At 45.2% G+C, this 461373-nt stretch carries 395 protein-coding genes, 6 tRNA genes, 1 pseudogene and 2 riboswitches (1 of these 404 only partly in view); of the genes and pseudogenes, 161 read left to right on the forward strand and 241 right to left on the reverse strand.

From position 1 onward, the window contains the following. The 3 genes from PEB0122_RS04435 to PEB0122_RS04445 all read right to left on the reverse strand — a co-directional run. Positions 1 to 412 (reverse strand): GTP-binding protein (locus PEB0122_RS04435; RefSeq protein ID WP_143238797.1); only part of this gene is annotated, 412 nt, incomplete at its 3' end. Positions 413 to 576: 164 nt separating this feature from the next. Continuing rightward, positions 577 to 650, reverse strand: a tRNA-Gly gene (locus tag PEB0122_RS04440). Between the two features lie 23 nt (positions 651 to 673). Continuing rightward, positions 674 to 758: transfer RNA gene (locus PEB0122_RS04445), tRNA-Tyr, on the reverse strand. Positions 759 to 966: 208 nt separating this feature from the next. Here PEB0122_RS04445 and PEB0122_RS04450 point away from each other — a divergent pair. Beyond that, positions 967 to 1800: a TrmH family RNA methyltransferase gene (locus tag PEB0122_RS04450; protein WP_075869967.1), complete on the forward strand. Its 834-nt coding sequence runs from the start codon at positions 967 to 969 to the stop codon at positions 1798 to 1800. Positions 1801 to 1874: 74 nt separating this feature from the next. On the opposite strand, the gene PEB0122_RS04455 is transcribed toward PEB0122_RS04450, so the two are convergent. The 10 genes from PEB0122_RS04455 to PEB0122_RS04505 all read right to left on the reverse strand — a co-directional run bounded on the left by PEB0122_RS04455 (position 1875) and on the right by PEB0122_RS04505 (position 10229). Continuing rightward, on the reverse strand, positions 1875 to 2594 hold the full coding sequence (locus tag PEB0122_RS04455; RefSeq protein WP_075915765.1) for a rhomboid family intramembrane serine protease: 720 nt from the start codon (positions 2592 to 2594) through the stop codon (positions 1875 to 1877). After that, positions 2584 to 3138: a hypothetical protein gene (locus PEB0122_RS11710; RefSeq protein ID WP_158025415.1), complete on the reverse strand. Its 555-nt coding sequence runs from the start codon at positions 3136 to 3138 to the stop codon at positions 2584 to 2586. Before PEB0122_RS11710 ends, PEB0122_RS04455 begins: the two co-directional genes overlap by 11 nt. Before the next feature lie 650 nt (positions 3139 to 3788). Then, a complete protein-coding gene (locus PEB0122_RS04470; RefSeq protein ID WP_225867811.1) occupies positions 3789 to 4163 on the reverse strand; it encodes a L,D-transpeptidase in 375 nt (124 codons plus the stop codon). Positions 4164 to 4341: 178 nt separating this feature from the next. Beyond that, positions 4342 to 4962 (reverse strand): division/cell wall cluster transcriptional repressor MraZ, encoded by a 621-nt coding sequence (locus PEB0122_RS04475; RefSeq protein WP_225867798.1) that lies wholly within the window; start codon positions 4960 to 4962, stop codon positions 4342 to 4344. Between the two features lie 378 nt (positions 4963 to 5340). Then, a complete protein-coding gene (locus PEB0122_RS04480; protein ID WP_083639798.1) occupies positions 5341 to 5769 on the reverse strand; it encodes a DUF2155 domain-containing protein in 429 nt (142 codons plus the stop codon). Positions 5770 to 5860: 91 nt separating this feature from the next. Further along, positions 5861 to 6259 carry an NADH:ubiquinone oxidoreductase subunit NDUFA12 gene (locus PEB0122_RS04485; protein WP_075914628.1) on the reverse strand — a complete coding sequence of 133 codons (399 nt, stop codon included), beginning with the start codon at positions 6257 to 6259 and terminating at the stop codon, positions 5861 to 5863. A gap of 105 nt (positions 6260 to 6364) precedes the next feature. Further along, the gene (locus PEB0122_RS04490; protein WP_075915773.1) at positions 6365 to 6853 is read right to left on the reverse strand and encodes a GNAT family N-acetyltransferase; all 489 of its coding nucleotides are present in this window, start codon (positions 6851 to 6853) and stop codon (positions 6365 to 6367) included. A 5-nt stretch (positions 6854 to 6858) separates the two neighbouring features. Continuing rightward, positions 6859 to 8358 carry an Asp-tRNA(Asn)/Glu-tRNA(Gln) amidotransferase subunit GatB gene (gene gatB, locus PEB0122_RS04495; RefSeq protein ID WP_075914632.1) on the reverse strand — a complete coding sequence of 500 codons (1500 nt, stop codon included), beginning with the start codon at positions 8356 to 8358 and terminating at the stop codon, positions 6859 to 6861. 140 nt (positions 8359 to 8498) lie between these two features. Beyond that, positions 8499 to 9995 (reverse strand): trigger factor, encoded by a 1497-nt coding sequence (tig, locus tag PEB0122_RS04500; protein WP_075915775.1) that lies wholly within the window; start codon positions 9993 to 9995, stop codon positions 8499 to 8501. Positions 9996 to 10146: 151 nt separating this feature from the next. Next, positions 10147 to 10229: transfer RNA gene (locus PEB0122_RS04505), tRNA-Leu, on the reverse strand. A 691-nt stretch (positions 10230 to 10920) separates the two neighbouring features. On the opposite strand from PEB0122_RS04505, the gene trmFO reads away from it, so the two are divergent. The 3 genes from trmFO to PEB0122_RS04520 are packed head-to-tail and all read left to right on the forward strand — an operon-like array spanning position 10921 to position 13682. Continuing rightward, positions 10921 to 12324 (forward strand): methylenetetrahydrofolate--tRNA-(uracil(54)-C(5))-methyltransferase (FADH(2)-oxidizing) TrmFO, encoded by a 1404-nt coding sequence (trmFO, locus tag PEB0122_RS04510; RefSeq protein WP_075916242.1) that lies wholly within the window; start codon positions 10921 to 10923, stop codon positions 12322 to 12324. After that, positions 12321 to 12995, forward strand: a complete 675-nt coding sequence (gph, locus tag PEB0122_RS04515; protein WP_075915777.1) for a phosphoglycolate phosphatase — start codon at positions 12321 to 12323, stop codon at positions 12993 to 12995. Before trmFO ends, gph begins: the two co-directional genes overlap by 4 nt. A 57-nt stretch (positions 12996 to 13052) precedes the next feature. Next, positions 13053 to 13682 (forward strand): YrbL family protein, encoded by a 630-nt coding sequence (locus PEB0122_RS04520; RefSeq protein ID WP_075915779.1) that lies wholly within the window; start codon positions 13053 to 13055, stop codon positions 13680 to 13682. A 71-nt stretch (positions 13683 to 13753) separates the two neighbouring features. Here the strand turns inward: PEB0122_RS04520 and PEB0122_RS04525 are convergent, their stop codons facing one another. The 8 genes from PEB0122_RS04525 to PEB0122_RS04560 all read right to left on the reverse strand — a co-directional run bounded on the left by PEB0122_RS04525 (position 13754) and on the right by PEB0122_RS04560 (position 25335). Further along, positions 13754 to 14032 (reverse strand): HU family DNA-binding protein, encoded by a 279-nt coding sequence (locus PEB0122_RS04525; protein WP_075869977.1) that lies wholly within the window; start codon positions 14030 to 14032, stop codon positions 13754 to 13756. Positions 14033 to 14270: 238 nt separating this feature from the next. After that, a complete protein-coding gene (gene lon, locus PEB0122_RS04530) occupies positions 14271 to 16697 on the reverse strand; it encodes an endopeptidase La (RefSeq protein WP_075915781.1) in 2427 nt (808 codons plus the stop codon). Between the two features lie 177 nt (positions 16698 to 16874). Next, on the reverse strand, positions 16875 to 18149 hold the full coding sequence (gene clpX, locus PEB0122_RS04535; RefSeq protein WP_075869979.1) for an ATP-dependent Clp protease ATP-binding subunit ClpX: 1275 nt from the start codon (positions 18147 to 18149) through the stop codon (positions 16875 to 16877). A gap of 230 nt (positions 18150 to 18379) precedes the next feature. Continuing rightward, complete coding sequence (gene clpP, locus PEB0122_RS04540) at positions 18380 to 19018, reverse strand: ATP-dependent Clp endopeptidase proteolytic subunit ClpP (protein WP_075870386.1); 639 nt, start codon at positions 19016 to 19018, stop codon at positions 18380 to 18382. A 490-nt stretch (positions 19019 to 19508) separates the two neighbouring features. After that, positions 19509 to 20339, reverse strand: a complete 831-nt coding sequence (locus PEB0122_RS04545) for a glycosyltransferase family 32 protein (protein WP_075915783.1) — start codon at positions 20337 to 20339, stop codon at positions 19509 to 19511. An 11-nt stretch (positions 20340 to 20350) separates the two neighbouring features. After that, positions 20351 to 21727 (reverse strand): Trk system potassium transporter TrkA, encoded by a 1377-nt coding sequence (gene trkA / locus PEB0122_RS04550; protein WP_075915785.1) that lies wholly within the window; start codon positions 21725 to 21727, stop codon positions 20351 to 20353. 3 nt (positions 21728 to 21730) lie between these two features. Next, entirely contained in the window at positions 21731 to 23095 is a 1365-nt protein-coding gene (gene ntrX, locus PEB0122_RS04555; RefSeq protein ID WP_075869983.1) for a nitrogen assimilation response regulator NtrX, read from the reverse strand. 14 nt (positions 23096 to 23109) lie between these two features. Next, positions 23110 to 25335 (reverse strand): sensor histidine kinase NtrY-like, encoded by a 2226-nt coding sequence (locus PEB0122_RS04560; protein ID WP_075915787.1) that lies wholly within the window; start codon positions 25333 to 25335, stop codon positions 23110 to 23112. Positions 25336 to 26204: 869 nt separating this feature from the next. Here PEB0122_RS04560 and rirA point away from each other — a divergent pair. From rirA to PEB0122_RS04580, 3 genes are all read left to right on the forward strand, one after another. Then, positions 26205 to 26663, forward strand: coding sequence for an iron-responsive transcriptional regulator RirA (gene rirA / locus PEB0122_RS04570; RefSeq protein WP_075869986.1), 459 nt, complete (start codon positions 26205 to 26207; stop codon positions 26661 to 26663). A gap of 61 nt (positions 26664 to 26724) precedes the next feature. Next, positions 26725 to 27978 (forward strand): bifunctional 2-C-methyl-D-erythritol 4-phosphate cytidylyltransferase/2-C-methyl-D-erythritol 2,4-cyclodiphosphate synthase, encoded by a 1254-nt coding sequence (locus tag PEB0122_RS04575; protein ID WP_225867799.1) that lies wholly within the window; start codon positions 26725 to 26727, stop codon positions 27976 to 27978. Continuing rightward, the gene (locus PEB0122_RS04580) at positions 27975 to 28469 is read left to right on the forward strand and encodes a CinA family protein (protein WP_075915791.1); all 495 of its coding nucleotides are present in this window, start codon (positions 27975 to 27977) and stop codon (positions 28467 to 28469) included. Before PEB0122_RS04575 ends, PEB0122_RS04580 begins: the two co-directional genes overlap by 4 nt. Positions 28470 to 28896: 427 nt before the next feature. Here PEB0122_RS04580 and PEB0122_RS04585 read toward each other — a convergent pair whose 3' ends face one another. From PEB0122_RS04585 to tpiA, 16 genes are all read right to left on the reverse strand, one after another. Next, entirely contained in the window at positions 28897 to 30249 is a 1353-nt protein-coding gene (locus PEB0122_RS04585; RefSeq protein ID WP_075915793.1) for a ferredoxin reductase family protein, read from the reverse strand. 189 nt (positions 30250 to 30438) lie between these two features. After that, on the reverse strand, positions 30439 to 30900 hold the full coding sequence (locus tag PEB0122_RS04590; RefSeq protein WP_075869989.1) for a type II toxin-antitoxin system RatA family toxin: 462 nt from the start codon (positions 30898 to 30900) through the stop codon (positions 30439 to 30441). Between the two features lie 3 nt (positions 30901 to 30903). Continuing rightward, on the reverse strand, positions 30904 to 31872 hold the full coding sequence (lipA, locus tag PEB0122_RS04595; RefSeq protein WP_075915795.1) for a lipoyl synthase: 969 nt from the start codon (positions 31870 to 31872) through the stop codon (positions 30904 to 30906). Between the two features lie 73 nt (positions 31873 to 31945). Next, positions 31946 to 33406 carry a dihydrolipoyl dehydrogenase gene (gene lpdA, locus PEB0122_RS04600; RefSeq protein WP_075916246.1) on the reverse strand — a complete coding sequence of 487 codons (1461 nt, stop codon included), beginning with the start codon at positions 33404 to 33406 and terminating at the stop codon, positions 31946 to 31948. A 26-nt stretch (positions 33407 to 33432) separates the two neighbouring features. After that, complete coding sequence (locus PEB0122_RS04605) at positions 33433 to 34074, reverse strand: SGNH/GDSL hydrolase family protein (protein ID WP_075869991.1); 642 nt, start codon at positions 34072 to 34074, stop codon at positions 33433 to 33435. Positions 34075 to 34076: 2 nt separating this feature from the next. After that, on the reverse strand, positions 34077 to 35462 hold the full coding sequence (locus PEB0122_RS04610) for a pyruvate dehydrogenase complex dihydrolipoamide acetyltransferase (RefSeq protein WP_075915797.1): 1386 nt from the start codon (positions 35460 to 35462) through the stop codon (positions 34077 to 34079). A gap of 13 nt (positions 35463 to 35475) precedes the next feature. Then, a complete protein-coding gene (locus tag PEB0122_RS04615; protein ID WP_075915799.1) occupies positions 35476 to 36867 on the reverse strand; it encodes a pyruvate dehydrogenase complex E1 component subunit beta in 1392 nt (463 codons plus the stop codon). A gap of 17 nt (positions 36868 to 36884) precedes the next feature. After that, the gene (gene pdhA / locus PEB0122_RS04620; protein ID WP_075869994.1) at positions 36885 to 37925 is read right to left on the reverse strand and encodes a pyruvate dehydrogenase (acetyl-transferring) E1 component subunit alpha; all 1041 of its coding nucleotides are present in this window, start codon (positions 37923 to 37925) and stop codon (positions 36885 to 36887) included. A gap of 129 nt (positions 37926 to 38054) precedes the next feature. Beyond that, entirely contained in the window at positions 38055 to 38384 is a 330-nt protein-coding gene (locus tag PEB0122_RS04625; protein ID WP_075869995.1) for an FtsB family cell division protein, read from the reverse strand. Between the two features lie 298 nt (positions 38385 to 38682). Continuing rightward, complete coding sequence (locus PEB0122_RS04630) at positions 38683 to 39093, reverse strand: TM2 domain-containing protein (protein WP_075869996.1); 411 nt, start codon at positions 39091 to 39093, stop codon at positions 38683 to 38685. Between the two features lie 223 nt (positions 39094 to 39316). Further along, positions 39317 to 40591: a phosphopyruvate hydratase gene (gene eno / locus PEB0122_RS04635; RefSeq protein ID WP_075915801.1), complete on the reverse strand. Its 1275-nt coding sequence runs from the start codon at positions 40589 to 40591 to the stop codon at positions 39317 to 39319. A 92-nt stretch (positions 40592 to 40683) separates the two neighbouring features. After that, a complete protein-coding gene (kdsA, locus tag PEB0122_RS04640) occupies positions 40684 to 41517 on the reverse strand; it encodes a 3-deoxy-8-phosphooctulonate synthase (protein WP_075915803.1) in 834 nt (277 codons plus the stop codon). Positions 41518 to 42008: 491 nt separating this feature from the next. Continuing rightward, positions 42009 to 43637, reverse strand: a complete 1629-nt coding sequence (locus PEB0122_RS04645) for a CTP synthase (protein WP_075870389.1) — start codon at positions 43635 to 43637, stop codon at positions 42009 to 42011. 265 nt (positions 43638 to 43902) lie between these two features. After that, positions 43903 to 44544 (reverse strand): L,D-transpeptidase, encoded by a 642-nt coding sequence (locus PEB0122_RS04650; RefSeq protein WP_075870390.1) that lies wholly within the window; start codon positions 44542 to 44544, stop codon positions 43903 to 43905. A 708-nt stretch (positions 44545 to 45252) separates the two neighbouring features. Next, positions 45253 to 45729 carry a preprotein translocase subunit SecG gene (secG, locus tag PEB0122_RS04655; RefSeq protein ID WP_075915805.1) on the reverse strand — a complete coding sequence of 159 codons (477 nt, stop codon included), beginning with the start codon at positions 45727 to 45729 and terminating at the stop codon, positions 45253 to 45255. Between the two features lie 82 nt (positions 45730 to 45811). Then, entirely contained in the window at positions 45812 to 46576 is a 765-nt protein-coding gene (gene tpiA, locus PEB0122_RS04660) for a triose-phosphate isomerase (RefSeq protein WP_075870000.1), read from the reverse strand. 161 nt (positions 46577 to 46737) lie between these two features. Between tpiA and PEB0122_RS04665 the strand changes: the two genes are divergently transcribed. From PEB0122_RS04665 to PEB0122_RS04685, 5 genes are read left to right on the forward strand one after another with little or no spacing between them, the layout of a single operon-like run. Further along, positions 46738 to 48627, forward strand: coding sequence for a peptidylprolyl isomerase (locus tag PEB0122_RS04665; protein WP_075915807.1), 1890 nt, complete (start codon positions 46738 to 46740; stop codon positions 48625 to 48627). A gap of 7 nt (positions 48628 to 48634) precedes the next feature. Continuing rightward, the gene (gene trpD, locus PEB0122_RS04670) at positions 48635 to 49663 is read left to right on the forward strand and encodes an anthranilate phosphoribosyltransferase (protein WP_075870002.1); all 1029 of its coding nucleotides are present in this window, start codon (positions 48635 to 48637) and stop codon (positions 49661 to 49663) included. After that, positions 49653 to 50447 carry an indole-3-glycerol phosphate synthase TrpC gene (gene trpC, locus PEB0122_RS04675; protein WP_143238808.1) on the forward strand — a complete coding sequence of 265 codons (795 nt, stop codon included), beginning with the start codon at positions 49653 to 49655 and terminating at the stop codon, positions 50445 to 50447. The genes trpD and trpC overlap by 11 nt, the downstream gene beginning before the upstream one ends. Before the next feature lies 1 nt (position 50448). Continuing rightward, positions 50449 to 50952: a cyclic pyranopterin monophosphate synthase MoaC gene (gene moaC, locus PEB0122_RS04680; RefSeq protein WP_075915811.1), complete on the forward strand. Its 504-nt coding sequence runs from the start codon at positions 50449 to 50451 to the stop codon at positions 50950 to 50952. Next, positions 50933 to 52159 (forward strand): molybdopterin molybdotransferase MoeA, encoded by a 1227-nt coding sequence (locus PEB0122_RS04685; protein ID WP_075915813.1) that lies wholly within the window; start codon positions 50933 to 50935, stop codon positions 52157 to 52159. Before moaC ends, PEB0122_RS04685 begins: the two co-directional genes overlap by 20 nt. A gap of 114 nt (positions 52160 to 52273) precedes the next feature. Here PEB0122_RS04685 and PEB0122_RS04690 read toward each other — a convergent pair whose 3' ends face one another. The 4 genes from PEB0122_RS04690 to yajC all read right to left on the reverse strand — a co-directional run bounded on the left by PEB0122_RS04690 (position 52274) and on the right by yajC (position 56559). Further along, positions 52274 to 53125, reverse strand: a complete 852-nt coding sequence (locus PEB0122_RS04690; RefSeq protein WP_075915816.1) for a phytoene/squalene synthase family protein — start codon at positions 53123 to 53125, stop codon at positions 52274 to 52276. Beyond that, on the reverse strand, positions 53122 to 53508 hold the full coding sequence (locus PEB0122_RS04695) for an Mth938-like domain-containing protein (RefSeq protein ID WP_075915818.1): 387 nt from the start codon (positions 53506 to 53508) through the stop codon (positions 53122 to 53124). Before PEB0122_RS04695 ends, PEB0122_RS04690 begins: the two co-directional genes overlap by 4 nt. Next, positions 53508 to 55754, reverse strand: a complete 2247-nt coding sequence (secD, locus tag PEB0122_RS04700) for a protein translocase subunit SecD (RefSeq protein ID WP_075915820.1) — start codon at positions 55752 to 55754, stop codon at positions 53508 to 53510. The genes PEB0122_RS04695 and secD overlap by 1 nt, the downstream gene beginning before the upstream one ends. Before the next feature lie 268 nt (positions 55755 to 56022). Next, positions 56023 to 56559, reverse strand: a complete 537-nt coding sequence (yajC, locus tag PEB0122_RS04705) for a preprotein translocase subunit YajC (protein WP_075915822.1) — start codon at positions 56557 to 56559, stop codon at positions 56023 to 56025. Positions 56560 to 56803: 244 nt separating this feature from the next. Between yajC and PEB0122_RS04710 the strand changes: the two genes are divergently transcribed. Next, positions 56804 to 57667: an ATP-binding protein gene (locus PEB0122_RS04710; RefSeq protein ID WP_075915824.1), complete on the forward strand. Its 864-nt coding sequence runs from the start codon at positions 56804 to 56806 to the stop codon at positions 57665 to 57667. A gap of 78 nt (positions 57668 to 57745) precedes the next feature. Here PEB0122_RS04710 and PEB0122_RS04715 read toward each other — a convergent pair whose 3' ends face one another. The 12 genes from PEB0122_RS04715 to PEB0122_RS04770 form a co-directional block, all read right to left on the reverse strand. Further along, a complete protein-coding gene (locus tag PEB0122_RS04715; RefSeq protein ID WP_225867800.1) occupies positions 57746 to 58924 on the reverse strand; it encodes a peptidoglycan DD-metalloendopeptidase family protein in 1179 nt (392 codons plus the stop codon). A gap of 277 nt (positions 58925 to 59201) precedes the next feature. Beyond that, the gene (locus PEB0122_RS04720) at positions 59202 to 59861 is read right to left on the reverse strand and encodes a protein-L-isoaspartate(D-aspartate) O-methyltransferase (RefSeq protein ID WP_075914666.1); all 660 of its coding nucleotides are present in this window, start codon (positions 59859 to 59861) and stop codon (positions 59202 to 59204) included. 4 nt (positions 59862 to 59865) lie between these two features. Further along, positions 59866 to 60630, reverse strand: coding sequence for a 5'/3'-nucleotidase SurE (gene surE / locus PEB0122_RS04725; protein WP_075915828.1), 765 nt, complete (start codon positions 60628 to 60630; stop codon positions 59866 to 59868). Positions 60631 to 60651: 21 nt separating this feature from the next. Then, the gene (gene serS, locus PEB0122_RS04730) at positions 60652 to 61929 is read right to left on the reverse strand and encodes a serine--tRNA ligase (protein ID WP_075870013.1); all 1278 of its coding nucleotides are present in this window, start codon (positions 61927 to 61929) and stop codon (positions 60652 to 60654) included. 61 nt (positions 61930 to 61990) lie between these two features. After that, positions 61991 to 62788: a twin-arginine translocase subunit TatC gene (gene tatC, locus PEB0122_RS04735; RefSeq protein ID WP_075870014.1), complete on the reverse strand. Its 798-nt coding sequence runs from the start codon at positions 62786 to 62788 to the stop codon at positions 61991 to 61993. Between the two features lie 21 nt (positions 62789 to 62809). Beyond that, positions 62810 to 63580 carry a Sec-independent protein translocase protein TatB gene (tatB, locus tag PEB0122_RS04740; protein WP_075870015.1) on the reverse strand — a complete coding sequence of 257 codons (771 nt, stop codon included), beginning with the start codon at positions 63578 to 63580 and terminating at the stop codon, positions 62810 to 62812. A gap of 63 nt (positions 63581 to 63643) precedes the next feature. Then, positions 63644 to 63973, reverse strand: coding sequence for a twin-arginine translocase TatA/TatE family subunit (locus PEB0122_RS04745; protein ID WP_075870016.1), 330 nt, complete (start codon positions 63971 to 63973; stop codon positions 63644 to 63646). A 114-nt stretch (positions 63974 to 64087) separates the two neighbouring features. Continuing rightward, positions 64088 to 64792: an SMC-Scp complex subunit ScpB gene (gene scpB / locus PEB0122_RS04750; protein WP_075915830.1), complete on the reverse strand. Its 705-nt coding sequence runs from the start codon at positions 64790 to 64792 to the stop codon at positions 64088 to 64090. Between the two features lies 1 nt (position 64793). Further along, complete coding sequence (locus tag PEB0122_RS04755) at positions 64794 to 65612, reverse strand: segregation and condensation protein A (RefSeq protein ID WP_075916248.1); 819 nt, start codon at positions 65610 to 65612, stop codon at positions 64794 to 64796. Between the two features lie 81 nt (positions 65613 to 65693). After that, the gene (nagZ, locus tag PEB0122_RS04760) at positions 65694 to 66710 is read right to left on the reverse strand and encodes a beta-N-acetylhexosaminidase (RefSeq protein ID WP_075915834.1); all 1017 of its coding nucleotides are present in this window, start codon (positions 66708 to 66710) and stop codon (positions 65694 to 65696) included. A 45-nt stretch (positions 66711 to 66755) separates the two neighbouring features. Continuing rightward, on the reverse strand, positions 66756 to 68921 hold the full coding sequence (locus tag PEB0122_RS04765) for a molybdopterin oxidoreductase family protein (protein WP_075915836.1): 2166 nt from the start codon (positions 68919 to 68921) through the stop codon (positions 66756 to 66758). 53 nt (positions 68922 to 68974) lie between these two features. Continuing rightward, on the reverse strand, positions 68975 to 69826 hold the full coding sequence (locus tag PEB0122_RS04770; protein WP_075915838.1) for a DMT family transporter: 852 nt from the start codon (positions 69824 to 69826) through the stop codon (positions 68975 to 68977). 285 nt (positions 69827 to 70111) lie between these two features. Here PEB0122_RS04770 and PEB0122_RS04775 point away from each other — a divergent pair, with 285 nt between their 5' ends. The 9 genes from PEB0122_RS04775 to PEB0122_RS04820 all read left to right on the forward strand — a co-directional run bounded on the left by PEB0122_RS04775 (position 70112) and on the right by PEB0122_RS04820 (position 78398). Beyond that, a complete protein-coding gene (locus PEB0122_RS04775) occupies positions 70112 to 70876 on the forward strand; it encodes a L,D-transpeptidase (RefSeq protein ID WP_075915840.1) in 765 nt (254 codons plus the stop codon). Positions 70877 to 70901: 25 nt separating this feature from the next. Continuing rightward, the gene (locus PEB0122_RS04780; protein WP_075915842.1) at positions 70902 to 71759 is read left to right on the forward strand and encodes a 23S rRNA (adenine(2030)-N(6))-methyltransferase RlmJ; all 858 of its coding nucleotides are present in this window, start codon (positions 70902 to 70904) and stop codon (positions 71757 to 71759) included. A gap of 61 nt (positions 71760 to 71820) precedes the next feature. Next, positions 71821 to 72306, forward strand: coding sequence for a hypothetical protein (locus PEB0122_RS04785; protein WP_075916250.1), 486 nt, complete (start codon positions 71821 to 71823; stop codon positions 72304 to 72306). A 709-nt stretch (positions 72307 to 73015) separates the two neighbouring features. Next, a complete protein-coding gene (locus PEB0122_RS04795) occupies positions 73016 to 73780 on the forward strand; it encodes an SDR family oxidoreductase (RefSeq protein ID WP_075915846.1) in 765 nt (254 codons plus the stop codon). A gap of 2 nt (positions 73781 to 73782) precedes the next feature. Beyond that, entirely contained in the window at positions 73783 to 75795 is a 2013-nt protein-coding gene (gene uvrC, locus PEB0122_RS04800; RefSeq protein WP_075915848.1) for an excinuclease ABC subunit UvrC, read from the forward strand. 168 nt (positions 75796 to 75963) lie between these two features. After that, on the forward strand, positions 75964 to 76548 hold the full coding sequence (pgsA, locus tag PEB0122_RS04805; protein ID WP_178391796.1) for a CDP-diacylglycerol--glycerol-3-phosphate 3-phosphatidyltransferase: 585 nt from the start codon (positions 75964 to 75966) through the stop codon (positions 76546 to 76548). Between the two features lie 9 nt (positions 76549 to 76557). After that, the gene (moaD, locus tag PEB0122_RS04810) at positions 76558 to 76809 is read left to right on the forward strand and encodes a molybdopterin converting factor subunit 1 (RefSeq protein WP_075870026.1); all 252 of its coding nucleotides are present in this window, start codon (positions 76558 to 76560) and stop codon (positions 76807 to 76809) included. A 3-nt stretch (positions 76810 to 76812) separates the two neighbouring features. Beyond that, positions 76813 to 77298: a molybdenum cofactor biosynthesis protein MoaE gene (locus PEB0122_RS04815; protein WP_075870027.1), complete on the forward strand. Its 486-nt coding sequence runs from the start codon at positions 76813 to 76815 to the stop codon at positions 77296 to 77298. Between the two features lie 245 nt (positions 77299 to 77543). Continuing rightward, positions 77544 to 78398 carry a YbaY family lipoprotein gene (locus PEB0122_RS04820; RefSeq protein ID WP_075870028.1) on the forward strand — a complete coding sequence of 285 codons (855 nt, stop codon included), beginning with the start codon at positions 77544 to 77546 and terminating at the stop codon, positions 78396 to 78398. A 137-nt stretch (positions 78399 to 78535) separates the two neighbouring features. On the opposite strand, the gene ndk is transcribed toward PEB0122_RS04820, so the two are convergent. Next, a complete protein-coding gene (ndk, locus tag PEB0122_RS04825; protein ID WP_075870029.1) occupies positions 78536 to 78958 on the reverse strand; it encodes a nucleoside-diphosphate kinase in 423 nt (140 codons plus the stop codon). Between the two features lie 217 nt (positions 78959 to 79175). Between ndk and PEB0122_RS04830 the strand changes: the two genes are divergently transcribed. Next, positions 79176 to 81062 carry an ABC-F family ATP-binding cassette domain-containing protein gene (locus tag PEB0122_RS04830; RefSeq protein WP_075916252.1) on the forward strand — a complete coding sequence of 629 codons (1887 nt, stop codon included), beginning with the start codon at positions 79176 to 79178 and terminating at the stop codon, positions 81060 to 81062. Positions 81063 to 81663: 601 nt separating this feature from the next. Beyond that, positions 81664 to 82953, forward strand: coding sequence for an MFS transporter (locus PEB0122_RS04835; protein WP_075915850.1), 1290 nt, complete (start codon positions 81664 to 81666; stop codon positions 82951 to 82953). A gap of 12 nt (positions 82954 to 82965) precedes the next feature. Here PEB0122_RS04835 and PEB0122_RS04840 read toward each other — a convergent pair whose 3' ends face one another. The 4 genes from PEB0122_RS04840 to PEB0122_RS04850 are packed head-to-tail and all read right to left on the reverse strand — an operon-like array spanning position 82966 to position 85328. Continuing rightward, positions 82966 to 83229 (reverse strand): hypothetical protein, encoded by a 264-nt coding sequence (locus PEB0122_RS04840; RefSeq protein ID WP_083650222.1) that lies wholly within the window; start codon positions 83227 to 83229, stop codon positions 82966 to 82968. Beyond that, positions 83226 to 83390, reverse strand: coding sequence for a hypothetical protein (locus tag PEB0122_RS11805; protein ID WP_178391784.1), 165 nt, complete (start codon positions 83388 to 83390; stop codon positions 83226 to 83228). The genes PEB0122_RS04840 and PEB0122_RS11805 overlap by 4 nt, the downstream gene beginning before the upstream one ends. Then, complete coding sequence (locus PEB0122_RS04845; protein ID WP_075914678.1) at positions 83390 to 83839, reverse strand: DNA polymerase III subunit chi; 450 nt, start codon at positions 83837 to 83839, stop codon at positions 83390 to 83392. The genes PEB0122_RS11805 and PEB0122_RS04845 overlap by 1 nt, the downstream gene beginning before the upstream one ends. Before the next feature lies 1 nt (position 83840). After that, positions 83841 to 85328, reverse strand: coding sequence for a leucyl aminopeptidase (locus tag PEB0122_RS04850; RefSeq protein WP_075915852.1), 1488 nt, complete (start codon positions 85326 to 85328; stop codon positions 83841 to 83843). A gap of 343 nt (positions 85329 to 85671) precedes the next feature. Between PEB0122_RS04850 and lptF the strand changes: the two genes are divergently transcribed. The 6 genes from lptF (at position 85672) to rsmA (ending at position 93233) form a co-directional block, all read left to right on the forward strand. Beyond that, complete coding sequence (lptF, locus tag PEB0122_RS04855; RefSeq protein WP_075870034.1) at positions 85672 to 86862, forward strand: LPS export ABC transporter permease LptF; 1191 nt, start codon at positions 85672 to 85674, stop codon at positions 86860 to 86862. Next, positions 86859 to 87950 carry an LPS export ABC transporter permease LptG gene (lptG, locus tag PEB0122_RS04860; protein WP_075915854.1) on the forward strand — a complete coding sequence of 364 codons (1092 nt, stop codon included), beginning with the start codon at positions 86859 to 86861 and terminating at the stop codon, positions 87948 to 87950. The genes lptF and lptG overlap by 4 nt, the downstream gene beginning before the upstream one ends. Continuing rightward, positions 87951 to 90314, forward strand: a complete 2364-nt coding sequence (locus PEB0122_RS04865; RefSeq protein ID WP_075915856.1) for an LPS-assembly protein LptD — start codon at positions 87951 to 87953, stop codon at positions 90312 to 90314. A gap of 108 nt (positions 90315 to 90422) precedes the next feature. After that, positions 90423 to 91394, forward strand: coding sequence for a SurA N-terminal domain-containing protein (locus tag PEB0122_RS04870; protein ID WP_075870037.1), 972 nt, complete (start codon positions 90423 to 90425; stop codon positions 91392 to 91394). Continuing rightward, complete coding sequence (gene pdxA, locus PEB0122_RS04875; RefSeq protein WP_075915858.1) at positions 91394 to 92407, forward strand: 4-hydroxythreonine-4-phosphate dehydrogenase PdxA; 1014 nt, start codon at positions 91394 to 91396, stop codon at positions 92405 to 92407. Before PEB0122_RS04870 ends, pdxA begins: the two co-directional genes overlap by 1 nt. Further along, positions 92397 to 93233, forward strand: a complete 837-nt coding sequence (rsmA, locus tag PEB0122_RS04880; RefSeq protein WP_075915860.1) for a 16S rRNA (adenine(1518)-N(6)/adenine(1519)-N(6))-dimethyltransferase RsmA — start codon at positions 92397 to 92399, stop codon at positions 93231 to 93233. Before pdxA ends, rsmA begins: the two co-directional genes overlap by 11 nt. 241 nt (positions 93234 to 93474) lie before the next feature. Here rsmA and gmk read toward each other — a convergent pair whose 3' ends face one another. The 8 genes from gmk to PEB0122_RS04925 form a co-directional block, all read right to left on the reverse strand. Then, complete coding sequence (gene gmk / locus PEB0122_RS04885) at positions 93475 to 94143, reverse strand: guanylate kinase (protein WP_075915862.1); 669 nt, start codon at positions 94141 to 94143, stop codon at positions 93475 to 93477. Between the two features lie 61 nt (positions 94144 to 94204). Continuing rightward, entirely contained in the window at positions 94205 to 95077 is an 873-nt protein-coding gene (locus tag PEB0122_RS04890; RefSeq protein WP_075915864.1) for a YicC/YloC family endoribonuclease, read from the reverse strand. A gap of 620 nt (positions 95078 to 95697) precedes the next feature. Then, positions 95698 to 96723, reverse strand: a complete 1026-nt coding sequence (gene mltG, locus PEB0122_RS04895) for an endolytic transglycosylase MltG (RefSeq protein ID WP_075916256.1) — start codon at positions 96721 to 96723, stop codon at positions 95698 to 95700. Between the two features lie 571 nt (positions 96724 to 97294). After that, positions 97295 to 98557: a beta-ketoacyl-ACP synthase II gene (gene fabF, locus PEB0122_RS04905; RefSeq protein ID WP_075914688.1), complete on the reverse strand. Its 1263-nt coding sequence runs from the start codon at positions 98555 to 98557 to the stop codon at positions 97295 to 97297. A gap of 111 nt (positions 98558 to 98668) precedes the next feature. After that, entirely contained in the window at positions 98669 to 98905 is a 237-nt protein-coding gene (locus PEB0122_RS04910) for an acyl carrier protein (RefSeq protein WP_075870044.1), read from the reverse strand. Between the two features lie 354 nt (positions 98906 to 99259). Next, the gene (fabG, locus tag PEB0122_RS04915) at positions 99260 to 99997 is read right to left on the reverse strand and encodes a 3-oxoacyl-[acyl-carrier-protein] reductase (protein WP_075870045.1); all 738 of its coding nucleotides are present in this window, start codon (positions 99995 to 99997) and stop codon (positions 99260 to 99262) included. A 15-nt stretch (positions 99998 to 100012) separates the two neighbouring features. After that, positions 100013 to 100957 (reverse strand): ACP S-malonyltransferase, encoded by a 945-nt coding sequence (gene fabD / locus PEB0122_RS04920; RefSeq protein WP_075915869.1) that lies wholly within the window; start codon positions 100955 to 100957, stop codon positions 100013 to 100015. Positions 100958 to 101040: 83 nt separating this feature from the next. Next, entirely contained in the window at positions 101041 to 101625 is a 585-nt protein-coding gene (locus PEB0122_RS04925) for an undecaprenyl-diphosphatase (RefSeq protein ID WP_075870395.1), read from the reverse strand. Between the two features lie 339 nt (positions 101626 to 101964). Here PEB0122_RS04925 and rpsF point away from each other — a divergent pair, with 339 nt between their 5' ends. The 10 genes from rpsF (at position 101965) to PEB0122_RS04975 (ending at position 112298) form a co-directional block, all read left to right on the forward strand. Then, positions 101965 to 102375: a 30S ribosomal protein S6 gene (gene rpsF, locus PEB0122_RS04930; protein ID WP_075870047.1), complete on the forward strand. Its 411-nt coding sequence runs from the start codon at positions 101965 to 101967 to the stop codon at positions 102373 to 102375. Continuing rightward, positions 102375 to 102623, forward strand: coding sequence for a 30S ribosomal protein S18 (rpsR, locus tag PEB0122_RS04935; protein WP_075870048.1), 249 nt, complete (start codon positions 102375 to 102377; stop codon positions 102621 to 102623). The genes rpsF and rpsR overlap by 1 nt, the downstream gene beginning before the upstream one ends. A gap of 118 nt (positions 102624 to 102741) precedes the next feature. After that, positions 102742 to 103722: a DUF2232 domain-containing protein gene (locus tag PEB0122_RS04940; protein WP_075870049.1), complete on the forward strand. Its 981-nt coding sequence runs from the start codon at positions 102742 to 102744 to the stop codon at positions 103720 to 103722. A gap of 22 nt (positions 103723 to 103744) precedes the next feature. Beyond that, positions 103745 to 104353, forward strand: a complete 609-nt coding sequence (gene rplI, locus PEB0122_RS04945) for a 50S ribosomal protein L9 (protein ID WP_075870050.1) — start codon at positions 103745 to 103747, stop codon at positions 104351 to 104353. 247 nt (positions 104354 to 104600) lie between these two features. Beyond that, entirely contained in the window at positions 104601 to 105959 is a 1359-nt protein-coding gene (locus PEB0122_RS04950) for an SAM-dependent methyltransferase (RefSeq protein ID WP_075915871.1), read from the forward strand. A 380-nt stretch (positions 105960 to 106339) separates the two neighbouring features. Continuing rightward, entirely contained in the window at positions 106340 to 107842 is a 1503-nt protein-coding gene (locus tag PEB0122_RS04955) for a replicative DNA helicase (RefSeq protein ID WP_075915873.1), read from the forward strand. A 5-nt stretch (positions 107843 to 107847) separates the two neighbouring features. Beyond that, positions 107848 to 109248: a DNA repair protein RadA gene (radA, locus tag PEB0122_RS04960; RefSeq protein ID WP_075915875.1), complete on the forward strand. Its 1401-nt coding sequence runs from the start codon at positions 107848 to 107850 to the stop codon at positions 109246 to 109248. Between the two features lie 139 nt (positions 109249 to 109387). Further along, complete coding sequence (locus tag PEB0122_RS04965; protein ID WP_075870054.1) at positions 109388 to 109966, forward strand: CvpA family protein; 579 nt, start codon at positions 109388 to 109390, stop codon at positions 109964 to 109966. Between the two features lie 89 nt (positions 109967 to 110055). Further along, positions 110056 to 111546: an amidophosphoribosyltransferase gene (purF, locus tag PEB0122_RS04970; protein WP_075916258.1), complete on the forward strand. Its 1491-nt coding sequence runs from the start codon at positions 110056 to 110058 to the stop codon at positions 111544 to 111546. Beyond that, complete coding sequence (locus PEB0122_RS04975; protein ID WP_075915877.1) at positions 111546 to 112298, forward strand: SDR family NAD(P)-dependent oxidoreductase; 753 nt, start codon at positions 111546 to 111548, stop codon at positions 112296 to 112298. Before purF ends, PEB0122_RS04975 begins: the two co-directional genes overlap by 1 nt. Before the next feature lie 435 nt (positions 112299 to 112733). On the opposite strand, the gene pssA is transcribed toward PEB0122_RS04975, so the two are convergent. The 4 genes from pssA to PEB0122_RS04995 all read right to left on the reverse strand — a co-directional run bounded on the left by pssA (position 112734) and on the right by PEB0122_RS04995 (position 117304). Beyond that, positions 112734 to 113594, reverse strand: coding sequence for a CDP-diacylglycerol--serine O-phosphatidyltransferase (gene pssA, locus PEB0122_RS04980; protein WP_075915881.1), 861 nt, complete (start codon positions 113592 to 113594; stop codon positions 112734 to 112736). A gap of 6 nt (positions 113595 to 113600) precedes the next feature. Beyond that, positions 113601 to 114299 (reverse strand): phosphatidylserine decarboxylase, encoded by a 699-nt coding sequence (locus PEB0122_RS04985; protein ID WP_075870057.1) that lies wholly within the window; start codon positions 114297 to 114299, stop codon positions 113601 to 113603. A gap of 120 nt (positions 114300 to 114419) precedes the next feature. After that, positions 114420 to 116300: an ABCB family ABC transporter ATP-binding protein/permease gene (locus tag PEB0122_RS04990; protein ID WP_075870058.1), complete on the reverse strand. Its 1881-nt coding sequence runs from the start codon at positions 116298 to 116300 to the stop codon at positions 114420 to 114422. Further along, positions 116297 to 117304: a LysM peptidoglycan-binding domain-containing protein gene (locus tag PEB0122_RS04995; RefSeq protein WP_075870059.1), complete on the reverse strand. Its 1008-nt coding sequence runs from the start codon at positions 117302 to 117304 to the stop codon at positions 116297 to 116299. The genes PEB0122_RS04990 and PEB0122_RS04995 overlap by 4 nt, the downstream gene beginning before the upstream one ends. Before the next feature lie 150 nt (positions 117305 to 117454). On the opposite strand from PEB0122_RS04995, the gene PEB0122_RS05000 reads away from it, so the two are divergent. Continuing rightward, positions 117455 to 118012: an LOG family protein gene (locus PEB0122_RS05000; RefSeq protein WP_075870060.1), complete on the forward strand. Its 558-nt coding sequence runs from the start codon at positions 117455 to 117457 to the stop codon at positions 118010 to 118012. A gap of 107 nt (positions 118013 to 118119) precedes the next feature. Here PEB0122_RS05000 and rarD read toward each other — a convergent pair whose 3' ends face one another. The 4 genes from rarD to PEB0122_RS05020 all read right to left on the reverse strand — a co-directional run bounded on the left by rarD (position 118120) and on the right by PEB0122_RS05020 (position 122249). Beyond that, the gene (rarD, locus tag PEB0122_RS05005; RefSeq protein ID WP_075916260.1) at positions 118120 to 119076 is read right to left on the reverse strand and encodes an EamA family transporter RarD; all 957 of its coding nucleotides are present in this window, start codon (positions 119074 to 119076) and stop codon (positions 118120 to 118122) included. Between the two features lie 44 nt (positions 119077 to 119120). After that, on the reverse strand, positions 119121 to 119789 hold the full coding sequence (locus PEB0122_RS05010; RefSeq protein WP_075870061.1) for a DUF421 domain-containing protein: 669 nt from the start codon (positions 119787 to 119789) through the stop codon (positions 119121 to 119123). A gap of 45 nt (positions 119790 to 119834) precedes the next feature. Next, a complete protein-coding gene (cysS, locus tag PEB0122_RS05015) occupies positions 119835 to 121340 on the reverse strand; it encodes a cysteine--tRNA ligase (protein WP_075870062.1) in 1506 nt (501 codons plus the stop codon). Positions 121341 to 121442: 102 nt separating this feature from the next. Continuing rightward, positions 121443 to 122249, reverse strand: coding sequence for an SOS response-associated peptidase (locus tag PEB0122_RS05020; RefSeq protein WP_075870063.1), 807 nt, complete (start codon positions 122247 to 122249; stop codon positions 121443 to 121445). Between the two features lie 351 nt (positions 122250 to 122600). On the opposite strand from PEB0122_RS05020, the gene PEB0122_RS05025 reads away from it, so the two are divergent. The 3 genes from PEB0122_RS05025 (at position 122601) to PEB0122_RS05035 (ending at position 123996) form a co-directional block, all read left to right on the forward strand. Next, positions 122601 to 122972 carry a TIGR02301 family protein gene (locus PEB0122_RS05025; RefSeq protein ID WP_075870064.1) on the forward strand — a complete coding sequence of 124 codons (372 nt, stop codon included), beginning with the start codon at positions 122601 to 122603 and terminating at the stop codon, positions 122970 to 122972. A gap of 83 nt (positions 122973 to 123055) precedes the next feature. Continuing rightward, entirely contained in the window at positions 123056 to 123313 is a 258-nt protein-coding gene (locus PEB0122_RS05030; protein ID WP_075870065.1) for a hypothetical protein, read from the forward strand. Positions 123314 to 123327: 14 nt separating this feature from the next. Continuing rightward, positions 123328 to 123996: a hypothetical protein gene (locus tag PEB0122_RS05035; protein WP_178391785.1), complete on the forward strand. Its 669-nt coding sequence runs from the start codon at positions 123328 to 123330 to the stop codon at positions 123994 to 123996. Between the two features lie 94 nt (positions 123997 to 124090). Here the strand turns inward: PEB0122_RS05035 and PEB0122_RS05040 are convergent, their stop codons facing one another. Beyond that, on the reverse strand, positions 124091 to 124795 hold the full coding sequence (locus PEB0122_RS05040; protein WP_075870066.1) for an HAD family hydrolase: 705 nt from the start codon (positions 124793 to 124795) through the stop codon (positions 124091 to 124093). Between the two features lie 9 nt (positions 124796 to 124804). Next, a complete protein-coding gene (locus tag PEB0122_RS05045; protein ID WP_075870067.1) occupies positions 124805 to 126142 on the reverse strand; it encodes a dihydroorotase in 1338 nt (445 codons plus the stop codon). 65 nt (positions 126143 to 126207) lie between these two features. On the opposite strand from PEB0122_RS05045, the gene ygfZ reads away from it, so the two are divergent. From ygfZ to PEB0122_RS05060, 3 genes are read left to right on the forward strand one after another with little or no spacing between them, the layout of a single operon-like run. Continuing rightward, complete coding sequence (ygfZ, locus tag PEB0122_RS05050) at positions 126208 to 127083, forward strand: CAF17-like 4Fe-4S cluster assembly/insertion protein YgfZ (RefSeq protein WP_075870068.1); 876 nt, start codon at positions 126208 to 126210, stop codon at positions 127081 to 127083. After that, complete coding sequence (locus PEB0122_RS05055; protein ID WP_075870069.1) at positions 127084 to 127704, forward strand: HD domain-containing protein; 621 nt, start codon at positions 127084 to 127086, stop codon at positions 127702 to 127704. It begins immediately after the preceding gene. Continuing rightward, entirely contained in the window at positions 127704 to 128219 is a 516-nt protein-coding gene (locus PEB0122_RS05060) for a tyrosine phosphatase family protein (protein WP_075870070.1), read from the forward strand. The genes PEB0122_RS05055 and PEB0122_RS05060 overlap by 1 nt, the downstream gene beginning before the upstream one ends. A 72-nt stretch (positions 128220 to 128291) precedes the next feature. On the opposite strand, the gene panB is transcribed toward PEB0122_RS05060, so the two are convergent. The 8 genes from panB to PEB0122_RS05105 form a co-directional block, all read right to left on the reverse strand. Continuing rightward, a complete protein-coding gene (panB, locus tag PEB0122_RS05065) occupies positions 128292 to 129113 on the reverse strand; it encodes a 3-methyl-2-oxobutanoate hydroxymethyltransferase (protein ID WP_075915883.1) in 822 nt (273 codons plus the stop codon). A 935-nt stretch (positions 129114 to 130048) separates the two neighbouring features. After that, the gene (locus tag PEB0122_RS05070) at positions 130049 to 130537 is read right to left on the reverse strand and encodes a GlcG/HbpS family heme-binding protein (protein WP_075870399.1); all 489 of its coding nucleotides are present in this window, start codon (positions 130535 to 130537) and stop codon (positions 130049 to 130051) included. Positions 130538 to 131176: 639 nt separating this feature from the next. Then, complete coding sequence (gene recO / locus PEB0122_RS05080) at positions 131177 to 131911, reverse strand: DNA repair protein RecO (protein ID WP_075915887.1); 735 nt, start codon at positions 131909 to 131911, stop codon at positions 131177 to 131179. Between the two features lie 2 nt (positions 131912 to 131913). Continuing rightward, positions 131914 to 132819, reverse strand: coding sequence for a GTPase Era (gene era / locus PEB0122_RS05085; RefSeq protein WP_075915889.1), 906 nt, complete (start codon positions 132817 to 132819; stop codon positions 131914 to 131916). Then, positions 132812 to 133519 carry a ribonuclease III gene (gene rnc / locus PEB0122_RS05090; protein WP_075870076.1) on the reverse strand — a complete coding sequence of 236 codons (708 nt, stop codon included), beginning with the start codon at positions 133517 to 133519 and terminating at the stop codon, positions 132812 to 132814. The genes era and rnc overlap by 8 nt, the downstream gene beginning before the upstream one ends. An 8-nt stretch (positions 133520 to 133527) precedes the next feature. Next, entirely contained in the window at positions 133528 to 134310 is a 783-nt protein-coding gene (gene lepB / locus PEB0122_RS05095) for a signal peptidase I (protein ID WP_404801502.1), read from the reverse strand. An 87-nt stretch (positions 134311 to 134397) separates the two neighbouring features. After that, positions 134398 to 134808 (reverse strand): holo-ACP synthase, encoded by a 411-nt coding sequence (gene acpS, locus PEB0122_RS05100; RefSeq protein WP_075916262.1) that lies wholly within the window; start codon positions 134806 to 134808, stop codon positions 134398 to 134400. 2 nt (positions 134809 to 134810) lie between these two features. Further along, positions 134811 to 135416 carry a DUF2062 domain-containing protein gene (locus PEB0122_RS05105; protein WP_075916264.1) on the reverse strand — a complete coding sequence of 202 codons (606 nt, stop codon included), beginning with the start codon at positions 135414 to 135416 and terminating at the stop codon, positions 134811 to 134813. Positions 135417 to 135591: 175 nt separating this feature from the next. On the opposite strand from PEB0122_RS05105, the gene PEB0122_RS05110 reads away from it, so the two are divergent. Next, positions 135592 to 136788 carry an MFS transporter gene (locus PEB0122_RS05110; protein ID WP_075915893.1) on the forward strand — a complete coding sequence of 399 codons (1197 nt, stop codon included), beginning with the start codon at positions 135592 to 135594 and terminating at the stop codon, positions 136786 to 136788. A 63-nt stretch (positions 136789 to 136851) separates the two neighbouring features. Here PEB0122_RS05110 and hemN read toward each other — a convergent pair whose 3' ends face one another. The 5 genes from hemN to rpoZ form a co-directional block, all read right to left on the reverse strand. Beyond that, complete coding sequence (gene hemN, locus PEB0122_RS05115; RefSeq protein WP_075916266.1) at positions 136852 to 138186, reverse strand: oxygen-independent coproporphyrinogen III oxidase; 1335 nt, start codon at positions 138184 to 138186, stop codon at positions 136852 to 136854. Positions 138187 to 138257: 71 nt separating this feature from the next. Next, positions 138258 to 138935: a helix-turn-helix domain-containing protein gene (locus tag PEB0122_RS05120; RefSeq protein ID WP_158025416.1), complete on the reverse strand. Its 678-nt coding sequence runs from the start codon at positions 138933 to 138935 to the stop codon at positions 138258 to 138260. A gap of 160 nt (positions 138936 to 139095) precedes the next feature. Then, positions 139096 to 139674, reverse strand: coding sequence for an orotate phosphoribosyltransferase (gene pyrE, locus PEB0122_RS05125; protein WP_075915895.1), 579 nt, complete (start codon positions 139672 to 139674; stop codon positions 139096 to 139098). A gap of 106 nt (positions 139675 to 139780) precedes the next feature. Then, positions 139781 to 142009, reverse strand: coding sequence for a RelA/SpoT family protein (locus tag PEB0122_RS05130; protein ID WP_075915897.1), 2229 nt, complete (start codon positions 142007 to 142009; stop codon positions 139781 to 139783). 135 nt (positions 142010 to 142144) lie between these two features. Further along, the gene (gene rpoZ / locus PEB0122_RS05135) at positions 142145 to 142549 is read right to left on the reverse strand and encodes a DNA-directed RNA polymerase subunit omega (RefSeq protein WP_075914951.1); all 405 of its coding nucleotides are present in this window, start codon (positions 142547 to 142549) and stop codon (positions 142145 to 142147) included. Between the two features lie 196 nt (positions 142550 to 142745). On the opposite strand from rpoZ, the gene PEB0122_RS05140 reads away from it, so the two are divergent. Further along, positions 142746 to 143339, forward strand: a complete 594-nt coding sequence (locus tag PEB0122_RS05140; RefSeq protein ID WP_075870082.1) for a LabA-like NYN domain-containing protein — start codon at positions 142746 to 142748, stop codon at positions 143337 to 143339. Beyond that, the gene (locus PEB0122_RS05145) at positions 143339 to 144019 is read left to right on the forward strand and encodes a uracil-DNA glycosylase (protein WP_075870083.1); all 681 of its coding nucleotides are present in this window, start codon (positions 143339 to 143341) and stop codon (positions 144017 to 144019) included. Before PEB0122_RS05140 ends, PEB0122_RS05145 begins: the two co-directional genes overlap by 1 nt. A gap of 387 nt (positions 144020 to 144406) precedes the next feature. Here the strand turns inward: PEB0122_RS05145 and smpB are convergent, their stop codons facing one another. Together smpB and dapA are read right to left on the reverse strand one after the other, a co-directional pair. After that, positions 144407 to 144883 (reverse strand): SsrA-binding protein SmpB, encoded by a 477-nt coding sequence (gene smpB, locus PEB0122_RS05155; RefSeq protein WP_075870084.1) that lies wholly within the window; start codon positions 144881 to 144883, stop codon positions 144407 to 144409. Positions 144884 to 144904: 21 nt separating this feature from the next. Further along, on the reverse strand, positions 144905 to 145789 hold the full coding sequence (gene dapA / locus PEB0122_RS05160) for a 4-hydroxy-tetrahydrodipicolinate synthase (protein ID WP_075915901.1): 885 nt from the start codon (positions 145787 to 145789) through the stop codon (positions 144905 to 144907). Positions 145790 to 146077: 288 nt separating this feature from the next. Here dapA and PEB0122_RS05165 point away from each other — a divergent pair, with 288 nt between their 5' ends. Continuing rightward, positions 146078 to 148183, forward strand: coding sequence for a lytic transglycosylase domain-containing protein (locus PEB0122_RS05165; protein ID WP_075916270.1), 2106 nt, complete (start codon positions 146078 to 146080; stop codon positions 148181 to 148183). A 551-nt stretch (positions 148184 to 148734) separates the two neighbouring features. Here the strand turns inward: PEB0122_RS05165 and PEB0122_RS05175 are convergent. Beyond that, positions 148735 to 149415, reverse strand: a complete 681-nt coding sequence (locus PEB0122_RS05175) for a BON domain-containing protein (protein WP_143238799.1) — start codon at positions 149413 to 149415, stop codon at positions 148735 to 148737. A 114-nt stretch (positions 149416 to 149529) separates the two neighbouring features. Further along, the gene (locus PEB0122_RS11715; protein ID WP_158025417.1) at positions 149530 to 149703 is read right to left on the reverse strand and encodes a hypothetical protein; all 174 of its coding nucleotides are present in this window, start codon (positions 149701 to 149703) and stop codon (positions 149530 to 149532) included. Between the two features lie 107 nt (positions 149704 to 149810). Here PEB0122_RS11715 and PEB0122_RS05180 point away from each other — a divergent pair, with 107 nt between their 5' ends. The 6 genes from PEB0122_RS05180 to PEB0122_RS05205 all read left to right on the forward strand — a co-directional run bounded on the left by PEB0122_RS05180 (position 149811) and on the right by PEB0122_RS05205 (position 156433). Continuing rightward, positions 149811 to 152048, forward strand: coding sequence for a TonB-dependent hemoglobin/transferrin/lactoferrin family receptor (locus PEB0122_RS05180; protein WP_083650226.1), 2238 nt, complete (start codon positions 149811 to 149813; stop codon positions 152046 to 152048). 207 nt (positions 152049 to 152255) lie between these two features. Further along, on the forward strand, positions 152256 to 152423 hold the full coding sequence (hemP, locus tag PEB0122_RS05185) for a hemin uptake protein HemP (RefSeq protein WP_075914712.1): 168 nt from the start codon (positions 152256 to 152258) through the stop codon (positions 152421 to 152423). A gap of 14 nt (positions 152424 to 152437) precedes the next feature. After that, the gene (locus PEB0122_RS05190) at positions 152438 to 153481 is read left to right on the forward strand and encodes a hemin-degrading factor (protein ID WP_075915907.1); all 1044 of its coding nucleotides are present in this window, start codon (positions 152438 to 152440) and stop codon (positions 153479 to 153481) included. A 21-nt stretch (positions 153482 to 153502) separates the two neighbouring features. Continuing rightward, entirely contained in the window at positions 153503 to 154435 is a 933-nt protein-coding gene (locus PEB0122_RS05195) for a heme/hemin ABC transporter substrate-binding protein (protein WP_083650228.1), read from the forward strand. 136 nt (positions 154436 to 154571) lie between these two features. Next, positions 154572 to 155651 carry a FecCD family ABC transporter permease gene (locus tag PEB0122_RS05200; protein ID WP_075915909.1) on the forward strand — a complete coding sequence of 360 codons (1080 nt, stop codon included), beginning with the start codon at positions 154572 to 154574 and terminating at the stop codon, positions 155649 to 155651. Continuing rightward, a complete protein-coding gene (locus PEB0122_RS05205; protein ID WP_075915915.1) occupies positions 155648 to 156433 on the forward strand; it encodes a heme ABC transporter ATP-binding protein in 786 nt (261 codons plus the stop codon). The genes PEB0122_RS05200 and PEB0122_RS05205 overlap by 4 nt, the downstream gene beginning before the upstream one ends. A 23-nt stretch (positions 156434 to 156456) precedes the next feature. On the opposite strand, the gene PEB0122_RS05210 is transcribed toward PEB0122_RS05205, so the two are convergent. The 3 genes from PEB0122_RS05210 to PEB0122_RS05220 form a co-directional block, all read right to left on the reverse strand. Then, on the reverse strand, positions 156457 to 157065 hold the full coding sequence (locus tag PEB0122_RS05210) for an alkylhydroperoxidase domain protein (protein WP_075914716.1): 609 nt from the start codon (positions 157063 to 157065) through the stop codon (positions 156457 to 156459). A 68-nt stretch (positions 157066 to 157133) separates the two neighbouring features. Beyond that, a complete protein-coding gene (locus tag PEB0122_RS05215; protein ID WP_075915917.1) occupies positions 157134 to 157718 on the reverse strand; it encodes a CMD domain protein in 585 nt (194 codons plus the stop codon). A 42-nt stretch (positions 157719 to 157760) separates the two neighbouring features. Continuing rightward, positions 157761 to 158771 carry a putative FMN-dependent luciferase-like monooxygenase gene (locus tag PEB0122_RS05220; protein WP_075915919.1) on the reverse strand — a complete coding sequence of 337 codons (1011 nt, stop codon included), beginning with the start codon at positions 158769 to 158771 and terminating at the stop codon, positions 157761 to 157763. Between the two features lie 869 nt (positions 158772 to 159640). Here PEB0122_RS05220 and PEB0122_RS05225 point away from each other — a divergent pair. Beyond that, positions 159641 to 160804 carry an MFS transporter gene (locus tag PEB0122_RS05225; RefSeq protein ID WP_075915921.1) on the forward strand — a complete coding sequence of 388 codons (1164 nt, stop codon included), beginning with the start codon at positions 159641 to 159643 and terminating at the stop codon, positions 160802 to 160804. 799 nt (positions 160805 to 161603) lie between these two features. On the opposite strand, the gene PEB0122_RS05230 is transcribed toward PEB0122_RS05225, so the two are convergent. From PEB0122_RS05230 to PEB0122_RS05260, 7 genes are all read right to left on the reverse strand, one after another. Further along, positions 161604 to 166463, reverse strand: coding sequence for a DUF262 domain-containing protein (locus tag PEB0122_RS05230; protein ID WP_075915923.1), 4860 nt, complete (start codon positions 166461 to 166463; stop codon positions 161604 to 161606). 746 nt (positions 166464 to 167209) lie between these two features. Next, a complete protein-coding gene (locus PEB0122_RS11865; protein ID WP_318655614.1) occupies positions 167210 to 167398 on the reverse strand; it encodes a DDE-type integrase/transposase/recombinase in 189 nt (62 codons plus the stop codon). Positions 167399 to 167725: 327 nt separating this feature from the next. Continuing rightward, positions 167726 to 168514, reverse strand: coding sequence for an amino acid ABC transporter ATP-binding protein (locus PEB0122_RS05240; RefSeq protein ID WP_075915925.1), 789 nt, complete (start codon positions 168512 to 168514; stop codon positions 167726 to 167728). Beyond that, on the reverse strand, positions 168507 to 169427 hold the full coding sequence (locus PEB0122_RS05245; RefSeq protein ID WP_075915927.1) for an amino acid ABC transporter permease: 921 nt from the start codon (positions 169425 to 169427) through the stop codon (positions 168507 to 168509). The genes PEB0122_RS05240 and PEB0122_RS05245 overlap by 8 nt, the downstream gene beginning before the upstream one ends. 13 nt (positions 169428 to 169440) lie before the next feature. Further along, positions 169441 to 170337: an ABC transporter substrate-binding protein gene (locus PEB0122_RS05250; protein ID WP_075915929.1), complete on the reverse strand. Its 897-nt coding sequence runs from the start codon at positions 170335 to 170337 to the stop codon at positions 169441 to 169443. A gap of 40 nt (positions 170338 to 170377) precedes the next feature. Next, entirely contained in the window at positions 170378 to 171166 is a 789-nt protein-coding gene (locus PEB0122_RS05255; protein WP_075915931.1) for a deaminated glutathione amidase, read from the reverse strand. A 44-nt stretch (positions 171167 to 171210) separates the two neighbouring features. Then, positions 171211 to 172167, reverse strand: a complete 957-nt coding sequence (locus PEB0122_RS05260) for a substrate-binding domain-containing protein (RefSeq protein WP_075915933.1) — start codon at positions 172165 to 172167, stop codon at positions 171211 to 171213. Between the two features lie 153 nt (positions 172168 to 172320). Between PEB0122_RS05260 and PEB0122_RS05265 the strand changes: the two genes are divergently transcribed. Continuing rightward, positions 172321 to 173685: an aminotransferase-like domain-containing protein gene (locus PEB0122_RS05265; RefSeq protein ID WP_083650229.1), complete on the forward strand. Its 1365-nt coding sequence runs from the start codon at positions 172321 to 172323 to the stop codon at positions 173683 to 173685. A gap of 743 nt (positions 173686 to 174428) precedes the next feature. Here PEB0122_RS05265 and PEB0122_RS05270 read toward each other — a convergent pair. After that, positions 174429 to 174519: transfer RNA gene (locus tag PEB0122_RS05270), tRNA-Ser, on the reverse strand. Between the two features lie 896 nt (positions 174520 to 175415). Between PEB0122_RS05270 and PEB0122_RS05275 the strand changes: the two genes are divergently transcribed. The 12 genes from PEB0122_RS05275 to PEB0122_RS05335 all read left to right on the forward strand — a co-directional run bounded on the left by PEB0122_RS05275 (position 175416) and on the right by PEB0122_RS05335 (position 187416). Next, a complete protein-coding gene (locus PEB0122_RS05275) occupies positions 175416 to 176696 on the forward strand; it encodes a porin (protein WP_075915935.1) in 1281 nt (426 codons plus the stop codon). A gap of 858 nt (positions 176697 to 177554) precedes the next feature. Beyond that, positions 177555 to 178676, forward strand: coding sequence for a pyridoxal phosphate-dependent aminotransferase (locus tag PEB0122_RS05285; RefSeq protein ID WP_075915939.1), 1122 nt, complete (start codon positions 177555 to 177557; stop codon positions 178674 to 178676). A gap of 5 nt (positions 178677 to 178681) precedes the next feature. Beyond that, entirely contained in the window at positions 178682 to 179047 is a 366-nt protein-coding gene (locus tag PEB0122_RS05290; RefSeq protein WP_075914782.1) for a DUF423 domain-containing protein, read from the forward strand. 155 nt (positions 179048 to 179202) lie between these two features. Further along, positions 179203 to 179328, forward strand: a riboswitch (TPP riboswitch). Positions 179329 to 179489: 161 nt separating this feature from the next. Further along, on the forward strand, positions 179490 to 180452 hold the full coding sequence (locus PEB0122_RS05295; RefSeq protein WP_075915941.1) for an FAD-dependent oxidoreductase: 963 nt from the start codon (positions 179490 to 179492) through the stop codon (positions 180450 to 180452). A 6-nt stretch (positions 180453 to 180458) separates the two neighbouring features. Further along, positions 180459 to 180656, forward strand: a complete 198-nt coding sequence (gene thiS / locus PEB0122_RS05300; protein WP_075870097.1) for a sulfur carrier protein ThiS — start codon at positions 180459 to 180461, stop codon at positions 180654 to 180656. A gap of 5 nt (positions 180657 to 180661) precedes the next feature. Further along, the gene (locus PEB0122_RS05305; RefSeq protein ID WP_075916278.1) at positions 180662 to 181432 is read left to right on the forward strand and encodes a thiazole synthase; all 771 of its coding nucleotides are present in this window, start codon (positions 180662 to 180664) and stop codon (positions 181430 to 181432) included. Continuing rightward, a complete protein-coding gene (locus PEB0122_RS05310; RefSeq protein ID WP_075870410.1) occupies positions 181432 to 182037 on the forward strand; it encodes a thiamine phosphate synthase in 606 nt (201 codons plus the stop codon). The genes PEB0122_RS05305 and PEB0122_RS05310 overlap by 1 nt, the downstream gene beginning before the upstream one ends. Then, entirely contained in the window at positions 182007 to 182792 is a 786-nt protein-coding gene (locus tag PEB0122_RS05315) for a hydroxymethylpyrimidine/phosphomethylpyrimidine kinase (RefSeq protein ID WP_225867801.1), read from the forward strand. The genes PEB0122_RS05310 and PEB0122_RS05315 overlap by 31 nt, the downstream gene beginning before the upstream one ends. A gap of 155 nt (positions 182793 to 182947) precedes the next feature. Further along, positions 182948 to 183478: an O-acetyl-ADP-ribose deacetylase gene (locus tag PEB0122_RS05320; protein WP_075916282.1), complete on the forward strand. Its 531-nt coding sequence runs from the start codon at positions 182948 to 182950 to the stop codon at positions 183476 to 183478. Between the two features lie 466 nt (positions 183479 to 183944). Continuing rightward, on the forward strand, positions 183945 to 184961 hold the full coding sequence (locus PEB0122_RS05325) for an endonuclease/exonuclease/phosphatase family protein (protein WP_075915943.1): 1017 nt from the start codon (positions 183945 to 183947) through the stop codon (positions 184959 to 184961). Between the two features lie 175 nt (positions 184962 to 185136). Further along, positions 185137 to 186246 (forward strand): acyl-CoA dehydrogenase family protein, encoded by a 1110-nt coding sequence (locus PEB0122_RS05330; RefSeq protein ID WP_075916284.1) that lies wholly within the window; start codon positions 185137 to 185139, stop codon positions 186244 to 186246. A gap of 336 nt (positions 186247 to 186582) precedes the next feature. Next, on the forward strand, positions 186583 to 187416 hold the full coding sequence (locus PEB0122_RS05335) for a uracil-DNA glycosylase (protein ID WP_075870099.1): 834 nt from the start codon (positions 186583 to 186585) through the stop codon (positions 187414 to 187416). A gap of 17 nt (positions 187417 to 187433) precedes the next feature. Here the strand turns inward: PEB0122_RS05335 and PEB0122_RS05340 are convergent, their stop codons facing one another. Beyond that, on the reverse strand, positions 187434 to 188348 hold the full coding sequence (locus tag PEB0122_RS05340) for a DMT family transporter (RefSeq protein WP_075870414.1): 915 nt from the start codon (positions 188346 to 188348) through the stop codon (positions 187434 to 187436). Positions 188349 to 188651: 303 nt separating this feature from the next. Here PEB0122_RS05340 and pepN point away from each other — a divergent pair, with 303 nt between their 5' ends. Both pepN and PEB0122_RS05355 read left to right on the forward strand, forming a co-directional pair. Beyond that, complete coding sequence (gene pepN / locus PEB0122_RS05350) at positions 188652 to 191279, forward strand: aminopeptidase N (protein ID WP_075916286.1); 2628 nt, start codon at positions 188652 to 188654, stop codon at positions 191277 to 191279. A 288-nt stretch (positions 191280 to 191567) separates the two neighbouring features. After that, complete coding sequence (locus tag PEB0122_RS05355) at positions 191568 to 193892, forward strand: PAS domain-containing sensor histidine kinase (RefSeq protein WP_075915947.1); 2325 nt, start codon at positions 191568 to 191570, stop codon at positions 193890 to 193892. An 85-nt stretch (positions 193893 to 193977) separates the two neighbouring features. On the opposite strand, the gene PEB0122_RS05360 is transcribed toward PEB0122_RS05355, so the two are convergent. The 10 genes from PEB0122_RS05360 to PEB0122_RS05405 all read right to left on the reverse strand — a co-directional run bounded on the left by PEB0122_RS05360 (position 193978) and on the right by PEB0122_RS05405 (position 205955). Then, complete coding sequence (locus PEB0122_RS05360; RefSeq protein ID WP_075915949.1) at positions 193978 to 194187, reverse strand: hypothetical protein; 210 nt, start codon at positions 194185 to 194187, stop codon at positions 193978 to 193980. A gap of 169 nt (positions 194188 to 194356) precedes the next feature. Continuing rightward, positions 194357 to 197278 (reverse strand): bifunctional [glutamine synthetase] adenylyltransferase/[glutamine synthetase]-adenylyl-L-tyrosine phosphorylase, encoded by a 2922-nt coding sequence (locus tag PEB0122_RS05365; protein WP_075915951.1) that lies wholly within the window; start codon positions 197276 to 197278, stop codon positions 194357 to 194359. A gap of 178 nt (positions 197279 to 197456) precedes the next feature. Beyond that, entirely contained in the window at positions 197457 to 198875 is a 1419-nt protein-coding gene (locus PEB0122_RS05370; protein ID WP_075915953.1) for a sensor histidine kinase, read from the reverse strand. Beyond that, the gene (locus PEB0122_RS05375) at positions 198872 to 199558 is read right to left on the reverse strand and encodes a response regulator transcription factor (protein WP_075915955.1); all 687 of its coding nucleotides are present in this window, start codon (positions 199556 to 199558) and stop codon (positions 198872 to 198874) included. Before PEB0122_RS05375 ends, PEB0122_RS05370 begins: the two co-directional genes overlap by 4 nt. Before the next feature lie 76 nt (positions 199559 to 199634). After that, the gene (locus PEB0122_RS05380; RefSeq protein ID WP_075915957.1) at positions 199635 to 201137 is read right to left on the reverse strand and encodes a Do family serine endopeptidase; all 1503 of its coding nucleotides are present in this window, start codon (positions 201135 to 201137) and stop codon (positions 199635 to 199637) included. Positions 201138 to 201304: 167 nt separating this feature from the next. Continuing rightward, positions 201305 to 201775, reverse strand: a complete 471-nt coding sequence (locus PEB0122_RS05385; RefSeq protein ID WP_075915959.1) for a cytochrome c-type biogenesis protein — start codon at positions 201773 to 201775, stop codon at positions 201305 to 201307. Next, positions 201775 to 203757 (reverse strand): heme lyase CcmF/NrfE family subunit, encoded by a 1983-nt coding sequence (locus PEB0122_RS05390; protein WP_075915961.1) that lies wholly within the window; start codon positions 203755 to 203757, stop codon positions 201775 to 201777. Before PEB0122_RS05390 ends, PEB0122_RS05385 begins: the two co-directional genes overlap by 1 nt. Beyond that, entirely contained in the window at positions 203747 to 204241 is a 495-nt protein-coding gene (gene ccmE / locus PEB0122_RS05395) for a cytochrome c maturation protein CcmE (RefSeq protein WP_075914797.1), read from the reverse strand. Before ccmE ends, PEB0122_RS05390 begins: the two co-directional genes overlap by 11 nt. Before the next feature lie 34 nt (positions 204242 to 204275). Then, positions 204276 to 205448 carry a c-type cytochrome biogenesis protein CcmI gene (gene ccmI, locus PEB0122_RS05400; RefSeq protein ID WP_075915963.1) on the reverse strand — a complete coding sequence of 391 codons (1173 nt, stop codon included), beginning with the start codon at positions 205446 to 205448 and terminating at the stop codon, positions 204276 to 204278. A 99-nt stretch (positions 205449 to 205547) separates the two neighbouring features. Continuing rightward, positions 205548 to 205955 (reverse strand): RT0821/Lpp0805 family surface protein, encoded by a 408-nt coding sequence (locus PEB0122_RS05405; RefSeq protein WP_083650230.1) that lies wholly within the window; start codon positions 205953 to 205955, stop codon positions 205548 to 205550. Between the two features lie 229 nt (positions 205956 to 206184). Here PEB0122_RS05405 and PEB0122_RS05410 point away from each other — a divergent pair, with 229 nt between their 5' ends. Continuing rightward, positions 206185 to 207552: an LLM class flavin-dependent oxidoreductase gene (locus PEB0122_RS05410; RefSeq protein ID WP_075870112.1), complete on the forward strand. Its 1368-nt coding sequence runs from the start codon at positions 206185 to 206187 to the stop codon at positions 207550 to 207552. 261 nt (positions 207553 to 207813) lie between these two features. Here PEB0122_RS05410 and PEB0122_RS05415 read toward each other — a convergent pair whose 3' ends face one another. Genes PEB0122_RS05415 through PEB0122_RS05425 form a run of 3 tightly spaced genes read right to left on the reverse strand, consistent with a single transcriptional unit; the run spans position 207814 to position 210201 of the window. Further along, the gene (locus PEB0122_RS05415; protein WP_075915967.1) at positions 207814 to 209268 is read right to left on the reverse strand and encodes an ATP-binding protein; all 1455 of its coding nucleotides are present in this window, start codon (positions 209266 to 209268) and stop codon (positions 207814 to 207816) included. Between the two features lie 17 nt (positions 209269 to 209285). Then, positions 209286 to 209948, reverse strand: a complete 663-nt coding sequence (locus PEB0122_RS05420) for a response regulator (RefSeq protein ID WP_075915969.1) — start codon at positions 209946 to 209948, stop codon at positions 209286 to 209288. Between the two features lie 22 nt (positions 209949 to 209970). Continuing rightward, positions 209971 to 210201: a hypothetical protein gene (locus tag PEB0122_RS05425; protein ID WP_075870115.1), complete on the reverse strand. Its 231-nt coding sequence runs from the start codon at positions 210199 to 210201 to the stop codon at positions 209971 to 209973. A 369-nt stretch (positions 210202 to 210570) separates the two neighbouring features. Between PEB0122_RS05425 and PEB0122_RS05430 the strand changes: the two genes are divergently transcribed. Genes PEB0122_RS05430 through PEB0122_RS05440 form a run of 3 tightly spaced genes read left to right on the forward strand, consistent with a single transcriptional unit; the run spans position 210571 to position 213889 of the window. Continuing rightward, a complete protein-coding gene (locus tag PEB0122_RS05430; protein ID WP_075915971.1) occupies positions 210571 to 212733 on the forward strand; it encodes a transglycosylase domain-containing protein in 2163 nt (720 codons plus the stop codon). 33 nt (positions 212734 to 212766) lie between these two features. Continuing rightward, positions 212767 to 213363 carry a DUF1214 domain-containing protein gene (locus PEB0122_RS05435; RefSeq protein ID WP_075915973.1) on the forward strand — a complete coding sequence of 199 codons (597 nt, stop codon included), beginning with the start codon at positions 212767 to 212769 and terminating at the stop codon, positions 213361 to 213363. Further along, positions 213356 to 213889, forward strand: coding sequence for a DUF1254 domain-containing protein (locus tag PEB0122_RS05440; protein ID WP_075870118.1), 534 nt, complete (start codon positions 213356 to 213358; stop codon positions 213887 to 213889). The genes PEB0122_RS05435 and PEB0122_RS05440 overlap by 8 nt, the downstream gene beginning before the upstream one ends. 5 nt (positions 213890 to 213894) lie before the next feature. On the opposite strand, the gene PEB0122_RS05445 is transcribed toward PEB0122_RS05440, so the two are convergent. The 3 genes from PEB0122_RS05445 to PEB0122_RS05455 all read right to left on the reverse strand — a co-directional run bounded on the left by PEB0122_RS05445 (position 213895) and on the right by PEB0122_RS05455 (position 216580). Further along, entirely contained in the window at positions 213895 to 214242 is a 348-nt protein-coding gene (locus PEB0122_RS05445; RefSeq protein ID WP_075914804.1) for a DUF1491 family protein, read from the reverse strand. Between the two features lie 210 nt (positions 214243 to 214452). Then, complete coding sequence (locus PEB0122_RS05450; RefSeq protein WP_083650232.1) at positions 214453 to 215439, reverse strand: peptidoglycan-binding domain-containing protein; 987 nt, start codon at positions 215437 to 215439, stop codon at positions 214453 to 214455. After that, the gene (locus PEB0122_RS05455) at positions 215390 to 216580 is read right to left on the reverse strand and encodes a sensor histidine kinase (RefSeq protein WP_075870121.1); all 1191 of its coding nucleotides are present in this window, start codon (positions 216578 to 216580) and stop codon (positions 215390 to 215392) included. The genes PEB0122_RS05450 and PEB0122_RS05455 overlap by 50 nt, the downstream gene beginning before the upstream one ends. Before the next feature lie 268 nt (positions 216581 to 216848). On the opposite strand from PEB0122_RS05455, the gene PEB0122_RS05460 reads away from it, so the two are divergent. Both PEB0122_RS05460 and PEB0122_RS05465 read left to right on the forward strand, forming a co-directional pair. Continuing rightward, positions 216849 to 217331: a DUF5330 domain-containing protein gene (locus tag PEB0122_RS05460; RefSeq protein ID WP_143238519.1), complete on the forward strand. Its 483-nt coding sequence runs from the start codon at positions 216849 to 216851 to the stop codon at positions 217329 to 217331. 121 nt (positions 217332 to 217452) lie between these two features. After that, complete coding sequence (locus PEB0122_RS05465) at positions 217453 to 217878, forward strand: SufE family protein (RefSeq protein ID WP_075870123.1); 426 nt, start codon at positions 217453 to 217455, stop codon at positions 217876 to 217878. Positions 217879 to 218015: 137 nt separating this feature from the next. On the opposite strand, the gene PEB0122_RS05470 is transcribed toward PEB0122_RS05465, so the two are convergent. Continuing rightward, positions 218016 to 218453 (reverse strand): Ros/MucR family transcriptional regulator, encoded by a 438-nt coding sequence (locus PEB0122_RS05470; protein WP_075870415.1) that lies wholly within the window; start codon positions 218451 to 218453, stop codon positions 218016 to 218018. 403 nt (positions 218454 to 218856) lie between these two features. Here PEB0122_RS05470 and msrB point away from each other — a divergent pair, with 403 nt between their 5' ends. From msrB to PEB0122_RS05490, 4 genes are all read left to right on the forward strand, one after another. After that, positions 218857 to 219276: a peptide-methionine (R)-S-oxide reductase MsrB gene (gene msrB, locus PEB0122_RS05475; protein ID WP_075916288.1), complete on the forward strand. Its 420-nt coding sequence runs from the start codon at positions 218857 to 218859 to the stop codon at positions 219274 to 219276. A gap of 77 nt (positions 219277 to 219353) precedes the next feature. Next, on the forward strand, positions 219354 to 221441 hold the full coding sequence (locus tag PEB0122_RS05480; RefSeq protein ID WP_075915977.1) for a S9 family peptidase: 2088 nt from the start codon (positions 219354 to 219356) through the stop codon (positions 221439 to 221441). Positions 221442 to 221783: 342 nt separating this feature from the next. Beyond that, positions 221784 to 222095 (forward strand): hypothetical protein, encoded by a 312-nt coding sequence (locus PEB0122_RS05485; RefSeq protein WP_075916290.1) that lies wholly within the window; start codon positions 221784 to 221786, stop codon positions 222093 to 222095. 31 nt (positions 222096 to 222126) lie between these two features. After that, the gene (locus tag PEB0122_RS05490) at positions 222127 to 222465 is read left to right on the forward strand and encodes a hypothetical protein (protein WP_075915979.1); all 339 of its coding nucleotides are present in this window, start codon (positions 222127 to 222129) and stop codon (positions 222463 to 222465) included. A gap of 82 nt (positions 222466 to 222547) precedes the next feature. On the opposite strand, the gene PEB0122_RS05495 is transcribed toward PEB0122_RS05490, so the two are convergent. Beyond that, positions 222548 to 223144, reverse strand: a complete 597-nt coding sequence (locus PEB0122_RS05495; RefSeq protein ID WP_075870126.1) for a superoxide dismutase — start codon at positions 223142 to 223144, stop codon at positions 222548 to 222550. A 330-nt stretch (positions 223145 to 223474) separates the two neighbouring features. Here PEB0122_RS05495 and PEB0122_RS05500 point away from each other — a divergent pair, with 330 nt between their 5' ends. Then, entirely contained in the window at positions 223475 to 224173 is a 699-nt protein-coding gene (locus tag PEB0122_RS05500; protein ID WP_075915981.1) for a L,D-transpeptidase, read from the forward strand. A 354-nt stretch (positions 224174 to 224527) separates the two neighbouring features. Here the strand turns inward: PEB0122_RS05500 and PEB0122_RS05505 are convergent, their stop codons facing one another. Beyond that, a complete protein-coding gene (locus PEB0122_RS05505; protein WP_075915983.1) occupies positions 224528 to 226048 on the reverse strand; it encodes a helicase HerA-like domain-containing protein in 1521 nt (506 codons plus the stop codon). A gap of 504 nt (positions 226049 to 226552) precedes the next feature. On the opposite strand from PEB0122_RS05505, the gene PEB0122_RS05515 reads away from it, so the two are divergent. The 3 genes from PEB0122_RS05515 to PEB0122_RS05525 all read left to right on the forward strand — a co-directional run bounded on the left by PEB0122_RS05515 (position 226553) and on the right by PEB0122_RS05525 (position 229228). Continuing rightward, complete coding sequence (locus tag PEB0122_RS05515) at positions 226553 to 227866, forward strand: methylmalonyl-CoA mutase family protein (RefSeq protein ID WP_075915987.1); 1314 nt, start codon at positions 226553 to 226555, stop codon at positions 227864 to 227866. A gap of 3 nt (positions 227867 to 227869) precedes the next feature. Next, positions 227870 to 228898, forward strand: coding sequence for a magnesium transporter CorA family protein (locus PEB0122_RS05520; protein WP_075870131.1), 1029 nt, complete (start codon positions 227870 to 227872; stop codon positions 228896 to 228898). 96 nt (positions 228899 to 228994) lie between these two features. After that, complete coding sequence (locus tag PEB0122_RS05525; RefSeq protein WP_075915989.1) at positions 228995 to 229228, forward strand: hypothetical protein; 234 nt, start codon at positions 228995 to 228997, stop codon at positions 229226 to 229228. Between the two features lie 203 nt (positions 229229 to 229431). Here the strand turns inward: PEB0122_RS05525 and PEB0122_RS05530 are convergent. Beyond that, a tRNA-Gln gene (locus tag PEB0122_RS05530) sits at positions 229432 to 229506 on the reverse strand. A 360-nt stretch (positions 229507 to 229866) separates the two neighbouring features. On the opposite strand from PEB0122_RS05530, the gene PEB0122_RS05535 reads away from it, so the two are divergent. Then, a complete protein-coding gene (locus PEB0122_RS05535) occupies positions 229867 to 230772 on the forward strand; it encodes an MBL fold metallo-hydrolase (RefSeq protein WP_075870133.1) in 906 nt (301 codons plus the stop codon). Here PEB0122_RS05535 and PEB0122_RS05540 read toward each other — a convergent pair. The 8 genes from PEB0122_RS05540 to PEB0122_RS05575 all read right to left on the reverse strand — a co-directional run bounded on the left by PEB0122_RS05540 (position 230757) and on the right by PEB0122_RS05575 (position 241831). Beyond that, the gene (locus PEB0122_RS05540; RefSeq protein WP_075870134.1) at positions 230757 to 231542 is read right to left on the reverse strand and encodes a DUF1499 domain-containing protein; all 786 of its coding nucleotides are present in this window, start codon (positions 231540 to 231542) and stop codon (positions 230757 to 230759) included. The genes PEB0122_RS05535 and PEB0122_RS05540 overlap by 16 nt on opposite strands. After that, positions 231539 to 232288 carry a polysaccharide deacetylase family protein gene (locus tag PEB0122_RS05545; protein ID WP_225867814.1) on the reverse strand — a complete coding sequence of 250 codons (750 nt, stop codon included), beginning with the start codon at positions 232286 to 232288 and terminating at the stop codon, positions 231539 to 231541. Before PEB0122_RS05545 ends, PEB0122_RS05540 begins: the two co-directional genes overlap by 4 nt. A gap of 89 nt (positions 232289 to 232377) precedes the next feature. Further along, positions 232378 to 235044, reverse strand: coding sequence for a pyruvate, phosphate dikinase (gene ppdK, locus PEB0122_RS05550; protein WP_075916292.1), 2667 nt, complete (start codon positions 235042 to 235044; stop codon positions 232378 to 232380). A 190-nt stretch (positions 235045 to 235234) separates the two neighbouring features. After that, a complete protein-coding gene (gene smc, locus PEB0122_RS05555; protein ID WP_075915993.1) occupies positions 235235 to 238693 on the reverse strand; it encodes a chromosome segregation protein SMC in 3459 nt (1152 codons plus the stop codon). Between the two features lie 75 nt (positions 238694 to 238768). Continuing rightward, positions 238769 to 239473: a DsbA family protein gene (locus PEB0122_RS05560; protein ID WP_083639831.1), complete on the reverse strand. Its 705-nt coding sequence runs from the start codon at positions 239471 to 239473 to the stop codon at positions 238769 to 238771. 98 nt (positions 239474 to 239571) lie between these two features. Next, positions 239572 to 240096 (reverse strand): DUF721 domain-containing protein, encoded by a 525-nt coding sequence (locus PEB0122_RS05565; protein WP_318655615.1) that lies wholly within the window; start codon positions 240094 to 240096, stop codon positions 239572 to 239574. Next, the gene (locus PEB0122_RS05570; RefSeq protein WP_075915995.1) at positions 240093 to 241067 is read right to left on the reverse strand and encodes an SDR family NAD(P)-dependent oxidoreductase; all 975 of its coding nucleotides are present in this window, start codon (positions 241065 to 241067) and stop codon (positions 240093 to 240095) included. The genes PEB0122_RS05565 and PEB0122_RS05570 overlap by 4 nt, the downstream gene beginning before the upstream one ends. Beyond that, positions 241064 to 241831: a glycosyltransferase family 25 protein gene (locus tag PEB0122_RS05575; RefSeq protein WP_075916294.1), complete on the reverse strand. Its 768-nt coding sequence runs from the start codon at positions 241829 to 241831 to the stop codon at positions 241064 to 241066. Before PEB0122_RS05575 ends, PEB0122_RS05570 begins: the two co-directional genes overlap by 4 nt. 412 nt (positions 241832 to 242243) lie before the next feature. On the opposite strand from PEB0122_RS05575, the gene PEB0122_RS05580 reads away from it, so the two are divergent. Further along, positions 242244 to 243563, forward strand: a complete 1320-nt coding sequence (locus PEB0122_RS05580) for an MFS family transporter (RefSeq protein ID WP_075870139.1) — start codon at positions 242244 to 242246, stop codon at positions 243561 to 243563. Between the two features lie 113 nt (positions 243564 to 243676). Next, entirely contained in the window at positions 243677 to 244768 is a 1092-nt protein-coding gene (gene mutY / locus PEB0122_RS05585; RefSeq protein ID WP_075915997.1) for an A/G-specific adenine glycosylase, read from the forward strand. A 69-nt stretch (positions 244769 to 244837) separates the two neighbouring features. Here the strand turns inward: mutY and PEB0122_RS05590 are convergent, their stop codons facing one another. Beyond that, entirely contained in the window at positions 244838 to 245971 is a 1134-nt protein-coding gene (locus PEB0122_RS05590) for a site-specific DNA-methyltransferase (protein WP_075870141.1), read from the reverse strand. Between the two features lie 383 nt (positions 245972 to 246354). Between PEB0122_RS05590 and PEB0122_RS05595 the strand changes: the two genes are divergently transcribed. Further along, on the forward strand, positions 246355 to 247047 hold the full coding sequence (locus tag PEB0122_RS05595; RefSeq protein WP_075870142.1) for an HAD family hydrolase: 693 nt from the start codon (positions 246355 to 246357) through the stop codon (positions 247045 to 247047). Between the two features lie 298 nt (positions 247048 to 247345). Here PEB0122_RS05595 and PEB0122_RS05600 read toward each other — a convergent pair whose 3' ends face one another. Next, on the reverse strand, positions 247346 to 248041 hold the full coding sequence (locus PEB0122_RS05600) for a hypothetical protein (RefSeq protein WP_225867803.1): 696 nt from the start codon (positions 248039 to 248041) through the stop codon (positions 247346 to 247348). Between the two features lie 41 nt (positions 248042 to 248082). Here PEB0122_RS05600 and thrC point away from each other — a divergent pair, with 41 nt between their 5' ends. From thrC to PEB0122_RS05620, 4 genes are all read left to right on the forward strand, one after another. After that, positions 248083 to 249480: a threonine synthase gene (gene thrC / locus PEB0122_RS05605; RefSeq protein WP_075915999.1), complete on the forward strand. Its 1398-nt coding sequence runs from the start codon at positions 248083 to 248085 to the stop codon at positions 249478 to 249480. An 80-nt stretch (positions 249481 to 249560) separates the two neighbouring features. Next, the gene (locus PEB0122_RS05610; protein ID WP_075916001.1) at positions 249561 to 250847 is read left to right on the forward strand and encodes a M16 family metallopeptidase; all 1287 of its coding nucleotides are present in this window, start codon (positions 249561 to 249563) and stop codon (positions 250845 to 250847) included. Positions 250848 to 250878: 31 nt separating this feature from the next. After that, positions 250879 to 251484 (forward strand): GNAT family N-acetyltransferase, encoded by a 606-nt coding sequence (locus PEB0122_RS05615; RefSeq protein WP_225867815.1) that lies wholly within the window; start codon positions 250879 to 250881, stop codon positions 251482 to 251484. Between the two features lie 12 nt (positions 251485 to 251496). Further along, positions 251497 to 254376, forward strand: coding sequence for an EAL domain-containing protein (locus tag PEB0122_RS05620; RefSeq protein ID WP_075916003.1), 2880 nt, complete (start codon positions 251497 to 251499; stop codon positions 254374 to 254376). 221 nt (positions 254377 to 254597) lie between these two features. Here PEB0122_RS05620 and PEB0122_RS05625 read toward each other — a convergent pair whose 3' ends face one another. Beyond that, the gene (locus PEB0122_RS05625; RefSeq protein WP_075870421.1) at positions 254598 to 255182 is read right to left on the reverse strand and encodes a YqgE/AlgH family protein; all 585 of its coding nucleotides are present in this window, start codon (positions 255180 to 255182) and stop codon (positions 254598 to 254600) included. 117 nt (positions 255183 to 255299) lie between these two features. On the opposite strand from PEB0122_RS05625, the gene PEB0122_RS05630 reads away from it, so the two are divergent. After that, on the forward strand, positions 255300 to 256142 hold the full coding sequence (locus PEB0122_RS05630) for a protein-disulfide reductase DsbD domain-containing protein (RefSeq protein WP_075916005.1): 843 nt from the start codon (positions 255300 to 255302) through the stop codon (positions 256140 to 256142). Positions 256143 to 256146: 4 nt separating this feature from the next. On the opposite strand, the gene rnhA is transcribed toward PEB0122_RS05630, so the two are convergent. The 6 genes from rnhA to PEB0122_RS05655 all read right to left on the reverse strand — a co-directional run bounded on the left by rnhA (position 256147) and on the right by PEB0122_RS05655 (position 261680). Continuing rightward, a complete protein-coding gene (gene rnhA / locus PEB0122_RS05635) occupies positions 256147 to 256581 on the reverse strand; it encodes a ribonuclease HI (RefSeq protein WP_075870149.1) in 435 nt (144 codons plus the stop codon). 15 nt (positions 256582 to 256596) lie between these two features. Next, positions 256597 to 257556 (reverse strand): homoserine kinase, encoded by a 960-nt coding sequence (gene thrB, locus PEB0122_RS05640; protein WP_075916007.1) that lies wholly within the window; start codon positions 257554 to 257556, stop codon positions 256597 to 256599. A 33-nt stretch (positions 257557 to 257589) separates the two neighbouring features. Then, positions 257590 to 258609 carry a 4-hydroxy-3-methylbut-2-enyl diphosphate reductase gene (gene ispH, locus PEB0122_RS05645; protein WP_075916009.1) on the reverse strand — a complete coding sequence of 340 codons (1020 nt, stop codon included), beginning with the start codon at positions 258607 to 258609 and terminating at the stop codon, positions 257590 to 257592. Between the two features lie 27 nt (positions 258610 to 258636). Next, the gene (locus PEB0122_RS11810) at positions 258637 to 258783 is read right to left on the reverse strand and encodes a hypothetical protein (RefSeq protein WP_178391783.1); all 147 of its coding nucleotides are present in this window, start codon (positions 258781 to 258783) and stop codon (positions 258637 to 258639) included. Between the two features lie 2 nt (positions 258784 to 258785). Then, complete coding sequence (locus PEB0122_RS05650; protein ID WP_075870152.1) at positions 258786 to 259730, reverse strand: heme o synthase; 945 nt, start codon at positions 259728 to 259730, stop codon at positions 258786 to 258788. A gap of 471 nt (positions 259731 to 260201) precedes the next feature. Continuing rightward, a complete protein-coding gene (locus PEB0122_RS05655; RefSeq protein WP_075916298.1) occupies positions 260202 to 261680 on the reverse strand; it encodes a cbb3-type cytochrome c oxidase subunit I in 1479 nt (492 codons plus the stop codon). Positions 261681 to 262012: 332 nt separating this feature from the next. Here PEB0122_RS05655 and PEB0122_RS05660 point away from each other — a divergent pair, with 332 nt between their 5' ends. The 3 genes from PEB0122_RS05660 (at position 262013) to PEB0122_RS05675 (ending at position 265788) form a co-directional block, all read left to right on the forward strand. Continuing rightward, the gene (locus tag PEB0122_RS05660) at positions 262013 to 262498 is read left to right on the forward strand and encodes an invasion associated locus B family protein (RefSeq protein ID WP_225867817.1); all 486 of its coding nucleotides are present in this window, start codon (positions 262013 to 262015) and stop codon (positions 262496 to 262498) included. A gap of 127 nt (positions 262499 to 262625) precedes the next feature. Beyond that, positions 262626 to 264038 (forward strand): metalloprotease TldD, encoded by a 1413-nt coding sequence (gene tldD / locus PEB0122_RS05665; protein WP_075916011.1) that lies wholly within the window; start codon positions 262626 to 262628, stop codon positions 264036 to 264038. 526 nt (positions 264039 to 264564) lie between these two features. Then, complete coding sequence (locus PEB0122_RS05675; RefSeq protein ID WP_075916015.1) at positions 264565 to 265788, forward strand: YeeE/YedE family protein; 1224 nt, start codon at positions 264565 to 264567, stop codon at positions 265786 to 265788. 22 nt (positions 265789 to 265810) lie between these two features. Here PEB0122_RS05675 and PEB0122_RS05680 read toward each other — a convergent pair whose 3' ends face one another. Genes PEB0122_RS05680 through dxs form a run of 3 tightly spaced genes read right to left on the reverse strand, consistent with a single transcriptional unit; the run spans position 265811 to position 269730 of the window. Next, on the reverse strand, positions 265811 to 267064 hold the full coding sequence (locus PEB0122_RS05680; protein ID WP_075916017.1) for a class I SAM-dependent RNA methyltransferase: 1254 nt from the start codon (positions 267062 to 267064) through the stop codon (positions 265811 to 265813). Further along, positions 267057 to 267806, reverse strand: coding sequence for a TlyA family RNA methyltransferase (locus PEB0122_RS05685; protein WP_075916019.1), 750 nt, complete (start codon positions 267804 to 267806; stop codon positions 267057 to 267059). The genes PEB0122_RS05680 and PEB0122_RS05685 overlap by 8 nt, the downstream gene beginning before the upstream one ends. A 1-nt stretch (position 267807) precedes the next feature. Then, positions 267808 to 269730 carry a 1-deoxy-D-xylulose-5-phosphate synthase gene (gene dxs / locus PEB0122_RS05690; RefSeq protein WP_075916300.1) on the reverse strand — a complete coding sequence of 641 codons (1923 nt, stop codon included), beginning with the start codon at positions 269728 to 269730 and terminating at the stop codon, positions 267808 to 267810. A gap of 290 nt (positions 269731 to 270020) precedes the next feature. Here dxs and PEB0122_RS05695 point away from each other — a divergent pair, with 290 nt between their 5' ends. Then, complete coding sequence (locus tag PEB0122_RS05695) at positions 270021 to 270512, forward strand: DedA family protein (RefSeq protein ID WP_075870160.1); 492 nt, start codon at positions 270021 to 270023, stop codon at positions 270510 to 270512. Positions 270513 to 270521: 9 nt separating this feature from the next. Here the strand turns inward: PEB0122_RS05695 and PEB0122_RS05700 are convergent, their stop codons facing one another. From PEB0122_RS05700 to aroC, 3 genes are read right to left on the reverse strand one after another with little or no spacing between them, the layout of a single operon-like run. Beyond that, the gene (locus PEB0122_RS05700) at positions 270522 to 270779 is read right to left on the reverse strand and encodes an exodeoxyribonuclease VII small subunit (RefSeq protein ID WP_075870161.1); all 258 of its coding nucleotides are present in this window, start codon (positions 270777 to 270779) and stop codon (positions 270522 to 270524) included. Positions 270780 to 270786: 7 nt separating this feature from the next. Next, positions 270787 to 271899, reverse strand: coding sequence for a 3,4-dihydroxy-2-butanone-4-phosphate synthase (ribB, locus tag PEB0122_RS05705; protein WP_075870162.1), 1113 nt, complete (start codon positions 271897 to 271899; stop codon positions 270787 to 270789). Positions 271900 to 271909: 10 nt separating this feature from the next. Then, the gene (gene aroC / locus PEB0122_RS05710; RefSeq protein WP_075916021.1) at positions 271910 to 273004 is read right to left on the reverse strand and encodes a chorismate synthase; all 1095 of its coding nucleotides are present in this window, start codon (positions 273002 to 273004) and stop codon (positions 271910 to 271912) included. Positions 273005 to 273303: 299 nt separating this feature from the next. Between aroC and PEB0122_RS05715 the strand changes: the two genes are divergently transcribed. Then, the gene (locus PEB0122_RS05715) at positions 273304 to 273558 is read left to right on the forward strand and encodes a DUF1344 domain-containing protein (protein WP_075870164.1); all 255 of its coding nucleotides are present in this window, start codon (positions 273304 to 273306) and stop codon (positions 273556 to 273558) included. 98 nt (positions 273559 to 273656) lie between these two features. Here PEB0122_RS05715 and PEB0122_RS05720 read toward each other — a convergent pair whose 3' ends face one another. From PEB0122_RS05720 to PEB0122_RS05740, 5 genes are all read right to left on the reverse strand, one after another. Next, positions 273657 to 274250, reverse strand: a complete 594-nt coding sequence (locus PEB0122_RS05720; protein ID WP_075870165.1) for a histidine phosphatase family protein — start codon at positions 274248 to 274250, stop codon at positions 273657 to 273659. A gap of 4 nt (positions 274251 to 274254) precedes the next feature. Then, a complete protein-coding gene (gene fabI / locus PEB0122_RS05725) occupies positions 274255 to 275073 on the reverse strand; it encodes an enoyl-ACP reductase FabI (protein ID WP_075870166.1) in 819 nt (272 codons plus the stop codon). A gap of 571 nt (positions 275074 to 275644) precedes the next feature. Next, positions 275645 to 276109, reverse strand: coding sequence for a copper chaperone PCu(A)C (locus PEB0122_RS05730; RefSeq protein ID WP_075870167.1), 465 nt, complete (start codon positions 276107 to 276109; stop codon positions 275645 to 275647). Between the two features lie 56 nt (positions 276110 to 276165). Then, positions 276166 to 277116: a DnaJ C-terminal domain-containing protein gene (locus tag PEB0122_RS05735; RefSeq protein WP_075916023.1), complete on the reverse strand. Its 951-nt coding sequence runs from the start codon at positions 277114 to 277116 to the stop codon at positions 276166 to 276168. A gap of 174 nt (positions 277117 to 277290) precedes the next feature. Further along, complete coding sequence (locus tag PEB0122_RS05740) at positions 277291 to 277764, reverse strand: RT0821/Lpp0805 family surface protein (RefSeq protein ID WP_083650236.1); 474 nt, start codon at positions 277762 to 277764, stop codon at positions 277291 to 277293. A 76-nt stretch (positions 277765 to 277840) separates the two neighbouring features. Between PEB0122_RS05740 and pdxH the strand changes: the two genes are divergently transcribed. Next, positions 277841 to 278464 (forward strand): pyridoxamine 5'-phosphate oxidase, encoded by a 624-nt coding sequence (gene pdxH, locus PEB0122_RS05745; protein WP_075870169.1) that lies wholly within the window; start codon positions 277841 to 277843, stop codon positions 278462 to 278464. A 90-nt stretch (positions 278465 to 278554) separates the two neighbouring features. Here the strand turns inward: pdxH and ubiA are convergent, their stop codons facing one another. Then, a complete protein-coding gene (gene ubiA, locus PEB0122_RS05750) occupies positions 278555 to 279574 on the reverse strand; it encodes a 4-hydroxybenzoate octaprenyltransferase (protein ID WP_083639808.1) in 1020 nt (339 codons plus the stop codon). A gap of 92 nt (positions 279575 to 279666) precedes the next feature. Here ubiA and purD point away from each other — a divergent pair, with 92 nt between their 5' ends. Then, on the forward strand, positions 279667 to 280953 hold the full coding sequence (gene purD / locus PEB0122_RS05755) for a phosphoribosylamine--glycine ligase (RefSeq protein WP_075916025.1): 1287 nt from the start codon (positions 279667 to 279669) through the stop codon (positions 280951 to 280953). Between the two features lie 416 nt (positions 280954 to 281369). Here purD and PEB0122_RS05760 read toward each other — a convergent pair whose 3' ends face one another. The 6 genes from PEB0122_RS05760 to PEB0122_RS05785 all read right to left on the reverse strand — a co-directional run bounded on the left by PEB0122_RS05760 (position 281370) and on the right by PEB0122_RS05785 (position 287261). Then, the gene (locus PEB0122_RS05760) at positions 281370 to 281912 is read right to left on the reverse strand and encodes a YcxB family protein (RefSeq protein WP_075870172.1); all 543 of its coding nucleotides are present in this window, start codon (positions 281910 to 281912) and stop codon (positions 281370 to 281372) included. A gap of 345 nt (positions 281913 to 282257) precedes the next feature. After that, the gene (locus PEB0122_RS05765) at positions 282258 to 282794 is read right to left on the reverse strand and encodes a DUF6101 family protein (RefSeq protein WP_075870173.1); all 537 of its coding nucleotides are present in this window, start codon (positions 282792 to 282794) and stop codon (positions 282258 to 282260) included. Between the two features lie 152 nt (positions 282795 to 282946). Then, the gene (locus PEB0122_RS05770; protein ID WP_075916304.1) at positions 282947 to 284356 is read right to left on the reverse strand and encodes an FAD-binding oxidoreductase; all 1410 of its coding nucleotides are present in this window, start codon (positions 284354 to 284356) and stop codon (positions 282947 to 282949) included. A 5-nt stretch (positions 284357 to 284361) separates the two neighbouring features. Next, complete coding sequence (locus tag PEB0122_RS05775) at positions 284362 to 285321, reverse strand: L-threonylcarbamoyladenylate synthase (protein ID WP_075870426.1); 960 nt, start codon at positions 285319 to 285321, stop codon at positions 284362 to 284364. A 12-nt stretch (positions 285322 to 285333) separates the two neighbouring features. Further along, positions 285334 to 285990, reverse strand: a complete 657-nt coding sequence (locus PEB0122_RS05780; RefSeq protein WP_075916306.1) for a ribonuclease HII — start codon at positions 285988 to 285990, stop codon at positions 285334 to 285336. 71 nt (positions 285991 to 286061) lie between these two features. Further along, positions 286062 to 287261, reverse strand: a complete 1200-nt coding sequence (locus PEB0122_RS05785; RefSeq protein ID WP_075916027.1) for a PA0069 family radical SAM protein — start codon at positions 287259 to 287261, stop codon at positions 286062 to 286064. Between the two features lie 85 nt (positions 287262 to 287346). Here PEB0122_RS05785 and PEB0122_RS05790 point away from each other — a divergent pair, with 85 nt between their 5' ends. After that, complete coding sequence (locus tag PEB0122_RS05790; RefSeq protein WP_075916029.1) at positions 287347 to 287856, forward strand: hypothetical protein; 510 nt, start codon at positions 287347 to 287349, stop codon at positions 287854 to 287856. A gap of 66 nt (positions 287857 to 287922) precedes the next feature. Here PEB0122_RS05790 and moaB read toward each other — a convergent pair whose 3' ends face one another. The 6 genes from moaB to PEB0122_RS05820 form a co-directional block, all read right to left on the reverse strand. Beyond that, entirely contained in the window at positions 287923 to 288453 is a 531-nt protein-coding gene (gene moaB, locus PEB0122_RS05795; RefSeq protein WP_075916031.1) for a molybdenum cofactor biosynthesis protein B, read from the reverse strand. 16 nt (positions 288454 to 288469) lie between these two features. Next, positions 288470 to 289369, reverse strand: a complete 900-nt coding sequence (locus PEB0122_RS05800) for a 4-(cytidine 5'-diphospho)-2-C-methyl-D-erythritol kinase (RefSeq protein WP_075916033.1) — start codon at positions 289367 to 289369, stop codon at positions 288470 to 288472. Positions 289370 to 289371: 2 nt separating this feature from the next. Then, positions 289372 to 289557: a hypothetical protein gene (locus PEB0122_RS05805; protein WP_075870428.1), complete on the reverse strand. Its 186-nt coding sequence runs from the start codon at positions 289555 to 289557 to the stop codon at positions 289372 to 289374. A 98-nt stretch (positions 289558 to 289655) separates the two neighbouring features. Beyond that, positions 289656 to 290504 (reverse strand): S49 family peptidase, encoded by an 849-nt coding sequence (locus tag PEB0122_RS05810; protein WP_075916035.1) that lies wholly within the window; start codon positions 290502 to 290504, stop codon positions 289656 to 289658. A 103-nt stretch (positions 290505 to 290607) separates the two neighbouring features. Next, positions 290608 to 291414, reverse strand: a complete 807-nt coding sequence (locus tag PEB0122_RS05815) for a tRNA1(Val) (adenine(37)-N6)-methyltransferase (protein ID WP_075916037.1) — start codon at positions 291412 to 291414, stop codon at positions 290608 to 290610. Then, positions 291398 to 291619 carry a putative signal transducing protein gene (locus PEB0122_RS05820; protein ID WP_075870180.1) on the reverse strand — a complete coding sequence of 74 codons (222 nt, stop codon included), beginning with the start codon at positions 291617 to 291619 and terminating at the stop codon, positions 291398 to 291400. The genes PEB0122_RS05815 and PEB0122_RS05820 overlap by 17 nt, the downstream gene beginning before the upstream one ends. A gap of 173 nt (positions 291620 to 291792) precedes the next feature. Here PEB0122_RS05820 and PEB0122_RS05825 point away from each other — a divergent pair, with 173 nt between their 5' ends. The 5 genes from PEB0122_RS05825 (at position 291793) to PEB0122_RS05845 (ending at position 299259) form a co-directional block, all read left to right on the forward strand. Then, positions 291793 to 292809, forward strand: coding sequence for a polyprenyl synthetase family protein (locus PEB0122_RS05825; RefSeq protein WP_075870181.1), 1017 nt, complete (start codon positions 291793 to 291795; stop codon positions 292807 to 292809). A 121-nt stretch (positions 292810 to 292930) separates the two neighbouring features. Next, on the forward strand, positions 292931 to 294691 hold the full coding sequence (locus tag PEB0122_RS05830) for a tetratricopeptide repeat protein (RefSeq protein ID WP_075916040.1): 1761 nt from the start codon (positions 292931 to 292933) through the stop codon (positions 294689 to 294691). A 251-nt stretch (positions 294692 to 294942) separates the two neighbouring features. Next, a complete protein-coding gene (locus PEB0122_RS05835) occupies positions 294943 to 295887 on the forward strand; it encodes a glycine--tRNA ligase subunit alpha (RefSeq protein ID WP_075914852.1) in 945 nt (314 codons plus the stop codon). Continuing rightward, complete coding sequence (gene glyS / locus PEB0122_RS05840) at positions 295887 to 298181, forward strand: glycine--tRNA ligase subunit beta (RefSeq protein ID WP_075916041.1); 2295 nt, start codon at positions 295887 to 295889, stop codon at positions 298179 to 298181. Before PEB0122_RS05835 ends, glyS begins: the two co-directional genes overlap by 1 nt. 166 nt (positions 298182 to 298347) lie before the next feature. Continuing rightward, positions 298348 to 299259: a bestrophin family protein gene (locus PEB0122_RS05845; protein WP_075870429.1), complete on the forward strand. Its 912-nt coding sequence runs from the start codon at positions 298348 to 298350 to the stop codon at positions 299257 to 299259. Positions 299260 to 300294: 1035 nt separating this feature from the next. Here the strand turns inward: PEB0122_RS05845 and PEB0122_RS05850 are convergent. From PEB0122_RS05850 to PEB0122_RS05905, 13 genes are all read right to left on the reverse strand, one after another. Beyond that, positions 300295 to 300573, reverse strand: a complete 279-nt coding sequence (locus PEB0122_RS05850) for a YodC family protein (RefSeq protein WP_075870185.1) — start codon at positions 300571 to 300573, stop codon at positions 300295 to 300297. Between the two features lie 585 nt (positions 300574 to 301158). Beyond that, the gene (locus tag PEB0122_RS11815; protein WP_178391790.1) at positions 301159 to 301302 is read right to left on the reverse strand and encodes a hypothetical protein; all 144 of its coding nucleotides are present in this window, start codon (positions 301300 to 301302) and stop codon (positions 301159 to 301161) included. Between the two features lie 1198 nt (positions 301303 to 302500). Further along, the gene (locus PEB0122_RS05855) at positions 302501 to 302980 is read right to left on the reverse strand and encodes a F0F1 ATP synthase subunit B (protein WP_075870430.1); all 480 of its coding nucleotides are present in this window, start codon (positions 302978 to 302980) and stop codon (positions 302501 to 302503) included. A 9-nt stretch (positions 302981 to 302989) separates the two neighbouring features. Further along, a complete protein-coding gene (locus PEB0122_RS05860) occupies positions 302990 to 303562 on the reverse strand; it encodes a F0F1 ATP synthase subunit B (RefSeq protein WP_075870186.1) in 573 nt (190 codons plus the stop codon). Between the two features lie 159 nt (positions 303563 to 303721). Continuing rightward, positions 303722 to 303952 (reverse strand): F0F1 ATP synthase subunit C, encoded by a 231-nt coding sequence (locus PEB0122_RS05865; protein ID WP_075870187.1) that lies wholly within the window; start codon positions 303950 to 303952, stop codon positions 303722 to 303724. A 57-nt stretch (positions 303953 to 304009) separates the two neighbouring features. Next, the gene (locus PEB0122_RS05870; RefSeq protein ID WP_075870188.1) at positions 304010 to 304768 is read right to left on the reverse strand and encodes a F0F1 ATP synthase subunit A; all 759 of its coding nucleotides are present in this window, start codon (positions 304766 to 304768) and stop codon (positions 304010 to 304012) included. 11 nt (positions 304769 to 304779) lie between these two features. After that, positions 304780 to 305199 (reverse strand): AtpZ/AtpI family protein, encoded by a 420-nt coding sequence (locus PEB0122_RS05875; protein WP_075870189.1) that lies wholly within the window; start codon positions 305197 to 305199, stop codon positions 304780 to 304782. Between the two features lie 232 nt (positions 305200 to 305431). Beyond that, entirely contained in the window at positions 305432 to 306742 is a 1311-nt protein-coding gene (locus PEB0122_RS12015; RefSeq protein ID WP_404801503.1) for a cell wall hydrolase, read from the reverse strand. A 259-nt stretch (positions 306743 to 307001) separates the two neighbouring features. Next, complete coding sequence (der, locus tag PEB0122_RS05885) at positions 307002 to 308429, reverse strand: ribosome biogenesis GTPase Der (RefSeq protein WP_075870190.1); 1428 nt, start codon at positions 308427 to 308429, stop codon at positions 307002 to 307004. A gap of 3 nt (positions 308430 to 308432) precedes the next feature. Continuing rightward, positions 308433 to 309104 carry a tetratricopeptide repeat protein gene (locus PEB0122_RS05890; protein WP_075916043.1) on the reverse strand — a complete coding sequence of 224 codons (672 nt, stop codon included), beginning with the start codon at positions 309102 to 309104 and terminating at the stop codon, positions 308433 to 308435. A 110-nt stretch (positions 309105 to 309214) separates the two neighbouring features. Next, positions 309215 to 310357 (reverse strand): FUSC family protein, encoded by a 1143-nt coding sequence (locus tag PEB0122_RS05895; RefSeq protein ID WP_143238800.1) that lies wholly within the window; start codon positions 310355 to 310357, stop codon positions 309215 to 309217. Next, the gene (locus PEB0122_RS05900) at positions 310354 to 312126 is read right to left on the reverse strand and encodes an SLC13 family permease (RefSeq protein WP_075916045.1); all 1773 of its coding nucleotides are present in this window, start codon (positions 312124 to 312126) and stop codon (positions 310354 to 310356) included. Before PEB0122_RS05900 ends, PEB0122_RS05895 begins: the two co-directional genes overlap by 4 nt. A gap of 76 nt (positions 312127 to 312202) precedes the next feature. Beyond that, complete coding sequence (locus tag PEB0122_RS05905) at positions 312203 to 313639, reverse strand: DHA2 family efflux MFS transporter permease subunit (protein ID WP_083650266.1); 1437 nt, start codon at positions 313637 to 313639, stop codon at positions 312203 to 312205. A gap of 178 nt (positions 313640 to 313817) precedes the next feature. Between PEB0122_RS05905 and PEB0122_RS05910 the strand changes: the two genes are divergently transcribed. The 9 genes from PEB0122_RS05910 to PEB0122_RS05945 all read left to right on the forward strand — a co-directional run bounded on the left by PEB0122_RS05910 (position 313818) and on the right by PEB0122_RS05945 (position 326822). Continuing rightward, on the forward strand, positions 313818 to 315533 hold the full coding sequence (locus PEB0122_RS05910; protein ID WP_075916047.1) for a SulP family inorganic anion transporter: 1716 nt from the start codon (positions 313818 to 313820) through the stop codon (positions 315531 to 315533). A 156-nt stretch (positions 315534 to 315689) separates the two neighbouring features. Further along, entirely contained in the window at positions 315690 to 315863 is a 174-nt protein-coding gene (locus PEB0122_RS11720) for a hypothetical protein (RefSeq protein WP_158025418.1), read from the forward strand. Between the two features lie 412 nt (positions 315864 to 316275). Beyond that, positions 316276 to 318324 (forward strand): hypothetical protein, encoded by a 2049-nt coding sequence (locus PEB0122_RS05915; RefSeq protein WP_075916049.1) that lies wholly within the window; start codon positions 316276 to 316278, stop codon positions 318322 to 318324. 15 nt (positions 318325 to 318339) lie between these two features. Then, on the forward strand, positions 318340 to 320037 hold the full coding sequence (locus tag PEB0122_RS05920; RefSeq protein WP_075916051.1) for a hypothetical protein: 1698 nt from the start codon (positions 318340 to 318342) through the stop codon (positions 320035 to 320037). Positions 320038 to 320382: 345 nt separating this feature from the next. Then, complete coding sequence (gene nhaA / locus PEB0122_RS05925; RefSeq protein WP_075916312.1) at positions 320383 to 321741, forward strand: Na+/H+ antiporter NhaA; 1359 nt, start codon at positions 320383 to 320385, stop codon at positions 321739 to 321741. A gap of 300 nt (positions 321742 to 322041) precedes the next feature. Continuing rightward, positions 322042 to 323277: a putative DNA modification/repair radical SAM protein gene (locus PEB0122_RS05930; protein WP_075916053.1), complete on the forward strand. Its 1236-nt coding sequence runs from the start codon at positions 322042 to 322044 to the stop codon at positions 323275 to 323277. Beyond that, positions 323274 to 324749, forward strand: a complete 1476-nt coding sequence (locus tag PEB0122_RS05935) for a UdgX family uracil-DNA binding protein (protein WP_075916055.1) — start codon at positions 323274 to 323276, stop codon at positions 324747 to 324749. The genes PEB0122_RS05930 and PEB0122_RS05935 overlap by 4 nt, the downstream gene beginning before the upstream one ends. 283 nt (positions 324750 to 325032) lie before the next feature. Next, positions 325033 to 325338 (forward strand): hypothetical protein, encoded by a 306-nt coding sequence (locus PEB0122_RS05940; RefSeq protein WP_075916057.1) that lies wholly within the window; start codon positions 325033 to 325035, stop codon positions 325336 to 325338. Between the two features lie 575 nt (positions 325339 to 325913). Then, positions 325914 to 326822, forward strand: a complete 909-nt coding sequence (locus PEB0122_RS05945; RefSeq protein ID WP_075916059.1) for an NUDIX hydrolase — start codon at positions 325914 to 325916, stop codon at positions 326820 to 326822. Between the two features lie 323 nt (positions 326823 to 327145). Here PEB0122_RS05945 and nrdF read toward each other — a convergent pair whose 3' ends face one another. From nrdF to nrdH, 4 genes are read right to left on the reverse strand one after another with little or no spacing between them, the layout of a single operon-like run. Continuing rightward, the gene (gene nrdF / locus PEB0122_RS05950) at positions 327146 to 328114 is read right to left on the reverse strand and encodes a class 1b ribonucleoside-diphosphate reductase subunit beta (protein WP_075916061.1); all 969 of its coding nucleotides are present in this window, start codon (positions 328112 to 328114) and stop codon (positions 327146 to 327148) included. A 13-nt stretch (positions 328115 to 328127) separates the two neighbouring features. After that, positions 328128 to 330278, reverse strand: coding sequence for a class 1b ribonucleoside-diphosphate reductase subunit alpha (gene nrdE, locus PEB0122_RS05955; RefSeq protein WP_075916063.1), 2151 nt, complete (start codon positions 330276 to 330278; stop codon positions 328128 to 328130). After that, positions 330242 to 330658 carry a class Ib ribonucleoside-diphosphate reductase assembly flavoprotein NrdI gene (nrdI, locus tag PEB0122_RS05960; protein ID WP_075870202.1) on the reverse strand — a complete coding sequence of 139 codons (417 nt, stop codon included), beginning with the start codon at positions 330656 to 330658 and terminating at the stop codon, positions 330242 to 330244. The genes nrdE and nrdI overlap by 37 nt, the downstream gene beginning before the upstream one ends. Before the next feature lies 1 nt (position 330659). Next, the gene (gene nrdH, locus PEB0122_RS05965) at positions 330660 to 330881 is read right to left on the reverse strand and encodes a glutaredoxin-like protein NrdH (protein WP_075870203.1); all 222 of its coding nucleotides are present in this window, start codon (positions 330879 to 330881) and stop codon (positions 330660 to 330662) included. Between the two features lie 231 nt (positions 330882 to 331112). Continuing rightward, positions 331113 to 331330: riboswitch (cobalamin riboswitch) on the reverse strand. Positions 331331 to 331559: 229 nt separating this feature from the next. Between nrdH and PEB0122_RS05970 the strand changes: the two genes are divergently transcribed. Next, positions 331560 to 332774, forward strand: a complete 1215-nt coding sequence (locus PEB0122_RS05970; RefSeq protein WP_075916065.1) for an MFS transporter — start codon at positions 331560 to 331562, stop codon at positions 332772 to 332774. Positions 332775 to 332828: 54 nt separating this feature from the next. Here the strand turns inward: PEB0122_RS05970 and prmC are convergent, their stop codons facing one another. The 4 genes from prmC to secA form a co-directional block, all read right to left on the reverse strand. Next, positions 332829 to 333680 carry a peptide chain release factor N(5)-glutamine methyltransferase gene (prmC, locus tag PEB0122_RS05975; RefSeq protein ID WP_075916067.1) on the reverse strand — a complete coding sequence of 284 codons (852 nt, stop codon included), beginning with the start codon at positions 333678 to 333680 and terminating at the stop codon, positions 332829 to 332831. A 2-nt stretch (positions 333681 to 333682) separates the two neighbouring features. Next, complete coding sequence (gene prfA / locus PEB0122_RS05980) at positions 333683 to 334762, reverse strand: peptide chain release factor 1 (protein WP_075870206.1); 1080 nt, start codon at positions 334760 to 334762, stop codon at positions 333683 to 333685. A gap of 196 nt (positions 334763 to 334958) precedes the next feature. Next, on the reverse strand, positions 334959 to 335375 hold the full coding sequence (locus tag PEB0122_RS05985) for a Fur family transcriptional regulator (RefSeq protein ID WP_075870434.1): 417 nt from the start codon (positions 335373 to 335375) through the stop codon (positions 334959 to 334961). A gap of 345 nt (positions 335376 to 335720) precedes the next feature. Beyond that, entirely contained in the window at positions 335721 to 338435 is a 2715-nt protein-coding gene (gene secA, locus PEB0122_RS05990; protein WP_075916069.1) for a preprotein translocase subunit SecA, read from the reverse strand. 446 nt (positions 338436 to 338881) lie between these two features. On the opposite strand from secA, the gene PEB0122_RS05995 reads away from it, so the two are divergent. The 6 genes from PEB0122_RS05995 (at position 338882) to PEB0122_RS06020 (ending at position 344301) form a co-directional block, all read left to right on the forward strand. Continuing rightward, positions 338882 to 339877 (forward strand): peptidylprolyl isomerase, encoded by a 996-nt coding sequence (locus tag PEB0122_RS05995; RefSeq protein WP_075870208.1) that lies wholly within the window; start codon positions 338882 to 338884, stop codon positions 339875 to 339877. Positions 339878 to 339976: 99 nt separating this feature from the next. Further along, positions 339977 to 341215, forward strand: a complete 1239-nt coding sequence (gene argJ / locus PEB0122_RS06000) for a bifunctional glutamate N-acetyltransferase/amino-acid acetyltransferase ArgJ (protein ID WP_075916071.1) — start codon at positions 339977 to 339979, stop codon at positions 341213 to 341215. Further along, on the forward strand, positions 341196 to 341987 hold the full coding sequence (locus tag PEB0122_RS06005) for a GNAT family N-acetyltransferase (RefSeq protein WP_075870210.1): 792 nt from the start codon (positions 341196 to 341198) through the stop codon (positions 341985 to 341987). The genes argJ and PEB0122_RS06005 overlap by 20 nt, the downstream gene beginning before the upstream one ends. Continuing rightward, a complete protein-coding gene (gene mutT, locus PEB0122_RS06010) occupies positions 341984 to 342397 on the forward strand; it encodes an 8-oxo-dGTP diphosphatase MutT (protein WP_075870435.1) in 414 nt (137 codons plus the stop codon). Before PEB0122_RS06005 ends, mutT begins: the two co-directional genes overlap by 4 nt. Positions 342398 to 342504: 107 nt before the next feature. Continuing rightward, positions 342505 to 342762 (forward strand): hypothetical protein, encoded by a 258-nt coding sequence (locus tag PEB0122_RS06015; RefSeq protein WP_075870211.1) that lies wholly within the window; start codon positions 342505 to 342507, stop codon positions 342760 to 342762. A 147-nt stretch (positions 342763 to 342909) separates the two neighbouring features. Beyond that, the gene (locus PEB0122_RS06020) at positions 342910 to 344301 is read left to right on the forward strand and encodes an L-cystine transporter (RefSeq protein ID WP_075870212.1); all 1392 of its coding nucleotides are present in this window, start codon (positions 342910 to 342912) and stop codon (positions 344299 to 344301) included. Positions 344302 to 344965: 664 nt separating this feature from the next. Here the strand turns inward: PEB0122_RS06020 and PEB0122_RS06025 are convergent. Beyond that, on the reverse strand, positions 344966 to 345847 hold the full coding sequence (locus tag PEB0122_RS06025) for a methyltransferase domain-containing protein (RefSeq protein ID WP_075916314.1): 882 nt from the start codon (positions 345845 to 345847) through the stop codon (positions 344966 to 344968). Between the two features lie 245 nt (positions 345848 to 346092). Between PEB0122_RS06025 and PEB0122_RS06030 the strand changes: the two genes are divergently transcribed. Genes PEB0122_RS06030 through PEB0122_RS06040 form a run of 3 tightly spaced genes read left to right on the forward strand, consistent with a single transcriptional unit; the run spans position 346093 to position 347538 of the window. Continuing rightward, the gene (locus tag PEB0122_RS06030; protein ID WP_083650267.1) at positions 346093 to 346812 is read left to right on the forward strand and encodes a ComF family protein; all 720 of its coding nucleotides are present in this window, start codon (positions 346093 to 346095) and stop codon (positions 346810 to 346812) included. A gap of 43 nt (positions 346813 to 346855) precedes the next feature. Further along, entirely contained in the window at positions 346856 to 347113 is a 258-nt protein-coding gene (grxC, locus tag PEB0122_RS06035) for a glutaredoxin 3 (protein ID WP_075914976.1), read from the forward strand. Beyond that, positions 347113 to 347538 (forward strand): DUF1178 family protein, encoded by a 426-nt coding sequence (locus tag PEB0122_RS06040; RefSeq protein WP_075916075.1) that lies wholly within the window; start codon positions 347113 to 347115, stop codon positions 347536 to 347538. The genes grxC and PEB0122_RS06040 overlap by 1 nt, the downstream gene beginning before the upstream one ends. A 50-nt stretch (positions 347539 to 347588) precedes the next feature. On the opposite strand, the gene ubiG is transcribed toward PEB0122_RS06040, so the two are convergent. Beyond that, positions 347589 to 348335, reverse strand: a complete 747-nt coding sequence (gene ubiG / locus PEB0122_RS06045) for a bifunctional 2-polyprenyl-6-hydroxyphenol methylase/3-demethylubiquinol 3-O-methyltransferase UbiG (RefSeq protein ID WP_075916077.1) — start codon at positions 348333 to 348335, stop codon at positions 347589 to 347591. A 182-nt stretch (positions 348336 to 348517) separates the two neighbouring features. Here ubiG and PEB0122_RS06050 point away from each other — a divergent pair, with 182 nt between their 5' ends. After that, positions 348518 to 349771 (forward strand): aspartate kinase, encoded by a 1254-nt coding sequence (locus tag PEB0122_RS06050; RefSeq protein ID WP_075916079.1) that lies wholly within the window; start codon positions 348518 to 348520, stop codon positions 349769 to 349771. Positions 349772 to 349874: 103 nt separating this feature from the next. Beyond that, the gene (gene ptsP / locus PEB0122_RS06055) at positions 349875 to 352142 is read left to right on the forward strand and encodes a phosphoenolpyruvate--protein phosphotransferase (RefSeq protein ID WP_075870217.1); all 2268 of its coding nucleotides are present in this window, start codon (positions 349875 to 349877) and stop codon (positions 352140 to 352142) included. A gap of 435 nt (positions 352143 to 352577) precedes the next feature. On the opposite strand, the gene PEB0122_RS06060 is transcribed toward ptsP, so the two are convergent. Continuing rightward, a complete protein-coding gene (locus PEB0122_RS06060; RefSeq protein WP_075916081.1) occupies positions 352578 to 353957 on the reverse strand; it encodes an amino acid permease in 1380 nt (459 codons plus the stop codon). Positions 353958 to 354427: 470 nt separating this feature from the next. Here PEB0122_RS06060 and PEB0122_RS06065 point away from each other — a divergent pair, with 470 nt between their 5' ends. From PEB0122_RS06065 to PEB0122_RS06105, 8 genes are all read left to right on the forward strand, one after another. Beyond that, complete coding sequence (locus PEB0122_RS06065; RefSeq protein WP_075870219.1) at positions 354428 to 355234, forward strand: acid phosphatase; 807 nt, start codon at positions 354428 to 354430, stop codon at positions 355232 to 355234. Positions 355235 to 355237: 3 nt separating this feature from the next. Beyond that, a complete protein-coding gene (locus PEB0122_RS06070) occupies positions 355238 to 356884 on the forward strand; it encodes a phosphoethanolamine transferase (protein WP_075916083.1) in 1647 nt (548 codons plus the stop codon). Between the two features lie 3 nt (positions 356885 to 356887). Next, on the forward strand, positions 356888 to 357541 hold the full coding sequence (locus PEB0122_RS06075) for a response regulator transcription factor (RefSeq protein WP_075870221.1): 654 nt from the start codon (positions 356888 to 356890) through the stop codon (positions 357539 to 357541). Beyond that, positions 357535 to 358866 carry an ATP-binding protein gene (locus PEB0122_RS06080; RefSeq protein ID WP_075916085.1) on the forward strand — a complete coding sequence of 444 codons (1332 nt, stop codon included), beginning with the start codon at positions 357535 to 357537 and terminating at the stop codon, positions 358864 to 358866. The genes PEB0122_RS06075 and PEB0122_RS06080 overlap by 7 nt, the downstream gene beginning before the upstream one ends. Before the next feature lie 863 nt (positions 358867 to 359729). Next, the gene (locus PEB0122_RS06090; protein ID WP_158025419.1) at positions 359730 to 365474 is read left to right on the forward strand and encodes an autotransporter outer membrane beta-barrel domain-containing protein; all 5745 of its coding nucleotides are present in this window, start codon (positions 359730 to 359732) and stop codon (positions 365472 to 365474) included. 191 nt (positions 365475 to 365665) lie between these two features. After that, a complete protein-coding gene (locus tag PEB0122_RS06095) occupies positions 365666 to 366166 on the forward strand; it encodes a hypothetical protein (RefSeq protein WP_075916091.1) in 501 nt (166 codons plus the stop codon). A 359-nt stretch (positions 366167 to 366525) separates the two neighbouring features. Next, the gene (gene trhP, locus PEB0122_RS06100) at positions 366526 to 367872 is read left to right on the forward strand and encodes a prephenate-dependent tRNA uridine(34) hydroxylase TrhP (protein ID WP_075916093.1); all 1347 of its coding nucleotides are present in this window, start codon (positions 366526 to 366528) and stop codon (positions 367870 to 367872) included. A gap of 185 nt (positions 367873 to 368057) precedes the next feature. Further along, the gene (locus PEB0122_RS06105) at positions 368058 to 369899 is read left to right on the forward strand and encodes a retron Ec67 family RNA-directed DNA polymerase/endonuclease (protein WP_075916096.1); all 1842 of its coding nucleotides are present in this window, start codon (positions 368058 to 368060) and stop codon (positions 369897 to 369899) included. A 109-nt stretch (positions 369900 to 370008) separates the two neighbouring features. Here the strand turns inward: PEB0122_RS06105 and guaA are convergent, their stop codons facing one another. The 7 genes and pseudogenes from guaA to omp10 all read right to left on the reverse strand — a co-directional run bounded on the left by guaA (position 370009) and on the right by omp10 (position 377007). Continuing rightward, complete coding sequence (gene guaA, locus PEB0122_RS06110) at positions 370009 to 371568, reverse strand: glutamine-hydrolyzing GMP synthase (protein WP_075916098.1); 1560 nt, start codon at positions 371566 to 371568, stop codon at positions 370009 to 370011. A 115-nt stretch (positions 371569 to 371683) separates the two neighbouring features. After that, complete coding sequence (locus PEB0122_RS06115) at positions 371684 to 372298, reverse strand: 5'-methylthioadenosine/S-adenosylhomocysteine nucleosidase (RefSeq protein WP_404801504.1); 615 nt, start codon at positions 372296 to 372298, stop codon at positions 371684 to 371686. A 20-nt stretch (positions 372299 to 372318) separates the two neighbouring features. Beyond that, complete coding sequence (locus PEB0122_RS06120) at positions 372319 to 373602, reverse strand: RsmB/NOP family class I SAM-dependent RNA methyltransferase (protein WP_075916316.1); 1284 nt, start codon at positions 373600 to 373602, stop codon at positions 372319 to 372321. A 264-nt stretch (positions 373603 to 373866) separates the two neighbouring features. After that, the gene (locus tag PEB0122_RS06125; protein WP_075916102.1) at positions 373867 to 374322 is read right to left on the reverse strand and encodes an NfeD family protein; all 456 of its coding nucleotides are present in this window, start codon (positions 374320 to 374322) and stop codon (positions 373867 to 373869) included. 218 nt (positions 374323 to 374540) lie between these two features. Then, positions 374541 to 375461, reverse strand: a pseudogene (locus PEB0122_RS06130) (SPFH domain-containing protein); the annotation flags it as partial. A gap of 142 nt (positions 375462 to 375603) precedes the next feature. Then, complete coding sequence (gene hemH / locus PEB0122_RS06135) at positions 375604 to 376599, reverse strand: ferrochelatase (protein ID WP_075916105.1); 996 nt, start codon at positions 376597 to 376599, stop codon at positions 375604 to 375606. A gap of 33 nt (positions 376600 to 376632) precedes the next feature. Continuing rightward, positions 376633 to 377007 carry an outer membrane lipoprotein Omp10 gene (gene omp10, locus PEB0122_RS06140; protein ID WP_075870232.1) on the reverse strand — a complete coding sequence of 125 codons (375 nt, stop codon included), beginning with the start codon at positions 377005 to 377007 and terminating at the stop codon, positions 376633 to 376635. 265 nt (positions 377008 to 377272) lie between these two features. Here omp10 and PEB0122_RS06145 point away from each other — a divergent pair, with 265 nt between their 5' ends. The 5 genes from PEB0122_RS06145 to PEB0122_RS06170 all read left to right on the forward strand — a co-directional run bounded on the left by PEB0122_RS06145 (position 377273) and on the right by PEB0122_RS06170 (position 387689). Continuing rightward, complete coding sequence (locus PEB0122_RS06145) at positions 377273 to 378676, forward strand: sigma-54-dependent transcriptional regulator (RefSeq protein WP_075914978.1); 1404 nt, start codon at positions 377273 to 377275, stop codon at positions 378674 to 378676. A gap of 1094 nt (positions 378677 to 379770) precedes the next feature. Continuing rightward, positions 379771 to 381258 (forward strand): peptidoglycan L,D-endopeptidase MepK, encoded by a 1488-nt coding sequence (locus tag PEB0122_RS06155; protein ID WP_225867818.1) that lies wholly within the window; start codon positions 379771 to 379773, stop codon positions 381256 to 381258. 140 nt (positions 381259 to 381398) lie between these two features. Then, positions 381399 to 383885, forward strand: a complete 2487-nt coding sequence (locus PEB0122_RS06160) for a heavy metal translocating P-type ATPase (RefSeq protein ID WP_075914892.1) — start codon at positions 381399 to 381401, stop codon at positions 383883 to 383885. 426 nt (positions 383886 to 384311) lie between these two features. After that, the gene (locus PEB0122_RS06165) at positions 384312 to 385709 is read left to right on the forward strand and encodes an FAD-binding oxidoreductase (protein ID WP_075916111.1); all 1398 of its coding nucleotides are present in this window, start codon (positions 384312 to 384314) and stop codon (positions 385707 to 385709) included. 585 nt (positions 385710 to 386294) lie between these two features. Then, positions 386295 to 387689: an FAD-binding oxidoreductase gene (locus PEB0122_RS06170; RefSeq protein WP_075870237.1), complete on the forward strand. Its 1395-nt coding sequence runs from the start codon at positions 386295 to 386297 to the stop codon at positions 387687 to 387689. Here the strand turns inward: PEB0122_RS06170 and PEB0122_RS06175 are convergent. Then, complete coding sequence (locus tag PEB0122_RS06175; RefSeq protein ID WP_075914895.1) at positions 387655 to 388017, reverse strand: DUF488 domain-containing protein; 363 nt, start codon at positions 388015 to 388017, stop codon at positions 387655 to 387657. The two genes, PEB0122_RS06170 and PEB0122_RS06175, sit on opposite strands and share 35 nt — an antisense overlap. A gap of 621 nt (positions 388018 to 388638) precedes the next feature. Between PEB0122_RS06175 and PEB0122_RS06185 the strand changes: the two genes are divergently transcribed. Together PEB0122_RS06185 and PEB0122_RS06190 are read left to right on the forward strand one after the other, a co-directional pair. Beyond that, on the forward strand, positions 388639 to 388947 hold the full coding sequence (locus PEB0122_RS06185; protein WP_075914897.1) for a DUF485 domain-containing protein: 309 nt from the start codon (positions 388639 to 388641) through the stop codon (positions 388945 to 388947). Further along, positions 388944 to 390689 carry a cation acetate symporter gene (locus tag PEB0122_RS06190; RefSeq protein WP_083650238.1) on the forward strand — a complete coding sequence of 582 codons (1746 nt, stop codon included), beginning with the start codon at positions 388944 to 388946 and terminating at the stop codon, positions 390687 to 390689. The genes PEB0122_RS06185 and PEB0122_RS06190 overlap by 4 nt, the downstream gene beginning before the upstream one ends. Positions 390690 to 390874: 185 nt before the next feature. Here PEB0122_RS06190 and PEB0122_RS06195 read toward each other — a convergent pair whose 3' ends face one another. Beyond that, positions 390875 to 392089, reverse strand: a complete 1215-nt coding sequence (locus PEB0122_RS06195; protein WP_225867804.1) for an MFS transporter — start codon at positions 392087 to 392089, stop codon at positions 390875 to 390877. A 517-nt stretch (positions 392090 to 392606) separates the two neighbouring features. Here PEB0122_RS06195 and PEB0122_RS06200 point away from each other — a divergent pair. After that, complete coding sequence (locus PEB0122_RS06200; protein WP_075916119.1) at positions 392607 to 394178, forward strand: phospholipase D family protein; 1572 nt, start codon at positions 392607 to 392609, stop codon at positions 394176 to 394178. Between the two features lie 740 nt (positions 394179 to 394918). Continuing rightward, complete coding sequence (gene guaB, locus PEB0122_RS06210) at positions 394919 to 396415, forward strand: IMP dehydrogenase (RefSeq protein WP_075870243.1); 1497 nt, start codon at positions 394919 to 394921, stop codon at positions 396413 to 396415. A 628-nt stretch (positions 396416 to 397043) separates the two neighbouring features. On the opposite strand, the gene PEB0122_RS06215 is transcribed toward guaB, so the two are convergent. Beyond that, positions 397044 to 397958, reverse strand: coding sequence for a hydrogen peroxide-inducible genes activator (locus tag PEB0122_RS06215; RefSeq protein WP_075916123.1), 915 nt, complete (start codon positions 397956 to 397958; stop codon positions 397044 to 397046). A 398-nt stretch (positions 397959 to 398356) separates the two neighbouring features. Further along, entirely contained in the window at positions 398357 to 399262 is a 906-nt protein-coding gene (locus PEB0122_RS06220; RefSeq protein ID WP_075916125.1) for a universal stress protein, read from the reverse strand. A 551-nt stretch (positions 399263 to 399813) separates the two neighbouring features. Here PEB0122_RS06220 and PEB0122_RS06225 point away from each other — a divergent pair. Then, positions 399814 to 401271, forward strand: coding sequence for a catalase (locus PEB0122_RS06225; protein ID WP_075916127.1), 1458 nt, complete (start codon positions 399814 to 399816; stop codon positions 401269 to 401271). A 60-nt stretch (positions 401272 to 401331) separates the two neighbouring features. Here PEB0122_RS06225 and PEB0122_RS06230 read toward each other — a convergent pair whose 3' ends face one another. The 4 genes from PEB0122_RS06230 to galU all read right to left on the reverse strand — a co-directional run bounded on the left by PEB0122_RS06230 (position 401332) and on the right by galU (position 406269). Next, positions 401332 to 402411, reverse strand: coding sequence for an NAD(P)-dependent alcohol dehydrogenase (locus tag PEB0122_RS06230; protein WP_075916129.1), 1080 nt, complete (start codon positions 402409 to 402411; stop codon positions 401332 to 401334). A 243-nt stretch (positions 402412 to 402654) separates the two neighbouring features. Further along, a complete protein-coding gene (aldA, locus tag PEB0122_RS06235) occupies positions 402655 to 404088 on the reverse strand; it encodes an aldehyde dehydrogenase (RefSeq protein ID WP_075916133.1) in 1434 nt (477 codons plus the stop codon). A gap of 258 nt (positions 404089 to 404346) precedes the next feature. Beyond that, on the reverse strand, positions 404347 to 405339 hold the full coding sequence (locus PEB0122_RS06240) for a KpsF/GutQ family sugar-phosphate isomerase (protein ID WP_075914980.1): 993 nt from the start codon (positions 405337 to 405339) through the stop codon (positions 404347 to 404349). Positions 405340 to 405387: 48 nt separating this feature from the next. Then, on the reverse strand, positions 405388 to 406269 hold the full coding sequence (gene galU / locus PEB0122_RS06245) for a UTP--glucose-1-phosphate uridylyltransferase GalU (RefSeq protein WP_075870249.1): 882 nt from the start codon (positions 406267 to 406269) through the stop codon (positions 405388 to 405390). Between the two features lie 403 nt (positions 406270 to 406672). Here galU and PEB0122_RS06250 point away from each other — a divergent pair, with 403 nt between their 5' ends. Together PEB0122_RS06250 and PEB0122_RS06255 are read left to right on the forward strand one after the other, a co-directional pair. After that, positions 406673 to 407827 (forward strand): lytic murein transglycosylase, encoded by a 1155-nt coding sequence (locus tag PEB0122_RS06250; RefSeq protein WP_404801506.1) that lies wholly within the window; start codon positions 406673 to 406675, stop codon positions 407825 to 407827. A gap of 16 nt (positions 407828 to 407843) precedes the next feature. Beyond that, positions 407844 to 408908, forward strand: coding sequence for an SGNH/GDSL hydrolase family protein (locus PEB0122_RS06255; RefSeq protein WP_083650239.1), 1065 nt, complete (start codon positions 407844 to 407846; stop codon positions 408906 to 408908). A gap of 322 nt (positions 408909 to 409230) precedes the next feature. Here the strand turns inward: PEB0122_RS06255 and PEB0122_RS06260 are convergent, their stop codons facing one another. From PEB0122_RS06260 to PEB0122_RS06275, 4 genes are all read right to left on the reverse strand, one after another. Continuing rightward, positions 409231 to 409653, reverse strand: coding sequence for a metallopeptidase family protein (locus PEB0122_RS06260; RefSeq protein WP_075870443.1), 423 nt, complete (start codon positions 409651 to 409653; stop codon positions 409231 to 409233). A 110-nt stretch (positions 409654 to 409763) separates the two neighbouring features. Next, positions 409764 to 410369: a 3-isopropylmalate dehydratase small subunit gene (gene leuD / locus PEB0122_RS06265; protein WP_075870250.1), complete on the reverse strand. Its 606-nt coding sequence runs from the start codon at positions 410367 to 410369 to the stop codon at positions 409764 to 409766. 299 nt (positions 410370 to 410668) lie between these two features. Further along, positions 410669 to 412693, reverse strand: a complete 2025-nt coding sequence (locus tag PEB0122_RS06270; RefSeq protein ID WP_075916137.1) for a M3 family metallopeptidase — start codon at positions 412691 to 412693, stop codon at positions 410669 to 410671. 378 nt (positions 412694 to 413071) lie between these two features. After that, positions 413072 to 414667, reverse strand: coding sequence for an ABC transporter substrate-binding protein (locus PEB0122_RS06275; RefSeq protein WP_225867805.1), 1596 nt, complete (start codon positions 414665 to 414667; stop codon positions 413072 to 413074). A gap of 668 nt (positions 414668 to 415335) precedes the next feature. Between PEB0122_RS06275 and mgtE the strand changes: the two genes are divergently transcribed. The 4 genes from mgtE (at position 415336) to PEB0122_RS06300 (ending at position 421383) form a co-directional block, all read left to right on the forward strand. After that, positions 415336 to 416715 (forward strand): magnesium transporter, encoded by a 1380-nt coding sequence (gene mgtE, locus PEB0122_RS06285; protein ID WP_075870253.1) that lies wholly within the window; start codon positions 415336 to 415338, stop codon positions 416713 to 416715. A gap of 431 nt (positions 416716 to 417146) precedes the next feature. Then, complete coding sequence (gene typA, locus PEB0122_RS06290) at positions 417147 to 418976, forward strand: translational GTPase TypA (RefSeq protein ID WP_075870445.1); 1830 nt, start codon at positions 417147 to 417149, stop codon at positions 418974 to 418976. 68 nt (positions 418977 to 419044) lie between these two features. Beyond that, the gene (gene ppa / locus PEB0122_RS06295) at positions 419045 to 419572 is read left to right on the forward strand and encodes an inorganic diphosphatase (protein ID WP_075870254.1); all 528 of its coding nucleotides are present in this window, start codon (positions 419045 to 419047) and stop codon (positions 419570 to 419572) included. Positions 419573 to 420099: 527 nt separating this feature from the next. Next, positions 420100 to 421383 carry an MFS transporter gene (locus tag PEB0122_RS06300; RefSeq protein WP_075870255.1) on the forward strand — a complete coding sequence of 428 codons (1284 nt, stop codon included), beginning with the start codon at positions 420100 to 420102 and terminating at the stop codon, positions 421381 to 421383. 95 nt (positions 421384 to 421478) lie between these two features. Here PEB0122_RS06300 and PEB0122_RS06305 read toward each other — a convergent pair whose 3' ends face one another. Both PEB0122_RS06305 and PEB0122_RS06310 read right to left on the reverse strand, forming a co-directional pair. Beyond that, the gene (locus PEB0122_RS06305; protein WP_075870256.1) at positions 421479 to 421772 is read right to left on the reverse strand and encodes a YggT family protein; all 294 of its coding nucleotides are present in this window, start codon (positions 421770 to 421772) and stop codon (positions 421479 to 421481) included. 198 nt (positions 421773 to 421970) lie between these two features. Beyond that, positions 421971 to 423308 (reverse strand): MFS transporter, encoded by a 1338-nt coding sequence (locus PEB0122_RS06310; RefSeq protein ID WP_075870257.1) that lies wholly within the window; start codon positions 423306 to 423308, stop codon positions 421971 to 421973. A gap of 112 nt (positions 423309 to 423420) precedes the next feature. Here PEB0122_RS06310 and PEB0122_RS06315 point away from each other — a divergent pair, with 112 nt between their 5' ends. After that, positions 423421 to 423633, forward strand: coding sequence for a heavy-metal-associated domain-containing protein (locus PEB0122_RS06315; protein ID WP_075870258.1), 213 nt, complete (start codon positions 423421 to 423423; stop codon positions 423631 to 423633). A 28-nt stretch (positions 423634 to 423661) separates the two neighbouring features. Here the strand turns inward: PEB0122_RS06315 and PEB0122_RS06320 are convergent, their stop codons facing one another. Continuing rightward, positions 423662 to 424081, reverse strand: coding sequence for a MerR family transcriptional regulator (locus tag PEB0122_RS06320; protein WP_075870259.1), 420 nt, complete (start codon positions 424079 to 424081; stop codon positions 423662 to 423664). A 200-nt stretch (positions 424082 to 424281) separates the two neighbouring features. Between PEB0122_RS06320 and PEB0122_RS06325 the strand changes: the two genes are divergently transcribed. Continuing rightward, positions 424282 to 426702, forward strand: coding sequence for a heavy metal translocating P-type ATPase (locus PEB0122_RS06325; RefSeq protein WP_225867806.1), 2421 nt, complete (start codon positions 424282 to 424284; stop codon positions 426700 to 426702). A 61-nt stretch (positions 426703 to 426763) separates the two neighbouring features. Here the strand turns inward: PEB0122_RS06325 and PEB0122_RS06330 are convergent, their stop codons facing one another. The 12 genes from PEB0122_RS06330 to PEB0122_RS06390 form a co-directional block, all read right to left on the reverse strand. After that, positions 426764 to 427318: an invasion associated locus B family protein gene (locus PEB0122_RS06330; protein ID WP_075870260.1), complete on the reverse strand. Its 555-nt coding sequence runs from the start codon at positions 427316 to 427318 to the stop codon at positions 426764 to 426766. Between the two features lie 105 nt (positions 427319 to 427423). Next, positions 427424 to 427954, reverse strand: a complete 531-nt coding sequence (locus PEB0122_RS06335) for an RNA pyrophosphohydrolase (RefSeq protein ID WP_075916141.1) — start codon at positions 427952 to 427954, stop codon at positions 427424 to 427426. A gap of 190 nt (positions 427955 to 428144) precedes the next feature. Beyond that, entirely contained in the window at positions 428145 to 429455 is a 1311-nt protein-coding gene (locus PEB0122_RS06340; protein WP_075870262.1) for a S41 family peptidase, read from the reverse strand. Continuing rightward, a complete protein-coding gene (locus tag PEB0122_RS06345) occupies positions 429445 to 430710 on the reverse strand; it encodes a murein hydrolase activator EnvC family protein (protein WP_083650241.1) in 1266 nt (421 codons plus the stop codon). The genes PEB0122_RS06340 and PEB0122_RS06345 overlap by 11 nt, the downstream gene beginning before the upstream one ends. A gap of 99 nt (positions 430711 to 430809) precedes the next feature. Continuing rightward, on the reverse strand, positions 430810 to 431292 hold the full coding sequence (gene rlmH / locus PEB0122_RS06350) for a 23S rRNA (pseudouridine(1915)-N(3))-methyltransferase RlmH (protein ID WP_075870263.1): 483 nt from the start codon (positions 431290 to 431292) through the stop codon (positions 430810 to 430812). Between the two features lies 1 nt (position 431293). Beyond that, positions 431294 to 431656 (reverse strand): ribosome silencing factor, encoded by a 363-nt coding sequence (rsfS, locus tag PEB0122_RS06355; RefSeq protein ID WP_225867819.1) that lies wholly within the window; start codon positions 431654 to 431656, stop codon positions 431294 to 431296. A 170-nt stretch (positions 431657 to 431826) separates the two neighbouring features. Then, a complete protein-coding gene (locus PEB0122_RS06360; protein WP_075916143.1) occupies positions 431827 to 432465 on the reverse strand; it encodes a nicotinate-nucleotide adenylyltransferase in 639 nt (212 codons plus the stop codon). A gap of 26 nt (positions 432466 to 432491) precedes the next feature. Further along, a complete protein-coding gene (locus PEB0122_RS06365) occupies positions 432492 to 433751 on the reverse strand; it encodes a glutamate-5-semialdehyde dehydrogenase (protein ID WP_075916145.1) in 1260 nt (419 codons plus the stop codon). Positions 433752 to 433901: 150 nt separating this feature from the next. Then, complete coding sequence (proB, locus tag PEB0122_RS06370; protein ID WP_075870265.1) at positions 433902 to 435026, reverse strand: glutamate 5-kinase; 1125 nt, start codon at positions 435024 to 435026, stop codon at positions 433902 to 433904. Between the two features lie 6 nt (positions 435027 to 435032). Then, complete coding sequence (gene obgE, locus PEB0122_RS06375; RefSeq protein WP_075916147.1) at positions 435033 to 436055, reverse strand: GTPase ObgE; 1023 nt, start codon at positions 436053 to 436055, stop codon at positions 435033 to 435035. Positions 436056 to 436503: 448 nt separating this feature from the next. Then, on the reverse strand, positions 436504 to 437226 hold the full coding sequence (locus PEB0122_RS06385) for an RlmE family RNA methyltransferase (RefSeq protein ID WP_075870268.1): 723 nt from the start codon (positions 437224 to 437226) through the stop codon (positions 436504 to 436506). Then, positions 437223 to 438641: a Ppx/GppA phosphatase family protein gene (locus PEB0122_RS06390; RefSeq protein ID WP_083650243.1), complete on the reverse strand. Its 1419-nt coding sequence runs from the start codon at positions 438639 to 438641 to the stop codon at positions 437223 to 437225. The genes PEB0122_RS06385 and PEB0122_RS06390 overlap by 4 nt, the downstream gene beginning before the upstream one ends. Before the next feature lie 319 nt (positions 438642 to 438960). On the opposite strand from PEB0122_RS06390, the gene PEB0122_RS06395 reads away from it, so the two are divergent. Both PEB0122_RS06395 and PEB0122_RS06400 read left to right on the forward strand, forming a co-directional pair. After that, positions 438961 to 439034, forward strand: a tRNA-Gln gene (locus tag PEB0122_RS06395). A gap of 610 nt (positions 439035 to 439644) precedes the next feature. After that, on the forward strand, positions 439645 to 439896 hold the full coding sequence (locus tag PEB0122_RS06400) for a hypothetical protein (RefSeq protein ID WP_075870269.1): 252 nt from the start codon (positions 439645 to 439647) through the stop codon (positions 439894 to 439896). Positions 439897 to 440295: 399 nt separating this feature from the next. Here the strand turns inward: PEB0122_RS06400 and phnN are convergent, their stop codons facing one another. Then, a complete protein-coding gene (gene phnN, locus PEB0122_RS06405; RefSeq protein WP_158025420.1) occupies positions 440296 to 440931 on the reverse strand; it encodes a phosphonate metabolism protein/1,5-bisphosphokinase (PRPP-forming) PhnN in 636 nt (211 codons plus the stop codon). Between the two features lie 266 nt (positions 440932 to 441197). Here phnN and purU point away from each other — a divergent pair, with 266 nt between their 5' ends. Together purU and PEB0122_RS06415 are read left to right on the forward strand one after the other, a co-directional pair. Continuing rightward, a complete protein-coding gene (purU, locus tag PEB0122_RS06410; protein ID WP_075870271.1) occupies positions 441198 to 442082 on the forward strand; it encodes a formyltetrahydrofolate deformylase in 885 nt (294 codons plus the stop codon). A gap of 421 nt (positions 442083 to 442503) precedes the next feature. Further along, positions 442504 to 443235, forward strand: coding sequence for a hypothetical protein (locus PEB0122_RS06415; RefSeq protein ID WP_075916153.1), 732 nt, complete (start codon positions 442504 to 442506; stop codon positions 443233 to 443235). A gap of 262 nt (positions 443236 to 443497) precedes the next feature. Here PEB0122_RS06415 and fliQ read toward each other — a convergent pair whose 3' ends face one another. The 14 genes from fliQ to fliF all read right to left on the reverse strand — a co-directional run bounded on the left by fliQ (position 443498) and on the right by fliF (position 457961). Then, positions 443498 to 443764: a flagellar biosynthesis protein FliQ gene (fliQ, locus tag PEB0122_RS06420; protein WP_075870273.1), complete on the reverse strand. Its 267-nt coding sequence runs from the start codon at positions 443762 to 443764 to the stop codon at positions 443498 to 443500. Between the two features lie 19 nt (positions 443765 to 443783). After that, complete coding sequence (gene flgD / locus PEB0122_RS06425) at positions 443784 to 444437, reverse strand: flagellar hook assembly protein FlgD (RefSeq protein WP_225867807.1); 654 nt, start codon at positions 444435 to 444437, stop codon at positions 443784 to 443786. A 16-nt stretch (positions 444438 to 444453) separates the two neighbouring features. Continuing rightward, positions 444454 to 444882, reverse strand: a complete 429-nt coding sequence (flbT, locus tag PEB0122_RS06430; protein WP_225867808.1) for a flagellar biosynthesis repressor FlbT — start codon at positions 444880 to 444882, stop codon at positions 444454 to 444456. Continuing rightward, the gene (gene flaF, locus PEB0122_RS06435) at positions 444875 to 445249 is read right to left on the reverse strand and encodes a flagellar biosynthesis regulator FlaF (protein WP_075916155.1); all 375 of its coding nucleotides are present in this window, start codon (positions 445247 to 445249) and stop codon (positions 444875 to 444877) included. Before flaF ends, flbT begins: the two co-directional genes overlap by 8 nt. A 56-nt stretch (positions 445250 to 445305) precedes the next feature. Beyond that, complete coding sequence (locus PEB0122_RS06440) at positions 445306 to 446397, reverse strand: flagellar hook-associated family protein (RefSeq protein ID WP_075916157.1); 1092 nt, start codon at positions 446395 to 446397, stop codon at positions 445306 to 445308. A 7-nt stretch (positions 446398 to 446404) separates the two neighbouring features. Beyond that, on the reverse strand, positions 446405 to 447760 hold the full coding sequence (gene flgK, locus PEB0122_RS06445; protein WP_075870276.1) for a flagellar hook-associated protein FlgK: 1356 nt from the start codon (positions 447758 to 447760) through the stop codon (positions 446405 to 446407). A 59-nt stretch (positions 447761 to 447819) separates the two neighbouring features. Next, the gene (locus tag PEB0122_RS06450) at positions 447820 to 449091 is read right to left on the reverse strand and encodes a flagellar hook protein FlgE (protein WP_075870452.1); all 1272 of its coding nucleotides are present in this window, start codon (positions 449089 to 449091) and stop codon (positions 447820 to 447822) included. Between the two features lie 368 nt (positions 449092 to 449459). Further along, positions 449460 to 450143 (reverse strand): response regulator transcription factor, encoded by a 684-nt coding sequence (locus tag PEB0122_RS06455; RefSeq protein ID WP_075870277.1) that lies wholly within the window; start codon positions 450141 to 450143, stop codon positions 449460 to 449462. Between the two features lie 278 nt (positions 450144 to 450421). After that, positions 450422 to 450991, reverse strand: a complete 570-nt coding sequence (locus PEB0122_RS06460) for a transglycosylase SLT domain-containing protein (RefSeq protein ID WP_075916330.1) — start codon at positions 450989 to 450991, stop codon at positions 450422 to 450424. After that, entirely contained in the window at positions 450948 to 452762 is a 1815-nt protein-coding gene (fliK, locus tag PEB0122_RS06465; protein WP_075916159.1) for a flagellar hook-length control protein FliK, read from the reverse strand. The genes PEB0122_RS06460 and fliK overlap by 44 nt, the downstream gene beginning before the upstream one ends. Further along, positions 452759 to 454054, reverse strand: coding sequence for a chemotaxis protein (locus tag PEB0122_RS06470; protein WP_143238524.1), 1296 nt, complete (start codon positions 454052 to 454054; stop codon positions 452759 to 452761). The genes fliK and PEB0122_RS06470 overlap by 4 nt, the downstream gene beginning before the upstream one ends. After that, a complete protein-coding gene (locus tag PEB0122_RS06475; RefSeq protein WP_075916161.1) occupies positions 454051 to 455502 on the reverse strand; it encodes a MotB family protein in 1452 nt (483 codons plus the stop codon). Before PEB0122_RS06475 ends, PEB0122_RS06470 begins: the two co-directional genes overlap by 4 nt. Further along, positions 455499 to 456245 carry a hypothetical protein gene (locus PEB0122_RS06480; protein ID WP_143238802.1) on the reverse strand — a complete coding sequence of 249 codons (747 nt, stop codon included), beginning with the start codon at positions 456243 to 456245 and terminating at the stop codon, positions 455499 to 455501. The genes PEB0122_RS06475 and PEB0122_RS06480 overlap by 4 nt, the downstream gene beginning before the upstream one ends. Positions 456246 to 456284: 39 nt before the next feature. Further along, a complete protein-coding gene (gene fliF / locus PEB0122_RS06485) occupies positions 456285 to 457961 on the reverse strand; it encodes a flagellar basal-body MS-ring/collar protein FliF (protein ID WP_075916165.1) in 1677 nt (558 codons plus the stop codon). Between the two features lie 340 nt (positions 457962 to 458301). Here fliF and PEB0122_RS06490 point away from each other — a divergent pair, with 340 nt between their 5' ends. After that, complete coding sequence (locus PEB0122_RS06490) at positions 458302 to 458667, forward strand: hypothetical protein (RefSeq protein ID WP_075870283.1); 366 nt, start codon at positions 458302 to 458304, stop codon at positions 458665 to 458667. Positions 458668 to 458918: 251 nt separating this feature from the next. Here PEB0122_RS06490 and PEB0122_RS06500 read toward each other — a convergent pair whose 3' ends face one another. Next, positions 458919 to 460016 carry a flagellin N-terminal helical domain-containing protein gene (locus PEB0122_RS06500; protein WP_075916169.1) on the reverse strand — a complete coding sequence of 366 codons (1098 nt, stop codon included), beginning with the start codon at positions 460014 to 460016 and terminating at the stop codon, positions 458919 to 458921. 448 nt (positions 460017 to 460464) lie between these two features. Continuing rightward, on the reverse strand, positions 460465 to 461373 hold the 3' portion of the coding sequence (locus PEB0122_RS06505; RefSeq protein ID WP_075916171.1) for a flagellin N-terminal helical domain-containing protein. It continues 183 nt past the right edge of the window; 909 of the gene's 1092 nt are visible here — the last part of the coding sequence; its start codon lies beyond the right edge, outside the window; it ends in the stop codon at positions 460465 to 460467.

Raw genomic sequence — 461373 nt, forward strand, 5'->3', positions numbered from 1 at the left:
CATCAACCTGATCAACTTTGTTCAGGAAAACAACAATTGCAGGAACACCAACCTGACGGGCAAGAAGAATGTGTTCACGTGTTTGAGGCATCGGGCCATCAGCTGCCGAAACAACAAGAATAGCACCGTCCATCTGCGCAGCACCGGTGATCATGTTCTTGACATAGTCAGCGTGTCCTGGGCAATCAACGTGTGCGTAGTGACGCTTCTCTGTCTCGTATTCTACGTGTGCAGTAGAAATCGTAATACCACGAGCGCGTTCTTCCGGCGCAGCATCAATCTGGTCATATGCCTTGAACTCGCCAAAATACTTTGTAATTGCTGCTGTCAGCGTTGTTTTACCATGGTCAACGTGACCAATCGTGCCGATGTTTACATGCGGCTTCGTACGTTCATATTTGCTTTTTGCCATCGCCGTCGATCTCTCGTCTTGTTTACACCCCAACTGGGGCTTCAGAACCGAACATTGCCGGAATAAAAATTCACACCGGCTAAAATCTAAAAAGACGGAAACTTCCGTCTGGTCACAATGGAGTTCAACCCCACATTTTAATTGCTTTATCGCCAACGACCGTCTGGAGCGGGTAGCGGGAATCGAACCCGCGTATTCAGCTTGGAAGGCTGCTGCTCTACCATTGAGCTATACCCGCACGTTGACTCCGGCTCCGGTAAATGGTGGAGGGGGTTGGATTCGAACCAACGTAGCATAAAGCAACGGATTTACAGTCCGTCCCCTTTAACCACTCGGGCACCCCTCCATTAAAAATACCTAGCGGAGTTGCGCGATAAGGCATATACAACCAGACCAAATACATAAAGAACTCGTTCTGTTTGTGTGGGGCGTTATGCCGTTTACCATTGCCTCTGTCAACAGGTTAAATTCCGTTCTTTTCAATTTCATAACAAAAAAGTCTTTTTCGACATTTTTTAGTATCGGATAAGCCGCGCAATCGGCTATAGAAAAGCATGAATGAAAAAACTCCCAAAGATTCCCATTATGCCCGCTTACGCCGTCAATATCGCGACAGAACGGGCAAAAGAGCGGAAAAAACCAATCGGTTAAAAGTAGAGCCATCCCCCTTCGGTGCCGGAGAGCTCAGACTTTACGGTCTTCATACCGTTGCAGCGGCTTTGCAGAACAAAAAACGTAAGCTTACCAAACTTTTTGCCACTAAAAATGCGTTTGATCGGCTTGGCATCGACGAATCAAAAATAAATTGTCCGATGGAAATTGTTAGCCCGAAAGTGCTTGATTCGCTTGTTGGTAGCGAGGCCGTGCATCAGGGTATCGTTCTTGAAACAGAGGCGTTGAAACCGCGTTCGCTTGACGAACTTTCGAATACCGATCTTGTCATTGTGCTTGATCAGGTCACTGATCCCCATAATGTCGGCGCTATCATGCGTTCTGCCGTTGCATTCAATGCCGGTGCTCTTATCACAACAAACAGACATTCCGCACAGGAAACAGGAGTCCTTGCAAAAGCAGCCTCCGGTGCGTTGGAGCTTATAGACCACATTACCGTGCGCAATCTCGCAGAGGCACTGGAAGAACTGCACAAAGCCGGTTTCACAAGTTTCGGGCTTGATTCGGAAGGTCCTCTTCCTCTTGAGCCAAGTTTGAAAGGCGGCCATATTGCTTTGGTTCTTGGAGCAGAAGGAAAAGGCTTGCGGCAAAAGACACGCGAAACGGTTTCAGTGCTCGCACGACTGGATATGCCGGGCGAGATAAAATCGCTCAACGTGTCCAACGCTGCAGCTATTTCGCTTTATGCTGCACGTAATCATCTTGATAAAAAATGATTCCAAAAAATCATAACGGATGGCCAAAGCATAACTCATGCACGATTTTTCGGGGATGCCTGATTTTGCGTGTTTTACATTTCGAGGTTTCTGCGACTATCGAATAATCCGATCAGAAAGAAGCCTGCCGCCAAGCCACCAAGATGCGCAACCCAGGCGATCGAACTCCCTTCTCCGTCTATTGAAGGAGTCGCAACACCAGTGATGATATCAATAACAATCCAAGTACCGATAAAGACAAGCACATTTTTCGAGGTCAATGATCGGGAAATGGACAGGATCGGCCCGGCAAATTCCGACCGTTGGTTTTGTCCGACGGTTTGCACCTGACGAAAACCATAGCGGGCAGCAGCCCCCATCATACCGGATATTGCGCCCGATGCGCCGACCATTGGCACATAACTGTCGCTATAAACATAAAGATGGGCAAATGCAGCGACAGCCGAACAAACAAACCAGAATACAATAAATTTTATGTTGCCGATCCGGTTCGCAAGAGGTGAGCCGAATATAACAAGCCACATCATATTAACTGCTACGTGCATAAGACTTGCGTGCAAGAATGAGTAGCTTACCGGCGTATACCAGAATTTCATGAAAGCAGACAGGAAGAAGTCGGGAACAAACGAAAAGTAAGTGCAAAAAATATCATATTGTCGCGGTGAAAAAAAATATTCCGGAACAATAAAACTCAATACACATATCGCAACGATAGTGACAATAACGGGAGGAATGTTGAACAGCGGTGTGTGCGTGTTTCGATTTCCCGTATAGTCATTAAAATCATTGTTCACATCCGCTCTCCTGATGCCTGAAATGCTTTTTTGCAAATAATGGTATAAGGCGCACATAAAAGACTTCGGCAACGAGTTCGACGCAAGTTTGCGTTAAAATAACGAGCGCTACCAAAGTTTGTGCACTTGCGGGTGTGATAAATAACAAAAGTGGCAGCAAAACGAGTGAATTGCGCGTTGAAACACTAAAACTCACCGCTATTGCCTGCTTTTCATGAAGCCTCAACAATTTCGCTGCCAAAAAACCGATAAATGGAGCAAGACACCCATAAATCCCATAAAAAACTATGCCGTAAAGAAGAGCGCCAAACAGTTTGTGGTTTTCACACCTCCCGTCAAAACCATCGGCGTGGGTGGTTAGCGAATCTCCGTTCGTTAGCTCACCGACAACATTGTGTGACGGCATTTCTGTTGTGAGCTCGTGGCAATCACCTCCGAATATCGAAAAAATCTCTGAAAAAGCATAAGTGGCAAGAATCACCAATGTGAGCGATGTGACGATAACAGCACTGTTTTTCATGAAGGAGTTAGAAACGGAAATCATTCGGTTGCGAGAGGAAAAACGCTGGAGAAACCAAGCAAGGCATATAGGAATAACCAGAACCTCGAAAACAGAACGCAACAAAATGCTTAAATTTTGGTGACCCAGCTCGGGAAGTTTTGTTCCCGCGAAAGGGCTTACAGATAAAAATCCAAAAAAACAAAATTGAAAGATCAACAAAACAGGAAGTGCCGCAGTCAAAGCTGCTATATCGCCTTTGCCCGAACGACAAAAGGATACAACATAATCGACACAAGGTGCACAAAGGAGCATGGCGCCGAAAGCGGTGAAATAAAGATATGGACCGTTGGCGCTTGTTAATTTCGACAAAGGTTGCATGTTTAACAGACTATTCAAGAATGACAGACCGAGCCAGACTAACACGAGAACGAGAATCGGGATAAAAACAAAATTCCCGATGAGCAGTCCGACTATAAATCGTCCATTCCTGAAACTCTTTATCACAGACGCAAAAGGCACCTGTAAAAACGTAACGAACAATAAAATGGGTAAAACGAGTTTCAAGGCTGCATTGGAGAACTTTGATATCGACGTAAAACAGGCTAAAGCGATACCAATGAAAATTGCTGCAGTATAAAATCTTGTTTGATTATTTTCGAAGAAATCTGGCCAATTACAGCGTTTGTAACCCATTATTTAATCACAATTTTCAGGTTCCCCAGCCCTTCTTCCTGCAACATTTTGTAGAGAATCTGGGCATTTGCAGTATTAAGACGTACACAGCCATGGCTTGCCGGACTACCAAGCCTGCTTACATACGACGTCCCGTGGATGGCATACCCCTCATTATAAAAAATGGCATAAGGCATAGGAGCATTGTCATATTTGCGGCTTCGCCACATTTTGTGCATTCTGACCGGTCTGAACGTGCCGCTCGGCGTTGCATAACCTTTGCGCCCTGTCGATACTTTCCAATGATAGAGTGTTTTACCATTCTTCTTAACAGTCATTGTTTGATCCGAGACATTAACCAAAGCCAATAGATTGTCGGCAGAAGCCAAATTCATCGCAGAAAATGAAAAAAACAACACCCCGATTAAGATAGAAGATAATTTCCAATACATCTCAGTCCACCCGCTCTATTTTCAAACAATTTTCTGAAATAGCTTAAAGCGTCAAGATGAAAAAAAGAAACAAAAAGTTAAAAAATAGTTAACTCGTTATCAGATAAAATGATCGTGAAGATTAATATTTTGGCATAGATTGCATTTGGTCCAGAACTTGTTGAAAAGCTCTTTTATCAAGGAAACCATCTACATAATTTCCGCGTCCAACCAGTTTAAAAATAAATCCGCTCACTGCATATTGGCGAAATTCATCTTCAGGAATAAAGATGCGTCCCTTTTCCGACATTGTGCATCCGAGAGTACATACAATATTGAGTTTTTCACGCGCGACATAGCGGTAGTTGCGTTTTTGCGACCATGCAAGACTGATATCAAGATCATTGCTGTTCGTTGACGTTGCTATTGTGTCGATCACATACCCCTGATTGCTAATCCACTTTGCCTGCATTTCCAATTGTATCAGCGGATTATTGGTAAAATAGAAACTTTTGGAACTAAGCTCGGTAACACGCGTATAATAATCATGCGTCGTGGACGGTTCGGTTGTCCACTGACAAGCGGTTAGACAAGAAGCCAAAATCAAACAGGATAATATCCTTTTTACCAGACGAAACGATGGCATATCCAGCCTTTCAACACTGTGATTGATTAATGGCGAGATTACCCCCCGACGCTTACGCCAAGCTTGAGAAGCTTTAATTTGGTTAAAAAGATATTGCTCCACTTCGAGATCGTCCATACATCCGGCAAAAGACCGAAAAACGCGACGGGCTTGGGAGAGAATATCCGCCTGCCTTCATGTGGGGCACAAACTTTCAGTGCACTTTTAACATTGTCTTGCTGTGACTGATGTTATCTTTGCGTGTTTTCAACCCGTTACATGAAATTTTCGCCAATCAAACCGACACTTGATTTTTTCGGCCCTATATCGGTCGCAAATTCCAGACCGCTTGACGGCAAACTGCATTCAAAAAGGGCATGATCCTGTTAATCCTTTGCCGGTGGATTGAAAGAGAACTGTTATCGGAAAAGTTTTTTCAACGAAACACAAATGCCGGAATTGCCTCACAATGCTGCAACGACATTCTAAGATATAACTATATAATTTTAAAAACGATCATTGGGGAGCAGGAACTTTTGATTTCTGCTTGCAGTCTTTCAACCAGACATCATAGATCGGGTGTTCAACCGCATTAAGACCCGGGCTATCGGCAAACATCCAGCCGGTAAAAATACGTTTGATTTTTTTATCCAGCGTAATTTCGTTGACTTCAACAAATCCGTCCGTCCGGGTTGCCTCGTCTGCCGAGTTCGAATAGCAGACACGTGGCGTTACCTGTAACGCACCGAACTGATATGTTTCTCCGATATAGACATCGAAAGTTGTAATTCGTCCGGTAATTTTATCGAGGCCTGAAAAAACTGCAACAGGATTGCTCAGACGCGTTGTTTCCTGTGCAAAAGATGCACTTACACCGGAAAGGTAGCCAGTCAGGCATGCCACGGCAAACAGGCAATGTGTGGGTAACGGTTTAAAAAATTTCATAGCACCGCAACAATGACTTTAAAGTGGTTGCACGCTTAACTGACAATTATGGCAATACAACGGAAAGCAGAATGCATTCCCGTTGAACTCGTTATTTACCGGGTGTCCAAGCGTCATAATCGCCTGTAACATGCGGGCGCTGCCCATGGTGAGCAATCGACCCCTTCGGGGAATAGGCCTTGCTTGTACCGGTCATATTCGGGATATGCGGCTTTTCCCATTCACGAGCATGATAATCTTCTGCACTCGGCGGTGTATCGGTGCGATGGTGTATCCAGCCGTGCCAACCGGCGGGAATGGTTGAAGCTTCGGAGTAATTTTTATAAATTACCCAACGACGTGTATAACCATCTTTATGATGGCTACCCTCGTAATAGACATTGCCGAACTCGTCTTCGCCGACGCGCTTACCATTGAGCCACGTAAAAAACCGCGTATTAATGGTGTTTCCGTTCCACCATGTAAAAATCTGTTTCCAGATACCAGCCATTTCAGTACGAGCTCCTTCAATTCAGCCCATAAGCTTTAAACGAAAAAATAAACTTATCCTGTTATGCAGCCCAACCGCATTAAAAGCAAGTCATTATTCGTGTGATCAGAACAACGTCTTCTCAAGAACAACATCATCACCCGACTTGTTGTCACCACTTTTCCCGAGGTGCTTATAACCCTGTTCTTCAAAGAATTTTTGTGTCCGCACATCCTTTTTATTGAGTACCACACGAATTTTTCGGGCTGCCGGAAAGGCCTCTTCAAGTTCGATCAACAAACGTTGACCAATCCCCTGTCCCCGACTTTCAGGTTTAACGCATAAATGCAGTACTAGCGCTATCTCGGAATCGCCCTTTACCGCTCCTTGTGCAGCATAAGCCACGCCGTGAAGCATATCACCGTCGTCCGCCACAACATATTCGGATGCCGGACGGCTCAGCATTTTCTTTAACATATCAGTTGTGTAATCGTGGGCGATTTTACGATCTACTTCTTCACGCCCGACAAGATCATCTAATGTAGCATGCCAAGTTTCGACCAAAAGATCATGAATGGCATTGATATCATTCCTGGATGCAGTGCGAATCCACATGATCGTTATTCAATCCCGAGTTTTGCCTTTATCAAATTGTTCACGACTTGCGGGTTTGCCTTGCCACCGGTCTTTTTCATGACCTGTCCGACAAACCAACCTGCCAATGTCGGTTTTTCTTTGGCCTTAGCCACTTTATCCGGATTGGCAGAAATAATCTCGTCCACGGTTTTTTCAATAGCTCCGGTGTCAGTAACCTGCTTCATGCCACGTGCTTCAACAATTTTTGCCGGATCCCCGCCCTCGTTCCAGACGATTTCGAACAAATCTTTTGCAATTTTACCTGAAATTGTGCCTTCTTTGATGAGGTCAATAATTCCACCAAGCTGATCTGCACTCATCGGAGATTGTGAAATATCAAGACTTGCTTTGTTGAGTGCGCCCAAAAGATCGTTAATAACCCAATTGGCTGCAAGTTTGCCGTCACGGCCGTTGGCTACTTCTTTAAAAAAGTCGGCAATCGCTTTTTCACTTACCAGAATGGAAGCATCGTAAGCGCTCAAGCCCATTTCATTGATGAACTCTGATTTGATTTCGTCCGGTAATGCAGGCAGTCCTGCCTTGAGCTCGTCAACAAAAGCCTGATCAAAAACCAATGGCAATAAATCCGGATCGGGAAAATAGCGATAGTCATGCGCTTCTTCTTTGGAGCGCATCGGCCGCGTCTCGCCTTTAGCCGAATCAAAAAGTCTGGTTTCCTGATCGATTGTGCCGCCATCTTCGAGGACAGCTATCTGACGACGCGCCTCATAATCAATTGCCTGGCCGATGAAACGGATCGAATTGACATTTTTGATTTCACAACGGGTACCAAAATCTTCACCGGGGCGTCGTACGGAGACGTTTACATCGGCACGCATGGCACCTTCGTCCATATTGCCGTCGCATGTTCCAAGATAGCGAACAATCGTACGCAATTTTGTTACATAGGCTTTTGCTTCATCGGACGAACGCAAATCCGGCTTCGAAACAATTTCCATCAACGCAACACCCGAGCGATTAAGGTCTACAAATGACATGGTTGGATGTTGGTCGTGAATGGATTTTCCGGCATCCTGCTCAAGATGAAGCCGTTCAATGCCGATTTCCACATCTTCGAACTCACCTTTTTTATCGGGCCCGACAGAAATCGTAATTTTGCCTTCGCCCACAATTGGCTGTTCAAACTGGGAAATCTGATAGCCTTGAGGCAAATCCGGATAGAAATAATTTTTGCGATCGAATACGGATTTCAGATTAATTTTGGCGTTCAATCCCAATCCGGTTCTGACTGCCTGTTTCACACATTCAATGTTGATAACAGGCAACATTCCCGGCATAGCCGCATCAACAAGGGAAACATGGGCATTGGGTTCCGCCCCGAATTTTGTGGAAGAGCCGGAAAAAAGCTTCGAATTGGATGTTACCTGAGCGTGCACTTCCAATCCTATAATGACTTCCCAGTCACCGGTAGCTCCGGAGATGAAACGTTTCGGGTCAGCTGTACGGGCATCAACGAGTGTCATTAGAAATCCATCATTCTCTTTAAAAAATAAAATTATTACTATTGGCTAGTCCAAACAAGCTTCAAGTGCAAGCAAAGAGTGCGAAACATACAAAAAAGGCCCGGTAAAACCGGGCCTCGTTTATTTTTTTAAAAAGTCGATCAATCTTTTTTCGTTGTCTTTTTGGCGGCAGTCTTTTTAGCAGAGGCTTTTTCCTCGCTATCAGCCTTGGCCGGTGCTTTTTTATCGTCAGATTTTTTGCTCTCCGATTTCTTGCTTTCGGCCTTTTTCTTCGTGGCCGACTTTTTCGGAGAAGTTTCGTCTTCTTCCTCTTTTACCAATTCTTCCGCAGTTACCTTTTTATCTGTAACCTTTACCTTGCCCAGCAAGTGATCAACGACCTTTTCTTCAAAAATCGGAGCACGCAAATTGGCAACGGCGTCCGGTGTACGGCGGAAAAATTCGATAATCTGTTTTTCCTGTCCCGGATATTGGCGAACCTGATCATAAACAGCCCGCTGCAATTCGTCTTCAGAAACGGTTATACCGGCTTTTTCACCGATCTCTGATAGAACAAGGCCAAGGCGGACACGTCGTTCGGCAAGCTTACGATATTCGTCGCGCGCCGCTTCCTCGGTTGTCTCTTCATCCTCGAAAGTGCGGCCGGCCTGTTTCAATTCATTGGTAATTTGTGCCCAGATATTATTGAACTCGACGTTTACAAGGCGTTCCGGCGTTTCAAAATCATAATCATTGTCGAGTGCGTCCAGAATTTGGCGTTTTACTTTTTGACGGGTAATTGTGCCATACTGGTTCTCGATCTGCTCGCGAATGACATCACGTAGTTTCTGAAGTGATTCGAGTCCGAGCTTCTTTGCGGCTTCGTCATCGATTTTAAGCTCGTCAGGTTTTGAAACTTCCTTCACCGTAATGTCGAAAGTTGCTTCCTTGCCTGCCAGATGCTTGGCATTATAGTCATCAGGGAATTTTACGGTGATGACCTTTTTGTCTCCAGCTTTTACGCCAACGAGTTGCTCTTCAAATCCCGGAATAAATTGTTTCGAACCAAGAACAAGTTGTGCATCATTATCAGCACCACCTTCGAAAGGTGTACCATCAAGCTTTCCAAGATAGTCAATCGTTACCCGATCACCATCTTCGGCCTTGCCTTTCTTTTCGGTGTAAGTGCGTGTTGAGGAAAGGACCCTCTCGACCTGTTTGCCGACATCGGTCTCTGGTACTTCAACAACTTCGCGTGTGACAGCAATACCGGATACGTCCTTAAGGTCGAATTTCGGCAAAACTTCATATTTGAGAGTAAAGACAAAATCGGCATCGCCGTTCAGGACTTTTTCCGCTTCTTTTTCGTCTTCGCTCATATCGATTTCGGGCTGTGTAGCCGAACGTTCGTTGCGATCGGAAAGAATTGAACGCGGTGTATCCTTCAAAATCCCGTTGATGACATCAGCCATGAAGGACTTGCCATACATCTTTTTCAAATGGCTGACAGGCACTTTACCAGGGCGGAAGCCGTTCAGCTTGACCTTGTCTTTAGCGTCGTCAAGACGTTCATTCAACTTTGCTTCCAGATCTTTAGCGGGGACCACTACTTTGATCTCGCGCTTCAATCCCTTATTAAGCGTCTCGGTAACTTGCATCGAACAACCTTCATTTTTTCTGAGGACAAGTACTTAAGCCCTGTCCGATACCAATTCTGCTCTAACACTAAAGCGTCAGAATACCATGAAGCGGACTTCCGCCTCAAGCGGAACCCCGCAAAAATTCTCTTTGCATTCAAGGCCGTTGCTGTGGTGCGGATGAAGGGACTCGAACCCCCACGGTTACCCGCCAGAACCTAAATCTGGTGCGTCTACCAATTTCGCCACATCCGCAAATCCTGATAATCAGGTTTGCAACAAACCATAGGCAAGCGGCGTCTCTATATCATTCAATTTCTATCAATCAAAGGAAAAAAGCCGACTCGTGCAATTTTTAACCCATATTTGCAAAAAGAAACAGAACAAAAACCTGATGCGTAAAATTATAAAGAGAACAATCGGGGAAAACCTTGGGTAAGATCCCCCCATCAAAACGGGAATGAATAAACAGTTCCGAACGTTCTTACCACCTTCACTCAATGATTTCATGTTATTTAAATAGAATGGCAAAAGGCCATTCATTGTATTGCAACATGAGAAGTCTTGAATAGCAATTATTGCCGGTTTGAATGTTCAGTCGTCACACCTAGGTTGCCAGTCAAGCAGAACAAGTATTATAACCTGTCTCGCCCCTTCTCCGGACTGTCTTAATTGCATTTATCCATTACGAAAAAAATTCGTCTTATACCTGTTTTCCGACAGTTGCTCCAAAGGAAACATCCAGCTTCCACAAAATTATCGGTTGACGCCATATATTAAAAAAATCGTCCCCATTCAGGCACATGATTTATCGTCTGGAAGACCGACATAAATAGTCTGAAAAGCCGTCATTGTCTCCGTGCTTTTTGTACCATAAGGTGATATTGACCGGCTCACGCTTGATTTTTATGGTTTGATGCAAACAATTTTGATGCAAACAATGATGATGTCGAATTTTTCAATGAAGCCGCTTCACGTTATTGGCGGTGGTCTGTCTGGCAGTGAAGCTGCATGGCAAATTGCCGAAGCCGGCATTCCTGTTATTTTGCACGAAATGCGCCCGGTTGAACAAACGCCGGCACATAAAACTTCGCAGCTTGCCGAACTCGTCTGCTCCAACTCGCTTCGTTCCGATGATGCTTCCACTAACGCCGTTGGTCTTTTGCACGCGGAAATGCGCCTTGCCCACTCGCTCATTATGAAGGTGGCTGATGATCATCAGGTACCGGCAGGCAGTGCGCTCGCTGTTGACCGCGAAGCTTTTTCCAAAACAATAACAAAACTGATAGAAAACCACCCGTTAATTACCGTTGACCGCAGAGAAATTGCGACACTGCCGCCGGAAGAATGGGGAAACGTGATCATTGCCACAGGTCCTCTCACATCTCCCCGTCTAGCTGAAGCGATAACAAACATTACCGGTGCCCACTCGCTGTCGTTTTATGACGCTATCGCGCCGATCGTCTATAAAGATAGTATCGATATGGATATTTGTTGGTACCAGTCCCGTTACGACAAAGTGGGCCCGGGTGGTACCGGCGAAGACTATATCAACTGCCCGCTTGACAAAGAACAATATGAAAACTTTGTACAAGCGTTGATAGAAGGTGAAAAAGCCGAATTTCACGATTTTGAAAAAGTGCCTTATTTCGACGGCTGTTTGCCGATTGAAGTCATGGCTGAACGCGGGTGCGAGACGCTACGTCATGGCCCCATGAAACCGATGGGACTTACAAACGCCCATAATCCTACTGTAAAGGCTTACGCCATTGTGCAGTTGAGACAAGACAATGCATTGGGTACGCTCTATAATATGGTCGGCTTTCAAACCAAACTCAAATATGGCGAACAAACCCGCATTTTCCGTTCAATTCCAGGACTGGAAAATGCAGAATTTGCACGCCTTGGCGGCATACATCGCAATACTTATCTCAACTCGCCCCTTCTTCTCGACGAAACTTTGAGGCTGAAAAAACTTGAACGGTTGCGCTTTGCAGGTCAAATGACAGGCTGTGAAGGCTATGTCGAATCGGCCGCGATGGGGCTTGTGGCCGGTCGCTTTGCGATTGCAGATTATAAAGGATTGGAACAAAAATTACCCCCCGTTACAACAGCCTTCGGGGCGCTGCTTAACCACATAACGCGTGGTCATATTGCAATTGAAGATGGAACTAAACAATCCTTCCAGCCGATGAACATCAATTTCGGTCTTTTCCCGCCTATTGAAGTCGAGAAAAAAGAAGGTAAACGTCTACGTGGAAAAGAAAAAATTCTGGCTAAAAAGCAAGCTCTGACGGCGCGCGCACTGGCCGACTGCAAAACATGGTTGAACGAGGAGAAAATCCAATGAGTATCTCGCCCATAATTATCTTCGATCTTGATGGAACACTCGTCGATTCAGCACCGGATTTGCTCGATAGTCTCAATTTTTCTCTTAAACAAGACGGATTAAAAACTTTCACTCCCGATGACATCCGCCGCCTCGTCGGTATGGGTGGCCGCATCATGATAGAACGTGCACTGACTTTCCAGAAAATCAAACCCGACAACGCGCATGTAGAAAAGTTGTTAGGAACTTTCTTACGCCATTATGAAGAAAATATGCCGGGCAAAACGCAATTTTTCGATGGCGTTGATTTGGCACTCGATAAACTTTCGGAAGCCGGTTACAAGCTTGCTGTTTGTACCAATAAACATGAAAAACTGGCTCGCCACCTGTTGGAGGGCATGGGTGAGGCCAGCCGCTTCATTACGATTGTCGGCGGTGATACATTTGCTTATCACAAACCGGATGCACGCCACATCCTTTCCACAATCGAACGCGCCTGTTGCAACCCTGATAAAGCACTGATGGTCGGTGATAGCCAAGCCGATATTCTTGCTGCACAAAGCGCCGATATTCCGGTTATAGCTGTCGATTTCGGATATACAGATAAACCGGTCAGCGCTTTCAATCCGACAAAAATCATCAGTCATTTCAACGAACTCACCCCTGATCTTGTAACAAAATATATCAATTGAAAACACGAGGAAAAAAGCCGCGTTTAGTCGGAAAAACGGGAGCGGGATAAAGTCGTAATGAATAATATTCTTACCTTATCGAATAAAAAGCCTTTATTTGAAGGGTTGACCCGCTCGGTTTATATCGACGAGCAAGATCCCGATTATCTTGTAAAAGTCCCCTCACCGGCCTGGCGCAGTAAAATTGTCGGATTTTCGCGCCTAAGACAATTCAGAAAAGCAATTGACATCAATTCGCCCAACACCCGTGAAATTCGGGAATATATGCGGCATTTTGCCGATCCGGACATGGCTCGGGATGAAAAACATCTGATGCAAATTGCCGGAATCGTCTCGACAGATATCGGTTGGGGATTACTCGTCAAAGCCGAACGGGATTCGTCGGGAAACTACGCAAAACCTTTTGGTGTTTACCAAAACGAAATTCCGCATTACCGCAAGGAAATCGAAGATTTTATTTTCTGGGTCAAGACGACAAACGTCATTTGCTACGATCTTAAATTCGACAATATTCTTTTAAGCTTGAGGAACGGTCAGCCGACACTTGTATTGATTGACGGAATAGGCGAAACGGGACTTTTCCCGATGCGCAAATGGTTTCAAAAATATAACCACGCGAAAAATGTTCACGAACTTCAGGAATTCATTGACGCATTGAAGCCGTTTGTCGATTTGAAAAACCGATAATAACCTTAAAAATAAGACAATAAAAAGCCCGACATTCAAGATAAAGGTCGGGCTTTTTAAAAAGCTATTTATTATTTGTTGTTGACGGCGTCCTTCAAGCCTTTACCAGCCGAGAACTTTGGAACGTTACGAGCCGGAATGTTGATTTCTGCGCCTGTTGAAGGATTGCGTCCCTTTGTAGCTGCACGGTGGGAAACTTCAAATGAACCGAAACCGGGAAGACGAACGTCGCCGCCTTTTTTCAAAGCATCGGTAACGGAAGCAATGAATGCGTCCACGGCTGAAGCAGCCTGAGTTTTTGTGATGCCGGCTTTTTCAGCTACAGAGCTGACCAATTCATTCTTATTCATTGGATAATTCCTTTCTTTCTATCACCGGACAATATTGATTCAACCGGTTGGATGAGAGTTTATTGAAAACTATGGCAAACAGAAGCCAATTTTACTAAAAAAAGCCCGTTTTCAGGGGAAAATCACAGTTATTCACGGAAAAAATGCTACATTCCTCGATAGCGAAACAAAAATAAAAAGAAAAGGCGGCTTAAAACCGCCTTTTCTCGAACTTTTTAATCATTTCCTATAGCGTGATTCAGTGCGCTACAGAGCTGACACCATCCTCTTCGCCCGACCTATTGCCGGTCAGCGTTGGGGTCGTCGGCTCTACCCATTCGATCGGTTCCGGCCGACGAACAAGCGCGTGATCAAGAACTTCACTTGCGAAACTTACGGGGACAATCTCCATATTGTTTTTGACATTATCCGGTATATCGACAAGGTCTTTCGCATTCTCTTCCGGAATGAGAACCTTCTTGATACCGCCGCGTAATGCCGCTAGCAGCTTTTCTTTCAAACCGCCAATTGGCAAAATGCGCCCACGTAAGGTGATTTCGCCTGTCATCGCGATATCCTTGTGGACAGGTATACCGGTCAGAACTGAAACAATGGCGGTAACCATCGCAACACCGGCAGACGGACCGTCTTTCGGCGTAGCCCCTTCCGGAACGTGGACGTGAATATCGCGGCGTTCGAACAGAGGTGGCTCAATTCCGAAATCTACGGCACGGGAGCGTACATACGATGCAGCAGCCGAAATCGATTCCTTCATAACGTCACGCAGATTGCCTGTGACAGTCATTTTGCCTTTGCCCGGCATCATGACACCTTCAATGGTAAGAAGCTCACCACCGACTTCTGTCCAGGCAAGTCCTGTAACAACGCCGACCTGATCTTCACCTTCGATCTGTCCGTAACGGAATATCTTGACGCCAAGAAACTCATCAATATTGCTATCGTCAACCTTGATGGTTTTCTTTTCTTTCTTGACAATTTCCGTTACTGCCTTGCGAGCAAGTTTCATCAATTCACGTTCGAGCCCGCGAACACCGGCCTCTCTCGTGTAATATTGGATGATCGAGCGGATCGCTTCATCAGTAACAACAAACTCCTTCTTGGAAAGAGAATGCTCCTTCATGACCTTGGGCAGAAGATGGCGTTTGGCTATCTCCATCTTTTCTTCTTCCGTGTAACCGGCAATACGGATGATTTCCATACGATCCATCAACGGTTCTGGAATATTCAACGTATTGGCAGTGGTTACAAACATCACATCCGAAAGATCATATTCGACTTCAAGATAGTGATCCATAAACGTATTGTTCTGTTCAGGATCAAGAACTTCAAGTAGCGCCGATGACGGATCACCCCTGAAATCCTGCCCCATCTTGTCAATCTCGTCGAGAAGAAAAAGCGGATTGTTTTTCTTCGCTTTTTTCATCGACTGGATGATCTTGCCAGGCATCGACCCGATATAGGTGCGACGATGACCGCGAATTTCGGCTTCATCACGTACACCACCCAGTGACATGCGGACATATTCGCGCCCTGTCGCTTTTGCAATCGAGCGTGCAAGTGATGTTTTACCAACTCCGGGCGGCCCGACAAGACAAATAATCGGACCTTTTACCTTTGCAGCACGGCTTTGAACGGCAAGATATTCGACAATACGCTCCTTGACTTTCTCAAGACCAAAATGTTCTTCATCCATAACTTTTTCAGCATAGTTGAGATCATTCTTGATCTTGGACTTTTTGCCCCAAGGTATACCCAGAAGCCAATCAAGATAGTTGCGGATAACTGTCGCTTCAGCAGACATCGGAGACATACTGCGAAGTTTTTTGACTTCACCTTCTGCCTTTTCACGCGCTTCTTTTGACAGTTTTGTCTTTTTAATACGTTCTTCCAATTCAGAAATTTCGTCATGGCCATCTTCGCCATCGCCCAATTCTTTCTGAATAGCCTTCATCTGCTCGTTGAGGTAGTATTCGCGCTGGGTTTTCTCCATTTGCCGTTTAACGCGCGAGCGTATGCGCTTTTCAACCTGCAAAACTGAAATCTCGCCTTCCATAAAGGCAAGCGCCTTTTCCAGTCTTTCACGAACAGATAGTAATGCAAGCATTTCCTGCTTTTCGGAAAGCTTGATTGCTAAATGGGAGGCAACTGTATCGGCAAGTTTGGTTGCATCATCAATCTGGCTGACAGCGCCAATGACTTCCGGTGAAATTTTCTTGTTCAATTTCACATAATTTTCGAAGTCCGAAACGACCGAACGCATAAGCGCTTCAATTTCGACTTTATCTTCTTCCGGTTCATCAAGAGGCGTTGCATAAGCCTGATGATAATCGGTATTATCGGAAAAACCGTTGATCTTGGCGCGTTTCACGCCTTCAACCAGAACTTTTACTGTACCATCCGGCAACTTCAACAATTGAAGTACATTTGCCAATGTACCAACATCATAAATGTCGTCGGCCTTCGGATCATCATCAGAGGCATTCTTCTGGGTTGCCAGAAGTATCTGCTTATCCTGACCCATCGCCTCTTCAAGAGCACGAATGGATTTCTCGCGACCAACGAATAGCGGCACAATCATATGGGGAAAGACAACAATATCGCGAAGCGGCAAAACGGCATAAAGCTTTTTGCCGACATCCGTCGTCTTCTCTAAATCATGTTGCATAACAATTCCTTTCTGGAGCCTGAGGCTCGTTTGCAACGCGGGCACTCCTTACATGAAGCAAATGCCTGCGCACAAAGGGATAAGGTGGTAATTGACCACTGATAAATCAAGAGCCACGCAATGGTGAAAACTCGAAGTTGCCCGAAGCTTGATGCAATATCAGAGACAAATGAAAGATCACGCAGATGCGTTTTCTTTCGGATGGTCTCTTTCTGCATAAATATAAAGCGGACGGGCTTTACCTTCGACAACATCACTCGAAATGACCACTTCCTGAACGCCTTCAAGCGTCGGAAGTTCAAACATGGTATCAAGCAAAATCTTTTCCATAATGGAACGCAAGCCGCGTGCGCCTGTCTTACGCTCGATCGCCTTGTTTGCAATGGCCCGCAAGGCATCATCATGGAAAGTCAGTTTGACATCTTCCATCTCGAACAGGCGTTGATATTGTTTGACCAAAGCATTTTTCGGTTTGGACAAAATCTGAACCAGTGCATCGACATCAAGGTCTTCCAGAGTTGCTATAACCGGCAAACGACCGACAAATTCGGGAATAAGACCGAATTTCAAGAGATCTTCCGGTTCCAGATCATGAAAGATTTCTCCAATACGCCGTTCATCCGGTGCTTTGACTGTTGCACCAAAGCCGATTGAAGTCTTCTCCCCGCGTGCCGAAATAATCTTTTCAAGACCCGAAAAAGCACCACCACAAATAAACAGGATATTGGTTGTATCAACCTGCAAAAATTCCTGTTGCGGATGTTTGCGGCCGCCCTGAGGCGGGACAGAAGCAATTGTACCTTCCATAATTTTCAACAGCGCTTGTTGGACACCCTCGCCTGAAACATCTCGTGTTATCGAGGGATTGTCCGATTTACGCGAGATCTTGTCGACTTCATCAATGTAGACAATGCCGCGCTGCGCACGCTCGACATTGTAATCGGCAGCCTGCAACAATTTCAGAATGATATTTTCGACATCTTCGCCAACATATCCGGCCTCTGTCAGCGTCGTCGCATCGGCCATAGTAAACGGCACATCAATGATACGAGCAAGTGTCTGGGCAAGATAGGTTTTGCCGCAACCGGTAGGCCCGACTAGCAGAATATTCGATTTTGACAGCTCGATGTCATTGCTCTTCGATTGATTGGCCAAACGTTTGTAATGGTTATGGACAGCGACAGCCAGAACGCGTTTGGCATGCGATTGGCCAATTACATAATCATCAAGAACAGCCATGATTTCTTGAGGCGTCGGAACGCCGTCACGAGCCTTCACACCGGAAGATTTGTTTTCTTCACGGATGATATCCATGCAAAGCTCGACACATTCGTCGCAAATAAAGACTGTAGGTCCGGCGATCAGTTTACGCACCTCATGCTGGCTTTTGCCGCAGAATGAGCAATAAAGCGTATTCTTTGAATCGCCCCCGTTATTACCAATTTTGCTCATTACTTCTTTCCTTTCGCCCGAATTGCATAAAATATTTTGCCTTTTCGGTTAGACTTTTCAAGACCATTTCACCAAGAAACTAACACAAATAATAGGTTCAATCATCTATCTCGCTATTGTTTCCCATTCCGATACGTAAATGCCAAACGTTATTTTTCTATAAACCTCGAAAAACGGCTACAAAAAAGAACCCCGTTTTTGCGCATTTTCGTAGCCGTCAATCACACATCTTATGCCTGATCGTTTTTCTCTTCTTCCGCTTCGGCACGGTATTGGATCACTTCGTCGATCAGTCCGAATTCTTTGGCTTCTTCGGCTGTCATAAAATGATCGCGATCAAGTGTGCGTTCGATTGTTTCATAATCCTGACCCGTATGATGAACATAAATTTCATTCAAACGGCGTTTCATTTTGATAATATCCTGGGCATGGCGCTCGATATCGGATGCTTGCCCCTGAAAACCGCCAGAAGGTTGATGCACCATAACGCGTGCATTCGGCAATGCAAAACGATGGCCTTTTGCGCCAGCCGTCAATAATAGCGACCCCATTGAAGCGGCTTGCCCCATGCAAAGGGTAGAAACAGCGGGGCGAATGAACTGCATTGTGTCATAAATCGCCATGCCGGACGTAACAACGCCACCCGGAGAATTGATATAAACGCTGATTTCCTTTTTCGGATTCTCTGCTTCGAGAAACAGCAACTGTGCACAGACAAGCATTGCCATGTTGTCTTCAACAGGGCCATTGACAAAAACAATTCTTTCCTTCAACAAGCGGGAAAAAATGTCATAGGACCGTTCGCCGCGATTTGTTTGTTCCACAACTATCGGAACAAGATTGAGGGCAGTCTGGATCGGATCACTCATTTTCACTTCCATATCATACGAATCGTCGTTTATGACCTAAAATGTCGTTATAACTAGAATATCAAACTATTAGAAGATCAATAGATTGTTGTTTTGCGTCTCGGGCCGGATTTAGTCGAAATCGGACAAAGTCGACAAAGCCGACGTTTCTGCTATTTCAAACCATGAATTTTTAAAATTGTTGAGGGAAACCACTATATGTGCTTCACGCCCTGTGACTTCAAGCCTTTCCAATCTTTTGGTGGCGTGACTTTCTAATCTGAAATGCGTTATTTTCCAAAATAAACATCCGATTTTGAAAAAATTGAATGGGTGGTGATAACATACAAATTCATCAACAGCGGCGGATTACACATATTTCATTTACATTGACCAAATCGACAGAGCAGCAAGGTTGGACAAGCTGCATTATCAAACGCCCCCGTTCGCATGAATGAAGATCGAATTGAAAAACTCAAAACACCACGAACCAGTTCCAATCAGGCATCGCTTAAATCATTGTTTTCACTTTTTCTTGTGCGAGAATCCCGTCAAAGCCGGGAATCCTTTTTGTTGCCCAATCATAAAAGCTTCCCTCTTTTATCGGATCGGCCGTTCTTTCTTTCTTGTGAACATGAAAGCCGATAAAACGCGGATCGTTCAATGGCTCAAGCCCATAAGCGGGATCAAAAATGCGTTCGGTGTCGCGTCCGGTCCAGTAATAGAATGTTTCTTTTTCCTTTGCGTCTTTGAAAAAGCCATATCTTTTTGCAAGGCGCGAAATTCCATCATTGCCAAAAACCGTAATTCCCAAACGCCCTGGGACAACAGGCAATTTTTGTCTTTTGAGACGCCATGGAAGCCAAATACCACGGTGGAAACCGAGCCAGTTCGGTACCATTTTGCCGCTCTCGAGATAGTCGTCGTATTCTTTGATGATCGGATTGTCGGCCGGAAGATAAAGCGCCGAAACACCAACGCGCGAACGATTTTCGCGCGCAAGCCACACTTTACCTTCTTCCGGATGGAATTGTTTGACAAGATAAACATCGGTATCAAGCCAGACCCCTGCCCGATTTTTCATCAATCTTACCCGAAACAAATCGGAGAGCTGAACAATCGTGCGGATAGGCTTGAAGTCGGGGAACGCTGGGTCAATTCGATAAAGTGTCGAGAGCGGCAATATCGACTCTGCTTCCAAAAGTTCCACCCCTGCAGGCACATTCATAACGTTTCCGTGGCTATAGAGTTTGACATGCTGGCCGGTCTTCACCATGGAAGAAAGACATAGCCAATCAATGGGACGCAACCGGTCTCCATACCAAAAAGTGCAGATGTCCATCAAAAGCCCCTTTAAAAATATTCCAGACTGACCCGAAACAATTGTTCGACATCACGCACAGCATCAGCCATTGCAAATATAACGACCATATCGCCTGCCAGAACACGCGTATCCCCTTTCGGGCGTATCATCGTATTGTCACGATAAATCGCGCCGATACGTAAACCCTCCGGCAGTTCGAGTTCGGACAAAGGTTTGCCCACCAGAGGAGAAGTTTGCATTGCTTCTGCTTCGATAATTTCGGCTTCTCCATTCGAGACAGAATAGACAGAGCGGATGCGCCCCCTGCGCATTTGCTGAAGCACTTTGGAAATTGTAACGCTGCGTGGATTGAGATGGGAATCGATACCTACAGTTCTGGTAAATTCCTGAAAAGCCATATTGTTGATAAGCACCATGTTCGACTTGCAGCCGAACATTTTTGCCATAATCGCGCTCAGCACATTGACCTGATCCTGATTGGTCAATGTCACAATAAGATCTGCCTGATCGACATTCGCTTCCTGCAAAATTGCAGGGTCAAGAGCACTGCCATTCAGTACAACCGTACGATCAAGTTGGTCGGTAATTGCCAGAGCGCGTGCTTTATCTGCCTCTATAATGCGTAACCGAGCTTTGTGTTGGCGCTTTTCCATAGCATGGGCAACATAAAGACCGATATGCCCACCGCCTGCAATGATAATCCGGTTGGCTGCCTGCTCATCGTGACCGAACAACCCCAATGCTCGGCGAACCTGCGTACGTGACGCCACAAGATAGGTGATGTCGCCCACTTTCAATTCTGTATCGGCATGGGCAATGAATAGTTTTTTCCCTCTTTTGACAGCTGTAACAGTCGTCAAAAGGTCGGGAAAAAGATCGGTGAGCTGTCTAAGCGGTGTGTTGATGACGGGGCAATCTTCCATACATTCGAGAGCCAATGCCACAATCTCGTCATAACTGAAATAGAGAACGTCCAATGCACCCGGCAATGCAATGCGACGCAACACCATTTCGCCAACCTCGATTTCGGGCGAAATAACCACATCAATCGGCAACGCATCACGTTGGAACAGCCCCTGATATTGCGGGTCGAGATAGGATTGATCGCGAACGCGGGCAATTTTTGTCGGCACGTTGAAAAGCGCATGAGCAACCTGACAGGCCACCATATTGACTTCATCCGAAAGTGTGACAGCAATCAACATATCGGCTTCGTCAGCACCTGCAGAACGAAGCACATCCGGTCGCGCACCGTGGCCAACAATGCCGCGAACGTCAAGCGTATCGCGTACTTTTTCAATCAGTTTCGGTTCAATATCAATAACCGTAACATCATGTTGTTCACTGGAAAGACGTTCTGCTATTCCGTAGCCGACTTGTCCGGCACCACAAATGATTACGCGCATATTTTAAGAAACCCCGAGCGATTTGAGCTTACGGTGTAGAGCAGAACGCTCCATACCAACAAACTCTGCAGTGCGTGAAATATTACCGCCAAAACGGTTGATTTGTGCAACAAGATACTCTTTTTCAAAAAGCTCCCTTGCTTCGCGCAACGGTAGAGCCATGATATGTAGATCGGAATCTGTGGGTGCTCGCGGTAAAGTATCCCCGACTTCTGCAGGCAAAAGCTCGGCAGTAATCGGTCCATCTCCACCTTCGCCGCGCGCAAGAATTAACAGCCGTTCAATGTTGTTGCGCAACTGCCTGATGTTGCCCGGCCAGTTGTGAGCCTGCAGGATTGCCATTGTATCATCGCCGATTTCGCGCGGTTTTATACCGGCCTGTTCGGATATCTGATGGATAAAATAATGGACAAGTTCCGGAATATCCTCGCGGTGACTTGCAAGCGGTGGAACAGCAATCGGCACCACCGCCAGACGATGGAAGAGATCCTCGCGAAAACGCCCTTCGGCAATCAAACCTTCAAGATTTTGGGCGGTTGAAGAGATAACACGTACATCGACTTTAACGCGTTTGCTCCCCCCTACCCGCTCGAAGGTCTGGTCAGTCAGAACGCGCAGAATTTTATTTTGCGTCTCGCGCGGCATATCGGCGATCTCGTCAATATAGAGAATGCCACCATGGGCTTCCTCAAGAGCGCCGACTTTGCGTTCGCCACCATCCATTTCCGTTCCGAAAAGTTCGATTTCCATCCGTTCCGGCGTAATTGTTGCTGCATTGATAGTCACAAAAGGACCGTTCGCACGATTTGAAAGAGCATGGATTGCACGAGCTGTCGTCTCTTTACCCGACCCCGATGGTCCGGTAATCATAATGCGGCTATTTGTTGGAGCAACTTTTTCAATCGTTTGGCGTAAATGGTTCATAACAAGCGACTTGCCGAGTAATTCCGGCGTAACAGTCGATTGTTTGCGCAATTCACTAACTTCGCGCTTCAATTTAGACGTTTCAAGCGCCCGCTCGGCAACCAAAATCAGACGATCTGCTTTAAAAGGCTTTTCGATAAAATCATAAGCACCGCGTTTAATTGCGGAAACAGCCGTTTCGATGTTCCCGTGGCCGGAAATCATCACTACCGGTAAATCCGGATAACGCGTTTTGATCTTGTCGAGTAAAGCCAAGCCATCCAGACGGCTTCCCTGCAACCAGATATCGAGAAAAATCAATCTTGGTACACGATTTTCGATTTGCTGAAGCGCTTCATCGGAATTTGCCGCAAGTCGCGTTTCATGCCCTTCGTCCTCAAGTATTCCGCCGACAAGTTCGCGTATGTCCGCTTCATCATCGACAATCAAAATATCTGAAGCCATCTCACTTAACCGTCCTATTCCTCAACATCTACCTTAACAGCACCGGATTTTTCCGTTTCTACTGCCGGAAAGACCATACGGATCATCGCACCACGTCCATTGTAAAAATTCAGTGGTGCGTCATGTAATTCCATATAGCCTCCATGCTCCTCAACAATTTTACGCACGATCGCAAGTCCGAGCCCTGTCCCTTTTTCCCGTGTCGTAATATAGGGTTCCAATAGTTTTTGCCGCTGTTCCTTGGGAAGACCTTTGCCATTATCGATAATATCGGCAACGAGTTTATCCCCTTCGCGGTAAGAGCGTACAAGTATATGCCCTTCGACAGCCTTATCGGCTGCAATGGCATCAATTGCTTCACTCGCATTTTTTATCACATTTCCGAAAGCTTGTCCGATAAGGCGGCTATCAAACTCGCCCATTAAAGGTGTATCGCCCAAATCGCGCTCGAATTTAATATCGTGGCGTGAAACCTCGACAAGAAAAAACGCTTCTCTTAAAGGCTCACGCATATCAAGAAGGTGCATTTCCGGTTTAGGCATACGGGCGAAAGACGAAAATTCATCCACCATTCTGCCAATATCGCCGACTTGCCTTATGATTGTATCAATGCATTGATCGAAAACTTCCCGATCATCCAGAATGACTTTACCATAACGACGGCGTATGCGTTCGGCCGATAATTGTATCGGGGTCAGCGGATTTTTAATTTCATGTGCAATCCGGCGGGCAACATCTGCCCATGCACTTGATCTTTGGGCTTCAACGAGATCGGTTATATCGTCAATTGTCAAAACCCATGACTGCCCGTTCCCGTCGTTCTCCTCCATTGTGACCTGCACATTATAGACGCGGTTGCGCCCGTCTTGCGAAAGTGTAACCTGTTCCCGATGGTTTTTGCGTCCCGACGAGCGAGCAACTTCAAACACCTGTCCGATATCCGGATTGAGCGACATCAGACTTTTTCCGACAACCTTTTCCGGATCAAGATCGAACATCATCTGGGCAGCCCTATTGATCGTTGTCACATCGCCATTTTCGTCAATTCCTGCCACACCGGCATTAACACCGGCAAGCACAGCTTCTGAAAACCGGCGCCTTTCGTCAATCTGGTCACGCGCAGCGATAAGCTCGTTGCGCTGGCTTTTAAGTTCACTCACCATATAATTGAACGTTCTTGACAGCTGGCCGACATCGCCGTCTTTTGCTCTTACAGGAACAACGACATCCATATTTCCTGATGCAACATCATCGGCGGCACCGATCAGAAGCCGTATAGGCCGGACCAGCCGGTCAGCCACCGCAATGCCCGTCCAGATAGCCGAGATCAGCAAGCTCAGGAAAAGGCACAAATAAAGAACTGCAAAAGCAATCTGGGTCGGAATACGATTTTCGTTAAGATCATGATAACGGGCAGTATTTGCTTCGGTCAGGCGCAAAGCCGATAAAACACGCTGGTCAACATCCCGCACCAGATAGAGAAACGTATTCGGAATATCATTGAGCTTCAAAATAATGCCGAAATAATCGTGTTCACCCGGTTGGAAAGTAAAAGGACTTCCTTTTGTGGCCTGAACAATAAGGTTTGCTGGCGGGATCGGAAGCTTGTCCTCGCCACCGAGATTACTTTGCAAAAAAACCGTGCCGTTAGGGCTTAACAAAAATGCGCCTCTCAAGTCACGACCGGCTGCATGGCGGGTAAGTTGCAAACGATATTCAGTCGGATTCAAAGCGAGCAATTGTCTGTTGTCGAGTGCCAATGCCATAGCGTATGAAGAATTTTTCAAATTTTGTAGCGTTTCATCAGCATAGCCATTCGCCAGATCAATCGACGAAGCAACAATTTGTCTTGTTGTTGTGTCGAACCAGCGATCAAGCCCCTGATTGAGCGTGACACCGGCAACAATTGCAACCACAACGGCGGGAAGTGTCGCGACCAGCGCAAAAAGTGAAATAATTCTGACGTGCAGTCTCGAAGCTGCCCGCCGTGCCCGCCATGCCTGAATAATCGGCATCAATTCATAACAGGCGATTGCTATGAGTCCGAGCACCCAAACGCTATTTACGCCAATGAGAACAAGAGTAACAAAAGTACTCGGTATAATCGGCGTAAAGCCCAACATAATCGTGAAAGAGACGACTGCTGTCAGTAGCGCCAGGGCAATGACCATAATACCGAAAAATGCGTGCATATTGCGCCGCTTGCCGCTATATACGCTTTTTTCTACAGGCTTTGCCAATTTACGATTCTTCCCGTTTTAAGCAATTGTCGTATCAATGATGCAACACTTTGTGGCGAAAATGCAACAGAAACAATAGATCGACCATCAAATATACGCAAATTTCGGTATTCAAAATTGAAAACGATGTTTTTGCAAGCCGTCATATCTTTTTTCCCGAGCGTCGGGATTGTTGCCTGACCTGGCAAATCAATTCACTTCTCTACGTGTCGTCATCAAATTTTTCTACTTGTGAACAATAACATGGAAGCATTTGGAAAGTTCAGCACACCGGGTAGAGAAGCTTTATTAACAGCGCGATATTGGATTTGAACAAACTGTTTTGAGAATTCGGGGACCTGATGATGTCCTGCCCCCCTCTCCTTCAATTATGGAACTTTCCCGCCTGAATTAGGTTTTCTAGAATTATTTGGGATTTTAATTGGAATAAAAAACGCTTATCTGGTTGCACATTATTTCACGTACGAAGATTTTCATTCCTCTTTGTTAAATCGACTTAATGGTTCATCGAAAAACCGCTTGCACATTCCACATGCGCAATGTGTCAAAATTTGCCTCAACCCATTTTTAGGAATTACCGTTCGGATTGATTTCTGGTTGTTCACACTCAGTGAACGATTGAGGAGTTATAGAGCCGAATTTTGCCTTTCTATGAATGCATTGCCTATTAAACACCGTAAAGGTGTTAAAATTGAGCGGCTTAAGCAAAAAACGTTGTTTTATTAGATTCCCCCTCGAAGTGGGGGGTGGAATAGCCATTTCCGTTATGCTTTAGTAAAACCTTCTCAAAAAAGTAAAGAAAACATCTTCACATTTTTAAGAATCGTTCTAAATTATAGAGAGATATCTTTAAACTGAAAGGATCGGAAATGCGGCTCACAAAACAGACGAATTATGCCATCCGGATGTTGATGTATTGCGCAGCTAACGAAGGCGAACTGAGCCGCGTGCCGGAAATAGCTAAGGCCTATTCGGTATCTGAGCTGTTTTTATTCAAGATTCTCCACCCGCTGGTGGAAGCCGGCTTGATGCAGACGGTGCGCGGAAGGAACGGTGGTGTCAAACTTGCCAAACCTGCAGACCAGATTTTTGTTTCCGACGTTGTGAAAGTCACTGAAGAAAATTTTGCAATGGCAGAATGTTTCGAAAATGGCGCCATCGAATGTCCGTTGGTGAATTCGTGCGGTCTTAATGCAACCTTGAGCAAGGCGTTAAAAGCTTTTTTCGATGTGTTGAAGGCAACTTCTATAGCTGATTTGCAACGACCAACCTTCAGGGAGCGTCTCGGTATCCATGAGCATGATGAAAACGTGAAAGTATTGAACTGATATTTGGTTTTCATTTCATGTATTGTCGTTATAATTTCATGTTTTGTTGTCATAGTCGTGTGTGAAGGGGCGCATCATATCCAACGCAGCCATCATATTAGCCGCTGGTAGAGGTGAACGCATTGGTTCGCCCGAAAATGGCCCCAAACAATATCGACCGCTCGGCGGTCACGCAATCATTTTTCATACGCTCAAGCGTTTTCTTGATAGCGGGGTCTTTTCAACCATCATATTGGTCATCCATCACGATGACGAAATGCTTTGTCATAAAGCAATTGGCGATTTGGCAAACCATATTACTATTGTTCATGGCGGAAGCACACGACAGATATCGACCCTTTGCGGTCTCCGCGCATTGAATGCTTTGAGCGAAGCCAACAAACCTCAATATGTATTTATTCATGACGGTGCACGGCCTTTTGTTTCACATTCGCTTCTTGAACGGATTAATGATGCGCTGTCTCAAGATTTCGGAATCTTACCTGCTGTAGCCGTTTCCGATACACTTAAACGTGCCGATGATAACGGTATAGTTGTCGAGACAGTGCCGCGCGATCATCTCTTCGGGGCGCAAACGCCACAAGCGTTTCCTTTTCTAAAAATTTTAGCGTTGCATGAAGAAGCCGCGCAACAAGGATTAACCGGTTTCACCGACGATTGTGCCTTGGCGGAATGGGCGGGGTTCGGTATAAAACTTGTCACTGGCAGCAGTGAAAATATGAAAATTACCTGGCCTGCCGATCTTGCTATTGCCGAATTGCGTATGAAAAGGGAAGCTATGACAAATCAGGAAAATCAGACCTCCGCTTCTTTCCCATTTCCGGATGTTCGCACCGGTAACGGATATGATGTTCATCCATTCGAACCGGGTGATGGAGTGACGCTTTGCGGCGTAAAAATTGCTTATGAAAAGAAATTGAGTGGCCATTCCGATGCCGACGTTGCTCTTCACGCTTTGACGGATGCATTGCTTGCCACACGGGGTGCGGGAGATATCGGTACACATTTTCCTCCTTCCGACCCGCAATGGAAGGGTGTCTCGTCAGACATTTTTGTGCGTCATGCTGTATCCATTATAAAAGAATCCAAAGGGCGCATCGCCAATGTGGATATTACGCTGATTGCAGAAGCGCCGAAAGTTGGTCCACACCGCAAGGAAATGACCGAAAAACTCATGGATATGCTCGGCATATCCGCCGACCGTATTTCGGTCAAAGCCACAACCAACGAAAAATTAGGATTTGTCGGGCGCAAAGAAGGAATTGCTGCGATCGCAACTGCGACAGTTATCTATCCGGGGAGTGTTCCAGAATGACACTTATTGCTGAAGCCAAGGCAACAAAAGTTCTTGAAGCCTGCCGTTTACACCATTTGAAACTCGCAACTGTGGAATCCTGCACGGGCGGTTTGATCATCGGCAGCCTGACCGATATTGCAGGCTCGTCCGACGTTGTGGAATGTGGCTTCATTACCTATTCCAACGAAGCAAAAAATAGGCTTGTCGCTGTGCCTTCCGATATGATCAAAGCATTTGGTGCCGTGTCGAAGCAAGTCGCGATTGCAATGGCCGAAGGCGGTGTCAAACACTCAAGTGCCGATATTGCTGTTTCGGTAACAGGTGTCGCGGGTCCGGGTGGCGGCAGCGCCGAAAAGCCGGTAGGGCTTGTCCATATGGCTGTTGCTTTGACGAATAAGCCGACACTTCATTTTGAAGCCCGTTTTGGTGATCTTGGTCGCGAAAACGTTCGTCATGCAACTGTTGAACGGGCATTGGACCTCGTTCTTGAGGCAATCAACAGAGTTTAGCATTTTGATGATTGCTGTATGTCAAGTTCACCAAGCGGCCAGCACGATTTTCAGTTTGGTACGGAAGTCACTACCTTCCTTAGCTTTAATCGCAATTTGCGATTGAGATTGATTACCAAACGCCGGTTACGATCAAACCTCCTCGAGAAATTTAAACCGAACCGGAGGAAATCAAATACCGGTACTGATGAAACAAGCTTGGCTCAATTTATATTTGTTGCCGATTTTTTCGCCTGTAAAATAATGACAATAGCTCCGCACTCCCCTTTGGCAGGAGTTAAAGTTACTGGGTTTTATACAGGCCATCCCGATAGAGCCTTAAAATCGGAAAGAGGAACAACCTTGAACTATCCAATTTAATGGCTTTCATGATCAAGGTTGACCCGTTTTGACGATAAAATTATTCAACCTTTTGGAGCTATTGAACCTATCGCAGTTGAAATAATTCCCTATGAAAATGCTGACGGGCAAAGCCACTTTTAACCATGTCATCTTCCAGCGTTTCACCGAATTTTATAGGCCCGCAAAACCATATTGATGATTGTTTCCAGTTCACAAACAGCTGCCTCAACAAGGTTCCATTGAACCTTCCCTCTTCAGGCGTTAGCCAAATTTTCAATCTGACACCAGACGATTGCGCCAATTTTGCAAGCTTTTGTTTTTCGCTTTCACTGATCGCCTGCACAACATAAACAAAGTCAATTTGCGTTTTATTGCTTTTCTTTGATGAAGCCAACTCGTCAAGTCTTGCAAGAAATGGCGTAATTCCTATGCCTGCGCCAATCCATATTTGTTCGTGTGATTTGTCGTCGCTAAAGCAAAATTTCCCGTAAGGCCCGTCAATGCGCGCTATCCTACCGGTTAGATTCTGTTTTGCGAGTTTATCAGTGTAGTCCCCCAAATCTTTCACAAAAAACGTCAAAAAGGGTTTTTGCGGATTCCAATGGGAAGCTATTGTGAAAGGATGTGCGCCTTCGCCTTTATCCAATGTAACAAATGCGAATTGTCCACTTTTGTGACCAGCCCATTTATTGGAAACTTTTAAAGTCAAGCGTACTGCATCATTGGCTTTATCAATCGCATAGTCCGTGACTATCGCCGCAATGTGCCGGCCAAAGCCAAACCGTCTGAGCAAGACTGTAAGTGCAGCAACCGAACCGAAAACTGATGAAACACCTACCAGAAAACCGAATGGCTCGCCCCAATAGGCAAATTTTGTCAACACAATCGCATGAAACACTAAAACAAGATATACCGCTGCAAAAATTGTATGGACATGAGCAAAAAACCGGTAAGGAATAAGCTTTATCAACGCAACAAGACACAAAACGACCGCTATATAAAAAGCCCATTCCCCGAAAACTTCTGCATTTTTTCTAAAGATGGAAAAAACATATTCAAGCCCGACTTTCTGAGGCAAATTGGCTATATCGACATGTTGACGAACAGGCTTTACAAGCCATCCCCAGCCGACGGCCCATTTTGTACCCTTGGTGAGAAGAAAATGCCCGACAGCCGTTACCAATGCAGTAATGCCGAGCCATTTATGAAGCCGATAGGCTTTATCTAGCCCGCCCAATGCATCATCTATCACTCTAAGACGACAGGCGATCACCACGTCCATAGTCATTGCCACAAAGGCAAGAAGACCTGTGAGTTGGATAGCTTCTCGCCTGAACGCAAAATAACCATTATTGATACCGTAGAATTCGCCGGCTGCCAACCAAACCGCGATACAAATAAAAATGAATACAAAATACGAAATCTTCAAATTTCTCATCAAGAGCCATTACCTGTCTTCTGTTTTACCAAAAGATAGAATGGAACTGATAAAATTAAAACTTAAACATATTTAATATATTGATTTCATCAAACTTTCTTATTTTTATCCAGTTTAAAATTACATTTTGTAAAACTATTTTCAAAACTTATTAAAAATCAAATTACAAAAGCTGCAAACAAACCGGCTTCAGGCTTGTTGAGCCCCATAAATCTTGTCTGCCCGCATCTCGAATGCTTCTGTAAAACGTTTGAATGCTATATCGAACATAGCGCCCATAAGCATGCCAAGCATCCGGCTTTTAAACTCGTAATCAATATAAAATTCGACTTCGCATGATTTGCCATCGTCAAGGGGCTTGAATATCCAGCGATTTTCAAGGTAGCGGAATGGCCCGTCAATATAACGGACATCAATACGTCGCTCTTCTTTATCCAGCAGAACCTGCGTCGTGAAAGTTTCCCTGATCATTTTATAGCCAACTGTCATATCGGCAGTAAGCAGGGTTTTATTCCCCTTCTCTTCGCTCGAGCGAACGTTGAGGGATTCACACATTGGCAAAAATTCGGGATATCGTTCAACATCCGAAACGAGATTAAACATCTCAAGATCGGTATGCTGAACTTTCCGGTTAGTATTGAATTTCGGCATTCTTTATCCGCGTTCATGGGCAAGCTTTTCCGCCCGCGCTTTTCTCAGGGCTTCAAAATCCTCGCCCGCATGGTGTGATGAACGGGTTAGCGGACTTGAAGACATATGAAGGAAACCCTTGGTTTTGCCGATAATGGCATAGGATTTGAATTCTTCCGGCGTAACAAAGCGGATAACAGGATGATGTTTACGCGTCGGCTGCAAATATTGGCCAATGGTCATAAAATCAACATCGGCCGAACGCAAATCGTCCATCAATTGAAGAACTTCATTCCGTTCTTCACCAAGTCCGACCATAATACCGGACTTTGTAAAGATTGATGGATCAAGCTCCTTGACCCGCTGCAATAGTCTGATCGAGTGGAAATAGCGCGCACCCGGACGCACCGTCAGGTATTTTGACGGCACAGTTTCAAGATTATGGTTAAATACATCCGGCTTGGCCGCAACCACAGTTTCAAGAGCGCCCTCTTTATGACGGAAATCAGGTGTGAGGATTTCAATGGTGGTACCAGGTGACTTTCTTCTGATTGCATGAATGACATCGGCATAATGCTGGGCACCACCATCGGGAAGATCATCACGATCAACAGAGGTGATAACCACATGCTTAAGCGCCATTTGTCTGACTGCATCTGCAACGCGTTCAGGTTCATCCTTATCGACAGGAAGAGGTATACCGGTTGCAACATTACAAAAGGCACATGCACGGGTGCATATTGCCCCTAAAATCATAAAACTTGCGTGCCTTTGCGTCCAGCATTCGCCTACATTCGGGCATCCAGCTTCTTCGCAAACTGTCACCAGATTGTTATCACGCACAATATGACGGGTTTCGGCATATTGCCCACGCAATGACGGCGCTTTCACCCTGATCCAATCAGGCTTTTTTAAAACCTCTGAATCTGGTCGATTGGCTTTTTCCGGATGCCGGACCCGTTTCTGCGATAAAGTGTCAACAACGGTAACCATTTAGTACCTCACGCTCTTTCTCCCCTCATATGGAGTATAAGCAACAAGAATGCAATTCACATCTTGATGCTCGTCAGGCGTTCAAAACCTGACCATAAGCATCAAGGACACTTTCCTTCATCATTTCCGAAAGCGTCGGATGAGGAAAGACTGTATGCATCAGCTCTTCTTCTGTGGTTTCAAGATTCATCGCAACCACAAAACCTTCAATCAGCTCGGTTACTTCTGCTCCTACCATGTGCGCACCAAGCAACTGGCCGGTTTTTCGGTCAAATATGGTTTTGACGATTCCCTGATCCTCCCCCATGGCAATTGCCTTGCCGTTTGCCGAGAATGAAAAATGCCCGACCCTTATGTCATAGCCTGCGGCCTTCGCCTTTGCTTCGGTCAATCCAACGGAAGCAACTTGCGGTGTGCAATAGGTGCAACCGGGAATCTTTCTCTTGTCCAAAGGTTCTGCTGTTTCAAGGCCTGCAATATGCTCGACGCAAATAACGCCCTCTTCTTCAGCCTTATGGGCGAGCATAGGAGCACCCGCAACATCACCGATAGCATAAATACCGGGAACGTTGGTGCGTCCCCATTCGTCAATTACCACACAACCACGTTCGGTTTTCACGCCTAACGCTTCAAGCCCGATATTTTCTATATTGCCTTGCACACCCACCGCAGAAATCAGACGATCTGCAGTAACGGTCTCGGTTTTGCCATTTATATCAATGTGAGCTGTCACAGAATTGGACGTTTTTTCGATTTTCGAAACCTTTGCTTCGGTAAGGATTCGGATGCCTTTTTTCTCCAATTGCTTACGCGCAAATGCAGAAATCTCCGCATCTTCAACTGGCATAATCTGCGGCATCATTTCCACAACCGTGACTTCCGCCCCCATATCACGATAAAAGGAAGCGAACTCAATTCCGATAGCGCCCGACCCCATAACGACAATAGATTTTGGCATAGTTTCAGGAACCATCGCTTCAAAATAGGTCCAAATCAGTTTCCCGTCCGGTTCGATACCTGGCAATGTACGTGGGCGAGCACCGGTTGCTACAATGATATGTTTTGCCTGATATGTCCCCTCGCCCAAAGTGCCCTTCGGAATCGGGTTTTGTGGCTGCATAATTTTTTTGGTGATTTTGCCGACGACAATTTCACCAAGACCGGCGCCGGAAGCTGCCTTGGTGAGCTTTGCTTCACCCCAGATAACGTCGATCTTGTTTTTCTTCATCAAATAGCCGACACCGCCGTTAAGGCGGGCAGAAACAGTGCGGGAGCGTTGCACGACATCCTTGATGTCTGCATCAATCGAACCGTTGAGTTTCAGGCCGTAATCTTTTGCGTGTTCGCTAAAATGTTTGATTTCTGCGGTTCTAAGCAGCGCTTTTGTCGGAATACATCCCCAATTCAAACAAATACCACCAAGGTGTTCGCGTTCGACAATTGCAGTCTTGAAGCCCAATTGAGCAGAACGAATTGCGGTAACATATCCGCCAGGGCCAGAACCGATAACAATAACATCATATGAATTTGCCAATTTTTCCTCCATGGGGAAAGATAGAACTAAAGGCCGAGAACGACATGTACCAATGGTTGAAGCCCTTTGCCAATTGCTTTTGTGTTGTTTTCGTCAAGATGAACACCATCCAGCGGTGACGCGACTGCGACAGATGCAGCATCGAAGAAGGCACATTCCATCTCGTCAGCAAGATCCGAATAAAAAATCGAAAGCTTTTTGGATTCTCCAATAGCACCACTGAAACGCTCGCTACTTAAAGGGTGGATGGTCTCCGCCAGATGGGGCGGAGAAACAATAATAATTTCCGGCGGTTCGGTCTGCGACATATAGGGATAGGAACGGACAATATTGACAAGCCGTTTCATGCCCAGACATGCTGCCATTGCCGAACCCGCAACAAATTTTTTCAAGTCATTAGTGCCAAGCATTATGATCACCAGATCGAGCGGATGCCGTGACCCCAAGACTGTCGGAAGGATTGCTGCGCCATTCCGGTCGTCGATTGAAGTTTTATCATCGAAACAGGTTGTGCGGCCGCACAATGCTTCCTCGATAACTTCAATCGAACCGTTGAATTGCTGTTCCAGCACACGCGGCCAACGAATTTCGTTGGTATAACGTGTTTGGTTTATCGGATTTAATCCCCATGTCAGGGAATCTCCATAAGCCAGAACAGTTTTTCGCATTATTACACCAGCATGCTCATCGGGTTTTCAATGAACTTTTTGAAGGCCTGTGCAAGTTCGGCTGCCAATGCTCCGTCTACTGCGCGATGGTCGGTTGATAATGTCACCGACATGACCGTTGCGATGGCCAAGGCACCATTTTTAACGACAGCGCGTTGTTCACCTGCCCCAATGGCAAAGATCGTCGCATGTGGCGGGTTGATAATGGCACAAAAATCCTTGACACCATACATGCCCATATTGGAAACCGCAGTCGTTCCGCCCTGATATTCCTCGGGTTTCAACTTGCGTTCCCGCGCCCGTTTTGCCAAATCTTTCATTGCATTGGAAATTGTCGAAAGCGATTTTTCCTCAGCATGTTTGATGATCGGCGTAATCAAGCCGTTCGGAATGGAAACAGCAACCCCCACGTCCACAAATTTGTGGCGCATCATCCCGCTATCAAGCCAAGAAACATTGGCATCCGGCACAGCCTTGAGTGCCAATGCTGTGGCCTTGATGACCATATCATTGACTGAAAGTTTGTAGGCCGGTTTTTCGCCTGCACTTGTTTTAACCATCGGAGCTGCTGCGTTCAATTCTGCACGCAATTTCAGCAATGCATCAATCTCGCAATCAATTGTTACATAAAAATGCGGAACTGTATGTTTTGATTCAACAAGACGTTTGGCAATGGTCTTTCGCATACCGTCGTGAGGTACGATTTCGTATTCATCGGTATTGAAAAGCTTCATTGTCAATTCGTCTGAAGACGAGCTTTCGGCCGTTGTAGCAGATTGCGCGGGCTGCGTTGCATTGGTTGCGGTCTTACCGGTACCGTTAGCAAGCGCACTATCAATATCACGCTTGATGATACGTCCATGCGGACCGGTGCCTGAAATAAGCGACAATTGAAGCCCGTTTTGTTTGGCAAGCCGCCGTGCCAATGGCGAGGCAAATATACGGTTGCCTTTTTCTGTACCCGGTGCTTGGGAAGAAGTGGGAGTCGCTTGTTTGGGAGCCGGAGACGCTTTAGCAGCTTGAACCAAGGTTGTATCTGCTTTTGCGGGTGCAGCGGGTGTCGTCGGCTGAGCCGGTGCCGGAGAAGATGAAGGCTGTTTTTTCTCTTCGTCTTCAATCGCTTTGATGGCATCCTCGGCACTTTCGCCGTCTTCTGCGAGAATACCGATCAAGGCATTCACTTTTACGCCTTGTGTCCCTGCCGGAACGACGATTTTTACAAGCGTGCCTTCGTCAGCGGCATCGACTTCCATCGTTGCCTTATCTGTTTCAATCTCGGCAACAGTATCACCGGGTGAGACTTTGTCGCCCTCTTTGATATCCCACTTTGACAAAGTGCCTTCTTCCATTGTCGGGGAAAGCGCCGGCATCGTGATTTTTATAGCCATAGTGCGTTCTCCTTCAGGCTTTGTAGGTGACAGATTTTACGGCATCAACAACCTCGGCAACGCTCGGCAAAGCAAGTTTTTCGAGATTGGCAGCATAAGGCATAGGAACATCCTTGCCTGCAATTGTAGCAATCGGCGCATCAAGATAATCAAACGCCTGCTGCATCACGCGTGTAGCAATTTCGGTTCCGACAGATGATTGTGGGAAACCTTCTTCGATCGTGACCAGACGGCCCGTTTTCTTCACCGATTCGATAATTGTCGGCAAATCCATTGGACGAACAGTTCTCAGATCTATCAACTCGACATCAATCCCGAGTTTTTCAAATTCCGGCAGCGCTTCAACCGCGTAATTCATCCCCATACCCATACCGACGATTGTTACATCGTTACCGGCTTTATGGATACGGGCCTTACCGATTGGCAAAACAAAATCATCGAGCTTCGGTACGTCGAACTGATGACCGTAAAGCAATTCATTTTCAAGGAAGATGACAGGATTGTTATCACGGATTGCTGCCTTCAAAAGTCCTTTGGCATCGGCAGCTGTATAAGGCATGATAACCTTTAAGCCCGGCACATGACTGTACCATGATGCATAGCATTGGGAATGCTGGGCACCAACACGAGCGGCCGCTCCATTCGGACCACGAAAAACCATAGGGGCATGCATCTGCCCGCCGGACATATAATGGGTCTTGGCGGCGGAATTCACAATCTGGTCGATTGCTTGCATGGCAAAATTGAATGTCATGAATTCAACGACCGGACGCAAGCCACCGAAAGCTGCACCAACGCCAAGGCCGGCAAACCCCTGTTCGGTAATCGGCGTATCAATGACACGGCGTGCTCCGAATTCATCAAGCAGTCCCTGACTGACCTTATAAGCGCCCTGATATTGAGCAACTTCTTCACCAATCAAGAACACCTTGTCATCACGACGCATTTCTTCAGCCAAAGCTTCGTTCAAAGCTTCGCGAACGGTCATTTTGACCATTTCTGTTCCTGCCGGAATATCAGGGTCTGATTGAACGACCGACTCTGCAGGCTTCGGTGCGGCTGGTGCAGAGGGAGCCACAGGTGCGGATGCCGCAGCTTGTGGTGCCTGTGGTGCCGCTTGTTTTGCGGGATTAACGGCGTTTTTAATATCGGCCGCTGTTTCACCATCTTCAAGCAGAACAGCAATAGGCGTGTTGACCTTTACGCCTTCTGTTCCTTCGGGAACAAGAATCTTGCCGAGTGTTCCTTCATCGGCTGCATCCACTTCCATAGTGGCTTTATCAGTTTCGATTTCGGCAATAACATCGCCAGCTTCAACCTTATCGCCCTCTTTTTTGACCCATTTAGAAATTTTGCCTTCTTCCATTGTGGGCGAAAGCGCCGGCATCAAGATATCAATAGACATAGTCGCTTTCCTCGCTATTAAAGAAGAACATCGGTATAGAGCTCGGATACATCCGGCTCGGGATCATTTTCAGCAAAATCTGCCGCATCTGCAACGACAGCACGAACCTTTTTGTCAATTTCTTTCAGCTCGTCTTCTGTTGCCCAACCCTTTTTAATACAACGGTTCTTCACCTGATTGATCGGATCATGTTCGGTCTTGACTTTTTCGACCTCTTCCTTCGTGCGATATTTGGCCGGATCCGACATTGAGTGACCACGATAGCGGTAAGTCTGCATGTCCAGAATAATAGGTCCTTTTCCTGAACGAGCCCAAGCCACGGCCTCATCGGCTGCCGATTTTACAGCGCAAACATCCATACCATCGACAACATAACCAGGAATTTCAAACGACAGACCACGACGCGAAAAATCGGTTTCGGCAGAAGCACGAGAAACAGCCGTACCCATCGCATATTGGTTATTTTCGATAACATAGACAACGGGTAGTTTCCAAAGCGAAGCCATATTGAAGCTTTCATAGACTTGCCCCTGATTGGCCGCTCCGTCACCGAAATAGACAAGCGTTACATTATCCCGCCCAAGATATTTATTGGAAAAAGCCAATCCTGTCCCTATCGGCACCTGTGCACCAACGATACCATGTCCGCCAAAAAAATTCTTTTCCTTGGAAAACATATGCATGGAACCGCCTTTCCCTTTGGAAAAGCCATCTTTGCGGCCTGCTAGTTCAGCCATAACGCCGCGAGGGTTCATGCCTGTTGCCAACATATGCCCATGATCACGATAGGAGGTGATAACCTGATCGCCTTGTTTGATTGCTTTGACAGTACCGGTTACTACCGCTTCTTGCCCTATGTAGAGATGGCAGAAACCTCCGATAACGCCCATACCATAAAGTTGACCGGCTTTTTCTTCAAACCGTCGGATCAAAAGCATATCATGATAAAATTGAAGTTCTTCTTCTTTGGTAAATTCCGCCGGCTCAGGTGATCTGGCGGTATTGGTTAATACGGTCTGCGTCTTTTTCGCAGAAGTTTTTTTAGCCCGTGCTGCCATATTAAACTCCCTTAATTGGTGTTTTAAAAAATACGCTTTCCCCGCCAAAGTTACAAGCACTATAAATGGTTGCAAAACTCTGTGTAAAATATTGATTTGATTGTTTTTTAGAAATAAACAGAATTTTTCCTAATTTGACAGATCACCTTGACCAGTCAGAATAACAAATTCATTCGGCTTTGAAAGATTAAGGTTTTTGCGGGCATATTCGTCAAGCATATCGCGCTCGATATGCCCATCTTTTAAAAGCGAAACCTTTTTTTCAATTCCCTTGCGTTGTTCTTCAAGGGATTTGAGCTCGCTATTGAGACTATCTATATGCTGTTCTACTTTAACGCGAGAATACAATCCATATTCTCCGTGATAGATGTGATAGCCAAAATAGCTCAGCACACCAATTGTCATGAGCGGCAATATAAACCGGCCCTTGATTGATCTGCGTTTCTGTTTCGTCCACATCATTTTTGTATTTCTGTCCCTATAGAGCTTTGATCATTGATGCATGATTTTGATTAAAGATAGATTACCGCAGTGGTAAATTCCTAAAAAACAAAATGACGAAAAGCTTTTGACAGTTGATTTTTGAAATTTTTTTAAAAATAACCGATATAGACATTTTAACCGGTGTTATTTCAACCACTTGCCGCGTGCTGACACATTGAACCCATAACTTCACAAAGTTCATCGCCTGACAGACAGTCGCAAAAATGTTCCCCTCTGTTTTCCGGTGTTGACCTTTCTAGTGATCATTTCCAAGTCAAAGATATTCGCTTGTGATCGGGTTTCCGTCTTTATCTTTGAATTTTCCCATGAGGATCAGAATAAAATCGATAATTGACCAAATAAATGAAATTATCGAGCCGATGACTGTGATTGTGAGCAGAAGCATCAATACACCGGTACCGATTTTTCCGACCATAAAACGATGAACTCCGAAAACCCCGAAGAACCAGCAGACGATTGCCATAACAACTTTCGAATGCTTGCTATCAATGCTTAAGGGAAAGATATTTTTGGCAATCGCTCCTTCTGCCACAAAATCGACCTTGATTCCGGCCGACGGTTCGCCTTGTCCACTCCAGTCAAGCCGCGTAAATTCGTAACGATTGTTATCAGCTCCCGAGATAAGACCTTTGTTCCTAGTGTAGCTTATAATCGAACCGCGCATAAACACTCCTGATCTTTTTTAAAAAGCAAAGTGCTTCAGTTGAGTGAGCATTCAGCTCTGCTTTTTGATAAACATTGTTATTTTGTGGGGTCAGACCATTGGTTTAAATAAGTTGCGTGTTTTAAAAAACTAGTCCGAGATAAAAATTTATATAAAAATGAACAAAGAGCGGACTCTAAAGTCCGCTCTTCAAAAACAGAGTTTTGGTATTGCTAGTCTTCAATCAGATACGAAAAGCCGAAATACCGGCATAGTGAGCCTGATTGCCGAGCTCTTCTTCGATTCGCATCAACTGGTTATATTTTGCAAGTCTGTCAGAACGGGCAAGAGACCCCGTCTTGATCTGGCCGCAATTGGTAGCAACAGCAAGATCGGCAATGGTCGAATCTTCAGTCTCGCCTGAACGATGCGACATAATTGCGGTATAACCGGCCTTATGAGCCGTTTCCACAGCATCAAGTGTTTCACTCAAAGTACCAATCTGGTTGACTTTGACGAGCAAAGAATTGGCAACACCCATTTTGATACCATCGCGTAAACGAGCAGAATTGGTAACGAACAAATCATCTCCAACGAGCTGACATTTTTTACCGATGCGGTCGGTCAAAATTTTCCAACCATCCCAATCGTCTTCAGCCATACCATCTTCAATTGTGATAATCGGGAAATCGCTAATGAGTTTTTCCAGATAATCGGCCTGTTGTTCGGCACTGCGTGTTTTGCCTTCGCCAGTGTAAACATAAGAACCGTTCTTATAAAATTCCGATGACGCACAATCAAGGCCGAGTGCCACCTGTTCGCCCGGTTTGTAACCGGCCGCCTTGATAGATTCTACGATAAATTCGAGCGCTGCTTCTGCGCTCTTGAGATTGGGAGCAAAACCGCCTTCATCGCCGACATTGGTATTAAATCCGGCGTCTTTCAAACGTTTCTTCAATGTGTGAAAAATCTCGGCTCCGTACCGGACGGCTTCCTTCAAAGTTGGCGCACCAACAGGCAAAATCATGAATTCCTGAAAGTCGATCGGATTGTCTGCATGAACTCCGCCATTGATAATATTCATCATGGGGGTGGGCATCAAATGGGCTTGTGTACCGCCGACATAACGGTAAAGCGGCAAACCGGCCGAATTTGCTGCGGCTTTTGCCGCCGCCAATGAAACTCCGAGAATAGCATTAGCGCCAAGGCGCGACTTGTTCGGCGTGCCGTCAAGTGCAATCATTGCCTGATCGATTGCTATTTGATCTTCAGCATCAAGCCCGCCAATTTCCTGCAAAATTTCCCCATTGACTGCGCTAACAGCCTTCTCAACACCTTTGCCCTGATAACGTGTTCCACCGTCGCGCAATTCCACTGCTTCGTGAGCGCCGGTTGAAGCACCTGAGGGGACCGCAGCCCGACCAAACGCACCATCTTCCAAAACGACATCGACTTCGACAGTCGGATTACCACGACTATCCAATATTTCACGGCCAACAATATCTATAATTGCAGTCATCTCACGGTTCCTTCCCGATAAGGGTTAGTTATTATTCAATTGAATAGACAAACTCTCTTCGCGAGGGAATATCTATTGCATAGTAAAATCGATTAAAGTTTTTTTGCCAACCGGTCAAACGCCATCAACGTTTCCAACAGATGTGGCAAATTTTCAAGTTTGACCATATTCGGCCCGTCAGACGGGGCATGATCGGGATCCTGATGTGTTTCAAGAAAAACACCGGCAACACCAACTGCTACAGCAGCACGTGCAAGAGTTTCCACAAATTCGCGTTGTCCGCCGGAAGATGTCCCCTGCCCACCCGGTTGCTGAACAGAATGGGTGGCATCAAAAATAACTGGTGAGCCGAATTGCGCCATTATTGGCAGCGCACGCATATCCGAAATCAATGTGTTATAACCGAAAGAAACACCGCGTTCACATGCCATAACATTGGGATTTCCGCTTTCGGTAATTTTTGCCAAAACGTTTTTCATATCCCAAGGGGCAAGAAACTGGCCTTTTTTAACGTTGATCACGCGGCCGGTTTTTGCTGCTGCAACCAAAAGATCGGTTTGTCTGCACAAAAACGCCGGAATTTGCAAAACGTCGACATGAGGAGCAACAATCGCACATTGTTCTTCTGTATGGATATCCGTCAATACCGGAATATGGAATTCCTGTTTCAGATCGTCAAAAACATCCATCGCTTTTTCAAGACCGATGCCGCGCTTGCTGTTCAAAGACGTACGATTGGCTTTGTCAAAACTCGATTTATAAACAAAACCGATGCCCAGTTTTTCTGTAATCTCTTTGATCTTGCCTGCCATATCGAAAGCGTGCTCGCGGCTTTCCATCTGGCATGGGCCTGCAATAATTGAAAGGGGCGCACTATTGGAAAATTTAACATTACCCACGGTGACAGTGCTATTCGGTTTCGTCATTTATTCCTCTAATCTAATCATTTTGATCTGATCTTCGCTGATTAGCAGACTTTACCTTATAAAATACAAACTGTTCAATACGATTAATGCGAAACATTTTTCAAACAGGTTCCGGCAAGATGTTTCGCATAATCTCCTGCATAAAACTTAAGCTCTCATATCAATGCCGGGCGAATATTCATGTGATGGGGGCATTACGATATTTTTAAACAAAACATGATTGAGCGATTCTGTCGGACTTTATGAAGCCTCTCGTTATCAGGCAAATAATGGTTCGGCTTCAAAGGACTTTAAAAAGTCAAATCGGGTTCAAGAAAATCCCTTTTATAAGGTGGGCAGCTCTTAGCATCGGAAATAGCCTTAGCCCCATCAAGCAAATGTTGAAATAGATTTATATTTCGCCAGAAGCCTTTTGTTTTTAATAAAAAACCCTGCAAAACCTGTTTCGAAGGTTTTTGCAAGGTTCAAGCTTCCAGTTTTCTAAACAGCGATTATACAAGTCTGCTCTGAACCATTGCAGCCTTGATAAATGAAGCAAAAAGAGGATGGGGTTCGAACGGACGGGATTTCAATTCCGGATGATATTGAACGCCGATGAACCAAGGATGATCCTTATACTCGATTGTCTCGGGCAAAACACCATCAGGCGACATACCGGAGAAAACGAGGCCACAATTTTCAAGCCGCTCTTTATAATCGATATTCACCTCATAGCGATGGCGATGACGCTCGAAAATGTCGGTTTTCCCATATATTTTTGCAATAGCACTGCCTTCTTTTAAAACAGCTTCATAAGCTCCAAGGCGCATTGTGCCGCCGAGATTTCCCGACTCTGCACGTCTTTCCAATGCATCCCCCTTAAGCCATTCCGTCATCAGTCCAACAACCGGTTCATCCGTTGGACCAAATTCGGTGGATGATGCATTCTCGATACCACAAAGATTACGAGCCGCCTCAATGCAAGCCATTTGCATGCCAAAGCATATACCGAAGAAAGGGACTTTACGCTCACGGGCGAAACGTATGGCCATAATCTTACCTTCTGCACCCCGCTCGCCAAAAGCGCCAGGAACAAGAATGCCGTGAACCTTTTCAAGATATGGTGCCGGATCTTCCTTCTCGAAGATTTCGGATTCAATCCATTCAAGATTGACTTTGACCTTATTGGCAAGGCCGCCATGAGTCAAAGCTTCATTGAGAGATTTATAAGCATCCTTCAAGCCGGTATATTTACCGACCACGGCAATCGTAACCTGCCCTTCCGGATTATGAAGACGGCGGTTGATTTCAATCCACCGATCCATTTTTGGCTCCGGAGCAGGATCAATACCGAATGCAGCCAGAACTTCCGAATCCAACCCTTCGCGATGATAGGCAATCGGAACATCATAGATTGCATCGACATCAAGCGCCTGAATAACGGCCGATGGACGGACGTTACAAAACAACGAAAGCTTGCGCCGTTCCGATTCCGGAATTGCGCGATCGGCACGTACCAGCAAAATATCCGGCGCGATACCGACAGATTGCAACTCCCTTACCGAATGTTGAGTGGGCTTGGTTTTCAATTCCCCGGCAGCGGGAATATAAGGCATCAATGTCAGATGCATATAAACCGTTGTATGGGGAGGTAATTCGTTATGAAGCTGTCTTATCGCTTCCAAAAACGGCATCGCTTCAATATCGCCGACTGTGCCGCCAATCTCGCATAGGACAAAATCGTAATTTTCATTCCCTTCCATGATGAAATTTTTGATTTCGTCAGTAACGTGCGGAATGACTTGAACCGTTGCACCCAGATAATCGCCACGGCGCTCACGCTCGATAATATTGCGGTAGATACGACCAGTTGTAATATTATCCTGCTTGTTTGCCGAACGACCGGTAAAACGCTCGTAATGTCCAAGATCAAGATCAGTCTCGGCGCCGTCATCTGTCACGAAGACTTCTCCGTGCTGATAAGGCGACATTGTGCCCGGATCGACGTTAAGATAAGGGTCTAGCTTGCGGATCCTTACACGGTACCCGCGAGCCTGTAACAAAGCAGCTAAAGCTGCTGCGGCAATGCCTTTTCCAAGGGAAGAAACCACGCCACCAGTAATAAAAACATATCGTGCCATGGGCTTATGGAGATAACCGTTCATTGATGATTCTTCCAGCAAAAAATGATGTTTTAGGCGAAATTTTTCGAAACTTTTGAACTCGGCTTTTTTGGAATTCGGATTAGCGATGAATCCCCACTTCACCAACGACAACAAGAGACTTCACAAAATGGTTGAAGAAAAGTTGATAAAATGATTCTTAAATCCGTGCTAACCATTTGGGATTATTCAACAAAAAAGCCCCGTCACTAACGGGGCTTTTAAAAGCTTATTATTGATGACTTTACAGAACAACAACCTCTGTGCCGACATCAACACGATCATAAAGATCCAGAACATCATCATTGATCATACGGAAACAACCGTTCGAGGCGGAGGAACCGATGGTCCAAGGCTGTACAGTTCCGTGAATACGAATATAGGTATCTTTGTCACCTTGCCAGAGATACAACGCACGTGCGCCAAGCGGATTGCCCGGTCCACCGTCCATTCCATTAGCAAATTTTGCATAATGTTCGGGGCTGCGTTTAACCATATCTTTGGTCGGAATCCAGCGTGGCCATTCACGTTTAAAACGAATATTGGCCGTTCCTTTAAACTGAAGGCCGATCCTTCCGACAGCAATTCCATAACGTCTTGCAGTTGTCGGTGTTTCAATCAGATAAAGGAAATAGTTCTTAGGATCGATAACAATTGTTCCCGGTTTATAACCGGAAAAAGATACTGTTTGAGGCCGATATTTCTCCGGTACATTGTAGCTCTTCACAGATGGAATCTGTATATGTCCGACAGGAGCAACCGAAGCGACCTGCGCATTATCCGCATCAAGATTATCAGTGTTATCAGCAATTTCTTCCGAAAAAGCTACATTACCTGACAAAAAGAACAAGCCGGATAGACCGGCGATCATTAAACGGTGGATCATTTCAATTTCATTCCGTGACGAAAGTTCGAAAGGTTCTTTTGCAATAGGAAAAGCTCTTTGCAATATGTTTCATTTTCATACGACCAAAATCGTATCTTCTCAATCTTTTTCAAGAAGTGAAATAAAAGATGATTAACTGCTATGGCAGCAATGCAACACATTGTTAAGAATTAACCGTCATCGACTTAACAAGCATACTTCATTTCCCTTGCGATATCCGGTTCATGAAAACAGGATATTCATCCGTTTTTAGCGTGACTTTTGGTCCCTTGAAACCGGACAGAACGGGGTGGTGTAAAATAATCATCCCTCTACAAATTCCGTTTGCTCTTGCTATCATCTAGTCCGCTTGTCGCCGGTTTCGTAGCTTCTGTTTGTTTTTAAGCTACGGCCTCGTCTTCTCTTGATCCAAGTTGTAAGCATCTGGAGCATCAACGAATTTTAAAAAGCCTTACAGCTTCTTCGCCATAAAAGTTTGCCGTCACAACAAAACAAAGTCTGACATTCTCATGTTAACATTATGATTTTTTTGATTAAAAGTTGGAATTCTATATCGCCCGAGAACGAAGTTATTCAAAACTGAAGCCTCAATTATCGACATTAAAAAAGTGAAGCTGCCTTCCATCAAAAAAGGGCGTTGATCGACGCCCTTTTACGTATTGAATTGATTTGACTTGTAAAACTTCGGAACCTGCAAGTTCCAGCGAATTAATTATTCGGGACAGGATTTTCAGGTTGTTGTGGAACCGGACTTTGTTCTGCCGGTGTTGCACCCGGATTTGTTTGCCCGCCTTTTTCATTCTTGCCGCCTAACTGTTCATAAACAGTCGGTTGCTTGGAATTAGCAGCAGGAGTTTTACCTGTCTCAGTCGAAGGAGCAGTTCCAGCCGGTGCTGTTGATGTTGATGTTGCCGGTGCCTTGGTATCATTTACCGGAATACGGTTGATAATATCGGCAGCCGGATTGGAAACACTATCCAACACAACAAGAGCAATAGATGTCGCAAAAAAGCAGATTGCAAGAATCGCTGTCAAACGCGTCAAAGCATTTTTTGTGCCGCGCGCCGTCATAAAGCCCGAGCCGCCACCAATACCGAGACCACCGCCTTCCGAACGCTGTATTAACACAACGCCGACAAGTGCAATGACAATTAAAAGATGGATGACAATCAATACTGTCTGCATAAGCTCTGCTCTAATGTTACTGTTCGCGGCTGTTTACACGTAAATCACAGATATTCCAAGGGGTGTAGGTGAAAAACTTTGCTTATAATTTGCGATAAGCACCACAAATTGCCAAAAAATCACTTGCTTTCAAGCTTGCGCCGCCAACCAGTGCACCATCAACATTTTCTACCCCTAACAACTCGACCGCATTGTTCGGTTTAACCGAACCGCCATAAAGAAGACGAAATTGTTTTCCCGACTGTGCGAAACGGGTAGCAAGTTTATCACGCATAAATTTATGCACTTCGCCGACATCAGCGGCCGTCGGAGTTTTACCGGTGCCAATTGCCCAGACAGGCTCATAGGCTATAACCGTATTTTGCGGCGTTGCTCCATCAGGAACCGAGCCCGCCAATTGCTTTCCGATAATATCGAGCGTCTTGCCATTCTCACGTTCATCAAGTTTTTCGCCCACACAAATGATGGCAACCAATCCGGCACGCCATGCAGCTTCGGCTTTTTGTCTAACGAGTTCATCGGACTCATGATGATCATTACGTCTTTCGGAATGGCCGACAATGACGTAACTTGCACCTGCTTCTTTAAGCATTGGTGCAGAAATATCGCCGGTATGTGCACCGGAGTCAGCCGTATGGCAATCTTCGCCACCCAACAACAATTTTTCGCCATCAAGACTTGCCGCAGCTCGAGACAAGAGTGTCGCAGGCACACAAATGAGGGCTTCGAACAAACGCCCGAGATCCGAGTTAACTCCGGCCGATATAGCCCGCAACTCGGTCAGAGATTCGCCGGTCCCATTCATTTTCCAATTTCCTGCAACAAGCGGTCTAACATTAGGCGTCATGATTTTTCCTCAATAAAAGTCTTAAAAACTGCGCATTAATAGCCTTAAGTAACAAATTGCCTCACTAAAGCAAGTCTTAAACCTTGCATATTGTGCGCCTTTGTTGCACATCCTAACAGAGCTTTTTGCTGAAATGAAGCCAATTAAAACGGAATTAGCCGATGCTTGATACAATACGAAGTGCTGTCAATTCTTGGGTAGCCAAGGTTTTCCTTGGTCTGCTTGTTCTATGCTTTGTGCTTTTATGGGGTGTGCCGGAATTAAGAAGAACCAGCGGACACGATTTATTCATTTCAGGAAAATCGACAATTAAAGCAGATACTTATAAACTTGCTTTGCGCGACCAAACAATGCGTTTTTCGGTGGCCAATCATCTGCCACGGCTGCTTTCGGAGGGTGAAGCACAACAATACGGTATTCCGCAATTGGTATTGGCTCAACTCCAGCAGGACGTGCTTCTTGATGAACAAGCCCGACTTATGAAAATCGGTGTTTCGAAAGATGGCATTGCCCGCGCCATCGGTGCTGACCGATTCTTCCAGCAAGAAGGACATTTCGATCGTAATCTTTTCAACAGCTATCTGCGCCAGCTCAATATTCGTGAAGGTGATTTTGTCGACTATTTTGCAGGTAAAGAAGTGCGTGACCAGATTATTTATCCATCGACCGACGGCATGAAAGCTCCTGATGTATTTTATGCTGCGCTCAAAAATTATAGGGGAGAAACACGTTCGGTCGATTATCTTGTTATTTCCCCCAAAGAGGCCGGAAAGCTCAAAGAACCGACAGCCGACGACCTACAAAAATGGTTTGATAGTCATATCAGCGAATTTCACGCTCCTGAATATCGTCAGGTCACACTTATGGAAATGACGCCGGACAGCTTGATAAAACCTGCCGATGTCTCGACTGACGAAGCCAAAGAATATTACACCGCCAATGCTTCACGGTTTGTTTCCCCGGAAGAGCGCACCGTCGAAATTCTGCGTTTCAAAACCAGAGAAGAAGCCGATAACGCTTCTGCAAAGCTCGGAAAAGGTATGACGTTCGAAGAACTCGTCAATTCCGAACACAAAACACTCAAAGATATCACCAAAGGCCCTGCCCCGAAGACAGGTTTCAGCTCGACCATTGCGTCTGACATTTTTGGTCTGGACTTGAATAAAGTCAGCGATGTGATCAATGACCTTGAAGGCCCCGTCATCATGCGTGTCGTTAATATTACACCGCAAGGGCCTATACCCTTTGAAAAAGCCGAACAAAATATTCGTGAGACCTTAGCCAAAAACAATGCGGCAAAAGCGATGCGAGACGACCATGATGCCATTGAAAATGCCCGCTTCGAAGGTGTTTCGCTGGATGAACTCGCTCAACAATATAAGTTGAAGCTCAGAAAAATTACAGTCGATTCCAAGGCACAGGCTCCTGATGGCCAAGCCGTAGCCGACCTTCGACAACAATCTATTCTGGTTGACGGAATTTTCCAGGCTGCGGAAGGTGCCGATCTCGACCCCATCGCCATACAGGGTGGTGGTTATCTCTGGTATCGCGTTGACAAAGTTATCAATGCTCGCGACAAGGCATTGGATGAGGTCAAAGACAAGGTTATTGAAGGATGGAAGGTTGATGAGCTGCAAAAGGCTCTTGATGATAAAGCTTCGCAACTCGAGACCGAATTGAACAACCATAAAACGCTTGATGATCTCGCAAAAGAGCTGGGAGTTACAAAAAAGACGGCACACGGACTCAAGCGCGGTGGTTCGGATGAAGTGCTCGGAGCAGATGGCGTCAATGCTGCATTCTCCGGTCCAAAAGGACACACTGGTGTGTCAAGAGCATCCAATAGCAATCAACGTATTGTCTATCTCGTAACCGAATCTGTCGAGCCTCTCAATACGGATGCGAACTCTTTGGAGCCGGATATAAAAGAAAACATAGATGCTATGATGGCTACCGATTTGCGTATGGAAATGCTGCAGCTTGCCAATGAAATGGCACCTGTCAAAGCCGATACACAAAACCTTAAAACAATAACAAACAGTCTCCAGTGAGGATATTATGAGTGACCTAAAACCTTTCATAAACAAGGTTGCAACAGGTGCTTCACTTACAAAAGATGAAGCTGAAGAAGCCTTCACAATCATGATGTCCGGGCAAGCGACACCAGCCCAAATTGGCGGTTTTTTAATGTCGCTTCGCGTTCGCGGTGAAACCCTTGACGAAATTACCGGTGCCGTTGCTTCCATGCGCAAGAAAATGCTGCGGGTCGATTCAGTGGATGGAGCAGTCGATATTGTCGGAACGGGCGGTGACCAGTCGGGTTCTTACAATGTTTCAACCGCTACCGCTTTTGTTGTTGCCGGCGCCGGCGTACCGGTGGGTAAACACGGCAACCGTGCGTTATCGTCAAAATCGGGTGCTGCCGACGCTTTGGCAGCCCTTGGAGTGAATATTGATGCCACTCCGGAAATGATCGGCCGCTGTATCCGTGAAGTGGGAATTGGTTTCATGTTTGCACCGACCCATCACTCGGCTATGCGTCATGTGGGGCCTGCGCGCGTCGAACTCGGCACACGTACAATCTTCAATATACTTGGGCCACTTTCCAATCCTGCCGGCGTTACCAACCAGTTGATCGGCGTCTTTTCACCCAAATGGGTGGTTCCGATTGCCAAAGTGCTTCAAGGACTTGGTTCAAAATCATTATGGGTTGTTCATGGTAGCGGTATGGATGAGCTCACAACAGCGGGTGAAACAGAAGTTGCTGCGCTTAAAGACGGTGTTCTCACAACTTTTACGGTTACACCCGAGGATGCCGGTTTGAAGCGTGTTACAATGGCAGAGCTTAAAGGTGGCGATCCGCAATATAATGCAAAGGCATTGCGAGCGGTTCTTGAAGGGCAACATGGTGCTTATCGTGATATTGTTCTTTTGAACTCTGCCGCAGCTTTCATCATTGCCGGAAAAGCCGACACATTAAAGCAAGGTGTCAAAATTGCCGAGCAAAGCATTGATCAAGGTAAAGCTAAAGAAAAGCTGGAACATTTGATAAAGGTTTCAAACGACCTTGGTGAGAATAATGAGTGATATTTTAAAGAAAATTGAATCCTATAAACTTAAGGAAATAGACAAAGCCAAAGATGCTTTGCCACTCGAAAAATTAAAAAAATTGGCTGCAAAAGCCGATAAACCACGTGGTTTTTATAGAGCGCTGAAAGCCAAGGAAGATAAAGGCCTTTTCGGTTTGATTGCCGAGATCAAGAAAGCGAGCCCGTCTAAAGGGCTTATTAGAGAAGATTTCGACCCGCCGGCACTCGCTAAAGCTTATGAGGAAGGCGGGGCAGCCTGTCTTTCGGTTCTAACCGATGCCCCGTCTTTTCAGGGCTCTCCGGAATTTTTGCGTGCGGCACACAATGCCTGTAAGCTTCCGGCATTAAGGAAGGATTTTCTCTTCGATACATATCAGGTCTATGAAGCCCGCGCATGGGGCGCTGATTGCATTCTTATTATTCTTGCGGCAGTTGATGATAATTTGGCCAAAGCGCTGGAAGATACTGCATTCGAACTTGGTATGGATGTTCTCATTGAAACCCATAATGAAGCTGAAGTCGAACGGGCATTAAAACTTAAATCGCCTCTTATCGGGGTCAATAACCGCAATTTGCGCAATTTCGAAGTTGACCTTGCCAATTCGGAAAGGCTCTCCCATATGGTTCCTCATGATCGCCTGTTGGTGGGAGAAAGCGGTATTTTTACCCATGACGATTTGAAAAGATTGGAAAAAAGCAACATCCGTTCATTCCTTATCGGAGAAAGTCTGATGCGGCAGAACGATGTTGCAATGACGACGAGAACCTTACTAGGACTATAAAATGAGCGATAAACTAACCCATGTGAATGCCAAAGGTGAAGCACACATGGTTGATGTCGGGGGAAAACACGAAACCGACCGGATAGCTATTGCCCACGGTTCTATAAAAATGGCAAGAGACACTCTCGAAGCAATCGAGAATGGCAACGCACCCAAAGGTGATGTTTTGGCCACTGCCAGAATAGCAGGTATTATGGGAGCAAAAAAAACATCGGAACTTATTCCGCTATGCCATCCGCTCATGCTTACAAAAATTGCTGTCGACATTACCGCCGATCACGATTTACCGGGCTATCAGATTACTGCAACCGTAGGTCTTAACGGCAAGACCGGTGTCGAGATGGAAGCTTTGTCTGCTGTATCGATTACGTGTTTGACAATTTACGATATGGCAAAAGCTCTGGATAAAAGCATGGTCATCAGCAATATCTGTTTATTGGAAAAGCGGGGAGGAAAATCTGGCACATGGAAGCGAGAAGAAAACAATGCCTCTCATCAATGTTGACGAATCTTTAAACCGTTTACTTACCGCAACGGACACACTTGAAAGTGTGCTTACGCCTCTAACCAAGGTCGGACAGGCGCAAGTTCTGGCTCAGGATGTCATTGCCGAATTGACTGAACCACCTTTCCGTTCTTCTGCGATGGACGGTTTTGCAATAAGATTTCAGGATTACCGGAAAGAAGCGAAATTCCATGTTGTCGGAGAAGCTGCGGCCGGCAAAGGCTATGACGGGAAAATCGGCAAAGAAGAAGCTATCCGGATATTTACCGGTGCTCCTGTTCCTGACGACGCCGATACTATAATCATTCAGGAAAATGCCGTTATTGACGGTGACATTGTCTCCTTTACTAAAGCGCCCGAACAAAATGCCAATATTCGTCCAAGAGGCGGAAATTTCGAGAAAGGTGATAGCGTCCTTAAAAAAGGTCGCATCATGACGCCTTCGGCCTTGGCACTTTGCGCGTCAACCGGCCATGGAGCGATAAAAGTCGTCAGACGCCCGAAAATTGCTGTGTTGGCGACGGGGAACGAACTCGTAGAAGCCGGAGAGATACCCGGTAAAGACCAAATCGTATGCTCTAATTCCTATGGTCTTAACTATCTGATACGGGCTCATCATTGCGATATTGTCGATCTCGGCATCGCCCGCGACAATGAAGCATCAATCCGCGAAAAGATTAACCGTGCGAAAGAAGAGAAAGTTGATCTTCTTGTCACCAGTGGTGGTGTTTCTGTCGGCAAATATGACCTCGTACAAACGGTGTTGAAATCGGAAGGTATGAAGCTCGACTTCTGGAAAGTTGCAATGCGTCCCGGCAAGCCCCTCATGTTCGGAGTTTTGCCGCATGACCATAAAATGCTGGTTTTGGGCCTTCCTGGAAACCCTGTTTCAAGCATGGTTTGCGGTCACATTTTTCTGGTGCCAATATTGGAAAAACTTTCAGGAAGAACTTACCGCCCTCACATTGAAGACGCGCTTCTTGCCGTTCCGCTGCCGGAAAATGGCCCGAGACGACATTTTGTCCGTGCCAACCTCAGCGTTAACGCAAAAGGCGAAAGATGGGTCACGCCGGTGCGGAGTCAGGATTCATCCTTGATACGGCTCATGGCCAATGCTGATTGTCTCATTATTCGTGAAGAAAACGGTACGCCGCTTCAAGTTGGAGAGCCATGCCGCATTTTCATTCCCGACGGCGCTGGCTTATAATATTTTCGGGGGCTATAGCAGCTCAAAGCCGCGTTGGTCAAAAAGGGGATAATGCCGCGGCATCCCATTTAAAATTCTAGCGCACGCGCTGTTTTTATTTTCGACGCCGAGGAGCTATGATATTTTCGGCATGCGTCCGGTTATGGCTGCTTTTGTAATAGCAAGATAATGGCGAAGCGGCGAAGGTGTGACACATTCCTTGAATGCCAGTGTGCCTTTCTTTTCAATTTGTCGTAGCGCCTCCGGTATGATTGCCAGAGGAAGAAAAACCGACCGCACGCTCACCGGCAAAGTTTTATAATGTTGATAGAATTCCCGATAATGTTTTTTATCAAGTTCGATTGCTGCGTTTAAAAGTTTTTTTTGCTTTTCTAATTCATCATGAGGCGCAGCGACAAGGAAATCCTCTGCCGTTGCTTCAACAATATTTTGCGAAAAATATTGGCGTCCATTTGCCTTTAACAAAGGAAGCGAACGTAAGAGCCGGCACATAAAATCTGCCATTCCACCGTGTCCGGATGCTTTCGCTGTCAATGACGAAGCATTTTTATCAAGAATTTGACAGGAAAGTTCCAAAAGCGTGCTTACGGTTTCACCGCAATAGCCTTCAAGGCTTGTTACGTCAGGCATTTGATCGTCATAAAAGTCGAATATACGTGCATCGCAATAACGTAATAACGCCGATTTCGGTAATGCATATTGATGAATTGTAGAAAGCAACGCACTTAAAACGGGATTGCCCTCGCCCGTTTTGTCGGCTTCTATTGCATCACGCCACCATCGCAAACGGATTTCACCGATCATCGGTTCGTGCACAGTTTCCGTAATACGATTGATCTCGACATTAAAAGCAAAAAGGCTCGCGAGCCCTGCACGATATTTCTGTGGTGCAAACAGGATGGAGAGATAGCGATCTCTATCGCTATCTTTTAAAAGTTCGAAGCAGTAGGCGCCATCTTTATTCATTCAACTGCATAAAGAAGTGCGGCAACCGCACGATCTTCCGCCAAGAGGACATTAAACGTTCGAACAGCAGCACCGGTACTCATCGTATCGGTCGATATGTGTTTTTTATGTAAAACTGTTCTCATATCTTCCGGCAACCGCAACAAATTCTCTCCTGTACCAACAAGAAATACTTCGATTTTATCGGCTTCATCAAGAACGTGTTTTATATCGTCCATCGTGGGCAGAGGAGCTTCCATATCAAGCCCGTATATTCCCGACGGAACACAGACGATCGAACCCCGATGGGACATATCGGCAAAGCGAAATCCGCCATTTCCATAAGCATCGATCGGCGCACGTCCGGGATAATGCGCTTCCCTCATTTTGATTGCATCAGACATTATGAACCTTTAATGCCGGTCTGCTTCGGCTTGACTTTCAAAAGCACAAGCATTGGGCCGGCTATAAATATGGAAGAGTATGTGCCGATGATTATACCAATGAGGAGAACCGATGCAAAATCTTTCATATCCGCCCCACCAAAATAATAAAGCGGAATATGCGCAAGCAGAGTTGCAAGAGAAGTTAAAATTGTGCGCGATAATGTCCGGTTGATCGCAATATCGACAAGACTGCGCATATCGATATTGCCACGTTTTTTGAGGAGCGAACGAACTCTATCGTAAACAACAATCGTATCGTTCAAAGAATAACCGATAATTGCAAGGAGAGCAGCGATGCTCCAAAGATTGAACTGCCATTGGAAGAGCAGAAATATGCCGACAAGAATGATAATATCATGAACTGTCGTCAAAACGGCTCCGATTGCAAATTGCCAGCGGAAACGCCATAAAACATAAATGAATATGGCAAGCAAAGATACGAAAATGGCAAGTGCACTGACACGGCTCAATTCTGATGAAACGGTCGGACCAACAATATCAAGACGCTGCAAAGTGTAATCATTGCCGAATTCGCCCCGAAGTTTTACTGCGACTGTTTGTTCGGCATCTTCACCATTCTCTTGGCTTGCAATTGTCAATTCGGCTTCCGAAGGTCTTTTGGTCGGCGAAACATTGACTCCCCCGATGTTGAGATCATTGACCCGCGAGGCAATGTCATAAATATCGGCCTTGCCGTTTTTAGCTTCGAGAACCGCTAATGATCCTCCGGCAAAATCGATCCCGTAATTTACTCCGGCTGTCACATAGAGGCCGCTAGTCAAAATAATCAGCACCGTGGACAATGCCAATGTTATTTTTCCAAGTTTCATAAAGCGGATACTGGTGTTAGGCGGAATAATACGAATGATACGTTGTGGTATTTCACGAGGATGAAATGTCCGGATCCACCAGCTGATCATCATCCGCGTAAACGTAAAAGTCGTAAAAAGCGACGTCAAAATGCCGATTGTAACTGTCAGTGCAAACCCGTGAATGGGGCCGGTACCCAACATGAACAAAACCAGTGCTGCAATGAAAGTTGTAACGTTGGCATCAACAATCGTGCTCATAGCACCCGAAAAACCTGCTTCAACAGCTTGGGTTACCGAATAATTATTGCGTCTTGCCTCGCGTACGCGCTCGTAAATCAGAATATTGGCATCGACCGACACGCCAATGATGAGAACGAGGCCTGCAAATCCGGCAAGCGTCAACGGCGTGCCAACAAGACTTAAAACTGCAACCAGCATCATCAAATTGGCGGCCAATGCAACATCGGCAGTTAGCCCCAAAAGGCCGTACGACAAAACCATGAAAACGGCAACGATAACAAGAGCACCAAAAGCAGCATGCAGACCGGCTTTTGCATAAGCCGATCCGAGATCACCCCCCACTGTTCTCTCTTCAATAAAAGTCAAATCCGTCGGGAGTGGTCCTGTTGTCAAAACAGTCTCGAGATTATGGGCTACATCATCCGGCAATGGCCCTACCCGAATATAGCCATCGTCGATTGGCACCGGAAATCTCATTGCTGCCAGCACTTCATTGTCAAACACAATGATAAGCCGTTTGTCAGGATTTTTTCGGGTAAAGTCGGAGAGTTTTTGTTGTCCTTCGCTATCCAGTGCGACAGTTAATAGCGAACCGTCTGTATTGGCGTTTTTTTCTGCATAAGCGCCGGCAATATTGTCATTGGTCAGAAATGGATGATCTTTCAACAAATAACTTACTGGCGGATCATCCATTGAGTAGGTAACGATTGTGCCTTCCGGACGGGCAACTTTGCCCATAACCACATCGTTTACAGAAACGGACGTGTCTTCTTCATAAAGTGAAAAACGGGCAGTTACGCTTACGATATCTTTAAGCAGCTGGACATCAAAAAGTCCCGGCACCTCTATACGGATTTTATCGCGGCTTTGTTTGGCAATGGAATAGTCTTCAAAACCTGCAGCCCCGATATCGAGCCGTCTTTTCATGACGTCTATCGTCGCATCACGCTCAGCGATTTCACTTTTCGGTAATTGGACCACAAGGCGGGAGCCACCTTGCAAATCGACGCCCATTGGCAAATGAAGCTTCGAATAGACTGTCGGCAACTGGTTAAGAAGAGCCTGCGGTAATATATTGGGCAGAGCCACGACGACGCCGATAATCACAACCAGCCAGACCAGAAGCCGTTTCCAGCGAGGAAAATAAAGCATAAGAAGGCTCCCGATTTTATCTCAAATTATGCGTCCCGAAAAACACAATTACCATTGCCCATGCTATTACCGGTGCCAATACACTCGTCCCTGCTAGAGATAAACTTTGCAAGCATGAGCAACCCTAATTCCAATAAAAGGCTCAATCGGCAATTTTCAATGGGACAATCAAAAATTTTACCATCTTACAAGAATCAATGATTCCCGTTTAACGGGAATCATCTTTATCAAACTTGAAAAAAACGTCAAACACCCGTTTTCTATTCGGTCAAGCTCCTGTCTTTTCCTTGGCTGCTTCGGCTTCGGCCTTGTTTCCGTCTTTTTCGACTTTAGTGGTATCGTTTTCGCTAGTAGCCTCGTCAGGTGCAGCAATTTGCGCAACCTCATCATTGCCGGACTTTGCACTATTATCGGATTGCTTTTTCTTGTTTTTACTTTTACCGGCTTTAATCGCTGGCTTGGACTTTTGTTCGCTGACCGGCTCACCCTTGACCTCGACAGTCAAGATTTTAGACCGCAATACGCGAACGCGGGTATTTTCCGCAATTTCGACTTCCACTTCACCGTTCGCATCACCAACAACTTTCGTAACGCGACCAATAAGACCGCCTTCGGTAACGACTGTATCGCCCCGACGAATGGCATTAAGCATTTCCTGACGCTTTTTCATCTGGTTACGCTGCGGCCGAATGATGAGAAAATACATGATGACGAAAATTAAAATAAAAGGTGCAAACGTCATCAAAGTTGACACTTCCCCTGTCGAACCACCAGCGGCCTGTGCATAAGCGTTGGTAATAAACATTAACTATCTCCTAGCTTTGATAGCGGGCATCACCCGTTTTGGACAATTTCGTTCAATAGATAAGTCAAACTTGACATTTAAGAGCATGTTGCTCTTTCAACCGCTTCTAGCGGTCAACATTCAATTCTAGGCATTAAAGCTTTGCCCTTGATAACGCAACCGACAAAGCTTTCAAGAAGAAAAATTTTGGATTTATCCGCGCCCATGCTAAAGATATGCGTTCATATAATGGCGGAAAGTTGAAATGACCAACGAAAATTTAGACCACAAACTGGATCAATTAATTGCCATATTATCGCGCATGGCTCCCCCGGAAATTAAACCCCTTGATATGGACCAATGCGATTGTTTTGTGTGGAACCCGGAAAAGCTCACTCTTAATCCCGTCAAACATGTCAACCGGATTGACATTGATCTCATCAAGGGCGTCGAGCAAGCCCGCGACGCACTTATTGAAAATACCCGTCAATTTGCAAATGGCTTGCCTGCCAACAATGTTCTCCTCTGGGGAGCGCGAGGCATGGGTAAATCTTCACTCGTAAAATCTGTTCAAGCCAAAATTAACAAAGAAAATGCCGGTAAACTTCCACTGAAACTTATTGAAATCCATCGTGAAGATATCGGCACACTTCCCATACTCTTGAGCGAACTTAGAAAAACGCCTTACAGATCTATTATTTTTTGTGATGATTTGTCTTTTGATCAGGATGATACATCCTATAAATCGCTCAAGGCAGCCCTCGACGGTGGTGTCGAAGGACGTCCCGAAAATGTTGTTTTTTATGCAACCTCGAACCGTCGCCATTTAATGCCTCGCGAGATGATTGATAATGAATCGTCAACGGCCGTTAACCCGTCCGAAGCCATTGAAGAAAAAGTCTCTCTTTCCGACCGATTCGGCTTATGGCTCGGTTTCCACAAATGTGGGCAAGACGAATATCTTGATATGATAGACGGTTATGTCCGTCATTACGGGCTTGATGAACCACTTGATAAAATCCACCATGACGCGCTCGAATGGGCAACTACGCGTGGAAACCGTTCGGGACGCGTAGCTTGGCAGTTTATTATGGGACTTGCCGGAAGATTGGGCAAGAAACTCGACTAAACGTAACGTCTCATACGAATAACAAAAAAGCCGGTAAAAAACCGGCTTTCGCATGAACTTCGGATTGTGGTCGCTCTATCAGTTTTCCAGATATTTGATCGGATTAACAGGGCTTGAATTCTTGCGCACTTCAAAGTGGACACGCGGTGTCGACGCATTGCCAGACATACCGGATTTTGCGATCTCGTCACCGCGGCGGACCTTCTGGCCGCGTTGGACGAGAATTTTGCTATTGTGCCCGTAGACAGTAACAATATTGTTTTCATGGCGGATAAGCACGGTATTACCGAATTCTTTCAAACCATCGCCGGCATAAATAACGACACCGTTTTCGGCCGCTTTAACAGACGATCCTTCTGGTGCCATAATATCAATACCGTCATTGGTGCTTGAGCCCTCTTTTTGGCCGAAACTTGAAAGAATGCGTCCCTGTGCAGGCCAACGCATTTTGGAAATACCTGTCGCCTGAGGTGCTACAACGGCTACATTTTCAGCCTGATTCATCGTCGTATCACTGCCTTTTGCGACAGCGGGCTCGGCAGCCGGTTTTGCCGGTTCATTCTGTGCGGTCTTGGTGGCCTCAGCTGCCGGCTGGGTTGCAGCGGGCTGGCTTGCCGCCGCGGTTTTTGTCGGCGTTGTCACCTGTTTTGTTTCAGGTAATGCTGCAGGTGTAGCAGTTTTCGCGGTTGCAGCAGATGGAGTTGCTGCAGCGACTTCAGTGTTATGACCACCCGGAACGATCAAAGATTGCCCGACACGGATTGCACCATTGCTCAAGCCATTGGCACTTTTAAGCGAATCGACACTTACGCCGGTTTTACGAGAAACACTGTAGAGAGTGTCACCGCTTTGAACGATATAGCTGCCATTTTTCTTTGATGCAGATTGTGAGGCGGTCAAGGAAGACGATGACGACATCTGACCGAGATTATGAGGCGGTGTCCCCATAACCTGACCGGCAGAAGCAACCTGTGTAGGCTGCGAAGACGCACCATAACTAGGTTGCGGCTGTGACTGGGCCGCCTGATAGGAAGGTTGACCAGCTACCGGCGGCAGATCGCTACTTTGAATAGAACCTGTCGTTTGCGGCATCTGCTGATAACCGGCTTGTTTATTGATTGCCTGTTGCTGATTAGCGGTTGCGCCAGTATAGAAACTGTCTGTAAAACGTTGGGTACCGGAACTGCATCCTGTGGCGAAACCAGCTAGGATGAACAATGCCGCTGTTCGAAGATAGCGGTGCGAAGCTTTACTCATTATTTTCAAACGCATGTTTTTTGTCCATTTACCCGATACTCAACTAAAGGCATTAAATCGTGTTAATGTTACCCGACGGTTAAAATTTCGATTAAGGTTAAAAAAAATATTGCCCCCGACAAGAAAACCGGAATTTTCCACGCGATTATATTGAAACCACGATATATATATGGTTTTAAGCGAGCAAACACGCAAGTTGGTATTGGCAAACACGCGTTACTGATAGGGTGCTTTGAAGCTGCTATTATCGCTTTTTTTGTAAATCGTTTTTTAGCTTCTACAAAATTGCGGCAACACCTTCGATAAAAGGTTGGTAACGAACCCTGAACATATCCATTCTCTCGAACCTGCTTCCCGTCTTGCGGTAACGCACCACCATCTGTTCGCCTTCATCCGGTCCGATAGCTTCGATAAGCACGCCATTTGATGCCAAGAGTTCGAGAAATTCTTGCGGATCACGATTGGATGACGGCCATACCAAGATCCGGTCATAAGGGCCAGAGCCCGACAAAGCACGGCTACCGTCCATCTGACGCAAAACAATATTATCTATTTCGAGGGCGTGAAATCTTTGGCGGGCAATGTCACACAAAGTTTTATAGCGTTCGACCGTGGTCACACGCCCGGCAAGCCTTGCAATCAATGCTGCGGTAAATCCCGAACCGGTTCCAATTTCGAGTACGCGATGTTTCTTTTCGAGCGCGAGAGCAGAAATAATATATAATTGTTCCTCAAGCCTTTCGATGTATTCGCCACATTCTATCGGGATAACTTTGTTTTCATAGGCACTTTCAGTAAAAGGCGCCGAAACAAAGTCCCGACGCGATGTGCGCTCAAGGGCTGCAAACAAAGCCATATCATCAAGCCCCCTACCCCGCATTTTGAGGACAAGATTAATCAATTCCTCTCGCTCTGACAAAGGGGGCATTGATTGCATCAGCCTAGTTTCTCCCTAATGCAGTCGCCAACTCGGCAAGGAAGCCATGAGCCGTCAGATCAAGTTGGACAGGCGTAACCGAAACAGCCTTATCCTGAAGAACATCGATATCTGTCGTTTCTTTATTCTTGCCTTTTCCCCTGCTGAAATACATCCAGTAATAAGGGAAACCCCGACCATCTGCGCGCTTGTCAATGAGTATCTCGTGGCCACGGTTACCAAGGGGCGCAACAGACAAACCGGTGACTTCATCAACATGACAGGCAGGGAAATTCACATTTAAGAGAACACCCTCAGGAAGCGGAATTTTTACAAGCTTTTTCAAGATATCCGGAGCCAGAGACAATACGGTGTTCCAAGGCACATTTTGACAATTGGTTGCGTGGACAAATTCTTGCGACAAGGCAATCGAACGGATGCCTTGCATCATTCCTTCTACCGCACCCGAAACCGTACCCGAATAGCTCACATCGTCGGCAAGATTGCCACCGGCATTAACGCCAGAAAGAACAAGATCTGGCGCTTCCGGCATAACGTGCTTGACGGCCATAATAACACAATCGGTGGGAGTACCTTTCAAAGCAAAATGTTTTTCATCGATTTGACGCAAACGCAATGGCTCTGAAATTGTTAATGAATGCGAAACACCACTTTGATCTTCTTCCGGAGCGACAACCCAGACATCATCAGAGAGTTTACGGGCGATCTGTTCAAGAACTTTCAACCCTTCCGCATGAATACCATCATCATTGGTTAGCAAAATACGCATATTGAAGTTCCCTGAAATTTTTTATGCTTCAATCCGGTCCTGCCCGCCCATATAGGGGCGTAGAACTTCCGGTATGACCACAGAGCCATCTTTTTGCTGATAATTTTCCATTACTGCAATGAGACAGCGCCCGACAGCAACGCCCGAGCCATTCAGAGTATGAACAAAGCGCGGTGATTTTTCACCTTCTTTGCGGTAACGCGTATTCATGCGCCGAGCCTGAAAATCACCACACACCGAGCAGCTTGAAATTTCCCGATAAGTATTTTGTCCAGGAAGCCATACTTCGAGGTCATATGTTTTGCGGGAACTAAATCCCATATCGCCGGTACACAAAGTAATTGTGCGGAACGGAAGACCCAGACGTTTTAAAATATCTTCAGCGCAACCGGTCATGCGTTCCAATTCATCCAAAGAACTGTCTTCATCGGTAATAGACACCATTTCCACTTTCCAGAACTGGTGCTGACGCAACATACCGCGCGTATCACGACCGGCAGCACCGGCTTCGGAACGGAAGCATGGGGTCAATGCCGTGACGCGAATCGGAAGTTTTTTTGCATCCAGAATGTCGCCTGCAACAAGATTTGTGAGCGGCACTTCTGCTGTAGGAATAAGCCACCTTCCATCAGTTGTCTCGAACAGGTCTTCGGCAAATTTTGGCAATTGGGCAGTACCGAAAAGTGCGCTTTCACGAACGAGAACAGGAACTGAAACTTCGCGATAACCATGTTCCAGAGTGTGGACATCAATCATGAATTGGCCAAGTGCTCTTTCGAGCCGGGCAAGCTGTCCCGACAGTACTGTGAAACGCGCGCCAGAAAGTTTGACTGCGCGATCAAAATCCATTTGCCCGAGTTTTTCACCGATTTCAAAATGTTGTTTTGGCTCGAACGGGAAAGTCGGTGGTGTGCCCACCTTATAACGTTCGACATTGTCATTTTCGTCGCGCCCTACCGGCACATCGTCAAGCGGAATATTAGGAATACGTGACAGTGCGTCATCAAGCGCTGCTGTCAGATCTTTACCTTTTGCTTCCGCAGTTGAAAGAAATGTTTTGAGCTCGGACACTTCCGACTTCAAAGCTTCGGCCTTTTTTGCATCACCGGATGCCATAGCCTGTGCAATTTCTTTTGAAGCGGCGTTACGTCTTTCCTGTGCAACTTGCACGTGAGAAACGTGGTTACGACGCTCGAGATCAAGCGCTATCAGTTTCTCTGCCTGCGGTTCGGCATTGCGTTTTGCCAAAGCTTCGTCGAGTTTCTGCGGATTTTCCCGAATCCATTTGATATCAAGCATCAAGATATTCCTGTACAAATTTTTTTAATTCTATTTCTTTTCTTAAACCACAATGGACTGATCAGGAAGCCTTGTTATTTTCTTTTGCCTGTTTCTTTTCAATCCAGCGTGAAACGATAATAGAAACTTCATAAAGAAGAATTGTCGGAAGAGCGACGCCAAACATCGTAAAGAAATCGGAAGGTGTTACCATTGCAGCAACAACAACAGCAATCAGGATTGCCCATTTCCGTTTCGAAACCAGCATTTTCGACGTAATAAGACCGGCTTTTGTTAACAGGCTCGTAACAAGAGGAAGCTGGAAAATAAGGCCGAATATCAGAATGAAAGACTGCATGAAGCTCAGATAATCCGAGATACGTGCAATAAATTCAACTTTCAAATGAGAATCAGGCAATAATTGTTGCGATAATGAAAACCACAACATCATCGGTGCAAGCACACAATAAACAAATGCACCGCCCAAAAGAAATAATATCGGCGCACTGATGAGAAACGGCAAAAAAGCGCGCCGCTCGTTGCGATAAAGCCCCGGCGCAATAAAGCTGTATAACTGGAACGCAAGATACGGAAATGACAAAATGACACCGCCAAAAGCTGCAAGCTTCATTTTTGTCAGAAACGTTTCCCAGACCTGCGTTGATTGCAAACGGATGCTGTCAGGATTGCCGCCGGAGATTTTCATTGCCCATTGATAGGGCCACAACAGAAAATTCAGGATGTAATCTTTGACAAAAAAGCAGATAATAAAGGCAATAGCAAATGCAATCAAAGATACGATAATCCGATGTCGCAACTCTATCAAATGATCCAGCAGCGGCGCCGAGCTTGCTTCGACTTCGTCTTCATCCTCATGCACGATGATTTTTTCCTATTTCATTCAAACGTCGGCAACGGTTGTCTTTTTAACCCGTGAAGCAGCCCGTTTTACAGTTTTCTGGTTTTGTGCAGGAGCTTTCATAGCCCCTACTGAAGCGGTCTTTTCCGGCGATGACGACTTTGCTGTCGCTGATACTTTACGTTTTGTTGCCGTTTTGGGTTTCAACGCCGCAGTTTGTTTTGTTGTTATCTTGCCTTTAGACGCTTCTTCAGCTGTCGGCTTTCCTTCTTTCACTTCAAAGGATGTTGGCGTTGCCGGATGTTCCTCCGTTGCCACGCTATCACCTCCTGCAGAAGCTGTCGAAACCGTTGCTGATTGGAACTTTTCGTCATCAACTATTCTCACAGTGCTGGACGTGACGTCAGCAGACGACGAATGATTTGCCGATGTTTCGTTATCTTTATTACTAGAAGACTTATCAGCCGCTTGCTCTGAAGCAGAATCTTGCGGCTTCGACTGCTTATCGTCCTCCTGACTAACCTCGATACTCGCTTTCACATCCTTTGCAACATCGCGAATAGGATCGAATATTTCCGTTAGCTTCTTGCGAGGATCGAGGTCTTTGACGTCGGTGAGGGTCTTTTGCAAATCATCAAGCTCGGCTTCATGCATAGCTTCGTCGAATTGGCGACGGAATTCGTTTGCTGTCGTGCGCATGCGCGCAGTTGCCTTGCCAATAGCTTTCAGCATTTTTGGCAAGTCTTTCGGGCCGACCACAACAATCAGCACGATAAGAATGACAATAAATTCCGGTCCATCAATTCCGAACATTATTCAAAGACCCTTTCCGACAAGAAAGGCTTTTGCAAGAAAAGCTCTGACAACAAGAAAATATTACGATTTTGTTGTTTTACGTTGCGTCGTTTTGGCTTTTGGCTTGGATGCACGTGGTGCGGCTTTTTTTGCGGTTGATTTTCTCGTGTTTGCAACCTGCTTCACCGGTTCAATTGTTTCTTCCGGTTTAACATCAATGGTTTTGATTTCAGGCCGCTCGGCAGGTTGTTGAGATTCAACCTCTTCATCGTCCTCTTTCAAGCCTTTTTTGAAACTCTTGATACCTTTGGCAAAATCTCCCATAAATTCCGAAATTTTACCACGACCGAATAGGACAAGAATGATGAGTAGGATCACTATAAGGTGAACTGGTGAAAGGAAATTTCCCATTATGTACTCTCTTCGATGCTGGAACTGTCTTAATGTGTACTTTTAGACACTTTTTTCAAGTCTTTTAAACACAACCACGTGTATTTACATTTTTTATTCCCAAACAAGGTGATTTTAAGATTTTTCTTCCCGATCAAGTGGACTTAAAAGTCCTAATTGTTCCAAATTGATATCTTCAAGCGGTTCTTCTTCATCGGTCAGAATATCCGGATCGGCTGTCGGTGATGGCATACGGAAATTGGACGGTAATCTTGAAGACAGAAGACCTGCACCTTTCAATTCTTCCATCCCCGGTAAGTCCGAAATTTCTGGCAGACTGAATTCATCAAGAAAAGCAAGAGTTGTCCCGTATGTTACCGGTCGCCCCGGAACGCGCCTGCGTCCACGAATTTTCACCCAACCTGCTTCCATCAACACATCCAACGTACCTTTCGATGTTTCAACGCCTCTGACGTCTTCTAGTTCCGCACGTGTTATCGGTTGATGATAGGCAATAATTGCCAAAACTTCCAAAGCAGCACGGGAAAGTTTCCTTGACCTTTCTTCTTGTCTATTCAAAAGAAAGGAAAGATCGGGTGCTGTACGGAAAGCGTAAGCATTTCCCACTTTATGAAGATTAACGCCACGTTTTTGATAATCCTGTTTCAAAACATCCATAATCGCTGCAATATTGGCGCCTTTAGGAAGCCGTTCTTCAAGGGCTCGGTCGGTCACAGGTTCACTTGACGCAAAAACGATTGCTTCAGCCATACGGACAAGTTCGGGCGTTATGTTGAGCTCGCCATTTCTATTTTTTTCTGCGTTTTTTTGTTCAGCCATCTTAATTGCTTTCGGGCTTTGCCCCGCCCCCGATATTTATGGTGTTCGGCCCCTCAGCCTTTTTGTGCGCACGAAGATAAATCGGGGCGAATGGCGCAGCCTGTCGAATATCAAGCTGCTTTTCTCTCACCATTTCAAGACTTGCCGCAAAAGTGCTCGCTAAAGCTGTGCGACGTTCATGGGCGGTCGGAATAAAAGCAAATAAAAACTTGTCCAACGCCTGCCAATCTTTTGCTTCACCCATCAACCGCACCAATATTGCACGCGCGGCCTTTAGTGACCAGACTTCCCGCTTTCCCACTTCAACGCGTTTGACCGCCTGCCTTTGACGCAAACCGGCATAAGCCATCAACAGATCGTAGAGAGAAACGTCATAGAGATGCTTTTTTTCAACTACCACCATTTCCGGATTGGCGCGCTTGAAAATGTCCCGTCCTAAACGGTTACGGTTTACAAGCTGTCCCGCCGCTTCCCGCATGGCTTCAAGCCTCTGCAAACGGAATTGTAATAATCCCGCCAGCTCTTCGCCACTTTCCCCTTCATCATCCGAGCGTTGCGGCACAAGCAAACGGGATTTGAGATAAGCAAGCCAAGCCGCCATCACCAGATAGTCGGCGGCAAGATCGAGTCTCAATTCATGCGCTGTTTTAACGAAATCGAGATATTGTTGCACAAGTTCGACAATTGATATATGCGCCAAATCGACTTTCTGGTTCCGTGCGAGTTGTAACAGAAGATCAAGCGGACCTTCAAACCCCTGAACGTCGATAACCAATGTTGGCTCGCTAACGCCGTGTTCTTCTTCCCAAATCGATTCCATAGCCTTTTGAGCATGGTGTCCGTTCAGGTTTTTTCCGTTCGCATTGGATTTTTTGTCGTTTTGTGCCAAATCCGGTTCCCTCTAGCCGATAGCAAGGAGTTTTTGAAATTCCTCCCGCAACGCCTTTTCGTCAGCTTTATCCGGTTCTGTCACCCAATTTGTCGCATATTGCGCTCGCTCAAGTGATTTGCCTTCAAGCCAAGGCGTTGCTGCGGCAATTTTTTGCATTTCCTCTATTTCGCCATTGCAGTGTAAAACAAGATCGCATCCGGCTTCGAACGCCCCTTTTGCCAGATTGCCCAAATCGCCTGAAAGCGCCTTCATTGATAAATCATCCGTCATCAACAAGCCATCAAAGTCAATCTCTTTACGAATGATTTCGTCCACGACCTTTTTTGACAAGGTTGCCGGTTTTTCCGGGTCGACGCTTTCATAAACGACATGGGCAGTCATTGCCACCGGCAGATCGGATAATGCTTCGAACGGGGCAAAATCGTTACGGCGTAAAGTCTCTAATGATGCATCGACACGTGCGAGGCTCTTATGGGTGTCGCATAATGCACGACCGTGGCCGGGAATATGCTTCATTACAGGCAGGATACCGCCTGCTTTCAAACCTTCCGCAGCTGCGCGTCCCAACGCTATGACGGTTTTATAGTCATTGCCATAGGCACGCGTACCAATAACATTATCTGCTCCTTCAATCGGCACGTCTAGAAGCGGCAGGCAGTCGGCATTTATCCCCAACCGGCGCAGATCAAATGCGTGCAGACGTGACATGATAAAAGTTGCACGCAATCCTTTTGCTTTATTCTTTTTGTAGAGTTCACCCAATGTTGCTGCCGGCGGATAATCAGGCGCTAGCGGCGCACGCAGCCTTTGAACACGTCCACCCTCCTGATCGATAAAAATAAATACATCGTCGCGACCACTTGCCGAAACAAGCGAAGCAGTCAATTGTTTAACCTCGTCGGCCGAACCGATATTCCTTGCAAAAAGAATGAAAGCCCAAGGCTGGTTTTCTGCTATAAAATCTTTTTCGGCCGCCGTTAGGCTCAGGCCTGACACTCCGACAATCATAGCTTTCATATTTTGCATATTACTTAATTGTTTCGCCGTCTCGAGGCGCCTTTCCGAAATTGATTATAACGACTCTATATCATTTTTCGAGTGTTTTACGTGACTTTCTGATCCGTGTGTCCTAACGGATTTATCAAGCTTTTTCACCCAGACTTTTATGTCGTGTACCGCAAGTCCACCATTAGGCGCGGGTGAATCTGCTCCGGTCAAAACATTTATCCCTTCTCCCCGAACAAAACTTGAATTGGCAAACAATCCTTGAGAGACCACAACCCGTCTTTTCAAGCCTTCAAACAGTTTTGCATGAAGCGCCACACTACCGCGTTGATTGCCTATCTCGACAAGGTCACCATCCTTTATATCATACATCGCCGCATCATCGGGATGGATCATGAGCGTTGGGCGCACTTCTTTCAATAAAGACGTTGGCGATTCCGAAAATGTCGAATTAAGAAAATTATGTGCGGGTGATGTTACAAGTTTGAACGGATGTTCTTCGTCAGCTTTTTCAATCACATCCCACTGATCGGGAAAATCGGGCATTTCATCATACGGCCCTTGATAGCCCATTGTATCCGGGGGCGTATCGGGAGCTTTATAACCGGTCCATTGTGCCTTGAAACGGAATTTCCTGTCAGGCCAGGCAAAACCGTTCAGAAAATGGGCGCGTTCAAAAGACGGCTGAACGTCAAGCCAGCGTTTTTCCTTAAGTTCTTCATAAGTCCCGCGGTGTGACGCTCTCAACATATTATCGATAAGTTCAATAGCTGTCTTGTCAAACCCCGCCATATGACCAAATCCGAGCCGTTTTGCCAATTCGTTTATAACATAGAGATTGGGCTTCGGTCCGGTTGGAGGTTCAATCAATTTCGGCCCTAATAGAATATGTTGTTGGCCACCAGCCCGATAAATATCGTCATGTTCCAGAAACATTGTTGCAGGCAGAACGACGTCGGCCATTTTAGCCGTATCTGTCATAAATTGCTCATGAACCACGGTGAAAAGATCCTCGCGTGCCAAACCTTTGTGGATCAACCGTTGTTCGGGCGCAACATTTGCCGGATTGGTGTTCTGGATAAACAAAACGGTTACGGGCGGGCCACCATAAAGTGTTTCTTTATCACCAAGCAGGATTCTGCCGATTTTCGATTGATCAAGCGAACGAATTTTCGGATCAGCAAAAGCCGTTCCTTCAACTTCATTTTTGTTAAGAGCAAATATCGAAGCGTTGGAATAGAATGCGCCGCCACCTTCATATTGCCATGCTCCCGTAACTGTGGGCACCGAAAGTGCTGCATGCATTGCAACCGCGCCGTTACGTTGTCTCGTAAAACCGTATCCCAGCCGGAAGAAAGTGCGTTTGGTTGTGCCGACCCAATGGGCAAAGGTTTCTATTTCTTCAACAGATAGACCGGTAATTTCAGCCGCCCATTGCGGCGTTTTTGTTTTCAAGTGGCGCTCGAGCCCGTGCGGGTCATCGCTATAGCGTTCCAGATAATTCCAATCGGCAAAACCATCCCGAAACAATATATGCATCACAGCACAGGCCAAGGCTGCGTCGGTTCCCGGTCTTAAAATCAAGCCGAGATCGGCCTGACGCACCGTTGCACTCTCGAAAACATCAATAGCAACAATGCGTGCATGATGGTCTTTGCGTGCTCTGGTGACATGGGTCATAACATTGACTTGAGTACTTGCCGCATTGGTACCCCAGATCACCACAAGATCGGATTTTTCCATTTCCCGCGGGTCAACACCCGCAATCCTGCCGGTGCCGGCAAAATAGCCGGTTGCTGCGGTATTGGTACAAAATGTCGAAAATTGTCCGGAATATTTTCCTGCATGCCGCAAACGATTAATAGAATCGCGCTGCACGAGCCCCATAGTTCCGGCAAAAAAATACGGCCATATAGTGGTTGAATCGTATTTTTTCTCTGCCTTTTGAAAATTTTCGGCTATGAGGTCGAGTGCGTCACCCCATGTGACTTCCTGCCAGTTACCATCGCCTTTAGGACCTTTTCTGACAAGCGGTTTCAACAATCTAGCCGGATTGTGTACGCGTTCGCTATAGCGGGCGACTTTTGCACAGATAACGCCCGCCGTATAAGTATTGTCTTTTGCGCCCCTAATCCGGCCTATTCTCGTGGGGGACAATAATTCCACATCAAGCGCGCACGTTGAAGGGCAATCATGGGGACAGGCTGTATGGCCAATTTCTATATTGCTCATGGCAATTCCGACTCAATCAATGAAAACGGATGTATTTAGCAATTTTACTATTTTCAGGCTAGTCTTACAGCTATAACACCAAGAACAATGATGATTGAGGCAACAAAGCGCGGAGGGCTGACATGTTCACGCAAGACAAAATAGGATAAAATAACAGCAAAGACTATTGCACTTTCGCGCAAAGCAGCAACCAGTGCCACCGGCAACTTTGTCATTGTCCAAAGTGCAAGACCATAAGATCCAAGTGACAAAAATCCTCCAACAAGTCCGATAGACCAATAGCGTTGAAAGTGGATTAAAAATGGTTGACAGGTTTTATCATTGAAAAGTTCAAAAACAACTTTCACCAAACCAATCAGAAAAAATATCCATAAAATATAAGAAACCGGCGCTCCCGATAATCTGACACCAATCCCGTCAAGCAGAGTGTATAAGGCTATAAAAGCAGCCGTTAGCAAAGAAAGTGGAATGATGGAGGGCTCAATTTTATCGCTGCGTCTAACCGCTTCAAGCGCCAAGGTCAGCACTCCCGACGAGATAAGAATAACACCGCACCAAGCTACGATTGATAATTTTTCGCCGAGAATAGGCCCGCTAAAGAGTGCAACAAAAAGCGGTGCTACACCGCGCATCACCGGATAAGACTGGCTAACATCGCCTCTTTGATAAACGATTCCGACAAGCATCATATAGACGACCTGCACAAAGACTGAAATGAGCAAAAACGGCAGGCTCGCAAGTGACGGCAAGGATTGAAAAGGAATACCTGCAAGCGCGAGGATAGAAGAACCCGCCATAAAAACCGTGATATTGGTCTTCGCATCACCGGTTAATTTCAAAACCACGCTCCACAGTGCGTGCATCAATGCCGCCAAAAGCACAAGTGAAACCATCACGCCCGACATATGGCATACTTTCCGGTCAACAAGCCGATAAAAGGGAAGTTTATGAATAGAAATCCGAATTAATTCAAAAAAATTAGAAAACCAGATTCAAAGACCTCTATCAAGTCAGGTTAATTTTGTGTTAAAAGCTTCCCACACAAAAATTGATTTGCAGAAAAGAGTCGATGTCCATTTTCTTTTATCTGCTCATCAAACCTATTGAAGGATATTTGCTTTTTCCAATTACGACAGACCAAAATTTGCTTAATAATCTTACGGTCTGTCCGGGCTATCGAGATCTTTAAAATGAACAGACGCTTTTTCCTTCTCTCGGCACCGCTTTTCCTTGCCGGTTGTACTTTTCGCCACCCTTTACCCAAAATGGTTCCGATTGATACCGGCGAGCCGGTAACGACAACGACCTATGTTATAAGGCGACATAAGGCAAAGCCGAAGGTTACGCCCAAAAAGAAGAAGGTTAGTTACGGCGAATATCCGGTAAACGAAAAATACGCATCCATGTATGCGGCTACGACCGATAACGGTTTCCCAGTGAACGCTGTTGATACAAGCCGCATCAATCCCGAATATTTGCGCCATGAAGTGGCGTTCCATATGCCTTATAAGCCTGGAACTATTGTCGTCGATCCAACCAACTTTTTCTGCTATTTTGTACTTTCGGAAGGACGCGCCATGCGCTACGGCGTCGGTGTTGCGCGGTCGGCCGCTGCCGATTTTCAGGGGGAAGCAATAATCGGTCGCAAAGCGGTATGGCCAACATGGCATCCGACTTCAAGCATGGTACAAAAGCAGCCTCAAAGATATGGCCATCTGACTGATGGCATGAAAGGTGGCCCGGGCAATCCGCTGGGTGCTCGCGCCCTTTATCTCTATAGAGGCGGAACAGACACACTTTTCCGTTTGCATGGAACAGTCGAACCCTGGTCAATCGGCAAGCGGGTATCTTCGGGATGTATCCGTTTTCTCAATCAGGATATTATCGATCTTTATAGTCGTGTGCCGATTGGAACCCGTGCTGTTGTTTTGCCGCATAAAATCGGCCTCGGCTGATATCAGAAACGGTTAGAACAAAATAATGAATTATCGTCATATTTATCATGCGGGCAATTTTGCCGATGTGTTCAAACACATCATTATCGCCCGCATCATCGAATACTTAAAAAAGAAAGACCATGCTTTCCGCGTGATCGATACACATGCAGGGATCGGCGTTTATGATCTTTCTTCGGATGAGGCCCAAAAAACCGGTGAATGGATTGATGGTATCGGACGCATCCTTGATCGGCCGGTTCAACCCGACATCGAATTGCTGATCAAGCCGTGGCTTGATGTGGTCATTGGACTTAATGGCGAAAAAAGCGAATTGACCCGCTATCCGGGTTCACCTTACCTCGAGCGGAAGCTCTTAAGAAAACAGGACCGGTTAACGGCAATAGAGCTCCATGAAGCTGATTATAGGAAATTGGCTAATAATTTTGCCGGCGATTATCAGGCCCGTATCATCCATCTTGATGGATATCTTGCGCTTGGTGCCCACGTACCACCGAAAGAAAAGCGCGGACTCATCGTGGTTGATCCGCCATTTGAAAAAACAGACGAATTCGAACGGCTTATTGAAGGTCTCGAAAAAGCATACAAGCGCTTTTCCGGCGGAATCTACGCTCTCTGGTATCCTGTCAAACATTATAATGAACTCAATTGGTTCATGAACGAGTTGAAAAGCACTTCGATACCGAAAATCTTGCGACTGGAGCTTAGAATTAAACAACGCTCGGAAATGTCGGGACTCGACGGGTGTGGTATGATTATTGTCAATCCACCTTATGTGTTGCCCCAGGAAATGAACAAGCTCAAAGCATTTTTGCTTGAGCGCCTTGGCGTGGACAAACATGCACAATTAATCAACGAATGGATAAATGGTGAAGCTGTTTGACCTTGACGGATTTGAGACAATGAAACATATTGAACCCAGAAATGGTCAATGTGGAATAATCATGCAAAAGTCATCGTTCTTTAACGCAAGTTTTCGCAAAGTTTTGTCTTTCTCGGTTTTCGGGCTTGGCTTCTATGCCTGCGTGAATTCTGCAACAGCAGCCGATTTGGCGGCATCATCAGCTCCTCAAACGCAAGCTTCTGCAGTGAACGATGCCGGTGTGTGTGGTTATAAACGTACTTTATGGGAAGTCGGTTACAAGTTCCATCATGAAGTTCGTAATGTTCCGGGGTTACCGGACGTTCGTATCGAACAAGTTAAAGATATAACGATGGCACGGGGTGAAAATCCGGCAACAAAGCTTAATATCCCCCGTCAATTTTGTCGCGCTACAGCCGTAATGAATGACGGGTCAAGTTATCCTCTTTATTATATGGTGGAATACGGCCAAGGCTTCACCGGTGTGAGTGGCTATAATGTCGAATTCTGTGTTGAAGGTTTCGACAAATGGCGAATTCAGGACGGTAACTGTCGGGCAGTCAAATAATAGGAAGCCCGCTGCTGATCTTCCGCTCTTTTTCTAAAGCAAAGTTTGCTGAAAAATCGCTTTTCTACTGCTCTATCTCAATATAAACGGCGTCTATAAAGCATTTTGACGGGCTAACTTCAAAATAATCGTTTTTAGAAAATTCGTGGGGCTTAGCTCTCCCGATTGAGCATTCTTGCTATCGGTGCTCATGCAATAATTTCCGGCTGGAATTGGTTTCCAGTCCATCCCAAAAAGGTCGTTGGCTACAGGTTCGGTAAAACTTCAACAAACTCTTTCACAGCACACAACATCACTTTTATAGCCTCCTTGAAAGCCAAAAAAATGGAATGAAGTGTGGGAAAGTATAAAAGAAGATGGCCGCTTCTGACCTTCAGGCGCTTGGTTACAAACAACCATAGTCTTCAGAAAACAGGTGAGCTTTTTTTCGATCCTTTCGCACTGGTTTTCTGGAGCTCATTTTCCAAGTCTTGTAAGTTTTACAATCATCTGTCGATTGCAGCGGCGTTCCATTTTTAGCAATGCGCTATAAGCGTCTTACGGCTACATAAATTTGAAAATTCTTTTCTCTGTGCAACTGATTGGTTTGCTTTGTGATTTTACAAGCCTTGATTTCAGCAGAAAATATCGCCATTTTGGATTGTAAAAGTTCGAACTTGTCGAGAGTTCGGGCGTTACAAAAAATTGTCAACGGAAACTGTTTGATCAAATGGAAAAGAAGCGTCCTGTCGTTCTGATTACAGGCGGTGCCAAACGTTTAGGCGCCGCAATGGCGCTTGATTTGGCAAAACATGGTTTCGATCTCGCAATACATTATAATGAAGGTAAAAATGAAGCCGACGAGCTCGTGCACAAACTCGAAGCTTCCGGAGCCAAAGCATTATCTTTCCAATCCGATCTTTTGGAAACGCATGGCAAAGGCCTTTTGGAAACAGTGACAGAGGAGATGGGGCGACCGGTTGAAATCCTTGTCAACAATGCCTCTCTATTTCTTGATGACCACATTGGCGCACTTGATATGGATGTCTGGGATAAACATTTTTCAATCCATCTGAAAACCCCTGCTCTCTTGGCTGACCGCATGTTTTTTCTGTTGCCGGACAATTTGAAAGGATTAATTGTCAATATTATTGACCAGCGCGTTTTAAAGCTTAATCCCAATTTTTTGTCATATACCTTATCCAAATCATCACTCTGGACATTGACCAAAACCCTGGCGCAGGCACTTGCACCGCGTATCCGTGTCAATGCTATTGGCCCGGGACCAACACTTAAAAGTCCAAGGCAGGAGGAAGAGGATTTTTTAAGGCAGGCGCGTTCTGTTTTGCTTGAACACGGACCGGAATTGTCCGAATTTGGCGCAACGATACGTTATTTTTGGTGGCAAACGTCAATAACCGGACAAATGATTGCTTTAGATGGCGGCCAGCATCTTATGTGGCAAACGCCCGATATTGCAGGACGAATTGAATAATTATGAAATCCTTGAACGAACAAAACACTGAGGCCGCTAAAAATCAGGAAGCGAAATCGGATGACGATCGTCATTCGGCTTCTCTGACACCTGATATTATCTGGGATAAGGGTGGTTTCAAAAATGATGATCTGAAGCTCACCGGTGCACCGCTCATTCAGGAATTTGTAAAAAATTTGCCGAATAAACCGGGCGTTTACCGGATGTTCGACAAGGATGGTAACGTTCTTTATGTCGGCAAAGCGCGGAATTTAAAAAAACGCGTGTCGAATTACGCGCGTGGGCACGGACACAATAACCGCATCGCGCGCATGATACGGGCCACCCATTACATGGAATTTGTGGTCACCAGCACAGAAACCGAAGCTCTTCTTCTGGAAGCCAATCTTATCAAGCGGTTGCGCCCGCGCTTTAATGTTCTGCTTCGCGATGATAAAAGCTTTCCCTATATTATCATTACGCGCGACACACGTGCTCCTGCTATCTATAAACATCGTGGTGCACGGTCTCGTAAAGGTGATTATTTTGGACCCTTTGCGTCTGCCGGTGCGGTCACAAGAACAATCAACGCCATGCAAAGGGCGTTTTTACTCAGAACATGCACAGATTCTGTCATGGAATCGCGCACCAGACCCTGCCTGCTCTATCAGATCAAAAGGTGTTCAGCGCCTTGCACACATGAAATCAGCGACGCCGATTACATGAAACTTGTTGATGAGGCGGAAGCTTTTCTTTCAGGAAAAAGTCAAACCATTCAAGACAATATGGCAAAAACCATGCGGGAGGCTGCCGACAAACTCGACTTTGAAAGGGCCGCCGTCTATCGCGATCGTTTGTCGGCCCTGTCCCATATTCAGGGGCATCAGGAAATCAACCCGCAAACAGTTGAAGAAGCGGATGTTTTTGCTATCGCCCAGCAGGGCGGAATGACGTGCATTCAGGTATTCTTCTTCAGAACCGGACAGAATTGGGGAAATCGTTCCTATTTTCCCAAAGCTGACCCTTCAATTTCTGCTCCCGAAGTGCTCGGAGCTTTCCTTGCCCAATTTTATGATGACAAACCGGTCCCGAAACTTATTCTGCTTTCTGACCATGTCGAAGAGGAAGAATTGCTAGCTACAGCCCTTTCCGAAAAAGCCGAGCGGAAAGTCACAATTTCTGTGCCGCAAAGAGGTGAAAGAAAGTCACTGGTTGAACATGCGCTAACCAATGCACGTGAAGCTTTGGGACGTAGGCTCGCTGAAACTTCGACACAGGACAAATTGTTGCAAGGGGTTGCTGAAACCTTCGGCCTTGAAAAAGTACCCCGCCGTATCGAGGTTTATGATAACTCGCATATCATGGGAACGAATGCGGTGGGCGGCATGATCGTTGCCGGTCGCGAAGGTTTCATCAAGAATCAATATAGAAAATTCAATATCCGCTCGACCGATATTACACCGGGGGATGACTTCGGTATGATGAAGGAGGTTATCGACCGGCGGTTCAAAAGGCTCATCAAAGAACATGGTATACCGGCTTCTCAAGCCGATGATACTGCTGGCAATGACGACAGTTTTCCGGTCTGGCCCGATATTATACTGATTGACGGCGGCGAAGGCCAGATGACAGTCGTGCACGAAATGCTGAGAGAACTAGGCATCGATGATGTTGTCACTGCTATCGGCGTTGCAAAAGGTGTTGATCGCGAGGCAGGAAGAGAACGATTCTTTATCTCCGGTCGTCCACCTTTTATGTTACCACCGCGCGACCCCGTGCTTTATTTTCTTGAACGCCTGCGTGATGAAGCACACCGATTTGCCATCGGTACCCACCGCATAAAACGTAAAAAAGAAATGATGAAAAATCCGCTCGACGAAGTCGAAGGCATCGGTCCGGCGCGTAAACGTGCTTTGCTTGGCCATTTCGGAACTGCAAAAGCCGTTGCCGGTGCAGCAGTGGAAGATTTAATGAAAGTCGAAGGAATATCGGCGGCAACAGCACAACAAATCCATGATTATTTTAATGAAAGATAATGCTTGTTTCTGCCGATTCTATCGCTAATTTATATAAGGATCTTGATTCAACAAATATGCCCTTCGTTGGAAATGGCATGTTTGATTGCCTTTTTTAAAGTTCACCCGATCGGCCGCTTTGCTTTTTATTTTAAGCAGCCCTAAGACGTTAAAAGGATTGATTACGGCATAATGAAAAACCATACTTTATCGTTGCCAAATATCCTTACATATGCACGCATTATTGCTGTTCCGCTTGTTGTCTTGTGCTTTTTTGTGGAGGGCCGTCTGCAATCGACCGACACCGCAAGGTGGTGGGCGGTTGTCATATTTGTGGTTGCCTCCATTACAGACTTTTTCGACGGCTATCTTGCCCGCATCTGGAAACAGACCTCGAACATCGGTCGTATGCTCGACCCGATTGCAGATAAACTTCTTGTCTCGGCTTGCCTTCTCTTGCTTGCTGCCGATGGTACAATCGCCGGTTGGGCTCTCTGGGCTGCAATTATCATTCTCTGTCGAGAAATTCTCGTTTCAGGATTGCGTGAATATTTGGCCTCGCTCAAAGTAAGCGTGCCGGTTTCGAGGCTCGCAAAATGGAAAACGACAGTTCAAATGTTTTCCATTGTTTTTCTGCTTGCAGGCCCTGCCGGTGACAAAGTTATTCCTTATGCAACCGAATTCGGACTTGTCATGTTGTGGGTCGCCGCTATTCTTACTTTATGGACTGGCTGGGATTACTTCCGTGCAGGTCTTAAACACGTGATTGATTAAAGGATACGCATGAAATTACAATATTTTGCCTGGGTTCGCGAACGTATCGGTCGCGGAGAAGAAACTCTTGAATTGCCGGAAAACGTCAAAACAGTCGACGATCTTCTCTCCTATCTCAAAACTCTCGGGGAAAATTATGCTTTTGCTCTGGAAAAGCCGGAGCTCATCCGCGTGGCTATCGACGAAGAACATGTCGACCATGATAGCCTCATTGGAAAAGCACATGAAATTGCACTCTTTCCACCAATGACGGGTGGTTGAACCATGAAATGCAAAATCGCTGTCCAGCCGCAAGATTTTGATATGGGAAGAGAGGTAGACCATATCCGCAGCCTTTCACCATCAATCGGCGGTATTGTTGCATTCTGTGGATTATGCCGGAGCGAAGGTGGGCGCCTTTCTGCTCTTGAAATCGAGCATTACCCCGGAATGGCCGAAAAACGCATTAAAGAGATTGTTAACGATGCTTCGAAACGGTGGTCATTAAATGGAGTTACCGTCATTCACCGTTTCGGGACAATCAAGGTTGGCGAACAGATTGTTTTGGTTGTCACCGCCTCCCCTCACCGGCGGGAAGCTTTTGATGCTGCAAACTTTATTATGGATTTTCTGAAAACCGAAGCTCCGTTCTGGAAAAAAGAACATCTTGTCGATGGTACGCCGCAAAACTGGGTTGAAGCAAAAAAGACGGATGTTCTTACAAAAGCGAGATGGCAAAAAAAATCACAAGATGAAGAAAAAACAAAATGATAGCAAATTCACAAAAGGGCACATTTTTGTGAGCTTATTGTTTTTATAAAACATCCGATCATTGGAATAATCAAAATTTAACCACAGATTTCAGGGGATCGTGTTGGAAAATGCCTTATTTTTTCCGGAAAAAACGACATACTTATAAAAAGGAGTGTTGAAGCTCGGTCAACTGGCAAAAAGGTTCCGTTAAATGCGGTTTTGTCCATTGAACTATCCATTTTCAACAAGGGTAACATCGATTTATGAAACGAAATATCTTTGCGGCTTTTACATTTGGCGCGACGGCATTGGCGGGCGTTTATCTTGTCGCATTACCGGCGGTTATGATGAACACCATCGTTCCCGCCTATAGTGCTGCATCAGAAAAATTGACTATTCATGGCGATGTCACCTATCTGCAGCGCATCGAGCTTCCCCAACACGCCTATCTTGTTGTTCAACTCGTTGATGTGACAAATCCAGACGGGCCATTTCCAGTTGTGGCGGAAATTTCGCAACAACCGGATGGTTCTGTGCCTATAGAATTTGACCTTCCGGTTGACCCGGCCAATATCAATCTCCAGCACAAATATGCTCTTCAGGCGCGCATCGCCGTCGGTGATATTTTGTGGTTCGTAAGCGACGAAAGAAAGCCGATCACTCCGGAAGATAAAAATGCCCATTACGAACTTGTTTTGGGTATGGTCAGCCAATCGACAACAACGCCGAAACCGGTTTCCACAACAATTGCCGGCCACGAGTGGAAAGTGGAGGATATGTTCGGAACCGGAGTAATTGATAACTCGCATCTGACCCTTGCGGTTGAAGACAAGGCTGAAGACAAAAAAGCTGCAGGCCTACCAAAATACCGGATAACAGGTAGCGGCGGTTGTAACCGATATACGACATCCGTCTTCATCGACAGTGATGCAGAGGCTATTGCTTTTGACCCGCCTGCGATGACTTTTATGGCATGTGCAGAAGCCATTTCCCAACAGGAAAACCGCTTTATTGAAATGCTTGCAAAGGCAAAGGCTTACATGTTCGACGATTTGGGACGCCTTATTTTAAAGGATGAAAATGGCAACTATGTTGCTCGCCTTGTGCCGGAACTTTGACTTATTGAAGATAGATAAAATAACCAAAGCCCATAAATTACACGAATGAATATTTGCAATTAAAAAAGTATCCTGATGAAACAAAAAGCCCGGTTTTTGACCGGGCTTTTCAATTTTATTGATGTCTTAAACTTTTATCAGCCAACAATTTCTGTGCCGGAAAACCAGTAGGCAATCTCTTCCTTGGCTGTTTTTGGTGAATCCGAGCCGTGAACGGAGTTTTCACCGATAGACAAAGCAAAAGTTTTGCGAATTGTGCCTTCCGCGGCATCGGCAGGATTTGTGGCGCCCATAATTTCACGATTTTTTGCAATCGCATTTTCACCTTCAAGCACCTGAACGATGGTGGGGCCGGATGACATGAATTCAGTCAATTCACCAAAAAACGGGCGGTCTTTATGGACAGCATAAAAGCCTTCTGCTTCCCGTAAGCTCATCCATACGCGCTTGGAAGCAACAACCCGCAAGCCCGCCTCCTCAAGCATTTTTGTGATAGCACCCGTAAGGTTACGGCGTGTTGCATCAGGTTTAATCATTGAAAAAGTGCGTTCTATAGCCATTTTGCCACCTTCATAAATATATTTTCAGTTGCGTCTCTATAACCGTATAACCGGCTTTTGCCAAGTGAAACCCGTTTCCCGCCGAGATACATTTTTTCCATTATTTTATCATTTTTCAGCCGTGATTATTTTACTGTCGTAATAACAGGATTTTTAACCGGCAATTGAAACGATTTTGCTTGCGTTCACTGTAAAACCTATGCAAAAGCCTGACGTCATGTTGATTTTGAACGATATCACAGTCCGGCTCGCTGGACGTCTTCTGATTGACCATTCCAGCGCCACGCTTCCTACCGGAGCAAAAACCGGCTTTGTCGGCCATAATGGAGCTGGCAAGTCAACGCTTTTTCGCGTCATTATGGGGGAACTCGCTCCTGAAACCGGCGATGTTACCATTCCGAAAGATACCCGCATTGGTCAAGTCGCACAAGAAGCCCCCGGAACCGAGGATTCGCTCATTTCAATAGTTCTCGCAGCAGACAAAGAACGGGCTCGATTGTTAAAGGAAGCTGAAACGGCAACCGACCCGATGAGAATTGCTGCAATCCATACGCGTCTTAGCGACATCGGTGCGCATTCTGCCGAAGCACGTGCCGCTAGCATTTTATCAGGACTGGGATTTGATGCAGAAGCACAACAGCGCCCCGCTTCGTCTTTTTCTGGCGGTTGGCGCATGCGTGTCGCGCTTGCAGCGGTTCTATTTTCCGAACCCGACCTTCTTTTGCTTGACGAACCGACAAACTATCTGGATCTTGAAGGTACACTCTGGCTTATTGAATATGTACGTCGTTACCCCTATTCGGTCATTGTTATCAGTCACGATCGGGAACTGTTGAACAGCGCAACAACCTCGATCCTACATCTTGAAAACAAAAAACTCACTCTCTGGCGCGGAAATTATGACCAATTCGAACGCCAACATGCTCAAACAAAAGAACTCCAGCAGAAGCAGGCAGCCAAACAGGAAGCCCATCGCAAACATATGGAAGATTTTGTCCGCCGTTTCCGTGCCAAAGCGACCAAAGCAAGACAAGCGCAATCACGGTTGAAAGCATTGGAGAAGCTGAAACCTATCAGCGTTTGGCAGGATGAACATGTGCAACCTTTTTCATTTCCCTCGGCGGAAAAGACAGCTGCATCACCAATCATTGCGCTGTCAAAAGTCGATGTCGGATATGAGCCGGGAAAACCTGTATTGAAAGGCCTTGACCTAAGGATAGACAATGATGACCGGATTGCGCTTCTCGGGGCAAACGGTAACGGAAAATCTACCCTTGCAAAATTGCTGGCTGGCCGTCTTAAAGCAGAGACTGGCACGATGACAGTCTCACCCAATCTGAAAGTGGCATTCTTCGCCCAGCACCAGCTTGACGATTTGAGGCCGGAAGAAAACCCGATCGAACATGTGCGCAGACTGATGCCGAAGGAACCGGAAGCAAAAATCCGCGCTGCTGTGGCACGCATGGGGTTATCAACCGAAAAGATGATGACAAAAGCCAAAGAGCTGTCCGGCGGGGAAAAAGCCCGTTTGCTCATGGGGCTTGCAACATTCGAAGGCCCGAATCTGCTTATTCTTGACGAGCCGACCAATCACCTCGACATTGATAGCCGTGAATCGCTTGTTATGGCGCTCAACGACTTCGAGGGAGCAGTCATTCTGATTGCTCACGACCGACACCTTATCGAAGCGACAGCAGACCGGCTTTGGCTTGTGCGTAACGGAACTGTGCATCCCTATGAAGGTGATATGGATGATTATCGTAACGACATATTGGGGCTCCCGAAATCACGAGCCACCGTTAAGGAAGAAAAACGCGCAGCTCCCCAGAAATCGAAAAATGAACAACGCAAAGCCAACGCTGAAAAACGTGCCGGATTGGCTCCACTTAAAAAACAAATCACCGATACAGAGGCACTAATAGACCGGTTACAAAAACTGATTGCTCGTCTTGATAACGAACTTGCTGCTCCGGATCTTTTTTCAAAGTCTCCTGATAAAGGTGCCGAACTTGCAAAAGAACGTGCCGATGCTGCAGGCCGACTTGAAGATGCCGAAAGTCGGTGGCTTAAAATGAGTGCCGAATATGAGGATGCCATCCGATAAAAGCTATATAATATAAGGACTTTATAGATAATTGCTTTGAATAGCCACGATTTGTCCCGCACATTCATGACGAATGCCTTGGTTTATTGACCTTTAATGAACACCGTGTGGGGCAATTTGCTGTTATCCCGACCTACTTTGTCCGCGGACTACTATTTTAAAGTTGTTATAATTTCCGTAAAATTCTTTTTTTATTATTTTCTATATCCATTTTATAAAAAATTTATTTAAAAATAATTTTCTAATAGTTTATATTGTATTACGATATAATATAAATTTATCAGACATATCTGTAATATATAATCCGCATATAAATATAAATATTTTTCAAAAATTATTTTTTATCAGAATTATAGTTTAAAACTATATAATTTTACTATTTTTATTCTAGACACCAGCCTGTTTTTATTTTTATTCAAATATCGTAAAAACACCAATAGGAAAAGTTTTCATTTCACTCTTTTTTCTATCTGAATAAGTCGTCATACATTATTCACGAGAATTTTAGTGAACCGGACTCGACAGCGTTCTGAAATTTTTATAATCGTTATAAACTATTTTTAAAATATCATTACGATTTTTGGGCGGAGATTTTCTATTCATGTCAACGGTCACTATTGGGCGAAATATCGATCATCAAAATTCGATTACACAGATTTTGCTTGCCAGCATGATTGGCACAACAATCGAATTTTTCGACTTCTATGTATTTGCAACCGCAGCAGCACTTCTTTTTCCAGTGCTGTTTTTCCCGAAAGGCGATCCGACAGTCGCACTTTTAAGTTCTTTTGCCATTTTTTCGGCAGCGTTTTTTGCTCGCCCTTTGGGCTCGATTATTTTCGGGCATTATGGTGATAAATTGGGGCGAAAAGTGACGTTGGTTGCAGCGCTTTTGACAATGGGCATTTCAACTGTTCTCATCGGTTTTCTACCGACTTATGAAACAATCGGCTGGTATGCCCCCCTTTTGCTTACACTTTGCCGCTTCGGCCAAGGCCTTGGATTGGGCGGTGAATGGGGCGGTGCCGTTTTGCTGGCAACAGAGAATGCTCCTAAGGAAAAACGCGGCTGGTATGCTATGTTTCCGCAACTTGGTGCGCCTGCGGGATTAATCCTTTCTGCCGGTACATTTTGGTTCATGTGGAATTTTTTGAGTGAAAGCCAACGTTTTGAATGGGGATGGCGTATCCCATTCATCGCTTCCATCATTCTGGTCATCATTGGTCTTTGGGTAAGATTGTCGATTAGTGAAACGCCGGAATTCAAAAAGGCAGTTGAACACGCTGAGCGTGTAAAAATCCCCCTGATTGATGTGTTCGTTAAATATCCGCGTGCACTTTTCCTCGGCAGTTTTGCAGGCATGACGACATTTGTGTTGTTCTACCTGTGCAGTGCATATTTGTTATCCTATTCAACCCACCATCTTAACCTCACTTTCGGCCAAGCTCTCGAAATTCAGATGGTCGGTGCCATCTTCTTCGGTCTTCTTATACCTTTTTCTGGAAAGATATCCGACCGTATCGGTCGCCGCACTTTGATGATATGGGTCACAATATTTATCGGGCTGTTCTCTTTTTCCATGCCCTATCTTCTTGATGCAGGTGTGTTCGGAAGTTTTATTCTCTCGGCGGTCGGCCTCGGTCTTATGGGACTAACCTACGGACCAATCGGTGCGGCACTTGCCTCCCCCTTCCCCACGACGATACGGTATACCGGCGCATCAATGACATTCAACCTCGCCGGCATTGTTGGAGCTTCATTTGCTCCCTATATCGCCGAGACACTCGTCCAGAACTTTGGCACCGCCTATATCGGCTATTATCTGCTATTGTGTTCGTTTATCTCTCTCACCTGTTTTGTCGGTTTTACCGATAAAGAAATTTCCCGTTGAGGAAACGCGAGTTCAAACAAGCAAAGCTAGTAAAACAAGCAGTGGTAGCAAAAACGCTATCACTGCTATTTTTTTTGGCATAACCTTCGGTAAAACCAGATGAAGTAAAATTGCCGCCAGAACTGTTGTAAAGATAAAAATAACATTGGCGGCAAAGGTAATATTTTCGATATGAAAAGTGCCTGACAACAAGCGGGTTGAACCGATCCATGAAGTGATAAGAACTCCCGCGAGAACAGCCCAGATAAAGAGTGATAATCGCCTGAAATTCATCATTCGCGATTTTTTCTCGACGCTCGCAAAATTGTCCAAACGCCAAGCGCGATGATAATGACAAAGACCCACCGTCCGCCTCCCGAACCACCCTCGATAAATTTTTCAGGATAGATCAGACCTGCAAGACCAATAAAAATCAAAATAACGGGAGTTATACGCATCAGGCTTTTTTCTCCCAACGACGGTCTTCGGTTTGTTGCCAATAGGTCAATTGATGATTTTGTTCTTTATAGGATTTCCATTGTTTTCGCGCTTCCGCAAGAAGTTCCGGATCACGACCATCAAACATCACAACAAGGCGTTCATATTTTTCCGGGTTGGAACAGTTTGCCCCTTCAACCATAAATCGCACTTGCGAATCGTTCGGATTTTCTTCGCCCAACGTGAGATAAACCGGCTGCAATTCAGGATATTTATCCCGTTCCGTTCCGTGTCCGATAAATGAATCGTCGGAATAGACCCAAAGATAGGAATCCATCGCATCGCGCCGTTCATCGGTCATAAATTGAATGGTTACTTTCCACTGCCGCGCCAATGAACGCTCGACGAGCCCCGGCAGGGCGTCGTCAAGCGTGGATTGGGTCAAATGGTAGAAAAGGATTTCTGCCACTTCAGGCCTCGTAGTTATCGCTGATCAGCCGATCAAGCAAACGAACACCGAAACCGGATGCCCAGGACTGGTTGTATTCGTTCAAGGGCGCTTCCATTGCAGTACCTGCTATATCAAGATGAGCCCAATTGGTTTTGCCCACAAAACGTTGCAGAAATTGCGCTGCCGTAATGGAACCTGCATGGCGACCGCAACTATTTCTCATATCTGCAACTTTTGAATCTACAAGCTTGTCATATGTCTTGCTCAATGGCATCCGCCAAAGTTTTTCTCCGGTTTCAAGCCCGGCATTCAGGAGATGGCGAGCCAATTCATCCTGATTACTGAAAAGTCCTGCATGTTCACTGCCGAGAGCCACCATAATGGCACCGGTCAATGTTGCAAGATCAACCATTATTTGCGGTTTGAAACGTTCCTTGGTGTAAAATAACGCATCCGAAAGGACCAGACGCCCCTCGGCATCTGTGTTGACAACTTCAATTGTCTGTCCCGACATCGATACGACAATATCACCCGGACGTTGTGCGTTTGCATCAGGCATATTCTCGACGAGGCCTATAACACCGACGACATTGGCTTTTGCCTTTCGGGACGCGACTGCTTTCAAAAGGCCGGTAACGGCTGCAGCACCGCCCATATCCCCTTTCATCCCTTCCATACCTGAACTAGATTTTAACGAGATACCACCGGAATCGAAAACCACGCCCTTTCCGACAAATGCCAGCGGACGATCTTTGGCTTTTCCACCTAGCCACTGCATAATCGCAAGATAAGGTGGACGTTTAGAGCCGCGTGCCACGCCAAGCAGTGCCCCCATGCCCAATTTTTTCATATCTTTTTCGTCAAGAATCTCGACTTTAACACCGATCTTTTCAAGCTTCTCGACTTCTTTGACAAAATCTTTGGTTCCCAAAATATTGGCAGGCTGATTGACGAGGTCACGTGCCAGAAGAACTGAATCAGCAAGTGAATTGGCCCTTTCAAAGAGCGCTTTACCGGCTTTTGCATCCTCAAGCTGGATCATGAACTTTACAGGCTTCGATTTTGTGTCTTTTAATGTTGAAGCGGTTTTATATTCATCAAATGTGTAATTGCGCAGGCGCAATCCTAAAACGAAATCAAGAATATTTTCGTCTTTTAATTTTTCGCCGGCAACAGTGAGATAAATGTCAGCGCCATCGGTATCTTTGAGTGATGCGAAGGCCGCACCGCCTATTTTTACCCAATCATCACCTGAAAGACTTTCGATATCTCCAATACCAAGAAGAACCAAACGATCAAAACCTTTCTTGCCGTCACAAACTTCGTCTGCAATTTCAAGCTTCTCGCCTTTGAAGCCCCGCACCGATATTATCCGTTCGATCAAGGCTTTTCCGATCATTTTTTCGACTTCAAAAGTCGTTTTCCTTTTGTCGTTGACAAGTACGAGAACAGTCGCTTTTTTCGGCGCAGAAACAGTACTGCTTTCAATCAAAATATCTTTTTGCATTCAAAAACTCCTGCCAATTGGCGGTATAAAATTTGACAGTCAGGAAAATCCGATTATTCAGCTTTTAAAAAAATCGAACTTATAAGCGTAGTGTGACCTGTCAGCACTAAAATCTATTTTTTTGTCACCTACACTGCAAGATGTCTTTTATCATCTTGCAACTTAACTACCACTTGTGGCAAAAGAAAAATGTTAAGAAGCGGTTAACTATTTTTTTTTGCCTCTTGTTAGAGTCGTCGTGATATTTGGGAGAAAAGAGAAATAAAACGGCATAACAAGAGAATCCCGCTTCCCGGAATCGTTGATGTCATGAATTTTGATAGTGAGGATGTATTTTCCACCAATGCGCATTATTGAACTATACATCCTTCGGCGCGTTTTCGTTCTGTTTGCAGCAGTCCTTCTTGCCGCTGTCGGTATAAGCTGGACCGTGCAAGTTCTGTCGAGAATCAACTTTCTGACAACAAGCGGGCAAACGGTTTTCACCATTTTGCAGTTTTCTTCCCTGTTCATTCCCTCGGTCATTCCGCTTGTTATTCCTTTTGCGCTGGTCATTGCGATAGCTCAAACTTTGTCAACAATGAATCAGGATTCGGAACTGGTTGTTATCAATGCTTCGGGTGCGCCTCGCAGTACAGTATGGAAACCGGTGCTGATACTTGCGGTTTTGGCAGCCGTTTGTTCATTTATCATTACCAACTTTGTCAGTCCGCAAGCACGCATCACAATGCGTCAGATGATGGCCACCACACATTCCGACCTCATCAATGTATTCATACAAGAAGGAAATTTTCGCGAATTAACAGACAATCTTTATATGGAGATTGGCGAACGTCATGACGATGGAACAATTGGCAGGCTGTTTATTGCCGATCAGCGCGATCCCGCGACAGATCTTTATTATTATGCGGTCAATGGTTCGGTTGTCAGCAATGACAATGGAGATTTTCTAGTCCTGAATAATGGTGAAGTACAAAGGCGTGACAATAAAGCAGGGAGTGTGTCGATCATAAAATTCGGTTCTTACACGTTCAATCTTAGCGATTTTACTGCAAGCGATGGAACGCCAACGATTTTCCCGAAGGATCGGCCCCTTGTTTATCTTTTCCATCCTGATGCCAACGATACCTATTATCAGAGACGGCCATTGCAATATACCGCCGAGTTACATCGTCGCTTCACGGATTGGCTTTACCCGATCGTTTTTGCTTTGATTGCTTTGGCTGTAGCCGGTGACGCACGTTCACAACGTCAGGCACGCATTTCCGCATCATTTTCGGCAATTTCACTTTCTCTGGTGGTTTATGCTGTGGGATATTTCTTCGGCGACCGCGCAGACAATGACCTTGGATATATTCCGCTTCTTTATATATTGCCGATCGGAATTTGCGCTTTTATCGCGTTCCTGTTCATAACGAATCGTAAAATGACGCTTCCCGATCAATTCGGCGACAAACTGTCGACTGCCATAAGGAGGCTACGGAACAAGATATTTCGTCACAAACAATCTGATGTAAACGGAGGTGCATCATGATTGGTTGGACATTAGGACGCTATTTCTTTCTCAGATATGTGAAAACGACTATCTATTTCTTGCTGGGAATTTTTGTTCTTTCTCTGCTTATTGACTTCACAATCAACGCCGGGCGGCTCGCGGGATTACCCGGTTATTCACCATTCGGTGCGCTTGCCATATCGGCGCTGCGCATTCCGTTTAATATGCAACAATTGTTCCCGTTTGTTGCGTTGTTTTCGGCCATGGCAACATTGATTGCGCTGAACAGGAAAATGGAGCTTGTCGTCACCCGTTCCATTGGTGTTTCAGCGTGGCAGTTTCTCACGCCTTTGTGTTTTGGTGCTTTTTTATTCGGTCTTTTCGGAGTTATCGTCGTCAACCCCATTGCTGCCTGGGGAACATCACAATCGGAAAAAATACTTTCCGAATGGAAAGGTAAGAACATCGAGACAACTGTGGACAACGAACGTATTCCATGGTTAACGCAGCGAACCGATTATGGTGTTACAACCATAGGTACAAAGGACACTGCTGATGGCGGCTTGACATTGTTGGACGCAACCTTCGTCGAATATAATGACGACGAGACAATCAAAGATTGGCTCAACGCCACACGCGCGCATCTTACACACGGCTATTGGGTGCTTGAAAGCGGAGCCCGCTATAAGGCCGGCCATGAGCCTGAAAACTATACTGAATTAAAAGTTCCGACGAATCTGAGACCGGAATTTGTTGAAGAAAAATTAGCTGATCCAGCGAGTATTCCTTTTTACGATTTGCCCAGAAAAATAGAGATCGCAAGATCGTTCGGATATTCTGCCAATTCCTTCGATATGCAGTTGCAATCTCTGATTGCACTTCCTGCTCTTCTTATTGCGATGACATTGATCGCAGCAACTGTTACATTAAAATTTGTAAGGTTTGGTCAATCACGTACAATGATTTTGGGTGGAATCATTGCCGGGTTCGTGCTTTATGTAGTTACGGTTCTTGTGCAAGCTTTTGGCAAGGCGGCTTACGTGCCCCCTGTCATTGCTGCTTGGGTGCCGGTTGTTATTGCGTTATTTTTTGGTATATCCTTTTTGTTGCATAAAGAGGATGGCTAGGTGAGACAATTGACAAGTGGAATGAAAATTTCAAACAGCCTCAGGGCTTTGGCACTCGGAACCGCATTGGGGTGCTCTTTGGGACTAAGCACGTATTACGTTGCTTCAGCCCAGGACTTCAGTGCCATGACTGCCACTCATAAAACTGATCCCAACGCACGTATGTTGCTTTCAGCAGACGAACTTGTCTATGATCGTGACGCCAATACGGTCACGGCTCAGGGTAATGTGCAGATCGAATATGATGGTAACCGAATCGTCGCCCGCAAAGTTGTCTATAACCAAAAAACGAATCGCGTTCTGGCAGAAGGCGATGTTGAAGTTGTTCAACCTGACGGCAGCAAATATTATTCCCAGCAGATTGATATGACAGATGACTTGGGGGAAGGCTTTGTCAATTCTCTAAGAGCTGAAACACCTGATAATACGCGTTTTGCAGCGGTGAGTGCCGAGCGTAGTGGCGGTCAAATGACCGTATTTAACCGTGGTGCTTATACTGCCTGCGAGCCTTGTTATTATAAACCCGATCGTGATGTCTTATGGCAGATAAAAGCCAAGAAAATCATCTGGAACGGCGCAACCAAAACAATGCGGTTCGAAAATAGCCATTTCGAATTTTTCGGTATGCCGGTTGCGTGGTTTCCCGTCTTCGAAATGCCCGATCCCACAGTTAAACGCAAAACCGGTGTTTTAACGCCTAATTTTGTATATACAAATGATCTTGGATTAGGGATTCGCAATTCGTATTTCTGGAATCTGGCACCTAACTATGATTTTACACTTTCGGCCACCGGCTATACCAATCAGGGGCTATTGACAGAAGGTGAATGGCGCCACCGTCTCGAAACAGGTAGTTATAATATCCGTTTTGCCCATATTTATCAGGTAAACCCTGATGACTTCGATCATGATTCAATCGATAGCGTCAATGACAATCGTTATATGGTTGCGACCAAAGGCGATTTCCGGATCAATTCGAGCTGGACCTATGGTTGGAATATTTTAGCCCAATCGGATAGAAATTTCAGCCGCACCTATGATCTTGAAGGTTACAAAAACGATGTATTCCGTTCGCAAATCTATTTGAATGGTTTAGCCGGCCGTAACTACTTCGATATGCGTTTTTATCATTTCGAAGTGCAGGATTCGATGCTTAAAGACAATCCATCGGAACGTTACACACGCCAACCATGGGTTCTTCCGCGCATCGACTATTCATTTACTCCTGACGAGGCAGTTTATGGCGGCGAGTTTACGTTCCACACCAATTTGCAATCGATCTATCGCGACAAAGCCGATTTCGCCTTTGCAGATTGGCAAGGACGCCCGCTTAATACGGCCAGACTCGCAGGTATGTCCGGTACCGATTTCCGGTTAACCTCCGATGTTGAATGGAAAAGAAGTCTGATCAGCCAAGGTGGCTTGGTATTCACCCCAATTCTGGCTTTGCGCGGTGACGGTATCGGCACTGATGCCCACGGTGAATATGGCGGCTATATGGCAGATGGCAGCTATAGCAAGATGGATATCGAATCTGGTGCGTTCCGTGGCATTGCGACCGCTGGACTGGATTTGCGTTATCCTCTGCTCTTTACCGCCGGTAATTCCACCCATGTCATCGAGCCTATTGCGCAGATTTTCATTCGCAATAATGAACAATATACCGGTCGCCTTCCCAACGAAGATGCTCAAAGCTTTGTCTTTGATGCCACAACATTGTTTGAACGCGACAAGTTTTCCGGTTATGACCGTGCAGAAGGCGGAACACGTTCGAATGTCGGTCTGAGATATTCGGGTAACTTTAATAATGGATGGTCACTCTATGGCTTGGCTGGCCAATCCTTCCAGCTTTTCGGCAAAAATTCTTTCAATGCAAAAGATTTTGTCAGTGTTGGGTCCGATTCCGGACTTGAAAGTGCACGTTCCGACTATGTTGCGATGATCGGTGCAAGTAATGAACATGGCTTTGCCATTGCCTCGCGCGGTCGTTTTGATGATGAAACGGGTTCAATCCGGCGTGGCGAGGTAGAGGCTTCACAAACGTGGAAACGGGTATCGCTTTCTTCACAATATGCTTATATCGAAAGCCAGCCGGATTATGGTTATGCGCAGGATCGTCAAGAAGTCAGTCTCTATAGCAACTATAAATTTACCGATCATTGGTCGATTCACGCCAATTCGAGTTACGACCTCGTTTCCGACACATTCGTGAGATTGGGCACAGGTTTGAATTATCTTGACGAATGTTTCGGGTTTAACCTTGGGTACCAACAAACACGCAATCCTTGGGAAAATGAACCAAGTCATAAATTCGGATTCTTGTTATCCTTCCGTACTGTGGCGGACATTGGCAAAGCCATGTAACAGTTTGATGCCAAAGCACGTAGCTTTTGGTGAATTGCTGTTGTTGTGATAAGAACGATAAAAGATTATTTATTGAGAATATTTGGCGAAAAGCGGAAGCTTAGAACAATGAAAAACATGAAAAATAGCTCATTGGCATTATGTATCGCGTCGCTTATGGGCGTAACTTTTTTACACAGCAATGCCTTTTGTGCACCAAGAGCACCGCAGGCAGAAGCTTCGGCTCAAACAGCTGTCGCCGTCATTGTCAATGGTAACGCAATTACCAATTATGATATTCAAAGGCGCGCTGCCTTCCTGAAATTACAGAGGAAGACCGGTAATTTAACTTCGCAAGCCAAAGATGAACTCATCGAAGAGATGCTTAAACGCGTCGAAATGAAAAAGCGGAATATTGATGTTAGCGACGATGAGGTCAACAAAGCTTTCAACGGCTTTGCCGAGCGTAATCATATGACGGTGGCCCAACTCACAGATATGCTTGGAAAAGCTGGTGTAACCGCTGACCATTTTAAAAATTATATCCGGGTCCAGATGGGCTGGGGGCGTCTTGTAAGTGCCCGTTACCGTGCCGAAGGTGGAATAATCACCGAACAGGAAGCGGTACAGCGTATGCTCAAAAATGGTGGCGTGAAACCGACTGCCAACGAATATGAATTGCAACAGGTGATTTTCGTCGTTCCTAATAATCGACGTAGTGCGATATTAGGAAAACGCAAACAGGATGCAGAACTCTTCCGGTCGAAATTTTCCGGTTGTGCTAACCTTAAACAGCAAGCAACCGGTATGATTGATGTTACAATCCGCAATCTCGGTCGGGTTCTCGAGCCCCAATTACCGGAAGAATGGGAAAAGTCCGTCAAGGCAACACCAGCCGGTCGCATGACCCCGCCACAAGAAACGCCGAGAGGCGTTGAAGCCCTTGCTGTATGCAACATTAAAAAAGTTTCGGATGATAAGGTTGCACAATTGGTCTTCACCATTCAGGATAACGAGAAATCCGGTGATAAAAAGGCTGAAGATTTAAGTGCGAAATATGTCAAGGAATTGCGGGAAAAGGCCCGCATTGAAAATCCTTGATGTCTTCGCTTGCTGTTAGCAGTGGTGATCCTGCCGGAATAGGATTGGAAATTGCGCTGAAAGCTTGGCAACAACGCCATTCACGCTGTGTACCGGCTTTCTTTGTTCTGGCCGATGCCGACATTGTTGAAAAAACTATTTCGTTATTGAATATGGATGTTCGTACGGCAATCGTCGAAGGAGACGATGTGTCGGAAGAATTTGAAGATTCTTTTCCCATTGTTCCGTTATATAACCGTCAATCGGCTGTGCCTGGCCAACCGTCATCAAAAAACGCTGCCGGAATTATTGAAGCGATTGAACGTGGTGTCCATTATGTCCATGATAAAAAGGCATCAGCGTTAGTCACGTGTCCAATAGCTAAAAAAATTCTTTACGATGCAGGTTTTCACTTTCCGGGACACACAGAGTTTTTGGCCGATCTAGCGGAAAAGCTCAATGATAAACACTATCACCCCGTTATGATGCTTGCTGGTCCGCAATTAAGAACCATTCCGGTCACAGTCCATATTGCGATAGAGAAAGTTCCTCGCACTTTGACCAAAGAATTACTGGTCGAAACAGCACTTATCGTCGCCCATGACTTATCCGAACGGTTTGCAATAAAAAATCCGCGACTTGCAATAGCCGGTCTTAATCCACATGCCGGTGAAGGCGGAGCTATGGGGATTGAGGAAAAAACCGTTATGAAACCGGCGATGGATATTCTACGTTCTCGTGGAATAAACGTGATTGGTCCACTTCCTTCTGACACTATGTTCAATGCACGTGCACGCAAAAATTACGATGTCGCTTTGTGTATGTATCATGATCAAGCGTTAATACCTGTCAAAACAATCGGCTTTGACGACACTGTCAATGTCACTTTGGGGCTTCCGTTTATCCGGACCTCCCCCGACCACGGAACAGCATTCGACATAGCCGGAAAGGGGATAGCTTCGCCGGAGAGTTTTATCGCTGCATTAACACTTGCCGATAACCTCGCTAAAAATTCTCACCATCATGTCAATTGATTCACTTCCACCTCTGCGAGAAGTTATAGAAACTTTCGGTCTCAGTGCAAAAAAATCTCTTGGACAGAATTTTCTATTCGACCTTAATTTAACCGCGAAAATTGCCCGTCAGGCCGGTGATCTAAAGGACAGAAACGTATTGGAAATCGGGCCCGGCCCAGGAGGACTCACACGTGCCCTACTTTCACAAGGCGCTACCGTTACAGTTATCGAACGTGATACACGCTGCCTTGCTGCACTTGACGAAATTTCCAATGTGTATCCCGAAAGACTCAAAATCATATCAGGGGATGCCCTAGAGCAAGATTTCGAAAGCCTTTTCAAAAGTGGAGAAAACCCCACGATCGTCGCCAATCTTCCTTATAATATCGGTACCGAACTTTTAATCCGCTGGCTTACGGTCGAGCCTTGGCCACCTTTTTATGAATCCATGACGCTGATGTTCCAAAAAGAAGTTGCGCAACGCATTGTAGCACTTCCAGGTACGCCACATTACGGTCGTCTGGCAGTCCTTGCCGGCTGGCGCACACATGCGCGGATTGCCTTTGATGTTCCGCGGCAAGCCTTCACACCGCCACCGAAGGTAACGTCATCGGTCGTTCACATTATTCCCAATGATAATCCCCTGCACTGCACGGTAGAGAACCTCGAAAAGGTTACCAAAGCGGCATTCGGACAAAGACGAAAAATGCTCCGTCAAAGTCTCAAATCGCTTGGTGGAGAAGCTCTATTGGAACAAACCGGAATTGATGGCACCCGCCGCGGAGAAACGCTAGATATAAAGGAATTTGTCTCTCTGGCTCAAGCAATTGAAGTTCGACAGTGAATAACGAATTAAGATCTGAACGTTAAAACTTTTAAATAGTGACGGAACAGAAAGCCTACTATTGCCGCCAAGATTTGTGTTTATTGGTTTAGCAACCAATATTTATTGTCCGATACGTTCGTTCGAGTTTTCCAAAATTTTATCGCATGAAACAAAAATAGCTCACATAAGTTTTTCTCGTTGGTCGTTCAAAGAGCCACCGATCAACTTTTTTGCTTGTGCTTATTAAACGTGAAAAAAACTATTCAAGTTTTTCCTGTAGCAATCCGTCCACAAACGAATCAATGTAGAGACAGCGCCGCCGTTTCATCGCTTCGGCTAGATGAATCGTTTTAATAAGCGAAAAAGACTGCTCCAAATCTTCATTAATAATCACATAGTCATAAGATTTATAATGTTCTATCTCGCCACGAGCGTTATGGAGCCTGAGGTCAATAGCATCCGGCGCATCTTCGGCTCGTCTATTCAAGCGCGACTTCAATTCTTTCATTGACGGCGGAAGAATAAAAATGGAAACAACGTCATCAGGCATCTTCTCCTGCAATTGCTGTGCACCCTGATAGTCGATATCGAAGAGCATATCGCGCCCCGCTGCCAAAGCTTTATCCACTGTTTCACGCAAAGTACCGTAATAATGACCGTGGACTTCCGCCCACTCGATCAATTCATCATTATCACGCTTACGCTCGAATTCTTCTTTGCTAATAAAATGATAATGAACCCCGTTTATCTCGCTTGACCGGCGTTCACGCGTCGTCACACTGATCGACAAGCCGAGATGACCATCTTCCAGCAATAAACGTGACAATGTGGATTTTCCTGCTCCCGATGGGGATGAAATTACCATCAACACTCCGCGTCTTTTGCCCGCGTTCTTTAAATTGCGTTCACGTTCAGAGGTGTTTTCCATTATACATTGTCCTTCAAATTTTTCGTGACCCCATCAGGGCGCAAAATTTCAAAACATCGGTCTATTCGACATTCTGAATTTGTTCTCTGAACTGGTCAATCACCGCCTTTAATGACAGACCTGCGGCCGAAAGAGAAGCTGTATGCGCCTTGGAGCACAGTGTATTGGCTTCGCGATTAAATTCCTGAGCCAGAAAGTCCAATCGACGACCAACAGGTTCGTTCAATCCAAGCAGATATCTTGCTGCCTCAATGTGTCCGTCAAGCCGGTCAAGTTCTTCCTGAATATCTACTTTGGTTACCAGAAGGACCGCTTCCATTTCCAACCGTTGGTCATCGAGTTTATCACTGGAGTCAAGGAGTGCAGACACCTGCGTTTTTAGTCGCTCCTTTATCGCTTCGCGCGAACGCGACGGATCGTTTCTGGCTCCACTTACCAATGTTTCGATTGTATCGATTTGTCCAGACAGGATTTTATTGAGTGTTGCTCCTTCTTTTTCGCGGGCAAATGTCAAATCGTGAAGGGCAACGTCGAACCCCTTGATAATCGCAAGCTTCAAATCGGTATTTTCGATGGTTTCGTTTTCCGGCGTTCCGTATTCGACGATGCCCTTTATTCCTAACAATCCGTCGATAGTCGGTTTCTGAATGCCATAAGCTTGTTCCAGTTCGTTTGAAAATTTCAAAGCCCAATCAAGGTAATCCTGATTGATACGAGGGTGACTACTTCCAGCCGAAAAAGAAACATTAAGCAAACAATTTATATTACCCCGTGCAAAAATATCTCCTGCCTTCTTCTTCAATTCATATTCGATAGCATCAATGGCAATATTCGAACGAAATCTCAAATCAAGATTTCTGCCATTAACCGAGCGAGTTTCCCATACAATTGTGGCACTTTCCGTCGACACACTCGCTCGGGCAAATCCTGTCATACTCTGCAATGTAAAAAAACTCCTGTAAAAAATAGGGCTTAACCCTTGGCGCAATTGTTTGACGTCAAATCGATTGGCGAAATCGACTTTTTACCCCAACCGTCAATGCTCTTCAAAAAATTCATGGACTCTCATTCGAGCAGTTCCCTATTAACTGAAATGGCCGGAATTTTGAATTCAATAGCACGTGTCGACAATCTGTTAATGACCATAACCTGCAAAACAATCGCGACCAGACACTTCGTGCGCAGTGCATATTTCCCGATAGTTTGGCAATTTGATTGTTGTCATTTTTTAATACTGTTCCGGTTAAAGTGCCGCTTTTATAACATCAAATATAAACAAGGCAATTCATCCTCCTGCCGCCGAACATCAACGTTTTAACCAGACTGTAAAAAAAGGAAAGATCAAAAACGCGTTCGAAAAATTGCAGCCGATTGGATCGAAAAAACATAAACCCAAACGTGTATAAACTGCCGATTCGAACCAGCATCCCCTACTTTGGTAACTCGTTATGGAAAATAAAAAACGGCTGGAACACAGTCTTGAATTTGAAACGAGAACCGATAAGCACCTATTTTCCGGCATAATTTAAAATATCCGGAACCAGTTAAAACCAATCAGTCATTTTTTTGCATCGCACGCCATTTGCGCACATTTGCATTATGTTCGTCCAGCGTTTTGGAGAAAACATGTCCGCCTGTACCATCTGCCACGAAATATAGCGCGTCGCTCTTCGGCGGGTTGGCCACCGCTTCGAGGGCGTCCCGTCCGGGATTGGCAATCGGTGTGGGGGGAAGACCGTTTATTTTATAAGTATTGTAAGGCGTGTCTTTATCAAGATCAGATTGATAAATTGGCCGATCTGAAGGTTTGCCTTTGCCCCCGAACAAGCCATAAATAACCGTCGGATCCGATTGCAGACGCATATTCTTGGCAAGCCTATTATAAAAAACGGCAGCCACTTGTGGTCGTTCGGTTGCAATACCGGTTTCTTTTTCAACAATCGATGCGAGTGTTACGAACTCTTTGATATTTTTTATTGGTAAATCTGGAGCACGTTTTGCCCAGATATCAGCAACCAGTTTTTGTTGGCCGTCACGTAAACGTTTGACAATCTGTTCGCGAGTCGTTCCGCGAATAAAATTGACAGTATTCGCCATTAAGCTTCCTTCTGGCGGTAAAACTTTTGGTAAATCGCCGACCAGAACATCATTTGCTGCCAGACGGTCGAAAACCTGTGCGACGGTAAGTCCTTCCGGAACAGTGAACGCATGCTCAATCGACTTTCCCTCCACCAGAATATCCATGATATCCTTCATTGAAGCATGTGCAGGTATGGCATATTCACCAGCCTTCAGAAGCCTTGCCTTATCCTGATAGCCAACACCGTAAACAAAAATATCTGCCGATCTTATCAACCCCTGTTTTTCGAGAATCGAAGCAATTTCTCTGATACCGGCCCCCTGATTGATAAGAACCACTTGCTCGTTCGATTGGGGACCAGCCGCAACAAACATATTCTTTCCGACATATATCGGTATCGTAATTGCCAGAATGATGACTATCACCAGCATAACGAAAAAATTACCTAGAATAATCAAAGGGTTGCGGGCAACTTTTGACCGACTCGGCTTGACTTTTATTTTTTTTGCGTCTGCTTTTCCGTCTGCTCCGTTTGTATCATCTGGCTTTTCCGGAACTTTGTCATTTCCAATCGGAGTGGACTGTTGATCATTCCCGGACAATTGATCATCCGAGACGCGAGGTGCGCTATTTTGCAAAATCGAAGGGTTCTGGTCCGATGCATCTTTCTTTCGAAGGAATGATACGTTCACAAGTTCGGAGGTTGCTTTACCTCCCTCTTCTTTCACGTTCCGATCGCTTTGCAAAGCGGCTTCCCCGACAGACTTTTCTGAATCTGAAACAGGATTTTTGTCTCTATTTTCCGATAATGGAGGGGTTTCGGATGTCGGAGAGATTTCAGATCGTGGAGAATTTTTCTCTGACGACGCTATCGGTTCATCAGGCTCTGACGGCTTTATTTCTGACTTCGATGTCAAAGACTCAGTCCTGTCGGATGTCATCTTCTTTTCTTCGTCAGACATAAGCACACATCCCGTTTGCTATAAATTTCCGATTTTTACCGCTTATCGCAAAATTGCGGCAAAATTTGCAGAACTTGGAGAAAAGGTGAACTTTTCTCAAGATTGTGTATTATTTTGAAAAACGCCGCATAATCAAGGATGCATTGGTTCCACCAAATCCGAATGAGTTGGATAGAACAGTGTCAATCTTGCGTTCCCGCGGCTTATGCGGAACAAGATCTATCTTCGTCTCGACAGACGGATGATCAAGATTGATTGTCGCCGGTGCTATATTATCACGTATTGCAAGAACACTAAAAATAGCTTCCGCTGCACCGGCTGCTCCCAAAAGATGGCCAATCGACGATTTTGTCGATGACATTGATACTTTTGAAGCGTTTTCACCCATGACCCGTTCGACAGCCGCAAGCTCGATCGTGTCAGCCATGGTCGAAGTCCCATGTGCATTGATATAGTCAATTTCGGACGGATCGATTCCGGCGCGTTTAATGGCTGCGCGCATGCACCGTTCGGCCCCCTCTCCGCTCTCGGATGGCGCCGTTATATGGTGGGCATCACCGGACAAACCGTAACCGACAACTTCGGCATAAATTTTTGCACCGCGTTTTTTGGCGTGTTCAAGTTCTTCCAAAACGACAATGGCAGAACCTTCACCCATTACAAATCCGTCGCGATCAACATCATATGGACGCGAGGCATGTTCAGGGTCATTATTGCGGCCTGTAGAAAGTGCCTTGCACGCAGCAAATCCTGCTAACGAAATACGATTGACAGGAGATTCGGTCCCTCCGGCAAGCATAACATCGGCATCATCAAGCGCGATCAGACGGGAAGCATCACCAATCGCATGTGAACCGGTAGAACACGCAGTAACGACTGCATGATTAGGCCCGCGCAACTGATGCTTTATCGAAACGTAACCCGATGCGAGATTGATAAGACGACCGGGAATAAAAAATGGCGAAATGCGCCTTGGCCCTTTGTCGCGCAATGTATACCCGGCTTCAACAATGCCTTCGACACCGCCGATACCGGAACCGATCATAACGCCGGTGCGAATCTGGTCTTCATCACTTGTCGGATGCCAACCGGCGTCGTCGAGCGCCTCGTCGGCTGCTCCCATTGCGTAAAGAATAAACGGATCGACTTTGCGCTGCTCTTTGGGTTCCATATGAAGATCGGCATTGAATGTACCATTGCTGCCGTCACCTAACGGAATACGGCCTGCTATCTGGCATGGAAGATCATCGACTTCAAACTCGGTAACACGACGAACGCCGCTTTTGCCTTCAAGAAGCCGTTTCCAGCTATGTTCCACGTCGCCGGCCAGTGGAGAAACCAATCCCAAACCGGTAATGACGACACGTCTCATACTTCCAAATCCCAATCGTTCAACTTTAAACCCGAAAATACCCGTTCATTCACGAGTAAAACAAATAAAAGGAGACAAAAACCTTTTTCCAGTTTCTGCCTCCGCGGTCAATCAGGCCGAAGCCTTATCAATAAACTTGACGGCATCGCCAACGGTCAAAATCGTTTCGGCTGCGTCATCCGGAATTTCTACACCGAATTCTTCTTCAAAAGCCATGACCAATTCTACGGTGTCAAGACTATCGGCACCAAGATCGTCAATGAAACTTGCGTTTTCGGTTACTTTATTTGCATCAACACCAAGATGTTCGATGACGATTTTCTTGACGCGTTCTGCTGTATCACTCATGTCGGATCCTCGACTTTTGTTGTTTTCCCTGCCTTGGTTAGCGGCACGGGCTCATCTAATCAAGCAATAGATGTATTTACACCTATCATTTTTAGGTTTTCAAACACACCCTGTGGATATCCCATAACGGGATCAACCGGTTTTACTCACCGGCCTTAAAGGCGCCAATTACCATGCTCGACGCCAAGACGCAAAGATATTTTACCATAATTCGCGTGTTTCTCTTCATTTTGTGCCGAAATAGTGTCCTTTTTTTCTAAAGGTAACACTCACAACGCACAAAATTTAGAAGACAACGCCACAATTTTTATCATCCGTAAAAACTCCAATCCCGAGTCTTTACGGATGTTTTTGTCAAATCATTGCCATTCCGCCATTGACGTGCAATGTCTGACCGGTGACAAAGGCCGCCTCGTCGCTTGCTAGATAAATAGCGGCAGCTGCCACATCTTTAGTTGTCCCTATACGCTTCATCGGAATAGCAGACATGATGGTTTCCTTTTGTTTGTCATTGAGTTTATCCGTCATTGCCGACTCAATAAAACCCGGGGCAATGCAATTGACTGTCACATTGCGGCTGGCAATTTCTTGAGCGAGAGATTTCGAGAAACCTATGACACCGGCTTTCGTTGCACAATAATTGGTTTGACCGGGATTGCCGGTAACACCGACAATAGAGGAAATATTGATAATGCGGCCATAGCGACGGCGCATCATCGGATGTGTCAAGGCTCGAGTCAGAAAAAATACGGCTGATAGATTAACCGCCAACACATCATCCCAATCGCGATCACTCATCCGAACAAAAAGACCATCGCGGGTAATTCCGGCATTATTGACCAGAATATCCACGCCATCGAGCGTGCTTTCTGCTTTTTCGGCCAATGCTGCTACTTCTTCGCGTTTGGAAAGATCTGCCGGAAAGATAAAGCAATTATCGCCAAGGTCATGAGCCAAAGCTTTTAACTTTTCCTCGCGTGTGCCATGAAGTCCAACTATTGCACCTTGTTCATGCAACTCGCGAGCTATCGCTTCTCCTATGCCGCCGGTTGCGCCGGTTACAAGTGCTTTACGCCCTTTCAAATCAAACATCGTCAAATTCCTCAATCATACGCCAAGTGTCTTCAAGGCATTTTCTATCTCGTCTGCTGTTCCGACGGTCAGGCCGGTCAAATTCCGGTCGATTCGCCTTGCAAGCCCGGTCAGAACTTTTCCGCTACCGATTTCAAAAAGTGTGTCGACATTATGTGCAGCAAACCATTCCACAGTTTCGCGCCACCTAACCCGACCCGTCACCTGACGAACCAGCAGTTCGATGATCTTATCCGGATCGGTTTCCGGTTTCACAGAAATATTGGGAACAACCGGCACACTAGGTGGAAGTTTATTTACATCTAGAAGAGCATCATGCATCGCTTCGGCAGCTGGCTGCATCAAACTTGAATGGAACGGGGCTGAAACAGAAAGCAGAATGGCCCTCTTTGCGCCCTTTTCTGTTGCAAGTTTTACCGCTGCATTAACGGCTTTTGTCGCTCCTGAAATAACAAGTTGCCCGCCGCCATTATCATTGGCAATCTCGCAAACACCTTCTCCAAGAACCGAACTACAAATTTCTGCAACAATGTTTTCTTCAAGACCGATAATTGCCGCCATAGCACCCTCGCCTACAGCAACTGCTTCCTGCATAGCATTTCCACGAGTTCTAAGTAGCCGCGCAGTGTCGGCAAGGCTAAAGGTACCTGCAGCACAAAGGGCTGAATATTCACCAAGAGAATGTCCGGCAACAAATGAAACCTTGTTCTTGAGATCAAGGCCATTTTTCTCAAGCACTCTGATAACAGCCATCGAAACAGCCATCAATGCCGGTTGCGCATTGGCGGTCAATGTCAAAACATCTTCCGGCCCTTCAAACATAACCGACGAGAGTTTTTCGCCCAAAGCATCATCGACTTCTTCAAAAACTGACCGCGCTTCAGGAAATTGATCCGAAAGGGCCTTGCCCATACCAACTGTCTGACTTCCCTGACCGGGAAACGTAAATGCACAAACCATTAGAGTATACTCCCTGGCTTAAAAACAAAGATTAGGAGGTCTTGACCTATAAAACAGCATAAAGTCAAGCCGAACATCATGGATTAGGCTTGTAAATCTGTTCCCCTGCCTTTCGGTGAATAAGGGAGCTCATAAACAAACTTCGGTACAAATGGTACAAGAAAACGGATAACAAGCACGGAAATAACAAGTCCCAGAACAACCCCTCCAAGGATGTCGGAAGGATAATGCACACCTGTAAAGATGCGCCCCCAACAAGTGAGTACCCCTAGAACAAGTGCAACGCGTGCAACTTGTTTATAACGATACCAATATAATGAAAAAACATAGATTGTAAAAATTAAAGCATGATTGCTCGGGAAGGAAGCATTTTCCTTGTGCTCGATAAGAGCTTTGACGATTCCTGCCACAAAAGGGCGCGGTCGATAACAAAGATGTCCTATAATAAAACTGAAAATCAGCGCTATAGCAACAGAAATGACAATGGAAAGTGCCGCTTGTCTTTCACCCCGCCCACCAAGAAACCATAATATAATGAGATGAAACGGAATAAAATAGATGAGAAATTTCGCACATCCGATTCCGAAATATGCAAACAGCGTTGATGTTTGCGGGGTCGCGGCGAAGAAATTGAAAATGAGAATGTCGATATTTTCCAGAAAAGCCATTTTGCCAGAACTCCGAAAATTGGCTGTTTGCATTTTCATCACTCATATATCGACAGCATCGTTCTTCCAACCCAAAAACATATTTTAGTTGTTTTCCTCACTTGCTATTTTTCCAAATAACCTGTAAACACCGCCCGTTCATTGTCGACATTTGGCCGGGGGTTGAACGGAGGGTCGCTTTTAAAAGCGGCAGGAAATATTAATGTTTCAAGCCTCCCGTGTCTCCGCTCTCGAATGTCTCGAAACACGCGTCCTTTCTTCTTCGGTTCGACCGAATAGGCAAGTCGCAGAGGCTCTGCGCCGAAAGTCGACAAAGATTAACAGAAGAAAGGCAAAACAATGGCTCTTTATGAACATGTGTTCCTTGCCCGACAGGATATTGCACCGCAACAGGTCGACCAACTTGTAGAACTCTACAAGGGCGTCATTGAAGCCAACGGTGGCAAAGTCGGGCGCATTGAAAATTGGGGTTTGCGCACACTTACCTATCGCATTCGCAAGAATCGCAAAGCCTATTATACATTGATGAATATTGATGCTCCGGCAGCTGCAATTGCAGAAGTCGAACGCCAGATGCGCATCAACGAAGATATTTTGCGTTACATGACAGTTCGCGTTCACGAGCTTGAAGAAGGCCAGTCGGCTATGCTTTCTCGCCGCGATCGTGACGACCGTTACGGCAAAGATGAAGATCGTCCGCGTCGTCCACGCCGCTCACGCGATGATTCAAACAATGAAGGAGATGAATAATGGTTGATATTAGCCAGATTCCAACCCGTCGTCCTTTCCATCGTCGCCGCAAGACTTGCCCGTTTTCAGGTCCTAACGCACCAAAGATCGACTATAAGGATGTAAAGCTTCTTCAGCGCTATATTTCAGAGCGTGGCAAGATTGTTCCTTCACGCATTACTGCAGTGAGCCAGAAAAAACAGCGCGAATTGGCAAAAGCGATCAAGCGCGCCCGTTTCCTCGGCCTTCTGCCTTATGTCGTCAAGTAAGAATTCAGGCAGCCGGCTCGGCCGGCTGCTTTTCCTGCTTTCGGTGCAGGATTAAATAAAACCGGAGTTGGAGCGTTTATTTCAGCCCCTAACTGCAAAAAGGCAGGACAGCGATCAAATGTTGCAAAAAAAATCCAGTACGTTTCCGGCGGGTATTTTAGGCGGGCTCTTTGCTGCCGTCCTTGCAACAGCTATTATGAGCTTTTTTCTGGTTTTTCCTCCACTTGCACTTCTACTCGGTTGCTTCATGACTCTGCCGATTTTTATCGTTGCATTCGGCTGGGGCACAACTGCCAGTATCGTTTCTCTTATCACAGCAACAATCGTTCTGGTATTTGCACAAAATCTCTATATCGGTCTCGGCTTTGCCTTGTTGTTTTTTCTTCCGGCTGTTTATGGCTCCTGGCTTCTCGGACTTGCCGAAACAGATAAAGAAGGACACACGGTCCAATGGTATCCGCTGTCGTCGGTTATATTTTTACTGACAGGCTTTATCTCGATCATTTGTGTTATTATCGGCACAATATTGCATAACAACCCGACGACACCGATTATTGCGGGCGAAGTTGCCAATTTTGTTGCAAATTCCTTACGCGAGACCAATTCGGCATCGGAAGCCGACATCATCACCTTCCATGATTTTCTGGTAACCAATATCGTTCCTTTGTTGTCAAGCAGTCTGGCCACTTATGGAGTGCTTTTTCTAATCGGGAATTTGTATTTTTCGCTTGTCGGTGCGCAGCGCATGAAACGGCTTGCACGCCCGCGCGATGACTGGCCCAAAAAATTTCGTCTGCCAATACCCGCGCTGGTAATTTTTATTGTCGCCTTTGGTGCCACCTTTTTTGAGCTCGGTACATTTCTCAATCTGTGCGCATCGGTCTTCAACACAACCTTTACCTTGGCAATCTCAATGACAGGACTTGCTTATTTGCACAACCTCACTCGTGGCATGAGTGGACGCATTTTCATCCTCGGATTTGTCTACATTGCCCTTTTTACTTTCGTATTCACCTTACCGGTATCACTCATTCTGCTTTTGATGGGGATCTGGACGACTATTCAAGAAAGCCGCCAACGCGGTGAAACAAAACAATAAAAGCAGCTGAAAGGAATTTAAAATGGATGTTATTCTTCTTGAACGCATTGCCCGTTTGGGGCAAATGGGCGACACCGTTTCTGTAAAAGATGGTTTTGCTCGCAACTTTCTTTTCCCTCAGGGAAAAGCTTTGCGTGCCAACGAGGCCAACAAAAAGAAATTCGAGAATGAGAGAGCACAGCTCGAAGCACGCAATCTTGAACGCAAGAGCGAAGCCCAACAAGTTGCTGACAAGCTTGACGGCAAGACATTCGTAGTTATTCGCTCTGCCGGTGAAACAGGCCAGCTATACGGTTCGGTTTCGACACGTGATATTGCGGATGTTATTACCGCTGACGGTTTTTCTATCATTCGTACACAAGTTGAACTTAACCACCCGATCAAGTCGATCGGCCTTCACAATGTGGCTGTCAATCTCCACCCGGAAGTACAGGTTAATGTGACCATCAATATTGCCCGTTCTGCTGAAGAAGCTGAACGTCAGGCTGCCGGCGAGGATTTGACTTCGATCGAGGCTATTTACGGAATTGAAGAACAGCCTTTGGCAGAAGAAGTCTTTGACGAAGAAGGTGCCGAACACGAAGCAGAGAAAAAGGCCGAGGAACAGGCTGAAGAAAAGGAAGCTGAATAAGCTTTTTGCGTCGGTTCACAAGTTAAGACTTGCAAGTGCGACGCACTGCCCCAGTAGTCTGGAACAGTTGTTTCTTGACATGTCAAAAAAAAATGAACACACCCGATCTTTAAGGTCGGGTGTTTTTTTAACAAATGGGCACTATAAACGGTGCATCGGTTGAAATAGACTTTCGAGAGCTGATTTAAACACTCCTCTGTGGGTAAACATGCGGCCGAATTATTGAATGAAAGATGGGACTCGATAGATGTTTGCTTTGTTGAAGACGGCTGCCAGCCACATTATTACCAAGGGTAATTTGACAATTACCGATTCACGCGGGGTCACATACCAATTCGGTGATCAGACTGGCACACCGATTCAAATTCGCTTTACATCGGCAAAATGGGAACGCGAGGTAGCGCTCGACCCTGCATTGAAACTGGGCGAAGCCTATATGGATGGCGGTTTTACTTTTATAAAAGGTGATATTTATTCACTACTCGAAACGATTTTTGAAAGTACCGGTCCAATTGCAGAAAATGAATTGTGGATGAAAGCGTTCTATTTCATCCGCACAGCGACAAAACGATTCGTCCAGATGAATACGTTGCGTCGTTCTGCAAAAAACGTCGAACATCATTACGATCTGTCAGGCAAACTTTACGAGATGTTTCTTGATCCTGATCGTCAATATTCATGTGGTTATTTTGAAAATCCAAATGTCAGTCTCGCCGAAGCACAACTTGCCAAAAAACGGCATCTTGCGGCCAAGCTCCAAGTCAAGCAAGGTGAAAAGCTCCTTGATATCGGCTGCGGTTGGGGCGGATTGGGTCTTTATTTTGCACGGGTTCTTGGTGCAAATGTTACAGGTGTTACGCTTTCCCATGAGCAACATGGCATTGCTAACCAGCGCGCCAAAGATATGGGACTTCAGGATAAAGCCAAATTTTTGCTTCTTGACTATCGCAAACTGAATGATGCCTTCGATAAGATCGTTTCCGTGGGTATGTTCGAGCATGTCGGGATCGGCCATTACAAAGAATATTTCGACCATGTCAAAAGATTGTTGAAATCGGATGGCCGCTTCGTTCTCCATTCAATTGGCCGGTCGGGCGAACCGGGGGCAACGAATCCGTGGATTGCCAAATATATTTTCCCCGGTGGCTATATTCCGTCATTATCGGAAGTTATACCGGTCATTGAAAAAAGTGGCCTTGTCATTACCGATATTGAAATATTACGGTTGCATTATGCCGAAACATTAAAGGCTTGGCGCGAAGCTTTCCTTGCCCACTGGGACGAGGCAAAAGCACTCTATGACGAACGTTTTTGCCGTATGTGGGAATTCTACCTCGCAGCATCCGAAAGCGCTTTCCGCTGGCAGGGTATGATGGTTTTCCAGATACAGCTTGCACACAAGCAGGATGCTGTTCCCTTGACTCGCGATTACATTATTGAAGAAGAAGCCAGACTTAAAAAAATTGACGCTGACCCGAATATAGAAGCAACCCGGAAAGATGAAAAGAAGACTGCCGGAACAGCAAAAAAAACGAGCGGTGCTTCTGCTCCGGAACCTGTAAAATCACACGGAAAAACCAAAGTTTCGAAAGAAGAAAAGAAATAGGTCGTGTGGCTGCAAAAAAGCAGACTTTTCAAGCCACTTTCCTTGCACTATATCCACCCCCCATCTTAAATCAAAAAAATGCTGTGTGTGCTTAAGCATGCGGCATTTTTTCTTTTTATAGACCGCTATTTTTCCTTGAAGCGAAGGCTATTTCCTGGTCTTCCGGAATGCCGTTTCCTGTCATCAAGCAAGCCTTATGGGTTTTAATAGTGGCGTTCAGTGCTTTTTCTTATCTTTTCCCACGTGTTGAACGGGGATGAACGAGGGAAACAGGTAAAAATGCAAGGAAACAGAAAAAAAAGTGGCGATCACTACCCACAATGGGGTAAAGTAGACGGGTTTTCCAATTCGACAAAATTCAGGCGAGCAGCAAAAGACTAATGTCAGAAGCAAAAGTTCTTAACATCGGACAAACCAATGGTGACGAGGCACTTCCGTTCAGGCAGGTTCCACATAATATAGAAGCGGAACAGGCTCTCCTCGGTGCAATTCTTATAAATAATGATGCGCTCGACCGCGTGTCCGATTTTTTGAAGCCTGAACATTTTTTTGAGCCTTTACATCAAACAATTTTCGCTGTTCTGAGCGAGATGATCAAAAACGGCAAGCTTGCCAATCCGGTCACAATCAAGCCGTTTATTCCGGCTGATGAAAAAATCGGCGATATGACGGTTTATACCTATGTTGTTCGCATGGCGACAGAAGCTGTCACCATCATCAACGCAGAAGATTATGGCCGTGCCATTTATGATCTTTATACACGTCGCTCTTTGATTGATCTTGGAAACGAGATCGTCAATACCGCATATGATGCACCGATTGATCTTACTCCTTCGAAACAGATCGAAAATGTCGAGCAAAAATTGTTCACACTTGCCGAAACTGGTAAATATGGTGGAGGCTTTGAAAGTTTCGATGATGCTGTGAAAAAAGCCATTGATATGGCGGGAGCTGCAAAAAAACGCACTTCCCGCCTCTCCGGCATTCCTACACAGCTCAAGAAACTCGACGAGCAAATGGGGGGGTTGCAACGTTCCGACCTTATCATCCTTGCCGGTCGTCCGGGTATGGGTAAAACTTCACTTGCAACCAATATCGCTTTCAATATTGCCAATGCTTATATCAAAGCGAAAGAAAACAACCTTCCGGCAGAAGAGAATGAAGGTGGAATCGTCGGTTTCTTCTCGCTTGAAATGTCGTCCGAACAATTGGCAACACGTATTATTTCCGAGCAGGCGGAAGTATCGTCTTCCAAAATCCGCCGCGGTGATATTACCGAAGACCAGTTTGCCAAACTCCTCCATTCGATGACAAGATTGCAGAAGGCGCCACTTTATATCGACCAGACAGGTGGCATTTCGATTGCGCAGCTTTCAGCCCGCGCGCGACGGCTTAAACGCCAGCATGGCCTCGACGTTCTGGTGATTGACTATGTTCAATTGATGACCGGTGTTTCGAAGCGTGCGTCGGAAAACCGTGTTCAGGAAATTACCGAAATCACGACCGGTTTGAAGTCGCTTGCCAAAGAGCTCAATATACCGATCATTGCTTTGTCGCAGCTTTCCCGTCAGGTGGAAGCACGTGATGACAAACGTCCGCAACTTTCCGATCTTCGTGAATCCGGTTCTATCGAGCAGGATGCCGATGTCGTGCTGTTTGTTTATCGCGATGAATATTATATCAAAAACAAAGAGCCCAAGCTTGGCAGTGAAGAACACATGAAATGGCAAGCCGAGATGGAAGAAGTCTTCGGCAAGGCCGAGGTGATTGTGGCAAAACAACGTCATGGACCGACGGGAACTGTAAGATTGGCGTTTCAGGCCGAATATACCCGCTTTTCGGATCTCGCCGAGAGTGACAAGCTACCAGAGCAATTCGGCTGATTGTAATGGCAAAAACACGCACCCAGTTTGTCTGTCAAAATTGCGGCACAGTCTATTCTCAATGGGCCGGAAAATGCGATGCATGCGGCGAATGGAACACCATTGTCGAAGAAGGAACCAGCGGTGGCATTGGCGGCGGACCCGCCAAAAGCAGCCGTAAGGGGCGTGTTGTCGCCCTTACATCGCTTTCGGGAGCTATTGAAGATGCTCCACGGATAAAATCGGGAATTGCCGAACTTGATCGTGTTACTGGCGGTGGCTTTGTGAGGGGGTCGGCACTGCTTGTTGGTGGTGATCCGGGCATCGGAAAATCAACACTTTTGACGCAGGCCGCAGCAGCGCTTTCGCACCAAGGTTATCACGTTATCTATGTTTCCGGTGAAGAAGCAGTTGCTCAAATCCGTTTGCGTGCGCAACGTTTAGGGGCTGCCAATTCGGCTGTCGAGCTTGCTGCCGAAACCAATGTCGAAGATATTCTCGCAACGCTTACAAATGCAAAAAAGCCTGATCTGGTCATTATCGATTCCATACAGACACTTTGGTCTGAAGCTGTCGATTCTTCTCCCGGAACAGTCACACAGGTGAGAACCGGAGCACAAGCGATGATACGTTTTGCCAAGAAAACGGGCGCCGCCGTTGTACTGGTTGGTCATGTCACAAAAGATGGACAAATCGCCGGCCCTCGTGTTGTCGAACATATGGTCGACGGCGTGCTTTATTTTGAGGGTGAAGGCGGACACCAGTATAGAATTTTAAGAACTGTGAAAAATCGCTTCGGTCCGACAGATGAGATCGGTGTTTTTGAAATGTCCGATCATGGATTGAGGGAGGTTAACAATCCTTCCGAATTATTTCTGGGTGAACGCAATAGCAATGCGCCCGGTGCAGCGGTTTTTGCCGGTATGGAAGGGACACGTCCTATCCTTGTTGAAATACAGGCACTCGTTGCACCGACTTCGCTCGGGACACCAAGACGGGCCGTGGTTGGATGGGATAGCAACCGGCTTTCTATGATTCTCGCGGTTCTTGAAGCCCATTGCGGCGTACGTTTCGGGCAGCATGATGTTTATCTCAACGTTGCTGGCGGATATCGCATTTCGGAGCCTGCAGCCGATCTTGCAGTAGCAGCAGCGCTTGTTTCTTCCCTTGCCGGAATTGCTCTGCCGCCGAATTATGTTTTTTTCGGTGAAGTCAGTCTATCGGGAGCGGTGCGTGCGGTTGCCCATTCCGGTCAAAGATTGAAAGAAGCAGACAAACTCGGATTTAAAGGTGCAATTCTGCCATCAGGCACAACAGAAACCATCAAATCGCCGTCTTTCAGGCAGAGAAGCTTTGCAGACTTGCCTGAACTTGTTGCAGCAATTGCTTCCGGAAAAAGGCGGCCTTGGCCTTCAACACAGAATTGAGTTTGTGGACAAAAGGCTGGCTTAATACTTTTAAAGTGCGGGAAATATTGATATTGGTTTTGCAAACTGGCATTGAAGACATAATTGACGAAACTGTCATTATATTTTGCCGATTGAAGCGAACTTAAGGACAAGCCTGATGTTCATGACAGCCCTTGACGGCCTGGTTATTGTAGTAATCCTCTTTTCTGCCTTTCTGGCCATGGTACGTGGCTTTTCGCGGGAAGTGTTATCGTTGGCATCATGGGTCATTGCGGCTATTGCGGCTGTGCTTCTTTATAAGAACCTCCTGCCCTTTGTGGAATCCTATCTTTCCAATAAGACCATTGCACTCATTGCCAGTCTGGCAATCATCTTTGTCGTTGTTTTCATCATTGTTTCAATCATCACAATGAAAATTGCCGACGTAATTATAGATAGCCGAATTGGTGCGCTCGATCGTACAGTGGGATTTATCTTCGGTGTTGTACGCGGAATTTTTATCATGGTTATCGCCATGTTGCTTGTTAACCAGCTAATCAAACCGGAAGATCAGGCGCCCTGGCTCAAGGACGCAAAAACCAAACCGATGCTTGATTCTTTGAGCAACCAGATTTGGGAATTGTTACCCAAAGATCCGGATTGGGTTTTTGACAAAGCCTCGAGCGTTCTGAAAAAAGATGAACCGTCCAATACCGATAGCGGTGTTGGCGATAGTCCGGCTCAACCGGGTGACTGAATTTAAATGGGTGGCATAATGCCACCCATTTTTGCCTATATTGGGTGTTTTGATAAAGAGTATATTTATATCTCAACAGGATGGTCGAAATGATGAATGAGGTCTTAAGTGAGCCGGATTTTTATTCCGATGATGACACGTTACATGAAGAATGTGGTGTCTTCGGAATTCTCGGACATGACGATGCGGCGACATTAACAGCACTTGGCCTCCATGCCTTGCAACATCGTGGACAGGAAGCAGCCGGCATCGTTTCTTATGATGGACACGTTTTCCATCAGGAAAAGCATATGGGGCTTGTTGGAGACCATTACACCAACCCGCAAACCTTGGCCAATCTTCCCGGTAACCGCGCGATTGGTCACACACGTTATTCGACAACGGGTGAAACGGCGTTGCGCAATGTCCAGCCCCTCTTTGCCGAACTTGAAGTGGGCGGCATTGCCATTGCACATAATGGCAATCTTACCAACGGCCTCACAATACGCCGCCAGCTCATCGCATCAGGTGCAATTTGCCAATCGACATCGGATTCGGAAGTTGTCCTTCATCTCATTGCTCGTTCGCGTCATGCAAAATCATCCGAACGTTTTGTCGATGCCATTCGCCAGATCGAGGGTGGCTTCGCAATGATTGCAATGACCCGTTCAAAGCTTATTGCTGCTCGCGACCCCGTTGGTATTCGCCCGTTGGTCATGGGTGAACTTGATGGCAAACCTATTTTCTGCTCCGAAACCTGCGCGCTTGATATTATCGGCGCCAAATATATCCGTGACGTCGAAAATGGCGAGGTTATTATCTGTCAGCTCCAAAAAGACGGAGAAGTGACAATCAAAACGATCAAGCCAAAAGATCATAAACCGGAAAAACTTTGCCTTTTCGAATATGTCTATTTTGCCCGTCCGGATTCAATCATGGGCGGACGTAGCGTCTATAATGCACGCAAAAATATGGGAATTTATCTTGCCAAGGAAGCCCCTTGTGATGGCGATGTCGTTGTCCCTGTTCCCGATGGAGGCACACCGGCTGCAATCGGTTACGCTCAACAAAGCGGCATTCCGTTCGAACTTGGTATTATTCGTAACCATTATGTCGGCCGGACATTCATCGAACCGACACAACAAATCCGCGCCTTCGGCGTTAAACTCAAACACTCGGCAAATCGCCCGGTTATTGAAGGAAAACGCGTTATCCTGATTGACGATTCGATTGTTCGCGGCACAACGTCAATCAAAATCGTACAAATGCTACGTGAAGCTGGAGCCAAAGAAGTCCATATACGCGTGGCAAGTCCGATGATCTTCTATCCCGATTTTTACGGCATTGATACTCCTGAAGCATCAAAACTTCTTGCCAATCAATTTCCTGATTTGAAATCCATGTGTGAATTTATCGGTGCTGACTCGTTACAATTTTTGTCTCTCGACGGACTTTATATGGCTGTCGGAGGTGAGGTCAGGAATAATGCCGATCCCCAATTTACCGACCATTATTTCACCGGCGATTATCCGACACGGTTGGTCGATGAAGAAAACGCCGATAATGTTCATAAGCTTTCTGTGTTGAATTGCGGGGGATAATGGAAAATATGCTTTCATTCGACCTTAAAGGGCGTGTCGCCCTCGTAACCGGTGCTTCACGGGGTATCGGTTACCATCTCGCGCTGGAACTTGCCAAACGCGGTGCGCATATCATTGCCGTTGCCCGTACAATCGGCGGATTGGAGGAACTTGATGACAAAATCGTCAAAGCAGGTTCCACTGCAACATTAGTGCCACTTGATCTTCATGATATGGAAGCCATCGACAGATTGGGAAACGAGATTAACGAACGTTGGCATAAACTTGATATTCTGGTTGCCAATGCCGGTGTTTTGGGTTCCATTTCGCCGGTTGCTCATGTCGAAGCCAAGACATTTGAAGATGTGTTTGAAATCAACGTTATCAGCCAGTGGCGCCTGATCCGTGCTGTCGAACCGCTTTTAAAAAAGTCGGATTGTGCGCGCGCAATTCTTTTTTCTTCCGGCGTTGTGCATAAACCAAGAGCTTTTTGGGGGCCTTATGCGGCTTCAAAAGCTGCTTTTGAAGTGTTGGGGCGCTGTTGGGCTGACGAGTTGAAGAACACCTCTGTTAAAGTGAATATGGCAAGTCCTGGCGCAACGCGCACCGCTATGCGTGCGCAAGCCATGCCTGGAGAGGATCCGAACACATTGCCATCTGCCGAGGAAATTGCGGCCAAGATTGTTCAGCTCGCTTCCCCCGATCTTGAAGAGACGGGCCGTTTTTTCGATGCCCGTAAAAATCGTTTTCTTATCTATCATGTTCCCGACTAGCAAAACCGTACTGCGCTGTATAATGAGATGCGGTTTTTCTGAAGGATTATCTAAAAAAACGGTCTGCACGTTTTACTGGTGCAGACCGTACAATATTTTCGGTGTCAGTGGCATATGATCTATCGCTGAAACGGCGCCGCTTTATTTGATTTATATCCCGAAAATCTTGAACGAGGGCATAGATTTCCATCGCATTTTATTTATGACAATAGAAGTCATACCGAACAGATAGAGACACGCTAACATGAATTTTGACGTCTGGAAGGTCCGGAAAATTCTAGAAAACGCTTTAAGACATCAGTAGGCGCTTCAGGTTTGAAGAACGACTTTTCATTCTGGTTCTCGAAATCCGGCTTACTCCGCCGAGATTTCAATTAGAGCATGGAGACTCAAGAATTTTTACGCATGTTTTCAGGCTGCAAGAGACTCAGAATTCTAATCTTTATCTTCCTGTTCGTTTTCATCCGGCATTTCGACACCGTCTTTTATTTTTGCAGCTTCTCGAACCGAACGTTTTTGATAGGCGATCAAGCTGAATGGCAAAAATACCATATAGCCGATAGCCGTAACGAGCAGTACCTGCCACGTGTAAGTAGCAAGAAAGCCCACATAGATCACAACAACAAGCATACCGGGTATAACGACATCGCGGCGCAATTGCTGACCGACTGTTTTACCGTTCCAGACAGGCAGACGACTAATGAGAAGAAAAGCGATAACAACCGTATAAAGGCTGAAAACCAAAGCCCAGCCGGCGCCCGGTTCAAGACCGAGGCAACCAAGATATATGGGTAGCAATACCAACAACGCTCCGGCAGGAGCCGGTACACCCACAAAATACTCCCTCTGCCAGCGCGGAATATGCTTGTTATCAATCATGACATTGAAACGGGCAAGCCGCAAACAACAGGCTATGCAGTAAACAAGTGCCGCTATCCAGCCTACCTGATGAGCCTGATTGAGAAGAAAAGAATAGACAATCAATGCCGGCGCGACACCAAAGTTTACCACATCGGCCAAGGAGTCCATCTGTGCCCCGAATGACGAACCACCGCCCATAAGACGCGCCAACCGCCCATCGACACCATCAAGTACAGCAGCAAGCAAAACCATTAAAATCGCCGTTTCAAAACGGTGTTCAAACGCCAGACGTATACTGCTTACACCAGCGCATATCGCCAGAATCGTTATGACGTTGGGAAGAACAAAGCGTATCGAAATTGACCGGCGAGGCTTCACATCATCATTTTTGTGTCCCTCGGGGTCAAAAGAAGAAAAAGGCGAAGAACTCTCCATTAAAATCTAATCCAGTCTAAAGTCTGTTATGGTCGCACTTTTGTCAAATGAAGCAAAAACAGTTTCACCGGCAATAGCCTTCTGCCCGATTGCTACCCGTAATTTTACATGAGCAGGCAGATAAACATCAAGTCTGGAGCCAAAGCGGATAAGACCGAACCGTTTGCCTGCGACCACAGGTTCATTTTCTTTCGACCAGCATACTATGCGACGGGCAACAAGACCAGCCACTTGTACAACGCCGATATCGCCATGGGCGGTTTCAATGACAAGGCTGTTTCTCTCGTTATGATCGCTTGCCTTGTCGAGTTCCGCATTGCCGAACTTTCCTGGACGGTAGACAATCGATTTTACGACGCCATCCATCGGAATGCGGTTGATGTGGCAAGAAAATATGTCCATGAACACCGATACACGCATCATTTCTTCGTTGCCCAAGCCAAGTTCCTTTGGCGGCATAAACATACCGACGAAGGAAATGCGGCCATCAGCAGGACTCATAACGAGGTTCATATCAATCGGTGTGACCCGTTCCGGATCGCGGAAAAAATAGATGCACCAGATAGTGAGAACCAGACCGAACCAGAAAAGCGGATCCCATATCCAGCCGAGCACAAGAGACAAAATGAAGAAGCCGACGATAAACGGGTACCCTTCCTTATGGATGGGCGCAAAACCGTTACGAACCGATCTCACAATGCTCATACGCGTATACCCCATTTATCTTACACCGTACCCACCCGTTCAACACGAAGCCGGTTCCTATTTATCCAATCAAAGTGAAAAAAGCGATAGTTTGTTTCATCGTTGTCTGCAAGATAGTTGTCAATGATGGGAGACAATGCCCAATTCATCTTCCTCTCGAATTTTGCGCAATTGTTCTTCTGCCTTGGAAGCTTCAAGCTGTTTGTGCCACATTGAAGCATAAAGGCCACCTTTGGCGAGCAATTCATCATGTTTGCCGCGTTCGATAATCCGCCCGCCTTTCAACACCAGGATTTCATCCGCCCCGATGATTGTGGAAAGCCTGTGAGCGACGACCAAAGTCGTGCGTCCGCGGCTCACAACATCAAGTGCATATTGGATTTCAAGTTCCGTTGCAGTATCAAGTGCGGATGTTGCCTCATCAAGTATCAGGATCGGTGGAGCTTTGAGAATCGTACGGGCAATAGCAACACGTTGTTTTTCGCCCCCTGAAAGCTTTAATCCGCGTTCTCCGACCATGGACTGGTAGCCATCTGGCAATTGTGCGATAAAATCCCCTATTTGCGCCATTTCAGCCGCTTTTTTTACTTCTTCATCCGATGCATCCGGACGGCCATAGCGAATATTATAGGCGATTGTATCATTAAAAAGCACTGTATCCTGTGGCACCATGCCGATTGCATGACGCAAACTTTTCTGGGTAACGGAACGGATATCCTGTCCATCAATCGTAATCGAACCTTTTTGGACGTCATAAAAGCGGAATAATAGCCGGGAAATTGTCGATTTTCCCGCCCCTGAAGGGCCGACTATGGCAACGGTTTTTCCGGCCGGTACTGAAAAATCTATATCTTTTAGGATTTGCCGGTTTGTATCGTAAGAAAATTCGACATGATTGAAGCGAATTTCGCCTTCTTTGACGATGAGAGGTTTTGCATCGGGTGCATCAGTCACTTCCTGTTTGACATCCAGAAGATCAAACATCGCTTCAATATCTGTCAAACCTTGGCGCACTTCGCGATAAATCGAACCGATAAAATTAAGCGGTATTGAAAGTTGCATAAGCAGTGCATTGATGAAAACAAAATCTCCAAGCGTTTGCGTGCCATGCATGACTTCATATGCCGACATCAACATCATCACTGCCATGCCGGCGCCGAATATGACTGCCTGACCGAAATTCAGCCACCCCAATGAAATCCAGGTTTTTATGGCTGCCTTTTCATAGCCCGCCATGGAGCTGTCAAAGCGTTTTGCCTCAAGGTCTTCATTACCGAAATATTTCACCGTCTCGTAATTTAAAAGCGAGTCAATTGCCCTCGTATTTGCTTCGGTATCGGACTCGTTCATCTGACGGCGAATGGAAATGCGCCAATTGCTTGCCTTGATCGTAAACCATGTATAGAGGCCAACTGTAATTGCGACAACGCTCATATAATGCCAACCGTAACTGATGTAGACCACCAGCGCAGTGAGAGCGAACTCCAGAACGGTCGGCGCTGTATTCAATATTGAAAAGCGGACAATCGCCTCTATACCTTTTGTCCCGCGTTCTATCACACGTGATAAACCGCCGGTTCGCCTTTCAAGATGAAACCGCAAAGACAGTTCATGCATGTGAACGAAAGTCTGGTAGGCCAATCTCCTGACAGCATGCTGACCGACCGTCGCAAACAAAGCGTCACGTAACTGGTTTAAGCCAGCCTGTAAAATTCGTGCCACATTATAGGCAAGAACCATCATAAACGGTGCAGCAAAGATTGCTGGCAGCCAGGAAGGTGGTGTATAATCGACATTTAAAGCATTCGTGGCATATTTGAAAAAATACGGAACCGAAATCAAAACCAGTTTAGACAAAACGAGATAGAGAACTGCCCATAAAACGCGCAGCTTCAGGTCCGGCCTATCGGACGGCCACATATAAGGCCAAAGATTGAGGATAGTACGAAATGTATTTCCGGAATCGGCCGAAACGGTTTTTGCTCTGTTTGGTTTTGTCATTTTTCTTTCAAATCAGTCTGAGCAGTTGTTGCTTTCGATTTTTGCAGGTTGTCTATCTCGGGCAAAATCAATTCCTGACCGATTGTGACATGGTCACGATTTTTTAAAGCGTCCGAATTAGCCGAGTATATTGCTTCTCTATAGCGGCTCGAACCGTAAAATTTTTCAGCAATAGACGATAAACTATCCCCCTTTTCAACAGTAACGGTTTTTACCGGTTTGCCGTCACGATAAAGCTGATTGACCGGACGATAACGCTCGTCGATACGAAAAGGTATGGCTAACGAACCGACATTTTCGCCACTGTCATTAAATAGATCAACACGAAAAACATGGTCACCCGAAAAGAGCGACACAAAGCGGGAAAGTGAAAAACTTCCCCTATCATTAATCTTGTCACTTCCAAGGCGCATATTTCCAAGCGTTGCAATGACTTGCATATCCTTTTCAGCCTGCCCGCTAATTGTCAAAATACTGTTTTTATAAGTAATTCTGGTTACATCAAAATTTTTATCGGTTTTTTTACCTATCTTGATAATGGCTGGCGCCCCGGAAATAAAGCGCGAGGGGCCTGCCGGATCATTCATAAAAGCGGTCATCCCGTTTTCGCCCTTATGGGAAATAATGACCGTTACTGTTTCAAGTGACGTGAATGATTTTCCTGACTGATCTGTTGCCCTCAAGACAAAATGATATTGTCCTTTACCGAGGATTTTTTCCAATGTCAGTGTAAAGCTGCCTTTTTCATCTGCATTTGTCTCGCCAAGTTTTCGTGCTCCGTCGATAAGTTCGACTTTGGCATTTGCGGGAGCCTTGCCGACGATGACGGCATAGTTTTCATCATTCAACATAAAACTCTCGAAACTCGGACTTTCAAGTTGTTCGTGTTGAACGGAATTTTTCAATTCGTCAGCATGAAGAGTGCCGACAAACAAAACAAACGCCGCGATAACCGCGAGCGTCAAAGTTACGGCAAATTTTTTCATCGACAAAAAGAATGCCATGAACAATCCTGTTTAAAGCACAATAAAAAACTTTTTATGTCCTATTCCATTTGCCACACAAACGGAATACCAAACCCGTTTAATTGATCCTTTTCCTCAATCTTCCAATTTTCCTTGACGGGAATTTCATTAAACGGCAAAACATCACCTATGACAAAAATCAATTCTATCTGTGTTTATTGCGGTTCTTCTACGGGGAACAATCCTGATTATGTCCAATCCGCTAACCAGCTTGGACAATTGCTGGCTCAAGCCGGTATTACGCTTGTTTATGGTGGTGGAACGAGCGGTATTATGGGCACAGTCGCCCGTGCTGTAAAAAGCAATGGTGGCAAGGTCGTCGGCATTATTCCGGATTTCCTTATCAAAAAGGAAGCCAGAAATAAAAATGATGAACTCTTTGACGAGTTCATTGTTACCGAAACAATGCATCAGCGCAAACGACTGATGTTCGATCGCTCCGATGCTTTCCTTGCCCTACCCGGCGGCATTGGAACACTGGAAGAAATTGTCGAGATCATGACATGGGCGCAACTTGGACGGCATACAAAGCCGATAGCCTTTGCAAACATAGATGGCTTTTATAACCCGATGATTGCTCTTCTCGACCATATGGCAAGACAAGGCTTCATCCACTCCGACCACAGGCTTAAGCCGCTTGTGATTGACAATATAGAAAAAATTGTCACCGCTCTCTCGAAAAATTAAAGTCTGATTTGAATGTAAATCGTTAGAGGATTTCGATCTCTACGAATCGATTCGAAAACACTTATTGTCTGTGGATTTTCTAAAATCTATCAGCGTCTTGATATATCTTATTTTTCGGAAACTTTTTTAAGTTCGATAATAGTTTCTTTTGTTTGTCTTTGTTTTTTCATTGAAAGGCTCGCTGCGGTATAAATGACGAGGCCCAACCAGATCAATGAAAAGGCAAAGAGTTGCACTGGCGAAAAGGGCTCGTGAAAAACAAAAATTGCGATCAAAAATAGAAATGTCGGCGTCAGATATTGCATAAGCCCCAATGTCGTCAAATTCAGCATCTTGGCACCGACTGCAAACAGAATAAACGGAATTGCAGTAAAGGGACCGGCCAAAACGAGCAATCCCGCATCTTCCCATGTACTGTGGAAGAAATAATCCTCGCCCGTTGCGATAAAATATCCACATCCAATAAGCGCCGGTATGGTCATAATCAATGTTTCAAGTGCAAACCCTTCGGTAGGTCCAATAGGCAAGGACTTCCTGAAAAAAGCATAAAATCCGAAAGTCACCGGTAATAATATTGCGACCCAAGGTAGGCCACCAGCGTTTATTGTCAAAATGAAAACAGCGACAAAAGCGAGTGCAATTGAAAACCATTGCCATGGATTCAAGCGTTCATGTAGAAAAACAAGTGCCAGCATGACATTGACCAAAGGATTTATATAATAACCGAGCGCTGCATCAACAGCGTGGTTATTGGCGATCGCCCAAATGTAAATGCTCCAATTGGCCGTAATCAGCGCCGATGTAAGGAACGCCATAGCCACCATTTTCGGCTGCATTAATGCATCCCGAAGGGCATGCATGTGCCCGATCACAATAATGATGCCAAGTGCGATAGGAAGCGACCACAAAACGCGATAAACAACCACTTCCATGACCGGAATATGAGCTACTGCCTTCATATAAAGCGGAAAGATGCCCCAAATGACATAGGCACCAAGTGCCGCGAAAAAGCCTGAAATATTGGCCGGAAATATCTTGCTCTCTTTCAAAACAGGCTTTTTCATAAGCATTTGTCAAACGGTCCCGCTCTTTTCGATTCTCATAAAAATCAGGAAGTTGTCCCTCTGACAATAAAAAGTCCAGTACGCGTTCTGCCATTCCGGCTTTTTTCCTCGTACCATTCGGCGGCATAGATATCGTCAATGGCAACTTTTTTCTTCTTTAATTGCTCTTCAAGCCAGGCTTCATCTTTACCTATTTCGTCAAGACTACCATCAACAATGCTGCCATTCTTGACGACAAGCGTTGCATTTTTTCCTTCTTCCTTGCGGATAACCGAGAGACTTCCATTCGATTCAAGACGCGCGAAAGCAACTTCATGAAGTGCACAGCCCTTGATTCTGAGCATAGTTGCAAAGTCGTTGACATCGATATTGAGCCGCTTGATTTCATCCATCTGGAATTTTCCGTCAAGCACCAATGCAACATCACCACCCGCTACAAGATTATGAAAAAATACCGAATGACGACGGAGATAATTCAAACCGATGACGAGTAGCTGCCAGATAATCAAAACAATCAATAACTGGATAACAGTGATTTTCGGATTATAGATGACACCGCCTATAATACCGCCCATCACAAAATTGCTGATCAAATCGGTCGGTGTCATTTGACTGAGACTTCCACGACCACTTGTTCTCAGTACCAGCAAAAATACTGCAAGTCCTATAAAAAGTTTGAGTGCCACATAGCCATAACCCAAAAGGTAATCCATTCGTTACACCTTCTTCATCATTGCCAGTGGCGAATTCTGGCGGGATTAATGTTTGATTTCCCAATGTGTCACGCGTTCGCCTGTTTGCGGATTTTTTTCGTCCCTCAGCAATATGTTTTTCTTCCCAAGCTCGTCTCTGATCCGATCGGCCTCAGCCCAGTTTTTGTCTTTGATAAATGACAAGCGTTTGGCAATTTGGTTCTCGACATACTCGCTATCTATCCCGCTTTGTCTATTAAACAGTGAACAGTCTTCGTCATCCAGCCAATCATCATGCAACAACCCCATGAGCTCCATGCCGGATTTGAGTGCTTTAGCATCCTGCGATTTATAATATTGGCGTAAATAGGTGATGGCACTCCAGCAATTGAGATCCTCTCCCAGAGCATCGACAACCTCCTCACTTGCCGGTGTTCTATCCGATGAACGAATTTTTTGCTGACGCAACAGTTCATACCAGCGATAGAGTTCGCTACTTGATTCCGCAAGGCGCTGGGCTGTCCAGTTTAACGGTTCACGATAATGCGTTTGCAACATGGAAAGGCGCGCACTCAAGCCCACCCATTGGTTGCGCAATTTTTCGTCATTTTGCGAAGAAATTTCATCAAGGCTGGTTTCCAACACATCATGAATGGTGATGAAATTGCCCAGACTTTTGGACATTTTCTGTCCTTCGACCTGAAGAAAACCGTTATGCATCCACAAATTTGCCATGCGCTCTGTTCCAAAGGCCGAACAGCTTTGAGCAATCTCGTTTTCATGATGGGGAAAAACCAGATCGATCCCGCCGCCATGAATATCGAAAATATTATTTTCCGGATTATCGCATTGAAGCCCCCCACCAAAAGGCACCAACAATTTTGCCATAGACATTGCGGAACATTCAATGTGCCAACCCGGACGCCCTTTGACTTTAATTCCGGCAGGAGAAGTCCAACCCGGTTCCCCCTCTTTCGAGGGCTTCCACAAAACAAAATCCATTTCGTCCCGCTTATAGGCAGCGACATCAACACGGGCACCTGCCAACATTTCGTCAAGCGACCGGTGTGCCAAGGCACCATAACGAGGATGATTTCCCATACTAGAAACAGAAAATAGCACATGATCTTCGGCAACATAAGCATGACCACGCTCGATCAGACGTTCAATCATTGCGCGCATATTATCAAGATTATCCGTTGCACGGGGCTGCGTTGTAGGAGATAAGCAGCCAAGCGCTGCCACGTCTTCCTGAAACTGCTTGTTGGTTTTATCTGTCAGAATGCGGATGGCATCGTTTAACGGAACATCCGGATAATCGCGCACAGCGCGTGCGTTGATTTTGTCATCCACATCGGTAATGTTACGGGCATAAATGACATGATCTTTGCCATAGACGTGACGCAGCAAGCGAAACAACACGTCAAAAACCACGACCGGACGCGCATTGCCGATATGGGCATAATCATAAACGGTAGGGCCGCAAACATATAAGCGCACCTTATTGGCATCAATCGGATGGAAATTCTCTTTTGTTCTGGTCAACGTGTTATAAAAATGCAAATTGGTCATCAATAATCTTTCATCTGTCAGGAAACGCCGGCACCTTGGAAATTCATTTAAAAACGGTCAAGGCATTTACCCTTATTATGCTTAAATATCTCGCTTGGGCATTTAGAAAAGGTCAAACTGGTCTTTATTCTTTAAAGTTTTCCCCTGCTTTTCAACCTGCTGTTTTCGAACTTTATCAGTTTGCGTACCGCGTTTGTTTTTTTGCTCTTCGTTAACGACCAAACGGTCTTTCACGTCTTTGCCAAAATAGGCAGCATTATTGATTTTATCGGATACGGGGTAAACATAAAGGTGTTCGGCTGGCGTATTTTTTAGAATATCCATAACATCAGCGGGTCGAAAATTCCGGCAATCGAGCCATCTATCAACATCTTCCCGCCGGACAATGACAGGCATACGATGGTGGATTTCTGCAAGTGGCGATTTTGCTTCTGTTGTCAAAATAGCAGCGGTATCAATCTGCGAGCCTTCGCGACCATTCCAGGTTTCCATAAGGCCGGCAAAACCGATGATAGAATGATCATCAAATGAAGCGTGATAGGGTTGTGACCTACCGAGAGACTGTTTTTTCCATTCATAGAAACCTGTCGCCGGAATAATGACACGGTGATGGCGAAGCGCATTCGTAAACGACTTTTTCAGCGCCACTGTTTCGGAACGTATATTGAATGTTAGCGGCCATTGATCAGGATTTTTCGTCCAGCCCGGAATAAACCCCCAGCGTACCAGCAAGGCATCATGTTTGGGTTTGTTCGACAAAGTATCGCGATAGGCTTCAGGCGCCTTGATTACCAAAATCGGTTGCGTCGGCGCAATATTATAGCGTTTCGGGAAATCTTCTTCTATCCAAGCATCAAAAGCATTGGCAACCTTGTTTTTCGATGCATCAAGCTCATACCGCCCACACATAGCTACCCTTCTTAATTCATCAGTTTAAAGTTGTTGCGATCAAAAACCGGCTTTTCCAAACGGAAAATGGCAATTGCTGTTGCCTGAACGTTCTTACCATCACCGAAAAATATGTGTCGTAACAACAAAAGACCAATCTTTCTTCGCTGGATAAGTCAGGAAATGTATTACCACCATAGCCGGTTCAGCCACCAAAAACAAAATATATGCTGAAGGACTTGATCGACGAAAACTCCGGCATTTCAAAATTTCCGGTTACGTTTTGGCATTGCTTATAAGCTTTGAAAAGACCTATAGAAATATCCTTATCACGATAGCTTTTTGTCTGAATAACAAAATGAGTCCGATAACATGCACAAGTATTTGAAAACGCTCGTCATTATGGCTTTTCTTTTGACTTCGATACCAGCCGGTGCCGAGCAGGTACCCCAATATGATGCGAAAATGTTGCGGCTTGCCGAAATACTCGGTTCACTTCATTACTTGCGCAATCTATGCGGTCAAAAAACGCCTTTATGGCGTGACAAGATGGAAGAGCTGATCAAAGCCGAAAATCCCGCGCCAACGCGTCGTGCCCGCCTCTATGCAGCTTTTAACGATGCCTATCGTGCTTTTTCAGATAATTATCATACATGCACAAAAGCAGCCGTTGATGCTGACCGCCGTTATATCAAGGAAGGAACAGCCCTTTCACATGAACTTTTGAACCGTTACGGCAATTAACCTTTTTTGACTATTAAGACTGACAGCGAACAAAATTATGATAATGTGGCGTCCTGAACAGCACAGATAAAACGAGTTCATTGATGAGCCAATCGAATACTGATCTTTCGGCCATTATTGCTGAAGAACAAAAACATGTAGCCCATGAATTTCAATCGGAAGCGTGGGTCGGCGGTATTTCCAATGGTATTGAACCTGAAATCCTCGCCGAAGCTGCTTTTGATACCGCGCTTAAATATTTGTTAAAAGCGCGTAACGAAAAACAGGTGCTCGATTTTTTATCCCATATGCGCGACAAAGTGGTAATGGGTGAACTTAGCGATCATAAAACGATTCAATAAAGGATTTTATTTCATTGAAATCATTTGTTTTTTGCTTGCTCTTGGGGGCTTTGTCACTTTATTCACCTGTTGCCAATTCTGTCAACGTCGCATCAACGGATTTAACTGATGACACTTTAAAAGTGCACACCGACGTACCGAAAGTCGATGACGCTGCTAACCCTATTCCATTACCGGAAGCAAAGAAAAGCAAAAGTGCAAACAGCAATGATACCCCGCCAAAGGTGGAATACGACATTGAAAAACTGCCCGCGCCAGTAAAACTGATGCGACAAAAAATTATTGATGCGGCAAAAAGTGGTGACGTCAACAATCTGAAACCATTGTTGGGCACAAGTAGTGACCCGACGCAACTTTCCGTTTCAGATAATGTCAAAGATCCGATCGATTATATCAAAAAGCTTTCCGGCGATGGTGATGGCCTTGAAACCATGGCTATCATGATTGACCTTCTCAATTCCGGTTATGTGCATCTTGACGAGGAAGACGACGAGGAAATTTACGTCTGGCCCTATTTCGTTGCCATGCCAATTGATAAGCTTACAAAGCCCCAGCTTGTCGAGTTGTTCCAGATTATGACGGCCGGTGACCTTGAAGAAATGAAAGAAATCGGCACATATTCTTTTTTCAGAATTGGCATTACGCCCGACGGCAAATGGCGGTTTTTCATCACCGGTGACTAATCGTTTTCGTCAATTACTTGAGCAGTGATTATTTTAAGACGGCGCGCTTCAATTTCACAAAACTCACCGTTCCATTCATTAGTGATCATTGCTTTTAAGATTTCCGATTGATTGTCTTTAAAAGTTCAGGAAGATCGGAGAGCTTTTCGACCTTGAAATAGCGGCCATTGTCATCCGGTTCATCTGCCATTTCATGAACCCAGGTAATATCGTAAGGTATGTAGACTGCAAATGCGCCTGCTTCGAGAGCGGGCAGAACATCCGATTTCAACGAATTACCGACCATTGCAAATTCGTTCTTATTCACTCTGTTGCGTTTTAACAGTTCTTCATAAACGGTTTTGTCTTTATAGCTGACAATTTCAATCGCATCAAAATAGCTTTTTAATCCCGATTTTTCGAGCTTACGGCCTTGTTCGACGAGGTCGCCTTTGCTTATCAGTAGAAGACGGTAATTTTTATGAAGAGCTTCAAGCACTTCAACGACGCCGCCGATCAAATTTACCGGTTTATCCATCAAGGATTGGCCAAGCGAAATTATCTCTTTCATCTTTGAAGACGGGATAGCCTCGTTATAAACGTGGCTTGCTGTTTCGATCATTGAAAGTGTGAATGACTTGAAACCGTAACCATAAAGACCAAGGTTACGCGCAATTGTCAAAAAAAGTGTGCTTTCAATTATTTCTTTATCGGCACAACTCCCAAGAAGCTGAACAAAATATTGTTCAGCCTCCCGAAATGTTTTCTCGTTATGCCAAAGCGTATCATCGGCATCAAGACCGACAGTTTTGATGCTCATTTTGACGCATCAATTTGTGTGATGTAGGCATTCCAGAAATTCGATCGGCTCGCCGGTCGATGGTGTAACGATTTCACCCTGCCACATAACAGTTTTCCCGCGAATGATCGTGCCAACCGGCCACCCCTTGACCTTCTTGCCGTCATAAGGTGTCCAACCGGCCTTGGAACCGATTTGTTCGTTGCGGATAATTTCTTCACGCTTCAAATCGACAATTGTCAGATCGGCATCATATCCGGCCGCAATGCGCCCCTTCCGGCTGATACCGAAAACACGATTGGGACCATGAGAAGTAAGATCGACAAAGCGTTCCAGCGAAAGCCTGCCAGCGTTGACATGGTCAAGCATAATGGCTGCTGTGGTCTGCACACCGGTCATACCGGAAGGAGAAGCCGGATAAGTTTTCAGTTTTTCTTCCAATGTGTGTGGTGCATGGTCGGAACCGAGAACGTCAATAATGCCTTGTCTGACGCCATACCATATACCGGCACGATGGCGGCTTTCACGGATTGGCGGGTTCATCTGGATGAGTGTACCAAGGCGGGCATAATCATCAGCTGTCAAAGTCAGGTGATGTTGCGTTGCTTCAAGAGTGGCAACATCCTTATGGTCTTTGAGAAACTCGATTTCCTCGGCTGTCGAAACATGAAGAACGTGAATGCGTGCACCGGTTTTATGTGCAATTTTCACGAGCCTTTTTGTGCAACGGAGTGCTGCTTCCACGTCACGCCAGACCGGATGTGATGTTGGATCACCTTCGACACGCAAATGTTTGCGCTCATTTAGCCGTGCTTCATCTTCCGAGTGGAATGCCGCCCGACGGCGGGTGTGTTCCAGAATTTCTGTAACGCCTTCGTCATCCGCAACAAGCAGATTACCCGTTGATGACCCCATGAATACTTTGATACCGGCAGCACCTGGTAAACGTTCAAGTTCGCCCACATCGCGGGCATTTTCATGTGTTCCACCGACCCAGAAAGCAAAGTCGCAATGCATCCGGTGGTAGCCGCGTTTCACTTTGTCGGCAAGGGCTGCCTCGCTTGTTGTCAATGGATTGGTATTCGGCATTTCAAAAACCGAGGTTACGCCGCCCAATACAGCAGAACGCGAACCGGTTTCAAGATCTTCTTTATATTCGCCACCTGGTTCACGAAAATGCACCTGACTATCAATTATACCGGGCAGAATATGAAGTCCCTTGCAGTCAACCGTTTCACCAGCCGAACAAGCTGATAGATCGCCTATTTCAGCGATGCGTCCATTAACAATGCCAATGTCCCTTTGACCGATACCGTCATGATTGACAACTGTTCCACCTTTAAAAATCTTATCAAATGTTCTCGACATTACTTTTGCTCCTTGCAGCCCATAACTATACCGATTACGTAAATGCGAGAAGAAAGGCAAGGAAAATGGTCGAAAATCACTGCTCGCTCACCCTCGAAAACCGCCGTGTATTGACGATTACAGGCGAAGATAGAACGCATTTTCTGGAACGGTTGATCACCACCGATGTTGAAAAAATAGGTGCCGGAGAAATGGTGGCCGGTGCGCTGCTGTCGCCGCAAGGGAAGGTGATTTTCGACTTTCTGATCGGTCGTATTGACGACAGTTTCGTCATTGATATTTCGGCCGACCTTGCCGACAGTTTCAAAAAACGTCTAAACCTTTATCGTTTGCGGTCGAAAGTCGAAATTAGTGAGTCTCCTGAATCGGTTATAGGGATTTCTTGGCAAAATGATTCACTTACTTCAGAAAGTGATTCAAGTTTTGCCGATAAACGTTTTCCAGCAGAAGAAAAAGTCACCCGCTTTTACGGGAAAAACATAACCGCCCTCCCCTTTTTGCAAAGCTCGTCCGATCAGTGGGATCTTCTGCGCATAAAATATGGAATTGCCGAAAGTGGAAAAGATTTCAAAATTGGCGAGGTGTTCCCGCACGATATCAATTTTGATCAAACCGGTGCCATTTCCTATAAAAAAGGCTGTTATATCGGTCAGGAAGTGGTTTCCCGTATGCACCATAGAGGCACAATTCGCCGCAGGATGTTGGTCGTCGAAGGTGAAGACAATCTCCCTGCCACAGGCTCTATTGAATGTGAGGGAAAAACAATTGGCAATCTTGGTACAGTCATCGGCAAACACGCCTCGGCAATTGTGCGGATTGACAAGGTAAAGGCCGGCATTGACAAAAACGTTCCTTTTTTCGTGGAAAATGTGCCGGTCACTCTGACAATTGCACCCAATATGAATTACGGTTTTCCGGAAGATGTGTCGGAAGGTGAATAAATGGCTGACGCCGAAATAACAAGGACAGGAGAAGCACGTGCATGGCAACGTATGTTGTCGGGACGCAGGCTTGACCTCATAAATCCCTCTCCTCTTGATGTCGAAATTACCGACATTGCTCACGGTCTTGCGCGTGTCGCCCGTTGGAACGGACAAACAAAAGGTGAATATGCCTATTCGGTTGCCCAACATTCTTTGCTGGTCGAGAAACTGTACCGTCGCTTATTTCCCGATGCCGCGGCTGATGAAAAGCAACTCGCACTCCTCCACGACGCCCCCGAATACGTCATTGGCGATATGATTTCTCCTTTTAAAGCGGTTATGGGTGGCAGCTATGAGGTAATTGAAAAAAGGCTCGAAGATGCTATCCGCATCCGCTTCGGCCTTCCGACCGAACTTCGGGCAAAAATCGTCAAACAATTAAAACAAGCCGATCGAATAGCAGCCTATTTTGAAGCAAGCACTCTTGCCGGATTCAGCAAGGAAGAAGCAATCCGGTATTTCGGCGAGCCGGAAACGATAAAACCGCAAGGACTTGATCTTGTCGCGCGACCTACACCCCAAATTGAAGGCTCGTTTTTAGCCCGTTTCAATGCTATTGAAAAAGAAAGAGCCCAGTGATGGCATATCTTGTTGTTTCCCCGCTTTCGAAACTCGCAGAGACTGCAATACGCTACCAACCACGCGAACTCATCACTTTGATGAACAAGGGCACGCCTATGGAACGCCCTGCTATGATTGCAGAAAATCGCCATTATTTTCTTGAATTCAATGACATTAACGAGCCTCAGGAAGGGCTTATTGCCCCGAGTGAAACCGAAATTTATAAACTTCTTGAAATCGCAAAAAACTGGAACCGTTCCTATCCGCTCCTTATAAACTGCTATATGGGGATTTCACGGTCAACTGCAGCAGCTTTTGTCATTGCCTGCGCTCTTGAACAGAAAAAAACTGAAGCCGCAATTGCCCGACTTTTGAGAAAAAATTCGCCAACCGCCACACCTAACAAATTAATGGTCGAGCTTGCCGACAAAATCCTTGATCGTGGCGGGCGTATGAGTTCTGCTATTTTCGATATCGGCCGTGGTGCCGAAGCATTTGAAGGAACGCCTTTCATCCTACCCGTCGAGGCTTAATCGCTCCGGATGGGCAATATATCCTTCAAAATTAGCTTTTTTCACGCTTACTGTTATCAATAGAAAAGTAAATTATTCGTCGGGCTTTGAATAAGTCTCGTTTTCCCCGGGAAATGAACGTGTTTTCACGTCGTTTGCATAATGGTTGATAGCTTCAGCCATTTGCTCTTCGAGATTGGAATAACGGCGAACAAACTTCGGAACAATTTCGCCAAAGCCAAGCATGTCTTCCGTCACAAGAAGTTGCCCGTCACATTGGTTGGAAGCCCCTATTCCAATCGTCGGGATAAACAGATCACGTGTGATTTTTGCCGCCAGAGGTTCGACAACACCTTCAACAACAATAGCAAAAGCACCGGCTTCGGCGATGGCTGATGCGTCACTTTCAATACGTGGCCAGTCACTTTGATGACAGCCTTGAATTTTAAATCCGCCGAGATTTCTCACCGATTGTTCCATCAAGCCGACATGCCCCATAACAGGGATTCCGCGACGTGACAAAAAGCGCACCGTCTTTGCCATTTCGGCGCCGCCCTCAATTTTGACTGCACCACAACCGGTCTCGGCGAGGATGCGAGAAGCATTTGAAAAAGCGTGCTCGGGACTTTTTTCGTAAGAACCAAACGGCATATCAACGACCACAAGAGCATGCTTCGAACCACGCATCACTGCTTGTCCGTGGAGGATCATCATATCGACAGTGACTGGCAAAGTTGTTTCAAAACCATAAAACACTGTCCCCACGCTATCACCCACAAGCAGAAAATCACAACAGGGGTCGGCAATGCGTGCGCCAAATGAGGAATAGGCAGTTAATGAAACAATTGGTTCGCCACCTTTTTTCGCCCTGATTTCCGGTACTGTTACGCGCGTTTCCTTATTGTAGCTGCTCACTCTTCGTCACCCTTTTTGAATAGACTATCGGTGTATAAATCTGACAGAAGCAAAAGACTTGGTCAACGAGGCGATAACAGACTTTTCAATCCGATCTTCCTTGTTTTTCCGCGTCGGGGCGATAAAAATTGAAATTTAAAAACTAACGATTGTTCACGGTGGCGATTGACTGAAATTGTATGATGAACGTCTTTATTTTTTGCTCTACTGAAGCTCTCCTGCCTTTTAAACGACATTCATTATTTCAAAAACATTTGATGCGCACCCGTCCGTCTGAAGGTGTTTCAATTTACTGTTTTGAAAGGTAAGACTGACCGTTTCTTCTATTTGCTGTAAAAATCGGCAGCACGTGCCAGAAAGAAATGCTAACGTCTCTGACGCAACCGCATCACACCAGCCCGTTCTAATCCTTCTGACACAAGGCAATAAATTTTGGCTGGTAAATTTGGATATTTTTTTTCACGATTATTTTTATACTGCAATAATAAAAATGACGGTATGTCAGGCAACATACCAGTTTTTCTAAATCATTGCGGCGGGAAAAAACCAAAACATCTGCAACTATTGCGTTTGTCCACCCTTGGGTTCTTAAAAGTACCGTGCAAGAACAAAATTGAAAACAGTATTTTCAAAAAAGATACGCAATTTAAAAAACGATTGCATAAGCTCTATAGACATCGCTCGTGACGAGCCGGTTCGAAGACGCAAGAATTGTACTCATACCCTGCGGATGGCTTTTCTCCAAGAGATCTCGGCTGTCCGGCCATTACGATATGAAATCAATCAAACAACGGTTTAATTGCCGATTTTTGTCCTGGAATCAAGCTCCAGCCGAGACAAAGCGCTACCAATGGCCTTCGAGCGACCCCACTGCTAGCGCTTTTCGATGGTCTTAAAATTTGCCGAAATGGTTCTGACATGAACAATTACGGAATCTATTTCGTAGGAACAACGCCGTAGCCGGCAACCATTGCTTCTGCAATCTTGACTTCCATTGCGTTTGTCGCACCGCTTACACCAACAGCCCCCACAACAACATCGTTATTCGTAACAGGTACTCCACCGCCGAGTGGAACCATATGAGGTGTATTTGCAATAGCCGGTTCATCTCCATTGACGCGTTGCATATTGACTGATGTTTTCACTCTGAAAAGTGCCGCCGATTTTGCCTTTGCTATCGCAGCATCAACACAACCATAAGGTGCACGATCCATGCGGTCGAATGTAATGAGGCTACCACTCGGATCAACAACAGCCATACAGACATTAACTTTCAATGTATCAGCCGACGTATGCCCTTTGGCAATCAGGCTGCGCGCATCGTCAAGAGAGAGCATGGATGTCGTATACTCGGCTATTGCGGCTGAAGAAAAGATAGATGCTACAAATGCCAAACAGATTAATTTTCTCGACGTTTTTTTCATTGGTTTATCCATTAGAGTGATGTTCATTGTTCATAATGATAATCGGAAAGCAGTTTCTTGCAACAGAAAGCTCGGAAAACGCTACAACTATCATTCAAAATTTCGGATTATTTATGATGTTTTTATCAAATTCGAAAAGTGAATTTGTCAGTATTTTTAACTTAAAAATAGCCATATTTAATGTAAGTATGGATATTTTAAAAAACATTAACTATAATTATTTTAATTTAATTTTAAATTATATGTCTTTTTTATATTTATTAATTTCATTGATTTATATTAATGATTATTTTAGTTATATTTAAATTATTCAAATTAGATAAGATATTATTTTTATAATTAATATTATTAAATTAAAAAATTACCAGAAACAAAAATAACAACAAATTGAAAAACTATTCCCGCCAATTGGAAAAGACGAGCCTACAAACGTTCGGTTTCCATCTTTTTTGAGTCGCTCAGGATTGGACAGGCATTGGTCAGACAAATTTTCTCTACCCGAATTTTTGGCATTCTCGCTTTCGTTCCAATATTTCATACAAAATGAGGATGGCAATCAATACAAGACTATTATAGCCCGTGTTGAGTTCCGCGTGATCAAACGGTCTATGAACACTTGAAAGTGTACAGATTTATCTTTCAACCTTTATGAAAAAAGCGGGAAAGAGATTCGACAAAACTGGCCCGAACTTCCGGTGGTTCAATTCCGCGGGCATTCCAGACATTACGGGTTAAAAAATATCCGGTTAAAAGAAAGCCTTGTTTGATATCTTCAAAATTTTCTGGTCGCTCGGAACTTTTTAACAAAAATTCCGGAAGCGGCAATAATTTGTCTTTCCATGGTTCTCCTGCCTCGGCACAAATGGCCCGTGCCGATTTCGGAGAGACATATTTGAGGTTGTCGCGTTTTCCGGTTGCGCCACATTTTGACAGATCAAGGCCGAAGCCCACAGCCTCCAACAATTTTATTTCGAATCTCACCATCAATTCGCCGGTAATAAGCTCGTCGTCGATATTGTTGATCAGAAGCTCTAATATATCATAAAGTGCGGGATAAGGGTCGCGTTCAGGAAGAAGTCTGATATGAGCTGCCGCCAATTGCAACGCATAAAGTGCATGCGGTTCCAACATCATACGGGAAGCATTGAAATCAACCGGCTCGATTTTAAATATACCAAGATGTTCATCGAGCCTTGCCCACCAGTCGGCAATGACTTTGTTTCCAGGCTGAAGGACAGCACTCATCTTGCGGGATCTTCCACCTTTGACCAATCCCATATGACGACCGTGCGAACGGGTCATCACTTCAACTATGGCGCTCGTTTCACCATGTTGTCTGGTACCAAGAATAAACGCCTGTTCTTTCCATTCCATCGTTAATTAGAATAGTCCAATCCCATTTCGCGATAGCGTTCCGGATCATCGCTCCAATGGTCGCGTACTTTGACAAATAAAAAAAGATGAACCTTTTGTTCGAGGATTTCCATCAGCTCTTTTCGTGCCGCCTGTCCTATCGCTTTGATCGTTTCGCCTTTTGTGCCCAGAACAATCTTTTTCTGCCCCTCGCGTTCAACATAGATGACCTGGTTGATTTTTACAGAGCCATCGGGCCTTTCTTCCCAGCTTTCGGTTTCTACCGTGGAAGCATAGGGCAATTCGTTATGCAGTCGCATATAAAGTTTTTCGCGGGTAATTTCTGCTGCCAATTGACGCATCGGCATATCCGATATCTGATCTTCCGGATAGTACCATGGGCCCTCGGGTAGCTTTTTAGCCAGATAATCAAGAAGGTCATCGCAACCGGTGCCCTTCAATGCGGAAATCATGAACGTTTCGGAAAATTGCTGGCCTTCATTCAACTTCTTCGCAAGTTCGAGAAGTGAAGGACGCGGCACAGAATCCACTTTGTTGATAACCAGTATCTTTTCCTGTTTTACCTTGGAAAGAGACGCAAAAACTTCTTCGGTTTCTTCATCCGGTCCCTTTGCCGCATCCACAAGGACAAGGACCATATCGGCATCTTTCGCACCACTCCATGCGGTTGTGACCATTGCCCGATCAAGTCGCCTTTTAGGGGTAAAAATACCTGGTGTATCGACAAGCACAATCTGGGTATTGTTGTGAGTGATGATACCACGAATAAGTGCGCGTGTTGTTTGCACTTTATGGGTAACAATGGAAACTTTTGTCCCCACCAGCCGGTTGACAAGAGTGGATTTGCCGACATTCGGTGCACCGATCAAGGCAACAAAACCGGAATGTGTTTTATTATCATTATTCATTATTCTGGCTTTCGGTGTCTTTCCATACGCCTTCGCGCACAAGGAGTTTTTCTGCTGCATGGCGCTCCGCCTCGCGCTTGGAACGGCCACGCCCCGTTTCCGGTGCAAATCCCGAGACACGCACTTCTATATCAAAAATCGGGTCATGGTCAGGCCCGTGGCGTTTTACAACGCGATATTGCGGTTGGGCGCCATTTTGCGTGTGCGCCCATTCCTGCAATTCTGTTTTTGCGTCTCTTCGCGCTGCTCCCGATTGTCTGGCACGCTCTTCCCAATACCGTCGGATAAACGGACGGACTGCATCCAGTCCACCATCAAGATACATTGCTGCGATAAGCGCTTCGACAACATCGGCATGCATATTTGCCAAACGCCGTTCGTCAAGATTTTTCATTTCCGCACCGACATAAACAATATCGGGCAAGCCGATTTCCTGTGCAATTTCTGCACAAGTTGCGGCATTGACCAAACCGTTCAATCTCACAGAAAGCTCGCCTTCGCTCGCGCGGGGATAAAAACCGAAAAGCATTTCGGAGACGAGAAGCCCCAATACTCTATCGCCCAAAAACTCCAACCGTTCATAATTGCCATGTGTCTGATCCTGAACACTCGAATGGGTCAGTGCGCGTCTTAAACGCTCTTCGTTCAGAAACTTGTGGCCCGTCGATTTTTCCAGTTTTTCGACTTTTTGTTGGTTCATCTTCATACCTATTTATCAGGTGGAAAATATTTGATCGTATTTGCAGACGAAAACAATCTGTTCCACCGTATATCTACTGGCCAACGCCAGATTTTCCATGCGCTCGCGCCATTTCCTATCGAAAAGAAAATAAGATTGGCACGGCCTACAAGATTTTCGTAAGGGACATAGCCGACATTCATTCTGCTATCATCCGAACGATCGCGGTTATCGCCCATCATAAAGTAATAACCTTCAGGCACTTCGAAAACTTTAGTGTCATCAAGTTCGGGATAAAATTCCATATCAAGCGTATTATAAGTCACGCCGTTCGGCATGGTTTCACGATAGACATCGACAGGTCTTTGAACCTCGGTAACGTCTGCATCGGTAATCTGTCCGACGAGCTTTCGCGGTACAGCTTCATCATTAATGTAAAGCGTGCCGTCACGAACCTGTATCCTATCACCGGGAAGGCCGACGAGCCGCTTGATATAATAGTCGTTTATTCTGTTTGGCGGGCGGAACACAATGATATCGCCCCGCTTGGGCTCGCTTCCGAAAATACGTCCGGAAAAAAGATCGGGCGAAAACGGTATGGAGTAGCGCGAATAGCCATAGGCATATTTGGAAACAAAAAGATAATCGCCGACCAGCAATGTTGGCCGCATGGAGCCGGAAGGTATTGTGAAGGGCTGAAAAAGAATTGTCTGGAACAGCACTGCAATAATGAGCGCCTGTATGACAATAGAGATAAATTCACCAACACCCCCGCTCTTCGGGGATTTGGGGGAAACAGTAGTATTTTCCATTTCATTCATTTCCGTTTTGCCATTTCAGTTTTGCATTTGTCACAAAGCACGCTCTATTGTTAATGAATTCAACTATCGGTATAAGCTTCAGGCTGTTTCACCAAGAGGAACCGCTTCGATAATAACGAATGCTTGAGCCCAAGGAAAATCATCAGTAATCGTCAAATGTATAACAGCTTTGTGTCCTTGAGGTGTTAATCGTTCAAGAAATTGTTTTGCATTGTTGGTGAGTTCCATTGTGGGTTTTCCACCCGCCAAATTGACGACCCCCATATCCTTCCACCAAACACCACGCGAGACACCGGTACCAAGCGCTTTGGCGCAAGCCTCTTTTGCAGCAAACCTTTTTGCATAGGAAGCAACGCGATTTTTTCTCCCTTCCGATTTTTTTTGTTCTATAGGGGTAAAAATACGACCAATAAAACGCTCGCCGTGGCGCTCGAGTACTTTTTCAACCCTCCGAATATCGATCATATCGTTGCCGATGCCAATAATCACTTTCAAGCGCCTTGTTCCTGGTCTTTTTTCAAACGCATGCGAACCTTTTCTGCCATTTTTTCCTGCCTGTGTTTTTGAAAGCGGGCTGTCGCCCGATAAGCACAAATATAGGCGAAACTTCCCAAAAACAATCCGAGGATCAAACCACCAAAAAGAATGGGTTTCATCACTGTATCCCACGCTTCAAGCAGAATCCCCCAAGCTTGTGAAGCCGAAAGGCCTTCAAACATTGCCCTTATTTCGGAAAGTGGTATTGCATCGACATTACCGAAAAGAGAAAAACAGAAATGTCCGAGCTTGTAATCAAGCATAACAATCGGCAAGAATGTCAACGGGTTGGAAAGCATGGTACCAAGAATTGCTGCTGCAACATTGCCACGCAGAAGCCATGTCACGATGCCTGCCAGAACAATATGAAAACCGAACAGTGGCGAACTTGCCGCAAGAACCCCGATGGCAAGCCCCAATGCCACCTGATGAGGTGTTGCAGAGATGCGTAACAGGCGTTTTCCATAATATTTCAAAGAACGCGAAAACGACCGCCGTGGCCACAACCACAAGCGTATCCGTTCCAAGAAAGTTACAGGTTTCCGTCGGCGAAAAAGCATTTTGTCTTCATAAACGCCCGAACACAACGAGACAATCTTTAATATTCAAATTACGATCCTAACCTGAAAAATTCGCTTCTATCCGACAACACAATCACTTTACCTTAAAGATTTTTAGCTTGCTGGCTATTATTTTCAAAGTTAAAAAATTGTTTCCCACTGGAGTGAGGAAGCCATGAGCATAACGAACAACGATGCGAATCGACAAGCGGAAACTACTTTTATTTCCATAATCTTCGCTGTGAGTTGTGGACATTTTCTCAACGATGTCATGCAGTCGATGCTTCCGGCAATCTACCCGATCTTGCGCGAAAACTATGGCCTGACCTTTCTCCAGATCGGAATTATCACCGCCGTTTATCAAATGACCGGTTCGGTTTTGCAACCGGTCATCGGCTTTTATACCGATAAAAAGCCAAGTCCCTATTCTTTGCCATTTGCTTCGGCGTCGACCATGGTCGGCCTTCTTCTGCTTGCCAATGCACATCATTATTACATATTGTTGATCGGATCAGCCTTTGTCGGGCTCGGTTCTTCAATCTTCCATCCGGAAGCATCAAGGGTTGCACGCCTTGCTTCAGGCGGAAAATATGGTGTGGCGCAATCGATATTCCAGGTCGGCGGTAATTGCGGCGCGGCCATTGGACCGGTCATTGCCGCAGTTTTTATAAGCCAGCAACAACGGATTGGCTGGCTATCAATTCTGGCGTTTTTTGGCATTATTATTCTGACCTTTGTCAGTCATTGGTATGCCAATAATCTCAAAAGACGTTTGACGAAAAAAACATCTGCGAACACGCATCACCTTCCAAAAGCCCAAGTGCGCAATGCCTTGTTTGTTCTTGTCGGCCTGATGTTTGCCAAATATATCTACATGGCCAGTATGCAGAACTATTATATGTTCTACACAATGGAAAAATTCGGCGTCAGCCTTCATCAAGCCCAGCTTTTGCTGTTCCTCTATCTTGGAGGAATTGCCGTTGGCACCATTTTCGGTGGTCCGATAGGCGACCGTATCGGTGCCAGAACCGTCATCTGGGTATCAATTCTGGGTGTCTTTCCTTTTACGGTCATTCTGCCCTATGTCAGCTTGCCTCTTACTGCAATTCTCACAGTCATCATCGGCATGATATTGGCTTCCGCATTTCCGGCAATCGTTGTTTTTGCTCAAGAACTGATGCCAGGAAAAGTTGGGACTGTTGCAGGGCTTTTTTTCGGATTATCATTCGGCATAGGAGCACTCTCGTCAGCCGGACTTGGCCGGATAATGGACCTTGTCGGTTCGCAGACCATGTTTGAAATCTGCTCCTATATGCCGGCACTTGGTCTTATAGCGGTATTTTTGCCAAAATTGCGCACCGGTCACGCTTGAACCGGACTTTAAATTTTCAAATCAGAAATCGGAAAAGAGTTTCTGGTTGACAGGCAAGTGAGATCACACGGCAGCACTGAATTGTGCGATGTTCTGTTGTCTATAGGCATCGAACAGACTCGCAACTGCGCGCACAAAAGGCCGTCCTTCCATGGTCATCTCAATAATACCATCATGTTCGATGGCAAGACCGTCAGCAATAATCGGCTTGAGATGCTCAAGAGCACTTTGAAATTTTGCTTTCCCTCCGAACTTCGAAAGATCCAGTTTGAAGTTACACATAAGTTCGGCAATCATACTGGCGCGAAGCCGGTCATCATCATTGGTTGCAATACCGCGCACAGTTGCCATTTTATTTGCGTCAATTGTGCGGCGATATTCGGCAATACCGGCAACGGTTTGGGCAAAGCCGTCATGGAATTCGGATATCGAAGAACAGCCAAAGCCGATTAGAACCGGACAATCATCATCGGTATAGCCCTGAAAATTCCGATGCAGATGATTTTCCTTTGTGGCAATTGCCAAATGGTCGTCAGGAAGCGCAAAATGATCAATTCCGATCGGTATATACCCCATATCAACCAGATTTTTTTCAACGGCCTCCGCTTGATAGAAACGTTCAAGTGGCCCAGGCAGCAATGCCGCATCAATCAACCGCTGGTTGGCACGTCTTTTCGGCAAATGTGCATAGCCATAACAGGCAATACGATTGGGATGATATTCGCCGATAGTGCGACACGTATCATCGAGAGTCTCGATCGTTTGAAGCGGAAGACCATAAATCAGATCGAAATTGATATGTTCGAGCCCTGCCTCACGCAGATAATCTACAGATCTTTTAACGACGGCTGCAGGCTGGATACGGCCAATTGCCTTCTGAACCTGAGGATTGACATCCTGAACGCCGAGGCTTGTACGATTAACACCTATTTCCAGCAAAGTCTTGACCAGATCATGCGTGACAGTGCGGGGATCAAGCTCTATCGCGTGTTCTGCTTTTTTATCGAATACGAAGAACTCGTGCAGCGTTTCCATAATGGAAAGAAACGATTGGCGTGGCAGTATAGAAGGCGTACCACCGCCCCAATGAAGATGCACAACCCGAGGTTTTCCTTTTAAATGCTGTGCTTGAAGTCTGATATCCTTAATGACACTTTCGGCATAGCCGACAATTGCGTCATCCTTCTTCGTGGCTTTTGCGTGGCAACCGCAATAATAGCAAAGCTGCCGGCAATATGGAACATGGATATAAAGTGACACCGCTTGATCAGGCTTGATCTTGCCAAGCCAATCTGCTCGCTGTTCATCGGTAACAGCAACAAAATCTGCCGCTGTCGGATATGACGTATAACGGGGGACTGCCAATGTCGCGTAATGCAACAATGTTTCCGTTTTCATCTTATATCCTTCCATGTTTTGTGCGGAATTTAAAATTCTACATTTTTAAACACATAGTCACCGGTGGGCCATTATGCAACCTCGCAGGTAATCGCGGCCACCTGCTTCAACAGTGATTTATCGACAACTTCCACTTGATTGACCGAAACAAGCTTGATGACACCTTGCACTTTAAGTTTGGAAAAACAACGACTTACCGTTTCTATTGTCAAACCGAGATGATCGGCAATGTCGGTTCTATTCATCGGTAACGCAAGAGGTGATGCCCGTAACCGGTTATTCTCCATGCGATCAATCAAATCATAGAGGAAGCGTGCCAATTTTTCGACCGGTGATAACCTGCTCAATATAAGCTGGTTTTCATAGGAGCGTTGCAGCGCATTTTTTGCCATATCAAGAACACGATCACGAACTTCGGAATGTTCAGAAAAATAGTCTTCAATCATATCCCGATCAAAAGCACAGGCAACAACAGGCGTAATCGCTTCAGCCGTTAGAATATGCGCACCGGCTTCCACAAACCCCAAAAAATCACCGGCAAATGCAAATCCGGTGATACACCGGCGACCATCATTGAGAGTTTTCACAAGTCTCACAGCGCCGGATACAATCGTATAAATTTTTTCGCGCTTTCTCCCCTCATGAAAAAGTGTTGCACCAGACGAAAAAATTTCCCGAGTTTTAAGATGGTCTAATTCGGCCAGATCTTCATCGTGCAGCGGAGCACACATGGCCAAATCGTGCACCATACACATTTGGCACCGTTCGGTATCCTTTATATTAGCAGAGCAATCAGGACAAAATTTGTCAGTCTTTAAGGTCAAATCTTCTTCCATGAATGATAGTGTTGAATTTTCCCGCTTTGTTCAACTGCAATATTTGAAATAAGGCGCAAGTGTAAGAAGGCAACTATATATTTCTGCTGCCCGGCTTGACCGCAGGAATCTTTGCCAACTCTGGCGGAATCTGATCGGCCGGGTAAGAGGGAACAGCATATTCGGCAAGTGGAACGAGAGGCACACCGACATCAACTTTTCCCGCTGAACGATCAACGATACAGGCGGCGGCCACTATATTGGCACCTGCTTCTTTCATTGCATCGATGGTTTCCCGTATGGAAAGGCCTGTTGTCACAATATCCTCAACAATCACGACCCGCGAGCCCTTAGGAATATCGAACCGGCGCAGCCTGAATTTTCCGTTTTCACGCTCGACCCAGATAGATGGCACGCCAAGATGACGGGATGTTTCATATGAAGGGATAAGCCCACCAATCGCAGGCCCCACAACATAATCTATTTTACCTTTAACATTTTCGCGTATTTTGTCGGCAAGAGCGCGACACAATTTTTCGGTCATATCGGCATGCATAAAGACCTTTGCCTTCTGCATATAGATTCCGCTATGGCGACCGGAAGTCAGAATAAAATGGCCTTCCAGTATTGCACCCGCTTTTTTAAAGATATCCAGCACATCTTGCGTATTCATAAATAAACCTCAGTCATTCAAGCGGAAGAGCCCGCCATACATAATCAAGTCGGTTCAATTCCGACAATTTCTATTCACCCGAACCATCCGCCCGAAAGCGGATCAATCAACCATTCACACGTTCGGCTGTACTTACCGACGCTGTCTCTTTTAGTTGAGTGAGAATTCTGTTCAAGTGTTTTAAATCCCAAACTTCAAGATCGATAATCATTTCTGTAAAATCAGGAGCGGTCCTGACCATCGACAGATTTTGAATATTGGCATCATTGCTTGCGATAGCCTGTGAAACCTCCGCCAATGACCCGGGTGAATTGATAGCAAGAACAGTAATGCGGGCCGGAAAACGTTCTGTCATTGCCGCATCAATATCCCAGCGCACATCAATCCAGCGCTCCGGTTGGTCATCAAAAGCTTTCAAAGCCGGTGACTGTATAGGATAAATGACAATACCGGCTCCTGGTTGCATAATACCGACAATTCTGTCACCGGGAACTGCCCCTTCCGGAGCAAAACGTACCGGAACATCGCCATGTGTACCACGAATTGGTAAAGCATGATCTTCCTGATAGGGGCCAACGGGCTTCGATTTATCACCTTCCGGCACTTTAAACAGCATGCCTTGAGCGCTCTGTATATTGAACCACCCTTCCTCATGAGGACCGATTGAGGATTTTTGTTGCGCGCGATTGTCCTGATAATCGGGGTAGACGGCTTTAACGACATCCGAAGAAGGCAGTTCACCACGCCCGACGGCAGCTAGAACATCGTCCACATCAAGACGAGCCAAACGGGGAAGTACTTTTTTAAGTTCGTCTTTGGAAAATTGTTTTCCTGCCCTCTCGAAGGTGCGTTCCAATATACGTGTTCCCAATCCCGAATATTGTTTTCGCACGGCTACCCGCGTTGCCCTTCTGATTGCAGCGCGTGCCTTACCTGTGACAACAAGCGATTCCCAAGCAGCCGGTGGTACTTGGGCTTTAGAACGGATTATTTCGACTTCATCACCATTTGTGAGCGTTGTCATAAGCGGCATGATGCGTCCATTGATTTTTACGCCGACGCAGGAATCGCCAACATCTGTATGGACAGCATAAGCAAAATCAATCGGCGTTGCGCCTTTAGGCAAAGCAATGAGGCGTCCCTTTGGCGTAAAGCAGAAAACCTGATCCTGAAACAATTCCAGTTTCGTATGTTCCAGAAACTCTTCCGGATTATCCCCTTCGGATAATGACTGTATCGTTTGTCGCAACCATGCATAGGCATTGGTTTCGTTTTCGAGTTTGCTTGGAGAATTATTGGAACCGCGATCTTTGTAAATCGAATGAGCAGCAACACCATATTCGGCTACTTCGTCCATCTCCCGTGTTCTGATTTGTAATTCGACACGCTGTCTTGATGGCCCGACAATGGTAGTATGGATCGAACGATAATCGTTCTGTTTGGGAATTGAGATATAGTCTTTGAACCTTCCTGGTACCATCGGCCAGGTTGTATGGATAATGCCCAAAGCACGGTAACAATCGGCAACGCTGTCAACTATGACGCGGAAACCATAAATATCCGATAGTTGCTCGAACGACAGCGCTTTGGTTTCCATCTTTCGAAAAACCGAATAAGGTTTTTTCTGCCTGCTTTTGACATAGGCTTTTATTCCATGTTCGGCAAAAAGCTTGGTCAAATCTTTCTCAATCGTCGACAACAGGTCGCGATTGCGTTCGGAAAGATCGGCCAGTCGATCGGTAACTGCACGATAAGCTTCGGGGTTAAGATAAAAAAAGGCGCGATCCTCAAGCTCTTCGCGCATATCCTGCATACCCATGCGGCCGGCAAGCGGAGCATAAATATCCATTGTTTCTTCGGCAATACGACGGCGCTTTTCCTCGCGCATAACACCAAGCGTGCGCATATTGTGCAGCCGGTCGGCAAGCTTGACCAAAAGAACGCGGACATCTTCCGATATAGCGATGAGGAGCTTCCTCAAGTTTTCCGCTTGTATGGCCTTTTTGGAAACTAGATCAAGCTTCTTTAGTTTCGTCAGCCCTTCGACCAGTTTACCTATTTCAGGGCCAAAAAGCTGGTCGATTTCCGCGCGCGTTGCTGTGGTATCTTCAATCGTATCATGAAGGAGAGCAACAGCAATGGTTGCTTCATCAAGGTGCATATCTGTGAGGATTGCAGCCACTTCCAAAGGGTGGGAAAAATACGGGTCGCCAGTAGCACGCTTTTGCGAACCATGCTTCTGCATGGCATAAACATAAGCTTTGTTGAGCAATGCCTCATTGCAGTCAGGCTTGTAACGTTGGACACGCTCGACAAGCTCGTACTGGCGCATCATTTAGGCATACTCCCTTTTAGTCAAACAGTATGCTTATCATGTAACCGAAAAAAACGATACAACAAGCAAAATCACAAAAAATATGCGCTACCTCATCAGCAGCGCATAAAAAGAATCAGAAAGCTGATTATTCAATCAATAATCGTCATTTTTTTCCGGCGCTACCAAGCCTTCAATACCGGCAAGAAGTTCATCTTCCGACATGTGGTCGAATGAAACTTTTTCATCCGGTTTCTTGGTCTCGGAACCGAATACGTCGTCGGTTTCATCACTGTGACCGATGAGAGCAGGTTCCGGCTCGGGTTCGTCAACTTCAACATGCTTTTGCAATGAATGGATCAGATCTTCCTTGAGATCTGCCGGTGACAATGTCTCGTCAGCAATTTCGCGCAGAGCCACAACCGGATTCTTGTCATTGTCTCGATCAATTGTGATTTCAGCGCCTTGCGATATCTGGCGCGCCCGATGAGCTGCCAGAAGCACCAGTTCAAAGCGGTTATCAACCTTATCAATACAATCTTCAACCGTAACGCGGGCCATAGATGCCCCTTTCCTCAGAGTTCGTAAATTGATGGATTTGCATTTGGCATATACAATTTGAAATGAAAAAACAAGAAAAACCGCATGTGATTGATAATTTTTCCATATTCCTATCTTGGCAAGAGCCGTAAGAGCTGACATATCTAACGGTAATAATTTGTAAATTAAGCCTTTATGGTAAAATGGATATAAGACGATGTTTGACCCGAGAGAAAAAATAGCCCTTTTTATAGACGGCGCAAACCTTTACGCAACGTCCAAAACACTGGGTTTTGATATTGATTACCGGAAACTTTTAAAGGCATTCCAGAAGCGCGGATATCTACTTAGAGCTTATTACTATACAGCTCTGATCGAGGATCAGGAATATTCGTCAATCCGCCCCTTGATCGACTGGCTGGATTATAACGGCTACCGTGTTATCACCAAGAATGCGCGGGAATTTACCGATCCCGCCGGGCGACGCAAGGTCAAGGGGAATATGGATATCGAACTTGCCGTCGATGCGATGGAGTTATCAGACACAGTCGACCATTTTGTGATATTTTCCGGCGATGGCGATTTTCGGTCACTTGTTGAAGCGCTCCAAAGACGCGGCCGCAAGGTAAGTGTTGTCTCGACGCTGACAACCCAGCCGGCTATGATATCTGACGAATTGAGACGACAAGCCGATCATTTCATTGACCTTACAACCTTGAAACCGGAAATTGGACGCGCGCCGTCGGATAAACCGCAAAAAGAATACCCTGTCGGTAGTGACGATGACAATGGTGACGACGAATTTTACTGATGCTCCAGCATTCCAATAAAGCGTTTCTTGAACCATGCCCCGAGCCGCCGCAAAATTGTAGCTTATGCCCAAGACTTCATGATTTTCGCGAAGAATGGCGCAAGAAAGAGCCGCTTTGGCATAACGGACCAGTCAAACCGTTTTTTCCGATTGGCGGTGCCAATGCAACGCGCCTTCTCGTTGTCGGTTTGGCACCCGGTTTAAGGGGGGCAAACCGCACAGGTCGTCCCTTTACCGGCGACTATGCCGGCGATCTTTTATATTCGACCTTGAAGAAATATGGATTCGCCCGCGGTGTGTTCGAGGCTAGGCCGGACGACAGCCTTGAACTCATTGACGCGACAATCGTTAATGCTGTGCGCTGTGTTCCGCCTGAAAACAAGCCGATTGGTGCGGAAATCAACCAATGCCGTCAATTTTTTGCCCCGCTTCTTGAAAATTTGCCAAAACTGCAAGCGGTTGTCACGTTGGGATCAATTGCCCACCAATCAACCGTTCGTGCTCTCGGCGCAAAACTGGCATTGCATCCCTTTGGACACGGAAAAGTCACAGATATCGGGCGGTTACGTATTTTCCCGAGCTATCACTGTTCACGCTACAACACCAATACCGGGCGGCTCACCGAACTGATGTTCCATGAAATTTTTTCGGCAGTTTCCGATTATCTTGGTAACCATTGACCTCTTAGTCCGGCGGCCTATTTTCGGGTTTTCTTACGTTCAGAATATTTTTAAGACTGTGTCAGTCCGGCAACCCGAACTCGTAATCTGATTGAAAAGAACAGTTTAATAAATCAAGGTTTGAAACACCTGCTTCAAGCCGCCTCTTTTCTCCCACAAACTTTGGTTGACATGCGTCCGGACCAATCAGAAAACTTTTCTATCAAAGAGGAGTCCGATATCATCGGCTTGTTCTGCTTTTTTCCTTTTTTAAGTCTCTGACCGCTATAGTGCTGGCAATATTTTCTACGTTTAGCCCCATATGCTTTTCGCGGAATTTTTGGAAAAAGCATAGCCCTCCACACATTCCCCAAAAAATGAATTTCATCAAGTTGGGCGGGGCAAACGTTAACCACGTTCGCGCATCAGACGCGATTTTTCGCGGTTCCAGTCACGTTTCTTTTCGGTTTCGCGTTTATCATGAATCTTTTTCCCCCGAGCAAGCGCTATTTCAAGCTTCACCCTTCCCCGTTCATTAAAATAAAGCTTTAACGGAACAATGGTCATGCCTTCACGCGCGACAGCATTTGCCCAACGTGACATTTCATGCTTGGATACCAGAAGCTTGCGCAAGCGACGCGGGTCATGATTAAATCTGTTTCCCTGTTTATATTCCGGTATATAGGAATTGATCAGCCAGAACTCGCCGTTTTCAAAACTCGCATAGCTTTCAGCGATATTTCCGTGATGGGCACGCAGCGATTTAACCTCGGTGCCCTGCAAAACCACTCCGGCCTCCAATGTATCAAGAATTTCGTAATTGAAACGCGCTTTGCGGTTATCTGCGACAACCTTGTAGGCCGAAGAATTGTTCTTTTTATTCATAAAGTACCAGATAGACGGCTATTAATCGTTGACAAGGCCTGCATGTTTCAATGCAGCATCAATAATGTGTTTTGTTCCATCTTCAATAGGAACAATCGGCGAGCGCACAACGCTGGTGCAAATACCGAGTTTTTCGGCTGCATATTTTACACCGGCAGGGCTTGGTTCAAGAAACAACGCGCGGTTAAGCGGCATCAACCTGTCATTCAATTCCAGTGCTTTGGCAAAATTGTTTTCACGGCAAGCCTGAAAAAGTTCTGCACATTGTTTCGGGGCAATATTGGAAGTGACAGAAATGCACCCTACGCCACCTTGCGCGTTGAAGCCCAAAGCTGTGCTATCGTCGCCTGAAAGCTGGACAAAATCCTTGCCGCATTTTCTGCGTTGTTCACTCGCACGTTCAATTTTGCCTGTAGCGTCTTTGACGCCGATAATGTTTTCGAAGTCGTGGTGCAGCTTTGCCATTGTATCGGCAGTCATATCAACGACAGAACGCCCAGGTATGTTGTAAATGATCAAAGGAATCGAGATCGCTTTTGCAACCGTCGAAAAATGCTCATACATCCCTCTCTGGTTCGGCTTGTTATAATAAGGAGTGACAACAAGAACAGCATCCGCACCGGCTTTTTCTGCAAATTCGGCAAGTTCGACTGCTTCCTTTGTGCTGTTGGAACCTGCACCGGCAATAACCGGAACGCGTTTGGCAACCTGACGAACACAAAGTTCAATGACACGTTTATGTTCCTGATAGCTGAGCGTCGGCGATTCACCGGTTGTTCCAACGGGGACAAGACCGTTAATGCCCTGTTTGACCTGCCATTCGACAAGATCACATAATGTTTTCTCGGCTACATTGCCGTTTTTGTCGAAAGGTGTAATGAGTGCGGTCAGTGCTCCCTTGAGCATGGTAAACTCCCTGATTATATATTCAGTATTAAGGCAATCGCCCCTTCAATATGCCTTTAAGACCATAGTATCGCCATCCAATTGACGCAAGTCGATTTTACACTGCTCGCCCGTCTTCAGTATGAAAGGTGAATCTTTCTTTTTAAGAATGACGTATTCAACCAGGAATCGGATTGAACAAAATGTTCAAGCATGTCGGAATTGGGTAACGATAACTTGTTAACCCGTCTTTCACGGTTAGAGGTTATTTTAGACAAAAACATTCATAAATGGGCTTTTTAAAGTATGATGCGTAAATATTCGTCAGGTGTTCTGGCAAAAACGACTGTTTCTTTCTTCGTGGCAACGAGTATGCTCACGTCGATTGCTGATAGTCATGCAGCATCCTCTCACACAAATGCCCCTATACCGTTAGCCCGTCCTTTTGCGTCAACGCCTAAAGCCGTTGCACCGCTCAAATCCGATGCAATTGTAACGAACGCAATCCCGCGCACCAACAGTGTCGTTGTTAATGGAAGTCTTAAATCGGGTCTTGATGCGCTTTATAGCAAACAAGCAGCAAGTGCCATTTCCATTCGCAATAACATGCCGAGAAATAGCCTTGATCGTCATATTCTGACTTGGGCAATCGGCGTGTCGGGCGTACCCGGCATTCCCAGTTCCGAAATATTCAACGCAGCACAAGAATTGCACGACTGGCCCGGCATGACAGCAATGCGCCGCAATTCCGAACGTGCTCTTGCCAGTGAAATGAACTCCCCGCAAGCCATTATCAGCGGCTTTGGCAATTATACTCCTGTAACAGCACAAGGCATGGCAGCGCTTGGCGGTGCATTGGTGGAAACGGGCCAAACGGCACGCGCACGGCAAATTCTTGCACCATGGTGGTATAAAGCGAAACTCAATGCACAGGAAGAACAACTGGTATTGAAAAAAGCAGGGCCGGCATTGCTTCCGGCAGATCATCTTCAACGCATGCGCGCCATGCTTTATGCCAATCGTATTTCTTCTGCCGAACGTGTAGCAAAGTTGGCGAATGCCCAATCTCTTTATGCAGGTTTTGCGGCTGTTGCCAATAATGACTCTAACGCCCGCCAAAAACTTGCAGCGGTTGATAAAAGTTTCCGCAAAGATTCACTTTATCTTTTTGCCCAAATTCAATATTTGCGCCGCTCGGGGCAATGTGATGATGCGGCAAAGCTTATGTTAAAGGCGCCGAAAGATGCTCTTACGCTGGTTGATCCGGATGCCTGGTGGATTGAACGGCGCGTTTTATCACGCGAAATGCTTGATGAAAACAAGCCGAAAATCGCCTATCAACTGGTAGCAGCCCATTCGGCCGAAAGTCCGACCTTGGCGGCCGACGCCGAATTTCATGCTGGCTGGTATGCTCTCCGGTTTCTGGGTGATAATAAAACGGCAATGCAACACTTTTCCCGCATTGTGCAAATCTCGTCACGACCGGTTTCAGCTTCGCGCGGGTTTTATTGGATGGGCAGAACGGCCGAAGTACAGGGAAATCGTAGCAACGCTATTCAATATTTTCGCCGTGCCGCCCATTATGGCACTACCTTTTACGGGCAGCTTGCCGCAGCCCGGCTTGGTGAACAGAGGCTCGAAATTCCCTATCCGAAGCCGACAGCAAGCGATCGTCAGCGCTTTGAATCACGCGAACCGGTCATGGCTATAAAGAGGCTTGAAGCGATAGGATATTCCGATCGTGCAGGCGTCCTTTATCGTGAACTCGGAGAAGAGCTTGATAGCCCCGGTGAACTTGCTATGCTCGCCGTTATGGCAGAGCGTAAAGGTGACCATTATACGAGCCTGAAGATTGGCAAAAGCGCGGTCATCAGGGGTATGGATGTAGGCTCCCTCTCCCACCCTGTCGGCGCAATTCCCGAAACAGCCAATATTTCTGCTTCCGGCAAGGCACTTGCCTATGCCATTGCTCGGCAAGAAAGCGAATTTAAAACCGATGCGGTATCAGGTGCGGGTGCCAAGGGTATGCTGCAACTTCTGCCAGCAACGGCAAAAGCCGTTGCAACCAAAAATTCGATCAAATGGCAACCGGAAAAATTGGCAACCGATGCCGGATATAATGCCACTTTGGGCGCCCATTTTCTGGGTGAGCAACTTGATCGTTTCAACGGTTCCTATATCCTGACATTTATCGGTTATAATGCTGGTGGGCGACGCGCCAATGAATGGATCAGCCGTTATGGCGACCCGCGCGGGCAATCCGTCGATTGGGTTGTCGACTGGGTTGAGCGTATTCCTTACTCGGAAACGCGCGACTATGTCATGCGTGTCATGGAAAACTATCAGGTTTATAAAGCACGCCTTACCGGCACTGCCGATATCAATGTTGACCTGACAGCCGGCCGTCACGGTTGAAAAGTGAAATATTTTACAATGTTTATTTTTTATAATGTAAAATTTCTTTAAGAGTTAATCTCTTTAAATATTTTTATTAAATATAGCCAAATTAATATATTATATAATTAATCAATACTATATTATAACATGATAATATTAAATTTTTTACTGAAATCAATATAACAAATCCGTAATTTATAAAATTTATATTGTATAAAAGCGTAAACGATGCTTTTTAACAGATGAATAAACTTCAGAATTAGTTCTATATGTTCCATCGTTGTTGTTTGTCCAAAGTCCGGCAACACAGGACAGTCCGGAATATGAAGAAACGTAAATACATAAGCTATAACGATTATTCGGCTCATCCTGTAGAAAGAGTAGCCAACTCGATAACGGTTTACCGCCGTCATGGCTTCAAAATACTAACTATTAAAAATAGAACCGATATATTTCATTGGCTTTTTTAAATTTCATTGACTTACTTTCGTTTTTTCAAAAGCAATCATTTACCATAAGCAAAAATCCCGTTGGCTTCTTATGTCGGCTTTTGAGGCAACCACCGAAATTCAATTCGCCTCGGCACAGGAATTTTGCCAATAACCTCCATTCGGTTTGTCCCAGATACATGCCGCGTCAATTTGATAGTTTTCGGGCAATTTCAAGCTTTTATCTTCATCCGGTGAATTTTTAAGCTTGTAAAGAGTAACCCTATCAAGGGTGAGTTTATCACCTTTCACTGCTATGACACCAGTGTTCATCATCGGCAAAACCTTCAAAAAGAAAGTAAAGGCCCGTTGGAATTTTTCCGGCATAACGGCACCGGTATCCATTTCGTCGTAAACCATCATTCCGGGCTTTTGTGCCGAAATAAGATTGGTCAAGTTGAACCGTGCAAAACCTACCGGAATGGTTCCCCGTACGGTAATTCCGTCTTCGTCGACGATAAACATAAGATAATCGTTTTTTTGCTCTGAAAGAATGACAATATCGGATTCAACATTTTGAACATGTTTAAGTGCTTTTACTTTTGCGACTATATTGTCACGTGCCGCTTTGTCGGGGGCATAACCGTGCAAAGTGACATTAAAACCGTCCACATCATAGGAAAGCCAATTTGTTTCATCCCCAAGCTCGTTCAACTCAATGGAAAGATGCCTTTCCTGCCCACCTATTCCGAACCAAAGCCCCATGACGACTATAAAAACAATCACTGTAAGTGATGGCCAGAAAAATTTACGAATGAACATCAACATTTCCTATGATGATTGGGATACCGTTTGTTTTAATCAAACCGGTTTTTGCATACAATGACTTTTCGTCTCTTTCCGCGTTAATCGCTCCTGAAGATAAACCAAACCCGTTTATAAAACCTTTTTGCCAAGTTCCCGCCTTTTTTGGGTGAGACCCGCATATTCCACATCTTTACGGCATAGCAGATAAGTGCAGCTAATCGTCGCCAATCCGTCTTGTTCAGGTTTTCTGTCCTGCACAGGTTTTTCTTGATTATTTTTATCATGTTTTGTATAAGCAGCCAATCAACGTTCGGGGCGTTGAAAATTCTGCTCAGCCAGCCGGTTAAAAATCCAGCAAGCCAGGCGCTTTTTCCATATGCATATTATTCTTAAAAGCGAGGGACGAGGTAATGCTGCTTAAGATCGGGACGAGACTGAAAACATGTGCTGCGTCGGGAGGGCTGGCAATAGCAATTCCCCTGACAATCGCGGTTCCCCTGACAATCGCGGTTCCCCTGACAATCGTGATTCCTATGTCGGTTTTTGCTCAGGTGGCGGAAAATAGTGAAACGCAGCTTAATCCCGTCATCGTTAAATCAAAATCCGAATTATTGAAACTCAATAGTCCTACTATTTTAACCGAGCGTAAAACGGCCAAAGACATAGCCGACAAACAGGTTGACGATGTTCATGATATTGACCGGCTTGATCCTGCTATCAACTATAATTCTGCAAGCGACAGTTTTAATATCAGGGGGCTCGACCAGAACCGCGTACTGACAACAATCGACGGTATTCGTCTTCCGTGGCTTTATGACGGATCGCGACAAGTCAAAAATGGCATATCGCTGTTCGATTTTTCATCGCTTTCAACTTTGGATATTATTCATGGAGCCGATTCAAGCCTCTACGGTTCGGGAGCATTGGGCGGTGTCGTTGCACTACGCACACTTGATCCTGAAGACCTTCTGACAACTGACAAGAATTGGGCAAGCCTGACAAAAGGCAGCTATGCTTCAACCGATCGCAGTTGGCGTATCAACGAAGCATTCGCAATGCGTGCACAACAGACTTACGCCTTGTTCCAGGGTGGCTATACGCGCGGGAAACAGCGTGAAAACAACGGAATTGGAGGAGGATATGGTGCAAACCGTGTCGATATGAACCCGACAACATTCGATCAGGATAATTTGCTTTTCAAACTATATCAACACATCGACGGCAGCCAACGGGTTGGTTTCACTGCCGAGCGTTTCAATCTTTCCAAAGACATTGATACCTACAATTTGTCAACATCCACCTACCGCCCCGGTTCGGGAACAGAAGACGATGAAAAACGCCGTGAGCGTCTCTCTCTGTCTTACGACTATAATGGAGGCGGCTTCCTTGATGAAGCACATGGAATTGTTTACTGGCAACGGCAACGCACCGATGAAAAATCGGAATCCGACCGCATATCCATCCCAAAAGGTTATTATATGCGGGACAATCTAATTCGCGACACTGATTATGGTATCAATATTGCCGGACTGAAAAAACTTGAAGCAGGGTCGACAACACATACATTGCGTTTAGCAACCGAAGCGTCATCTTCAAAATTCCAACAATATGCTGAAGGCGAGGATAACTGCCCTCCCCCGCCGTTTAAAGGGCCTTTCATGGCGTGCAAATTCATGCACATCAACCAATCGGATTCTCCGGATACAAATAGCACGATTTTCGGTTTGACTGCCGAAGATGAAATTGGTTTTCTCGCTAACCGTTTGAGATTGACACCCGGATTACGTTACGATTGGTACGAACATCGTCCGCAAGACACTTATGCTTATGAACATGGTGCAGGCTTCGAGGGCTATCCGCCAAATAACAGCCGGTCACACTTGTCGCCAAAACTTAGGGCCGAATGGGATGCATTAAACGATGTAACGCTTTACGCACAATGGGCACAGGCATTTCGTGCTCCCAGCGTTACCGAGCTTTATCTGAACTATACCAATCCGGGTTTTTATTATACCCGCGGCAATCCCGATCTCAAACCTGAAACCAGTAACGGTTACGATATAGGGGCAAAGCTCGGCAATGATGATCTTGGAGGATCCATTAGCCTTTTCTCGAATTATTACCGCAATTTTATTGATGAAATCGATTTGGGTGCAAACCGTGAATTCATGCTTCAACGCTTGAATTATATCAATCGCGCTCACGTTCGCATCTCCGGTATCGAGGCAAAAGGACATATTGTTTTTTCAAACGGTTGGCACACCAATGCCGCTCTCGCCTACGCTGAAGGAAAAGACACCGACAATGATGAGCACCTCAATTCCATACCTGCGCTGAAAGGGATCATCAGTGTGGGGTATGCACGTGAACAATGGGGATCGGATGTTTCTTTGACGGCAGCAGCAAAGCGCAACAAAGTTGAAGAAAACTCCGATTTTTCCAAAACTCCGGGTTATACACTCGTTGACCTTACCGGATGGTGGCAACCACTTGGCAAAAAAGGCCCCAGATTACAAGCCGGTATCTATAATCTCTTTGACAAGCGTTATTGGAATGCAGTCGATCTTCCTTCGGCGCCAGCTTCGCCGAAAGATTATTATAGTCAGCCCGGACGCACATTCAAAATCTCCTTCACACAAAAATTCTAACGCAATCCCCGATAGAGCGCGGGCTGGATTGAACGGACCGACTTACGAGGTAACCGGTTTCAACAATTTGGCTTCTAAAAATAGCTGAAAGAGCTGTGACATGAACACAAAATGAAACTTCCATTTTCTGACTATACGAAAAAGTGTATTGCCATTTTATAAAACATGATAAAAATTATCATGTTTATGGATGACAGGTAAAAACGAATGCAGAGAAACCTTGAATTGCAATCAAGAGACCCGATGAGGCAATCTCTCATGATGATTGAAAGCAAAGCGTTATTCGGCGCGAAAAAGGAAGTATTGATCCATCATGAGGGGGCTGTTTATCGGCTGAAAATCACCCGTTTTGGCAAACTTATTCTGAATAAATAGAAAGGCGGACACCCATGACACTCGAGAGCGGAACTATCCTTTCATTGCGTGAGCAAGATAAGGATTTACGAGATAGAGAATTTGTAAAATCTATAGGTATTTCGGAAGCCGAACTGGTTGAAGCTTTCATTCCGACCGGTAAAGCGCAAAGGCTCAAAATCGATGTTCCACTATTGCTAAAAAACGCCCATAAGCTTGGCGAAGTAATGGCTCTTACCCGCAATGAATATGCGGTGAGTGAAAAGAAAGGCCATTTCCAGAATGTTTTCCCCGGAAGCGACGTTTCTATGACGCTTGGCCAAATTGATCTTCGTATTTTCCAAAACAATTGGAAATTTGCATTCGTACGCACCATGCCTGTCCGTGACAGGATTGTGGATAGCCTACAGTTTTTCGATGCTTATGGCGAGGCTGTTTTCAAACTCTATCCCGAACCAACAACCAATCTTGACGAATGGAATAAACTTGTCGCTCTTTTAAAGGTTGATGCGACGAAGGAAAAATTGCGGGTTTTACGAGCGACACCCTATGATAATTCGCCGATACACAATGCGGATATTGAAGAATTCCGCAATCGCTGGCGGCAAATGACCGACGTTCACCAGCTTCATGACATTTTGAAAGAACTTAAAATTGGCCGACACGACGCAGTGAAGCTTGTTGGGAGCGAATTCGCCAATGAAGTGCGTGGCGATTCAGTCGAAATTCTTCTGCAAAGTGCTGCCGAACGGGAAGTTCCCATTATGTGTTTCGTCGGTAATAAGGGATGCATCCAGATTTTTACCGGAAAAATTGAAAAACTCAAAAAAATTGACGGCTGGTTCAATATTCTGGACGAAAAATTTCATCTTCACCTGCTCACGTCGGGAATTTCACGCATCTGGAATGTACGCAAACCGACCAGCGACGGTTATGTCAGTTCATTGGAAGTTTTCGACCAGAATGGTGAAATGATTATTCAATTTTTCGGAAAACGGAGTGCCTGCGAACAGGAGCGTGAAGATTGGCGCAGTTTGTTAAGCGAGCTTCCGCCTGCGCCGGAAATGGCAGTCGCGTAACAATCATGGAAATTGATACTGATGAAATATGTTTTCGCTGATAACGATGACGCGCGTTCTGTTTGGCCGGATATTTTTCGGCCTAATCGACCAGACATTGTTCTGTGGTTTTTAGCAACACTTGTCATCGCGCTTTTTCCGGCGAAGGCGATAGCCAATCCGGTCGATGAATTTCCCGAAGGCGCAAAGATCATATCAATCGGCGGAACATTGACAGAAATTGTTTATGCTTTAGGCGCGGGTGACCGGTTAATCGCCCGCGATACGACAAGCACCTATCCGGCAGAGGCACAAAACCTGCCTGATGTCGGTTACATGCGAAATTTATCGCCCGAAGGCATTTTGTCTCTTCGTCCCGAAGCCATTTTGCTCGATCAGCAGAGTGGCCCCGCTTCGACAATCGAAATTCTGGAAAATGCCGGTGTACCGATGGTTGAAGTCGCTGAACATTTTACAAGGGAAGGAATTAACGAAAAGATTTTAAAAATCGGTCATGCGTTGCACAAACAAGAAAAAGCGCAACAGTTGATAGCAACTGTTGATGAAGAGTTTGCAAAAAACGATGCGCTGTTAAAAGATTTACCCCACACGAAACGCATCCTTTTTGTTTTGACAATACAAAATGGGCGTCTCATGGCCGCGGGAAAGAATACAGCCGCTGATGGTATCATCAAACTGGCAGGCGCAACAAATGCCATTGACGGCTTTAACGGCTATAAGCTTCTTACCGATGAAGCCATCATCGGCGCCCGACCGGATCTGATTTTATTGATGGCTCATTCCGCTACGAACACAACAGTCGACGATATAAATAAAATACCTGCGATCGAGACGACACCGGCTTTTAAAAAGAGGGCAATCAAACAAATGGACGGACTTTATCTATTAGGCTTCGGTCCAAGAACGCCGATTGCCTTACGTGAAGTCATTCAAACTCTCTATAAAAGCGAGTGACGAAATGATGCCGGATTGTAAAGCGGAGAGGTACTTCCGCCACGTAAACCTTACCGGTGGGGTTGATTGGCTTAAAACCTGTTTCATTCTTTTTCGCGTTCTTTTTATCTGAACAGGCACGTATGAGCAAAACAACATGGTAGCGACATTGTTTTCATATCATCCGGTCGAAGGTGATCGCAGCATTCGGGGAAAAATAGCCATATTTTTACTCCTCGCACTGTTTTTCACGTCCGTATATTGCGGTCTGGTTTTGGGAGCTTATGACGTTTCAATTTCCGATTTTTTAAAATCGGTTATTCGAAATGGCTTTTTAGAGAGTTCCAAATCACGTGATTATCTGGTGCTCGTCAACATCCGGCCACCACGCGTTATTCTTGCTGCATTGGTTGGTTCTGCACTCGCTATCTCCGGCGTGCTTATGCAAGGTTTATTCCGTAACCCTCTCGCCGATCCGGGAATCATGGGCGTATCATCCGGATCCGCTTTGGGAGCCGTTATCATCATTGTCGGTTCATCCCTGTTGCCACCGTTTTTTATAAGCTTCTTTGGAAGTTTCACGATTGTCACCGGCGCCTTTACCAGCGGCTTGATAACAACCATTATTTTGTATTTTATCGCAACCAGAAATAACCGGACATCCGTTGCCACGATGTTACTTGCCGGAATTGCATTGAGCGCCTTATGTGCGGCCATATTGGGATTCCTCATCTTCATTGCCAATGATAACCAATTGCGAGATATAACTTTCTGGAACCTTGGTTCACTCGCCGGTGCCACATGGTCACGTGTTGCAATCGCCTGCCCCTTCATTCTAACCGGTCTTGTTATTGCGCCATTTCTTTCACGCGGAATGAACGCCTTATCGCTTGATGAAGCTGTTGCCGGACATCTGGGGTTCGAGGTTCAACGCTTGAAATATTTAACAATTTTTCTTGTCGCTTTCATGTGTGGTGGTGCTGTATCTGTAAGTGGCAATATTGGTTTCATCGGAATTATCGTGCCTCATATCTTGCGCCTCACAATCGGCCCCGATCATCGTTTTCTCATACCTTGTTCGGCACTTCTCGGTGCTTCCATGCTGATTATAACCGATACTGTCTCGCGCATCGTTGTGGCACCTGCCGAACTTCCAATCGGCATCATCACCGCTTTGATCGGAGGTCCTTTCTTCCTGTGGATTTTGCTTAAACAACGTGGAACACTTAACCCATGATCGAAACCGAAAAGCTCGAACTAACCCTCGGAAAAAGCCTTATATTGCACAGCCTGAACTTCAAGGCACAAGCTGGACATGTAACCACGATTATCGGAACCAACGGTTCGGGAAAAACCACACTTATCAAAGCTTTAAGCGGCGAACTTTCCTATAGTGGAAAAATAACAATTAACGGCGAAGACATAGCCCGAAAAAAACCGTCTGAAATGGCATTGGTAAGAGCGGTCCTTCAACAATCAACCGATGTGAGTTTTCCCTTCCTTGTCAGAGAAGTCGTAGCGCTCGGTCTTTCAAACAGTCTTGATCCCGACTTTATTAAGAAGAGACTGCCTGAAATGGCGTTAGAGAAGGTCGATTTGGCAGGCTATGAAGGACGATTTTATCATGAATTATCTGGTGGGGATCAGGCTCGCGTGCAGCTCGCCCGCGTAATGTGCCAGATTTGGGAACCGGTTTTCAATGGTATTCCACGCTGGTTATTTCTGGATGAACCGGTCGCAAGTCTGGATATCTATCATCAACTCGCTGTTATGGATATTGCCCGCAATTTTTCAAAAGCCGGTGGCGGCGTTATTGCTATTTTGCATGATCTCAATTTGGCCGCCCATTATAGTGACAAAATTATTGTCATGGACCATGGACATATTATCAAAGAAGGTTCGCCAGCAGCAGTCTTGACCACACCCATGCTGCGTGAAATCTATCATTGCAAGCTCACCGTTGGCAAAATACCTGCCGAGGGTGTGCCTTTTGTTCTCCCTCAATCGGCTTGTTTATGATCGAAGTATGAACTTCAGACATGTTATTTTTGCTCAAGTTCCGGTTCGCCCAGTGATAACATCAAACGGTTGGCCCAATTAAAAAAACTGACAGCGTGGATAGCATCGAAAATTTCATCATCATCAAGACCGACGGCACGAAGCGCGTCGATTTCTGTTTGTCCGAAGACTGGCGGTGTTTGACTGAGTGTTGATGCAGCAGAAACAATGGCGTTCCAGCGTTCTCCTAAATCGGCAGAGATCCCCTTATCGAGGAGTTCGTCAACATCAGCTGGTTTTTTTGAATAAACAGCCGCATGTCTGGCATGAACAGAAGCACAATAAATGCAGCCGTTAAAGCGCGATGTTGCAGCGGCTGCAAGTTCCCGCTCGGCACGGGGCAAGCCATCCACAGTATTATAAAAAATATCTTTATCTGTCCTTGTTCGCGCTTCCAATATATCGGGATCGCGCGCCAGCAAACGGAAATAATCCGATTTTGCACGAGCCGGTTCAACTAAAGCACCGCGTTGACGTTCGCTCAAACTGTCTTCCGCAACCGGTTCGATCCAAGCAATCCAATCGAGGTTTCCGCGCGTAAAGACATTAGGTCTTTTACTTTTCTTGGTCGAATTAACGGATTTTGTGTTCATTCTCGTTCAATTCCCGATTATAAAAGTGGGTTATTATGCAGCTTTTCAATAAAGCTTGAAAGTTGCCGTTAATTTGTTTTTTTATTCGCCGCCAGTGCTTTTAGCCCCAGAGCAAGTCTCAACTGGAAGCTCAAAAAAGCAACCAGTTGTGAAAGAGTAACGATTTCATCATTGCTCCAACCGGCTTGTTTCAATGCTTCGAGATGGTGTGCCTCACAATCCCGCGGGTGAAAAACAAGAAGATGACTATGCGTCAATGCGGCTGCCAATTTTTCTCCCAAAAAATTCTTTACTTTAGCGTCAGCATTCCACGTTTTTCCGGAAGTATTTTCTTTGGTAAGCGGGCCATCGGGATAACTGCCAAATGGCCCTGTGCTTTTCGCAGAATCGGCTGCCTCCTGAATAACTTCCGCCCAATCCGGTTGCAGTTTTTTCAATTCATTTTCATAAAATTTGATAGCTTTTTCAAAGCCATGCAATCGGGAAACAAAAGTTGCAATTGCAAAGCGACCTTGCAAAGAAAAGTCGCCATCTTTGACGTTTAAAAACAGCGCTTCATAACTCTTTTGAGCCTGATCTTTCGTAATTGGCCGACGTTTGCGTAGCTCCAATGGCGAGCCAACAAGCTTATCGATGACATCAAGCTGGGACATTTTTAGTTCCTTACAGCGAATATTCGCCTGGCAAATCCTGTTTCAATGTGTGGCAAGTTTCAAGCCTAATGCAGGCGCAATTTCTTTTGCCGTGAGTTCTAACGATTTCATGATATCTTCGTGCGGCGGATCAACGGAGTGCACCTGAAAAACGACATCTGTTGCACGATTAAGCGAGGTATCTTTCTTCAGCGATGCAATCACATCTTCCGGCGTTCCGACATGTTGGTCAAACGCAACAATAAGATCTTCAAGGGTGTCGCTTTTCTTGTTCGATAAGGCTTTACCCAACCGTTTGGCAGCCTTTTTTAATCCTTTTTCAGCTAACTCGAGAGCATGGGCACGATCGCGAGATACAAATAAACTTCTGGATGCCATGATGCGGGGTTTGACACTTGCAGGCAGTGCTGCGAGGTAAGCGTCAATGATCGGGTTTTGTATTTCATCAAGCGAAGCATAAAGGTTATCAGCAGGACGCGGTTGTGTGCGCGACAACATTAGCCCGTCGCCTTTTTCGCCGGCAAGCTTACCTCCGAACGGAGAAAATGTTGCCATCCAGAAACGACGCAACAAATGGGGAGCACTTGGATAAAGCCGGTTACCATCCAACAGATCTTCTCCGGCAAAGGCATGACGCAACACTTCAAGATGATGGGCATAAACTTCGCCACGTTTATCCGGATTGACACCAAACACTTCAAATGACTCGCGTGTTCCTCCGGTGCCAAACCCCAGTTCCAGACGGCCATTCGATAAAAGATCGACAACCGCTGCATCTTCTGCAACGCGCACGGGATTTTCCATCGGTAAAGTGATAACTCCCGTTCCCAACTTTATCCTTTTGGTTTTTGCAGCAACATTTGAAAGAAAAACAAAAGGCGATGGAAGGCCACCTTCTTGAGGGTGAAAATGGTGTTGGGCAACCCAGGCGGTTTCAAAGCCCAATTCTTCTGCAAAAATTATTTGTTCCTCCGCCAACTTGTAACGTTCACCAGCAGGTACATTATCAAGAAGGCGTGAAAAAAAGCCAAGCTTTCTTTGGTTATTTGCCATTATAAAAATCCATTTCCAACAAACATCAAATAAAATGTTTTCCGGCAAAAAGCCTAAACGCTTGGCAGACAACCGACAAAGAATGGATTTCTCGTTTTCGACTTTGATAAAAATTTAATTGATATAATTGTTAAGATTGTTAGAAAATTTGTCTCAATATTATTTTGCATGCTTCGGTGCGGATCCAATGCTAAAATTTTGGACAGTTTTTCGCTTTTAAAAAACGTTATTTTTTAATTTTGAATATTCAGGATTCAAAAAAATTAAGCCAATATTTTTAATATTGAAAACGGATTTCGTAATCGTTTTCATAGAACGTAACATCCGCATTGCGTAGCTTTCAGATTATTTGATTTCGATATGCATAGGCCTCCGTCTCGATTTTCCGAGAAACTTCCAGCCCCTATAAACTATCGGCTTGCAGCCGAAAAATCACCGCTTCAATAAGACTTTATCGAATATTGAATACGTTACCACGTTCTTAAACTTATTCGTTTTTCGCATTAAACCAGTTTGTTAAATTCCGTTGTTTAAGTTTCCTGTCAGCCCATCTGACAAGCATTTCATCTCACGAGTTTCATCTCGCAATGCAGGTAATTTTATCTGTTATAAAATCCCTTATAAAGTTGATAAATAAAGTTAGGTAAAAACTAATTGATTTTACATATCGATATTCCGGTCATCATATTTTAGTTCCGGAACATATGGGCGAAGTCATTCACGCAAGGAAGCTCGGATACCGCGGTATTTTCCGGAAAAGATTAGATCACCATTCGCTATTTCAAGTGTTAAACGTTCCGCTCTCATTATTTTTATAATGGCCAACGCTAAAAGCTAAAAAATACCGGAATGAGAAGGAGCGTTGCAACATGTCATCTATAAGAATATCACTCATCTGTTTATCCTTATCGGCATTAGCCTTGGGGCTTTCATCATATATGACAGCCGGTTTAATCCCTCTGATTAGTAACGATTTTGGCGTCTCAATCGGCTTGGCCGCGCAGTTGGTAACTGCTTTTACGCTACCTTATGGTCTTTTGTCTCCCGTTCTGGTGGGAATGACAGGACATCGTGATCTTAAAAACAATGTTTGCATTTATCTTGGGGTGTTTGTTATTGCCAATGCCGCATGTGTGATCGTTCCGGAATTTTATTTTTTAATTCTTCTTCGCGCTATAGCGGGAGCCTCTGCCGGTGCGTTTCTTGCTTGCGGAATAACAGCGTCGACCCGACTAAGCAGCAACGAGAAAAAGGGCAAATCCATTTCAACAATAATGGCGGGTATGGCAATTGGAACTGTCATCGGCGTTCCCGCTTCGCTCGTTATAGCCGATCGTTTCGGTTGGCGAAGCGCTATGATAATCGTGAGCATTCTTGGCGGTATCGCTTTCATCGGTTTATCTCTATGTTTACCGACCTTGCCATCAACAATGATAAAATCCGAAAAATCCCGTTTTGCCCTTTTATCCGAATGGCCCGTTGTGAGAGTTCTATTGATCTCTTTTTTTGCAGCAATATCGAGCTTGGGAATGTATACTTTCCTATCTCCATTTGTGAGCGCCGTAAATAAAGAGGCATATGTGACGGTTTATTTATGGTATTGGGGCTTGGGGGGCGTTTGTGGAAGTATTCTGATCGGATATTTTGTCGATGACTACGATCTGAAAAAAATCCTGTTCGTTATTCTCGGATTGCTTTTACTATCATTTATCGGTTTGGCTTTACTGTCACATATCTATCTGCCGTTGATCTCATTGCCCCTCGTTATATGGGGTGCGGTTGGCTGGGCGCTGCAAGTGCCCCAGAACAATGAACTCATAAAACTCAGGGAGGATAAAGGCGATGGTAATCTGGCAGTCGGTTTAAACCAGTCATCCGTCTATCTCGGAGGGTCGATAGGCTCGATGATTGGCGGCGTTCTTGTTTCATATGGAGTTTATCCCGCAACACTGCCCGGTTATTTTATGCTACCTGTTATTATTGCTCTTGTTCTTCTATGGACAGGTAAAACTAAATCTTCTTTGGACGGATAATACCAAACGTTAGATCAGACGCGCCTGCTATGCCCTTGTTGCTTTGTCGTTTCGAATGACCCCGCTTTTGGCTAATAGTTTATCAGGAAGCCCGGCTGCAGTAACTTGCAAAAAATAAACACGTTATCCAAGACCATTATATTTCAATGCATAAATATCACCGCTCGCCGTGCCAATGTTTTTCGCCCAAGGGAAAGCCGCAACGGGAAAAAATATCGTTAGCAACATTCATCTAAAAAATAAGCCAGATCGATTTTAGCAAAGCCGGTCACTGTTCTTTATCAATCAATAGATCATCGACTTCGCAGATATAATAGCGTGGATTAGAACTAACGTGTTTTCCGCGAGCTAGTATTTGCTAGATATTTGAAAAGGCTCCGCGGCAAGCAGGTAATTAAAGAAAGAATGAGCATTCGTCCCGCCATCCTGTTACGTAAGCACTGGCGAACCGAAAATTCGGCAGATAAGGTTAAACACAACAGGCCTATATAAGAGTTAGATGAATTTCCTCGACTTGATGCCCAATAAAAAAAGGCGGAACGGGAAAAGTGAGAGCGACAATTGGAAATTAATTCAAGATCATGCCCCCCGCAGTTACCCGCAGCAAAAATCACGATATAAAAATCCCGACATTTACGTAAAGATTCCGATAATTTTTTGGTTTTCAACTATACGGCGGCCGTCTAAGACACATAACTTTCCAAAAACCGTCAAATATTCCGATTGGACTACAGGAAATGTGTCCATAATACCTTATGATATTGAAAGCACTTTATGCCATGATAGTTATCACTATCGTTTAATTTACACGATTTTTGAAAAAGTTGACGATGTAATCAATACGATCGACTTCGTCATAGTCCCGACATGTCTCCTTTTTTTCATCACCCGTTACAGGCAAATCCTTATCCTTCCCCTTCAATACTATAATGCCTTGGTCTTTGTCTGACGACACAACATTATCATTATTGAATAATGGAGCGAGATCATTTTTATCTTTAAAGCGGTTTTTTAGCTCGTCGCTACACTGAGGGCTATCAGCGTTATCAATAGGTGAAGATGATATCCTCCAACCGGTATCAACCCCATGGAGATAGACTCCTTTTTCTATTTCCAGACCTTCATCCTCAAAATCGCGCTCCGAACCTAGGTCTTCAGGTCCAAATGGTAAAAATTTTATTTCTTTATCCAATTCTTTCTTCAAAATTTCCGAAACACAAAATAGAAACGGGTTCCAATATACTTTTACTTTATGTTTAAAATATACATTGCTAGTAAATAAATGTCCGTATATTTCTTCTTTCAACAATTTATACTTAGATTGTCTTGGTATAAAATTTTTTGAATATTTTACTAAATAATAATTAAAACAGAATATTTTGTATTTTTCGCAACGTTTAATCCATTTTCTGTTTTTACATTTAAGTTTAACTCTTAATGTTTTTTCGTTTTTTTCTTTATCAATGTCATCTTGATAAGGAAAATTCGGGTTTGAAATATAGCGGCATAATTTCGTGACTGCTCGCCGACAATTTATCCGTTGATTGTATAAGCTTCTATTAAAAATTGAATTCCAAGTAGATTGCTTATGACGGATGTCCTGTAAAGCTCCATAGGTAAAATATGATCCCGTTGACAAAGCATAATCGTCCTCACATAACAACGAATTCTTTAGTAGCAAAGAGTCCGCCGAGAGCAAAGAATCCGCCGGTGGAAAAGAATCTTTTGGTAGCCTACTCTCGGGAGGATATGCAAAATAACTGAAGAGTCTATCTCCCGCTTCAATATTTTTAGGATCAAAGCAAATAAACTTTTCCGGCTCCGCTTGATCCTGCTGTTTGCACTGAGAAAACGCACCTAAATTACCACGAAAAAATTCATGATTTTCAAGCCGGTTCAATGCGTTCAGAAATTTTTTATCGCCTTTATGTTGTCGGCGCAGTTTCTGTTTTACCGCTTCTTCATTTATTTGATAAACATTGAAATTGGTGTCCTTGATCCATTCGTTTTTGTTGTCGACTTGATCCAGTGAACCACTATTCGACAGATCGGGTGAAACACTATTCTCTTTTTCACTTAAATGATCAGTTAAAATAAGCTTCACCGTTTCACGTAATTGAGACGGATATTTTTCATATCGAAGATCGGAGGCTGAATTCTCAAGAAGATTGCGAATGGGACGCAGCGCCTTCCGCATCGCCTTTATATCATCCTCATTAATCGCCAACTTCGCATCCTTATCATGAGAAATTTTTCTCCATATTAATAATAGAAACGCAAATAAAAGAAGTTGGTAATAAATTGTTTCTTCCTTTTCATTATTTATTAAATTACTGAATATATTTACGTCTTTATTTTCTTCTATGTTATAGAGTGCGATTTTTGAAGACAATTCACCATGTTCGTCTTTAACATTCATCTTCTTTTTATAAAAAATTTTTTTGAATATCTTGTCTATTTCATCGTTACCGATGTCGTTTATTCCGTCGAGTAAACGTTTTAATCCGTCAATATTATTACCGTCTATATCCGACAAAAAAGATTTTGTTTCTACGACATGTTTAAATATCGCGAACAATTTCATAGTTCGGAAATCGTCTGGCGGATTTATTGCTTCATTATCTTCAGAAGGTAATTCTTGTTCAGCCAAGAGATATAAAATGGTGCCGATATAACGCAAAAAACGCGCAAATGCTTTGTCGCATAAAATCGCTTCATCATTTTCGTTGACGTTACTGTCTGAATGAGTTTTGCTGGCATCACCGCGTGGACGAACATTATCCCAAAAAATTTGTATCCATGTCGTATCAAAACATCGTTCGATCTCGTCCAATGGCGTTTTGGTTTCCAGTTCTCCTCTCAAGGATTTTTCTCTCAGCAGTTCCACAAATTTTGCTTTGAAATTTTCAAATTCGGTCAGTTGTTTGCCGCGCGCGTTCATTTTTATGTATATTTCATCGCTTGACAAAGACAGATCCTGCAATGGCTTATAAAAAAATGTGATAAGCGGCGGCTCGTCAGTTAATATTTTCCAAAGATCTGGAATATCGCTAAATCTCTTATGAATCGCATCCAGCATGACCAGCATACCGGATATTGATTGGTCAAATTTCCATCTGGAAACATACCAGCGAGCATTTTTAATAATTGACGAAATATCGTTGCCGTCGGAAAGCTGTTCCGATGAAAAAACGACTTCATTATTAAGCTTTTTAATAAACACCCTTGTGCTTTCACGAATTTCATAACCAAAGCGGTTAAAAAATTCCTTTTCATCGGCTAATTTTCCGGCTTTTACTGCTGCATACCAGTGCAACAAATACAATGTAGTCAGCCGTTGTTGCCCATCAAATGGCTTGAAAACCCCTTCATCTTCCTCCCCATAGATAAAATCGAGATGTAGCGGCTTTATTTCTTTACACGCCTTATAAAGTGCATCCAAAAAGTCGTGGCGAATAGACTTCACTTTTTCGGTGAGACGTCCTTGCGCATAATCACGTTGGATCATCGGGATAACAACTTCAGTGTCTTGCAAAAGTTGATAAAAGCTTTGAACTTTGCCGCTCCCCATCATTTTCATCCCAATAAGTACGTTAGTTTTTTCTTTGATGTCACCGAGGTATGCTTCGCGATCTTTCGCTGTCCAATATAGATGATCTTGTTCTTCCATGCTAAACAAGCGCAAGAATACAGCTTGTGTAGCGGGTGGAATGAAATTGCCTTGTTTCATTTCTTCAATAATTTTGTTCTGTTTGACACGAAAAATCGAATTGTTCAGAACACTGTTTGCCGAACCGTCAAGAAGCGCAAGGTTCGACAGCTCGTGCAAGTCCTTGGTGCCATAGTCATCTGCCGGATTAATTTTTTCCACTATCTCATCGGACAGCTTCAAAAACTCCTTTCTGAGGTCTGACGATTTTAATTGCCCGGAACGTTCGAGCTTATCTATCAATTCATCCACGCGCGCGATCAGTTCTTTTTTCTTGTTTTCCTCATTCTGGTTTTTCTTATCCTCACCAGGACTGTCCAACACTCCCCGATGGCTTTTTAACCAAATCAACCATTGTTCTTTTGTGTTAAGTCCCTCAACATTTTGCGCGTTGATGTGTTCTATCGTCCATTTCTTTTGATGATGGGCCGAGAAGTCATATCGGTGCTTTGTGCCGGTTGTTTTCATACTTCTCACATATTCGACATTGTATAAAAACAGGAGCCTTTCGCATCCTGGTTCATTAGTATCGTAAGTATATTCCAGAGCCGTATCCAAATCCTGATAAAAACTTTTGATATAACCTTTAACTTCTTCCTTTAACTCGTCTTTTTTCAGATCTTTAAATTTTGAAAACAGGTCTGGATTCATTCGTTTTTCAGCGAATAAATAACCAATCCAATGATAAAGATCATTATCGTCATACCAGGTTTGTAACTTCCATAGATCAAGCTGGATTGATTCCCATATCTGCTTTACATTATTAATAGAAAAATTATTCTTTTTAGCTTTTTTCAATTCGTCTTCGAGTTTTATAAAAGGAGGAAGATTTCTATCTCGATCGCTATTTTCGGTATTATCTTCTTTGTTTTTTTGGGAAAAATGAAAATCCAGAAGAAAATCTATGCGCGTTTGATAACGCTCGTCTTCAAAACTTTTGTTTCGTTGATCTTGAACATTCGACGAACAGTCATTTTCCGAAAAACCGAGAAATCCCCAGAATTCCGGTTTTCGCAACTCATATTCGAGATTATCCCACCCAATGCTAATCAAGCCACGTTCCGTTTCAATATCCGGCAAGTTTGCATTATCGTTTTTGCTATTTTCCGATTTGTAATAAGCAGGATTGAGAAGTGTTGCGCGGCTTAGCTCGGCATTAGTTAATGGAATTTTTCCGCTATTCAAACGTGTAAATGCCGCTATTTCACCGCTGGAGTCGTTATTATCAATTACGTACCAAAGTACCTTTACCTGATTAGCAAATACCCTATAAAATTCTGACCAATTGATAATTTTTCTGTTATTCTGGTTAATACTATTTTCTATATTTTCAATATATTCAATTATTGTCATGTAGGCATTATATAAAAATTGTAAATCTATATTATTAAAATGTACATATCTACGATCTTCGCATTTTTTATTGTTAATATCTTTTTTTCTGCGTTTTATAAACTTTCCGATATATTTTAAAAATTTAGTACTTTTATTCCGTGTCTTAATGGTTAGCGTATAATCAATGAAATCACTCTTTGCACTTTGGCATCGTGAATTATCAATTTTTCCCTGAATTTGCTCATCATATTGGTTCAATAGGACTGCGTTCAATAAAAACACTGTTGTTAAACGTTGTTGACCATCAACAATGTTTATTTCCGGTCCATTTTCTTTTTCACCGTTACCGGTTCTCGAGCTATCGTTCTCCATAACCACAACAGGTTGAAGAAAATAGATTTTGTTTTCTTTTCCTTTCTTGAATTGTTCATAAAAGTCGAAAATATCATTTAACAAGTCATTAATCTGCTGGTCATTCCATCGGTACCCACGTTGATAGCCCGGAATAATAAAATTTCCCTTCAACTCGTTAAGGGCACGTAATTCACCGCTGTTTCCGGATAGTCGCTTGGAATATTCGTCGTCGGTATTTCCTATATCTTGCTCTGTATTCATATTGATTTTCTGACAATCTTTAAAAAATAAAAATTCTGAACAAGAATTATATTGTTTCGTTTCGGTACGCAATTATTGAAATAGAAGTGCAAAAATTTTTTTTAAACTTGAATGCAAATTTAATTCTAAATCAGTTATAACGTTTCATCAATTGATCAACTTGATTACTCTATTTTCATTCTTTTTAATAGGGCACTCTTTCCGGAAGTAATACCCCCCGAACAGCCGGTACAAAAATATAGAAAAAGAAACAACAAAAACGATTTTCCACTTAAACTATCATTACGCTGAATGGACAAGGGGAATTTAAAAACTGTAATGAATTGTATTGATGGATGTGTTCGGAAAAAATGTCTGAAATAGTGTAACTAGTGACTTCACATATTTCTCTTACATAAAATAGCAGAGAATTTCCAAGATGGAATGGCGCTGTTGTTAGGCTCGTTCTAAAATGTTTGAACTGGGTGGGAGGTCATGCATTGCGCAATGGTTAAATTGTGTCACTCTTTGAACGCAATCATTCATTTTCGCTTTTATGTTTGCCTGAGAAGAAGATGCCATTCCAGATTGAAATAGTTGCATGCTTGTCCTTGACTATGCTTGAATTTTTGTAAACTTGCCATGCTCCTGAAGCCTTGCATCGCCCTTTCCCTGCTGCAGAATGGAATTTGAGAATGCATTCTCACAACGATTCTTTTAAACGACGCCACGTTTCCTCTGTTCTGCCATGCCGATTGCTTTGAATGCTACTCCATAGAAAGGAACCTTTCAGTTTTTATAATCTTTGGATAACCGCGCTTTTTCAAGGATTTCAAGATGAACTTTCCGACACCCCTGATATTGCGTTTCTTTGAAACATGACATTCCGGAACTTCAGCTTCATGATAGACAGCACGCAATAGATAATGTTGCACATGATCGATCTTTACAAACACTTCATCCAGATGCCATTGCCGGTTCGGGCACTTCCCGTTGCACTTCTTAACGATAGAACGAGCCAGTCATCTGCAAAACCTTGTAACCCATTACCAGATGGTTTCATGACAGATATCAATACCGCGATCATACAAAATATTCTTAACCTATCTAAGATTGGATAAACCATCACCGCCAAGCGGGTGATTTCGTGTGATGTTATAAAATATTTGAAAGGATCTGACTTGCCCATTCGACAAAATTATAACAAAGACATAAAAAATTTAAGTTATTCTGTATAAACATTTACATATACTTATGACTTTGATTTCAAAACAGTAAAATATTCAGATGAAACGATTGAGGAATTCTTTTGTTCTTGGTGCTTGAGGATTTCCTATAACATCTTCAGGTTTACCCTGTTCTATAATATAGCCATCATCCATAAAAATAACACGGTCTGCAACCTCGCGCGCAAAACCTATTTCATGTGTTACGATAATCATGGTCATACCTTGTTTGGCGAGGTCGCGCATAGTTTCAAGGACTTCGCCAACAAGCTCCGGATCGAGAGCAGATGTCGGTTCGTCAAACAAAAGAAGTTTTGGTCGGATAGCGAGTGCGCGCGCAATAGCAACACGTTGTTGTTGCCCGCCGGAAAGTTGTGACGGATAGAACTCGGCCTTGTCACCGAGACCAACCCTATCAAGCAATTCCAATGCGTGTTCACATGCTTTTTGGCGCGTGATTTTATGAACATGTATTGGTGCTTCAATAATATTTTCCAGCACCGTCATGTGCGGATAGAGATTGAACTGCTGGAAGACCATACCGATAGAGCGCCGTTGTTTGGCAATGCCGCGACTGGATAGCGGCATAAGCTTGTTATGGCTCCATTTAAAGCCGATTTGTTCATCGCCGACCATAATCATGCCTTGATTAATAACCTCAAGACGATTGATACAGCGCAAAAATGTTGATTTTCCTGAGCCGGAAGGCCCCAATATCACGATTGTTTCACCTATTCTAACGTCGACATCAAGACCTTTGAGAACTTGTAGATCGCCGAAGGATTTGTGAATATTCCGTGCGACAACCAAAGGCGGTTCTGAAGAGTTTAGATGCTTTTCAACCATTTTCAGTTCCCCCGACGGTTACAACCTGTGTTCTTTTTGGAAGCGGATGTGTTCCTTTCTCGCCACGTCCATAATAACGCTCGATGAAACCTTGGCCGATATTCAAGATCGACGTAATGATGAGGTACCAGATCACGGCAACCATCAGCATAGGGATAACCTCGAAAGTGCGGTTATAGATAGATTGGACTGAATAAAGCATGTCAGACATGGCAATAACGCTGACAAGCGATGTTGATTTAATCATGCTGATTAACTGATTTCCCGTGGGAGGTACGATAGAGCGCATAGCTTGTGGAATAATGATACGGCGTAATGCCTGAATCTTTGTCATGCCGAATGCATCACATGTTTCATATTGTTCCTTTCTAACTGATAACAGACCAGCGCGTATGATTTCTGCCATATAGGCTGCTTCATTAAGAGCCAGGCCTGCAATGGCAGCAGTCAATGGTGTAATCAGGTCATTTGTATCACATGAAATAAAAGTAGGACCGAAGGGGATACCGATGCTGATTTTTGGAACCAGAGTAGAAAGATTATACCAGAAAATCAGTTGTACCAAGAGTGGAGTGCCGCGAAAAAACCAGATGTAAAGACCGGCAATGCTTCGTGCAAGGTAGTCGTTTGATAAGCGTGCAACAGCAATTACCAGACCAATTGCCACACCCAGGACCATGGATATGACTGTAAGCCATAAAGTCGTCAGCAACCCCTTCATAATTGAATATTCGGTAAACCATTCCCGGATGATGGGCCATCCGAAGTTGGGATTGTTTGCAACACGCCACAACAGGATGACTGCAATAAGGAGTGCGACGATCCAGACAACAATACGTCCAAGCGGTACAACATGATGAGCATTGACGACATCACGTTTCTGCCAGTCATTATGATCGGTCTCTTCACGCATGCCTATTTTGCCCTTATTTGCTCATATCTGTTGCCATATTCACATCAACTGACTTGACCATATTATTTTCAAGCCCCCATTTTTTCATGATGATTTCATAGGTTCCATTGGCAATAAGCTCATTGAATGCGCTTTTTAAAACATTGCCCAGTGGACTGTTTTTGGCGACAACTGCGCCTTGATAAATGTCCTCGAATCCATTTTTTTGTCCAATACCGGCAAGTTCAAGCTGCCCGTTTGCCTGTTGGACAAAATAAGTAAGGGGAGCCTGTGACGAGAAGAAAGCATCTGCGCGGTTTGAACGAACAGAAAGAATAGCCGTTGGCTGGTCGGCGAAAGACAAGACATTTACTGCCGGTTTGCCATCCTTGATACAGACTTCCGACTGTTGTTTGATTACTTTCTCGGCAGAGCCGGCTGCCATAACGGAAATGCGTTTGCCACATGTTTCGCCAAGGTTAGTGATGTTTTCCGGATTGCCCTTCTTGACGGCAAAAACAACAAATTCTTGTACATAATCGATAAAATCATTTGCACCTTGACGGGAAGGATAGTCACCGACAGGCCCGATAGACAGATCATAACGACCTGAATTGACGCCGCTCAGTTCGGCAGCAAGACCGGAAACTGTCAGATGTTCGATTTTCAAGCCAAGAAGTTCTGATATGGCTTGTGAAAAATCTTCGCTGGCACCATCAATGTCTGTATTGCTTTTTGCAATAATATAGGGTGGGAAAGAACCACCATTGACGGATATTAATTTTCCTGATTCAAGGTTCTTGGCAGGCAATTTGGCGCGAAGTTCTTCATTTACTTTCTGCTTTGGAATTGTGATGTCCTGTGCAAAAGAAGATGTGCAACCAATCATCAAAAATAGACAAGTGACCAGTTTTGTTAACTTATTTTTCATTCCCCATATCCTTTTTGGTTTTACCCGTATTTTTTTGATCTTATGTAAGTTCAGGCGTTTTGAACTTCCGGTTGTTTAAAACCGGCAATATTTTTCGTGCGTGTTCAATGCGCTCTTTTGAAAGATTTGCATAAACGAGAGCGGGAGCCTCGCCAGCTTGTAAAATGGCAACGCCAAGAGGATCAACGACCATACTGGCGCCGATATTGCGTTCACCGCATTCACCAACAGCTATCATATAGCAAGTATTTTCAAGGGCGCGCGCGGTGACAAGAATGTTCCAATGCGCTTCTTTGCCTAAACCACGCACCCATGCTGCCGGCAATAGGAAAGCATCGGCACCATCTGCAGCCAATCGTCTTGCAAGTTCCGGAAAACGGACATCATAACACGTCATCAATCCGAATTTGAAACCGCCGATTTCAACCAATGCAGGGACTTCGGTGCCAGGTTCGACATTGGCAGATTCTTGCATGTTAAAGGCATCATAAAGATGCAATTTTGTATAACATGCTATGATTTTACCTTTGTGAATGACAAGGTGATTATTATGAACGCGTTTTTCACCTGTTGTTGTATGTACAGTCATTGCTACAGCCATAGGCATCGCATTGCTTTTTTCAATCACGGCGCTGATAAAAGGACCATCAAGCGGTTGAGCCGATTTGAGAACAATTTCAGGATCGGCAATATCACGTGCCAAAATACCTTCTGGCAGCACTAGAAGCTCTGCATGTTGTTGATTAGCCTTTTCCATCAGATCAAGGACCGTTTCCAAATTTTTTTCCCATATTTTGCCGACTGCAAACTGCCCTAATGCGATTTTCATATTTTTTCCTTTGAAAATATCGTGACGTTGAAATGATGTATCGGTCAGAATCTGTGTGGAAAAAGATCCTCGACAGTCAAATGATGCGGCAGGATTTTTTGCCGATAGAGCTCTGAAGAAAAATCGGTTATCATCCTGGAGTTTGTTACCAGCCCGCTCGAATCCCAATCGTCGGCAAGGCGATAGGCGCTTTGCTCTAGATCATCCAATATCCACGGTGTTGTCTCTGCATATTTGCGTCGTTTATTCAGCCACAATTTTTTGGATGCCTTCAACAGGCGGTCAACTTCGACTAAAGCTTCGGAATGTTTTTCAACAAATTCTTTTTTGAAAGCCAACATATGAATTCCGGGAATATAGCCGACTTTGTCATAATAAGCTTGTTCGCTAGCTCTGAAATCCGGCAACAGCTGTCTAAAAGACGTTGATGAATTGAAAAAACCATCCGGCATAAAGGGTGTCATGATTGCATCGAGCCAACCATTTTCAAGGAGTTCTACCATCGGTTTTTCATCAGGGGCAGCTTCTATGCGGCCTGGTCTACCAAAGCCATCAAGGCGATCTATAATCGGATGTGCTTCAGTAAGACGCCCTGCATACCAATAGGCATCCTCGACATCCAAGCCTTCCTGAAAAAGCGCCGTACGTGTCCAGACATTACCTGAATCACGCCATCCTGTTACACCAATACGCTTGCCTTTAAGCTGGCTAAAAGTGGTGATAGGGCTATCTTTGCGTGTTATAAGGCAACGATGTCGGAAACCACGCATCAGAAAATGCGGAACCCCAATGAGCCGGTCATCATCAACAGCGCGTGCAGAGGCATAGCGGCTGAAAGATGTTTCTGCTACGTCATAACTATCAATTTCTGCGAGATTGGTTACAAGTGTTCCAACGCGTTCAATATCAAGATCAACATGATCGGATCGAATATCACCAAGCAGCAAGGGCGTCAGATAATCCCAATCACGAAAAGCAGCGCGTATTTTGATTTTAGCCATAAAATCTTCCCCCCTAAATAAACAGAAATATTTTATCTCAATATTGAAGATTAATTGTTTAATTATAATTGTTCAAATAATATTATGTTATTGAACAATTAAAACATTAGACGATATAAATTCGAGAAAGAATAAAATCGGGAAAGAGCAAGTTTGGCTAAGAAGCATATTGATACAGAATGGTTGGCGGGTCAGATCAGTGATCGTACAACGCGAGGCATCGCAATCCGGACGACCAATCTTATTGCAAATGGCCAGCTTGAATTGGGGGCAAAATTACCACCATTGCGTGAACTAGCCTATGTCATGAAAGTCAGTCCTGCTACATTATCCAATGCATGGAAAGAGTTGCGAAAACTTCGTGTAATAACCGGCAAAGGACGCAACGGTTCATGGATCAGTGGTGTGCGTACTTCCCCAGGACCGTCCCGTTTTTTGAATGCGCATCCCTCTCGCATGGGACAGGTTGGCAATTATGATAACAATACTATTGATCTTAGCTGGTCGGTGCCTGATCCCGACTTGTTGCCATCGCTGGAAAAAGCGATGCAACACGGTGTCAAAGTTGCCAATCTGAACAGCTATGACCGTGAAAAAATTCTGCCTGAATTGCGCGAGGCAGTTGAAGCCCGTTGGCCCTATAAGCCGGAAGGTTTTCTTGTAACCAATGGTGGTTATAGTGCGATCCATGCCATATTGCATGCACTTTATTTTGCAGGAGCCAAGATTGCTGTCGAAGATCCGACACCTATGCGGATTTTGGATATTATTGAAGATATGGGGTGTGAACCGGTTCCGGTTGCTTGCGATGAAAATGGTCCGATACCGGATGCGCTTGAAGAAGCTTTAATGCAGGAGCCACAAGCCTTTCTTTATCAACCAAGACTTCATTCCATTCTTGGAGCCAAAATGACCTCGCAAAGATCGAAGTCATTGGCAAAAATACTGGAAAATTCAAAAATCATGATTATAGAAGATGATGGACTTGGAGATATTTCATCATTGCCACCTTTATCTCTTGGGAAATATTTTCCCGATCGTGTTGTGCATATTTTGTCTTTTTCCAAGGCACTCGGGCCGGATTTACGTGTTGCTGTTTTGTCAGCTCCGCTTTCTATCATATCGAAAATACAATCCTTTCGTGCTTTCAGTTCAGGTTGGACAAGTCGAATTATGCAATCGGCAACAGCATGGCTCTTGAAAGATGAGGCAACAGTCAAGGAATTGGAAAAGGCGAGAAAAATATATAAGCAGCGTCGCGAATCTCTTTATCAGGCTTTTGATCAATATGGTGTCAATGCATTTCGGAGTCGTGGTGAAGGTTTTAGCATCTGGCTCCCTGTTCCCGATGAACAATTTGCCATGATTACATTGGCCTCAAGGCGTATCGCTGTGCTGCCCGGTAGCAAGTGCTCTGTTTATGGAACACAGGCATTACGTATATCTACATCCAATCTGGTGGATAATTTTGATTATGTGGCACAAGCTGTAAGGTCGGCATTGAAGCTCCCGGATTAACTCCAACTTGTCTGAAAAGTACACCCTGACTATTCTTTAAGCGGACATTGTCAGAATAACTTTGCGTTTGGATGTCGAAGAGATAATTTTACGCCATGACGAAATACATACATTCAAATATTTTTAAACACCACCCGAAATTATTCTTTTAGCCGTCATAGTTTACACACCATATCTAACGGAACGCTTTTAAAACCTCCTTTTTATTATTTTTTTCATATTAACATATTGATTTTATTATAAATTTATCGAGAATTGATTGGAGCGAATTTCATAATTTTAAACTGTTTAGAACTGTCCACGCAGCTTCCGACAGCGTGAGGATATTTTGCAAAGCTGGTTGAAGAGCTGGGCGCCACTATCCAACGAACAGACCTCAAAAGGCCCCAATCCGGAAAGCCCTACAATTGTCAAATACATTGCTACTGGCACCAAAGGTATAGACCTTCCGTTTAAAAAACTCATTTGAAACTTGCTACAGCTCAATTGGAACAAACAAGAACAGTTCTTCCCCACAGGCGATCCCATCATTCTCATAATTCTTTGATAGAAGCCTCTTCACCATTTCCTGATAAGGATCATCGCCACGAACAAGCGTAGGACTTCAAACAGACACTTCTGCTCGAAAAACGTCCATCATACCAATGGGAGCCCGTCTCAACTATGAAACCAAAGCGCTAAGCAACGGATATCTTTGTCTTCTATCCGTTGGGTAGAATTAAATGATAAAATTACGAAATTGCTGGCGGAGAAGAAGGGATTCGAACCCTCGAGAGCCTTTTGAGCTCTACTCCCTTAGCAGGGGAGCGCCTTCGACCACTCGGCCACCTCTCCAAGAGGAGCCAATAAACATTCTTTGATGGAAGTTCAAGCGATTTTCACGATTTTCTAAAATTTTATACATATTAATGGCCCCATTATTGACGTCTCAAACATTTTTGTCAAAGACACTGCGTAGCTGTTCACTAACAGAGCATTGTCTTTCTCGCAGAGAGGCCTTCTGCCATTTAGCCAAACGATTTCTTTCGATCTCTCGGTCTGGATTACTCATAGTTTATATAATGAATGGGTGTTTATATAATGAATGGGTTTGTTTTATTGCGACTTAATCATCGTGAATTAGCCGTGACGAATTAGCCAAATTCCTCGTTTTGCACATTCTTTCCTAACTTCTGTAAAACGTCGGTCTGTTGCACGCTGTCATATTCCGTCTGTTGCAAAGCCCGATTGTTTCATTGCTGCTTATAACTTCAATCAGCGGGCAGTTTCTCGATCCAGAAACTTAGAGCTAATCTTCATTCATAAATGCGATCAATGTCTAAACCAGCTGACGTCAGTCTATATTTTGAATTGAAAAGTGTTGGTTTTGTGCAATAAAAGAAATTCTGTTCCATATCGAGAATAAAGTGTGTTTCGACTCGAATAGATCGTATACAAGCGGTCAAAATCAGCGGTTAATGAAAAATTAACACAAAATATATGGTTAATTATCCACAAACAAAATGGCTTGATTGATATATTTTTGTGTCATTTTTGCAACAACAATCAATGATACTCGGGTTGGAGACGCCGTTTTTCCTAATTCGTTGTTGAATCGAACTTCATGTCGGGTATGTTCGATCCATGAAGAAGGAGCGCTTGCGTGCGACTTTTTCGGTTAAGGGGATCGGGATTCAACTTTCTGAACTTCGTGAACCCGACCCAATTTTAACTTTGACTGGAGGTCAGATATGAACATTAAGAGCCTTCTTCTCGGCTCCGCTGCAGCTCTCATTGCAGTTTCTGGCGCTCGTGCAGCTGATGTTGTCGTTGCAGAGCCTGAACCCGTTGAATATGTACGCGTTTGCGACGCGTATGGTGAAGGATATTTCTACATTCCCGGAACCGAGACTTGCATGCGTATTTCCGGCTATGTCCGTGCAGACATCAAGGGCGGCGATAATGTAGGCGCTCGTAAGCGTGGTGACGTTGATCGTGATACTTACGCATGGCGTACACGTGCAACACTCCGTTTCCACACCGCTTCCGAAACAGAACTCGGCACATTGCGCACATTCATTGAATTGCGTTCGCAGTGGGACCAAGGTGCAGAATGGGATCACAAGGGTGATTCCGCTGGTGGTCAACTTCGTTTTGCTTTCATCGAACTCGGTGGCATCCGCGTTGGTCTTGATGAATCCATCTTCAACCATTGGACAGGTTACTATGGTAATGTCATCAATGACGATATCGTAAACCCGATGGCTTACACACGTACCAATGTTATCAGCTACACATTCAATGCAGGAAACGGTTTCTCCGCTATCTTGGGTGTTGAACAAGGCAACGATGATTTGAATAACGCTGATAAGTATGGTTATCGTTATTCCCATGCAGATGACGGCGATATTAACTTTAAACGCTATAAACTCAGCGGTAAAATTGACGACTATACACCGAATGTTGTTGGCGGTTTGAAATTCGTTCAAGGCTGGGGCGGTGTTTCCGTTGTTGGCGCTTACGATGCATTTTATGAAGAATGGGCAGCCAAGGCTCGTTTGGATTTGAACGTTACCGATCAGTGGAGCGTTTGGGTCATGGGCGGATATAAATCTGCTGACGATTACTACAACTTTGATAACACCTATGGTATGAAAGATGTCGACGGTAGTCACCATGCTGCACGTATTGGTCATGATGGTGTCCTTAAGTACGGTATTTATCGTCAGATCAACTCGATCTACGGTGATTGGGGCGGTGACTGGGCTGTTTGGGGTGGTACAACCTTCAAGTTCAATAAGAAGACCAGCTTTAACGCTCAAGTTTCCTACGACGATACAGATACATTCGCTGCATCCGTTAACGTAAAGTATGAGTTGGTACCGGGTCTCGTCATTACTCCTGAATTGACTTATGTCTCTTGGGAAAATGATTACAGCATTCGCGACGAGATTAGAAATGCTAAGCTTAATGACTCTCTCAAAGGTCAGGATGCTTTCCAGGGTATGGTTCGTATCCAACGTTCGTTCTAATTCTTGACTGGATTGAAAATAGAAACCGGTGGTTTTGCCACCGGTTTTTTTATGCCTGACGGGATTTTAAAGTGGCTTTTGAATATGTCGTGATAACGCGCCTATTGGCTGTGTTATTAAACTTTGCAACGCACTTGTCTCTACCTTTGTGATTACCTGTCAAGATTACTAAAGCCGCAAGCGTAACATTGTGATCGGCTCGCGTTCCGGTAATTTTTTCCTTAACAGATTCAGCTTCATCAACTTGCATTTCGCAAATTCAATTAACTCACTTAGGGTGAAAGGTTTTCTTATAAGAACAGAATATGGTTTTGTCCGTAAAATCATGACAGACGGGTTGGCTCATCCTGTTTGTCTGGAGATATTCAAGACGTAATCATACAATCCGGTTAGAGATTTTTTATCAGGTAAAATTGAAGGTTGTATAAACATATCTTTCGGTAATTCGATCTAACAAAACATTTTTGAACCGTTTTGAAATTTTTAAAAAAATAACCAGCTATTTTTAATCCGGATGTTTTTTAATTTTTGATAAAAATAATCTATTAATTAATTTTATATAAGTTATTAATTAAACTATTAGTTTAATTTTTAATTTTACTTATTTATATAAATTTTATAAAAAGTATATAAATTTTAATACTATTATTGAAAATAGAGTCATATTTTTCAATACATAAAATTTGAATTTGGCATACTGAAAAAATGGCTTTTGCGTTACATGAAATCGAAATGTCATTCAAAATTCATCATTTAATTCCACGTCATAACGATTTATTGATGTTCAGGGCAAGGGTATTTTGTGCTAGTGATGCCAAAATGCGCTTTTGCCTGTTGCCGTTTTAACTGGAATAAACAATGTCAGCAAAATTTGAGTTCCCGGCTGTTACGCCGCTTGTTGCGTCTCTCCCATCTACCGTTCCCTTTACAGGACCGGAATCAATCGAACGGAAAACAGGCTGTTTATTTCGCGCCCGATTGGGAGCCAATGAAAATGGCTTCGGACCTGCACCATCAGTCATCAAAGCACTACAGCAATCTAACAGTGAGGTCTGGAAATATGGTGACCCGGAAAACTATGATCTGATAAATGCTTTGGCAAATCTATATAATTTGAAGCCTGAGCAATTGACGGTTGGCCCGGGCGTAGACTCGTTATTAGGATTGATTGTGCGGCAATATATCGAGCCTGGTGATGTTGTCATCAATTCGCTTGGCGGGTATCCGACGTTCAACTACCATGTAGCCGGTTTTGGTGGAAAACTGGTGAATGTTCCCTATTCGAACGACAAATCCGATCTTCAGGCTCTTTCGAATGCAGCTCATAAATATAAAGCAAAAATTGTTTATCTCGCAAATCCGGATAATCCGTTGGGAACATGGCACAATAAAAATGAGATAGAGGCTTTCATAACGAATTTACCGAAAACAACCTTGTTGGTTCTTGATGAAGCTTATGGTGAGCTTGCACCGAAAGATGAATTGCCGGAAATGTCCAAAATTTGGCCTAACGTGTTGCGTATGCGCACCTTTTCCAAAGTTTACGGACTAGCCGGATTGCGTTGTGGCTATGCGATAGGGCCAGCCGAACTCGTCTGCATGTTCGATAAAGTACGGGATCATTTTTCTGTCAACAAAATGGCACAAATTGCGGCGTTTCACGCTTTGGCGGACAGGAAATATCTTGATGAAGTTATAAGAAAAATCGACAATGCAAAAAAAGAAATTGTAAAAATTGCTGAAAGTCATGGATTAAAAACGTTACCATCAGCGACAAACTTTGTCGCGATCGATTGTGGACGTGATGGAAATTTTGCAAAAGATGTTCTGGACGGACTGATCAAGCGGGCGATATTCGTGCGTAAGCCTTCTGTTCCTGTTTTGGATCGGCTCATAAGAGTAAGCGTCGGTCCCCAAAAAGAGATAGATCTTTTTGCAGAAGCTTTTGCATCCGCGCTGGACGCGGCAAATAAGGGGTGAAAAATATGTCTGATCTGAATAAACGTATATTATGCGGCTTTTCCGGCCTCTATGGCGCCGGTGGTATTGCCGCGTATGCTGCTGCCTCGCATATCGGTGGCTATTATGAAGCCGTAGCACCTGTGCTTCTTGGTAATGCCGCGGCATTGCTGGGGCTTTCAGTTGCAACAAAAACAAACATCGTCATGCGTCTTTCCGGCTTTTTCATCATCATTGGCGTCGCACTTTTTGCCTCGGATATCATGTGTCGCGAATTTGCTGAAACACGTCTGTTTCCTTATGCTGCTCCACTTGGTGGCACAATCAACATTCTCGGCTGGCTTTTGTTAATCATTGCCTCATTTTTGCCTTTTGAAAAAGAAGACGATTAACGTATCAGATTGCTCGTCAAAACTTTTCTCTTATATAAAAATCTTGAATACTGCCTTTAAGGATATATGCATTCAAGCATAGGTCGCGTCCTTTGCGTCGTTCATTAATCACGCTTTATAGATGTTGACAAAATAACCTTTTAAGCCAAACATGCAAACCAACCTTGGGGAGCCTTTCGAGGCTGAGAGTCTGTATTGAATTGGTCAAAATCCGATCAATACAGTGACCCATTGAACCTGAACCAGTTAGGACTGGCGGAGGGATGGTGTTTATGTTTGACACGCTTTAATATGCGGCAGTCAATTAATTTTCAATCATTCCGGTCCGGTTTTAGTTTGTGTGCCGAGAATTTACATTCCGGACACCAAGCATCTGGTTCATTACGGCGTGACCGGCGTTGCAGATGTTTCTTGCAACGCCATTTGACTGTGGATGATGCGAATGCAAAAAACGAACAAGAAAATACTTGTCAGAGGATGTGGCGTCGCCGGCTTGACCAGCGCCTATATGTTGGCAAAAGCGGGAGCTGAAATAACAATCTCGGCTCCGGCGGATTCTCCGCGTGGAGCTGCAAGCTGGTATGCAGGCGGGATGCTTGCCCCCTATTGCGAACGAGAAAGTGCAGAAGCACGTGTTGAAGAACTGGGGTTACAGACAATGCAATGGTGGGCAGAGACCCTACCTGATCTAGTAACACATCATGGCACCCTCGTCGTTGCGCCTCAACGAGACAGCGCAGAATTGAACCGTTTTTCGCAACGCACCGGCGGGCACCGTTTAATTGATGGCGACGAAATTGCAAAACTCGAGCCCGACCTTGCCGGACGTTTCAACCGGGGGTTGTTTTATGAGACAGAAGGCCATATTGATCCTCGCAAAGCGTTGTTGGCTTTGAAACAAAAATTAGCCGATATGAATGCGCATTTTGTTGACGTTGGAGCAAGCGAAGACGGTTTTGATTTTATCGTCGATGCAACAGGCATCGCCCGTCTGGGACAGGACAAAGACATGCGTGGTGTTCGGGGTGAAATGTTGCTCGTGCACAATACCGAGATTTCCTTTTCAAGACCAATCAGGCTCGTTCATCCTCGAATTCCGCTTTATATTGTTCCCAGAGACAATGGAATTTTCATGATTGGTGCAACCATGATTGAAAGCAATGATGATCGGCCGATTACGGCGCATTCAATGATGGATTTTCTGAATGCCGCCTACACTATTCATCCATCCTTTGGAGAAGCCGACATTGTAGAAATCGGAGTAGGCGTACGCCCTGCCTATGAGGATAATTTTCCGCGAGTAAAGCAGGACGGGAACCACATTTATGTCAACGGCATGCACCGCCACGGATACCTCATCTCGCCCGAGATGGCCCGTCAGGTAACTGAAATTGTAATGGGCTGATAAAAAATGCAGTTATTCGTTAATGATGAAGAAAAGAATGTACGCGCCGAAACGCTTTCGGCTCTTTTAAACGAACTTGATTTTGAAGGTAATTGGCTTGCGACAGCGGTCAATGCCGAGCTTGTCAGTGAAAGCGAACGCGAACATTTCAAATTAAAAAACGGCGATAGAATTGAAATTCTAAGCCCTATGCAGGGAGGTTGAGCACGTTGCTTGAACTTTATGATAAAAAATTTTCGTCCCATCTTCTGTTAGGAACGGCACAATATCCATCACCAAAAATTCTTGAGGAGGCAATACGTGCTTCCCATACAGAGGTTGTAACGGTATCTCTACGTCGCGAGACGGCAGGCGGAAAACAAGGAGGCCAGTTTTTTTCTCTTATTCAATCCCTCAAAGTATCCATTTTACCAAACACCGCCGGATGCTTTACAGTAAAAGAAGCTGTTACAACGGCGCACATGGCGCGTGATCTTTTCAAAACACCCTGGATTAAACTGGAAGTTATAGGCAATGCCGACACATTGCAGCCGGATGTGTTTGCTTTAGTCGAAGCTGCCCGCATTCTTAACGAAGAAGGATTTCAGGTTTTTCCTTATACGACAGATGACCTCATTGTCGCAGAAAAGCTTGCTGATGCAGGATGCCGTGTCATTATGCCATGGTGTGCCCCTATCGGATCGGCAAAGGGGCCGAGGGATGTTGACGGCTTGCGTACAATTCGTGCCAATTTTTCCGAGCTTTCCTTGATCGTAGATGCCGGAATCGGTCGCCCGTCACATGCGACTAAAGCTATGGAACTCGGTTATGATGGTGTATTGCTCAATACAGCCGTCGCCAAGGCCGGTGATCCGGTATTGATGGCGGAAGCGTTTGCAAATGCTATAAAAGCCGGACAAAGTGCATATAAAGCCGGAATGCTGGAGCCCAGAGATGTTGCTGTTCCTTCAACACCGGTGTTTGGAAAGGCAGTATTTTGATTAGATTGGATCCTTTTTATCTTATCGTTGACAGTGCAGACCGGATCGAAAAACTGATACCGCTTGGTGTCAAGCTGGTACAATTGCGCATGAAAAATGTTCCTCCAGAGGTTCTCCACCAGCACATCCAGAGGGCAAAACTTGTTTGCAAACAATTTCATTGTCAATTGATTATTAACGATTACTGGAAAGCGGCAATTGAAGAGAAATGTGACTTTATTCATCTCGGGCAGGAAGATCTCGTCGCTGCCAATGTCGACAAAATAAAGAAAGCAGGATTAAAACTTGGTGTCAGCACACATGATGCAAGCGAGCTTAATAAAGCGCTTGCCGTGAAGCCGGATTATGTCGCGTTGGGGCCTGTCTATCAGACCATATTGAAAAAGATGAAATGGCAACCTCAAGGTTTAGAAAAAGTGACCCGTTGGAAAAAGCTCGTTGGTGATCTTCCACTGGTTGCAATCGGCGGATTGAATCCGGAACGTGCCAAGGCTGTATTGGAAGCCGGCGCCGATAGTGCTGCCGTGGTAACCGATATTGCCATGAACGAAAATCCAGAAGACCGTGTAAAACAATGGTTGGAAGCAACACAAAAATGGCGCTGATGCCGAAAATACTCATTGTTGCCGGAACCGATCCGACAGGCGGCGCGGGTATCGTCCGTGATATCGAAACAGCAAGCCATTTTTCGGTCAGAACGGGGCTTGCTGTCACTTCCGTTAATGTGCAGGATGACCACCACGTCGAAACAAAGCTGCCGATGAATGAGGATATTATCCGCGGGCAAATGTTGGCAGCGCTCCGGTCTGATAAAATTTTGGCTATTAAAGTGGGAATGACGGGATCGCCCGAGATCGTCGCGGCAATATGCAGCGTTCTTGACAATTTTTCTGATATTCCGGTTATACTTGATCCGGTCATCCGCGCTTCATCAGGCGGTGTCCTTGCAGATGACAGAACAGTGACTGCCATTAAAGAAAAGCTGTTGAAATATTGTTATCTCGTGACGCCCAATCTTCCCGAGCTTGCTGCTTTGACCGGTGAAAACCTTTCCGAAAATCATTCCCAAACGATCGAGCAGGCAAAAAAACTGTTAGCTTCCGGTTCGAAATATGTTCTTGCAAAAGGCGGGCATGAAAGGGGAGATATTGCGATCGATAGTCTTGTTTCCTCTTCCCGTACCACCAATTTTTCGAATTCACGTGTCAATGCAACGATGCGAGGGACAGGATGCACCTTATCAACTGCCATTGCCTGCGAGATAGCCAAAGGTAACTCATTGGAAGATGCAGTCAAACACGCGAAAAACTATGTCTATCAATTGTTGCTGGAACGTGTCGCTTCTTTTTCAAAAAGTTAAATTTTTTAAGAGTTAAAAAGGCCGTCTTTAATCACAGCCCGATTTGCATGTTTCATTTTTATAGATTTTTCCATGACTTTTTGGCTATTTCCACGTCACTTGAAAAGGACCACAATGCAATCAACCGGAATTGCCAAACACGGAGGAAATCGTTGATGATAGACAAGAATCGTGTTTCCGTCATTTGTAGTGACATTACGACGCTTGATGTTGATGCCATTGTCAATGCAGCCAATACAACTCTTCTTGGCGGTGGCGGAGTGGATGGCGCAATCCATAGGGCAGCTGGTCCCGAACTGCTTGCCGAATGCAAGGCGCTTAATGGTTGTAAAACAGGTGAAGCCAAGCTCACAAAAGGTTACCGTCTTCCCGCCCGCTACATTATCCACACAGTCGGACCGATCTGGTATGGCGGCGTCGACCATGAAGCAGAAAAACTTCAATCATGCTACAACAATTCGCTTGCAATTGCGAAAAACGAGCAGTTCCAATCTGTCGCATTTCCTGCAATTTCATCCGGTGTTTATGGCTATCCCCACAAGCAAGCGGCAAAAATTGCTATTTTCACCACTATCAAGTTTTTGGAAAATAATAATTTTCCCCAAACAGTCGTTTTTTGTTGTTTTTCAAAAGATATGGAAAAGATTTATCGCGATCAACTCCACTTTTTTCATCTCGACGCATAAATTTTTGAAAATGCGAAATGCAAATTTTCTTCTATCAAGGCGTTTAACAAAAGCTGGTACACAGATGACAACTAAAAGCTCCAATTTTTCAGAAGTTAAGCCAATGGTTGGGCATTAACGCCAAAATAGTCATCCCATATTTAGGGTGGCAGCAAAACCTGGCTTATCTGAGAGTGTTGCGCAAAACCATCAGATCACTGAAAATACTGTAGAGAAATGCTGCTCAACAAAGATAACTGGTTTCAGACGAAGTAAATTATGCAATATGGTTAACGAAGGGAGCCAAATTATGCTGATTCGTCGCTTTTCTATATTGTTTTTGACTTTGGTTTTTGTAGCTGTTTTGGGTGCTTTCGCCTTGTTTCACGCGAAAACTCCAGCTTATGCTAAGCCAATTTTTGCTCCCGTAACAACACAACCGACAAATTAATGATTGGCTTGCGCCGCGTTCTTGGCGGCAATCAGAATGAGTGAACATTCCGGCAAATCCGGCTTTGAAACTTTTGCGTTCATTTGGCTAATTTTCGTTGTTTTATCGACTATACCGCTATTTGCGAGTTTATTTTCACCTTTTCATCCGCTTTTTGATTCACTCGCCGATATTCGCATTCCTCTGGCCTTTTTAACAATCATATCGGCTCTACCTCTTTTTCTTACAAAATATTGGCGAAAAGCTCTTTTCCCGATTGCATTTGTCGGTGTTGTCATCAGTTTAAGCATGAATGATGGCGGCGTTTCGCCAAACTCCGGAATGCTAAAAAGCTCGACTGTCAAACTGTTTCAGGCCAATTTGCGTTTTGACAATCAAACTCCGGAACAATTCCTGGCTCTTATAGAAAAAGAAAAGCCTGATATTATCACGGTGCAGGAAGCATCCGCAAAATGGCGCGACTTTTTTCAAAATAACAATTTGAAGATTATCGGTTGCGTAGCCGACAATGATCGCGCAGGTGCGACAGGCGTTATCCTGTCAGATAGTTTTTTATCCCATTACGGTTTTTCCGGTTCTCCTATCGTCACATGTTATGATGCAACAACGACCCGTGGTTACGTAGCAAAAATAAAATTACAGGGAGATAATCCAAACCATCTTCAACTTGATATCATCTCTGTCCATCTCGCCTGGCCATGGCCGTTCGGGCAAAATTTACAATTGGACGAACTCGAAAAGGGTGCATTCAGAAATGATCTTGAGAGCAATATTTCCGGACGAATTGTTGCAGGTGATTTCAATAGCGTATCTTGGAGCAACACCGTTTCAAGAATGGAAAGGCTAACCGGTACACGTCACATTTCCGGCATCGGTCCAACATGGCTTTCATATAGCTTTCCCGCTCTTTTACGGCCTTATTTGGGACTCCCTATTGACCAGATTCTGCTTTCCAAGGACATCAAAACTACGAGCTTTAAACGCCTTTCATCGTTTGGCTCCGATCATCTACCGGTACTTGCCGAATTCTGTTTCAAATCTGACCGGTTTTGACACAAAAACTCAGTTAAATTCCGGCGATTCCATGAAACTCTGAGAAAAACAAAGCCAAATCCGGACTGAATGAACCTTTTTCTGTTTTATTTTTGAATTTCTTTAAACGTTACGCATTTTAGTTCAGACCATTTTCTCGTAACGAGATTTTCTAAAAATGTTTATGGAAACACCTATGTTCACGAATAACGAAGCCTTATTCGACCTCATTTCGGAGAGTGCCGACCACGTAGAAGAATATGGGTTGACGGTCGACTTGCAACGGTTAAATGAAAGCGGCGCACTTCGTGCCTGTTTGCCCAAAAAGCTCGGTGGAAGCAATTGGGCTTTGACAAAAAGCGAAGATGAAACGAAAGCCGCATTCGATTTTTTACGCAGGCTTGGCAAAGCCAATCTTTCGCTGGCTCGCCTTTTCGAGGGGCATCTTCATGCCGTGCGTCTTATCGAACTTTTTGCCGAAAATCGTTTGAGAAAAAACATTTTTTCCAAAGTCAAAGAAGGTGCTCTTTTGGGAGTTTGGGGTGCCAGTCTCAATCAACCTTTGAGATTTACCACTTTGCCGAACGGAAAAATCAAGCTCCACGGTGTAAAACGTCTGGTAACCGGATTGGGAATGGTTGAATTCGCAATTATACGTTTAAGGAACAACGACGATGAGTGCGACCAGCTTGCTGTGGTAGATGTCACCGATACAGCCCGACAAAATATCGAATACTGGGATGCTTCGGGCATGCGCCCTACTCTTACCGGTTCGTTCGATTTCTCTGATATGGAAATAAGAGAATCCGATCTTTTGGGAAAACCTGGCGATTTCCATCTGGAACCCCATTATATTGGCGGCGTCTGGCGCCATAGTGTTGCCCATCTCGGGGGTGCCGAAGCCATTATAGATACCTGGCGCGAAATGCTCATCCGGAAGAACCGCCTTGATGACCCTTTCCAGTTAACGCGGCTTGCAAAAGCAAGATCGGAAACATTGGCGGCGTCTGCAATGCTGTTTAAAACTGCTTGTCTCGTCGAAGAGGCAACGCGCAAACCCACGAAGGCTAATGTTGACGATGCAGTTCTGGCCTGTCTTCTGGCGCATGACCAGATGGAAGATGTGTGCGTCCGAATTCTTAACCTTTGCGAGAAATCACTTGGCATGGAAGCCTTTATCGAACGTTGCCCGATCGAGCGGATGCGGCGTGATCTTTCTATGTTTATCCGCCACATTGCTCCTGATGCAAGGCTTCTCAAAGCCGCAGGTTTTCTCATGGAGCGGCATGGCGAACCGCTGTGGTGAACCTGTTTATCGACCATTATAAATTTCAACGCATCAAAAAGCGCTGCATGACATAAAACAATAAATTCCTTTTGTTGGAAATATTTGGGCGCCATAGCGCTCAGGGCTTCTCCGAAAAGTCAAATTTTTGCACCCATTCGATTAAGGAAAATTACAATTTGCGTGTCTGACCGGTTTTCATAATAGCGGCATCATCCGACAAGATTTTACACTCGAGAGCGTCTTCGCTTGACTTACGATGATGCGAGGCGCTCGTTATCAAAAACATCTGATATCCAAGCTTGAAGAGCTTTATTGCTTGGTCTATTCATTAGCTTTAAAAAACAAAAGGCTAATATGTCAGAGCGGCACAACAACACGATTTCCTTCGAGGAATTGCTTGGCTTCTATTCCGAAGCCGGTGTCGACACGCCCCTTGCTGACAAACCAATTGATCGTTTTAAGCAATCGGCTGAAATAGCAAAACGGTTAACTGCTGCCGCACATGAAACAACCAATCCACCACAAAGAGGAACCGTTCACTCCGCTACCCGCCATGCTGCAACGCCGCGTATTTCGATTGAAGGACAAGTAGCGACAGCAAATGAACTTGCCCGCAATGCCAGAAATCTTGATGAACTGTTCGACGCACTCAAATCCTTCAACGGATGCACATTGAAACTTACCGCGAAAAACACGTGTTTTGCAGATGGCACGCCACATTCGAAACTGATGCTCGTAGGTGAAGCACCGGGGCGCGAAGAGGATTTACAGGGCATTCCTTTCGTCGGTCGATCCGGCATGTTACTCAACCGTATTCTCGCGGCAATCGGTTTGAAACGCGAGGGCGTTTATATTGCGAATACTATACCATGGCGTCCACCTGGTAACCGTACTCCGACCCCCATGGAAACCGAGCTTTGCCGTCCGTTTATCGAGCGACAGATAGAATTGGCTGCGCCAGAAATTCTTGTTGCTCTGGGCGGGCCAGCTATGCAGGTGCTGACCGGTGTCAAAAACGGTATTATCCGCACGAGAGGAAAATGGCTCTCGCATCAGATGGATAACGGCAAAACCATTCCGGTTATGCCAACATTTCACCCGGCCTATTTATTGCGAACACCGAGCCAGAAGAAACTAGCCTGGGCTGATTTTCTGGAAATCCGCAATGCGCTTGACCAGCGGGTTTAAGCATTCGGGATTTGCACTCAACGGTGTTTATGAAACAGTGCACGGTGGCGTGTATGGTTTTTACCGATAACATGGGACTCACGCAATATAATGAAAATGCCCGAGCCGATGACGAGGCACGCACCGAACAACATTGCTATTGTCGGAACTTCATCAAAGACGAAATAGCCGCTCAAAAGGCTTAACAACATTGATGTATATTCAAATGGTGCAACTGTTGAAGGTTCGGCATGCCTATAAGCCTGAGTCATAAAAATTTGCGCAATGCCACCGAATAAACCGGCCAGAACGAGCATGGAGGCCTGATAAATATCGGGAACAACCCATCCGAACGGAACTGTAATTAATGATATAATGCTTGACGTTATCATGAAATAGAGAGTGATCGTCGTTGTCTTTTCGGTAAACACAAGTTTGCGGACAAGCAACATCGCGATGGCTGCCATGATTGCTGCACCAAGCGCGGAAAGCGCACCGATTGAAGCGCTGACATCGGCATTTGCCGTACCAAGAATGGTAAGGCGTGGCCAAACAATGATCAACACACCGATAAGGCCGACGATCACCGCACTCCAACGATAAAAATAAACTTTTTCATGAAGAAAGATGGCACATAAAACCACAAGAATGAGCGGTTCGCCATAACCGATGGCAACTGTTTCGGGAAGCGGTAGAAGGGTCAAAGCATAAAAGCTGAATAGCATTGAAAAAGTGCCGAACATTCCCCGAAAAACATGTCCGGTCAGGTTTTTTGTGTAGAGCACCGTTTTAAGCTGTTTGAGTGACATGACCCAAAGGATGATCGGGACAATGCCAAAAAACGATCTAAAGAAGCTTAATTCGCCAGCCGGAACGCCTTTGGCCGACTTCAAAAAACTATACATCACCACAAAACATACGACCGACAAAATCTTCATCCAGATTCCGAGCATGACATTCCCCGAAGGGGCATGCGGAATAGCCGGTGATTGTTTTTCCACGAGTTTTCTCCTGTCGGTAAAGCGCTTCATTGGCGGTCGTTAAGACTAAAGGAATAAAATTGCCAGTTGCTTTGCGTAAGACATCTTTTTCGTTCATATACAACGTCGATGTCAAAATAAATGTTTTGACCGTCGCGCAAATGATATTTCCCATTCACATTGGTGTGCATGAACAGAGATTTCTTTTCGAGCCGGTTGTCGTTTCGACAAAATATGCTTACCTTCATGATAAACTTCTATAAAAAGGCACGATTTATGACCAAATCTGACACTCCAGTATATCGTCTTGAAGATTACTCGCCCACCGATTACGCAATTTCCAACACCGAGCTTGATTTTTCGCTTCACCCCACTGAAACAATCGTAAAATCGAAGCTTTCGCTTTCCCCCCGAAAAAACACAAAACCGGGAACACCACTGGTTCTTGTCGGGGACGAATTGAAACTGTTGTCAGTGGCAATCAATGGTCAGAAACTCGAACCTAAAGACTATTCGGCAACACCTGATAAACTTGAAATTCACAATCCCCCTTCAGGCAAATTTATTCTTCAGGTTGCCACGCAAATCAATCCCAAGAAAAATCGCCAATTGATGGGGCTTTATCTCTCTAATGGTGTCTATTGCACACAGAACGAGCCACAGGGCTTCCGCCGGATGACCTATTTTTATGATCGTCCCGATATTCTGTCGGTTTTCAGAACCCGGATCGAAGCGGATGAGAAGAATGAGCCGGTACTTCTTTCCAATGGCAATCTTGTAGAGACCGGAAAACTTGAAGGCGGACGCCATTATGCAATCTGGGAAGATCCGCATCCAAAACCATGCTATCTTTTCGCTCTCGTTGGAGGTGCTCTCGACCATTATGATGACAGCTTTACCACGATGTCGGGACGGAAGGTAAAACTCGGAATTTATGTTGAAAAAGGAAAAAGGGAACGCGCGGCTTATGCAATGGATTCACTCAAACGTGCTATGCGTTGGGATGAAGAAAAGTTCGGGCGCGAATATGACCTTGATATTTTCAATATTGTCGCTGTTTCCGATTTCAATATGGGCGCAATGGAAAACAAAGGACTTAATGTTTTCAATGATAAATATGTCCTTGCCGACCCTAACACAGCAACAGATACCGACTATGCCGGCATAGAACGCGTTATTGCACACGAATATTTTCACAATTGGACAGGCGATCGCATTACCTGCCGTGACTGGTTCCAACTTTGTTTAAAAGAAGGTTTGACAGTCTATCGCGATCAGGAATTTTCGTCTGACCAACGCTCGCGCCCTGTTCATCGTATTTCCGATGTTCGTGTACTGAAAATTGCGCAATTTCCTGAAGATGCTGGCCCCCTTGCCCATCCGGTTCGCCCACGGCAATATCGTGAAATCAACAATTTTTATACGACAACCGTCTATGAAAAAGGAGCAGAGGTCGTACGCATGGTTCATACCATGCTCGGCGACGAGCTTTTCCGCAAAGGCATGGATCTTTATTTCCAACGCCATGATGGCGAGGCTTGCACCATTGAAGACTTCATCGCCTGTTTTGCCGATGTTTCAGGACGTGATTTATCACAATTCATGCTGTGGTATGAGCAAGCAGGAACACCGACAGTAACCGTTGACAGCCATTATAAAGATGGTGTCCTGACACTTGATTTGACGCAGACTGTTCCCGATACTCCCGGTCAATCGAATAAAAAACCGATGGTTATTCCCCTTTCCTTCGGGCTTTTGGGCAAAAACGGTAAGGATATGCCCTATCAGGCCGATAACCATATTGAAAACAATGTCATTGTTTTGTCCGAAGCAAAGCAAACCGTTCATATCCGGGACCTGAAAGAAAAGCCGGTTTTATCGCTGCTGCGCGGATTTTCGGCCCCGATTAATCTGAAGATGGAAGAAAGTGACGATGACTTGGCTTTCCGCGCACGCTTTGATGCCGACGAGGTCAACCGCTGGGAGTCACTCAACCAGTTAATGGGTAAGGCTCTGGTTGCTGCAATTGCCGACCATACGCATAAAAAACCCGAGATGCCTGAAAAACTTCAAGCCCTTATTGAAGCACTTCTTGACGATGACACGTTGGAACCTGCTTTCCGGTCACTTTGCCTCCAATTGCCTTTGGAAGTCGAACTTGCCCGCATGATCGGTCATGATGTTGATCCTGACCGCATCTTTAATGTTCGCCAGTCTTTCATGAAGTCGCTGGCTGAACATTTAAAACCGAAAATGCTGCAAGTTTTCGACAAAATGCAGACAGCAGGCCGTTATTCGCCAAAAGCCGAACCGGCTGGCAAACGTGCGTTGAAAAACACCGTTTTGAATTATCTGGCACTTGCCGAAAACACACCTATCCGTGCTTTTGAAGCCTATAAGACAGCTGACAACATGACAGATAGGATGGCAGGGCTAACCATTCTGGTTCATCATTTTAATGAAACCGATGGAGCTAAAGAAGCACTATCCGATTTCGAAAAGCGTTATGGCAACGACCCGCTTGTTATGGACAAGTGGTTCTCTGTTCAGGCGACAGTTCCTGGCGAGAAAACCTTGGCGCATGTCAAAGAGCTTATGAAACATCCGCTCTTTTCGCTTGATAACCCGAACCGGACTCGTGCGCTTATTGCCGCATTTGCAGCTTCGAACCAGACGGGCTTTAACAGGGTTGATGGTGAAGGATACAAGCTGCTCGCTGATATTATCCTGACTGTAGACAAAGAAAACCAGCAACTTGCTGCGCGTCTTTCAACGCTCACGCGCTCATGGAAGCAACTCGAAACAAAACGTCAAAATAAACTCAAGGAACAGTTGGAACGGATATTGAAAGCACCAAAGCTTTCGGTGGACGTTTCCGACATCGTAAGCCGCACACTCGGTTAACAATCGAAATTCCGGCGGGAAGAAGATATTTCTTCCCGCTTTTTTCTTGAAAATTTTCTGAAATATTCCTCGACGCTACCCGTTAAAACGGCCTTTTCCTGTCAGGACGCTGTGACAGCGTTAAAAAATTATTAAAGCTTTTGTTCTAAGCTTGATGAATGAAAAAAGATCCCACGCAAAGAAAAAGCTGGACAGGACGAATCAGTTTTGATTCATTGGGCTTGTTCGGATGTTTTGCGTACCGAATCAGTTCTCCGGTTTATCCGTTAACTTTAGAGGGGGCCAGAAATGGCGCATTTGGACGCGTTAGACGCGCCCACAGGGACGTTTGTTGATTCAAAACCTTCGCAAAAAAAGCGTAAGGCCGGGTCAGCTCATGTCGATTTGCTTTCTGGTCCAGCCTACAAAAGGCTGCTCACAATCGAGCCATGGCTGCGTCGTGCCATACCTCTGATAATTCTGATTTTTCTCGTTTTGCTTGCAGCAACCCGTCTGGTCCAGCTTTACGAATGGCGGCAAACAATTGATACAACAACAAGATCGTCCATCATGCTGGCAACCGGACATATCGGCAGTTCTGTTGACCGTGCTGTCTATTCAAAAGAACAGGATGAACCGAATTCCGGTTCAATTTCAAACAACGATTTGCAAAACATCCTTATCGACTTCCGCACACAGGGTTTGATTGCAAGCTCGGCCCGTATTGCTATCGTTGATGAAACAGGCACTGTCGTTGCAGCCTCGGGGATGGAGACGCTGATCAATCATCCCCTGTCGGATTCAGTTGGTGATGCACAAGCTCTCTTTGTACTCGGACGCAGTGCCGGTGTGATGGAAGTCAAAATTGACGGAAAAGCTTCATTGGCATCATTCGACCAGGCCGCACAAGGAAAATTCGGTGTGTTTGTCGGAGAAGAAAGCGAGCAGATATACCTTGAATGGCGCAAAACCGTTTCAATCAATATTACGATTTTCGCCGGAACAGTCGGCGTCATACTAGCCATTCTTTACGCCTATTATGCGCAAGCTGCGCGTGTTCGTGATACCGATCTCATTTCTGAAAAAATCCAGAACCGCATCGACATGGCAATGATGCGCGGGCGTTGCGGCTTATGGGACTGGAACATGGCAAGCGGACGCGTTTATTGGTCACGTTCCATGTATGAAATGCTCGGTTTCAAACCAAAAGATGCACTTCTGTCGATCTCTGAAATCACTTCCATTATCAATCCTGCCGATGCCGATCTTTATGAACTGGCACGTGATTTGATGAGCGGTGAAAAAGATCACATTGATATCAACCTTCCTATGCGCCACGCTGATGGCCATTATGTTTGGATGCGTATCCGTGCCGAGGTTGCTCAAGAGGAAGAAGCCCACCTCGTCGGTATTTCATTTGACATAAGCGAACAACATCAATTTGCCGAGCAGACGGCACAAGCTGATCTGCGTATTCGCGATGCTATAGAAAACATTTCGGAATCCTTTGTGCTGTGGGATTCGGAAGGTCGTCTCGTCATGTCAAACAGCAAGTTCCGTGAATATGCTTCACTTCCTGACCACATGCTGCAACCCGGGGTGCAAAGGGCTACAGTCGAGGCAATGGCAAAACCTGCCATCAACGAAATGTCGGTTGAGCAAGATGACACCGGCAACTTTACCAGTATCCGCCAAATGGCTGATGGAAGCTGGCTCAAAATTAACGAACGCCGTACGCAGGATGGTGGCCTGGTCTCGGTTGGTACCGACATTTCCGAACTCAAACAACAACAAAAAAGTTTGGAAGATAGCGAGAGACGGCTTTATTCCTTTATTCAGGAACTGAAACTCGCCCGCCAGAGCGCTCAACAGCGCGCCACCGAAGTTGAAAAACTGAACGAAAGTCTGCAATCGGAAAAAGAACGTGCCGAAAGCGCCAATAAGGCAAAATCCGAATTTTTGGCAAATATGTCACATGAATTGAGAACGCCGCTCAACGCCATTATCGGTTTTTCTGAAATGATGATACAGGGCACCTTTGGCCCATTGGGATCAGAACGCTATGCCGAATATATGAATGATATCCATAATTCGGGTACGCATTTGCTGACACTTATCAATGATATTCTTGATATGTCCAAGATCGAAGCCGGACGGTTCACCCTTTCAAGCGAAAATGCCGATCTTGAGCCGATTATCAGCGAGACATTGCGTACTTTAACGCCGCAGGCACAAGAAAAGAATATCACTGTAACAGCCGATATTACACCGAAACTCCATGGCGATATCGACCGGCGAGCCATTCATCAGGTGTTCCTTAATATTCTTTCGAATGCAGTCAAATTCACTCCGTCAGGTGGCCATATCGACGTTAAGGGCTATCAGAAAGACGACAAACTTGTCTTTGTTTTCGCCGATACCGGTGTTGGTATTCCTGAATCGGCCATTGCAAAACTTTGCCAACCATTCGAACAGGTTGAAAACCAGTTTACTAAAACCCATGCCGGTTCCGGTCTCGGACTTGCGATCTCACGTTCTCTGGTCGAACTTCATGGCGGAGCGCTTGATATTGCTTCAAAAGAAGGCAAGGGAACAACGGTTACCATCACCTTGCCGATTACCCAGAAACACTAACATCTATCAAACTTTAAAGTCTCATTCGCTCGGAATGTGTTCGTTAATAATCCCTCTTCTCCACTTCGGTTTTCTATGGTGATCGTTAGAGAAAACTCGCAACCTCTGTCAGAAAAAGGCGGCGTCGCTTAACTTTCACACGTGCCCGTTCATCATCCCCGCCGTTCATTATCATGCCCATCCATAATCGTGATTGTTCGCCAATCTTTCCGTGAGCAATTCCTCCCCTTATAAAAAGCTCACAACGACGATCAATTGAGGCTTTACGGTCACCGCAAACTGCAAGCTTTTTCAACGTTCAATTTGTTTCTTATGCCGGATTGTTGTTGATGCTGCCTGATAGTGCATTTTCCAACAACAAACAGAAAAAAGTGCAACAGCGTTTGCCGATAAGCTTAACAGACTGACGCAATTTATAGTTTTCGGGATAAGAAATTAGTCTCCCGCTCTCTATCCACAAAAACTCAGGCCACCACGTCATCAAAAATTTCGCTAACAGTGTTTGCCGTTTCAACAATCAGGCTCTCGACATGGTTCAAATCCGGTTCGCCTACAGTCCTTTGTAAGAGATCTGCCAGCCCTGGCGGCATATCATCCGGATCGAGCTTGTCATTCAGGCATAACCGCATCATCTGACTTAAATTTGTATATACGCGATAAGCATGATGAAGTTCGCCAACGGAAGAGATAGACAAGAAGGATTGGGGCAATTTTTCCAGAACTTCGCCTGTTGTACGGCCTACCACAAATTCGCTTTGGTGTGTAATCAATGCAAATTGAGCAATAAATTCAAGGTCGACTTGCCCACCACGCATTGTTTTGAAATCCCATATATTGATCGGCGGTTTTTCCTGCTCGATCAATTCGCGCATTTCGCGCACATCATGGGAAACCTTTTTCTTATCGCGCTTTAAAGCAATAATAGCGGCCACCTCATCTTCAAGCTCTTGCAAAAACAATTGGTCGCCTGCAACGCCGCGCGCACGGGTGAGTGCCAGATGTTCCCACACCCACGCTTCATTTCTTTGATATTTTCCGAATGCCTCAAACGGCACAGCAACCGGCCCCTTATTTCCCGATGGACGCAATCTCAGATCAACTTCGTAAAGAACCCCCTCGCCTGTTGGTGCAGACAAAGCCGATACCAGTCGTTGCGTCAGACGCATGTAATATTGGGAAATATAAAGCGGCTTTTCACCATCCGACATTTCTGTCTTATTGTCGTAATCATAAAGCAGGATAAGATCGAGATCGGAACCGGCCGTAAGCTCATGGCTACCAAGTTTACCCATCCCCAATATTCCGACGCGTCCGCCTTTAACAAAACCATGCACACGGGAAAATTCCTGCTCGACGGCCTCAAGTGTATTGGCAATCATCAAATCGGCGAGATCAGTGAAAGCACGTGCAGCGCGCTCACCTTCGATAGCACCGTTAAGAAGCCTGATGCCGATGAGGAAGCGCTGTTCACTTGCAAAAAGGCGCAATTGATCAAGAATATCTTCATAGTTGGAAACGCCGCTTAAGAAAAATTCCAGCCGGTTTTGCAAATAGGTTTTTGTCGGCAATTCGGCAAAAATTGCCGGATCGAGCATACCGTCGAAAATGTGCGGTTTTCTGGTAATAATATCGGCAAGACGCGGTGCCGAGCTCATGATGAGAACCAGCATATCCAGCAACGAAGGATTGGATTGTAACAGGCTAAAGAGCTGGATACCTGACGGAAGCCCCTGTAAAAAAGCATCAAACCGTGACAAGGCCTCGTCTGCTCTTTTGGTAGCACCAAATGCTTTAAGAAGCGCAGGCGTCAGTTCGGTCAATCTTTCTCTGGCTTCTGCAGATTGGGTTGCACGATAACGCCCGAAATGCCAAGTCCGGATGATGCGGCAAATATCACTGGGGCGTGCAAAGCCCAATTTCGATAATGTCGCAAGCGTGCCCGGGTCATCATCCTCACCGGTAAACACCAGATTTCCGGCCTCCGACCCTAGTTCCTTTTCCTGTTCGAACAATGCTGCATAATGATGCTCGACGGTTGTCAACGTTTCCAGAAAATCGCGGGTAAAATCATTGATATTTGTGTACCCCATCATATAGGCAACGGCGGTAAAGTCTCTATCATCCTCGGGCAGGATATGCGTCTGTTCATCTTCGAGCATCTGGATGCGATGTTCAACATTGCGTAAATAAGCATATTTGTCGCTCAATACATCGCGTGTTTCGTCATTGATCCAGCCGAGCGAACAGAGTTCGGCAAGCATATCGACAGTACGCCTCCCCCGAAGTTCGGGGAAACGCCCGCCGGCGATCAATTGTTGGGTTTGCACAAAAAACTCGATTTCGCGTATTCCACCGCGTCCGAGTTTGACATTGTGGCCGCGAACAGCAATTTCCCCATGGCCTTTATAAGCATGAATTTGGCGTTTGATTGAATGGATATCGGCAATAGCCGCATAATCTAGGTATTTGCGCCATATATAGGGGGATAATTCGTGGAGAAACTCTTCACCAGCCTTGATATCGCCTGCGACAGGACGCGCTTTGATCATGGCTGCACGTTCCCAATTCTGTCCCCGACTTTCATAGTAATGGAGAGCCGCACTTATTGGCAGAGCAAGAGGAGTAGAGCCGGGATCGGGGCGCAACCTCAAATCGACGCGAAAAACATACCCGTCAGCGGTGCGTTCCTGCATGATACGGATAAGCCGACGCATCATTTTGGAAAAAACATCTATGCTTTCAAATGGTTCGCCAATATGGGACGACGTTTCGTCAATAAAAACAATAAGGTCTATATCGGAAGAATAATTAAGTTCGCGAGCACCGAGTTTTCCCATTCCGAGAACAACGAGTCCGCACTCTTTTTCCGGATTGTTGTAATCGGCAAGATTGATTTTGCCTTGATTATGTGCATCTCTTAATAAAAATCGCAGGGCAGCCCCGAGTGTAACTTCAGCAAGTTTTGTCAACCATTCCGATGTCATGGCAGATGTAAAGAGCCCGCCAAGATCAGCCAGCGCAATCAACACATGCATTTCAAGTTTTTTTTGCCTCAGTGAGGCCATCAAAAGCGCTTCGGTGATATCTTCAAGCCTATCTATCTGCGAAGTTTCCTCAAGCAAATCATGCAACCGTTCCGATATATCTTTATGAAGAAGCGGAGCAATAAAGGCCGGATTGCGCACAAGCGTTTCACGTAAAAAAGGTGAAAGCGTCATGACTGTACCCAGAAATTCCGACTGGCCCTTGCCTTTTTCAAGTTCGCCGGCGAGTTCTTCGAGCCCGTTTTCACGGGCTTTGTCTGTCATATCGGCCAGCCATTGTGCGCCGGTTGCATCAAGCGGGGTCAAATGTTTCAACTTTTCATTCCAGAAAGCTTGCTGCATCACTCTTAGTCTTCCCTAATTATACGGCATGACAGTGCTATCTCATGTCTTTCAACATTAATAGAAGACTATTTAATGAACAACAAAAATGACAAACTACTAAATTGAAATGCTGTGTTATTGTTTTTCTTAAGCTGCAGCTTTTTCTGTTTGATGTTATGCGACACCAATTTTGCTGTTATGGCTTTTTTGTCCCGATTTTTTCTTGTGACAACTCGGGAAAAGAAAGAACAGCTTTCAAACCGGGCTTTGCATCTTCGAGTATAAGTTCGCCACCATGAAGTTTCATAACGGCTTTTGCCAAACTCAAGCCGATTCCGAAACCCGGTTTTGTGCGGCTATCTTCAAGTCTCACAAACCGTTTGGTGACCCGTTCCCTGTCTTCAGGCGCAATACCCGTGCCATTGTCACTCACGATAATTTCGATACGGCCAGCATTTTTTGCCATAGATAACGATACCAAAGGCTTTCTTTCAGGTACTGTACCATATTTGATGGCGTTTTCGATCAGATTGATGAGTGCTTGCGCCAGAAGTTCCCTGTTTAACAACAAGGTTACATCAAATGTTTTGCCCATCTTGAATGTAACGCCTGCTTCTTCGGCAACCGGCCCGTAGAGCTCCCCGACATCTTCAACAATAGGACGTGCGTCAAGCCTTTCCAGATGCTCGACCGATGTGCTGGCCTCGATACGGGAGATCATGAGGATAGCGTTGAATGTGCGGATCAATTGGTCGGATTCAGCAATAATTTCCTCCAACGTTTGACGATAATCAACATCTTTGTCACGCCTGGACAATGCTTCATCAGCGCGATTACGCAACCGTGTTAAAGGTGTTTTCAAGTCGTGGGCAATGTTGTCTGATACATGGCGTAGGCCGACATTGAGTTCTTCAATACGGTCAAGCATGACATTGAGATTTGCAGAAAGTCGATCAAACTCATCGCCTGCCCCCGAAACCGGAAGCCTTCCTGTCAAATCTCCGGCCATAAGGCGCTGGGAAGCAGCCGTCACCTGATCTATGCGTTTCAAGGCGCGCCTGCCGACAAAAAACCAGATGAGCAATGCTCCAACAGCCATGGCAGCCAACGCAAACATCAATGCCTTTTTGATAATAACAATAAAAGTTTCAGGCTCGCCGATGTCGCGCCCGACCAGCAATTTCATTCCGTTTGGCAGATCAATTACAGTTGCAATAGCACGATGTTTTATCTTTTCCCCGCTATCGCCAAACCGCGAATAAACGACGGAATTGTGAAGTAAGCCGCTACCATTCAAGAGTCCCGGTTCTATACTTTGTACATTACCGGCCAAAAACCGTCCCTGTGGATCAGCCACGAGATAAAGAAAAGCACCCGGTTGACGTGACCGGCGATCAATGGTTCGCACAAGAAGTGGTAACCCACCGTGTTGATAGGCATGCGCGATATTGCCGACCTCTTCATTCAACGTCTGTTCAGTCTGTTCGGTCAACATGGAAACAGCGAGTGACGTCATATAGATCGAAAGCCCGATGGCAACCAGTCCGAAAAGAATGACATAAAGGGCTGACAGGCGCACGGCCGTGGTGCGCATTAGGCTTTTGATCCTGCTCATGATGGTTTATCAACCGCTTTCAACATATAGCCGGCACCGCGTACGGTATGAAGAAGCGGTGTATCAAAACCTTTTTCAATTTTCGAGCGAAGTCTCGAAATATGAACGTCAATGACATTGGTTTGCGGGTCGAAATGATAGTCCCAGACATTTTCGAGAAGCATAGTGCGCGTGACAACTTGTCCGGCATGACGCATCAGATATTCAAGCAAACGGAATTCCCTTGGCTGCAGAATGATATCCTGGCCTCCACGCTTGGCAGTGTGCGCCAAACGATCAAGTTCCAGATCACCCACGCGATAAATTGTTTCGGCTTCTTTAGGATTTTTACGCCGCTGTAACACTTCTATGCGGGCGAGCAATTCTGAAAAGGCATAGGGTTTCGTCAGGTAATCATCGCCTCCGGCGCGCAAACCCGTTACACGGTCATCAACCTGTCCCAATGCCGAAAGAATAAGTACCGGCGTTTCGATACCCTTGGCGCGAAGCGCCATGATAACCGACAATCCATCCTTTTTCGGTAGCATACGATCAACAATGAGAACGTCATAATTACCATTTTCTGCCAATGTTTCTCCTGTTTCGCCATCACCGGCAACATCGGCAGAATGCCCTGCCTCTGTTAAAGCTTTTTCCAGATAGCGCGATGCTTCACGATCATCTTCGATAACAAGAACTTTCATAAAGAGCACCTCACATAACTAAAACAAGCATAAGCTATGGCAAAACTTTGCCATAGCTTGTTTACACATATGACGTCTATTTATTGGCAATCGGCAAAGCAACAAAACGGTTTTGTCCATTGCTTTCAACTTGCAACAAAACGGCTGTACGGCCGGATTTCTTTGCTTCCTTGATTGCATCGACAAATTCGGCAGCTTTCTTCACCGGATGGTTATTGGCCGTCATGATAACATCGCCGGGACGAATTCCCTTATCCGCTGCATCGGAATCCGGATCGACATTGGTTACGACAAGCCCCGAGCCTTCCTCGGCAGGAGTGACAGTCAAACCGTAATCATCAAGTGTTTCAGATGAACCGTTTTCGCCTTGAGGCAAAACCCTTCCATCGCTCTTGTTTTCGTCTTTCGGCATTGCGGCAATTTTTACCTTTATATCGGTCTGTTTGCCATCTCTCCAAACGCCAAGTGTTGCGGTTTCACCCGGTGTGATATTTGCAATGTGGCGTGCAAGATCGCGTGCGTCGGCAACCTGTTCACCGTTGACAGAAATGATTGCATCACCGGCCTTGACACCGGCTTTTGCTGCCGGTCCATCCAAAGGATCGGCAACCATTGCGCCTTTGGCTTCCTTCAAGCCGATGGAATCGGCAATCTCTTTGGTAACAGGTTGAATTTGAACACCGATCCAGCCGCGCTCGACCGAACCTTTTTTAATGAGCTGGTCAACAACCTGTTTTGCAGTTGACGAGGGAATAGCAAAAGCAATGCCGACATTGCCGCCGGAAGGCGAGAAAATCGCCGTATTAATGCCGACGACCTGACCGTTAAGGTCAAAAGTCGGACCACCAGAATTACCGCGATTAACCGCTGCATCAATCTGGATAAAATCGTCATAGACACCAGCGCCGATATCACGCCCGCGTGCCGAGACGATACCGGCTGTCACTGTTCCGCCAAGTCCGAACGGATTACCTACAGCCACAACCCAATCACCGATGCGAACTTTTGAATCGTCGGCAAAATCAACATAGACAAATTTGCGCTTGTCGTTGACTTTCAACACAGCAAGATCAGTACGTGGATCGGTCCCAACCAATTTTGCATCAAGCTCGGTTCCATCATCAAGCACAACCGAATAGGTTGTTCCGTCCGAAACAACGTGATTATTGGTGACGATATAGCCATCTTCAGAAATAAAGAAGCCCGACCCCTGTGCGATCGGCCGCGGTTTCGACCGTTGGCCCGGACGCGCCTGCGGACGGTGATGTTCATTAAAATCCTTGAAAAAACGTTTGAGCGGATGATCATCAGGCAACTGGTCTATGCCGGGACCACCAAAAAATCCCGTAAATCCCTGATCATCATTTTTCTTGTCGCTCTTGACCTGAACGGAAACAACTGCGGGCTTTACCTGTTCGACGACATTGGCAAAACTTTGCTGTTGAACACCTTCAACGTAAACCGGTTTTGCCTGAGCAATATTGGTAGAAAAACCCGGTCCTGCGAAAATCATCGATCCCGCCAAAGCGGTTGACATCGTAATAGTTGCCAACGTTTTGCGAATAGGGGACATCTGCATTCTCATAAACTCCTTCTAGACTGCGGCTTTAACGCATATGTTGATGGAAAGATAAGATGTCAAACCTTACCATCGCCTGTCCAATTTATTAAAATTTTGTAAGGTTTTAAGAAAATGCAAGTCTTTTCAAAAAGATCATTCCGTCCTTTTTCTTGTATTTTGACGGGTTACCGCTTTTTCGCCTTCAATATCCGGTCAAGTTGCTGTTTTTCAGCTTCGCTGAGCGGCATCAACTTGTTGTGTTTGCCGCACTTGACCCTAAAGATAATCGCCCCTCCGGCAATCACGATAATCAAAAGTGGTGCAAGCCACAAAAGTATCGTCTCACCATTCAATCGTGGTTTTAACAACACAAATTCGCCATAGCGGGCAACCAGATAGTCGACAACCTCAGTATCTGTGTCACCGGCTTTCAAACGTTCGCGTACAATAAGTCGTAAATCGCGAGCAAGCGGCGCATTTGAATCGTCAATCGATTCATTCTGGCAAACGAGACAGCGTAAATGCGAAGAAATATCGCGCGCCCGTGCTTCAAGTGCCTGATCTTGCAAAACTTCGTCCGGTAACACTGCCAAGCCGGCACTATTTATTAAACAGCAAAAATAAAAGGCAGCAAGGATTCGACAAAAAAAACGCATCAAGCCCCCTTCTTCAACTTTTTGCTACGGGTTAACGCGCGTTGTGGAGCACCGACGCGGAGCCTGCGATCCGACAACGAAAAGAGTCCGCCGATCATCATAAATATTGCACCAAGCCAGATACAGACAACTTCCGGTTTCCACCAGATGTGAAGCACCAATCCGTTGTTATTAACGTCACCCGGAGCAATGTAAAGTTGGGACAGCCCATAATTCTTTATGCCCGATTCTGTTGTCGGCATATTTTGCGAAGGATAAAAGCGCTTGGCTGCTGTGATGGTTCCCAAATCCTTGCCCGCCTTCGACACTGAAAATTGGAATTGGGTTTCCGAGTAGTTGGAACCATGAACATTACGGGCACCTTCAAGCAGCACCTGTTTATCCGCTATCGTTGCGCTCTGCCCTGCCCCAATTCTCAAAATGTTTTCGTGTCCGAAGGTTGCCACTACAACAATGCCGAATAATGTAATGCCTAAGCCAATATGAGCCAATGCTGTGCCATAATTTGACCTCGGCAATTTACCAAGGCGTCTTAGACGGACGAAAAATCCTGTGCTTTTGGTACCGCTCTTGAACCAGAGGTCATAAAGGCCGCCGAAAAAGACAAATGCTGCCAGTCCGATCCCCAAGGAAGCGAGAATTGATCGCAAGGATGTGAGGTAAAAAACAATCAATATTGCAATAATTGCCAGTACAAAAACGCCCGAAAGCCGTTTGGCAACAGCAAGCATATTGCCCCGTTTCCATGCCATAAGGGGGCCGAACGGGACCATCAATAATAACGGCACCATAAGGGGGCCGAAGGTCAAATTGAAAAATGGCGCACCAACCGAAATTTTTTGGCCCGTCAATGTTTCCAGAAGTAAGGGGTAAAGCGTGCCGATGAGCACGGTAGCCGTTGCAGTTGTCAAAAACAGATTGTTAAAAACCAATAGTCCTTCGCGTGATATCGGACGAAACAGACCACCGGTTTTAAGAGATGATGCGCGTAAGGCAAAAAGAACTAATGCCGCGCCGATGAAGAAAAACAGAATGGCGAGGATGGCACGTCCACGTGCCGGATCAACCGCGAAACTGTGAACCGAGGTGAGAATGCCCGAGCGAACAAGAAAAGTTCCCATCAGCGACAACGAGAATGTCAAAATGGCGAGAAAAAGCGTCCAGATTTTCAAAGCGCCACGCTTTTCTAAAACGATAGCAGAATGAAGAAGCGCAGTACCAGCAAGCCACGGCATCAGTGAAGCATTTTCTACCGGATCCCAGAACCAGTATCCACCCCACCCCATTTCATAATAGGCCCAATAAGAGCCGACCATGATACCACCGGTCAAAAATATCCAGGAAACCAATGTCCATGGTCTCACCCAGCGTGCCCAGGCTGCATCAACACGCCCGTCAAGCAAGGCAGCGATTGCAAATGAAAAACAGACCGAAAAGCCGACATAGCCGAGATAGAGAAGCGGCGGATGAATAGCAAGTCCGATATCCTGCAAAATAGGATTAAGATCACGCCCCTGAAGAGCGGGAGGATTAACTCTTAAGAACGGGTTTGAGGTGAAAAGAATAAACAGCAAAAATGCTGTGGTGATCGACGCCTGTGTCGATAAAATCAGCGCTTTCAGCCGCTCGGGCAGATTACCTCCGAAAAGTGCAATAAGAGAGGAAAAAAATGTGATAATAAAAACCCAAAGCAGCATCGAGCCTTCATGGTTTCCCCACACGCCGGTTATCTTATAAAGAAGCGGCTTTTCGGAATGCGAATTTTGCACAACATTCAGAACCGAAAAGTCCGAAACAATATAGGCGTGAATTAATGTGGCAAATGAAACGAGCACAAGCACAAAGACCAGATGGGCAATAGGCGAGGCAGCATCAACCAAACGCCGATCGGAACGGTAAACACCGATGACAGGAACAATCGTCTGGAATATTGCTACAGCCAGTGCCGCACACAGTGCAAGAGAACCGATCTCAACGCTCATGTTTCTGATAAGCCTCCCACAATCCTTGGGCTTTAAGCCTATCGACAATATCTTTTGGCACATAGGTTTCGTCATGTTTTGCCAAAACACGATCGGCAACAAAAACACCATCCGGCACAAAATGACCTTCTGCAATGATTCCCTGACCTTCGCGAAAAAGATCGGGTAGAACGCCATCGAATTTCACAGTTTCCTTGTTGGAAAAATCGGTAATTGCAAACGTTATTCTGGTTCCGTTTTCTTTATTAACCGAACCTTTTTCAACAAAACCGCCGAGCCGCAAAGGCCGGCCGGATGAAATATCTTCACCGGTTATTTCTGAAGGCATGCGGAAAAAACTGGCGGTACCCCGCATGGCATAAAGAACAAGCGCCGCTGCAACCGCCAATACGACGAGCCCACCCAATATCATCATCAGGCGTTTGGTCTTACGACGCCGCAACCCTTTCTGGATTGTCAAACGTACGGCTGTTTCATTGCTCATAATCTTATTTCCTGACTTTCACGTTAAGAGATTTTTACTTCAACGCAAGCCCTTGTGCTTTTGCATAAGCCTCAAGCTCTGACGCTTTATCTTTTGTAAGTTTCGATGTTCCCTCTTTTAACGCGTTTCTTGCCTTTCCGGTTTCTTTTAAAACGAGCCATGAATGGATCAATTGTTTCCAACCCTCAAGATTGTCCGGGTTCTTTTCAAGTTTTTGTGCCAATTGTTCCACCATTGCGTGAATGGCATCGTTGCTATCATTATCGCTGGCAACCGGCTTATTTCCGGTACCAGAAGCTGGTTCGCCGTTTCCGGAAATCGCGCCGCCTTTAGCTCCCTGTTCGCGGGAGGCGGCACCAGTTTTTGCTTTTTCCAGCTCTTTGATCATCATTTCAACACGCTGGCGTCCGGCATTGTCTTTCACTTGTCGCGAAAGATAATCTTTCAGCCCTGATATTGCTTCATCAATTTTTCCTGCCTGTCGGAGAGATTCAGCAATAAAGAGACGTGGATAGAAGTCATCCGGAGACAGTTTTGCCGCTTTTTCGAAACTTTTCTCGGCGTCTTCACTTATCGTTCCTCCATTATAGCCGACAAGAGCCATCCCGTAGCCCACCAGACGGGGTGCAGAATCACCATTCAAACGCAAAGCACTGACGTATGTATTGACAGCATCCTGAAAACGTCCGGCAACAAGATAACCGGTTGCAAGTTCGTCTGCCAATTTTCCGTCATCCGGACTGCGTGCAAAAAGTGCTTCCGTGCGAACAAGCTTTTCTTCGGGCGTCAGTTCTGCGGGATCTTTCATCATAAGATCGTTGAAGGGATGGCTTTGAAGTCCCGGATTTCCCAAAAGCGAATAAACTCCTATGGTAATAAGAGGCACGCATAAAACCGCTACAATAATAACGCCCTTTAACCCGCGGCTGCGGTGATTTATAAAAGCGTTTCCGGTTTTTTGCTTTTCAGCCGTCAATATATTACGCGAAAGTTCAAGCCTTGCTTCGTCAGCGCTTTCCTTGTCAATCAGGCCGCGCTTCAAATCAGCATCAAGTTCGGATAATTGGTTTTTATATATTTCAATATCCGAAGTGGAAGAATCCACAACCACCCGTTCCTGCCCGTTTTTGATCGGGCGACTAACGGCATAGAGCACAACCATTGTCACTATGGCTGCGAAAATGAGAACGATAACCCAAAATGTCATGATGAGTTCAATATAGAAACGTTAGAGAAAAAACCAGAACCTGCACTGCTTTCTCGCGTCAAATTGATTGGATAGACGATGGCGGATTGATGAAATGTGTCAAATGAGCGGCGACCATGTGCCGTTTGCGTTACGACATGCACTACCATGAACCGTTTGTGGAACACCGTTAATTGTGAATGAATGGCTATATTGGCGACAATTTTGCGAACCAACCTGATAGGGCTGCCCCGGTGTGACACTACCCGATGCCCCATTTTTGGCGGATGTCCAGGTCACTGTTTTTCCGGCATCTGTATATTCAAGTGCTTTATATTCGGCTTCCAGTGCCTGCTTGCGATCGTCTTTTGAAAGCGACTGTATCGATGATCCCAACAATCCGTTTCCCATGGTTTGCAAAATAACCTTTGTATCGGCAAGCCCTGTTACACCATTCGGTGCACGGCTATGGCTACAAGCCGATAAAGCTGCAAATAAAACCAACAGGATGAAACTGCGTATCTTCATGCTGACACCAACAAATTCCGTTACTACTTTCTCATATCGGTTTAGGAAACGGATTACAAAACTTTTTTTCGTCACAAAGTTACATTAATTTTTAAAATATATAGGAAAAACAGTGGGATATAAAAGCTCACGGAATGTTTTATGGAAAGTTGGAAACAAAATAACGTATAGTTGTATTTCAACGAAATAAATTTTCTTTTTCCCGACGAACTTTTAAGAGGATTGATCAATGCGGCGGATGTATTTGAACGCCATGGTGTTCGGTTTGGGAAGTCATACGGCTTCCTGGCGGTTACCGGATGTTGATCCACTTGCAATTACCCGCCTGTCCTATTGGACAGACATTGCAAAACGGGCTGAAAGAGGACAATTCGATTCGCTGTTTTTAGGTGATATTCTTGCTCTCCAGCATGAAGTAAAATATAGTGTAAGCGGCGCGCTTGACACCGTTGTGGTTTTATCGGCATTGGCTGCCACCACCGAAAAAATCGGCCTCATTGGTACAGCTTCCACAACATTTGATCATCCTTATCATATTGCCCGACGCTTTGCTTCGCTTGATCATATTTCCAATGGTCGGGTCGGTTGGAATATCGTGACATCAACAACATTGTCGGAAGCAAAAAATTTCGGGCGGGATGTTATTGCCCCCTGTCAGGAACGTTATGCACGTGCCGAAGACGTTCTCAATGCCGTTATGACACTTTGGGAAAGCTGGCAACCCGGTGCACGCATTGCCGATAAAAAAACCGGTCTTTATCTTGATCCTTCAGCAGTTCATAATGCCAATTATACCGGTTCATATACGCGTTCTATCGGTCCGCTCACTGTGCCACGTTCGCCACAGGTGAAGCCGATATTGGCACAAGGTGGCGCCTCCGAAATCGGTCGTTCGTTTGCTGCCCGCTACGCCGATCTGGCGTTTACTGTACAATCCAATTTGGCCGGCGCACAGCAGTTTTATAAAGATGTTAAACATCGCACAGAAGAAGATGGCCGGAATTTTGATGATATATTGGTGTTTCCGGGAATCGTTCCGGTCATTGGCAAAACACATGAAGAAGCAGAAGCAAAATTCAATTATCTGAACAGTTTTGCTGTGCCTCAATCGGGTATCCAGCGTCTTTCCTACATTTTCGATAAAGATTTGTCAGGCCTGCCACTTGATGAACCACTCCCTGAAGCTTTATTGAAAGTGGCAGATGATAAAACCGCACCAAGCCGTACTCGTCTTATTCTGGGTGATGCGCGTTTGCGCAAGCTTACACTGAAACAAATGATAGAGCGCTTCATGTGCTCGCGCGGCCATCTTCTGGTTGTCGGAACGGCCGAAGAAGTCGCAGATACAATGCAAAACTGGTTTGAAAATGAAGCAGCCGACGGATTTAATGTGCTGTTTCCCTCCCTCCCCTTTGACATTGACGTATTTTCCGAAAGCGTCATTCCAATTCTTGAAAGAAGAGGCTTGCACATCAAACCTCGTGAGGGCGAATTATTGCGTGAACGTTATCAATTACCATTCCACGAGTTGGAGGCAAGCCAACCGGCTGCACCTAAACATTATATGGCAATGGATATTTCGACGACGCATCATTGATGCCTGCTCTTTTTACCGGTAGCGGCAGACATATTCGAGCGAATAATTTCGAGCGAATAATTTCGAGCGACTAATTGTTGCGACCTGTGATCATGTCTCATGACAGCTGTCAAACACCGTCAATGCTATAAATTTTTATGGAATTGGCGAAGTGTTGTGACTTTCAAACACGCTTATATTTGCCCGGTACAGAACAGGAAATGAAGTGCGCGAATGCATCTTTTCATTCCGACTGTTTGTAAGAAGCCTCGCCCGAATTTTTCAAGAGTTTGCATAAGGCAGAGTAAGCGTTATGCAAAGCCCGCCAAGCTTTGAGTTTGTCAATTCGACACTTCCGCCATATTCGCCAACAAGTTCCGCAACGATTGCAAGTCCAAGCCCCGTTCCCGGCTTGCTTTCGTCCAATCTTTTGCCCCGTTCAAGGGCATCTTTGCGCTGGTTTTCAGGAAGTCCCGGGCCATCATCTTCAACAGAAAGGGCAAACATCGGGTGAACAGAATCTGCGTCTGCAACCTCTTTGTTTAAAGTTTTACAGCTTAAAACGACACGCTTTTGCGCCCATTTACAGGCATTTTCGAGAATATTTCCGACCATCTCCTCAATATCCTCTTTTTCTCCGATGAAGATAATCTCGGGTTCCTCCATCGAGAAAGAAATTTCCTTCGCAAAATTGAGCTTACCCATAACTCTGACAAGTCGCTCCAATAATGGTCGAATTGGTGTGCGATAAATAACGCTATCACGTTGGGCAGCGATACGGGCACGCTGTAAATAGCGGTCAATCTGGGCACGCATAATATCGGTCTGCTCTTTAAGCAGTTTTACATTAAGCGGATTACGATCAAGAGGTTTACTGGAGCTTTGGTCGATTTCATTGGATATGACTGATAAAGGAGTTTTCAACGAGTGGGCAAGATTTCCCACCTGAACACGAAAACGTTCGACAATACGTTGGTTATTATCAATCAACGCATTCATTTCACCGACAAGCGGCATAACTTCCAAAGGCAGATCTGTGTCAAGGTGGTTGGCCTTGCCAGCACGAATATCGGCCAATGAGTGCCTTATCCGTTGAAGGGGGCGCAAACTGATGTAAATGATGACAAGATTGATGAGAATACTTGCAGCACCGAATAACGAAAGATAGACGAGCAATGTCTTCTTGAATTTTTCAAGTTCCGCTCGCGTTTCATCAATATTTCCCATAACGCGAAAGCGGGCAACACGATTTTTGTTGTCTAAAATAATATCACTTTCGACAACGCGCAAGCGCTGGCCTTCCGGCCCTTTAGTTCTATATGAACGAAAAAATTTTGGATCGAAAGGATCTGTTTTCTCGCTTGGAGAGGCTACTTTTTTTACTCCTAGAGAAGAAGAAGTCAGTCTACCCTTGAGATTACCGGATAGTGCGACCACTTCCCAATACCAGCCGGAGGAAGGGTCAGAATATCGTATATCCCCGAGTTCGGGATTTCCTTGGAGCTTTCCGTCGGAAGAAACATTGACCGATGATATCAGGCTATAAAGGTGAGCTGTAAGAATGCGTTCCAGATAATCGTTATTTGACTGGCGATAGAAGACGAGGCTGACAACCGATATGAAGGCCAGCGCTGCAATGATCCACAAAGTCAAAAATATATTGACCCGAAGCCCCAGTGATTTACTGATGGTCTTGAAAAAAAGCTTCCAGTTCGTTTCGCCTTTTACCGTTTCCATGGGCAAAACATTGTCTATTATTCAGGGGCTTTCAAGCGGTAACCCATACCGCGTATCGTCTCTATAACATCGACGCCCAATTTTTTTCGCAACCGGCCTATGAACACTTCAATCGTGTTGGAATCCCTGTCAAAATCCTGATCGTAAAGATGTTCTGTCAAACCGGTGCGCGATATGATTTCACCCTGATGATGCATAAGGAAGGATAACAGAGCAAATTCCAGTGATGTCAGCTTGATCTGGCTGCCATTGACTGTAACCCGCGAGGTTTTGGTATCAAGGGTAATCGGCCCGCAGACAAGCTCGCTTGACGCATGTCCAGATGCGCGTCTTATCAGCGCGCGCAGGCGTGCAAGGACTTCTTCCATATGAAAGGGTTTTACGACGTAGTCATCGGCTCCGGCATCAATGCCTGCAACTTTATCCGACCACCGATCCCTCGCTGTTAAAATCAGAACAGGCATTGAACGCGAATTCTCCCGCCACCGTTCGACGATGCTAATGCCATCCATTTTTGGTAAACCGAGATCAAGGACGACAGCATCATAAGATTCGGTATCCCCCAAAAAATACCCCTCCTCGCCATCATACGCGCGGTCAGCAACATATCCGGCCCCGTTAAGTGCCTCGACGAGTTGGCGATTGAGATCGCGATCATCCTCTACAACGAGAATTCTCATTGACGATGCTTCCGACGCTTCCTCAGTTTGCAGGTACTGCTACTTCAACGCGGCGCGGCTTTTCGCCGTCACGGGCGGGAATGAGAACTATTACAACGCAGGTATTGCCATTTTGTGTATCAAGTGTAGCACGGGCCAATGTGCCGCCCTGCTCTGTTGCAACGCGTTTTCCTACTTCCGTGCAATCGGCCGCATAAGCTCCGGTTGCACCTGCAAAACATGTCAGAATTAAAAAAAACAGAAACTTTTTCATGATAACGCACTCATATCCTATTTTGTCTGAATACAAAATGAACAAACCAATTATTTATTATCCGATATTTCCAACTTTCTATAATCCATGAAAAGTCGTCATTTGCAAACTGCTACCATATTTACTTTAATATTAGGGAAAGCCGCCATTTTTCAATGGTCATGCGGAATTGGGCTAATCCACCCGTTTCGATTACGGTTCTTTATCGACCGGCCTGTTGATTGAATGATGAAAGCTCTTAACCTTTTCACTCTAATTTAAACCTTAAGAGAGAAAAAACTCTTTCGTTCTAAAGGTTCGATAAGCTAATATAGACGAGAGTTTGCGTTGCTCTTAAAAAGCTGTAGTCAATGACACGGATTGCTTTCCATGTTCGGTTTTAAAAAAAATAATAAAAGTGACAGGAAGCGTTTCCGTAGCCCTCTTTTGATCGGGCTTGATTCGTGGATTGACACCTGCCTTTACCGGTTCGGGCGGGCAATGGCAGTTTTCTGGGAAAATGCCACGATTATATCGCGTCGATTCCGCGTGCGCGGCTGGAAGAGGCTAATCGTGGAAGTCGTCGATGAAGGATTAACCCTCGGACTTATCGGTTTTGCCATTTTCACCTTCATCGGCGTGTCGGTTTTTTCATTAACGAAAAAAGACTGGCATTCTCCGGAAGATTTTGCAGTAAATTTTCTTGATAGACATGGCAACTACATCGGAAGCCGCGGTGCTCTCCATGGCGAGCCTGTGCCAATTGAGGAGATGCCTGATTTTGTTATCAAAGCGGTTCTGGCAACCGAAGATAGACGCTTCTTCGAACATTGGGGAATCGATTTTTATGGTCTGTCACGTGCATTCAGTCAAAATTTGCGCGCCCATGGTGTTGTTCAGGGTGGCTCGACACTCACCCAGCAATTGGCAAAAAATCTTTTTCTAAATAATGAAAGAACGTTCGAGCGAAAAATCAAGGAAGCCTATCTGGCGATATGGCTTGAAGCAAATCTTTCCAAAAAACAGATTTTGCAGCTCTATCTTGATCGGGCTTACATGGGTGGTGGTGCGTTCGGTATTGCAGCTGCCTCACGTTTTTATTTTGGCAAAGATATACGGGATGTTTCGCTTGCCGAAGCTGCAATGCTTGCCGGACTTTTCAAAGCACCCGGGAAATATGCCCCCCATGTCAACTTGCCAGCAGCGCGGGCACGTGCCAATGTTGTGTTGTCGAATCTGGTGGATGACGGCTTGATGACCGAAGGACAGGTTATCGGGGCACGACGCCATCCCGCAAGTGTCGTCACAGAGCTTGATAATGACGAGCCGAACTATTTCCTTGATTGGGCATTCGATGAAGTAAGAAAACTTGGCAACAAATTACCGAACCATAATGTCGTCGTTCGCACGACTCTTGATCAAGGCATACAGAAAGCCGCCGACGAATCGATTGAATATTATCTTCAGCAATATGGCGCCCAATATAAAGCCACACAGGCCGCAGCCGTTATTCTTGATAATGACGGGTCGGTTAGAGCCATAGTCGGCGGGCGCGATTATCAACAAAGCCAATTCAACCGCGCAACCCAGGGCGGACGTCAACCGGGTTCGTCTTTCAAACCTTATGTCTATGCTGTTGCGATGGAACGCGGCCTCACTCCGAAAACAATCATTTCCGACGCTCCGATCAACTGGGGTGGTTGGTCACCTCATAATAATTCCGGCCGTTACAGTGGCAATGTTGACCTTGCAACGGCTCTTGCCTTTTCGATCAATACAGTACCGGTTCGGATAACCTATCAATATCTTAATCGCGATACGCAGCCTATTCGTGATCTGATCAAGAATATGGGCATTGACGCAAATATCTTTTCGCATAAGACGATGGTTCTTGGCACATCCAACATGACTCCGCTTGATCAGGCAACCGGTTTCAATGTGTTTGCCAACGGCGGTATGGCCGGTAACCGTCATGGCTTTACCCAAATTATGACATCAGATGGTAAAGTTATTTGGGATTGGACGAGAGATGGCGAAAAACCACATCGGGTGATGAGTGCACAATCTGCGGCCTATATGAACCAGATGATGGTAGGCGTGACCACACGGGGCTCCGGTAAACGCGCTCAATTACCGATGACACTCGTTGCCGGGAAAACCGGAACATCTCAAGCTTATCGTGACGCATGGTTCGTCGGATTTACCGGAAATTATACCGGTGCAGTCTGGATGGGAAATGATGATTTTTCGTCAATGAACCGCGCATTCGGCGGCGTTGTGCCTGCAATGATGTGGAACCGCATAATGCTATATGCCCATCAAAACACAACTATCAAACCACTTTTTGGCGTCGAAAACTCGATCCTTTCCAATTCGAAACATTCCGAAACCGATAATTCCAATGAAAATATTGCTCCCGACCTGCCGCAGGTGCTCTCGCCCGCCTCTTCAAAAGTTATCAAATCACTGATTGAAGAGTTTCAGAAGGCACCACTTCTAACGCCCGCAAGTTCGGCGCACGTCGTATCCTCTTCGACAAGTGAGATACGTTAAACCGGAAGGGCAAGAAACAGGAAAAGCCGCTTTATGTTTTATCGCATATTTCTCGTCACTCTAAGCCTTTTCATAGCTATCGTCGGCGGAGCCTTAAGCGTCAATTATGTTCTCGATAGTTTCGACGGTTTCGGCCGCTTGAAAATCGGTCAATGGGAAGCCTATCCGCAGGCTGGAACCGACGAGGCGGATGCCTATGCACGTGCCCGTGCAGCAAAGCGCGGCGATATTTCTTTAGGCAGAACCGAAGGCCTGGTTTTCCAGCTCTGGCGGGATAACCACAACCACTCCTTGAAAAGCCTGTGCACTTACCGCCTTAAAGGTTTTCTGCCCGAAACCAGATTGTTTACCCTTTATGCCGCAGACCATGAATTGCGTGCCCAATGGGTAGATGACAAACTTCCTACCGAATTATCAAGTTCCAACGTCGTCTGGAATCAGGATGGAACATTGAATGTACTGGTTTCGCCTCAACCGCAAGCTGGAAATTGGCTCGCTACACGAGGCAAGCGCGAATATGGATTGATCCTGACACTTTACGACACACCGATTGTGACTTCGACAGCACTACAAAAACTCAATATGCCAACAGTCGAGGTTGTTCCAACGGGAGTACGCAACTGTGACTAAATTAATCTACGCGCTTCTGGTCGGGATTATAGGAGCCATTATTGTTCACATTTGCGTGGTGTTAATGGTACCCCATTTCAGCGAACTCAATACGTGGAAACGTTTGCTCGCAACAAATAACAAATATAATTTTGCCCCGCTTGGCGAAGATAATCCGATCGTTGCCTCTACCGACCCGTTATTCCACCTCAAAGCTTGCCGCTTTAATCTTGATGACGGCCCCGTCCACATCAAGGCCGAAGGTACTGCTCCATTTTGGTCAATGTCGGTTTATGACCGTAACGGAACCAATTTTTACAGCTTGAATAATCACACTATGCCGAACGGAAAGCTTGATCTTGTCATCGGTAATCCCGGTCAGATCATGGAACTGAAACAATCAACACCGGAAAGTGTTGAAAATTCTGTGCTCATAGGAGAAGATATTGCAGATGGATTTGTTATCCTTCGCAGTCTAAAGACCAAGTTGACAAATAATGGCGATGAGTTCCTTGACCATGCCCATTGCCAGACGCTTGATTACTAGGCGTTTCAAGCTTTCACTGTGTTGAACGGCAATTGTTTTGGACTATAATTTTCAAATTCGACCAACCATAAATCAGCATCGAATTGTAGTTCCTTTTCAAGTTTTTCAACCGCGACTGCCTCTTCGACATCTACCAGAATTTTTATAAAGCAACGTTCGTCGCGATCGCTTTGTTCGGTATAAAAGCTTTGTGGAGCCGGTCCATAAAGATCAACCTTTCCATCTTCTAAACGATCCAGAATGAAAATCGTGCCTGCTTCGTTGGAGCCACGACGGGTAAGATAAGCGAAACCGCCCTCTGCGCGAACACGGCGCATTAAAGCCGCCGTCCAGAAATCTGACGTAAGACGCATTCAATACTCCGAAAATCTGCCCTTGAACGACAAAGCTTGAATGAAATTCAAATACGACTTTCAGCTTGCCGTTACCCGAACTATTCAATTTCTAAATAAACTATCAAAGGAAAACAAACTACGATAGCCGAACGTTATTTATGATCTTAAGTTTAGAATTCAGACACATTATGGGGCCGATTGACGTTTCACCCGTTCCGAGCCACGAATCTATCCGATAAGACCAATATCTTTCATTTTATCAATCACTTCCTGATTGATTTTTCCGGTGATGGTCAGGCTGAACATTTTTTGAAAATTCCTCAACGCTTCAGCTGTGTTTTCATCCTCTGTGCCGGTCACCACCACATGATCATCTCCGAATGCGCGTAAGCCCGCCTGAACGCGCATAATATCGGCAGTTCCCGCTTTAAATCCGTTGATGTTCGTTGCTTGTTGTGATGCTGCAACCGCTGGTGTGGCTTGCAATATTTTAACATCACCATTATCCGCACCTGTTTTGTTTTGGTTTCCCGCAGCTTCCTTTACGGCAGCGATATTTTGACCATTGGCAACAGCCTGCCTGGTGGTTGATAGTGATTGTGTTGTAACCTGATCCACATTGCCCGACTTTGGTAAAGCTCCGCTGATCAAAGAGGCAATATCATCCTGTTGTTTGCCCCCATTCGGATTTCCGTTCCCTTTGGAATTTTGCCGCCATAATGCGATAGCATTTCTCGTTTTTGGGCCATCTAGTCCATCAAGAGGACCGTCATAAAGCCCCATTGCAGCCAACATCTTCTGGGCATCCAATAAATTGTCAGGAAGCGTTGTTTCTTTGGACGTCGGTGACGGTTGCGATTGAGAAGCCGGAGAGGCAGATGAGGATACTGCAGAGACAGTCCCTTCCTGTGCATGATCCGCTTTGTTAGACGTGCTCTGGGCAGAAGGCGCCGAGATCTGCTGTGCCAGTGGACGGGTCTGGATAAAAACCGCATGATGGCTTGCACTTTGGTAGAAGAGTGCGTTGAACGTTACAAAACCGAATCCCACTAAAAATAGGAAAAAACCACATGCCATGAGCGGGTTTTTTCGCGCATGACGATATACCCACGCGACAAACAAGCGCAGCAGATGGCCCAATCCGGAGAGAATTGCAAGAAACAGACTACGCTGTTTTCCGGCTCGGGTTCGTGATGTTTTTCGTTGACTTGCCATTGTTCCTAATTTTTGTTTTCGGGGTTAGAAGATATTGATTATTTGAGGACCCATCGCCATTAACCGGTTCGGTTGAAGAATTGTTGAACGGGGTGACCAATCTTGTCGGATCAATCGGCAAAAGCAATTTCACCCGCGTACCTTTTCCCTTTTGACTTTCAAACGAGATTTGACCGTTCGCACGTTTGACCAGATCGAACACCATAGCAAGACCGAGACCGACACCTTCGATCTTACAGACGACAACGTCGGACGCACGCAAGAATGGCAATCCCAAACGCGCAATATGTTGCTCATCCATTCCGATGCCATCATCCTTGATAGTGATTTCACAATAATTGTCGGAGCGGGTTGCAACATGAATGTCGATATGTCCGTCATCATTGCTATATTTTATAGCATTTGAAATAAGGTTCATGCATATCTGACGGAACGATAGCGTATCAAGACAACAGCTAATCGGTATTTCAGTGCCGGCAAGAGCAATTTTTCTATGTCCGTGCAGCGGCAAGGTGAGCTCTAAGGTCTCGTTGAGCACATTGGCAACTAGGCAGGTACCGGCGCCGTTTTCATCAAGCTGTCGATTTTGATCTTTCAATGTCTTGTTGACGATTCCCAACAGATGGTTACCCGCCTTTTTAATCATTGCGATATATTCATGGCGCTTTCCGTCCGCTGCACTCTTGTCTTCGACAAAATCGAGCAGGTCGGCAAATCCCAATATTGCGTTTAAAGGTGTGCGCATTTCATGGGCGGCGCGTGCAAAAGGCGAAACCGCACTCACGTCTATATCATTGATCTCGTCGCTGTTAGCTTCGATAAAAAGCTTGATGACTTTTTGGTCTGTCGAAAGACAATGGACAATAACCGAAACGAATCGCGTACGATCAAGTCCGTTCATGCGAATTGAAATCGGCGAGGCAATACGGTTTTCGCGAACATCTGCTAGGAATGACAAAAGAATGATACGATCATTGATATGTACATGATCCGACAAAGAATCGCTTTGTTTTAAATATCCCAAAAAACAGTTTGGCGCGGCATTTTGAAGCAAAATACCCTGGCTGTTTACTGTCAATGTTGCGTTCAATGTTTCCATTGTTCCGATTAAAACCTTGTCGCTTCCAGTTTTGCGCATCATTTTCGAGCACGACGCCATTTGTCACAAACAACGTCTGTAGCTCACTGCACCCAATCTGGCGGCAAGTTTTTAACGAAAGGATAATAAACAGGAGAAGACGGTAGCAAGTCGCATATCTTCGTCGCTATGGTTAACAACTACCACGAAAAATCATCAAAAAGCCTGTGGTTTCTTGAAAAAAACTCAATCCTGTCAATCTTTCGTCAATCATAAAACGTTACAGTCGACATTATCCTGCTCATTTGTAACTGCGTTGTGTCGGGGCGTTATGATACGGTTTTTTATAAAATCCTTCTGTTTTTTAACTCTGTTTCTGGTGATCATCTCGTTTTTGGGAACATCCGGAAAAAATAATGGTTCTCAGCCTGATCAATATATGAATACTGTCGAGGCGCTATTGGCGGTCAAAGATACGGTCAATGACCTTGGCAACTTCTGCGAACGCAATTCCGATACGTGCGAAACCGGTAAGACTTTTTTCGGCTCGCTTGGCGAACGTGCACGTGATGGTGCACGTATTGCCTATGAATATCTGGACAGAACATTCGGCTCTGACAAAGGCGAGAAAAAATTGCCGCCTGAAAATATCAATACCGGTTCGATCACGCCTGAAAAAGGACATGACGAGCATGAAAAGCATGAAATAAAGCCCGCTATGCCAAAAATGGATAGTGCTGCTACATCTTTAAACAAGCAGGCAACCGGGGGAAAAGACGAAGCACATTCCAGTCACAACAAGCCGCTCGAATAGGTTATCGAAAGCAGAACGGCAAAAAGCTTTCAGTCGAAAAATTTACTTTTTCTCGAAGACGGAGTAAACGGTTCAACGAGAACTATTAGACATTCGAGAAAAAGCAGAACGATAATAAATCATGACTGACACAATGAACGATATTCTGGAAAGTTTTTCCATGCTTGACGATTGGGAAGACCGCTATCGTTACGTTATCGAACTCGGCCGCGAACTCCCCCCTTATCCGGAAGAAGCACGTGATGAGGCACATAAGGTGCCCGGATGTGTCAGTCAGGTCTGGTTGTTGACCAAACGTGGCGAAGGTGCCGATCCGGTGATGACTTTCGAGGGCGATTCCGACGCACATATCGTACGCGGTCTTGTCTATATATTGATAACATTCTATTCGGGAAAGCACGCCTCGGAAGTTCGTGATGCCGACATCGAAAAAATTCTGAAAAAATTGGGTCTTGACGAAAATTTGACACCACAACGCTCGAACGGCTTGCGGTCGATGGTTGAACGAATTCGCCTTGAAGCCCGAAACACTCTTCAAAAACAATAAATCTATGTTTTTATAATCGGATTGAAGCTTCCATCCGCAAACATGCGTGTGTCAATTTGAATCGGGACTTCAATCGATTTAAAAAACGGGCACATTAAAAAATGCACCCGTTTAAATTTTCAATCTTATAAATTCGATTATTTTGCTTTTCTTTTGCCGGGTTTGCGCCCCAATCCCATTTGCTTTGCAAGTGAGGAACGGGCTTCAGCATAATTCGGTGCAACCATCGGATAGTTAGGATCCAGATCCCACTTCTCACGATATTGTTCCGGCGTAAGTTCGTAATGCGTCATTAAGTGGCGCTTGAGCGACTTGAATTTTTTACCATCTTCCAAACAGACGATGTAGTCAGGGAAAACAGAACGCTTCGGGTTAACTGCCGGCTTTTGCTTTTCGACCTCAGCCTCTGCGGCTGTTTCACCACCTGCTTTGACAAATGCAGCGTGAACGTCCGCGATCAAACTAGGTAACTCACCCGGTCTAATTGAGTTATTGCCGACATAAGCAGCTACAACATCAGCAACCAGTGTAATAATGAAATCACTTTCATTCTCGCTGACGGCTTGTTCATCCATCTTCTTTTCCTTTTTACTTCTTCTTTGTTTCAGCTTGCGTCTGTTTAGCAAGCAAATGTTGTTTTCATATAGCTATGTAAGAAACCTTGTCAATTACAAATAGAAAACAAATCTATAAAACAAAGGTTCCATATAGTTTTCAAGTTATTTTTTGATTTTTCTATTAAACTTATAAAGGTCTCTTATACAAAATATATATAAAATAAGGCAAAGTGTCCCATTTTTACATAATTAACGTGAACACGTAACGATAATTCTAGTATTGATTGATTTCCTTATACATAGATATCATATAAATGGGGGTGATTGCTATTTTGTCAGCTTCTAGCAGCTAATTTTTTCGCTGTCAAAGCAATTGACTGATTAGTCGGCAAAATTAATGTATTTATTCAAGGAAGAATTCATGAGTGATAAACATCATTTCAAAATTATCAAATCCGAGGAAGAATGGCGTAAACAATTAACGCCGGAACAATTCGATATTACTCGTGGACACGGGACAGAGAGAGCCTTTACAGGGCCAAAGTTCGATACTTCGAAGCCGGGAACCTTTTATTGCGTTTGTTGCGGCAAACCACTCTATCGTTCCGAAACCAAGTTTGAATCAGGTACCGGCTGGCCAAGTTTTTTCCGCCCGATTAGTGCTGATGCAGTGGTTCTTCAGGAAGATTTTTCCCATGGCATGGAACGTACTGAAGTTTTATGCGCCGACTGTGGCTCTCACCTCGGACACGTTTTTCCGGATGGCCCGGAGCCGACGGGCTTGCGTTATTGCATGAACGGCTATGCTTTAACCTACAAGCAGGATAAGACAGCAAGATAAAACAGGCAGGCAAAATAAAATAGACCTGTAGAATAACCCATCAATAATCGGGTGTAGTGCCTGATTTAGGAACAAGAATGACCGAATCATCAATTTTCCCGCCAGAGACAAAAAAAATAGACCATTATGAAGTACATCACGGCATTGTTCGTCACGATTTTTACCATTGGTTGAGGGCTGAAAACTGGCAAGAAGTCTTCAAAAAGCCCGAATTGCTTGACGAAAATATACGCAGCCACCTTGAAGAAGAGAATGCTTATCAGGAAGCCTTGATGGCTGATACGAAAGAGCTGCAACAAACACTTTTTGCCGAGATGAAGGGCCGCATAAAAGAAGATGACAGCTCGGTACCTGTAAAAGAAGGGCCCTATGCTTATGGCGTTTCTTTCACAACCGGTGGCGAACAGCCGCGTTATTTTAGAACACCTCGCAATGGTGGTGAGGCTGTCGTTTATCTCGATGGTGATGCGCTAGCCAAAGGGAAAGATTACTTTCGTCTCGGTGCAGTCCAGCATTCGCCAGACCATAAGAAATGTGCCTGGACCTATGATGACAAAGGTTCGGAATTCTATACAACAAAACTGCGTGATTTAAGTTCGCTCTCAGATAGTGCTGAAACAATTCTGAATACTGCCGGTGATGTTGTTTGGGACGCGAATTCGGAAGGTTTTTTCTACACAAACGTGGATGAAAATCACCGCCCCTCCAAACTTTATTATCATAAGCTTGGAACCGAACAACAAGCTGATAAACTGGTTTTTGAAGAAAAAGACCCTGGATTTTTCTTGAGTGTTGGTGGTTCGTCGTTAAATGACGTGATCTATATCGATATACACGACCACGAAACTTCCGAGGTTTGGCTTATTCCGGCAAAAGATCCAACAAGCGCACCAAAATGTGTAAGAAAGCGTCAAAAAGGTGTCGAATATAGCTTAACTGAAGGCGGCGACGTCTTCTATATCCTCACCAATATAAATGGCGCCAAAGATTTCAAAATCATGTCGGCGCCTTTCGATAAACCTACTGAGGAAAACTGGTCGGAAGTGGTACCTCACCAACGTTCAAGGCTCATCCTTGCTCATGATGCTTACAAGAATTTTCTTATCTGGCTTGAACGGCGCGATGGCCTTCCCAGAATCGAGCTCCTTGACCGGCGTGACGGGACAAGACATGCCATTTCCTTTACAGAAGAAACTTATTCATTAGGGCTTCATGGAGCACCCGAATATGATAGCGGGACGATCCGCTTTACATATTCTTCAATGACAACGCCCGCCGAACTTTACGAATATGACATGACGACACGCCAACGTGTCATGTTAAAACGGCAGGAAGTACCTTCGGGGCATGATCCTAAAAATTATATAACGCGTCGTTTGATGGCCAAGGCTGAAGACGGAGCGGAGATTCCCGTTTCGCTTTTTTATCGCAAAGGTACAAAACTTGATGGCAGTGCTCCATGCCTGCTTTACGGCTATGGGGCCTATGGAATTTCCATGCCGGACAGTTTCAATACCAATGCTTTATCGTTGGTCAATCGCGGTTTTATCTATGCAATTGCTCATATCAGAGGCGGCAAAGAAAAAGGCTTTGACTGGTATGAAAAAGGAAAGCATCTGTTCAAGCGCAATACATTTACCGATTTTATCGCTTGCGGACGCTTTCTGGTTGCCAATCATTTCACCTCTCACGACCGGTTGATTGCGGAAGGCGGGTCGGCTGGTGGCATGCTGATGGGTGCCGTCGCCAATATGGCTCCCGAAGATTATGCCGGCATTGTCGCTATCGTTCCCTTTGTCGACGTGTTAACGACAATGCTTGACGATACCCTGCCACTCACGCCACCTGAATGGCCCGAATGGGGAAATCCTATTGCATCAAAGGAAGATTATGAACTGATAGCGTCCTATTCTCCCTATGATAATGTGAGCGCGAAGAACTATCCGTCTATTCTTGCAATGGCAGGTCTCACCGACCCCCGTGTAACCTATTGGGAACCGGCAAAATGGGTTGCAAAATTGCGCGAATTCAAAACCGGCAATAATCCGGTTTTGCTCAGAACCAATATGGATTCCGGTCATGCCGGTGCATCCGGACGTTTTTCACGGCTCGAAGAAAGTGCCTATATCTACGCTTTCATTCTTAAAGTTGCGGGAAAGAATTAATGCCGTCATCCGGATGATACCGGAGGTTTTTAAAAATGACAGGTCGGGTCTCACAATTCTATTTTCAGGATATTACGGCCCTACCTGTATTTTTCTTGCAAAATAAGCTTTCCGGAAGACGTTTTCGGCGGACTTCATATTCTGATGATAATAACGAGGTTCCCTCTGAGCTGGCTTGGAGTTGGACATTTATTTTTTCTAACCTTCTCATATTTAATATTAAGGCAATGGATAAATGCCACACTTGTCAATGCATTCTAAAAACACCAGATGTTTACTCAAGATGTAAAAAATAAAACTACAGGATTTGGTCTGATATTTCAGGAATATCTGGTCTTGAAAATGCGAATTACAAATTTAATTGTTCTATTATTGGTTATCATTTTTTCTCTGCCTGCTCAAAGTGCAGGAATCAGGAAAAATGTCGATGAATATGCAGGCACCCGTTGTAACACACCGGCAAAGGGAAGCGGAATTGTTGCAGGCTATTTTAGCGGCCTGACAGATAACCCCATTGTAAGCTCTGATGGCTTTGTCACGGTTGACCGCTTCAGATGCTTTAAATCGATGGATGAATGCCGTGGCTGGCTGTATACAATGGAATCGCTTTACGGTGCACCACCACCAACGGCAACATTGTGTACAAGATATTGATTTTAACCGGGCTGATGGAGGCCTATTCTCTATGAAACTGAGATTGACATTTTTTACTGCAATCGGCCTTGCCTTTCTCGCGATGTCACAAAGCGGTTATGCAAGTGGACGGGATCCCGGGAAAGTGGCTAATATGACCAGTGAATATGCAGGCGAACGTTGTTCGACGCCTCCGAAGGGAAGTGGTATAGTTGCCGGTTTTTTCCGCGGATGGGAACAAACCCCGTTTCAGGACCGTGGCTCCGGTCTTATGCCGGTAGAGCGTTACAGATGTTTCAAAACCATGAATCAATGCAAGTCATGGCTAAAAACAATGAATTATCTTTATAATGAAAAGTCGATCGACGCGAGCATGTGCACCAGATTTTAAGTTGTTCAACTTATTTACGTTTTGAAATAGAAAAGCCACCATTTTTACAAATGGTGGCTCAAATTTCGTTTTGCCGAAGAAATCAGGCCTTTTCGTACATTTCCAGTACGTGATCCCAATTGATCAGATGATCAACAAATGCTTCCAGATATTTTGCACGAGCATTGCGATAATCAATGTAATAGGAGTGTTCCCAGACATCGACACCAAGAATAGGCGTTGCTCCATGAACAAGCGGGTTTTCTCCATTCGGTGTCTTGGAAATTTCCAATTTTCCGTTTTTCACAGCCAACCAAGCCCAGCCAGAGCCGAATTGAGCTGCACCGGCTGCAAGGAAATCCGCACGGAATTTGTCGTAACCGCCCAAATCGCTGTCAATCGCTTTTTGCAGTTTGGCCGGTAGTTTCTTTCCACCGCCATCTTTCTTCATCCATTTCCAGAAATGGGTGTGATTATAGTGTTGCGCTGCATTGTTAAACAGACCCTGATTTTTGCCAAAGCTCGCTTTGACGATTTCTTCAAGGCTTTTACCTTCAAGGCCTGAATCTTTTAGCAATTTATTGCCATTGGTGACATAGGCCTGATGGTGCTTGTCATGGTGATATTCAAGTGTCTCACGCGACATATAAGGCTGAAGTGCATCATACGCATAGGGTAGTTCGGGCAATTCAAAAGCCATTTTCAATACTCCTTAAAATATATTCTCTTCCGGAATAGGTGCGTTTATTTATTTGGTGCTCTCACTGGATAAAAGCAAGGGAATTTGCCTATCTCACAAGAGTTTGACCGCCTAAGTCGGGTTATCGGTTCGTTGTCTCTACAAAACCGATTTTATAGATAGACCATTGATGGCTGTAAGGGCAGCCTGTAAATGGCAAATTTTATTGTTTATGTTTTTGAACCTTCACACGAAAACTTACCTTCGCATGTCTATGATGCGTCTAGGGTTTGGCGGTTTTTAACTTTTTTGCGACATATATAAAATAACGAAGAGAAATTGGATTGATAGATGACCAACTATGTCTCCCGACGCTTATTTTTGCAAACACTCACAATCGGGGCAGCCACAACCGGTCTTTCGGCATGTATGCCTTCAGGGTTGAAAGATATTGCGCTTGCGCCGGTAAAATCACCATCCGCAACCGATAATAGCGCACTTCTTCCTTTTGCGTCGATGTATGCCGAAATGCGCGATGGTGATTTTGTCTTACCGGCAATTCCCTATCAAAAAATTGATCCGCAATTTCTACGTCAGATTGTTGATGATCCGACAGGCGAACAACCGGGAACAATCGTTGTCGATACGAAACGCCGTTATCTTTATCTCGTCCGTTTGAACGGCAAAGCTATCCGTTACGGTGTCAGTGTCGGAAAAGAAGGGTTTGCTTGGTCCGGCCGCGGCATCATCGAATATAAACGCAAATGGCCGACATGGACTCCACCTTCGGATATGATCGCAAGACAGCCACAACTTAAAAAATACAGTGCCGAAAACGGAGGAATGAAACCGGGCCTCAAAAACCCGCTCGGCGCACGCGCACTTTATATTTTTCAAGACGGTCGAGACACTCTCTACCGTCTTCATGGTTCACCCGATTGGTCGTCCATTGGCAAGCGCGCTTCATCTGGTTGCGTGAGATTAATCAATCAGGACATTATTGATCTTTACGATCGTGTGCCGGAAAAAGCCCCCGTACTTGTTGTCTGATATTGAGGAGCGGCGGTAAATTCGGTCTCACATACCGATAACGGTTCCGGTAGTTACGTTAATTCCCTGAAACTACCAGAATGTTTTGAAAGTCTTGCTAAGTAGAACAAAAGCAAGCCACTTTTACACCCTCTGATGAACGCCCCTGCTCTGCCAAGCGCAGCTCACAAATTATATAAAACTTCTTAAAACCATATGACCATAGATGAAGGCCTATTGGCTTTTAAAATATAAAAACATTAGTTCGAGTAACGCCAAGGCCACAATTGCGGCCGGTCGCTTCACGGTAGTTTTAAAATCCTGTGACTGGTGATCTATCACCCCTACGCCGAAACCTGTCAGGCCACCAACCGTTTATTTCCGTCTACCACCCAGAAGATTGCCTAACACACCGCGTAAATAATTTTCACCGGCTTTTGCAATTGACCGGCCGATGGAATTGGCTGCCGTACGGGTAATCGACTTGACGGCAGTTTCCGCAACAGATTGACCGCGACTATTCTTTTTATCATCGCCGAAAATCGTATCCCAGAAACTCCCGCCTTCTTCCTGATTATTACCGGATTGTTTTTCTTGCGTATTTTTCTGCAACATCTCGTAAGCGGACTGACGATCAACGGTTTCGTCATATTTTCCGCTCACGGGGCTTGTTTTTATCAAGTTTTGACGCTCTTCAGAAGTAATCGGGCCAATTTGTGATGAAGGTGGACGGATAGTGGTCCTTTGAACAATGGATGGAACCCCTTTATCTTCTAAAGTTGACACCAGCGCTTCACCGGTTCCGAGATCGGAGATTGCTTTCATCGTGTCAAAATCAGGGTTGGCACGAAAAGTCGAGGCTGCGGCTTTCACAGCTGCTGTTTCGCGCGGCGTATAAACACGCAATGCATGCTGGATGCGATTGCCCAGTTGAGCCAGAATGGACTCCGGCACATCCAACGGATTTTGCGAAATAAAATAGATGCCCACTCCTTTTGAACGGATCAGGCGCACGACCTGTTCAATCCGTTCAATCAATGCTTTTGGTGCGTTATCGAAAAGCAGATGCGCTTCATCAAAAAAGAAAACGAGTCGCGGTTTTTCAGGATCGCCGACTTCCGGTAACTGTTCGAAAAGTTCCGACATAAGCCACAACAGAAATGTGGAATAAAGACGCGGATTGGTCATCAGTTTGTCAGCCGCAAGGACACTGACAACGCCTCGCCCATCACTCGTTGTGCGCATAATATCTTCAAGCTTTAAAGACGGTTCACCAAAGAAATGTTCTCCGCCCTGCTCTTCAAAAACCAATAATTGACGCTGGATAGAGCCTACGGAAGATTTAGAGATATTGCCATAACGGGAAGAAAGTTCCGCAGCCTTTTCTCCAACGTGATTAAGCATTGCCTGCAAATCTTTAAGATCAAGCAATAATAATCCTTCGTCATCGGCAACACGGAAAGCAATGTTCAGCACACCTTCCTGTGCTTGCGTCAAATCCATCAGCCTTGAGAGCAACAATGGGCCCATTTCTGACACAGTGGCCCTTATCGGATGCCCGTCGACGCCGAACAAATCCCAAAAGATAACAGGTGCGGCTTTCATTTCGATAGTCGAGAGCCCGACACTTTGAGCTCGCGAACGAACCTTGTCATTAAGCGTGCCGGCTTTGGCTATGCCTGAAAGGTCACCTTTCACATCGGCGCAAAAGACTGGCACACCGGAAGCTGCAAAGGCCTCGGCAATAACCTGCAATGTTACAGTTTTTCCTGTGCCTGTCGCACCGGTTATCAAGCCATGACGATTTGCATATTTAAGCCAGATATATTCAGGTTTGAGTGCGTTATCCTTTTTTTGATGGCTGGCACCCAGAAAAATTCCACTCTTGTCTATCATACCCAATTATCCCTCGGCATGTTTTCCAATCATCATAAATGTACCGAAATTAGACAAAATCAATAAGTCTTTTATGTGAGGCTTGACGAGATAAGAGAACTTGGTTTTCTCATGCTCCAATTCTTACAGTAAAAAACCGGATAGTCGGCCGATGACTGGCGTGGTTAACAACGCAACAAATGCATCTTCGTAAAAATTTCAAAAATTTGAAAGCTCAATAAATTTTCGCAAGTTCTATTTTTAAATCAACGACATATAAAAATTCGCCTTTGAGCCCCTGATTTTGGAATGCAATCAACCTCATAACTTCATAATCGCTTCCGATACTGAACAAACATCGGATTGATTGCGGATTTCTGGAGCCAAACTTGGTTTTGACAAATTGAATCCTAAATGAATTTGCAATAGGTTGGACTTGCACCGGTCGGGGCTTTGTGATTGTGTTACATAAAACCCCATCTCCGAGATGGTGTAAAATTTATTTAGCAGGATTTTGATTTGCTCATGAGCTCGAAACAATCCCATCCATCCGACAATACACAATCCCGTCAGGCAGGCTGGTCAGTCATGCAACGTGCCGACGATCCCGATATTGAACGTGCCCGCTTCCAACTTAAGGAAGATATAGCCAATGGTGCTACTGGCATTGCCCTGATTTTCGAAGGCGCCAATAGTGCTTACGGCTTCGGACTACCGGCTAAAGCAGAAACAATTCCAACACTTTTCGACGGGGTAAGCCTCGACGGTCTTCATATCCGTCTCGACAACCATCCCCATGGTCGTGTCATTGCCGACAGTTTTATCGATTATCTCCAGCACCGGCGCATTAACCCGACTCGCACAAAACTGACATTCAGTACCGACCCCACGGCTGTGTTGGCCACGACCGGCAAACTCAAAATGTCGATTGAAGCGCTAAAAGCGTCATTGCCGCAATCAATGTCGGTGTTTTTTTCCTCAGGCATTCCCGGTGTTGTTCTTGAAGCCGATGGACGACCTTACCATAATGCCGGTGCTACGCCGGCACAAGAGATCGGTGCTATGATGTCGGTTGCGCTCGCCCATTTGAAGATGGTCGAGGAAGCACGCCACCACATTATTTATGCTTTACCGCACATCGGTTTTGCCACAGCTCTTGATGAAGACCCCGTCATGGGGCTTGCAAAAATGCGTGCAATCAGGTCGCTTTGGCGCAGACTTCAGGAAGAACGCGGGGTGACTTCGCCATTTCCTGCGGTCATTCACGTTGAAACATCGATGCGAATGATGACAAAACAGGATTCCCTCAGCAATATCTCCCGTTCATCAATTGCTGCCTATGCTGCCATTTTGGGTGGGGCATCATCATTATCGGTTTTGCCATATAGTTTCGTATTCGGTTTACCCGATGAAAACGCGCGTCGCATTGCCCGTAACAGCCAGCTTATTTTTATGAAAGAGCTTGCCACCCCGCTTGCAAAACAGGCAAACCGGCGAGACAGTGACGCAGATGCACTTGCAGAAGCAGCGTGGGTCGAATTTACCCGCCTTGAAGATGAAGGCGGCGTTATGCAAAGTCTGATTGATGGCAACCTTGCCAAACGTATTGAAGAAGCGCGCGATCTCAGACTTGCGAGTTATCACAAAAATGAACGTGCCATCATCGGAACATCCGAATATCGGAAGGGCGATGACGCCCCTGCCGGCATTGTCGATACCAAGCCGGTTCATTTTTCAGCTGAAGGTATTTCTCATTGTCACCCGCTGGTATCAGGCCGTTGGGACCAAGAATTCGTCGAAGTACAAAAAATAGCTCCGGTTGAAATCACAAAGGATTAATGCATGATCCGCAGCTTCCGAACATCGACTGACCGTCTTGTTGAAGTCCCGCTTAAAGAAGACGGAACGCCCGAAAATGACGTGCTGTGGATTGATCTTTCCGATCCGACTGCAGGAGAGGAAAAAGAGCTGGAAAAGTGGCTCGGAATTCCCATACCGACGCATGATGATATGACAGAGATTGAAGAATCAAGCCGCTTTTATATGGAAAACGGAGCGCAATATATGACAGCTCCGTTGATCTATACTGTTGACGGCGACAAACGGGATATCGCGCCTGTTACCTTCATTCTGACAGGATCAAGGCTGGTGACTGTTCGCTATAGCCACCCGCAAGCAATCGAGCTTTTCATTTTGCGGGTGACTAAAGCAGGCAATGGATTAATTACACCGCAGTGCACGGGGTTAACTATTCTCACTGCTGTTATCGAAGCTGCAACAGATAGGCTTGCCGATCTTCTTGAAGCAGTCTCCGGACGCATTGAAACTGCTTCCCGCAATATTTTCCATCGTGATGAAGCGGCTATGCCGATGTCGACCATCGATTTTCGCAAAACTCTCAACCATATTGGCAATCAGGGAACGTTGCTTTCAATGGTGAGAGAAAGCATTGCAGGAGTTAGCCGCCTTCTCGTTTATGTTGAAGCTTACGGGAAAACAGTTACCCCCAAATATATCGAAGCCGACGGCAAAACAGTAACACCGAAAAAAGATATGAAGACGACTGTCAAATCATTGGAACAGGATACCCAGTCGCTTGAACATTATGCAGACTTTTTGTCTGCAAAAATGACATTCCTGCTTGATACCGTTGTCGGAATGATATCGACTGAACAAAATGCAATTATCAAATTTTTCTCGGTTGCAGCGGTCGGTTTCATGCCGCCAACACTTGTTGCTTCCATCTACGGCATGAATTTCCAATTTATGCCGGAACTTAATGAAAAATGGGGCTATCCCTTTGCTTTGTTTCTGATGATTATTTCTGCTGTTATACCCATATTATACTTCAGAAAAAAAGGCTGGCTCTAATTTTAACTTTTACCTCTTCTCTGGAAATCAGCCGTTAAGTGTATTATATTTAACGTGTTGAGATAATTAAAAGCATCAACAGAAAGGGTGAATTCGATGCCTATTGATTCAGCAATGCGTATTTCGGTAGGCGGCATGAACAGACAAGCGGATACACTTGATCAGATTGCCCAGAATGTTGCGGTTGGAACAACTGTCGGTCGCGAGACATATGATGCCGGAGACGACATGGTGAATATGGACCTGGCTGAACATAATTTTAAAGCCAATTTCCGCGTTTTCCAAATTGCCGACGAGACAATGGCAGAAATAATCAATATGAAACGCTAAAGCAGGAATTCCCTAGCGTTTTTGCGACTATTTCACATTGTTGAATAGGATTTTTATAACTTACGGCGAAGCGATATTGAACTGTTTTACGGTTCGTTTTGCACATATTTTTGCAAGAGTCTCTGCCCAAAACCGCCATATCATTATCTCTCTAATGATAGTGACCGTTCTCGAACGAAAATCAAAAGCTGATTTAAAGAAAATGGCTGGGGTACCTGGATTCGAACCAGGGAATGCCGGTACCAAAAACCGGTGCCTTACCGCTTGGCTATACCCCAAAAAGCATGCTTGGCACACTTCCTGCGCGCCTTATAACGAGTTCGATAAAAATGTGCAATATGTCTAAGCACGTACCGGCACTTTTTTTTGGCTATAGTCTCGCGCGAGTTCTGCCATTACGTTGGTTGAAAATAGATTTTCAAACGCTTCGAACTATACGGCATATATCCATCTACTTGACGATTTTTACCGACCCGGCGAATTTCAACCTATGACTCGGATTTCAATAGTTATTTTCAAGCAAATGTAACTTTTCCGTCTTTCCTGTCTGCTATAATCTTTAAAATCGGGTTGTAGATGTTAGCTTTTGAAGCCTTGCAACTTAATATGCCTTCCAGCTTAACGGAAAAGGAAATCCGATGCGTGTCGATTTTAACAAGGATTTTACACCTCAATATGGTCAGGCAGTCGTTCTTGGTAATGATATCCGTCGGGTAACAGCTCATAACCCCTCCCCTTTTACCTTTACCGGCACGAATAGTTATATTTTAGGAAAAGACGAGCTTGCAATTATCGATCCTGGTCCCGATGATGATGACCAGTTGCAAACGCTTCTTCGCGTCATTGCCGAACATAGACTGGATTATATTTTTATCACGCATAGCCATAGCGATCACTGCGGGCTTGCGAAGAGATTAAGTAACCTTACCGGAGCAAGAATTGTTGCTGAAGGACGCTACAGGCCTGCTTTGACCAATGTCCTTAACAACTCCATCGCCCTTGACGCAGATTGTGACAAAAATTTTAAACCTGACATTATACTGGGGGACGGTGAGACAATCGAAGGCAATGGCTGGAAACTCACTTCGGTCACTACTCCCGGACACATGGCAAATCACACAGCCTATGTGCTTGATAAAACCGGTGTGCTTTTTACTGGCGACCATGTTATGGCATGGGCAACAACAGTGGTCGCGCCACCTGATGGTGCCATGCAGGATTATATGCAATCACTCACAAAACTTCTGAGCCGCAACGATAAGATTTACCTTCCCGGACATGGTGGCCCTGTCATGAAGCCGCACGCTTATGTGCGCGCCATTATTGCACACAGAAAAATGCGTGAACGGGCAATTATCGAACGATTGCGTGAAGGAGACCGGACAATAAGCGAGATTGTCAAGGCAATTTACAGAACACTCGACAATCGCCTTCACAAAGCTGCTGCTCTCTCGGTTCTTGCCCACCTCGAAGATTTGGTGGAGAAAGGCATTGTCATAACGGATGAACCACTTTCGCTTTTCAGTTCCTATTCATTATCCTGATCGATAGGTGTTGAAAGCATTTCAGTGTCAAGAGCATCCATAAAGGTGAGAATAAAGGAAGCATCAACACCAAGATCACGATATAAATAACGTGAAGCCGAACGCATATCTACAAAAGTTGTATCGCCTTCATCGGTCAGACGAATAACGATGTCCGATATAAAACCGAGATAAAAAGTTTTAGCTTCGGTTTCGATAAAGAGCTCGTCGTCTTCACCGTCAACACCGCGTTGCGCCTTGATTGGCCAGCCCTGTGCATCCAGAACATTGCGCACAGATTTCAATATACGGTCGGGAGAGCCATCATAACGACGGCCTGAAAGCTCGGGCCATTCTTTTAGTTGCAGATTGGCCTGACCGGATAAGTCGGCAGCAACAGGCAAAGCGTCAGCCGGTCTTGCCTCTCCAATAAAGTGTGGCGGCGTATCGGTATCGGTCGAGATGTCATTAAGCGGTGGCATAACGCACCACATGAACAAAAAAGCCGATATGGGGGTAAGTGTTATGAGTGAATAGACAATACCCTTTAGTGATTTCAATCCCCCTCTGTCACCATTTTCCCAAAGATCGTAAAGTCCTTTGGCTGCCAGAAAGAGAGCTATAAGAGCCAATAAACCGGCAATGCTTGAACAGACAAGAAATATATGGGTCCGGATAAGGGAAAAACGATGAAGAAGACTGACAATGACAAGAGCCAACAGACTCACACCGCCAAAACGTGGCGACCATAAGGCAGCATAGGAAGTTAGCCGAACGTATATTTTTCTCATTGTCCGTTCATTGCCCCTTGTAAGGTGCTTGTCCCCGTTTTCGCACTTTTTCCTTCCAACATGCTACATTCGCTAATAGTCGTTTGTCTCTCTACCGGTTTTGTGGCATCCGATAATTTCACAAATCGATAGCCCTTTTTCTCAAGCTCCAGAATACCCGATGCGACCCCTTGACCGGATGCCCGTTTAGGCTGGTTCATATGGGCGATAATGACATCACCATTCTTAGCAGATGAAATCCGTTGAGCAACCGTTTTCGGCGGCAAGGATGCTCCCATATCAGCATTAAGAGAAAAGCCGCCTACTTCATACCCCATGTCATGAACAAGCTTCACCGCATCCTTAGAATAGCGTGCAGATGCATCGCGATACCAGTAAGTGCGCGGAAAACCTGCAGCTAGCAAACTCTCCTCTCCACCTTTGATTTCTTCACAAACTGCTTTAAGACTACCTGCTGTTTTGAGACCATAGATATCCGTCTGATTATCGATTGCTGGAACATGATTTTTGCCATGATTTGCAACTTCAAACAGATCGGGATGAGCCTTGATAACTTCGACAGTTTGCCTATTTCGTTGTAACCATCGGGCCGTAACAAATAAAGTGGCTTTGATCTGATGAGAGACGAGAGTGTCAAAAATACGGTGGTCGATATCCCCCATACATAGGTCAAGCGTCAAAGCCACCTGTGGACTTGACGCTTCACCTTTTTCAATATGCAATATCGGCTCGACGGTACCGGCCATAGTTATGGCCGGTGCACTCAAACTTATGATACCGGCAAAAACGCACCCGCAAATCGAATTCCACATTAATTACCTACTCTTGGCATAACCTATTTTTTATGCCTGATTGCCGCTTGGGCTGCAGCGAGTCTGGCTATCGGCACACGGAACGGCGAACAGGAAACATAGTTCAATCCGACTTCTTCACATAAGTCAATTGACATCGGATCGCCACCATGTTCACCACAAATACCAAGCTTGATGTCGGCACGCTGACTGCGGCCGCGTGTTGCGCCGATTTTGACAAGTTCGCCTACGCCATCACGGTCGATGGATACAAATGGATCCTGTTCCAATAAACCTTTTTTAATATAAGTCGAAAGGAATGGACCGGCATCATCGCGTGAAATGCCGAACGTCGTTTGCGTAAGATCATTGGTGCCGAAAGAGAAAAACTCTGCCGATTTGGCAATTTCGGCAGCACGAATCGCAGCCCTTGGCAATTCGATCATCGTTCCGACAAGGTATTTGATTGAAACATTATGCTCTTTCATCACAGCCTTTGCCGTTTCATCAATACGATCTTTGACATAATCAAGTTCGGTTTTCAATGCGACCAAAGGCACCATGATTTCCGGTATAACCGTTTCCTTGGTAGCTTTCCCTGCTTCAATCGCAGCCTCTATAATTGCGCGCGTCTGCATTTCGGCAATTTCAGGATAAGTAATCGCCAAGCGGCATCCCCTTAATCCCAGCATCGGGTTGAATTCATGAAGCTCTGCTGCTCTTTCTTTAATCAGTTCAGCCGGAATTGACATAGCTTTGGCAACTTCGGCAATTTCGACATCTGTTTTCGGCAAAAATTCATGAAGCGGAGGATCCAGCAAACGGATGGTAACCGGCAGACCATGCATGATTTCAAACAATTCGATAAAATCGGAACGCTGCATGGGCAGAAGTTTTGCCAAAGCCTTGCGACGCCCCTGTTCATCATTGGCCAAAATCATTTCGCGCATCGAGATGATACGATCACCGGCAAAAAACATATGCTCGGTACGGCAAAGACCAATTCCTTCCGCACCGAAAGAGCGCCCCATACGTGCGTCCGCCGGTGTCTCGGCATTCGCACAAACATGCATACGGCGTTTTTCATCGGCCCAAGACATGAGTTTTGCAAAATCGCCCGACATTTTCGGTTGCAACATAGCGACTTTGCCTTTGTAAATTTCGCCATTTCCACCATCAATCGTGATGATGTCACCTTTATGGAAAGTCTCGCCGGCTGCTTTCAATGTGCCGCTACGATAATCGATATGGATGCTACCGGCACCTGAAACGCACGGTTTTCCCATTCCACGAGCCACAACAGCGGCATGGCTGGTCATGCCACCGCGCGTTGTCAAAACACCTTCTGCAACGTGCATACCGTTAATATCTTCCGGACTTGTTTCCACCCGCACCAGAATAACTTTATGTCCTTCTTTGGTTGCATTTTCCGCTTCTTCCGAAGAAAAAACGATTTCGCCCGTCGCCGCTCCCGGAGAAGCCGGAAGGCCTGTTCCCAAAACAATCTTTTTTGCATTAGGGTCAAGCGTGGGGTGCAAAAGTTGATCGAGCGATTTCGGATCAATACGGGAAATTGCTTCGGTGCGGTCTATAAGACCTTCGGCAACCATATCGACAGCCATTTTGAGGGCCGCCCGCGCTGTGCGCTTGCCGATACGCGTTTGCAGCATCCACAACTTACCTTTTTCAATGGTAAATTCCATATCCTGCATATCGCGATAATGCTTTTCAAGCTTATGGGCGATGTCATTGAATGCTTTAAAGGCTTGCGGCAAAGTTTTTTCCAACGAAGGCTTGTCGGAACCGGCTGCTATGCGCGCAGCTTCGGTGATGTTTTGCGGCGTTCTTATACCGGCAACAACATCTTCTCCTTGTGCGTTGACAAGAAATTCGCCAAAAAGCGCATTCTCGCCCGTCGACGGGTTACGGGTAAAAGCAACACCGGTTGCCGAATCATCACCCATATTGCCGAACACCATTGCCTGAACATTAACCGCAGTGCCCCAGCTTTCCGGTATATCGTGAAGTTCGCGATAGGTCACAGCACGTGGTGTCATCCAGCTTAAGAAAACAGCACTGATCGCCCCCCAAAGCTGTTTTTCAGGATCTTGAGGAAACGGTTTTCCGATTTCTCTTTCGACACATTCTTTATAAGAAGCAATCACATCCTGCCAATCTTTGGCGGTCATTTCGGTATCGACTTCGTAACCATGGCGGGCTTTGGCATCGTCGATAATTTCTTCAAACAATGAACCATCAATACCAAGCACAACGTTGGAATACATCTGGATAAAACGACGATAGCTGTCATAGGCAAAACGTTCGTCCTCTGTCTCTCTGGCAATGGCTTTGACAGTTTCATCGTTCAGTCCAAGATTGAGGACTGTATCCATCATACCGGGCATAGAGGCACGCGCCCCCGAACGCACAGAAACCAACAACGGTTTATCTTTGTCACCAAAACGGCGCCCGGTCAGTTTACCGACTTCGGCAAGACATTTCTTGACTGTTTCATCAAGTTTGTCAGGATAGGTTTTATCATTATTATAAAAATAGGTGCAGACTTCAGTCGTAATTGTAAACCCCGGAGGAACCGGCAATCCGAGATTGCTCATCTCTGCGAGATTTGCTCCCTTGCCGCCCAAGAGGTTGCGTTCAGATGCAGCCCCCTCCGCTTTCCCGTTACCGAAGCTGTAAACCCATTTTGTCATTTGAAACATATCCTCCGATTGACTTCGATAGTTGAATATTAAAAACTGGAATTCCTGTATTACCCTTGATGGAGACAAACAAATATCAACTATCAACTATAGCTTAAATGACATTTAGTCTGCCGCCAACATCAATTTTCTTTACAGATTGACCAAATCGATTGAATAACAACTTTTTGAGCCTTCAATATCAACCGGCATCTCGCATTTTTTCTGCCGTTTGCAAGTCAACGGATACGAGTTGCGAAACCCCCTGTTCACCCATCGTAACACCGAAAAGACGATCCATTTGTGCCATAGTGATCGGGTTGTGGGTGATAACGATAAAACGCGTTTCTGTCGATTTTGCCATTTCTTCCATCAAATGGCAGTAACGTTCGACATTATGGTCATCGAGCGGTGCATCGACTTCGTCAAGCACACAAATGGGAGACGGACTCGTTAAGAAAACTGCAAATATCAATGCCAATGCAGTCAAGGCCTGTTCACCACCTGACAATAACGTCATGGTTTGTGGTTTTTTACCGGGCGGCCGCGCCAGAATTTCCACGCCGGCATCCAACGGGTCATCGGATTCAATGAGTTGCAGCTCTGCCGTTCCACCACCAAAAAGATGGTGATAAAGTCTCTGGAATTGGTCGTTGACCTTGTTAAAGGCTGAAAGCAGACGCTCGCGCCCCTCGCGGTTAAGATTGACAATTGCGACACGCAGCTTCTTGATCGCTTCTACCACATCGTCACGTTCGCCGGTAATTGAATCAAACCGCGAGCGCAGTTCTTTTTCTTCCTCGTCGGCACGTAGATTGACCGCTCCCAAACGTTCGCGTTCGATCCGCAACCGTTCAAGCTTGTGATCAAGTGTTTCAATGTCCGGCATTTCATCGCCAACCGAAAACCCTGCAAGAACCAAAGTTTCATGCGGCTGACAATTCAAAGCTTCGCTTATCCGCGACTCAATATCCTTCCGTCGATCAACGGCAGCATTAAGTCGCTCTTCAGCTCTCGCGCGTTCTTCACGGCTTGAAGAAAGTTTGGCAAAAGCTTCCGATGTCTGTTTATCGAGCGTTGTCTGTATTGTTTCTGCCTCTGCCAGACGGTCCATAACGGCATGGCCTTCCGCTTCCTTTGTTGCAATAGCATCAAGCAGATTTTGTCGTTTTTCCTCTAGCCCTTCCGGCGTCTCGGCCAATTGTTCAGCCTCGGTCATTGCTTCTTCACGACGTGCTTTTAGCGCCTCTATCTGATTTTTCGCATTTTCAATACGATTGAACCAGGCTTTACGCTCCGACCCGATCACTTCAAGCCTGCGTACACGCGCATTTGCATTCTGTTTCCAGCTTTGGAGGGCAGCCAATGCTTCCGATACTGCTCTGCGTTCCGAAGAGATTTTTGCCGAAAATGACGTGATCTTTTCCTCTATAGCAGTCATATCAGGCAATTCATTCCGTTCTTTCGATAAAGTTTCAAGTTTTTGAACGAGTTCTGCTTTTTCGCCTTCAAGATCACGCACATTATTTTCAATTGAAGAAAGCTTCAAACGATGTTCGGAGACTTCGCGTTCAATTTTGCTATAAAACTGCTGCGCTTCATCCCGAATTTCGCGGCTCGACCGCAGTTTTTCGCGTATTTCGCGCTCATAAAGGGCCGATTCTTCAACTTTTTTCGTGAGTTTCTGTAAGTTAATTTCGGCAATCTTCAAAGCTTCCTTCGCTTCGTCAATGAGATGGGCCAACACCTGAAGGCGATTTTTTTGAGCGAGACGTTGCGCGCTTGCAGTCGGCGCGTCAGAGCGCGCCATTAAACCATCCCAACGCCAGATTGCGCCATCTCGGCTCACCAGTTTTTGCCCTGTCTTCAAATCCCTTTGTAAACGCTTGCCGTCTTCCTCTTCGACAACACCAATTTGTTGCAAGGCTCGCTTTAATTCTGCTGGTGCTTTTACAAAATCCGCCAATGACTTTACACCGTCGGGAAGAGCTGGTGCTTCATAAGTTCCCGTATGACCGCTCCAGAAAAGAGGCGCGCCTTCTTCAACCGACCCTTCCAGGTCATCTCCCAATGCTGCACCGAGAGCAACTTCATAACCGTCTTTTACAGTAATTTGATCCACAACCGGCGGAAACTCCCCACTGATTGAAGAACTCAAAAGTTGTTCAAGCGTGCGTGCTTCCGTAGCAAGTCCGTTCAGCTGATCGCGACAATCAGCGACCACCGGACGCGCCGCATTTTCCTCTTCCCGTGCAGCTTCCGTCGCCAACTCGCATTCTTGCAACAAGGCTTCGTTTTGCGTAAGCTTCACTTCGGCTTCGTCCAAATTTTTACGGGCTTCGGCAATTTTGTCGGAAGACGCTATATCTGTTTGGAGTACTTCTATTTGCCGCTTAAAATCGGCAATTGTTTCATCAAGATGCTCGCCACGTTTCGCAAGATCAGCAATCTGATTGACAATTCTTGATTCCTCGGCCTTGGCGTGGGCTTGCAATTGTGTAAGTTCCCCGGCCTGAGCTTCACTTTTGCTCAACACACTTTGCAGCTCTTCATATTGAAGGGTGAGCTCGACCTCGGTTTCCTGTTGGTTTTCCGCCTCGAGCCGTAAAGTTTCTTCTTCCTCATTCAGTCGTTCGAGGCTCTCACCATTATCTTTGGCAAGTTGTTTTTCACGACTAATATCGGCGTCGAGTTGTTCAAGCCTGCGCATCAATTCCTGTTGTCGTTGCCGATTGCGGTTTTTTTCCTCGTCAAGTTGTTGTAGCTCAAGGCTTAATCTTTGATATGCGGCGGAAGCTTTCGCAGCTTCTTCCCGCAGGGGTGGAAGTTTGTTTTTACTCTTTTCTTGTGCCTTTTCTGCGCGCATATGCGCTTGCGCCTTTTCTGCGACGAGCTGAGTGGCGCCATTCAAAGCACTGATTGCTTCAGCTTCCTGCGATTTATTTTCTGACCAACGCAGATAGAATAGCCCTGCCTCTGCCTGTCTGATATCGGCCGAGAGGGTTTTGAAGCGATTGGCCTGTCGCGATTGACGTTTCAAACTTTCAATTCGCGAGGAAAGATCTCCGACCACATCTTCAAGCCTATCAAGGTTTCCTTCAGCAGCACGCAGGCGCAATTCCGCATCATGACGACGGCTATGAAGGCCTGAAATACCTGCCGCTTCTTCCAGTAAAGCACGCCGTGCTTGCGGTTTGGCCTGTATCAGTTCGCCAATTCGCCCCTGCCCGACCATTGAAGGCGACCTTGCACCTGTCGATTGGTCTGCAAACAATAACTGCACGTCTTTGGCACGAACCTCTTTACCGTTGATACGATAAACCGAACCTGCATCTCTTTCGATGCGACGGGAAACCTGTAATTCATCAGTATCGTTAAAAGCATTCGGCGCACTGCGGTCCGAATTATCAAGAAAAAGCGTTACTTCTGCAAAATTTCTAGCCGGCCTTGTTGCGGAACCTGAAAAAATAACGTCATCCATGCCGGAAGCACGCATATTTTTATAGGAGTTTTCTCCCATAACCCAACGGAGCGATTCAACCAGATTTGATTTTCCGCATCCATTCGGGCCAACAACACCCGTTAGCCCACGCTCTATCACGAACTCCTGAGCTTCGACAAAGGATTTAAAACCGACCAGTCGCAGCTTGGTAAACTGCATAAACCTACCTTCGGGTTACAAAAAAGGATGCAGCCAAAATATAACTGCATCCTTTTATTAGCACATATTGCGGTATTACAGAAAACTATCAATCACAGAAGACATTTCTTCCACAGACAATGCGCCTTCATATTTCTTGCCATTGATAAAAAATGTTGGCGTCGAAGTTACGCCAAACTCTTTGCCTCGTTCAAACGAACTCTTGACCTCGTCAAGAACAGTCTGGTTTTTCAGGCAAGCTTCAAAAGCTTTATCATCAAGACCGGCCATAGCAGCAATATTTTTCAATGGCGGCAAAGCGTCGGACGCGGCAGCCCAATCCATCTGCTTTTCAAAAAGTACTTGAATCATGGGGAAATACCGGTCTTCCGGTGCGCAGCGTGCAAGCATATAACCTGCCTGTGCGCGCGGATCATAGGCAAATTCGCGGAATACCAGACGCGCTTTACCGGTTTTGATATATTTTTCACGGATGGATGGCAGCGTTTCTTTAAAGAAAGCGGCACAATGGCCGCAAGTAACAGAAGCATATTCAACAATGGTTACCGGAGCATCAGCGTTGCCCTCGACCATTTCCTTGCCTTTACCGGGTTCAAGGAGTTTTGCCATATCAACAGTACCTGACGATTTGACATTGATCGTCTTGCTATCACCTGTTGTAGCTTCAGCCGGTTTATTATCGGCAGCATAAGCAGGAAAAATAGTAAAACAGGTTGTTGCGGCTAACCCCAAAGCGGCAGCGAAAGAACGAAGACGCTGACTGTTTTTTTTGTTAAGCATAACAGTACCTTTTCTTTTTATTTGCTCAAACTTGAAACTCGCTAAGTCGAAGGCAAGCTTTATTATTTTATAAGTCATCCATTAAAAGTTGTCTCGGATTAATTGTTAAATTTTTTGCCATGAGACACATATTTCTGCGAAAAAATAGATAACCCCAGATCGCTCAAAGAGTTTCTCAAACCATCATTTTCGATTTTTCCTGTAAGCTCGTCTATAAGTTTGCGGTCTGTTTCATTAACCGGCGGGCGTTCGATACGTGCTTCTTCCTCTTTCACAATAACACGCTGTTCGATCTTTATGCGATTGATCGCGACATAGCCGAAAAAGGCATTAATGCGTTGAAGGATTTCTCCCGTCTCATGCGTGAGTATCATTGCAGAATAGGCTTCGCATCCCACAACCAGCGTTCCCGGTTTAAAGGGATCATCGATGCTCGCACGCCTTGACCAAATAATCTTCAGCGGCATTGTGGTTTTGGCAATATCTTCGCCAACAAGGGTGGCCCAATTTGCCATAAGTTCCAGACTGAGACCGGTTTTTTTACGCAAAAGTGGCTCGAGTAGCCCCGATGCCGTTTCGGCAAGTGAAGAAAAATGACGTTTTTTCGGTTTCCAGCCCATCATTTGCCTTGATAAGATTTAAACCAGTCGACAAACTTTACCATGCCTTCGGTTATCGACATTGTCGGGTGAAAATTCAAATCCCTTTCGGCACGGGAAATATCGGCATAAGTTTTTTCAACATCGGCAGGCGGCATAGGACAAAGTTCGGTCAATGCTTTTTTGCCAGTTGCCTGTTCGATAGCTTCAACAAATTCCAACAGTTGAACCGGCTTGTTATTACCAAGGTTATAAATATCTGCGACATTTTCCGGTTCATTGATAATATTTTTTACCACAGTGACAACGCCATACACAATATCGTCGATAAAAGTAAAATCCCGCTGCATCTTGCCGTAATTGAAAAGTTTTATTGGACGGCCTTTCAAAATGGCATCCGTAAAAAGCCAGGGAGCCATATCGGGACGCCCCCACGGGCCATAGACTGTAAAAAACCTCAAACCGGAAGTTTTGAGTTTATGAACATGGTGATATGAGCGGGCAAGAAGCTCTCCGGCCCGTTTTGTCGCAGCATAAACCGAAACAGGATCGTCAACTCTGTCATCCTCCGAAAATGGTACTTTCTTGTTTGCCCCATAAACAGAAGAAGAGCTTGCATAAACAACCGGCGGACGGGAATCAAACTTCAACGCCTGTTCGAAGATTCTGACCTCACCTTCAACATTCGCGTTTACATATGCAGAAGGATTTTCTATTGAATAACGCACGCCCGCCTGAGCAGCCAAATGCACAATGACGTCGACATGCTTTTCGTGCCCCAAAGCCCGCTCGACTTGTTCTTTATTGGCTATGTCCGCTTTAACAAAACGAAACGCCGAATCGTCACTGATATTCTTCAGACGTGCTTTTTTAAGCTCGACAGAATAATAATCATTCAGATTATCAACTCCGATAACCTCGAAACCTTGCTTCAAGAGTTCTTTCGTCGTTGCAAAACCGATAAAACCGGCAGCGCCTGTGACAATGGCTTTCATTTTTTAACCCTATCTTGAAGTTTCAGGTGGGACGGCTGTAGCCCATAAATGATACGACGGATATAATCCGATATCCGGAAAAACAGGGTACCGATCCGCTTCCACTTCGGCAATCGCATATTGTGATAGGTTTTCCTTCCCTTTACGATCGTCGAGCCATTCACTCCACAAAATTTTACGATATTCTTGTTGGTTGAAAATGCTTTATAGCCGCTCCAACCGCGTTCAAGCGCTACATCGTAAGGAAGGCTCATCGGAGTGAGTTTTTCAAGAAGCTTCTTTGCTCCCTCGCGCGTCACCATATAGGCCGCCGAGCTTCCTAAAGGACCATGCAAACACCGGCCAATGGATACATTATCGGTTATATCCATCATTTTACGAAAAATCCGGTTACGATGGTTGGAAAATTTGATCATATCCCATCCGTCGATTTGGGAAAGTTTATCGATAATTCTGACAAATTCCTCATCGAAGCCGACATCATCCTCTGCAATGACGGCATAAGGATCCTCGCCATTTGCAATAACCGACAACACCCGAAGATGACTAAGATAACACCCTGCTTCTCCAGGCAGGATATTTTTCCCGTGCCGGCGGCGAAACCGTTTCACATCAATTTCGGGAGAATGCTGAATGTCGATCTCGCTACCGTCAACCGCACTGATACGATGATACTCCAGTCCGACGCTTTCAGCTGATCGTGCGACGACCTTGAAACGATCTTTTGACCGATCAAGATTGATTATATAGACGGGAATATTCAAAGTAACCTCGGTAGCCAAATTGAGTGGAAAGACGGAAATGGGCGCATCACCATTCTTCTTGCTTGATCAAAAACAGTGGGCAAGTTAGCTATTTGGCTGGCCGATGTAAACGCTTTTGATCTCTCCTTCTTTTTCGTTTACTCCCGCAATGATCGTTCGATAATTTTTCAGGCAAAAAATCAAACTCAATGTTTTATTTCTTTTAGCTCGCTCATAAACGCCTCTGTAAGGATATTTAAATAAATAAAATATTGAAATGGTTCTTTGCCAAAAATAACAAATAACATTTTTAAACTATAAATATCACTTTTACTTGTGTGTCTCCAAAAGTTTCCATTGCCTTTTTCCATGAACGTGCAACAACAAACGAAATAATAATCCGGCTTAAAGCTTTGCCTCATGGGAGATAGACATGACCGAAACGACTAAAACAGCTCAGTCCGCTGACCCACACGATACACGCAAACGAATTTTTGCAATCGTTGCAAGCGCATCCGGCAATCTGGTGGAATGGTATGATTTTTATATCTACGCATTTGCATCCATTTATTTTGCCAACCAGTTCTATCCGTCTGGCAATGACGAGGTCGCAGCACTTCTTAAAACGGCTGGCATATTTTTCATCGGTTTTCTGATGCGCCCGATCGGCGGATATATTTTCGGCCGTATAGGCGACCGGTATGGCCGGAAAAAATCCATGATGATCTCTGTGGTGATGATGTGCCTAGGCTCGCTTATCATCGCTTTTCTACCGACCTACGCCACATGGGGCAATGCCGCAGGTGTCATCTTGTTGCTCGTTCGTATGATGCAGGGACTTTCTGTCGGCGGAGAATATGGAACCACTGCCACATATATGAGTGAAGTTGCTTTGAAAGGCCGACGCGGATTTTTCAGTTCCTTCCAATATGTGACACTCGTCGGCGGACAACTTCTTGCCGTTCTGGTTGTTGTTATTCTGGAACTGTTCCTTGATGACAATCAGATAAAGGCGTGGGGCTGGCGTATTCCTTTTGTTATTGGCGCATTAACAGCAATCATCGCTTTTTACTTACGTCGTTCACTGCATGAAACTTCAACGGAAAAATCGCGCACCAGTGTTGAAGCCGGAAGCCTCATCAGCCTGTTGAAAAACCATACCCGCTCGTTCCTGCTTGTTGTGGGTTTCACATCCGGCGGCTCTCTCACATTTTATACCTACACCACCTACATGCAGAAATATCTAGTGACTACTACCGGCTTTTCGGCCAAAGATGCCAATACAATGATGCTTGCTGCATTATTTATTTTTATGATTCTTCAGCCTCTGTTCGGGATGCTTGCGGATCGTATCGGGACACGCACATCGTTGTTGATGTGGTCAGTTCTTTCAATCATCCTGACCATTCCCGCGCTGTCATTTATCGGATCTACGCATAGTGAACTCGCCGCCTTTTTCATGATCGTTGTGATGCTCGCAGTATCCTGTCTTTACACCTCCATCGGCGGTATTGTTAAAGCAGAAATGTTTCCGGCTTCTGTCAGAGCATTAGGGGTAGGTTTTTCCTATGCTGTGGCGAACGCACTCTTTGGCGGTTCGGCCGAATATGTTGCGCTTTGGTTCAAGAATGAAGGCGTCGGCAATTACTTCTACTGGTATGTGACGATCATGATGGTAATTGCTTTTGTCTGCGCCTATAAAATGAAAGACGCAAGAAATGGCGGTTACCTTCAAGGCCATCACATTGATTGAAAAAACATCGTCGATTATTCGCATCGAATAAGCTTGATGAAATGTAGGGCAAGTCTTTTAACGGCTTGCCTTTTCTTTTTGATTTTTTTGATAAACTGTGATTGGAAAAATCCATGAATGATTTTTCAGAAAAGCTTCTTTCCTGGTATGACCGATACCATCGTATATTGCCTTGGCGCGTGGCTCCGGCCGACTTGTTGAGGGGCAAGAAAAATGATCCTTACCGGGTCTGGCTGTCGGAAGTCATGTTGCAACAAACAACTGTTGAAGCTGTAAAACCCTTCTTTGAAAAATTCGTAACAACATGGCCAACGGTTTTTTCTCTCGCAAAAGCCGAATTGGAAGATGTGCTTAAAGCCTGGGCAGGCCTCGGCTATTATTCACGAGCAAGAAATCTCAAACGCTGTGCGGAACAAGTAGTGGCCGAATATGACGGGGTTTTTCCAAAATCGTTAAAAAGCTTGAAGAGTCTGCCCGGTATTGGTGATTATACGGCAGCAGCCATTCTTTCTATTGCCTATAACGAACCTGTCGCCGTCGTTGACGGTAACGTCGAAAGGGTCGTTGCCCGCGTCTTTTCAATTGGTGAACCTTTGCCGCAAGCAAAGGTAAAAATCAGAACAAGAACGCAGGAAATAACACCTGACAAGCGTTGTGGCGACTTTGCCCAAAGCATGATGGACCTCGGTGCGTCGATTTGCACACCACGCGCCCCTAAATGCATGATATGTCCGGTTGAAAACCTGTGCGAAGCAAAGCGCAACGGTAACCCCGAAGCCTTTCCGGTCAAACCGCCAAAGCCGCAGCGTCCCCAACGCTATGGAGTTGCCTTTGTCGCATTAAGTGAAGATAACGAGATCTATCTGGAAAAACGGCATAGTTCCGGACTACTCGGCGGAATGACGCAAATCCCCAATCACTTCAGCGAACAAAATAATTATTCTGTCGCTGATGCTCCATTTCATGCCAACTGGGTGTTGAAGGGCAAAGCCCACCACGTCTTTACCCATTTTTCGCTCACTCTTGATGTCTATTTGGCCAGAAATGTAGACAAATCAATTGCGGGCAATGGTTGGTGGTGCAAAACAAATGAACTCTCGGGTGAAGCTCTGCCTACTGTTATGAAAAAGGCAATTGCTGCCGCCATTCCTGATAGTTTTAAAACCAGCGGCACGAAACCAAAAAAATCAAACAGAAAAAAATAAAAGGCGGCGCAATTCATGCGCACGCCTTTTTTATGATCGGAGACTGGAGATTATCCGACCGTTCAGCTTTTAAACGCCCTGTTTTGTCATTTGTTCCCGAATAATAAGACGTAGTTCATCTATCAGAACCAATTGACCATCTTTCTCGAAATACCAGAAGGTCCAACCGTTGCAGCTGGCGCTGTTTTGTACTTTCCGCCCCATCATATGGATAGAGCCGGCCTCACCATCAACAACCACTGTCCCGTCTGCGCGGATGATGGCTGCGTGTTTGCGTTTTTTGTCATAAAGCACAGAACCCGGCTTTAATAATCCTGCTTCAAGCAGGCTTATAAAGGCCACACGCGGTTCTGCCCGTTTTCCCGAAAGCATGGCAAGCTCCGGTTTTGCAAGCGGCTTGACTGCACGAATTCTTTCCAAAGCTGCATCGATATAGGATTGTTCACGCTCGATTCCTACGAAATCACGCCCTAACCGCTTCGCAACTGCCCCCGTAGTACCGGAACCGAAAAATGGATCCAGAATAACGTCGCCGGGTTTTGTCGAGGACATGATAACGCGCGCAAGCAATGCTTCCGGCTTTTGGGTGGGATGGATTTTATGTCCGTTTTCGTCTTTCAGCCGTTCCCCGCCGGTGCAGATCGGAAACAGCCAATCGGAGCGCATCTGCACGTCATCATTGGCGGCTTTCATCGCTTCATAATTGAAGGTGTATTTTTTGGCATTCTGGTCACGCGATGCCCAGATTAGCGTTTCATGTGCATTCTGAAAACGACGCCCCTTGAAATTCGGCATCGGGTTGGTTTTACGCCAGATGATATCATTGAGCATCCAGAATCCGAGATCCTGCAAAGCGGTACCAACTCTGAAGATATTATGATAAGAACCGATAACCCAGATTGTCCCGTTCGGCTTCAACACTCTGCGGCAAGCAAGAAGCCAGGCACGTGTGAAAGCATCATAGGCTGCAAAGCTCTCGAACTGGTCCCAGTCATCATCCACGGCATCTACCAATGACTGGTCAGGGCGATGCAATGCATTTGCAAGCTGCAGGTTGTAAGGCGGGTCGGCAAAAATAACGTCTACCGATTGACTTGGCAGTTTATTGAGTGCTGCAACGCAGTCACCCTTTAAAATCTGGTTACGCCATGCTTCTTCCGGCGAAGCTTGCACGAGATCTTTTACAAGACGAACAACAGTCATTGGATACTCGACCACACATACTCAAGATACTAAATACTCCGTGACCAATCGAATCACGGCTCTGACAAGCTTAAATTGACGAAATAGGGTAAATATCGCGTTAAAGCGCACAGGTTTTTGAAATAGACCTATCCTTGATCAAGAATTCGCAAGTGTCACGCTTGGATATAAAGCCGAACAAGTATCATTTTCATGCCAATTAATCGTTGCTCAAGGCATGACCAACGCTTGAATTATAGGTTTTTGTCAAATTAATGGGGCGTTTTGCCGAGTTGAAAGAACACAAAAATAAGAACAGCACAAATTTCATCAGCTATTGCCAATGACAAGTTGAAACGTCTAAAAGATTGCCAATCAATTTGATAGTTTACAGGATAAAACCGATGCCGCAGATAGATCTGGTTATTTTCGATTGTGATGGTGTTCTTGTTGATTCAGAATATCTGGCGGCCCAGATTGAATCTGAATTACTGGCAATAGAAGGTTATGAAATAACACCTGAAGAACTGTCCGAACGTTATGCAGGGCTTATTTTCCTTGATATTCTTAAAGAAATTGAAAAGCAGTCGGATGTTCCGCTTTCTGTCAGCCTGATTGAAAAAGTGCCTGAACTTTTCAAAAAGCGTATGAAAGACGAATTGCTTGGAATTGACGGTGCGCGCGAAGCCGTCGAAGCTGTTGCCAAGCTTTATCCTTACTGTATCTGTTCCAATTCGAAGAGCCAAGACATAAAACATATGCTGACGATTGTTGGTCTATATGATCTCTTTGAAAACAAGATTTTTTCAGCACCGGAAGTCGGCACAGGAAAAGTGAAACCGGCACCGGATGTTTACCTTTATGCGGCAGATAAAATGCATGCAAAGCCTGAAAATACAATTGTTATAGAAGATTCCGTCCATGGTGTGCGCGGAGCGGTTAAAGCGGGTATGCGTGTTGTCGGCTTCACCGGCGGTTCCCATGCTTACCGCGGCCTTGCCGACGTTCTCACTGAAGCGGGTGCCGAAACAGTTATTGCTCACCATACGGATTTACCTGCTGTCTTGAAAGCCATGTCCGAGTGGAAAGATATCTGAATTTATCTTGATCGGCCAATCGCATTATCTCCGGTCGCTGGCAATCAATAAAGTTCGATAACTTCGTTAGCGACATTGATCATTATTACTATCAAACTGCTGAAAATAATTGGCCTTTGCCAACCTTGAGAAATTCTGTTGCAGGATTTGTAAAGAATCCTGAACGAACAGAGCTTACAATCTTTTTGTCGGAAATTTTTGCTAACCTTATAAAAAAGGCTCGAGAACGCTTGTTCTCAAGCCTTTTCGGTCAGTTTAGTCATTTAAACGAAACCGGCTTATGAACAGTGGCTAAGCATTATTTCTTTTGTCCTCTGTCATAACCGACAAAAACGCGAATGTTTTTTGCTGTCGGTTTGGGAAACGATATTTGATCGTCGGAAAAAATAAACTGCGTTGCGTCAACGCCATTGCTGATCTCGACCGGATAATTGCGCAACTTGGAATATATCACACTATCCCCTTCCATAACTGTGACGCGGATCGGAAGTGATACTGTGCCTTTTTTAAACATCGGTCCCGGTACGACGCGGCCAGAAGCTGCAACTTTCATTGAAAGTGTTGTATCTGTTGTATTGCAGGTTCTTGTCACATCTCTGATGGCAGCCTGATACATGACTTTATTGGCGTCACCCTCACCACCGCGCTCGTAAACATCATAAAAAGCCGTGTCATCGCGCATGAGAACAATCGGGCAATAGGCGCGCAATTGTGCTTCGGTTATTTGCGGTTCGGGCGGGACATTGTCCACTTTCTTATGAATAAAACATCCAGACAGTGTTGACGAAGCGGCAATAATAAGGCCAAAGCCCAATGAAAAACGATAAATCGACTTTTTATCCATGAAGTGGACTTTCCTAGAGTAGTAAACCTGTTCTATATCAGCGATCAATAATAGTGATTTGTTGTTTTCTCGCTTTTTCTGTAATTTGGCAAGTCTGGTAAAAATAGAAGACGTTTTCAGTCCCGTAAAGGTTGTAAAATAGCGCGACATCAAACATTTTTTTCACAGGTTTAGGCCCGAGGAGTATAGAAATGAAATATATCAGTACAAGAGCCAACGCACCGGTACTCGGCTTTTGCGATACTGTCATGACGGGACTTGCACGTGATGGCGGGCTTTATCTGCCAGAAACTTATCCCCATTTTTCACCGGATTCGCTAAAAGCTTTGCGCGGAAAATCATACGCGACAATCGCCAAAACTATTCTTTGGCCATTTATCGACGGTGAAATCGAACGTCATGATTTTGATTCTATGGTTGACGAAGCCTATCGCACATTTCGTCATCCTGCGGTTTGCCCCCTTGTACAGACCAATACCAGTGAATTCATACTTGAACTCTTCCATGGTCGCACATTGGCGTTCAAGGATGTCGCGATGCAATTGCTTGGCCGGTTGATGGACTATATATTGAGCCATCAGAACAAGCGTGCCACGATTATCGGAGCAACGTCGGGAGACACCGGTGGGGCAGCAATTGAGGCTTTTGCCGGACGCGAGCGCTGCGATATTTTTATTCTTTTTCCAAAAGGGCATGTTTCACCGGTCCAACAAAGGCAAATGACAACAAATAACAATGCCAATGTGCATGCGCTTGCCATTGAAGGAAACTTTGACGACTGCCAGACTTTGGTCAAAGCCATGTTCAATGATCACGCTTTTCGGGATAAAACGGCGCTTTCCGGAGTCAACTCGATCAATTGGGCGCGTATCATGGCGCAAATTGTCTATTATTTTACTTCGGCAATTTCTCTTGGAGCACCTGACCGGGCTATCTCCTTTACTGTCCCCACCGGCAATTTCGGTGACATTTTTGCAGCCTTTGTCGCTTCCCGCATGGGGCTACCCATTGCCCATCTCGTCATTGCCACCAATGATAACGATATTCTGGCACGCACACTTTCAACCGGAATTTATCAGATCCGTTCGCTCAAACACACCACATCGCCATCTATGGATATACAAGTCTCGTCAAACTTCGAACGCCTGTTATTTGAGGCATCCGGACGCAATGCGGTTTTAATCCGCAACTCGATGGAAAGTCTTAAACAATCCGGCGAGTTTACCATTGATAAAACAGTTCTTGAAAAAATCCGTGCTCTATTTTCGGCAGGACGTTCAACCGAAACAGAAACCGCCCATATGATCGACACACTTTACAGGGAAAGCCATTACCTTGCCGATCCCCATACTGCAATAGCTGTAAAGGTTGCGCGTGAACACATGGAAGCAACCATTCCGATGGTCGTCCTTTCTACCGCTCATCCGGCAAAATTTCCGGATGCTGTCAACAAAGCTTGTGGTCAAACTCCGAAGCTTCCCCAATGGCTTGACGGGCTTATGGAAAAGCCCGAACACTATGAAACATTGAAGAACGACGAAAAAATCGTCAAGGATTATATTGGCGCAAAATCCCGTGCTTGCCATTAACCCTATTCATTTTTTCCGAAAGACAGAAAATGCGCAATGTGGTTTTTTATTAAAGTTTTGAATGAAGGAGCTTTATGAGTATGGGCGTAGAAATCAGCCGGCTCGGCAATGGTTTGACGATCGTCACACATACGATGCCACAGATCGAGAGTGTTGCCCTCGGCATATGGGTAAAATCCGGCTCCCGCAATGAAAAATTTGAGGAACATGGTGTAGCCCATATGCTCGAGCATATGGCTTTCAAGGGGACAGCAAACCGCACGGCCTATGAAATTGCCGCTGAAATCGAAGATGTCGGTGGCGAAATCAATGCGGCAACGGGTGTCGAAACCACTGCCTATTACGCCCGTGTCCTGAAAAATGACATACCGCTTGCCGTCGATATTCTCGCCGACATTATCACCACGCCGAAATTCGACGAAACCGAGCTTGAACGTGAAAAGCAGGTCGTTTTGCAAGAAATCGGTGCAGCCAACGACATGCCGGAAGACATTGTGTTCGACCATTTCACCGAAACTGCATTCCGTCACCAGACAATCGGAAGGCCTATTCTTGGCACAGCACAATCGGTACGCAGTCTCACTGCCGATAATTTACGTAACTTCATGAATGAGCATTACAGTGCCGACCGCATGATTTTTGTAGCAACCGGCGCTGTCGACCATCCGTCTTTTGTCAAGGAAGTCGAGAAACGACTTGGCAATTATCGCGCCCATTCGCCGGCACCTCTTGCCGATCTTGCAAATTATGTAGGTGGAGATTTTCGCGAATACCGTAACCTCAAAGATGCCCAGGTGCTCTTAGGCTTTGAAGGGCGAGCCTACCATATACGTGATTATTATGCCTCCCAAATTCTATCCATTATCCTGGGTGGAGGAATGTCGTCGCGTCTGTTTCAGGAAGTGCGTGAAAAACGCGGACTTTGTTATTCTATTTATGCTTTTCACTGGGGATTTTCCGACATTGGCCTCTTCGGGGTCCATGCTGCATCAAGCGAAGACGGCTTGCATGACCTCATTCCCGTTATTCTGGAACAACTTTACAAAGTGAGCGAAAAGATAGACCAGAAAGAACTTGACCGTGCGCGCGAACAATATCGCGCCAGTCTCGTAATGTCACAAGAAAGCCCTTCGAGCCGCGCCGAAACGATTGCACGACAAATGCTTCTTTATGGTCGTCCGATTCCCGCATCCGAAACATTGGAACGTCTGTCTCTTCTTACAGTGGACAGGTTGACCGATTTGGCCGAACGCTTATTTATCGATTCAAAACCCACATTGGCAGCAGTTGGAGCGATAGGACCAATTATGAGTTATGGTGATCTGGTTGCGGCTCTTTCTTCAGGAGCCGGACGGCGCCCTTATTAAGAGCAGCCAGAAAGGCAATGGCATGTTCAAAATGCCCTTCCGGCGACAGCCGCATAAACAGCAGGAGAAAATTCGGCTTCCGAATTTAAAGGCGAAAGACGTTTATTTACGTTTTCCGATGATTGATGACTATAAGGAATGGGCAGCCGTGAGAACCGAAAGCCGGCCATTTCTGGAACCATGGGAACCCCTCTGGCCAGAGGATGCACACACACTTACCCGTTATAAAAACCATCTTGAACGTTACATTGAAGGACGCAAAAACGGCCAGTTCTTTGTCTTTTTTGTGTTTTTAAACGACAATAACAATCTTATCGGTGGAATAAGTCTCGGTAACATCAGACGGGGTGTCGTACAATCGGGCGAGATCGGCTATTGGTGTGGAGAAAAATATTCCGGCCATGGATTTATGCATGAAAGTCTGGAGCTGATGGTTGATTTTGCTTTTCAACAGCTCAAATTGCATCGTCTGCAAGCTGCCACGATTCCGACAAACATACGCTCCATTTCCTTACTGGAAAAATGTGGTTTTGTTCGGGAGGGGCTGATGCGCTCCTATGTAAAAATCCATGGCGAATGGCAAGATCACTACCTTTATTCTTTGTTGGAAACGGAAAGAACAACGAAGTCAATTTGAAAGTGAGGCGTTGTGAAGACAATAGGCAAAACCATTGGCATTTTTATATTCTGGACATTGGGCTTGATCACCTTGTGCCAGACAGCATTGTCTATTGAACCGGTCAAAATATCTTCACAGGATACAGCACTTGATCTCTCGCGTGCAGTCGAAATTCACCACATAAAAGGAAACACTTTCCAAACATCGACAGCGGCCGGTCCTGATGGAATTGTGCGGCGTATCGAAATGCAAGGAAATGGCGATCATGCAGAAAGCGACTGGGCGGTTTTTGCTATTGCCAACCCGACAGACGACCAGATTGACAGACTGATTGTCACCCCACATTATCGTATGGCGGGTTCGGGATTGATTTGGCCCGATCTTGGCTCTGTACGTATACAATCTATCACGCCATCGGAAGGTTTTGCGCTTGACCGTCAATCAAGTGCCGATTCAGATGTTTTCCGTATCACAATCAATCCTGGAGCAGTCGTTACTCTTGTTGCGGAGCTTGGTTCACCGAAATTGCCGCAAGTCTATCTTTGGGAACCCGAAGCCTATAAGGATACCATCAATTCCTACACGCTCTATCATGGCATATTGCTTGGCATTTCCGGTCTTCTTGCACTACTCTTAAGCGTTCTTTTTGTCGTACGCGGAACGGGACTTTTTCCGGCCACTGCAGCGGTGGCTTGGTCGGTGCTTGCCTATATCGGTATCGATTTCAATTTTCTCAATAAATTGTTCGTCATTTCTGCCCAAACCGAACCGATCTGGCGCGCGGCAACAGAAGTGGCACTTGCAGCATCGCTTTTCATTTTTCTTTTTACCTATCTCCACCTCAATCGCTGGCATTACCATTTCAGCTATGGCGCAGCAGCATGGATTATCGCTCTTTGTGCCCTTGGTGCCTTCGCAATTTATGACCCGACGCGTGCTGCGGGCATTGCACGGCTTTCCTTCGGTCTTACCGCTCTTCTCGGCGTTGTGCTCATCGGATATCTTTCCATTCGCGGTTACGATCGCGCTATTATGCTGATACCGACATGGCTACTCATTATCTTCTGGCTATGCGGGGCATATGTGTGTGTAACCGGAAAACTTGATAACGATATTGTTCAACCCGCACTAGCAGGCGGTCTGGTTCTCATTGTTCTGCTTATTGCTTTCACGGTTATGCAACATGCTTTTTCAGGCGGCGCATTCCATCAGGGGATATTTTCCGACCTTGAACGGCAAGCTCTTGCCGTTATGGGGGCTGGCGATATCGTGTGGGACTGGGATGTGCGCCGTGACCGTGTGGTCATCAATCCCGACCTTTCTCTCTACCTCGGATCCACAGCCGGTGAATTGAATGGAACCATCCGCAATTGGGTTGATGCTTTACACAGCGACGATCGCGATCGTTTCCGTGCCATACTTGATATGATCCTCGACACACGTAAGGGGCGCATTGATCAGACACTGAGACTCCGTTCCGGTGACGGACATTATTACTGGTTTTCACTCAGAGCACGACCGGTCATAGGTTCGGATGGGGAAATTGTGCGGATCGTTGGCACCCTCGTCAATGTAACCGACCACAAAAAAGCCGAAGAGCGATTGTTGCAAGATTCTGTCCATGACAATCTGACAGGTCTTCCCAACCAACAGCTCTTTCTTGATCACTTACAAACTTTTGTAAATCTTGCTGTCGCTGGCCGTCCTGTAAGACCGACCGTATTCGTTATCGATTTTGATGGCTTCCGTAACATCAATTATCAATTCGGTATGTCTGTCGGCGATACATTTCTGTTAACAATTGCCCGTAGGCTTGGACGTCTTATTACGCCCGAAGACACACTTTCGCGTCTTTCGACTGACCGTTTTGCCATTGTGCTCACCAGTCAGACCGACCCAGCAAAAATCGCAGCATTTGCCGACCAGTTACAAAGAACAGTTGCCGCACCAATTCTGTTTTCCGAACGCGAAGTCAAACTTTCCGCTTCAATTGGCCTCATCACATGGACTGAAGGCAATTCGAATGCCGAAGATATGCTGAGTGATGCGGAACTTGCAATGATTCACGCCAAAAAATCGGGCGGTAATAAAATCGAACCGTTCCGCCCGAATTTCCGCACATTAGGGCTTGAGCGCAACAGCATGGGCAATGACATTCGTTATGCCCTGCAACGCAATGAAATCAAAGTTCTCTATCACCCTGTTCTCGACCTCAATGATGGACAAATCGTCGGATTCGAAGCTTTGATGGAATGGCACCATCCGCGTCATGGTAACCTTTCTGCCGTTGATTTCATCCATACAGCCGAAAGCGAACACGTGGTTATGGACCTCGCGCGGTTTGCAATGAAAACCGTTGTCGAAGATCTCACCCATATTCAGGACCGTTTCCCGAAGCAGTCATTTTTCGTGTCTGTCAATATACCGAGTGCGGAAATGGTTCATCAGGAGTTGATTAACGAGCTTAAAGCAATTCTGATGCGCAATCCTATTAACAAGGGGCGCCTGATGATGGAGATGTCTGAATCAATCCTGATCGAAAATCCCGAACAATCTTCCAATTTGTTGGAAAAAATCAAGGCCCTCGGCATCGGCCTTGCGCTTGATAATTTCGGAACCGGCTATTCTTCGCTTGCCTTTCTACTAGGATATCCGTTCGATATGATCAAACTTGATCGTTCGCTTCTGGAGGTAAATAGCTCGAAAAAAAGGCTGGTATTGAAATCGATCATCACACTCGCACATGACCTCGACCTCAAAGTAATTGCCGAAGGCGTTGAGAAAGAAAATGAAGCTGTTATGCTGCGCGAAGAAGGCTGTGAATTTGTTCAAAGCAATGTTTTCACCGAACCTGTCGGTGTCGAAGATCTGATTACACTCGTCATGAAACATCCGAAAGCCACAGTTTAAAAAATTATCAAATGGATATCCGGTCTTTTCGCTTTCGAAAAGCGCCAATAACAACGTTTGTTGCTTGAATAACGCCTACGCTTTTTAGTTGAATGAAACGTCGGCCCAAAGGAAAATGCAGTAAATCGGGCGAAAACCGCTCTTATACGCTTACACTACAGTTTCGCTGTAGCCATGATAATGGATAAAAAAGGTATAAACGATTGAAGTGGCGCGCTTTTTCACGCGTGACCGGCTTGACCAACAAGAAATGTCGGATCAATGCCCATTTTCTTCAGGCTTTGTTCATATTGATGGTCAAAATCCTGAGCAAATAGAAAATCGGCATCAACCGGGCTTGTCAGCCAGCCATTTGCTGCGATTTCGGCTTCGAGTTGCCCGCCTGCCCAGCCAGCATAGCCGAGCGCAATTATGGCGTGCTGTGGCCCTTTTCCGACGCTCATTGCCTTCAAGACATCAGTTGTTGAAGTAAGACAAATATCTCTGGTAACAGGTATCGTCGTCCGGCAGGCATAATCATCGGTATGTAGGACAAAACCGCGCGAACGATCAACCGGACCGCCATTTCTCACAGGAAAAAGCTTTATCGGCTCGGGCAGATGGATGGCTTGGGCAGCATTGATTATCCCAAGTTGCAACAGCAAATCCGGAAACTTCAAATCCTGCCGCCGGTTCAGCATGATGCCCATTGCGCCCTCGTCCGAGTGGGCACAGATATAGATAACCGCGTGTGCAAAACGTTCATCCCCCATGCCGGGCATTGCTATAAGCAGATGACCATTCAAAAAGCCGTCGCGTTTTTTCATTGTGCTAATTTTATCCATAATTTAAAAGTAATCGTGTATTGATGAGTTGCAAGGAAAAAGTGAATTTTTTCGTCAAAAGTCTTAAACAAAATGATGTTTTAACGGAAGCCAAAACAGTTGTACCAGTTTTTTAAGCTCATAGCCGTTTTGATTTTCCTTGTGCTTGCATGTTTTTTCGGCTTTGGCCAAACATCAGTCGTTGCCCAAACGCCCGCATTCACCAAAACAAATGACACTTCAACGCTATTGGCAACGCCATGGCATGAGTTCGAGGGGGGACGGGTGCGCCTCGCATTACAGCCTGTTGCCGAAAAGGAGCGTCTGCGTGGTGTTATAGAAGTCAACCTGAAGCCGGATTGGAAAACCTATTGGAAAAATCCCGGAAATTCGGGTATGGCCCCTTCTTTCGATTTTTCTCCCCCTTCAAGCTACGAGATTATGTATCCTGTACCTCATCTATTCAAAGATGGCAGTGATTGGTCGATCGGCTATAAAAACAGCGTTCTTTTGCCTTTTACGGTTGAAAAATCCGACAATGGCGAAAGCTTGAAAGGTCAACTTACAATCGGCTTATGTAAAGAAATATGTATGCCTCTTGATATCCCGTTCGACTTTTCCGACGGGACTGCCAATATCGCTCTTTCAAGCTCCCTTCTTACAATGGCGGAAGAAAAATTACCTGAAAAGGCTCCGGAAAATATTATTATTCACGCCAGTAACGACGAAAAAATGCTTAACATTACGATTACCCATCAAGATGAAGAAAACATATCAGCGCTTTATCTTGACGGAAAGACAGATGAAATAGGTCCGGCTGAAATTATCAAAAATAGCCGGAATGAAACTGTTTTTGCGGCACCGATTATTACGAAAAACAGCAAAGGTCCTTTGACCATTTCTTATATTGCCGAAGCAAAACCCGTTTCTTTCACCGGAATATTGACTTCACAAAGCAAATAAATCGTTAGCGGTTTTCATCAACGCCTTTACGGGCAAGTTCGTCACAGCGTTCGTTTTCGGGATGACCGGCGTGTCCTTTGACCCAATGCCAGTTCACGTTATGGCGTGTGCGAGCCAAATCAAGTTTTTGCCAAAGGTCGGCATTTTTGACTGGCTTTCTCGCAGACGTTTTCCAGTCTTTCGCCTTCCAGCCATCAATCCAGCTTGAAATGCCATCCCTCACGTAAACAGAGTCAGTGTAAAGATCAACGTTACACGGTTCTTTCAAGGCATCGAGCGCATTGATTGCTGCCGTCAACTCCATACGATTATTGGTGGTGTCGGGTTCACCGCCGTAAAGTTCTTTGGTGACCCCGTTCCAACGCAATAGTACCCCCCAACCTCCCGGCCCGGGATTGCCGGAACAAGCGCCATCAGTAAATATTTCGACCTGTTTCAAGGAACCGTCCGCAATTTAGAGCCCGATTTCAGATGGTTTAATGACATCTCTGAAAAAATTCAATTTTCGCCAATATTCCAGAGGATCCTTTTTCACAACCAGACTGTTTGAAGGTGTGTTGAACCAATCATAAAGGCGGGTGAGGAAAAATCTAATCGCTGCTCCACGGGCGAGAACCAGTATATTATCAATCTCGTTTTGCTGAAGCGGACGGATAGCACAATAGGCTTTGAGCATCGCCTCGCTTTTCGTCACATTATAAGAATAATCCCGTTCAAAGCACCATGCATTGAGGGCGATGACAAGATCATAGCTAAGCATATCTGTGCATGCAAAATAGAAATCTATGATGCCTGACATATGATCGTTCAGGAAAAAAACATTATCATTGAAGAAATCGGCATGGATAACGCCTTGAGGCAAATTATCAGGCCAGTTGCTTTCGAGATAGTCGAGTTCTCTGTCAATCTCTTTAACTAAGCCGGATGCCAATTCTTCTGCCCGTCGGCGGCTTAAATTCCATAAAGGTCGCCAGGCGTCGATCGACAGGCTGTTTTTCCGTTTAAGAGGAAAGTCGAGACCTGCAAGATGCATTTTTGCCATGCCTTTGCCGACTTCTCGGCAATGCTCGACATTCGGCTTTCTCAGCCAAACGCCTTCAAGGAAAGAAACAATTGTAGCGGGCCTCCCCACAAGCTCGCCGATCATTTTTCCGTCCTTACGTTTGATGGGTTGGGGACACGAAATTCCCTTAAGTGCCAGGTGGTTCATCAATTCAAGATAAAATGGCAAATCCTTTTTATTGACGCGCTTTTCAAACAAAGTGAGGATGAAACGCCCTGCTTCTGTATGAAGCATAAAGTTCGAGTTCTCGACACCTTCGGCAATACCTCTATACGATTGTAATGCGCCGATAGAATAATCGGTCAAAAAGCTTGTTAATTCATCTTCGTTGATATCGGTATAAACAGCCATTATTTGCCCCACACGAGCAAGCTCATGTTTTCTTCACTTGTCTTTATCGGGAATACCCTTGCCGTTGACAAATTCCATATCTTCCGGCGTCAACACAACTTCCCGCAATTCCCTGTTGACCAAAAAGGTTTCATTTTCAACCGCAGTCTCGGCAATTTCTATAGTCACATCATAGCGTTTTCTGAATGCCGCAATAATTTCATCAACAATTATTTCCGGTGCAGACGCACCGGCGGAAAGGCTCACCGTGTGAACGTCATTCAAATGGGCAAAATCTATTTCCGTCGCACGTTGAACAAGCAATGACTTTTTGGCACCAAAGCGCTCGGCAACTTCGACCAAACGACGGGAATTCGATGAATTCGGAGCACCAACAATCAAAAACAGATCACTGCCCGGAGCCGCTGCCCTCACCGCTTCCTGACGATTGGTCGTTGCATAACAAATCGACTCGGCAGCAGGTGGCTCGATATCGGGAAACCGGCGTTTCAATACCTCGATGATTTCTGCTGTGTCTTCAACAGACAAAGTCGTCTGGCTGACAAACCCCAATTTTTGACCGGGCAATGGCTGGTAATTTTCAGCATCCTCGACGTTTTCAATCAAACTTACTGTACCGGCGTCTACCTGCCCCATTGTTCCGATAACTTCGGGATGACCGGAATGGCCAATCAGAATGACATGACGACCGTTGCGCTGATGACGCATAGCCTGTTTATGAACTTTTGACACTAACGGACAAGTTGCATCAAGATAAAACAGATTTTGCAAGCGCGCTTCTTCCGGCACCGATTTTGGCACACCGTGGGCCGAAAAAATCACCGGTTGGTTGTGGTGTTCGTCCGGTATCTCGTCAAGTTCCTCGACAAAAATTGCACCACGTGCCTGTAGCCCTTCAACCACATAGCGGTTATGGACGATCTCGTGGCGCACATAGACGGGCGCACCATATTTTTTCAATGCAAGAATGACAATCTGTATCGCCCTGTCGACTCCCGCGCAAAAACCGCGCGGCCCGCAAAGGCGAATTGTTAATGGAGGTTTTGATGTCATAATCTTTCCTTGGGTGAACCCGTTATTTCAGGCACCCACATGCGCCATCGTGGCCGCATATACAAGAAGAACAAAAAGAAAAAGTGCAATAGCAAGGCCTTTTGCCCTATGACGCTGAGCTTTTTTCTGAATTTCTGTAAGTTCGATTTGATTGAGAGGCTTGTGCCCGTCCATATTCATGCTCCCGGATAGCCCATGAGGCGAGTAGCCAGCGATTCTATCAGTAGCACTGCAAACAAAGCTGCGAGATAAAAGAGCGAGAAGAAAAACAGTTTCTTCGCACGTGCCACAGTTTCTTCGCGATTTTCCGTCTTCCAAAGTTGGTAGGAATGATAGACGAAGATAACGCCTAAAATTGTCGACAAAGCCCCGTAAGTCATGCCGGCAAAACCGATAAAATAGGGTGCAATTCCACATAGCGCCATCAAAATTGCATAAACGAAAATCTGGTTTTTCGTCGATCGCTCGCCTTTCACATTCGGCATCATTGGAATATGGGCAGCACCATAATCGGTCGTAACAAAAAGCGAGAGGGCCCAGAAATGCGGAGGGGTCCACATAAATATAATGAGAAAGAGCACAACGCTTTCAATGCTGATTGTACCGGTTGCCGCTGCCCAGCCGATCATAGGAGGAAATGCACCAGCAGCACCGCCGATAACGATATTTTGCGGCGTAGAGCGTTTAAGCCACATGGTATAGATCACGACATAAAAGAATATTGTAAAAGCAAGAAATGCGGCCGAAAACCAGTTGATGAAAATGCCCATTGTAAGCACTGACAATGCCGACAATACGAGGCCGAAAACCAGCACTTCACCGCCCGTTAACTTGCCAGCCGGTATAGGACGTTTTTTAGTGCGTTTCATGATGGCATCAATATCGGCATCATACCACATATTCAAAGCGCCCGACGCCCCGCCACCAACGGCAATGCATAAAATTGCCAGAAAGCCGAGAACGGGATTGATAGGATTAGGTGCGACCATCATGCCGACAAGTGCTGTGAATACGACCAGAGACATCACCCGCGGCTTCAAAAGAATTATATAGTCGTTCGCATCGGCTTCCGAAGGGCCAACCAAATGCGGTTTTTGCGATGCTTGCTTTGATATGGACATATATAACCCGTTCTTTTAAATGCACCTTTTAAAGCGGTGCCTTCGTGGCATTACTGGACGAAAGGTCAAAACAACCTCGACTATAGAAGCTATTTTAACAACAAAACGCAACTATTAATTTGTTTTTTAAGGAAACAATATCGATTTCTTGAAGATCAAACCGACTTTAAGCACGTTGTTCGGGGCGCTCAATTCAATGGCAAAAGCAGGAAAAATTTTCCGCTTATTTTGTATGCACTATTCCATTTTCGAAAATGAATTTTTGAAAAATATACCAACGTAAATTTAAAAATCCGATTGCGGAATAGATAATTAAAATCACACATCTGATGCTTTTTTTAAAAATATGTGTTGCTAACCTTTCAGAGAATTTTCTCCGGTTATAAGGTAATTGGCTCGCCCCATACCTAATCGGCTCAAACTTAAACAATAAACGCTTTTGATTTCAAAAATCCGTAAGCCCGGTAGCCATTATTTCGTTACGACAGGCACTTTTTCCCATGCGTCTTTGTTAGGAGGTGACGGCAATTGCCATTCCAAAGTCAAAGCCCCCTCGCCCCACGGATTACCTTCTGCTTTTTGTTTTACAATAAAAGTTTTACAGAGCCCGAATAGAAAAACAATAACCGAAAAGGCTGCAAGAAGTGCCCCGACTGACGAGAACATAACCGATATAGCCGGACTGAAAAGAGCATTATCAGTTAATTCATTGAGATGTTGAGGCAGGAAAATAGCGTTAACGCCAATAAACAATGACCAGAAGTGCAAATTCGTGATGGCTTTGCTGCAACGATATCCCGTCATTTTCGGCAACCAGTAATACCAACCGGCAAAAATTGCAAAAACAGCACTGAGTGACAGGATGTAATGGAAGTGGGCAACAAATGCAGACTGATCTTTCGGGCTAATGCCGTTGCCAATTGTTACAAGCTGCAATGCTGAAAGTTGCCCCATCAGGACAATAAAGAAAAAGCCCATTGCCCACAACATCGGTGTCTCGAATTTGAAATTGCTTTGAACCAATGTCACACACCAGCTCAAAAGGATAAAAGCAGTTGGTAAAATGATAAAAGGCACCGCAACTTTGAAATAATGAGCCATGATATCAGGCTTCTCGAATTGGAAAAGATCGTTCATCCAAAGAATGAAACCGATTGTGCCAGTAAACACCATAGCCGCAATGACAATGTTTTCCATAAAAAGACGACGCTTGCAGAAGGTTACCAGAATTTCACTGATAATTCCGAAAGCCGGCAGGAGCAGCACAAAAATTTCCGGATGGCTGAAGAACCATACCATCATTGATAAATGTCCGGCATTGCCCGAACTGTTAAAAACAAGTTGTGTCAAAGCCGCAAGCATCGCCGGAACCGAAACCAGTCCCAGAAACGACGAGACGAGCACCGACCAGACAAAAACCGGCAACCGAGAAAGAGTAAGTCCCGGCGCCCGCATTGTAATAATTGTTGTAATGAAATTGATAAAAGTAATAATGAATGAGATCGACCCGATGACGATCGTTGCAAGCATCAATATTTTGAAGTTATTTCCATCACCGTCTGACAAAAGTGCAATGAATCCAAAAAGAATAGTAATGGGTAACAATAAGAAAGCTGCCAAATTTGCACGTGGAAATGCAACATTATGGGTGCCGATCATTAACGGTACAAACCAGTTGGCAAAACCGCCGATCAATGCAGGCATAACCATGAAGAACACCAAAATCAGCGCGTGCGCCGTGCTCATGAATGATAAAAGAGCTGTATCTTTCGGAAAAATGCCGTCGAGAAAGGCAAAATCGTTTTCGTTCATAGAAAGACGCAAGGCAAACGAAAATACTGCACCGATGACGCCTGCTACGATTGCGAGCACCAGATAGAGTGTACCGATTGCTTTGCTATCCAAGTTCGATAACGATGAAAAAAAACTTTTCTTTGCGTATTCAGACATCAATTTTGCCAACGTAATCAAGCAATCTATTGATTGCGAAACCTGTTTTCACTTCGTTTAACAACATATTTACATCAAAACAATGCGACAAACAGCCCCAAATAGAAACACTTCATTGCCATAATTGTCAATTCTGCGCGCTTTTGCCATGTTCTTGCCCAAGAATTGAACTTTAAGTGATATCTGTTGTGAATGGTTTACACTGTCGTGCTTGTGGACTCTTTTCACAAACGCTGAAGCGCGATATCGTCAGGATGATTCGAGCAGGAGTTTCTATGTCACTTCGTCATTTTTTCAAACGAGCTTGTGGCGTCGCCGCGTCTTCTCTAACGATGATCGGGCTTTGCCTTGCTCTTGCAGAGGCGCAAACGCCCAACCAACAGGATGTGCCTGCTCCGAAAACTTTTGGAGCATGGACGAAAGTCTGTTCTCTCCCCCCGGGGACACCGAATGTCCAATGTGAAGTTGTCCAGAATGTGCGTGCGCAAAACCGGCCCGACATTGCTTTTCGTGTCACGCTTTATAAGTTGCCGAAAAATCAGGGTACACTTATGCGGGTCTTTGTTCCTATCCGAGTTGAACTGCGTCTGGGCGTAGGGATCAAGATAGACAATAAAGATATGGGCAAAATGGAATATCGTCGCTGTCTTGGTGACAATTGCGTAGCCGAAGCATTTCTGAAAGATGATGATCTTAAGTCATTTCTTGAAGGGAAAATGGCAACCTATTTCATATTTACGACACCTGAAGAAGGTGTCGGCGGCATGATCGACCTTAACGGCTTGAAGGACGCTTACGCTTCCCTGCCAAAAGAATAAGGCGAAAACGATAGCAACCCGCGGATCATTCTGACCGATCAATAAAGATTGAAGCGGCCTTTATTATCGTGCTCGTGTCTTTTATATAAATGGGCGACAAGGGCCGTTTTAAAGACAGGAAAATTATATGAAACCTCTGATCGAACAATTCGACGTTGGAGCCAATGATGTCCAATCGATTGTGAAGGATACTTTGAAAAATGCTGACGATGGCGAATTGTTTCTTGAATATCGTGAAAGTGAATCACTCCTTTTCGATAATGGAAGACTGAAAAATGGTTCGTTCAATCAGGATAAAGGTTTCGGTTTACGTGCTGTAGCGGATGAGGCAACCGGTTATGCCCATTCCGGAGAGCTCACAAAAGCGGCATTAAAAAGAGCCTCGGATGCAGCAAAGGCTGTCACCAACGGCTACCAAGGAACTTATAGCGCGGCACCACGTGGCACCAATAAAAAGCTTTATGACGAACTGAACCCGCTCAATTCCCCCTCGTTCGAAGCTAAGGTAGCACTTCTTAAAAAGATCGATTCTTATATCCGCAATAAAAATGATGCCGTTCGGCAAGTCTCTGTATCGCTTGCCGGTTCGTTGCAACAAGTCGAGATTTTACGTGCCGATGGCGAGCTTGTAAGAGATGTTCGCCCGCTTGTGCGGCTTGCTGTTTCAGTGGTTGCAGGAAAAGGTGACCGTCTTGAAAATGGTTTTTACGGTTGCGGTGGCAGGCAAGCTTTTGACCGCTTTATTGCGGAAGACAATTGGCAAATGGCAGCCGACGAAGCACTCCGTATGGCTCTGGTCAATCTCGAGGCCGAACCTGCACCGGCTGGCACATTCGACGTGGTTCTTGCAAGCGGGTGGCCGGGTGTTATGTTGCATGAAGCTGTTGGACACGGGCTTGAAGGCGATTTTAACCGCAAAAAGACTTCTGCTTTTTCTGGTCTCATGGGACAACAGGTCGCTGCAAAAGGTGTGACAGTTATTGATGACGGCTCGATTGCGGGACGCCGTGGGTCGCTTACCGTTGATGACGAAGGAACACCTTCCGCACGCAACGTTCTGATCGAAGACGGAAAGCTTGTCGGCTATATGCAAGACCGGCTTAATGCGCGTTTGATGGGAATGCGCCCCACCGGCAACGGACGGCGAGAATCCTATGCCTGTGCACCAATGCCCAGAATGACCAATACAATGATGTTAGGCGGCCAATACACTCCTGAAGAGGTGCTCGGCTCCTTGAAGGACGGTATCTATGCTGTTTCCTTCGGTGGCGGACAGGTTGATATTACTTCCGGAAAATTTGTGTTCGAATGTACCGAAGCCTATCGTGTCAGAAATGGCAAAATCGTTGCCCCGATCAAAGGGGCTACACTTATCGGCAATGGTCCGGAAGCCATGAAACGCATCACCATGATCGGCAACGACCCCAAACTTGACAATGGCATCGGTACCTGTGGCAAGAATGGCCAAAGTGTTCCTGTCGGTGTCGGACTTCCGCATTTGCGTATTAATGCAATGACGATTGGTGGCACAGCCGTTTGAACGACTTGATGCAAGGTTATTATAAAACCTGTATTTTTCTATTTACTGGAAATGCCGAACATTTACCCTGCATTCCGGTCGAATGACCGGTGCGGGGCATTAAATCATGGATAGGAACAGTTAAACCTTTTTCCCCGCCGTAATCGTTAGGCTTGAAATCCTGATAGAACAAAATGGTTTCCAAAGGCCACCTCTTCCGGCTCCGGAAAACCACAGGAAATACTTATTTTTCATGTCTCCCGAACAAGCTCCCGCATCTATAACTTATAGTTCTTTTCGCTGATCAGATCTCAATTCAAAATAATTTCCTGTCAGTATGCAATGGTTACCCGATAACATTGCAGATGCCGCCCTAACGATGGCAAAGACAGGCCTTTTAGCTCGTAAAAAATAAGTCAGAGAAATTTTATTCCGTGCCGGAATTATCTTGTTTTTTCTATAGTTTGCGTTGAAAATGGGAAACAAATTTTGTAGGCAAAGTAATGAAATTGCCCCGTGAGGGTTTTCGTGATTGAAAGGAATTTCCATGTACACGGTCGTGTCTGGTCAGCCTCAAAAGCTGTCTCATCATTTTACACTTCCAAAAATTATCAGCGCTTTATTCATTGTGCTTGCTGCTATTTGGCTTTCAGTTAGCTATAGCGTTGAGCAAGGGCTTTTGCTTCTTGTCGGTGCAGCCCTTGGAATAACGCTTTACCATGCATCATTCGGCTTTACATCCGCCTGGCGCAATTTCATCCTTGAAGGTCGTGGGCGCGGTTTGCGCGTGCAAATGCTGATGCTGGCAATTGCTGTTTTACTTTTTTTCCCGACATTAAGCCTCGGTGAAGTTTTTGGCCATCCCGTCAATGGCTCGCTCGCCCCTTTGAGCCTGTCGGTTATCATCGGAGCATTTATGTTCGGCATCGGAATGCAACTTGCCGGTGGCTGCGCTTCCGGTGTGTTATTTACTCTCGGTGGCGGCAATGCCCGCATGCTTCTCGTTCTTGCATTTTTTGTTCTTGGCGGTTTTGTTTCAACGGCTCATGCATCATTCTGGGCAAATATGCCGGCACTGAAACCGGTTTCGCTAGTTAAAACCCTTGGCGCACCATTAGGAATTTTGGTCTCGCTTATGCTTTTTGCAATCATTGCATCGGTGACCGTTATCATCGAAAAACGTCGTCATGGTGCGCTTGAACAGGAAAAGCCGACAACTCACAAAGGTTTACAACGTTTTTTCCGAGGCCCTTGGCCGATGGTCTGGGGCGGCATTGCCTTGGCATTGCTTAATTATTTGACACTTGTGATTTCAGGAAAACCATGGAGCATTGCCGGCGCCTTTCCGATTTGGGGGGCAAAAATCAGCTCTGCTCTCGGTGTCGACGTCGCAAGCTGGCAGTTCTGGCAAAACCCGGGAAATGCAAAAAACCTTAGCTCGAGCATATTTTCCAATGTCACTTCGGTGATGGATTTCGGCATTATTGCCGGAGCAATGCTTGCTGCCGGTTTAGCTGGCCGTTTTGCTTTCAAATTCCGTATGCCTGTCGGATCTGCATGTGCAGCCGTTATTGGCGGGCTACTCCTTGGATATGGTGCCCGTGTTGGCTTCGGCTGCAATATCGGTGCCTATTTTTCAGGTATCGCATCTGGCAGCTTGCATGGCTGGCTTTGGGTTGTGGCCGCGTTCTTCGGAAATACGGCCGGGGTTTACCTAAGACCGGTTTTTTATAAAAATCCTCAAACTGCGCCGCAGATCAAATCCTGCTAGAGATAAGCGCAGTTCACATTTCTTAAAGGCGCCAGCCCGGTTTGGGCTTGCGCTTTTTAAGCAAAGCAACCGTTTCAACATGGGGTGACCATAAAAATTGGTCTATCGGCACAAGCTTTTCAACTGTGTAGCCACCTTCTACCAAAATAGCCAAATCACGCGCCATCGTGACCGGATTACAAGAAACTGCAACCACACGCGGGATATTTGTTTTGGCAATTTCACGTGCCTGTTCTTCAGCACCGGCCCGCGGCGGGTCAAAAACAAGCCCATCAAAAGCTTCCAACTCTCTTGGAAGAAGTGGGCGACGGAATAAATCCCGCTTTTCGTAGGTTACAGTCTTCAACCCGACTGACTGCCGATACGCCCGATCAAGGCTTTTTAAAGCGTCATCATCATTTTCAACAGCATGAACTTTCATCTTTTCGGCCATGCGGAACGTAAATGTGCCTGCACCGGAAAATAGGTCGGCCGCATTTTTTGTTTTTTTCAAGCCCTCCATGACGAGGTTAGCCATAAACTCTTCCGCTTCTCTGGTAGCTTGCAAAAAACCGCCTGCCGCAAGTTCGACAATCGTTGAACCGAAATGAAGCTCAGGTCTTTCTTTTTCTATGATGATCTCGCCGTCAGCCGTCAAACGTATGAACGATTGCTTCAAGCCCTCCTCGACAAGTCGCTGGCGCAATTTTTCATCGTTGATTTTACACCCCTCCAAGGCAACATCGATTCCGTTTTCCGCCAGTGTCACGGTAATCCGGATTTCCTTAGAATAGTTTGCCAATAATGCGGCAACCGATCTGATTGGTGTAAGTGCATCAACAAGCTCGGGCCGTGAAACAGGACATTCCTCAATTGCAACAACATCATGGGATTGGTAGCGGTTAAAACCTACAATTTGCCCTTTCGGCGTTACACGGGCGGTCAAAATCATGCGACGGCGCGTATGTGGGGCACATGGAATAACGGGATCTACATCGGTTGTTATGTTTCTCCCCTCCAATGCGTCGACGACCAGAGATCTTTTCCACATTCTGTAGGGGTGATCGGCCCAATGCTGCAACGAGCAACCACCGCAGTCTTCAAAATGTTTGCATTTTGCTTCAACCCTTTCGGGGGACCGTTTTTTCAACGCAATGACTGAAGCGTGATTGTTTTCCGACGCAATATTGGCAACTTCCTGAGGAAGTGTGAACGGCACATAGATCAATCCATGGTTTGTCTTTGCAACCCCGTCACCGGCAACACCGATATGGTCTATTACGACCTCTTCAATCATTGCTTTTTTCTCCGAAAAGTAAATATTCGCGATTTCCATCACCACCTTCAATCGGGGAAGGAATCAACCCTTTCGCGCGCCAGTTATCAAGCCCGTCAAGCCAATAAAAAAGTTCGTGTGCCACGCTTTCCGCGCGTGATGGATCTTTGACAATGCCGCCCCGACCTATGCCTTCGCGCCCGATTTCAAACTGCGGTTTGACGAGAAGCACAGCCTGTGCCCCCCTTTCAGCGAGACTTAATGCCGGAGGCAAAGCCAACTTTAACGATATGAAACTTACATCCGAGACGACGAGTTGAATTTGACGATTTTTCAAGTGGGCTTTCGTAAGGTCACGGGCGTTGAGCCCTTCGTAAAGGGTGATAGCCGGATGGTTAACGAGGGAAGAATGAAGCTGACCGTGACCGACATCGACAGCTATGACGTGGCTCGCTCCTTTTTCAAGCAGAACTTCTGTAAATCCCCCCGTTGAAGCACCAATATCAAGCGCGGTTACACCTTCTGTTTTAACCGGAAAATATGAAAGTGCAGCAATCAGTTTCAAAGCAGCACGGGATACATAATGTTGTGCAGGGTCAAAAACGCCGATATCGGCGTTTTCCAAAACAGGTTGCCCTGCTTTTTTCACAACAATGCCGTTGATGGTTACAGTACCTCGGGAAATAGCATCCCTTGCACGTGAGCGTGTTGAAAAGAACTTCTTTTCAACAAGAAGTGTGTCCAATCTCAGCCGTTCCGGCATTTCAGGCCCGAATTTGTGGTGTCACCAATGCTTCGCGGCCGAGAGCGGCAAAGACAGTATTGACGATACCGGTTTTATCAAGCCCAATCTCGGAAAGAATTTTTGCTTGCGGCCCATGATAGAGATATTTATCCGGCAATGTCATTGTGCGGATTTTCAATCCCTTGTCGAGCAATCCATCCCTCGCGAGAAATTGCAAAACTTGCGCACCGAAACCGCCGGCTGCCCCCTCTTCAATCGTGACGAGAACTTCGTGTTCGAGCGCAAGGCGACGAACGAGATCTTCATCGAGAGGCTTTGCAAAACGGGCATCTGCAACCGTTGTCGAAAGTCCTGCGGCTGCCAGTTCATCGGCGGCGGCAAGTGCCTCCTGCAAACGGGTACCAAAGCCCAACAATGCCACTTTACTGCCCTCACGCAGGATGCGTCCCTTACCAATTTCGATCAATTCGCCACGTTCCGGCAATTTAAGACCAACGCCTTCACCGCGTGGATAGCGAAAAGAAATTGGCCCCTGATCATAGGCTGCAGCCGTGCGCACCATATTCATCAATTCCAGTTCGTCGGACGGTGCCATGACAACAAAACCCGGAAGTGCAGACAAAAAGACCGTGTCATAACTTCCGGCATGGGTTGAACCGTCTGCACCGACAAAACCGGCACGGTCAATTGCAAATTTCACCGGCAATTGTTGTATCGAGACATCGTGCACGATCTGGTCATAAGCACGCTGGAGAAATGTCGAATAGATAGCTACAAAGGGCTTCAGGCCTTCACAGGACATTCCGGCTGCAAAAGTGACTGCATGTTGCTCGGCAATGCCGACATCGAACATGCGCTTGGGGAATTTTTCCGCAAACTTGTCGAGTCCTGTTCCTGAAGGCATAGCGGCAGTGATTGCAACAATCTTGTCGTCCAGCGTTGCTTCCTTGATGAGGGAATCGGCAAACACTTTCGTATAAGAGGCAGCCTTGCTTTGAATCTTTACCTGTTCGCCGGTCACGACGTTGAAACGGTTTACACCATGGTATTTGTCGCTGGCCGCTTCAGCAGGAGCATAACCCTTGCCTTTACGGGTAATGACATGAACAAGCACCGGTCCGTTCGGATGTTCTCGCACATTTTTCAAAACCGGCAAAAGATGCTCTATGTTGTGACCGTCGATCGGCCCGACATAATAGAAACCCAGTTCCTCAAAAAGCGTGCCGCCGGTCAAAAAGCCACGCGCAAATTCTTCGCCACGACGTGCTTTATCCCAGAAAAATTTGGGCAGTTTTTTGCTTAAAGCTTTTGCACGCTCGCGCAGGTTCCTGTAGGAAGGGCTTGAGACCAGACGGGCAAGATAGGCACTCATGGCACCGGTTGGCGGTGCAATTGACATATCATTATCGTTGAGAATAACAATGAGACGCGCGTCAAGCGAGCCGGCATTGTTCATCGCCTCATAGGCCATGCCTGCCGACATCGAACCATCACCAATGACGGCAATAACATTGCGCTTCTTTTCCTGTTTTAGTTCGTTGGCAACAGCCATCCCGAGGCCTGCGGAAATGGAAGTTGAAGAATGCCCTGCCCCGAACGGATCATAAATGCTTTCACTGCGCTTGGTAAAACCGGATAATCCCCCTTCCTGACGAAGGGTACGAATACGATCGCGTCTACCTGTCAATATTTTATGGGGGTAAGATTGGTGACCGACATCCCAAATAATACGATCTTCGGGTGTGTTAAAAACATAATGCAAAGCAACGGTAAGTTCTACCACGCCGAGCCCCGCGCCCAAATGTCCCCCTGTCACCGATACGGCATCAATCGTTTCAGCCCGCAATTCATTAGCGACTTCTGTCAAGGCGCTTTCCGGCAAGCGGCGCAAATCCTCCGGCAGATGTATCTTGTCCAACAATGGTGTTGATGGTCGCGACAAATTATTTTCCTTAGTTTTTCTCAACTGTTAACATATTTTTCTAGTTGCCAAAGCTTTACAGCTTTTGACGCAAATTTGCACCTTAAAACTCAAAAATTTTGGTCATTTAAGGCCTCACATCTATCAAATTGCGATGATTGTCTCCTCTTATCCGCTTAAAATCGTCGACAAGACATAATTTTCAAGCTTTATGATGCGCTTGATAACAAATAAAGATGCGCCATATGACCAAACCGGCGTCCGTTTTCGTCATAAGAGTTATAAATTTAGCGTAAGATAGATGATAGGCAATGGTTGAAGAATATTTACAACATTGGATTTCACAATATGGCCCGTTTGCCTATTTCTTCATCCTCTATTTCGAATCATTCGGCGCTCCTGTACCGGGAGAAAGTGGCCTCATCGCCGGTTCTCTGCTCGCAGCAGCCGGAAAGCTCGATTTACTGCCCATGTTGCTTTGTGCTTTTACAGGAAGTGTGCTTGGCGATTGCACCGGTTATGCAATAGGCCATTTCGGCGGCGAAAAACTTTTATTGCGTTATGGCCATTACGTGAAACTCACGCCACAAAGGCTCGAAAAGTTTCAGAATATGCTCGATAAACGCGGCTTTTTCTTTGTAGCGACGGCCCGATTTATAGTCGTTTTACGCCAATTGAACGGGCTTATTGCCGGTTCCGGCGGAATGGCTTTTCCAAAATTTCTGGTTGCCAATATTATCGGGGCAGCCGCGTGGACTCTTGTTTGGGGCGGCGGCCCCTATCTTGTAAAATTTTTATTCTAAAAATTCCGCTTATTGTTCGGCATCAAGCGGTTCCAGCCCTTCCGGCTCTCCCTCGCGCGACAAGCGAATTTTATCAACTTTGTTTTCGGCTTCTTTCAAAAGCTTGTCACAATGTTTTTTCAAAGCTTCTCCACGCTCGTATATACGAATTGTCTCATCAAGCGCGACATCGCCGCGCTCGAGTTTTTCAACAATTTCTTCCAAAGCGCCAAGTGCCTTCTCGAAACTCATTTGAGAAACATCGGCATTTTCTTTTTGTTCTGCCATTCGAGCCTCACAAAATATCTGTTTTTTCTATATGGATACCAAACCCTTCAAGGCCAACATAATGACGCTCACGTGAGGCATAAAGAATAACCGAGGTAATGCCGAGGCTTTTGAGAATCTGCGCTCCAAGACCGATCTGGCGCCATTCTTCCTCACGTTCGACCGCCTGTTCGTGTGTCTCAAGCCCTTCCATAGCCATTTCGCGATCGCGATTCTCATCGGCACTACCAACACCGACAGACCCGGCTCTGAGATAGACAAAAACGCCGCGCTTTTCCGTTTCGGCCATCCGACGCAACACAGCTTCAATCTCGTGCTTCTTACCAAAGACATCGGCGACAACATTTTCCCGTTGCAGACGAACGGGAATATTTTCGCCGTCACGGATATCGCCAAAAACAACAGCAACATGTTGCATCGGCTCCCACGGCAATTGATAGCTATGGGCTACAGCCGGTCCGACGAGTGTATCGACTTTCATCTCGTCAACATGCTCGATGAGCGTTTCCTTGCGTTGCCGATAAGCGATAAGATCGGCTACGGTCACGACATGAAGATTATGTTCTTCGGCAAACTTTCTTACTTCCGGACCATGTTTGACAGTTCCATCATCATTCATGAGTTCGCCGATTACACCAACCGGAGGAAGATTTGCAAGCTTGCACAAATCAACAGCCGCTTCTGTGTGTCCGGAACGCATCAATACGCCGCCTTCACGAGCAATAAGCGGGAATACGTGACCCGGACGACTGAAATCCGACGCACTGGCGTTCGGATTTGCGAGGTTTCTCACTGTCAATGTCCGGTCCTCGGCAGAAATTCCTGTTGTCGTGCCATGCAGAAAATCGACTGTCACAGTAAAAGCCGTATGATGGGCTGAATCATTATTTGAAACCATAGGTGCGAGATTGAGACGTTTTGCTTCCTCGCCTGTCATCGGTGCACAAATAATTCCGGAAGTATTGCGCACAATAAATGCCATTTTTTCGGGTGTGCAGTGAACAGCAGCAACAATAAGGTCGCCCTCGTTTTCACGGCCGTTATCATCAGTAACCGCAACGATTTCACCGCGTTCGAATGCTCTTATAGCGTCCACGACCGATTTCTGGTTGAATGTCATAATAGTCCTTTCAGATCCGGCCTGTCTGGCCGCGATGTCTAAGATAATGGTCGGCAATGGCGCAAGCCACCATCGCTTCCCCTACAGGTACAGCTCGTATTCCAACACAAGGATCGTGCCGCCCCTTTGTCACTACATCAACATTATTGCCATCAACATCCACTGAACGACGTGGTGTCAATATTGACGATGTCGGTTTGACTGCAAAACGTGCAATGACCGGTTCGCCGTTGGAAATACCTCCCAGAATACCACCGGCGTGATTGCTTAGAAAAACCGGTCTTCCATTTTCCCCATGCCGCATTTCGTCGGCATTTTCTTCCCCTGTCAAGCGGGCAGCGTTAAATCCTTCACCGATTTCAACGGCCTTGACTGCATTGATCGACATGAGAAAGGATGCAATATCCTGATCAAGTTTCCCGTAAATCGGCGCGCCAAGCCCGGCAGGTACATTGTCTGCAACAATTTCCACTATAGCACCGATTGACGAACCTTTTTTACGAATTTCATCAAGATAAGTTGCGAATTTTTCAGCGGCTATCTTATCGGGAGTAAAAAACGGATTGTTATTAACCTCGTTCCAATCCCAACGGGAGCGGTCAATGTCGATTGCGCCAATAGCAATCACTGCACCACGCACACAGAGATTCGGAACGACTTTTCGGGCTATTGCACCGGCGGCAACGCGGGCTGCCGTCTCACGTGCCGAGGAACGTCCCCCGCCACGATAATCGCGAATACCATATTTGACATCATAAGTATAATCGGCGTGTCCGGGACGATATTCACGGGCAATATTGCCATAATCTTTCGAACGCTGGTCGGTGTTCTCGATCATCATGGAAATCGGCGTTCCGGTGGTGATCAATTGCTTTCCCTCGTCACAGGGTAACACCCCCGACAATATTTTGACCTCATCGGCTTCACGACGCTGGGTCGTGTAGCGGGATTGTCCGGGTTTGCGCTTGTCCAGATAAGCTTGCACTTCCGCCACCGAGAATTTTATCCCCGGAGGGCAACCATCAATAACGCAGCCCAATGCCGGTCCGTGGCTTTCACCCCATGTTGTAACGCGGAAGAGTTTACCGAATGTATTATATGACATAAAAACGCCAATCCAACTTTGCGAACCTTTTTGTTCTATTAAGCTTTTTGTTTCCGGTCAAACAGTTGAGAGCCAAGATTGAAACAATTTTGTTCGATTAAGGGATTTTACCCATATTTCATGCAAGTTTTTCAACAAAACACTCCAGCATGACTTCCTGGCATATTTAAAAGAAATACCTGATGCCATTCTGCATATTCCATTTATGGTTGACCTATGGCTATGGTTTCGACACAATCCCTTGTCATCAATCCATAATGATTTGAAATTTTATAATAGACAATTTTGAAAGGCCCACTATGAGAAAACTGGTTTTTGCGGGGATCCTAGCTACATTTCTTTTTCCAGCCTTAGCCCTTGCCGACGATGTCAAAGGGACGATAACTGCCATTGATCAGGATAATAACACCATAGTACTCGACAATGGAAAAACCTACAGTTTACCAGGCGAATTCGATTATTCTGTTTTGAATGAGGGCATGAAGGTTATCGTGTTTTACGACACAGAAGGTGATAACCGCTATGTCACGGATATCGAGCCGCAAGAAGGCTGATTATCTTTTTCATGACACTGTTATAAATTAAAAAAAGACACACCAGTTCCAACTCGTGAATTTGGTGTGCCATCAATTATTGAGAATTTAAAATTGGCTCAGAGCCATTCCAGTCCGTTTTCATCAAATCGCAAAATACGATCCTGATCGACCATAAAGTTTGCAGCTTCCGCTTCGCTCAATCCACCGTAAATATGCATAATTGAACGCAGGCACCCGCCATGGGTGACACAAACTGTATCGCCTTCAACCTTTTCAACCCAGTCTTTTACACGCTTGGCAAGCATGGCATAACTTTCTGCCTTTTCACCGGGTGGCAAAAAATTCCACTTGTCGGCAACACGGGCAGCAATGAGTTCAGGGTGGACTTTGGCAATATCATCCTCGGTGGTACCCTGCCAATCACCGAAATGCATCTCCATCAATTGCGGATCTGTGCGATAGCCACGAATATCAAGCCCCATTTCCCCGCGGATAATTTCCATAGTCTCGCGGGTGCGACGCAACGGGCTTGCAACAAAATCAAAGCCCTTTGCATCACCCAACAGCTCTTTCAACAACCGTCCGTTACGGGCAGCCTGTTGTCGGCCATATTCGGTGATATCCCGATCTATCTGGCCTTGAATGCGTTTGGTAATGTTCCAGTCCGTCTGACCGTGACGGGAAAAATAAATAAGTGGACGCTTGGACACTTTATCAATCCTTTACAACAGAAATATCCGGTGCATCGACTGCTTTCATGCCAATGACATGATAACCGGCATCAACATGGTGAACTTCGCCAGTTACCGAACGGGACAAATCCGAAAGAAGATAAAGCGCTGAATCACCGACCTCATCAATTGTAACCGTCCGACGAAGAGGCGCGTTATACTCATTCCATTTGAGAATATACCGGAAGTCACCGATACCCGAAGCAGCCAATGTCTTGATCGGGCCAGCCGACACAGCATTGACACGAATTTTCTTAGGCCCAAGGTCGACCGCAAGATATTTGACACTTGCTTCAAGAGCAGCCTTGGCAACACCCATAACATTATAATTTGGCATGACCTTTTCCGAGCCATAATAGGTCAATGTCAAAATCGAACCGCCGTCGGGCATCAGTTTTTCTGCCCGCTGGGTAACTGCTGTAAGGGAATAGACAGAAATATTCATTGTCATGTTGAAGTTTGCTTCCGATGTATCAACATAACGTCCTGTCAATTCATCCTTATCGGAAAAGCCGATTGCATGAACGAGAAAGTCGATTTTTCCCCATTTCTGTTTTACCGCATCGAATGCTGCGTCAATTGATGCCGCATCTGTTACATCACAATGGCCACAAACAAATCCGCCGACCTCTTCTGCAAGCGGTACAACACGTTTTTTCAGTGCTTCCCCCTGATAGGTAAAAGCAAGTTCCGCACCTGCTTTGTGTGCAGCTTTTGCGATACCCCATGCAATTGAATGATTATTTGCAAGCCCGAGAATTAAACCGCGCTTGCCACGCAACAAACCGTTACTGTCACCCATTGGTATTGCCTCATAATTGCTTGATATCAGTTTTCGCTTTTTGCCCTATGACATAGCTCGCACGTTTCTTCAAGTAATTGGTGCAATTTGTCGGTTAAAACCTTTAATTATGCAACGCTAACATAGAAAAGCTGTGAAAAGCAGTCCGTTTTTTCGTTCGTGACGAATAGATTCCAGCATTCGCTAAGGTCAGTCTATTTGAACCGGCATCTATTCCGGCAAACCCATCAATGCGATTGTAACAAAGTTTATGCTAGAATTAAAACCGGCGGTTCCAATTGAACAATCGAAAATAGCAGCGCATTGGAGTAAATTAAGAAAAACAGTGTTTTTGATAGGCAATCGTTGGTTTAGTAATGCTTTGCGCTTTTCCTTATCGTGACAAATAAATGCGCTCGATACCCTAAAGACACGTAAAAAGCCCCGATACAGAAACACGCGATTGGCATTCTTTACTGTTTTCAAAGTGTTTTGGTACGATGGATATGCAGGCCTTTAGAAAGGTACGCCCCGCCAAATCGGGAATACCTTCCGACAAGTTGTAAGAATTATAAAGTGAAGATACCGGCAATCAAGGATTATCCGGTTTATCGTCTGGCGTCTCTATCGTGAAGTTGATTTTCACGTCACCATTTTTTTCAAAATGCAAAACAGCCGGAATCATTTCACCTTCACGTAACTCATCCTGACAATTGAAAAACATAAAATGATAGTCACCCGGCTTTAATTCGAGATAACCGTTGGGCTCGATCGTGAGAGGCTCCGCGAGCTTTTGCATCTTGACCTTGCCATATTGTCTAATCGTCTCGTGAATCACCACGTGATCGGAAATATCCGCGCTGATTGATAACAAGCGATCTTCATTAAATCCGCCATTATGGATAAGAGCGTACCCTTCTGCACGATTCTCGCCTGTATCGGATTTTCGTACCCACGGGCTTTCGACAGTAATATCGCCTTTGGTGAAATTTTCACCTAATGCCGATGAACAAAAAACCGGCAGCAGCAAAAAAGCGAGACAAAAATTGATCTTCATGACAATCCTCTATCCCGCTTTTATTCCTGTATGTTGCCTTCATCAATCTGCGTTTTTCATGATTGCAATTTCATGAATTGTTCAAGTCCGGCATCTCCCCCTTCCGGCAGCATAATGCGTACATGAACATAAAGGTCGTCCCGGCCACCTGTTTTTAATGGCAAACCCCGCCCCTTCAAACGTAATACCTTGTCGGAACTTGACCATGCAGGGATCGTCAACATGATACGCCCGTCAAGCGTATCAACAGGCTTTTTAGCGCCCAAAACTGCATCTTTAAGAGATACCGGTAAATCAAGATGAAGTGCTCTTCCTTCAACGTGAATGTGGGGATGAGGTTTGATGTGAATTGTCACCAACGCATCTCCTGCACGACCGTAAGGAATGCTTTCTCCCTGACCTTTCAAACGAATTGTTTGTCCATCCTCGACGTAATCGGGAAGCTTGATTTTAAGTTTTTTGCCATTAGGGAAAATAGCTTCAACCTTTTCGGCACCGACGAGCTGTTCCAGCGTTACGTCCAGGCTTGCGTGAATATCAGCCCCCTGTTGGGGAGCTTGAGCACGGCTGCGGCTGCCAAAGCCGGAAAAACCGCCACCTCGATTGGCACCGTTTCCTGCACCGAAAAGATCGCGAAAAATATCGCTCGCGTCAAAGCCACCTTTGCCGCCGCCTGAACGGAATTCGAAATGGCTGGTACCATTACCGAATGGATTGCCGCGGCCACCAAAGCCTTGCGCTCCGCCAAAGCCCTGACCACCACCGGCAAAGCCTTGAAAAACAGGCTTGCCTTCGGCATCAATTTTGCCACGATCAAATTTTTCTTTCTTTTCCTTATCCCCCAGAATTTCATAGGCCTGATTGACCTCGGCAAATTTGTCCTGAGCAGTCTTATCGCCCTTGTGAAGATCAGGGTGATATTGTTTTGCCAGCTTTCTGAATGCAGACTTAATCTCTTGCGGTTTGGCAGTGCGCGCCACACCCAGAACCGTATAGGGATCACGCATATTTATCCTCTTTCCAGCCGAAAAAAGGGCATCCCCTCAAGACGGCTTTATAAAAAATCTGTTCCACCTTAAAGGGCAGAAAAATATCTAATTCTCTATATGCCTATGAAACAGCAAAAATACCAGATCATTAAATGTTTTTTTAAGCGTTTTTGAATGACCCGATTATGAACTTCAATGCACAACATCAAAGGCTGTCATTGTCCAGACATCGGGAGCGACTTCACAAAGTTCACCATGATAGAGATTTTCACCATCGAAGGCTGAACGGGTCGCTTTGAATTTGCGGCACTTGCGCCCTTTATCCGAATTTTCGACAATGGCACTGATCGTCCCTTCGCTTCCGGTTATGGTATTATCCCATTTCAATTCTTTGTCCGAGGTCTTCAAATTTTCGATCACTCTAATCTCGTCGCGTATAACGAGTTCATCAGACTGTAAAATGGGATCACTCGCGAGTTCTGTTGACTGAGAAGGAATCGAGCCGGTCACAAGCGAGGCATCAACATTATTTTCCGTTGGTGCAGCCGTTGAAGCCATATTATCAAGTTTATCACCCGATATGATACAGCCTTGCATTGGCAATATGATCGTGACACAAATAACAAAACGACCAAGCCGGCTTTTCAAGTTAAAAAAAGCTTCCATAGTTCACTTTTTTCTGTGTCGGCCAGGTAGTTTGACAACACACTATAATACGCAAAACACATAATTCAGGTGCATTATGACAGATGAAACGTTAACAACTGGTGACTTTGTTGAAGCAAATGAACCATTCGCACTTTTCACGACATGGATGGATGACGCGACAAAAAGCGAAATTAACGACCCGAATGCCATGGCACTTGCTACAGTGGATCCTACGGGTCTGCCAGATGTGCGTATGGTGCTTTTGAAAGCTTTCGGTGCGGACGGTTTTGTCTTTTACACCAATTATGAAAGCAACAAGGGACGAGAAATCCTTTCTTCCATGAAAGCGGCTTTATGTCTTCACTGGAAATCCTTGCGCAGGCAAGTAAGAGTGCGTGGACTGGTTGAAAAGGTAAGTGATGAAGAAGCTGACGCCTATTATCAATCACGCGCACGTGGAAGCCGTATCGGCGCATGGGCTTCCAAACAGTCACGCCCGCTGGAAAGTCGCTTTGCGCTGGAAAAAGCCGTTGCCGAATACACGGCAAAATATGCAATCGGCAATATTCCGCGCCCTCCTTATTGGTCCGGCTTCAGAATCAAACCACTTTCAATCGAATTCTGGCATGACAGGCCGTTCAGACTTCATGACCGCGTGGTTTTTTCCCGTCCTTCCCCCGATGCAAAATCATGGGAAAAACACCGTCTCTATCCTTGAGAGGCTTCGTTATCGGCTACATTTTCCGGCAAGCCAGGCAGTTTTAAAGCCGACTTTAAAAAAGTCGGCTTCAATCATGCGCGACGGTTATCATTGGAAATAACGTGTCGCCGCGCCGAGTACGAGACCGAAGAAAATCAAACAGCCGACTGTCGAATTCGATTTAAATAACCTCAGACACTCGCTATTATTGTCGATGTCGATCGTAATTATCTGGTAAAACATGTGTATTGCGGCAAGTAAAAGGCCAAGATAGGCAAAGGCAGGAACACCAGCCAGAAGAAATGCAATGAGGCTTAATACGAGAAACCCGCTATAAAGAAAAACAAGCGCGGATTTAGTTTTTTCCCCAAAAAGCCGTGCTGTCGAGTGCACTCCGACAATTGCATCATCTTCCTTATCCTGATGGGCATAGATTGTGTCATAGCCGATTGTCCATAAGACCGAGCCGAAATAAAGGCTCAAGGGTGCAAAATCAAGACGACCGTAAATTGTCGCCCACCCCATCAACGCTCCCCAATTGAAGGCAAGACCTAAAAAGAACTGCGGCCAGTCGGTCACACGTTTCATGAACGGGTAAATCGCAACAACAACAAGCGATGAAATGCCTAGAATAATGCTGAAAGGATTGAATTCAACAAGCACGATAAGCCCGACCAGGCATTGCAACCCCATAAAGATTTTAGCCTGTAAACGGCTGACCTGCCCCGATGGCAAAGGCCTTGAACGCGTACGCTCGACTTTGTTATCGATTTTCTGGTCAACAAGATCGTTCCAGGTGCACCCTGCACCCCGCATGGCAATAGCACCGATAAAGAAAAGAAAAAGATACCATATTGCCAAGGCAACGGGATATGGATGCAGTTCGGAAGAAAAGCCCTTTGCATCCATTGCCAAAATTAGCGACCAGAAACACGGCCACATCAGAAGTTTCCAGCCGATTGGCCGGTCCCAGCGCGCCAATTGGGCGTAAGGCCAAAGGGAATGCGGCAACAAGCGATAAACCCAATGGCCTGACGGTGCGTCGAAGACACGTCCTCTCACGCCTTGTTGTTGAAGCGTTTCGTCGGCTCTCAAGCTGTCGGGAACAATATTTTTGTTGTTTACCATTTACGAGCGCACACCTTTTACCTTGAAGCTAAAGCATTTCATTTCTATGACAAGAGCTAGGGTTTTAACATCTTCTTCAACAGGAGCAAGCAATGAACGTTCTTCTCATTGGTTCAGGTGGACGCGAACATGCATTGGCATATAAAATTTCGTCATCCCCACTTCTTGGAAAGCTCTTTTGTGCTCCGGGTAATCCGGGTACTCTTGAATTGGGAGATAATGTTGATCTTGATGCAAAAAACCATAAAGCTGTCGTCGAATTTTGCAAGAAAAATTCGGTAGAACTCGTGGTCGTCGGGCCGGAAGCGCCACTTGTTGATGGCCTTGCAGATGCTCTTCGCGAAGCTATGATTCCGGTTGTAGGACCCAATAAACGCGCAGCGCGGCTTGAAGGTTCGAAAGGATTTACAAAAGATTTATGCGCCAAATACAATATTCCGACCGGCGACTATCAGCGTTTTGATAATGCTGAAAAAGCCAGGGACTATATTGAAAAGAAAGGTGCACCTATTGTCATTAAAGCTGATGGTTTGGCTGCCGGTAAAGGTGTCACCGTTGCAACCACAATCGAAGAAGCATTCCGCGCCGTTGATGCCTGCTTTGAGGGGGCTTTCGGAAAAGCCGGAATTGAAATTGTTGTGGAAGAATTTCTTGAGGGTGAAGAAGCAAGTTTCTTTTGCCTTTGTGATGGTAAAACTGCTATTCCTTTTGGCTCTGCACAAGATCACAAACGAGTTGGCGATGGCGATAAAGGTGCCAATACCGGTGGCATGGGGGCCTATTCACCAGCACCTGTCATGACCGACGAGATGACAAAGCGGGTTATGAAAGAGATTGTCGAACCGACGATGCATGGAATGGCCGATCTTGGTTGCCCGTTTAGCGGCGTTCTGTTTGTAGGCTTGATGATTACAAAAAGAGGCCCAGAACTTATTGAATTCAATGTCCGCTTCGGTGACCCTGAATGTCAGGTTCTGATGATGCGGTTAAAAAGCGATTTGCTGCCTGTCCTTTATTCTGTTGCAAAAGGAAATCTTGAAGGTGTCACACTCGACTGGAACACAGACAAAGCTTTGACTGTGGTTATGGCCGCTAAAGGCTATCCGGAAGCGCCGAAACGTGGAAGCATTATTTCAGGCATAGAAAAAGCGGATAAACTGCCGGACGTCAAAGTTTTCCACGCCGGTACCGCATTGAAAGACGGAAAAGTCATAGCCAATGGCGGAAGAGTGCTTGATGTTACAGCAACAGGAAAAACTGTAAGACAGGCGCAACAGAAAGCCTATAAAGCAATAAAATTGATTGATTGGCCCGAAGGGTTTTATCGCCATGATATCGGCTGGCGTGCCATTGAACGGGAAAAAGCCGATGCTAGCTGAAATTTCAGCACTTGGCACGCGATGGATCCGGCATAAATCTGCAGAATAACGGTTTTTCACTGTATCGGAGCGCAGTTTGAGACATTGAACGCTTTCGCAACTAACCACAACTTGATCCGGAGAATTGTAGTCCCCGCGATAATTTTAAGGGATGCCCGCATTCAAGCCTGACCGGATAAAGCGGGTAAAAAAATCGGATACGTGTTTTTCCAAAAAAACATTTCAAAATTCAAGCATATCGGATTTGTCCGCTGCCGACATCAAATTAAAATAATCGCTTTAAGTTTGCGCATTTTTGGCAGACAAGCCGACCTTTGCCGTTATTTATCAAAAAATGTTGTCCTTGATATGCTACTCATTGTCAGTGTGGCGGCATCTACCATATGATTTCGAGTGAGATGGCAAATAAAAAACGTCTACTTCTCTTCGGCAGCTATTTCGCGTTTGAAAATAGTCCGCAGATCTTCAAGTTGCTCGTCATTCATAGGCGCTTTCGGCAATACATTGAATTTCTTGGGCGATATATAAAGTGCAATAAACGTCGGATATTCTCGCCAGCCGGAAAACAAACGAAACGGGTATGTCCCTCTGATATAAGAGCTCTTTATTGCAACTGCATGATCATCCCATACCCAGCTTTGTTCAAGCCCGATCTGTTTATCATTTTTTACCAATTGTTGGACATGATGGGGAATGAGAACGCAATAGTTCAACGCCCAGATAGCAATGATAATAGCTGCATAAATTGCCGAGATGCGATAGAGAGAGCGCCCCCAATTCTGATACCAGTCAGAACCGTCAATCATCACAAGAACCGCTGACATCAGAGCAACTGCAATGATCCAGAGCAGGAAAAGACGCATAAATGTTCGCCTTGATAGCGCATGGTCGCGATAATAAGCTTTGAGTGCCTCGATCGCATCCTGCTTTTCAAGTATAAAAACAATCTGCCGCGTCATTCAGTCCTCCGGATATAACCTCCTCGTAAGCTTAACACCGGTTCATTGTCAAATGGCAAAGAAAATTTTTAAAGGAAATTTTCGGGAATATTGTTTGCTCGAATAAATACGGATAAAACCGGCTTCCAATTTTGTCAAAAACTCAACAGCTATCTTTTTTTAAAGCAATAGAAGCCCACGTTAAAAATCACGAGCCTTCTGACCCTGTTCCATCAAAAACACGGACGAAAAAATAAATCTTTTACGGCTTTTATTTTTTCTCTAAAAACCGGCTTTAAATGTGATCGACTACCAAATCGGAGAAAACAATAAATAACGGCGTCAATTCTTGTACGAGCCACAATGTTATCCGAGCATAACCTGATTGTTGATAACCAACCTTATGCCTAAAGAGCACCCGCGGCATCGCAACGAGAAATTCTTCTTTATATGTTCGTGCGATTGTTTTCCGAAAAAATGTTCAAGCGGCGAACGGTCTTTTACAGGAATAGCCGAACCGTCGTCGTTGAGAAGAAGCATCGGCAAATCGTAGGTATCTGCCCAAAGTCTCCAATCAAGGAGTACATCATCAAGATCGCGCGAAACAAGAAGCGGAATGCACGCTTCATGATTTCGGTGTAACAATTCAAGAGAAACCGCTTTTTGTCCTGAAGAGGTTACGACCGCACGCGCAGCAACACCTCTGAATTGATGGGCAAGCACCAGGCGCGATAATTGCGATGTACCGTTTTCATTTTCGATTTTTAACGCTGCGCCACGCTCGTTCAATGAACAGACAATTGTCTTATCCTGAACGTCGAAAGAAACATATTGTGGCAAATGGCAGGGATCCAGTCTCAGTTCAAGTCCTGCTTTTGCCCGATTAGCCCATTGAGTGGCCATATATTTTGTCCCCAATATCCTCTTCAATTCAACTGGGAACACCTTAGCGACCTTTGTTAATCGGTTTGTTAAAAGGTTAGGTTAAAAAATTATTGGTTTGTTTTTTGGTTATCGAATTACAAACGGCCCTTTAAGCCATTATTCACCAAGACTTATAGCATTTTACCCGGATTCATAATGTTTTTCGGGTCAAATACCTGTTTGATAGAACGCATCAGAGAAAGTGCTACCGGAGATTTGAAGGCAACGAGTTCCTTGCGCTTTAATTGTCCGATGCCATGTTCGGCTGAAAATGAACCATTATAGCTCATAACCAATGTATGAATACGGTGGTTCATTTCCCCCCAAAGGGAAAGATAGGCTTGCTTGTCGGCGCCCACAGGTTGCGACACATTATAATGCAGGTTTCCATCCCCCATATGACCAAAGCAGACAATGCGGGCACCGGGCGAAATCGTTTCGATAATTTTTGCCGCCTCGCTGATAAAATCGGGAATAGAAGCTATCGGAACCGAAATATCATGTTTGATCGACCCGCCTTCCAATTTTTGTGCTGGTGACATATCTTCGCGAAGCCGCCAGAATTCCTTCTGCTGGCTCACCGACCGGGCAATGGATGCATCTTCTATAACTCCCTGTTGAAGCGCATCTGCCAGAATATCTTCCATCGTATTTGCAGCTTCACCGTCACTATGGGACGAAGAAAGATCAAGAAGTACATACCATTCGCTTCCATGCTCGAGTGGTGCATGAGCACCTTTGACGTAGCGCAAAGACATTTCCATTCCAACCTTTGCCATAAGTTCAAAACCGGTAAGCATGGAACCGGCTTTTTTCTGGGCAAGGAGTAGAAGCCCTAACGCTTTTTCCGGACTTTTCATGCCCGCATAAGCAACCGCTTTTCCTTGTGGTTTCGGGAAAAGTTTCATGACGGCAGCTGTTATAATACCAAGCGTTCCTTCTGCTCCGATAAACAAGTCTTTCAAATCATAGCCGCTATTATCTTTTTTGACATAGCGTAAATCATCAAGAATGCGTCCATCCGGCAGGACAACTTCAAGCCCGAGGCAGAGTTCACGCGTATTGCCATAGGCAAGAACATCCGTACCGCCGGCATTGGAGGAAAGATTTCCGCCAATTTGGCAAGAACCTTCCGAGCCAAGTGATAAAGGAAAAAAGCGCCCCTTTTCATCAACTTTTTCCTGTAATGTCCGGAGAACAACCCCTGCTTCAACTAAAGCCAGATTACCTTCAACATCAATCGAGCGAATCTTGTTCAAACGCTCCATCGAAACAATAATCTCATTAGCACTTTCGTCCGGTTGTTGTGCCCCGACAAGACCTGTATTTCCCCCTTGTGGAACAATGGGGGTCAAAGTCTTGCTCGCAAGCTTCATAATTTCCGAAACTTCTTGTGGAGAGGAAGGGCGCAAAACAAGAGGGGTACGCCCGTGATAAAGACCGCGTTGTTCGACAAGATAGGATGAAATCACATCCTGATCCACCAAAGCGTGATTGACACCGACAATTTCTATAAAACGATCAATCAGCTTTTTGTCTATCATTTCTATTTCCTTGGTGCGGCTGCGCGTTGAAGCCGGTCATTGATAGCCTCGCCCAAGCCCGTAAACGGTATCGGCTCGACAGCTATACATTTAACATCTTTTCTATCAAGTTCCTTCAAATAATGGAACAGATTGCTGGCCGCCTCCTCAAGATTACCTTTTTCGCTTAAGTTGAGCATTGCCACTGCACTTCCCGCATTTCGGGTTTGTTGTTTTCCAAAGGCTAAAAGTGCTTCATCGTTTTTAACATCTTTGGCATCAAGCCTCACAAATGCATTGGGTGCATAATGTGATTTTAACATACCAGGCGCTTCAATGGCTGCTCGCTGGTCTACACGTTCCAGCTTAATTCCTGATATTTTTTCAATTTTTTCAGCTGCAAGCCCGCCCGGACGAAGCAGATAAATATGGTCGCCCACCACTTTGATAATGGTCGATTCAACACCGACACGTGTCGGGCCGCCATCAATGATAAGCGGCACTTTTTCACCAAACATATCGGCAACATCCGTGGCGGATGTGCTACTCAAACGGCCGGAAATATTTGCGCTCGGTGCTGCAACCGGCCGGCCGAGTTCTTTTACTATTGTTGCGAATATACCGACAGGATTGCGAACCGCCAAAGTTTTCAAACCCGCACTGGTAAGCGGGTCTATCAAAGTTTTATTTTTAAGTGGCAAAACGAATGTTAAAGGTCCCGGCCAGAAAGTGTCCATCAGCATTTTCGAAATCTCGTCAATCTCGACAATATCTCCCGCCATATCCATACCGCTGATATGCGCAATAAGCGGGTTGAATTGGGGGCGTCCTTTGGTTTTGAATATATTGGCAACCGCTTTGCCATTTGTTGCGTCTGCCGCAAGTCCGTAGACGGTCTCGGTCGGTAGTGCCACGAGCTCCCCCTTATCGAGATAGGAAACAGCCTTGGAAACAGCGTCTTTTGACGAGGCAAGAACAATCATCATACCAATCCTCTAGAACGCCCCCTTGATCGGGGCAAAACTGAAGCGATGCAATCTTTTGACAGGCCCTTCATGTTCTATTGCTGCGCGGTGGAACGCTGTTGCATATCCGGCATGTTTTTCAAAACCGTAAGCAGGATAAACTTTTCCCACCTTTTCCATTAGCCGGTCGCGGGTGACTTTTGCAATAATGGACGCTGCCGCAATAGATTGGGATCGCCCGTCACCTTTAATCAAAGCTTGTGCCGGATATCCAAGATGTGGTGGTATATCCCGCCCGTCAACCAGAACATATTCGGCCTTGACAGAAAGACTGTGCACCGATCTTCTCATGGCTTCAAGGGCTGCTTTCCTGATATCTGTACGATCTATTTCTGTTGCTGAAAGACTACAAATCGAAACTGCAACGGCTCTGTCAAAAATCAAATCATAGAGTTTAACGCGTTTTTTTGCCGAAAGTTTTTTGGAATCATTTAAGCCATCGGGAATATTGTTCCCGTCAAAAATAACGGCTGCCGTTACGACAGGACCGGCCAATGGGCCACGCCCGACTTCATCCACTCCGGCTATATTCCGGTAGCCTTTTGCAATAAGATGTTCCTCAATCGAATAATCGGGCATTAAAGGAAAATCATCAAATAACGGCAAATCGTTGTTTTTGTGAGACATGGACAATCTAATTGCATTACGAGAGTTTTTGCGCAAGTCCGGCAATTCGAAAACGTTAAGAAAAACGTTCGTCAAATTTTGTCATCAAAAAGAAACGACAATTGCTTTGCTACTTTCAATGGTGGTCTAAAAAGCCCCGTCTCAAGCTTTTGATGGCGTTCATGTAATTCCAGTCTTTGTCGTGCCAGACGAAAACGGTCGGCAACAAGTTTGGCAAACGGCCCCTCGCCGGACATGCGCGTTTTCCAATCCGCATCGTAATCTTTGCCGCCACGCATATCACGGGTTAATTGCATAACCCGCCTGTAACGATCAGGATATTCGCGCAATAGCCAATCTTTAAAGAGCGGAGCAACTTCATAAGGCAGTCTGAGCATGACATAACCAGCATCAATCGCACCTGCCTCTTTCGCTCTCATCAAAACAGTTTCTATTTCGTGGTCGTTTAATCCGGGAATAACCGGCGCCATCATAACGCTTACGGGCACGCCTTTTTTTGTCAATTCTTCGATTGCCCATAGGCGTCGCTCCGGTGTTGCAGCACGCGGTTCCATGAGGCGGGCAAGCTTTCTGTCCAATGTTGTGATGGATAACGCCACGCGGACAAGCTTTCGTTCGGCCATTTTTCCAAGTATATCGCAATCCCTTACAATAAGTGCAGATTTTGTTGTAATGCAAACCGGATGACCGCATTTATCCAATACATTAAGAATTTGCCTCATAATCTGCCATTTTTTTTCAATTGGCTGATAAGAGTCTGTATTGGTTCCGATAGCAATTGGCCGAACCTTATAATCGGGTTTTGATAATTCCCGTTCAAGAAGTTTTGCAGCATCGGGTTTGGCAAATAATTTTGTTTCAAAATCAATCCCTGCCGAGAGCCCCATATAAGAATGGGTGGGGCGCGCAAAACAATAAATACAACCATGTTCGCATCCCCGATATGGATTGATCGAGCGATCAAAGAAAATATCGGGCGAATCATTATGGGTAATAATCGTACGGGCTTTTTCGGTTTCTACAGACGTTTGAAGCGGACAAAGCTGTTCATCCAAATCCCAACCATCATAAAACCGTTCGCCTGACTGTTTCTCGAACCTTCCGGCAGGATTGAGCGCAGCTCCCCTTCCCCTTATTTTTTCTGCCTCTGCATGAAGTAAAGATTGATCAATCAACATTCTTCCGCCATCGGTCGACATCGCGTTGAAAGCCAATCGATCGGCCTTTGCCATGACATTTGCCAGATGTTGATTGATCACTGTTTTTCCCATTTCCGCGATTTATCACGCCAATGCGAACAAAACAAGAACATAAATTATCGTGCTTTTGATAAAATAATGTTTTAATTGAAACACTATGGTTAGCGTTATTATTCACGCAAATGAAGATATAGATCCTCTTGCCGATACACTAGCAATGCTTGTATCGGGGAGTGTGTTCGGTCTTGTCAGCGAGGTCATTTTATGGTCGGAAAATCACAGCAATGTCTTGCAGACTGTTGCCAATGATACCGGCTGTCGCTATCTCCCAAAAAGCACACTTGGCGGTGCCATTATGTCGGCAAAAAGCAAATGGCTGCTTTTTCTCACACCAGGTGCACGCTTACTCGACCAATGGCGGGAAATTTTAAGCCGTTATGTCGAGAAGGAGACAAATCCTGCACGTTTCCGCTCTGTCGATTTATCAAAAACATCTCTCCTGCCAAAATTTTTCAAAAAGACCCGTTTGATGGAATGCGGCTTAGTTGTGTTGAAAGAAAAGCTTATCGACAATGTCGACAATGAAACAGCATTAAAAAAAGCGATAAATAGTCTTAGACCGGTGGTTTTACCGATACAGATTTCTCTACCAACAAAACAAAAATAAACGGCTCTTCTGGTTTTTAAAAGAGCCGTTTCCATTAAAAGATTACAAACAAAACCGTTCGTTTTCTTATCGTTCTGTCAAGCGTGGCATAAGCATAACTAGATTATGCGGGCGCTGGCGGCTATCAAGCTCGCCTTTCAATATATTATCCCACGCATCCTTGCAGGCACCTGTTGAACCGGGCAGGCAGAAGACAAATGTTCCATTGATAAGTCCTGCTGTTGCGCGGGACTGGATTGTCACCATGCCGATTGTCTCATAGGAAACTTTATGAAACATAGCCGAAAATCCGTCCATCCGCTTGTCAAACAATGGTTCTATTGCTTCTGGTGTAACATCGCGTCCGGTAAAACCGGTGCCACCGGTGGTGATAATAATTTCAACGCCAGGATCAGCTGCCCAATCAACAATTTTTTTGCGGATTTCGACAATTTCATCGCGAACAATATCACGTTTAGCCAAATTATGACCCGCCGATTTGATACGTTCCTCCAGAACATCTCCGGACCGGTCATCACTAGAATTACGTGTATCCGACACTGACAAAACCGCAATATTGAGCGATTCCATCTTGGCTTTTTCATCAATATGACTCATGATCTTTCATTCCTGATTATTCGTTTATTTTGCCCGTTGTCTCAACTGCTTTTACAAACCAGTCCGGTTTTTGTGATTTTATCTTTCTTGCTACTTCTTCCGCTCTCTTGATATTGTCAAAGATGCCGAAACAAGTTGCACCTGACCCCGACATACGTGAGAGAAGTGCGCCATTCTCGTCAAATATTTCCAACACATCATCGAGCTCTGGTGTAAGCGAACGCGCACATTCATAAAGATCGTTGTGTGTTTTTTTGAGCTCATTCACAAGTGAATGAAGATTTGCCAATTTTGCAAAATTGATATCAAGAGGCAGACTTTTTTTATTGCCTAAAAGCTTAAAAATTTCCGGTGTCGAAATGGACTGCCCGTGATTGACAAGCACCATCGGAATTCTACAACAATCAACCGGCTGAAGTTTTTCGCCGATACCCGAGACACGAAGCGACCTACGATTAAAAAAAGCCGATAGACACATCGGCACGTCGGCACCCAATGTCAAACCGAGTTCAAAAAGCTCTTGATCGGATGCTTCGATTTTCCATTGCTGTTTTAAGAGAGCAAATACACCGGCAGCATCGCCGGAGCCGCCACCGATTCCGGAAGCAACAGGTAGATTTTTTTCAAGGATGAGCTGACAAGGCTCGGCCTTTAGAGGAAATTTTTTAACAAAAAGATCACGCGCTCTTGAAACCAGATTGTTCGCATCTGCCGGGAGCGCGACAGATTGAGAGCCGACAATGGAAAAACTATTTGTTTTGGCAGTTTTATAAGAGAGAACATCACCCTCAAAGCTGAAACAGACCAGACTATCAAGAAGGTGATAACCATCGTTGCGCTCCCCCACCACATGGAGCGCCAGATTGATTTTAATCGGTGTTACAATTGTTGCGGATTTTGCAACCTTGAAAGGCACGTTTAATCCCGTTCAACGTAATATTCACCCGTTTCGGGATCTTTCACCAATGTACCATTTGCACCTGTGCGGCGTTCATCCTCGGCATGTTTTACACGCAGAGCAACGCGTTGCGATTCGCGCTTGAAAGCACGATAGGCATAAAGTGCAGCTGCACAAATCAGACCATAAATAACTAATCTCAACATTTTCACCTTTCGCTCCTATGTCATTATTTGATAATTAATGAGCGCAAATCAAGTCTTGAAACGACTATTGTGATATCTTCCTGCAAAAATTTGTCTTTTTAAAGTCCATAGCGTTGCCACAAAGCCCGTTCTTCTGCCGATTGGATAAGACCATCGACCGTTGAAGAGACCAAACCCGCCGAAATGGCCGGCGTTTTGCGTCCTAATAAGCTTCTCGAAGCTGAAACAAGACGCATTTTGGCATCATGACCATAGCGTTGTTTGATTAAAGAACGCAAATCGGAAAGTTCATCAACAAGCCCGAGCTCCTTGCCCTTTTTGCCCGTCCAGAACATGCCGGTAAACAGATTGGGGTCATCAACCAGTTTGGAACCCCGACTTTCCTTTACGAGATTGATGAAGGTTTCATGAATTTCGAGTTGCAGAGCCTTCAAATGATCGACGTCTGCCTTTTTTTCAGGCTGGAACGGATCAAGCGAAACTTTGTTTTTGCCAGCTGTGTAAACACGGCGTTCAACGCCGATTTTTTTGAGCAACTCAGGAAAACCGAATGACGCGGAAACTACGCCGATTGAGCCAACAACCGAAGACGGATCGGCAAAAATTTCATCGCCTGCACAAGCAATCATATAGCCGCCGGATGCAGCAACATCTTCAACAAAAACCAGAACGCGTTTGTGCTTTTCTTCCGCAAGGTCACGAATGCGACGGTAAATCAGGCGCGATTGGACAGGAGAGCCACCCGGAGAGTTGAGAGAAATAGCCACAGCCGGCGCTTCTTTGTCGGAAAATGCTTTTTCCAAAGCTTTTGCACAAGAACTCAGTGATAAAGTTTGACGCAAAGGGGAAGAAGCTTCCATAATCATTCCTTGCAGCCGGACAACCGGAATTTCGACAGCATTGGAACGAAAACGGCGTGGAATAAAACGTTTAAAAAAGCCTGACAAGTTTGAACTCCTGATAAGAAAATCTGCTTTTATAGCTTAAAAAACTGCACTACTGTCATTTAAGATGTAAATGGCAAAAAGCAATATTTTGTTAAAATCCCGTTCAAATACTCTGCCAGATGCTCTTTTTGCCATTGTTGATTGCATCAACTATCGGCGAAAAAGCATGAAGGTCGGTCTCATGAATATAAAGTGCAGGCATGAGTGACAGTTGCGCTTTGCTTGCTTTTTTAGCGTGGATCAGAATGCGGATTGCGGGACTATTTTTACGTGAGTGGACAGGAAATACCATTATATTACCAAACCGCCCGTCACATGATTGAAGTATTTCGGACAAAGATTGTGGCCGGGCGATCAAGCCTAAAAAACCGGATGGTTTTACAATGGCCGAGGCAGTACGAATCCAGTCTTCGAACATATGATCGGACATAACATGGGCTGCGGCTTTCAAATCATCGGGAGTTTTACGGTCTAATGGAGAATTGAAAGGCGGATTCATTATTGCGAAATCGAAAGCATTGTCTAAAAGCCCCGCTTCCCGTCTTTCTTTACCCCTTAATGTGACATCGGCCAAAATTATATTCATCCGCTTTGCAACTTCCTGATTTTCGGTAAGTGCAATACTCTTTTTAGCAAAAGCAACCATTCCGGATTCGCGTTCAACAAGTGTAATTTCAGCTTTTTTGCAACGAGCGGCAACGGCAAAACCTGCAGCACCGGCACCAGCTCCGAGATCTGCAATCTTGCCCTTGAAATCGGTTGGCACGAGCCCGCCGAGCAACATTGCGTCCATGCCCGAACGATGTCCGCCACTTTTGGGCTGCACCAGATAAAAACCGCCCCGATGAAAAACATCTATCGTTTCATCAAGCGAGGTCATATCCGCTTTGTTGTCATTGTGATAGCTCATGAGCCAAACCTGCGTCTATCATGATTTCTCTTGCTTCTTCAGCACTTTCTTGATCCACCAGAAATCGACGACGGATTGCGCCGAGCGAACCTTCTGCGACACTGGTATTCTGATCGGTCACAAAATAAAGTATGCCTGCCGATTTCATAAGACTTTCGACAAATGAAATGAGCACAATATCATTGGTGGCAAATAGTTCGATCATAAAGTCAAGTCACCTATTTTTTATCGGCATGACATGCAATTACACGAGAAAATGGTATTTTTCCTTAAATATTTTTTGAAACGCGCTATCTCAAGCAATATCACGCTTGAGTTGATCCTCTTGCTTCATTAAGGTGCTGGCAAAAATCAAGAGATTTTTCAGGAGTATGGGCATTGGTTGCTGAGAAAAATTCAAATAAAAAAGCCGACAATCAGGCTTCGATAACGCCGCTTATCAATATTACCAAAAGTGACATGGAAAAAGTAAACGAGCTTATCATTGCCATGGCCGGTTCGGATGTGGAAATGATTCCTGAAGTTTCAAACCACCTTATTTCTTCCGGGGGCAAAAGATTAAGACCGATGTTGACATTGGCTTCCGCCCGCTTGTTCGGCTATGAGGGATCAGGGCACATCAAACTGGCAACAGCGGTCGAATTTATGCACACGGCAACTCTGCTTCATGACGATGTTGTTGATGACAGCGATATGCGGCGCGGCACATCGACTGCCAGAATGATCTGGGGCAATGAAGCAAGCGTCCTTGTCGGAGATTTTCTGTTGGGCCAGGCCTTCAAAATGATGGTCGAAGTTAATTCGATGGATGCTCTTTCAGTGCTTGCAAATGCTGCTGCGATTATTGCCGAAGGTGAAGTCATGCAGCTTGCGGCTGCAAAACATTTGACAACAACCGAAGATGAATACTTGAAAGTTATCAATGCCAAGACTGCAGCCCTCTTTTCGGCTGCAGCAGAAGTGGGACCTATCATTGCAGGCTACGGAGAAAAAGAACGTCAGGCTTTAAGACATTACGGAACCTCTTTAGGACTCGCGTTCCAGCTTGTCGACGATGCACTCGACTATGGCGGCAATTCCAAAAATCTGGGTAAAAATACGGGTGATGATTTCCGCGAAGGCAAAATAACCATGCCGGTTATTCTTTCCTATATTCGCGGCGACGAAACAGAAAAAGCTTTCTGGAAACAATCTCTTGAAGACGGAAAAAATGACGATGAAGCGTTAGCCCATGCGCAAAAGCTCATGAAGCAACATCATAGTCTTGAAGATACAATAAAAGCAGCACGTCATCACGGCAATGAAGCATTGAAAGCTCTTGATGGACTGGCACCAAGTAAGGAAAAAGCAGCATTGTGTGAAGTTATCGAATTTTGTATTTCACGCGTCAACTGAGTTTCCGTCGGGTTGTTTTCTCGTAAAAATGACCCGAAACAGATGATATTTTTGAACATATTGGCTGGATATATCCTATAAAGGTGGCCAACCTGTTTTAAGTCGGAAAGAGGATCTTTTCATGCAAGCCGCAAAAGTTACCCGCCTGATTGCGCTTTGTTTAGCGGGTACAATATTGATGACAGAACCTTCCTTTGCAAAAAAGGAAGAACCTGTCAAAGCAGGATCATTTGCTGGAGCGTATCTGGCTGGCCGCATTGCTGCAAGTGACAACAATGTCGATCTTGCTATTTCCTATTTCAAACAGGCTCTCGGTTTTGAACCGGATAACGTATCCATGCAGCAGGATATGCTTTTAACCCTTTTGTCAGCAGGCGAATTCAAAGACGCTGTCAAACAGGCAAAACGGCTGAAAGGTAATCCCGACGTTGAACGCTATGTCAGGCTTACACTTGCAAGCGATGCCTTTATCAGAAAAAATTATATTACTGCAAAAAGCGAGCTCAAATTTTCCGAACCTTCCGACATGGATACACTTTCATCCGGTTTATTGGGGGCATGGGCAACATTCGGTCGTGGCAATACAACCGGTGCTGTCGAGGATGTTAAAAAGCTGCTCGGACCGGTCTGGTACGATTTATTTCTAAGCTATCATATGGCGTTGATGAGCGATCTTGCCGGACACAGGGATGATGCGGAAAAATATTACAAGCAGGCTTTGAATGACCAACAAGGGGGTGCCGCAGCCCCTGATACCTATGAACGCATTATCGTTTCCTACGCTTCTTTTGAACTACGCAACAACAAGCGTGATGAAGCCCTCACTACACTGCGCGACGGTGAAAAAATGCTTACCGGACGCGATGCCTTGAAAAATATTCGCCAAAGGGTCGAGGAAGGCGGTTCGCTTGATATGCTGATCAAAACGCCTCAAGAGGGTGCTGGTGAAGTATTCTATGATCTCGGCACAGCTATCAATCGTGGCGGGGCTGAAGCATTTGCCCGTATTTTCCTCCAGCTTGATGAAGCGCTGCGCCCGCATAATGACGCAACGCTATTCCAGCTTGCCGATATTTCTTCAAAATTGGAAGAAAACGAACGGGCAATTGATATTTATCAGGAAATACCGGTCAAATCCCCTTACTATCGCGATGCAGAATTAAGACTAGCCCTTATTCTGGCTGACACCGGGAAAAGTGATGAATCAATTCGCCATTTGGCAGCCCTTGAAACAGACTATCCCGAAGACCAGCGCATCTCGATGGCAATGACGGGCGTTTATATGCAAGAAAAGTCATATGACAAAGCCGCCGCCGTCATGGATCGAGCAATTGCTCGCATTCCACACCTCGAAAAAGAAAATTGGCTGATGCTTTATCAACGAGGCATGGCCGAAGAGCGATTGAAAGAATGGGATAAAGCCGAACCGGATTTTCGTAAAGCACTTGAACTCTATCCTAACCAGCCGCAGGTTTTGAACTATCTTGGCTATTCGCTCATTGATCGTAATGAAAAACTTGACGAAGCTTTGAATATGGTCAAAAAAGCAGCCGAGTTGCGTGCACAAGACGGTTATATCGTCGACTCCCTCGGATGGGCCTATTACAAACTCGGTCGTTATGACGAGGCCGTCAAAACATTGGAAAATGCCATAAAATTGCGTCCTGAAGATGCAACCATCAATGATCATCTTGGCGATGCTTATTGGATGGTCGGACGCAAACTCGAAGCCACATTCCAGTGGAACCACGCAATTGCCGGAAAACCCGAGCCGGAAGAACTTGCAAAAATTCAGGAAAAACTGAAATCAGGATTAAAAACACCAACCGCGGAAAAAGGCACTGAAAAAACGCCCGAAAAAACCGATAATACAAAGCATTGAAACAGAAAAGCTATAATTCGTGAGATTTCTTGATCCGCACGCCGCTTTTACCGGATGGCAAGTTTTAATCAAATGAATATTTTGAGCAGACGGTCGATTTCACCAAACGACTTTTTGAACTAAACAGTTTTTCACCAAATGGCTTTTTGAATCGCCTCGTCCCTTGACCATGGGGGCGTGAAAGAATAGACGTTTTGTGCCGGATTTTCTCTTTCCGGATATGTTTTTATCAATCTCAAAAGGGTAATATCGTGAGCCTACCCGAATATCTTGATCCGAAATGCTCTTTTCAGGGGCTTATCCTGACATTGCAGAACTATTGGGCGCAATATGGTTGCGCTGTTTTGCAACCTTATGACATGGAAGTGGGAGCTGGTACTTTCCATCCGGCTACGACCCTGCGGTCATTGGGGCCACGCCCGTGGAAAGCTGCCTATGTGCAACCTTCCCGCCGTCCGACCGACGGGCGCTATGGCGAAAATCCGAACCGCTTGCAACATTATTATCAATTCCAGGTTTTGCTCAAACCTTCGCCAGATGATTTACAGGATCTTTATCTGGGATCCTTGCGGGCTATCGGACTCGATACAAATCTCCATGATGTCCGCTTTGTCGAAGATGATTGGGAAAGCCCGACATTGGGGGCATGGGGGCTAGGCTGGGAATGCTGGTGCGACGGCATGGAAGTATCCCAGTTCACTTACTTCCAACAGATTTGCGGTATCGAATGTTCGCCCGTTTCCGGAGAGCTCACCTATGGTCTGGAACGGTTGGCAATGTATATTCAAGGCGTTGACAATGTTTATGATTTGAATTTCAACGGCCGCAAGGGAAGTGATAAAATCAGCTATGGGGATATATTCCTGCAAGCCGAGCAGGAATATTCGCGTTTTAATTTCGAATTTGCCGATACCGAACTTTTACACCGCCACTTTATTGATGCCGAACGCGAGTGTGCTGCTATTCTTGAAGCAGGAAAACCGCAAGAAAAAGGCGGGCTTCACCTTTGTGTCATGCCTGCTTATGACCAATGCATCAAAGCCAGTCATGTCTTCAATCTTTTACAAGCACGCGGTGTCATATCTGTTACCGAAAGACAAAGCTATATTTTACGGGTTCGCGATCTCGCGCGCCGTTGTGGCGAAGCTTTTCTTTTAACCGATGCCGGTGGCGCAAATTATAAAGGGGAAGCCTGATGCCCGATCTTCTTCTGGAACTTTTTAGTGAAGAAATTCCGGCCCGTATGCAGCGTAAAGCTGCAGGTGACTTGAAAAAGCTCGTCACCAACGGACTTGTTGACAATGGTCTTGTTTATGAAGCAGCACGGGAATATTGGACACCGCGGCGCCTGACACTTGATATAAGAGGTTTGAGTGCCCGTTCGAAGGATGTCCATGAAGAACGCAAGGGCCCGAGCGTAAAAGCTCCCGAGCAAGCTATAAACGGTTTTTTACGTTCGGCTGGTCTTTCCAATATTAGCGAAGCCGAAATCAAAACCGATCCCAAGAAAGGGGATTTCTATATCGCCCAGATTACCAAAAAAGGTCGCAGTGCCGAAGAAATTATAGCCGATATCATGCCTGATATCATCCGCAATTTTCCTTGGCCGAAATCCATGCGCTGGGGCAAGCAATCGACAAAACAGAATGCCTTGCGCTGGGTCCGTCCCCTCAAAAACATTCTGTGTGTTTTCGGGCCTGAAAATGACGCAACGGAAGTCGTTCCTTTCGAGGTTGCAGGACTTAAGAGCAACAATATAACATATGGTCACCGCTTCTTGAGCGACGGCAAGCCGATCGAAGTTCGCCGCTTTGACGATTACGTCACCAAACTTGAAAATACGAAAGTCATTCTGGACGGCGATCGCCGCAAGGAGATCATCCTTGCAGATGCACGCAATCTTTGTTTTGCCAAGGGGCTTGATCTGGTCGAAGACGATGGACTGGCCGAAGAAGTATCAAACCTTGTTGAATGGCCGGTGGTTTTGATGGGGGAATTCGAGGAAAGCTTTTTGCAAATTCCTGCCGAAATTATCCGGCTCACCATCCGCATCAATCAAAAATGCTTTGTCACCCGCAAACAAGGTGAAGAGAGGAAACTTTCCAATCACTTCATATTGGTGTCCAATATTGTCGCACCTGATGGTGGCAAGGAAATTGCGCGCGGCAATGCAAAAGTTGTGCGTGCGCGTTTGTCGGATGCCTTGTATTTCTGGCATACCGACCAACACAATCTGCCCGATCTTTCAGAGCTTTCTCTGTCGGCTGAAAAACTTGGCCTTGATTTGAAGAAGCCGCTTGACCAACGTATGGCACGCCTTGACCATTTGAATGTAACTTTTCACGCAAAACTCGGCACACAAGGCGCAAGAGTAGAGCGTATTGCCGCTCTTTCTTCAATCATTGCTCCGCTGGTTGGCGCCGATGTTAAACTGGCAAAACGTGCAGCACTCCTTGCAAAAGCCGATTTGCAAACAGAAGCGGTTGGCGAATTTCCGGAACTCCAAGGCGTCATGGGGCATAAATATGCTCTTCTTCAAGGCGAAGATGAAAGCGTTGCTGCCGCTATAGAAGAGCACTATAAGCCTCAAGGGCCGACAGACAGCGTTCCACGTGCCCCGGTTTCCATTGCCGTTGCCCTTGCCGATAAGATTGATACTCTTGTAGGCTTCTGGCTTATTGACGAAAAGCCGACCGGTTCAAAAGATCCTTTTGCCCTTCGACGCGCGTGTTTGGGTGTCATTCGCCTGCTTCTTGCGCGTGACTGGACAATCCATCTTATGCCGATTTTCAAACAGGCTATCGGTCTTATTTCTCGCCACACGATAGAGCGTGCTTTAAGCCTTTACGAATCCGGTTTGCGTCATGAAAACGCAACAGAAACCGATGCCGGAGAAGATGTCGACAATGCACTTTCAATGGAGGAAAAGAAGCTCGAGAAGGAAGTGGCGGCAAAGACCGGTCCGGTTCTTGACGATCTTTTATCCTTCTTCCATGAACGCCTCAAAGTTTATCTTAAGGACGAAGGAGCGCGCCACGACGCAATTGATGCCGTCATGCAAAATGACGCAGATGACCTCCTGCAGGTTGCCCGCCGCGTCGAAGCTTTGATTTCCTTCATTAATACAGATGACGGGAATAATCTGATTGCCGGTTTCAAACGCGCTTTCAATATTCTTGAAGCTGAAATCAAGAAAAAAACTCCGATAGCAGACAATGTCGATCCCGAGCTGTTCATTGAAGAAGAAGAGAAATCACTTTTCAAGGCAATTGTTGATGCTGAAAGCAAGGTGAAATCCCACATTGAATCCAATGATTTTTCGGGCGCTTTGCTCGTGCTGGCGGGATTGCGCAAACCTGTCGACGCATTTTTTGAAAAAGTGCTCGTCAATGATGACAATAATGCCGTGCGTGCGAACAGATTATCAATTCTGCAACGCATCACGACAGTGACCGGAAGGGTGGCAGATTTTTCCAAACTTTCCGGTTGAAAGTTACGTGGGAATCCGCCTGAAACAGATCTGATTTGAATTGTTTTCAAAAATGGATTTGTCCGGCGGTACCTACGTGCATTGCCCTTAAACTGCCACAAAGAATATTATAAAAATTTAAGTGTTGCCGGTGATTATTCGATGCTTGCCGGCAGCGGAGAATGATATGATTATCCGTAAACGGCCGGGATTCTTACGGCTTTTTTTTGTATTGCATGGCTCTATTCTTCCTGCCATAGCACCACAACTTGTCGCAATTCTAATTCTTTCAACAGCCTTGGTATTAGCCCACCATTTTTATCCCCGCGTCATACCTACCTATAATAACGGGACAGCGTTCATGATGCTTGGCATTGCGCTGTCGACCTTTCTGGGCTTCCGCAATAACGCCTGTTATGACCGGTGGTGGGAAGGGCGAAAGGTTTGGGGAAAAATTATTTCCGGTTCACGCGATCTTATTCGCCAATCGGCTGTCCTGACCGGTAATGATGCGGAACGAAAAACAATATTGGAACTTACTTCCGCCTTTTCCCAAAGCCTTGTTGACCATCTGAAAGGGACATCATCCCTCCCCTCGTTAATTTCAAACTTTCCGGAAGAGTTTGTTAAAGCCTATCAGGCAAGCCATAATAAGCCTTCATTCATCCTCAACCAGATTTCGAAGTATCTTGCAACTTTGCAGCAGCAAAAAGCTCTGAGCGATATTCAATATCAAATGTTTGATAAAAGCTTGACCGAGCTTAATGAAAACCAGACTTCATGCGAGAGATTGAATAATACGCGCGTACCCTTCGCTTATACGCTTCTCCTCCATCGCACGGCTTATATATATTGTTTTCTCATTCCGTTCGGTTTTACCGATATACTTGGTTGGTGGACACCAGTTGCAAGCCTTCTTGTTGCTTATACGCTATTTGGCCTTGACGCTCTGAGCGACGAATTGGAAAGACCGTTCAGCAACCTTGATAATGTTCTTCCAATTCATGCAATGGCAACAATAATCGAGCGTGACGTTTGCGCAGCTATAGGGCTTCCGCTTCCAAAACCTGTCGAAGTCGTCCACTTCATACTCAGGTAATGAGCCAAACGGTTAATGATTTAAGCCTCGAAAGCGTGTGGCTTCATCATGTCAGGCATCGTCTTGCGGGTTATTTGCTGATATGGCACAAATCTAGGGGATTGCTTCTACAGAAAGCCATTTGACCTGAACGCCATTAAGAAATGCGACACAAACTAATTATCAGCAATAAATGTGATGTTTTGCTACTTCATTTACGGGCAACAATTGTTAAACTCGTTACCTACCTAGTGGTCAATCTTTCGTTTTAGAAGTGTTCAAGGTCGTTCACTACCTACTCGGATAACGGCTCATATCAGGATAATGCTTAAACTTACCAAAGCAAGCGGCTTCATAAGCCACACAATTTTGCTGTTCATTTGCGGACTCGTTCACCGAAAAGCAAATTTGCACTTTATGGCGTAGCGATTTATCAGAAAAACTTTCAAGGAACTTTAAGAATATTTTACCGATCCGGTTAAACCGGTCAACAGTTCAACGCGGAATCTTTTTACGATCAATCTTCGTTGTTAATGGGCATCCACCGGTGTTCAATTGATCATAACCAACTGATGGAACCATATTTATGTAATGCTTAAGCCTGCCAAAGCCTGAAGTCGCAACCGTCGTGCATCCGTTTGAGTGTCATTTGCAGATTTTTACGTCACTCTACAGACGATATTTTTGCTGAAACGCCATTCTGACCGGACCTCATCCGAGATATATCGGAACATTTGGTTAACCAACAAAGGTCACATCCCTCCAACTTGTTCAATGGTAACAATGGTTGGCAGAACTCCCTATTTAGCAATCATTCCTCCCTTTAAGAACAGTTGGAGCTCTATCCCTCCTCTGTGGTCAATGCCTAACCATTCCCCTTGTTTTATACCTCTGAGTTGCAGCGATATCATTGCAAACAAAGTGAGCCACAATTCCCGATAAATCCTTGACCTGTGAGTTGCCCCCGAAAATCCCGCTTTAAAACCTAGCGTGAAACGAGGATCGGAAAAGTTTAAAGGGAATGGTTCAGCGTTAGAGGATAACTATCAGATAATATCAGAGCGACTTTTTGTCTGCCTTTTTGGCTGCTTTGTTAGCTGCTTTAAACGTTGCCATCGCTCTGCCATTTTCTTCAATCTTGGTTTTGCCCTTGGTTTTTGAAGATTTATGCTTCTCGCCTTCGCTCACGAGTTCCAATGTATCCTTGCGGAAGATGGCGGTCTTCAAATGCTCTTCCTTGAACCATACGCAAGAAATTTTACTATTGTTGACCTTATCGACAGTCATTTTAGGACCACCGGATTTCAACCGAACAATATTGCCAGCTTTAAACATTTTAAATCCCTCTAAACGTTTGTTAACTTTGCCAACAACCGCGACGAACGCACCCCCGCATCCTAGCGTGCCTAACTATATATAGGTTAAGACCGATAGATATTTTAGATTGTGTTATTTTACTTGTCTATGCAAGAAAGAAAAAATCGATCAGAGAATTATTTTTAATTTGACGAGCCTTGTCATTAAGACGGCCAACGATAGAAACGGGTCAATAGGGGAGATAAATTATTCCGTTCGACCTTCCCGTAATTGTCCGGTATTCGTAAACAACGATGCCATTACGTCACCCGCTTCGCGGAAAGCGCTATCCATCCCGTTTCTGACCGGTCTTATTTATAAAAATCCTGCCCTCAAAGGGCGGTACCCACCCAAATCATCAAGGATTCCATGCCTTCCCGAACGCTTGTCAAAAAAGTTCGGCGCGATTTCAATGCTTAAAAACCTGTTTTACAAGCATGATGAGATTGCACAATAATCTACAATATTTACAACTCACCCCGCCTAAAAACTTGATGGAGGAATGTAGCAGTTATATTGCTTTATCTGCACTTCAAGAAGATGATAAAGAGCAGTCTTTAACGTTTATTTGGACTTCTTTTTCCCTGCTGCTTGTGTCAAAGCGGATCCTGCAACCGACTTTTGTGCTTTTGTCGACTTGGGATCTTTCAATTGTTTCGATGCTTCTTTAGCCACTTTTTCTGATGAAGTTTTTTCATTTTTAGCCATAATAAAAACCCTTTGAAGTTAGTGATTTTAAAGTTCTAACAAAATATAATTCGTTTTCTGAATTTAATAAATATATTTTAATTGTCATACATGTATATTTTTTATTTTATTCGTCACATAATTAACAAATATCAATATTATCAATTTGAATAAAATTAATATCAAAATAATTTCTATTTATTAATAACTGTCTTATGAAAAGTGTGATAAAAGTTTTGCTACTTGTTTTTATTAACAGAATTGCTTTTGTGGAGCGAGTTTTAAGGGCACCCAAAATAATAGGGGTAATAGTTGAGAATAGGTTCTATCCTCGTGATCTTCTTGAATGAGCCTAAACGGATCATAGCGTGGCTTGTGATAACTGAAACAAGCCATTCTCTCACAAACGAACGCCAATAAGGGTGGGTTTTTATCTAATTAAAGCTTGTTTTGGATTCTGGTAGCCATTGCTTCTGAACTTCTTATCCTTAGGCATTCCACGAATTTGAATGAGAGGAAACACATCAAGAACGTCGTCAAAGAAACTCTATCAGTACTTTTGTTTACTCCCGCCGCTTGAAATTTCAGTAAAAGTACCTCGTTGGATCACATGCTAACTACAATTGGTGACTGAATTCTTCTGAAGAGAGTCTGTTTATTTTTGTCAAACGCGAAATTATGAAGACGACACAAATGCCCCAAGAATAATGCATAGACAAAAAGGATCGCCTTACTTAATTTTTAAGAAGGTTACCCATACAAAATGGGCGGGGACATAACACGTCCCACATAAAGTTATATCTCCGATTTAAAAAGCAATAGTCAAGCCAACTTTTGTCGAGCGGCGAACAGATTTGACATCGATAAAAAGGGTCTGTCGGCCGTATAAGGAAAGTTTACTTAACCTTTACGGCACTTCGTTCCCGCGCGACAAAGTTCGGGAACTCAACATTCTCGGCAGACCGTTCAAACGGCTTCGTCACTGGGAACGTCTAAAAAACTTTGCCTTTTAATGAAATAAGACGCCCAAAACAAAGTGCAGCATTATCCGCAAACGCAACGAACAAATCGCCGAATTGTTTATGCCGTTAGCTTGAATGCATTCAATAGACAAAAGAGATAAATATCTTTGGCTAAGCAACAGCTGAAGATTATTTGAAGGCAAAAAAAACCACGCCTGATCAGAGCGTGGTCATCGTCATTTCATAAAAAGAAAAATCTAGTTAAGATGAGCCTTGACGTCCTCAAGTGATTTGTCAATGAGGCTTGAAGACTTCTTGCTATCGATTTCTTTCACGAGAATTTCTTTTGCTGCTGCTACAGCGATATCAACAACCATGGATTTTACCGCGCCAACAGCTTCCGCTTCTGCTTGGGCGATCTTCTGCTCTGCCATTTTGTTACGACGGGCAACATAATCGGCCATTTTCTGGTGGGCGTCTTTTGCCAGCAATTCGGCTTCACGCTTGGCAGCGGCAATAATCTCTTTAGCTTCCTTTTCGGCTTGCTCGCGCTTTGCCTGATAGACTGCAAGAAGCTCTTGTGCTTCTTCGCGTGTACGACGCGCCTCATCAAGCTCGCTTCTTATAAGCTCTGCTCTTTTATCAAGAAAACGGTTAAGGAGTGCAGGCACTTTGTAGTAGACAAGAACGGCTATAAAGAGAAGCAATCCTATCAGCGCCCAGAACGTATCTGTCATCATGGTCTTTTACTCCAAACCGCTTACAGACTTGACAGCCGCGGTTGCATGCGAAGCACTGACTTTCGAGCCGATAAGTTTTTCGACAATTTCGGCTGCTGTTGTTTCAGCAATTTTATTCACATTGCCCATCGCACTGTTACGTATTTTTTTAATCCGCTCTTCCGATTCCGCAAGTTTTTTATCAAGCTCGGCTTCCGACTTTTTACGTTCTTCATCGACCTTGTTACGTATTTCATCGGCAGACGTTTGAGCAATCGCAATAGCTCTTGCACGGGCTTCGGAAAGCTCGCGTTCATATGAAGCAATGGCACTTTCGCGTTCCATATTCATACGTTCGGCTTTATCGTGGTCGGATGCAATCCTGTCACGACGAATTTCGATCGTGCCGCCTATTCGTGGCACAATGATCCTCGATATGATTATATAAAACAGGCCAAAACAAATAATGAGCCAGAAAATGTGCGACTCGTAATACGAAAAATCAAAAGGCGGAAAAACACGCCCTGCATGTTGTGCAGCTTCGCCCGCATGTTCTACTGGCGTTTCGACAGTTTGCGCAAATGCGCTTGATAGAAACATCCCGTTTTACCCTCTCACAAGCTCCAATGTTTTAATACAATTGGTAACAGCCTTCCGGCAGCTCAAGGTTTTATTATAAACAATTGGCTCACTGCCAAGAACGAATGGCAGGCCTCGGGCCTGCCTCGTCAAATGCAATAGCCAAAGGCATTCAAATTATCAGACAGCGAACAGAAGCAGAATGGCAACGAGCAAAGAGAAAATGCCCAACGCTTCTGTAACAGCAAAGCCAAAGACCAAGCGTGCAAACTGACCATCAGCAGCAGACGGATTGCGAAGCGCACCCGAAAGATAGCTACCGAAGATATTACCGAGGCCAAGGGCTGTACCTGCCATACCAAAGCAGGCGAGACCGGCGCCTATATATTTTGCTGCGAGTGCTAATTCCATTTCATTCTCCTTTGAAGCAAAATCGCATTTAAAAGCGGTGGAACCCCACCAGTTTCATCAATGTCCGGGATGCACCGCATCAGCAAGGTACATACAGGTTAGAATAGTAAAGACATAGGCTTGAAGGAACGCCACAAGAACTTCAAGGGCCGTAACTGCCACAGTCATAATAAGAGGTAAAATTGAACCGCCAATGCCTGCCGCACCAAGACTTATCATAGATACGACGAAACCGGCAAAAACTTTGAGGGTAATGTGCCCTGCCAACATGTTGGCAAAAAGACGAACAGACAGGCTGATCGGACGGGAAAGAAATGAGATGACTTCGATAATTGTTACCAGAGGCAGGATGATGACCGGCACACCTGAAGGAACAAACAATCTTAAAAAGCCGAACCCGTTTTTAATAAAACCGTATATGACAACCGTAAAAATGACGAGCATGGCAAGAGCGAAGGTAATCGCAATTTGCGACGTAACCGTATAGAAATACGGAAATAGCCCCAAGAAATTTGCTACCAGCACAAAAACGAATATAGAAAACACAAGCGGGAAAAACCGCATGCCTTGTGCTCCCGCCGAGCCGCGCAACATATTGGCAACAAACTCATAGGTAATTTCCGAAATGGATTGCATCCTTGTCGGAATGATGCCCCGACTCGACGAAGACGCAAACAAAAACAACGAGGAAAATACCACTGTTATAGCCATGAAGAGCGAAACATTGGTGAATGATAAATCCATATTTCCGACAGAAATATTGATCAGCTTAGACATCTGAAACTGATGAATAGGATCTGGACCGCTCGCTGACACCTTAACCTCTTTTACTCGGGCTTATCAGGCCCTTCATCTTGGCGCGACGCGCCGTTTTTGCCAATTTGACTGGGAGCAACAGCCCCCACCGACCGTAATATATTCAATACTCCGGCAGAAAAACCAAGGAAAAGAAAAATAATTAATCCCCACGGCGATGTTCCTGCCAATTGATCAAATCCTAACCCTAGTATAACACCAACCACAACGCCAGCCAAAAATTCGCTGGACAGTCTGATTGCCTGCGCCATCCCTTTCGAAGGTCCTGCTTCCTGTTTTTCGGGATCCGGCTTCTTGTCCGCTTGATAGCGAGCCAATTTTTCCTGCAGATTGCGTCTGCGTGTTTCCAGATCCAAAGTTTCAGGACTGTTCCCCTGCTCCGGTATTCGAGTACCCCTCTCAGGCTTAACAGGTTTATCACCTTTCGCCATATTTGGCCCCTTGATCCCAAATGCAAAGTAAAGGTCTGACCTCTAGAGTTGGGCGCAACATATTGTTACCTGAAGCATTCGTCAAGCCGCTAGCCCCCAAGATCAAAAGGAATTTTCTTCAAAAAGGAAAGTAACGGCTTGGTTGAACTTGTTTTTTCTCGGAATTGATGTCTGAAACATCTATTATCATATTGTATTTTATGAATTTTCTATCTCGAAATTAGTCTTTATGTCAAATCCAACCGCCATAGCGCGTACGGTAAAAAATATGCAATCCGATCTTGTCAACCTTGATCATTGTGCGTGCCCAGCGAGGACGGACATAGACCGCATGATAATGGGTGGCCGAGCCTACTTCGGGAAACCATATCTGACCAGCCGTAACAGCTCTGGCAACCTGCTGGGCCACGGTCCATTGCGCCATCTCGGTTACTCTGTGTTTGCGTCCATCGCAAGCAAATGAAAACTGGCAATGATTGATCCAGTTGGTATTCTGGTAAACGACACCGCAAATTGTTTTCGGATAGGCCGGATTTCTTACTCTGTTCAAAACGACTTGTGCAACAGCCGCCTGCCCTTTGATTGATTCTCCGCGAGACTCGAAATAAACCGCTTCGGCCAGACACTTCTGTTCTTTTGCTGTAAAGGCTTCAGGAGGCAGAGGTGTTGCAGCCCAGGCATGGTCGTTACGCCCGATAGGCGGAATAAAACGTCCGTTCCGGTCGATTGGCGAGTTTTGCTTTTCCGTCAATACGCTATCAAATGCGCTTGTATCGACTTTCGCATTGGCCGGTGCGTAACCTAATGCCAAAACATCCGGATTATCATTGGTTACAAGATTTTTGAGAATCTTCGGCACAGGAAGTTTCGAGACCGGTTTCTTCTGTGGCACGACAAGAGCAATTTTTGCTTCGGATTTATTTCCTGTCTTGTTGCTGTTTTCGCCCACGCTTTTTGGCTTCTCGTTTCCGGTTTCGATATTCCGAGCAACTTCAAAGACACCGACTTGCCGGAATTTTTCCGGGAACGGTGTGACATTCATGCTGAATTTCGGAAATTCCGATGCCAGCGATTGAAATGGATTGTTCGAAAGATCTTGCCGACTATTGGCCTCGACTTCATCAACATGAGTCGATTTCTGTTCGGTATTATTTCCTTGAAGGTGATTGTCGGCTTTTCTTTGTTCATCCTCCAATGCCCGCTCATTATGTGATTGGGCAATGGTTGAAGCATTCGCCTGACCAAGTGAGGCGACAACTTCTCCAGCTGCGTTTTCAGCATTATCGACAAAAGCAGCTTTATAAGACAGGACCGCATGAGAAAAGTCCGTTTTGTGAATAGTTGTTGCAGCTAAAGCCGAAAGGCTTGCACCAAGGAAAACCGGCAAAACTCGGGATTTATGCTTCTTCTGTTTTAAAACGACCGGCGCTTCATAAAACCGCCCCTCCGGCATGTAATAAGAGGATGCGGTGCGAAGCATCAAGGTCTGCTCACCTTCGTTACCGGAACGGTGCAAAGACGGTATGAAAGACACTTCAAACACCACATCACTCCAACGCAAATACGCTTACGCAAAACAAAAAGAAAAACTTGTTTTCTGTGGTTTGAAGATTGCCTCATCAACCTTTATTTATGGTTAACAAAAACACCCTTATTCGTTGATTTTATTGATTAATTTTTCCTTAATTTATCAGAATGGTTAACGCAAAAATAGCGCATTTATCGGCTTTCTTAAAAAAAGCAAAGCCGATTTGTTAATGTTTCTGAATAAAGTGCAAACACTATTTTTTAAAAAAAACGACTCAGCGTTTTTTGGCGCGACCGGCAAACGGATTATCGGAGGTTGTCATCGTCAACCGGATAGGAACACCCGGCATATCGAAAGAATCACGCAGACTGTTTACAAGATAACGCAGATAGGATTGCGGCATCGCTTCCGGTCGGGAACAGGAAATAACAAAAACCGGAGGGCGCGTTTTTATCTGGGTGATATATTTCACCTTCAAACGTCGCCCCGAAACCGCTGGTGCCGGATGATAGGCAGTGATTTCTGCAAGCCATCTATTAAGCTTGCCCGTCGACACACGCCGGTTCCAGATACGATGGACCATTTCGACATTTTCCATGAGCCGGTCAATTCCCTCACCACGCTCGCCGGAAACCGGCACTGCTCTCAAACCGCGCACTTGCGGCAATAGACGCGCACATTCTTCATGTAATCGGGCAAGCGTTTCCTGCCTGTTTTCGATCAAATCCCATTTATTGAAAGCAATGACGGGTGCCCTTCCCTCTCTGATGACGAGATCGGCAATTTGCAAATCCTGTTTTTCAAATGGAATGGTTGCATCGAGCACAATGATGACGACTTCGGCAAAGCGAATCGCGCGCAAGGTTTCTGCAACAGAGAGTTTTTCAAGCTTTCCATCAACCTTCGACTTACGACGCAAACCGGCGGTGTCAAAAAGCTTTATCTGACGCCCTTTCCACTGCCAATCCACCGAAATAGAATCGCGGGTTATTCCGGCTTCCGGACCGGTCAATAAACGATCCTGCCCGAGCATGGTATTGATAAGGGTCGATTTACCGGCGTTCGGCCGACCGACAATTGCAATGTGCAAAGGTTTGGTCTTGTCGTAAGCTGGTTCTTCAGCTTCCGGATCATCAATTTTCTCGCCAAACTCATCGTCGCTTTGCCTATTTTCCTTATCGGTTCCTGTCTTGTCGAAAGCTTTTTGTTTGCCAACGGCATCTACAATAGCGTCGCGTAAATCCTGTAATCCCAAACCGTGCTCGGCAGAAATCGGACAAGGCTCGCCAAGGCCGAGTGACCATGCTTCATAAAAGCCTGCTGTTGCCTGTTTCGATTCCGATTTGTTGGCAACCAATACAATCGGCTTACCCGACTTGCGAACAAGAGCAGCAAAATTAAGATCACTTGATGTCATGCCACTTTTTGCATCAAGCACAAAAAGAATGAGATCGGCTTCATCAATGGCTGCTTTTGTCTGGGCGCGCATGCGCCCTTCCAAAGTATCACTTTTAGCTTCTTCCAAGCCGGCTGTATCAATGACATCAAAACGCAAATCCATCAAACGTGCTTCATGACGGCGACGATCACGTGTCACACCGGGGGTATCATCAACGAGAGCAAGCTTCTGCCCGACAAGCCGGTTAAATAGTGTCGATTTGCCCACATTCGGACGGCCGACGATTGCAATGGTCAAGCCCATTTTCTATTTCCTTGCTGCATCACCGGAACTCTGCATCAAATCAAGCATGAGACGAGAACGTTCTGTGGCCTTGATTCCTTCAAGCCCTTCATCGGCAATTTTCTGGAAGTAATAACGTGCTTCGTCCATTTTCCCGGCTTTATAGGCCGAAAGCCCCAAGGCCTCGCGAGCCATAATGCGCGTCGGATCTACATCGGTCGCAAGATCCTTCACACGTTTTTCAACGTCCTCAAAAGAACCGTTATCGACGAGAATATAAGCAGCACGAAGTTTTGCTACTTTTTGAATAATTTCCGGAGCTTTTTTGTCATCGGCGATTTTGTCAAATTCGGCAACCGCCTTTTTGGCGTCCCCTTGTTCCATAAATATGGATGCTTTTCTCAAACCTGCCAAAAACGGATAATCGCCAAAACCCGATTTTTCCACTTCATCAAGCTTCCTCAAGGACTCGTCAAAATTATGTTCATTGGCAAGGTCCAGACTTGTAAGTAATGTATCCCCGATGCGCCCTGCCTTTGACGACTGCCAATGGTCATAAAACTGATATATGCCTGTTCCCAAAACAAGCAGGACAGCTGCAAGAATTAGATATGGACCGTAATTTCCCCATAAGGCTTTTGCCTTTTCCTGACGGATTTCTTCATTGACTTCACGAATAAAACTTTCATCCGACATTATATTGTTCCTGTCAAAAATGGGGTTTCAGGGCTTTTAAGCATAATTTAGCGAAGATGGTAGCCCTTATCACGAAAAAAGGGTTAAATAAGACCGATTGATCGATAATTTTAACGATTTTTACCGTCTTCTTCATCCGATAACAAAGCTTCGGCCCTTTTACGTTCGGCAATCTGCTCTCTCACGGCATCAAGAATCTGCTTTTTTCGATAGGCCGCAAGACGATTTCGGCGTGTCCTGCTTTTATAAAAACGAGCAAGTGTCGTCTCTACCATTTCGATGTCAATCACACATTCGCGCCATGTGAGTGACGCTTCGGCTCTGCTTGAGCGATCTGGAAAAACAAATTCCTGCCCGAGTTGTGCTTCGCCAGCGATAAATTGACAATTTTCGGCAATAAGTTTCAAAGCATTGACCAACCATTCCGGAGGCGCTTCCCGACCTTTACGAATAGCATTGACCAATGCCTCGCAAAAAAGAAGCGAAGAGGCATAAAGTCTGATGCCTGACTGGTCATAGCGGGCGGAAAGTGACACAACTTCGCGCGAAGATAATCTTCCGCGCAATGTCCAACGGGCGTTCGATCTGGCAACATCAATTGCTCCGATAAGTCCGATAAGGGCTGTATGGGTTCTGCTACAGCTTTTCATTGCTTTGATTGCTGCGGACACGTCGTTTCTCTGAAGTGCATCTTCAGCCAATGTGTAGTTTAAAGCCATTTCTTTAAAAAACCGCTCGACGGCCGAATGAAGAGTTTTTAAAGGGTCGGGCGTAAAAAGGATCTGGCTGAAAATCAATCCGATAGAGGTCCCCACTGCAACGTCAATTGCACGTGTCAAACCGGCAACATCCGCACCAAGAGCAAAAACCATAACCGCGGAAATGCCTGCTTGAATGACAATGGCAGGAACGATGGAATAAGCCGAAGCAATTGTCATCCCAGCAAATCCCACAATGGCAATACGTACTTCGGTAGGCATGGGGGGAAGGAGCAACGTCAATTCTCCAACCGCCACACCTGTCAACACGCCGATCAATACATAAATTGCCTGACGTCCATGGCTGGGCACCCCCGGAGCCAGGCAAATAAGTGCCGTCATTGCCGCATAGATCGGGTGTTCATGGTCAAGAAAATGGACGGCAACAAACCAGGCAAGACCCGAAGCTAGACCAGCGCATAAAGCGTCTTTCCAGCTTGATTTTACCTGGTTCATGGCCTGAAAGAATTTTAATTTAAAATCGATTGTCATCATGTGAGCGGCCACACCCACATCAACATTGGAACAGAAACAAGTGCGATAATGATACTCAAAGGTGCGCCAAGGCGGGGATAGTCACTGAAATGATAGCCACCTGGCCCCATAACCAACATATTACACTGATGGCCTATCGGGGTGAGAAAATCACATCCCGCCCCGATTGCAACAGCCATCAGAAACGCTTCGGGTTTGAAGTTGAGTGAATCGGCAAAACTTGAGGCGATAGGTGCCATAACCATGACCGTAGCCGCATTGTTAAGAAAAGGCGTCACAAGCATAGCCGCGACCAGTATAACGGCGAGCGCCCCCGATGGCGGCAGGGACGAGGCAAATACACTCAGCCAATGTCCGATAATTTTTGTACAACCGGTTTTTTCCAGCGTCTCGCTTACCGGTATAAGCGCCGCCAACATAACCAATATCTGGCCGTCGAGTGCTTGATAAGCTTCTCTTGCAGGGATGACACGAAAAACAATCATGGCAACGGCTGCCGCAAAAAAAGCAAGCGCAACCGGCACAATTTGCAATGCTGTTGCAGCAATTGCGACAAACAATATCGTTAACGGCACGAGGCCGTGACGAAGGCTACCGAACATGATGTTACGTTTGGCGAGCGGCAAACATTTCAATTCCTGCAAAAGATTGGGGATAACATCATCCCTTCCCTGCAAAACGATAACATCGCCGAGCCTGAAAACAATATCTCCAAGCCGTTGCCTCACCCGTTCCTGCGGCCTGCTTAAAGCTAACAAATTGACATCATAGCGATCAAACAGATTAAGCCTTTTGGCGTTGATGCCGATCAAGGGCGAGTTATCTGTGACAACAGCTTCGACAACTTCAATCTGCTGTAGCTTGTCTCCCGTCTGGACGTCTCGTCCTTTGGCAATATCAAGTTTTGCGGTGTTGATAACGGAATCGAGGCCACCATGTGTTCCTTCAAGGACAATAGTGTCACCTTCAGCGAGCAAAAAATCCGGCAATGGTGAAATAAGGTTCTTGTTCCTTATGACCTGTAAAACCATTGCATCTCCTGCCGCCGGTTTGACAAGGTCGGAAATCTGTTTGCCGATCACGGTTGATCCGCTCTCCACGCGTGCTTCGGCAATGTAGTCGCGGTTGGAAAAACTGCTATCGGTTGTTAAAGACTTGCGGGCACGAGCCGGCACCAGCCACGAAAAAAATACAAGGTATAAAACACCGACAGCAGCAACAGTTGCACCCACAGGCGTAAAATCGAACATTGTAAAACTTTTGCCGACAAGATGTTCTCTCATCGCAGAAACCACCACATTTGGCGAGGTGCCGATTTGTGTCATCAGCCCACCGAGCAAGGCACCAAACGACATAGGCATTAAAAAGACAGAAGGCGAGACGTTCGAACGGCGGGCAAACTGGAACGCAATCGGCAGCATAATTGCCAGAGCGCCGATATTTTTGACGAAGGCCGAAAGTACGGTCACCACTATGACAAGAAAACAGAGTTGTAAGCGCACGGATTTGACATCCGGCCAGACACGCTGGATGATCAGTTCCATGATTCCGGAACGGGCTACTCCGGCACTCACCAATAATGCGCTGGCAACAATAATGACAATATCGTCACTAAATCCTTTGAAAGCGTCTTTAGGACTGACAATACCGACGGCACAAGCAAGCAGCAGCGTCAAAACTGCAACGACGTCATAGCGAAAGCGATCCCAAATGAAGACGGCCATCATCAAACCGATGATGGAAAAAGCCATAACCTGATCTGCTGTCATGATAAGATGCTTCCCACTCTCCATTCATCCTTCCGGCCTGTCTGTTCCCCAGGATGGCCTACGGCTTTTTTTTAATCTAACTCTTCACATGTCCGGCGACAAGATCTCCCGCGCCCTGTTTCAACCTCATCAATCCCCATAGTGGCAACAGGCTGATAAATGCAACGAGATAAAGCGCAATTTTGAATGGCTCTATAGACGTTTCAAGCTCGACACCTGTTAAGGCGACACCGGCACGCAATGAAATTGCACCCAGAACGATACCAAGGCCTATTCCCAATTGGAAAACCGTTGAAAACAGCGTGTTCGCATCATTCATTTCGTCATCAGGAATATCGGCAAATGCAATTGTATTGAGCGCCGTAAACTGTATCGAACGGAAAACGCCACTTAAAGCCGATATTCCAACCATGACAGAGAGCGGCATATCACGCGAGAATGTGCCAAAAAGTGCCAAGAATAACGCATTGAAAAGACAATTGACAACGAGTGTGCGCTTGAAACCGAAATAGCGCAGCAGCGGAGTTGTAAATGGTTTGATTGCAAGAGTACCGATAAAGATCGGCGTCAATAGAAAACCCGCCTCGGTCGGAGAAAACCCCATCGCCAATTGGGCCATCAACGGCAGGATAAAGAGGACGGCATTGGTTGTCATCCTGAAGGCTGTCCCGCCATATATCGACACGGCGAATGTCTGATAGGAAAGTGCTTTTAGCGAAACCAGCGGCGCCTCGGCACGCTTGAGATGAAAAATACTCCACAAAAGCAATGTCACACCAATTATAAAACAAGCCATGACAAGCGCCGACAAACCGTGGCTATCACCGACTTTTTCCGCAGCAAAAAGAAGGGTTGCCAGCCCTATACCTGTAAGCAGGAACCCCATAAGATCGAAAGATCGCGATGTTTTCAATTTTTCATCAGGGAAAATTTTCAGGCTCAACAAAAGGATAATCAGTCCTAAAGGAATATTGAGGAAGAAAATGATGCTCCAGTGGAAATATTGTGCAATGAAACCGCCAAGAGGTGGCCCCAAAATCGGTGCAACCAATCCCGGCCAGGTAAGAAGAGCAATTGTTTCGACAAGCTTGTTTTTTGGTGTTTCGCGCAAAACGACGAGGCGTCCGACGGGAACCATAAGCGCGCCTCCCATTCCTTGCAGAATACGGGCCAAAATAAAAACAGTTAAATTCGGTGACAGTCCGCATAAGAATGATGCAAGTGTGAAAACAAAAACTGCTAACGAAAACATGGCACGCGAACCGAACCGGTCCGTCAGCCAGCCACTTGCCGGAATGAATACGCCTAGCGTTAGCATATAGGCACTCATGCCCACATTGATGTTGACCGGATCTGTCGCAAATGTTTCCCCCATTTGCGGCAAAGCCGTTGCGATGACGGTTGCATCAAGATTTTCCATAAAAAACGCAGCAGCGACAAGAATTGCAACGACTCGGGCAACGCTATTATTATTTTTGCTAACTTTTTGATGCTCGCCCTTTGTTTTTGGCATTAGGTTAACTTTCATGTCATTGTTGCTTCAATGATAATAAACAGAAAACAATTTTTTACTTGAAAAACATTATAAAACTTATGTGATCGCCGCTTTATTGTCGTTGAAGAAAGTAGATAGACAAAAACAACTATGCTATCAAAATTGAACAACTCTTTCAGGTTCTTTGTGTTCAATCATGGCGCGATCCAAAAAGGCTGTTGAAAAAATATCCTTTAGCGAGCTTTTCCAGCCAAAGCTTATAACAGTCTTACGCGAAGGTTATCATTTTGTTGATGTTCGTGCCGATGTGGTTGCCGGTCTTACAGTCGCCATTGTCGCGCTGCCCCTTTCCATCGCAATTGCAATCGCCTCCGGTGCATCGCCGGTACAGGGATTATACACGTCGATAGTCGGTGGATTTTTCATTGCTCTTCTTGGCGGAAGCCGTTTTCAAATCGGAGGCCCTGCAGGCGCCTTTATTATCATAGTTTCAACGACTGTTGCCGAACACGGTATGGACGGGCTCTTACTTGCTACACTGATGTCGGGAGTGATGCTGATGGCGCTCGGCTATCTCAGGCTTGGCACTTATATCAAATTTATCCCCTATCCTGTTACAGTAGGATTTACCGCAGGTATTGCCGTTATTATTTTTTCAAGCCAACTTATCAATATGCTCGGACTTGAGCTTAACGAGAAAGAGCCCGGGCCGATTTTGGAAAAACTACCGGTTATCTGGAATAATATCGGGACTTACAGCCTGCTTTCTATCACCTTTTGTGTGGCCACGATCGTATTCATTACAATCTTGAAAAAATTACGTCCGAAGTGGCCGGGCATGGTGCTTTCAATCATTATCGGCGGTGCGGTAACCGCGTTTTTCAACCTTGATATTGTAACTATCGGTTCAAAATTCGGCACAATGCCTTCGACACTCCCTTCACCACGACTGCCAGAATTCAATTTCGACAAGGTTCAAGCGGTTTTTCCCAATGCCATGACATTTACATTGCTCGGCGCAATTGAATCCCTGTTATCGGCAGTTGTTGCCGACGGCATGACCGGAAGAAGACATCGTTCGAATTGCGAGCTGGTCGCGCAAGGTGTGGCCAATATAGCCTCTGCGCTTTTTACCGGTATTTGCGTTACGGGTGCTGTCGCACGTACAGCCACCAATATACGTGCCGGTGCAAGAAGTCCGATCTCCGGAATATTCCATTCCGTCTTTTTGCTTCTATTTCTGGTAATTTTGGCTCCTCTTGCAAATTTTATTCCATTGGCGTGCCTTGCCGGAATTCTTGCCATTATCTCGTGGAACATGATTGACAAGCATGCAATCCTGCTTCTTCTTAAGGCATCGGCAGGCGATGCTGTCGTTCTCCTTGTTTCGTTATCGTTGACAATTTTCCGCAATGTTACCGAAGCCATCATCATCGGCTTTGCTTTGGGTGCATTACTGTTTATCCATCGCATGTCGAAAGCTGCCAGTGTTACCGCTGATCGTCCGCTGGTAGCCGAAGACATTGCAGACGCTAAAAATCAGCCAAACTCGCACTATGAAGGCAACATCCAAAAGGATAGCAATACAGTCATCTACCACATTTCCGGCGCATTCTTTTTCGGTGCTGCTGCATCTATCGGCTCCGTTCTTGACCGGATCGGCGATAATTATCGCACAATGATCCTTGATTTCGTGCAGGTTCCATTTCTTGATGCGACAGGTGCGAATACAATTGAAAGCCTCGCCGAAAAAGCAAAAAAACAAGGAATTACCCTTGTTATTTGTGGAGCTTCAGAACAGGTTTTGAAAGACTTTCTTTCGCACGGAATTAAGCCACCTTCGGTTCACTTTGAAAAAAGTCTGGAAAAAGCCGTAAAAAAATACATCAAACCCGAATATGTTGCTGCTTAGGTTCGGAAGTTTCATCCGTTCATAATCACAAAACTTGACGTTTCACTACATTTTCGCTTTTCTCGAAAACAGTATAATTTATTATTTTCTGATAATAATTCATATAAATTATGATCAAGGTGGGAATTCATGTATCAACGAAAGTCCAGAACCAGAATGGGTCAGTTTTTGATCGGCGGCGTCGTTGTTGCTGTTGCTCTCCTGATTGTCTTTGAATTGCTTGGTAGATACGCTCCTCAAAGTATGATCGGTCTGTTTAGCTCCTATAACAGTCTAATGACGACCAATCCGACGAAGGAAAACAGCAAGACTGCATTACCGGTAAAATAATTGCCGGTAAATTAATTGATCATGTGTAGATATTTGAGGAATTAAGCCTTTTCAACAACCGGTTCCCATTCAAGATTTCCGGCAAAACAGACTTTTATCAATTCCGCGACCAATTTTCCGCTTTATGAGATGCCGGATAATCAAACAGAACCCGCTGGCGTATTGAAAACCACGTCGGGATATGGGATCAAGCCCCTGCAACCATAGATTTCTGCCTGAATCCGGTTAAACCATGCAAAATCCTTTTATCAACCGGAAATTGATGGGCTAAGGTTTTAAAAAAGAACGAGACTCCGGCGCCCGCTTATATTAAGGATTGTTTTGCCAGAAAAAAGTCGCGATTGTTTGGCATTAAAAGAAATGGGACAAGCCGTATTGCAACAAATTTTTTTGTCAATTGAGGGTGAATTCAATGAGTGAACAGACCGCCGATCAGGCTACAAAAAAAATGCCTTGGAAAAAGATCATTACAGGCCTTGTTATTATTGCCCTTATTTGTGGCGGCTTTGTTTTTTATCTTGCACGCTCGGCACAAAAGCATGTTGAAAATTTTCTGAAAGCCAATGGTGTCAGCGTCGGTTCACTTGACGTCAATTGGAGACGTCATTTCACTGCCCATAATGCGAAAGTGAAACTCTCGTCTGCAGAAAGCTTGAACATCGAAACAATCAAAGGTGAGGTCAATTTTTCTGGTAAAACCAGTAAAAATCTAAAATTGGAAAACCTTTCTTATCAATTCGGTAAAACCGAAGTCTCGGTTCCCTCGATGAACGTGCAAAACTTTGCGCTTAATGATAAGACCAGCGCCAATAATGGAAACGTTTTTTTTGACGTTACAAATATTGCAGTAAAAAAAATTGTTGCCCCTTCAATGACTGTGACACGCAAAACCGGTCACGGCGGCGAGTCGATGACGTACAACAATGTTGTGTTCAATGATTTTGATAAAGGGATTGTCAAAAAATTGACGAGCGATGGTCTTTCGGGGGAAATCCGTTTGGCTGACGAACGTGATGCTTCCACAATAGATCGTATTATATCGACCAAAACCGGCAAGGCTGAAATTGAAAATTTCAATATCGGTTATCTCGTTCGCTATTATAGTGAGCCGTCTTCTGCTGGCGAAACAGAAAACCCGTTTAAAGATATAACGGGCAACTGGTCGGTTGAAAAATTGTCGATTGACGACGTCATAGATAAGGAAAACGCTGGCAATACAACACTCGAAAAAATTTCCGGAACAAAATTTTCAGTGCGCCAACTGCCATTTTCTATTTCGGAAATGGTCAAACAGCTTGACAATGCCGATGGTGATAACAGCATTGACAAATCTGATGAAGCAAAATTGCTCACACAGAAACTTGCTATCATTCCGTCTATCGGTTTTGCCGATATTCATTTAACCGGACTTGCTATAAAACACCCCGATAACAGCACAGATGTTCAAGATAGCGCTTTCATTTACAATAATGGCAAATTCGACATCGCGTTGAAAGGCATTAAAAACATAGACAGAGACAACAACACGACAACGCTTGACGATTTTTCAATCTCGCAACTGCGTTTTCCTCATATTAATGACTTGCTGACTAAATTGGACAAATTGGACAAGGGCGATCTTGATAGTATCAGCCGTGTTTTTACAGCTTTTCTTCAAAGTGAGAACCTTCCTTTGATGCCGCAATTCGACACTATTCATCTGTCCGGTTTTTCATTATTGCCGCCGCCTTCGGAAAACGGCGCGGACAACTCCCCTGTCACAATAAATTCTCTGGACGTGAAAGCGAATTTCAGCCTGGGAGCCATTCCGACATCACTGAAAATAGAATTGAAAGGAATGGAAGGCTCCGCGACAAATTGGGATAAGGAATTCCCCATTTTAACCGAGCTCGGCTTTTCTGAGGTCACGAACGGCGGATTGCTCAATCAGCTCGGCTATAAGACAATATCGGAGGATTTTATTTTTGATGGTTCATGGAATGCCGACAATGAAACTCTTGATATTAAGGAGTTGACTATGAATTATCCCGACATGGGACGTTGGTCTCTTAAAGGCTCGTTCATCAATGTCGATCCGGCATTTTTCTCGGATAATGTCATGACTATTGCCGCAGCAGGTTTGGTTATACATGCAAAGAGCATGGACTTGACTGTAAACGCTGATAACTTTCTTGATCGTTTTGCAAAATTTTATGATGCGAATACAGACGAAAATTTTGCTGATAAACGCAAGGAGGCGGCTGTCAAAGCCAGATTGGCTATTGCACTTTTTCTTGGTGCGGAAAATTCACAAAAATTTGGAGAAGCACTGCAAAACTTTATAGAAAGCGGTGGAACTCTTAATATCCATGCCAAAGCAAGATCCAAACAAGGTATCGGATTAGCAGACTTTTTAGCGGCTCGACTTGCTCCGTTGAGCCTGTTCGATAAAATCGACTTGAGCGCAGATATACAACATTAAGACTGGAAGAAAAGAATGGCCAATTTCGGTGGCTGGTTGATAGCAACACTCAAACGCTGGTTAATTTATATTATCGGAGGCGTGGTCATCCTGGCCATATTGGCTGTTGGCGCTTTTTATATGGCCGCCCCCTACCTTAACAGCTTTGTCAAAGACGAGATGGTAAAACATGGCGTCAAGGCCGATCAATCGGAAGTAACAGTTGCCGGGAATGTCAACCTCAAAAATGTGACATTTCCTGTACCCGAAGGCGTCAGCCTTAAAATCGGAGCCATTTCCGGCCGTCCGCCAGTCGGTTTTGTACCTGGCTCGTTTACTATTTATAATATCGATTTGAAACGCGACAATATCCACATTGAAGTTCCGGAAGTTACTCTCAATGGTATCACGCTGAAAGACAAGGATACATCAATTGAATCCAATGTTTTACAGGCCTTAATGAGGGTTGACGTATCATCCGTCAATGCGCCGAACATAGAGGTTTCGCTAGACAATCCGAATGGCGAAACAGAAAAACTCAACGTTAAAGGCTTTTGGCTTTCAAGTTTGAAGGGCGGCAATATCGGCTCTGTCGGCATTGAAGGCATGAGTACCAATGTCGGTTTAAAAAATTCCGATACAAATAGTACCAACGGTCTTCGTCTGATCGGTAAAAGCAATGCCATGCGGGCGGATGATATTGATGTCGGTTATGCTTATTCAATACTCGCCGGTAAAATCAAACCCGATAAGGTCGGACGGACTGTCTTCGGACCGGTAGAACTCGGAGATATCGCAATTGACGTTTTTGAAGGCACAAACCGCAATGCGCATTTCTCGCTGGATAAGTTCAAAACCAACGGACTGAAAATGCATCCGATGGAAGCAGTGCCGGAAAATCTTGTACGAGCCTATCTTGAAGCCAAAAAGAGCGGGGATGAAAAAAATGAAAAGGCTGCAAGAAATGCATTGGTTGTAACACTTGTTTCAGCGATAACAGCTATTGATGCGCAGGTTGAAAAAGCTGATATTGATTTGCCGAAAATCAAAGCGAGCCTCAATTCGTTTCAGCTTTTGCCTCGCGAATGGAATCAACCGGTTCCCGAAAGTCTGCTGGTGTCGCTCGATGGCTTTTCGCTCAACACATCCGAAATGCCGCAAAAAGATTTTGAAATGTTGAAAAATATGGGATTCAATACGTTGGATCTCTCGGGGAAGATTGATTTTTCGTATAATTCCAGTCGAAAAATTCTGTCTTTGAACGACCTTTCTTTCACCGCCAACGGTATCGGTTCGGGTCAAATGTCAGCAACAATTATCAATGCCGGATCTGCACTATTTTCCGGTGATAAAGAAGCGGCGCTTGATGCTGCAAACCAGATTGGCATTACCAAAGCAGATATGCGTTATTCCGATTTCGGCTTCATAGATAAATTGTTCACCTATCTTGCCCAAAATCTGAATGACAGTAAACACGATCTCAAACAGGAACTTTATGAAGACTTTTATGTCGTTATGACGAAGAGTCCGGCAATGCTTTTGAAAGATCACGAAGAAGCACAAAAGATTTCATCTGCGTTCGGCGCTTTTGCTAAAAAACCCGGAACGCTCAAAATATCGCTTGAAGCCAAGGATAACCAGGGGCTAACGGCTACCGATCTTGAAACCGCCTTGCAAAATGATCTTGCAACTGCGCTCAACAAAGTAAACCTTACGGTAAAAAATGAAAATTAAAAAACGTAAATTCTATTTTATAAAGGGGATCTCATCCCCTTTATAATAAATTTATTCATGATATATAATTTTATATTGAATATATATATTCAATTACTTCGATTTTTATTATTTTTGTAATCTATAATTTTTATGTACATAAAATAAGTTATTTTATATAATCTAATAAAGCGTTCAAAGAGTGATAACCGGAAATTTATTCTGCTCTGACAACTGTCGGATAAGAAAGATAGAAAATTGTTATTGTAGTTTTCAGTCAATTTTATATAGTTGCCAACGGGTGTTCGGGAAATCGTTTCGGGCAGGTTTCAAGCTGGTCGGGCCGCCAGCACAGAAGGACCTGCCATGAAAAATATATCCCATCGCTTGCCTAACCGTGCATCTGTTTTTGCCGAAAAGATATTTTCAATCTGTCGCAACATAGTTCATATTGATGCGATGGCGGGTGTTGCTCTTGTTATTGCAACAATGGTCGCTCTCTTGCTTGCCAATTCAACTTATGGAACCGCTTACCAAAATTTCTGGCAGCAAAAAATTTCAATAGAAGCCTTCGGATATTGCTTTTCCAAAGACCTGCACTTTCTGGTCAATGACGGCTTGATGACGCTCTTTTTCCTTGTTTCAGGCATGGAAATAAGACGGGAAATCCATGATGGGGCATTGTCAAAATTAAGTCAGGCGCTGTTGCCTCTGGTTGCAGCTGTCGGCGGCGTTATTATGCCGGCAATTATTTATTTTTCTATCAATCATATGCCGCCAACCAGTCATGGCTGGGCTGTCCCCACCGCAACCGACATAGCCTTTGCAATCGGGATATTAGCGCTTTTAGGAAAATCGGTTCCAAACAACTTAAGAATCGTTTTGCTTGCGCTCGCCACGATAGATGACATTATCGCGATTTTGATTATAGCGATTTTTTACTCTAACGGCTTTGATCTGACAGGCCTGCCCATTGCATGTCTTGCAATTATCATCCTCGTTTTTTTGCAATGGATAGGGATTAACTCGGCTTTGATTTATGTTCTTCCCGCCGCTCTCCTCTGGCTCGGACTTATGATATGTGGAATCCACCCTTCCCTTTCGGGCGTTATATTGGGATTATTGACACCGGCACTTGCCCCCCGCTCACTGATAGCACCTATCGATCGACTGTCTTACGCTTTGGAAATATTGAAAAATAAAAAGCCTGAAGACAGCGCTTCAAAGCACTATTTTGCTCTTCTTGAAATACGAAAGAGTGAAGCTGCAATCGACGCACCCGTATCCCGACTCGTTGCCGCCTTTAGTCCTTGGGTATTATTTGTCATTATGCCACTCTTTGCACTGGCCAATGCGGGTATTGATGTTTCCAATGTCGAATTCGAAGATCATTCCTCCTTCATCATCATGGTCGGAACAGGACTAGGCCTTTCTATCGGTAAGCCACTCGGCATTTTCCTCATAAGTTTCCTTGCCGTGCGTTTCGGGTTTTGCAATCTCCCTTCGGGAGTAAATTGGCGCGGAATTGTTCTCGTCGGTTTACTGGGCGGGATCGGTTTTACTATGGCTATTTTTACAGCGACATTAGCGTTCAGCCATCCTGAACAATTGGAAGCAGCAAAATTCGCGATTCTTTGCGGATCTCTGGTGTCGGCTATCTTCGGACTGGCTTACGGCTTATCGCAAAAATGGCGCGCAGCACATAAACCACGCAAAACCTTATGAGGTCTCCTCACCCGAATTATCACAGGACTATTTGTTTTATGGAAGTTCAGGCGACAGCATTTTTATTCGATAGATTGTTCATTCAGGGCTTATTATTAACGTTTGGCTCAGATCATTCGCGGCGGTATCGTTACAAAGTGGAACACAATGAGGAACAGTTTGACCGATTAAGCCGGCTTTATCCGGAATGACACTGATATTCAGCAGAATTGTGGATCTCAGTCGGTGGTGAAACGCTATTTTTCCTTTACTTCCTCGGTTCCATGCCTATATTCCAAAAGAGAACAAATAGTGAACATAATGGTCAAAACACTTAAACAAAAATTGGCAATTCTGGCTGATGCTGCCAAATATGATGCCTCCTGTGCATCAAGCGGTTCGACGCGCCAGTCGCCCGCAAAAATCGGCTTGGGGTCTACGGCAAATATGGGAATTTGCCATTCCTTCACGCCTGATGGGCGCTGCGTTTCTTTGTTAAAAATTCTACTCACCAATTTTTGTATCTTTGACTGCGCCTATTGTGTCAACCGGTCTTCGAGCAATGTCGAGCGGGCGCGTTTCACCACTGACGAGGTGGTGTTTTTGACGCTCGAATTTTACCGCAGAAATTACATTGAAGGCTTGTTTCTTTCTTCCGGTATTATCCGTTCTCCGGACCAAACAATGGAGGAATTGGTTAAAGTTGCCCGCGATTTGCGAACCATTCACCATTTTGGCGGTTATATCCATTTGAAAACCATTCCGGATGCTTCGGAAGCGCTTATCAAGGAGGCGGGACGTTATGCAGATCGACTTTCAATCAATGTTGAACTGCCAACAGAAAAAAGCATTAACCGCTTTGCTCCGCAAAAAAAGATCCTGACAATCAAGCAGGCTATGGCAAATGTCAGGATTGATATTGAAGCCTCCAAAGACGCGACATTACAGACGAAAAAAACGCAACGTTTTGCGCCCGCAGGCCAATCCACCCAAATGATCATCGGTGCCGACGACGCCAATGACGCAACAATCTTGCAATCAAGCGCCGAGCTTTATTCAAGCTATCGGCTGAAACGCGTTTATTATTCGGCGTTCAGTCCGATTCCGGATGCATCGAACCTGCTTCCTGTCAAGCGCCCGCCGCTTTTAAGGGAACACAGGCTTTATCAAGCTGATTGGCTTTTCCGGTTTTACGGATTTGCAATGGAAGAGCTGACCACGAAAACAAATGGCGGCATGCTCGAACTTGAATTTGACCCGAAACTTGCCTGGGCATTACAAAACCGGCATCTTTTTCCGGTTGACATCAACAAGGCCGACAAGGAAATGTTGTTACGTGTTCCAGGCCTTGGAGTGCGCAATGTGAAACGGATATTGGTAGCGCGCCGGTTCAAACGGCTTGATTTTTCAGATTTGAAAACCTTTCATATCAGCCTTGAAAAAATAAAACCGTTCGTGACTGCCGAACGTTGGACGCCTAAAAACCTTCTCGATAGTTCACACCTTGCCGACCGTTTTCGTGCGCGACCGACCCAACTTGATCTTTTTTCATCATGAAAACGATTATTTTGAAAAAACAGGGGGATTTCGACGAGTGGCGAACAACGGCACGTTTGCTATTGCAAGATGAAATGCGTCCGGAAGATGTTTTTTGGCATTACCATTCGGCTCCAACCTTATTTGATAGCGAGCCAGCCACGCAGCCTTCAGAAAAATATTCACCTGCACAACAAAACCATGAATTTCTGGTGCCAAAGCAGTTCATCAATCTTGCGAAAAATGTCATCTGCCATGAAAGCAAAGGTTCGGCGGCCCTTTTATACCGCCTTCTTTACCGCTTGCAGCGGGACAAAACGCTTCTTGAAAAAATTTACGACATTGATACCGCCACAGCTTTATCACGGCAAAAGGCTGTTTGCCATGATATCCACCATATGCATGCATTTTTACGGTTCAAAGAAATTTGCAGTCTCGGCAATGATAACTTCAGGCGGCGTTTTACTGCCTGGTATGAACCTCAGCATTTCATTATCGCAGAAGCTATACCGTTTTTCTGCCGGCGTTTTAGCGACATGGATTGGCAAATTTTAACTCCGAAAGGCAGTGCGTTTTATTTTAACAAAAGACTGTTTTTTGGCGAACCGATATTTAAAAAGCCACAAAATAAAGATGAAACCGAAGAGCTATGGAAAACCTACTTTGCCAGTATTTTCAATCCGGCAAGACTGAAAGTCAAAACCATGCAAAGCCATATGCCGAAAAAATACTGGAGCAACCTTCCGGAAGCGGAAATTATCAATAGTCTCATAGGCGATGCGGAAACGCGCATTGAAACGATGGAAAGACAACCGGTTCTTCAACCCCCGCTCTTTCATTCCCGCTTATCGGAAAAGCATGCGCAAAATAGCGTTCAAACAAATTTTCGATCTAGAACAACACCTGAAACATCGGATATTCTCAATGACAGCATCAGATCATGCAAACGTTGCCCGTTGCATTGTTCAGCAACGCAGGCCGTCTGTGGCGAGGGGCCTGAAAATGCTTCTCTTATGATTGTTGGAGAACAACCGAGCGACCGTGAAGATCTTGTTGGTCGGCCATTTATCGGTCCGGCAGGACAAATCTTTGAAAAAACGATAGAAAAAATTGGCATTGAACGTGACGAGGTTTACCTCACCAACGCCGTCAAGCATTTCAAATATGAACTCAAAGGTCGCAAGCGCCTCCATAAAAGAGCAGACCGGAGCGAGATCGAGCATTGTCGCTGGTGGCTCATGAAAGAAATTGACATCGTCAAACCGAAGCTTATCGTTGCCATGGGGAAAACCGCCCTGTTTTCACTCACAGATTTGAACGAGCCGTTAAGCGGTTTGGTGGGTAAAATAATAGAGACAGAAGAAAAAATACCGGTTCTTGTCACTTTTCACCCGTCATATCTTCTCCGGATCAAATCGGAAGAATTGAAGAAACAAGAAACTGCAAGATTCGAACAAAGCTTGCAACTTGCGAAGGCAAAAATCAACTTTTGATAGGCCAGAAAGACACCATCCAGCCCTTCTTAAAGCCACTTCACAACAACCGTGATCCCGACTTGATAAACCTCTATTGGACGGGGATTAATGAATATTAACCTGTTGTTTTTGCTATATTTTAAATTATCACTTTTCCGTGATCAACACATTTTAAAGTGATTTGAGATTGATTGCCGTGATGAAGATATAAGCGATAGAGAGTTTGGAAAATATCCAGATTGATCCAATTGCAATTAAAGCCGTTAGCCAAAGCTAAGGGCTCATAAAAACGGTGAATGAAATGAAAAAATTAATGTTTATTGCGCTTGCAAGTTTATGTGGTGTAAGCAGCGCCTATGCCAGTGGTTATGCTTTTGACGATGGTTCGCCGGTCAACACCTATGTTATCGGTTCTACAGCCCAGTCCGGCATGAACAAAGGTTATACGGGCAATTCACGTGCTTATACACGAGCAAATGGATTTGGTGACGGTTCGGTCGAAGACAGTTATATTATCGGTCATGCGCAGAAATCCGGTGAAGCAACGCATGGAGTTTTGGCAAATGAAGCGCATTTTGGCGATGGTTCGCCTGTAAACCACCATTAATAAAATAATCGCATAATATCCCTTCATTAAAAACCGGCTTTAAAGCCGGTTTTTATTTATCATCTTCAGGTCATATTAAAATTTTAAAATTGATGCCAAATATATTTTTATTCAAGATTATTGAACGGAAATTTTCAGTAATTCCAATTGTTTGGATGTTTTAAACCGAATTGATAAAGAGTTTTGTATTCTGAAAAAATAATTTTAATTTTGCGCATTTTTTAAAAAAATTTTAAACTACCTTTTCATCCGGATTTTATGATATTTAACGGAGAGCATTCAATCGAACAGTTACAACAATATTAAATAAAATTGTTGGAGAGCACTCGAAAATGAGATTTGAAAATTATTCTCCCTCCTCGCACGCGAACTCTTTCAAGAACCGGATAATCTCCAATTGGCATTAAATTGCTATTTCGCTGTTTTTTAATCTTGGCTATTCAGTTTGCTGCTCTATATGGCGGAAAATCCATGCCCCTAATTGCGTGGAGACAAAAATAAGAAGGAATATAAAACTGGCATCTGGCGCGACTTATATTTCTTTAGGCCCTAAACTAAAGCTAAATATTTGAAAAATGACAATTGCAACCAAACAGACAGCTCTTTCCAAGATTGAACTTATCGGAGTCATAGTCTCGGTTACTGATGACAATCCGAAAGTTATTACCGTCGGACCTCAACAAAAATTACCGTCAGGACCGCTCAAAAACTATAAACAGAGTTTACAATCAACTCTGCGCGATTGGGTGAACACACGAACAGGGCATCCTGTCGGTTTTCTCGAACAACTTTATACTTTTACCAATCGCGACCGAGTTATATCGGAAGGCAATATGCCTACTGTCTCGATTAGCTATTTGGGGTTGGTACGCGAGCATGACGAGTTTTTGCCTGAAGTCGAGTGGCATGACTGGTACGAACATTTTCCGTGGGATGATTGTCGCAACGGGAAACATCCATGCGTTGATAAAATTATCGATGCACTTAACGCGTGGGCGGAAAGAGATCCGGAGACATGCGCCTTTAAAAAGCGCAGGATTTCTTTTCTCTTCGGCTGTAACGGTTTTTCATGGAATGAAGATTTCATACTTCAAAGATACGAACTTTTGTATGAAGCAGGATTGATTGCCGAAGCAGGTGGGAGCCTATTTGCTGGCACGCCGATGTTTGCTGATGACCGCCGGATTTTGGCAACAGCAATTGCAAGACTTAGAAGAAAAATCAAATATCGTGCTGTTATATTCGAGCTTTTGCCTGAAAAATTTACCTTATTGCAGTTACAAAAGACAGTTGAGGCCATTATTGGAAGGCGCCTTCATAAGCCGAACTTCCGTCGCTTGACCGAACAACAAGGTATTATTGAAGAAGTCGGGGAATTCGAGACAAAAACCGGTGGCAGACCCGCTAAGTTATATCGTTATCGGCAAGAGATTATCGAGTCCTGCGTCATCTCGCTTTCCCGTTTTCCGATTGCACGTTCATAACGCGAAGGGCGAATAGATGACGCATCGGTCAAAACTCTGTTGTCTGCAATGGTTTGATGTGCAATAGTTTCACCCTCCTGATGCTATTGAACAAACTGAACAAACCGCGCTTTAATCTATTTTCAAGCAATCTGTTTTTTACATGATCAAGCGACAGCCCGCTTAGGAGGCGGCAGCTTTGGTGCCCAATATTTCCCGCGGCGCTAGTGATAAGTTTCGGTTTCCATAGATTTTAATGGGCGTTACGTTTTGGCAAATTGCGTGTTGCATTTACTTTAAGAAGAGAAGAGGAGCACTCTTCTCTTCTGTTTTTCTTTAAAGTTTTAAAAGTCCCAATCAGCGTCTTCTGTCGCTACCGCTTTACCGATCACATAAGATGATCCGGAGCCTGAAAAGAAATCATGGTTTTCATCTGCATTTGGTGAGAGAGCTGAAAGAATAGCTGGATTGACCTTGCAAATATCGGGAGGAAACAAAGGCTCGAATCCCAAATTCATCAATGCTTTATTCGCGTTATAGTGCAAAAACACCTTCACTTCTTCGCTTAACCCCACCCCGTCATAAAGCTGTTCGGTATATTTTGTTTCTATGTCGTAAAGCTCCATTAAAAGCGTATAGGTAAAATCTTTCATTTCATTCTGCCCGCTTTGAGACAGCTTGTTAAAGCCGATTTGGAACTTGTAACCGATATAGTAGCCATGCACCGCCTCATCACGAATGATCAGCCTGATAAGATCGGCAGTATTGGTAAGTTTTGCCCGACTTGACCAATACATCGGCAAATAAAAACCGGAATAGAACAAAAAGCTTTCCAGAAAAACCGAAGCAATTTTTCGCTTCAAAGCATCACAGCCATTATAATAATCAAGAACGAGTGTCGCCTTTTTCTGGAGAAAAGCATTGTCTTCCGACCAACGATAGGCTTCGTCGACATCTTTTGTCAGACAAAGGGTTGAAAATATCGACGAATAGGAGCGGGCATGGACTGCTTCCATAAAAGCAATATTGGTAAGCACCGCTTCCTCATGGGGAGTGATCGCATCCGGCAAAAGCGAAATGGCGCCTACAAAATTCTGCATTGTGTCAAGCAGAGTAAGTCCGGTAAGGACGCGAATGGTCAATTGCTGTTCTGCCAATGTCAAACTTGCCCATGACGGGACATCATTGGAAAGTGGGACTTTTTCCGGAAGCCAGAAATTTCCTGTCAATCTGTTCCAGACTTCGAGATCTTTTTCGTCTTCAATCTTATTCCAGTTGATCGCCGGAATGGTTTTTAAATGGTTTGTTAGCATAAGAAATTTATCCTTAAAGACTACAGGAAACGCAAGTTTCGACTTCGGTTCCGCTCAATGCCTTTTGGCGTAGCCGTACATAATAGATGGTTTTGAGTTTTTTCTTCCACGCGTAGATTTGCGCTTTGTTGATATCGCGCGTCGTGGCCGTATCGGGGAAAAACAGCGTTAATGACAAGCCCTGATCGACATGTTGACCGGCTGCGGCATAAGTATCAATGATCTTTTCAGGACCTATTTCATAAGCGTCCTGATAATATTCAAGATTATCATTGGTCATATAAGGTGCCGGATAATAGACCCGACCAATTTTGCCTTCTTTGCGTATTTCGATTTTTGCAACAATCGGGTGAATGGATGCTGTGGCATTATTGATGTAGGAAATCGAGCCGGTGGGCGGAACCGCCTGTAAATAACGGTTGTAAAGCCCCCATTTTTTCACCGATTGCTCAAGTTCCTGCCAGTCTCTCACAGTAGGTATCGTGAAATGCCGGTCAGCAAAAAGCTGTTTGATGCGTTGTGTTTCCGGCTCGAACTTTCGAGTGAGATATTTTTTAAACGCACGCCCATCGGCATAGGCTGATTGTTCAAAACCTTGAAATGTTTTGCCCTTTTCTTTTGCTATAAGGTTCGAGCTTCTCAACGCATGAAAGGCAACTGTATAAAAATAGAGATTGGTGAAATCGAGTGCTTCGGGAGAGCCGTAATAAATATGCTCTTTGGCAAGAAAGCCATGCAAATTCATTTGACCAAGACCGATCGCATGCGCCTCGCGATTCCCCTTTTCAATTGATGGCACACAGACAATATCGCTCATTTCGGAAACTGCTGTTAAGGCACGAACTGCTGTTTCAACTGTTTTGCCGAAATCGTCGGACTGGAAAGCTTGAGCTATATTGAGCGAACCCAGATTGCACGAAATATCGTTACCGATATGACGATAGCTCAAATCAGTATTCAATGTACTCGGCTCATTGACCTGAAGAATTTCGGAGCAAAGATTGCTCATATTGATGCGTCCGGCAATGGGGTTGGCGCGATTGACCGCATCTTCGAACACGATATAGGGATAACCCGATTCAAACTGGATTTCGGCCAGAGTTTGGAAAAAATCACGGGCATTGATTTTTTTCTTGGTTATGCGCGGGTCATCAACGAATTTGCGATAGTGTTCGCTCAAAGATATGTCGGATAAAGCTTTACCCGTGACTCTCTCTACATCATAAGGTGAAAAAAGGTACATATCCTCGTTATTGCGTGCAAGCTCGAAAGTAATATCGGGTATGACCACACCGAGGGAGAGCGTTTTGATGCGGATTTTTTCGTCGGCATTTTCCCGCTTGGTATCCAGAAAACGCATAATATCGGGGTGATGAGCACTTAAATAAACTGCCCCTGCTCCCTGTCTTGCGCCCAATTGATTGGCGTAAGAAAACGCGTCTTCAAGAAGTTTCATGACCGGCACAATTCCGGATGACTGATTTTGTATTTGCTTGATCGGTGCACCTTGTTCCCTGATATTGGTGAGGCACAAAGCAACTCCACCACCGCGCTTTGAAAGCTGCAAAGAAGAATTGATTGCACGACCGATCGATTCCATATTGTCTTCAACACGCAGTAAAAAACAGGAAACAAGTTCGCCGCGTTGTTTTTTGCCGGCATTGAGAAATGTTGGCGTTGCCGGTTGAAAGCGGCCGGTCATCATTTCATCGACAAGTCTTTCGCAGAATTTTTTGTCGCCTGTAGCAAGTGTCAGCGCCACCATAACGACACGATCTTCGTAACGTTCGAGATATCTTTTCCCGTCGAAAGTCTTGAGCGTGTAGCTCGTATAATATTTGAAGGCTCCCAAAAACGTGGGAAAGCGGAATTTGAACGCATAGGCACGTTTGAAAACTTTTTTGATAAAAGCAAAATCATAACGCTCAAGAACTGATTTCTCGTAATATCCTTCACGCACGAGATAATCGATTTTTTCTTCAAGATCATGAAAAAATACCGTATTCTGATTGACATGCTGCAAAAAATATTGCCGTACAGCTTCACGATCTTTATCGAACTGGATAAGCCCGTCATCGTCAAAAAGATTGAGCATCGCATTCAATGAATGATAATTTTTGTCACTATCTAAAGTGTCTGTTTTTTCTGCGCTATCTGTTTCCATAATTTTCCTAATCCTTGTCTGACAAGGTTCACGTCTTCTGTTGTCCCCCTGAGCTCGAAACTATAAAGCCAGGGCACACGACACTTTTGAGAAATGACTTTTCCGGCCAGCGCATAAGCCCAGCCGAAATTACGATTGCCGCCAGCAATAACGCCTTTAAGAAATTGCCGGTTTTCTTGATCATTGAGAAAATTGATAACGGTTTTAGGCACTGCCCCGTCGCCTTTGGCACCGGCGTAAGTCGGTACCACCAGAACATAAGGTTCAACCACTTTCGGAATTGCCGTTTTTTTGAAAAGTCTTAAAGACGGTTCACCGATTTGTTGCACAAAATAATCGGTATTGCCGGTGGCACTCGAATAATAAACAAGGAGTGCCATATCATTCGAGCCCGTTTATTTTATCAGGTTGGAAACCGGCCCAGTGATTGTTTCCGGCAATAACCACCGGCAACATTTTATATCCCAAACTTTCGATATAGGATAAAGCCTCCGCATCTTTGGAAATATCCACAATATCGTAAGAAATATGTTTATTATCCAATGCCTTGTATGTTGCTTTGCATTGTACGCAAGATGGTCGGCTGTAAATTGTAATTGTCATGATTTTTTCCTGATTTTTGGTTGCAAAGTCCCGCCTGCTTTCTTCCTTGAGAAAGCAGCATAAGAGACGTTTTTTAAAAGTTGCGTCGATAAGGCGAACTTCAGCCGGTCAGGAAAAATGATTAAGAATCTTGAACATAAAACTTCCTTCCCGAAGCAATGTGGGGGATATGGCTAAGCCCACATCCGCACAAAACACGTCCGGAAAGGCCATAACCAGAACACCCCGTCTGTTGACATTCAATTCAAGGCAGGTCTCCTGGCTCATGGCTTGAAGCGCCAAAACCACCTTCCCGGGTGACCCCAGTGGCATACGATTTTGACTTACCATTTACAGTTGCGGGGGCAGCTTCGGCTTTCTAATAAATTACCGAATTCCCTCTTAGCTCTTTCATCCGATTTCGAATCCCAAAATTCGAATCAAAGAGAACCCTGAACACAATATCTAGTATCACTCATGAGAGTTGCGTCAATATGTTTTAAAAAACCAAGTCAGATTATATACAATTTTTGCGCGTTTTGCGAAAAAGGGATCACGCAAATTTCCGTTTTACAATGTCACTTTTTGTTGACGGTTCAATTATATAAATTGAATTTAGATTTTTATGAAATTACATTAGAGCCACCCGCCATAATAGCGGAGAGTTAATCGGGGGGAGGTAGATACTCGGAGTATAAAATGACTACCTCAACAGCCACTAAGGCTGAACCTGGTGTACAAAGCGGAACGACTTTATATAAGCGCATAAGCGTGGCAATGTTTTTTGCCGGCTTCGCAACTTTTTCTCTTCTTTATTGCGTTCAGCCACTACTACCATCTTTCGCAAACCACTATCATATAACGCCAGCGAACAGTTCGTTGGCGCTTTCTATATCAACGGGCTTTCTCGCCTTTTCCATTCTTCTTTCAAGTGCTTTTTCCGAAGCGCTCGGCCGCCGCGGTTTGATGACCGCATCGATGATCGGTGCTTCTGTTCTAAACATTGTCGCAGCTTTTGCGTCGAGCTGGCATTGGCTTCTTGTCGCACGTGCCTTGGAAGGCATTCTCCTCGGGGGCGTGCCGGCCGTTGCGATGGCCTACCTTGCCGAAGAAATTGCACCACGAGGATTCGGAAAAATCATGGGGCTTTATGTCGGTGGTACGGCATTCGGCGGCATGATGGGCCGGGTTGGTATGGGCAGCCTTATCGAGTGGTTCAATTGGCAATGGGCTTTGGCAATTATCGGTATTATTGATCTGATTGCAGCCATTGCGTTCTATTTTCTGTTGCCACCATCCAAGAACTTTGTTGCCGTACATGGTATCAATATCCATCACCACATAAGAGCATGGATAGGCCATATTGGCTCGATACGGTTGCTTTACATTTATCTTTTCATCGCTTTGGTGTTCGGTGATTTCGTTGCGATTTTGAACTATACCGGCTTTCGTATGAGCGGAGCACCGTTCTTTCTTAGCCCGACTGAGATCGGCTTTATCTTCCTGAGTTATGTTTCAGGTATTATCGTTTCGCCGATTGCCGGAAACCTGACCAATAAATATCATCGCAGCTCGCTATTGTTTATTTCCGTTGCGATTCTGGCTTTAGGGCTGATTTTGACGCTCACTAACAGTCTGTTCTGGTTTATTGTCGGTATCGTGTGCGTAACAATCGGGTTTTTCTCCGCTCATGCGGTGGCAAGCAGTTGGGTTGGGCGCATTGCAGTTGGAGCAAAAGGGCATGCAACAGCACTTTACCTTCTGTTCTACTACATGGGATCGAGCTTCATCGGTGCTTTTGGCGGCTGGTTCTGGTTCCATGGCGGCTGGGACATGGTCATCGCCTTTACTGGCACGCTCGTCATCATTGCATTCATATTCTGCTATTTGTTACGGCGCCGTGAATTGGCTTAAATTTTTCATTGCTATAGAAAAATGAAGCAAATGCTAAGAGCGTGAGTTTCACGGTCAGCAAAACAACAAGGCGCGCAAAATACCATTCAAGTCTTTGCGCGTCTTTTTCAATTCAAAACCATTCTCTGAAAAAAGAGCAATCACGTCTTTTTCCTGACCTTTGCCAATTTCAACCGCAATCATTCCATGCGGTTTCAAAAATGGTCGGCTTTCTTCGGCGAGCTTCCGATAAAATTGAAGTCCGTCTTTTCCGCCGGACAAGGCTCTGAGCGGGTCATATTTTTTCACCTCGGTTGCAAGGGTGGAAATTTCGCTTTCCGGAATATAGGGCGGGTTCGATATTATCATATCGAACTCTCCTGACAAACCAGAAAACCAGTCGCTTTTTAATGAGCTGAAACGATCTGCCACTCTTGCGCTTTCCGCGTTCAATGATGCTGTTTTTAAGGCGTCCTCGCTGATATCGACAGCCGTTGCCTTAAGCCCGTCAACATTTGCTAGAAGAGCAATTGCAATGGCCCCTGTTCCGGTTCCCATATCGACAATGTCGGCTTCCTCGTACTGATCAGCAATAGAGCGAATTTCCGGTAACACCAGATCGACAAGCGCTTCTGTATCATCTCTTGGTTCAAGAGTATCAGCGGACAGATGAAATTCTATCCCGTAAAATTCCCGTCTCCCGATAATCCGGTAGACCGGCTTACCATTCAGACGTTCAACAATTGCCTTATCAAGCCGTTGCAAGGCGTCTTCGCTCACTTGAAAATTGGCATTGAGGATTTCATCCTTTCGCGTCGTCGATGTGAAAAACTCGACCAGTAGGCGAGCATCAAGATCGGCATTGTCCAATTTTCTGTTGCGAAACAGTTTTCTTGTTTTTTTCAAAACGTCAGAAAGACTTGCCATAATCAGCCGTTATTGCCGAGTTCTGCGAGCAAACTCGCCTGATGATCAGCAATTAATGCGTCAATCAACTCGTCAAGTTCACCTTCCATAACTCTGTCAAGCTTATAGAGCGTAAGATTTATCCGGTGATCTGTCACACGACCTTGCGGAAAATTATAGGTTCTAATGCGCTCGGACCGGTCTCCCGAACCGACCTGACTTTTACGGGAAGCGGAGCGTTCACTGTCGGCCTTTTGTCGCTCCAGATCATAAAGTCGTGCCCGTAAAATTTGCATCGCGCGTGCACGGTTCTGGTGTTGGGATTTTTCGGCCTGCACAACCATAATACCGGTTGGCAGGTGAGTGATACGCACAGCGGAATCTGTTGTGTTGACATGCTGGCCACCAGCGCCTGATGCCCGCATTGTATCAATCCTTATATCTTCCGGTTTGATTTCGACATCAATTTCCTCCGCTTCAGGTAAAACCGCAACGGTTGCCGCCGAGGTATGAATGCGCCCACCGGCTTCCGTTTCCGGAACACGTTGGACACGGTGCACACCCGACTCGAATTTCAACCTCGAAAACACGCCCTTTCCTGTGACAGAAGCGATAATTTCTTTATAGCCTCCGACATCCCCTTCGCTTGCGGAAACCACTTCCACTTTCCAACCGTGCAAACTCGCATAACGTTCATACATGCGAAAAAGATCACCTGCAAAAAGAGCAGCCTCCGACCCGCCGGTACCCGCACGTATTTCCAAAATTGCACTTTTTTCGTCAGCAGCATCTTTCGGCAATAGCTCGATTTGGACATCATGTTCCAATTTTGCAATTTTGTCTTTCATGCCGGGAAGTTCTTCTTCGGCAAGACCACGCATTTCCGGATCAATTGAATGATCTTTCAACATGGCTTCAAGGTCATTTGCTTCATGATGAGCTTTATTAAGTTCGCGTATCAGACCGACAACAGGTTGCAATTCGGAATATTCCGAGGCGAGTTTTACATAGGTCTCGGCATCCGGATTATTCGCCATTTCACTTTCGATCATCTCGAAATGCTTTTCGAGTTGATTCATACGCTCTTGCGGTAATGCAACCATATTTTTCACAGGCCTGTATGTTTATATGGATCAATCGTTCCGATCACTGACAAAGACCGGTCAAATCTTTGATAATGCACCACAAGCTGCTTGCCAATGCCAAAACGGCATTTGCTCGACGGGAATTTGAAAAACGAGCGTCTTTTTGCACCATTCATCTTGAGATGAACATGTTTTTTAAAGACAAACCTCTCATCTAGCGCTTGCGTTTCTTCCCATAAAGTTCAAAGCGATGATGAATAATGTCATAGCCTAATGAATGGGCAATTTCTTCTTGCAATTTTTCAATCAGGTCGGAGCGGAATTCAATAACATCGCCGGTGTCGATATCAATGAGGTGGTCGTGATGCTCGCGATCTTTCTGTTCAAAACGGGATGGCCCGCCTTCAAACTCGTGCCGTTCGATTGCTCCGACTTCTTCTAGAGCCTTCATTGTACGGTAGACCGTTGACAACGAAATTGTTGGATCTTTTTCACTCGCACGTTTGAAGAGCTCGAACGCGTTCGGGTGATCCAGATTATTATTAAGAAGACCAAGAATAATACGCCGTTGCCTCGTAATTCTGAGGCCGCTTTTGCGTAATTCTTTTTCATAATCGGGCTTATCTTCCATGATAACTACTGAACCGTTCATCTAATTGCGTAAAAGAAAAAAGAGTTTTTCATTCAGATTTTATAACTTGCATATAAGTTTATTAAAACCCCCTGAATGTAACCTAAAATAACCGGACAAGTTAAGCTTGCACCACGTTTTAAATAAAACTCTTTTTGACCAATCCGGCTTTCAAATATTTATTCATATTTTCCAACCATTACAAAAATTTGCTACAAGCACAAATAGACGCAATTTTGCGTCTATTTAAATTTTTAGAATGTCGAGCGAATAAATTCCGATTTTTTGTAACCGGAATTTTTATCTTATGTCGCACAAATTAGAAAGGCGATACTGTTTTATCGTTTAAACAAACGATCCATGGCAGTGTTTGTATTTTTTACCTGACCCACAGGGACAAAGTTCGTTACGCCCGACTTTTCCCCATGTTGTCGGATCTTTCGGATCACGTTTGGATGGTGCAACAACAGTGTCATCCTGCGCGCTAACCGAAACCATACCTTCAGCGTCGTCCTGACCGTTAAATTCCGGATGTTCAGCATGCATTTCCGGAAGCGGAGCCGGTTCGCTCGGCTGTTCAACGATTTCAAAACGCATAAGTTTGGAAACCACGTCACGCCGCAAATTGGAAAGCATTGCCTGAAAGAGTTCAAAAGATTCAGTTTTATATTCGTTGAGCGGATCACGCTGACCATAACCGCGGAATCCGACGACAGAACGCAAATGGTCAAGATTGACCAGATGTTCACGCCATAATGTATCAATACTTTCAAGCAACATGGCTTTGCGGAAATAGGCCATGACTTCGGGGCCGAACCGTTCCTCACGCTCTTTTGCCCGTTCGTCCATCGCTTTCTTGACGCGCTCCAATATCTGTTCTTCGGCAATGCCTTCTTCTTTTGCCCAATCTTCAACCGGTAAATCGAGGTTGAACAATTCACGCAATTGGTCACGCAGTCCGACAGCATCCCATTGTTCGGAATAGGTTCCATGCGGCACGTATTTTTCAACGAGATCCTCTATGACTTCATCGCGCATTTCTGCGATCATATCTGTCAGATCTTCCGAATCCATAACCTCCATACGTTGTTCAAAAATAACCTTACGCTGGTCATTCATGACATCGTCATATTTCAGGAGATTTTTACGGATTTCGTAATTGCGCGCCTCGACCTTTTTCTGCGCTTTTTCGAGTGCCTTGTTAATCCACGGGTGGGTGATGGCCTCGCCTTCTTTCAGGCCGAGTTTTTGGAGCATTCCATCCATGCGGTTGGAACCGAAAATGCGCATAAGATCATCTTGTAACGACAGATAGAATTTCGACCGTCCGGGGTCACCCTGACGGCCGGAACGACCGCGCAACTGGTTATCAATACGTCTGCTTTCATGGCGTTCTGTTGCAAGAACGTAAAGGCCACCGGCTGCAAGTGCCTTTTCCTTCAATTTGGCAACATCATCTTTGATTGCTGCAATTTTCGCATCGCGTTCGGGACCTTCAGGTACATCTTTCAATTCCTGTTCAACACGCATATCGACATTGCCGCCAAGCTGGATATCGGTACCGCGACCGGCCATATTAGTTGCAATTGTAATTGCACCGGGCACTCCGGCCTGTGCCACGATATAAGCTTCCTGCTCGTGATAGCGGGCGTTCAATACGTTAAAACCGGTAATGCCGTCTTTGCGCAGACGATCAGCCAGATGTTCGGATTTCTCGATTGATGTAGTGCCAACCAGAATAGGCTGCCCGCGTTCGTGGGAGGCACGGATATCGCGAACAATTGCCTGATATTTTTCTTCGACAGTGCGATAGACTTCATCATTCTCGTCGATACGTTTGACCGGCAGGTTGGTCGGAATTTCGATGACCTCAAGGCCATAAATGTTGCCGAATTCTTCGGCTTCTGTTGCCGCTGTACCGGTCATACCGGCCAATTTGTCATACATGCGGAAATAGTTTTGGAATGTAATGGAGGCAAGCGTCTGGTTTTCCGGCTGGATAGCGACATGTTCCTTGGCTTCCAAAGCCTGATGAAGCCCTTCCGAATAGCGACGCCCCGGCATCATACGGCCGGTAAATTCGTCAATAATCATAACTTCGCCGTTACGCACGATATAATCCTTGTCGCGCGTAAACAGTTTATGGGCTTTCAACGCATTGTTGATGTGATGCACAATCTTGACATTTTCAATGTCATAAAGGCCATGGCCTTTTAATAGCCCTGCCTCGGCAAGCATTTTTTCAACTTTTTCGGTGCCGATTTCTGTGAAAGTCGCAGTCTTCTGCTTTTCGTCAATTTCATAATCTTCGGGCTTCAGCGGCGGTATGAAAGTATCAATCTGTTTATAAAAATCGGTACGATCTTCAAGCGGGCCGGAAATGATAAGCGGCGTTCTTGCTTCATCAATAAGGATAGAATCAACTTCGTCGACAATTGCGTAATGATGGCCACGCTGAACCATCTGGCTACGATCAAACGTCATATTGTCACGCAGATAATCGAAACCGAGTTCATTGTTGGTGCCATAAGTAATATCACAGGCATAAGCAGCCCGACGCTGGTCGTTATCAAGATCATGAACAATAACGCCGGTTGTAAGGCCGAGAAAGCCGTAGAGCTTACCCATCGTCTCGGCATCGCGTTTTGCCAGATAGTCATTCACTGTGACGACATGCACCCCTTTGCCTTCCAAAGCGTTGAGATAGACCGGCAAGGTTGCCATCAATGTTTTACCTTCACCGGTACGCATTTCCGCAATGCCGCGATTATTCAAAACAATACCGCCAATAAGCTGGACATCGAACGGTCGCAAACCGAAAACGCGCTTGGACGCTTCTCTTGCAGTTGCAAAAGCTTCTGGCAAAAGAGAATCAAGTGTTTCTCCCTTTTGCAATCTTGCGCGGTATTCATCGGTTTTTTGCCGCAATTCACTATCGCTCAATTTTTTGAATTGTTCTTCGAGTGCATTGATCTCTGCAACTTTAGGGCGAAGAGATTTTACCCGACGTTCAAAAGCCGAACCGAATAATTTGCGCGCAAGGCCGCCTAAACTGACCATTTCTGGTCCTTTCCGATGTTAGTTACTGGCGCTTGATGAACGCCGGTTGAATGACGTACACGCTTTAACCTTCAACGGCAGAGCATGCAACAGACTATGGCTGCAACAATGCCGACAAAGTCTTAAAACTTGAAGTATACCCAATATTTACGACACAGATAGGTGTCGCGACTTTTTCTGTCAACATTGAGGCCGAAGTTTATATCCATGAGAAATATGGATAAAAACCGCATAGTTTCCAAATTTTACACCCGTTTCGGCTCACTTTGCACATATTTTGGAAAGTGCGACAACACCCGAATATCACAATAGCCACAGAAAAGATGTGAATTTTGCCCAAAATTCCAAACATTTTTATCAACTTGTCAAACAACATGATATGAATGTCCCGAATTTAACCAAAATTTCAGTCCAGAACATCTTGTCTGTTCGCAAGGAGACCGTTTATGAAATCCATTCCCCTAACCCTATTGCTGTCGTCGGCTCTGCTTCTTGGCACCAGCCTGACATCGTCAGCACAGAATGCTCCTCAACCTCAACAGAGCACACCGGATGCTGCCGCTCCGGCCCAGCCCAAATTGCCGGATCCTTCAGGAGCACCCGCAGCACAGCCTGAAAAACCGGTTGATCCGTCACATGTGATGGCTGTCGTCGACGGCAAAAATGTGACTGCCGGCGACCTTGACGCCATGGCCAATGACATTGATCCGGGACTTGCCCGTCTACCCGACCAACAACGCCGGATTACCGTTTTAAAAATTTACGTCGATATGAAGACATTGTCCGATGCAGCGTTGAAAGACGGGCTCGACAAAACACCCGAATACGAAAAACGCATGGCTATTATGCGCGATAATGTTCTTCAGCAGCTTTATTTCAAAAATTCCATTGTTGATAAAATTACCGATGACGATGTCAAAGCACGTTACGAAAAGGAAATCGCTGGTCTTCCCAAGGAACAGGAAGTTCGCGCCCGCCATATTCTGGTAAAAACCAAGAAAGAAGCTGAAGATATTATCAAAAGCCTCGATAAAGGTGCGAAATTCGACGAGGTTGCCAAGGAAAAATCAAGCGAAAAATCGGCTGCTACAACAGGTGGCGATGTCGGTTACTTCAGCCGTGGGCAAATGGTCAAGCCGTTTGAAGACGCTGCCTTTGCTTTGAAAGTTGGCGAATATACAAAAACACCGGTTGAAAGCCCGTTCGGCTGGCACATTATCAAGGTTGAAGACCGTCGCGAAAAACAGCCACCTGCATTGGCCGATGTCAAAGACGGTATTCGTAATATGATTGCACGCGAACGCTACGTCAAAATGATTGGTGATCTGCGTGGAAAAATGGACGTCAAATATCCCGATGAAGATGTCGCTAAAATGATGCAGAAGCCCGATAGCGATACGGGTGATCTTCCCGGAGAACAGCCCGAGGAAGAAGACCAATAAGCTTCTTTTTGATTTTATGATAAATGCCGGACAATTAGCTTTTCAAATGCTTTGTCCGGCATTATTGTTTTTTAAATTTCCATTTTTCAAGAGGTTGCTATGGTTGGCAAAATTTCTCCCCTTGCACCAAAGGCTTATCCCGAAATGCCGTTAATAAAAGGCGTCCGTCTCGATACTGCCGAAGCGCATATCAAATATAAAGGCCGTACCGACCTCCTGTTTATTGTCTTCGATAATGAAACAAGTGTCGCCGGAGTGTTCACTCGGTCAAAATGTCCGTCTGCCCCTGTCGATCATTGCAGAAAAATTCTTTCTCATGGGGTGGCGCGTGGCGTTGTTGTTAATTCCGGTAATGCCAACGCATTTACCGGCAAAAAAGGGATAGCAACGACGGATGCCACGGCGAAAGCGGCAGCCGAGGCATTGGGTGCTACTCCGGAAGAAATCTATCTTGCATCCACCGGCGTTATTGGTGAACCAATGGATGCTTCGCGCTTTACCGGTTTACTACCTGAAATGGCAAAAAATGCCAAAGAAGACAAATGGCTTGAAGCCGTCAAAGCCATTATGACAACGGATACGTATCCGAAACTTGCAACGCGAACCGTCGATTTTGATGGTCACCCGATCATCATTAACGGCATTGCCAAGGGTGCCGGAATGATTGCCCCCAATATGGGAACGATGCTTTCATTTATTGTGACAGATGCTCCTGTGCATCCAGCAATTTTACAGGAAATATTATCCGATAAAGTGCGCGATACCTTCAATGCGATTACAGTTGATAGTGATACTTCGACATCAGATACCCTTCTTTTGTTTGCTACCGGTACAGCTGACGGAAACATCAAACCGCTTAATCAAAAAAATGACCCGCGTTACAAAATTCTAGCCGATGGCATTTATGAAATTCTGCACGAGCTTTCTTTGCAAGTCGTCACTGACGGTGAAGGCGCCCATCATCTGATCGAAGTTAAAGTCGAAGGTGCAACGACAAATGAAGCGGCTAGAACCATTGCCCGCTCCATTGCCAATTCGCCACTGGTAAAAACCGCAGTAGCCGGTGAGGATGCCAATTGGGGACGCGTGGTTATGGCAGTCGGTAAAGCCGGAATGGAGGCCGACCGCGACCGATTGTCAATCTGGTTTGGCCCCCACCGCTTGGCCGTTGATGGCGAACGTGATCCCCGTTATAGTGAAGAGGAAGCCTCGAACTACATGAAAGGCTCCCATATAGTCATTAAAGCCGATATTGGCTTGGGTAATGGCTGTGCAACGATATGGTCATGCGATTTGACCAAAGAATATGTCGAGATTAATGGTGACTACAGAAGTTGATAATTTGGATCGCCGGAGTACAACTCTGGCCGAGATACGCCGGCTTGAAGCACTTTCTGCCCGTGCGTGGCCGACAGAGAAAGAATTTTATGATGGTGTCTGGGCTTGCCGGTCAACGCCGGATTTTCCATCAGACCGCATCAATTCGGTGACCCCGCTTGATCCTGATGATAACAAAAATATGAGGGAACGGGTCAAACACCTCTGTTTTGACAACGGCGTCTATAAGCGGCCATTGCGTATGACACCACTTGCCCCGCTCGAGCTTTTCGACGAGCTCAAGCAAAACGGTTGGGCAAATTTCAAAGATGTGGCTGTGATGGCTCTTAAACCACTTCCCCATATTTCTGGATCGGATGTCAAACTGAAAGCTATTGATGTCGAAGCTTATAGCAAATTGACTGTGCTGAACCACACCCATGAAAATCGCTATGCCGAGATTTATTTCAAGCTTTTAAAACGTATCAAAGGAAAGCCTTCATTTTTTGAACTCGACCGTGATGGTCAAGTGATCGGCAATATCATTGCTGTAAACGATTTCGGTCAGGTCGGGCTTATCGATTTTGCAATCGTTCCGGGGTTGCGAGGGCGCGGCCTTGGCGGACTAGCATTGCAAAGCCTGATCAGCACGGTCAGCCGGAAGTCGGCTGAAGTCCCCATCGAATGTCTGTGGTTGCAGGTGGAAACTTTGAACAGTGCAGCATGGCGCCTTTATAGCGATGCAGGTTTCAAAACAATTTACCATTATCAATATTGGAGACCGGGCGTTTGACCAATTCAAAACCTATTCTTCTTGTCGTCGCCTGCGCGTTGATTGATGCCGACAATCGCGTGTTACTAGCAGAGCGCCCGAAGGGAAAGACACTGGCCGGATTATGGGAATTTCCCGGAGGAAAAATCGAGCCCGGGGAAACGCCCGAAGAAGCTCTCATTCGCGAACTTCATGAAGAGTTGGAAATCACTGTAAATGAAACTTGTCTGTCACCGATGACTTTTGCAAGTCACACTTACGAAAAATTCCATCTATTGATGCCGCTTTATATTTGTAGACGTTATGAAGGAATAGCAAAGGGAGCCGAAGGACAAAACCTTAAATGGGTTTCGGCTTCCAATCTTGATCACTATCCGATGCCGCCTGCCGATAAACCGCTTATACCTATTTTGAAAGACATTCTTCTTTAACAATTTCTTTACGTTGTTTGACAAAAATGTCGCGCCCAAGTCGCGCGTTAAATCCTTATTAACAGGTAACTTTTAGTCTGGCAGACGGTTACTCTGGAGTAATTATAATGCACCACCAAGAGTCTTTAAAAACAAACCGTAACGACCTTACTCAATCAGCAGGGACAGGTGTTTTGCGAATAGTATTGCTTTTTGGTTCCGTTGCCATCGCGCTTGGTCTCATCCTCGTCCCTATGTTGGGTGATCGTAAGGATGCCGAGCTGACACAATCAATTTTCCAGAATAAAGTGGATTACACAACTATGACGGGTTCGGTTAACCAGTCTGCTATCCCTCAAGTCGACACGGTAAAAGATCCTCAATAATTGTTTTTAGGTAGCATATTTTCGCTTAATTATCTTTATTATTGAAATATTTTTCTTTGAGATCATAGGTGCTGTCCCCTATATCACATGATTGGGGTACATTGATGCAATGGGTTGTTTTTATACCCGGCCATAGGACAGCTTTTAATGATCATCGGATTTATTGCCAATCTCGTCATATTCATTCTGCTACTCGTCGCAATCGCTAAAATGTCCAGAACCGGATGGAGCCTCTCCCGCCGTGTTCTGATCGGACTTGTGATTGGCATCATTTTCGGGGTTATATTGCAGTCCATTTACGGCTTGGAAAATCTGCAACTGAAAAAATCGATCGAATGGTTCAATATCGTCGGCAACGGCTATGTTCTGCTGCTGCAGATGATCGTTATGCCGCTGGTATTTGCATCCATCCTTTCGGCAGTTGCGCGTCTTCATTCGGCTTCGTCGCTCGGCAAAATCAGCACTATCACAATAGGCATTTTGTTGTTTACCACGTTAATTGCAGCTTTTGTTGGTGTGATGATGGTCAATCTCTTTGGTTTATCGGCCGAAGGCCTTGTTCAGGGTAGCGCCGAAAGTGCCCGACTGAGTGCTATTCAAACCAATTACATGTCCAAAGTTGCTGACATGAGTGTTCCGCAACTCATACTTTCTTTCATACCGAAAAATCCGTTTGCCGATCTCACCGGTGCCAATCCTACTTCTATTATAAGTGTCGTTATTTTCGCGGCATTTCTTGGTGCTGCAGCCATACGCTTGATGAAAGACAATCCCGAAAAAGGAAACGGCGTCATTTCTGCGATTGATACATTACAAGCCTGGGTCATGAAATTGGTCCGTATTGTTATCCTGCTTACCCCTTACGGTGTTTTTGCTCTCATGACAAAAGTTGCAGCAACTTCCAATGCAGCAGATATTCTGAAATTATTGGCGTTTATCGTCGCATCCTATCTCGGGCTTGCAATCATGTTTTGCATTCACGGGCTTCTGCTTGGAATTTCGGGCATTAACCCTCTCCGTTTCTTTTCAAAAGTTATGCCGGTCCTGACATTTGCTTTTACCAGCCGCTCAAGTGCTGCCAGTATTCCTTTGAATATCGAAGCTTTGACCGAACGCATCGGCGTTCCGCAGTCGATTGCAGGATTCGCCGCCTCCTTCGGCGCGACAATCGGTCAAAATGGTTGCGCCGGCCTTTATCCGGCAATGCTTGCCACCATGGTAGCCCCCACCGTTGGCATCAATCCGCTAGATCCGGTCTGGATCGCGACACTCGTCGGCATTGTAACATTAAGCTCGATCGGCGTTGCAGGTGTCGGTGGCGGTGCAACATTTGCTGCCTTGATTGTTCTCCCCACAATGGGACTGCCTGTCACACTTGTTGCATTGCTGATATCAATTGAACCGTTAATCGACATGGGGCGCACAGCTTTGAATGTGAACGGCGCAATGACTGCCGCAACGATTACAAGCCAAATTTTACGCGAAACCGATAAATCGATTTTTGACTCGGATAATGATAAGGAATTGACCAATACTTGAACACGAGAACGGCATAACACAAATGAAATTGAACACCATATTTTGGTGTTTTCAGCCTCTTTCGTTGGTGAATAACAACACGGTCGGTTAAACAACCGCATCGGCCTTTCCACGCGGAAACTCGTGTTTTGGGGTATTAAAAAATAGTGTTTTTATCGGCTTGCAATTGCTCAATAAAATTTACTCGATCATTGACGACTAAGCGCATTATTTAAAAAATCCGAAAAATAGAAAATGCATGTCTTTCGATAATGAATACACACTGCCTTAAAAAATATAAATTCTCATAAAAAACTTTTCATCCCATTTCCCGCTTATCCGACGTTGTTGGCCATTTGTCATTTTCTAAAAAAATCTGACTAAAAACCAATTGTTACAGCTCTATAAAGCTCGACTATTTTTCAGATTTAATCATTCCCATCAAAAACCCCAAAAAACATTGTGTGCATGTGCACAAATGTCGTAGGTTTTTAAAAATATTTTTGGTCGAATATGGCTGTTCCGATATCCGTTACAAACAACTTACTCATGAAATCTTTTCATAATTAAGGGACGGTATTGATTTATAGTGCTTTATTGACACATTGATTGACCTCGTCCGGAAAGGCTTGGAAGAGTACCAAGCCCCCTTCATGAACCCGGTTTATCAATACAGCATTTTGCACTAATGGGTCGATTTATCGCCTAAAACATCAGCGAGAGATATTGTTGCAGTTCCCGGACGGGCCGGTTTTTGCTGGCTTTTATCCGGTGCCCAACCGGAGAGCCAGATGAAAGAGAAACTCGCGCGGATGCGCCCGTCCGGATCGCTAAACCGTTTTGCATAAATTTCCGCAGCACGCTCGAAAAACCTTCTGCTTACAGGGCGACGAGACCTTCCGGTAAGCCCGTTTTGCATTCCCATAGCGCGCAGGTCGTCAATGAGTTGGAAAATCGTGTCATAACGAACAGTCAAGTTCTCGACATCACTTACCGGCATAGCAAACCCCGCTCTTTGCAACAAACTACCGGCATCACGAATATCGGTGAACGGATAGACTCTGGGGCTCACTCCACCATAAAGTTCGATTTCTGCTTCAATCAAACTTTCACGCAACTCTCCAAGAGTGCCTGTTCCAGCCATAACGCCGAGAAAAAGACCATCCGGTTTTAAACTTTTGCGAATCTGGCTTAGCACTCCGGGGACATCATTGGTAACGCTTAAGGACATGAGTGAAATAGCAAGGTCATAAAAGCCGGTCGGTAAATCCATCAATTCGCGTCCACGCTGCAAAAACGCATGATTACCGCTTGTGTAGCGCCTGTCACTCTCGACACTATCGACAACGGCGACTTTTCCGGTGTTGACAAGCGCTTCCGTTCCCGCTCCGGTATGACCGAAAAGGTCAACCGCATGAGAAAATCTCCGGTCTACCGTGAGCAACCGTTCCTGCAATTCTTCACACAAACGATTAAGTAAAAAATCACCCTTTTTACCATAACGGGTAAAAGCGCGGCTTCGAAATTTCTCAATTCTAATCTGATCAAAAATCCGGGAATCTGTCATCATTCGCTATAATCATCATTCGCTATAAATTGTCACCATTCAACATATTGTATTTTAACCGTAACCGTTTAAGCTTAAAAAGCTACAGCATATTCTTTGCCATTGAAAGATTAAACCCATTCTGTTGACTTTAACAATATCTGTGAAAATTCTGTTTTCCCGTCAGTTGTATCGGTAGGGTGAAAAGATTGTCGAAGGCACATTATCCTGACAAGAGAACTTTTCTAAAAATCGGCGAACAGGTCATGAATCTGCTGTTTCCACCGACATGTCCCGGATGTGGTGTTTTTGTTGAAAAAACCGGCACGATATGTCCTGAATGCTGGAAACAATTACATTTCATAACCAAGCCCTATTGCCCTGTTATGGGAACGCCTTTCACTTATGATCCGGGAGACGGTTTTTTAAGCGGGGAAGCTATGCAATTTCCACCTCCGTTTGCCCGGGCGCGTTCGGTTGTTGCTCACTTTGGACTTGCCCGGAGTCTGGTAACACGACTTAAATATGGCGACCGCACCGAACTTGCGCCATTCATGGCCGAATGGATGACCATTGCCGGGAAAGAGCTGATCGAGAGTGCCGACATGATTGTGCCGATCCCCCTCCATTACCGCAGGTTTTTAAAACGCACTTACAATCAGGCAACCGAACTTTCCCGCAATATTGCCAAAAGGACAGGAAAACCTTTGCAGCCTTTTGTTCTCAAGCGACAAAAAAATACCAGCCAGCAAGTGGGACTACTAAAAAAAGCCCGACAACGAAATATGATCGGGGCTTTTATCGTCCCCGAGGGGGAAAAGGTAAAAATTAAAGACAAGCATATTCTGCTTGTCGATGATGTTTTTACAACCGGTTCAACCGTCCGATCGGCAACTAAGGCGCTCCTGAGAGGGGGAGCAAAAAGCGTTGATGTGCTGACTTTTTCACGCGTGTTGCCGGAGATGTATGAAGATCCATCCTCTTGAGGAAAAAATGAAAGACACTTATATAGCGAGAATGGAGAAAGAAATGCCGCATGTAACAATTTACACCCGTCCTCACTGTCCTTATTGCGAAAGTGCCATGGAATTGTTGCAATCGAAAGGCGTTGAGTTTGAAGAAATTGATGGGTCTGGTGAAAGACGCGCAGAAATGGTGAAACGTGCACATGGTCGCAATACATTTCCGCAAATTTTTATTGGCGAAAACCATATCGGCGGTTGCGATGATCTTTACGAGCTTGACCACAGCGGTAGGCTCGACACACTGCTTTTCGGGAACAAATAATGATCCGTTTTTCGCTTCATTGTGACAAGGCACATGAGTTCGATGGCTGGTTCCGCAATAATGATGATTTTTTGGAACAAAAAAAATCCAAACTTATCCGCTGTCCTGTCTGCAATTCAACATTGATTGAAAAAACTTTGATGGCGCCGGCTGTTGCGACTTCAAGAGAGCGGGAAAAAGTAGCAACAGGAATGACGGGCGAGCAGAAAAAAATGCTTGAGGAAATGCGCAAAATCACCCGTAAAGTCCGCAAGAATGCGGAATATGTCGGTGACCGTTTTGCCGAAGAAGCAAGACGCATTCATTTCAAGGAAGTGAAAGAACGCCCTATCTATGGCGAGGCCAGTACGGAAGAGGTCTCTTCACTTGTTGATGACGGTATTCCTGTCATGCCGCTTGCAACATTGCCGGAAGATGAAAATTGATCTTCCGGAAACATATTATCTAAGACTGGTAACTTTTTAAAAACAGCCCTTTATTTTAAGCGGCGGGCAAGCAGCATATAGTTGACATCCATGTTTTTGGATCTGTTCCAGCTATCTTTAAGCGGATTATAGGTGATGCCCAGTTTGTCTATCACTGTGAGACCGGCTGTATTCAATTTTTCTGTAATTTCATCAGGCGTCAGAAACTTGTTATAATCGTGTGTGCCTTTAGGTAACCACCGCAACACATACTCGGCTCCGATAATCGCAAGCCCCCAACACTTCAAAGTGCGGTTGAGCGTTGCAACAAACATCAATCCTTGCGGTTTGACCATTTTTGCACTTTCCGACATGAACAGGTCGACATCAGACACATGTTCAACCACTTCCATATTCAAAACGACGTCGAATTTTTCACCGGCTTTTGCAAGCTCTTCGGCAGTCGTTGCACGGTAATCGATATTCAAACCGGACTGAGTCGCATGGATTTTTGCAACTTCGATATTCGTCGTCGATGCATCGGCCCCCACAACCTCAGCCCCCAAACGCGCCATCGGCTCGCATAACAGCCCGCCCCCGCAGCCGATATCAAGAAAACGTATTCCCTTGAACGATTCTGCATCCTTGGGATCACGGTCAAAAGCTTCACAAACCTTTTCCTTGATATAGGAAAGACGCGCCGGATTGAATTTATGAAGCGGACGGAATTTTCCCTGTGGATTCCACCATTCAGCTGCAATACGCGAGAAATGGTCAACTTCGGCCTGATCTATCGTAGTACGGTGGGCTTCTGCCATGGGGTCTCTCCTAAAAGATTACGTTTATCAGTTCTGTCTTAAATGGGGCAAAGTCAAGAGACAAACAAGTAAATATGTCAGTCTTGCTTAAATTCTCAATATTGGCTATGTCAGCATAGCCGCCAAGCGCGCAATGCTTGGCTTCAGAACAATTTCAAAATTTAGAGGCGAGAGTTGTTTAAATGGCGCGCATAGTAATGAAATTCGGTGGGACTTCAGTCGCCAATATCGAGCGTATCAAAAATGTTGCGCGCCATGTCAAACGTGAAGTTGATGCTGGCAATGAAGTTGCTGTCGTGGTTTCGGCAATGGCCGGTAAAACAAACGAGCTCGTAGGCTGGACACGTGAAGCTTCGCCAATGCATGATGCACGGGAATATGATGTGGTCGTTGCTTCGGGTGAACAGGTAACAGCCGGACTTTTAGCCATCACCCTGCAATCCATGGGAATCAATGCGCGCTCGTGGCTCGGTTGGCAAATTCCGATCGAGACAGACAATGCGCACGGTGCTGCGCGCATTACAAAAATTGACGGTTCGCAATTAATCCAGCGTTTTAAGGACGGGCAGGTTGCCGTCATTGCGGGTTTTCAGGGCATTGGACCGGATAAACGTATTACGACACTTGGCCGCGGCGGTTCCGATACCAGTGCCGTTGCCGTTGCTGCAGCAGTCAAAGCTGACAGGTGCGATATTTATACCGATGTTGATGGCGTTTACACAACAGACCCGCGAATTGACCCCAAGGCACGTCGTCTGCCGAAAGTGGCATTCGAGGAAATGCTGGAGATGGCTTCCCTTGGTGCAAAAGTTTTGCAGGTGCGTTCTGTAGAACTTGCTATGGTTCACAAGGTACGCACATTCGTGCGTTCAAGTTTCGAGGATCCCGATGCTCCGGGCATGGGCGACCCTATCAATCCACCCGGAACACTCATTTGCGACGAGGATGAAATCGTGGAACAACAAGTTGTCACAGGCATTGCTTTTGCCAAAGAAGAGGCACAAATTTCTTTACGCCGTTTGGCCGACCGACCGGGAATTTCTGCAGCAATATTCGGCCCGCTCGCGGAAGAGCATGTCAATGTCGATATGATCGTGCAGAATATTTCGGAAGATGGTTCCAAAACCGACATGACATTCACTGTTCCGGCGACCGATATAGAAAAAGCCGTAGCAACGCTTGAAGCCAATAAAAAAGAAATCGGCTTTGATGTTATCCAGTCGGAAACAGACCTTGCGAAAGTTTCTATCATCGGTATAGGGATGCGTAGCCATGCAGGCGTTGCAGCCACTGCTTTCAAAGCGCTTGCAGAAAAAGGCATCAATATCCGTGCGATCACAACTTCTGAAATCAAGATTTCAATTTTGATCGATAATGCCTATACCGAATTGGCTGTAAGAACACTACATACCGTCTACGGCTTGGATAAAGGTTGAGGTATAAACATCCGGTTTTATCTCGGGAAAGATAAAAAGCGGGTTGACCTTTTAAAAGCATGAGCATGAGACTTAACTATCATAATGGGAGATATGATAAATTATGCGGGAGACCCATGTAGGCCCCAAAGTTATTCTGAAGCGACTACGCGAGTTTATGGCGCGCGCCATGGACTCACAAGAACGACTTGACCTCATCGTCCGCGAGATTGCTCGCAATATGGATGCAGAGGTCTGCTCCTTTTATGTTTTGCGTTCCGACAATATGTTGGAACTTTATGCCACTGAAGGTCTTAATCCGGAAGCTGTGCACTTGTCCGAGTTACGGTTGGGGCAAGGTCTGGTCGGAACGATCGCTGCCACGGCCCGCCCGCTCAATCTGACTGATGCCAGAAAACATCCTGCCTTCACCTATCTTCCCGAAACAGGTGAAGAGATATATTCTTCATTCCTTGGTGTTCCAATCTTACGCGCCGGTCGTACTCTGGGTGTTCTTGTTGTCCAGAACCGCAACAAACGGGGTTATAGCGACGAGGAAGTTGAAGCCCTTGAGACGGTTGCCATGGTTCTTGCGGAAATGGTTGCAGCAGGTGATCTGCCACGACTTACCCGTCCCAATGTTGATGTTGATATGCGTCGCCCGTTCACACTTGTTGGCCAATCACTCAACGAAGGCATCGGCCTTGGACATATTGTTCTTCATGAACCGCGCCTTGTTGTGACCAATCTTTTCAATGAAAATAGCGGTGCCGAGATAGAGAAGCTCACGAGAGCAATCAACTCGTTACGTCTTTCAATCGACGATATGCTTTCGAGAAGCGATGTTGCAAGCGAAGGCGAACACCGTGAAATTCTTGAAACCTATCGTATGTTCGCCAATGATCGCGGTTGGATAAGAAGGCTTGAAGAGGCTATCAAAAATGGTTTGACGGCCGAGGCTGCTGTTGAAAAAGTACAAAGTGATACGCGCGCACGTATGGTCCACTTGACGGACCCTTATTTGCGCGAGCGGCTTTCGGATTTTGACGATCTTGCCAATCGCTTGCTTTACCAGCTAATGGGGCGCACGCGCGAAACCATCAATGCCGATTTGCCCACCGATTCAATTATTGTGGCCCGCTCTATGGGAGCCGCCGAATTGTTGGACTATCCGCGCGAACGGGTCCGCGGTCTCGTCCTGGAAGATGGGGCATCGACAAGCCATGTTGCCATTGTGGCGCGGGCTATGTCGATACCTGTTGTGGGACAGGTGAAAGGTGCGGTATCCTTATCCGAAAACGGTGATCCGCTGATCATTGATGGCGATGACGGCAAGGTTTATTTGCGCCCTGTACCGGATGTTGAAAGTGCTTTCGTTGAAAAAGCCAGATTTCGCGCTCGTAAACAAAAACTCTATCGCGATTTGCGGGATGTACCGGCCAATACCAAAGATGGCCGCCACATTACACTGCTTATCAATGCGGGTCTTCTTGTTGATCTACCGCAACTTGATGAATCGGGCGCAGAAGGCATCGGCCTCTTCCGCACTGAATTGCAGTTTATGATTGCCTCGACATTTCCTCGCGCCCATGAACAGGAAAAACTTTATCGCAATGTCTATAAGGAAATCGGTGACAAGCCTGTCACTTTCCGAACGTTGGATATCGGTGGCGACAAAGTATTGCCCTATTTCCGCAGCAAAGGCAAAGAGGAAAACCCTGCCCTTGGCTGGCGCGCCATCCGCCTGACACTTGACAAACCGGCATTGATGAGAACGCAATTGCGCGCGCTCCTCAAAGCATCCGGCGGACGAGAATTGCGCGTCATGTTGCCAATGGTGACAGAGGTTGGTGAAATATACCACACGCGCAAGCTTATCGACCGCGAGGTGGCCTATCTTACGCGCTTTGGTTACGTTATGCCAACGCGGTTGAAATTGGGCGCAATGGTCGAAGTACCGGCTCTCTTGTTCCAGCTTGACGAACTTATGCAAGTTGTAGACTTCGTTTCTGTTGGCTCTAATGATCTGTTTCAATTCATGATGGCGATCGACCGTGGCAATTCTGAAATTGCTTATCGGTTTGACCAGCTCTCGACACCGTTCCTGCGTGCATTACGCAAAATCATCGAAGCCGGTGAACGCAATAACACACCGGTGACCTTATGTGGCGAAATGGCGGGTAAACCATTACTGGCATTGGCACTTTTGGGCCTTGGCTTTACCCGCATTTCCATGACCCCCTCAGCTATCGGTCCCATCAAGGCCATGTTGCTTAGACTTGATATCGGTGACTTGCAAAAAGCGATGCTTGCCGAACTTGATAAAACCACAACCGTAACGTTGCGGCACTGGCTCATGAAATATGCTGAAACGAATAATATCGCATTGTAGCACCCGTTAGAGCACCTGACATCTACTAGCGGTTTTGATCTAAAACCTTTTGCTATAGTGCTTATGTCTGTTTTTGTACTTTCGAGTAATTCCTATCTTCGGATAAGTGCTCAGACCCTGCCCTTTTCTATACCTGCCCTATTTCAAAGTGCGTTTTGTCATCACATTGCAAGTCACCAACATATTGTTTTGCAATGGAACACTTCCAAAACAGAATGAAAGCGAGCCTTGCGATGATTTACGAGAAGGATTTAATCATTCCATCGACAAGGCTTCAGCCAATTTAGAGTTTTGCGGTAAATCTTAAAAAAATGAAAATATGACAAACAGTGCGTGAACAGCCTATATTTTCATATCGTCAAATTTTTGGATTTGCCTCGTCGCAAAGTGCAAGGCCGCTTCATGTCTGATAATCGCTTGCTTCCATTTCAAGGGTTATTTTAATTTGGCATGCCCTGCTTCATTGCCTGTCCGCTTAATAATGAAATAGCAGACAAACATTAAAACGATCCATATGATACCGACGACGAGTGCAGGTGCTGTGTCTTCAAAAAATCCCAGAAGTACAATGATAAAAATCATGAAAAGGACCGCAACAAGCGGACCAACCGGCCAGAACGGAATTTGATAATGCAAGTTCTTCTGTTCGGCTTTTGACATTCTAAGGCGCATGCAAACTTGTGACAGCAAAATCATCAGCCAGACAAAGACGGTAGCAAATGTTGCCATAGCTGCAATCAGGAAAAACAGCTTGTCATGGATAAAATAATTAAGTGCCACACCGATGACGAGAACGCAAAACATTGCCAGAACAGACAAAACCGGAATTCCGTTTTTGGAAACAAAATTAAGTTTTTTAGGCGCGTGACCATCTTCGGCCAGACCATGCAACATGCGGCCTGCTCCGTATAAGTCACTATTAATTGCAGAAATTGCCGCCGTAATCACAACAATATTGAGAATATTGGCTGCATATTTGATGCCGAGACTTTCAAAAATTGTAACAAACGGGCTACCCTCAAGGCCAATTTTATTCCAAGGGTAAAGGGACATTAAAATAGCAAGAGTTGCGACATAGAAAAACAATATCCGGAACGGAATGGCATTGATTGCCTTTGGAATATTACGATCGGCATCTTTAACCTCGACCGCCATAAGGCCGATAATTTCAATTCCTCCAAAAGCGAAAACAACTACACTGAAAGAAGCAATGAAGCCTCCCCAGCCATTCGGCATGAAACCGCCATTGCTCCAAAGGTTATGAATGCCGGTTGCTTCATGCGTTGCTGTTCCGAAGCCAAATAACATAATGCCGAAACCGGCGATAATCATGGCAATGATCGCCGCAATTTTTACCACCGAAAGCCAGAATTCCATTTCGCCATAAATTTTCACAGCAGTGAGATTCAGTCCTGTTATGACAAGCGTAATGCCAAGCGTCCATAACCATGGCGAAACTTCGGGAAACCAGAACCCCATATAAGTTGCAAAAGCAGTAATGTCGGCAAGACAAACGAGCACCATTTCAAAAACATAGGTCCAGCCGGTAAGAAAACCGGAAAACGGACTCATATAATTGGAGGCATAGCGGCCGAACGAACCAGGAAGCGGATTATGAAGCACCATTTCGCCCAATGCACGCATGACCATAAAAGCCATAACACCTGAGATGCAGTAAGCGAGAAGAACACTGGGACCGGCAACTTTGATAGCTCCGGCCGAGCCATAAAATAATCCCGTACCGATTGCAGAACCGAGGGCTATAAAGAAAACGTGCCGCTTGTTCAGACCTTGTTTTAACGAACTGTTCTGCATTATCTATCTCTCCGCCGCAACAACCCGAATGTGTTAGTGAAATCACTATAAATATTCAAGAAAGAAAGATGATAATTATTCAATGCTAACAAGTTAATGCGGCATTAATCATCAAAGATATCCTTTTTGGCAATTGTTCTCTATGAAGTTTTCGGGATTTATGAAATCCATGTCTAAAGAATAAGGCTTCTTACCGGTTGCTTCATGAATTAGGAACAAGCGATTTTGGTGAAAAATTACACGCAACTTTCTCTTTGTATTGTCAAATTTAAAAAACAGGTCACAAAAAAGAAATTGCTTCTTTTCAAGCCGTTTTCGCCGTAAACGCGGGCATTTTTAGCATAGCCAAAAGGCATTGCTTTAAAAACCCGCTACCGATTTCGTTAGATATCAATTCAAAGTTTATTTCTTCCGTTCAGGATACTGTCAGTTTTGGCATTTAGATGAGGGATCAAACGAGGATTCCACGAATGCGCAAAACTAAAAAACTCACTATTGCTGTTCTTGGTTGTGCAACATTGTTTTGTAGCGGTTATTATATGGGTGGCGGCGGTTACCTTAACCGTTATGGCGAACAACGCATGGTGCTCAACATTACCCCGCCCCCCGTGGGTAGTGCTGAACAACAACGTGACGAAAAAGTTTTTTTAAAGACCCGTACGTATAAAGACAGTGCGCGTTGGAAACAGGCTATAAACGACGCTAACGCGACACAAACGGAGCTTATTCAAAGTTTCGGGTGTGCAACGGGATATCGGTTAGAGCCGAAAAATATGCCGAATTTCGTTAAGCTCTTTACAAAAATTAATGATGACGCAGAGAGATTAACACGAAAATCCAAGAAAGAATTCAAAATCCCTCGTCCTTATATCGCTTATGGTGGTGCTTCTTGTAAGACGTCGGCGGGATATGATTATCCGTCCGGTCACGCCATGGAAGGTTGGACCTTGGCACGTTTGCTTGTTGAATTTTTTCCCGAACGTCGCGCGTCAATCTTTGCACATGCACGCAGTTTTGCTGAAAGCCGGGTGATTTGCGGCGTTCACAGCGTCAGTGCTGTCGAAGTCGATGAAGATTATTCCGAAAAACTCATCAATCGCTTGAAAAAGCTTCCGGCTTTCCAAGATGATCTGTCAAACGCAAGAAGTGAAATGGGAAAATTGGAAAAATGGTCTGATGTCAACGCGAAATGCGAAAAATTTCCTGCCGAATACGTCAAACCATTTTCTATCAGAATGTCGTTATCCCGTCACTACTCCGCTGAAGTTGTGAGGTAAACTATGTTTCGTCCGATTATGAAATATCGCCCCGCAATCAGTAGCGTGACATTGTCAATCATCGTTGCACTTTATATGCTTGTGGTGTTCAACCGGACCTTCTGGCAACATGTTTTTAAGGCCTTTAACTATGATTTTGCACCAATCACAGCAATTGCTGTTGGTGTCGCCTGTCTCTTCATTGCTTTGACAGTCACAGTTTCGGTTAAATATCTTATCAAGCCGGTATTCATAATTTTTATTCTTGCGGGAAGTGTCGCAAGCTGGTTCACCGATGAATTCGGAACAATAATAGACCGCGATATGATTGCCAATGCTGTAGAGACCACCCCGGCCGAAGCTTCCAATCTGCTTTCGCCAATGTTCTTTTCGCATCTTTTCCTGACCGGAGTTCTTCCTTGCCTGCTGATATTATGGGTAAAAGTCAAACATTTCCCAATTCTGAAAAAAGTGCTTTTCAACCTTTCTGTCATCGTTCCCTGCCTGTTGATTGCAGTGTTCTGTACGCTGATTACATCCCGCCAACTGATTTCGACTTTGCGCGAACACAATGAAATTGTTCGTATTGTTAACCCCATTCTGCCAATCGGTAATGCAGTCAAATATGTCGTCCGCAGAGAACACGCAAAAACCCATGTTTTCAAACAAGTGGGACTTGATGCCAAAGTCGTGCCCTTAGAACCACAGAACCATCGCCCGCGTGTAATGGTTGTTGTCGCCGGTGAAACAGCACGAGCGGAAGATTTTTCACTTCAAGGTTATGACAAAGAAACCAATCCGGAACTGAAAAAAAGGGATATCATCTATTTTCCGAATACGACATCATGTGGCACGGCCACAGCCCAATCTCTTCCTTGCATGTTTTCTCCCTATCCAAGAAAAGAGTTTACGATCGCGCGCGCGGTATCAACAAATAGTCTTCCGGATATTTTGCAAAATGCCGGCGTAAATGTAGAGTGGTGGGAAAACAATACGGGGAGCAAAGGCGTTGCCGACCGCGTAAAAACTGTTTCTTTTTACGGTTCGAAAAACCCGACATTCTGCATTGACGGCGAATGTCAGGATGGCATCATGCTCAAGCAATTGGGAGAATGGCTCGATCACATCGATCACGACAGTGTATTGTTCGTCCACCAACTGGGCAGTCATGGGCCTGCCTATTTCGAGCGTTATCCGGAAACGTTCAGGCATTTTCGCCCCGATTGCCGGAACACTGTTTTCAGTGAATGCAAGCCCGAAGAAATCCGCAATGCTTATGACAATACCATTCTCTACACAGACTATTTCTTAAGTGCGATTATCGACGCACTTAACGAGAAAGCAGGAAAATTCGATTCCGCCATGTTTTACATGTCGGATCACGGTGAATCGTTAGGCGAAAACGGCCTATATCTTCATGGAATGCCCTATTCCATAGCGCCTAAAGAACAAACGCATATCCCTTTTATTTTGTGGATATCACCAGCCTTTGCCAATACAATGAAACTTGATCTCGGCTGTGTGAAGAAAGATGCCGACATTAGACAAATGTCCCACGACAATCTTTTTCCTTCCGTCCTGACTATGATGAATGTAAAAACAACGCTTAAAGATGATCGACTTGATATTTTCAAATCTTGTCAAGCCAGTCAGGTAGCAATGGAAAAATAAACAATGCGTGTATTGCTGATTGAAGATGACAAATCACTTGGTCGTGCTGTGCGCGACCATTTGATCAACCAGAATAATGCTGTCGATTGGGCTGAGACCCTCGAAGACGCCTATTCCGCCGTTGCAACTACGCATTATGATTTTATCTTGTTGGACTTGCGCCTTCCAGATGGAAGTGGACTGGACTTTCTCAAAAATATCCGTGCAAAAAACCTTGGCTCACCGGTTGTTATTCTCACTGCACATGATCAGATTAGCGAGCGGATTGAAGGATTAAACAGCGGTGCGGACGATTATATTGTAAAACCGTTCGACCTTTATGAGCTAACCGCCCGAATTGGCGCTGTTGCACGCCGGACAAACGGCCTTTCGAAATCCGAGATAAGAATTGGTTCGATGACTTTGGACATGGAAAACAAAAGACTTTTCATCGACAACAAGGAAGTCGAATTGAGTTCACGCGAATGGGCCATTATAGAACATATGGCAACCCATCCCAATATGCTCGTCACCAAAGCTCAAATTGAAGATACAATCTACGCGTTCGGTTCGGAAGTCGAAAGCAATACAGTTGAAGTTTATATCAGCCGTCTACGCAAAAAAATCGGCAAGGACCGCATCAAGACACATCATGGACGCGGGTATAGCTTATGTTGAATTTTAGACATAAGAAAAAAAGCCTGACAAGGCGTGTCATCGTTTCAGCCACATGCGCCAATCTGGTTTTTTGGGTGATCGCCTGCCTCATGGCCGCTTTTGTCATGTATGAAGAATATGGCGAATCTTTTGACGGCACATTGCAGGTGACCGCAGAACGGCTTCTTCCATTAGCCCTTCAAGATGTTCGCGATAATGACAAGGATACCGACCTTCTGGTAAAAACCGATAATCACTCCACACCGGCAGAATACACAACCTATCAGGTACTTGACCGCAACGGAAAAATGGTGATGCGTTCGGAAGATGCGCCTTCCAATCCTTATGGCGTTCCTTTGACAACAGGATTTTTCAAAACAAAAAAATGGCGTGTTTATTCGCTCGTCAGTCAGGATGGTGATTATCTCATCCAGGTTGCCGACAGGCTTTCAGAGCGGCGTGAAGCGGCTCGCGAGGCAATGACAGCAATGCTTATTCCTGCCTTACTGATTATTCCGCTGAGCATGCTTGCAATCGGCTTTATTGTTCGCAACCAATTGCGCCCAATCAAAAAATTAAGTGAAACAATAGGAACAAAAGACACCGGCAATATGCAAGCCATTGAATCGCGATCTATGCCGGATGAATTCCAACCTATTATCGGTTCGGTCAATAGCCTGCTTGCAAAGCTGAAAGCGGCATTGGAAGCGGAGCGATCGTTTACTTCCAACAGTGCACACGAAATACGAACGCCTATCGCAGCGGCATTAGCTCATACGCAAGTTTTGATCGAAGAAACGCCGACACTCTATCATCCGCGAGCCAAAGAAGTTGAAAATGCTTTGCAGCGTTTGCGTCGTTTAAGCGAAAAGCTTCTGCAACTTGCCCGCGCGGACGCCCAACTTGGTACAAGTGAAAAACCTGTTGATCTTATTCCGTTTATCGACGCTGTTATAGAGGATTTCAACCGCGCCAATATTACGAAAGGCCGGCTTGTTACGACCTATTATGTAACAGTTCTCGAAAAACACCTTAATGGTGATGCATTCGGCGTCATCATACGCAATCTGTTAGAAAATGCATTGAACTATAGTTTTGAAGGTTCAATTGTCGATATTTCGATCAATAAAGATAAAATCGTTATAGCCAATGATTGCCCCGTTGTTTCCCCATCAAAAATCGAATTGCTAAGTCAACGTTTTTATCGCGGAGATAACCACAAGGAAGGATCCGGATTGGGACTATCCATAGTCGAGGCTTTAGCTAAGACGATGCCTATCGAAATCTCATATTCATCTCCACGCGAAGAAAGTTCCCAGGGCTTCGAAGTAACAATCAAGCTATGACTGATAACTATATTTTCCGTTGCCTTTCAAGATATCTATACCGGAATATAATTCTGAAGATAAAAATGAAAATCCGACGAGTAAGAGATTATTTACGGCAAAAAATGTTAAATTGCGCCGGCACAAAGCGGATAGTTCATACTCATCTTTGACAAAAAATATTTAGTGTCAAGTCGCCGGAAACTCGACAATTATTTATAAATTTTGCGTACATCATTGTTTACGAAACTCGTGACAATGAAAATAACCTATTAATTGCAGTGTGCCGAAAATGATTCAAACAATAAAGTTACAATGGATCATTCTTGAAGGAGTCCGTCTGTCGGCTCGTTAAACAGCATTCTTATCAAACAGCTATTATGGAAACTGAAACTGCAATCTTAGGAATTATTGCTTTTTCTTTTTAAAGAACAGTTCGGCAGACGTAGCATCCATTTAATAAGTTTTACATAAATACCTGACAATTTCATCTTTCAATTTCAAAATTGCTGCGCGTTTTCCAAGTGATATTTCCGACCATGTAAAATAGGCAATTTGGCTCATTATTTTCCGATCAGGTGCAATAATAAACCATCCCGACAAACCGGTTATGCCGGATATCAAAATGATATCACGCGCCGAATTCTTATACCTATAGATATTTATCAAGTACTATGAAAAATGATTTATATGTATTTAAATGTTGTTTGAAATTAAACCGTATGTTGTTTAATAATAATTTACATGTATATAATGAAACACTTCTTTATTCCTTAATTACCTTGTAAAATAGGGGGAAGGAAGTTTTCGTTTTACTGCAAAGATCAACCCGTAATTCCATGATTTTGAACGCAAAATCACAAAATTCGAAGGGGCCGACGGTAATGTCGAAGTTAAAAAAACAATACAAAAAATTTTGCGATCAGGGTCTAGGATATCGAATTTTTCTTGCCACAAAATCGGGATTTAAACGCAAACTTTCCACACTTGCTGCCTCTTCTGCCATCTTTGCAGGAAGCTTGATAAGCAATGTCTATGCTGAAAATTATTGTAAAATGCAAGGCGGCTGGACTTCCGGTACGATTGCAACCAACAATAGCTGTACAGTAACGAAGGAAAACTTCAATCCGGTAGATAGCGACAATTATTGGGGCGCTGCTCTTGCTTCCGGATCCGGTGAAGCACTGAAAATCAACGGCAATCTTTCGGATATCAACAACGGAAAATCCGGTATTAGTCAACTTGACGATCTGGGAAATTACGATCCAGCCACTAAAGGCCAGACCAAATTCGTTTTAGGTGGAACGCAAGCTGTTCGTGTGACTGATAACGCCGGTCAATCTTATACGGTCAATGTGTATCAAGACAGTTCTTTTACTGTTTCTGATTGGGGTAACGAAAAAGTTCTGGTAACGGAATCGGTCGGAGACCAGCAATATGTAAGTTCAGGATTTGGAAAAGCTGAAAACGGCGGTCACATTGATGTAAAGTTTGATGATTTCAAGGGAAACAACAAGTACGGTGACGATAAGACCGTATATCTTGCTTTGAAAGACTCGAATTTGACATGGGCAGACGGTTCCGGCAGTGTCGTAGAATGGCATTCGAAGAATTCGTTTGAATCACGAGCTTATTACCTCCCGGATGATGACATTATCAACCGGATTAATGTCCCGGAATTTCCGCACAGTTTTACCGATTACAAAGGAGAAATGCGGATCATTAATTCTATCGATGATTTGAAAGCTTACAACAGAGAACTTATAGCTGCACTCCAAAGCAAGGATTATCCCGATTTTAAAACCCAACAGGCTTATAATGATGCTTTTAACAAAGCCAAACCGAAATCCATAGAAAAAGCCATACAAGGTCCGGGAAGCGATTATCCTAAAAGTGATGAAATATTTAAGCCCACGGGTAATACGCGCGCAATGTATGCCAGTAATGGCGGTAAGATAATTGTCAAATCTGGTGGCCAGATCGATACCGAGTTTGACCAAGGGGAAATGGCAGGTACACTCGTCGCAGAAGGCGGGAGCATTGTCGAGGTCGAGTCTGGTGCCATTGTCTCGTCACGACGAAATTCCACAATTATCCTCGGTAAGGATAATGAAGTTTCCAAAGCTCATACTTTCGGTACCAATAACGGTGTGGTCAATTCGGGCTTCAGAGAATCCCGTATACATGACACCACACAAGACAGTCAGGAATTTTCTTATGGCACTGCTGTCGAAGCGTTTTATGGTGGAACTATTGAGAATAACGGCATCATTAATGTAGCAGGCAATCGCGGAGAAGAAACCCCCTTTGCTTATAGTAACGGTTTTTATCTGTATAAAGTCGGCACTGGAACAAACAATGGTATTATAAACATCGGCGTCAACAATGATCCCCTGAACGGTCGATATGTCGGGGTCGCCATCGAAAGCAACTATTCAAAATTTACGAATAGCGAAACCGGAGTTATTTATATCGGACGGGCTGCACAATATGATACAATAACGCCAGAAGAAACGGCTGATACAAGCAATAGTAATAATGCCGAATTTTATGGTATCAGGGCATATGACAAAGCTGAAGCTATAAATAACGGAAAAATCATCATCGGTTCAAAAATGCAAAATGCTTCAGCTATGGCTGCCGATGTTCCGACAGATCCCGGCCAACAAGCGATTAATTTAAAACTGATAAATAACGGAACCATCATCATCAATGGTGCTGTCAACAACGGTTCCCAGTTAAATAGTGCCCGTAACTTCGGTATGAAAACGATTAATAACGGCTTGGATAACGAAGTTACCAATAATGGCCTTATCGAACTTAATGGATATAACGGTGTTGGCGTCTATGTTCTCGCGACATCCGGTAATTCAATTAACGCCAATGATGCCTTGGCCACGCTTACCAAAAACAGCGTCATAAAAATTTCCAGCCCCACCCAGAACGGCCCGTTGGTACGAAATTACGGCGTCTGGGTGGAAGGCCGCCCCAACGACGTGTATTATGCTCGCGCCAAAATTGATGGAACGATAGAACTGGCAGGCGACGGCGCGGTCGGTGTCTATGTCAAGGATGGCGGCCAAGCGGATGTCACGGAACATGCCAATCCGCAATTTGTAAGCGGCAAACAACAGATCGGTTTTTATGTCTACGGTGCGCAAAGTAAAATTGTAAACAGCACAAAAGCAATGAATGTAACGACAGCTGCTTCAAATCTTTTCCGTATTGACGGTGGCGCAAGCTTTTTGGGACAAGGAGAAGAGTTAACAGCTTCCGGTGAAAATAGCGTCATTCTGGAAGGGGCAGGAGGAGCTTCCGATACGGCTAGTCAAATAATTACCAAGGACGCAAAGCTCACGGTTACCGGAAAAGGTGCGGCGGCTGTATTAATCAATGGCGGTGCTTATGGAGAAATTAGCGAAAAAGGTAACACAGAACGCCAGATTTATCTTTCAGGAGAAGGTGCCATCGGTGGGATTGTTGATGGTCGTTATCACCGGATCGATGCGACCTATACCGAAGACGTAGACCTGAACACAAAGTTGGTTAATTACGCCAAAATCAACACCGATTCACCAAATGTAACAGGATTCATTGCGCGCAATAGTGGTCTTCTTGTCAATTATGGCGTTATCACCATGACAAACACTGAGAATGCCACCGGCATCCATGTCATTGAGGGGGGACGTTTGGAAAATCATGGTGATATTACTGTCTCGAACGGTGTCGGACTGCATATAGAGGGCCTTTCGGGCACCGACACGCGCGCGAATGTTGCAAATGCCAGCACTATAACAGTAAATGATGGAAAAGCCGGCATTTATCTGGAAAAGAATGCTTTTTTAAATGCGACCGGAAGTCAGGGTAAGATTAAAGTTTCGGGAAGTGCCCATGGCGTTTTGCTGAATTCGGATGCAAAAGGAATAGTTCTCGGCGTTGATGAAATAACTGTTTCGGCTGGCGGAAATGGTAATGGTGTAGAAAATAACATCGTTTCAAATGACCCTGAATTCGCTGCCGAAATCGCTTTTAAACAGGCTACAATCAATGTCGAGGGTAGCGGTTCCGGTATTCGTACTGCCGTTGGTCTTCTTACGCATTATCTGGATGAGAATAATGTGTCGCAAGTGTCTAACGTCACAATCAATGTTGGCGCCAACGGTGTCGGTTATGATTTAAGAAATGCAAGTCTATCCGATCCGGTTCTTCGGTCGAATGCCGTAATCGGGCCGGCTTATACAATCAATGCATCCGATCATGCGATTGGTTTGCGTACCAATACCAGCGGCGAAGTCACCAACCAGTCAACTGTTTTGTTAAAAGAAGGTGCTAGCGGCACTGCTTGGCTTGCCGGTACAGCTTCCAAAGTACAAAATGACGGCGTCCTTGACTCGAAGAGTGCCAACGGTCTTTTGGTCGATCTCGCAAATAGGCCGACCAACGCTTCTTCCGGAACAACATTCATTAATACGGGGCAATTAACTGCCCAATCATCCACTTCTGTTGCAGTACGGGGAAGTGAACTTGGCGACACCTTCATTTTTACAAACAGCACGTCAAACATACGTGGACTTCTTAAAGCTGGCAAAGGATCGGATAGCCTCACCTGGTCGGGTGGACGTTGGGAAGGCGGTTTCGATATGGGAGAAGGAGACAATGACAATGCAACGATTTCCGGCCCTGTCGACACAAGCAACTTCAGCCATGCACTGGCCGGTCAAGGCAATAACAAGCAACTGACACTTCAAACCACAACCATAACCGGTGGTTCATTCAATCAGGATGATTTAACCAAAGGCGTAAATTTTGGCGCGGATTGGAATAAAATTGCTCTTACCGACGGCACCCGTTTAACTTTGACAGATAATGTTTTTACAAACGGCGATCTTGATTTTGAAATCGGCAAGCAAAGTACATTGATCGTCGACCACACCAAGTATCGCGGTACGGACGAAGCACAAACGCTTTATAGCGAGGCAGATATCACTCGAAAAGCCGGAACTTTGGCACTGACAAATAACGGTCTCATTGATATGGGGAACAAAACACCCGACGGCATTACCGACAAACTGGTCATCAAAGGCAATTACCATAGTGATAATGGCTCTATCCGGCTAAATAGCAGTCTTGGAAACGATGGAGCTCCCTCCGATATGGTTGTTATTGATGGGGGAACTGTTTCCGGTACGACGACCCTTTTCATCGACAATCTCTCCGATAATACGAAAAATGCAATTACAAAATATGAAGGAATAAAAGTCGTCGACGCCAGAAATGGCGCTCTTACAAACAACGATAGTTTCGTCATCGGCTCAGGATGGGGACGTGGCTACCGGCGCGACGACGGTGTGATGGCTGTTGCCGGATCCGATACTGCCTATGCCTATACACTTGCCCGTGGTCCGCTAAAGAAAGCGCGCGATCACGACGCCTATAACGACAACGAATACGCATACGATTGGTATCTTAGAAGCGGACAAGATAATTCAAATAATTTCGACGACGATAACAACAATACCGGTGGTAACAATGGCGACGTCGGTAACAACAGCAACGGCTCGCATGGCGGGGGAAGCAATCAAGGTGGTACAGGTACAGACCGACCGGAACAAGCGAAACCTTATTATGGCCCGTCAGTGCCGCTTTATGAAGCTTATCCTCAAGTACTCACAAGTCTCAATCGTTTGTCTACCTTGCAGCAACGAGTTGGTAACCGCTTTTGGGCCGATGGAACCGATAATACGGTAAATGAAGTTCATCTTTCTGATCAAGCCTCGACGCTTGTTGAACACAACGGCTTTTGGGGCCGCATGGAAGGGAGCACAGGCAAAGTAACCCCCTCACGCTCGCTGACCGATGAAAATTACGGTCTTGATCTATGGCGCATGCAAAGCGGGATTGATGGTGCACTCGTCGAAAATGCCAACGGAATCCTGATTGGATCTTTAAGCGGTCATTTCGGTCGTGCGGAAGCATCTGTGCGCTCCGATGACGGGCATGGCAAAGTCGAGGCGAACGGATATGGTATAGGGGCTGCAGCGACATGGTATGGCTTCAATGGCAGCTATGTCGATTTACAATCGCAAGCCACCTGGTATGAAACCGATTTCAATTCCAAGAATTTTACCCGTTCGGATACTAAAAACGAAAACGGTTTTGGCTACGCTCTTTCGGCAGAGGCCGGTCATCGGTTAAAATTGACAGAAACATGGGATATAACACCGCAAATCCAACTTTCTTATTCGTCGATAGATTTTGACAGTTTTCGTGATGGCTTGAATACAAAAGTGTCTCTGAAAGATGGTGACAGTCTGGAAGGCCGTGCCGGCCTCGCTTTCAGCAGAGATAAAACGTGGATATCCGATAGCGGAGACCGGCGTCGCGCACTCCTATATGGCATAGGCAATCTTTATTACGAATTTCTCGATGGAACGAAAGTGGATGTTTCCGGCACTTCGTTTCGGAATGAAAATGAAGATTTTCAAGCCGGACTTGGATTGGGTGGCAGTTATAATTGGAATAATGATAATTGGTCACTCTATGGCGAAACAAATATACGCGGTGCTTTCAAAAATATCAGCGATAATTACAGCTTTGGCGGCACAGTAGGTTTGAGAATTAAGTTCTGAGTTTGAAGAGGGATTGTTCTTCATCCATGCGATGGGGAATAATCCTTGAAGCCCATTCCGGTTGAAAAACCGAAAACCTCAATTACCCTGAATGGCAATTCCGCGTTCATTCTCTTTTTATCCAAACACTGGACTTTTTATCTTCCGACATAACTATTCGTTTATTCGTTCAAACAATGGGGCAATATTCCATGTCTTTATGGGTAGAGGTTAACGACAAAATGCAACATGGCTATCGCTATGAACGCGTGTGTGAAGAGGGAAAAAACTTTTCAGCCGATTTTGAACCGCAGTTAACCCCTAAGCAAATCTTGGAAATGGGCGTTTTCGGCGGTAAATATATGACCGATTGCAGAAATGAATTTCCTTCCAACTGGTTTGAAAACGCAAAATTATCACCCGAAGGCAAACGGGCGGACATGAATTATTATGGTGTATTGGCCGGTAAGCCACTTTCCTATTGGAGAGCTAAAGGCTGGATTTATGACAATGACCCGCGCGGCTGGTTCCAGTGGTATTGCCGTTATTATTCGGGTCGTCGTATCGAAGGCGAAGACGAGCGGCAGATCAAACGTTGGAAACAGATGCGCCGCCATGTCGCACAGCTCAGGAAAAACTGTGAGCCCGGCGATTTTTTCTGTCGTCCGCGCCAGCGTCAGGCACTTCTGCAATGGGCCTATTTTTGTGATTAAGGCTTACTTCAATCCTGCTTCGATCAAATTGGTTGTCTAAGTCATGGCCACCAACTCGGCCGCCTAAGCCGTGGCCGTCTACGGGATGGAATTACAATTTCTGCATGAATAAAAAGTTTGATCGTTATAGCGCATATTTTCTTTGCCCCGCACATTTTTATTCAAGCATTTTTACCCGCCTATTTTAAATTATGTTTTTTAAAATTCTGCCCGCTGTTTACTCTCGATTCAACCTCCAATTCCGGTAAAATGGAGCGTTGTAATGAAGATTAATCTTCTGAGATTATATTTCCTGACAGGTTGAACGGATAGGCCAGTTCTGCTAAACAACAGCTCAATTTTCAAGGCTCTTTCAATCAATGTCAAAACTTCATAAAACCGAATTGTTAAGTCCTGCGGGCACATTGAAATCTATGCGCTACGCTTTCGCCTATGGTGCGGATGCGGTTTATGCAGGCCAGCCCCGCTACAGTTTGCGGGTACGCAATAATGAATTCAATCATGAAGAAAATTTGAAGATAGGCATTGACGAAGCCCATTCCGAGGGCAAAAAATTCTATGTTGTCGTCAACATTGCCCCCCACAACAGCAAGCTTAAAAGCTTTGTGAGCGAATTAAAACCTGTTATCGACATGAAACCCGATGCTCTCATCATGTCCGATCCGGGCTTGATTATGATGGTGCGGGAAAATTTTCCCGATGTGGATATTCACCTTTCGGTACAATCGAATGCGGTGAATTGGGCAACGGTCAAGTTCTGGAAAAGCATGGGATTAACACGCGTCATTCTCTCAAGGGAATTGTCGCTGAAAGAAATCGAAGAAATCCGTGAAAATGTTCCCGACATAGAGCTGGAAGTCTTTGTTCATGGTGCGTTATGCATGGCCTATTCAGGGCGTTGCCTTCTTTCGGGCTATATCAACCACCGCGACGCCAATCAGGGAACGTGCACGAATGCCTGCCGCTGGAAATATGGTGTCGAAGAAGGCGTCGAAAATGAACTTGGCGAAATTGTCAAAGTTGAAGAGACGGTAAGCGGGGAAATTCAACCTGATCTTGGTGAAGGGCCAACCACCGACGAGGTATTTGTGCTTCATGAAGCAAATCGGCCGGAAGCCGAAATGACCGCGTTTGAAGACGAGCATGGTACATATATCATGAATTCGAAAGACCTTCGCGCTGTCCAATATGTCGAAAAACTGATCAATATCGGTGTCAATTCGTTAAAAATCGAAGGGCGCACGAAATCGCATTATTATGTTGCCCGAACCGCACAGGTTTATCGCAAGGCAATAGATGATGCTCTGGCCGGCCGTCCATTTGACGACAATTTGATGGTGGTTCTGGAATCCCTTGCCCACCGCGGTTATACTGAAGGCTTTTTGCAACGCCATAAACATAAAGAATACCAGAATTATGCAACCGGCTCCTCGCTTCCCGGCCGCCAGCAATTTGTTGGCGAATTTACCGGAAAACGCGTGAACGGGCTTGCCGAAGTCGCTGTCAAAAACCGCTTTGAATTGAATGACAAAGTGGAAATGATGACGCCGGATGGCAATATCAATTTTACAATAAAATCACTGAAAAACAAAAAGAACGAAGACATTACTGTAGCACCCGGTGACGGACATATTGTCTACATTCCCATCCCTGAAGATGTGCAATTGAATTACGCTTTATTGATGCGGTATGTGGCGAACATTTGATAAATTTTATTGACATACATAAAATTCGATAATAGCCGTAGATGATAAACTCACAGGTAGAAGTGTTATCTTGTTTCGAGATATATTTGTTAATATCGACAGCTTTGCTTAGCTGGTCTACATGTGTTACTAAGTAGGTAAGCTTAGTCTAAGAGTACCTGTGAGTTTATTTTTTTGAACGTTAAATGACTGAACCGAAAAACCTAGAGAAACTGAAAAGTATAACAAAAAGGGAAGAGCTGGCTGATTTGTTAGGCCTTAGTCGTCGTCGACTGTTTTGTACTTTATATATGGAGCCTATGAGCAGTAAGTATAATACCTTTTCAATTCCCAAAAAATCCGGTTCTGATTTACGTATAATTAAGGCGCCTAATTCACACCTAAAATTCATTCAATGGCGTCTAGCAAAGTATCTTTCCGAATGCTTAGAGGAGATAAAGAAAAAAGAGAAATTTCCCCATTTATCCTTTGCATTTCAAAAAAAACTATCGATCAAAGATAATGCTTTGAAACATATCAATAAGAGATGGGTTTTAAATCTTGATATTTCTGATTTTTTTTCATCTATTAGTTTTAATCGCGTTAACAGATTTTTTTTAAAAAATAAATTTTTTCAGTTAAATGACGAGATTGCAACTACTATTGCGCAGATTGCATGCGACGAACAAGCGCTTCCTCAGGGAAGTCCGTGTTCTCCTATAATCTCGGAATTTATAACGCAATCGCTAGATGTTAGATTGCTAAAACTCGCAAAACAATATCATTTAACCTATTCGCGTTATGCCGATGATATCACTTTATCGACTAATCAAAAAGTTTTTCCAAGAGAGGTGGCCTATCCGGATTCTTCTGCTGAAAATGGATGGCAAGTTTCAGAGACGTTAAGAAGTATTATTCAGCGATCTGGATTTAAGATAAATGAAGAAAAAACCCGGATGCAGAAAAACTGCGTGCGCCAAGTAGCTACCGGCCTTGTGATTAATAAAAAACCCAATGTCGCTGATAATTATTATCGGACTGTGCGATCAATGTGTCATCACGTTTTTGAAAAAGGGGCTTACTATCGATCTCCTGAAGACAAAGACAACCCTACCTGTGATTTGAATCCTCTAGCTGGCAAGTTAAATTTTATACACGACATTAAAAAAAATTCTGACGAAACAAATTCATCAAGTCTAAGGGGCGGAAATAATCTGACTCTCTCCGGTTTTGATGGCTTATACAAAAAGTTCTTATTTTATAGGTTGTTTCTATGTTTAAATAAACCAATGATTGTTACCGAAGGTAAGACTGATCCGATATATCTTCGCTGTGCCATAAAACACGGTAACAAGATAAAAAATGCCTATGGAAAGACAGTTGGTAGATATATAACTCAATCGATTTTATTTTTTTCGAGAGAAAGATCTTACGCGGAAGCATTTAATTTTAAAGAAGGTGGAAGTAATAATCTATTAGATATCATTAAGCTATACAAAGAATACCTTCACTCTAGCAAAAAACGTCAAATTCAAAGTAGACCGTGTGCTTTTCCAGTTATACTTCTTTTCGATAACGATGACGGTATAAAAACTACTTCGAGTTATGTCAAAAAAAATTTCGATATTATACTAACTACTGAAACTACAGACGATTTTTATTATTTATTTGATAATTTGTATATAGTAAAAACTGTTGAGAAAAAATATAACACTGAATATGAAAAAAATGATGATAAAAATCATCAATATGATAATATAAAAAATAAAGTTAAAAATAAAAAAAACTTAATTAAAAATTCTGAATCTTGTATTGAAGATTGTTTCTTTAAAAAAACTCTTGAAAAAACACTACACGGAAAGAAATTTACTAAAAATAATAACGGACACTCAAATACAGAATACAGCAAAGATAAATTCGCGACAGAAATAGTTAGCGCTGAGCCTTGGTCCATCGACTTTAGTGGCTTTGACGGATTATTGGATCGCATCAGAAAAGTTATAGAAGATTATAAAAAATTACATAACCATCCTACAATAAATAGGTAATTTTTATATCATTTATATTACTTTATATTCATTTTTTATTTAATAATAAATATAAATCACATGCATTCCTTAATGCCATGTCCAATATCTCGTATTCCCGCGTTTTATTTTATTCCCACTCGATTGTTCCCGGTGGTTTTGACGTGATATCATAGACGACGCGATTGATACCGCGCACCTCGTTAATAATGCGGTTTGCAGCTTGTGCCAGAAAATCCATATCGTAATGATAAAAATCGGCTGTCATTCCGTCGACCGAGGTAACAGCTCTTAACGCGCAAACATATTCATATGTTCGCCCGTCACCCATGACACCTACCGTTTGTACCGGAAGGAGAACAGCAAAAGCTTGCCAGATTTCATCATAAAGGCCTGCTTTGCGAATTTCATCAAGATAAACGGCATCCGCCTCACGCAAAATATTAAGTTTCTCTCTCGTCACTCCACCGGGGCAACGAATAGCAAGGCCGGGACCGGGGAAAGGATGACGTCCGATAAATTTTTCCGGCAAGCCAAGCTCACGTCCTAACGCGCGAACTTCATCTTTGAAAAGTTCGCGTAACGGTTCAACCAGTTTCATATTCATGCGTTCCGGCAAACCGCCAACATTGTGATGGCTTTTGATGGTAACCGAAGGACCGCCTGAGAATGACACACTCTCAATCACATCCGGATAAAGTGTACCTTGTGCTAAAAATTCCGCTCCACCAAGTTTCTTGGCTTCTTTTTCAAAAACCTCGATAAACAGGCGGCCGATAATCTTGCGTTTCTTTTCGGGGTCACTCACCCCTTCAAGGGCATTGATAAAAAGATCGGATGCGTCAACATGAACAAGCGGAATATTATAGGTCTCGCGAAACATCGAGACGACCTCTTCAGCTTCATTTTTGCGCATCAAACCATGATCGACAAAAATGCATGTCAACTGATTGCCAATGGCTTCATGAATAAGCACCGCCGCAACGGACGAATCAACCCCGCCTGAAAGGCCGCAGATAACGCGCCCCTTCCCCACTTGCCGGCGGATGGCAGAAATTGCCTGTTCACGATAGGTCTTCATCGACCAGTCGCCTTTAATACCGGCGATATTGTGGACGAAATTCTGCAAAAGACGGGCGCCATCCAAAGTATGAACAACTTCCGGATGGAATTGCACGGCATAAAAGTGGCGTTTTTCATCCGAAATTGCAGCAAAAGGCGCACCTTTCGAGGTACCGATGACCTTGAAGCCTTCCGGCAAAGCGGTGACCCTGTCACCATGGCTCATCCAAACCTGATGATGGGTTCCTTTTTTCCATATGCCTTGAAAGAGAGCACTATCTGCTTCAACGGTGAGATCTGCGCGCCCGAACTCGCGTTCATGCCCTGCTTCGACTTTGCCGCCAAGTTGCGCGCACATTGTCTGTTCGCCATAACAGATACCAAGAACAGGAATCCCTGCATCGAATATTTCTTGGGGTGCTCTAGGCGAGCCTATATCAACGGTTGAATGAGGAGAACCGGAGAGAATAACTGCTTTCGGCTTGATACGCTTGAAAGCTTCTGCAGCAGACTGGAACGGTACGATTTCGGAATAGACACCGGCTTCACGCACACGGCGTGCGATAAGCTGGGTTACTTGCGAACCGAAATCTATAATCAGAATTGTGTCAGGATGTATCGTGCTCATAGAAAGCCTTTAAAGAGTCTTTTGGAGAAATGCAATCGGGTGATACATGAGAAAACAGTTTTTAAACCGCAAAGCTTGCAAAATAACGGCTCGTTATTTTGATAGCCCGTCAATTTCATTTTTTCTGCTGTCCCAGCACCTTATCAAGAAGCTTCAGCGCATTTGCCAGTTTTTCATCAACAATATGCAAATATTGGCGCCAATCCATTGCATGTTCCAGCTCCTTTTGACCATCGGAGATACCCCGCAGTCCGAACAAAGGAACATTAAATGTCTGGCAGCTTCGCAACACTGCATAAGTTTCCATATCAACCATATCGGTTTTTATATTTTTATAGCCATCACCGGAAACAACATTGCCGCCGGTCGATAGGCTTGCAGACGGGAAATCGGGTATCAATGTCGGCATCTCCACAGTCGCGGGCAGATCAACAAAAGGCGTTACCCCCTTTTCAACCCCAAGTACCGTCGCATCCATATCGCGCCAGCTCACAGATGACACCTGATAAACTTCTGTTTGTTTGAGCTTTTGTGAGCCACTCGAACCGAGCGAGACAACAAGGTCGGGCAAGCGATTCTCGTTTTTCATAGCACTTAAAATTTTTGTTGTATTGATTGCGGCCTCAATCGGCCCAACACCGATAATGTGCGGTTTAATGAGCTTTTTGAGGTGCTCGCCATATTCCAGTTCGGTTGCCATCAGAAAAAGAACCGATTTTTCACCCCACATGCTTGACCTCATAACTATGTTTAACGTTTTTCAAGGACCGATATAAAAAAGCCGTCCGTATCTGTACTTGCCGGAGATAAAACCAGTCCGTGTTCAGGGAATACCGGTCTTGGTGCATCTTTCCCGAAATGTTGCTGCCACAAATTTTTCATGTCGATTTCTTTGAATTGCGAATTTTCCTTGAGAAAAGCCGCTATCTGTTTGTCATTTTCGGAAGAAAGCAACGAGCATGTAATATAAACGAGATGACCGCCGGTTTTAAGATAAGGCAAAGTTGCATTCAAAACGGTTTTCTGTTCTGCAATACGGCGTTCAAGCTGGCCATCTGTCAAGCGCCATTTGGCATCCGGACGGCGGCGCCATGTTCCCGTACCCGTGCAAGGTGCATCAAGCAGCACAATATCCATTTGCCCTTTTAATGCGTCAAGTTCACTTATATTGACGTGCGGTTGAACATTGCGCACACCGGAGCGGCGAAGACGTTCAAAAATTGGAGCAAGACGGGCTTTTTCCGCGTCATAACAGTGAATTTGACCACGGTTTTCCATATCCGCCGCCATAGCCAATGTTTTTCCACCAGCGCCGGCACAATAATCAAGCACTTGCATACCGGCTTTTGCTCCGGCAAGTCTTGCCACGATTTGCGATCCGAGATCCTGCACTTCAAAATAGCCTTTTTGGAAGGCCGGCTCTGCCTGTACATTGGGGTGCCGTTTCAATTTCTCGATCGGTGGAATGCGTAAAGCACTGTCGAACCATGAGACCGGTTTGGCACCTGTTCCGGAAAGCTCACGCACAATCTTTTCGGGTTTTGCCTTCAAGCGGTTCACTCGTAAATCAAGTGGTGGGCGTTTTGCCAATGCGACAGCTTCATCAAGCCAATGAGAGCCGAAAATATCCTGAAATAGAGGTACACACCATTGCGGCAAATTTCCCCGAATATAATCGGGCGCTTCGTCACTGTTTTTTGTGAGCCACATATTGCGGCTATGTTCACTTAATGGTTCCGGTGCAAAACGGTCACCTTCCAGAGCACGATCAAGTTCATCAAGCGAAAGTCCGCCATCTTCCAACAGTGCACCGAATGCCGTGTCATGAGGATCATCGCTATCCATACGCCATTCAAGCAAATAACGTCCCCGCAAGGCGTCATAAACAATATTGCCGATTGCAGCCCTATCACCAGCGCCGGCAAATCTATGTGAAAGCCCCCAATCTTTGAGTGCTTCCGCAGCCGGACGCCGACGCGATTTGATATCCTGCAATACTTCAATTGCCGCCTGAAGGCGCCCACCCAGTCGCATAGTTTTTTCAATTCCTGCTTGATGTTCCAGCACAGGGAATAAACGAATTTATTAAAAAGGAAAACCGTTCATGAAAAAAAAGATGATGTTGATAGCTTTATTTATATCACACGTTAGAAAAACGGGATCCGGCAGCTTTGTGGAATAGAAAAATAGCAGGGCTTGACCAGCCCGGACTTAAGCACACAAAAAATGTCCAACATTGATAAGGATTTTTCCAACGGAATATGTTGAAAAATTGCGCGATCATAGGGTGCCTTGAATTCAGGCCTTTTCAATAGTGAAAACACCGTTTTCGAAGGCAACGATTTTGACTTCAGTGCCTTCAGAAAGATCGGGCCCTTTGATACGCCATATCGTGTCATCTATGCGTATGCGCCCTTTGCCATCATGAACAGGTTCCTCAAGAACAACTATTTTTCCGATAATCTGGTCGGTTCTCCTGTTTAATAATGGCTCGTCCGTTTCACGGTCGCGGCGAAAAAAATTACGACCTATCAACACCATGATGATGGAAAATATCAGGAAAAAAATGACTTCAACTTCCCAGAAAGCGATCCATGGCAAGTTATAAAAAAGCAAAGAAACAAGTGCCGTTAAAAGAGCACCCAGACCGAACCAGACGAAAAATACGCCCGGAAAAACGAGTTCAAGAAGGAGAAGGATAAATCCTAACACAACCCAGTTCCATGCTCCCAAGGCCATCAATAAATCAAACATCCTTGTTCCCTCTGAACACCAGCTTTTAACGCTCACTTTTTGAAGTATCACTCACCATATGAAGCTTGGCAGTTTGTTTAAAAATTCAACCTGTTACAAGCGACGAAGTTTCTTAGGGATTTTACCATATGCCAACTGGTTAAAACCGCTTTTCAAATCCGCATATAACAACCACGACAGAAACATCGTCTCCGGTTCTGCTTGCAACTTTATTTTTTCTGTTGTGAGGAACCGAAAACTTCTTTTGCAATGGCACCGATACCACCAAGAGAGCCGATGAGTGACGAAGCTTCCATTGGCATCAAAACCACCTTCTGGTTGTTTGCTGTCCCGATAGAAGCAAGGGCATCGGTATATTTCTGTGCAACAAAATAGTTGATTGCCTGTACATTTCCCTTGGCAATGGCTTCGGACAAAACCAATGTTGCTTTTGCCTCGGCTTCTGCCAGACGCTCACGCGCTTCCGCCTGCCGATAAGCGGCCTCACGCTTGCCCTCTGCTTCCAAAATCTGTGCCTGTTTAAAACCTTCAGCCCGCAAAATATTGGCGTTACGGTCACCCTCGGCTTCAAGAACTTGTGCGCGTTTGTCGCGTTCGGCTTTCATCTGCCGCCCCATAGCATCAACCAGATCACGCGGCGGCTGGATATCTTTTATTTCGATACGAGTCATCTTCAAGCCCCATGGATGGGCAGCTTCATCAACCACATGCAAAAGCTTTTCATTGATCGTGTTGCGGTTGGATAAAAGCTCGTCAAGATCCATTGAGCCGACAACGGTACGAATATTCGTCATGTTGAGGTTTAGCACCGCATAATTCAAATCCGATACCTGATAGGCAGATTGGGCAGCATTCAGCACCTGAAAAAATGCTACTGCATCAACCGAAACAGTTGCATTATCGCGCGTAATCACTTCCTGAGTGGGAATATCAAGCACTTGCTCTTTCATATTGATACGTGCACCAACGCGGTCAAAAAACGGAACGATCAGATTAAGTCCCGGCATCAAGGTTTTTGTATAACGGCCGAAACGTTCGATTGTATATTGATAGCCTTGGGGAACCTGTTTAATTCCGGCAAACAATGTTGCAACAACCAACAAGACCAACAACAGTAAAGCGATATTAAAACCGACCACATTCCTCTCCTTGGGTAAATCTTAAGAATAGTGGCGGTATCGTTGCAGTTTTACCTGATCAAGGAAAGCTGCAAACAGCAGTGCTAGCCAGCTTTCCCCCGTTTAATGATCAATGCAAGTGTTTCAAAATGTCAGCAATACTTCAAATCCACCCCTGAAGTTCTCTTCGTACAAGATGGGCAATGACTTTCATGCCGTCTTCACTGTCGTTAAGACAAGGAATATGGACAAAATTCACTCCGCCATTTTCTTTGAAAGTCTTTTGCGCTTCGTGACCCATTTCATCAACGGTTTCCAGACAATCAACGACAAATCCCGGATTGAAGACTGCGATAGACTTGACACCTTCTTTCGCCAGTTTTTCAACGGTCGCGGCTGTATAAGGCTGCAACCATTCCTCAGGTCCGAAGCGTGATTGGAATGACATAATGAGCTTGTTCTCATCCATCCCAAGCCGTTTACGCAAAGCTTCCGTTGTACGCACACACTCTTCCGGATAGGGATCGCCGCGTTTTGCGTAGGATTGCGGGATGCCGTGATAGGATGCAATGATCTTTTCCGGAACAAATTCAAGTGTCTTCAAGTGCGTTTCGACAGAATGGGCAAGTGCATCAATATAAACCGGATCATCGCTATAGGGCGGAACAGAGCGTATAGCCGGTTGATAACGACGTTTCTCAAGGCTTGCAAAAACCGCGTCGAGCACGGTTGCCGTTGTTGTGGCAGAATATTGGGGGTAAAGCGGGAAAAACAGAACTTTTTCGCACCCCTTCTCGATCATAGTGCCGAGCACTTCATCAATCGAAGGCTTGCCATAGCGCATAGCCCAATAGACGTCGACATTCGGTTCATTAAGAAGTGGACCGAGCTTTTCAGCCTGAGCACGCGTATAAGTGCGCAAAGGCGACTCATTCAATTCATAATTCCAGATACGCTTATAAAGTGCACCAGACTTTTTCGGACGTACGTTGAGAACTATTCCATAAAGAATCGGGTACCATAAAATGCGTGGCCATTCTATTACCCGTCGATCAGACAAAAATTCACGCAAATATTTGCGTACATTTGTTGAATCGGTACCTTCCGGCGTCCCAAGATTAATCAGGAGGACGCCAACTTTACTTTTTTTATTTTCCATTAAATCTCAATCTGTAAATTCTGTATTACTAGCCTAAATTTTTCTATTAAGCGAGAATTGCGAACCGTTACTTGATGTACACAAGAGTTGCATCGTGCTGTTCGAAACCGCGCAGTTAACGCGGGAAACTGTGCCGCGGACAATCGAGCGCATTTCGATTTCTACAAGTTGCGGATTGCGGAAGCGGTAATTTCCTTCAGAAAGCTTTTCTTTTGTATCGGAAGAACGAGTCTCGAAAATACCGTTTCTGAACGATGATACGATACCGTTTTTATCAACCCATTGGCCATCTATTCCGGTAGGAATGTTCTGCACCGAAGGGCGCTGACCGTAATTTTGTGAAAGATTACAAGCTGAAAGGGCAAATGCCATTGCAGTGAGACAAAGAGTGGGCGCAATACGTTTCATCTGGTTTGCTCCAATAAACCGCGACCAAGCGGAAAAACAACAACTGAAAAAAGCTGTAACAACATGTTATGGTTCTATCAATATGTCGGTTTTGATGGAAATCAACGGAAAACCATTTTTTTTGAAAAAAATTCTCTTTTCTGTTGCATGTAATCACCAGATTGATAGTAGTTTTCCGCTTGCGGGGCAAACGAGGTATACCTATGTTTTGCAACCAAACTCCTATCCATGCGTTTTCGTCATCACAAAGGAGATGATGAAAGCAATGATGGGTCCTATACTAGTAGCAGCCGAAGACTATGGTAAACGAGCCAACACTTCTTCCATACTTCGCGCCCTCGGTTATCGTGTAATTGAAGCGGAAAACGGACTGCGCACACTTGATCTGTTGCGTAGACGCCGTAACATTTCATTTGCATTGGTCGATTTGATGATGAGTGACCTTGGCGGAACCGATCTCATTTCTACAATTCGGGTTACCGGATTTGCCGCACCACTCGTTGTTATGTCGGATGTCGAGAATGAAGAGCTTCTTCAGAAAAGTCTGAAAGCTGGCGCTGTCGATTATCTCGTTTATCCAATTACATCGCTCAGACTGAGTGTGACACTGGGCAATCTGTCGATCAATAATACCTATGAGCGCGAAGTGCATTACATTCGTCGCCAGCAGGAAAATCATTTGCGATTTTCGGATCTTTACGCAAACAGTGAAGCGATGAAAGAGCCTTTCGAGCAGGCAAAGCAAGCTGCTTTGTCAACCAAAAATCTTCTCATCGAAGGTGAAAAGGGAACCGGAAGAGAAACACTTGCCCGCGTTATTCACCATGAAAGTCCTTATGCAACGGGCAAATTTGTTCGCATCCAATGCGTGCCGATTTCCGATCCTGCTCAAGATAGTAAAAAGTGGGAGACAAAAATTCTGCCACACATCCATTCGATTGATCATGGGACAATTTGTCTTTGCGAAATAGACCGTCTGGAAATCAATCAGCAGAAACGGTGGATCGATTTCCTGAAACAGCGCAAGGAAGTGGAAAAAGACAGCGAACCCAAGTTCCGTCTGACGGTTATTTCGACGTCCCGTCTGCAAGGGTTGGTGGAAGACGGTCTGTTTTTGAAGGAGTTTTATGATCTCTTGCGAGAGTGTCACGTTATCGTGCCTCCTCTTCGTGAGCGGCGTGATGATTTTTCCGATATTGCCCAGCGCGCTATCGAACATATTGTTGTTGAAAGTGGTCAACCGCATGTGCATGGCGTAGCAGGTTCGGCATTGTCACTTTTGCTGCAACATGATTGGCCAGGAAATGTTGGTGAATTGGAGAATGTGCTCTTTCGCGCAGTCCTGTTAAGTCAGGGGCCATTATTGACAATCCGTGATTTTCCGCAACTTACGGGAAATCAGGTCACGGATTTCAGAAGTAATGTGCCAATTGATACAGCCGAAAAAAATAGCCGTTATAGTATCCAGCTTATTGATGATAACGGGCAAATCCGTGCTTATAACGAACTCGAACGTGAAATTATAGAACGCACAGTTCACCATTATCGTGGTCGGATGAGTGAGGCAGCCCGGCGTCTCGGCATTGGTCGTTCAACTCTTTATCGGAAACTCGACGAATACCACGCCGAAAACCAGAAGGGGTCAGAAGCACTGCGTCGTGCCAGCTGAACGGGGCACGAAAGTCGTGTTGATCGATAGATCCTACGGCCTCACTTATAATCTATCTGTATGGCGGCAGTTGATTGACTGTCGCCATATTTTTTCTGTCCAGTTATCTTAATGAAAAGCCAATAGATATCTCTATCCGGTTCAAACTAAGTATTAAGTAGAGCAAGTTGCAGGCTTTTAGTGCCCACACATGAGAAAAAACTGTTTCTCTGACAAACGAAGCAGTTCGCCAGTTCCATAGTTCTTTCATTGACTGAAAAAAACGAATTGCATCCTGCATTCGACAAACAAAATAAATTTTGAAGAAAGTCTACACGGCCTTTTAATTGATAGTCGGCCTCAATTTCTCATTTTATTGCGAAGTGCCGATTTTTATCGCGAATATAAAAAAACATAGGTAATCCAGCTGATCGGATCATTTTTTAACAATGAAGAAATCCTGAAGAATTTAAAAAGTCGAAATTCGGAAAATATAAAATCGGATGGTCTGAAATTTCTTATTCATCTATTTTTATCATCTGCAAAATTCCAAACCCCTTTTTACTCACGGCGCGTAGTGTTTGGCCTTTTTTTTAAGAAAAATTCGTTTTGACCACGAAATTCTCCTGCTATTAGCTAACCGGATAAAAGACAATGAAGCTTTATCCGAATTCTGTTGAAAATTCTTCGCCCTGTCAAAAACAAGTCTGTCAACGTGTGCAAGACTTGTTTTCAGCCTATTCAATCCCAATATTCAACTTGAAGCGGCAAGATGCTGCGCAGGAATATGTCAATAAAAAGAAAAAATTAACCATCGTAACAAAATGTTACTGAATTTTTGATATTTGTTCTCTTCTGTGGCATTTTTGCCATGGTATAGTCGTATTTGATCAGCATCATTGTTTGCTGGATCACATATAAAGCTGCTGTTAACCATTCTGGGTTAGGCTTTGCTAACTATAAAGCCGATTTCAGATGGTCGGGGAGCGAGTTAATTGAACACTACGTTTTTGATTAACGCGTCTCATCCGCGGGTAACAGGGCAGGTTTTACGAATGGTGGTTGACGGTTTGAAAAAATCATTTTGGACATTTCGTCGTTTGTCATTGGCCTTTATGGCAATGGGTACAGCTTTGTCCTTTATGTTGGCACCGGTAGCAGCAAAGGCTGAAACAAGGTCTTTGAAACTCTATTACGTCCATACAGGTGAAAAAGCCGAAATCGTTTTCAAACGTGATGGCAAATATGATCCGGCCGGTTTGAAGCGGCTGAACGTTTTCTTGCGCGATTGGCGTCGTAACGAGCCGACAAATATGGATCCACGTCTGTTCGACCTTATCTGGTCTGTCTACCGCACCAGCGGATCGCGCGAATACATCAATGTCGTATCGGCATACCGTTCACCGGCTACCAACAATATGTTGCGTTCTCGCTCGCCCGATAGTGGCGTTGCCAAAAACAGCCAGCATACACTTGGCCATGCAATGGATTTCTATCTACCTGATGTCAATCTTGCCAAATTGCGTGCTATCGGTTTAAAACAGCAAGTTGGCGGCGTCGGCTATTATCCTCGTTCAGGCTCGCCTTTTGTCCATATGGATGTGGGCAATGTTCGCCATTGGCCACGTATGAGCCGCAGCGAATTGATGGCTTTGTTCCCCGATGGAAAAACCATGTATATCCCGAGCGATGGCAAACCGCTTGCCGGCTACGACCAGGCAAAGGCCGAATGGCTCGCCCGTCGCGGTGCACCGGTTGTCTATGCCAGTGCAACAACCTCAACACAAAAACATGGGTTTTTCAGTTCTCTGTTCGGACGTAAAAACTCCGACGAACAAGTTCCTTCTCAACCGTCAAGAGTACAACCTAAGGCTCCGGCTGTAGCAGAGGAACCACAAACAACAGTCGTTTCGTTACCTAAAAAAGATGCTCCGCTTCCTGAATCTTCACCATTGCGTGCCAATGGTTTGAAACCGGCACCCGAGGAAGAAAAGACAAACGAAGCACCGGTTATGGCCTATGCCAATGTGCCTGTACCGACGTTCAAGCCTGATGAAGGTGAGGAAGAAGAAGGCGCTGTCAAGGTTGCAAATATTCCTTTACCCGAAGCAAGACCTTTGCGTCAGGATGAAGCCGACAAGGTTGCTCTTGCTATTGCCAATAATGGTGCAGGATCGGGTAAACCAACCGATAACGTCCCCGGTGATGATCTGACAGCGCTCATTGAAGCCAACGAGATCATAGCTGTACCGGATGATGATTATGAGGAAGATGATGATTATGCCGATGCCGATGAAGCACAATCACCCGATAAATCCACGGTTGCGGCAGTAGAGACGGAAAAAGCTGCCGAAACACCTAAAACTGCCCCGAAGGTCGATCGTCCGGCGACAGATGACCTCAAAAATATTATTGCTGAAAACAAAGCACCGATTACTGTGAAGGATGCCAGTTCTATTGCTCCTGACGAGGAATTGCGTAAAGTGCCGAATGTGGTCTTTGTTTCTGGTCTTGAGAAAAAGCAGGAAGTCTCCCGGGTTGCAGAACTCAGCGGTCGTGCAATCGACTTCCATGCTGTTGCACGTATCAACGACACATATTAATTTTTCCTCTTCGGCATTTCACACTTGATCAATATGAGCCTTATCCGTTTTATTCCGGATAAGGCTTTTTCTTTTTCATCTTTTTCTCTTGACCTTCCCATGAGGGTAACCATTATCTCTTGATGTGAAAGGTGCGTTTCATGACAACAACTTCACAAACGGAAGAAAACAGTCAATCTCCGGCAAAAGACAAATTTCATATAGAGCTTGATATTGAAGGGATGACGTGTGCATCTTGTGTTCGCCACGTCGAAAAAGCGCTCAAAAAAGTTGAAGGCGTAGACAATGCTGTCGTCAATCTGGCAACAGAAAAGGCTGACGTTACGAGCCGGAATAAACTTGGCATTGACGAGCTTGTGCATGCTGTCGAAAAAGCCGGCTATGAAGTGGGTTACCAACCGGTTGATCTTGATATTGATGGGATGAGTTGCGCTTCTTGTGTGCGGCGCGTTGAAAAGGCACTTCTCTCTGTAGACGGGGTGAAGACTGCTGTTGTTAATCTCGCAACAAACCGCGCCCACGTCGAGATGCTCAAAAATGTGACGACAATTGATGCGCTGGAAAAAGCGGTAGCCAAAGCCGGTTATGGTGCAAAGCCGGTTAATAATCATGAAGAAGTCGACAGACAAGCTGTCGAGGCGCATAAACTTGGCCGCTCTCTGGTTATTGCTCTTATTCTGACCGTTCCGGTTTTTGTTCTTGAAATGGGCGGCCATATCATACCGCCCTTCCATCATTTTGTTATGACCACCATCGGCATGTTCCCTTCCCGCCTCGTCGAATTCATTTTGACAACGCTGGTTCTGTTCGGCCCCGGTTGGCGGTTTTTCAAATCCGGCATTCCCAATCTCTTTCGTGCGACTCCGGATATGAACTCGCTTGTTGCTGTCGGCTCCTTTGCTGCATGGTCCTATTCTACCGTTGCAACCTTTGCAGGTGCTTATATGCCGGAAGGCACTAACAATGTTTATTTTGAGGCAGCGGCCGTTATCGTTACCTTGATCCTGCTTGGCCGTTATCTTGAAGCGGGCGCACGTGGACGCACCAGTGAAGCTATCCGTATGCTTGCCGGTTTGAAACCGAAAACAGCACGCGTTTTAAGAGATAACGAAGAAAAAGATGTTGCGCTTGATGATGTTGCTGTCGGCGACATTATTGTAATGCGGCCGGGAGAAAAATTCCCTGTTGACGGCGCGGTCACAAGCGGTAACTCGAATGTTGATGAATCCATGATGACGGGCGAACCTTTGCCCGTTGCCAAAAAAGAAGGCGACAAGGTTTATGGCGGAACTGTCAATGGCAATGGCTCCTTGACGTTTCGTGCCGAAAAGATCGGTGGCGATACACTTATTGCACAAATCCAGAAAATGGTCGAAGACGCACAAAGTGCAAAACTACCCATTCAGGCTCTGGTCGATAAGGTAACCGGCTGGTTTGTCCCCGCTGTTTTTGCAGCCGCAATTGTTACGTTTTTTATCTGGTTTTTTGTCGGCCCTGCCCCGCAATTTCCGCATGCTCTTATTGCCGGTGTATCGGTCCTCATCATCGCTTGCCCTTGTGCAATGGGTCTTGCAACCCCGACATCCATTATGGTGGGGACAGGTCGGGCAGCCACTCTCGGTATTTTGTTCCGTCGCGGCGATGCGTTACAAACCTTGCGTGATACTAATGTTGTTGCCTTTGACAAAACGGGCACACTGACGGTGGGCAAACCGGTTTTGCATAAAATAATCACAGCCAAGGGATTTGATGAAAGACAAACATTGGCAGATGTTGCAGCGGTGGAACTACGCTCCGAACACCCGATTGGCGAGGCTTTGAATGAAGCTGCAAAAAAGGCCGGAATAACCCTCTCGACTGTTGAAGATTTCAATTCCAAACCCGGATATGGTATTTCCGGCAAAGTTGATGAACGGGAAGTCATTATCGGCGCCGACCGTTATATGAACGAGATAAATGTTGATATTTCGGGCTTTGCCAAAGATGCCGAGATTTTCGGCAATGAAGGTATGACGCCCTTTTACGCTGCGATAGACAATAAAGCCGCAGCAATTTTTGCCGTTGAAGATCCTGTCAAACAGAATTCGGGAAAAACGATTGCCGAACTTCAAAACATGGGCGTCGCAACAGCGCTTGTCACAGGCGATAACCGTAACACAGCAAAGACAATCGGCTCAAAACTCGGTATTTCAGAAATCGTCGCTGAAGTGCTTCCGGCAGGGAAAGTGGATGCTGTGAAAAAAATACGTGGGTCTGAACGGCGGGTCGCCTTTGTTGGTGATGGCATCAATGATGCACCGGCACTTGCCGCTGCCGATACCGGTATTGCCATTGGCACCGGTGCCGATGTTGCTATTGAAAGTGCGGATGTTGTATTGATGTCGGGCGATCCGACAGGCGTTGTCAATGCAATTGCCATTTCAAAAGCAACAATTCGCAACATCAAGCAGAATTTGTTCTGGGCATTCGGTTATAACGTTTTGCTCATTCCTGTTGCTGCCGGAATTTTCTATCCCGTCTGGGGCGTACAATTATCGCCAATGTTGTCAGCAGCGGCTATGGCAATTTCAAGTGTGTTTGTGCTTTCCAATGCATTGCGTTTGAAACGTTTCAAACCCCGTTTGTAGGCTTAACGGTGTTTTCGCCAATCTTCTTGCAAAATCCGGTCGCTCTTGACCGTTCATCATATCGGATGAAAAGTTTTCAAGCGAATTAGATGATGACGAGAGCATTGACAAGAAGCACTGGGATAGATGCGAATTAAGTCTGTCACTCGCATTCTGTTCGTACAGCCAAAATAATCATGCCGGAATGACGGGTGAAGTTATCATTCACTAGAAAATTTTGTCCTCGAACCGAGGTGAATTAACAGAATCGGTTTCACAACAGACAAACAATTGCGCTTATTTCTTTGGAATAAATTTTCAATCCTTTAAAAAAATTATCGCAAAAACTCATTATCAATGATAATATTTTGAAATATCGTTGCAATTTCTATTGCTTGGCGCGAAAGTGGCAAAAAAAATTGCCCACCCATAGAGAGAGTAAAAAGAATGGCAAAACACTGCGATGAAGCAACAATAGATCGTGTTTGTGAAGAATTGAAAGCGGCTTTCAGAGATAGGTTCAGCCGCAATCTTTCTGTCCGTCAGGCTCATTCCCATAATGTGACCGCACTTTATCAACAAGCCCCTGATGGCGTTGTTTACGCGACCAACAAAGACGATGTTGTAAAAATCGTAAAAATTTGCGCAAAACACAAAATGCCCATTATTGCCTTCGGAGCCGGCAGTTCCATTGAAGGGCAACTCAATGCGCCCAAGGGTGGCATCAGCATCGATTTTTCAAAAATGGATCAAGTTGTATCGTTTTCACCTGAAGATATGACCATTACTGTCCAACCCGGCATTACCCGTGAAACATTAAACAGCTGGTTGCGCGACAGCGGTCTGTTCTTCCCGATTGATCCCGGTGCCGATGCATCTATCGGTGGGATGGCTTCGACACGTGCATCCGGAACCAATGCCGTACGCTACGGCACGATGAGAGAAGCTGTTTTAAGTGCTGAAGCGGTTATGGCAGATGGAAGGATTATCCGCACAGCAAGCCGCTCAAAAAAATCGGCTGCAGGCTATGACTTGACGCGGCTTCTCGTCGGCTCTGAAGGGACACTCGGCATTTTCACTGAAATTACATTGCGTCTGCATCCGGTTCCGGAAGTCGTTTCGTGCGGTGCTTGCACTTTCCCGACTGTAACCGATGCCTGCAATGCGGTTATTGAGGCAATTCAATGCGCCATTCCTTTAGCCCGTGTTGAACTTCTCGATGAATTTATGACAAAAGCCTGCAATGCCTATTCTGGATTAACTCTTGATCCTCTTCCCACACTTTGTGTCGAATTTCATGGAGATAAAACCAGCGTTGCAGCACAAGTTTCACTCTTCGGTGAGATAGCAGCAAGTCATGGATCAAAAGATTTCAAACATTCGACCGATCCTGACAAACGCGCCGAACTCTGGAAAGCGCGCCACGAAGCCTTCTGGGCAGCGCAGGCAAGCTTGCCAGATTGCGATGTTTTTTCAACAGATGCCTGTGTGCCTATTTCTAGGCTCGCAGATTGTGTGGGCGAAACACAAAAAGATCTTCAGGAGCATCACCTTATCGGGCCAATGGTCGGTCATGTGGGGGATGGAAACTTCCATGTTCTTCTTGCCTATCACAAGGGAAACAAAGAAGAAGAAAAGAAGGTCTACGAATTTTCCGAAAGATTGTCCGAACGGGCAATTTCGATGGACGGAACTTGTACAGGTGAACACGGCATCGGGCAGAGAAAAGCAAAATATTTGAGGCTGGAACTGGGAGATGCTGTCGATTACATGCGAGCTATCAAAAAAGCTCTCGACCCCGATAATATTTTCAACCCCGGAAAATATGGATTTGAAGACTATTGATATTAAACGGTGAAGTGGCAACTTTTACGAAGACTTCAAAACGGCAGTCATAAGCGTCACTTCATTCCGGTATATTAGGGAACAAATCCTTTCATGTCGGCTGCCTATTTTTAATTAAATGGGCAGCTTTCCTCTATTTTATAAGGTTATTTTTTCGGAATTTTATTCTGGTTTGGTGATCTTTGAAATTTCAAAATCTATATAACGCAATCTAATACCGGCTATTAAAACTCGTTATCATCTTAAGCTACCTCAAATGTTTCTGTTTTTCATTCTTCATGAATAGTAACAAAGCGATGTTTCGATAAGCGCACCATCTCATTACTCCAGCGTCGTGCAAAATATGACGATAGCGGCACTTGATCGAATTTTCGGAACAAAAATATTTTTCACTTAAATATATGATATTAAACGATTTTATAAAATTTTATAATGTATTTTAATGTAAAGAAAAAATACAATAAAAATATATTATGATAAATTTGAATATTAAATCATGTAAAAGAATATTTTTATTGAAAAATGATATTAAAACGTGCGAACTTATCACATTAGCTATCCAATACAGGGAGAGGAGTGTAGAGAATGGCTAGACTAGATCAGAAGACCGTAGATCAAGTGTGTAAAGAATTAGAAACGGCCTTTGGCAATCGTTTCAGCAACAATCTTTCAGTTCGCGATACCCACTCGCACAATGAAACAAAATTGCGGCACGAAGTGCCTGATGGCGTTGTTTATGCATTGTCAAAAGATGATGTGGTCAAGACGGTCAAAATTTGCGCCCGTTATAAAATGCCGATTATCGGTTTTGGCGTTGGCAGTTCTCTTGAAGGACAATTGAATGCTCCTGTAGGTGGTATCAGTATCGATTTTTCAAAAATGGATCAGGTTGTATCTTTTTCGCCTGAAGATATGACCGTCACAATACAACCGGGTATTACACGAGAAACACTGAACAGCTGGTTGCGTGATAGCGGTTTGTTTTTTCCAATTGATCCCGGCGCGAATGCATCAATCGGTGGTATGGCATCAACCCGCGCATCGGGTACCAGCGCTGTTCGCTATGGAACAATGAGAGAGGCTGTTTTATGTGCTGAAGCAGTTATGGCTGATGGTCGCCTCATCCGCACAGCAAGTCGCGCAAAAAAATCTGCCGCCGGTTATGATCTGACACGGCTTCTCGTTGGCTCGGAAGGCACACTCGGGCTTTTTACCGAACTCACAATAAGGTTGCATCCGATACCTGAAGTTGTCTCAAGTGGCATTTGCACCTTTGCAACAATTGGAGACGCATGTAATACCGTCATCGAATCCATCCAGTGCGCTATACCCTTTGCACGTGTCGAATTGATGGACGAGTTCATGGTCAAGGCGTGCAACGCCTATTCCGGTTTAACTTTGGAGCCACGCCCGACGCTTTGCGTCGAGTTCCATGGCGACGAGGCAAGTGTTGCAAGCCAGGCTGCCACGTTTAGCGAAATTGCCTCGGCCCATGGTTCGAGCAATTTTCAGCAATCGACCGACCCGGAAAAACGGGCCCAACTTTGGAAAGCCCGCCATAGTGCGTTATGGGCTGCCGAGGCAAGCTTGCCCGAATGCGATGTATTTTCTACAGATGCCTGTGTGCCTATTTCGCGCCTTGCCGATTGTGTCACCGAAACGCAAAAAGACCTGAAAGAACATAATCTGATCGGCCCCATCATCGGTCACGTCGGTGACGGTAATTTTCATGTGTTTGTGGGGTACCCGAAAGATAACGAGAGGGAAGAAAAACGCATCTATGAATTTACCGAAAGGCTATCGGAACGGGCCATATCAATGGGAGGCACTTGCACAGGTGAACATGGCATAGGACAACGCAAGATAAAATATTTGCGTATGGAACTTGGAGATGCTGTCGACTTCATGTGGACAATTAAACAGGCTCTCGATCCTGACAATATTCTCAATCCCGGGAAATATGGTTTTCCAGAAAATTGACAAGCACGACAGCATTGTTGTGCTCTTCATCATGCGCCGCATACAATAAAGTCACTTGCGGATGTTTCTTCAGGGAAGAAAGAAAAAGCTCGATCGCTTCCAATTGACCATCGAGTTCGGAAATATATCTGCTTTTGAATTCTTCCCATTTGGCAACATCATGGTTGAACCAATGACGCAACTCATTGCTCGGTGCCAATTCCTTTTGCCAATCATCAATATGGGCTTTCTCCTTGGAAAGCCCCCTTGGCCAGAGGCGATCAATCAAAACCCGCCAACCATCATTTTCCGAATATGGTTCATAAACCCGTTTGATAGTTATCGTCATTCTGTTTTATTCCGGTAGTGTTTTGAATACCATTATTCAAAATAGTGCATCTTCAAAAAGATCAAAAGCTTTAAATATTATAAGACGCTTAACGATATTCCTCTACTAGAATTTTTCTTGACCGACAACACAGTTGAATCGGCTTATCAAGAGCCATTGGAATTGCGCAATTTTCCCTCACATTAGACACAGCGGCACATCTCTTACTGCTTTTCATAAAAGCGACAAAACATCCAAAGCAAAATTTTTATTTTATATATACGAAAAATTGAATACGAAAATCATCAAAAAACATAATTTAAATCATGACAATATTGACATAACATATCGCTTGCATGATTATTTTAAATCGAATGAAATTTATTTCATGGAGGTGTCAAATAAAAATCATTTTTTAAACCTAAGATAGTCATATTAGTTACTTTAATTCAAAGTAAATCATGTGAAATATGATCATTTTACTAGGTCTGGAACGGCGGGGATAGCTATTGGCCTGAAATTGGAACGGTATCAGAGGAGAGCAACCGTTTCGCGCCTTCTGCTCCGGTGAGTGACACGGATTACAAGTAACAATATCTGACTGAATTTGAAAACCATTCCTGTCACGGAGGAGGAGCCGTCATGGATAAAGAAACTATTGCCCGGATAGAGGCAAGCCCTGCCTATGTTACGTTGAGAAAAAAGCGCAACAGGTTGGGCGGCATTCTTACTGTTATTGCCCTTATTGTTTATTATGGCTGGATTGCACTCATTGCCTTTGACAAACAGTTCCTGAGTTTACGCATCGGTACCGGCGTCACAACGATAGCCATCCCGATTGGCATAGGTGTGATTGTTGTCATGGTGCTTTTAACTGCAATCTATATTCTGATCGCAAATAGCAGTTATGACCATTATATCGATGAGATTAAAAAGGAGGTTAAGCAATGAACCTCTTTTGTTTTTTAAAAAGGCAGCACGTCTTCGGGATAGGTACTTTCCTCATCTTTCTCTCGAACAACATCAATGCGAAAGCCGATGCCATTGGTGGAGAACTTCCCAAACAAGCCACGAACTGGTCAGCAATTATCATGTTTTTCGTGTTTGTCGCTCTAACCTTGTGGATTACCAAATGGGCTGCAAACAGAACCCGGTCACGAGCGGACTTCTATACCGCTGGCGGCGGTATAACCGGTTTTCAGAACGGTTTGGCTATTGCCGGTGACTTTATGTCTGCCGCTTCCTTTCTTGGAATTTCGGCTATGGTCATGAGCGTCGGTTATGACGGATTGATCTATGCCGTCGGCTTTCTTGTCGGTTGGCCTATTGTCATGTTTCTTGTGGCGGAAAGATTACGCAACCTCGGTCGCTTCAATTTTGCCGATGTCGCAGGGTTCCGTTTTGCAACCGCCCCGATACGGATATTCGCTGCCTGCGGGACACTTGCCGTTGTCGCTTTTTATCTGATCGCACAAATGGTCGGTGCCGGCCAGCTTATCAAACTCCTGTTTGGACTGGATTATCTTTATGCGGTAATTCTTGTCGGTGTTTTAATGATGATTTACGTGCTCTTTGGTGGAATGACAGCCACAACATGGGTGCAGATTATCAAAGCCGTATTACTTCTTATCGGCGTCACTTTTATGGCATTCATGATCTTGTTGAAATTTAACTTCAGCTTCGAAAATTTCTTTCAGGCCGCAGTAAACGTCAAAGCAACATTGTTTGCTCAAAAAAACTCTGTTGACGTCACTTCGCCTGAAGCGATTTCTGCCGGACAATCGATCATGTCTCCCGGTGGTTTTATAAAGGATCCGGTTTCGGCTATTTCCTTCGGCATGGCATTGATGTTCGGAACCGCCGGACTGCCACATATTCTGATGCGTTTTTTCACTGTCCCGAATGCAAAAGAAGCCCGAAAATCTGTTTTGTGGGCAACGATCTGGAACGGATATTTCTATATCGTTATCTTTATCATCGGTTTTGGTGCCATTGCACTTGTTCTCTCCGATCCGGTACTTTCAGCGCCCCTTTCAAGTGGTGCGGGGGCAGCAAATATGGCCGCGGTTATGGTCGGAAAGGCGGTCGGCGGAAATATGTTCTACGGTTTTATTTCTGCTGTGGCTTTTGCGACTATTCTGGCTGTTGTCGCAGGCCTTACTCTTTCCGGTGCAACAGCAATATCCCATGATATTTTCAATATGGTCTTAAAAAAAGGCACGGCAGCAAGCGACGTCGAACTGCGGATATCACGCATTGCTACGGTCGTCATCGGCATCATTGCCATTCTACTTGGCATTGTTTTCGAACAGCAGAACGTGGCCTTTATGGTTGCACTTGCTTTTGCTATTGCAGCATCTGCAAACTTTCCTGTTCTGCTGCTTTCCATCCTGTGGAAAAAATGTACCACACGGGGAGCAGTGATCGGGGGCTTCCTTGGACTCATATCTTCTGTCGGCCTCACAATTGTCTCGCCGGCCGTATGGGTTTCGACATTCGGTTTCTCACCGGATACGGTGCTCTTCCCCTATACCTCACCTGCCCTCTTCTCGATGATATTGGGCTTTGGCGGTGTATGGTTGTTTTCAATTACCGACAACAGCAACCGTGCACAGGAAGACCGCTCCGGCTTTCCTGCCCAACAGATCCGTTCTGAAACCGGCATCGGTGCGTCAGTTGCTTCTGACCATTAAAATGGTTCAGATTCAACTGGCTTTTATTAAAAGTTCACTATTTGAAAAGGCATATAATGCTTTGTAAAAAAGGCGGTCTCTGACCGCCTTTTTCTATCAATATTGGTATTTGAATTCACCGCCTCCGGTTTTCTTGGCACGTTTCAAGCTGTGACAATAAATATATTGTCGATATTTGTGTGGCCTCACGCCTTTTCGTGATGTCGATAAAGTTTCAGGTTTATGACAACGGCGACGAAAATAACCAAGGCGGTTACAAAAAAGACTGGACGAACGCCGAACCACCCGCCAATAAAACCACCGCAAACAGGCCCCAGAACCTGCCCAACATATTGGGACGAAACAGAAAGCCCCAAGACAGTTCCCACAGCATCATCCGGTACGATATGACGCAAAATAGCAGTTACACAAGGAATCAGTCCACCAAGTGCCAGACCGAGCAGAAAGCGCAGTACAACCAACATCCATGCGGATGTCACAAATGCTTGCGGCACGACGAGAATAATAGCTGCAATCATTGCACAGACTAACACTTTCCAATGCCCGACGCGATCAGCGAGCCGGCCGAGTTGGGTCGCCGATAACGCACTTCCTAATGCTGTCATTGACATAACAAGACCTGCCCAGAAAGTTACACTCGCTCCCCCTTTGGACAGAGTATTTACAAAAATTGTTATAATCGGCTCGATTGACAGATTGGCAAATGTTAGAAGCGCTCCGGTTAGCAACATTGCGCTAACATTGCGGTTAAAGAGACTTAGCGTGAGCATGCCCTTGTTTTTTTTGCGACGCCGGTCAACAAATACCTTATGATTTTCACTGATCGCAAATGTCGTAACGATAAAAGTTATAAAAATCAAAATACCGATGGCGACAAAACACGTTCTTATGCCGATATAATCCGGTAAAATACCGCCAATCAAAGGACCAATAAAATTGCCAGCCATAACACCGGACGAAATAACGCCCAGTGCCCATCCGGTTTTATCTTTCGGCGTTTGCGTGGCCGCTAGAATAGCCGCTCCCGAGGCATAACCTCCGGCGAGTCCTGTCAATAAACGCAATAAAACCAATTGTGAAACGCTGGTAACAAAGCCCATCAATCCGATCGAAATTGCCATGCCGAAACTTGCACGAACCAACATAAGCTTACGTCCGTAACGGTCGCCCAAACGGCCCCACAAAGGCGCGACAAGAGCTGCAGAAAAAAACGTCGCTGCATATGCAATTCCTGACCATTCCGAAATGGCTTTCGGATCACTCACTCCGATTTCTTCAACAAAAAGTGGCAAAAAAGGCAAAAGAACAGTCATTCCGACAATCGTCGTAAAGGCACCGAAAGCCGATATGATGAGATTTCGCCGCCAATGAGGCGACAATTCTTCAGTTTGTTCAACCATTTGAACGCCCATTCAATTTTGTTGTGACGATACTTCTATTGCAACGTTTAAAAGACAGAAACATTAGACATCATAGGGTGAAATCCGCTTCGCCATTTATTTCTATCGTTCATCTTCCGTTCACCGGATCCTTTATTTTATCCATTATTTTATCAAAGGCAGCAAAATCAAATTATTTTTTGAGATCAATAGAGGTTTGCCTTTTTACATCGGACAACAAGTCTTCATGGCTGGCCCCGAAAAGGAACAGGCCATTGCGATTTTTTCCCTTGTTGATAAAAAGGGTTTTCAAAATTGGCAAAACCTCCGGGAAAGTCATCAACCATAAAACCGGAAAGCCGAAAAAACTGTTTTCCCAAAAAAGGATAGCGTTATTGTTACCTGTTACTGTTTGTCGCCTATAATGAATCGAGACACTATCAATTATTTTTTAAAATAGCGAATTCAGGAAATGAATAGACGACATTAGCCGATTATATTAGATTACATCGTTTTCTGGAACAAGAGAGCCCTTTCTTTGAATATTCTACATTTAGTCATCGCAATTGTTATCGTGTTTGCGTTAGCCTCTATGCTGGCTGTCTATGCTTACGGACGCTTTGCAAAAAGTGCGCGCGGCGAACGTTCTTTTGCGCTGAGAATAGGTGGAAAAAGCACAAAAATAGACCAGAAAATCGAAGATTTGGCAAAACGTGAAAACGGGTTGGGTGTTGAAAAAGACGGGCTGTCACTTTTCATCAGTAATCTTGATGCTTTTGCCGGACGCGCTGTCGGAACCGGACTTGCCGGACGCAGTCTTGATCTTATGTATTATATCTGGGATGATGACCTCACGGGTCGCCTTCTTTTGAAAGAGGTGATGGACGCTGCCGATAGAGGCGTTCGCGTCCGTATGTTGCTTGACGATATTAATGCACAGGGGCGTGATCCGGCCTATGTTGCGCTTGATAAACATCCGAATATAGAAATACGGATGTTCAATCCCGGACGGGCGCGAAACGGTGGTTTAAGACGCGGTCTTGAAATGGTGTTACGTGCATTAACAGTCACCCGCAGAATGCACAACAAAGCTTTTATCATTGACGGGCGCATTGCTTTTGTAGGCGGGCGTAATATTGCCGACGCCTATTTCGGAGCGGGCAAGGCCTCCAATTTTCGCGATCTTGATTTGATGCTTGTCGGACCTTCTGTCAAAAAAGTGGAAACGATTTTCGATTCATTCTGGAACAGTGCTGTGGCACTGCCCATCCATGCCTTGGCAGTACCCAAAAAAGCCCGTGATATCAATTATTGGAAAAACAAACTCACCCAATTTCACGACTCGGAAAACGCAAAACCTTATCTTGATTATGTCCGCACTCATATGAATTTCGAACATTTCATCAAACCGCAACATAAGCTTTTTCCGGTTGTTGCGGTTGATGTTGTATCGGATCCCCCCGAAAAAGCTCTTGGGCATAGGCCTGAAAACTGGTTGATGACAGTGTTTTCACCATTAATCGATAGCGCAAAAACCGAGCTGCAGATTACATCTCCCTATTTTGTTCCCGGAAAAGCGGGAACCGAACGGCTTTGCAAGCTCGTAAAAAATGGTGCCGATGTCCGGATACTTACAAATTCTCTGGCAGCAACCGATGTTGCAGCAGTCCATGGTGGATATGCGCCTTATCGCAAGCCACTTCTTAAAGGTGGAGCAAAACTTTATGAACTGAAGCCAGATGGTGGGCCTCATCGCTTGCGCCTGTTTGGTTCCGGTCGTGCGAGTCTTCATACCAAGGCGTTCCTGATCGACGGTAAAACAGCATTTATCGGTTCTTTCAATTTTGACCCCCGTTCAGCTTCACTTAACACTGAAATGGGAATTCTGTTTGAATGTCCCCCCATATCCGACAGATTGAACAAGCTTTTTGCTGCAGAAACAACAAAGGAAATGAGCTATCATCTTCATCTTGATAGCAGAAACCGGATTTACTGGGATTTTGTTGAAGGCGCAAAACCATGCCTCACAAAACGTGAACCGGAAAGTCGCATATGGCGAAGGGCTTTTGCCAAGCTGATTAGCTGGTTGCCTATCCAATCACAATTGTAAAAAAATAATCTGCGCGCAAAGTCTTTGATTTATCAAATTTTGCGCAAAACCGACACGTTCGTCTTGCTTGAAATCTGACTATTCAGGGAATGCAACAAAAGCATTACGAACGGATGGCAATCTTCCAACGATTTCGGGAAATCTTGCGCTTTGAATAGGTGCGCTTCACACTATTTGAGGGCAAAATATTCTGCCTGTCCCTTAATTACATCAGGAAAGTCTGAACTCGTGCCGTCTCCACACAACCGGACAAGAAACCCGTCGCCGCTAGCGTTATAGATAATTTGGATGTAGCTGAAATCGAATACCCGGAACGTTTCTTCTACTCTCATCCATGTTTGGTTGAAGAACCCCTGGTCTTTGACAAACGACAACCGGCATAAGCGGGAAATCGCTCCCGCAGTTTAATTTTTTCAAAGACGGAACATCAGCATATCGAATAGAATAATTGTTCCGGATTTTGCGAAAAATAAATGCTTCCAAATACCAAATAAAAATTCCTTTCGTTATCCGACAATAGATTAAATGAATTCAACTTTTTTGGTTATCGGATAGGATGAATTGTGGATTTTTAAGAAAAACAATCAAAATTAAAGTGTGATAACTCAAAATGTGATTGCCACCCCCCTTTTCAATTCTGTTTCCGCGTGTTACGAACCAGCGCCAATCCATAAGAAGCAATACGAATGTACCGCTGTACTTGGTTTCAGCGGTTGTTCGTTTTTAAAGGAATATTGGACATGGCAAAAATCATTGAAACAGCTACAGGTAGAGAAGCACTGACATTTGACGATGTGCTTTTACAGCCTGCCCATTCTGAAGTTATGCCGGGGCAAGTCGATCTTAAAACGACTGTCGCAACCGACATAGTTTTAAACTTGCCGCTCTTGTCGGCTGCAATGGATACAGTAACCGAGTCGAGATTGGCAATTGCCATGGCACAATCAGGCGGAATGGGTGTTATTCATCGTAACATGACACCATCCGAGCAGGCGGAGGAAGTCCGTCAGGTCAAGAAGTTTGAATCCGGCATGGTTGTCAACCCCGTTACCATCGGGCCGGAAGCCACGTTGGAAGAAGCAAAGGCGCTTATGGCAGCCCACGGCATTTCCGGCATTCCGGTTGTTGAAAATGGCGAGAAAGGCCCGGGACGCCTTGTCGGCATCCTGACAAACCGTGATGTTCGTTTTGCTTCCGATCCGAAACAGAAAATTTATGAATTGATGACACGGGAAAACCTCGTTACCGTTCGTGAAAATGTCCAACATGACGAGGCTAAAAGGCTTCTTCATCAAAATAGAATAGAAAAACTTCTGGTTGTCGATAATGAAGGGCGTTGCGTCGGATTGATCACTGTAAAAGATATCGAAAAATCACGCCTCAATCCGAATGCTGCCAAAGACGCCCAAGGGCGTTTACGTGTCGGTGCGGCAAGCACTGTCGGTCGTGACGGCATGGAACGCGCAGAACGACTTATTGATGCCGGTGTCGATATTCTGGTGATCGATACTGCTCACGGTCATTCCCAGCGTGTGCTTGACGCCGTCAAGGAAGTGAAAAAGATTGCCGGTTCAACCGCTATTATGGCCGGAAATGTCGCAACACCTGAAGCAACACAGGCACTCATCGATTGCGGAGCCGACGCCGTTAAAGTCGGGATTGGACCAGGTTCGATTTGTACAACACGTATCGTGGCTGGTGTCGGAGTTCCGCAACTTTCGGCTATCATGGGTGCTGTCGAAGTTGCTGACAAAGCAGGTATTCCGATTATTGCCGATGGCGGTATCAAATATTCCGGTGATCTGGCAAAAGCCTTGGCAGCAGGTGCCCGCGCAGTCATGATCGGTTCGCTGCTTGCAGGTACGGAAGAAAGCCCGGGGGAAGTTTATCTCTATAAAGGTCGCTCTTTCAAAGCCTATCGCGGGATGGGATCGGTAAGTGCAATGGCACGCGGTTCGGCCGATCGTTATTTTCAGGCAGATGTGCATGACGAATTGAAACTCGTGCCTGAGGGCATCGAAGGGCAAGTTGCCTATAAGGGGCCTGCAGCCTCGGTTCTGCATCAACTCGGTGGCGGTTTGCGCGCTTCAATGGGCTATCTCGGTGCACCGAACCTTGAAGAATTCCGCAAAAAAGCAACATTCGTACGCATTACCAATGCCGGACTGAGTGAAAGCCACACCCATAATGTGTCGATCACTCGCGAAAGCCCGAATTATCCGAGCGCTATCCTGTAATTGCGGTTTTCGGATTTACCCCCTTGCCTGCCCAAAAAGCAGGCAAGGGGTTTTATAAACAGTTTTGCCACGGAAAACTTGTTGGCATTTCTATGTCATTGATAGCCGAGATAGCCGGTTTGATAACAAAATGGTCGCCAACTTTATGCGTATTATGGCACCAAATTATTGATCACGAACACGATAATCATCCAGTTATGGCAAGCGTACAAGCATCGTCCCTCAAAACATTATTAATTTTATCAGTGAACACACTCTCCATCCTTGAAAGCCAGATCGGGAATTGGATGAGGATTGCGTCTCGAGGTTCACCTACCGACTGGCAATCACTCTGCAAAACAGTTTTCCGCTTTTACACTTTGAAGTTTCAGCAATGCCGTTTTTTGCTGAAACCATGGTAAAAATAGCAATCCATATCAATTGATGAACAACAAAGCACCGGGCACGATTTGAATTAGCGGCTCAACAATATTTCACATGGAATTCCAGTGCGGTCGCTCTTTATCTTCGACAATTGTTACCGGTTTTGCAATTCACAGCCCTTTTGTATCGTGACGCCTCCCTCCATCCAGCTTGACGAAAGGCGAGCAGAACCATCCTTAATGACAAAACGGTTTCCTGCAATCAATCACATTATAAAATTCCGCGCCTGATCAAGAATTGGCACAGCCAGTGATTTTAAAAGATCAGCCAACAACTTGAAGTCTTTGCTCCGGCGTGATCGCCTTCTCCAGAAAAGACAAATATGCCGTTTCGGTGTTTCACCTTCAAAAGCAACAACGCTGATATTATCCAAACGGGCTTCCGTTGAAACAGCAATTTGCGGAATGATTGTTATGCCGATGCCATTAGCAACAAGTTGCATCAATGTTGTTAATGAGGATGCCGTAATGTCGTGACGATATCTTTTTGTCTGGCAGGCCTCAAGGCTTTGGTCCCTCAGGCAATGACCTTCTTCCAAAAGCAACAACTTGCCGGTGTCAACATCGCCTGCACGAACGTTTTTATAAACCGATTGCGGGTCATCACGAGGCAGCGCATAATAAAAATCGTCGTCGAAGAGCAATTCCGACACAAATTCATCTTCATCAAGCGGTGTTGCAGCAACAACCGCATCAATATGGCCATTGCGCAGCAGCTCAACAAGTCTATCGGTTTTTGCTTCCTGAATTTGCAGCGTAAGAGAAGGGTACAAATGGCGTACCTTTGGTAATACAGACGGCAATATATAAGGTGCGACGGTCGGAATGATACCAAGTTTGATAGGATAGCTGAGCGGCGATTCATGCGCTGCTACAATGTCTCCAAGCACGGTAAGCCGCGCCAGAATATCGTTGATAATCGGAAGAAAGTTACATCCGAGCGGCGTTAATATGATGCGTTTCGATGTCCTTTCAAAAAGCGGCGAACCGGCTATTTTTTCCATCTCGGCAATTTGTACGGAGAGTGCAGGTTGCGAAATGCCCAATTTTTCGGATGCTTCACCAAAATGGCCCGTGCTGGCCAGAATCTGAAAATAACGAAGTTGTCTTACGGTAAACATGATAACTTTTTCTTATACAACAAAAAACAAAAAGCAATTGGATTTTATTTGATCAATTGAATACGATACCAAGTGTCCTGAAGAAGGACGGGACAGCACCTTGCCGGAGGGTTAGCTGCCCATTACAGAGATTGAGAGCTTGCTGTTTATTTTTCAACCTGAAATGCTTCAGGGAGGAGATTTAGCGAGCGCTCAATCTGTAACTGTATGGAGCTTTCTTCAGTTTACTTTTCTCTTCGGTCATCATGCTAATTCAGATGACCACTTGGAGGCCGAAACATTTCCCCCTATGTTTCGGTCTCTTTGCTTATTTAAATTGAGATACTCATCCCAGTCAAAAGATTTTCGAAAAATTAAATGTGAAGATGAACTATTGCCTTAAAGTTCCACTTCAAGGCTTAATTCCGCTCTATCCAACGATCTTTTTCCAATCCGCTTCCGACGATAAGTGTCGGAACTTTCAGCTTTTGTATAAGGCTTCCTGGGATTGAACCATATATCAGGCTCGTTATTTTATCTTTGTTAAAGGCACTCAGAATAATCATATCAATATTGTTTTCATCGACAATTCTATTGATATTTTCGGCATCACGGTCATCATCAAGAAGCAACGGCGACACCTGAGTTTTCGCACTCTCGAGCACTCTTACCAGCTTTTCAATATCTTCTGATACCGAACTTGAAGCGTATTTTGAACAGGCAAGCACTATAGTTTTACCGGAAAGAAGATGAAAGTGATTGAAATAATCAGTTATCAGCTTCCATTTGAATTCGCTATCATAGAGAAATAGTGCTTTCTTTATCGGCTTCACATCAATTGTTGCAGCCAATACCGGCACTGGCGAAGCACGTATAATTGTTTCAAAATTTCCACCTACTTTTGCTACACCTGTTACATTTAATGTTTTTTGCCCTTGCTTGCCGATAACAATCAATGGTGATGTTTTTCCATAAAACCTTATCGCGTCAGAAAGGCTATCAAACCGCAAGCGGGTATCAACATCACGCCCGCCACGTTCCTCTATATAGCTTTTCGCGTCTTCCAACAACGTTTGCCCGAGTTCCTGCATCAACCGAGCATAGGAAGCTGAATGATCATGTATTTTTCCAATGAAATCGGTATAGAACCTGTCATCGATATCCTTCGCTATATCCGGTGGTATAACTGCGTCGTCCGCCATGTTTTCAAGGACATTCAGCAATCTGATCGGGGCGTCGAATTGTTGGGCAGCCCAAAGAGCAAGTTCACAAACCGATTTCCAATAAATTGAGGAATCGACCAAAGCTAATATCGGTTCTTTCATTCACTTCACCCCGACTCCGATAATAAATATTGATTAAATACGATTATATTATATTACATTATATTAACGAATTATTCTAATTAAAAATAACTATATGTATTTTTATAAAAACAACAAAAACAACATGTCATTTATATTTTATAAAATTATAATTTAAATTAAAGAAAAGGCGAACGTAACAATCGCCACAACTCTTTTTAAAAAAAATCGGGATGTTTATCGAAACGTAAAACTTTAATCTACTTTATTAAAAAACATATAGGTGAAAAACCGGGCTTTTCCCGAGCTATAAGGAGGAAATCCATTTTTTAAAACTCCACGTTTTATCAAATTGCTCAGGCGTCGTGTCAAATCCGTAAAGTGCGTGAAAACGTAATCTTGGTCTGCGAAACGTTTTGTTGAGGATAAAGAAAGAAGCGGTTTTCCGGTTTTTGTTGCAGAGCTATAATTTAAGCTAATATGATTTTAAACAATTAAAAATTAGAATTAATTTAAACTTGCTCTATCTTATTAAAGTGACCAATTGAAATTGAACAGACTTGGAGGCTTTAATGAGCGAGCGGATTACATTGACAACAACGGCCGGCGCTGCCGTACCAGATAATCAGAACTCCATTACTGCAGGTCCTCGCGGTCCTGTATTGATGCAAGATTATCAATTATTGGAAAAATTGGCGCATCAAAACCGTGAGCGTATACCGGAACGCACAGTTCATGCGAAAGGTGTTGGCGCACATGGTGTATTAAAAATCACCGGCGACATTACACGCTATACAAAGGCTGCTGTATTCAAACCCGGCACAGAAACACCCATGCTCGGTCGTTTTTCCACTGTTGCAGGTGAAAGAGGAGCTGCTGATGCCGAACGCGATGTTCGCGGTTTTGCATTAAAATTCTACACGTCTGAAGGCAACTGGGATCTCGTTGGCAATAATACGCCGGTATTTTTTGTTCGTGATGCCTATAAGTTTCCAGATTTCATCCATACGCAAAAACGCCATCCGCGAACCAATTTGCGGTCGAACACTGCTCAATGGGATTTCTGGTCACTTTCGCCTGAAAGTCTGCATCAGGTAACGATTCTTATGTCGGATCGCGGTTTACCGATCGATACAATGCATATGAATGGTTATGGCTCCCATACCTATTCCTTGTGGAACGACAAAGGTGAACGCTTCTGGGTTAAATTTCACTTCAAGACGATGCAAGGGCATAAGTTCTATACCAATGCCGAAGCCAAAGAACTCGTAGGTAAGACCCGTGAAAGCTCTCAGGAAGCACTCTATAATGCCATTGAAAGCGGGAACTTCCCGCGTTGGAAAGTCCAAGTCCAGATTATGCCTGAAGCAGACGCGGACAAGACACCTTATAACCCCTTCGATCTGACAAAAGTTTGGCCCCATAAAGATTATCCGCCAATGGATATCGGTATTATGGAATTGAACCGTAATCCTGACGATTATTTTGCAGAAATCGAAGAGGCTGCTTTCTCGCCTTCGAACATCGTTCCAGGCATCGGCTATTCGCCTGATAAAATGTTGCAGGCTCGTATATTCTCTTATGCGGATGCACACCGTTATCGTTTAGGCACCCATTATGAACAAATTCCTGTAAACAAGCCCGTTTGCCCTGTTCATAATTACCATCGTGACGGCCAAATGAACACTTATGGCGGCCATTCAACCAATAATGTCGACGCTTATTACGAACCGAATTCCTTCAATGGTCCGGTTGAAGATAAATCGGCACAGGAACCGCCGTTAACACTTTCCGGTGATGCTTATCGTTACGATCATCGGGCTGGTAATGACGATTACAGTCAGGTAACGGCACTTTTCAATCTGTTCGATCAGGATCAGAAAAACCGGTTGTTCTCCAACATTGCCGATGCAATGGAAGGCGTTCCCGATTTCATCATCGAGCGTCAACTTGGACATTTTGAAAAAGTCCATCCGGATTATGCAGCAGGCGTACGTGCTGCCATAAAACGTAAAAAAGAAAGCAAATAATTTCTATGCATTGAAAAAGCGGGCTTTTGAGCCCGCTTTTTTATAAGTTATCGTACTTGTTCAGGCACCGGTTTTGATAGCTATTTTCATAACCCCGTCGCGTTGATGGGCAAACAGATCATAAGCTTTTTCAATGTCATCCAGCTTATAAGTATGTGTAACGAGCGGGCGCAAATCGACGCTGCCATTTTCTACAACATTCATCAAACGACGCATACGTTCTTTACCACCGGGACAAAGGCCGCTGACAATATCAATATCACCAAGACCTGAACGATAACCCGCTAGCGGTATTTTCAGATCGTTGGAATAAACGCCTAAACTGGACAAGGTGCCACCGGGGCGAAGAACATTAAGACAAGATTCGAAAGTCGGTTGCGTTCCCAAAGCTTCAATAGCAACGTCAACACCACGTCTATCCGTCAAACGCATAATTTCGTCAACAGCATTGCAAGCTTTGAAATCGACCACATGAGTTGCACCAAGCTTTTTTGCCATCTCCATACGTGTTGGCACCGTGTCAACGCCAATGATTGTTGTTGCGCCGCACAATTTGGCGCCGGCAACAGCGCTCAAGCCGATTGGCCCCAATGCCCAGACAACAACAATATCACCGATTTTTACTCCGCCGCGTTCGGCACCTGAAAAACCGGTCGACATAATATCGGGACACATCAATACTTGTTCATCGGTGAGATTGTCAGGAATGACACATAGATTTGCCGCGGCGTCATTAACACGCAAAAATTCCGCTTGCGCACCGTCAATAGTGTTACCGAATTTCCAGCCGCCCAACGCTTCAAAGCCATGTTTCGTATGCGGACCATCTTGCGAACCGCATCCGCACATACATGCGTTTGAAATGCCGCTTGGCGTAATTGCACCTGCAATCACACGTTGCCCTTCTTTAAAACCTTTGACCTCCGACCCGAGCTTCTCAATAATTCCGACTGGTTCATGACCAATTGTCAGACCTTTTTTGACCGGATATTCGCCTTTAAGAATGTGAATATCGGTTCCGCAAATTGTAGTGGTTGTAATACGGATCAACGCATCCAACGGACCAATATCCGGGATAGGCTTGTCTTCCAGCACAATCCGGTTTTTTTCTACAAATACTGCAGCTTTCATTTTTGGCATGAAACATCCCTTTCAGCTTTTATCCTAGAGCCTTTCAGTATAGTTTAATATACTGGAAACAAATAAAAAGTGAAATAGTGTTTTTGTAATATTTATTTATACTATTAAAATATAATAAAAATTTAAAACGTAAAAAATACAATAAAATATATCAAAATATATTTTATCTATTTCAAATTAATCAGAAAGCACCTTGGTCGGGTGCTCTCTGAAAAACTATGCTATTATGCTCTAAATTGCAAATCAATTCTGGATATAGACAACATGGGTATGGGTATATTCGAGAATTCCATGTTTTCCATCAGCGCCACCAATACCCGATTTTTTAACACCGGCGTGAAAGCCCTGCATAGCCTCGAAATTCTCACGGTTGATGTAGGTTTCTCCGAACCGCAATTCGTTCGAGGCGCGCATAGCCGTCGAAAGATCTCTGGTGTAAATGGATGATGTCAGGCCATAGATCGTATCATTTGCCATTTCTATCGCTTCGTCCATTGTATCAAATGAAACAACGGGAAGAACCGGTCCGAACACTTCGTTCTGGACAATTTCCATTTTCTGTTTGCAATGGGCAAGCAATGTCGGCTGATAGAAATTACCATGTTTCATATCGGCGGGCTGACCGCCAACAAGACATTCGGCACCTTCTTTAAGTGCCCGCTCGACAAAACCGGAAACCGAAGACAAAGCCGACTTATTAATCAACGGCCCCATATCGGCATTGGCCATTTTTTCCGGATCGCCATAACGGACAGCCTTCATGGCCTTGCTCATTCGTTCAAGAAAGTCTGCCTCGATGGATTTATCAACATAAACCCGCTCTGCACAATTACAAACCTGACCGGTATTGATAACGCGTGAAGCAAGAATTGCCCGCACTGCAAGATCGAGATCGGCATCTTTGGCAACAATTGCCGGTGCTTTACCACCAAGTTCCAGATTGACTTTGGTGATGTTCTTTGCTGCAGCAGCCATAATACGAACGCCAGTGTCGACAGAACCGGTAAAGCTTAGCAGTCCGACATCCGGATTTTCGCAAATATTCTGACCGGTGGTCGAGCCACGCCCGAAAACCATATTGAATACACCCTTCGGCAAATCCGTATTGGCAACGATCTTGGCGAAAATTGAAGCATTGAGCGGAGTTTCGACGCTTGGCTTGATGACAATCGTATTGCCGACAAGAAGTGCCGGTGCCATTTTCCGGGCAATCAGGAAGAAAGGAAAATTCCACGGCAAAATACCGCCAACAACACCGATCGCCTGTCGCATCAACAAAATCGTTTCACCGGGGCGATCGGAAGGGATAATTTCCCCTTCAATGCGACGAGCCCAACCGGCCATATAATCCATGTAGTCGGCGGTAAAATTCGCTTCTACCTTGGCAAGTGCCTGGGTTTTCCCTTGTTCTCTGACCAGAATATTTGCGACCTCATCCGCATGCTCGCGCACTTTCTGGGCAATCTGCTTTAAAAATTTTGCACGTTCTATTGCCGGTAATTTCTCCCATGCCGGTTGTGCTTTTTTGGCCGCTGCAACCGCCCTGTCAACTTCCCCCTTCGGTGTATCATAGATTTCACCAATGACTTCATCGGTAGAAGGATTGGTAACAGGAATTGTCTTGCAGCCTTTGCAATCAACGAGTTTCCCGTCAATAAAATTAAGTTCTGGTGTCATAAAAATCCTCCACGTATTTCAGACGTCTATATCCATATTATGCAATAACATGGATAATGAAGGATAATCTCAAACTGCAAATTATGCAATTTTCCAAAATAAATGTTTTCAATTAGGATAATTCAAAATAATGCATCAACAAAAACCATTTTTATTCAAATAAATTTACAAATAAAAATAAATGTTTTACTTCGTTTAATGGTAAAATAACTAAACACTTAGCCGACGAATTAACGTTAAAAAATCCAGTAATATTTTTTAAATCGCACCAATTCTTAAGAGATCATGGAAATGGACAAGGCCAACCGGTTTTTTATTTTCGACAACCAGCAATGCACCGATTTTATGGTCATTAATTAAAGCCGTGGCAGCGCCGACCATCATATCGGGAGTGACAGTTTTGGGGTCTTTTGTCATAACATCGTTGACCGTCAGTTTCGAAAGATCACGATTGATGTTGCGGGCGAGGTCGCCATCTGTGACGATACCTTCAAGATAACCATCCTTATCGACAACTGCGACACAGCCGAAATGTTTTTCGGTGAGCACTTGCATGGCATCTTTCATCGGCGTGCCACTTTTTACAATCGGGATACGGTCGCCGCGGTGCATGATGTCACGAATGAATTTGAGATTTGCTCCGAGTGAACCGCCTGGATGAAAAATCTTGAAGTCACTTGCTGTAAATCCGCGCATTTCAAGAAGTGCGACGGCCAAGGCATCCCCCATTGCAAGCTGCATCGTGGTCGATGTTGTGGGAGCAAGTCCATGCGGGCAGGCTTCTTCAACTTTCGGCAAAAGCAACAATATATCGGCGGCTTGCCCCAAAGCCGATTGCGCACCTGATGTCAAAGCAATGAGAGGAATACGAAAACGGGCAGCATGGTTCAATATTCCACCAAGCTCGACCGTTTCACCAGACCAGGAAATGGCAAGAATAACATCCCCCACTTCGATCATTCCCAAATCACCGTGGTTTGCTTCCGCTGCGTGGACAAAAAATGCCGGCGTTCCGGTCGAAGCAAGAGTTGCCGCGATTTTTGTACCAATATGCCCACTTTTTCCGAGGCCCGTTACAATAACACGGCCTTTGGATTGAAGAATTTTATTAACAGCCTCGGCAAAAGGCTTGGCAAGACCATCGTTGAGCGCCTTTTTGATAGCCTCAAGTCCGGCCATTTCGACAGAAATTGTGTGATTTGCAGATAAAACTGCGTCTTTAGCGGAAAAATGAACGTCTTTATGGGTCATCATGACCCGATTTGATAAAGCAAATCGGGTCAGACGTCTACTGGAGTTTTATTTTTTTACATTCGCAAGAAGTGCTGTCAAAGGTGTAAAAACCTTTTCCCGCATATCAGAACGCGCGAGTGCAAAGGCGACATTCGCCTCGATAAATCCGGTCTTGGAACCGCAGTCATATGTTGCCCCTTCAAAGCGGTATCCATAAAAACTCTGACGTTCCGCGAGTGTGCGCATGCCATCCGTCAACTGGATTTCGTTTCCGGCACCTTTTTCTTGCCGTGCCAGAATGTCGAAGATTTCCGGCTGCAAAATATAACGACCATTGATATAAAGGTTGGAAGGAGCGGTGCCCTTTGCCGGTTTTTCCACCATTTGGGTTATTTCAAACCCATGGGCAACATTTTTGCCTTTGCCGACGATACCATATTTATGGGCCTCTTCCGGATCACATTCCTGAACAGCAATAATATTGCCACCGGTAGCCTCATAGAGACGCACCATTTCCGACAGACATCCTTTTTCAGCCTGCATGACCATATCCGGCAACAAAAGCGCAAATGGCTCATCGCCGACGAGTTCTCTTGCGCACCAAACTGCATGCCCTAGTCCCAAAGGTTGTTGCTGGCGTGTGAACGAGGTTGTGCCGGGCTGTGGCTGGATATCCTTCAGATGAGCCAGTTCCTCTTTCTTGCCACGTTCGGCAAGAGTTGTGTAAAGCTCTACTTGTGCATCGAAATAATCTTCGATAACCGCTTTGTTACGACCGGTGACGAAGATAAGGTGCTCAATGCCGGCTTCCCTTGCTTCATCAACCACATATTGGATGACCGGCTTGTCAACAACCGTGAGCATTTCCTTCGGAACCGACTTTGTTGCTGGTAAAAAACGTGTTCCAAGCCCCGCCACAGGGAAGACTGCTTTACGAATTTTTTTCAAACTGCTCTCCCGATATAATCGAATTCATATTTGACTTGGTCGCATTCTATAACGTTAAAGATGATAAATTCATGGCTCTTGCCATCATCTTTTTTCGCAAGATGCAATCTTAAGTGATGACTTTATAAAAGCCAAAGGCTAAATAAATTATCAATGAGGCTGTGAAAACGCCATTTTTCCTATTTAATTTTTTTCATAAAAAAGTACCATAAAGCATTCATCAAATTATCAAAATTGGATTATTATGATGAAAGAGTGCGTTTTTTGCAGAAAGCTGACGTTTTAGATGCGCGGAGCACATAAGACCATGAACGGCAATAATATCGAAGAAAAATCCGGAAAACCGATAAGCAGACGCTCGGCAGTTTTCGGCGGGGTCTGTTTCTTCAGTCTGGTTTATTCTATGCCTGCTTTGGCACTGAATTCTGACATTGCCTTCCGCCGCTGGGTTGCCGATTTCAAAAAGACGGCATTGAATGCCGGTATTACACCGGCAACTTTCAATCTCGCCTTCAAGGGAGTTGATTCTCCCGATCCCGAGGTTTTGAAAAAAGCTGCATATCAGCCGGAGTTTACTGATCCCACCTGGAATTATTTTGACAACCGCGTGCAGGATAATGCGATTGCACTCGGCCGTGCGCATGGCAAAAAATGGGCAAAATGGCTAAGCGCAATTGAAAAACGTTTTGGCGTCGATCGTAATATTCTTTTGGCAATATGGTCGATTGAATCCGATTTCGGAGAGGCTATGGATCGCGATACGGCGATGCGCGATGCCATTCGTTCGCTTGCTACTCTCGGGTTTGGCGACAAACGAAGAGCAAAATATGCACAAACACAGTTGATTGCCGCATTAAAAATTCTGCAGTCCGGCGATGTTGACAGGGCACATTTGCAGGGTTCCTGGGCCGGTGCATTGGGGCATACACAATTCATTCCAACAAGTTACCTTATCTATGCTGTGGATATGGATGGTGACGGCAAACGCGATATTTGGACATCGGTGCCTGATGCTCTGGCAACTGCAGCCAACCTTTTGAAGAAAAATGGATGGCAGGAAGGCCGCGGCTGGGGCTATGAAGTCATTCTGCCTGAAAACGGCAAATTCCCGCCCGGTTCGCTTACACTTTCCGAATGGGCAAAAATGGGGGTCAAACGTGCCGATGGCAAGCCGTTTGCAAATCCTTCGGATAAAGCAACCTTGAAACTTCCTGATGGGCGCAAGGGGCCGGTATTTCTGGTCACAAGGAATTTCTTCGTTATTAAACGTTATAACAGTGCCGATCGTTACGCATTGGCTGTAGGTCTTCTGTCCGACCGTATTGCAGGTCGTCCGGGACTGGTCAAAGATTGGAACCGTCCATTTTCGCCGCTCAGCATTCAAGAACGGCAGGAATTGCAAACGAGATTGACGAAAATGGGGTATTATCATGGCAACATCGACGGCAAAAATGGAGAAATAACCAAGAAAGCTATTCAGGCTTTTCAAAGCCGTAACGGTTTGCCAACTGATGGTAACCCGAGCCGTGAATTATTGACAATTCTGCGTAGTCGTTAAATCCGGAAAACTGTTGATGAAAAAAATACTACGGTTCGTCGTACTACTTTTGCCGCTTGGTATGTTGGCATTTGCGCCTCAGAGTGCCGACGCGCGTAATCTTTTCGACATTATTTTCGGACGCAAACAACAGGCGCAACCGGCCTATCCTCCGCCCCCGCCACCGGTGAAGAAAAAACGCGTTGTCAAGTCGCCAGTGCCTCAGAAAACCAATCAGAAAGAGCCGAATGCAAAACGCGTTCTCGTATTGGGTGACTTTGTAGGAAATGCCGTTGCCGACGGATTGAACCAGCTTTACGCAGAAAACCCGAATATCGTTATACTAACCTCGACAAACTTGTCTTCAGGTTTAGTAAATGACAATCATTATAATTGGCTCGATAATATCCCCAAGCTCGTTGCCAAGGACAAACCCGACATTATTGTTATGACACTGGGCGCCAATGATAATCAAACGATAAAATCCGGTGACAAGACGATCAATGCCGGAGACAAAGAATGGAGTGACAATTATCGCCAACGAATTGTTGCACTCTCTTCAGCGCTCAAACAAACAGGAAAACCGTTTTTGTGGCTGGGCAACCCTTCGTTCAAAGACCCGCAACTCAGTCAGACCATTTCTTTACTCAACAGGCTTTACAAACAACAAATGGAAGCTGCCGGCGGCCATTTTGTTGATGTCTGGGAAGGATTTGTCGATGATCAGGGAAAGTTTGCACTTTCCGGTTATGACGTAAACGGGCAAACTGTGCGGCTTCGGGCCAATGACGGAATTAACTTTACCAGTGCCGGCAAAAAGAAGCTCGCCTTCTATCTTGAAAAACCGTTGGAAAATATCATCAATTTGAATAGCAACGATGCCTCTGACAAGGTCAAGGTTGATCCGAACGGTCCAGTCATTTCTATCTTGCCGCGAGATGTTGATCGCGTTGCGCCTATAGGATTTTATGATATGGCAGGGCAAAACAACGGGTTGTTGGGAGACACAGAAACACCAAAGCCCGAAAAAGCGGAAGACCATTGGGTGCCTAAAAATGGCAAAGAGCTCGGGCGTGCGGATAACTTTTCTTCTCTCCAGTAAAATCGGTCATTAAAATCAACTGAAAAGCGATCGGCAACGTGTGCTAGAATATAATTCACGCATAGAGAATAATTGTTAAAAACAATTGCCGATCGAAGGTGCACAGACATCTAAATTCCAGAGCAGCACTTGAACCCGATTTTCAAGTTGTTTGTTAAAAACTTTCAGTAAATTCTTTCCACCTTATCACATCGAATTGGCACACAAACAGCCAGTAGAGCCGGATATGTTCGTTGGTAAAGGGATCGAATAAAATAAAAGTTGTGACCGGTTATAATGGGAGCTTAAAAATTACCGAAAAACAGAAAGTCCGCTTTTTCTTTTATACGACAGCTTCTTCTATTTCATCCAATGTATCGTCGGATAAGCCGAAATTGCGTCCGATTTCCTGAATAAGAACATGGGTGATGATATCACCAAGCGCTTCATCATTTTCTGTCCAATAATCAAGGATTGGCCGTCTGAACAATGTAATCCTGTTGGTCTCGTTACCGGTATTCAGAGAAAAGCGTTCGCTAATGCCTTGTCCTTCAAACAGCCCCAAAAGTTCAAAGGGGGATTCCAGTCCCATATCGTCCATCATCTGGTCATCAGGAAAATCTGTGACCGAAATAACAAGATTGTCGCAGAGAACGCGAAATCTCGATGGCAAATTTGCAAACGCGTTGCGGGCAATTGAATCAATTTCATTCAGACTTGGAGACAAGCGGGTAGCCCAGTTATGACTATGATCTGTTCTAGCCATATAAATTACATGCTCCGTTTCACTCATTAAAACACACCAGATCGCCAGTGTGTGAAAGCGGCAATTTTCAATTGCTGCAAATTAATTTCGATATCTAAGACCTGATTTATTCAAGCCCATGGATGCGCTTTTGCGTTCCTCTTCTCGAAAGAATCGATTTCGGAAACTTTGCGCATGGTGAGCCCGATATCGTCGAGACCATTCAACAGGCAATGACGACGAAATTCGTCAACATCAAATTTCAAAGTGCCACCATCAGGACCATGAATTTCCTTTTTTTCAAGGTCGATTGTCATCGTTGCATTGGCACCACGTTCTGCATCTTCCATCAGTTTTTGTAAATCTTCGGGGCTGACGATGATCGGCAAAATTCCGTTTTTAAAACAGTTATTATAAAAAATATCGGCAAATGAGGTCGATATAACGCACCTTATGCCGAAATCGGCCAATGCCCATGGTGCATGTTCCCGCGAGGAACCGCAACCGAAATTATCGCCCGCAACAATGATTTTTGCATGACGATAGGCAGGCTTGTTCAAAACAAAATCAGGATTTTCCGAACCGTCATCGCGATAGCGCATATCTGCGAAGAGCCCTTTTCCAAGGCCGGTACGCTTGATTGTTTTCAAATAATTTTTCGGAATGATCATATCGGTGTCGATATTAACCACCGGCATTGGCGCTGCAACGCCCGTCAGTGTTGTGAACTTTTCCATTTTTCAAAATCCGAATTTTAGAGTTTTTCCAATGTCTCTTACTACTGCACGATTAAGCTGTCAAAAGCGAAGGAATTCAAGTTTTTCTTAACCCATATCTCCAAGATAAAGCTTGGAAATTGCCTCTAACCACCTAATTTTTTAGTTCTCATTTCAATTCTTTTAGCTTTTCCGATTATTCCAATCGAATGTTCCGGTTTTAAATTTTTATACGCGGTTTTTGGATAATACCAAAAATCGGATGAGAAGATTTTTCCCCTCATCCGATTGGATAAAATCAAGCCAAACAATATTTCCAATCAAATTCCGCGTTTTCTCATCAACGCATCAGGGCTCGGCAAGCGGCCGCGAAATGCCTTGTAGAGTTCTTCGGGATCACGGCTGCCGCCGGCTGAATAAATATATTTTTTCAGTTTTTCCGCCGTTTGCGGGTCAAAGGCATTGCCGGTTTCTTCAAAGGCCTCGAAGGCATCTGAATCAAGAACTTCCGCCCACATGTAGGAGTAATAGCCTGCCGAATAACCGTCACCGGTAAAAACATGAGTGAAATGCGGCGGACGGTGACGCATTATAATTGCTTTCGGCATACCCAATTTTTTCAACTCATTTTTTTCGAATTCGGTCGGGTCATCAACCTTTCCGCCAGCATGGAAAGCCATATCAACAAGTGCGGAGGCAGTAAATTCGACAGCATCGAAACCGCCATTGAAAGTACGCGCAGCGAGAACCTTGTCAAGCAGCTCCTGTGGCATAGGTTCGCCGGTTTTGACGTTTCTGGCATAAGTTTTCAATGTTTCAGGAACAGTGACCCAATGTTCGAACAATTGCGAAGGCAGTTCGACAAAATCTCTTGCCACAGAGGTTCCCGAAACCGATGGCCATTTAACTTCCGATAGCAATCCATGGAGAGCATGTCCGAATTCGTGAAACAGGGTTCGCGCATCGTCCAATGACAAAAGTGCCGGTTTTCCCTTGGGCGGTTTGGCAAAGTTACAAATATTGTAGATGATCGGTTTACGCCCTTTTCCCAGATGATGTTCGGTTTGCAATTCACTCATCCATGCGCCGGAACGTTTGCTCGGGCGCGCAAAATAATCACCAATGAAAAGCCCGCGTAAGCTTCCGTCAGGATTTTTTACTTCGAAAAGTCTGGCATCCTGATGCCACAGTGGTACTCCATGTTTTTCTTCGAAAGTTACACCAAAAAGCTTCTTTGCCGTGGCGAATGCGGCTTCAATCATTTTATTCAGTTCGAAATAGACTTTGACCGAAGCTTCGTCGAAGGAGAACAATTTGGTGCGCAGTTTCTCGGCATAATATCGCCAATCCCAAGCAGCCAACTCGTCATTGCTCCCCGTTTGCGCTGCCAGTTTTTGTAGCTCTTCTGCTTCTTTCTCAGCCTTTGCAACAGCCCGCTTCCAGACCGGCATTAAAAGTTTCATCACATTATCGGGCGTTTTAGCCATTGTGTTGTCAAGTTTGAAATCGGCAAAGGATTTGAAGCCAAGAAGCTTTGCCTTTTCATCACGCAATGCCACAATCTCGCTGATAATCTTCCGGTTGTCATTCTTATTGCCATTTTCGCCGCGCTTTGCCCATGCTTCAAAAGCAATCTGACGCAAATCCCGACGGTCGGAAAAAGTAAGAAACGGTTCCACAACAGAACGAGCGAGTGTCAATGCATAGGAATCCGTTTTTCCCCTTTCGTTTGCCGTCTCCTTCATCGTCGCAATAAGGTCATCGGGAAGGCCTGCCAGATCCTTTTTTTCTAGATAAAGAACCCACTCGGCTTCATCATTCAACACATGTTGACCGAACTGCGCGCCAAGCAAGGCCAGTCTCTCGTTTATCTCTGCCAGCCTTTTTTTGTCCTTTTCATCAAGAAGTGCACCGTTACGAACAAAACCTTTCCAAGTAAGCTCGATCACACGCGTGGTTTCGGCATCGAATGCGTTTTTCTTCGCTTCATCATGAAGGGCATTGATTTTTGCAAAAAGTCGCGGATCCATCATCAATTTTGAAGAATAACGAGATAACTTCGGTACGAAATCCTGTTCCAATTGCTGAATGAGATCATTGCTATAGGCACCCGAACGGAGAAAGAAAACCGAACATACATGGTCAAGAGGCTGACCTGCCAGTTCGAACGACTGTAAAAAACCGTCAATCGTGGCAGGTTCCGGAGAGGCAGCGATTTGTTCGATTTCGGCTTCGGCATCTTTTAATGCTTCTTCGAAAGCCGGCTTGAAATCTTCATCGCGAATCTTTGAAAAATCGGGCAAACCTTCAAAGCCGGACCACTCCAGCAACGCCGTTTTTGACATATTTTTTCTCCAATAATTTTGCTGCAATTCACTTGCAATTGGTCAATACGTTATTCATGTAATGATTAAAACTATGAATGCCAGCATTCCGGGAACACTTTTAGACAATTACGAAAACAGTTTAAAACAGGCAATCGATTTCATTAAAGCGATATTGTTACGTCTCCCGATTATCCAACATAGGCTTTCTCACAACATTTTATCGCAAATAGTGCGTTAAAAATTCGACAGACACATCGTAGGATTTTAAAATTTTTTTGTAGATGCTGTATTTTTAAAAATTAAAATTAGCAAATAACAAAGGGCAAACCCGAATTACAGTCCATTTTAATGAATTTTCATCTGCCACTCAAAGTTAAGGTAAAAGTCGCCTGCTCTTCAATCCTTATACATATTTGAAAATCTTATCATGCCATCCGGATAAGGATGGAAACCATGGAGTTTTTTGGTGTAGGCATAGATATAATCGGGATGACCCAGATAGATGATCGGCATATCTTCCTGAAGCACAGATGCAGCATAATGATAAAGATCGGCTCTTTCTGCCGGATCAAGTGTTTCACGGGCAGCCGACAATTTTTTATCAAGGTCGGGATTGCAATATTTACCGATATTGTCACCCCCTTCACATGTCACGAACCAATAAACATTTCCATCCGGATCAATTCGCCCGCTCCATTTTTGTGCCGAAACTTCGAAATTGCCTTGGCTATTATCGGCAGCAAGTTTGGTTTCCTCTTTGGGATGAAGGCTTACATTGAAACCGGCTTCATCTGCCATCAGCTTTATAGCCTGCATCGCTTGAACAACAGTCGGTTCATTGCTGTGGGAAATCTGAACGTCGATTTTCTGATTTGCAAAACCGGCTTGTTGAATGAGCTCGCGCGCTTTTTCAAGATTGCGCGGAGGAACCGGATAGCCTGAATTGAACCAGATTGTATCAGGTGCCCATGGCTGGTTGCCAACAACCATCGCACCGCCATAAACATTATCGCGAATAGAAGCGCGATCAATGGCAAGAGAAAATGCTTGCCGCAGCAGTTTTTGTTGTCCAAGTGGCGTTGCTGCCCTGCTTCCGTTCGCTATATTGATCGTTAAAGCAATATAGGCTTCACTTGCCATTCTTTCAGTTTGGAGGCGGGATACTGTTTTTGCTTTAGCAAAATCACCCGAAGAAAGTCTATCGGTCATATCGACAATTCCGGCACGCAAATTCGAAAAACGCACGGATGGATCTTCAATCGACAAAAAAGTCACCCGATCAAGTTTGATTTCTTGGCTATTCCAATAACGATCAAATTTTTCCAGAACAATCCGGTCGTGAGGAACATGCTCGACAAAACGAAAAGGTCCGGCACAAACGGGTTTGAGACCGAAGTCACTTCCCATTTCGCGGGCTGCCTTGGGAGAAACCATCACCCCTGCCCGATCGGCCAGATGTGATAAAAGTGCGGCATCAGGATATTTCAATTTAATTGTCACTTCAAACGGTCCCGTCGCTTCGATTCCGGAAACCGAGGACAACTCGTTTTCGCGAACAGAATGCGAAAAACTCATGGCCCGTTTTAAGGAATAAATGGCCGCATCGGCATTAAACGGCGTGCCATCGTGAAAGATGACATCTTTTCGTAAGTGCAACTTCAAAGTCTTTCCATCGTCGGAAAAACTCCAACTTTGAGCAAGTTCGGGAACAAAATCCGCTTCTCTCGAAATATCGATAAGTTTGTCGCACATAGCAGTATAAACAAGCCGCCCTGAAAAAGTTTTGGCTAAAGCAGGATCAAGATTGTCCGGATCATCCTGCAGAGCAATTTTTAATTCCGAGGCAATTGCCGGTGCACAGAGTAATGCCGGCGCACAGAGTAAAAAAATGCCGCATCCGGATAGAAGGCACGCTAATAAATATCTTGTTGCTGTTTTGAGCAATAAGACCGATTTTCCGGTCAATCGAGAAAAATCGTTCAAGCGTTTCACATCAATCTCTATTCGTGGTTATGCTCTGCCTCACACCCTGAAGGTGGCAAATGAAGCAATTCATTCTATTCACCGATTGTTCCTCATCAACAATAGCGTTTTTGTCACCAATTGCCATAGCGGAAATTATTATCAAAAAGATACAAAGGTAAATAGTCGTCTTCATTATTACATCTTATTTTGAATTTAAAAAATCAATAAAACAATTTAACTAATTTTCAAAAAATATCTTCGATGAAAAATATTTCATTTTTTCAATATAAATTATTCAATGATAATAAATTTATATATAATAATATATCTATTTATAATTATCATTAAATATATTATTCAACGGATAGGCTGTTGCACTCAGGAATCGCGCCACTACAAAACAAGTTCATTCAATCCGTTCGGCTCTATAAGCCTTTTAAAAAGCAATTCTTTAAATGAAACATGCCGCATGAAAAGCAATCGATCGGACTTGAAATTTCCACTGTTTTTTGGCTTTTCAGGAATAAAAGTGACTGATAGCCAAACAGTGCTTGACTTTCGGTCAAAACATAACAATTGAAACATCTGCGTAGGGAAATGCTCCCCCCACATGATCTGTCGGGATGTCAAACCTGTACGACAGGTTACCCCACAGGTTGAATGTCCGTAACGAACTGTCCTTAAGGAGCTCCATCATGACTGAAAACCAGACTTCAGCATTTGATGTCAAAACGCTGTCTGCTGAGGCGCTTGCCGAGCGCTTGAGCCGTCTGCATTTTGCCGACGCTGTCGATGTCATCAACGATCTCGACATTGTCGAACGAGTGAACGTGTTCAAATTTTTGCCAATCGAATATGCTATCGAGCTGTTCGACAAGCCGGAGCTTGACGAGCCGGGACAAATTCTTGAAATGCTGCCTACAGATCGTTCTGTCATCATTCTTGACGGAATGTCCGCCGACCAGGCTGTAGATGTATTTCAGGAAATGGACGAGGCTACGCGTGCCAAACTTTATCCTCTCCTGAAGCCACTAACCCGTGCGGAAATGAAAAAGCTGTCAAGTTATCCTGATGGCACCGCCGGCGCTTTGATGACAACCGAATTTATTGCCGTTCCTTCCACCTGGACGGTTCGTCAAACACTTGACCATATCCGTGATGTCGAACGTACGCGCGAGACAGTTTATGCAAGTTATGTCATTAATCCCGAAACCAGTGTTCTTATCAAAGCAGTTTCACTCAGAAATCTTATCCTCGCCAATCCTGACGATACGATTCTTGATGCAGCAACGAATGGCGAACCGATCAAGATTGGTCCTTTGACCGATCAGGAAGAGGTCGCACGCCTGTTCCGGCGTCACGATCTGCTCTCGGTTCCGGTTGTTGACGAAACAGACCACGTGATCGGCATCGTGACGGTCGATGACGTGCTTGATGCGATGACCGAAGAAATGAGTGAAGATGCTTATAAATTCGGTGGTATGGAAGCACTCGACAAGCCTTACATGGATATCGGTTTTATCGATATGATGAAGAAACGTGGCGGTTGGCTTGCCGTTCTGTTTCTGGGCGAAATGTTGACTGCCAGTGCCATGCAACATTTTGAAGTCGAACTTGAAAAGGCAATTGTTCTTACCCTCTTTATTCCGCTTATCATGAGTTCGGGTGGTAATTCCGGTTCACAGGCAACATCACTTATCATTCGTGCACTTGCATTGAGAGAACTTGAACTCAAAGATTGGTGGAAAGTTGCTTTAAGAGAAATACCGGCAGGCGTGTCTTTGGGCGCCATGCTCGGATTGATCGGAGTTATACGTATTATCGTTTGGCAAAAAACCGGAATATACGATTATGGTGAGCATTGGGTGCTGGTGGCCATAACCGTGGGATCCGCCCTTATCGGCATTGTTATGTTCGGATGTCTCACGGGCTCGATGCTTCCATTCCTCCTGAACCGTCTGGGATTTGACCCGGCAAGTGCTTCGGCACCTTTTGTCGCAACACTGGTCGATGTAACCGGTATTGTTATCTATTTTTCTGTCGCTGCACTTATTTTGAGCGGCACACTTTTGTGAGTCCCTGTTTAAGGCCGCCGTTCTTTTCAAGATTGAACAGCGGCCATGACTCTAAAAAGGTACAATCGGGATTTACAAGTAAATTTCGCGCGTGCCGACATAGATTTTTGTGGCAATTTAAAACTAAGGCCTAATAGAATAGTTGCAGCGCGCTTCTCGATTTTCTCTATGAATTACGTGAATTTTTTAACAATTATTTTGCTTGAGAGAAGGCCTTTGACAGCGAGATATTGATTAGGCAATCGACTATTCTCATATAATGGAAAGAATGCCTTTGAAGGTTCAAAGTTATGATAATGAGTTTATCTTAGCTAAAAAAGGTTTCCCCCTCTTCCAAAAACCGTAAAAAACTTGTAAGAGGCATGCAACACCATGCGGCAGCTTTTTGTTGCCGTATTTTCGAAATTTCAGTGAACGAAAAGAAGATTTACATGCAATTGCGCAATATTGCAATCATTGCCCACGTTGACCACGGTAAAACAACCCTTGTGGATGGGCTACTAAAGCAATCAGGAAATTTCCGCCAAAATCAACGCACTGGCGAGCGTATGATGGATTCCAACGATATTGAAAAAGAACGTGGAATTACCATTCTTGCCAAAGTTACTTCTGTCGTATGGAAAGATACGCGTATCAATATCGTTGATACCCCTGGTCACGCCGATTTCGGCGGCGAAGTGGAACGTATCCTTAATATGGTGGATGGTGCCATTGTTCTGGTAGATGCTGCTGAAGGCCCGATGCCGCAAACAAAATTTGTTGTTGGCAAAGCCTTGAAGGTTGGCCTGCGTCCGATTGTTGCCATTAACAAGATCGACCGCCCCGACGCACGTCCTGAAGAAGTTATCAATGAAGTTTTTGATCTGTTTGCCGCCCTTGACGCAACAGATGAACAACTCGATTTCCCGATCCTTTATGGTTCCGGTCGCGATGGCTGGATGGCCGAAAGCCCCGATGGCCCGAAAGATCAGGGGTTGGCACCTTTGTTCGATATGGTCGTGCGCCACGTACCGGCTCCGACTGTTGCTCCGGGCCCCTTCACGATGATCGGTACTATTCTGGAAGCCGATCCATTTTTGGGACGTATCATCACAGGCAGAATTCACTCCGGTAAAATCAAACCGAACCAGGCTGTAAAAGTTCTCGACCAGCAGGGTAATCTTGTTGAAACCGGCAGAATTTCAAAAATTCTTGCCTTTCGCGGGCTTGAGCGTCAACCTATCGAAGAAGGTGACGCAGGCGATATCGTTGCAATTGCCGGTCTGCAAAAAGGTACCGTTGCCGACACATTCTGTGACCCGTCAGTAACCGAGCCTTTGAAGGCGCAGCCGATTGATCCGCCGACAGTAACAATGAGTTTCCTTGTTAACGACAGTCCGCTTGCCGGCACAGAAGGTGACAAAGTTACAAGTCGTGTTATTCGTGACCGTTTGCTCAAAGAGGCCGAAGGTAACGTTGCATTGAAAATCGAGGAATCGAAAGACAAGGATTCCTTCTATGTTTCAGGCCGTGGCGAATTGCAGCTTGCTGTTTTGATTGAAAATATGCGCCGTGAGGGCTTCGAACTTTCGGTTTCGCGTCCGCGCGTTGTCATGCATACCGACGAGAATGGCAACAAGCTTGAACCGGTCGAAGAAGTTGTCATTGACGTTGATGAGGAATATTCCGGCATTGTCGTCCAGAAAATGTCGGAACGTAAAGGCGAGATGATCGAGCTTAAGCCTTCAGGTGGAAATCGTGTCCGCATGGTCTTTTACGCACCTACACGAGGCCTTATCGGCTACCAATCGGAATTATTGACCGATACGCGTGGTACGGCTGTCATGAACCGCCTGTTCCACGACTATGAACCTTATAAGGGTGATATCGCCGGACGTACCAATGGTGTCATGATTTCCAATGATAATGGTGAATCGGTAGCCTATGCCCTGTTCAATCTCGAGGACCGCGGTCCGATGATTATTGATGCAGGTGTCAAGGTCTATCAAGGAATGATTATTGGCATCCATTCACGTGATAATGATTTGGACGTAAACGTCTTGAAGGGTAAAAAACTCACCAATGTTCGTGCTGCCGGAAAGGATGAGGCTGTGAAACTCACTCCTCCTATCAAAATGACATTGGAACGTGCGTTGTCGTGGATTCAGGATGACGAACTCGTCGAGGTTACGCCAAAGAACATTCGTCTGCGCAAGCTTTACCTCGATCCGATTGACCGTAAAAGAAACGGAAAGCCACGTCCGTCGGACAGTGCTGCCTGATTTTTGTCCATTCAAGCCGGATGCCGTAACGGTGTCCGGCTCTTCTTATTTCTGGAAAGGATGTCTCTATGAATATCGATTTGATCCCCATCGGCAAAAATCCGCCGGAAGATGTTAATGTTATCATCGAAGTGCCGGTCGGCGGGCAACCAATCAAATACGAAATGGATAAAAAGTCCGGTGCGCTCTTTGTTGATCGCTTCCTCTATACCCCGATGACCTATCCGGGCAATTATGGCTTCGTTCCGCACACATTGTCCGAAGATGGCGATCCGATTGATGTTCTCGTTCTCAACACTCGTCCGCTTGTTCCAGGCTGCGTTATCAATTGCCGCCCGATTGGTGCTTTGATCATGGAAGATGATGGCGGCAAAGATGAAAAAATCATTGCTGTTCCGACACCGAAAATGACACAACGTTATATTGACGTGCATGATTATGCCGATATGCCGGAAATAACCTTGAAACAGGTTGAACATTTTTTCCAGCATTATAAAGATCTCGAACCCGGCAAATGGGTGAAGATCGGCGGTTGGGAAGACGAAGATTTTGCCCGCGAACTTATCAACAAGGCTATCAAGCGCGCAAAAAAATAGTCCTGAGAAATAATTGATAGTTATCTATCAATCTGCATTAAACCCATCTCATTAAAACGCCCGTCAAACTTTGGCGGGCGTCGTTTTTTAATCAATTGTATAAACAATTTTCTCGGGCGTCTCTTATGTGTTTACTCGACCATCGCAATGACTGGCTGGCTTATTTGCTATCGCCAGTTTTATATTTGAATTGTAACCTACTTTGCGTGGTAGCGCCACTTGCGGCTCAACGAAATTCAGGGCTGTTCTGATAAGAGAAATTGCCGTCAAAAACATGCCGTTGACAAGCTGTTGATTTGCGATTTCACGTGAGTTTCCTATAAGCTTATCGGCGATAATTAATGGAAATCACTGAAAAAATAATATTATTTGCTTATGAAGACGAGACCTCATCAAAATGCCGTCGCGCTTAAAAAAATTTTTTCGATGTCTGTGCGCAACCAGTCTTTTTGATTAAAAGGTTGAAAATAGTTGGTGTAAAACGTGCCCCAATTCCGGTAAAAATTGTGCAACGAGATTTTTGACGTATGGATGCAGCAATAAAAGCCCCTGAAAAAAAACACCATATCACCAAGGGTGATGTTGCTGCCGTTGCTATCGGTAATGCCGTCGAATTTTACGATTTTATCGTCTACACAACATTTGCAGTCATGATCGGAAAAACCTTTTTCCCGTCTGACAACGCCTTTTCCAGCCTCATTTTGTCGGTTTCAACATTCGGCATAGGTTTTATAGCCCGTCCGTTAGGTGCGATCCTTATCGGTACATATGCCGACAAAACCGGGCGTAAACCTGCAATGATCCTCACAATGTTGTTGATGGCAGTCGGTACTGCAGGCCTTATTCTCCTCCCCGGTTATGAGAAAATCGGAATTGCCGCGCCGATATTGCTGGTCGTTGCGAGATTGGCGCAAGGGCTTGCTTGGGGTGGAGAAGCAGGACCGGCGACAACATTCATCATGGAAGCCGCTCCACAAGGAAAACGCGCTTTTTATGCAAGCTGGCAGATTGTGGCACAGGGGGGTGCAGCAATAACCGCCGGTTTGATCGGCTATATTCTTAGTTTTTGTCTCAATCCCCAGCAACAGACCGATTGGGGGTGGCGGATCGCATTTGGTCTTGGACTTTGCATTTTACCGATTGCAATTTTGATGCGTCGTCATCTTGGCGAAACATTAAAGCTTGAAGACAAATCCGAAGATCACTCTACAAAGGGTTTATTGAAAGAGATATTCGAGCATCACAGCGCTTTGATTCTTATCGGGATATTTGTACTTTCAGGCAGTACCGTTACGCAATATTTTTTGAATTACACAACGACTTACGCCCTGACCGAGCTCCATTACGGCGAGAATTTTGCGATGCTTGCCACTTTTGTCGTCGGATTGGGTGTTGTGATTTTTGCGCTGATCGGCGGTTATTGTGCAGACCGGTTCGGACGGCGGATAACAATCGTTGTTCCACGCATCATATTGCTTGTTATCCTGTGGCCCGGACTTTATCTCGTCAACCAATTTAACAGTATTTGGGTGTTCTTCGGCGTTATTACAATTTTTACGGCCTTGCAGAACATTAGCGGCGCCGGAATTGTCATATTCTTATGCGAATGTTTCCCTAAAAGATTGCGGGCCACCGGATTTTCCATCTCTTATGCTTTGGGAATTTCCCTCTTCGGCGGAACAGCCCAAATCATTGTTACGTGGATTTTGGAGCTCACTGGAAATCCAGCTTCGCCCGCCTTCTACCTCATCTTCACCAATATTTTGTGTTTAGGGGCAGTATTTTTAAGCCGGAACAAAAAGGTCCACTAAGGGCAATAAAAACCGTCACAGAAATGAAGGATGCCGACCGCGTTCCTTACTATTTTCTTTGACTATTTTTTTAAATCGAAATGCGTCGTCCGGATTTAAAAAAAGACACCAAAATAGGCGCGCCACATAAAAATACGGATAAAATAGATAATCAGGAATACGACAATCGGCGAAATATCGATTGATCCGAGGTTTGGCAGAATACGTCGGATCGGCGCGAGCACCGGTTCGGTCGCCCGATAAAGAAAATTGCCGATTGCTGCAATGAGTGGATTGCGCGGATTTACAATGTTAAACGCATAAAGCCAGGAAAATACAGCCCCCGCAATGAGAATGAAAATATAGACACTAAAAACAAGATCTATCACAGATAGCAAAGCGAAAATCATTCTCTATTCCTTCGAAAGTCGACTAACAGCGAAATTGCCATTCAAACGTTTGATGGGCAAGGCTTTTTTAACAAGCGCTTAAAACTTATCATGAAAAATCACAAGCGCAGCAAAAGTTTGTGAATTCAATGCATATTCCGATCGGGGCATATTCCGATCGGGGCATATTCTGGTTAGGGCATATTCCGATCGCGGCAATCACAAATCCTTTGTTTCGAGCTCCTCTATCCCTATCGGCATTTGTTTCTTTTCTCCGAAAAAAATGAGGTAAAGCCCGACAAGGCTTGCAAGAAGAGAAATGATAATCAGATACCACATATGAAACATAGGAAAAACCGGTTGCATCAAATTGATTGCCCATGGCGTCAAGCCACCGAAAACGGCATAGGCAATATTATAAGAAAAAGACAATCCCGAAAACCTGACTGTGGCCGGAAAACTGCGAACAATCACATAAGCAACCGAACCGACATAACCGGCAAAAAAACCGAGAAAGGCCGAAAGCACGAAAAACACGCCCGTTGAATATCCTGCACAGTGATAAAAAACGTAAGAGATGACCGCAAAAACAATTCCCGAAAAGGTAAAAAACTTGCCACTGCCAAAACGGTCACAAAGAAATCCTGCAACCGGCGTTCCAAGAATAAGGAAAAAACTGGTAATCGAATTGGCAGCAAGAGTGACGTCACCTGAATAATAATAAGGCGCAGCTTTCATATAGTTCGGGGTGAGCAAGGTACTGATCATAATCGTTGCGGATAATGTCCATGTTAAAAGAACAGCAACGACAACACTTCCCAGATATTTCGTCAAAACCACTTTCAAAGGGATTTCTTTGGATAGAGCTTTTTTCCTTTTCAATTCTTTGAAAATTGGCGTTTCCTCCAGAAACCGCCGGAGCCAGACAGCAATCAGCCCGAAAATCCCGCCAATGATGAAGGCAACCCGCCAGCCCCAAAAATCGGTAACATTTTCAGGCCACGGCAAAACATTGTTATGAACAATGTGATTGATTGCAAACGCGATAAAAGAACCGATCAGAATGCCAAGGGACAAACCGGAGGTAAGAACGCCTGTAGACAACCCGACATGACGCTCGGGAACATGTTCGGCTACGAATGTCCACGCACCGGGAACTTCGCCGCCGACGGCTAACCCCTGCATCATCCGGCAGGCCAAAAGAATAAGCGGAGAAAGAATACCGAAATGGTTATAGGTCGGTACAAAAGCCATGCCCAAGGTTGCAAGCGACATCAAAAGGACCGAAAAAGTAAAAATACGCTTTCGTCCGAGTTTATCACCAAGATGTGCCATGACGACTCCCCCTATAGGGCGCATCAGATAACCGGCGGCAAATATGCCATAGGTCCATGTTGTGGCGAGCCAAGGCGACATTTCCGACGGGAGAACCGTATGAGAAATTTCGGCTGTAAAGAACACAAATATAATGAAGTCATAAAACTCGAGTGCTCCCCCCAGAGAGGCAAGTCCCAAAGTGCGTATGTCATCACCATTCAAATTACGTGCAGACTTCATCTTTTTCCTGTTTTGCGGGCTTTATGAAAATAAACTACTCCCCGCCCTTGACCTTACCCTATAGGAACCCCTCATATTATAGTAAATAGTCAATAGGCAAAGGAATATAAAAATGTCTGATCAAAACACAAGCTTGTTCAAGGTAGAGGATATGACATGCGGGCATTGTGTAAAAACAATCACCAACGCTATCAAAGAAAAATATCCGTCTGCCGATGTCAATATCGAACTCGACAAACATCTCGTCAAAGTCAAAGGTGTGGCCGACAAGGCAAGTTTGGCTGACATTATGAAGGAAGAGGGCTACACGCCTCAAGCCTTGTAAAAATCAACAGAATTCTCTCTTCAAGCTGTCATGCTTGAAGAGAGCTTATATCTGCGAGGCTTTCAATAACCTTGCATTCATGTATTTTATGGCCGCTGCATGGCTTTGTTATTCTCTCCAGCTCTTTTTCCAGAATTTTCAGGCGTGAAATTTTCATGCGCGTTTCTGCAAGTTGCTTTTGTGCAATCGTATCTGCTTCCCCGCATGGATCATCCGGATGTTTGGAAAGCGTTATAAGCTGGCGGATGGCTTCGATAGAAAAGCCGAGATTTCTAGCTCTTAAAATAAACAACAGACGCTTGTAATCAGCTTCGACATAACGGCGCTGATTTCCTTCTGTGCGCTCGGCCTCGTCCAGCAGGCCGATTTTCCCATAATAACGGATTGTTTCAATGTTACATCCGGTATGTTTTGAAAGTTCGCCGATTGAAAAATAGATTTTCTGCATTTTTTCTCTTGAACCTGTAGTTACTACAGGAATTATATAGTTATTCGACAATGAATTCCACCGTCGGAAATATCATTTTCGGGAATTTCAGTTCGCGGATTTCGAGAGTCAGATTTTCAAAAATGAAATTCGAGATTCTGCAATTTTGGTGTTGAAGTTTCCGTTACATGACTGGAAGCCCGAAAGAGGAGAAACGAGCCATGGCTGAAGTCGAAAAGAAAACCGTTCTACATGCTCATAATCATCAAATAAATAACGATAATGCCGCAAAACCTGTTGAACAGAGCCAAGACATTGTTTCCCATTCTCCAATGGAGACCGCACAAAGTAGCAATAAGGTCGAATCGGTGTCCGAAGATGAAAAAGAACATCGTCATGAACATCACTTAAATGCCGGACATCATCATGACGACCACCATGAACACACTCATGATCATTGCTGTGGCGGTCATTGCCACGATCATTCCCATGAAGATGATGATGAAGATGAAGAAATCGTCGATGACGACCCGCGGTTAGAAGCGGGAAACGATTCTTTATGGCGCGTTGAAGGCATGGATTGCGCAGCCTGTGCAAGAACGATTACCACCGCTTTGGAACGCATGTCCGGCGTGGAAAATGTTCATGTTTCTCTCACCAGAGAAAGACTGTCTTTAAAAGCGGATAAAAGCCGTGTGAGCCCCGAAGAGATAGAAAAAACAGTCGCATCGCTTGGTTATCGCCTTCACAAAATCGACAACGATCAACCTCGGGAACAACAAGAAGAAAAATCCTGGTATCAAACGCAAAAAGGCCAAGCGGCGATCTTTTCCGGCGTTCTCCTTGTTCTTGCATATGTTGCATCGGCTTTTTTACCAAATTTGTCGTTCTGGTTTTTTACAATTGCCGCACTCGCTGCACTTCTTCCGGTTGCAAAACGGGCGTTTGCTGCATTGAAAAATGGCAGCCCTTTTACGATTGAAATGCTGATGACAATTGCGGCTATCGGTGCCATTTTCATTAATGCGACACAGGAAGCAGCTGTCGTTGTTTTTCTCTTTTGTGTCGGCGAAGTGCTTGAGGGGGTTGCAACGGGTCATGCCCGTGCAGGCATCAAATCACTAAGCAAGCTTGCTCCTAAAACCGCTTGGAAAGAAGTAGACGGCAAGCTTGAAGAAGTCCCTGCCGACAGCCTTCGGATTTCAGATATTGTCCTTGCAAGACCGGGCGATCGTTTGCCAGCTGACGGCGTTGTTATCGAGGGAACCTCCGGTGTCGATGAATCGCCGATTACCGGTGAATCAATCCCCGTAACAAAAACAATCAACAGCAAGGTTTTTGCCGGTTCCATCAATAATGAATCGACATTGCGTATCCGTGTGGAAACAAAGCCTTCCGATAATACCATTGCACGCATCATTTCACTTGTCGAAGAAGCACAAGACGCGAAAGCGCCGACAGAACGGTTTATAGATGCTTTTTCTAAAATCTATATGCCGATTATCGTCGGTATCGCGATCCTCGTCGCCATCATCCCCCCTCTCTTCGATGGGCAATGGAGAGAATGGACCTATCGCGGATTGGCGCTTTTATTGATCGGCTGTCCTTGTGCTCTTGTTATTTCTGTTCCGGCTGCAATTGCATCCGGACTTTCGACCGGCACCCGTCATGGTCTTCTTGTCAAGGGTGGGAACGTAGTCGAGACTTTATCGAAGGTTGATTGTATAACATTCGATAAAACCGGCACTTTGACCAAGGGCGCACCAGTTGTCACAGATGTTGTTGCAACCGAATATTCTGAAAATGAATTATTGCAACTTGCCGTTGCTCTGGAACGGGAATCTAGCCACCCGCTTGCTGTTGCGATCATCACTGAAAGCGGAAAACGTAAAATAGAAGCAGTTTCGGTAAAAGATGTCAAAGCCGTTGCCGGTAAAGGTATTATTGCCGAGTGGAAAGGTAAACCGGTTTTTATCGGAGCCCCAAGATTTTCAAGCGATTACGGAATTATCGGCCAAACATTACAAAAAAGTGCTGAAAAATTCGAAAGCGAAGGAAAGACGGTCGTCGTTGTTCATCATGATGGTAAGGCAATCGGCGTTATTGCAATGCGTGACGAGCCTAGGGATGATGCTTTTGAAGCTTTAGAAGAACTCCGCCAGTTAAACATTGAAGCCGTTATGCTGACCGGTGACAATAAACAGACCGGAGAAGCCATTGCAAGAAAACTGGGTATTGCCGTCAAAGCCGAATTGATGCCGGGCATGAAAGTGGAAGCAATCAATGAACTTGGCAAAAATCATATTGTTGCTATGGTGGGCGATGGTATCAATGACGCACCGGCACTTGCAGCCGCGAATGTGGGCATTGCTATGGGCTCGGGAACCGATGTGGCGTTGGAAACAGCCGATGCAGCCATATTGCGCAACCGTGTGAGCGATATACCGACACTTATTACGCTTGCCCGAACAACAATGTTGAATATCAAGGAAAATGTCGCCATAGCGCTCGGCTTGAAATTGATTTTTCTTTTAACAACAATTTTCGGCATTACAGGACTTTGGCTTGCTGTTATGGCCGATACCGGAGCAACTGTTCTGGTTACACTTAATGCATTAAGGCTTTTATTATTCAAAAAATAAAATGGCTCTTTCGAGCCATTTTTCCAAATCAAACTAATCAGACGATTATGCAGTCGACGGATTATTTTTTAAGTGCATTCAAGCGATCAAGAGCCGAACCGAAGCCATCAAGTTGCACAAAGAGATTATCCAGCGGCTGTTCATTATTACCGGCCGAAGTTGCTTTGACATTGAGTTGTTTACCAGCGCGTAAGGCTTGAGTTGACGTTTTGTCAAAGGCAACAGGAACAATGCAACCGACAGGCATACAGGTACGAACGCCTGTTTCAATAACCGCCTTGGTATCATCAACCTGAAGCTTTACCGGTTTGGAAACCAGAATGCCGAAAGGCACAACAATAACACCGGAAACATCCCCGTTATTATTTGTCGAAACATTCATGCTGATGACCGGCTGGTTCTGGTTGTTAACTTCCTGGCGAAGCAGAGCACAAGCTTTTTCACCGTTCTGTATGGCACAATTGACCGTCCATAGCCCATAGGTTTCAGTAAGCGACGAAGCACCATTCGGCAACGTTGCGGCATTGGGTCTGCCGCCCTTATCATTAGCGGCGACGGCTGATAAAGTAGAACAAAGTAATCCAGCCACAAAAAAAGAACTGAGCAAACGTTTCATATTAAAATTCTTTCTGGAAGTATTTCCCCGATATTTGAAATTCAAACACAACGTATAAAGGAACTGATGCGTTGAAACCAGAAAAATTTCATTCGTTTGACTGTATCAAGCAATAATATGCCGGAACTCGGCAACAACCTTTTCGTAAACAGCTTGTTTAAACGGCACGACCATCATCGGAAGAGCTTCCAGATCCACCCACTTCCACTGATCGAATTCTGCAGTATTGTTTGCCGGAGGCGGATTGATCGCAATTTCTTTGTCATCACCTGTAAAGCGGAATGCAAACCATTTTTGTGTTTGCCCGCGGTATTTGCCCTTCAACGCAATGCCGACAAGTTCCTCAGGCAAATCGTATGTAAGCCACCCCCCTGTTTCCGCAATTAATTCTATCGAACGGACACCGGTTTCTTCATAAAGTTCTCGTTTTGCCGCTTCGATAGGGTGTTCACCCTTGTCAATTCCCCCTTGTGGCATTTGCCATATTTTGGAAGCACCTTTGAGCTCGCTTAAACGGTTTGTAATTCGCCGTCCGGCCCATACTTGATTGTCTTTATTAAACAAGGCAATTCCAACGCACTTACGGTAAGGCAAATCTGTCTTGTTTTTTTGTTTATCTATATCGTTTTTTGTCATCTTTTATTACCAAATGTATTGCCATCCGAAATCATATCAAGATTCTATAACGCTTTGATTAAGCCCGCCACCCTTAAGTTATATTTTAAAAATCGGAACCTTTGGCTTCCGGTTTTCTCTTTCCATGGGTAAAACTCCAAAGCCCTATTTCGATAAACAAAAAGCGCGTTGAACGCGCTTTTTATTTAGTTCAATTAGGAACGCCTTTTTGCGGGTTCGGAGGAAAGGCAGCATTTGCCATTTCACCACGCAACAATTTATAGGCTTCATTAAGCTGGATATCGTCTTTCGGGTCCTTCGGAACAAAGGCGGCAGAGCCGGATCCCTTATCATCTTCCTGATTGCCCTTGATATGACCTTTCAACTCGGATTCGCCCAAATTGACGTCATAGCCTTTGTACTCGTCCGGTAATGGCTGATCTACCTTGATATCGGGTGTAATCCCCTTGCCCTGGATTGAAGAACCCGAAGGTGTGTAATAAAGCGCTGTCGTCAGACGCAAAGCGCCGTTATCTCCAAGCGGAATAATTGTTTGTACCGAGCCTTTGCCAAAAGATTGCGTGCCAAGAATCGTTGCACGGCGATGATCCTGCAAGGCGCCAGCGACGATTTCGGAAGCACTGGCCGACCCGCCATTGATGAGAACAATCAACGGCTTGCCATTGGATATGTCGCCCGGTTTTGCGTCAAAGCGCATGACTTCTGCCTGATCACGTCCACGCGTTGAAACAATTTCACCTTTATCAAGGAATGCATCCGATACACTGACAGCCTGATCCAGTAATCCACCCGGATTCAAACGCAGATCAAGGACATATCCTTTAAGCTTATCTGCCGGAATCTTCGACTGGATGTCTTTAATAGCTGCCTGCAAGTCATCATAAGTTTGTTCAGTAAACTGGATGAGACGTAAATAACCGATATCACCCTCGACACGATATTTGACGGCCTTGACTTTGATAATATCGCGAACGACAGTGATTTCGAGTGGTTTATCAACACCGTTACGGATAATTGTCAGTTTGATCGGCTTGCCGACTTCGCCGCGCATTTTGCTGACAGCATCATTCAAGGTCTGACCACGCACCTGTTCGCCATCAATTTTGGATATCAGATCACCAGCGAGAACGCCAGCTTTGGAAGCAGGCGTATCCTCCATTGGCGAAACAACCTTGATAAGGTCATTTTCCATTGTCACTTCAATACCCAATCCACCAAACTCGCCTTTGGTGGAAACCCGCATATCCTTTGCCTCTTCGGCATTCATGTAGGATGAATGCGGATCAAGCGAGGTCAACATACCGTTGATAGCATTTTCAATCAGTTTTTTATCATCAGGCACTGTCACATATTGTGCCCGCACGCGTTCAAAAACATCACCAAAAATGGCAAGCTGCTTATAAGTGTCACCATCACTATTTGCTGCAAAAGATTGCATCATGATCATTGAACTTGCGCCCAATAATGCTCCGGCAGCCAAAACAGTCAATTTACGAATCATTCTGGTTCCTTCCCGACTTACCAGCTACCCACCACGGTGCCGGACTTACAGGTTTACCTTGTTTTCTGAACTCAATGTAAAGCATCGGAGTGCTTTTGCCTATATCCAAAGAAGCCGCACTAGCAATTTGTTGAATACCCATTGTACCAACCGGCTCACCTGAAAGCAAAAATTGGCCCTGGGTTACATTGATCTTGTCCATTCCGGCAAGCAATATATGATAATTCTGTCCTGTATCAAGGATTACTAACTCGCCATATGAACGAAATAGTCCGGCATAGGCAACCACTCCATCAGCGGGGGCTGTTACAATTGCTCCCGGTAGCGTTTCAACTGTATCACCAAGGGCTGCACCGTTATTGGCTCCGAATTTCTGAACGATCTTGCCCGCTGCCGGTAAAACAAGGCTACCTTTTTTCGCCTCGAAATCAAGATTTTGAAGAAGCCCCGCATTTTCGCTTGTAATGCCGGTGCTTGCAGTTTGCTGGCGCGATTGCCGCTCGAGTTCGGCAATCAGATCTTCAAGAGATTTTGCTTTTTCGGATAGTTCCGCGATATTTTTTCTTTGTGTGGTCAGTTCGCTTTCGGAAGTTTTTTGCAATTTTGCTTTTTCTTCAAGCAACAGGCTCAATCGTTTTTGTTGTTCAGCCTGTGACTGAACCTGATTTTTCATTTCTTCATGTTCGGTTTTTATTGAATTTTCAACCGCGGTCAGGTCTTTCAAGCTTGCCGAAAGTGCCAATGTTTTCTCGCGCATTTCCGGCACAAGCGTTCCCAAAAGTGCTGCACTGCGGACAGATTTTAACGCGTCATCCGGCTCGACAAGAATAGCCGGAGGCGGATTAAGTCCCATTCGTTCAAGAGCTGCAAGGACTTCAGCAAATTCGCTCTTTCGGCTATCGAGATTCTGCTTTACTTTCGACTTTTCATCAAGAAGGTCTTTTAACTTGTTCTCGCTTGAAGCAATTTTTTCGGAAGCTTCCCGTTCGTTCTTTGCGGCTTTAACAATTTCGGCTGTCAATGTTCGTTGATCTTTTTTCAAATTATCAACCTGACCTGCCAATTCAGCCATTTTCTGTCGTGAAATCGTCATTGTCTGGCGAATATCTTCGAGTGCTTTGGCTGCCGCCTGTCTATTTCCGTTTTCATCACCGAAAGCAGGGAAGCTCGAATAGATCAAAGCACAAATCGTCACAGCTCCCGCAAATATATGCGAGATAAACTTTGCATCATGTCTGATGACAAAACTTACCATTTTTCCTGTTGAAGCCGTTTGACGTTTAAAACACAGTTTTAAACAGTTTCCCCCTAAGATCGGGTTAACAAACGCGTTTTTAATATTTTCAGAACGCCGTCACACGCGATGATAGGGATGACCACTCAAAATCGTTGCTGCGCGATAAAGCTGTTCGCTAAGCAAAATTCGTGCAATCTGGTGAGGCCATGTCATTGCACCGAATGACAGTAACAAATCGGCCCGTTTACGGACCTTTTCACAATGTCCGTCGGGACCACCCAAAGCAATAGTCAGATGTTTGCTGCTCTCGTCGCGAAATTTCTGCAACATTCGTGCGAAATGAACCGATGTTACCGATTTTCCGCGTTCGTCGAGAACAATAAGACGGCTCCCCTCTTGCAAGGTGTCGAGAAGTTTCTCACCCTCGTCTTCCATCCTCTGGTCGGCATTTTGTAACCGGCTTTCGACAATTTCATGAACATTTTGAAAGCTCAGCCCCAAGGAAGGTGCCAATTTTGAAAACCGGTCGAAATAACGGCTGACAAGTTCCTGCTCGGGGCCTTTTTTCATACGTCCAACGGCAAATACCGAAATCTGCACGTCAATTTTCTCCGACCCTGAAAGCAATACCGTTATTGTTGTTCGCCGTTCCCCACATCTTTTCGAGATTATAAAATTCCCGTGTTTCCGGCCGGAACAAGTGAACAATAATATCGCCGAGATCAATCAGCACCCAATCACACTCGCTCAAGCCTTCCACCCTGGTTTGACCTTTATTACAGTCTTTAAGGGCATAGAGAAGATGGTCAGCCAATGCCGAAACATGGCGCTGCGAACTGCCCGAAGCAATCACCATATAGTCGGCTAATGGGGAACGCCCGCGAAGGTCAATCGTGATAACATCCTGCGCCTTTGAATCATCAAGGCTCGAAAGAACGCACTGCAAATTATTCTCGACAATCAAACCGGCATGATCGTCCGCTAAATTTTGTTGAAGGGCAGCGTCTTTGCCGATTTTATGCTTCTTTGATGTCTCTATAGTTTTTTTCAGATTATTCACCTTTCAACCCGATATAAATTCTTGTTTTAACACCCGTTTCTTTATTATGATGGTTACAGACTTACCGATTTTTTTCAAGAAAAATCGGCATGTTTCCTGTTTTCGGTTGCTTTCACGTTCACGCACTCCTTTGCGTTTTTCTGCCTCAAGCCCGTGGAAGACGCGTAAGAGCGTCGGCCGTGGATATATCCCCATGCAGGAGGTTTTTTATAAGGCAATGCAGCAACATTATATTCTTTAACACGGAATTTCCGGAATGTTTCCGCCATAGGTGAAAAAAGTGCCGACATTGAAGCTGACGGGCGGTCAATAATAGCGATCGGGATGGTATTGACGATTTTTTTCCATTCCTGCCATTGATGAAATGTCGCAAGACTATCGGCCCCCATGACCCAAACGAAGCGGATATTTCGATGGTGAGCGAGTAAATAGGAAAGCGTTGTAATTGACGTATAGGATTTGATTGTTTGTTCAAAGCCGGTAATTTTTATTCGCGGATCGTCAACGAGTTCGGCACTTAAACGCATTCTTTCATGAAGCGGCAAAAGTCCGCTTCTGTCTTTCAGAAGGTTGCCCGGGGTTACCATCCACCATATTTCATCAAGTTTCAATCGACGAAGAGCAATTTTGGCAACCAGCAGATGCCCTTCATGAGGCGGGTTGAACGACCCGCCAAAAAGGCCTATCCGATTGCCGTTTTCGCAATGCGGCATTTTGTTTTCATATCGGAAAACGTCATTCAAGGACGTATCTGCCCGTTACCGTTGACATGATATTGAAATGTCGTCAATTGTTCGACACCGATCGGGCCACGAGCATGCATTTTGCCCGTAGCAATGCCGATTTCACCTCCGAAACCGAATTCTCCACCATCCGCAAATTGTGTCGACGCATTGTGCATAAGAATGGCTGAATCGAGACTTCTGAAAAAGAGGTCGACCGCCTTTTTATCTTCGGCAATAATCGATTCTGTGTGGTGGGAAGAATAACGATTGATGTGATCGATTGCGCCCTCTACACCATCGACTGTCTTTATCGATACAATGGCGTCAAGATATTCGGTCGACCAGTCGGCTTCGGTGGCAAGCTTGGCACCCGGAATTTTATCGACAAGATCTTCACTGGCACGAATTTCACAACCGGCTTGTTGAAGTGCAATAAGAACCGGAATGATCTTATCGGCAATTGCTTGGTCAACAAGAATAGTTTCCACCGCACCGCATATCCCCGTGCGTCGCAATTTGGCATTGATAATTATCTTTTTTGCCATGTCGAGATCGGCGGATTTATCAACATAGATATGGCACAAACCTTCAAGGTGGGAGAAAACGGGAACACGTGCTTCCTTTTGCACACGCGCTACTAAACTTTTGCCGCCTCTTGGAACAATAACGTCGATATTGCCATCAAGGCCGGTGAGCAATTCACCCACCGCATCACGATCAACTGTGTCGACAAACTGGATAGACTGTTCCGGCAAACCGGCAAACTTCAAGCCTTCAACCATTGCTTCGTGAATCGCTTTTGACGACAGAAAACTATCGGAGCCACCGCGAAGAATAACAGCATTGCCAGCTTTTAGACATAAGGCGCCTGCATCGGCAGTCACATTGGGCCGGCTTTCATAAATGACACCTATAACGCCAAGCGGCGTGCGAACGCGCTGGATTTGTAATCCGTTCGGGCGTTTCCATTCACTCATAATTTCGCCTACGGGGTCAGGAAGACCAGCAATTGTATGAACGGCATCGGCTATCGATGAAATTCGTTTTTCATCAAGCAACAGACGGTCAACAAGAGCAGCACTCATACCATTCTTTTTGGCTTTCTCTATATCTTTGGCATTGGCCGACAATATATCATCTTTACGCTCGCGAATATTTTTGGCGATCGCTTTAAGCGTTTGTGTCTTCTTAAGCGAGGGGGCAAGCGCCAATGTCCGGGCAGCCAAACGGGCATCTTTTCCCATTTTCAAAAGATTGTCGTGCAAACCAGCCATGAAACATTTTCCTTTTAAACCACCACGTGCCGGCAGTTAGCCACATCGCATCCGATAACTCAATATATATTATAACTCTACCGACCGCTAAGCTTAAGGAACGATATTTATAACGCAAGCATAACAAAAATTATCGATAATAAATGATGGTTAACTCCGCAAAACCATGTCATTGCGATGGACCATTGCAGATCTTGGTTCATAGCCCAAAACAGCTTCGATCTCGGAATTTTTCAAACCGATAATACGATCAGCCTCATCCCTATCATAGCTGACCATTCCCCTTGCGATTTCGATGTTATCCTTGTCAACAATCGCCACAGTATCACCATGGTGAAAATCGCCATCAAGGGCAACAACACCGGCTGCAAGAAGAGATTTTCCTCTTTTCAATGCGCGCACTGCCCCCTCGTCTATCGTCAATGTGCCTGATGGATCAAGCTGACCGGATATCCACGCTTTCCAAGCACTTACAGGCTTTTCGCTCGCTGCAAAAAAGCTTGCCCTTTCACCTTGATCAATAGCGGCCAACGGGTGGAGGCGCTTACCCGACGTTATAATCATTGCCGTTCCGGATTGATTGGCAATTTTGCCTGCTTCAAGCTTTGTTTTCATTCCCCCACGCGATAATTCGGAAGCGGCAAGACCCGCCATTTTTTCAATAGCGGGATTGATCGACCGGATATAGGGGATGAATACCGAATGATCGTCAAGATGCGGCGGTGCAGAATAAAGGCCATCAATATCGGATAACAGAATAAGGAGATCTGCTCCCATCATTGTTGCAACGCGTGCTGCCAGACGATCATTATCGCCATAACGGATTTCACCGGTTGCAACCGTATCGTTCTCGTTAATGACAGGAACTGCACCAAAATGAAGTAACGTGTTGATTGTTGCCCTTGCATTGAGATAATGGCGGCGCTCTTCTGTATCAACAAGTGTCAGCAGAATTTGTCCGGTCATTACGCCATGTTTTAACAATTGGGCTCCATAGGCTTTGGCAAGTTCGATCTGTCCGATTGCCGCACACGCCTGACTTTGCTCAAGTTTGAGAGAACCCGACGGTAGTTTCAAGAGCGTGCGTCCCAAGGCAATAGCACCGGATGATACCAGAAGCACCTCCACGCCTTTTTTCTCCAATGCAGCGACATCATTAATCAGGCTTTCAAGCCATTCAACTTTAAGACCGTGTTTGCGATCAACAAGGAGAGCCGAGCCGATTTTGACAACAATACGTTTATATTGATCAAGCTTTTTTAATTCCTGCACCATGAATGCCTATTCTCCGGCTTCCTTTGCCGCTTTCTCTTTGCGACTTTCGTCAATATTTCGAGCAATCGAACGCAAAGTCGCCTCTATTCCTGCGTGCGTAACTGCTGACAAAAGATGGACTTTTTTCCCTGATATTTGTTCCAGTTGTTTTTGCTTTTCCTGCTTTTTTTCTTCGTCAAGAATATCAATCTGGCTTAAAGCAATGATTTCCGGTTTTTCAGAAAGCCCGTGACCATAGGCTTCCAATTCGTCACGGATGATCTGATAAGCTTTCGCTACATCTTCTTCCTGTGCAGAAACAAGATGCAAAAGAACCTGACAGCGTTCGACATGACCTAAAAACCGGTCGCCAATGCCAACGCCTTCATGGGCACCTTCTATAAGACCGGGGATGTCGGCAAGTACGAATTCACGCCCGTCAATACGAACCACGCCAAGATGGGGATGCAATGTGGTAAACGGATAATCGGCAATTTTAGGTTTTGCGGCTGTAACAGACGCAAGAAAAGTGGATTTTCCGGCATTCGGAAGGCCGACAAGTCCGCAATCGGCAATCAACTTCAAACGCAACCAGATTGTGCGCTCGATCCCTTCAAGTCCGGGATTGGCTCGACGGGGCGCGCGATTGGTCGACGTGGTAAAATGCAGATTGCCAAAACCTCCATTTCCGCCCTTTGCCAGACAAAATTTTTGCCCCGCCTCTGTCAAGTCACAGATAAGCGTTTCGTTGTCTTCTTCAAAAATTTGGGTACCAACCGGTACTCTCAATACGACATCCGCCCCTTTGGCACCCGTCATATTGCGCCCCATACCATGCGTACCGGTTTTGGCTTTGAAATGTTGCTGATAGCGGTAATCAATCAACGTATTCAAACTGTCGACCGCAACAGCCCAGACATCACCGCCGCGACCACCGTCACCGCCATCGGGCCCGCCGAATTCGAGAAACTTCTCGTGCCGGAAGGAAACTGCACCTGCCCCGCCATCTCCGGAACGGATATAGACTTTCGCCTGATCGAGAAATTTCATTTTTTATACTCTTCGTTGGTCTTTGCCTCTCTCATAGCGCAAAGTTCCGGACAAGGCTATAGAGATGGAAAGCGAAATAGTTTTACTGATTTTTAGCCCGATATTTAAAAAAGCAGCTTTGATAATGACACAAACTCTCGTTGGAAAGCTCGACTTTTTCGCGAAAATCATCCAACCAGCCGATAGATACGCTTTCGAACTTCAAACATATCCTGAAGAGCAAATATTCATCGTCTCCTCAACGGATTTCCAACCAGCCTCCGTCTTGGACACGAATTTAACGAACAGTCCGAAATTGCGACGTTCTCTTGTCATGGCATGTGCTTTTATCGGTCACAAGTTTTTCAGCACATTCGATTTTCAGATTTTCGGCCCGAACTATAAAAACTATTATCAATCATACGGTTTTGTTAGGCGAAGTAACAACACCAGCCCCCATTAGCCCTGTTCAAGCGTTTTTACCCTTGAAATCATAGGCCAACAAATAAAGCTCGACCGATTCCGCCCGACTTGCCGGAGGCTTGACGTGGTAAATCTTTTTGAAATTCTGCTTCAATATTGTCAGCAATTCATTTTCCGCGCCGCCCTGAAAGGTTTTGGCAAGAAAATGCCCGCCCGGTTTCAAGACCGATACGGCAAAATCGGCAGCCACTTCGCAAAGATGGATCGTTCTGATATGATCGGTTTGCTTGTGACCGATTGTCGGCGCAGCCATGTCGGAAATTACGAGATCGGGCTTGGCTCCAAGAGCGTCCATCAGCTTTTCGGGTGCATCATCATCAAGAAAGTCCATTTCCAGCATTGTTACACCCGGCAAGGGATCCATATGAAGATAATCTATGCCAACGACAGAAGGATGGTCATTTGTAGAGCCAACAATTTTTGCCGCTACCTGACACCAGCCACCAGGGGCTGCACCAAGATCAATAATCTTCTGTCCTTTTTTTAAGAGATGATAGCGTTCATTGATTTCGATAAGCTTGTAAGCTGCACGGGAACGATATCCGTCTATTTTTGATTGATGCACATAAGGATCGTTGAGATGACGCTCAAGCCATCTGCGCGATGACGCCTTGATCGTTCCGGCTTTCTTTTTTACCCTTGTGTGGAGTTCATGAGTGCCTGCACCGCCTCTTCCACCAGCATGTGTTCCTGTTTTTTTTGTTGTCATAAACGCTCACTTTCACGATTTTTCGGCAGACCGAAACGTGCATTCATATGACGACGTTTTCTCCATGCACCATCACGTGACATCAATTCCGTCAATATCCCTTCCCGCAAACCACGATCAGCCACCCTCAACCGTTCGGACGGCCACTCTTCTCTTATGACATCAAGAATAGCGCAGCCGGCAAGCACCAGATCAGCCCTGTCCTGCCCGATACACGGGTTGGCAATACGTTCTTCAAGATTCCATGAGAGCAAACGTTTGGTCATGCTTTCGACATCATCATTGTTAAGCCAAATTCCGTCAATCAAACGACGGTCATATTTGGCAAGTTCCAAATGAATGCCGGCGAGCGTTGTGACCGTCCCCGAAGTGCCCAGCAAATGGAAATGCGGACTTTTTGCCAATGCTCCAAGTTTCTTGCGCCCCTCGAAATGCATCAACAAATGACGGACATAATCCTTCATTTTTTCAAAAACATCGGCCGTCACATTTTCACCGCCAAAACGCTCGGCCAAAGTAATGACACCAACGGGTAACGACGTCCATGCAATAATATGTTCAGCAAGCCGTGGAGAGCGTTTTTTCGACCGGTCGATCAATACGATTTCTGACGACCCGCCCCCTATATCGAAGACAACTATAGCATCGGTATCATCTTCAACCAGTGTGCCACAGCCTGCAACCGCAAGACGTGCTTCTGTCTCGCGATCGATAATTTCAAGATCAATACCGGTTTCCCGTGCAGCCCGTTCAATAAAACGTTGACCGTTTTCTGCAGACCGGCAAGCTTCTGTTGCAATAAGCCGGCACCGTTTGATCTTTCTTTGATCAAGTTTTAGACGACAAACCTTGAGAGCCTCGATTGCCCGCTCCATCGCATTTTCGTTCAGACGCCCCGTACGCCCCAATCCTTCCCCCAGACGCACAATGCGCGAAAATGCATCGACAACGTGAAAATGACCTGGTTTAGTCGGCGCGGCTATCAACAAACGGCAATTATTTGTTCCCAAATCAAGTGCTGCATAAAGTGGCACTTTTTTCCAATAGCTATGAATTGGATGTCCATGCCTTTTGAACTCGTCCGTGGAGCTTTCCTTTTCAACACTTTTTGGCCTCGTTCTATTATCGTCGGAGATTGTTAAAACCGGCGTTTTACGCGAACGTTTTTTATTGCAACGGGATTTTTCAGGTCCAGCAGCTGCAGTCTGTTCGCCAGACGCGCGCAACTTCCCGTTCTGGCGCCTTTTGGCGCGCTTTTTCCTGAATGGGGGAACAGCTAAAGACCCTGTTAAAGGCGGTTCTCCGCCGCCATTTTCATGCCTTTCCAAGCGTTCATGCACACTTTTTGCATCATTTCCGCCCGGCTTCCCCCGCTCCGACCCTTCCGGATTGTCGATCAACGGAGTCATCATCATCTTTCCTTAAAAGCGCCATGGGGACATTTCCTCACAATGGACACTTCATTACCTATCGTTGTTTCTAATGTAACAGCGTTGACGGTTTTTACCAATAGCTGGAACCAAGCTTCTTCATTTTTTTGAAAAAAGCTTAAAAGTTAAAACGAAATCTTATCGAACGTTAAGCCGGAAATGCGATGCGACAGTCGAAATTTTTTGTCGGGAATTCAGCCAACAGATTGAACGCACTATGACAGGATTATTTTCTCAAGTTTAGGCTTGTATATTGAAATGGATATGCTAAAAGCCATGCTGTTCTCGCAAAAAGCAGAAATGCTGGGGAATAGTTTAACGGTAGAACTGCGGACTCTGACTCCGTCAGTCCTGGTTCGAATCCAGGTTCCCCAGCCAATTTATCTCCTTGAAAAGATTATATAATTTACTTTCTGATTTTTTTGTGGTGAAAAAGTTAGACACTTTTTTCAGCAGCAGGTAGACAAGTTTTTATGCTGATCACTCACTTCTCGGGCCAATTATCTAATTTACCAGCCTTTTTTGATCAGTTTGCGCGATTCGAATAGTGCTGAGCCATTGCCACAGTTTTGCACTGTATGACATCCAGCATAGTCTGTTTCCATTCCAGTGCACTAGTGTACCGATTCAATCCCGCCTAAACCTTTTTATTATGATTAAAAAAATCCGATATTTAGTATTTCAAACTTTATAAGCGGGCTTTCAACGTTCAGTATTCGCTACATGAACGTTGCAATGAAGGCTTGATCAGGGATTTTTTCTCCCTAAAAGGCGAGATAGCTCCAAGACAATGTCAGTAAACACAGTTACACGAAATTAGCCATCTGTTTTTCTCAATCGAAACCCTCATCATTTTTGTTTAACGGGGTGAATTGTCGCAGTTAAAAACTGCATCATTTACAGGAGTAATAAAAAAATGATCTAGTCTTGCAGACTATCAGGTTGAAACACACATTTAATTAGAAGAACGAATACAGGAATTTTAAAAATGTCCGATGACGATAAAAATAAACATGTAAAAATAGTCGATGTCGAAAAAATCGACGAACAGGACGATGATAAGAATGGTCCCGTCGATACTGTCGACATTTTTGATGACGTTACAGGCGACGATGATGGCAAATTCCGTCCACGCAACAAGAAAGCAGAAGATATAGAAAATCCGTTGAGTGACGAGGATAGAGATGTCGTGGGAGAAAATCTTTTTACCAGCGAGCCGGACGAAGATGAGCCGGAATGACCGGCTTCCGTTTTAAATTGCACATTTAGCTAGCATATTTTAGTTATTTGACGGGAGGTTGCTTTTAACCTCCTTTTCTCCTCGTTTAACAACTTATTCTTCTCTCAATGTCGTCTGTCTGGACGCGAGTTGTTAAATCAGCCCTGAACGCGATTGAATATATGAATAGGCCGAAGTGCTCTTGCACTGACGTAACAAGATATTTTTCGCAATAACATTGATTATCTGTTCTTTGCTCAAAATCGGCGTGACGATTTCTCCGTGTTCCAGAACACAGAGATCATGAAACAACAATTTTTGACTTTTCGAAAAGCAAAGAAAATAATTTACTTTGGTTGGAAAAACAGATTTCGCCGTAAATCGGGTAAAAAATAAATACAGGTTTTATGATCTATAGTTTTAATGCTTGTCTGCAGTCATGCGGGAATTTTGTCCAGCCAATTTTTCCAGAATTACCAATAATTTGCCGACCGCAATTTTCACATCACCCGAATTATCTATGTAGCAATATTCAGCCCCGTCGGGCAATTGGATTGGAACATTTGCACGTTCCAGCCTTTCGGCAATATCTGATTTACTTTCTCTTTTACGATTGATGAGTCGTTCTTTCAGAATTTGCGCCGGAGCATTGATTTCAACGACGAGAACATGGTCGAATAATTTTTTTGCCATTCCAAGACTATTTCGCGAGATATTGGCAATTACAATTTTCCCTTGTTTTACGTCATTCTCTATATCTGCGGGAAGGCCATAATAAATTCCATGCGCAAACCAGTGCATAGAGAATGCGCCCTGATCCAGAAGTTTCAGGAACTGTGCCACTGATACTTCTATATTGTCTTCGTTACCTAATTTTTTCGAATTTTCATCTTGTCGATTTTGTCGCGAGATACCGGATTGTCGCGTGATTATACGTCGGGTAAATAAAAAGTCCTCGTTATTTGCCAGAACCTCATGAATAACATTAATGACCGTGTCTTTTCCCGCCCCACTCGGTCCAACAATTGCAACGAACCAACCAACATTTTTCATCATAGACCAAATGTCCATATCAAGGAGACTCTTGTCTCCCGAATTCCTTCAATGGAAAGAACTCCTATTACTTTACAACCGTAGAGAAATAATTGCCATGTCATTTGACAAAAACGCAAGCTCTGTAACGAGCAAAAATTATCGATGCCTCATCGATAACCTAACAATAATATTATATTCATATTTCTTAATTAAAACAGATAATAACCGGAAGTCACCCGATATGAATAACAATTGATTGGCCAATAGGACACATGATACAAATGACAATGTCACGTTTTGTTTTAACTGTCGTTTGTCCCGCAAGAAGGGGCATCGTTGCCGCTATATCGACATTTTTGGCAAAAAATACATGTAACATTGTCAACAGTTCGCAATTTGATGATGCACTGTCGAAAAAATTCTTTTGTCGCGTCGGTTTTGATAGTGAAGGCGGGAAAGATATGCACGAGCTCGAAAAGGCATTTGAGCCGATTGCTCGTGAATTCTCTATGAACGCCAATTTTTTTGATACACAAGACCGCATGAAAGTTGTGATCATGGTATCAAAATTCGGCCATTGTTTGAACGATCTCATTTATCGCTGGAGAATAGGTGCGCTGCCAATTGATATAACGGGTGTTATCTCCAATCATCTTGATTATCAAAAACTCGTTGTCAACAATGACCTCCCCTTTTACCATATTCCGGTCAATAAAGACCGCAAACGGGAAGCCGAAGACCGTTTATTCGAAATCATTTCCGGAACCGGAACGGAGCTCGTTGTTCTCGCCCGTTACATGCAAATTTTGTCGGATCGGCTTTGCAAGGAAATGTCGGGAAAAATTATCAATATCCATCATTCATTCCTGCCAAGCTTCAAGGGGGCAACCCCGTATAAGCAAGCTTTTCAACGCGGTGTCAAAATTATTGGTGCCACCGCCCATTATGTGACAGCCGATCTTGATGAAGGACCAATTATTGAACAGGATGTTGTGCGTGTAACTCATGCACAAAACGCAGATGATTACGTTGCACTGGGGCGGGATGTCGAGGCGCAAGTTTTAGCACGCGCCATTCACGCTCATATCCATCATCGCGTTTTTATTAACGATAACCGCACGGTTGTCTTCCCCGCAACACCCGGGAGCTACGCTTCAGAGCGCATGGGATAATCAATTTAGCACAATACAATGTAAATAGTTGTTTTCAACAACGCCAATTTTATATGAACGAAAGCTTAAAGTTTCTGCTTTATTGCTTATTAGAAGCCAAAAGGCTGCGAAACCTTGACAAGGGTGGCATATAAAACAATTGAAAGTCCAGTTGAACTTCAACCTGGCAATTGATATATTGTTGTTCCGAATAGATTACGTTTTTGATGAACGTCTTTGTTATTTCAAAGTTAAAATAGGATTCTCGTTATACCAAGGGCGTTGGATTCTTTTATTTCCTGTTGGTATTTGAAAATCATCAAGAATTCTTGCTTTTTTCTAAAAAAAAGAATATTATGCCAACTAGGCTTATGAGGAGCTCGAAACAGAACAAGAAAAATCATGAAGATTGGAGCTTGTTGATAGTTTTTGGAGAGTAATTATGCAACCGGTTGATGCTACATCAGGCACCCGTTCGTTGACGACCGTGCAAGTAGCGGTGCCATCAACGCAGACGGCTCGGACCGACTCGGTTGTGGAACAAATTCCTATTGTTGAACCGCGGCCGCATTATCCGATTTCTGCGAGTGTCGCTGAGATAATGGCTCACATTACAGAGCTTATAAAGGAACAACAAACAGCATCTCAAGAAGCTTTACATCAGAAAAATCTTGATGAAGCTCGCGCCGAAATGGAGAAGCTTTTTGAAGCTGTTCAAGGCCAATCCGGTAATGGTTTGGATGGCAAGAAAACGGATGACAGCACAACACGCTTGGATGTTGATGGTGTGGCGAAGGTTGATGATCAGAAAGCCAAGGTTCCTGATGCTGGCGATAATAAAGTTACGCCGGAAGTTAAATCAGGTAATGATGCCAATGCTGACGGAACAAGCGATCAGGGGTCTAGCGGCATTCAGGCAAAAGATGATTCTTCACTAGGTGGTGGAAAGGTTAGCTCGAAAGGTAAAACCCATCTGCCGCATATATCCTTTGATGATAAAAGCGCAGATAAAAAGACTACCGGTTTGAAAGCGGATGGATCCCAGAATCCAACCTCAACGGTTCAAGCAGATAGTGATACAGATCTTTCAACTGTTAATTCCGGAAGCTTCAAAATTGATACACAAGTTAGTGTGAACGGAATAAATCCCGAAACTACTAAAGAAGATATCTAACTTTTCGAAACGGCGGATTTTAACAATTCCAAGTGGAAATAGCCATTAAATGGCTGTTTCCATTTTTTGTGTCATTTAAATACCCGTTCAGTGTTTTAACCGAACGATATTAGAGAGCATGGATCGTATGCTCGACGTATATATTTGTGTTATAGATTTTAGAAAAACAGACGTCAGATCAATTACAAATGCGAACGTTGAATAATACAAATATCGATAAATTGTGTTTTATATTTGCTTTATACTATAAAGAATCATGAGATTAAAATCCCGATTCAATGCGCCCATAGACTAACTGGGTGAACGAATAAATTTGACTGCCTACAAACGAAGCGGTCAGTGCAAGAACAACGAAAATGACGACAATTTTAGGTATAAAAGTCAGCGTCATTTCCTGTATTTGCGTCAAAGCTTGAAAAAGAGCGATAACAATGCCGATGGCCATAGCAGCGCCAACGGCAGGACCGCTTGCAACCAGAACGGTCCAGACTGCCGCCGTCATCATATCTACGGCATCAGCTTCATTCATTTTTCCTAACCCCGATAGATCAAGCCTGTGGCTTGTTATTCATCACAGTCACACCAGGCCCGATGAGAAGGTCTTTTCCGTTGTCCAGTTTAGCAATCAAACCATCGCTGTAAATCGTGACAGATTGTGCCGTTCCTGCAGTCACAACGCCTTTTTCATCGGTAAATGAAAGATATTTGCCCACATATCCTTCAGCGCGGGAAATCGGGCCATCAACCATAATATTGTTCAGTGACTTAGCCATTGTATCAAGTTTGGTGTTCGTCTGGGTTTGTTGCTCGACTGCCGAGAAGCTTGCCAATTGCGAAACAAATTCGGTTGAATCCATCGGCTTTGTAGGATCCTGATTCTTCATTTGCGCAATCAACAATTTGATAAATGTATTATAATCGGCCGTTGGCGCTTTTCCGTCCGTGCTTGATGTAGCAGTCGTAGAACCGATAGTCGTACCTGTATTCGACGTTGAAGGTGTTTGCGTTCCAGTCGTTGGTGCAGCTGTTGTTGCAGGAGCAGAATTCGTACCTGTGGTTGCACTCTTATCATCGTCTGTTTTTGATTCAGCCTGCGAGGCAAAACTCGATAAAGACGGTGAAGTCTTTCCGGCAGCGGTATTCGTTGCCGGAGTGTATTTCATAAGGCTTGATGTGTTATTATCGACAGCACTTATGGTCATGAATTTTCTCCTAAAATTAGGCCGTTTTCTTTTCCTTTGCAGGGGCGGTTTTTTTACCCATAATCTTCGCTTCTCTATCGAACAGTCCACGAATGACTTTCAAGACTTCGAAAATCTTATCTTGTTCGGTTAAATCGATACATTCACGCAAGCCTGCAAGAATTTCAGGATCGTTAAATGTGCGCAGCAGCTTGCCAAGCATCTCGACAAAGATTGTGACAGTTTTGTCAGCTGTATCGGGGTCAATCAACATAATCTGAGCAGCAAAATAAAGTTGCTTCAGAGGAGTATTTGTGTCCTCGACCTGCATGACATGGGCTTCAAGAAGGAAGGTCGCATCATTCAGAAGCTCTAAGGTGACCTTGCGATCCGGACGCAAAACTGCTCCGTTCAGATAGATCTTTTCATTTGGCCGCAATGTAATATGCATGGTTTTTTCAGTCATTTTTACTTTTCTCCGGATTTGTAGCAAGCCCGTCTCTGATGGATTCAGAGATTTCCACCAAAGCATCAAAGTCTGCTGTTTCCCCATTTTCCAATCTCTGAATTTCCTTCAGAATAAAAAAGCCGATGGAAATCAGAGAGGCTTTCAGGTCCGTCGGGAGTGCATTTTCCGCCAGCCCCAAATCTTCAATTAAAATAATCCATAACTTGCGTGTAAACGTTACAGCTTCGTAAGTTTCGCGAGTTTTGGGCCCTGCTTTCTGAGCAGCACGCAGCATTTTTATACAACGGTCAAAAAGGATACTTTCCCGTTCACGGGCCCCTATCTGATCATCTTCCATTACATCTTCGTACCGCATCTGATACATCAAAAATTCCCCAGATTTTACATCCGTGTTATTTAGTTTACCCCGAAAGGATTAAATTAAATATAATCCGCCAAAGTCATTTTGGCGATCCGAGCTGTCATATTGTAAGAAATTTGCAATACAGTTTGGAGTTGCACCAATTTTGCAGCTGCTTGAGTAGCATCTGCACCGATCATGTCATTACGTGTCTGGTTCAATATACTTAATTGTGCGTCAATATGCTCATTGGCATTGGTAACCCGATTTTGGGAGTTACCTAAATTGGACGCCGATGTTATAATCTCGTTAATCGCGCTTCCGGTCGACTTATTATCGGAAGAAGCCCTTGCACGATCGCCTACAACTTGCTGGGCAGCCGAAGAAAGCCCGATGTTACCGAATTCGGCAACGAGAACCATATTTTTCATCGCATGACGAAATCCGGCATCATTGGCACTTGCTGAAATATCAACAGTTTCGCCGCTTGCAGAAATGCGGTTCATGACCGCGCCATCTTTAGCGCGAGAGAAATTTGTTGACCAACTTGGTTCTTCAAACAACTTTTCAAATGGTCCATCAATAAAGGACTTCATTTGTTCATCTGTTATATTGGCAACCTGCGGGTCATCAAGATTAAAGCCGAAGTAATCTCTGAATGCATCCTGAACAATTTTGCTACCACCAGTATTGCTGCCTGCTTTGTAGTAATCGAAAGGTGGCTCGCTTGTATTTGATCCACCAAAAACATACTCGTTATTGTAGCTGGTGTTCATTGCCGAAACGAAAGAGTCGAGAGCTGTTTGAGCAGCAGACTGCATCGTTGCAGGTGTAGCCGAAACATTGTCGCCCACTAAAGCCTTGTTAAACTGGACAAGGCTGCCACCCGGTTTATCTTTTGTGCTCGCACCCACCAGGCTTTGCAAAGCAGTTTGCGCCGAAGCCATACGCTGAGCGGCCAAATTATTGCTATCTTTCAAGCCCTGAAGTGTCGAAATCTGGTTCTCGTTATCAACAAAGCGACCTGTCTGCCGACCAAGTTTCAAGCCGGGATCTCTGATCCGCTGTGTGGTCGATTCATAACTTGCTTCATTAATCTCGGATTGAGCTTGCGACACAATCGAGCGCTGAGAATTGTTCAAGACATAAGTAGAAATTGCGTTGATATTCATTTCACACCTACCTTACCGCACTCATCAGGTCATCCAGCATTTTGCCTACTGTCGTTATGATACGTGCAGTTGCCGAATAGGTTTGCTCCAACTGAAGCATGAGCGCCATTTCATCGTCTGTATTGACCCCCGTTTCATTGGAAAGAGCTTCTCCGGCACGGCTGAACATTGTGCTCTTATACTCGTTGTCAGAGGTGGCAGACTGGCGCACACCTTCTATCCACGAAAGGGATTGCTTACTGTAAGACGTGATACTTTGCGTGTTATCAAGACCTGTATCGTTACCGAAATTACGGGGCTTATCCAAATTGTCGATCAGTTTCTGAATATCTTTACCGAGCTTCTCCGGACCACCATCAGCGGTATTGCTATCAAACGCCGGATTAACACTAATCCTTCCTGCCGTACCGGTGACTTGAGTTTCGTCACCACCCTCGAATAGAGCGGGAGGACCTTTAAAAATATCGGTCAACGCATTGGCTATTTCATCAAGTTGTTTCTGGTATTGCGGAGCAGTTTCATCGCGAACTTTCAACAAACCGCCGAGCTTTCCGGATCCGTTAGGCGAATTGAAAGCATCATGCGAGAGCGGAACACCGTCAACAAGGACAGGGCTACCCGCTTTTCCAGCAGGCAATGGCCCGCTTGGAGAAAATGAAACCTGACGCGGAACCTTGTCATAAAGCGTACTGTCATCCATCCCGTAGATCGACATTGTCCCGTCAGGATGAGTAACTGTGGTTATACCAATTTCCTGAGACAATTCTTTAAGAATTGCATCGCGTTGATCCATATAGGCATAGCCATCACGCCCCGACCCTTTTTCATTAACGATTTCTTTTTCAACTTGCTGAAATTGTTTTAAAAGATCGTTGATATGATCAACAGAATCTTTGATCTCGCTATCTGTGTCAGTGCGTATTTTTTCAATTGCTTTGGAGCCGGCATTTAACGTATTGGCAAGATCTTTTGCCTTGTCAATCGCAGCATCTCCAGCTGTTCTTTGGCTCGGATTATTTGCATAAAACTGCAAAGCCTTTTTGAAATCGTCAAGCAAACGCGACGGCGAATTTTCAAAATCGTTCGTACCATAAATGTTCGAAAGTTGATTTGCACCGTTGTTTATAGCTGCAGCAGCAGCCGATTGACTGGATTTGACCAGATAGTTCGTAAGAAGTTCCGGATTATCATCGCGGATAACCTTGGAACTGACCATTCCGTTGGCGCCGGATTGGACATGGGTGGTGCGATGGGTATAATTTGTGTCCCGCGCACCACCAATATTTTGTGATACAACACTCATCTGACCAGACGATGTTTTGAGTGAATTTCTTGCTGTAGAAAGTGCTGTACCTAATGTCATTTTAGCCTTCTTTTATTTCATGTAATCGGCCGTTTAGCCGGTTTCAAGTAAGGTTAGTCCTATCGTTTCAAATTGACAATAACGTCCATTACTTCCGAACCCGTCTGGAACACTTTAGAGTTCGCAGTATAATTGCGCTGCGCTTCGATCATGTCTGTCAATTCATCACCGATATCGGCGTTTGACTCTTCCAACATACCACTTCTCAAAACACCGAATGTACCTTCACCCGGATGTCCGAATGTTTGACCACCGGCTTCCGGTACTGCCTGGAACACTGTTCCGGTAATCGGAATAAGTGAATCCGGCGCGGTTACGGTAGAGAGGCCAACGGTACCGATCGTTCTTACCTGACTATTACTATAGCTAACTTGTATTTCGCCGTTAGTACCAAAACTGAAGCCTTTATAGGTCCCTGGAGCATAACCGTCAGCTTCCGCATCAAATGTAAAGTTGGCACCAATCTGTGTCATACTGGTTTTACCGTTATTATCTTTGGCTGCCATGTTGATGGTAACCGGGAATGTAGTAACGGCTCCTGAAGTTTTGTTGACGTTCGGAACGTTGATCGTGAGCGGCGTTAATGGGGAAGTAATGTTACCGTCTTTGCCGAATGTTAACGTCTGCGGAGGGTTCAACAATTCTTCCACAACGGGATTACCGCCGGCGTCTGTTGTATTCGTGCAAGCGTGCATTTCCCAAGTGTTATCGTCGGTCTTTGTATAATAAAAGTCGACACTCACTGCGGTGCCCTGATCATCATAGACTGTGGCAGATTTCTTAAGATGATAAGTTTTCTCGTTTTTTGCATCAAAAGTGACAGCATTTTCGCCGGTTCTCTTGATAGCGGTTTTATCTGACTGAAGGTTTGCTGTTAAATTGATATTTGTGGTCACTTGGCCTTGGAGCAATTCACCGGCGCCACCTTTAATCACGACGCGTTTTCCGGTTTCATCCAGCAGATAAAATCCTGCAGCATTTTGTAAATAGCCTTCGCCGTTTCTCTGGAAAGAACCGGCACGGGTTAGGTATTCGGTTCCGGATTCATCTTGAACACGGAAAAAACCGTTACCTTCAAGCATGATATCGCCAGGCTTTCCTGTTCCGCGTCCTGCACCCTGCATCGAAATATCATGGCGAACAGTTGTTGTGACACCACCGGACTGATAAGCATTACGCGTTGATGGCATAACCAGATCGGAAAACTGGGTATCCGTCCGCTTGTAACCAGCCGTACTAACGTTAGCTACGTTATCTGCAACACCTGTAAGTCTGTTTGCCTGTGCGTTCATTCCTGCAACGCCGGTACGCATCATACCGTAAATACCCATTGTTATCTCCTTGAGTTGAGAACCATAGTTGCAACATAGAAGCGCATCCTTGTGCGAAGCTGGCGTTATTTCAGTTTCAAAGAAAATTAATTGTTCATTGGCACCGCGTTTCATTTTTAAAATGCCGTTTTAAACCTCATGCCGGTTTCAAATTTAACCTTACAACTCGAAAGTAAAAATCGAGCAAACAGAATGGTTCATTTGTCTCCAGCCCGAATAAAAGATTGAACAATCAAGAAAATGATACGGAAGAGCGGAATTTCAAGGCAAAAAGCTCTATGAAGGTTTTTTTAAATTCACTTTTGAATTGATCAAAAAAAAGCCTGCGAAACCGCAGGCTTAAAGAAATCGTATGGAGTTACGATAAATTAATCAATATTCAAGCTATAGCCAAGAAAACGTTTTGAATCGATAACATCGCTTCCAAGCTTGGCTTTCAATTTCTTGCGAAGTTTGCTGATGTGGCTTTCAACAACGTTTTCTTCCACATCTGAATCAAACACACCATATATGGCGTTGAAAATCTGCGTCTTGTTAACACGCCGGCCATGATTGGCAACCAGATATTCAAGAATACGGCGTTCACGACGAGGTAGAACAAAGTCAACACCGTTGATCTGGGGATCACGTCCATCGTTAAATACACTGATCGGTCCTAAAACAACTGCTGCATCGGATTTACGGATCTCTCCACCCATACGGCGGCGGATTGCTGCTACCCGAGCCAAAATTTCACGGACATGAATGGGTTTACGAAGCACGTCATCAATTCCGGCCTGGAACAAAGCCAATGTCTGTTCAAGTGAATTGTTTTCCGTGACAGCCAATACAGGAGCATCACAATGAGCGCGAATTTTCTTCGGTAATTCGATACGATCCTTGCAATCACCAAGAAGAATCGCTTCGACTGCTGACATTTCCGATTTTGGTGCAGTTTCTACCCAGTCATCGAAATCGGCAGATGATAAACCTGTTGCCGAGATGCCTTCCCGTGCGAACAAGGCAGAATAACCATCCGTTACCAGCTTGCGTTCGTCTACAACTATTATCATGTCCCTATTCCTATTAAACGCCCTCACCAAATTCTGAAACTCAAGAACTTATCCTTAATGAGGACTTTTCTTTAAGATATCTTTCACCACGAAAATTACAAGTCGTTTTTAACTTTTCCCGTCAAGAATCCGCCATACTTTCCCGAATTTAGACTATTTTTTTAACATTTTGACGTTTTAAAAAACTATTTTTCGTATAAAACGCGTTTATTTTCAAACAGTTAGCTATTCCTAAACGCGTTAACTATAGAATTTAACCATGCTTATTAAAACATCAGTTATAGTTCTCCACGACAAAACTGGCGCGAAGCTTGCGTCCATTTTCCGAAGCCGGAAGCAATCATGTTTGCCATGACCTGACAGACATATCGTTTTTGTGCGGGGTTATTATTCGGCCCTGCATGATAGCGGGCGACTGCCATTGTCCAACTCCCTTCCCTCTGCCTCAATTCCTTAAGGAATCGCGCAGCATAGTCGACGTTAAGGTGGGGCTGGAACATTGCTGCTACCGACGGAAATCGCTCCCCGTGATAATAGTGGTTGATCTGCATACAGCCGACATCAATCAGTTTTGCACCGCGACGTTTCGCCTCATAAAAGATACGCAATGCTTGCGACTCGTTTTGCGCAAAATACGCTTTGCCATCAATATTAAGCGCATATGGTTGAAGTGAGTCTTTGTTACCGGTTTCAGTAAGGCCTACAGCATAGAGAATTCCCAATGGAATATCATAACGTTTCGATGCTTCGATCATTTCGCCCTCGCAAGCATTGCCTGCGAAAGCAGTTGTGACAGGCGTCAGACTAGACAACCAGATGGCGAGGATCGCGAACAGTAGTTTCTTCACGTCCACCTTCTTCCTGCAAGGGCGTACCGGTGATTGGAAATTCGGTAAACGTTTGCCTTGATCCATTGTGCCCACCTTGTCCCTGTTGTCCGGAAAATTGCCGCTGGCCGTTAAAATTCTGGCCACTATTATCTTGCTGGGACGGTGATTGGCCCGAATTGCTCGATTGTCCCTGTTGGACTGTTTGTGAACTTCTGTCGACAATCATAATCGTCAAATGTCCATCATCATTGAAACCGGACTTTTCCAGCGCCTTATGTAAGGCATGGTGGTCAGCAGCAAGGAGACGGGCCGTTTCCTGACGTTCGGCATGAATTTCGATATGCAGTCCATCGCTTGTTTTGCGCAACCGCGCCTCGACCATGCCAAGGTTTTCCGGATTGAGTTTGATACGCAAAAGACGCATACCACCAACTTGACGATTTTCTGTTACCTCGACGCCAACAATGCGGCCGGCTTGTGTCTGATCGCCCCCTCTCGTTTCAGGCGTTGCTACTCTGTCACCAACATTCAATGTCGAACCCGCCTGAGCTTCATCGGCAGCATTATCGAAATTTGCCTGCTGTGAAGAATTGTTAGACGCCTGAAAGATATTATTCTGTGTACGTCTATCACCATTTTGCTTTCGGCCGGATACCGTGTGATCTGCTCGACCAGTTGCAACTTTCGCGTCACCATCTTCGCTTTTAACTGAAGGAATATCGTTATCTTCAAGGGCAAGGCCCGATTGTCCACGATCATCTTCGCCGACAGCTTTAGCAGCAGGCTCGCCTACTGTTTTGTCATCGTTGGCAATTTTACCAAATGCATTTTTGGCGTCTTTTTCTGCTCCAGAAATTCGAGCCGTTTCAGCTTGAGCCTGGGGTTTGTTACTATTTGTCTGTACTGCTGCAAGCTGAGCATCTGTTGCGTTTTTTGCTGCTTGTTCTACAGCGCCGTCAGAAGATGCTACGGCCGCATCGATTGCCTCCGGTTGTTGCATATCACCTTTGGATTTATCTCCGCCGAGAGAATGGGCAACTTTCGTATAATTGTTTTGATTAACAACTACGTGGTTGACAGTCGCCAATTGGTTAACATCCAAGCTTGAAGAATTTCCGGTGTTTTCGGATTGGCTACCGTCGCCGTCGGCCGATTTGCCGTTTTTATCCTTGGACAAATGCAATTTATCTTTGGAAACAGTTCCGTTCAAGCCGGACTGATCGGACTTTTCATCGCTTTTAGAATTCGAACCAACAGTGTCTTTTTCTATTGATGAACCGGCTTTTTGTTCATCAAGATGTTTAAGAATATCGTGAATAGACGAAGACGATTGATCGTCCCCGTTATTCTGATCATGGTGTACAGAAGTTTTCGTATTTTCTTGTTGTTTTTGCGGTTGAACGGATACGCTGTCTTTCGTTTGTGAAGTGTTTTGTTTGGTAACTTCGTTTGAACGAACCTTATCATTGGTTGCTTTGTCAGTTACACCTTTATCATTAGCAATCTTGTCGGCCGAAGCTTTATCGTTTGCAACTTTATCGGCATAGAATTTATCCGAATATGCTTTGTCGGAGTATGCTTTGTCCGAATAGGATTTATCAGATGCAACCTTTGCCGATTGCCTGTCGTTTTCTTTCAACGTTGCAGATCTATCACCCTGATCTTTATGCAAGATATCATCAAAACTTGTGTCAGAAGATTGATTGGATTGTGCCGCTCTTTTATTCTCGGCTTTGGGTTGGGTGTTGCTTGCAATAATGTTCGTAAAATCCCCCGAAATTACCATCATTTTTTCTCCAGTAGTTTGTCTACGTCACTGATTTTCTTTTGTGTCTGCTGCATGAATTGATCAATTTCATTAGATGTTTTTTTCACATCAACCTTGCCCGAAGCATTTTCTGTCGGCATTGGTAACGGTTCGGTCGTCTTTTTCCCGACCTGATCAAGCGGCACTCCGACAGCTTCTTTCAACGCCGGCTGTTCCTCGTCCGGGTCTTCATCTTCATTCTGTTGTTTCGGCAAAATATTTGTATCAAGAACAACCCCTTTAGCGACCGCTTTGGCCGCCATTAGCAACGGCCGGTCTTTTTCTGGCAAATTGTCGACAGAAATTGTCTTCAGCATCTCGCCAGCATCTTCCGCTGCCGTTGACCCCACCGAACTTGCCGCGTAATAAAGACGCGCCGACGAGTCATCTACATTGAGAGCCTGTGTAAGACCGAGAGCTTTTTCCGCGCCAAAGTGGGCGCGCGGCATACGCGCTTCAATCAATGCTGCCCGACTGATTTTCAGATAGATGACGAGCTGTATCTGTTTTGGTGCATAACCAACAAATTCGCTTAATTCCTGATCATTGAAACGGCTATCCATCATTGGCAGTGAAGTAGCAAAATCCCGCCAGAATTCGTTTGCATAGGGTGATTTGGAAAAACGTGTTACATAATTTCTTGTAAGCAAACGCAAAAGCTTGACATCGCCCATCATGGTAGCAACTCTCACCTGACGGCGAATAGCCGCTTCCTCGAAAAGCGAGCCCGGTGCTGCAAGCCTTACCCAATTCAAACGAGCTGATGCTTTTTCCGGACTGGCTTCCGTCAAATCGGCTACCGTGCTCAAAGTGATGGAAAGCAATAATGCTGCCGGAATTTCGGAGTCATCTTCGGGCAAGTTATCAAAAGCCCTTAAAAACCTATCCTTTTTGTGGTGGCTATATGCCAGAGCACCATCAATGTAGTTTTTAGGAATAATTCCATCCGGTGCGTTTTTGAGAATAGTCTCAACAACGCTGGGATTTCCACCATTGAACAGATAAGTGAGTGCTGCAAAAAGATTTTGCGCATTTTCCCAAGTCGATGGATCTTCCGTCAAAAACTTCTGGCCGATATCGGCAAGCACGCGGGGCTGCATCTGCAATGCACCGGGCTGGCCGCTAGCAATATCATCCTGCAAGCTTTCCAGCGAGCGGACAAGCTGAACCGGCCCCAATACGGATTCAGTCATCTGTGCTTCAAGCGGTGTTGAAACGATAAGTGGCAGAGCGACACCGGCAAGACATATCATTTTGAAAAAACGATTTATCATTGTTTCTTCTCCACTTTTGTCTCGCCGCCAGCCTTGGCTTTATCAGCCGCATTTTCTTTATTGCCGTTACTGCTTTTTTCTTCCGTTTCACCCTGTGGCAACCGCATGAAGATTTCGATCCGGCGGTTTTCGGCTGCATAAGGATCAGCTTTGTTTTTTAACTGATGATCGGCATAGCCTTCAACGCGGAGAATCCGTTTTTCGTCAAGCCCCCCACGAACCAGCATGTAATAAGCCATTTGTGCGCGAGAGCTTGATAATTGCCAGTTATCGTAAGTTGCATTTTTATAGGGGCGTGAATCGGTGTGACCGGCAATGACAACATCACCCTTTTTGTTTTGCAGAATTTTCGCGACACCGGCTAACAGATCAACCACTTTTTTATCCGGCTTGGCCGAACCGACAGAAAACATGCCGTAATGGGCCTGGTCCATCAGCTCTATCGCCACACCATCTTTGACCGATACAACCCGAACCATCGGTTGTTGGGTACTTTTCGCATCTTTGATAAGTTTGCTGAGCTCACTCGAGATTTCACGAACCACAGCTGGCAAAGATTTGTCTTTTGCTGCTTCTTGTGGTGTTTCTGCTTTGGTCACACTGATCTGTTGCTCGACTGTTTGCGCCGAAGTTCCGGCTGCCGCGCCTGTTTGTTTTTCTTTTTCACTTTGCGGCGTCTGCTCGCCTGCTTTCTCTGCTTCGTTATTTAAAGCGTTTTCAGCCTTTTTCTCTTCGCCAGCCGTCGCATTTTGCTGTTGAGCGGACTGTTCGGCAGCCTGCACCGGCTTGCCCTCATTTCCAGGAGTTGCCGTCTCGCTTGCATGTTCGGGAATTGCAACCCCCGGCTGACTTGGCAATTTGGCATCACGCCCGCCGGAATTCTGGCTTGGTCCGCCATCTGTTTCGGCTATTTCGTGAGAAGCATTTTTTGTCCAGTAATCGGGTGAAAAGGGATCCCGATACGCTGTTCCTTCGCTTGCCCCTTTTTGCGAACCGCCTTCGGCATTGCCACCAGCACCGCTTTCACTTTCTTGGTCAACAGCAGATTTTTGGGCAATTTTATCGAGCTCTTCGTAAGGCTCGCTCATCATTTTTTGCTGTTCGGCACTACTTTGTTTATCGCCACCTTCTTTCGAACCCGGTTCACCATGAGCTTCATTACCGGACTTTTTGTCATTGTCACCAACAGCATCGTTTTCCTGAATACCTTTCGGATTGGTACGCCGGTCAACCAATTTGATAGGATTGAAGTAGCTTGCAACAGCGGCTTTGGTTTCTTCGTTTGCAGCATTGATGAGCCACATAACAAGGAAGAAGGCCATCATGGACGTCATAAAATCCGCATAAGCAACTTCCCATGCGCCGCCGTGATGCTCACCTTCATCCTGGCCGCCACGACGGACGATGATTATTTCATCATGAGGTTTTTCGGGCTCGTCTGAACTCATTCTACCAGCCCCTTCAATTCTTTCATAATCGGTTCAAGTCGCGTTGCGATGACCTCGTTACCCAATTCCAGCCTTATGTCAGCTGAATCGGTTGGCCGCAAAACAAACTTGTCTTTGTCAAAATCCGTCCGCTGTTCCAAAGCTTTCAACAACTCTTCATTGCCTTCGATAACTAATGGTTGCTTGGCCGAAACTGCTTCTTGGGCAATGCGTTTTGCAAAATCGTTTAACGCATCGTCGCGCATTTTGTCGCCAATAAACGCGCCAAGTATTTTTGCAACATCGGTGCTGATGTCTTCGAGCATCTCGTCGAAACCTTTTTTCAGACTTTCATCCAAATTTCCGGCAACTTCCGCAATGGTTTTTGTCTTCAACTCGCTCAAAGCTTTTTCATGTTCGGCTATGAGAGTTTGCTTTTCTTGTGCAAACTTTGCTTCCATTTCAGCTTTTGTTTGAGCGACAGCTTCATCAACAGCCTGCTTTCTCAGCTCTTCTGCATTGGCTTTCGTTTCCATTACGAGAGAAGCTTCGTCAAAGCTGTCTTCAGGTTTATCTTCTTTATGGTTGAAGTCGACCATTTCGTCGGCTTCAACAACGGGTTCCTCGTCGTGAACGGGAATTTCCGCATCCATCGGCAACACTTCAACCTCGGTATCGGGGATTTTACGAGGCGCAAAATCGCTCAAAAAATGGGAAAGCGAAGCGGCTTTCTTGTTTTCCATTTCTGTGTTGCTGTTATCCATTGCGCTTATCATCTTTCACCCCGGGGTTTACGGCTGTTGTCAAGCCGCTTGTGCCGGCGTTCCTTTGTTGTTGTCTTCCTGTACCCACTCGCGCAGGACATTTGCAAAACGGTCTTCATCCATCGAAATCATCTGATCAAGGCGGTTCTGCGGCGGAACACGCATACGAGAACGCAAATCTTGTAGTCCATCCTCATCCGGTATCATATTACCATCAAACCCTTCATTCTTGCTAGCCTCATTCGGTAGAGCCGGCATGTTCTCCGGTCCGGCCAAGGCACTTTCATTGGCTCCCGACAGTGCAAGCTGGTTACCATGCATTTCGCGCATCAGCGGACGTACACCTAAGAACATGATGAGCAATACTGCAATGACAAGGGCTGCACCATTTACAAGACCTGACGTATATTTTGACAGAGACTGCCAGATCGGTGTCGAGACAGGCTGCATATTTTCGTCGTCGTTGGAGACAAAATCGACAGCCGTTACATTGATAATATCACCCCGGTCGGGATCAAGTCCGGACGCTGTTGCGACCATTTGACGGATGCGGTTGACCTGATCATCAACATAGTTGGCCGGTGCCGGTGCTTCCTTGTCACTGGGTTTCAAGCGTGACCGGTCGATAACAACGGCAACAGCAAGTTTCTTGACATTGAAACCGTCGCTGACTGTGGAAATTGTTTTCGAGTTGATCTCGTAATTGGTTGTTTCTTCACGGCGGTCCTTTTTATCGGAAGAGTTTTCGCCCGCACCGCCTGCAATTTCTTCTTGCGGAATGTTTTGTTCAACACCGACAGCGCCGTTATTACGATTGTTCTGGGCGTCGCCCTGATCACGGACCGTGCGAACCGAACGCGCAACCTGTGAATCCGGATTATAAATGGTTTCGTTTGTCTGGCGGCGGTCGGTATCCAATGCAACCTGAACGCTGGTCTGGAAATGATCCATGCCGAGATATGGAGCCAATTGTTTGCGGATGTTTTCATCAATCTGCGCGGCAACCTGCCGTTCAAGCGAAGCCATCATGACAGGTGCACCGTTCATCGCGTCGGTACCGGAAGCTAAAAGCTTGCCGCTTGTATCAAGCACTGTAACCGAACTTGCTTCGAGAGATGGAATGGCGGCTGCTACCAACTGGCGAATGGATTGTGCCGACTCGGCGGCAAAATTGCCGTCCGTGCGGATGACAACGGAAGCAGACGGTTTCTGATTTGCACGACGGAAAGAGCCTTTATCCGGCAAAACAATGTGAACACGTGCAGCTTTAACCCCCTGCACAGCCTGAATTGTACGGGCAATTTCACCTTCCAGAGCGCGCTGACGGGTTATCTCCTGCATAAAGGAAGTAAGCCCCAGAGACCCCATATTGTCAAAAAGCTCATAGCCGGCATTGTTTGATGTCGGCAGGCCTTTTTCGGCGAGAAACATACGTGCTTTTTCAGCCTGTCCAACGGGAACTTGAACAGAAGTACCATCGGAAGAAACGTCAAAAGCAATGCCTGCTTCACCCAGTGCCATGCCCATGCGATTGACATCATCGCGGGTAAGGCCGACATAAAGCGTCTCGTAAGTCGGTCGGGTGAGATAAAAGCTTGAAAACAGAATCGTTCCGAATAATGCAACCCCGACCAGACCCAGAGCAATCAGACGTTTGGCGCCCAACTTGCCAAGTGCCGAGCCAATCGAAGAAAACAGAGCCAGTATTCTATCCATGTATCTTTACCGTATAAATTGGGCAGAAACCCGTTGTTTCTCGTCAGAAATATAGGCTTTAAAAGCTGACATATCCCTAACTTTACTTTGCACCATAGTGGCCGAAGCTTGCGCGAAGGTGAACAACCGATTGAGCATGGTGCGACATCTGGTGCTCTTCACCTTATGGTTAATAGGCAATGGAAACTATTGTCACTCTCGAATGGACGTGGTACCCAAAACCGGCTAGCCTCTGTTGGAAAATCAACCACTCGACAATCGGGGTGAGCTGCGGCGCAACATGTTTTTCATGTTGTTTTATTGCGGGGGTGCCAATTGGGATAAATTAAAAGGATAATCGATGTACCGTTTATTTTTCACAGCTATTTTGTGTTTGCCGCTTGTTGCCTGTGGCGGCTCGAAAAAAACCTGTAGCTCGCGAGAGGTGCTGGATGCTCTTCATGACAAGCTCGTTATCGGGATGAACTACCAAGCTGGAGTTGATGGCTATTACGACGGCCAAAAGGCAAAAATTACTTTGACCGACCCTCGGACAATTGGTCCAAGCGGTGATTTTATGCGTTGTTCCGTAGCTATGAAATTGACCCACTATGTCGACCCGAAAACAAACGAACGCTACCCGAAGCCTTTGGAAAAAACTGTTCCAATGCCTTTCAGCTTCAAAGATGTTGATGCGATGATTACGGAAATCAGGGTTGCACAATAAGTGTTGCGCGATTTTTCGGGCAATCCCTTCAACTTTTCACCATTTGCGTGAAAAAATCCGGCGTAAGGAATAATCTGCCAAAAAATCTGGTGGAGCCTGAATTAGCCTATGAAGATAAATGCTTGAACCATGCATGGAACAAAAAACATTTCGAATAGGCAAATAATAGAAAAAAGGCCGCGTTTTACGCGGCCTTTCGAATTGATAAAGCAACTCCGGTTGCGAATGCAACCGGAAGAGCATGATTGCGATTATTGACGGAACAGCGACAAGATGTTCTGGCTGTTCTGGTTTGCAATCGACAAAGCCTGAATGCCCAATTGCTGTTGAACCTGCAAAGAAGCAAGGCGGGCAGATTCTGCATTCATATCGGCATCAACCAGTGAACCGACACCTTTATCAATAGCGTCCATCAACTTGCTGACATAGTCGATCTGGCCTGAAACCTGCGCTTTTGCAGCACCCAAAGCAGAACCGGCTGTCATAACATTATCGAATGCAGTTGCTCTTGAAGACTGCGTTACATCAATAATGTCTTTTATCGCGGCATCTGAAAGTCCTGTCAAATCCATGTTGACAAAATCGGCAACTGTGAAACCTTTAATTGCATTTTTGAAAGTCGTATGCGGATCAGTAGCGGCAGTTTCAACCTGTGGAGCCGGAGGAGTCGAAGGATTCGAAGTGCTTGACGAGCCGCTGCTCGCAGAGGCCAATGCAGTGTCCAAAGCTGTAGCTGCAGATTTAACCGCATCTATTTTCACCCCCGATGTTCCGAAAACAGTTTTTAATACACCCTGTGTCAAATCGAATTCACCAGGCTTAGCCGCATCCGGTTTTGCAAAGTTAAGGTCAGCACCGCCAACACTAATCATATCAACGTAAACATTCGAACCTTCACGACGATAAGCACCAGCAATCTGCATTGTCGCGCCATTACTGCCAAGGATGTTCTTTTCAGCCAAAGAAGCCGAATAAACTGCAGACTTGATGTCTTCCATATTGGCTTTAATATCGCTCTGAACTTTCTTGATGTCGCCTGTACCTTTTTCATAAGCCGTCACAAGCGATTTCGAGATTTTATCCAGATAATCTGTCGATTTGCTGATGGTTGTATTGGCAACATCAATCTGGCTTTGACCAAGTGACATCGCATCGGAAACAGCACTCAATGTGTTACGATCCGAACGCATGGCCGAAGAAATTGACCAATAAGCGGTGTTATCTGCTGCTTCGTTAATGCGCAAGCCCGTTGAAACACGGCGCTGCGTTGTGTCCATATTATCACCAATTGAACGCAATGTTTGCAAAGCAGTCATAGCGGATTGGTTGGTAAGTAGACTTGTACCCATAATAATTGTCCCTTCGGATTAGAATTTAACAGGGACATGCTGGCCAACCAGCGGGTGACAGAGCGGCTTCATGCCTATCAGTATTATTGGTGTTTTTTTAACACTCTACTAACCTGTCACGTCTTATATATACTTCATATTGTTTTAATTGTAAATATATTTATAAAAAAATAATATTGATATTATAATTATCTGTTTTTCACTTACATCTTACTGTTTTCTATACAATTTTTCAAATAAAAATATAAAATATAATTAGTCGACTTATATTATTATTTTCTATACAGACGCTAAAAAGAATTGTCGGGAAGACACGAACATGAGTTGCTAAACAGGCACTAACAAGAATTGATAGATCCTGAATAAAAAAAGGCCGCGTGAATAACGCGGCCTTTTGAATAACGAAGCAACTCCGGTTGCATTTGCGACCGGAAGAGCACGATTGCTATTACTGACGGAACAGCGACAAGATGTTCTGGCTGTTCTGGTTTGCAATCGACAAAGCCTGAATGCCCAATTGCTGTTGAACCTGCAAAGAAGCAAGGCGGGCAGATTCTGCATTCATATCGGCATCAACCAGTGAACCGACACCTTTATCAATAGCGTCCATCAACTTGCTGACATAGTCGATCTGGCCTGTAACCTGAGCCTTCGCAGCACCCAAAGAAGCACCGGCTGTAATAACATTATCACTTGCAGTTGCTCTTGAAGACTGCGTTACATCAATAATGTCTTTTATCGCAGCGTCTGAAAGTCCTGTCAAATCGGTGTTGACAAAATCGGCAACCGTGAAACCTTTAATCGCATCTTTGAAAGTCTTATTGGCTGCAGCAATTTGTTCATCCGTTGCCGGTTTAGCCTCTACAGGCGGAGTTTGCGTAGGATCAGCAGCTGTACCAGCCAATGCAGTGTCCAAAGCTTTAGCTGCATCTTGGAGATCTTTCGCTGTCTTGCCCGACGTTCCGAAAACGCTTTGCAATACGCCTTTTGTCAAATCGAATTCACCAGGCTTATCTGCATCCGGTTTTGCAAAGTTGAGTGTTGCACCGCCAACATTAATCATATCAACGTAAACATTCGAACCTTCACGACGATAAGCACCGGCAATCTGCATTGTCGCGCCACCGCTACCAAGAATGTTCTTTTCTGCCAAAGAAGCCGAATAAACTGCCGACTTGATGTCTTCCATATTGCCTTTAACGTCGTTCTGGACCTTCTTGACATCGCCTTCGCCTTTTTCATAAGCGGTCATAAGCGATTTCGAGATATTATCCAGATAATCTTTCGATTTGTTAATGGTTGTATCGGCAACATCAATCTGGCTTTTACCAAGTGACATTGCATCGGAAACAGCACT

The sequence above is a fragment of the Ditibartonella apis genome (assembly GCF_001952075.1).
GTDB lineage: Bacteria > Pseudomonadota > Alphaproteobacteria > Rhizobiales > Rhizobiaceae > Bartonella > Bartonella apis.

Excerpts from the sequence above, each read along its gene's own strand:
- PEB0122_RS04450 (WP_075869967.1), top strand. The coding sequence starts at position 967 with ATGAATGAAAAAACTCCCAAAGATTCCCATTATGCCCGCTTACGCCGT.
- PEB0122_RS11710 (WP_158025415.1), bottom strand. The coding sequence starts at position 3,138 with ATGATTTCCGTTTCTAACTCCTTCATGAAAAACAGTGCTGTTATCGTC.
- PEB0122_RS04470 (WP_225867811.1), bottom strand. The coding sequence starts at position 4,163 with ATGAATTTGGCTTCTGCCGACAATCTATTGGCTTTGGTTAATGTCTCG.
- PEB0122_RS04475 (WP_225867798.1), bottom strand. The coding sequence starts at position 4,962 with ATGGACGATCTCGAAGTGGAGCAATATCTTTTTAACCAAATTAAAGCT.
- PEB0122_RS04480 (WP_083639798.1), bottom strand. The coding sequence starts at position 5,769 with ATGAAATTTTTTAAACCGTTACCCACACATTGCCTGTTTGCCGTGGCA.
- PEB0122_RS04485 (WP_075914628.1), bottom strand. The coding sequence starts at position 6,259 with ATGGCTGGTATCTGGAAACAGATTTTTACATGGTGGAACGGAAACACC.
- PEB0122_RS04490 (WP_075915773.1), bottom strand. The coding sequence starts at position 6,853 with ATGTGGATTCGCACTGCATCCAGGAATGATATCAATGCCATTCATGAT.
- gatB (WP_075914632.1), bottom strand. The coding sequence starts at position 8,358 with ATGACACTCGTTGATGCCCGTACAGCTGACCCGAAACGTTTCATCTCC.
- tig (WP_075915775.1), bottom strand. The coding sequence starts at position 9,995 with ATGCAAGTTACCGAGACGCTTAATAAGGGATTGAAGCGCGAGATCAAA.
- trmFO (WP_075916242.1), top strand. The coding sequence starts at position 10,921 with ATGTCGAATTTTTCAATGAAGCCGCTTCACGTTATTGGCGGTGGTCTG.
- gph (WP_075915777.1), top strand. The coding sequence starts at position 12,321 with ATGAGTATCTCGCCCATAATTATCTTCGATCTTGATGGAACACTCGTC.
- PEB0122_RS04520 (WP_075915779.1), top strand. The coding sequence starts at position 13,053 with ATGAATAATATTCTTACCTTATCGAATAAAAAGCCTTTATTTGAAGGG.
- PEB0122_RS04525 (WP_075869977.1), bottom strand. The coding sequence starts at position 14,032 with ATGAATAAGAATGAATTGGTCAGCTCTGTAGCTGAAAAAGCCGGCATC.
- lon (WP_075915781.1), bottom strand. The coding sequence starts at position 16,697 with ATGCAACATGATTTAGAGAAGACGACGGATGTCGGCAAAAAGCTTTAT.
- clpX (WP_075869979.1), bottom strand. The coding sequence starts at position 18,149 with ATGAGCAAAATTGGTAATAACGGGGGCGATTCAAAGAATACGCTTTAT.
- clpP (WP_075870386.1), bottom strand. The coding sequence starts at position 19,018 with ATGAGTGATCCGATCCAGACTGCCCTCAATCTTGTTCCGATAGTTGTG.
- PEB0122_RS04545 (WP_075915783.1), bottom strand. The coding sequence starts at position 20,339 with ATGGACATCTGCACTTTTTGGTATGGAGACCGGTTGCGTCCCATTGAT.
- trkA (WP_075915785.1), bottom strand. The coding sequence starts at position 21,727 with ATGCGCGTAATCATTTGTGGTGCCGGACAAGTCGGCTACGGAATAGCA.
- ntrX (WP_075869983.1), bottom strand. The coding sequence starts at position 23,095 with ATGGCTTCAGATATTTTGATTGTCGATGATGAAGCGGACATACGCGAA.
- rirA (WP_075869986.1), top strand. The coding sequence starts at position 26,205 with ATGCGGCTCACAAAACAGACGAATTATGCCATCCGGATGTTGATGTAT.
- PEB0122_RS04580 (WP_075915791.1), top strand. The coding sequence starts at position 27,975 with ATGACACTTATTGCTGAAGCCAAGGCAACAAAAGTTCTTGAAGCCTGC.
- PEB0122_RS04585 (WP_075915793.1), bottom strand. The coding sequence starts at position 30,249 with ATGAGAAATTTGAAGATTTCGTATTTTGTATTCATTTTTATTTGTATC.
- PEB0122_RS04590 (WP_075869989.1), bottom strand. The coding sequence starts at position 30,900 with ATGCCGAAATTCAATACTAACCGGAAAGTTCAGCATACCGATCTTGAG.
- lipA (WP_075915795.1), bottom strand. The coding sequence starts at position 31,872 with ATGGTTACCGTTGTTGACACTTTATCGCAGAAACGGGTCCGGCATCCG.
- PEB0122_RS04605 (WP_075869991.1), bottom strand. The coding sequence starts at position 34,074 with ATGCGAAAAACTGTTCTGGCTTATGGAGATTCCCTGACATGGGGATTA.
- PEB0122_RS04610 (WP_075915797.1), bottom strand. The coding sequence starts at position 35,462 with ATGGCTATAAAAATCACGATGCCGGCGCTTTCCCCGACAATGGAAGAA.
- PEB0122_RS04615 (WP_075915799.1), bottom strand. The coding sequence starts at position 36,867 with ATGTCTATTGATATCTTGATGCCGGCGCTTTCGCCCACAATGGAAGAA.
- pdhA (WP_075869994.1), bottom strand. The coding sequence starts at position 37,925 with ATGGCAGCACGGGCTAAAAAAACTTCTGCGAAAAAGACGCAGACCGTA.
- PEB0122_RS04625 (WP_075869995.1), bottom strand. The coding sequence starts at position 38,384 with ATGTGGACGAAACAGAAACGCAGATCAATCAAGGGCCGGTTTATATTG.
- PEB0122_RS04630 (WP_075869996.1), bottom strand. The coding sequence starts at position 39,093 with ATGCGCGGTTCGATTATAAGCTACACTAGGAACAAAGGTCTTATCTCG.
- eno (WP_075915801.1), bottom strand. The coding sequence starts at position 40,591 with ATGACTGCAATTATAGATATTGTTGGCCGTGAAATATTGGATAGTCGT.
- kdsA (WP_075915803.1), bottom strand. The coding sequence starts at position 41,517 with ATGACGAAACCGAATAGCACTGTCACCGTGGGTAATGTTAAATTTTCC.
- PEB0122_RS04645 (WP_075870389.1), bottom strand. The coding sequence starts at position 43,637 with ATGGCACGATATGTTTTTATTACTGGTGGCGTGGTTTCTTCCCTTGGA.
- PEB0122_RS04650 (WP_075870390.1), bottom strand. The coding sequence starts at position 44,544 with ATGATCCACCGTTTAATGATCGCCGGTCTATCCGGCTTGTTCTTTTTG.
- secG (WP_075915805.1), bottom strand. The coding sequence starts at position 45,729 with ATGCAGACAGTATTGATTGTCATCCATCTTTTAATTGTCATTGCACTT.
- tpiA (WP_075870000.1), bottom strand. The coding sequence starts at position 46,576 with ATGACGCCTAATGTTAGACCGCTTGTTGCAGGAAATTGGAAAATGAAT.
- PEB0122_RS04665 (WP_075915807.1), top strand. The coding sequence starts at position 46,738 with ATGCTTGATACAATACGAAGTGCTGTCAATTCTTGGGTAGCCAAGGTT.
- trpD (WP_075870002.1), top strand. The coding sequence starts at position 48,635 with ATGAGTGACCTAAAACCTTTCATAAACAAGGTTGCAACAGGTGCTTCA.
- moaC (WP_075915811.1), top strand. The coding sequence starts at position 50,449 with ATGAGCGATAAACTAACCCATGTGAATGCCAAAGGTGAAGCACACATG.
- PEB0122_RS04685 (WP_075915813.1), top strand. The coding sequence starts at position 50,933 with ATGCCTCTCATCAATGTTGACGAATCTTTAAACCGTTTACTTACCGCA.
- PEB0122_RS04690 (WP_075915816.1), bottom strand. The coding sequence starts at position 53,125 with ATGAATAAAGATGGCGCCTACTGCTTCGAACTTTTAAAAGATAGCGAT.
- PEB0122_RS04695 (WP_075915818.1), bottom strand. The coding sequence starts at position 53,508 with ATGTCTGATGCAATCAAAATGAGGGAAGCGCATTATCCCGGACGTGCG.
- secD (WP_075915820.1), bottom strand. The coding sequence starts at position 55,754 with ATGCTTTATTTTCCTCGCTGGAAACGGCTTCTGGTCTGGCTGGTTGTG.
- yajC (WP_075915822.1), bottom strand. The coding sequence starts at position 56,559 with ATGTTTATTACCAACGCTTATGCACAGGCCGCTGGTGGTTCGACAGGG.
- PEB0122_RS04710 (WP_075915824.1), top strand. The coding sequence starts at position 56,804 with ATGACCAACGAAAATTTAGACCACAAACTGGATCAATTAATTGCCATA.
- PEB0122_RS04715 (WP_225867800.1), bottom strand. The coding sequence starts at position 58,924 with ATGAGTAAAGCTTCGCACCGCTATCTTCGAACAGCGGCATTGTTCATC.
- PEB0122_RS04720 (WP_075914666.1), bottom strand. The coding sequence starts at position 59,861 with ATGCAATCAATGCCCCCTTTGTCAGAGCGAGAGGAATTGATTAATCTT.
- surE (WP_075915828.1), bottom strand. The coding sequence starts at position 60,630 with ATGCGTATTTTGCTAACCAATGATGATGGTATTCATGCGGAAGGGTTG.
- serS (WP_075870013.1), bottom strand. The coding sequence starts at position 61,929 with ATGCTTGATATCAAATGGATTCGGGAAAATCCGCAGAAACTCGACGAA.
- tatB (WP_075870015.1), bottom strand. The coding sequence starts at position 63,580 with ATGTTCGGAATTGATGGACCGGAATTTATTGTCATTCTTATCGTGCTG.
- PEB0122_RS04745 (WP_075870016.1), bottom strand. The coding sequence starts at position 63,973 with ATGGGAAATTTCCTTTCACCAGTTCACCTTATAGTGATCCTACTCATC.
- scpB (WP_075915830.1), bottom strand. The coding sequence starts at position 64,792 with ATGGCTGAACAAAAAAACGCAGAAAAAAATAGAAATGGCGAGCTCAAC.
- PEB0122_RS04755 (WP_075916248.1), bottom strand. The coding sequence starts at position 65,612 with ATGGAATCGATTTGGGAAGAAGAACACGGCGTTAGCGAGCCAACATTG.
- nagZ (WP_075915834.1), bottom strand. The coding sequence starts at position 66,710 with ATGCAAAATATGAAAGCTATGATTGTCGGAGTGTCAGGCCTGAGCCTA.
- PEB0122_RS04765 (WP_075915836.1), bottom strand. The coding sequence starts at position 68,921 with ATGAGCAATATAGAAATTGGCCATACAGCCTGTCCCCATGATTGCCCT.
- PEB0122_RS04770 (WP_075915838.1), bottom strand. The coding sequence starts at position 69,826 with ATGTCGGGCGTGATGGTTTCACTTGTGCTTTTGGCGGCATTGATGCAC.
- PEB0122_RS04775 (WP_075915840.1), top strand. The coding sequence starts at position 70,112 with ATGAACAGACGCTTTTTCCTTCTCTCGGCACCGCTTTTCCTTGCCGGT.
- PEB0122_RS04780 (WP_075915842.1), top strand. The coding sequence starts at position 70,902 with ATGAATTATCGTCATATTTATCATGCGGGCAATTTTGCCGATGTGTTC.
- PEB0122_RS04785 (WP_075916250.1), top strand. The coding sequence starts at position 71,821 with ATGCAAAAGTCATCGTTCTTTAACGCAAGTTTTCGCAAAGTTTTGTCT.
- PEB0122_RS04795 (WP_075915846.1), top strand. The coding sequence starts at position 73,016 with ATGGAAAAGAAGCGTCCTGTCGTTCTGATTACAGGCGGTGCCAAACGT.
- uvrC (WP_075915848.1), top strand. The coding sequence starts at position 73,783 with ATGAAATCCTTGAACGAACAAAACACTGAGGCCGCTAAAAATCAGGAA.
- moaD (WP_075870026.1), top strand. The coding sequence starts at position 76,558 with ATGAAATTACAATATTTTGCCTGGGTTCGCGAACGTATCGGTCGCGGA.
- PEB0122_RS04815 (WP_075870027.1), top strand. The coding sequence starts at position 76,813 with ATGAAATGCAAAATCGCTGTCCAGCCGCAAGATTTTGATATGGGAAGA.
- PEB0122_RS04820 (WP_075870028.1), top strand. The coding sequence starts at position 77,544 with ATGAAACGAAATATCTTTGCGGCTTTTACATTTGGCGCGACGGCATTG.
- ndk (WP_075870029.1), bottom strand. The coding sequence starts at position 78,958 with ATGGCTATAGAACGCACTTTTTCAATGATTAAACCTGATGCAACACGC.
- PEB0122_RS04830 (WP_075916252.1), top strand. The coding sequence starts at position 79,176 with ATGTTGATTTTGAACGATATCACAGTCCGGCTCGCTGGACGTCTTCTG.
- PEB0122_RS04835 (WP_075915850.1), top strand. The coding sequence starts at position 81,664 with ATGTCAACGGTCACTATTGGGCGAAATATCGATCATCAAAATTCGATT.
- PEB0122_RS04840 (WP_083650222.1), bottom strand. The coding sequence starts at position 83,229 with ATGATGAATTTCAGGCGATTATCACTCTTTATCTGGGCTGTTCTCGCG.
- PEB0122_RS11805 (WP_178391784.1), bottom strand. The coding sequence starts at position 83,390 with ATGCGTATAACTCCCGTTATTTTGATTTTTATTGGTCTTGCAGGTCTG.
- PEB0122_RS04850 (WP_075915852.1), bottom strand. The coding sequence starts at position 85,328 with ATGCAAAAAGATATTTTGATTGAAAGCAGTACTGTTTCTGCGCCGAAA.
- lptF (WP_075870034.1), top strand. The coding sequence starts at position 85,672 with ATGCGCATTATTGAACTATACATCCTTCGGCGCGTTTTCGTTCTGTTT.
- lptG (WP_075915854.1), top strand. The coding sequence starts at position 86,859 with ATGATTGGTTGGACATTAGGACGCTATTTCTTTCTCAGATATGTGAAA.
- PEB0122_RS04870 (WP_075870037.1), top strand. The coding sequence starts at position 90,423 with ATGAAAAACATGAAAAATAGCTCATTGGCATTATGTATCGCGTCGCTT.
- pdxA (WP_075915858.1), top strand. The coding sequence starts at position 91,394 with ATGTCTTCGCTTGCTGTTAGCAGTGGTGATCCTGCCGGAATAGGATTG.
- rsmA (WP_075915860.1), top strand. The coding sequence starts at position 92,397 with ATGTCAATTGATTCACTTCCACCTCTGCGAGAAGTTATAGAAACTTTC.
- gmk (WP_075915862.1), bottom strand. The coding sequence starts at position 94,143 with ATGGAAAACACCTCTGAACGTGAACGCAATTTAAAGAACGCGGGCAAA.
- PEB0122_RS04890 (WP_075915864.1), bottom strand. The coding sequence starts at position 95,077 with ATGACAGGATTTGCCCGAGCGAGTGTGTCGACGGAAAGTGCCACAATT.
- fabF (WP_075914688.1), bottom strand. The coding sequence starts at position 98,557 with ATGAGACGTGTCGTCATTACCGGTTTGGGATTGGTTTCTCCACTGGCC.
- PEB0122_RS04910 (WP_075870044.1), bottom strand. The coding sequence starts at position 98,905 with ATGAGTGATACAGCAGAACGCGTCAAGAAAATCGTCATCGAACATCTT.
- fabG (WP_075870045.1), bottom strand. The coding sequence starts at position 99,997 with ATGTTTGATTTGAAAGGGCGTAAAGCACTTGTAACCGGCGCAACCGGC.
- fabD (WP_075915869.1), bottom strand. The coding sequence starts at position 100,957 with ATGGTTTGTGCATTTACGTTTCCCGGTCAGGGAAGTCAGACAGTTGGT.
- PEB0122_RS04925 (WP_075870395.1), bottom strand. The coding sequence starts at position 101,625 with ATGGCTTTTCTGGAAAATATCGACATTCTCATTTTCAATTTCTTCGCC.
- rpsF (WP_075870047.1), top strand. The coding sequence starts at position 101,965 with ATGGCTCTTTATGAACATGTGTTCCTTGCCCGACAGGATATTGCACCG.
- rpsR (WP_075870048.1), top strand. The coding sequence starts at position 102,375 with ATGGTTGATATTAGCCAGATTCCAACCCGTCGTCCTTTCCATCGTCGC.
- PEB0122_RS04940 (WP_075870049.1), top strand. The coding sequence starts at position 102,742 with ATGTTGCAAAAAAAATCCAGTACGTTTCCGGCGGGTATTTTAGGCGGG.
- rplI (WP_075870050.1), top strand. The coding sequence starts at position 103,745 with ATGGATGTTATTCTTCTTGAACGCATTGCCCGTTTGGGGCAAATGGGC.
- PEB0122_RS04950 (WP_075915871.1), top strand. The coding sequence starts at position 104,601 with ATGTTTGCTTTGTTGAAGACGGCTGCCAGCCACATTATTACCAAGGGT.
- PEB0122_RS04955 (WP_075915873.1), top strand. The coding sequence starts at position 106,340 with ATGTCAGAAGCAAAAGTTCTTAACATCGGACAAACCAATGGTGACGAG.
- radA (WP_075915875.1), top strand. The coding sequence starts at position 107,848 with ATGGCAAAAACACGCACCCAGTTTGTCTGTCAAAATTGCGGCACAGTC.
- PEB0122_RS04965 (WP_075870054.1), top strand. The coding sequence starts at position 109,388 with ATGTTCATGACAGCCCTTGACGGCCTGGTTATTGTAGTAATCCTCTTT.
- purF (WP_075916258.1), top strand. The coding sequence starts at position 110,056 with ATGATGAATGAGGTCTTAAGTGAGCCGGATTTTTATTCCGATGATGAC.
- PEB0122_RS04975 (WP_075915877.1), top strand. The coding sequence starts at position 111,546 with ATGGAAAATATGCTTTCATTCGACCTTAAAGGGCGTGTCGCCCTCGTA.
- pssA (WP_075915881.1), bottom strand. The coding sequence starts at position 113,594 with ATGGAGAGTTCTTCGCCTTTTTCTTCTTTTGACCCCGAGGGACACAAA.
- PEB0122_RS04985 (WP_075870057.1), bottom strand. The coding sequence starts at position 114,299 with ATGAGCATTGTGAGATCGGTTCGTAACGGTTTTGCGCCCATCCATAAG.
- PEB0122_RS04990 (WP_075870058.1), bottom strand. The coding sequence starts at position 116,300 with ATGACAAAACCAAACAGAGCAAAAACCGTTTCGGCCGATTCCGGAAAT.
- PEB0122_RS04995 (WP_075870059.1), bottom strand. The coding sequence starts at position 117,304 with ATGGCATTCTTTTTGTCGATGAAAAAATTTGCCGTAACTTTGACGCTC.
- PEB0122_RS05000 (WP_075870060.1), top strand. The coding sequence starts at position 117,455 with ATGACAAAAATCAATTCTATCTGTGTTTATTGCGGTTCTTCTACGGGG.
- rarD (WP_075916260.1), bottom strand. The coding sequence starts at position 119,076 with ATGAAAAAGCCTGTTTTGAAAGAGAGCAAGATATTTCCGGCCAATATT.
- PEB0122_RS05010 (WP_075870061.1), bottom strand. The coding sequence starts at position 119,789 with ATGGATTACCTTTTGGGTTATGGCTATGTGGCACTCAAACTTTTTATA.
- cysS (WP_075870062.1), bottom strand. The coding sequence starts at position 121,340 with ATGACCAATTTGCATTTTTATAACACGTTGACCAGAACAAAAGAGAAT.
- PEB0122_RS05020 (WP_075870063.1), bottom strand. The coding sequence starts at position 122,249 with ATGTGTGGGCGGTATGAGCTTGATGCATCGAAAAACAAGGTTGCCAAT.
- PEB0122_RS05025 (WP_075870064.1), top strand. The coding sequence starts at position 122,601 with ATGCACAAGTATTTGAAAACGCTCGTCATTATGGCTTTTCTTTTGACT.
- PEB0122_RS05030 (WP_075870065.1), top strand. The coding sequence starts at position 123,056 with ATGAGCCAATCGAATACTGATCTTTCGGCCATTATTGCTGAAGAACAA.
- PEB0122_RS05040 (WP_075870066.1), bottom strand. The coding sequence starts at position 124,795 with ATGAGCATCAAAACTGTCGGTCTTGATGCCGATGATACGCTTTGGCAT.
- PEB0122_RS05045 (WP_075870067.1), bottom strand. The coding sequence starts at position 126,142 with ATGTCGAGAACATTTGATAAGATTTTTAAAGGTGGAACAGTTGTCAAT.
- ygfZ (WP_075870068.1), top strand. The coding sequence starts at position 126,208 with ATGGTCGAAAATCACTGCTCGCTCACCCTCGAAAACCGCCGTGTATTG.
- PEB0122_RS05055 (WP_075870069.1), top strand. The coding sequence starts at position 127,084 with ATGGCTGACGCCGAAATAACAAGGACAGGAGAAGCACGTGCATGGCAA.
- PEB0122_RS05060 (WP_075870070.1), top strand. The coding sequence starts at position 127,704 with ATGGCATATCTTGTTGTTTCCCCGCTTTCGAAACTCGCAGAGACTGCA.
- PEB0122_RS05070 (WP_075870399.1), bottom strand. The coding sequence starts at position 130,537 with ATGAAAAAAACGTCGAGAAAATTAATCTGTTTGGCATTTGTAGCATCT.
- recO (WP_075915887.1), bottom strand. The coding sequence starts at position 131,911 with ATGGAATGGAAAGAACAGGCGTTTATTCTTGGTACCAGACAACATGGT.
- era (WP_075915889.1), bottom strand. The coding sequence starts at position 132,819 with ATGAATAATGATAATAAAACACATTCCGGTTTTGTTGCCTTGATCGGT.
- rnc (WP_075870076.1), bottom strand. The coding sequence starts at position 133,519 with ATGAACCAACAAAAAGTCGAAAAACTGGAAAAATCGACGGGCCACAAG.
- lepB (WP_404801502.1), bottom strand. The coding sequence starts at position 134,310 with ATGGAAAATACTACTGTTTCCCCCAAATCCCCGAAGAGCGGGGGTGTT.
- PEB0122_RS05105 (WP_075916264.1), bottom strand. The coding sequence starts at position 135,416 with ATGCTTTTTCGCCGACGGAAACCTGTAACTTTCTTGGAACGGATACGC.
- PEB0122_RS05110 (WP_075915893.1), top strand. The coding sequence starts at position 135,592 with ATGAGCATAACGAACAACGATGCGAATCGACAAGCGGAAACTACTTTT.
- hemN (WP_075916266.1), bottom strand. The coding sequence starts at position 138,186 with ATGAAAACGGAAACATTGTTGCATTACGCGACATTGGCAGTCCCCCGT.
- PEB0122_RS05120 (WP_158025416.1), bottom strand. The coding sequence starts at position 138,935 with ATGGTGCACGATTTGGCCATGTGTGCTCCGCTGCACGATGAAGATCTG.
- pyrE (WP_075915895.1), bottom strand. The coding sequence starts at position 139,674 with ATGAATACGCAAGATGTGCTGGATATCTTTAAAAAAGCGGGTGCAATA.
- PEB0122_RS05130 (WP_075915897.1), bottom strand. The coding sequence starts at position 142,009 with ATGATGCGCCAGTACGAGCTTGTCGAGCGTGTCCAACGTTACAAGCCT.
- rpoZ (WP_075914951.1), bottom strand. The coding sequence starts at position 142,549 with ATGGCCCGCGTTACGGTTGAAGATTGTATTGATAAGGTTGATAACCGC.
- PEB0122_RS05140 (WP_075870082.1), top strand. The coding sequence starts at position 142,746 with ATGTTTGACCCGAGAGAAAAAATAGCCCTTTTTATAGACGGCGCAAAC.
- PEB0122_RS05145 (WP_075870083.1), top strand. The coding sequence starts at position 143,339 with ATGCTCCAGCATTCCAATAAAGCGTTTCTTGAACCATGCCCCGAGCCG.
- smpB (WP_075870084.1), bottom strand. The coding sequence starts at position 144,883 with ATGAATAAAAAGAACAATTCTTCGGCCTACAAGGTTGTCGCAGATAAC.
- dapA (WP_075915901.1), bottom strand. The coding sequence starts at position 145,789 with ATGCTCAAGGGAGCACTGACCGCACTCATTACACCTTTCGACAAAAAC.
- PEB0122_RS05165 (WP_075916270.1), top strand. The coding sequence starts at position 146,078 with ATGCGTAAATATTCGTCAGGTGTTCTGGCAAAAACGACTGTTTCTTTC.
- PEB0122_RS05175 (WP_143238799.1), bottom strand. The coding sequence starts at position 149,415 with ATGTTCATTCGTAAATTTTTCTGGCCATCACTTACAGTGATTGTTTTT.
- PEB0122_RS05180 (WP_083650226.1), top strand. The coding sequence starts at position 149,811 with ATGCTGCTTAAGATCGGGACGAGACTGAAAACATGTGCTGCGTCGGGA.
- hemP (WP_075914712.1), top strand. The coding sequence starts at position 152,256 with ATGCAGAGAAACCTTGAATTGCAATCAAGAGACCCGATGAGGCAATCT.
- PEB0122_RS05190 (WP_075915907.1), top strand. The coding sequence starts at position 152,438 with ATGACACTCGAGAGCGGAACTATCCTTTCATTGCGTGAGCAAGATAAG.
- PEB0122_RS05195 (WP_083650228.1), top strand. The coding sequence starts at position 153,503 with ATGAAATATGTTTTCGCTGATAACGATGACGCGCGTTCTGTTTGGCCG.
- PEB0122_RS05200 (WP_075915909.1), top strand. The coding sequence starts at position 154,572 with ATGGTAGCGACATTGTTTTCATATCATCCGGTCGAAGGTGATCGCAGC.
- PEB0122_RS05205 (WP_075915915.1), top strand. The coding sequence starts at position 155,648 with ATGATCGAAACCGAAAAGCTCGAACTAACCCTCGGAAAAAGCCTTATA.
- PEB0122_RS05210 (WP_075914716.1), bottom strand. The coding sequence starts at position 157,065 with ATGAACACAAAATCCGTTAATTCGACCAAGAAAAGTAAAAGACCTAAT.
- PEB0122_RS05215 (WP_075915917.1), bottom strand. The coding sequence starts at position 157,718 with ATGTCCCAGCTTGATGTCATCGATAAGCTTGTTGGCTCGCCATTGGAG.
- PEB0122_RS05220 (WP_075915919.1), bottom strand. The coding sequence starts at position 158,771 with ATGGCAAATAACCAAAGAAAGCTTGGCTTTTTTTCACGCCTTCTTGAT.
- PEB0122_RS05225 (WP_075915921.1), top strand. The coding sequence starts at position 159,641 with ATGTCATCTATAAGAATATCACTCATCTGTTTATCCTTATCGGCATTA.
- PEB0122_RS05230 (WP_075915923.1), bottom strand. The coding sequence starts at position 166,463 with ATGAATACAGAGCAAGATATAGGAAATACCGACGACGAATATTCCAAG.
- PEB0122_RS05240 (WP_075915925.1), bottom strand. The coding sequence starts at position 168,514 with ATGGTTGAAAAGCATCTAAACTCTTCAGAACCGCCTTTGGTTGTCGCA.
- PEB0122_RS05245 (WP_075915927.1), bottom strand. The coding sequence starts at position 169,427 with ATGCGTGAAGAGACCGATCATAATGACTGGCAGAAACGTGATGTCGTC.
- PEB0122_RS05250 (WP_075915929.1), bottom strand. The coding sequence starts at position 170,337 with ATGAAAAATAAGTTAACAAAACTGGTCACTTGTCTATTTTTGATGATT.
- PEB0122_RS05255 (WP_075915931.1), bottom strand. The coding sequence starts at position 171,166 with ATGAAAATCGCATTAGGGCAGTTTGCAGTCGGCAAAATATGGGAAAAA.
- PEB0122_RS05260 (WP_075915933.1), bottom strand. The coding sequence starts at position 172,167 with ATGGCTAAAATCAAAATACGCGCTGCTTTTCGTGATTGGGATTATCTG.
- PEB0122_RS05275 (WP_075915935.1), top strand. The coding sequence starts at position 175,416 with ATGAACATTAAGAGCCTTCTTCTCGGCTCCGCTGCAGCTCTCATTGCA.
- PEB0122_RS05285 (WP_075915939.1), top strand. The coding sequence starts at position 177,555 with ATGTCAGCAAAATTTGAGTTCCCGGCTGTTACGCCGCTTGTTGCGTCT.
- PEB0122_RS05290 (WP_075914782.1), top strand. The coding sequence starts at position 178,682 with ATGTCTGATCTGAATAAACGTATATTATGCGGCTTTTCCGGCCTCTAT.
- PEB0122_RS05295 (WP_075915941.1), top strand. The coding sequence starts at position 179,490 with ATGCAAAAAACGAACAAGAAAATACTTGTCAGAGGATGTGGCGTCGCC.
- thiS (WP_075870097.1), top strand. The coding sequence starts at position 180,459 with ATGCAGTTATTCGTTAATGATGAAGAAAAGAATGTACGCGCCGAAACG.
- PEB0122_RS05315 (WP_225867801.1), top strand. The coding sequence starts at position 182,007 with ATGGTTGGAAGCAACACAAAAATGGCGCTGATGCCGAAAATACTCATT.
- PEB0122_RS05320 (WP_075916282.1), top strand. The coding sequence starts at position 182,948 with ATGATAGACAAGAATCGTGTTTCCGTCATTTGTAGTGACATTACGACG.
- PEB0122_RS05325 (WP_075915943.1), top strand. The coding sequence starts at position 183,945 with ATGAGTGAACATTCCGGCAAATCCGGCTTTGAAACTTTTGCGTTCATT.
- PEB0122_RS05330 (WP_075916284.1), top strand. The coding sequence starts at position 185,137 with ATGTTCACGAATAACGAAGCCTTATTCGACCTCATTTCGGAGAGTGCC.
- PEB0122_RS05335 (WP_075870099.1), top strand. The coding sequence starts at position 186,583 with ATGTCAGAGCGGCACAACAACACGATTTCCTTCGAGGAATTGCTTGGC.
- PEB0122_RS05340 (WP_075870414.1), bottom strand. The coding sequence starts at position 188,348 with ATGCTCGGAATCTGGATGAAGATTTTGTCGGTCGTATGTTTTGTGGTG.
- pepN (WP_075916286.1), top strand. The coding sequence starts at position 188,652 with ATGACCAAATCTGACACTCCAGTATATCGTCTTGAAGATTACTCGCCC.
- PEB0122_RS05355 (WP_075915947.1), top strand. The coding sequence starts at position 191,568 with ATGGCGCATTTGGACGCGTTAGACGCGCCCACAGGGACGTTTGTTGAT.
- PEB0122_RS05365 (WP_075915951.1), bottom strand. The coding sequence starts at position 197,278 with ATGCAGCAAGCTTTCTGGAATGAAAAGTTGAAACATTTGACCCCGCTT.
- PEB0122_RS05370 (WP_075915953.1), bottom strand. The coding sequence starts at position 198,875 with ATGAGCAGGATCAAAAGCCTAATGCGCACCACGGCCGTGCGCCTGTCA.
- PEB0122_RS05375 (WP_075915955.1), bottom strand. The coding sequence starts at position 199,558 with ATGAAAGTTCTTGTTATCGAAGATGATCGTGAAGCATCGCGCTATCTG.
- PEB0122_RS05380 (WP_075915957.1), bottom strand. The coding sequence starts at position 201,137 with ATGCAGATGTCCCCTATTCGCAAAACGTTGGCAACTATTACGATGTCA.
- PEB0122_RS05385 (WP_075915959.1), bottom strand. The coding sequence starts at position 201,775 with ATGCGTTTTTTTTGTCGAATCCTTGCTGCCTTTTATTTTTGCTGTTTA.
- PEB0122_RS05390 (WP_075915961.1), bottom strand. The coding sequence starts at position 203,757 with ATGAGCGTTGAGATCGGTTCTCTTGCACTGTGTGCGGCACTGGCTGTA.
- ccmE (WP_075914797.1), bottom strand. The coding sequence starts at position 204,241 with ATGAGCAATGAAACAGCCGTACGTTTGACAATCCAGAAAGGGTTGCGG.
- ccmI (WP_075915963.1), bottom strand. The coding sequence starts at position 205,448 with ATGACATTTTGGGTTATCGTTCTCATTTTCGCAGCCATAGTGACAATG.
- PEB0122_RS05405 (WP_083650230.1), bottom strand. The coding sequence starts at position 205,955 with ATGAAGATACGCAGTTTCATCCTGTTGGTTTTATTTGCAGCTTTATCG.
- PEB0122_RS05410 (WP_075870112.1), top strand. The coding sequence starts at position 206,185 with ATGCGGCGGATGTATTTGAACGCCATGGTGTTCGGTTTGGGAAGTCAT.
- PEB0122_RS05415 (WP_075915967.1), bottom strand. The coding sequence starts at position 209,268 with ATGGAAACGGTAAAAGGCGAAACGAACTGGAAGCTTTTTTTCAAGACC.
- PEB0122_RS05420 (WP_075915969.1), bottom strand. The coding sequence starts at position 209,948 with ATGAGAATTCTCGTTGTAGAGGATGATCGCGATCTCAATCGCCAACTC.
- PEB0122_RS05425 (WP_075870115.1), bottom strand. The coding sequence starts at position 210,201 with ATGAAAAAGTTTCTGTTTTTTTTAATTCTGACATGTTTTGCAGGTGCA.
- PEB0122_RS05430 (WP_075915971.1), top strand. The coding sequence starts at position 210,571 with ATGTTCGGTTTTAAAAAAAATAATAAAAGTGACAGGAAGCGTTTCCGT.
- PEB0122_RS05435 (WP_075915973.1), top strand. The coding sequence starts at position 212,767 with ATGTTTTATCGCATATTTCTCGTCACTCTAAGCCTTTTCATAGCTATC.
- PEB0122_RS05445 (WP_075914804.1), bottom strand. The coding sequence starts at position 214,242 with ATGCGTCTTACGTCAGATTTCTGGACGGCGGCTTTAATGCGCCGTGTT.
- PEB0122_RS05450 (WP_083650232.1), bottom strand. The coding sequence starts at position 215,439 with ATGGCAAGTCAACGAAAAACATCACGAACCCGAGCCGGAAAACAGCGT.
- PEB0122_RS05455 (WP_075870121.1), bottom strand. The coding sequence starts at position 216,580 with ATGATGCGCAAAACTGGAAGCGACAAGGTTTTAATCGGAACAATGGAA.
- PEB0122_RS05460 (WP_143238519.1), top strand. The coding sequence starts at position 216,849 with ATGATACGGTTTTTTATAAAATCCTTCTGTTTTTTAACTCTGTTTCTG.
- PEB0122_RS05465 (WP_075870123.1), top strand. The coding sequence starts at position 217,453 with ATGACTGACACAATGAACGATATTCTGGAAAGTTTTTCCATGCTTGAC.
- PEB0122_RS05470 (WP_075870415.1), bottom strand. The coding sequence starts at position 218,453 with ATGGATGAACAAGCCGTCAGCGAGAATGAAAGTGATTTCATTATTACA.
- msrB (WP_075916288.1), top strand. The coding sequence starts at position 218,857 with ATGAGTGATAAACATCATTTCAAAATTATCAAATCCGAGGAAGAATGG.
- PEB0122_RS05480 (WP_075915977.1), top strand. The coding sequence starts at position 219,354 with ATGACCGAATCATCAATTTTCCCGCCAGAGACAAAAAAAATAGACCAT.
- PEB0122_RS05485 (WP_075916290.1), top strand. The coding sequence starts at position 221,784 with ATGCGAATTACAAATTTAATTGTTCTATTATTGGTTATCATTTTTTCT.
- PEB0122_RS05490 (WP_075915979.1), top strand. The coding sequence starts at position 222,127 with ATGAAACTGAGATTGACATTTTTTACTGCAATCGGCCTTGCCTTTCTC.
- PEB0122_RS05495 (WP_075870126.1), bottom strand. The coding sequence starts at position 223,144 with ATGGCTTTTGAATTGCCCGAACTACCCTATGCGTATGATGCACTTCAG.
- PEB0122_RS05500 (WP_075915981.1), top strand. The coding sequence starts at position 223,475 with ATGACCAACTATGTCTCCCGACGCTTATTTTTGCAAACACTCACAATC.
- PEB0122_RS05505 (WP_075915983.1), bottom strand. The coding sequence starts at position 226,048 with ATGATAGACAAGAGTGGAATTTTTCTGGGTGCCAGCCATCAAAAAAAG.
- PEB0122_RS05515 (WP_075915987.1), top strand. The coding sequence starts at position 226,553 with ATGAGCTCGAAACAATCCCATCCATCCGACAATACACAATCCCGTCAG.
- PEB0122_RS05520 (WP_075870131.1), top strand. The coding sequence starts at position 227,870 with ATGATCCGCAGCTTCCGAACATCGACTGACCGTCTTGTTGAAGTCCCG.
- PEB0122_RS05525 (WP_075915989.1), top strand. The coding sequence starts at position 228,995 with ATGCCTATTGATTCAGCAATGCGTATTTCGGTAGGCGGCATGAACAGA.
- PEB0122_RS05535 (WP_075870133.1), top strand. The coding sequence starts at position 229,867 with ATGCGTGTCGATTTTAACAAGGATTTTACACCTCAATATGGTCAGGCA.
- PEB0122_RS05540 (WP_075870134.1), bottom strand. The coding sequence starts at position 231,542 with ATGAGAAAAATATACGTTCGGCTAACTTCCTATGCTGCCTTATGGTCG.
- PEB0122_RS05545 (WP_225867814.1), bottom strand. The coding sequence starts at position 232,288 with ATGGCCGGTACCGTCGAGCCGATATTGCATATTGAAAAAGGTGAAGCG.
- ppdK (WP_075916292.1), bottom strand. The coding sequence starts at position 235,044 with ATGACAAAATGGGTTTACAGCTTCGGTAACGGGAAAGCGGAGGGGGCT.
- smc (WP_075915993.1), bottom strand. The coding sequence starts at position 238,693 with ATGCAGTTTACCAAGCTGCGACTGGTCGGTTTTAAATCCTTTGTCGAA.
- PEB0122_RS05560 (WP_083639831.1), bottom strand. The coding sequence starts at position 239,473 with ATGCTTAACAAAAAAAACAGTCAGCGTCTTCGTTCTTTCGCTGCCGCT.
- PEB0122_RS05565 (WP_318655615.1), bottom strand. The coding sequence starts at position 240,096 with ATGATGGGCTGGAAACCGAAAAAACGTCATTTTTCTTCACTTGCCGAA.
- PEB0122_RS05570 (WP_075915995.1), bottom strand. The coding sequence starts at position 241,067 with ATGAAAGCCATTGTCACAGGCGCTGCCGGTTTTATCGGTTTTGCAACG.
- PEB0122_RS05580 (WP_075870139.1), top strand. The coding sequence starts at position 242,244 with ATGACCGAAACGACTAAAACAGCTCAGTCCGCTGACCCACACGATACA.
- mutY (WP_075915997.1), top strand. The coding sequence starts at position 243,677 with ATGAATGATTTTTCAGAAAAGCTTCTTTCCTGGTATGACCGATACCAT.
- PEB0122_RS05590 (WP_075870141.1), bottom strand. The coding sequence starts at position 245,971 with ATGACTGTTGTTCGTCTTGTAAAAGATCTCGTGCAAGCTTCGCCGGAA.
- PEB0122_RS05595 (WP_075870142.1), top strand. The coding sequence starts at position 246,355 with ATGCCGCAGATAGATCTGGTTATTTTCGATTGTGATGGTGTTCTTGTT.
- PEB0122_RS05600 (WP_225867803.1), bottom strand. The coding sequence starts at position 248,041 with ATGTCGCGCTATTTTACAACCTTTACGGGACTGAAAACGTCTTCTATT.
- thrC (WP_075915999.1), top strand. The coding sequence starts at position 248,083 with ATGAAATATATCAGTACAAGAGCCAACGCACCGGTACTCGGCTTTTGC.
- PEB0122_RS05610 (WP_075916001.1), top strand. The coding sequence starts at position 249,561 with ATGGGCGTAGAAATCAGCCGGCTCGGCAATGGTTTGACGATCGTCACA.
- PEB0122_RS05615 (WP_225867815.1), top strand. The coding sequence starts at position 250,879 with ATGCCCTTCCGGCGACAGCCGCATAAACAGCAGGAGAAAATTCGGCTT.
- PEB0122_RS05625 (WP_075870421.1), bottom strand. The coding sequence starts at position 255,182 with ATGAAAAAACGCGACGGCTTTTTGAATGGTCATCTGCTTATAGCAATG.
- thrB (WP_075916007.1), bottom strand. The coding sequence starts at position 257,556 with ATGGCTGTTTATACCGATATCAACGAAGATGAATTAACAAGCTTTTTG.
- ispH (WP_075916009.1), bottom strand. The coding sequence starts at position 258,609 with ATGACATCAAAACCTCCATTAACAATTCGCCTTTGCGGGCCGCGCGGT.
- PEB0122_RS11810 (WP_178391783.1), bottom strand. The coding sequence starts at position 258,783 with ATGGACGGGCACAAGCCTCTCAATCAAATCGAACTTACAGAAATTCAG.
- PEB0122_RS05650 (WP_075870152.1), bottom strand. The coding sequence starts at position 259,730 with ATGTCCATATCAAAGCAAGCATCGCAAAAACCGCATTTGGTTGGCCCT.
- PEB0122_RS05655 (WP_075916298.1), bottom strand. The coding sequence starts at position 261,680 with ATGTCTGAATACGCAAAGAAAAGTTTTTTTTCATCGTTATCGAACTTG.
- PEB0122_RS05660 (WP_225867817.1), top strand. The coding sequence starts at position 262,013 with ATGATCGGGCTTTGCCTTGCTCTTGCAGAGGCGCAAACGCCCAACCAA.
- tldD (WP_075916011.1), top strand. The coding sequence starts at position 262,626 with ATGAAACCTCTGATCGAACAATTCGACGTTGGAGCCAATGATGTCCAA.
- PEB0122_RS05675 (WP_075916015.1), top strand. The coding sequence starts at position 264,565 with ATGTACACGGTCGTGTCTGGTCAGCCTCAAAAGCTGTCTCATCATTTT.
- PEB0122_RS05680 (WP_075916017.1), bottom strand. The coding sequence starts at position 267,064 with ATGATTGAAGAGGTCGTAATAGACCATATCGGTGTTGCCGGTGACGGG.
- PEB0122_RS05685 (WP_075916019.1), bottom strand. The coding sequence starts at position 267,806 with ATGCCGGAACGGCTGAGATTGGACACACTTCTTGTTGAAAAGAAGTTC.
- PEB0122_RS05695 (WP_075870160.1), top strand. The coding sequence starts at position 270,021 with ATGGTTGAAGAATATTTACAACATTGGATTTCACAATATGGCCCGTTT.
- PEB0122_RS05700 (WP_075870161.1), bottom strand. The coding sequence starts at position 270,779 with ATGGCAGAACAAAAAGAAAATGCCGATGTTTCTCAAATGAGTTTCGAG.
- ribB (WP_075870162.1), bottom strand. The coding sequence starts at position 271,899 with ATGACATTCAACCAGAAATCGGTCGTGGACGCTATAAGAGCATTCGAA.
- aroC (WP_075916021.1), bottom strand. The coding sequence starts at position 273,004 with ATGTCATATAATACATTCGGTAAACTCTTCCGCGTTACAACATGGGGT.
- PEB0122_RS05715 (WP_075870164.1), top strand. The coding sequence starts at position 273,304 with ATGAGAAAACTGGTTTTTGCGGGGATCCTAGCTACATTTCTTTTTCCA.
- fabI (WP_075870166.1), bottom strand. The coding sequence starts at position 275,073 with ATGGGTGACAGTAACGGTTTGTTGCGTGGCAAGCGCGGTTTAATTCTC.
- PEB0122_RS05730 (WP_075870167.1), bottom strand. The coding sequence starts at position 276,109 with ATGAAGATCAATTTTTGTCTCGCTTTTTTGCTGCTGCCGGTTTTTTGT.
- PEB0122_RS05735 (WP_075916023.1), bottom strand. The coding sequence starts at position 277,116 with ATGCGTGATCCCTATACGGTTCTGGGTGTGGCGCGCACTGCCAAACCG.
- PEB0122_RS05740 (WP_083650236.1), bottom strand. The coding sequence starts at position 277,764 with ATGGAAGCTTTTTTTAACTTGAAAAGCCGGCTTGGTCGTTTTGTTATT.
- pdxH (WP_075870169.1), top strand. The coding sequence starts at position 277,841 with ATGACAGATGAAACGTTAACAACTGGTGACTTTGTTGAAGCAAATGAA.
- ubiA (WP_083639808.1), bottom strand. The coding sequence starts at position 279,574 with ATGGTAAACAACAAAAATATTGTTCCCGACAGCTTGAGAGCCGACGAA.
- purD (WP_075916025.1), top strand. The coding sequence starts at position 279,667 with ATGAACGTTCTTCTCATTGGTTCAGGTGGACGCGAACATGCATTGGCA.
- PEB0122_RS05760 (WP_075870172.1), bottom strand. The coding sequence starts at position 281,912 with ATGACGCGGCAGATTGTTTTTATACTTGAAAAGCAGGATGCGATCGAG.
- PEB0122_RS05765 (WP_075870173.1), bottom strand. The coding sequence starts at position 282,794 with ATGGCCACTCAATGGGCTAATCGGGCAAAAGCAGGACTTGAACTGAGA.
- PEB0122_RS05775 (WP_075870426.1), bottom strand. The coding sequence starts at position 285,321 with ATGATTGTTCTTGCCTCGTCAAAAGACGCTGTTTCCAAGGCTGTTTCC.
- PEB0122_RS05780 (WP_075916306.1), bottom strand. The coding sequence starts at position 285,990 with ATGTCTCACAAAAACAACGATTTGCCGTTATTTGATGATTTTCCTTTA.
- PEB0122_RS05785 (WP_075916027.1), bottom strand. The coding sequence starts at position 287,261 with ATGGGAAAAACAGTGATCAATCAACATCTGGCAAATGTCATGGCAAAG.
- PEB0122_RS05790 (WP_075916029.1), top strand. The coding sequence starts at position 287,347 with ATGGTTAGCGTTATTATTCACGCAAATGAAGATATAGATCCTCTTGCC.
- moaB (WP_075916031.1), bottom strand. The coding sequence starts at position 288,453 with ATGAGTCATATTGATGAAAAAGCCAAGATGGAATCGCTCAATATTGCG.
- PEB0122_RS05805 (WP_075870428.1), bottom strand. The coding sequence starts at position 289,557 with ATGTTGAGATTAGTTATTTATGGTCTGATTTGTGCAGCTGCACTTTAT.
- PEB0122_RS05815 (WP_075916037.1), bottom strand. The coding sequence starts at position 291,414 with ATGAGCTATCACAATGACAACAAAGCGGATATGACCTCGCTTGATGAA.
- PEB0122_RS05820 (WP_075870180.1), bottom strand. The coding sequence starts at position 291,619 with ATGATCGAACTATTTGCCACCAATGATATTGTGCTCATTTCATTTGTC.
- PEB0122_RS05830 (WP_075916040.1), top strand. The coding sequence starts at position 292,931 with ATGCAAGCCGCAAAAGTTACCCGCCTGATTGCGCTTTGTTTAGCGGGT.
- glyS (WP_075916041.1), top strand. The coding sequence starts at position 295,887 with ATGCCCGATCTTCTTCTGGAACTTTTTAGTGAAGAAATTCCGGCCCGT.
- PEB0122_RS05845 (WP_075870429.1), top strand. The coding sequence starts at position 298,348 with ATGATTATCCGTAAACGGCCGGGATTCTTACGGCTTTTTTTTGTATTG.
- PEB0122_RS05850 (WP_075870185.1), bottom strand. The coding sequence starts at position 300,573 with ATGTTTAAAGCTGGCAATATTGTTCGGTTGAAATCCGGTGGTCCTAAA.
- PEB0122_RS11815 (WP_178391790.1), bottom strand. The coding sequence starts at position 301,302 with ATGGCTAAAAATGAAAAAACTTCATCAGAAAAAGTGGCTAAAGAAGCA.
- PEB0122_RS05855 (WP_075870430.1), bottom strand. The coding sequence starts at position 302,980 with ATGACAGATACGTTCTGGGCGCTGATAGGATTGCTTCTCTTTATAGCC.
- PEB0122_RS05860 (WP_075870186.1), bottom strand. The coding sequence starts at position 303,562 with ATGTTTCTATCAAGCGCATTTGCGCAAACTGTCGAAACGCCAGTAGAA.
- PEB0122_RS05865 (WP_075870187.1), bottom strand. The coding sequence starts at position 303,952 with ATGGAATTAGCACTCGCAGCAAAATATATAGGCGCCGGTCTCGCCTGC.
- PEB0122_RS05875 (WP_075870189.1), bottom strand. The coding sequence starts at position 305,199 with ATGGCGAAAGGTGATAAACCTGTTAAGCCTGAGAGGGGTACTCGAATA.
- der (WP_075870190.1), bottom strand. The coding sequence starts at position 308,429 with ATGGGCTTGACCATTGCAATCGTCGGCCGTCCGAATGTGGGCAAATCG.
- PEB0122_RS05890 (WP_075916043.1), bottom strand. The coding sequence starts at position 309,104 with ATGTCGGATGAAAGTTTTATTCGTGAAGTCAATGAAGAAATCCGTCAG.
- PEB0122_RS05895 (WP_143238800.1), bottom strand. The coding sequence starts at position 310,357 with ATGATGACAATCGATTTTAAATTAAAATTCTTTCAGGCCATGAACCAG.
- PEB0122_RS05900 (WP_075916045.1), bottom strand. The coding sequence starts at position 312,126 with ATGACAGCAGATCAGGTTATGGCTTTTTCCATCATCGGTTTGATGATG.
- PEB0122_RS05905 (WP_083650266.1), bottom strand. The coding sequence starts at position 313,639 with ATGCCAAAAACAAAGGGCGAGCATCAAAAAGTTAGCAAAAATAATAAT.
- PEB0122_RS05910 (WP_075916047.1), top strand. The coding sequence starts at position 313,818 with ATGGCGCGATCCAAAAAGGCTGTTGAAAAAATATCCTTTAGCGAGCTT.
- PEB0122_RS11720 (WP_158025418.1), top strand. The coding sequence starts at position 315,690 with ATGGGTCAGTTTTTGATCGGCGGCGTCGTTGTTGCTGTTGCTCTCCTG.
- PEB0122_RS05915 (WP_075916049.1), top strand. The coding sequence starts at position 316,276 with ATGAGTGAACAGACCGCCGATCAGGCTACAAAAAAAATGCCTTGGAAA.
- PEB0122_RS05920 (WP_075916051.1), top strand. The coding sequence starts at position 318,340 with ATGGCCAATTTCGGTGGCTGGTTGATAGCAACACTCAAACGCTGGTTA.
- nhaA (WP_075916312.1), top strand. The coding sequence starts at position 320,383 with ATGAAAAATATATCCCATCGCTTGCCTAACCGTGCATCTGTTTTTGCC.
- PEB0122_RS05930 (WP_075916053.1), top strand. The coding sequence starts at position 322,042 with ATGGTCAAAACACTTAAACAAAAATTGGCAATTCTGGCTGATGCTGCC.
- PEB0122_RS05935 (WP_075916055.1), top strand. The coding sequence starts at position 323,274 with ATGAAAACGATTATTTTGAAAAAACAGGGGGATTTCGACGAGTGGCGA.
- PEB0122_RS05940 (WP_075916057.1), top strand. The coding sequence starts at position 325,033 with ATGAAAAAATTAATGTTTATTGCGCTTGCAAGTTTATGTGGTGTAAGC.
- PEB0122_RS05945 (WP_075916059.1), top strand. The coding sequence starts at position 325,914 with ATGACAATTGCAACCAAACAGACAGCTCTTTCCAAGATTGAACTTATC.
- nrdF (WP_075916061.1), bottom strand. The coding sequence starts at position 328,114 with ATGCTAACAAACCATTTAAAAACCATTCCGGCGATCAACTGGAATAAG.
- nrdE (WP_075916063.1), bottom strand. The coding sequence starts at position 330,278 with ATGGAAACAGATAGCGCAGAAAAAACAGACACTTTAGATAGTGACAAA.
- nrdI (WP_075870202.1), bottom strand. The coding sequence starts at position 330,658 with ATGGCACTCCTTGTTTATTATTCGAGTGCCACCGGCAATACCGATTAT.
- nrdH (WP_075870203.1), bottom strand. The coding sequence starts at position 330,881 with ATGACAATTACAATTTACAGCCGACCATCTTGCGTACAATGCAAAGCA.
- PEB0122_RS05970 (WP_075916065.1), top strand. The coding sequence starts at position 331,560 with ATGACTACCTCAACAGCCACTAAGGCTGAACCTGGTGTACAAAGCGGA.
- prmC (WP_075916067.1), bottom strand. The coding sequence starts at position 333,680 with ATGGCAAGTCTTTCTGACGTTTTGAAAAAAACAAGAAAACTGTTTCGC.
- prfA (WP_075870206.1), bottom strand. The coding sequence starts at position 334,762 with ATGGTTGCATTACCGCAAGAGCGTATGAATCAACTCGAAAAGCATTTC.
- PEB0122_RS05985 (WP_075870434.1), bottom strand. The coding sequence starts at position 335,375 with ATGGAAGATAAGCCCGATTATGAAAAAGAATTACGCAAAAGCGGCCTC.
- secA (WP_075916069.1), bottom strand. The coding sequence starts at position 338,435 with ATGGTCAGTTTAGGCGGCCTTGCGCGCAAATTATTCGGTTCGGCTTTT.
- PEB0122_RS05995 (WP_075870208.1), top strand. The coding sequence starts at position 338,882 with ATGAAATCCATTCCCCTAACCCTATTGCTGTCGTCGGCTCTGCTTCTT.
- argJ (WP_075916071.1), top strand. The coding sequence starts at position 339,977 with ATGGTTGGCAAAATTTCTCCCCTTGCACCAAAGGCTTATCCCGAAATG.
- PEB0122_RS06005 (WP_075870210.1), top strand. The coding sequence starts at position 341,196 with ATGGTGACTACAGAAGTTGATAATTTGGATCGCCGGAGTACAACTCTG.
- PEB0122_RS06015 (WP_075870211.1), top strand. The coding sequence starts at position 342,505 with ATGCACCACCAAGAGTCTTTAAAAACAAACCGTAACGACCTTACTCAA.
- PEB0122_RS06020 (WP_075870212.1), top strand. The coding sequence starts at position 342,910 with ATGATCATCGGATTTATTGCCAATCTCGTCATATTCATTCTGCTACTC.
- PEB0122_RS06025 (WP_075916314.1), bottom strand. The coding sequence starts at position 345,847 with ATGACAGATTCCCGGATTTTTGATCAGATTAGAATTGAGAAATTTCGA.
- PEB0122_RS06030 (WP_083650267.1), top strand. The coding sequence starts at position 346,093 with ATGAATCTGCTGTTTCCACCGACATGTCCCGGATGTGGTGTTTTTGTT.
- grxC (WP_075914976.1), top strand. The coding sequence starts at position 346,856 with ATGCCGCATGTAACAATTTACACCCGTCCTCACTGTCCTTATTGCGAA.
- PEB0122_RS06040 (WP_075916075.1), top strand. The coding sequence starts at position 347,113 with ATGATCCGTTTTTCGCTTCATTGTGACAAGGCACATGAGTTCGATGGC.
- ubiG (WP_075916077.1), bottom strand. The coding sequence starts at position 348,335 with ATGGCAGAAGCCCACCGTACTACGATAGATCAGGCCGAAGTTGACCAT.
- PEB0122_RS06050 (WP_075916079.1), top strand. The coding sequence starts at position 348,518 with ATGGCGCGCATAGTAATGAAATTCGGTGGGACTTCAGTCGCCAATATC.
- ptsP (WP_075870217.1), top strand. The coding sequence starts at position 349,875 with ATGCGGGAGACCCATGTAGGCCCCAAAGTTATTCTGAAGCGACTACGC.
- PEB0122_RS06060 (WP_075916081.1), bottom strand. The coding sequence starts at position 353,957 with ATGCAGAACAGTTCGTTAAAACAAGGTCTGAACAAGCGGCACGTTTTC.
- PEB0122_RS06065 (WP_075870219.1), top strand. The coding sequence starts at position 354,428 with ATGCGCAAAACTAAAAAACTCACTATTGCTGTTCTTGGTTGTGCAACA.
- PEB0122_RS06070 (WP_075916083.1), top strand. The coding sequence starts at position 355,238 with ATGTTTCGTCCGATTATGAAATATCGCCCCGCAATCAGTAGCGTGACA.
- PEB0122_RS06075 (WP_075870221.1), top strand. The coding sequence starts at position 356,888 with ATGCGTGTATTGCTGATTGAAGATGACAAATCACTTGGTCGTGCTGTG.
- PEB0122_RS06080 (WP_075916085.1), top strand. The coding sequence starts at position 357,535 with ATGTTGAATTTTAGACATAAGAAAAAAAGCCTGACAAGGCGTGTCATC.
- PEB0122_RS06090 (WP_158025419.1), top strand. The coding sequence starts at position 359,730 with ATGTCGAAGTTAAAAAAACAATACAAAAAATTTTGCGATCAGGGTCTA.
- PEB0122_RS06095 (WP_075916091.1), top strand. The coding sequence starts at position 365,666 with ATGTCTTTATGGGTAGAGGTTAACGACAAAATGCAACATGGCTATCGC.
- trhP (WP_075916093.1), top strand. The coding sequence starts at position 366,526 with ATGTCAAAACTTCATAAAACCGAATTGTTAAGTCCTGCGGGCACATTG.
- PEB0122_RS06105 (WP_075916096.1), top strand. The coding sequence starts at position 368,058 with ATGACTGAACCGAAAAACCTAGAGAAACTGAAAAGTATAACAAAAAGG.
- guaA (WP_075916098.1), bottom strand. The coding sequence starts at position 371,568 with ATGAGCACGATACATCCTGACACAATTCTGATTATAGATTTCGGTTCG.
- PEB0122_RS06115 (WP_404801504.1), bottom strand. The coding sequence starts at position 372,298 with ATGTGGGGTGAAAAATCGGTTCTTTTTCTGATGGCAACCGAACTGGAA.
- PEB0122_RS06120 (WP_075916316.1), bottom strand. The coding sequence starts at position 373,602 with ATGCGACTGGGTGGGCGCCTTCAGGCGGCAATTGAAGTATTGCAGGAT.
- PEB0122_RS06125 (WP_075916102.1), bottom strand. The coding sequence starts at position 374,322 with ATGTTTGATTTATTGATGGCCTTGGGAGCATGGAACTGGGTTGTGTTA.
- hemH (WP_075916105.1), bottom strand. The coding sequence starts at position 376,599 with ATGGAAAATAAAAAAAGTAAAGTTGGCGTCCTCCTGATTAATCTTGGG.
- omp10 (WP_075870232.1), bottom strand. The coding sequence starts at position 377,007 with ATGAAACGTATTGCGCCCACTCTTTGTCTCACTGCAATGGCATTTGCC.
- PEB0122_RS06145 (WP_075914978.1), top strand. The coding sequence starts at position 377,273 with ATGATGGGTCCTATACTAGTAGCAGCCGAAGACTATGGTAAACGAGCC.
- PEB0122_RS06155 (WP_225867818.1), top strand. The coding sequence starts at position 379,771 with ATGGCAATGGGTACAGCTTTGTCCTTTATGTTGGCACCGGTAGCAGCA.
- PEB0122_RS06160 (WP_075914892.1), top strand. The coding sequence starts at position 381,399 with ATGACAACAACTTCACAAACGGAAGAAAACAGTCAATCTCCGGCAAAA.
- PEB0122_RS06165 (WP_075916111.1), top strand. The coding sequence starts at position 384,312 with ATGGCAAAACACTGCGATGAAGCAACAATAGATCGTGTTTGTGAAGAA.
- PEB0122_RS06170 (WP_075870237.1), top strand. The coding sequence starts at position 386,295 with ATGGCTAGACTAGATCAGAAGACCGTAGATCAAGTGTGTAAAGAATTA.
- PEB0122_RS06175 (WP_075914895.1), bottom strand. The coding sequence starts at position 388,017 with ATGACGATAACTATCAAACGGGTTTATGAACCATATTCGGAAAATGAT.
- PEB0122_RS06185 (WP_075914897.1), top strand. The coding sequence starts at position 388,639 with ATGGATAAAGAAACTATTGCCCGGATAGAGGCAAGCCCTGCCTATGTT.
- PEB0122_RS06190 (WP_083650238.1), top strand. The coding sequence starts at position 388,944 with ATGAACCTCTTTTGTTTTTTAAAAAGGCAGCACGTCTTCGGGATAGGT.
- PEB0122_RS06195 (WP_225867804.1), bottom strand. The coding sequence starts at position 392,089 with ATGGTTGAACAAACTGAAGAATTGTCGCCTCATTGGCGGCGAAATCTC.
- guaB (WP_075870243.1), top strand. The coding sequence starts at position 394,919 with ATGGCAAAAATCATTGAAACAGCTACAGGTAGAGAAGCACTGACATTT.
- PEB0122_RS06215 (WP_075916123.1), bottom strand. The coding sequence starts at position 397,958 with ATGTTTACCGTAAGACAACTTCGTTATTTTCAGATTCTGGCCAGCACG.
- PEB0122_RS06220 (WP_075916125.1), bottom strand. The coding sequence starts at position 399,262 with ATGAAAGAACCGATATTAGCTTTGGTCGATTCCTCAATTTATTGGAAA.
- PEB0122_RS06225 (WP_075916127.1), top strand. The coding sequence starts at position 399,814 with ATGAGCGAGCGGATTACATTGACAACAACGGCCGGCGCTGCCGTACCA.
- PEB0122_RS06230 (WP_075916129.1), bottom strand. The coding sequence starts at position 402,411 with ATGCCAAAAATGAAAGCTGCAGTATTTGTAGAAAAAAACCGGATTGTG.
- aldA (WP_075916133.1), bottom strand. The coding sequence starts at position 404,088 with ATGACACCAGAACTTAATTTTATTGACGGGAAACTCGTTGATTGCAAA.
- PEB0122_RS06240 (WP_075914980.1), bottom strand. The coding sequence starts at position 405,339 with ATGACCCATAAAGACGTTCATTTTTCCGCTAAAGACGCAGTTTTATCT.
- PEB0122_RS06250 (WP_404801506.1), top strand. The coding sequence starts at position 406,673 with ATGCCTGCTTTGGCACTGAATTCTGACATTGCCTTCCGCCGCTGGGTT.
- PEB0122_RS06255 (WP_083650239.1), top strand. The coding sequence starts at position 407,844 with ATGAAAAAAATACTACGGTTCGTCGTACTACTTTTGCCGCTTGGTATG.
- PEB0122_RS06260 (WP_075870443.1), bottom strand. The coding sequence starts at position 409,653 with ATGGCTAGAACAGATCATAGTCATAACTGGGCTACCCGCTTGTCTCCA.
- leuD (WP_075870250.1), bottom strand. The coding sequence starts at position 410,369 with ATGGAAAAGTTCACAACACTGACGGGCGTTGCAGCGCCAATGCCGGTG.
- PEB0122_RS06270 (WP_075916137.1), bottom strand. The coding sequence starts at position 412,693 with ATGTCAAAAACGGCGTTGCTGGAGTGGTCCGGCTTTGAAGGTTTGCCC.
- mgtE (WP_075870253.1), top strand. The coding sequence starts at position 415,336 with ATGACTGAAAACCAGACTTCAGCATTTGATGTCAAAACGCTGTCTGCT.
- typA (WP_075870445.1), top strand. The coding sequence starts at position 417,147 with ATGCAATTGCGCAATATTGCAATCATTGCCCACGTTGACCACGGTAAA.
- ppa (WP_075870254.1), top strand. The coding sequence starts at position 419,045 with ATGAATATCGATTTGATCCCCATCGGCAAAAATCCGCCGGAAGATGTT.
- PEB0122_RS06300 (WP_075870255.1), top strand. The coding sequence starts at position 420,100 with ATGGATGCAGCAATAAAAGCCCCTGAAAAAAAACACCATATCACCAAG.
- PEB0122_RS06305 (WP_075870256.1), bottom strand. The coding sequence starts at position 421,772 with ATGATTTTCGCTTTGCTATCTGTGATAGATCTTGTTTTTAGTGTCTAT.
- PEB0122_RS06310 (WP_075870257.1), bottom strand. The coding sequence starts at position 423,308 with ATGAAGTCTGCACGTAATTTGAATGGTGATGACATACGCACTTTGGGA.
- PEB0122_RS06315 (WP_075870258.1), top strand. The coding sequence starts at position 423,421 with ATGTCTGATCAAAACACAAGCTTGTTCAAGGTAGAGGATATGACATGC.
- PEB0122_RS06320 (WP_075870259.1), bottom strand. The coding sequence starts at position 424,081 with ATGCAGAAAATCTATTTTTCAATCGGCGAACTTTCAAAACATACCGGA.
- PEB0122_RS06325 (WP_225867806.1), top strand. The coding sequence starts at position 424,282 with ATGGCTGAAGTCGAAAAGAAAACCGTTCTACATGCTCATAATCATCAA.
- PEB0122_RS06330 (WP_075870260.1), bottom strand. The coding sequence starts at position 427,318 with ATGAAACGTTTGCTCAGTTCTTTTTTTGTGGCTGGATTACTTTGTTCT.
- PEB0122_RS06335 (WP_075916141.1), bottom strand. The coding sequence starts at position 427,954 with ATGACAAAAAACGATATAGATAAACAAAAAAACAAGACAGATTTGCCT.
- PEB0122_RS06340 (WP_075870262.1), bottom strand. The coding sequence starts at position 429,455 with ATGATTCGTAAATTGACTGTTTTGGCTGCCGGAGCATTATTGGGCGCA.
- PEB0122_RS06345 (WP_083650241.1), bottom strand. The coding sequence starts at position 430,710 with ATGGTAAGTTTTGTCATCAGACATGATGCAAAGTTTATCTCGCATATA.
- PEB0122_RS06360 (WP_075916143.1), bottom strand. The coding sequence starts at position 432,465 with ATGCCGCATTGCGAAAACGGCAATCGGATAGGCCTTTTTGGCGGGTCG.
- PEB0122_RS06365 (WP_075916145.1), bottom strand. The coding sequence starts at position 433,751 with ATGGCTGGTTTGCACGACAATCTTTTGAAAATGGGAAAAGATGCCCGT.
- proB (WP_075870265.1), bottom strand. The coding sequence starts at position 435,026 with ATGGTGCAGGAATTAAAAAAGCTTGATCAATATAAACGTATTGTTGTC.
- obgE (WP_075916147.1), bottom strand. The coding sequence starts at position 436,055 with ATGAAATTTCTCGATCAGGCGAAAGTCTATATCCGTTCCGGAGATGGC.
- PEB0122_RS06385 (WP_075870268.1), bottom strand. The coding sequence starts at position 437,226 with ATGACAACAAAAAAAACAGGAACACATGCTGGTGGAAGAGGCGGTGCA.
- PEB0122_RS06390 (WP_083650243.1), bottom strand. The coding sequence starts at position 438,641 with ATGATGATGACTCCGTTGATCGACAATCCGGAAGGGTCGGAGCGGGGG.
- PEB0122_RS06400 (WP_075870269.1), top strand. The coding sequence starts at position 439,645 with ATGTCCGATGACGATAAAAATAAACATGTAAAAATAGTCGATGTCGAA.
- phnN (WP_158025420.1), bottom strand. The coding sequence starts at position 440,931 with ATGATGAAAAATGTTGGTTGGTTCGTTGCAATTGTTGGACCGAGTGGG.
- purU (WP_075870271.1), top strand. The coding sequence starts at position 441,198 with ATGTCACGTTTTGTTTTAACTGTCGTTTGTCCCGCAAGAAGGGGCATC.
- PEB0122_RS06415 (WP_075916153.1), top strand. The coding sequence starts at position 442,504 with ATGCAACCGGTTGATGCTACATCAGGCACCCGTTCGTTGACGACCGTG.
- fliQ (WP_075870273.1), bottom strand. The coding sequence starts at position 443,764 with ATGAATGAAGCTGATGCCGTAGATATGATGACGGCGGCAGTCTGGACC.
- flgD (WP_225867807.1), bottom strand. The coding sequence starts at position 444,437 with ATGACCATAAGTGCTGTCGATAATAACACATCAAGCCTTATGAAATAC.
- flbT (WP_225867808.1), bottom strand. The coding sequence starts at position 444,882 with ATGACTGAAAAAACCATGCATATTACATTGCGGCCAAATGAAAAGATC.
- flaF (WP_075916155.1), bottom strand. The coding sequence starts at position 445,249 with ATGTATCAGATGCGGTACGAAGATGTAATGGAAGATGATCAGATAGGG.
- PEB0122_RS06440 (WP_075916157.1), bottom strand. The coding sequence starts at position 446,397 with ATGAATATCAACGCAATTTCTACTTATGTCTTGAACAATTCTCAGCGC.
- flgK (WP_075870276.1), bottom strand. The coding sequence starts at position 447,760 with ATGACATTAGGTACAGCACTTTCTACAGCAAGAAATTCACTCAAAACA.
- PEB0122_RS06450 (WP_075870452.1), bottom strand. The coding sequence starts at position 449,091 with ATGGGTATTTACGGTATGATGCGTACCGGCGTTGCAGGAATGAACGCA.
- PEB0122_RS06455 (WP_075870277.1), bottom strand. The coding sequence starts at position 450,143 with ATGATAATAGTTGTAGACGAACGCAAGCTGGTAACGGATGGTTATTCT.
- fliK (WP_075916159.1), bottom strand. The coding sequence starts at position 452,762 with ATGATGGTAATTTCGGGGGATTTTACGAACATTATTGCAAGCAACACC.
- PEB0122_RS06470 (WP_143238524.1), bottom strand. The coding sequence starts at position 454,054 with ATGATAAATCGTTTTTTCAAAATGATATGTCTTGCCGGTGTCGCTCTG.
- PEB0122_RS06475 (WP_075916161.1), bottom strand. The coding sequence starts at position 455,502 with ATGAGTTCAGACGAGCCCGAAAAACCTCATGATGAAATAATCATCGTC.
- PEB0122_RS06480 (WP_143238802.1), bottom strand. The coding sequence starts at position 456,245 with ATGGATAACAGCAACACAGAAATGGAAAACAAGAAAGCCGCTTCGCTT.
- fliF (WP_075916165.1), bottom strand. The coding sequence starts at position 457,961 with ATGGATAGAATACTGGCTCTGTTTTCTTCGATTGGCTCGGCACTTGGC.
- PEB0122_RS06490 (WP_075870283.1), top strand. The coding sequence starts at position 458,302 with ATGTACCGTTTATTTTTCACAGCTATTTTGTGTTTGCCGCTTGTTGCC.
- PEB0122_RS06500 (WP_075916169.1), bottom strand. The coding sequence starts at position 460,016 with ATGGGTACAAGTCTACTTACCAACCAATCCGCTATGACTGCTTTGCAA.